Origin of the sequence: Desulfurococcus mucosus DSM 2162 (genome assembly GCF_000186365.1) — an archaeon.
Taxonomy (GTDB): Archaea; Thermoproteota; Thermoprotei_A; order Sulfolobales; family Desulfurococcaceae; genus Desulfurococcus; species Desulfurococcus mucosus.
The window spans coordinates 1-461373 of sequence record NC_014961.1 but is presented as its reverse complement, the minus strand read 5'-3'; the positions used below and the strand labels follow the sequence as shown (position 1 = coordinate 461373).

The 461373-nt window shown below is 53.8% G+C and carries 468 protein-coding genes, 14 tRNA genes, 2 rRNA genes and 4 pseudogenes (1 of these 488 only partly in view); 233 read left to right on the top strand and 255 right to left on the bottom strand.

The features are described 5' to 3' along the window. Window positions 1-65, bottom strand: the beginning of a protein-coding gene (locus DESMU_RS02410; RefSeq protein WP_013562004.1) for a DUF996 domain-containing protein. It extends 511 nt beyond the left edge of the window; only the first 65 of its 576 coding nucleotides appear in the window; it begins with the start codon at window positions 63-65; the stop codon falls past the left edge of the window. A gap of 114 nt (window positions 66-179) precedes the next feature. Here DESMU_RS02410 and DESMU_RS02405 point away from each other — a divergent pair, with 114 nt between their 5' ends. From DESMU_RS02405 to DESMU_RS02380, 7 genes are all read left to right on the top strand, one after another. Continuing rightward, window positions 180-1772, top strand: a complete 1593-nt coding sequence (locus DESMU_RS02405; RefSeq protein WP_013562003.1) for a PKD domain-containing protein — start codon at window positions 180-182, stop codon at window positions 1770-1772. Between the two features lie 5 nt (window positions 1773-1777). After that, entirely contained in the window at window positions 1778-2005 is a 228-nt protein-coding gene (locus DESMU_RS02400) for a site-specific integrase (RefSeq protein ID WP_048813436.1), read from the top strand. Window positions 2006-2321: 316 nt separating this feature from the next. Continuing rightward, on the top strand, window positions 2322-4367 hold the full coding sequence (locus DESMU_RS02395) for a hypothetical protein (RefSeq protein ID WP_013562002.1): 2046 nt from the start codon (window positions 2322-2324) through the stop codon (window positions 4365-4367). Window positions 4368-4728: 361 nt separating this feature from the next. Next, window positions 4729-4866 carry a hypothetical protein gene (locus DESMU_RS07160; protein ID WP_187286342.1) on the top strand — a complete coding sequence of 46 codons (138 nt, stop codon included), beginning with the start codon at window positions 4729-4731 and terminating at the stop codon, window positions 4864-4866. A gap of 518 nt (window positions 4867-5384) precedes the next feature. Beyond that, a complete protein-coding gene (locus DESMU_RS02390; protein ID WP_013562000.1) occupies window positions 5385-6311 on the top strand; it encodes a hypothetical protein in 927 nt (308 codons plus the stop codon). Next, window positions 6308-7165 carry an ATP-binding cassette domain-containing protein gene (locus DESMU_RS02385; protein ID WP_013561999.1) on the top strand — a complete coding sequence of 286 codons (858 nt, stop codon included), beginning with the start codon at window positions 6308-6310 and terminating at the stop codon, window positions 7163-7165. The genes DESMU_RS02390 and DESMU_RS02385 overlap by 4 nt, the downstream gene beginning before the upstream one ends. After that, a complete protein-coding gene (locus DESMU_RS02380) occupies window positions 7131-7850 on the top strand; it encodes a hypothetical protein (protein ID WP_013561998.1) in 720 nt (239 codons plus the stop codon). The genes DESMU_RS02385 and DESMU_RS02380 overlap by 35 nt, the downstream gene beginning before the upstream one ends. 469 nt (window positions 7851-8319) lie before the next feature. Here DESMU_RS02380 and DESMU_RS02375 read toward each other — a convergent pair whose 3' ends face one another. Next, on the bottom strand, window positions 8320-9600 hold the full coding sequence (locus tag DESMU_RS02375) for a hydroxymethylglutaryl-CoA reductase, degradative (RefSeq protein ID WP_013561996.1): 1281 nt from the start codon (window positions 9598-9600) through the stop codon (window positions 8320-8322). 61 nt (window positions 9601-9661) lie between these two features. Here DESMU_RS02375 and hypA point away from each other — a divergent pair, with 61 nt between their 5' ends. Together hypA and DESMU_RS02365 are read left to right on the top strand one after the other, a co-directional pair. Beyond that, complete coding sequence (gene hypA / locus DESMU_RS02370; protein WP_013561995.1) at window positions 9662-10051, top strand: hydrogenase nickel incorporation protein HypA; 390 nt, start codon at window positions 9662-9664, stop codon at window positions 10049-10051. After that, window positions 10048-10773, top strand: a complete 726-nt coding sequence (locus DESMU_RS02365; protein ID WP_013561994.1) for a P-loop NTPase — start codon at window positions 10048-10050, stop codon at window positions 10771-10773. Before hypA ends, DESMU_RS02365 begins: the two co-directional genes overlap by 4 nt. Here the strand turns inward: DESMU_RS02365 and upp are convergent. Then, window positions 10738-11427 (bottom strand): uracil phosphoribosyltransferase, encoded by a 690-nt coding sequence (gene upp / locus DESMU_RS02360; RefSeq protein WP_048813435.1) that lies wholly within the window; start codon window positions 11425-11427, stop codon window positions 10738-10740. The two genes, DESMU_RS02365 and upp, sit on opposite strands and share 36 nt — an antisense overlap. Window positions 11428-11473: 46 nt before the next feature. After that, window positions 11474-13618, bottom strand: a complete 2145-nt coding sequence (locus DESMU_RS02355; protein ID WP_013561992.1) for a DEAD/DEAH box helicase — start codon at window positions 13616-13618, stop codon at window positions 11474-11476. A gap of 74 nt (window positions 13619-13692) precedes the next feature. Here DESMU_RS02355 and DESMU_RS02350 point away from each other — a divergent pair, with 74 nt between their 5' ends. Next, window positions 13693-15657: a molybdopterin biosynthesis protein gene (locus DESMU_RS02350; RefSeq protein WP_013561991.1), complete on the top strand. Its 1965-nt coding sequence runs from the start codon at window positions 13693-13695 to the stop codon at window positions 15655-15657. Here DESMU_RS02350 and DESMU_RS02345 read toward each other — a convergent pair. After that, window positions 15654-16112: a 4Fe-4S ferredoxin gene (locus DESMU_RS02345; RefSeq protein WP_425358432.1), complete on the bottom strand. Its 459-nt coding sequence runs from the start codon at window positions 16110-16112 to the stop codon at window positions 15654-15656. The two genes, DESMU_RS02350 and DESMU_RS02345, sit on opposite strands and share 4 nt — an antisense overlap. Before the next feature lie 69 nt (window positions 16113-16181). Between DESMU_RS02345 and DESMU_RS02340 the strand changes: the two genes are divergently transcribed. Next, window positions 16182-16997 carry a carbon-nitrogen hydrolase family protein gene (locus DESMU_RS02340; RefSeq protein WP_013561989.1) on the top strand — a complete coding sequence of 272 codons (816 nt, stop codon included), beginning with the start codon at window positions 16182-16184 and terminating at the stop codon, window positions 16995-16997. Between the two features lie 119 nt (window positions 16998-17116). Here the strand turns inward: DESMU_RS02340 and DESMU_RS02335 are convergent, their stop codons facing one another. Continuing rightward, entirely contained in the window at window positions 17117-18415 is a 1299-nt protein-coding gene (locus DESMU_RS02335; protein WP_013561988.1) for an RNA-guided endonuclease TnpB family protein, read from the bottom strand. Between the two features lie 109 nt (window positions 18416-18524). On the opposite strand from DESMU_RS02335, the gene DESMU_RS02330 reads away from it, so the two are divergent. Beyond that, on the top strand, window positions 18525-19049 hold the full coding sequence (locus tag DESMU_RS02330) for a radical SAM protein (RefSeq protein ID WP_148222797.1): 525 nt from the start codon (window positions 18525-18527) through the stop codon (window positions 19047-19049). On the opposite strand, the gene DESMU_RS02325 is transcribed toward DESMU_RS02330, so the two are convergent. The 3 genes from DESMU_RS02325 to DESMU_RS02315 all read right to left on the bottom strand — a co-directional run bounded on the left by DESMU_RS02325 (window position 19046) and on the right by DESMU_RS02315 (window position 22144). Continuing rightward, window positions 19046-19336 (bottom strand): acylphosphatase, encoded by a 291-nt coding sequence (locus DESMU_RS02325; protein ID WP_013561987.1) that lies wholly within the window; start codon window positions 19334-19336, stop codon window positions 19046-19048. The two genes, DESMU_RS02330 and DESMU_RS02325, sit on opposite strands and share 4 nt — an antisense overlap. 166 nt (window positions 19337-19502) lie before the next feature. Further along, window positions 19503-21653, bottom strand: coding sequence for an alkaline phosphatase family protein (locus DESMU_RS02320; RefSeq protein WP_013561986.1), 2151 nt, complete (start codon window positions 21651-21653; stop codon window positions 19503-19505). A 119-nt stretch (window positions 21654-21772) separates the two neighbouring features. After that, window positions 21773-22144: a trehalose-phosphatase gene (locus tag DESMU_RS02315; RefSeq protein WP_052296427.1), complete on the bottom strand. Its 372-nt coding sequence runs from the start codon at window positions 22142-22144 to the stop codon at window positions 21773-21775. Window positions 22145-23110: 966 nt separating this feature from the next. On the opposite strand from DESMU_RS02315, the gene DESMU_RS02305 reads away from it, so the two are divergent. The 6 genes from DESMU_RS02305 to DESMU_RS02280 all read left to right on the top strand — a co-directional run bounded on the left by DESMU_RS02305 (window position 23111) and on the right by DESMU_RS02280 (window position 29049). Further along, the gene (locus DESMU_RS02305; protein ID WP_013561985.1) at window positions 23111-23803 is read left to right on the top strand and encodes a hypothetical protein; all 693 of its coding nucleotides are present in this window, start codon (window positions 23111-23113) and stop codon (window positions 23801-23803) included. After that, a complete protein-coding gene (locus DESMU_RS02300) occupies window positions 23800-24954 on the top strand; it encodes a helix-turn-helix domain-containing protein (RefSeq protein ID WP_013561984.1) in 1155 nt (384 codons plus the stop codon). The genes DESMU_RS02305 and DESMU_RS02300 overlap by 4 nt, the downstream gene beginning before the upstream one ends. A gap of 6 nt (window positions 24955-24960) precedes the next feature. Continuing rightward, on the top strand, window positions 24961-26277 hold the full coding sequence (locus DESMU_RS02295; RefSeq protein WP_013561983.1) for a glycosyltransferase family 2 protein: 1317 nt from the start codon (window positions 24961-24963) through the stop codon (window positions 26275-26277). Next, entirely contained in the window at window positions 26258-26824 is a 567-nt protein-coding gene (locus tag DESMU_RS02290) for an exosortase/archaeosortase family protein (RefSeq protein WP_013561982.1), read from the top strand. Before DESMU_RS02295 ends, DESMU_RS02290 begins: the two co-directional genes overlap by 20 nt. Beyond that, window positions 26811-28502, top strand: coding sequence for a 6-pyruvoyl-tetrahydropterin synthase-related protein (locus DESMU_RS02285; RefSeq protein WP_013561981.1), 1692 nt, complete (start codon window positions 26811-26813; stop codon window positions 28500-28502). The genes DESMU_RS02290 and DESMU_RS02285 overlap by 14 nt, the downstream gene beginning before the upstream one ends. Window positions 28503-28851: 349 nt before the next feature. Beyond that, the gene (locus DESMU_RS02280; RefSeq protein WP_013561980.1) at window positions 28852-29049 is read left to right on the top strand and encodes a hypothetical protein; all 198 of its coding nucleotides are present in this window, start codon (window positions 28852-28854) and stop codon (window positions 29047-29049) included. Between the two features lie 280 nt (window positions 29050-29329). Here DESMU_RS02280 and DESMU_RS02275 read toward each other — a convergent pair whose 3' ends face one another. The 31 genes and pseudogenes from DESMU_RS02275 to DESMU_RS02120 all read right to left on the bottom strand — a co-directional run bounded on the left by DESMU_RS02275 (window position 29330) and on the right by DESMU_RS02120 (window position 60019). Continuing rightward, on the bottom strand, window positions 29330-29752 hold the full coding sequence (locus DESMU_RS02275) for a hypothetical protein (protein WP_152648979.1): 423 nt from the start codon (window positions 29750-29752) through the stop codon (window positions 29330-29332). Window positions 29753-29789: 37 nt separating this feature from the next. Next, window positions 29790-30647, bottom strand: coding sequence for a ParA family protein (locus DESMU_RS02270; protein WP_013561978.1), 858 nt, complete (start codon window positions 30645-30647; stop codon window positions 29790-29792). 658 nt (window positions 30648-31305) lie between these two features. Further along, a complete protein-coding gene (locus DESMU_RS02265) occupies window positions 31306-32394 on the bottom strand; it encodes a hypothetical protein (RefSeq protein ID WP_013561977.1) in 1089 nt (362 codons plus the stop codon). 244 nt (window positions 32395-32638) lie between these two features. Further along, window positions 32639-33865: a hypothetical protein gene (locus tag DESMU_RS02260; RefSeq protein ID WP_187286341.1), complete on the bottom strand. Its 1227-nt coding sequence runs from the start codon at window positions 33863-33865 to the stop codon at window positions 32639-32641. A 49-nt stretch (window positions 33866-33914) separates the two neighbouring features. Next, window positions 33915-34391, bottom strand: a pseudogene (locus tag DESMU_RS02255) (NAD-dependent epimerase/dehydratase family protein); the annotation flags it as partial. A 261-nt stretch (window positions 34392-34652) separates the two neighbouring features. Next, window positions 34653-35072, bottom strand: a complete 420-nt coding sequence (locus DESMU_RS02250; protein ID WP_052296425.1) for an NAD-dependent epimerase/dehydratase family protein — start codon at window positions 35070-35072, stop codon at window positions 34653-34655. 75 nt (window positions 35073-35147) lie between these two features. Then, window positions 35148-35873, bottom strand: a complete 726-nt coding sequence (locus tag DESMU_RS02245; RefSeq protein ID WP_222830665.1) for a class I SAM-dependent methyltransferase — start codon at window positions 35871-35873, stop codon at window positions 35148-35150. 93 nt (window positions 35874-35966) lie between these two features. Then, window positions 35967-36842, bottom strand: a complete 876-nt coding sequence (locus tag DESMU_RS02240) for a hypothetical protein (protein ID WP_048813433.1) — start codon at window positions 36840-36842, stop codon at window positions 35967-35969. Further along, a complete protein-coding gene (locus DESMU_RS02235) occupies window positions 36829-37242 on the bottom strand; it encodes a hypothetical protein (protein WP_187286340.1) in 414 nt (137 codons plus the stop codon). The genes DESMU_RS02240 and DESMU_RS02235 overlap by 14 nt, the downstream gene beginning before the upstream one ends. Before the next feature lie 328 nt (window positions 37243-37570). Then, the gene (locus DESMU_RS02230; RefSeq protein ID WP_245526509.1) at window positions 37571-38683 is read right to left on the bottom strand and encodes a glycosyltransferase; all 1113 of its coding nucleotides are present in this window, start codon (window positions 38681-38683) and stop codon (window positions 37571-37573) included. Between the two features lie 24 nt (window positions 38684-38707). Further along, window positions 38708-39295 (bottom strand): glycosyltransferase family 2 protein, encoded by a 588-nt coding sequence (locus tag DESMU_RS02225; RefSeq protein WP_148222792.1) that lies wholly within the window; start codon window positions 39293-39295, stop codon window positions 38708-38710. Between the two features lie 20 nt (window positions 39296-39315). After that, the gene (locus DESMU_RS02220) at window positions 39316-39735 is read right to left on the bottom strand and encodes a glycosyltransferase (RefSeq protein WP_187286339.1); all 420 of its coding nucleotides are present in this window, start codon (window positions 39733-39735) and stop codon (window positions 39316-39318) included. A 92-nt stretch (window positions 39736-39827) separates the two neighbouring features. After that, window positions 39828-40973, bottom strand: coding sequence for a glycosyltransferase family protein (locus DESMU_RS02215; protein WP_013561971.1), 1146 nt, complete (start codon window positions 40971-40973; stop codon window positions 39828-39830). Window positions 40974-41193: 220 nt separating this feature from the next. Then, the gene (locus tag DESMU_RS02210) at window positions 41194-41859 is read right to left on the bottom strand and encodes a hypothetical protein (protein WP_013561970.1); all 666 of its coding nucleotides are present in this window, start codon (window positions 41857-41859) and stop codon (window positions 41194-41196) included. Between the two features lie 150 nt (window positions 41860-42009). Continuing rightward, window positions 42010-43206: a glycosyltransferase family 4 protein gene (locus DESMU_RS02205; protein WP_013561969.1), complete on the bottom strand. Its 1197-nt coding sequence runs from the start codon at window positions 43204-43206 to the stop codon at window positions 42010-42012. Window positions 43207-43321: 115 nt separating this feature from the next. Further along, window positions 43322-44908, bottom strand: coding sequence for an oligosaccharide flippase family protein (locus DESMU_RS02200; RefSeq protein WP_013561968.1), 1587 nt, complete (start codon window positions 44906-44908; stop codon window positions 43322-43324). A 39-nt stretch (window positions 44909-44947) separates the two neighbouring features. Next, window positions 44948-46072: a glycosyltransferase family 2 protein gene (locus DESMU_RS02195; RefSeq protein WP_013561967.1), complete on the bottom strand. Its 1125-nt coding sequence runs from the start codon at window positions 46070-46072 to the stop codon at window positions 44948-44950. 423 nt (window positions 46073-46495) lie between these two features. Further along, on the bottom strand, window positions 46496-47482 hold the full coding sequence (locus DESMU_RS02185) for a glycosyltransferase family 2 protein (protein ID WP_013561965.1): 987 nt from the start codon (window positions 47480-47482) through the stop codon (window positions 46496-46498). Window positions 47483-47975: 493 nt separating this feature from the next. Next, a complete protein-coding gene (locus DESMU_RS07155) occupies window positions 47976-48338 on the bottom strand; it encodes a glycosyltransferase (protein ID WP_245526508.1) in 363 nt (120 codons plus the stop codon). 26 nt (window positions 48339-48364) lie between these two features. Beyond that, complete coding sequence (locus DESMU_RS02175; protein ID WP_013561964.1) at window positions 48365-49297, bottom strand: glycosyltransferase family 2 protein; 933 nt, start codon at window positions 49295-49297, stop codon at window positions 48365-48367. 26 nt (window positions 49298-49323) lie between these two features. Beyond that, the gene (locus tag DESMU_RS02170; protein ID WP_013561963.1) at window positions 49324-50319 is read right to left on the bottom strand and encodes a Gfo/Idh/MocA family protein; all 996 of its coding nucleotides are present in this window, start codon (window positions 50317-50319) and stop codon (window positions 49324-49326) included. Window positions 50320-50322: 3 nt separating this feature from the next. Further along, window positions 50323-51501, bottom strand: a complete 1179-nt coding sequence (locus tag DESMU_RS02165; protein ID WP_222830664.1) for a glycosyltransferase family 4 protein — start codon at window positions 51499-51501, stop codon at window positions 50323-50325. Window positions 51502-51532: 31 nt separating this feature from the next. Next, window positions 51533-52147, bottom strand: a complete 615-nt coding sequence (locus tag DESMU_RS02160) for a polysaccharide deacetylase family protein (protein ID WP_013561961.1) — start codon at window positions 52145-52147, stop codon at window positions 51533-51535. Then, window positions 52144-53307, bottom strand: coding sequence for a glycosyltransferase family 4 protein (locus DESMU_RS07020; RefSeq protein ID WP_083799336.1), 1164 nt, complete (start codon window positions 53305-53307; stop codon window positions 52144-52146). The genes DESMU_RS02160 and DESMU_RS07020 overlap by 4 nt, the downstream gene beginning before the upstream one ends. 9 nt (window positions 53308-53316) lie before the next feature. Next, window positions 53317-55119 (bottom strand): hypothetical protein, encoded by a 1803-nt coding sequence (locus tag DESMU_RS02145; RefSeq protein WP_187286338.1) that lies wholly within the window; start codon window positions 55117-55119, stop codon window positions 53317-53319. A gap of 42 nt (window positions 55120-55161) precedes the next feature. Next, complete coding sequence (locus DESMU_RS02140) at window positions 55162-56313, bottom strand: glycosyltransferase family 4 protein (RefSeq protein WP_013561958.1); 1152 nt, start codon at window positions 56311-56313, stop codon at window positions 55162-55164. After that, window positions 56304-57206, bottom strand: a complete 903-nt coding sequence (locus DESMU_RS02135; protein ID WP_013561957.1) for a glycosyltransferase family 2 protein — start codon at window positions 57204-57206, stop codon at window positions 56304-56306. The genes DESMU_RS02140 and DESMU_RS02135 overlap by 10 nt, the downstream gene beginning before the upstream one ends. A gap of 120 nt (window positions 57207-57326) precedes the next feature. After that, a complete protein-coding gene (locus tag DESMU_RS07260) occupies window positions 57327-57449 on the bottom strand; it encodes a hypothetical protein (protein WP_280980996.1) in 123 nt (40 codons plus the stop codon). A gap of 40 nt (window positions 57450-57489) precedes the next feature. Beyond that, window positions 57490-58599: a glycosyltransferase gene (locus DESMU_RS02130; RefSeq protein ID WP_013561956.1), complete on the bottom strand. Its 1110-nt coding sequence runs from the start codon at window positions 58597-58599 to the stop codon at window positions 57490-57492. A gap of 39 nt (window positions 58600-58638) precedes the next feature. Further along, complete coding sequence (locus DESMU_RS02125; protein ID WP_013561955.1) at window positions 58639-59550, bottom strand: glycosyltransferase family 2 protein; 912 nt, start codon at window positions 59548-59550, stop codon at window positions 58639-58641. Then, window positions 59543-60019: a hypothetical protein gene (locus tag DESMU_RS02120; protein WP_187286337.1), complete on the bottom strand. Its 477-nt coding sequence runs from the start codon at window positions 60017-60019 to the stop codon at window positions 59543-59545. The genes DESMU_RS02125 and DESMU_RS02120 overlap by 8 nt, the downstream gene beginning before the upstream one ends. Before the next feature lie 156 nt (window positions 60020-60175). Between DESMU_RS02120 and DESMU_RS02115 the strand changes: the two genes are divergently transcribed. Genes DESMU_RS02115 through DESMU_RS02075 form a run of 9 tightly spaced genes read left to right on the top strand, consistent with a single transcriptional unit; the run spans window position 60176 to window position 67691 of the window. Continuing rightward, the gene (locus DESMU_RS02115) at window positions 60176-61123 is read left to right on the top strand and encodes an AAA family ATPase (protein ID WP_013561953.1); all 948 of its coding nucleotides are present in this window, start codon (window positions 60176-60178) and stop codon (window positions 61121-61123) included. Between the two features lie 15 nt (window positions 61124-61138). After that, entirely contained in the window at window positions 61139-61828 is a 690-nt protein-coding gene (locus DESMU_RS02110; RefSeq protein WP_048813424.1) for a hypothetical protein, read from the top strand. A gap of 5 nt (window positions 61829-61833) precedes the next feature. After that, a complete protein-coding gene (locus DESMU_RS02105; RefSeq protein WP_013561951.1) occupies window positions 61834-62088 on the top strand; it encodes a DUF8044 family membrane protein in 255 nt (84 codons plus the stop codon). Continuing rightward, complete coding sequence (locus DESMU_RS02100) at window positions 62085-63818, top strand: hypothetical protein (protein WP_013561950.1); 1734 nt, start codon at window positions 62085-62087, stop codon at window positions 63816-63818. The genes DESMU_RS02105 and DESMU_RS02100 overlap by 4 nt, the downstream gene beginning before the upstream one ends. Further along, complete coding sequence (locus tag DESMU_RS02095; RefSeq protein WP_013561949.1) at window positions 63802-64644, top strand: hypothetical protein; 843 nt, start codon at window positions 63802-63804, stop codon at window positions 64642-64644. The genes DESMU_RS02100 and DESMU_RS02095 overlap by 17 nt, the downstream gene beginning before the upstream one ends. Beyond that, window positions 64625-66232, top strand: coding sequence for a DUF58 domain-containing protein (locus DESMU_RS02090; RefSeq protein ID WP_013561948.1), 1608 nt, complete (start codon window positions 64625-64627; stop codon window positions 66230-66232). Before DESMU_RS02095 ends, DESMU_RS02090 begins: the two co-directional genes overlap by 20 nt. Window positions 66233-66245: 13 nt before the next feature. Next, on the top strand, window positions 66246-66659 hold the full coding sequence (locus DESMU_RS02085) for a hypothetical protein (RefSeq protein ID WP_048813422.1): 414 nt from the start codon (window positions 66246-66248) through the stop codon (window positions 66657-66659). After that, the gene (locus DESMU_RS02080; protein WP_148222787.1) at window positions 66620-67150 is read left to right on the top strand and encodes a DUF1616 domain-containing protein; all 531 of its coding nucleotides are present in this window, start codon (window positions 66620-66622) and stop codon (window positions 67148-67150) included. Before DESMU_RS02085 ends, DESMU_RS02080 begins: the two co-directional genes overlap by 40 nt. A 4-nt stretch (window positions 67151-67154) precedes the next feature. Next, window positions 67155-67691, top strand: a complete 537-nt coding sequence (locus DESMU_RS02075) for a DUF1616 domain-containing protein (RefSeq protein ID WP_013561945.1) — start codon at window positions 67155-67157, stop codon at window positions 67689-67691. 13 nt (window positions 67692-67704) lie between these two features. Here DESMU_RS02075 and DESMU_RS02070 read toward each other — a convergent pair whose 3' ends face one another. Together DESMU_RS02070 and DESMU_RS02065 are read right to left on the bottom strand one after the other, a co-directional pair. After that, window positions 67705-68667, bottom strand: coding sequence for a PP-loop family protein (locus tag DESMU_RS02070; RefSeq protein WP_013561944.1), 963 nt, complete (start codon window positions 68665-68667; stop codon window positions 67705-67707). Window positions 68668-68675: 8 nt separating this feature from the next. Continuing rightward, on the bottom strand, window positions 68676-69380 hold the full coding sequence (locus tag DESMU_RS02065) for an acetate--CoA ligase family protein (protein WP_013561943.1): 705 nt from the start codon (window positions 69378-69380) through the stop codon (window positions 68676-68678). Window positions 69381-69498: 118 nt separating this feature from the next. Here DESMU_RS02065 and iorA point away from each other — a divergent pair, with 118 nt between their 5' ends. Then, entirely contained in the window at window positions 69499-71376 is a 1878-nt protein-coding gene (gene iorA, locus DESMU_RS02060) for an indolepyruvate ferredoxin oxidoreductase subunit alpha (RefSeq protein ID WP_013561942.1), read from the top strand. A 5-nt stretch (window positions 71377-71381) separates the two neighbouring features. After that, window positions 71382-71975: an indolepyruvate oxidoreductase subunit beta gene (locus DESMU_RS02055; protein ID WP_245526507.1), complete on the top strand. Its 594-nt coding sequence runs from the start codon at window positions 71382-71384 to the stop codon at window positions 71973-71975. On the opposite strand, the gene DESMU_RS02050 is transcribed toward DESMU_RS02055, so the two are convergent. Next, window positions 71910-73187 carry an RNA-guided endonuclease TnpB family protein gene (locus DESMU_RS02050; protein ID WP_013561940.1) on the bottom strand — a complete coding sequence of 426 codons (1278 nt, stop codon included), beginning with the start codon at window positions 73185-73187 and terminating at the stop codon, window positions 71910-71912. The genes DESMU_RS02055 and DESMU_RS02050 overlap by 66 nt on opposite strands. A 131-nt stretch (window positions 73188-73318) precedes the next feature. Between DESMU_RS02050 and DESMU_RS02045 the strand changes: the two genes are divergently transcribed. From DESMU_RS02045 to DESMU_RS02035, 3 genes are all read left to right on the top strand, one after another. After that, complete coding sequence (locus DESMU_RS02045) at window positions 73319-73753, top strand: archaellin/type IV pilin N-terminal domain-containing protein (RefSeq protein WP_013561939.1); 435 nt, start codon at window positions 73319-73321, stop codon at window positions 73751-73753. Window positions 73754-73891: 138 nt separating this feature from the next. Further along, the gene (locus DESMU_RS02040) at window positions 73892-74809 is read left to right on the top strand and encodes a transcription initiation factor IIB family protein (protein ID WP_245526506.1); all 918 of its coding nucleotides are present in this window, start codon (window positions 73892-73894) and stop codon (window positions 74807-74809) included. Between the two features lie 112 nt (window positions 74810-74921). Beyond that, window positions 74922-76202, top strand: coding sequence for an ArsB/NhaD family transporter (locus DESMU_RS02035; protein ID WP_013561937.1), 1281 nt, complete (start codon window positions 74922-74924; stop codon window positions 76200-76202). Between the two features lie 92 nt (window positions 76203-76294). Here DESMU_RS02035 and DESMU_RS02030 read toward each other — a convergent pair whose 3' ends face one another. After that, window positions 76295-77374: a VIT1/CCC1 transporter family protein gene (locus DESMU_RS02030; RefSeq protein WP_013561936.1), complete on the bottom strand. Its 1080-nt coding sequence runs from the start codon at window positions 77372-77374 to the stop codon at window positions 76295-76297. 285 nt (window positions 77375-77659) lie between these two features. Further along, window positions 77660-77824, bottom strand: coding sequence for a hypothetical protein (locus tag DESMU_RS07150; protein ID WP_013561935.1), 165 nt, complete (start codon window positions 77822-77824; stop codon window positions 77660-77662). A gap of 220 nt (window positions 77825-78044) precedes the next feature. Between DESMU_RS07150 and DESMU_RS02025 the strand changes: the two genes are divergently transcribed. After that, on the top strand, window positions 78045-78374 hold the full coding sequence (locus DESMU_RS02025) for a hypothetical protein (RefSeq protein WP_013561934.1): 330 nt from the start codon (window positions 78045-78047) through the stop codon (window positions 78372-78374). A gap of 229 nt (window positions 78375-78603) precedes the next feature. Continuing rightward, on the top strand, window positions 78604-78918 hold the full coding sequence (locus DESMU_RS02020) for a hypothetical protein (RefSeq protein WP_013561933.1): 315 nt from the start codon (window positions 78604-78606) through the stop codon (window positions 78916-78918). Window positions 78919-78921: 3 nt separating this feature from the next. On the opposite strand, the gene DESMU_RS02015 is transcribed toward DESMU_RS02020, so the two are convergent. The 4 genes from DESMU_RS02015 to twy1 are packed head-to-tail and all read right to left on the bottom strand — an operon-like array spanning window position 78922 to window position 82688. Continuing rightward, on the bottom strand, window positions 78922-79938 hold the full coding sequence (locus DESMU_RS02015; protein WP_013561932.1) for an MraY family glycosyltransferase: 1017 nt from the start codon (window positions 79936-79938) through the stop codon (window positions 78922-78924). Next, window positions 79916-80641 (bottom strand): ERCC4 domain-containing protein, encoded by a 726-nt coding sequence (locus DESMU_RS02010; RefSeq protein ID WP_013561931.1) that lies wholly within the window; start codon window positions 80639-80641, stop codon window positions 79916-79918. Before DESMU_RS02010 ends, DESMU_RS02015 begins: the two co-directional genes overlap by 23 nt. Before the next feature lie 13 nt (window positions 80642-80654). Continuing rightward, entirely contained in the window at window positions 80655-81557 is a 903-nt protein-coding gene (locus DESMU_RS02005) for an NAD(P)-dependent oxidoreductase (RefSeq protein WP_245526472.1), read from the bottom strand. 42 nt (window positions 81558-81599) lie between these two features. Continuing rightward, complete coding sequence (gene twy1 / locus DESMU_RS02000; RefSeq protein ID WP_013561929.1) at window positions 81600-82688, bottom strand: 4-demethylwyosine synthase TYW1; 1089 nt, start codon at window positions 82686-82688, stop codon at window positions 81600-81602. Window positions 82689-82873: 185 nt separating this feature from the next. Here twy1 and DESMU_RS01995 point away from each other — a divergent pair, with 185 nt between their 5' ends. Beyond that, window positions 82874-83401, top strand: coding sequence for a biotin/lipoyl-containing protein (locus DESMU_RS01995; protein WP_013561928.1), 528 nt, complete (start codon window positions 82874-82876; stop codon window positions 83399-83401). A gap of 196 nt (window positions 83402-83597) precedes the next feature. Here DESMU_RS01995 and DESMU_RS07145 read toward each other — a convergent pair whose 3' ends face one another. Beyond that, window positions 83598-83816: a hypothetical protein gene (locus tag DESMU_RS07145; RefSeq protein ID WP_152648969.1), complete on the bottom strand. Its 219-nt coding sequence runs from the start codon at window positions 83814-83816 to the stop codon at window positions 83598-83600. A gap of 192 nt (window positions 83817-84008) precedes the next feature. On the opposite strand from DESMU_RS07145, the gene DESMU_RS01990 reads away from it, so the two are divergent. Continuing rightward, on the top strand, window positions 84009-86258 hold the full coding sequence (locus DESMU_RS01990; RefSeq protein ID WP_013561927.1) for an Eco57I restriction-modification methylase domain-containing protein: 2250 nt from the start codon (window positions 84009-84011) through the stop codon (window positions 86256-86258). Window position 86259: 1 nt separating this feature from the next. Beyond that, window positions 86260-87240: a hypothetical protein gene (locus tag DESMU_RS01985; protein WP_013561926.1), complete on the top strand. Its 981-nt coding sequence runs from the start codon at window positions 86260-86262 to the stop codon at window positions 87238-87240. A 700-nt stretch (window positions 87241-87940) separates the two neighbouring features. Here DESMU_RS01985 and DESMU_RS01980 read toward each other — a convergent pair. The 6 genes from DESMU_RS01980 to DESMU_RS01955 all read right to left on the bottom strand — a co-directional run bounded on the left by DESMU_RS01980 (window position 87941) and on the right by DESMU_RS01955 (window position 92641). Further along, window positions 87941-89497, bottom strand: a complete 1557-nt coding sequence (locus DESMU_RS01980) for an acyl-CoA carboxylase subunit beta (protein ID WP_013561925.1) — start codon at window positions 89495-89497, stop codon at window positions 87941-87943. Beyond that, complete coding sequence (locus tag DESMU_RS01975) at window positions 89497-90672, bottom strand: thiolase domain-containing protein (protein ID WP_013561924.1); 1176 nt, start codon at window positions 90670-90672, stop codon at window positions 89497-89499. The genes DESMU_RS01980 and DESMU_RS01975 overlap by 1 nt, the downstream gene beginning before the upstream one ends. A 226-nt stretch (window positions 90673-90898) precedes the next feature. After that, on the bottom strand, window positions 90899-91258 hold the full coding sequence (locus DESMU_RS01970) for a PqqD family protein (protein ID WP_013561923.1): 360 nt from the start codon (window positions 91256-91258) through the stop codon (window positions 90899-90901). Further along, window positions 91251-91718 carry an OB-fold nucleic acid binding domain-containing protein gene (locus DESMU_RS01965; protein ID WP_013561922.1) on the bottom strand — a complete coding sequence of 156 codons (468 nt, stop codon included), beginning with the start codon at window positions 91716-91718 and terminating at the stop codon, window positions 91251-91253. Before DESMU_RS01965 ends, DESMU_RS01970 begins: the two co-directional genes overlap by 8 nt. Before the next feature lie 64 nt (window positions 91719-91782). Then, complete coding sequence (locus tag DESMU_RS01960; RefSeq protein ID WP_245526505.1) at window positions 91783-92289, bottom strand: GIY-YIG nuclease family protein; 507 nt, start codon at window positions 92287-92289, stop codon at window positions 91783-91785. Beyond that, the gene (locus DESMU_RS01955; protein WP_013561920.1) at window positions 92240-92641 is read right to left on the bottom strand and encodes a PPC domain-containing DNA-binding protein; all 402 of its coding nucleotides are present in this window, start codon (window positions 92639-92641) and stop codon (window positions 92240-92242) included. The genes DESMU_RS01960 and DESMU_RS01955 overlap by 50 nt, the downstream gene beginning before the upstream one ends. A 120-nt stretch (window positions 92642-92761) precedes the next feature. Between DESMU_RS01955 and DESMU_RS01950 the strand changes: the two genes are divergently transcribed. Further along, window positions 92762-93913: an AAA family ATPase gene (locus DESMU_RS01950; RefSeq protein WP_013561919.1), complete on the top strand. Its 1152-nt coding sequence runs from the start codon at window positions 92762-92764 to the stop codon at window positions 93911-93913. Beyond that, on the top strand, window positions 93910-95175 hold the full coding sequence (locus tag DESMU_RS01945; protein WP_013561918.1) for a vWA domain-containing protein: 1266 nt from the start codon (window positions 93910-93912) through the stop codon (window positions 95173-95175). The genes DESMU_RS01950 and DESMU_RS01945 overlap by 4 nt, the downstream gene beginning before the upstream one ends. Here DESMU_RS01945 and DESMU_RS01940 read toward each other — a convergent pair. From DESMU_RS01940 to DESMU_RS01930, 3 genes are all read right to left on the bottom strand, one after another. After that, the gene (locus tag DESMU_RS01940; RefSeq protein ID WP_013561917.1) at window positions 95168-96403 is read right to left on the bottom strand and encodes an aminotransferase-like domain-containing protein; all 1236 of its coding nucleotides are present in this window, start codon (window positions 96401-96403) and stop codon (window positions 95168-95170) included. The two genes, DESMU_RS01945 and DESMU_RS01940, sit on opposite strands and share 8 nt — an antisense overlap. Window positions 96404-96470: 67 nt before the next feature. Continuing rightward, on the bottom strand, window positions 96471-97136 hold the full coding sequence (locus tag DESMU_RS01935) for a DUF47 domain-containing protein (protein WP_013561916.1): 666 nt from the start codon (window positions 97134-97136) through the stop codon (window positions 96471-96473). A gap of 56 nt (window positions 97137-97192) precedes the next feature. Then, window positions 97193-97717, bottom strand: coding sequence for a THUMP domain-containing protein (locus DESMU_RS01930; RefSeq protein ID WP_013561915.1), 525 nt, complete (start codon window positions 97715-97717; stop codon window positions 97193-97195). 70 nt (window positions 97718-97787) lie between these two features. Between DESMU_RS01930 and DESMU_RS01925 the strand changes: the two genes are divergently transcribed. The 3 genes from DESMU_RS01925 (at window position 97788) to DESMU_RS01915 (ending at window position 99487) form a co-directional block, all read left to right on the top strand. Next, window positions 97788-98057, top strand: a complete 270-nt coding sequence (locus tag DESMU_RS01925; RefSeq protein WP_013561914.1) for a hypothetical protein — start codon at window positions 97788-97790, stop codon at window positions 98055-98057. Next, window positions 98054-98908: an XdhC family protein gene (locus DESMU_RS01920; RefSeq protein ID WP_013561913.1), complete on the top strand. Its 855-nt coding sequence runs from the start codon at window positions 98054-98056 to the stop codon at window positions 98906-98908. Before DESMU_RS01925 ends, DESMU_RS01920 begins: the two co-directional genes overlap by 4 nt. A 72-nt stretch (window positions 98909-98980) precedes the next feature. Further along, window positions 98981-99487 (top strand): hypothetical protein, encoded by a 507-nt coding sequence (locus DESMU_RS01915; protein ID WP_013561912.1) that lies wholly within the window; start codon window positions 98981-98983, stop codon window positions 99485-99487. Between the two features lie 62 nt (window positions 99488-99549). Here DESMU_RS01915 and DESMU_RS01910 read toward each other — a convergent pair whose 3' ends face one another. Beyond that, window positions 99550-100314, bottom strand: a complete 765-nt coding sequence (locus DESMU_RS01910; RefSeq protein ID WP_013561911.1) for a helix-turn-helix domain-containing protein — start codon at window positions 100312-100314, stop codon at window positions 99550-99552. 118 nt (window positions 100315-100432) lie between these two features. On the opposite strand from DESMU_RS01910, the gene DESMU_RS01905 reads away from it, so the two are divergent. Next, window positions 100433-101173 (top strand): thioredoxin family protein, encoded by a 741-nt coding sequence (locus tag DESMU_RS01905; protein ID WP_013561910.1) that lies wholly within the window; start codon window positions 100433-100435, stop codon window positions 101171-101173. A 23-nt stretch (window positions 101174-101196) separates the two neighbouring features. Next, entirely contained in the window at window positions 101197-101577 is a 381-nt protein-coding gene (locus DESMU_RS01900; RefSeq protein WP_013561909.1) for a metal-dependent transcriptional regulator, read from the top strand. 184 nt (window positions 101578-101761) lie between these two features. On the opposite strand, the gene DESMU_RS01895 is transcribed toward DESMU_RS01900, so the two are convergent. Further along, the gene (locus DESMU_RS01895) at window positions 101762-102166 is read right to left on the bottom strand and encodes a CopG family ribbon-helix-helix protein (protein WP_048078558.1); all 405 of its coding nucleotides are present in this window, start codon (window positions 102164-102166) and stop codon (window positions 101762-101764) included. Window positions 102167-102305: 139 nt separating this feature from the next. Then, complete coding sequence (locus DESMU_RS01890; protein ID WP_013561907.1) at window positions 102306-103931, bottom strand: bifunctional ADP-dependent NAD(P)H-hydrate dehydratase/NAD(P)H-hydrate epimerase; 1626 nt, start codon at window positions 103929-103931, stop codon at window positions 102306-102308. 324 nt (window positions 103932-104255) lie between these two features. Here DESMU_RS01890 and lysS point away from each other — a divergent pair, with 324 nt between their 5' ends. After that, entirely contained in the window at window positions 104256-105893 is a 1638-nt protein-coding gene (lysS, locus tag DESMU_RS01885) for a lysine--tRNA ligase (protein WP_013561906.1), read from the top strand. 53 nt (window positions 105894-105946) lie between these two features. On the opposite strand, the gene DESMU_RS01880 is transcribed toward lysS, so the two are convergent. From DESMU_RS01880 to DESMU_RS01865, 5 genes are all read right to left on the bottom strand, one after another. Then, window positions 105947-106882, bottom strand: a complete 936-nt coding sequence (locus DESMU_RS01880; RefSeq protein WP_013561905.1) for an ABC transporter permease subunit — start codon at window positions 106880-106882, stop codon at window positions 105947-105949. Beyond that, window positions 106883-108004, bottom strand: coding sequence for an ABC transporter permease (locus tag DESMU_RS01875; protein ID WP_013561904.1), 1122 nt, complete (start codon window positions 108002-108004; stop codon window positions 106883-106885). Between the two features lie 2 nt (window positions 108005-108006). Beyond that, window positions 108007-108510 (bottom strand): ATP-binding cassette domain-containing protein, encoded by a 504-nt coding sequence (locus DESMU_RS07230; RefSeq protein WP_013561903.1) that lies wholly within the window; start codon window positions 108508-108510, stop codon window positions 108007-108009. Window positions 108511-108581: 71 nt separating this feature from the next. Continuing rightward, entirely contained in the window at window positions 108582-109511 is a 930-nt protein-coding gene (locus DESMU_RS07225; RefSeq protein ID WP_013561902.1) for an ATP-binding cassette domain-containing protein, read from the bottom strand. Between the two features lie 100 nt (window positions 109512-109611). Then, complete coding sequence (locus tag DESMU_RS01865) at window positions 109612-110997, bottom strand: BMP family ABC transporter substrate-binding protein (RefSeq protein ID WP_013561901.1); 1386 nt, start codon at window positions 110995-110997, stop codon at window positions 109612-109614. 187 nt (window positions 110998-111184) lie between these two features. Here DESMU_RS01865 and DESMU_RS01860 point away from each other — a divergent pair, with 187 nt between their 5' ends. The 8 genes from DESMU_RS01860 (at window position 111185) to DESMU_RS01825 (ending at window position 121972) form a co-directional block, all read left to right on the top strand. Continuing rightward, window positions 111185-111679, top strand: coding sequence for a COG2426 family protein (locus DESMU_RS01860; protein ID WP_013561900.1), 495 nt, complete (start codon window positions 111185-111187; stop codon window positions 111677-111679). Between the two features lie 83 nt (window positions 111680-111762). Beyond that, window positions 111763-112581 (top strand): class I fructose-bisphosphate aldolase, encoded by an 819-nt coding sequence (gene fba / locus DESMU_RS01855; RefSeq protein WP_013561899.1) that lies wholly within the window; start codon window positions 111763-111765, stop codon window positions 112579-112581. A gap of 13 nt (window positions 112582-112594) precedes the next feature. Further along, on the top strand, window positions 112595-113518 hold the full coding sequence (locus tag DESMU_RS01850; protein ID WP_013561898.1) for a carbohydrate kinase family protein: 924 nt from the start codon (window positions 112595-112597) through the stop codon (window positions 113516-113518). A gap of 82 nt (window positions 113519-113600) precedes the next feature. Then, window positions 113601-114869 (top strand): threonine synthase, encoded by a 1269-nt coding sequence (locus DESMU_RS01845; protein ID WP_013561897.1) that lies wholly within the window; start codon window positions 113601-113603, stop codon window positions 114867-114869. A gap of 64 nt (window positions 114870-114933) precedes the next feature. Then, the gene (locus DESMU_RS01840; protein ID WP_013561896.1) at window positions 114934-116214 is read left to right on the top strand and encodes a metallophosphoesterase family protein; all 1281 of its coding nucleotides are present in this window, start codon (window positions 114934-114936) and stop codon (window positions 116212-116214) included. Continuing rightward, the gene (locus DESMU_RS01835) at window positions 116204-117508 is read left to right on the top strand and encodes a hypothetical protein (protein WP_013561895.1); all 1305 of its coding nucleotides are present in this window, start codon (window positions 116204-116206) and stop codon (window positions 117506-117508) included. The genes DESMU_RS01840 and DESMU_RS01835 overlap by 11 nt, the downstream gene beginning before the upstream one ends. A gap of 5 nt (window positions 117509-117513) precedes the next feature. Then, window positions 117514-119487, top strand: coding sequence for an ATP-binding protein (locus tag DESMU_RS01830; RefSeq protein WP_013561894.1), 1974 nt, complete (start codon window positions 117514-117516; stop codon window positions 119485-119487). A 4-nt stretch (window positions 119488-119491) separates the two neighbouring features. Beyond that, on the top strand, window positions 119492-121972 hold the full coding sequence (locus tag DESMU_RS01825; protein WP_013561893.1) for an AAA family ATPase: 2481 nt from the start codon (window positions 119492-119494) through the stop codon (window positions 121970-121972). Here the strand turns inward: DESMU_RS01825 and DESMU_RS01820 are convergent. From DESMU_RS01820 to DESMU_RS01800, 5 genes are all read right to left on the bottom strand, one after another. After that, on the bottom strand, window positions 121969-122388 hold the full coding sequence (locus tag DESMU_RS01820) for a cytidine deaminase (protein WP_013561892.1): 420 nt from the start codon (window positions 122386-122388) through the stop codon (window positions 121969-121971). The two genes, DESMU_RS01825 and DESMU_RS01820, sit on opposite strands and share 4 nt — an antisense overlap. Further along, window positions 122378-125566: an isoleucine--tRNA ligase gene (gene ileS / locus DESMU_RS01815; RefSeq protein WP_013561891.1), complete on the bottom strand. Its 3189-nt coding sequence runs from the start codon at window positions 125564-125566 to the stop codon at window positions 122378-122380. The genes DESMU_RS01820 and ileS overlap by 11 nt, the downstream gene beginning before the upstream one ends. Window positions 125567-125638: 72 nt before the next feature. Further along, window positions 125639-126394 carry a polyprenol monophosphomannose synthase gene (locus tag DESMU_RS01810; RefSeq protein ID WP_013561890.1) on the bottom strand — a complete coding sequence of 252 codons (756 nt, stop codon included), beginning with the start codon at window positions 126392-126394 and terminating at the stop codon, window positions 125639-125641. A 39-nt stretch (window positions 126395-126433) separates the two neighbouring features. Continuing rightward, window positions 126434-128053, bottom strand: a complete 1620-nt coding sequence (locus DESMU_RS01805; RefSeq protein ID WP_013561889.1) for an HD domain-containing protein — start codon at window positions 128051-128053, stop codon at window positions 126434-126436. 91 nt (window positions 128054-128144) lie between these two features. After that, window positions 128145-128357, bottom strand: coding sequence for a hypothetical protein (locus DESMU_RS01800; RefSeq protein ID WP_013561888.1), 213 nt, complete (start codon window positions 128355-128357; stop codon window positions 128145-128147). Between the two features lie 205 nt (window positions 128358-128562). Between DESMU_RS01800 and DESMU_RS01795 the strand changes: the two genes are divergently transcribed. Together DESMU_RS01795 and DESMU_RS01790 are read left to right on the top strand one after the other, a co-directional pair. Next, entirely contained in the window at window positions 128563-129270 is a 708-nt protein-coding gene (locus tag DESMU_RS01795; RefSeq protein WP_013561887.1) for a peroxiredoxin, read from the top strand. 50 nt (window positions 129271-129320) lie between these two features. Continuing rightward, on the top strand, window positions 129321-130538 hold the full coding sequence (locus DESMU_RS01790) for an FprA family A-type flavoprotein (RefSeq protein ID WP_013561886.1): 1218 nt from the start codon (window positions 129321-129323) through the stop codon (window positions 130536-130538). Window positions 130539-130550: 12 nt separating this feature from the next. Here DESMU_RS01790 and DESMU_RS01785 read toward each other — a convergent pair whose 3' ends face one another. The 8 genes from DESMU_RS01785 to DESMU_RS01750 form a co-directional block, all read right to left on the bottom strand. Continuing rightward, window positions 130551-131027, bottom strand: a complete 477-nt coding sequence (locus tag DESMU_RS01785; RefSeq protein WP_048078569.1) for a ferritin-like domain-containing protein — start codon at window positions 131025-131027, stop codon at window positions 130551-130553. 14 nt (window positions 131028-131041) lie between these two features. Beyond that, complete coding sequence (locus DESMU_RS01780; RefSeq protein ID WP_013561884.1) at window positions 131042-131359, bottom strand: ferritin family protein; 318 nt, start codon at window positions 131357-131359, stop codon at window positions 131042-131044. 65 nt (window positions 131360-131424) lie between these two features. Further along, window positions 131425-132741 carry a DUF58 domain-containing protein gene (locus tag DESMU_RS01775; protein WP_013561883.1) on the bottom strand — a complete coding sequence of 439 codons (1317 nt, stop codon included), beginning with the start codon at window positions 132739-132741 and terminating at the stop codon, window positions 131425-131427. Window positions 132742-132743: 2 nt separating this feature from the next. After that, window positions 132744-134282 carry a hypothetical protein gene (locus DESMU_RS01770; protein WP_013561882.1) on the bottom strand — a complete coding sequence of 513 codons (1539 nt, stop codon included), beginning with the start codon at window positions 134280-134282 and terminating at the stop codon, window positions 132744-132746. Next, window positions 134224-134493, bottom strand: a complete 270-nt coding sequence (locus tag DESMU_RS01765) for a hypothetical protein (RefSeq protein WP_013561881.1) — start codon at window positions 134491-134493, stop codon at window positions 134224-134226. Before DESMU_RS01765 ends, DESMU_RS01770 begins: the two co-directional genes overlap by 59 nt. Continuing rightward, a complete protein-coding gene (locus DESMU_RS01760; protein WP_013561880.1) occupies window positions 134490-135629 on the bottom strand; it encodes a hypothetical protein in 1140 nt (379 codons plus the stop codon). Before DESMU_RS01760 ends, DESMU_RS01765 begins: the two co-directional genes overlap by 4 nt. Then, window positions 135616-136689 (bottom strand): DUF4129 domain-containing protein, encoded by a 1074-nt coding sequence (locus DESMU_RS01755; protein WP_013561879.1) that lies wholly within the window; start codon window positions 136687-136689, stop codon window positions 135616-135618. The genes DESMU_RS01760 and DESMU_RS01755 overlap by 14 nt, the downstream gene beginning before the upstream one ends. Beyond that, window positions 136686-137621 carry an AAA family ATPase gene (locus DESMU_RS01750; protein ID WP_013561878.1) on the bottom strand — a complete coding sequence of 312 codons (936 nt, stop codon included), beginning with the start codon at window positions 137619-137621 and terminating at the stop codon, window positions 136686-136688. Before DESMU_RS01750 ends, DESMU_RS01755 begins: the two co-directional genes overlap by 4 nt. Before the next feature lie 152 nt (window positions 137622-137773). On the opposite strand from DESMU_RS01750, the gene DESMU_RS01745 reads away from it, so the two are divergent. Then, complete coding sequence (locus tag DESMU_RS01745; RefSeq protein WP_013561877.1) at window positions 137774-139870, top strand: alpha-amylase family glycosyl hydrolase; 2097 nt, start codon at window positions 137774-137776, stop codon at window positions 139868-139870. Window positions 139871-139911: 41 nt separating this feature from the next. On the opposite strand, the gene DESMU_RS01740 is transcribed toward DESMU_RS01745, so the two are convergent. The 7 genes from DESMU_RS01740 to DESMU_RS01710 form a co-directional block, all read right to left on the bottom strand. Beyond that, on the bottom strand, window positions 139912-141012 hold the full coding sequence (locus DESMU_RS01740) for a M42 family metallopeptidase (RefSeq protein WP_013561876.1): 1101 nt from the start codon (window positions 141010-141012) through the stop codon (window positions 139912-139914). Window positions 141013-141074: 62 nt separating this feature from the next. Further along, a complete protein-coding gene (locus DESMU_RS01735) occupies window positions 141075-141734 on the bottom strand; it encodes a hypothetical protein (protein ID WP_013561875.1) in 660 nt (219 codons plus the stop codon). Continuing rightward, entirely contained in the window at window positions 141731-142279 is a 549-nt protein-coding gene (locus DESMU_RS01730; protein WP_013561874.1) for a hydrogenase maturation protease, read from the bottom strand. Before DESMU_RS01730 ends, DESMU_RS01735 begins: the two co-directional genes overlap by 4 nt. Next, on the bottom strand, window positions 142266-143324 hold the full coding sequence (locus DESMU_RS01725; protein WP_013561873.1) for a thiamine pyrophosphate-dependent enzyme: 1059 nt from the start codon (window positions 143322-143324) through the stop codon (window positions 142266-142268). The genes DESMU_RS01730 and DESMU_RS01725 overlap by 14 nt, the downstream gene beginning before the upstream one ends. Window positions 143325-143326: 2 nt before the next feature. Next, window positions 143327-144586 carry a 2-ketoisovalerate ferredoxin oxidoreductase subunit alpha gene (porA, locus tag DESMU_RS01720; protein WP_013561872.1) on the bottom strand — a complete coding sequence of 420 codons (1260 nt, stop codon included), beginning with the start codon at window positions 144584-144586 and terminating at the stop codon, window positions 143327-143329. A gap of 3 nt (window positions 144587-144589) precedes the next feature. Beyond that, the gene (locus DESMU_RS01715) at window positions 144590-144871 is read right to left on the bottom strand and encodes a 4Fe-4S binding protein (protein ID WP_013561871.1); all 282 of its coding nucleotides are present in this window, start codon (window positions 144869-144871) and stop codon (window positions 144590-144592) included. A gap of 4 nt (window positions 144872-144875) precedes the next feature. Next, entirely contained in the window at window positions 144876-145433 is a 558-nt protein-coding gene (locus DESMU_RS01710; protein ID WP_048078570.1) for a 2-oxoacid:acceptor oxidoreductase family protein, read from the bottom strand. Window positions 145434-145621: 188 nt separating this feature from the next. Here DESMU_RS01710 and DESMU_RS01705 point away from each other — a divergent pair, with 188 nt between their 5' ends. The 8 genes from DESMU_RS01705 (at window position 145622) to DESMU_RS01670 (ending at window position 153376) form a co-directional block, all read left to right on the top strand. After that, window positions 145622-146815, top strand: coding sequence for an inorganic phosphate transporter (locus DESMU_RS01705; RefSeq protein WP_048813417.1), 1194 nt, complete (start codon window positions 145622-145624; stop codon window positions 146813-146815). Window positions 146816-146914: 99 nt separating this feature from the next. Further along, entirely contained in the window at window positions 146915-147607 is a 693-nt protein-coding gene (locus tag DESMU_RS01700; protein WP_013561868.1) for a DUF72 domain-containing protein, read from the top strand. 5 nt (window positions 147608-147612) lie between these two features. After that, a complete protein-coding gene (locus tag DESMU_RS01695) occupies window positions 147613-148647 on the top strand; it encodes an RsmB/NOP family class I SAM-dependent RNA methyltransferase (RefSeq protein ID WP_013561867.1) in 1035 nt (344 codons plus the stop codon). Beyond that, entirely contained in the window at window positions 148620-149150 is a 531-nt protein-coding gene (locus DESMU_RS01690) for a hypothetical protein (protein ID WP_245526470.1), read from the top strand. Before DESMU_RS01695 ends, DESMU_RS01690 begins: the two co-directional genes overlap by 28 nt. Before the next feature lie 110 nt (window positions 149151-149260). Beyond that, on the top strand, window positions 149261-150505 hold the full coding sequence (locus DESMU_RS01685) for a dicarboxylate/amino acid:cation symporter (RefSeq protein ID WP_013561865.1): 1245 nt from the start codon (window positions 149261-149263) through the stop codon (window positions 150503-150505). 111 nt (window positions 150506-150616) lie between these two features. Next, a complete protein-coding gene (locus DESMU_RS01680; RefSeq protein WP_013561864.1) occupies window positions 150617-152167 on the top strand; it encodes a sodium:neurotransmitter symporter family protein in 1551 nt (516 codons plus the stop codon). 347 nt (window positions 152168-152514) lie between these two features. Beyond that, a complete protein-coding gene (locus tag DESMU_RS01675) occupies window positions 152515-153165 on the top strand; it encodes a hypothetical protein (protein ID WP_013561862.1) in 651 nt (216 codons plus the stop codon). A gap of 138 nt (window positions 153166-153303) precedes the next feature. Continuing rightward, a tRNA-Ala gene (locus DESMU_RS01670) sits at window positions 153304-153376 on the top strand. A 13-nt stretch (window positions 153377-153389) separates the two neighbouring features. On the opposite strand, the gene DESMU_RS01665 is transcribed toward DESMU_RS01670, so the two are convergent. The 5 genes from DESMU_RS01665 to DESMU_RS01645 form a co-directional block, all read right to left on the bottom strand. Further along, window positions 153390-153926, bottom strand: coding sequence for a 2-oxoacid:acceptor oxidoreductase family protein (locus DESMU_RS01665; RefSeq protein WP_013561861.1), 537 nt, complete (start codon window positions 153924-153926; stop codon window positions 153390-153392). After that, the gene (locus DESMU_RS01660; RefSeq protein WP_013561860.1) at window positions 153923-154753 is read right to left on the bottom strand and encodes a thiamine pyrophosphate-dependent enzyme; all 831 of its coding nucleotides are present in this window, start codon (window positions 154751-154753) and stop codon (window positions 153923-153925) included. The genes DESMU_RS01665 and DESMU_RS01660 overlap by 4 nt, the downstream gene beginning before the upstream one ends. Further along, a complete protein-coding gene (locus DESMU_RS01655; RefSeq protein ID WP_013561859.1) occupies window positions 154744-155862 on the bottom strand; it encodes a 2-oxoacid:acceptor oxidoreductase subunit alpha in 1119 nt (372 codons plus the stop codon). Before DESMU_RS01655 ends, DESMU_RS01660 begins: the two co-directional genes overlap by 10 nt. After that, complete coding sequence (locus DESMU_RS01650; RefSeq protein ID WP_013561858.1) at window positions 155859-156119, bottom strand: 4Fe-4S dicluster domain-containing protein; 261 nt, start codon at window positions 156117-156119, stop codon at window positions 155859-155861. Before DESMU_RS01650 ends, DESMU_RS01655 begins: the two co-directional genes overlap by 4 nt. Before the next feature lie 241 nt (window positions 156120-156360). Next, the gene (locus DESMU_RS01645; RefSeq protein ID WP_013561857.1) at window positions 156361-156798 is read right to left on the bottom strand and encodes a Tfx family DNA-binding protein; all 438 of its coding nucleotides are present in this window, start codon (window positions 156796-156798) and stop codon (window positions 156361-156363) included. Between the two features lie 101 nt (window positions 156799-156899). Here DESMU_RS01645 and DESMU_RS01640 point away from each other — a divergent pair, with 101 nt between their 5' ends. Then, window positions 156900-158186, top strand: coding sequence for a TrpB-like pyridoxal phosphate-dependent enzyme (locus tag DESMU_RS01640; RefSeq protein WP_013561856.1), 1287 nt, complete (start codon window positions 156900-156902; stop codon window positions 158184-158186). A 96-nt stretch (window positions 158187-158282) separates the two neighbouring features. On the opposite strand, the gene DESMU_RS01635 is transcribed toward DESMU_RS01640, so the two are convergent. After that, window positions 158283-159530 (bottom strand): phosphohexomutase domain-containing protein, encoded by a 1248-nt coding sequence (locus tag DESMU_RS01635; protein WP_013561855.1) that lies wholly within the window; start codon window positions 159528-159530, stop codon window positions 158283-158285. Continuing rightward, window positions 159523-160650, bottom strand: coding sequence for a nucleotidyltransferase family protein (locus DESMU_RS01630; RefSeq protein WP_013561854.1), 1128 nt, complete (start codon window positions 160648-160650; stop codon window positions 159523-159525). The genes DESMU_RS01635 and DESMU_RS01630 overlap by 8 nt, the downstream gene beginning before the upstream one ends. A gap of 79 nt (window positions 160651-160729) precedes the next feature. On the opposite strand from DESMU_RS01630, the gene DESMU_RS01625 reads away from it, so the two are divergent. Continuing rightward, window positions 160730-161341 carry a phospholipase D-like domain-containing protein gene (locus tag DESMU_RS01625; RefSeq protein ID WP_013561853.1) on the top strand — a complete coding sequence of 204 codons (612 nt, stop codon included), beginning with the start codon at window positions 160730-160732 and terminating at the stop codon, window positions 161339-161341. Window positions 161342-161409: 68 nt separating this feature from the next. Next, on the top strand, window positions 161410-162930 hold the full coding sequence (locus DESMU_RS01620; RefSeq protein WP_013561852.1) for an ArsB/NhaD family transporter: 1521 nt from the start codon (window positions 161410-161412) through the stop codon (window positions 162928-162930). Here the strand turns inward: DESMU_RS01620 and yjjX are convergent. Further along, window positions 162903-163526 (bottom strand): inosine/xanthosine triphosphatase, encoded by a 624-nt coding sequence (gene yjjX, locus DESMU_RS01615; RefSeq protein WP_013561851.1) that lies wholly within the window; start codon window positions 163524-163526, stop codon window positions 162903-162905. The genes DESMU_RS01620 and yjjX overlap by 28 nt on opposite strands. A gap of 142 nt (window positions 163527-163668) precedes the next feature. Here yjjX and DESMU_RS01610 point away from each other — a divergent pair, with 142 nt between their 5' ends. Then, window positions 163669-164742 (top strand): ornithine carbamoyltransferase, encoded by a 1074-nt coding sequence (locus DESMU_RS01610; RefSeq protein WP_013561850.1) that lies wholly within the window; start codon window positions 163669-163671, stop codon window positions 164740-164742. Between the two features lie 49 nt (window positions 164743-164791). Here DESMU_RS01610 and DESMU_RS01605 read toward each other — a convergent pair whose 3' ends face one another. Beyond that, on the bottom strand, window positions 164792-166432 hold the full coding sequence (locus DESMU_RS01605; RefSeq protein WP_013561849.1) for a hypothetical protein: 1641 nt from the start codon (window positions 166430-166432) through the stop codon (window positions 164792-164794). A gap of 108 nt (window positions 166433-166540) precedes the next feature. Between DESMU_RS01605 and DESMU_RS01600 the strand changes: the two genes are divergently transcribed. Continuing rightward, window positions 166541-167311 carry a hypothetical protein gene (locus DESMU_RS01600; RefSeq protein ID WP_013561848.1) on the top strand — a complete coding sequence of 257 codons (771 nt, stop codon included), beginning with the start codon at window positions 166541-166543 and terminating at the stop codon, window positions 167309-167311. Window positions 167312-167328: 17 nt separating this feature from the next. Here the strand turns inward: DESMU_RS01600 and DESMU_RS01595 are convergent, their stop codons facing one another. Continuing rightward, window positions 167329-168759, bottom strand: coding sequence for a phosphohexomutase domain-containing protein (locus DESMU_RS01595; protein WP_013561847.1), 1431 nt, complete (start codon window positions 168757-168759; stop codon window positions 167329-167331). A gap of 130 nt (window positions 168760-168889) precedes the next feature. Between DESMU_RS01595 and DESMU_RS01590 the strand changes: the two genes are divergently transcribed. From DESMU_RS01590 to DESMU_RS01580, 3 genes are all read left to right on the top strand, one after another. Next, on the top strand, window positions 168890-169069 hold the full coding sequence (locus DESMU_RS01590) for a hypothetical protein (protein ID WP_013561846.1): 180 nt from the start codon (window positions 168890-168892) through the stop codon (window positions 169067-169069). Window positions 169070-169508: 439 nt separating this feature from the next. Then, complete coding sequence (locus tag DESMU_RS01585; RefSeq protein WP_048078652.1) at window positions 169509-170855, top strand: acetyl ornithine aminotransferase family protein; 1347 nt, start codon at window positions 169509-169511, stop codon at window positions 170853-170855. Between the two features lie 254 nt (window positions 170856-171109). Continuing rightward, a complete protein-coding gene (locus tag DESMU_RS01580; RefSeq protein WP_245526468.1) occupies window positions 171110-172348 on the top strand; it encodes a DUF763 domain-containing protein in 1239 nt (412 codons plus the stop codon). On the opposite strand, the gene DESMU_RS01575 is transcribed toward DESMU_RS01580, so the two are convergent. The 5 genes from DESMU_RS01575 to mvk all read right to left on the bottom strand — a co-directional run bounded on the left by DESMU_RS01575 (window position 172319) and on the right by mvk (window position 177306). Further along, the gene (locus DESMU_RS01575; RefSeq protein ID WP_013561843.1) at window positions 172319-173482 is read right to left on the bottom strand and encodes an iron-containing alcohol dehydrogenase; all 1164 of its coding nucleotides are present in this window, start codon (window positions 173480-173482) and stop codon (window positions 172319-172321) included. The genes DESMU_RS01580 and DESMU_RS01575 overlap by 30 nt on opposite strands. A 33-nt stretch (window positions 173483-173515) precedes the next feature. After that, window positions 173516-174625: a glycosyltransferase family 2 protein gene (locus tag DESMU_RS01570; RefSeq protein WP_048078644.1), complete on the bottom strand. Its 1110-nt coding sequence runs from the start codon at window positions 174623-174625 to the stop codon at window positions 173516-173518. A gap of 167 nt (window positions 174626-174792) precedes the next feature. After that, window positions 174793-175737, bottom strand: coding sequence for a hypothetical protein (locus DESMU_RS01565; RefSeq protein ID WP_013561841.1), 945 nt, complete (start codon window positions 175735-175737; stop codon window positions 174793-174795). 103 nt (window positions 175738-175840) lie between these two features. Continuing rightward, entirely contained in the window at window positions 175841-176290 is a 450-nt protein-coding gene (gene ubp / locus DESMU_RS01560; RefSeq protein WP_013561840.1) for a UBP family nucleoid-associated protein, read from the bottom strand. A gap of 62 nt (window positions 176291-176352) precedes the next feature. Further along, window positions 176353-177306 carry a mevalonate kinase gene (mvk, locus tag DESMU_RS01555; protein WP_013561839.1) on the bottom strand — a complete coding sequence of 318 codons (954 nt, stop codon included), beginning with the start codon at window positions 177304-177306 and terminating at the stop codon, window positions 176353-176355. Between the two features lie 76 nt (window positions 177307-177382). Between mvk and DESMU_RS01550 the strand changes: the two genes are divergently transcribed. Then, a complete protein-coding gene (locus DESMU_RS01550; RefSeq protein WP_013561838.1) occupies window positions 177383-178246 on the top strand; it encodes an Mrp/NBP35 family ATP-binding protein in 864 nt (287 codons plus the stop codon). Window positions 178247-178274: 28 nt separating this feature from the next. Beyond that, window positions 178275-178952, top strand: a complete 678-nt coding sequence (locus tag DESMU_RS01545; protein ID WP_013561837.1) for a DUF7669 domain-containing protein — start codon at window positions 178275-178277, stop codon at window positions 178950-178952. Between the two features lie 20 nt (window positions 178953-178972). Here the strand turns inward: DESMU_RS01545 and DESMU_RS01540 are convergent, their stop codons facing one another. From DESMU_RS01540 to argF, 3 genes are all read right to left on the bottom strand, one after another. Further along, the gene (locus DESMU_RS01540) at window positions 178973-179506 is read right to left on the bottom strand and encodes a hypothetical protein (protein WP_048078643.1); all 534 of its coding nucleotides are present in this window, start codon (window positions 179504-179506) and stop codon (window positions 178973-178975) included. Window positions 179507-179558: 52 nt separating this feature from the next. After that, entirely contained in the window at window positions 179559-182012 is a 2454-nt protein-coding gene (locus tag DESMU_RS01535) for an STT3 domain-containing protein (RefSeq protein ID WP_013561835.1), read from the bottom strand. Between the two features lie 88 nt (window positions 182013-182100). After that, complete coding sequence (argF, locus tag DESMU_RS01530) at window positions 182101-183045, bottom strand: ornithine carbamoyltransferase (RefSeq protein WP_013561834.1); 945 nt, start codon at window positions 183043-183045, stop codon at window positions 182101-182103. A gap of 54 nt (window positions 183046-183099) precedes the next feature. Between argF and DESMU_RS01525 the strand changes: the two genes are divergently transcribed. From DESMU_RS01525 to DESMU_RS01510, 4 genes are all read left to right on the top strand, one after another. After that, window positions 183100-184173: a DUF711 family protein gene (locus tag DESMU_RS01525; RefSeq protein WP_245526467.1), complete on the top strand. Its 1074-nt coding sequence runs from the start codon at window positions 183100-183102 to the stop codon at window positions 184171-184173. Window positions 184174-184288: 115 nt separating this feature from the next. After that, a complete protein-coding gene (locus DESMU_RS01520; RefSeq protein ID WP_013561832.1) occupies window positions 184289-185818 on the top strand; it encodes an AMP phosphorylase in 1530 nt (509 codons plus the stop codon). A gap of 147 nt (window positions 185819-185965) precedes the next feature. Continuing rightward, window positions 185966-187336, top strand: a complete 1371-nt coding sequence (locus tag DESMU_RS01515) for a geranylgeranyl reductase family protein (protein ID WP_013561831.1) — start codon at window positions 185966-185968, stop codon at window positions 187334-187336. Then, on the top strand, window positions 187330-187875 hold the full coding sequence (locus DESMU_RS01510; RefSeq protein WP_013561830.1) for a DUF429 domain-containing protein: 546 nt from the start codon (window positions 187330-187332) through the stop codon (window positions 187873-187875). The genes DESMU_RS01515 and DESMU_RS01510 overlap by 7 nt, the downstream gene beginning before the upstream one ends. Here DESMU_RS01510 and DESMU_RS01505 read toward each other — a convergent pair. Next, entirely contained in the window at window positions 187872-188828 is a 957-nt protein-coding gene (locus tag DESMU_RS01505) for a DHH family phosphoesterase (protein ID WP_013561829.1), read from the bottom strand. The genes DESMU_RS01510 and DESMU_RS01505 overlap by 4 nt on opposite strands. A 97-nt stretch (window positions 188829-188925) precedes the next feature. Here DESMU_RS01505 and DESMU_RS01500 point away from each other — a divergent pair, with 97 nt between their 5' ends. Then, window positions 188926-189663: a hypothetical protein gene (locus DESMU_RS01500; RefSeq protein ID WP_013561828.1), complete on the top strand. Its 738-nt coding sequence runs from the start codon at window positions 188926-188928 to the stop codon at window positions 189661-189663. Between the two features lie 4 nt (window positions 189664-189667). Here DESMU_RS01500 and DESMU_RS01495 read toward each other — a convergent pair whose 3' ends face one another. Continuing rightward, window positions 189668-191344 (bottom strand): type II/IV secretion system ATPase subunit, encoded by a 1677-nt coding sequence (locus tag DESMU_RS01495; protein ID WP_013561827.1) that lies wholly within the window; start codon window positions 191342-191344, stop codon window positions 189668-189670. 141 nt (window positions 191345-191485) lie between these two features. On the opposite strand from DESMU_RS01495, the gene DESMU_RS01490 reads away from it, so the two are divergent. From DESMU_RS01490 to DESMU_RS01415, 16 genes are all read left to right on the top strand, one after another. Beyond that, window positions 191486-193228: a type II secretion system F family protein gene (locus DESMU_RS01490; RefSeq protein ID WP_013561826.1), complete on the top strand. Its 1743-nt coding sequence runs from the start codon at window positions 191486-191488 to the stop codon at window positions 193226-193228. A gap of 9 nt (window positions 193229-193237) precedes the next feature. After that, the gene (locus DESMU_RS01485) at window positions 193238-193990 is read left to right on the top strand and encodes a hypothetical protein (protein WP_013561825.1); all 753 of its coding nucleotides are present in this window, start codon (window positions 193238-193240) and stop codon (window positions 193988-193990) included. 238 nt (window positions 193991-194228) lie between these two features. Next, window positions 194229-195005: a hypothetical protein gene (locus DESMU_RS01480; RefSeq protein WP_013561824.1), complete on the top strand. Its 777-nt coding sequence runs from the start codon at window positions 194229-194231 to the stop codon at window positions 195003-195005. Continuing rightward, a complete protein-coding gene (locus DESMU_RS01475) occupies window positions 195006-197594 on the top strand; it encodes a DUF2341 domain-containing protein (RefSeq protein WP_013561823.1) in 2589 nt (862 codons plus the stop codon). It abuts the gene before it with no gap. Continuing rightward, window positions 197591-198700: a hypothetical protein gene (locus DESMU_RS01470; RefSeq protein WP_013561822.1), complete on the top strand. Its 1110-nt coding sequence runs from the start codon at window positions 197591-197593 to the stop codon at window positions 198698-198700. The genes DESMU_RS01475 and DESMU_RS01470 overlap by 4 nt, the downstream gene beginning before the upstream one ends. 1 nt (window position 198701) lies before the next feature. Further along, a complete protein-coding gene (locus tag DESMU_RS01465) occupies window positions 198702-199091 on the top strand; it encodes a hypothetical protein (RefSeq protein ID WP_013561821.1) in 390 nt (129 codons plus the stop codon). Beyond that, window positions 199091-200407, top strand: coding sequence for a hypothetical protein (locus tag DESMU_RS01460; RefSeq protein WP_013561820.1), 1317 nt, complete (start codon window positions 199091-199093; stop codon window positions 200405-200407). Before DESMU_RS01465 ends, DESMU_RS01460 begins: the two co-directional genes overlap by 1 nt. A gap of 154 nt (window positions 200408-200561) precedes the next feature. Continuing rightward, on the top strand, window positions 200562-201386 hold the full coding sequence (locus DESMU_RS01455; RefSeq protein WP_245526466.1) for an ACT domain-containing protein: 825 nt from the start codon (window positions 200562-200564) through the stop codon (window positions 201384-201386). A 194-nt stretch (window positions 201387-201580) separates the two neighbouring features. Continuing rightward, window positions 201581-201778: a helix-turn-helix domain-containing protein gene (locus DESMU_RS01450; RefSeq protein ID WP_245526503.1), complete on the top strand. Its 198-nt coding sequence runs from the start codon at window positions 201581-201583 to the stop codon at window positions 201776-201778. A gap of 120 nt (window positions 201779-201898) precedes the next feature. After that, entirely contained in the window at window positions 201899-203410 is a 1512-nt protein-coding gene (locus DESMU_RS01445) for an HD domain-containing protein (protein ID WP_013561817.1), read from the top strand. A gap of 8 nt (window positions 203411-203418) precedes the next feature. After that, window positions 203419-203682, top strand: a complete 264-nt coding sequence (locus DESMU_RS01440) for a hypothetical protein (RefSeq protein WP_013561816.1) — start codon at window positions 203419-203421, stop codon at window positions 203680-203682. After that, a complete protein-coding gene (locus DESMU_RS01435; protein ID WP_013561815.1) occupies window positions 203676-204104 on the top strand; it encodes a hypothetical protein in 429 nt (142 codons plus the stop codon). Before DESMU_RS01440 ends, DESMU_RS01435 begins: the two co-directional genes overlap by 7 nt. Then, on the top strand, window positions 204101-204478 hold the full coding sequence (locus DESMU_RS01430; RefSeq protein ID WP_013561814.1) for a hypothetical protein: 378 nt from the start codon (window positions 204101-204103) through the stop codon (window positions 204476-204478). The genes DESMU_RS01435 and DESMU_RS01430 overlap by 4 nt, the downstream gene beginning before the upstream one ends. Before the next feature lie 115 nt (window positions 204479-204593). Beyond that, a complete protein-coding gene (locus tag DESMU_RS01425) occupies window positions 204594-205142 on the top strand; it encodes a nicotinamide-nucleotide adenylyltransferase (protein ID WP_013561813.1) in 549 nt (182 codons plus the stop codon). A gap of 18 nt (window positions 205143-205160) precedes the next feature. Continuing rightward, window positions 205161-205847, top strand: coding sequence for a YkgJ family cysteine cluster protein (locus DESMU_RS01420; RefSeq protein WP_048078640.1), 687 nt, complete (start codon window positions 205161-205163; stop codon window positions 205845-205847). Further along, on the top strand, window positions 205837-206742 hold the full coding sequence (locus tag DESMU_RS01415) for a biotin--[acetyl-CoA-carboxylase] ligase (RefSeq protein WP_013561811.1): 906 nt from the start codon (window positions 205837-205839) through the stop codon (window positions 206740-206742). Before DESMU_RS01420 ends, DESMU_RS01415 begins: the two co-directional genes overlap by 11 nt. Before the next feature lie 31 nt (window positions 206743-206773). On the opposite strand, the gene DESMU_RS01410 is transcribed toward DESMU_RS01415, so the two are convergent. Beyond that, window positions 206774-208129 (bottom strand): TldD/PmbA family protein, encoded by a 1356-nt coding sequence (locus tag DESMU_RS01410; protein ID WP_245526502.1) that lies wholly within the window; start codon window positions 208127-208129, stop codon window positions 206774-206776. Continuing rightward, window positions 208122-209522, bottom strand: a complete 1401-nt coding sequence (locus tag DESMU_RS01405) for a TldD/PmbA family protein (protein ID WP_013561809.1) — start codon at window positions 209520-209522, stop codon at window positions 208122-208124. The genes DESMU_RS01410 and DESMU_RS01405 overlap by 8 nt, the downstream gene beginning before the upstream one ends. Before the next feature lie 83 nt (window positions 209523-209605). Here DESMU_RS01405 and DESMU_RS01400 point away from each other — a divergent pair, with 83 nt between their 5' ends. After that, window positions 209606-209836: a hypothetical protein gene (locus DESMU_RS01400; RefSeq protein ID WP_013561808.1), complete on the top strand. Its 231-nt coding sequence runs from the start codon at window positions 209606-209608 to the stop codon at window positions 209834-209836. Further along, window positions 209836-212115, top strand: a complete 2280-nt coding sequence (locus DESMU_RS01395) for a DEAD/DEAH box helicase (protein WP_013561807.1) — start codon at window positions 209836-209838, stop codon at window positions 212113-212115. The genes DESMU_RS01400 and DESMU_RS01395 overlap by 1 nt, the downstream gene beginning before the upstream one ends. Before the next feature lie 142 nt (window positions 212116-212257). Here the strand turns inward: DESMU_RS01395 and DESMU_RS01390 are convergent, their stop codons facing one another. The 5 genes and pseudogenes from DESMU_RS01390 to DESMU_RS01375 all read right to left on the bottom strand — a co-directional run bounded on the left by DESMU_RS01390 (window position 212258) and on the right by DESMU_RS01375 (window position 215584). Then, complete coding sequence (locus tag DESMU_RS01390) at window positions 212258-212962, bottom strand: hypothetical protein (protein ID WP_013561806.1); 705 nt, start codon at window positions 212960-212962, stop codon at window positions 212258-212260. After that, on the bottom strand, window positions 212962-213633 hold the full coding sequence (locus DESMU_RS07300) for an energy-coupling factor ABC transporter ATP-binding protein (RefSeq protein WP_425358435.1): 672 nt from the start codon (window positions 213631-213633) through the stop codon (window positions 212962-212964). Before DESMU_RS07300 ends, DESMU_RS01390 begins: the two co-directional genes overlap by 1 nt. A 144-nt stretch (window positions 213634-213777) precedes the next feature. Then, window positions 213778-214230, bottom strand: a pseudogene (locus DESMU_RS07295) (ATP-binding cassette domain-containing protein); the annotation flags it as partial. A 50-nt stretch (window positions 214231-214280) separates the two neighbouring features. Beyond that, window positions 214281-214988, bottom strand: a complete 708-nt coding sequence (locus DESMU_RS01380) for an ECF transporter S component (RefSeq protein ID WP_013561804.1) — start codon at window positions 214986-214988, stop codon at window positions 214281-214283. A gap of 68 nt (window positions 214989-215056) precedes the next feature. Beyond that, window positions 215057-215584, bottom strand: coding sequence for an NUDIX hydrolase (locus DESMU_RS01375; RefSeq protein ID WP_013561803.1), 528 nt, complete (start codon window positions 215582-215584; stop codon window positions 215057-215059). A gap of 78 nt (window positions 215585-215662) precedes the next feature. Here DESMU_RS01375 and DESMU_RS01370 point away from each other — a divergent pair, with 78 nt between their 5' ends. Next, complete coding sequence (locus tag DESMU_RS01370; RefSeq protein ID WP_013561802.1) at window positions 215663-216382, top strand: flavodoxin family protein; 720 nt, start codon at window positions 215663-215665, stop codon at window positions 216380-216382. Window positions 216383-216491: 109 nt separating this feature from the next. Here DESMU_RS01370 and DESMU_RS01365 read toward each other — a convergent pair whose 3' ends face one another. Then, a complete protein-coding gene (locus DESMU_RS01365; protein WP_013561801.1) occupies window positions 216492-217202 on the bottom strand; it encodes a DUF357 domain-containing protein in 711 nt (236 codons plus the stop codon). Window positions 217203-217272: 70 nt separating this feature from the next. On the opposite strand from DESMU_RS01365, the gene DESMU_RS01360 reads away from it, so the two are divergent. After that, a complete protein-coding gene (locus DESMU_RS01360) occupies window positions 217273-218934 on the top strand; it encodes a hypothetical protein (protein ID WP_013561800.1) in 1662 nt (553 codons plus the stop codon). Between the two features lie 35 nt (window positions 218935-218969). Here DESMU_RS01360 and DESMU_RS01355 read toward each other — a convergent pair whose 3' ends face one another. Next, complete coding sequence (locus DESMU_RS01355; protein WP_013561799.1) at window positions 218970-220592, bottom strand: APC family permease; 1623 nt, start codon at window positions 220590-220592, stop codon at window positions 218970-218972. A gap of 138 nt (window positions 220593-220730) precedes the next feature. Between DESMU_RS01355 and DESMU_RS01350 the strand changes: the two genes are divergently transcribed. Continuing rightward, a complete protein-coding gene (locus DESMU_RS01350; protein WP_013561798.1) occupies window positions 220731-222122 on the top strand; it encodes an ABC transporter ATP-binding protein in 1392 nt (463 codons plus the stop codon). Continuing rightward, on the top strand, window positions 222119-222811 hold the full coding sequence (locus DESMU_RS01345) for an energy-coupling factor transporter transmembrane component T family protein (protein WP_013561797.1): 693 nt from the start codon (window positions 222119-222121) through the stop codon (window positions 222809-222811). Before DESMU_RS01350 ends, DESMU_RS01345 begins: the two co-directional genes overlap by 4 nt. A 73-nt stretch (window positions 222812-222884) precedes the next feature. Here DESMU_RS01345 and DESMU_RS01340 read toward each other — a convergent pair whose 3' ends face one another. The 5 genes from DESMU_RS01340 to DESMU_RS01320 all read right to left on the bottom strand — a co-directional run bounded on the left by DESMU_RS01340 (window position 222885) and on the right by DESMU_RS01320 (window position 226604). Beyond that, a complete protein-coding gene (locus DESMU_RS01340) occupies window positions 222885-224021 on the bottom strand; it encodes a glycosyltransferase family 4 protein (protein ID WP_245526465.1) in 1137 nt (378 codons plus the stop codon). Beyond that, window positions 223994-225073 (bottom strand): MBL fold metallo-hydrolase, encoded by a 1080-nt coding sequence (locus tag DESMU_RS01335; protein ID WP_013561795.1) that lies wholly within the window; start codon window positions 225071-225073, stop codon window positions 223994-223996. Before DESMU_RS01335 ends, DESMU_RS01340 begins: the two co-directional genes overlap by 28 nt. Before the next feature lie 105 nt (window positions 225074-225178). After that, window positions 225179-225562, bottom strand: coding sequence for a hypothetical protein (locus DESMU_RS01330; RefSeq protein WP_013561794.1), 384 nt, complete (start codon window positions 225560-225562; stop codon window positions 225179-225181). A gap of 109 nt (window positions 225563-225671) precedes the next feature. After that, the gene (locus DESMU_RS01325; protein WP_013561793.1) at window positions 225672-226379 is read right to left on the bottom strand and encodes a hypothetical protein; all 708 of its coding nucleotides are present in this window, start codon (window positions 226377-226379) and stop codon (window positions 225672-225674) included. 139 nt (window positions 226380-226518) lie between these two features. After that, a tRNA-Tyr gene (locus tag DESMU_RS01320) sits at window positions 226519-226604 on the bottom strand. Window positions 226605-226705: 101 nt separating this feature from the next. Between DESMU_RS01320 and DESMU_RS01315 the strand changes: the two genes are divergently transcribed. Continuing rightward, a complete protein-coding gene (locus DESMU_RS01315) occupies window positions 226706-227356 on the top strand; it encodes a translin family protein (protein WP_013561792.1) in 651 nt (216 codons plus the stop codon). A gap of 85 nt (window positions 227357-227441) precedes the next feature. Next, window positions 227442-227888 (top strand): helix-turn-helix transcriptional regulator, encoded by a 447-nt coding sequence (locus DESMU_RS01310; RefSeq protein ID WP_048078709.1) that lies wholly within the window; start codon window positions 227442-227444, stop codon window positions 227886-227888. Between the two features lie 26 nt (window positions 227889-227914). On the opposite strand, the gene DESMU_RS01305 is transcribed toward DESMU_RS01310, so the two are convergent. Further along, window positions 227915-229222 carry a TIGR04013 family B12-binding domain/radical SAM domain-containing protein gene (locus tag DESMU_RS01305; RefSeq protein WP_013561790.1) on the bottom strand — a complete coding sequence of 436 codons (1308 nt, stop codon included), beginning with the start codon at window positions 229220-229222 and terminating at the stop codon, window positions 227915-227917. Window positions 229223-229342: 120 nt separating this feature from the next. On the opposite strand from DESMU_RS01305, the gene DESMU_RS01300 reads away from it, so the two are divergent. Then, window positions 229343-229624, top strand: a complete 282-nt coding sequence (locus tag DESMU_RS01300) for a hypothetical protein (protein ID WP_013561789.1) — start codon at window positions 229343-229345, stop codon at window positions 229622-229624. On the opposite strand, the gene DESMU_RS01295 is transcribed toward DESMU_RS01300, so the two are convergent. Further along, window positions 229614-230288, bottom strand: coding sequence for an HAD family hydrolase (locus DESMU_RS01295; protein ID WP_013561788.1), 675 nt, complete (start codon window positions 230286-230288; stop codon window positions 229614-229616). The two genes, DESMU_RS01300 and DESMU_RS01295, sit on opposite strands and share 11 nt — an antisense overlap. A gap of 173 nt (window positions 230289-230461) precedes the next feature. On the opposite strand from DESMU_RS01295, the gene DESMU_RS01290 reads away from it, so the two are divergent. Further along, window positions 230462-231007, top strand: a complete 546-nt coding sequence (locus tag DESMU_RS01290; protein ID WP_013561787.1) for a hypothetical protein — start codon at window positions 230462-230464, stop codon at window positions 231005-231007. Continuing rightward, window positions 230964-231716: a TatD family hydrolase gene (locus DESMU_RS01285; RefSeq protein ID WP_245526464.1), complete on the top strand. Its 753-nt coding sequence runs from the start codon at window positions 230964-230966 to the stop codon at window positions 231714-231716. The genes DESMU_RS01290 and DESMU_RS01285 overlap by 44 nt, the downstream gene beginning before the upstream one ends. On the opposite strand, the gene DESMU_RS01280 is transcribed toward DESMU_RS01285, so the two are convergent. Then, window positions 231713-231985, bottom strand: a complete 273-nt coding sequence (locus tag DESMU_RS01280; RefSeq protein ID WP_013561785.1) for a hypothetical protein — start codon at window positions 231983-231985, stop codon at window positions 231713-231715. The two genes, DESMU_RS01285 and DESMU_RS01280, sit on opposite strands and share 4 nt — an antisense overlap. A gap of 51 nt (window positions 231986-232036) precedes the next feature. Then, window positions 232037-232753, bottom strand: a complete 717-nt coding sequence (locus tag DESMU_RS01275) for a transcriptional regulator (RefSeq protein WP_013561784.1) — start codon at window positions 232751-232753, stop codon at window positions 232037-232039. Window positions 232754-232821: 68 nt separating this feature from the next. On the opposite strand from DESMU_RS01275, the gene DESMU_RS01270 reads away from it, so the two are divergent. Next, window positions 232822-233169 (top strand): hypothetical protein, encoded by a 348-nt coding sequence (locus DESMU_RS01270; RefSeq protein WP_013561783.1) that lies wholly within the window; start codon window positions 232822-232824, stop codon window positions 233167-233169. 12 nt (window positions 233170-233181) lie between these two features. Here DESMU_RS01270 and DESMU_RS01265 read toward each other — a convergent pair whose 3' ends face one another. Further along, the gene (locus DESMU_RS01265) at window positions 233182-233931 is read right to left on the bottom strand and encodes a KaiC domain-containing protein (protein ID WP_013561782.1); all 750 of its coding nucleotides are present in this window, start codon (window positions 233929-233931) and stop codon (window positions 233182-233184) included. Between the two features lie 87 nt (window positions 233932-234018). Between DESMU_RS01265 and DESMU_RS01260 the strand changes: the two genes are divergently transcribed. Further along, window positions 234019-236259 (top strand): CDC48 family AAA ATPase, encoded by a 2241-nt coding sequence (locus tag DESMU_RS01260; protein WP_013561781.1) that lies wholly within the window; start codon window positions 234019-234021, stop codon window positions 236257-236259. 61 nt (window positions 236260-236320) lie between these two features. Beyond that, the gene (locus tag DESMU_RS01255) at window positions 236321-238765 is read left to right on the top strand and encodes a tRNA(Met) cytidine acetyltransferase TmcA (RefSeq protein WP_013561780.1); all 2445 of its coding nucleotides are present in this window, start codon (window positions 236321-236323) and stop codon (window positions 238763-238765) included. On the opposite strand, the gene DESMU_RS01250 is transcribed toward DESMU_RS01255, so the two are convergent. After that, window positions 238762-239556: a KaiC domain-containing protein gene (locus DESMU_RS01250; protein WP_013561779.1), complete on the bottom strand. Its 795-nt coding sequence runs from the start codon at window positions 239554-239556 to the stop codon at window positions 238762-238764. The genes DESMU_RS01255 and DESMU_RS01250 overlap by 4 nt on opposite strands. Before the next feature lie 95 nt (window positions 239557-239651). Between DESMU_RS01250 and DESMU_RS01245 the strand changes: the two genes are divergently transcribed. After that, complete coding sequence (locus DESMU_RS01245; protein WP_013561778.1) at window positions 239652-240725, top strand: L-threonylcarbamoyladenylate synthase; 1074 nt, start codon at window positions 239652-239654, stop codon at window positions 240723-240725. Here the strand turns inward: DESMU_RS01245 and DESMU_RS01240 are convergent. Then, window positions 240693-241007, bottom strand: coding sequence for a hypothetical protein (locus DESMU_RS01240; RefSeq protein ID WP_245526463.1), 315 nt, complete (start codon window positions 241005-241007; stop codon window positions 240693-240695). The two genes, DESMU_RS01245 and DESMU_RS01240, sit on opposite strands and share 33 nt — an antisense overlap. Before the next feature lie 96 nt (window positions 241008-241103). On the opposite strand from DESMU_RS01240, the gene DESMU_RS01235 reads away from it, so the two are divergent. Continuing rightward, window positions 241104-241688, top strand: a complete 585-nt coding sequence (locus DESMU_RS01235; protein ID WP_013561776.1) for a UbiX family flavin prenyltransferase — start codon at window positions 241104-241106, stop codon at window positions 241686-241688. Here the strand turns inward: DESMU_RS01235 and DESMU_RS01230 are convergent. Continuing rightward, window positions 241681-242118, bottom strand: a complete 438-nt coding sequence (locus DESMU_RS01230) for a hypothetical protein (protein ID WP_013561775.1) — start codon at window positions 242116-242118, stop codon at window positions 241681-241683. The two genes, DESMU_RS01235 and DESMU_RS01230, sit on opposite strands and share 8 nt — an antisense overlap. A gap of 182 nt (window positions 242119-242300) precedes the next feature. Between DESMU_RS01230 and DESMU_RS01225 the strand changes: the two genes are divergently transcribed. The 3 genes and pseudogenes from DESMU_RS01225 (at window position 242301) to DESMU_RS01215 (ending at window position 245176) form a co-directional block, all read left to right on the top strand. Then, window positions 242301-242969, top strand: a complete 669-nt coding sequence (locus tag DESMU_RS01225; RefSeq protein ID WP_013561774.1) for a DUF47 domain-containing protein — start codon at window positions 242301-242303, stop codon at window positions 242967-242969. Between the two features lie 29 nt (window positions 242970-242998). After that, window positions 242999-243514, top strand: a pseudogene (gene endA, locus DESMU_RS01220) (tRNA-intron lyase); the annotation flags it as partial. A 75-nt stretch (window positions 243515-243589) separates the two neighbouring features. Next, on the top strand, window positions 243590-245176 hold the full coding sequence (locus DESMU_RS01215; RefSeq protein ID WP_013561772.1) for a B12-binding domain-containing radical SAM protein: 1587 nt from the start codon (window positions 243590-243592) through the stop codon (window positions 245174-245176). Here DESMU_RS01215 and DESMU_RS01210 read toward each other — a convergent pair. From DESMU_RS01210 to glyS, 3 genes are all read right to left on the bottom strand, one after another. After that, window positions 245160-245534 (bottom strand): hypothetical protein, encoded by a 375-nt coding sequence (locus DESMU_RS01210; RefSeq protein WP_048813414.1) that lies wholly within the window; start codon window positions 245532-245534, stop codon window positions 245160-245162. The two genes, DESMU_RS01215 and DESMU_RS01210, sit on opposite strands and share 17 nt — an antisense overlap. Further along, the gene (locus DESMU_RS01205) at window positions 245534-245926 is read right to left on the bottom strand and encodes a hypothetical protein (RefSeq protein WP_013561770.1); all 393 of its coding nucleotides are present in this window, start codon (window positions 245924-245926) and stop codon (window positions 245534-245536) included. The genes DESMU_RS01210 and DESMU_RS01205 overlap by 1 nt, the downstream gene beginning before the upstream one ends. 75 nt (window positions 245927-246001) lie before the next feature. Next, window positions 246002-247750: a glycine--tRNA ligase gene (glyS, locus tag DESMU_RS01200; RefSeq protein WP_013561769.1), complete on the bottom strand. Its 1749-nt coding sequence runs from the start codon at window positions 247748-247750 to the stop codon at window positions 246002-246004. Between the two features lie 76 nt (window positions 247751-247826). Here glyS and speB point away from each other — a divergent pair, with 76 nt between their 5' ends. Further along, window positions 247827-248699 carry an agmatinase gene (speB, locus tag DESMU_RS01195; RefSeq protein WP_013561768.1) on the top strand — a complete coding sequence of 291 codons (873 nt, stop codon included), beginning with the start codon at window positions 247827-247829 and terminating at the stop codon, window positions 248697-248699. On the opposite strand, the gene DESMU_RS01190 is transcribed toward speB, so the two are convergent. Then, entirely contained in the window at window positions 248692-248841 is a 150-nt protein-coding gene (locus DESMU_RS01190) for a TFIIB-type zinc ribbon-containing protein (protein WP_013561767.1), read from the bottom strand. The two genes, speB and DESMU_RS01190, sit on opposite strands and share 8 nt — an antisense overlap. An 88-nt stretch (window positions 248842-248929) precedes the next feature. On the opposite strand from DESMU_RS01190, the gene yciH reads away from it, so the two are divergent. Together yciH and DESMU_RS01180 are read left to right on the top strand one after the other, a co-directional pair. Further along, the gene (yciH, locus tag DESMU_RS01185; protein WP_013561766.1) at window positions 248930-249247 is read left to right on the top strand and encodes a translation initiation factor; all 318 of its coding nucleotides are present in this window, start codon (window positions 248930-248932) and stop codon (window positions 249245-249247) included. A gap of 79 nt (window positions 249248-249326) precedes the next feature. Continuing rightward, window positions 249327-250661 (top strand): RNA-guided endonuclease TnpB family protein, encoded by a 1335-nt coding sequence (locus DESMU_RS01180; RefSeq protein WP_013561765.1) that lies wholly within the window; start codon window positions 249327-249329, stop codon window positions 250659-250661. On the opposite strand, the gene DESMU_RS01175 is transcribed toward DESMU_RS01180, so the two are convergent. From DESMU_RS01175 to DESMU_RS01160, 4 genes are all read right to left on the bottom strand, one after another. Then, window positions 250609-251556 (bottom strand): transcription initiation factor IIB, encoded by a 948-nt coding sequence (locus DESMU_RS01175; protein ID WP_013561764.1) that lies wholly within the window; start codon window positions 251554-251556, stop codon window positions 250609-250611. The two genes, DESMU_RS01180 and DESMU_RS01175, sit on opposite strands and share 53 nt — an antisense overlap. A 130-nt stretch (window positions 251557-251686) precedes the next feature. After that, window positions 251687-252493: a BtpA/SgcQ family protein gene (locus tag DESMU_RS01170; protein ID WP_013561763.1), complete on the bottom strand. Its 807-nt coding sequence runs from the start codon at window positions 252491-252493 to the stop codon at window positions 251687-251689. A gap of 130 nt (window positions 252494-252623) precedes the next feature. Continuing rightward, window positions 252624-252708, bottom strand: a tRNA-Leu gene (locus DESMU_RS01165). A gap of 153 nt (window positions 252709-252861) precedes the next feature. Further along, window positions 252862-253404, bottom strand: coding sequence for a phosphoribosyltransferase (locus tag DESMU_RS01160; RefSeq protein WP_013561762.1), 543 nt, complete (start codon window positions 253402-253404; stop codon window positions 252862-252864). A gap of 57 nt (window positions 253405-253461) precedes the next feature. On the opposite strand from DESMU_RS01160, the gene DESMU_RS01155 reads away from it, so the two are divergent. Beyond that, entirely contained in the window at window positions 253462-255057 is a 1596-nt protein-coding gene (locus DESMU_RS01155) for a CTP synthase (protein ID WP_013561761.1), read from the top strand. An 82-nt stretch (window positions 255058-255139) separates the two neighbouring features. Here DESMU_RS01155 and DESMU_RS01150 read toward each other — a convergent pair. The 8 genes from DESMU_RS01150 to pstS form a co-directional block, all read right to left on the bottom strand. Continuing rightward, window positions 255140-255247, bottom strand: a tRNA-Ser gene (locus DESMU_RS01150). 45 nt (window positions 255248-255292) lie between these two features. Continuing rightward, window positions 255293-256009, bottom strand: coding sequence for an alanyl-tRNA editing protein AlaXM (gene alaXM, locus DESMU_RS01145; RefSeq protein WP_013561760.1), 717 nt, complete (start codon window positions 256007-256009; stop codon window positions 255293-255295). Between the two features lie 139 nt (window positions 256010-256148). After that, a tRNA-Gln gene (locus tag DESMU_RS01140) sits at window positions 256149-256238 on the bottom strand. A 64-nt stretch (window positions 256239-256302) separates the two neighbouring features. Further along, a complete protein-coding gene (locus DESMU_RS01135) occupies window positions 256303-256908 on the bottom strand; it encodes a PhoU domain-containing protein (protein ID WP_013561759.1) in 606 nt (201 codons plus the stop codon). A gap of 1 nt (window position 256909) precedes the next feature. Further along, window positions 256910-257662, bottom strand: coding sequence for a phosphate ABC transporter ATP-binding protein (locus tag DESMU_RS01130; protein ID WP_013561758.1), 753 nt, complete (start codon window positions 257660-257662; stop codon window positions 256910-256912). After that, window positions 257662-258510 (bottom strand): PstA family ABC transporter permease, encoded by an 849-nt coding sequence (locus tag DESMU_RS01125; RefSeq protein ID WP_013561757.1) that lies wholly within the window; start codon window positions 258508-258510, stop codon window positions 257662-257664. The genes DESMU_RS01130 and DESMU_RS01125 overlap by 1 nt, the downstream gene beginning before the upstream one ends. After that, the gene (locus DESMU_RS01120; RefSeq protein WP_013561756.1) at window positions 258503-259411 is read right to left on the bottom strand and encodes a PstC family ABC transporter permease; all 909 of its coding nucleotides are present in this window, start codon (window positions 259409-259411) and stop codon (window positions 258503-258505) included. Before DESMU_RS01120 ends, DESMU_RS01125 begins: the two co-directional genes overlap by 8 nt. Window position 259412: 1 nt before the next feature. Then, window positions 259413-260534, bottom strand: coding sequence for a phosphate ABC transporter substrate-binding protein PstS (gene pstS / locus DESMU_RS01115; protein WP_013561755.1), 1122 nt, complete (start codon window positions 260532-260534; stop codon window positions 259413-259415). Window positions 260535-260664: 130 nt separating this feature from the next. Between pstS and DESMU_RS01110 the strand changes: the two genes are divergently transcribed. Continuing rightward, a complete protein-coding gene (locus DESMU_RS01110) occupies window positions 260665-261678 on the top strand; it encodes a phosphate signaling complex PhoU family protein (RefSeq protein WP_013561754.1) in 1014 nt (337 codons plus the stop codon). Here the strand turns inward: DESMU_RS01110 and feoB are convergent. From feoB to DESMU_RS01095, 3 genes are all read right to left on the bottom strand, one after another. Further along, window positions 261658-263745 (bottom strand): ferrous iron transport protein B, encoded by a 2088-nt coding sequence (gene feoB, locus DESMU_RS01105; protein WP_013561753.1) that lies wholly within the window; start codon window positions 263743-263745, stop codon window positions 261658-261660. The two genes, DESMU_RS01110 and feoB, sit on opposite strands and share 21 nt — an antisense overlap. An 18-nt stretch (window positions 263746-263763) precedes the next feature. Next, window positions 263764-264006 carry a FeoA family protein gene (locus DESMU_RS01100; RefSeq protein WP_013561752.1) on the bottom strand — a complete coding sequence of 81 codons (243 nt, stop codon included), beginning with the start codon at window positions 264004-264006 and terminating at the stop codon, window positions 263764-263766. Window positions 264007-264124: 118 nt separating this feature from the next. Then, the gene (locus DESMU_RS01095; RefSeq protein WP_013561751.1) at window positions 264125-264493 is read right to left on the bottom strand and encodes a NifB/NifX family molybdenum-iron cluster-binding protein; all 369 of its coding nucleotides are present in this window, start codon (window positions 264491-264493) and stop codon (window positions 264125-264127) included. Window positions 264494-264558: 65 nt separating this feature from the next. On the opposite strand from DESMU_RS01095, the gene DESMU_RS01090 reads away from it, so the two are divergent. Both DESMU_RS01090 and DESMU_RS01085 read left to right on the top strand, forming a co-directional pair. Beyond that, window positions 264559-265389 carry a hypothetical protein gene (locus DESMU_RS01090; RefSeq protein ID WP_152648971.1) on the top strand — a complete coding sequence of 277 codons (831 nt, stop codon included), beginning with the start codon at window positions 264559-264561 and terminating at the stop codon, window positions 265387-265389. Further along, window positions 265361-266101 (top strand): ZIP family metal transporter, encoded by a 741-nt coding sequence (locus DESMU_RS01085; protein WP_013561749.1) that lies wholly within the window; start codon window positions 265361-265363, stop codon window positions 266099-266101. Before DESMU_RS01090 ends, DESMU_RS01085 begins: the two co-directional genes overlap by 29 nt. Here DESMU_RS01085 and DESMU_RS01080 read toward each other — a convergent pair. Further along, window positions 266098-266388, bottom strand: coding sequence for a lipoate protein ligase C-terminal domain-containing protein (locus DESMU_RS01080; RefSeq protein WP_013561748.1), 291 nt, complete (start codon window positions 266386-266388; stop codon window positions 266098-266100). The two genes, DESMU_RS01085 and DESMU_RS01080, sit on opposite strands and share 4 nt — an antisense overlap. Window positions 266389-266393: 5 nt before the next feature. After that, entirely contained in the window at window positions 266394-267200 is an 807-nt protein-coding gene (locus tag DESMU_RS01075; RefSeq protein ID WP_245526462.1) for a lipoate--protein ligase family protein, read from the bottom strand. A 66-nt stretch (window positions 267201-267266) separates the two neighbouring features. On the opposite strand from DESMU_RS01075, the gene lipS2 reads away from it, so the two are divergent. Together lipS2 and lipS1 are read left to right on the top strand one after the other, a co-directional pair. Continuing rightward, window positions 267267-268190 carry a LipS2 family lipoyl synthase gene (gene lipS2, locus DESMU_RS01070; RefSeq protein ID WP_013561746.1) on the top strand — a complete coding sequence of 308 codons (924 nt, stop codon included), beginning with the start codon at window positions 267267-267269 and terminating at the stop codon, window positions 268188-268190. Next, window positions 268187-269029, top strand: coding sequence for a LipS1 family lipoyl synthase (gene lipS1 / locus DESMU_RS01065; RefSeq protein WP_013561745.1), 843 nt, complete (start codon window positions 268187-268189; stop codon window positions 269027-269029). The genes lipS2 and lipS1 overlap by 4 nt, the downstream gene beginning before the upstream one ends. Window positions 269030-269032: 3 nt before the next feature. Here the strand turns inward: lipS1 and DESMU_RS01060 are convergent, their stop codons facing one another. The 7 genes from DESMU_RS01060 to DESMU_RS01030 all read right to left on the bottom strand — a co-directional run bounded on the left by DESMU_RS01060 (window position 269033) and on the right by DESMU_RS01030 (window position 273442). Then, window positions 269033-269908 (bottom strand): MBL fold metallo-hydrolase, encoded by an 876-nt coding sequence (locus DESMU_RS01060; RefSeq protein WP_013561744.1) that lies wholly within the window; start codon window positions 269906-269908, stop codon window positions 269033-269035. A gap of 305 nt (window positions 269909-270213) precedes the next feature. After that, window positions 270214-270495, bottom strand: coding sequence for a U6 snRNA-associated Sm-like protein LSm6 (locus DESMU_RS01055; RefSeq protein WP_013561743.1), 282 nt, complete (start codon window positions 270493-270495; stop codon window positions 270214-270216). 56 nt (window positions 270496-270551) lie between these two features. Next, window positions 270552-271154 carry a class I SAM-dependent methyltransferase gene (locus tag DESMU_RS01050; RefSeq protein WP_245526461.1) on the bottom strand — a complete coding sequence of 201 codons (603 nt, stop codon included), beginning with the start codon at window positions 271152-271154 and terminating at the stop codon, window positions 270552-270554. After that, window positions 271123-271947, bottom strand: a complete 825-nt coding sequence (gene nucS, locus DESMU_RS01045) for an endonuclease NucS (protein ID WP_245526460.1) — start codon at window positions 271945-271947, stop codon at window positions 271123-271125. The genes DESMU_RS01050 and nucS overlap by 32 nt, the downstream gene beginning before the upstream one ends. Beyond that, window positions 271940-272386, bottom strand: coding sequence for a putative metallopeptidase (locus DESMU_RS01040; protein ID WP_013561740.1), 447 nt, complete (start codon window positions 272384-272386; stop codon window positions 271940-271942). Before DESMU_RS01040 ends, nucS begins: the two co-directional genes overlap by 8 nt. A gap of 6 nt (window positions 272387-272392) precedes the next feature. After that, window positions 272393-273025: an RNA methyltransferase gene (locus DESMU_RS01035; RefSeq protein WP_013561739.1), complete on the bottom strand. Its 633-nt coding sequence runs from the start codon at window positions 273023-273025 to the stop codon at window positions 272393-272395. Between the two features lie 141 nt (window positions 273026-273166). Beyond that, complete coding sequence (locus DESMU_RS01030; RefSeq protein WP_013561738.1) at window positions 273167-273442, bottom strand: hypothetical protein; 276 nt, start codon at window positions 273440-273442, stop codon at window positions 273167-273169. A 162-nt stretch (window positions 273443-273604) separates the two neighbouring features. Between DESMU_RS01030 and rqcH the strand changes: the two genes are divergently transcribed. Continuing rightward, complete coding sequence (rqcH, locus tag DESMU_RS01025; protein ID WP_245526459.1) at window positions 273605-275611, top strand: ribosome rescue protein RqcH; 2007 nt, start codon at window positions 273605-273607, stop codon at window positions 275609-275611. An 88-nt stretch (window positions 275612-275699) separates the two neighbouring features. Further along, the gene (locus DESMU_RS01020) at window positions 275700-276944 is read left to right on the top strand and encodes a methionine adenosyltransferase (protein ID WP_013561736.1); all 1245 of its coding nucleotides are present in this window, start codon (window positions 275700-275702) and stop codon (window positions 276942-276944) included. On the opposite strand, the gene DESMU_RS01015 is transcribed toward DESMU_RS01020, so the two are convergent. From DESMU_RS01015 to DESMU_RS01000, 4 genes are all read right to left on the bottom strand, one after another. Beyond that, window positions 276931-278841, bottom strand: coding sequence for a DUF460 domain-containing protein (locus tag DESMU_RS01015; protein WP_013561735.1), 1911 nt, complete (start codon window positions 278839-278841; stop codon window positions 276931-276933). The two genes, DESMU_RS01020 and DESMU_RS01015, sit on opposite strands and share 14 nt — an antisense overlap. Before the next feature lie 220 nt (window positions 278842-279061). Continuing rightward, window positions 279062-279943 carry an RIO1 family regulatory kinase/ATPase domain-containing protein gene (locus DESMU_RS01010; RefSeq protein WP_048813481.1) on the bottom strand — a complete coding sequence of 294 codons (882 nt, stop codon included), beginning with the start codon at window positions 279941-279943 and terminating at the stop codon, window positions 279062-279064. A 6-nt stretch (window positions 279944-279949) separates the two neighbouring features. Continuing rightward, the gene (locus DESMU_RS01005; RefSeq protein ID WP_013561733.1) at window positions 279950-281095 is read right to left on the bottom strand and encodes an aminotransferase class I/II-fold pyridoxal phosphate-dependent enzyme; all 1146 of its coding nucleotides are present in this window, start codon (window positions 281093-281095) and stop codon (window positions 279950-279952) included. 25 nt (window positions 281096-281120) lie between these two features. Further along, complete coding sequence (locus DESMU_RS01000) at window positions 281121-282473, bottom strand: RuvB-like helicase (protein ID WP_013561732.1); 1353 nt, start codon at window positions 282471-282473, stop codon at window positions 281121-281123. Between the two features lie 232 nt (window positions 282474-282705). On the opposite strand from DESMU_RS01000, the gene DESMU_RS00995 reads away from it, so the two are divergent. Then, window positions 282706-283527: a hypothetical protein gene (locus DESMU_RS00995; protein ID WP_013561731.1), complete on the top strand. Its 822-nt coding sequence runs from the start codon at window positions 282706-282708 to the stop codon at window positions 283525-283527. Window positions 283528-283640: 113 nt separating this feature from the next. Further along, window positions 283641-284117: a hypothetical protein gene (locus DESMU_RS00990; protein ID WP_013561730.1), complete on the top strand. Its 477-nt coding sequence runs from the start codon at window positions 283641-283643 to the stop codon at window positions 284115-284117. 8 nt (window positions 284118-284125) lie between these two features. Here the strand turns inward: DESMU_RS00990 and DESMU_RS00985 are convergent, their stop codons facing one another. Next, window positions 284126-284524 carry a DUF2153 domain-containing protein gene (locus DESMU_RS00985; RefSeq protein WP_013561729.1) on the bottom strand — a complete coding sequence of 133 codons (399 nt, stop codon included), beginning with the start codon at window positions 284522-284524 and terminating at the stop codon, window positions 284126-284128. 135 nt (window positions 284525-284659) lie between these two features. Here DESMU_RS00985 and DESMU_RS00980 point away from each other — a divergent pair, with 135 nt between their 5' ends. Continuing rightward, window positions 284660-285523, top strand: a complete 864-nt coding sequence (locus tag DESMU_RS00980) for a proteasome assembly chaperone family protein (protein WP_245526458.1) — start codon at window positions 284660-284662, stop codon at window positions 285521-285523. 14 nt (window positions 285524-285537) lie between these two features. Continuing rightward, window positions 285538-285951, top strand: coding sequence for an Hsp20/alpha crystallin family protein (locus tag DESMU_RS00975; RefSeq protein WP_013561727.1), 414 nt, complete (start codon window positions 285538-285540; stop codon window positions 285949-285951). Between the two features lie 26 nt (window positions 285952-285977). On the opposite strand, the gene DESMU_RS00970 is transcribed toward DESMU_RS00975, so the two are convergent. Next, entirely contained in the window at window positions 285978-287084 is a 1107-nt protein-coding gene (locus DESMU_RS00970) for a tryptophan--tRNA ligase (RefSeq protein WP_013561726.1), read from the bottom strand. 122 nt (window positions 287085-287206) lie between these two features. Then, complete coding sequence (gene glmS / locus DESMU_RS00965; protein ID WP_013561725.1) at window positions 287207-289027, bottom strand: glutamine--fructose-6-phosphate transaminase (isomerizing); 1821 nt, start codon at window positions 289025-289027, stop codon at window positions 287207-287209. Window positions 289028-289087: 60 nt separating this feature from the next. Here glmS (DESMU_RS00965) and DESMU_RS00960 point away from each other — a divergent pair, with 60 nt between their 5' ends. Beyond that, on the top strand, window positions 289088-289774 hold the full coding sequence (locus DESMU_RS00960) for a hypothetical protein (RefSeq protein ID WP_013561724.1): 687 nt from the start codon (window positions 289088-289090) through the stop codon (window positions 289772-289774). Window positions 289775-290184: 410 nt separating this feature from the next. On the opposite strand, the gene DESMU_RS00955 is transcribed toward DESMU_RS00960, so the two are convergent. After that, window positions 290185-290487 carry a hypothetical protein gene (locus DESMU_RS00955; protein ID WP_013561723.1) on the bottom strand — a complete coding sequence of 101 codons (303 nt, stop codon included), beginning with the start codon at window positions 290485-290487 and terminating at the stop codon, window positions 290185-290187. A 165-nt stretch (window positions 290488-290652) separates the two neighbouring features. Here DESMU_RS00955 and DESMU_RS00950 point away from each other — a divergent pair, with 165 nt between their 5' ends. After that, a complete protein-coding gene (locus DESMU_RS00950) occupies window positions 290653-291279 on the top strand; it encodes a Snf7 family protein (RefSeq protein ID WP_013561722.1) in 627 nt (208 codons plus the stop codon). Between the two features lie 153 nt (window positions 291280-291432). Here the strand turns inward: DESMU_RS00950 and DESMU_RS00945 are convergent, their stop codons facing one another. Genes DESMU_RS00945 through DESMU_RS00930 form a run of 4 tightly spaced genes read right to left on the bottom strand, consistent with a single transcriptional unit; the run spans window position 291433 to window position 294168 of the window. Further along, window positions 291433-291945 carry a hypothetical protein gene (locus DESMU_RS00945; protein WP_013561721.1) on the bottom strand — a complete coding sequence of 171 codons (513 nt, stop codon included), beginning with the start codon at window positions 291943-291945 and terminating at the stop codon, window positions 291433-291435. A gap of 20 nt (window positions 291946-291965) precedes the next feature. Continuing rightward, on the bottom strand, window positions 291966-292961 hold the full coding sequence (locus DESMU_RS00940) for an AIR synthase-related protein (protein ID WP_013561720.1): 996 nt from the start codon (window positions 292959-292961) through the stop codon (window positions 291966-291968). A gap of 41 nt (window positions 292962-293002) precedes the next feature. After that, a complete protein-coding gene (locus DESMU_RS00935; protein WP_048813412.1) occupies window positions 293003-293272 on the bottom strand; it encodes a hypothetical protein in 270 nt (89 codons plus the stop codon). A gap of 50 nt (window positions 293273-293322) precedes the next feature. Further along, on the bottom strand, window positions 293323-294168 hold the full coding sequence (locus tag DESMU_RS00930; RefSeq protein WP_013561718.1) for a TatD family hydrolase: 846 nt from the start codon (window positions 294166-294168) through the stop codon (window positions 293323-293325). A gap of 154 nt (window positions 294169-294322) precedes the next feature. Here DESMU_RS00930 and DESMU_RS00925 point away from each other — a divergent pair, with 154 nt between their 5' ends. Together DESMU_RS00925 and DESMU_RS00920 are read left to right on the top strand one after the other, a co-directional pair. Then, window positions 294323-294850 carry an ECF transporter S component gene (locus DESMU_RS00925; RefSeq protein WP_013561717.1) on the top strand — a complete coding sequence of 176 codons (528 nt, stop codon included), beginning with the start codon at window positions 294323-294325 and terminating at the stop codon, window positions 294848-294850. A 113-nt stretch (window positions 294851-294963) separates the two neighbouring features. Continuing rightward, window positions 294964-295392 carry a hypothetical protein gene (locus DESMU_RS00920; protein ID WP_013561716.1) on the top strand — a complete coding sequence of 143 codons (429 nt, stop codon included), beginning with the start codon at window positions 294964-294966 and terminating at the stop codon, window positions 295390-295392. On the opposite strand, the gene DESMU_RS00915 is transcribed toward DESMU_RS00920, so the two are convergent. From DESMU_RS00915 to DESMU_RS00895, 5 genes are all read right to left on the bottom strand, one after another. Continuing rightward, a complete protein-coding gene (locus DESMU_RS00915) occupies window positions 295379-296209 on the bottom strand; it encodes an NAD+ synthase (RefSeq protein WP_013561715.1) in 831 nt (276 codons plus the stop codon). The genes DESMU_RS00920 and DESMU_RS00915 overlap by 14 nt on opposite strands. Before the next feature lie 72 nt (window positions 296210-296281). After that, complete coding sequence (locus DESMU_RS00910) at window positions 296282-296953, bottom strand: TIGR00296 family protein (RefSeq protein WP_013561714.1); 672 nt, start codon at window positions 296951-296953, stop codon at window positions 296282-296284. Beyond that, entirely contained in the window at window positions 296919-297470 is a 552-nt protein-coding gene (locus DESMU_RS00905; RefSeq protein ID WP_013561713.1) for a Mut7-C RNAse domain-containing protein, read from the bottom strand. The genes DESMU_RS00910 and DESMU_RS00905 overlap by 35 nt, the downstream gene beginning before the upstream one ends. Continuing rightward, window positions 297470-298297, bottom strand: a complete 828-nt coding sequence (locus DESMU_RS00900) for a CBS domain-containing protein (protein ID WP_013561712.1) — start codon at window positions 298295-298297, stop codon at window positions 297470-297472. The genes DESMU_RS00905 and DESMU_RS00900 overlap by 1 nt, the downstream gene beginning before the upstream one ends. A 1-nt stretch (window position 298298) precedes the next feature. After that, window positions 298299-299261 (bottom strand): CBS domain-containing protein, encoded by a 963-nt coding sequence (locus tag DESMU_RS00895; protein ID WP_013561711.1) that lies wholly within the window; start codon window positions 299259-299261, stop codon window positions 298299-298301. 122 nt (window positions 299262-299383) lie between these two features. On the opposite strand from DESMU_RS00895, the gene DESMU_RS00890 reads away from it, so the two are divergent. Next, on the top strand, window positions 299384-300229 hold the full coding sequence (locus DESMU_RS00890; protein ID WP_013561710.1) for a sulfide/dihydroorotate dehydrogenase-like FAD/NAD-binding protein: 846 nt from the start codon (window positions 299384-299386) through the stop codon (window positions 300227-300229). 2 nt (window positions 300230-300231) lie between these two features. After that, the gene (gltA, locus tag DESMU_RS00885; RefSeq protein ID WP_013561709.1) at window positions 300232-301683 is read left to right on the top strand and encodes an NADPH-dependent glutamate synthase; all 1452 of its coding nucleotides are present in this window, start codon (window positions 300232-300234) and stop codon (window positions 301681-301683) included. A gap of 13 nt (window positions 301684-301696) precedes the next feature. Here the strand turns inward: gltA and DESMU_RS00880 are convergent, their stop codons facing one another. Next, entirely contained in the window at window positions 301697-302155 is a 459-nt protein-coding gene (locus tag DESMU_RS00880; protein WP_013561708.1) for an Lrp/AsnC family transcriptional regulator, read from the bottom strand. A gap of 92 nt (window positions 302156-302247) precedes the next feature. Here DESMU_RS00880 and DESMU_RS00875 point away from each other — a divergent pair, with 92 nt between their 5' ends. Continuing rightward, window positions 302248-303537: a glutamine synthetase family protein gene (locus DESMU_RS00875; protein WP_013561707.1), complete on the top strand. Its 1290-nt coding sequence runs from the start codon at window positions 302248-302250 to the stop codon at window positions 303535-303537. Between the two features lie 4 nt (window positions 303538-303541). On the opposite strand, the gene DESMU_RS00870 is transcribed toward DESMU_RS00875, so the two are convergent. From DESMU_RS00870 to DESMU_RS07140, 3 genes are all read right to left on the bottom strand, one after another. Then, window positions 303542-304693 (bottom strand): NAD(P)/FAD-dependent oxidoreductase, encoded by a 1152-nt coding sequence (locus tag DESMU_RS00870; RefSeq protein WP_245526457.1) that lies wholly within the window; start codon window positions 304691-304693, stop codon window positions 303542-303544. A 23-nt stretch (window positions 304694-304716) separates the two neighbouring features. After that, window positions 304717-305085: an adenosylmethionine decarboxylase gene (gene speD / locus DESMU_RS00865; RefSeq protein WP_013561705.1), complete on the bottom strand. Its 369-nt coding sequence runs from the start codon at window positions 305083-305085 to the stop codon at window positions 304717-304719. 421 nt (window positions 305086-305506) lie between these two features. Beyond that, complete coding sequence (locus DESMU_RS07140) at window positions 305507-305686, bottom strand: hypothetical protein (protein ID WP_048078627.1); 180 nt, start codon at window positions 305684-305686, stop codon at window positions 305507-305509. Window positions 305687-305909: 223 nt separating this feature from the next. Here DESMU_RS07140 and DESMU_RS00855 point away from each other — a divergent pair, with 223 nt between their 5' ends. Continuing rightward, a complete protein-coding gene (locus DESMU_RS00855) occupies window positions 305910-306137 on the top strand; it encodes a hypothetical protein (RefSeq protein WP_013561704.1) in 228 nt (75 codons plus the stop codon). A gap of 4 nt (window positions 306138-306141) precedes the next feature. Here DESMU_RS00855 and DESMU_RS00850 read toward each other — a convergent pair whose 3' ends face one another. The 3 genes from DESMU_RS00850 to sufC are packed head-to-tail and all read right to left on the bottom strand — an operon-like array spanning window position 306142 to window position 309295. After that, on the bottom strand, window positions 306142-307149 hold the full coding sequence (locus DESMU_RS00850) for a SufD family Fe-S cluster assembly protein (RefSeq protein ID WP_013561703.1): 1008 nt from the start codon (window positions 307147-307149) through the stop codon (window positions 306142-306144). Next, on the bottom strand, window positions 307149-308555 hold the full coding sequence (gene sufB / locus DESMU_RS00845) for a Fe-S cluster assembly protein SufB (RefSeq protein WP_013561702.1): 1407 nt from the start codon (window positions 308553-308555) through the stop codon (window positions 307149-307151). Before sufB ends, DESMU_RS00850 begins: the two co-directional genes overlap by 1 nt. 5 nt (window positions 308556-308560) lie before the next feature. After that, window positions 308561-309295, bottom strand: a complete 735-nt coding sequence (gene sufC, locus DESMU_RS00840; protein WP_013561701.1) for a Fe-S cluster assembly ATPase SufC — start codon at window positions 309293-309295, stop codon at window positions 308561-308563. A gap of 148 nt (window positions 309296-309443) precedes the next feature. On the opposite strand from sufC, the gene arcC reads away from it, so the two are divergent. The 4 genes from arcC to DESMU_RS00820 all read left to right on the top strand — a co-directional run bounded on the left by arcC (window position 309444) and on the right by DESMU_RS00820 (window position 315320). Continuing rightward, window positions 309444-310448, top strand: coding sequence for a carbamate kinase (gene arcC, locus DESMU_RS00835; protein WP_245526456.1), 1005 nt, complete (start codon window positions 309444-309446; stop codon window positions 310446-310448). 90 nt (window positions 310449-310538) lie between these two features. Next, entirely contained in the window at window positions 310539-311432 is an 894-nt protein-coding gene (locus tag DESMU_RS00830; protein WP_013561699.1) for a DMT family transporter, read from the top strand. Between the two features lie 49 nt (window positions 311433-311481). Then, window positions 311482-313839, top strand: coding sequence for a plasma-membrane proton-efflux P-type ATPase (locus tag DESMU_RS00825; RefSeq protein WP_245526455.1), 2358 nt, complete (start codon window positions 311482-311484; stop codon window positions 313837-313839). A gap of 92 nt (window positions 313840-313931) precedes the next feature. Then, the gene (locus DESMU_RS00820; protein WP_013561697.1) at window positions 313932-315320 is read left to right on the top strand and encodes an amidohydrolase family protein; all 1389 of its coding nucleotides are present in this window, start codon (window positions 313932-313934) and stop codon (window positions 315318-315320) included. Here the strand turns inward: DESMU_RS00820 and DESMU_RS00815 are convergent. From DESMU_RS00815 to DESMU_RS00805, 3 genes are read right to left on the bottom strand one after another with little or no spacing between them, the layout of a single operon-like run. Continuing rightward, entirely contained in the window at window positions 315302-315730 is a 429-nt protein-coding gene (locus DESMU_RS00815; RefSeq protein ID WP_048078634.1) for a Trm112 family protein, read from the bottom strand. The genes DESMU_RS00820 and DESMU_RS00815 overlap by 19 nt on opposite strands. Then, window positions 315730-317094, bottom strand: a complete 1365-nt coding sequence (glmM, locus tag DESMU_RS00810; RefSeq protein ID WP_048078635.1) for a phosphoglucosamine mutase — start codon at window positions 317092-317094, stop codon at window positions 315730-315732. The genes DESMU_RS00815 and glmM overlap by 1 nt, the downstream gene beginning before the upstream one ends. 5 nt (window positions 317095-317099) lie before the next feature. Continuing rightward, window positions 317100-317507, bottom strand: coding sequence for a hypothetical protein (locus DESMU_RS00805; protein WP_245526454.1), 408 nt, complete (start codon window positions 317505-317507; stop codon window positions 317100-317102). A 57-nt stretch (window positions 317508-317564) separates the two neighbouring features. Between DESMU_RS00805 and DESMU_RS00800 the strand changes: the two genes are divergently transcribed. After that, window positions 317565-317903 (top strand): hypothetical protein, encoded by a 339-nt coding sequence (locus DESMU_RS00800; protein ID WP_013561693.1) that lies wholly within the window; start codon window positions 317565-317567, stop codon window positions 317901-317903. A 233-nt stretch (window positions 317904-318136) separates the two neighbouring features. Here the strand turns inward: DESMU_RS00800 and DESMU_RS00795 are convergent, their stop codons facing one another. From DESMU_RS00795 to DESMU_RS00785, 3 genes are read right to left on the bottom strand one after another with little or no spacing between them, the layout of a single operon-like run. Beyond that, window positions 318137-319297, bottom strand: coding sequence for an OBG GTPase family GTP-binding protein (locus DESMU_RS00795; protein ID WP_013561692.1), 1161 nt, complete (start codon window positions 319295-319297; stop codon window positions 318137-318139). Beyond that, window positions 319263-320030: a ribonuclease HII gene (gene rnhB / locus DESMU_RS00790; RefSeq protein ID WP_013561691.1), complete on the bottom strand. Its 768-nt coding sequence runs from the start codon at window positions 320028-320030 to the stop codon at window positions 319263-319265. The genes DESMU_RS00795 and rnhB overlap by 35 nt, the downstream gene beginning before the upstream one ends. Before the next feature lie 32 nt (window positions 320031-320062). Continuing rightward, window positions 320063-320737, bottom strand: coding sequence for an orotidine 5'-phosphate decarboxylase / HUMPS family protein (locus DESMU_RS00785; protein ID WP_245526453.1), 675 nt, complete (start codon window positions 320735-320737; stop codon window positions 320063-320065). A 138-nt stretch (window positions 320738-320875) separates the two neighbouring features. Between DESMU_RS00785 and DESMU_RS00780 the strand changes: the two genes are divergently transcribed. Next, window positions 320876-321979, top strand: a complete 1104-nt coding sequence (locus DESMU_RS00780) for a polyprenyl synthetase family protein (protein ID WP_013561689.1) — start codon at window positions 320876-320878, stop codon at window positions 321977-321979. Between the two features lie 36 nt (window positions 321980-322015). Here DESMU_RS00780 and DESMU_RS00775 read toward each other — a convergent pair whose 3' ends face one another. Then, complete coding sequence (locus DESMU_RS00775; protein WP_013561688.1) at window positions 322016-322252, bottom strand: hypothetical protein; 237 nt, start codon at window positions 322250-322252, stop codon at window positions 322016-322018. Between the two features lie 150 nt (window positions 322253-322402). On the opposite strand from DESMU_RS00775, the gene DESMU_RS00770 reads away from it, so the two are divergent. After that, window positions 322403-323683 (top strand): Glu/Leu/Phe/Val family dehydrogenase, encoded by a 1281-nt coding sequence (locus DESMU_RS00770; protein WP_013561687.1) that lies wholly within the window; start codon window positions 322403-322405, stop codon window positions 323681-323683. Here DESMU_RS00770 and DESMU_RS00765 read toward each other — a convergent pair. The 7 genes from DESMU_RS00765 to dph5 form a co-directional block, all read right to left on the bottom strand. Further along, window positions 323680-323949, bottom strand: a complete 270-nt coding sequence (locus DESMU_RS00765) for an RNA repair domain-containing protein (RefSeq protein WP_013561686.1) — start codon at window positions 323947-323949, stop codon at window positions 323680-323682. The genes DESMU_RS00770 and DESMU_RS00765 overlap by 4 nt on opposite strands. A 125-nt stretch (window positions 323950-324074) precedes the next feature. After that, window positions 324075-324662, bottom strand: coding sequence for a hypothetical protein (locus tag DESMU_RS00760; RefSeq protein ID WP_013561685.1), 588 nt, complete (start codon window positions 324660-324662; stop codon window positions 324075-324077). Next, complete coding sequence (locus DESMU_RS00755) at window positions 324649-325218, bottom strand: cysteine hydrolase family protein (RefSeq protein ID WP_013561684.1); 570 nt, start codon at window positions 325216-325218, stop codon at window positions 324649-324651. Before DESMU_RS00755 ends, DESMU_RS00760 begins: the two co-directional genes overlap by 14 nt. 208 nt (window positions 325219-325426) lie before the next feature. After that, complete coding sequence (locus DESMU_RS00750; protein ID WP_013561683.1) at window positions 325427-326176, bottom strand: ABC transporter ATP-binding protein; 750 nt, start codon at window positions 326174-326176, stop codon at window positions 325427-325429. A 1-nt stretch (window position 326177) separates the two neighbouring features. Then, the gene (locus DESMU_RS00745) at window positions 326178-327113 is read right to left on the bottom strand and encodes a FecCD family ABC transporter permease (protein ID WP_013561682.1); all 936 of its coding nucleotides are present in this window, start codon (window positions 327111-327113) and stop codon (window positions 326178-326180) included. Next, on the bottom strand, window positions 327110-328171 hold the full coding sequence (locus DESMU_RS00740; protein ID WP_245526496.1) for an ABC transporter substrate-binding protein: 1062 nt from the start codon (window positions 328169-328171) through the stop codon (window positions 327110-327112). The genes DESMU_RS00745 and DESMU_RS00740 overlap by 4 nt, the downstream gene beginning before the upstream one ends. 83 nt (window positions 328172-328254) lie before the next feature. Continuing rightward, on the bottom strand, window positions 328255-329013 hold the full coding sequence (gene dph5, locus DESMU_RS00735) for a diphthine synthase (RefSeq protein ID WP_013561680.1): 759 nt from the start codon (window positions 329011-329013) through the stop codon (window positions 328255-328257). A gap of 264 nt (window positions 329014-329277) precedes the next feature. Between dph5 and DESMU_RS00730 the strand changes: the two genes are divergently transcribed. Further along, window positions 329278-329502 (top strand): hypothetical protein, encoded by a 225-nt coding sequence (locus tag DESMU_RS00730; RefSeq protein ID WP_013561679.1) that lies wholly within the window; start codon window positions 329278-329280, stop codon window positions 329500-329502. Window positions 329503-329505: 3 nt separating this feature from the next. Here DESMU_RS00730 and DESMU_RS00725 read toward each other — a convergent pair whose 3' ends face one another. Next, the gene (locus DESMU_RS00725; protein ID WP_013561678.1) at window positions 329506-330378 is read right to left on the bottom strand and encodes a hypothetical protein; all 873 of its coding nucleotides are present in this window, start codon (window positions 330376-330378) and stop codon (window positions 329506-329508) included. Between the two features lie 263 nt (window positions 330379-330641). Here DESMU_RS00725 and DESMU_RS00720 point away from each other — a divergent pair, with 263 nt between their 5' ends. The 3 genes from DESMU_RS00720 (at window position 330642) to uppS (ending at window position 332896) form a co-directional block, all read left to right on the top strand. After that, window positions 330642-331067: a hypothetical protein gene (locus DESMU_RS00720; RefSeq protein ID WP_148222781.1), complete on the top strand. Its 426-nt coding sequence runs from the start codon at window positions 330642-330644 to the stop codon at window positions 331065-331067. A gap of 70 nt (window positions 331068-331137) precedes the next feature. After that, window positions 331138-331830, top strand: coding sequence for a CdvA-like protein (locus DESMU_RS00715; protein WP_013561676.1), 693 nt, complete (start codon window positions 331138-331140; stop codon window positions 331828-331830). A gap of 241 nt (window positions 331831-332071) precedes the next feature. Continuing rightward, the gene (uppS, locus tag DESMU_RS00710; protein ID WP_187286336.1) at window positions 332072-332896 is read left to right on the top strand and encodes a polyprenyl diphosphate synthase; all 825 of its coding nucleotides are present in this window, start codon (window positions 332072-332074) and stop codon (window positions 332894-332896) included. Between the two features lie 100 nt (window positions 332897-332996). On the opposite strand, the gene DESMU_RS00705 is transcribed toward uppS, so the two are convergent. The 3 genes from DESMU_RS00705 to DESMU_RS00695 are packed head-to-tail and all read right to left on the bottom strand — an operon-like array spanning window position 332997 to window position 336042. Continuing rightward, window positions 332997-333902, bottom strand: coding sequence for a coiled-coil protein (locus tag DESMU_RS00705; protein ID WP_013561674.1), 906 nt, complete (start codon window positions 333900-333902; stop codon window positions 332997-332999). Between the two features lie 11 nt (window positions 333903-333913). Beyond that, window positions 333914-334612 (bottom strand): acetate--CoA ligase family protein, encoded by a 699-nt coding sequence (locus DESMU_RS00700; protein ID WP_013561673.1) that lies wholly within the window; start codon window positions 334610-334612, stop codon window positions 333914-333916. A 5-nt stretch (window positions 334613-334617) separates the two neighbouring features. Further along, window positions 334618-336042: an acetate--CoA ligase family protein gene (locus tag DESMU_RS00695; RefSeq protein ID WP_048078631.1), complete on the bottom strand. Its 1425-nt coding sequence runs from the start codon at window positions 336040-336042 to the stop codon at window positions 334618-334620. A 40-nt stretch (window positions 336043-336082) separates the two neighbouring features. On the opposite strand from DESMU_RS00695, the gene DESMU_RS00690 reads away from it, so the two are divergent. From DESMU_RS00690 to DESMU_RS00670, 5 genes are all read left to right on the top strand, one after another. After that, entirely contained in the window at window positions 336083-336691 is a 609-nt protein-coding gene (locus tag DESMU_RS00690) for a chromate transporter (RefSeq protein WP_245526452.1), read from the top strand. Window positions 336692-336816: 125 nt separating this feature from the next. Beyond that, a complete protein-coding gene (locus DESMU_RS00685; RefSeq protein ID WP_013561670.1) occupies window positions 336817-337206 on the top strand; it encodes a 30S ribosomal protein S8e in 390 nt (129 codons plus the stop codon). 32 nt (window positions 337207-337238) lie between these two features. Continuing rightward, on the top strand, window positions 337239-337538 hold the full coding sequence (locus DESMU_RS00680; RefSeq protein WP_013561669.1) for a signal recognition particle subunit SRP19/SEC65 family protein: 300 nt from the start codon (window positions 337239-337241) through the stop codon (window positions 337536-337538). 173 nt (window positions 337539-337711) lie between these two features. Beyond that, entirely contained in the window at window positions 337712-337975 is a 264-nt protein-coding gene (locus tag DESMU_RS00675; protein ID WP_013561668.1) for an H/ACA ribonucleoprotein complex subunit GAR1, read from the top strand. Then, on the top strand, window positions 337972-338841 hold the full coding sequence (locus DESMU_RS00670; protein WP_013561667.1) for a transcription initiation factor IIB: 870 nt from the start codon (window positions 337972-337974) through the stop codon (window positions 338839-338841). Before DESMU_RS00675 ends, DESMU_RS00670 begins: the two co-directional genes overlap by 4 nt. 180 nt (window positions 338842-339021) lie before the next feature. Here the strand turns inward: DESMU_RS00670 and DESMU_RS00665 are convergent, their stop codons facing one another. From DESMU_RS00665 to DESMU_RS00655, 3 genes are all read right to left on the bottom strand, one after another. Then, the gene (locus DESMU_RS00665) at window positions 339022-339897 is read right to left on the bottom strand and encodes an ABC transporter permease subunit (protein ID WP_245526451.1); all 876 of its coding nucleotides are present in this window, start codon (window positions 339895-339897) and stop codon (window positions 339022-339024) included. Next, window positions 339863-341308, bottom strand: coding sequence for a carbohydrate ABC transporter permease (locus tag DESMU_RS00660; RefSeq protein ID WP_013561665.1), 1446 nt, complete (start codon window positions 341306-341308; stop codon window positions 339863-339865). The genes DESMU_RS00665 and DESMU_RS00660 overlap by 35 nt, the downstream gene beginning before the upstream one ends. Before the next feature lie 93 nt (window positions 341309-341401). Further along, a complete protein-coding gene (locus DESMU_RS00655) occupies window positions 341402-342922 on the bottom strand; it encodes an extracellular solute-binding protein (RefSeq protein WP_013561664.1) in 1521 nt (506 codons plus the stop codon). Window positions 342923-343039: 117 nt separating this feature from the next. On the opposite strand from DESMU_RS00655, the gene DESMU_RS00650 reads away from it, so the two are divergent. Continuing rightward, entirely contained in the window at window positions 343040-344296 is a 1257-nt protein-coding gene (locus tag DESMU_RS00650) for an MFS transporter (protein WP_245526450.1), read from the top strand. Window positions 344297-344369: 73 nt separating this feature from the next. On the opposite strand, the gene cas4 is transcribed toward DESMU_RS00650, so the two are convergent. The 5 genes from cas4 to pgsA form a co-directional block, all read right to left on the bottom strand. Beyond that, window positions 344370-345017, bottom strand: coding sequence for a CRISPR-associated protein Cas4 (gene cas4, locus DESMU_RS00645; protein WP_013561662.1), 648 nt, complete (start codon window positions 345015-345017; stop codon window positions 344370-344372). Window positions 345018-345176: 159 nt separating this feature from the next. Beyond that, the gene (cyaB, locus tag DESMU_RS00640) at window positions 345177-345767 is read right to left on the bottom strand and encodes a class IV adenylate cyclase (protein ID WP_245526449.1); all 591 of its coding nucleotides are present in this window, start codon (window positions 345765-345767) and stop codon (window positions 345177-345179) included. Between the two features lie 14 nt (window positions 345768-345781). After that, entirely contained in the window at window positions 345782-346816 is a 1035-nt protein-coding gene (locus DESMU_RS00635) for an arginase family protein (protein ID WP_013561660.1), read from the bottom strand. A 132-nt stretch (window positions 346817-346948) separates the two neighbouring features. Then, window positions 346949-347968 carry a DHH family phosphoesterase gene (locus DESMU_RS00630; RefSeq protein WP_013561659.1) on the bottom strand — a complete coding sequence of 340 codons (1020 nt, stop codon included), beginning with the start codon at window positions 347966-347968 and terminating at the stop codon, window positions 346949-346951. 61 nt (window positions 347969-348029) lie between these two features. Then, complete coding sequence (pgsA, locus tag DESMU_RS00625) at window positions 348030-348614, bottom strand: archaetidylinositol phosphate synthase (RefSeq protein WP_013561658.1); 585 nt, start codon at window positions 348612-348614, stop codon at window positions 348030-348032. Window positions 348615-348808: 194 nt separating this feature from the next. On the opposite strand from pgsA, the gene DESMU_RS00620 reads away from it, so the two are divergent. Together DESMU_RS00620 and DESMU_RS00615 are read left to right on the top strand one after the other, a co-directional pair. Further along, window positions 348809-349705, top strand: a complete 897-nt coding sequence (locus tag DESMU_RS00620) for a hypothetical protein (protein WP_013561657.1) — start codon at window positions 348809-348811, stop codon at window positions 349703-349705. A 76-nt stretch (window positions 349706-349781) separates the two neighbouring features. Continuing rightward, window positions 349782-349855, top strand: a tRNA-Ile gene (locus tag DESMU_RS00615). Here DESMU_RS00615 and DESMU_RS07015 read toward each other — a convergent pair. Continuing rightward, window positions 349837-351150 (bottom strand): phosphoadenosine phosphosulfate reductase domain-containing protein, encoded by a 1314-nt coding sequence (locus DESMU_RS07015; RefSeq protein ID WP_245526448.1) that lies wholly within the window; start codon window positions 351148-351150, stop codon window positions 349837-349839. The two genes, DESMU_RS00615 and DESMU_RS07015, sit on opposite strands and share 19 nt — an antisense overlap. Before the next feature lie 223 nt (window positions 351151-351373). On the opposite strand from DESMU_RS07015, the gene DESMU_RS00610 reads away from it, so the two are divergent. The 8 genes from DESMU_RS00610 (at window position 351374) to DESMU_RS00575 (ending at window position 359289) form a co-directional block, all read left to right on the top strand. Continuing rightward, complete coding sequence (locus DESMU_RS00610; RefSeq protein WP_013561655.1) at window positions 351374-353200, top strand: aldehyde ferredoxin oxidoreductase family protein; 1827 nt, start codon at window positions 351374-351376, stop codon at window positions 353198-353200. Window positions 353201-353339: 139 nt separating this feature from the next. Next, entirely contained in the window at window positions 353340-353585 is a 246-nt protein-coding gene (locus DESMU_RS07135) for a hypothetical protein (protein ID WP_013561654.1), read from the top strand. Further along, on the top strand, window positions 353563-353979 hold the full coding sequence (locus DESMU_RS00600) for a DUF120 domain-containing protein (RefSeq protein WP_013561653.1): 417 nt from the start codon (window positions 353563-353565) through the stop codon (window positions 353977-353979). The genes DESMU_RS07135 and DESMU_RS00600 overlap by 23 nt, the downstream gene beginning before the upstream one ends. Window positions 353980-354239: 260 nt before the next feature. Then, window positions 354240-354509, top strand: a complete 270-nt coding sequence (locus tag DESMU_RS00595; protein WP_013561652.1) for a 30S ribosomal protein S25e — start codon at window positions 354240-354242, stop codon at window positions 354507-354509. 275 nt (window positions 354510-354784) lie between these two features. Continuing rightward, window positions 354785-357316, top strand: a complete 2532-nt coding sequence (locus DESMU_RS00590; RefSeq protein WP_013561651.1) for a thermonuclease family protein — start codon at window positions 354785-354787, stop codon at window positions 357314-357316. 106 nt (window positions 357317-357422) lie between these two features. After that, window positions 357423-357498, top strand: a tRNA-Gly gene (locus tag DESMU_RS00585). Between the two features lie 38 nt (window positions 357499-357536). Then, on the top strand, window positions 357537-358025 hold the full coding sequence (locus tag DESMU_RS00580; RefSeq protein ID WP_013561650.1) for an RNA-binding protein: 489 nt from the start codon (window positions 357537-357539) through the stop codon (window positions 358023-358025). A gap of 28 nt (window positions 358026-358053) precedes the next feature. Then, entirely contained in the window at window positions 358054-359289 is a 1236-nt protein-coding gene (locus tag DESMU_RS00575; protein ID WP_013561649.1) for an ORC1-type DNA replication protein, read from the top strand. 47 nt (window positions 359290-359336) lie between these two features. On the opposite strand, the gene DESMU_RS00570 is transcribed toward DESMU_RS00575, so the two are convergent. The 3 genes from DESMU_RS00570 to DESMU_RS00560 all read right to left on the bottom strand — a co-directional run bounded on the left by DESMU_RS00570 (window position 359337) and on the right by DESMU_RS00560 (window position 359956). Further along, entirely contained in the window at window positions 359337-359561 is a 225-nt protein-coding gene (locus tag DESMU_RS00570) for a hypothetical protein (protein ID WP_013561648.1), read from the bottom strand. Between the two features lie 52 nt (window positions 359562-359613). Continuing rightward, window positions 359614-359722: transfer RNA gene (locus tag DESMU_RS00565), tRNA-His, on the bottom strand. Between the two features lie 144 nt (window positions 359723-359866). Beyond that, window positions 359867-359956: transfer RNA gene (locus tag DESMU_RS00560), tRNA-Val, on the bottom strand. 146 nt (window positions 359957-360102) lie between these two features. Here DESMU_RS00560 and DESMU_RS00555 point away from each other — a divergent pair. From DESMU_RS00555 to DESMU_RS00520, 8 genes are all read left to right on the top strand, one after another. After that, on the top strand, window positions 360103-363516 hold the full coding sequence (locus tag DESMU_RS00555; protein WP_245526447.1) for a glucodextranase DOMON-like domain-containing protein: 3414 nt from the start codon (window positions 360103-360105) through the stop codon (window positions 363514-363516). An 81-nt stretch (window positions 363517-363597) separates the two neighbouring features. Then, on the top strand, window positions 363598-363876 hold the full coding sequence (locus tag DESMU_RS00550; protein ID WP_013561646.1) for an MrpF/PhaF family protein: 279 nt from the start codon (window positions 363598-363600) through the stop codon (window positions 363874-363876). Next, window positions 363873-364229 (top strand): monovalent cation/H(+) antiporter subunit G, encoded by a 357-nt coding sequence (gene mnhG, locus DESMU_RS00545; protein WP_013561645.1) that lies wholly within the window; start codon window positions 363873-363875, stop codon window positions 364227-364229. The genes DESMU_RS00550 and mnhG overlap by 4 nt, the downstream gene beginning before the upstream one ends. Next, a complete protein-coding gene (locus DESMU_RS00540) occupies window positions 364226-364477 on the top strand; it encodes a hydrogenase subunit MbhD domain-containing protein (RefSeq protein ID WP_013561644.1) in 252 nt (83 codons plus the stop codon). The genes mnhG and DESMU_RS00540 overlap by 4 nt, the downstream gene beginning before the upstream one ends. A gap of 2 nt (window positions 364478-364479) precedes the next feature. After that, complete coding sequence (locus tag DESMU_RS00535) at window positions 364480-365214, top strand: MnhB domain-containing protein (protein ID WP_013561643.1); 735 nt, start codon at window positions 364480-364482, stop codon at window positions 365212-365214. Beyond that, a complete protein-coding gene (locus DESMU_RS00530; RefSeq protein ID WP_013561642.1) occupies window positions 365207-365611 on the top strand; it encodes a Na+/H+ antiporter subunit C in 405 nt (134 codons plus the stop codon). Before DESMU_RS00535 ends, DESMU_RS00530 begins: the two co-directional genes overlap by 8 nt. Continuing rightward, complete coding sequence (locus tag DESMU_RS00525; RefSeq protein ID WP_013561641.1) at window positions 365608-366093, top strand: Na+/H+ antiporter subunit E; 486 nt, start codon at window positions 365608-365610, stop codon at window positions 366091-366093. The genes DESMU_RS00530 and DESMU_RS00525 overlap by 4 nt, the downstream gene beginning before the upstream one ends. A gap of 13 nt (window positions 366094-366106) precedes the next feature. Continuing rightward, window positions 366107-367669: a proton-conducting transporter transmembrane domain-containing protein gene (locus DESMU_RS00520; RefSeq protein WP_013561640.1), complete on the top strand. Its 1563-nt coding sequence runs from the start codon at window positions 366107-366109 to the stop codon at window positions 367667-367669. Here DESMU_RS00520 and DESMU_RS00515 read toward each other — a convergent pair. Next, a complete protein-coding gene (locus tag DESMU_RS00515; protein WP_013561639.1) occupies window positions 367653-368489 on the bottom strand; it encodes an SAM hydrolase/SAM-dependent halogenase family protein in 837 nt (278 codons plus the stop codon). The two genes, DESMU_RS00520 and DESMU_RS00515, sit on opposite strands and share 17 nt — an antisense overlap. Window positions 368490-368626: 137 nt before the next feature. Between DESMU_RS00515 and DESMU_RS07010 the strand changes: the two genes are divergently transcribed. After that, window positions 368627-368797, top strand: coding sequence for a YHS domain-containing protein (locus DESMU_RS07010; RefSeq protein WP_013561638.1), 171 nt, complete (start codon window positions 368627-368629; stop codon window positions 368795-368797). A 33-nt stretch (window positions 368798-368830) separates the two neighbouring features. Then, window positions 368831-371203 carry a heavy metal translocating P-type ATPase gene (locus DESMU_RS00510; protein ID WP_048813409.1) on the top strand — a complete coding sequence of 791 codons (2373 nt, stop codon included), beginning with the start codon at window positions 368831-368833 and terminating at the stop codon, window positions 371201-371203. A gap of 306 nt (window positions 371204-371509) precedes the next feature. On the opposite strand, the gene DESMU_RS00505 is transcribed toward DESMU_RS00510, so the two are convergent. Genes DESMU_RS00505 through DESMU_RS00490 form a run of 4 tightly spaced genes read right to left on the bottom strand, consistent with a single transcriptional unit; the run spans window position 371510 to window position 374563 of the window. Beyond that, window positions 371510-372052, bottom strand: coding sequence for a DUF998 domain-containing protein (locus DESMU_RS00505; protein WP_013561636.1), 543 nt, complete (start codon window positions 372050-372052; stop codon window positions 371510-371512). A gap of 6 nt (window positions 372053-372058) precedes the next feature. Further along, window positions 372059-372826: an ABC transporter permease gene (locus DESMU_RS00500; RefSeq protein ID WP_013561635.1), complete on the bottom strand. Its 768-nt coding sequence runs from the start codon at window positions 372824-372826 to the stop codon at window positions 372059-372061. Further along, complete coding sequence (locus DESMU_RS00495) at window positions 372826-373623, bottom strand: ABC transporter permease (RefSeq protein WP_245526446.1); 798 nt, start codon at window positions 373621-373623, stop codon at window positions 372826-372828. Before DESMU_RS00495 ends, DESMU_RS00500 begins: the two co-directional genes overlap by 1 nt. A gap of 1 nt (window position 373624) precedes the next feature. Further along, entirely contained in the window at window positions 373625-374563 is a 939-nt protein-coding gene (locus tag DESMU_RS00490; protein WP_013561633.1) for an ABC transporter ATP-binding protein, read from the bottom strand. Window positions 374564-374902: 339 nt separating this feature from the next. On the opposite strand from DESMU_RS00490, the gene DESMU_RS00485 reads away from it, so the two are divergent. The 13 genes from DESMU_RS00485 to DESMU_RS00425 all read left to right on the top strand — a co-directional run bounded on the left by DESMU_RS00485 (window position 374903) and on the right by DESMU_RS00425 (window position 385682). Continuing rightward, window positions 374903-375451: an NUDIX hydrolase gene (locus DESMU_RS00485; protein ID WP_013561632.1), complete on the top strand. Its 549-nt coding sequence runs from the start codon at window positions 374903-374905 to the stop codon at window positions 375449-375451. Beyond that, window positions 375441-375794, top strand: coding sequence for a hypothetical protein (locus DESMU_RS00480; RefSeq protein ID WP_013561631.1), 354 nt, complete (start codon window positions 375441-375443; stop codon window positions 375792-375794). The genes DESMU_RS00485 and DESMU_RS00480 overlap by 11 nt, the downstream gene beginning before the upstream one ends. 54 nt (window positions 375795-375848) lie before the next feature. Continuing rightward, the gene (locus DESMU_RS00475; RefSeq protein ID WP_013561630.1) at window positions 375849-376466 is read left to right on the top strand and encodes a V-type ATP synthase subunit D; all 618 of its coding nucleotides are present in this window, start codon (window positions 375849-375851) and stop codon (window positions 376464-376466) included. Continuing rightward, entirely contained in the window at window positions 376459-376872 is a 414-nt protein-coding gene (locus tag DESMU_RS00470; protein WP_013561629.1) for a DUF61 family protein, read from the top strand. Before DESMU_RS00475 ends, DESMU_RS00470 begins: the two co-directional genes overlap by 8 nt. A gap of 24 nt (window positions 376873-376896) precedes the next feature. Next, window positions 376897-377190 (top strand): hypothetical protein, encoded by a 294-nt coding sequence (locus DESMU_RS00465; RefSeq protein WP_013561628.1) that lies wholly within the window; start codon window positions 376897-376899, stop codon window positions 377188-377190. Next, entirely contained in the window at window positions 377190-379160 is a 1971-nt protein-coding gene (locus DESMU_RS00460; protein WP_013561627.1) for a V-type ATP synthase subunit I, read from the top strand. Before DESMU_RS00465 ends, DESMU_RS00460 begins: the two co-directional genes overlap by 1 nt. A 35-nt stretch (window positions 379161-379195) precedes the next feature. Further along, complete coding sequence (locus tag DESMU_RS00455) at window positions 379196-379693, top strand: ATPase (protein ID WP_425358429.1); 498 nt, start codon at window positions 379196-379198, stop codon at window positions 379691-379693. 15 nt (window positions 379694-379708) lie between these two features. Next, window positions 379709-380275 carry a V-type ATP synthase subunit E gene (locus DESMU_RS00450; RefSeq protein WP_048813476.1) on the top strand — a complete coding sequence of 189 codons (567 nt, stop codon included), beginning with the start codon at window positions 379709-379711 and terminating at the stop codon, window positions 380273-380275. 8 nt (window positions 380276-380283) lie between these two features. After that, window positions 380284-381231 carry a hypothetical protein gene (locus DESMU_RS00445; RefSeq protein WP_013561624.1) on the top strand — a complete coding sequence of 316 codons (948 nt, stop codon included), beginning with the start codon at window positions 380284-380286 and terminating at the stop codon, window positions 381229-381231. A 1-nt stretch (window position 381232) separates the two neighbouring features. After that, window positions 381233-381550, top strand: coding sequence for a hypothetical protein (locus DESMU_RS00440; RefSeq protein ID WP_013561623.1), 318 nt, complete (start codon window positions 381233-381235; stop codon window positions 381548-381550). A gap of 59 nt (window positions 381551-381609) precedes the next feature. Further along, window positions 381610-383367, top strand: coding sequence for a V-type ATP synthase subunit A (locus DESMU_RS00435; protein WP_013561622.1), 1758 nt, complete (start codon window positions 381610-381612; stop codon window positions 383365-383367). Further along, window positions 383367-384779 (top strand): V-type ATP synthase subunit B, encoded by a 1413-nt coding sequence (locus DESMU_RS00430; RefSeq protein ID WP_013561621.1) that lies wholly within the window; start codon window positions 383367-383369, stop codon window positions 384777-384779. The genes DESMU_RS00435 and DESMU_RS00430 overlap by 1 nt, the downstream gene beginning before the upstream one ends. A 168-nt stretch (window positions 384780-384947) precedes the next feature. After that, complete coding sequence (locus tag DESMU_RS00425; protein WP_013561620.1) at window positions 384948-385682, top strand: diphthine--ammonia ligase; 735 nt, start codon at window positions 384948-384950, stop codon at window positions 385680-385682. On the opposite strand, the gene DESMU_RS00420 is transcribed toward DESMU_RS00425, so the two are convergent. The 3 genes from DESMU_RS00420 to DESMU_RS00410 form a co-directional block, all read right to left on the bottom strand. Then, window positions 385627-385875: a hypothetical protein gene (locus DESMU_RS00420; protein WP_013561619.1), complete on the bottom strand. Its 249-nt coding sequence runs from the start codon at window positions 385873-385875 to the stop codon at window positions 385627-385629. The two genes, DESMU_RS00425 and DESMU_RS00420, sit on opposite strands and share 56 nt — an antisense overlap. 250 nt (window positions 385876-386125) lie before the next feature. Beyond that, entirely contained in the window at window positions 386126-387568 is a 1443-nt protein-coding gene (gene proS, locus DESMU_RS00415) for a proline--tRNA ligase (RefSeq protein WP_013561618.1), read from the bottom strand. Further along, entirely contained in the window at window positions 387537-389087 is a 1551-nt protein-coding gene (locus DESMU_RS00410; protein ID WP_013561617.1) for an aminopeptidase Iap family-like protein, read from the bottom strand. The genes proS and DESMU_RS00410 overlap by 32 nt, the downstream gene beginning before the upstream one ends. Window positions 389088-389161: 74 nt before the next feature. Here DESMU_RS00410 and DESMU_RS00405 point away from each other — a divergent pair, with 74 nt between their 5' ends. Further along, window positions 389162-389629, top strand: coding sequence for a hypothetical protein (locus DESMU_RS00405; protein WP_013561616.1), 468 nt, complete (start codon window positions 389162-389164; stop codon window positions 389627-389629). Here DESMU_RS00405 and xerA read toward each other — a convergent pair. Further along, window positions 389626-390630 (bottom strand): site-specific tyrosine recombinase/integron integrase, encoded by a 1005-nt coding sequence (gene xerA / locus DESMU_RS00400; protein ID WP_013561615.1) that lies wholly within the window; start codon window positions 390628-390630, stop codon window positions 389626-389628. The two genes, DESMU_RS00405 and xerA, sit on opposite strands and share 4 nt — an antisense overlap. Before the next feature lie 95 nt (window positions 390631-390725). On the opposite strand from xerA, the gene DESMU_RS07255 reads away from it, so the two are divergent. Both DESMU_RS07255 and DESMU_RS00395 read left to right on the top strand, forming a co-directional pair. Beyond that, entirely contained in the window at window positions 390726-390851 is a 126-nt protein-coding gene (locus DESMU_RS07255) for a hypothetical protein (protein ID WP_280980797.1), read from the top strand. After that, window positions 390844-391821: a DHHA1 domain-containing protein gene (locus DESMU_RS00395; RefSeq protein ID WP_013561614.1), complete on the top strand. Its 978-nt coding sequence runs from the start codon at window positions 390844-390846 to the stop codon at window positions 391819-391821. Before DESMU_RS07255 ends, DESMU_RS00395 begins: the two co-directional genes overlap by 8 nt. On the opposite strand, the gene DESMU_RS00390 is transcribed toward DESMU_RS00395, so the two are convergent. Next, a complete protein-coding gene (locus tag DESMU_RS00390) occupies window positions 391810-392601 on the bottom strand; it encodes a DUF2258 domain-containing protein (RefSeq protein WP_013561613.1) in 792 nt (263 codons plus the stop codon). The genes DESMU_RS00395 and DESMU_RS00390 overlap by 12 nt on opposite strands. Window positions 392602-392754: 153 nt before the next feature. Here DESMU_RS00390 and DESMU_RS00385 point away from each other — a divergent pair, with 153 nt between their 5' ends. After that, on the top strand, window positions 392755-392991 hold the full coding sequence (locus DESMU_RS00385; RefSeq protein WP_013561612.1) for a hypothetical protein: 237 nt from the start codon (window positions 392755-392757) through the stop codon (window positions 392989-392991). A gap of 2 nt (window positions 392992-392993) precedes the next feature. Then, window positions 392994-393461, top strand: coding sequence for a hypothetical protein (locus DESMU_RS00380; protein WP_013561611.1), 468 nt, complete (start codon window positions 392994-392996; stop codon window positions 393459-393461). A 10-nt stretch (window positions 393462-393471) separates the two neighbouring features. On the opposite strand, the gene DESMU_RS00375 is transcribed toward DESMU_RS00380, so the two are convergent. Next, window positions 393472-394104, bottom strand: coding sequence for a helix-turn-helix domain-containing protein (locus DESMU_RS00375; protein ID WP_013561610.1), 633 nt, complete (start codon window positions 394102-394104; stop codon window positions 393472-393474). Window positions 394105-394187: 83 nt separating this feature from the next. Here DESMU_RS00375 and DESMU_RS00370 point away from each other — a divergent pair, with 83 nt between their 5' ends. Beyond that, window positions 394188-395162, top strand: coding sequence for an SIS domain-containing protein (locus DESMU_RS00370; RefSeq protein ID WP_245526495.1), 975 nt, complete (start codon window positions 394188-394190; stop codon window positions 395160-395162). A gap of 74 nt (window positions 395163-395236) precedes the next feature. Here DESMU_RS00370 and DESMU_RS00365 read toward each other — a convergent pair whose 3' ends face one another. Then, window positions 395237-396028, bottom strand: a complete 792-nt coding sequence (locus DESMU_RS00365; RefSeq protein WP_013561608.1) for a radical SAM protein — start codon at window positions 396026-396028, stop codon at window positions 395237-395239. 97 nt (window positions 396029-396125) lie between these two features. Here DESMU_RS00365 and DESMU_RS00360 point away from each other — a divergent pair, with 97 nt between their 5' ends. Together DESMU_RS00360 and DESMU_RS00355 are read left to right on the top strand one after the other, a co-directional pair. Beyond that, window positions 396126-396770, top strand: coding sequence for a class I SAM-dependent methyltransferase (locus tag DESMU_RS00360; protein ID WP_013561607.1), 645 nt, complete (start codon window positions 396126-396128; stop codon window positions 396768-396770). Window positions 396771-396811: 41 nt separating this feature from the next. Next, window positions 396812-396886: transfer RNA gene (locus tag DESMU_RS00355), tRNA-Pro, on the top strand. Between the two features lie 28 nt (window positions 396887-396914). Here DESMU_RS00355 and DESMU_RS00350 read toward each other — a convergent pair. The 6 genes from DESMU_RS00350 to DESMU_RS00325 all read right to left on the bottom strand — a co-directional run bounded on the left by DESMU_RS00350 (window position 396915) and on the right by DESMU_RS00325 (window position 405509). Continuing rightward, window positions 396915-397778 carry a phosphatase PAP2 family protein gene (locus tag DESMU_RS00350; RefSeq protein WP_013561606.1) on the bottom strand — a complete coding sequence of 288 codons (864 nt, stop codon included), beginning with the start codon at window positions 397776-397778 and terminating at the stop codon, window positions 396915-396917. A gap of 194 nt (window positions 397779-397972) precedes the next feature. Beyond that, window positions 397973-398920, bottom strand: a complete 948-nt coding sequence (locus tag DESMU_RS00345; protein ID WP_245526444.1) for a geranylgeranylglycerol-phosphate geranylgeranyltransferase — start codon at window positions 398918-398920, stop codon at window positions 397973-397975. 45 nt (window positions 398921-398965) lie between these two features. Continuing rightward, window positions 398966-402057 (bottom strand): 23S ribosomal RNA (locus tag DESMU_RS00340). Between the two features lie 199 nt (window positions 402058-402256). After that, a 16S ribosomal RNA gene (locus DESMU_RS00335) occupies window positions 402257-403752 on the bottom strand. The 16S and 23S rRNA genes sit together here, the layout of an rRNA operon. 342 nt (window positions 403753-404094) lie before the next feature. Next, entirely contained in the window at window positions 404095-404787 is a 693-nt protein-coding gene (locus DESMU_RS00330) for an HAD family hydrolase (RefSeq protein WP_013561604.1), read from the bottom strand. Beyond that, a complete protein-coding gene (locus DESMU_RS00325) occupies window positions 404787-405509 on the bottom strand; it encodes a phosphoglycolate phosphatase (RefSeq protein ID WP_013561603.1) in 723 nt (240 codons plus the stop codon). The genes DESMU_RS00330 and DESMU_RS00325 overlap by 1 nt, the downstream gene beginning before the upstream one ends. Window positions 405510-405664: 155 nt before the next feature. On the opposite strand from DESMU_RS00325, the gene DESMU_RS00320 reads away from it, so the two are divergent. From DESMU_RS00320 to DESMU_RS00275, 10 genes are read left to right on the top strand one after another with little or no spacing between them, the layout of a single operon-like run. Further along, window positions 405665-406744 (top strand): FAD-dependent oxidoreductase, encoded by a 1080-nt coding sequence (locus tag DESMU_RS00320; RefSeq protein ID WP_013561602.1) that lies wholly within the window; start codon window positions 405665-405667, stop codon window positions 406742-406744. A 5-nt stretch (window positions 406745-406749) separates the two neighbouring features. Then, entirely contained in the window at window positions 406750-407241 is a 492-nt protein-coding gene (locus DESMU_RS00315; RefSeq protein WP_013561601.1) for a 4Fe-4S dicluster domain-containing protein, read from the top strand. 9 nt (window positions 407242-407250) lie between these two features. Then, window positions 407251-408765 (top strand): Na+/H+ antiporter subunit D, encoded by a 1515-nt coding sequence (locus DESMU_RS00310; RefSeq protein WP_013561600.1) that lies wholly within the window; start codon window positions 407251-407253, stop codon window positions 408763-408765. Next, the gene (locus DESMU_RS00305; protein WP_013561599.1) at window positions 408762-410282 is read left to right on the top strand and encodes a complex I subunit 5 family protein; all 1521 of its coding nucleotides are present in this window, start codon (window positions 408762-408764) and stop codon (window positions 410280-410282) included. Before DESMU_RS00310 ends, DESMU_RS00305 begins: the two co-directional genes overlap by 4 nt. After that, window positions 410279-410560, top strand: coding sequence for a hypothetical protein (locus DESMU_RS00300; RefSeq protein ID WP_013561598.1), 282 nt, complete (start codon window positions 410279-410281; stop codon window positions 410558-410560). Before DESMU_RS00305 ends, DESMU_RS00300 begins: the two co-directional genes overlap by 4 nt. A 5-nt stretch (window positions 410561-410565) precedes the next feature. Next, on the top strand, window positions 410566-411438 hold the full coding sequence (locus DESMU_RS00295) for an NADH-quinone oxidoreductase subunit H (RefSeq protein WP_013561597.1): 873 nt from the start codon (window positions 410566-410568) through the stop codon (window positions 411436-411438). Further along, complete coding sequence (locus tag DESMU_RS00290; RefSeq protein WP_013561596.1) at window positions 411435-413072, top strand: hydrogenase large subunit; 1638 nt, start codon at window positions 411435-411437, stop codon at window positions 413070-413072. Before DESMU_RS00295 ends, DESMU_RS00290 begins: the two co-directional genes overlap by 4 nt. A gap of 3 nt (window positions 413073-413075) precedes the next feature. Further along, window positions 413076-413594 carry a 4Fe-4S dicluster domain-containing protein gene (locus DESMU_RS00285; protein ID WP_013561595.1) on the top strand — a complete coding sequence of 173 codons (519 nt, stop codon included), beginning with the start codon at window positions 413076-413078 and terminating at the stop codon, window positions 413592-413594. Continuing rightward, the gene (locus DESMU_RS00280; RefSeq protein WP_048813404.1) at window positions 413587-414057 is read left to right on the top strand and encodes an NADH-quinone oxidoreductase subunit B family protein; all 471 of its coding nucleotides are present in this window, start codon (window positions 413587-413589) and stop codon (window positions 414055-414057) included. The genes DESMU_RS00285 and DESMU_RS00280 overlap by 8 nt, the downstream gene beginning before the upstream one ends. Beyond that, window positions 414047-414304 (top strand): hypothetical protein, encoded by a 258-nt coding sequence (locus tag DESMU_RS00275; protein ID WP_048813403.1) that lies wholly within the window; start codon window positions 414047-414049, stop codon window positions 414302-414304. Before DESMU_RS00280 ends, DESMU_RS00275 begins: the two co-directional genes overlap by 11 nt. Before the next feature lie 29 nt (window positions 414305-414333). Here the strand turns inward: DESMU_RS00275 and DESMU_RS00270 are convergent, their stop codons facing one another. Then, on the bottom strand, window positions 414334-415176 hold the full coding sequence (locus DESMU_RS00270) for a DMT family transporter (RefSeq protein WP_013561592.1): 843 nt from the start codon (window positions 415174-415176) through the stop codon (window positions 414334-414336). A gap of 102 nt (window positions 415177-415278) precedes the next feature. On the opposite strand from DESMU_RS00270, the gene DESMU_RS00265 reads away from it, so the two are divergent. The 5 genes from DESMU_RS00265 (at window position 415279) to DESMU_RS00245 (ending at window position 419000) form a co-directional block, all read left to right on the top strand. Further along, window positions 415279-417270 (top strand): hypothetical protein, encoded by a 1992-nt coding sequence (locus tag DESMU_RS00265; RefSeq protein ID WP_013561591.1) that lies wholly within the window; start codon window positions 415279-415281, stop codon window positions 417268-417270. Between the two features lie 22 nt (window positions 417271-417292). Further along, window positions 417293-418087 carry a translation initiation factor IF-2 subunit alpha gene (locus DESMU_RS00260; RefSeq protein ID WP_013561590.1) on the top strand — a complete coding sequence of 265 codons (795 nt, stop codon included), beginning with the start codon at window positions 417293-417295 and terminating at the stop codon, window positions 418085-418087. Next, complete coding sequence (locus DESMU_RS00255) at window positions 418084-418284, top strand: RNA-protein complex protein Nop10 (RefSeq protein ID WP_013561589.1); 201 nt, start codon at window positions 418084-418086, stop codon at window positions 418282-418284. Before DESMU_RS00260 ends, DESMU_RS00255 begins: the two co-directional genes overlap by 4 nt. A 74-nt stretch (window positions 418285-418358) precedes the next feature. Beyond that, window positions 418359-418433: transfer RNA gene (locus DESMU_RS00250), tRNA-Asp, on the top strand. Window positions 418434-418601: 168 nt separating this feature from the next. Beyond that, window positions 418602-419000 (top strand): hypothetical protein, encoded by a 399-nt coding sequence (locus DESMU_RS00245; protein WP_013561588.1) that lies wholly within the window; start codon window positions 418602-418604, stop codon window positions 418998-419000. A 19-nt stretch (window positions 419001-419019) separates the two neighbouring features. On the opposite strand, the gene DESMU_RS00240 is transcribed toward DESMU_RS00245, so the two are convergent. The 12 genes from DESMU_RS00240 to DESMU_RS00185 form a co-directional block, all read right to left on the bottom strand. Continuing rightward, window positions 419020-419520, bottom strand: coding sequence for a hypothetical protein (locus DESMU_RS00240; protein ID WP_013561587.1), 501 nt, complete (start codon window positions 419518-419520; stop codon window positions 419020-419022). Beyond that, complete coding sequence (locus DESMU_RS00235; protein WP_013561586.1) at window positions 419517-420644, bottom strand: DNA primase small subunit domain-containing protein; 1128 nt, start codon at window positions 420642-420644, stop codon at window positions 419517-419519. The genes DESMU_RS00240 and DESMU_RS00235 overlap by 4 nt, the downstream gene beginning before the upstream one ends. After that, window positions 420622-421371 carry a DNA polymerase sliding clamp gene (locus DESMU_RS00230; RefSeq protein ID WP_013561585.1) on the bottom strand — a complete coding sequence of 250 codons (750 nt, stop codon included), beginning with the start codon at window positions 421369-421371 and terminating at the stop codon, window positions 420622-420624. The genes DESMU_RS00235 and DESMU_RS00230 overlap by 23 nt, the downstream gene beginning before the upstream one ends. A gap of 72 nt (window positions 421372-421443) precedes the next feature. Further along, entirely contained in the window at window positions 421444-421755 is a 312-nt protein-coding gene (locus tag DESMU_RS00225) for a transcription factor S (protein ID WP_048078826.1), read from the bottom strand. Between the two features lie 13 nt (window positions 421756-421768). Next, window positions 421769-422098, bottom strand: a complete 330-nt coding sequence (locus DESMU_RS07070; protein WP_013561583.1) for a hypothetical protein — start codon at window positions 422096-422098, stop codon at window positions 421769-421771. A 90-nt stretch (window positions 422099-422188) separates the two neighbouring features. Then, the gene (locus DESMU_RS00215; protein ID WP_013561582.1) at window positions 422189-422470 is read right to left on the bottom strand and encodes a DNA-directed RNA polymerase subunit L; all 282 of its coding nucleotides are present in this window, start codon (window positions 422468-422470) and stop codon (window positions 422189-422191) included. Window positions 422471-422501: 31 nt separating this feature from the next. Then, entirely contained in the window at window positions 422502-423110 is a 609-nt protein-coding gene (locus tag DESMU_RS00210) for a DUF2067 family protein (RefSeq protein WP_013561581.1), read from the bottom strand. Window positions 423111-423114: 4 nt separating this feature from the next. After that, complete coding sequence (locus DESMU_RS00205; protein ID WP_013561580.1) at window positions 423115-423666, bottom strand: exosome complex RNA-binding protein Csl4; 552 nt, start codon at window positions 423664-423666, stop codon at window positions 423115-423117. Continuing rightward, window positions 423663-424307 (bottom strand): METTL5 family protein, encoded by a 645-nt coding sequence (locus DESMU_RS00200; protein WP_013561579.1) that lies wholly within the window; start codon window positions 424305-424307, stop codon window positions 423663-423665. Before DESMU_RS00200 ends, DESMU_RS00205 begins: the two co-directional genes overlap by 4 nt. Before the next feature lie 2 nt (window positions 424308-424309). Continuing rightward, window positions 424310-425311, bottom strand: a complete 1002-nt coding sequence (gene dph2, locus DESMU_RS00195) for a diphthamide biosynthesis enzyme Dph2 (protein WP_013561578.1) — start codon at window positions 425309-425311, stop codon at window positions 424310-424312. 31 nt (window positions 425312-425342) lie between these two features. Then, on the bottom strand, window positions 425343-425867 hold the full coding sequence (locus tag DESMU_RS00190; protein WP_013561577.1) for a 50S ribosomal protein L16: 525 nt from the start codon (window positions 425865-425867) through the stop codon (window positions 425343-425345). 114 nt (window positions 425868-425981) lie between these two features. Then, window positions 425982-426083 (bottom strand) — tRNA-Leu (locus DESMU_RS00185). 111 nt (window positions 426084-426194) lie between these two features. Here DESMU_RS00185 and DESMU_RS00180 point away from each other — a divergent pair. The 9 genes from DESMU_RS00180 to DESMU_RS00140 all read left to right on the top strand — a co-directional run bounded on the left by DESMU_RS00180 (window position 426195) and on the right by DESMU_RS00140 (window position 435391). Then, window positions 426195-427547 (top strand): signal recognition particle protein Srp54, encoded by a 1353-nt coding sequence (locus tag DESMU_RS00180; protein ID WP_013561576.1) that lies wholly within the window; start codon window positions 426195-426197, stop codon window positions 427545-427547. 16 nt (window positions 427548-427563) lie between these two features. Next, on the top strand, window positions 427564-428898 hold the full coding sequence (locus tag DESMU_RS00175) for a tRNA pseudouridine(54/55) synthase Pus10 (protein ID WP_013561575.1): 1335 nt from the start codon (window positions 427564-427566) through the stop codon (window positions 428896-428898). 78 nt (window positions 428899-428976) lie between these two features. Then, on the top strand, window positions 428977-429294 hold the full coding sequence (locus tag DESMU_RS00170; RefSeq protein ID WP_013561574.1) for a 50S ribosomal protein L21e: 318 nt from the start codon (window positions 428977-428979) through the stop codon (window positions 429292-429294). 56 nt (window positions 429295-429350) lie between these two features. Further along, complete coding sequence (locus DESMU_RS00165; RefSeq protein WP_013561573.1) at window positions 429351-429725, top strand: RNA polymerase Rpb4 family protein; 375 nt, start codon at window positions 429351-429353, stop codon at window positions 429723-429725. Between the two features lie 26 nt (window positions 429726-429751). Next, window positions 429752-430387, top strand: coding sequence for a DUF655 domain-containing protein (locus tag DESMU_RS00160; RefSeq protein ID WP_013561572.1), 636 nt, complete (start codon window positions 429752-429754; stop codon window positions 430385-430387). Further along, window positions 430371-431207, top strand: a complete 837-nt coding sequence (locus DESMU_RS00155; protein WP_013561571.1) for a ribosomal RNA small subunit methyltransferase A — start codon at window positions 430371-430373, stop codon at window positions 431205-431207. Before DESMU_RS00160 ends, DESMU_RS00155 begins: the two co-directional genes overlap by 17 nt. A gap of 5 nt (window positions 431208-431212) precedes the next feature. Beyond that, complete coding sequence (locus DESMU_RS00150; protein ID WP_013561570.1) at window positions 431213-431866, top strand: methyltransferase; 654 nt, start codon at window positions 431213-431215, stop codon at window positions 431864-431866. Beyond that, a complete protein-coding gene (locus tag DESMU_RS00145) occupies window positions 431784-432494 on the top strand; it encodes an RNA methyltransferase (RefSeq protein ID WP_013561569.1) in 711 nt (236 codons plus the stop codon). Before DESMU_RS00150 ends, DESMU_RS00145 begins: the two co-directional genes overlap by 83 nt. A 122-nt stretch (window positions 432495-432616) precedes the next feature. Continuing rightward, a complete protein-coding gene (locus tag DESMU_RS00140) occupies window positions 432617-435391 on the top strand; it encodes a glycoside hydrolase (RefSeq protein ID WP_013561568.1) in 2775 nt (924 codons plus the stop codon). A gap of 162 nt (window positions 435392-435553) precedes the next feature. On the opposite strand, the gene DESMU_RS00135 is transcribed toward DESMU_RS00140, so the two are convergent. Next, window positions 435554-436798 (bottom strand): RNA-guided endonuclease TnpB family protein, encoded by a 1245-nt coding sequence (locus tag DESMU_RS00135; protein WP_013561567.1) that lies wholly within the window; start codon window positions 436796-436798, stop codon window positions 435554-435556. Between the two features lie 85 nt (window positions 436799-436883). Here DESMU_RS00135 and DESMU_RS00130 point away from each other — a divergent pair. Continuing rightward, window positions 436884-437642 (top strand): annotated as a pseudogene (locus DESMU_RS00130) (SDR family oxidoreductase); the annotation flags it as partial. 40 nt (window positions 437643-437682) lie between these two features. On the opposite strand, the gene pyrH reads toward DESMU_RS00130, so the two are convergent. Further along, window positions 437683-438366, bottom strand: a complete 684-nt coding sequence (pyrH, locus tag DESMU_RS00125; protein ID WP_338042057.1) for a UMP kinase — start codon at window positions 438364-438366, stop codon at window positions 437683-437685. Between the two features lie 59 nt (window positions 438367-438425). Here pyrH and glmS (DESMU_RS00120) point away from each other — a divergent pair, with 59 nt between their 5' ends. Next, the gene (glmS, locus tag DESMU_RS00120; protein ID WP_013561564.1) at window positions 438426-440264 is read left to right on the top strand and encodes a glutamine--fructose-6-phosphate transaminase (isomerizing); all 1839 of its coding nucleotides are present in this window, start codon (window positions 438426-438428) and stop codon (window positions 440262-440264) included. Window position 440265: 1 nt separating this feature from the next. Here the strand turns inward: glmS (DESMU_RS00120) and DESMU_RS00115 are convergent, their stop codons facing one another. Together DESMU_RS00115 and DESMU_RS00110 are read right to left on the bottom strand one after the other, a co-directional pair. Next, window positions 440266-440718 carry an RpiB/LacA/LacB family sugar-phosphate isomerase gene (locus DESMU_RS00115; RefSeq protein ID WP_013561563.1) on the bottom strand — a complete coding sequence of 151 codons (453 nt, stop codon included), beginning with the start codon at window positions 440716-440718 and terminating at the stop codon, window positions 440266-440268. A gap of 61 nt (window positions 440719-440779) precedes the next feature. Then, window positions 440780-441781: an MDR/zinc-dependent alcohol dehydrogenase-like family protein gene (locus tag DESMU_RS00110; RefSeq protein WP_013561562.1), complete on the bottom strand. Its 1002-nt coding sequence runs from the start codon at window positions 441779-441781 to the stop codon at window positions 440780-440782. Between the two features lie 85 nt (window positions 441782-441866). Here DESMU_RS00110 and DESMU_RS00105 point away from each other — a divergent pair, with 85 nt between their 5' ends. The 8 genes from DESMU_RS00105 to DESMU_RS00070 all read left to right on the top strand — a co-directional run bounded on the left by DESMU_RS00105 (window position 441867) and on the right by DESMU_RS00070 (window position 449526). Further along, window positions 441867-443105, top strand: a complete 1239-nt coding sequence (locus DESMU_RS00105) for a BMP family lipoprotein (RefSeq protein WP_013561561.1) — start codon at window positions 441867-441869, stop codon at window positions 443103-443105. Window positions 443106-443187: 82 nt separating this feature from the next. After that, a complete protein-coding gene (locus tag DESMU_RS00100) occupies window positions 443188-444690 on the top strand; it encodes an ABC transporter ATP-binding protein (RefSeq protein WP_013561560.1) in 1503 nt (500 codons plus the stop codon). Next, window positions 444683-445717: an ABC transporter permease gene (locus DESMU_RS00095; RefSeq protein ID WP_013561559.1), complete on the top strand. Its 1035-nt coding sequence runs from the start codon at window positions 444683-444685 to the stop codon at window positions 445715-445717. Before DESMU_RS00100 ends, DESMU_RS00095 begins: the two co-directional genes overlap by 8 nt. Next, a complete protein-coding gene (locus tag DESMU_RS00090; RefSeq protein ID WP_013561558.1) occupies window positions 445714-446634 on the top strand; it encodes an ABC transporter permease in 921 nt (306 codons plus the stop codon). Before DESMU_RS00095 ends, DESMU_RS00090 begins: the two co-directional genes overlap by 4 nt. Window positions 446635-446640: 6 nt before the next feature. Next, on the top strand, window positions 446641-447363 hold the full coding sequence (locus DESMU_RS00085) for a purine-nucleoside phosphorylase (RefSeq protein ID WP_013561557.1): 723 nt from the start codon (window positions 446641-446643) through the stop codon (window positions 447361-447363). Between the two features lie 1098 nt (window positions 447364-448461). Next, the gene (locus DESMU_RS00080; protein ID WP_013561556.1) at window positions 448462-448980 is read left to right on the top strand and encodes a DUF2148 domain-containing protein; all 519 of its coding nucleotides are present in this window, start codon (window positions 448462-448464) and stop codon (window positions 448978-448980) included. After that, complete coding sequence (locus DESMU_RS00075) at window positions 448977-449186, top strand: MoaD/ThiS family protein (RefSeq protein WP_013561555.1); 210 nt, start codon at window positions 448977-448979, stop codon at window positions 449184-449186. The genes DESMU_RS00080 and DESMU_RS00075 overlap by 4 nt, the downstream gene beginning before the upstream one ends. Before the next feature lie 76 nt (window positions 449187-449262). Next, window positions 449263-449526 (top strand): MoaD/ThiS family protein, encoded by a 264-nt coding sequence (locus DESMU_RS00070; RefSeq protein WP_048078728.1) that lies wholly within the window; start codon window positions 449263-449265, stop codon window positions 449524-449526. On the opposite strand, the gene DESMU_RS00065 is transcribed toward DESMU_RS00070, so the two are convergent. From DESMU_RS00065 to DESMU_RS00050, 4 genes are read right to left on the bottom strand one after another with little or no spacing between them, the layout of a single operon-like run. Further along, a complete protein-coding gene (locus DESMU_RS00065; protein ID WP_013561553.1) occupies window positions 449495-450277 on the bottom strand; it encodes a HesA/MoeB/ThiF family protein in 783 nt (260 codons plus the stop codon). The genes DESMU_RS00070 and DESMU_RS00065 overlap by 32 nt on opposite strands. A gap of 14 nt (window positions 450278-450291) precedes the next feature. Further along, window positions 450292-450492: a MoaD/ThiS family protein gene (locus DESMU_RS00060; protein ID WP_013561552.1), complete on the bottom strand. Its 201-nt coding sequence runs from the start codon at window positions 450490-450492 to the stop codon at window positions 450292-450294. Next, window positions 450455-451315 (bottom strand): GTPase, encoded by an 861-nt coding sequence (locus DESMU_RS00055; RefSeq protein WP_013561551.1) that lies wholly within the window; start codon window positions 451313-451315, stop codon window positions 450455-450457. The genes DESMU_RS00060 and DESMU_RS00055 overlap by 38 nt, the downstream gene beginning before the upstream one ends. Next, a complete protein-coding gene (locus DESMU_RS00050; protein ID WP_013561550.1) occupies window positions 451308-451889 on the bottom strand; it encodes an adenylate kinase family protein in 582 nt (193 codons plus the stop codon). The genes DESMU_RS00055 and DESMU_RS00050 overlap by 8 nt, the downstream gene beginning before the upstream one ends. Before the next feature lie 119 nt (window positions 451890-452008). On the opposite strand from DESMU_RS00050, the gene tes reads away from it, so the two are divergent. Further along, window positions 452009-453700 (top strand): tetraether lipid synthase Tes, encoded by a 1692-nt coding sequence (tes, locus tag DESMU_RS00045; RefSeq protein ID WP_013561549.1) that lies wholly within the window; start codon window positions 452009-452011, stop codon window positions 453698-453700. 41 nt (window positions 453701-453741) lie between these two features. Here the strand turns inward: tes and DESMU_RS00040 are convergent, their stop codons facing one another. After that, window positions 453742-455130, bottom strand: coding sequence for an alanine/glycine:cation symporter family protein (locus tag DESMU_RS00040; protein WP_013561548.1), 1389 nt, complete (start codon window positions 455128-455130; stop codon window positions 453742-453744). 111 nt (window positions 455131-455241) lie between these two features. Here DESMU_RS00040 and DESMU_RS00035 point away from each other — a divergent pair, with 111 nt between their 5' ends. Beyond that, window positions 455242-455463 carry a hypothetical protein gene (locus DESMU_RS00035; RefSeq protein ID WP_013561547.1) on the top strand — a complete coding sequence of 74 codons (222 nt, stop codon included), beginning with the start codon at window positions 455242-455244 and terminating at the stop codon, window positions 455461-455463. Window positions 455464-455502: 39 nt separating this feature from the next. Next, window positions 455503-456867, top strand: coding sequence for an aspartate aminotransferase family protein (locus tag DESMU_RS00030; protein ID WP_013561546.1), 1365 nt, complete (start codon window positions 455503-455505; stop codon window positions 456865-456867). Between the two features lie 3 nt (window positions 456868-456870). On the opposite strand, the gene DESMU_RS07065 is transcribed toward DESMU_RS00030, so the two are convergent. Next, window positions 456871-457110: transfer RNA gene (locus tag DESMU_RS07065), tRNA-Gln, on the bottom strand. A 99-nt stretch (window positions 457111-457209) separates the two neighbouring features. Here DESMU_RS07065 and DESMU_RS00025 point away from each other — a divergent pair. Then, window positions 457210-457283 (top strand) — tRNA-Lys (locus DESMU_RS00025). A gap of 44 nt (window positions 457284-457327) precedes the next feature. Here DESMU_RS00025 and DESMU_RS00020 read toward each other — a convergent pair. The 3 genes from DESMU_RS00020 to DESMU_RS00010 form a co-directional block, all read right to left on the bottom strand. Continuing rightward, window positions 457328-459253, bottom strand: a complete 1926-nt coding sequence (locus DESMU_RS00020) for a phosphoenolpyruvate carboxykinase (GTP) (RefSeq protein ID WP_148222773.1) — start codon at window positions 459251-459253, stop codon at window positions 457328-457330. A 66-nt stretch (window positions 459254-459319) separates the two neighbouring features. After that, a complete protein-coding gene (locus DESMU_RS00015; protein ID WP_013561544.1) occupies window positions 459320-459910 on the bottom strand; it encodes an endonuclease dU in 591 nt (196 codons plus the stop codon). Between the two features lie 20 nt (window positions 459911-459930). Beyond that, complete coding sequence (locus tag DESMU_RS00010) at window positions 459931-461115, bottom strand: Cdc6/Cdc18 family protein (RefSeq protein ID WP_013561543.1); 1185 nt, start codon at window positions 461113-461115, stop codon at window positions 459931-459933. Window positions 461116-461373 lie beyond the last annotated feature (258 nt).

The following is a 461373-nucleotide window of genomic DNA, read 5'->3' as shown; positions in this document are numbered from 1 at the left end:
AAACCGCCTATCGCCAGGAGGATTGCTCCAACCCCAGCCACTATTTTACTTGTCTCGTACTCCAATTACTACACCTCTACATATTATTGCTGCATCACAGTATTTAACCTTGATCACTGCTTGGGACACGTGTCCCTCGCTATTAGACCCCAGGGGGATCCAGGGGCCGGGTGCCCTGGATGGATGCCTCACTACTCCTAGGCTACGTGGACTGGGTTCTCTGGGCCTCTAGCACGGCTGTGATAGTTTTATCCGTGGTTAGACATGCCTCAGGCTCCAGGGATGCGGGCAGGTGGTTTCTAGCCGGGTTAACAGGGCTCCTGATAGCCGGGTTCGCCGACGCGGTTGTGAACGCGCTGTACGGCGGGGACACGGGTATCCTTGGGTCCCTGCCGTATGGATGGGTTTTCCCAGCTGCCTCACTAGGGTTAACGCTTACAGGAGGCCTCTACATAGTGTCAGGGAGGCTTGAGGAAGGCGTGTGGCAGGTTCTAGGAGGCCTCCTCGTCGTCGGACTCGGGTTAATGGCCCTCTACCTCGCCGGGGGAAGGGTCGGCGGCTTGGACAGGGTGCTCTACGTCTACGTGTGGAGTAGTAGGCAGGGCTACTTCACCGGGGAGGCCGTGAACATCTCGGTTGCAGTGTCTCCCCCGGTGGACACCGTGGAGTACGTTGTCTCATGGGGCGACGGCGTGGTGGAGCACTACACGGGGGGAGCCGCCGTCAACCTGAGCCATGTCTACGCCTCCAGCGGCGCCTACACCGTGGTGATCAATGCTTCAGGCGGCGGCTTAACAGGGTTCAACAGCCTCGCGTTGAGCATCAGTGATAAGCCGTGGACGCCTCCATGGCCCTTCGACATAGTTGTCTCACCGGTTGCAGGCTTCTTCAACTCCCTCTGGCAGGCTTTGACAACCCCTTTCAACCTACAGCTCCTCACCACGTCGCCGAGGCTTGAGGAGGGCTCCCCTGAATGGGGCCTCTACACAGCGGTGTTGGATGCGTCTCTCACCGGGCTGGGCTTCTTCCTGGCTTTAAGGCTCATCCAGGCCGCTGTGAACGGGGATGCCCGGGGCTTCATAGACTCCGTTAAGGAGGCACTGGTGGCCGTGTTGCTCTCCCTTACAGCCCCCTACATATATAATGCCTCCGTAGACATCCTCAACGCGTTATCCATGAGGATAGTGCAGGGCGTTGACCCAATGCCCTCAATAGCTTCAGCCCTAACCCTTATCTCCACAGGGGTCATCCTAGGCTTCTTCATCCCGGCCGCAGCCCACCTAGCAGCACTCCTCACACTCATACTCGCTGCAACAGCCGCACTAGTGGCTGTAAGACACTGGCTCACGCTCTCAATAGCTGCGTCGACACCCCTCTTAGCCGTAGCATACCTGCACCCGGGTCTCAGGGGAGCCGTGAACAGGGTGATAGGGTTGTGGAGCGGCCTCGTGCTCGCCGGCCCTCTCTCAGCGGTCTTCATGAAGACCTGGAGCCTGCAGGTCGGCGGCCTAGGGCAGGCTGTAACAGGGCTCCTAGTATACGCCATGCTCCCAAACATCATGGGTCTCCTAGGCGGGGGAGTAGGAGGCGCAGCCGAGAGGATCGGGCTATTCTTCTACACTACTGCGTTAAAGATTACAGGAGCCTCGAAGACGAGGAGCCAGGGAGGCATGGTGCAGCCGAGGCCACAGGATACCGGGGAGGGCAGGGTGAGGCTACACACGGGTAGAGGAGTGGAAGGCTATGGGAGGCTACGTGTGCAAGGCAATTAATCCACGTGGATGACGCGGGCTACGAGGTCAGCGTGGACAGGTCTAATGTGAGCGTTGGGGAGAGGGTTAGAGCCGTCTTGGAGAAGCAGCTGATACCCTGGCTCCTGGCGAAGGAAGGCGTAAACCCCACGATAATCGCCAAGATAACCGGGCACAGGAAGCTAGACAGGATACTACACTACACCTCTCAGGTAGCAGCCGAAGACATCTTAAGCAAGCTCGGAGGCGTCTAAGCATGAAGGAAGCCACCGTAATAGCGGCCGTGGGCACACCCATAGCCGTGCCCTAAGCCGGCTTGGAGCGTTATGATGGGCAACACAGCAACCTACAAGGACTACTGCTGCACGGGAGACAGCCATCAATTGATTCTACCCTGACTATTCTCAGCCTGTATGTTTAGTAGTCTATGGAAATAGTGCATGCACGCGTTGATGGAACGTGATATATAATATTGCACAGCCGGGGGTAAGCCGACTACCCGTGCCACACCGGGCTCCTGCAAGGCATAAATAGTTTCACGCATACATTAATAATATTGGTGGCGACAACATGAGGAAGGCGCTCGTGGCTACCTTGATCCTCCTCGTGTTCTTGGCGTGGCTCGCGTGGGGAGGCGGGCTCAGGCTGCTCGCGGGGCTCGCGCCGAGGGGCCCCGCGGGGTCGACCGCTACCAGCGGGACGGGCACCCACGCGACGCCAACGGTTACGGCGACGCCCCCGTCGCCTCCGCCGTCCAGCCTGAACGGGACGCTCCGCGTGCTCGACGGTGAGGCGCTGACCGCGAACCTGTGGTCGAGGATGCGGGATGTTAATGTATCGGAGGTCAAGCCGTACATGGACTGGCTGCTCGCCGCGCTGGGCCCGAACCCGGCGGGCGCGATGAGGGTCGAGTGGCGCGAGGGCAACGAGACGCTCGCTCCGGAGGTGCGCGTCTTCGACACGCGCGTCGGCTGGGGGCAGCCCGCCGGCTGGGGCTACGAGCCGCCCCGCGACGTTAAGCTGGTTAGGATGGGCGTGGTCAGGCTGGCGTTCGGCGCCGTGCTCGTGGTCACCGCGTTCTACAACGGCGGCGGGATAGACGTCGTGATACACGGGGCGTTCGCCAACGCGTCCGCCTACCTCGACCTCTTCGAGAGATCGCTGGCGATAGCGGACGACCGGTACGTGCCGCCAGGCTGGCTCCGCAACGACCCGTTCTACACCATAGAGCACGCCGCCGGCGAGGTGAGGAAGGCTGTCTCGGGCTGGGCGCTGTGGCGCGTCGAACTCCCCGCCAGCGACGGCGCGGTGCTGGAGGCGGGCAGTGCGTCCTACCGCATCAACCGCGTCCTCCTCCTGCTCGAGGAGCCGGTGGCGAAGCTGGAGTCGCGGATGAGGCTTTCCGACTACTTAGAGGAGGGCAACGGCACGGTGTCGAGGATAACCTTCGACAACGCGCCGTTCTCGTGGACGCCCGACCTCGGCTTCTGGGTCGTCGTCGGCCACCCCGCGTTCGCTCTCGCCGTCAGGCTGACGCACCCGCCGGGCCACGACCTAGACGACCTCTACTCATACTGGGTGCCGCGCGTGACGCTCGACGTGATCCTCGGCAACGCCTCGGGTCGCGTCGTGGGGCTGATGTCGCCGATGGTTCCGCGCTACCTCGACGGCTACGTGTGCGGCGGCGCGTCCACATCCACCGCGCTCTTCGCGTCCTCGGCGCTCGGCGCGTTCGCGTCCGTGTTCCTCTTAAGCCCCATGCCCGACCCCTCCACCGGCCTCCCGGTGCCCCACGCGATCTCCGTGCTCCACTACGCGAGGTACCGGCTGAGCATCTACGCCCAGGCCTACGACGTCGACGGCGACGGCGCCGAGGACGCGATAACCCTCGTGGACACCGCGAGCCTCCCCAAGGAAACCGTCCTCGAGAAGCTGGAGAGCGTCACCAAGTTCTACCCGGGCATCGGCACCCCCACCATGCTGTACACGGGGATAGCGAACGCGACGCTCGCGCTCCCCGCGTGGCTGAAGGCGCCGTGGCTCGACGCGATGCTCACCAGGGCGCTGGCGCTCAGGCCCGCGATAGTGCCCGGCAGCTGGATGGGCAACATCGTGGATGCCGCGCCCGCCAACCTCGCGATGACCGCCGGCAACACGGAGACCGCCCGCGTCGCGATGGAGCAGTACAGGTGGGTCGTCGGCGACCCCGACTACCTCGCCTTCCTCGACTCCATATCCCGCCGCTTCGAGCCCCCGTCGCTGGTAAGGGGAGCCCTGCCCGCCGCGCTCGCCGCCGCCCCGGTGGTCTACGAGGCCCCGCCCGCCCCGAGGATACTCGTGGTCGAGGCCGAGAAGAAGGAGGACGTCCAGACCGGGGTCGACGAGCACGGCAGGCCGGTCGGCTACGCGAGGTACGAGGCCGACGCCGGCGGGCTCAACATCACGCTGCACATCGGCAACTGGAAGAACCCGAGCGAGTGGGCGTTCGCCGTCTACGTGAACGGCGAGCTAGTCTTCGAGCACAGGTGGCGTCCCGACGACCAAGTGAGGGGCAGGGAGTTCTACTACTACGTCCACCACGGCGGCACCATCTACTACGTGTTCGTCAACTGGTAGCGGATCCCTTTTTCCCGAACCGGGTGCCCGCGCCGTGCACCGATTATGGTGCAACGCGCGGAGGAGGAAGCCGATCGATAATAGCCCGCCGGCGACGTGCCCAGCCTAGGTGCCGCTCCTGCCGGCGCGCGTCACCGACGCAACGCCCGCGGCGTTCTACCTGCGGCAGGCACGCTGGAGGCCGGCATGGTGCAACGTGCAGAAGTGGAAGCCGATCCCTAGCCAGCACCGGGATCCCGCGGGCCGCGGGGCCGGCGCGCGACCCCGGGCGATCGGCCCACTCTTCTGCGCGTTGCACCATAGTCGCCCCGCCGCGGCGGGAAGCCTTTAAGAGGAGGCCGAGCATAGTGATCGACCGTGGGTGATCGCCTTGAGGCGCACCGGGCGCGGCTTCAGGGGCGTCGCGGCGGGCACCGTCGTAGCCGTCATAGTGCTCGTCGCAGTCGCCGCGTACGGAATGGTCAGGCTCACGGAGACAGCCTCGCTCTTCCACCGCTAGCGGGGGGTCTCCGCCGGAGCCCCCGCGGCGGGCGGCCGGCGGCGTGCCGCGGGGCGGGATCGTTCCAATTGAAGAGGGGAGGGGATCACTGTGTGCGGGCCGTTTATTCATTGCACATGATCTGGAGGGATCATGTGCAATGATCCACGGGATCATGTGCAATCATTCGCCCCAACCCGCTACACCCCTCCGCCACGGCCGACTCCCCGGGGGCCCCGCCGCAACCGGGACCCGCCCGCCACGGCAACCCACGCTGCCACGGCCCCGTCCACGCCTCTCCGCCACCCGGCCGGGATCCCCTAAGGACATGGATCCCGAGCACGTGGAGGCCGGGGTCCCAGGGGGAGTGAGCCCAATCCAGGGCCTAGCGGGGGAGAGATCCGGCTCACAAGCCGTCTCTGGATAAGTTTTTAAACTCTGCTGGGTATACGTAGACGGGGAAGGCATGTTCGGCAATATAGTGCTACAGTTGATTCCAACAGCTCTTAGCTTCATATTGAAGTGAGTGGTGTAGAATCATGAGGGCGGGCTCAGGAGTATATGTCCTTTTCTCAGCCCTCTTCATGGCGATACCGCTTATCCTGTCTTCTTACCCGTTGCTCGGGTTCTTCCCCACCTATGTTGCAAGCCCTCACGACTTAGAGCCGGGCACGAGGTTCACATATTACGGGATCGTGACGGATCCGGGGTTCGTGAACCATTCCTCGCTTCACATAGTCGAGGCCGACGTCGCTTACCTGGGCTCGGACGCGTACGAGGTCAACCTCACGCTGTACGAGCTCGAGGGTTGGATGCACGTGGGCATCAGACCCCTCAGAGAAGGCGGGTTTTCGTTTACCGCGGAGAATGTAACGGTTCTGTGCAACGCTCGCGTGCCCCTGAGCTACCAGAACAGCTCCTTTGCGAGGCTGGCCACACCCAAGGCAGGAGAGGCCACCGTCGCCATTTATGGAGGCGTTGCCTACAGGGACTTTAAGAGAGCAGGCTTCAAGGGGCGGGGCTTCTTCAGCCTAGCCACCCCGGAGGCTTACCTGGGCTTTGCCAGGACTTATGAGGCCGAGGTCGTTGACCTCTCGACGAACGAGAGCCTCGCCGACCGGATAGGTCTCCCCATATTCGTTCGCATGGGCGACCGCTACCTCGCCACCGACATGATACTGGTTCACCCGGCTATCCCGCAGACCTTCTTAAACGACTTCGGCTCAGCGTGCCCCGCACTGAAGAGCACCCTAGAGCAGTATTTTAAAGACGTCGAGGAGAAGAAAGGCGGGATCCCAATCCCTCCTCGGGAGGAACTCTTCTTAGACTACGTGAGCCACATCCCCAGCGATCAGGCGTGGGCTGAGGCCTTCTGGGACAATTTCAATGTCGCACTGTTCCCCGTGTCGTATGTATTCGTGGCCGCCGGCCTTGCACTGCTTATACTGAGGTTGAGGAAAGCATGATGCTTAGAGTCGAGAAGCTGAGCAAGCGGTTCGGCAAGACATGGGCCCTTTCCGAGGTCTCCTTTGCTTACGAGGGGGCTAGGATCGCTGTCCTCGGGCCCAACGGCAGCGGCAAGACCACTTTGCTCACAATACTGGCGGGGCTTAGGTACCCGACCACGGGCAGGGCGCTCGTAAACGGTATCGAGCCCTATGTCGAGCGCGAAAGAGCCGTGAGAGCTATATCCTTCATGTTCGAGAAGCCGCGTTTCAACCTGGGCATAAGGATTAGAGACATCGTCAAGATACTGAGCGAGGATAGGGGCTGCGGCGACGAGGCCGAGAGCCTGGCTCGCTTACTGGGGCTCACGGAGTTTTACGATGTGAAATTAGCTGGCCTGTCCTCGGGGCAGGCGCAGCTGGTGGGTATATGGGCCTCTCTGGCCTGCTGGGATGGAGTAGTCATAATCGACGAGCCCTTCGCACACCTAGATATCCGCAGGGCGGGAGTGCTGGCGAATCTCATCAGCAGGAGGTCGGACATAATCTTCACCACTCACACTCCCGAGGAGGCGGAAGCGCTCGCCGACTACATAGTGATATTGAACAATGGCAGGGTGGTGTGGGCCGGCACCAGGGATCAGCTGGTGGCTCGCGACGTCTTCGAAGCGTACCCTCTCGGAGACAAGCAGCGATCGCTGGGTCTCCTCGAAGAAGAGGAATGCAGGGTTGTAGCCGACCTGGGCTTGACGGTCATTGTGACGGGATGCAAGGAGGAGGATCTGGCGGGGCTCGTGAAAAGAGGCGTGATCTCCGGGTTCAGGAGGGCAGGTGTGAGGTATGTATATGCTGGGAGGAAACGTGAAGAAGGTTAAATACATAGTTAAGTGGTACCTGAAAAGCGGGCTCTTCCACCCGCTCTCCCTAGCATTGATCGCTGTGATAGCCCTCAGTCTCCACTCAATCCTGAGCACTTATGAGGGTGACATGGAAAGATCCATGGTGCCCCTTCTGGAGTACCTCTTGCTCCCAGTGTACGTTCTGGCTGCCGGGCTTCACATGATCGGAAGCCCCTTGGTGGTGGTCTTCGAGGTCAACATGTTCAAAGACTGGAGGAGCCTGTTCGCTGCCAAGCTGGCTTCCTTTACACTATCCCTGGCGCCTTTAGCAGCTGTGTTGCTGCTGGTCGCCTACGCCTCAGGGGGCGACTACTTAGTCGGCTACTTGCTTCTCAGGCTTTTAACATACATCTCCCTTTTCGCCCCGGCACTACTACTGAGAGACCAGAGGGCCGCCCTGCTGTACTTCGTGGCGGTCTTCATGCTCGTGCCCATAGCGGCACCCATAGTACTCACCAATGAGGTGAGTGCTCGAGGAACAATCGACGCACCCCTAGCACTGTTCTTTTACTTCACGTCACCCCTGACCATGGTTCGGTATGAAGGGCATGTCGATGTCTCGCTGCCTACTGCCTGCACGGCCGCGCTCTTCGCCTCGGCATTAATAGTGATAGCCTCCGCAAAGGTGTTTGAGCACTTGGAGTACGGGCTGGAGCACTAACTACCTCCGGGGCAGGAAGAGACCCACGGCGGAGCGAAGCAGTGGGCAATGCACTCGAGGAACGCGAGGTAGCGGGCGTCACCGATTATCCACCTGTAGCTCTGCAGGGCGGAACGGGCGGGCTCGCAGATATAAGGAGTAGATCCCCGTACTGATAGCATCTGACCTCCTCCCCGCCCTAAAGGGGGTTTTCCTTTAGGGGGTTCACTGGTTCCCCGCATCTGTTCGGGGCTACATCCGTCATCTGCGGGGCAGTCGGGGTGGTCAGAGACCCCCATCTGGGCTAGGGGTCGTGGCGTCTCCACGGGCTCGGGGCTAACCCTGAAGACAGCGCACAGGGTTAGGAAACCCTCACCGCCCATAGGGGAAGCACCCGCTTCTATTATACTACAACATTTTTAAACTTAATATCCCCGCCTTGAAAGGCGAGGCTTCCGGTTGTAGCCGTTTGGGGAATGCGGGGTTCATCCTAGTCTAGTGGCTCGCCTCTAGCGGCTTTTTCAACGAGTTCTTTGGCGTAGTCATACCTGATCCTTCCATCCTTGACCATTTTCTCCGCAACCCTGTCTATGAGGTCGCCTGTAGCGCCCGCCATTATGGCCAGGTTCCTGGCGTGCAGCCTCATGTGGCCTTTCTGAATACCCTCGGTGACAAGGGCTCTCAGCGCGGCTAGGTTCTGGGCGAGCCCTACGGCCGCCATTACTTCAGCGAGCTCTCTGGCTGTTGAGACACCCAGTATCTTCAAGGCTATCCTGGCTACAGGGTGGACTTTAACCGCTCCCCCGACGACGCCTACCTGGAGCGGTATCTCCAGGCTCCCGGCTAGCAGCCCGTCCTGCGTCACCTCCCATCGGCTCAGAGGCCTGTATACTCCTGTCCGCGCCGCGTACGCGTGTGCACCCGCCTCTATAGCCCTGTGGTCCTGGCCTGTTGCAAGAGCCACTGCTATCACACCGTTCATTATCCCCTTGTTGTGTGTGACAGCCCTGTAGGGGTCTATTTCAGCGAGGATCGATGCCTCCATTATCTTTCTTGCGACATCCATACCTCCTACCTCGTCAACCGGTGTGGCAGCCCATGCCCTTGCAACCCTGTAGACCGCGTGGTTTGAAACTATTCTCAGCCTTGCCTCTCCCCCGGTGATCTTCTCGAGGATCGGTGCCACTGCTTCAGCCATGGTGTTCACGGTGTTAGCCCCCATTGCATCCCTCACGTCTACAACCAGGTGGACGACTATGACGCCGCCTAGGGCAGGGTGCTCGAGGACCCTTACCTCCAGGTCCCTGGGGCCTCCCCCGTACTTTAGGAGCGTTGGATCCTGCTGTGCAGCGTGCTCGAGTATCTCCTTCTTCCTCTCAATCACCCTCATGGCCTTGAACCAGGGTGAGTCGACTTTAACCAGGTGTATCTGGCTGATCATCTCCTGCCTCTCAGCGTTAGCACCTATCCCCTCCCCGTGCCTCAGCATTCTCGCAGCATTGCTGGCAGCCGCCACGACGCTGGTTTCCTCGATGACCATGGGGATTAAGCGTTCACGACCATTTATCAGGAAGTTTGTTGCCACGGCGAACGGGTATGTCATGCCGCCGACAACGTTCTCTATCATGCTGTCAGCTATCTTCTCAGGGAGGTTGCCTAGGTTTCCAAGCGTCTCAAGCTCCTCGCCTGTTAACCCAGCCCACTCCCCGACAATCCTCCTTCTTTCATGAATAGGAAGCTTGTAGAAGCCGGGTATCCTACTGCTACTCATATCCCTGCACCCTCAGCGTCTTTATTACGGTGCCGCTAAATAAATATAGCTGGGTGCAAGCATGGTTCACGAGTGGGCTCTAGCGGAGTCCATAGTGAACTACCTGGTCGACCAGGGGCTTAGAAGGATCAGGGTTCTCAGGCTGAGACTCGGCCTCCTGCAAGGGGTTGACAAGGAGGTCCTATTGTTCAGCCTGAGGGAGGTGGCGTCGATGCAGGGCGTGGAGATAGGGGAGGTCGCCGTGGAGGATGAAGAACCAGTCTTAAAATGCAATACATGCGGCTACACCTGGAGCATGCCTGCCTCAGCCCTGAGCGATGAGGAGCGTGAGGCAGTCCACTTCGTCCCCGAAGCCATACACGCGTTCACCAGGTGCCCTAGGTGTGGGAGCAGGGATTTCACGGTTGTGAAGGGTAGAGGAGTATCCCTGGTGGAGGCGGTGCCTGGTTGACCGGGGACCCAAGGCTCCACAACGCGTTGAGGAACCTCTCGCAGGCTGGGAGAGTATACGTGGTGCTGAGCACTAAGGGGGGTGTGGGGAAGACCACTGTAGCAGTCCTCCTAGCCCTCCACGCGTCGAGGAGGCTTAAAGCAGGGTTAATGGATGCTGATCTAACTAATCCATCGACACACATACTCCTCGGCATAGACCCCTCAGCCGTCAAGTACCGTGAGGAGAAAGGGATAGAGCCCTATAGGATCAACGGCTTAAGATACGTCACCATGGCCGCCTACACGGGTGAGAAGCCGCTGCCGTTAAGGGGGAGGGAGGCTGGTGAAGCCCTAAGGGAGCTGCTCGCCATCGTTAAATGGGGTCCCCTAGACATCCTCCTCATAGACACGCCGCCGGGCGTGGGCGACGAGCACCTCGACCTACTCTACTCGTTGAAAAACATTGTTAGACCCCTTGTCGTGGCAACCCCCAGCGTGCTCTCAGTGAGAAGCGTTGCAAGACTCATCCAGCTCCTAAGGGAGGCTGGATACGGGTGGATAGGCCTCGTGGAGAACATGGGTAGCGGGGTGCTCCAGGGTGAACCACTCCTCCAGGGCGCAGACTACCTAGGCTACATACCGTTCACACCGGGGCTGGAGGACTGCCTGCGGTCAAGAAAGGAGGCGTGCGTTGACCCAGCCCTACTAGACACCGTTGTCTCCAGGCTTCTCGAAGCCTAAGCCCAGCGCCGGCTCAAACACCATGTCGGCGCTGAGGCTCCTGTCGCCTGCATCCCCTATCCCGGGCACTATGAAGAAGCCCTTGTCCACAACGGGGTCTACTTCAACCGCTATAAGGGGTATACTGCTGAACCTGCTGTGGAAGACCTCCACCCCGTACCTTGACGCTACGACTGTAGCTGCTATTATGCTCCTACACCCCCTTGCCTCAACCTCCTCTACAACCCTGGTCATCGTCCTCCCGCTCGCCAGCGTGGGGTCGACGACGAGGGTAGTGTACGCTGAGAGGTCTGAAGGCATCCTCTCATAGTATAACTCGGCCTCCACCCTGCCCTCGCCCACAATCCTCCTGGCTGCAACAAGGCCTAAGCCAGCCCATGGCATTGCATCCCATATCCCGTGGACAAGCGGTATAGACGCCCCTAGAACCCCCACTATGTAGAGGGGTCTCGACGGGTACACTCCCTCAGCCCTCCCCATCCCGGACTCTATGAAGACCCTGCGCCACTCAAGGTGCCTTGAAACCTCGTACCCTATGATGAAGCCGAGCTTCCTCATGTACTCCCTGAACAAGCCCGGCGTGGTTGCAGGCTTCCTGAGTATTGAGAGATAGTACTTGGCTAAAGGGTTGTCTACGAGTATAAGCCTACCCATGACCCTCACACTGTGGATAGGAGGAGTCAACGGGTTAATAACCCTGCTAACCCTGCTTCAACCCCAGCTCCCTCAGCTGCCTCTCAACCTCCTCCGCTACGCGTTGCCCGAACCTCGGTAGGGATGCTATACTGGAGACAGGGGCTTCAGCGAGATCCCTCAGTGTTTTAAAACCGTGCTCTATGAGTATCCTAGCCCTCACCCTTCCAATCAACCTCAGTGAGGCTAGTTCAAGCGCGTCCTCCCTCACCCCTTTCTCAAGCCTCTTGGAGAGCTTGTCGAGCGCCCTGTAGAACGCTATGTCCCCCAGCACACCCTCCACGCGTGCAAGCGCATGGGTTATCCAGGCCGCTGTATCCCTCATACTGTAAAGGTCGCCGGGGCCCACCGAGTATTTCCCAACTATCTCGTCCTCCGATGCCTCATTAATCCAGTCGTAGAGTATCATGGCGTGGACGAATGCTTCAAGCCAGTCATCGTAGTCGACGCCCGCCCTCCCGGGCCCCGGTATAAGCCCCTCCCCGCTCATATCGAGGGCCACGTCCTCGAGGCCGGCTACCACCCTTCCCTGTATGTAGGGGGATCCCCTTTTGAAGTCAGGGGTCATGGAGACCACGTGGAGCAGGTAGAGGTCGAGCCCAGGGTTAGGGGGCTTTAAACCCCTGTACACGCTTATCGTCAAGGGGTCTAGGTAGGTGTAGGATGTAATCCTTCCAAGGGCTGAAGCCCTCAGGGAGCCCCCGGCCTCCTCGATCATCCCGAGCTCCGTGAGGAGCTTGACGGCTGCCTCAACCTTGCCGGCATAGAAGCCGGGGTCCCCGGACTGCTTCATGGAGAGGGTTGCTGAGAGGGCTTCCACAGCCTCCCTGGTGCTTGAGGCCTCGCCTGACGCCACTAGTGAGAGCACGTGTATCCTCAGGCTTCTCTCGCTGAGGAGCTTCCCTGCAACGGGCTCCGGGGAGCCCTCTATGTACTTCAATGCCTCCCTGCTGCTTGAGGCGTCGACTATTATGGATTCACCCTTCTCATCGAACCTCGGTCTCCCAGCCCTCCCAGCCATCTGCTTGTACTCTGAGACACTTATACTCACCTTCCTCCCCCTGGCGGGGTCATACCTCTTCACGGAGACCAGGACTCTTCTAGCAGGCAGGTTGACGCCTGCTGCAAGCGTGGGGGTCGCGTACAGGATCCTGATGAGCCTCTCCCTGAAAGCCTTCTCCACTATGCTTCTAGCGACACCCGAGAGCCCTGCATGGTGGAATGCCACCCCTCTCTTCATCAACTCGGATAACCCGTCTCTTTCAACCGATGTAGGGGCTTCCTCGAGCTCCCTGAGGAGCTTGGCCAGTGCGTCGCCGACGGGAGCCATGGGGAGGCGTTGAGCAGCTTTCTCAGCGTATTCTTCAACCCTCCTCCTGTTATGCGTGAAGACAAGGGTTTGCACGCCGAGTTCAACAGCGTTGTGGAGGGGTATGTCCAGGAAGGGGTCTCCCGTATCCTCCTCGACTGCCTCAGCCCTCCCCTCGGATGGGAAGACTATCCTCCACTCATGCTTCTCCAGGTATCCTTCAACCAGTTTAACAGGCCTCCACCCTGTGGCGACGAGTGTCGCGTGAAGCCAGTCGGCGAGCTCCCCCGGGTTCCCCACTGTTGCCGAGAGCCCTATCACTCTCACGCCTCGTTTAAGGAGCCTGGCGGCGATCACCTCTATTATGGGGCCTCTCTCAGGGTCCCCAACCATGTGGACCTCGTCTACGACGACCACGCTTACCCTTGGAAGCCACCAGGGCTTCAACCTGAGTATGCTGTCAAACCTCTCGTAGGTTGCGACAAGGATGTCGTAGCCGCCGAGGTGGTCTGCGGGCTGATCATAGTCCCCGGTTGAAACCCCCACTTTGACGCCGATTGACTCAAGCGTCTTGAACTCCCAGTACTTCTCGCTTGCAAGAGCCCTGAGGGGGGTCAGGTAGACGCCCATACCCCCTTTAAGCCATGCGTCGACGAGGGCTAGTTCAGCTATAAGGGTTTTCCCCGACGCCGTGGGGGCTGAAACCACCATGTTCCCCTCGCCCAGCAACCCTTTCTCCACTGCCTCGCTTTGAACAGGGTTCAGCTCCCTGATCCCTCTCTCCTCCAGGAGCCTCACATAGGCCTCCGGGAGTCCTAGTCCCCTTAGAGCAGCCGTCTCCATGGGGTATCACTGTGCAGCCACGCCAATACTTAATACCTGGAGCCAGGTATTTAGCGTGACGGGGGATGAGCTGCTTGTCGAGGAAGCTCTTCCACACGCTTCTCTCAATAAGCGAGGCGCTTGAAGCGGTTAAAGCAAGGATCCCTGTTTCACCGAAGGGGGTTGAAGAAGTAGGGTTGAGTGAAGCACTGGGGAGAGTGCTCGCTGAAGACGTCTACGCGCCCATAGACCACCCGCCCTTCGACAGGAGCGAGGTAGACGGCTACGCTGTGAGAAGCATGGATGTCGAGTGGGCTGACGAGCTCTCCCCAGTGGAGTTGAAGATCACCGGGGTAGTCGGAGTAGGGGAGGCGCCGGCGACCCCCTGCCGCCCCGGTGAAGCTGTTGAAGTAGCAACCGGGGCCGTGGTCCCCGGGGGATGCGACTCAGTGGTGATGGAGGAGTATGCGGAGGCCTCCGGCGGCACCGTGAGGATCTATAGGAGTGTGAGCCCCGGTGAAAACGTGTCGACAGCAGGGAGCGATGTGTCGGCAGGGGACCTCGTGCTTTTAAAGGGTACTAGGCTGAGCCATGAGCACATAGCGGTTCTATCAGGACTCGGGGTTTCAAGGGTAAGGGTCTACGTTAAGCCGAAGGCCGCAGTGTACTCAACGGGGAACGAGGTGGTTGAGCCCGGGGCCCCCTTACCCCTCGGCAGGGTTTACGATGTAAACGGCCGCCTCACAGCGTCATACCTCAGGGAGCTCGGCGTCGACGCGGTCTTCAAGGGGCTGCTCCCCGACGACTACGGTGAGTTGAAGAAGGCTCTCGAGGATGCCCTCTCCCAGTACGATCTCGTTGTGACAAGCGGGGGGACGAGCGCCGGGGTCGGCGACCTGGTCTACAGGGTTTTCGAGGACCTAGGGGAGATAGTGGTCCACGGGCTGAGGGCTAAGCCCGGTAAGCCGACGGTTATCGCTGTATCCAGGGGCAGGCTCCTCATAGGGCTCCCCGGCTTCCCGCTTTCATGCTACATGATCCTCAGGGGCCTCGTGAAGCCCATAGTGTCGCTTATGACGGGTGCAAGGGACATGGAGCTCGAGGTTGAAGCAGTGCTCCCCGTGAAGCTGAGGAAGCAGGTGGGCAAGGCCTGGCTGCTGCCGGTCTCACTGGTGGAGGGGCGTCAAGGGGTCTCAGCCTACCCGGTGTCGCTGAGCAGTGGGAGCATAGCGGCCCTCATATATAGCGACGGGTATGTTGAGCTACCCGAGGACACGGACACCGTGGAAGCCGGGTCAAGGGTAAGGGTCCGCTTGTTCAGGCCCGTGGAGCCGTCGAGCAGGCTCAACATCATAGGGAGCAACGATCCATTGCTCATGGATATCCTGGTTGAAGCCGGGCTAGCCTACTCGAGCAGGGTGTTGAACACTGGGAGCCTCGCCGGCTGGCATGCAGCCGCCAGGGGGGAGGCCGATGTAGCCCCAACCCACCTGCTGGACGAGGAGTCCATGACCTATAACAGGCCTTTCCTCAAGCGCTTCAACCTCGTGGATAAAGCGGTGTTGGTGAGGGGCTTCGACAGGCTCATAGGGATAGTTGTAGCGAAAGGCAACCCTAAGAACATAAGGAGTGTAGGGGACTTCCTGAGGGGCGACGTCAGGATCGTGAACAGGGTTAAGGGGTCTGGTGTAAGGGTCTACATGGATCACTTGTTGAAGAAGATTCTTGAAGCAGAGGGGAAGCCGTTTAAGCAGGTGGGTAGGCTTGTAAACGGGTACACCTACGAGGTGAAAACCCATACAGCGGTAGCCCTAGCCGTTAAACAGGGGAGGGCTGACGCCGGGATCGCATCAGGGTATGTTGCCGAAATGTTCGACCTGGACTTCATTCCTTTAACATGGGAGGAATACGACTTCCTGGTGCCAAGGGAGAAGCTGGCGAAGCCGCTTGTCGCATCCTTCCTGGAGGCCCTTAAGAGGAGGGAGCTCGTGGAGAAAGCGATGAGGTATAAGGGCTACTACAGGATACCAGGGGACATAGGGGAGCCGCTGCCACCCTAATCCACTGGTGCCCCGCCGCTGGAGCCCAGTAGCTTGTCAACCCTGTAGAGGAACCTGCTCGCCTTCACTGCTTCAACACTGATTTCACGGGGCTTCCCCTTGTATATGACTATATGCCTCCTGGCAGGGCACTTCCCCGAGATCTTGCAGACCTCCTCGAGCATCCAGTGGAGCTGCGTGCAGTGGAGGCTCCCGTCAACCGTTAGGACGGCGACCTCCTCGTAGCTGCCTCTCGCAAGTATCCCGGCTAGCTTGAAGCCAAGCATGTTCACGTGCTCGGCCTCAGGGCACGCTGTGAGAACCACGTAGCCCCCCTTACCCGCCACCTCCTCCAGGATCTCCCTGTGCTCTGACTCCACGCATCTCCCAGCGACCAGTATCCTCTTAGCCTCCCTGAGGATGGAGGCCTTAGCGTTCACGTCGATTAGCCTTGGGAGGATGTACAAGCACTCCACCCTCCGGATAATATCCCGTCTAACCGGTTAAATAGGTTTCATGGATCCATGCTTCACGAGGGGTGAGCATTGTCCTCTATCACCATAGGGCTGCTTCAAGCAGGCTTCGACGGCCTCCCATTGGAGAACGCGGGGAAAGCCGTTGACATGGTTAGGAAGGGGTTCAGGGAGGCGGATCTAATAGTCCTACCAGAGTACAGTATGCTGAACCCGTTTAAAATAGGGGACCCGGTGAAGGTCTACGGGTATGCTGAAACCCCTGTTACAAGCAAGTATCTCTCAGAGCTCTCGAGGCTTGCAGAAGAGCTCGGCGCCTTCATACTAGCCCACTTCATTGAGAAAACGGATACACCGCCCCTCACCTATAGTACGAGCGTGTTGATCACTGATAAAGGCGAAGCCATACCAGTCTACAGTAAAACACACTTATTCGACGCCTACGGCTTCAGGGAGTCAAGCTTCTTCAAACCCGGCAAGGGACCCGGGAGAGTGGTCTCGGTTAAAGGCGTTAAAATAGGGTTCACAATATGCTACGACCTAAGGTTCCCCGAGCTATACAGGCTCTACGCTCTCTCAGGCAGCGACCTAATACTCGTGCAGGCAGGCTGGGTGAAAGGCCCCTACAAGGAGGAAGCCCTCGACAAGCTGGCAAGCGTGAGAGCACATGAAAACACAGTCTACATAGCCCTCGCAGACCACGTGGGCGAAGCCTTCGTAGGGAGAAGCGGCGTCTTCAACCCATGGGGCCTCAGGGAACTAGACCTAGGCTGGAGGGAAACATACATGGAGCACGAAGTAGACGCATCACTCGTAGCCGAAGCGAGGAAAACACTCCCAGTCCTCGAGCAGGCGAAAGCCAAGTGGGAGATTAAACAAGCCGGCTAGAAGACGCAGACACCTAAACCCCCTCGACACCGGTGGAAACCACTCGACACACCATACTCAACTAGCATGCAAGCAACCGCCGGGAAAACACACCCTTATTGAAACAGCATACCTAGGCCTCAGTACAGGGGAAATGGAAATACTGCTACATGGTCTCCCTCGTTTAACGATACCGTGGCCCACTGACCTCCTCCCCGCCCTAAAGGGCGAGGGTTCCCCTTAGGGGGTTCACTGGTTCCCCGCATCTGTTCGGGGGGTACATCTGTCATCTGCGGGGCAGTCGGGGTGGCCAGAGATCCCCCCATCCGGGCTAGGGCTTTTCTACGTATATTTAACACTGCAACCGTGTCTCTGTCGGCTTCAAAACCGCAGTCGGGGCACTTCATCCTCCTATACCCGCTCTCGACGAGCCTAGAACCGCATCTCGGGCAGGTGGAAGAGGTATCCTTAGGGTTGACGGCTATGTGGGGGACTCCGTGTTTCTCGCACTGCCAGTCCAGCCAGTACTCAAACCTACGGTAGCCCAGCAAAACCAGCCTCGTTCTATGCTGTCTCGGCAGCCTTCTTAAAGACTCTACCAAGTACGTCAAGTCCTCTCTCGCAACAGCGTAGCCGTCGCGCCTAGCCGTCAAGGCTATTTCGCGGGAAACCTTCCTAGCCCAGTCCTCGATAATGCTCCTAGCCTTCTCGTGGAAACGCCTCACCCTGTCCCGTATGCCCCTCCGCCTAAGCCACGCTCGATAGCTCCCATTAGAGTACTTCCTCTGCAACCTTTCAGCGAGCTCCCTATACCTCACCGCCCTCTCGACTGCGGTCTCGAACCTGTATTCGACCCTGTGGTTGCCCGCCACAATATACTTCTCGTTTACATCCACCGCCAAGACGTCGACGGGGCTGATGGGCTGAGGCTTGGGAACCTTCTTCGCGACTCGCAGCAGGAACTTTCCGCTCCTATACGTCAAGACAGCTTGGCGGTTCGGGTACTGGTCGTAGCGCCTGTCCCAGCCGATGATCTTCAGCCTCAACCCGCCTATGACTTCAACATAGCCGTCTCTAACCCTGTATCCTTGTTTCTCCGCCAACCACATCCTCGGCCTCCTAGCCCTCGGCAACCTGCCGTCTCCGCCGTTGCCCAGCCAGCTCTTAAGAATGGCCTTCGCCTCCCTGTAACAATCCACCGCGATTCTAGAGGGCAGGCCGAACCTCGACTTCAGCTCTTCGTAGAGCAACCCGTGTACCGCGCCGTCGCCGGGCGTTTTCTTCAAACCGTTCTCCTCCATATATCCGTGAATCCTCTTGATCGAGTAGTTCAGTGCATCACGGTACCTCCTAAGTAGGCTTAAGAGAAGGGGCTCCCCCACGGGCTCAGGGCTAACCCTGAAGACAGCGCACAGGGTTAGGAAACCCTCACCGCCCATAGGGGAAACCCCCACTTCTACTACAACGGCTACAACGTATTTAAACTCAGCATCCCCGCCCTGAAAGGCGAGGCTTTCTTTCGTGGTAAGAGAGGAGTTGTGGAGAAGGGTGAACAGGCCGCATGGCTCCCTCTCCCTTAAGAGAGTCCTGGAGGGAGTGGAGGCGTTCTCAAGTGAATTCAACGGCGTACTGGTCTCGGAGACCATGCTCCTGGATAAGGTTGAATACGGGGGTGGGCTGGAGGAGGTAGCCGGGTTCCTGAAGGGTTTGAAGCATCTTTCAAAAGCATACATCGCCGTCCCAACTAGGCCTCCGGCAGAGCCGTGGGCCGGGCCCCCTGGTGAAGCCGTGGTTGCAGCAGCCTACCATGTGTTCTCACACGTCCTCGGCAAGGAGAGGGTGGAGTTGTTGACCTCGCTGGAACCCCCTGGCTTCGCCGCCCTCGGAGAGCCGAGGACGGCGATCCTTGCCGTGGCCTCCGTCCACCCTATTAGGCGGGACGCCATGGAGAGGCTTCTAGAGGAGTACGGGGTCGACTGGAGGCTGGTGGGTGAACTGGTTGCGGCCGGGGAACTCGTTGAGGTCGAATACAGGGGGACCATGTATTACGTGAGGAGGCTGCCGGGCCGTTAATAGTACTTGATTTTAAACCCTTTAAACTCCCCTTTATAGGGCTCCCATTCAACCTCAACGGCTTCAACCCTGGCTGCCGGGGGGCCTCTATGAGCCCACTTAATCAACTCCTCCACCCTCTGCCTCTCCCCCTCTACAACGGCTTCAACGCTTCCATCAGGGAGGTTCCTCACCCAGCCTGACACGCCTAGCTGGTCTGCAACCTCCTTCATGGTGGCCCTGAAGAACACGCCTTGCACGAGGCCCCTCACCCTTATACGGGCTCTCACGAGCTCCCCCGGAGGCATGCTGCTCCACCACGCCTTCACAGTTGGAGAGATATCGCGGGGCAGGTATTTAACAATCGTGTTCAACGTGCACCAGGGTGCCGGGAGGGCTGGAGCCATCTAACACCCTTATTAAGCAGCGGCCTCTAGGCGGGAGGAACCGGGAAAAACGGGTTGAGGAGAGATTCTACTTACCCCTCCTTGCAAGGAGGACTATGGCTGCTGCCTCCACTAGGGCTACCGCCGCTATGATGGTTGTCGACGCAGCGTCCACATAGCGCTCAGTGGCCGTCACGACCTCGGGCTTCGTGAACGTTGTTGTTGCTGTAACGGTGGCTGTAACCGTCTGGGTCTGCGTGAAAGTAGTGGTCGCCGTGAAGGACTGCGTCTCAGTCACCGTGGTGGTCCACGGCTTCAGGACTGGGAGCGGGGTCCCCGTGGAGTTCAACGGGGGCTCTATGCCCAGTAAGGCTGCCACCGTTGGCGCGACGCTCGTGGAGTAAACGAGGCCTAGGACGCCGTGGCCGACGCCGGCGCCAACCGCTGCGAACACTGCGTGGAGCTCGGGGTATAAGGGTAGGTCCTGGTGGTTGGCTGTTATGGTTTTAAGCGGCGTGACGTTGACGAACGGGGAGCCGGCTCGCAGGATGCCTCCCCATGGCGCGTAGCCCGGCTTACAGCTGATTACTATGTCTCCAACCCTGTCCCCCCATAGGCCGAGGGATGCTGCCTCACTCTTCTTCATGACGACGCTAAAGACTGGTTCACCCGTATCCGGGTCCCTTGTCGACGCGAGGACCGACATCACGTTGTTTACAACCCTGTCGTAGTCTGCTGGGTCGACTATTCCGCCAGCCTCCCTGCCCTTCAGGTTGATGAACACCTGGTTGTACCCCGTGTAGTACGCCAGGGTTTCATTCAAGAGTATTGTGCTACCACTCCTCTTAAGGAGCCCGGCTTGCTCGAGAATGTTGTTCACGTAGACCAGCTTGGCCACAGGCCACTGGCCGTGATCGGAGACCACGACGACCGCTGTGTTAGTGAGGTCTACCTCGGATAGGATCATCTGGACGAACTGGTCCGCCCACTGTATAGTCCTCAGGATGTAGCCCCAGTACTTCGGCGCCTTGACTGGATCATAGTAGGGCATCCTTGGATCAGTCATGCCGAGGAACTCGTGGTAGACGTTGTCGACTATCGGCGTGTACGTCATTAGGAGATCCCAGTTGGTGTTCCTGATCAACCACCTAGTGAACTCCATGAAGAACGTGTTAGCGTAGTAAACCGTCTCCATGTAGGTGTCCTCGTCGAACCAGCCGTTGGCTAATCCATAGTAGTCGCCGTCCGTGATGAAGCCAACCCTGGCCACCACCTCGTTCCACACCCTCCAAGCCACCTGCCTGTCGCTGAACCACCTCGCCGCCGACTCAAAGGGCCTTGTTAGACTCCTGTAGACCCTGAGGTTGTCGAGGGATAGGTTGACGGCTTTGAAGAGAGGTGCCACCACGTATGATACACCCTTATAGGTCAGCGTGGTGTTAAGGGGCTTACTCCACTCACCCTCCCTTAGAACCGTGAGGGCTGCCCCGAGATCCTTAACCCTGGGCACTACGGCGACGACGTCAGGCCTCTCGTCGCCGTTGGTGTCGGCGATGTAGAGGAACCATGCTTCATCACCGTAGCTGAAGGAGGCCTCCCATGCTTTAACCACTGAGACCCCGGGCAGGGAGCCCGTCCAGTTTAAGGCTGGGGATACGTCGACATAGGTGGCGGCTGGCACGCTCCTGTTACTGGTGTAGAGCGTGGAGTAAGTGGGCGGGCCCATGGAGGAGTCGTATGGGTTGAACACCATGGATCTCCTCATCTTGCCCTCCCACGCCGACGGGTTGCTCTGCGGGAAAGCCGCTACCACGGCTGTTAAACCCTGCCTGTCCGCTGTCATCCAGAGTGGTTCAGCCAGGAGGAGGGAGCCGTTGAAGCCTGAGACCAGTGAGGTCAACGGGGTGCCTGGGAGATGCATCGCGTTCCCGGTTATACCCGTCACAGCTGGGGGAGCGCCCGTGGATATAACGGCGTGGCTGACGGCGGTTGACGACGGGAAGCTGACTATCATCCCTTTAGCGATGTAGCCGTGTTCAGCAATATACCTGAAGCCCGGTAGCTGCGGTGCCCCTGGTGTTTGATTAGATAGAAGCTGCCACACCATGTCGGCTCTAAGCGCGTCAATACTCAGCAACACCACTTTCTTAGCCGGCGGCGTCGACTGCGCCGCGGAGGGGGCTGCGAGGAAGGCGAGGACTATGAGGACTGCTAGCACAGGGATCCATGCCTTAGACAAGGCACACCACCAATCATCTACACGACTATCGCTCTATATAAGTGTTACGGGGCCAGGCAGTTGAACCGGGACCCCGGGATCCAAGCCTTGCCCAGAGCCCTGGGGGTACATGAAGCGATTCACGTGGACAGCAGGCTCCCCGATATAGACTTCTTCTCCTCGACATATAGGGACCCCGTGCCAGAAGCCTTCTCCCAGAGCCCCCTGAGATCCACTTCACCAGCCTCAAACGCCTCGCGCACCGTGAATACGAAGGAACCCATGACCGCCTCCAAGCCGGAGACCAGGCCGAGCACACTGGCGAACCCAGCCCTACCCTTCATGAACCAGTAGTCCTTACTCGTCACCACGCCGACAATATACTTCTCAGCAAGCCCTTCAAGAACCCTAAGCAGCTCCATGGAGGGATACGCTTTCTCCCTAGGTGCATCCACAGGGCTCAACGTCCCATCATAGTCGAATAAAAGAGCCAGCCTCCCATCCCCACCCATACAGCTCCACCAGCATACATCACATCCCCACAGCCCCCGTATAAACCCTCCCGGGGAATCACAGGGTTAAAAAGCACCCCGGAAACCCGGGCAGCAGTCCCCCGAGCCAAAGCACGCCGACAGATCCCCCGGAAATCCTGGACGGCGAACATGACGCCGTATTATACGAGGGCATGAGACCTGATCCCGCCGCCTGAAGTCAACGGTAACAGCTCGGCCTAGGCGGGCTCGTGCACGAGATAGTAGACAATGCAGCAGTGTGCTGACGAAGGATCTCTCCTGCAGAGCACATTCAGTAACTCGACCCTCCAACGGAGGCCCGTGACCTCATGGCCTCAGAGCCCAAGCACCGCTTCATAGGCTAGTCCTCTTTCCCAAGACCCTGCATTGCAACTATACCCCTGCTTATTACCACGGGATCCACATAACCCGCTCACTCTCGTCTACAAAACTAGAGCGCGTTGGCTACTGCCCGCAAAGCCGAGACGAGAAATAAAACCCCATGGCTGTGAAGAGCATGCCGCATAGAGCACTACTGTAGGAGAGGGGCCTCGGCTCCCATCATATTGCTCAGACTATAAGATGACTACGGGTAGAGCCCGGCAGTGCTTTATCCTATTATCCACCTGGTTCCGTCAACGTCTCCGCGTGCCCACATACTCTGTCTGCACCTATACTACCCATTCTTCTAGCTAATACGCAAGCCAATAGTGCTACTGCTGTTCGTGTCAGCTCTATATCTTTCTGCAAGTATTCAAGCTGGTCTGCATCGGCCTCATCGATGTATTCTACGAGGTGAAGGGCATACGAAGGCGGAGCCCCACGCCTCCCGAAAGACGCCAGCACACATGCCATCACACCCCGGGTTTTAATCCTCTGTTTCAGCGGGGGGATCGGACTATAAAGTTTATAAGCAAAAATACATCTTCATGAAGACTTAAAAAAACCGGAAGAAAGGTGGTCTTAATGCTCTCTCCCAGAATAACAGTGTTAACACTGTTGCTTACAGCGTTAACCCTGCTACCTGCCATGGTTGTGGCGCAGGCTTCAAGTAGTGTTCTCCTTAACACATCGTGGCGGAATTGGACTGTGAGCGGGCAACTCCAGGTCAAAGTGATTCAGGGTGGATCAATAGACTTGTCGAGTAGCGGAGTAATATATGTGAAAGAAGGGGATACCGTTGTTTTCAACATCAACGACGCCAATGGACCTGGCAAGATGTGGATAGGTAGCGACGGGTATCTCGATATTAAGAGGCTCTGGGTGGACAGCATATATGTCAACGGCATGCTGGTAACAACCAGAGACATGGTGTTAAAGGCGGGGTTCCGGGTTGACGTTAACGCTATTTCCTCAAGCCTAAGCATTCATGTACAGCCTTCCCCCAGTGGGTGGACCTACCTAGTTTTCAATGGGGCAACCATTATAAACGGTGTTGTTGATGGAAGCGATATAGTGGTTGCAGGGGTCTCAGCCAGCAGCAGTAAAGCATTGAACCTAGACTTAAACACCGAGTACTTGGACGCTGTAGCCAGCGCAGTATATGTAAACGGCTCCGAGGTCCCGGAGGTAACTCCCCTCTCAGTGCTCGCGTTATCAGCCCTCCCCGTGATCGCTGCAGGCACATCTATGTTGGCGGGAAGGAGGAGCAGGGCTTGAAGCACTGGCTCCTCGTCCTCTTTTTATCAATACTCCTACTCCCATGCTTTAAAGCGTCGGCAACCCAGTCAAGCATCCTCATTCTTGCTACAGACACATGTGACTACGAGTACATCACAGCCGTGTCGAATGCCTACGGCTTCAAGCCCTCTACAGCTGGACTCGAGAACTTTACGGAGGCCTTGAGGTCCCTGGAGTGGAGCCATGTAATCCTCGTAGACCCGAATTATGGTTCAAGCAAGGCGGAGCTCGCTGGAGCCGTGGCAAAGGCTACAGTAGACTACGCTGTATCCGGGGGGAGGGTTGTCACCACCTTTAACGGCTTCATGATGCTTTACCCGGTCTTACAGCAGGAGACGCCTTTAAGGATAATTGTATACGACTCGCCGCTGAAACCAGGGGTTCCCAGTAGTTACAATGTGTCGAAGTACAAGGCCCTCCTATTATTCGGGGAGGGGGTGGAGGAGCATGGAGGCATATACTATCTCCACGTGGGCAAGGGTTTAATCATCGTGGTGCCTTTAAACATAGCTTGGGCGTACTGCGACACCCATGACCCCTACTACCTGGAGCTACTGTTGAAATCCCTGACTGCACCGCCCTGGGAACCCGGTGGAAGCCAGGTGAAATACTCAATAGCATTACCGGTGATAGCTGTCTTAGCATCAGCCGTAGCCGTCTCCCAGCTATCCCTTCCAAGAACCAGGAGGCCGCAGGGGCTTGTAGTCCTCCCCCCGGCCCGGCTGAAGCTTGAGGCTGATGAAGCCCTAGCTCACCCGGCTAGGCGGGAAATAATGAGGGCTCTTGAAGCAAGAGGCGCGGTAACCATGAGCGAACTGTTGAGGCTTTTAAATATGCCGAAGGCCACGCTCTCCTGGCACCTATACGTGCTTGAGTCCAGAGGGATCATCTCCTCTTTCAAGTGGAGGAAATCATTATTCTACTTCGCCTCAGGGCCGACCGGGGTGGAGAGCCTCGCCTCAAGACTATCGAGGGAGGATCCATACTTCTGCATCGCGGCGAAGTCTTTGCTGGAAGACCCGGATCCCGTGAGGGTTTCAGAGGCACTCAACCTGCCTACTGAGAGCATAACTCGTCTCGCAAAGCTTCTTGAAAAGGAACGTGAAGCAGTCCTAGAGCACTGTGGCTGAGGAAAGATGTTGAACTCATACTGGTATGCAGAACTAGAGGCGTGGAGGCGTTTCCTACTAGATTTCACTGTGAACGCCTCCATAGTGCTATACATAGTCTCATCCGCCGTACTAGGGGTTTACGCAGCGTGGTATATCTCCAGCTTCATCGCGTTCATCCGCCTCGGCCCCCCGAAGCCAGCCCGCTTACTGGAGAAGATGCCTCAAAGCATGTGGCCGAAGGTCGGAATACTGATCCCTGTTTACAACGACTACGAGGTATTAGCCTCCATAAAAAGCCTACAGGGCATCGACTACCCTAACACCGTTGTCGTAGTAGTCGACGACTCCGATGACGAAGACCTGCTCCACGAGCTCTCCAATGCTAGTCTCAGAAGCCGTGTAAAGCTCGTGCATTACAGGAGAAAGGGGAGGAAGGGCCTTAAAGCCGGGGCCCTCAACGATGCCATCGAGTACTTGCTGAGTGTTGAACACGTTGACTACGTGTTGATCCTGGACGCGGATTTCGAGATAGAGCCAGGCATGGTGTGGAAGCTTGTCTCCCTCGCCTTCGACCACGATGCACACGTGGTGCAAGGGTATCAGAGACACCGGAAAGGCTCTGATACTGTTATAGGCACACTCTACAGGGCTTCGACAGCTGGCTCCATAGTTAACCTCGTGGGCCGCTACCGTGATGGACTATACCCTATCTTCACCGGCTCCTGCGGCCTCATCAGTAGAAGGGTCTTCGAGAGAGTGAGGTTCCGCCCCGGAAGCCTCGCCGAAGACTGGAGGCTGACGATAGATTCCAGTATGGAGATACCGGGCTTTAAGATCCTGGCCACCCATGAAGCCGCTGCAAGCGGTGCTGTACCGAAGACGCATAGAGCCCTGTGGAGGCAGCAGGTTCGATGGGCTGCTGGCACGCTGTCAGAGTTCGCCAGCACCTTCCTAGAGATCCTAGCGTGCAAGGGGCTTTCAAGAACGGCTAAGCTTGGATATGTTTTACAAGGCTTATACTTCACTAACGGTGTCTGGGTCTATGTGAACACCTTGGCTCCCTTAGCCCACTATCTCGTGACAGGCTCCCATCTCAGGATGCCGTGGCCTATAGGGGTCTACCTATGGCTCCTGGGAATAGAGACCTTGCTCATAGCTGGCGCAATGCTTGAAGGCTACAGGTACAAGGATACCGTGATCACAGCCCTCTACGCTATCCCAATGATCTACTACCTCGCCCTAATGCACGTGGCTGGCACAGTCAAGGGTATTCTACCAGGCGGGGTTAAATGGGTGGTTACAAGTAAGAGAGGTGAGTACCGTGACCTATACAGGTACTGAGGAGACAGCAGGAGGCAGGGTCTTCTACACCTTCCTAACCGGCGTAGTAGTAGCCACTGTTCTAGCCTACATCCTCACACTTGACCCTATCTCACTGCTCCTCATAGGCGGAGAACTAAGCATCCTAGAGTTCATAGCGGGCTACATAGGTATACACACAGTGAGGGTTTCCCCCGATACTTTAATCCTACACCGCATGAGCCACGCTGTAACAGTGATAATGACGCCTGACTGCACAGGTGTCTTCGCCCCAGTGGTTCTCGGGCTCCTCGTGCTGTCCACACCCGGTGTACGGCTAAGGGTGAAGGCCAGGGTTCTCCCCGTGCATCTCCTCGTAATGCTGGTGGTGAACATGGTTAGGATAGAGGCTTCAGCGGTGGCCGGGGTTTTCTTCGGCCCCATCGCCTTCAGAATAATCCACGACACCATAGGTGGAGCCATCATGCTGGCCTTAGCCCTCGTACTATGGCTTGACTGGTTGTACAGGGAAATAATACCCTGGTTAAGGAGGACTGGCCCAGGGTGGATTATCAATGAATACTCGTGAAGTAATCTACGAGCTCCTCTCCCAGCTCCTCGTAGCGTTAATGACGGTGCTAGTGGCCCACCCCCTCCTCTCAACCACTGGTTTACCCAGCTACTCGGCTGGGCGATTCCGGGATGCAACAATCGCATACTACATTGAGTGGGCCCGCGAACTTGACGCCTATGGCCCGTATACCCCGGCGTGGTGCGGTGGCTTCGACCTCCTCCGCTTCTACCCTCCGCTCGGGCTCACCCTGATATATTTAATAGGGAGGGCTGCAGGCGACTTCCCTTACGCTGCCCAGACATCATTCTTCCTCGCAATCTATGTTTTCGCCCTGGGTGCATGGGCTCTCGGCCGCTCGCTCACAGGATCCCGGCTGGCCGGGTTGGCAACAGCCCTCACAGCCCTCTCGATAACAGGGTATGTGTCAACGATAAGTGTTTACTGGGAGTACACGAGGATCCTCGGGGAGGGGTTGGCAATGCTCGCTCTCTCAGAACTCAACGAGTTCATGAGGCACGGGGAGAAAAAGAGCGCGCTTCTCTTCGGTGTTTTCACAGGCCTCACGGTTCTCACCCACCTCATTGCAAGCCTCCTCCTGGCAACACTATCCGCTGTCACAGCCGCATACTGGGTGATGCGGCACATGAAGAAGGGGGCTGGAGTAAGTGCTTTAACATACATCGCCCGCCTCCTGGCAGTAGCGGTAGCCCTCGCCCTAGCTATAAGTGGCTGGTGGCTTATCCCGGCTCTCATACCCTTCGGCATCTCACACTACATGCGTGTCCAGCCGCAGCCGGGGCTGGTGGCCGGGGTATTCACGAATAGCGTGAGCCTCTTTCCTCCCCTCTACGAGCCCGGGATACAGGCACCTCTGCTGCTCCTAGGGTTCACCGGCATAGCCCTGCAGGTGTTTAAAGGACGGGAGAGACTGCCCTTACTCTACGTGTCCTCCACAGCCCTACTGGTATTGCTCTACGGCCAGGGCTCCAGGCTTATCCCAACACTAGGCCTCTTCATGGTGGCTTCACTCGCATCCACCTATAATGGGAGGCTTAGAGAGCTCTCAAGTAGCCTGGCACTTACAGCCGTGGTGGCCGCCTCCTTAATCTACTTCTCCCACTACATACCCGTTTACTGGTCGAACCTGAGCCTTGACCACACCTACGTGGAGAGCGATGAATACCTTATCGCAGAATACCTCGCCGGTAAAGTGCCCAGCGGGCATAGAGTATACGCGATGTACGGCCCACTCCTACATGGAAACCAGTGGATCAACGTCTTCGAGCCGGGGCTGTGGCAAGTGCTCTCAGGCTTCATGGAGGGCTGCGTGAAGCCCGAGCCCCTTGAACTAGACTACCTCGTGAAGGATACACTCCACACGAGTGCCATAAGGGAAATGATCGTTGAGCTCAACGTAGACTACATTGCAGTAGACAAAGAATGGTATGAAACCAGGGATCCAAACAGTATAAAACTACTTGAAGCAGAAGGCTTCCTGGTGAAAGACCCTGTGAGCAAGGCGCTGTCCTACACCCTACTCTTCAAGGTAAATACAACCGGAGGCTTGGAGAAACCCGTGGCCGAGGAACAACCCAGCATAATAGAATACCTCCTACTGCCCTCCAGACTAGCCGGCTATTCAACCAGCCTGCTAATGCTCTACGTGTTCACAAGGATGAAGAAGGAAACATAGATCCAACCCGAACCCAGTACAGGGCAATCCAATCCCTGCTCTAAAAAGTCAGCCATGCAACCACACCACCAGTCTAACACAGGCACACACAGGTAGAAGACACCGCCCATGAAGACAGGGAACATGGCAACCGAGCCAACAATCACCCGGGAAACCCCATGCCACCGGGTCACCGTGTCCCCGAGACCAGCCTAGGTGAACCTTTCTACGAGTGAAAGCCATATCCCCGTAGCAGGGTGGAGCACACCGGTGGGAGGGTGTTTTAATTATTTCCAGTTAATCTCTAATGATTTCTATCAACCCTTAGTAACTTCTATTAAGTGTATACTACGTTTACGGGTGGCAGCACTTGAGCATTGTCGTTTGCGTGAGGGTCCCTAGGTGGGTTAAGGAGGTTCTCGAAAGGCATGGTGTGAGGGTTTCAGAGCTCGTTAGGAGGCTGCTGATCGAGGAAGCGGAGAGACTCAGCGAGGAGGAGCTGAGGAGGATCCTCGACGACGTCGCCGGCATGCTGGAGGGCAAAATAGACCCCTGCGAGTGGGCCTAGGTAATCGACGAGAACCATAGATCGCGGTGAGCTGGTAGACAATACCTCTACGCGAGGGCACGCCTCCTCAAGGCTTCTCTTGGAGGCTTTCACGGCCGCGGTAGTTGTGAATTACCGTCTGTTGAGCCGGGGTTCTTCTACAGGGAGTGCGACCAGTCCACAGACCTGGAGGCGTGCAGGGCTGTGCAAGGTATGGGACAGGTGGGCGCTTCCCACCCGTGCGGGCTCACAGGATACCAGCACCGAAGGAAGCTCAGCACGGTTAGCGGTCATCGAAGCTTTAGTCTGTATCTCTTTTCGTGGCCAAGTATTCCACGAAGCGCCTCAGGATCCCCCTATATCGATCAACTGTATTCTTCTTTACTGCACGTCCCTCTAGGTATGCGTTGAGAAAAGCGTTAACAGCTTCTTCATCTATGCTACCCACCCCGAGGCCCCTCTGCTGAATCCATGAAACGAACTTTCGGAGAATGAAAATGTTGCGGCCAAGCTTTACTTCTCGACTGAATCTCTCAACGATCTCGTCCAGCGACTGCTCCTTCTTTTTATAAGGCTCCCGGGTTGCCGCAAAGGCTGACTCTCTTCCCACCTTCCATGCTTCGTAAAAGTATGTCAAGATGGTTGCGATGAACTGGCTCGGCCTCATCGCTATCTCTCTGCTGAAGCTCTCTAGCCAGTCTGCCAAGTGCTTCGGCAACTCCAATTGTATGATCCTGAATTTTTCGGTCTCATCATTCGCTCTACTGTAGGCCGGCAAAGTTGCTCATCCTCGAGATTAGTTCGTCAACAAAGCTTTGAACCTCGATCCTTAGCTCAGCACTTCTATCTACAACTCGTTTCAAGGGTAACTCCCATCTTCTTGGCCTGTAGGGTAGGTCTTTAAGCTCCTCATGCCTGTGGATACGGGCCTGGAACAGCGGCCTGGCGTAAAAGCGCTCACGCACTGGAACAGGGAGGTTTCGTATAAACCTGGTCAGCGCGTCGTTCAGCTTATTGAAAGTGTCTTGACCGTATTTCTTGCTAATGTTGATCAAAGCCATCCCCAGAACCCTTACATTCTTTTTACTGTACATTATGACCTCTGGAAGTACCTCCTTGATCAGTAGCTTTGTCCCTAGGATTGACAACTCCTCCAGGTTAGACGGTATTATGATGTAGTCGGCTGCGAAAAGCCCCCATATTGTCGGGGGAAACAGTTCGGGTGGCGTGTCACAGATCACATAGTCGTAGTTTCGGGTTATCGCGGGTTCCCTCTCTATCCGCTTGTAAATGGCATAAGGGTCGGTGGAGGGGATCATTCCCCGGTAGACCTTAATAATGTAATTGAGGCCCGAGGCTATCAGGCCCAACCTTCCCCTCGTTCCAATATTTATAGGCCTTATGTTGAAACGCAGGTCTTGGGCCATCTCTATAGCGCCGTCCGAGACGTTCTCGAGGTTAGTTATTTTTACGAAAAGCGAGGAGAGATGAGCCTGCGGATCCAAGTCTATTAACAGCACATTGTATCCTTTGCTGGCTAAACCGATCCCAAGCAAAGCGGAAAGCGTGGTCTTACCGGTTCCACCCTTTTGGTTCGTCACTGTTATTACATTAGGCAACAGTTCACCCCACTTACATGATTAAAATATTAAAATATGGTGAAATTTAAAGGTTAAAATAGTGGCGAACACGGGGGGTTGAAGCCAGCAACGTCCTCGTGCTGTGGGCGGGAGGCCCCGTGGACTCTGGCATCGTGAACAAAAGATTCGCCATCATTCCGTATTCCAGCGAGGGCACTGTGCCAGACATCGCGGAAATGACTAGTATGCATCCTTTTAGCGGTTTCCGAGAGTCCTGCGAGATTCTGGCCGAGTAAGGTTTTCCCAGTCAAACTTGTTGTCTAGCAGCGAGCAATAGCCCTGTCTCCTCATCTGCCGAACACTCTTGCAAGTGAGATCCCTTGAGAGGGCTGCCATTAAGTTGTTCACTCAGCGCTAATCGTATATGGGAGATACTCAATCGTGGACCTCTGAAAGGCGGGAAGAACACCGTAGCCCCCGACTACTGGAGCCCCCTCACAGCCCTCAGTTCACTATAAGCAGCTCTTTCCTCACCCCGGATCTCTTCGCTACATCGCTGAACACGGTGGCTTTTGGTGTCCTTTCCCGCGGGAGTCGCCTAAGATGTTTTGCAACGGCTCCTTAAATTATGATCGAGCCATGCTCCACGCGATATAGGGTGCAACCCTGCCCGAAGCCGCTTGGCCTGGAAGCCCCTTTATACTTTATAATACGAAATGTCTACACCGCGTGTGTGACCAGATACGATCACGACACTTCCATGGTAATACTTTTCATACCTATTAGGGTATCTATAGTGCTTGTTACACCTCGATAAATAGACTGGAGCTGGGTTAAGCTGTTTGAGGTACCGAGAATAGCTGTTCCCGTGGTGTGGTGCCACCTCAACAAGGAGCCGTTTGTTCTCCGTCAACCCGAAATAATTTTCCAGGGCTTTATCAAGTTCTTCATCGCTGAGGTCGCCAAGATATAGTAATACATCATAACCGTAGTAATAATCGAAAAAGACTGAATATTTGCGACGCTTAACACGTTCGAACACCCTGAGTTCGCAAGGAAAACCGGCTTTCAGTACGTAGGCTATTGAATTCAAATTACGCACCTTGCTATATAGTATGATCGAGGCTTTATCCTTACTTGCCACATCGTTTTCCGGCTTTCGAGAGCCCTCCCTCTGTGGATAGCTATCCCTGTTGCGATCCTCTGTGAGAAGCTCCTCTAGATCGATGATGTTCCCATATACCTGCACAGTGTTCTTGCTGAGCCCCTCAAGGATTTTTTCACGTGCTTTTTCAGCTTCTTTACATGCTTCTTCACGTGCTTTATCCGCTATGTTTTTGTACTCCTTGTTCTCATGTGCCCCGCAGAAGCTCTCAATCTTATCCTTTAGCTCTTTTAGCACTGGCTCTTTTAGCACCTTCTCACAATTTTGTTCTGCATAGTCTCTGCTGGGCCAGAGAACTAGATACTCTAGGGGGCCAGCCTTGATCCTATGGCCCTTCTCCACGAAAAGCTTGCGCGTGTTCGATAGGCGATCAAAGATCTCAATCCATCCAGGCGGCTGTATTTTTTCAATGTGAGAAAGCAGCATCATATACGCATAAAGATAAGAAACAGCGTCTCTACATAGTTTCACATTGTAGGATGCTGGGAGAATCACCACGTCTGGAGGATTTATCCTGCCATCTCTCCACAAGGCCTCGATTATTGAGAAATGGTCGTAGTCTAAATGGCTTATTATCCATGCCCATTTACGTCCATTTACCCTTTCCCTGATCTCCTCCATCTGCTATGGGAGCTTTCTGAAGCAATTTCCCTGAGACCCGCCATCGGTTACAATAGCATACTTGCCCCATGTATGGAGGCCTGCAAAGCCCCAGCCTACGGGGAGTAACGCTATGTTGCTTTCCACATGGGTCACCCATGTTGAAGACTGAAGGAATTATCTTGGAGATTGTTTAAAAAATCGTTTTTCGTGTGGAGGGAAACATCCTTCTGGCGGTGACCATCGGGGTCTAGGGGCTCTTCCTTCAACCATCTGAGCCTTTGTTGTCCTCGGAGTAGCAGATGATATTCTCTAGTCCCGCCCTGCGTGAAGCGAGCTCGATCTCTAGGCTCAATGCGTCAACATACTCTTGGAGGCCTACCATGAACACCGAGATCATTCTCCAAGGCTCGGCCATTTCTTCGAGATTGCTCCATTGCAGGGATCTGTTCCGACCTCGCTTGCCCTGTCTGATCCTCTTATACACGATGCATCCTTCCCAAGCAGTCATAGCGATGTACGCCGCCAGCCTCTCTCCACTACCCTTTTTCTCCCTCTCTTTTGCCGACTCTCCGTTGCTACCCTTCTCCCTGACAGGGATTTTCACTACTAGTGCTCTGCCCTTCTTCAATGCGTCTTCATTCTTCCCAAGGAGCTTGTCCAGTATTTCCTTAAGGCTATTGTCGCTGTGGAGCTCGACCCACTTGCTGAGGCCTCCCGTGTTTTTGCACTTAAAAAGGTTATCTATATCTCCAGCAACAGTAGCCCCGTATTCTTTCTTCCATTTTTCAACGAGCTCTACCATTGCTGGGCTGCATAGGTAGATGTTTAGGAGTAGCCTAGGTGGCTTCACCTTTAACTTTGGAGAGAGGAAGAGTGCTGCTAGGCGTGGGATCGCATACCGGAGAACCGGGGGAAGTGTTGGCAAACCCCCGTAGACGTATTTCTCAACCATAGCGGTGAATGATCCTTCATAGCCCGCCTCTCCATGAGCGGGCTCCCTTACCGCCGGCCCCTCCCCGAAAAGCAAGATGAGCGTGCATGAAGTGAAAACCAGGGCTAAACCGTCAGTGAGGCTAGGCCGGGGGATCGGGGACATGTCTATTAGCATTGCTGTTGTGAGGCTGATGAACATTGATGTTGAGAACGGTAGGAGTGCGAGCAGGGCAACCCTTAGCCGGCTTACCGCTAGATCACTGTAGAGGCTTTTCCTGCCTGATAGGACTGAGCGCGTGAATTCCACTGCCGATGCGATCCCGGCGCTCTCCCCGCGCCCCTCCCCTGTGAGCTCTAATGCGAGCTCTGGGAGAACCTCGGAGTTGAGGAGGGCCTCCAGCCTGGCCGCTAGGAGCACCGCTAGGGCCAGGAGGACGATGGCTGCCGAGAGCTCAGCGAGCAGCGGTGGATGCATGGCACCGTGGATCACCATGCCAACCCCAATCCAGAAGAGTGCTTGAAGCACCCTTATTGGAGGCTTCTCCCCTTCAAGCAATTGGTTAAAAATGTATGGTGTGATGTTCACGGGGGCTTCCTCCACCTATCTAGGTATTTGGCTGACGCCTAGCTTCCTGCCTGAGTACTGCTGCTAGTTCCCTTATCCCCTCCTCGAGTTTAACTGTTGGCTTGAAGCCTAGGTCTCTTGATGCCCTCGCTATGTCTGCGTGGGAGTGTTTTATGTCTCCTTTCCTCGGCTGCTGGTGTATGGGTTTGAGGCTGTTGATGCTGAGGACTTTTAAAACGGTTTCCGCAAGCCTGTTTATTGAGATGGCTTCCCCTGAGCCAATATTGTATACTCCCCTCGCCCCCTCGCTCTCCACAGCTTTCACTATTGCTGAGACAGCATCCCTTACATGGATGAAGTCCCTTGTCTGCTCTCCATCCCCATATATCACCGGGGGTAGTCCATGGAGAGCCCTCTTCAAGAACTCCACTACTACTCCAGCATACGCCTTAGACTGCTTCGGCCCGTAGACGTTGAAGAACCTGAGTACAACGCCCCTGTACCCGTGGAGGTGGGAGAAGGCGTTTACAACCGGAAGCCTCGTCTTTCAAGGCGGGGATGAAGGTTTATAGGCTTGTTTTTTTTATGTATGGGTAATGGTGATGAGGAAAGGTATTTAGCGATGAGGGGGCTGCAACCCTTCGTGAACGAGGGGTTGTTCCCGAGCAGAGATAACCAGATGGGGGGATCTCTGACCACCCCGACTGCCCCGCAGATGACAGATGTACCCCCGAACAAATGCGGGGAACCCGTGAACCGCCCTAAAGGAAACCCCCTTTTAGGGCGGGGAGGAGGTCAGAGGGTGGTCTTCACGGATAGGTGTTTCAACAGGCTCCCCGTACACGGCTGAGCTGGAAGCGTAGACGAGGACGGATGTATTCCTCGAAGCCTTAGCGACATTATATGTTCCAAGCACGTTGACATCGAAGTAGAGATCCGGCTTCTCCACGGACTCAGCCACATCAATCAAGGCAGCTAAGTGAACCACGGCCTCAGCCTTCTCAGCAACCCCCTCGACAACACCGTAATCCCTTACATCCCCCTTCACGAACTCCACACTACCCAGCAACCCCCTCAAATTGCCAAGGGACCCCGTGGACAAGTCGTCGAGGACAACAACCTCGTACCCAAGCCTCAACAACTCGGCTACAAGGTGACTACCAATAAACCCGGCGCCACCAGTAACCAGGATCCCCATATGAAGCCCCTTACTCCAGCTTAAACATAGATAACGCCTATTCCGTAGCCTCCTTGACCCCAGTCTTTAACTATCTCAACATGCTTGTATTTCCGCTTTACTTCCCGCCAAAATTGAGGAACACCCCCCCACATTCTCTGGAGGCCCCGGAACTATGTCGTGAAATGCTATAATACCTCCTTTCTTAACGAGAGGCGAGTACATCTCGAAATCCCTCTTGACTCCTTCATAGCTGTGGTCTCCATCGATGAAGAGGGAATCCACGCCTCTACCATTGAGGTGTTTTCTCACTTTGCTTAAAGTCTCCTCGCTATGGGAGTCTTCGCGAAGTAGCACTATCTTTTGTTTTGTCCTTGCAAAGCACCTGTACAGGAAGGTCTTTAAGTAGGGGTATCCGCCGCCGAAGAGGCCGCCGGGCAAATCTACGCTGATTATTAATGCGTCATCAGAGGCAATCCTGGAAAAGAGGAATAGCGTGCCTCCCCGAGCCGTTCCAATTTCTAATATTGTCCTTGGCTTCACTGATTCAAGTAGGCTCAGCAATGCGGTGATTTCCTCCCTGACCTGCATAGGCCTAATCATTTTTGCCACTGTTTTTTCCGAGAGGACGTAATCGAGAGCGTCGCGCCAAGAGGATGTGGATTTGAATTCTAGGCAGGCATATGGAGTTAGAATAAGGCTATCGAGCCCAGTACCTCCCAGCTTTCGACGTGCAAGGCTTGCAGCACTCTTCACAAGGGCCTTCAGCCCTCGCTCACGATAAATTCTCATGGCCTTCCCGAGCATTATGGCATCAACCAAGCCTTCATTAATAGGGTGAGATATTTATTGCCTTCATCTGTGAAGGGTAATCCTTGCAGATGCCTCTTTAAACAGTAGTATTGTCCAGGACGCCTAGTAGCCTAGCCTGGTGAGCTTTGATACTACTTGCCTTCCGAACCTCTTGCTCGGGATGTATCCTGCTGCTTTAGTTATTGTTGAGGTGAAGAGTGGGTCTCTCCATGTTTTCCTGGCGAGCAGTGTAATCCACCGAGGCATGGGTAGCCTGTATGGTAGCACTATGGAGCCTTCTCTCACCTGCTGGTTTAAGGTCGCTGCTAGTGAGACTGCTTCAAGGGCCTTCAACTCCTTCGCAATCTTCAAGCTCCTATTGGAGAGCCATTTCTCTACTGTGAAGTAGTCGTTCAACGTGTACACTCGCTCCTTGTAGAGCGCGTGGGCAACTGCTAGTACGGCTTCTGCATCCCTCTCCAGGACTTTTACCTCGACCCCGTTGAAGCCAGCTGTCTCAGTGTAGCTTAGGAGCCTCGATCCCTCTGCGTAGATTACTCCTGCAATCGTGGGGTGAACGTAGAGGTCTACTATTGAGGTTTTCCTCACGAGCGTGACACAGTAGGGTTCTTTGACAATAATACTGTAGCCCAGATCTCTGAGCCTGGAGACAGCGCTCCTAAGAGATGATGGGCTCAGCAATAGGTCTATGTCCGATGGCACGTAGGCTACGGGCTTCCTCAGCTTTATGAAGGCGTGCTCAACCCCTTTTAAAGCCCTTGAAACCGATTCAAGCTCCCTGAGGAATACAGCGTACCTCGCTTCCTCACGCCTCCTCTCCTCATCCCGTGAATCAATGGAGCGGAGGAACTGCAGCTTCACCTTGTTCAAGGAGGCGAGCTCGAGGCAGTAGCCGTAGAGATCCCTGTTTACATGGATCCCTTTGCCGCCTCCAATGCTATTGTAGATTAGCTTGAAGCACTCCCTATACGCATTCATTCCCCGCAATCTCCACCACCTCCCTCAAGCTCTCTTCAACACTCTTACCCGAGGTGTCAACTACTCTAACACCCAGGAACCTTGCAAGGGAATCATAGATCCTTAGCTCAACAGGTATAACCCTTCTATCCCACAGGGCACTCCTCCTAGATAAGAGGACTCCTTCATCAGCCCTAACATAGACCATGCACTCGCAGAGGCTAAAAGCGATCGAGAGCGTGGCCCTCCCAATAAAGCTCTTGAAAACATTCCTCCTCAACGTAACAGCAAGCCACACAAGGAAGTCAACAGGACACCGCTCAGCCACAACAACCCTCCCCGTAATCCTTGGCAAAACAAAGCGAGCAAAGAACACTGGGAGAGCCGAGAAGAATTCAAGCCATACCCATAAATAGCTCATCTTCTCGGGAACGCATATGTTATAGTAGGGATTACAGTTGCCTTTAAACAGCTGAAACCCCTCCATAAACCTAGCTAAAAATGAGGAAAAAGTATGTGTCCCCCGAACCCAGACAACCACGCTTTGCTTACCAGTGCAATCAGACAAATACCTGGAAAGCAACCCCGCAAGCGTAGACTTCCCAGAACCATCACACCCAAAGAAGCAGACAACAACACACCTCATATGAATCACTTCAGTTTAGCATTGAAAATCTCGAGTCAAGATATTCAATATAATGGTATAAAGCTAAACCCCACGTGCTGGATCCCAAAGCATTTTACATGTTTTAACAAGAACACCCAGACCTGCAACTTAGTGCCGCTTCATTAAACAATTTAGCAAGATCCATTGCCATATTAGTCAAAGGATAGCGCTCAGCGAGTCTTCTAGAACTGATGCTTGGAACCACGTAAGAACTGTCTTTTTTCCAGAGCAAATAATACTTCAACACACCTCTAGTTAGACTTTTAAGATCAAAGTTTTTAGCTATATGACCGCAGAGCTCACCTCTGGATACAGCCGGTTTCAGAAGATCTCTAGGAGCTCCGGGAATATCAAATGCGACTACAGGTGTACCGCAGGCTAGAGCTTCGAGTACTACCAAGCCGAAGGTTTCATATTTGCTCGGAAAGAGTAAGAGATGCGCTTGAAGTAGTTCTTTAAGAAAATCTCTCCTAGATAGCAAATGAAATATATCGACTCTGTTTGGGAACTTGTCAGCAAGATTTTGGAGATGTTGCACAAGGGCCGGGAGTGTGCCGTGGCCAAGAAATATCTTAGCATGTATATCTGGGAAACGCGGAAGAAGAGAGCTTATAACAGAATACGCGATATCTGCACCTTTACCATACCGAGCACCGACAAATACAATGGTAAACCTGTCACTTTGCTTTTCATCAGGAGACGGCTGACAATTCTCTAGAATTGTATTAGGAATACCCCACGGGATGTATGCCACCCGGCGAAACCTTAAGGCTCTAAACACCTGTAGATCAAAGCTATTCAGAACATGAATAGAACAGATTTGATTATTTATAAATGTCCTTTCGACGATTAGCCGAAGAAGGGAAAGCATACTGTACAAGTAATTACGCGGCCTATATCCCCTAAACCTAGGCATGACCACCGGTGCATGTACACCATAGACAATGGGCTTAGTCTCTAAGGTACGAGAAAGTCTTAAGAGGTAGTAAAGCTCGTCGTTAGGATAGAATAAGTTAACAAAGTAAACTACATCATACTCTATGAGAGCCCGAGGATCTAGATTGCTAAGGTGGAACTCTGATATCAATGGTATAGCGTCTGTTTTTATCCCTTTTTCTGAAAGCTCTTTACTCAACTCTGAAAAGTATTCATCTGATGGCCTCCAATTTACAAATGCTACCTTGATAAACCTCACCAAATTAAGTATTATCTTCTGCTATCATAAAAAGCGAAGATTTCGTGCTGTTACATACGGATGTGTAATAGTATGATGCAGCATGTTTATTGAGAGCATAATTTTACGTGTATAAAGCTTCCGGCCTATGAGCCTCTTCGTGAAGTGTTTTAGACCTATCAGTGTAAAAAGTAGCCCCAATGTGTCTGAGCTTTTTAAACTATGCAATATTTGTGTGAAAATGACCTCAAGAATTGTTACCGGTAATATCGCTAGTATGGATAAGAGCGGTAGTTTTACCAGCAAGAGCAAAAGGTTCCTCGAGAAATAGTAGCGTAGCTTAGGATTAGCCCTGCCAAATGTAGCGCTACCGATATGGTAAACTGAGCACTCAAGCACACATACATTCCTATATCCTGCTGACCATACCCTTAAACCATAGTCTACATCATCAAACCAGAAGAAGTATTCTTCGTCGAACATACCTAATCTGAAAAACAGGTTTGTTCTCGTGAGTAGTGCTGCACCCATCGCATATGAGACCTCCAATAAGTTGTCCTGGATCCTGTGAGCTGGCATTGTTTCTACTGTGATGGGGGATGGAAGCAATCCCAGGCTTAGAGTGAAACCCAAGTTGTATGAACCATCGAGGTTTATAATGACTGGCTGAGCAGCACCAATATCGGGTTTTTCTCCATTATATCTACTAGTTTTGACACAATATCTGGCTCAACGATGACATCATCATTCAAAAACAACAGGTACTTGGTATCTTTCAAAAGCACTGCTGCTCTATTGTTACCGCCCGACCACCCATAGTTTCTATCTAGTTTCAAGACCTCCGCATCGCATTTTAGATGCTCCTGCGATCTCATAGAACTTATAAACCGTGATATGAATTCCGGTGTGGAGTCTTTCGAGTTATTATCAACGAATATTATTTTACAGTTCTCATAGTCTATGCCAAGTATTCTCGACAAAATTTTTCGGAATGTGTCTTCGCCGATTTTTGAGAGAGAGTTATATGTCAAGACAACTATGCCTACTTTTTGCCTCATTTTCAAGTTACCCAAGAGATGTAGACAACAAGAGTAAACTCGAGCAGTGTTTACAACAGCTTTGCATGAGATTACAGCTTCCTCTGGAGAAGATTATCATCAATTTTTCACCAGAAATACTCAGATGCGGATGTAAGGATTCCTCTTAACTCCTTTAGCAATGACCGCTTGAAAACCTTGAAAGTGTACCTCGACAATATCAGTTTTTGGAACTCTAAACCTATGGAGTTCCATTCTCTAAAAGCCGATGAGTTCTTTGAGATATGTAAGAATTCTTCTAAGGGAATATAATGCTTTCTGGGAATAGCAGGTATAAACAGCATACCAGCAGGTGTTGAAACTATGGGTTTTCCAATGTAACCTGCTTCTAAAACCTTGTTTCTGGCTCCTCCACATATTGCATTCTTTGGATATGGGAGTATGATAGCTTCAGAGGAGAGAAGGAGAGCCGCATATGCTGGGTATGTTAGAAAGCCTACTTGTATTACCTTGTATCGGCTGTTCTCCTCATTTTTAGCCCTTAAACTGGGTCGTTTTATCCTATGACCAGTCACTATGATCAGCACATTGGAAGGCAGGAGCCATGCAATATTCATCAATTCGCTATACGCTAAAATATTTGATGAAAATACTCCGGGTAGCGGGGCAACTACTATGGTCTTATCTAGATGGTTCTGCAACCCTAGGAGGATAGAGATCTTTTCGCGCAGGCCTAAGACCGTCTTCTCTTTTAGCTTCGCTACAATGTCTTCGAAAATAGGGGTTAACGCATTCTCAATAACACGAGCTTTTCTTGGAGTAAAGTACCTGTATATGGCTTCCGAAGTATAGGTTGAAGCTGCTATGATGTAGTGGGCATGTTTATACGTTAAATACTCGCTCAAAAAAAGTATAAATCTCCCAATAATCCCTGGTTGACCAGTGCTTATCGACTCGAGCCATGCAACCCCATGTACATCTACTACCGTAGTTCTTCTAAAAATCTTTCTAGCCAATACCATGAAAGCAGAGATCCACGGATTCGTGCCGCTTACGATAACAATGTCAGATTTAAGAAGGCTTGATAATGTTTTTGGCATAAATAGTTGGGCTAGACGCGAAATAGGCAAATAACGAACTGATAACGTTTTCAGGTCTTTTAAAGAATAGTAGAAATTCATAGGTCTAAGCAAGGAACCTGACATGTCCTTAGCAGAAGGACCAACGATAATTATCCTCAGCTTCCCACTGTTTCTATGCGTTCTCAAAACCAATGTACTCTACCACTTATCTACTCTAAGTATAACTAGAGACTCTTGCCATCCGTCTTGAGAACTTTATTCCGCACATCATCCTGTTCTCTACTATAGCCTCTTTTGCTTCATTAACTGTAGATAAGCCTCAGCTTACAAGTTACCAAACCGAGGTCTTTTCACATTCATGTAGAAATAAATGCAGCTCTTAAGGGATTCTAGTTCTATAACTCTACTCTATTCAAGAACGATGTTCGCTGAAGTCACAATTACTTCTTGTTATACCAAGCAAGCACTCAAGTTCTTTAGATGTATTGATTATTTTTCTCCCTTCCGTGTTTATGAGACAGCCCTCTCTCTTGACCCATGTTTTTAGGACTAGAATTTGAGTAAATACGTACGTCTTAAGCTCTGGTGGTGTGCCCCTTTTCCTCCATCTTTCTGGCAGTGAGGACGGAGGCGCCCATAGTACTAGGACTTCAGGACTCCTGCCCCACATGAGCCTTGAGAGGATTCTTACGAGTTTCTTCACCAGCTTTAAGTCTAGCCCGAGTACTAGGGCTGCGTGGTAGTAGTCTACTAGAGAGCCTGGCAAGTGCTCTTCGACTAGGATGAAGTCGTTTCGCCTAGTAATAGCACTTATTCTCAGGAGCTTTAAAAGTGGTAAAAGCACGGAGTTTAAGGCAAGGTCTAAAAGTACTCCACACCTGTGAGCAGCGTATATTTCTCTCTTCCCGAGTCCGAGTCTTGAGAACAACCTGGGGAGAAGGCGGGCGAAGATAAACACTGTTTTCAAATAAGTGGTTCTTACCCTCAGCCCTCTTTTCTTAAGCCTTATAGCCAACAAACGGATATGCGTCGTCTTACCGGCGCCCTCTAAACCAGCGAACACTATAACTCTACCCAAGCCTAACACCGCTGAAACTTGTTTTTAAGAGCGAATCCAAGCCTTTTAACCCGTCTGTGTAAGCCTCATATGCTTAGCCCGCCTAGAAGAGCGATTACATCATTCCTCCAGTCTAGAACCCAGGAAACCCCGAACCTTATCACTCTCATACTACTCGACCCCGAAGGCTTTGAGTAACTTTCCCTCTATCTTAGTAGCTTCAAACTTTCTCAGCGTTGCTTCCCTCAATTGACCTCCTATACTTAAAAGCTCTTCGCGACCCATGGCTATCACTTCTTCAATTTTCTCAGCTAGTATTAGCGGGTCGCCTGGAATAAACATGAATCGCTCTGCTGGCGTCCCATCAACAATCTCCGGCACACCTCCGACCCTAGAGGCTATGGGTATTGTGCCAGAGAGCATGGACTCTATGACAGCATAGGGCAAAGGCTCCTCCCATATAGAGGGGTGTAGAAGTGCGTAGCTTGTAGAGTAGAGCTCTAGCAGTCTCTCATAGTCTACGTGGCCTATTGGTTTCAGCACTCTGCCCAGTCTCCTGGCAGCGCTGAGGCCTATTTCCCCTAGTCTACGCGTGACCAGCACTTCTGCGTCGAGCCCACGCCTCGTCAGCTCTAGGGCCGCTCCGAGGACTAGGTGAAAGCCCTTCAGGTAGCTGTCGCCCCCTGTGAAGAGGAGTAGGGGCCTCCCTAGCCTTTTCTCTACAGGAGGGACCTCGGGCAGGAGGTTGTAGACGTGTACAAGCTTTCTAGAGACACCCGGAAGCCCTGATGCTATGATCCCGCATTGCCTCCTAGAAACACACACGACCCTGTCAGCATAGCCAAGAGCGAGAGCACTGACTCTATTCACACCTAGTGTGTCAAGGAGGCCTGTGGCAATAGCCCTGGCCACGTCTCCGTGCTCGTAAAGCTCCACGATAACATCACCGAGAGACCGCGTGTTCACATCATGCAATATTACAGAAGTATATGTTAGTGGCTGATAGTTGTGGAGGTGAACAATGACCCTTGCACGGGGATTGATATTCTTGGCCGCGATGGCCAGGGGCAGTAGTGTATGGGAGGGTATGTAGATAGTGTCAGCCTTTTCCACGAGCTTCCTCAGGGTCTCTGTATTAGAGAATAGCTTGAGCCATTCGAGAGGCTTGTAAGGCTCTCTGAGAACAGGCCAGTACAGGTACCTACAATACCCCATTACCTCTCCGGTGGGGTGGCGGGTGCCAGAGACAACAATCACTTCGAAGTGCCTCGACAAGATATGCTTGGTTATCAAATGCGTGGCCAGCTCACCACCACCGCCCTCAGGCCACCAGAGCTTAGAGAAGACAAGGATCCTTCCTGTAGTCATGAGCTGTTTACTCCTCTACAAACATGAACAAATCCTTCACATTTAACATGGTGGCACTTGTGGTCAGAAAGCAAGGTCTGATGCATGATAGTTAATCTCAGGTCGAGAACACATACTATAGGATCTGTTTAAGCTTTCTGATAATCCTCTCCTCAATTCTTAGCAGTAGAGTAAGGGGTAACAGCACTGGGCCTGATCTTCTTGCTACATTTACTAAGATGCTGACTTCGTCCTCTTTTAGAGCTCCCAGCAGTGGCAATATGATCGCGTAGGATGCCACATAGATGATCGAGGCCAATATCACTCTGAGAACCTCATGAATCTCTACATAAAGCACCGGTAATGTAGCTAGTGCCGAGATTGCCGCGGAGACGTACACTCTCGCTATTTCTTTCGCGCCTATCGAGACACCTGCCTCTATCTTAGCTCTCATTAAGAGGTATACGGTCGACGCATACCCTCCTATGAGACCTGCCACTATAGCTCCCACCATCCCTAGCCTCGGCAGCAGTATTAGTGTGAGCGGCAGGGAGACCAGGGTATTGACGATCCATGACCTGAATACCTCTTGCGTCTTCCCAATGCCAGCGAAGAGGCCCCCGAGCACATATGCCCCCAGACCGACTCCCAGAGCTCCTGTGGCTGTGAGGGCCAAGTAAAGGGGAGCTGCTTCGTAGTCAAGGCCATAGACGAGGACCACTAGGTCCCTAGAGAATAGAATTGCCATTGCTATCGCCGGGACCATGAGCACAGTACTGTACTTGACAGAGGCCCTAAATACCTCTGCCACTTCTCGGCTCTCTCTTCCAGGATCCAGCCCTGAGAAAACTGCGAATAGAGAGGATCCTATTGCAGATGTCGCCATAGAAATTGGCGAGTAGAGGTTCTGGGCAACGGAATAGTTGCCAAGCTCATAATCGCTGACGAAGTGCGCTGTGAGGACAAAGATTACTCTACCAATTAGGAAGCCCAGGAGAGTGGGGAGGTAGAGAGGATAGGCATAGGAGATCATGGATCTTAGAGCCTCAACATAGCCCACACTAGTAGCCTTATTATTACTCCCTAGAGTCCTGCAAGCTGATGCCAGTAGAGCCAGAGAGGCAATGGTAGCAACTATATAGCTAGCCACATTGCCCCCTAGGGCTCCCATCACGCCTAGGCTTAGTGCTAGAAGAGGCGATAGAGCTAATTTCACGAGAGCCTGAAGACTTTTGACGAGAGCACTGTACTTTGTCTTCAGGAATGCCAAAAAGACCCCGTCACAGATACCAATGATGGATCCTGTTAAGACAAGCGGAGAGACCAATCCAACAAGAGAGCCTATACCAGGTCTACCGAGCATGTACATAGCTACGAGATCTGAGCAGAGAAATACAAGGACCATGGCCACAAGCCCCAGGGAAGCCTCAAAGATCAATGCGACCCTTATATACATAGAGGCATCACAACCCTTGCCCTCAGACCCCAGCATAGCCACATAACGGGTCACAGCTTGACCTATGCCGAGGCCTATGAGAGGACCCACTATAGCCGGCACGGTAAGGACGAGAGAGTATATCCCATAGCCCTCAGGCCCCAGCAGCCTGGCGATGAGAATGGAGGCCAGAGCGGACAGCGCCAGGGAGAGGGCGTTGCCGGCGAAAAGGTAGGCTCCGCCCCTGGAGGCCTCGGCGGCCAGGTCTACGAGGCTTCTCCTGCTCATCGAGGGTCTCACCGCGGACTATAGTTGCGCGCTCTTGTGCTAGGCACGACCCGGAGAAGCCTTAGCCCGGCCGCTCTTCGGCCGCGGAGCCCCATGCGCGTGAGAGAGAAGTTTTCTCAGAGCCCTCCTCGGGTCCACCCCTATAAGGGGGCTGGGGACGTCCATTATGAAGCCCTCCAGGCCGCGAAGCCCTGGTCTCCACCTCCTCCTGAATGAGGCCTCCCTCCTCAGGTTCCTCGCCACATGCCAGACGATCCTCAGCTGCAGCCTCGCCCTGGCCCTCTCCCCCTTCCTGACGGACTTCAGCACGTTGATGAGCACCTCCACCGGGAGGTACAGGAGCAGAGCCCTTAGCACGTGCTTGAGCGGGAAGTACCTCACCGTGGTGAGCCACTTGTTGCGGTTGGCAAGGTACCAGGAGAGCCAGTTTATTCTCTTCGGTGCCCCCTCGGTGCCCCTCCTGTGGTAGTACACAGCCCTGGGGTAGACCACGGTCCTGTACCCCAGGGAGAGGGCCCTGGCGCAGAGGTCTATCTCGTCGTGGTACATGAAGAGCTCCGGGGAGAAGCCGCCCAGCCTCTCGAAGAGCTCCCTCCTGACCATCATGGCGGAGCCGGAGGCCCAGGCCACCTCGAAGACCGCGTCGAGGCCCGAGAGCCTCCCCTCGAGGCCGCTCACGTCCACCTCCACGGCCCTGCCGTACGAGTCGACGTAGCCGCCGAGGCTCGAGAAGGAGCCGCCGAGAGACCTCTGCAGGCCCTGCGCGATCCCTACGCTCTCGTCCCGCTCCATAATGCCGACCAGCTTCTCGACGTACCTCTCCTCGAGGACCGCGTCCGGGTTCATGAAGAGTATGTACTTGATGTCGGGCGATAGGTGCCTCACGGCCAGGTTGTTCCCGAGGCAGAAGCCGTAGTTCCTGCCCAGCCTAACGACCCTAACCTTGTCGCCGTACTTGCTTGAGACGTACTCCGCGCTGTCGTCCGCGGAGCCGTTATCCGCGAAGATGACCTTCACGTTCCCGTAGGACTGGCCGAGGGCGGAGTCTATGGCTCTATCTAGGAGCGGGCCCAAGCTCTTCCTAGCGTTGTAGCCGAGAATAACGATCGCAACCTTAGATGGAGTCACTGGTCTTCCCGCATCGTGGCTCCCGGCCTGCTGCATATAGTCGTCAGCGGTGGTGTTTCGTATAGACTAGCTTCTTAGCCGTCTCTCCTAGGTTGGAACACGCCGTCTGTGACATAGCCGTTTTGCTCAAGAACATTTGTAACGTCTTCCAGCTTGACTAAGGGCTCGTGAACCGCTCAATAGCGCCAGCTTCTTGCTCACATGCTTATAATAAATGCTCGGTACGAAGAGTGCCTCTACGCTCTTAGCCTCAGCCAGGTATCTGACCAGGCTAGGCACCTTCACGCGGCTCGCTCCGTAGTCCTCCAGGCCGGTACAGAACGACACTATGGATATGCTCGACTTTAACATCCTTGAGAGGTGCTTTGAGACCTCGAGAGCCCACCTCTCGGTCCCCCTCAGTATGAGTAAGTGCATTGGGACTACTATGACGATACCCTCTCTTGCACGCGTATCAGGTCACCTGCCTAGGTCTCGGTGTGAGGACCTCGCCAGCCCCAGCAGCAACCCTATGTCGAACCAGAGCCTGCCGTAGGTCTCCCTCAACAGAGTCCACGCCAGCCTCTCCAAGATCAGCCTTGGCTTCCCGCCCAGCACCACTACGTCTCTGCGCAGCCACCTGTGCGCCACGAAGGCTAGCAGTAGCGCCGTCACGGCCAGCGTTAGTAGCACGTTCATTGAGGCCGCCGAGACTATGACATCGAGGGCTACGATACCCAGCACGGCGTTGGATCTGGCGACGTCTATCGGCCAGCGCATCGCCCCCACCTTCCTGAAGTACCTCAGCGCCGTCCTGCCGTACCACAGCTGCTGCTTCATCAGCTGGCCCAGGGTGTGGGGGTAGCACCTCCTGACCCCGGTCCCGACGACCCTCCACATAGTCTTGGCGCGCGCCAGGAACTCGAGGTCCTCCCCAAAGCCCAGGCTGGCGTCGAAGAGGGCCCTGGAGAACACGGACCTCCTAAAGCAGCAGACGACGTGAAGAGGCCTGCCGCCGCGGAAGTAGTAGACAATGTCGTCGAGGGCCAAGTGCCTCTCGACCCAGGTGTGGCCGTTGGGGGCGTAGGTTATGGCGACGTGCTCTCCCTCGCCCAGCCCAGCGACGATCTTCTCTATAGCCTCGGGGTCGCCGCTTAGATCGAAGTCGGCGTCGAAGAAGACGATCACTTCGCCGGAGCTATTCAGTACGCCTATGTTCCTCGCGTTCGCCGGCGATCTCAGGCTCCCGAAGTCCTCCTCCTTCAGGACCTTTATCGCGAAGCCCGCACCCTTGAGCTTCGCCTTCAGCTCCTGAAGTGCCTCGAGCGTCCCGTCCGTCGAGCCCCCGTCCACCACGACCACCTCGATCGGCCTGTAGGTCTGCCCGTAGATGCTCATTATCAACTGCTCTACGTTCCCGCGCTCGTTCTTCACGGGGATCACAATAGAAACGAGAATGCTCTTCATAATTTACCTTTACACAACATCTTTAGTTGCTCTACGTGTAAACTAGACAAATTAAAGCTTATATATACATCGTTAAAAAGTCTTCTCTTAATGCCCTTGACGATTAAGCATACAACTCCTAAAATACCGTACCATTTAACTAAAGTTACGAATCCTCGCGTTAACCAAGAGAATTCCGTACGACTCCTTAGCAAAGACCATAAAATAATGCCTAGCAGTTCTCTTAAGGACCGGTTAAGTATACAAAACCTAACATCATTAGCCGAGCCGGTCCATAAACGAATCGTCGACGGCATTCTTTTAAAAGTTGCCTGATGCATATGAATTATTTTTATATGAGGATTGCATATTACCTTAAAACCTGCTCTTCGTGTTCTATAGCAAAAGTCTACGTCCTCGAATCCTCCTAAAATATAGCAAGGATCTAAATAACCGATAGTACTAAATACCTCAGCTCTTATCACGACACTTGCGAACCACACTTCATTGACCTCTATGATTCTTGGGCCACAACAATGTTGGCATCTCGCACCTGGCAATAAAACCTAAGGCCCATTATCCCTATGTCTTTATGGCTTTCCATCACTTTCACCGCTAACCTTAGCCACCAGGGGTCTACTACCTCTACATCATTGTTCATCAGTACCACGTACCTGGCTCCTCTCCTCAGGGCCACTGCTATGCCCAGGTTGTTTGCCCTGGCATAGCCGAGGTTCCTCGGGAGCGCCAGGATCTCCGCCTCCGGGAACTCTCTCCTCACTATCTCAACGGATCCGTCGCTCGAGCCGTTGTCCACGACGAGGATCTTCATGTTGCCGTACCTCGTCTTCCTTAGGCTCGCGAGGGCCCTCCTCAGGAGCTCCCTGCCGTTGTAGTTCAGGACTATGACGTATACGAGCGGCTCCTCCAGGGTCCCGCCCCCCGGCTGACGCAGCCCTTGACAAGCCCCACCATGATGCCCCTGACGCCGTACAGGGCCGTGGAGGGCCTCCCGCTCCTGGCGGCCCATGCGACGGCCTCGATCGCCCTGTAGATGGCATGAGGCACCACGTAGAGGCCCACGAGCCCCCTGTTCTTCGCCAGGAAGTACACCTCGCTGCGGTACACCCCCTCTATGTGCCTCGGGTCCCTCCTCAGCCTCTCCACCCTCTTCGACACCTGCCTCGTGAAGTGGTAGGAGACAGCCTTGCCGTTGGCGACTATCCTGTAGCCGGCCGCCCTCACCCTCATGGCCAGGTCGAAGTCCTCGCCCTGTATGGGCTCCTCCACGGACTCGTCGTAGAGCCCGGCCCTCAGCAGGGCCTCCCTCCTGCACGCGACGCTCATGGTGAAGACGGGGATCTCGGCTAGGTGCCTATCTATGGTCCTGACCTGCCTGGGCAGGAGGGACTCGTGAACGGACAGCTTGCTCAGGAGCCTCGTCGCGAGCCCCAGAGGGCCTCCCCTGCTCCTCGCACCCTCCCTGAAGACCCAAACGCACCTCGAGTAGACGCAACCTATGGAGCCGTCTCTATCGAAGGTCTTGACGACTTCCTCAATAAAGTCCTCCCTGAGCACTAGGTCGTCCTCGAGGAGAAACACTATGTCTCCCCTCGACTCCAGTATGGCCCTATTGGCAGTCCTACACTTGTTCCAGAGCCCTGTGGCGAGGACCATACATGTGTCTCCGCATTCTCTCTTAACAGTCTCTAGGAGCTCTCTGTCAGAGACCTCAGAGGCGACTATTATCTCTGAGGGCCTCATGGTCTGTCTAGAGAGAGACCTCAGGAGGAGCCTCAGGTAGCCCAGTCTCTCATGGGTTCCTGTTGTCAGCACTATGACACTTACACAGTGTCTCTGTGTCAGCGGTACTCCCTCAGGATCTCCTCGTATACCCTGACCTGGTTGAGCAACATGTCTAGGTGGTCGTCGTCTCTTCTCTCCAGGAGCCTTATAAAATCTCCTATATTCTCTGCAAAGGGATCTCTCGGGGCCCTGTTAAATATATGGTCGAACCCGAGCTCTAGATAGGGCTTGAGAGACAGTAGATTAGAGGCCCACCTCCAGCTGGTAGATAGCCTGGAAATAATCTTGCCGACAGGGTTATAGATCAGTGAGCCCTTCTCCCCCTCCACATACACATAGATATCGAACCTCCTAGCATTATACGATATAGTCAGCCTACCAACACCCCTCTCTCCCCTGAGGACAGCATAGAGCTCATCATAGAGCGTCCAGCCTCCCTCAGAGAGCCTCGAGAAGTCTACAGATACGACATCAAGCTTTCCGATAATATCTTGCAGGATGTATATCGCATGTGGCAGGACCTCGCCAAACACGTGTCCTGGCAGGCTCTCGAGCCAGCCACCGCTCCTGGCTAGGACCACCTCCCTAGGCGCGTAGACGGCTATATCGACACGGCATACAGGCCCTATGACACCTTCTCTGACAAGTCTCCTCGCTTTAATAGAGACTGGCGTATAGAGGTAGTTTGAGACAACACCTACTTTCACGCCCTTGGATCTCGCAACATTAAGGATCTCTGCTGCATCGGAGTAGCTGGTCGCGAGAGGCTTCTCAACAAACATGTTCGCGTTGGCTTGAGCCACTTTTACAGCAACTTCTCTATGGGTCTGTGGGGGAGTACATATAGAGACCACATCCAGCTCTACATCTTTCAACATCTCCTCTAGAGAACTGAAGTAGCGGGGGATCCCGTGGCTCTCTGCAAAGACCCTGGCTCTCTCGACAGCAATATCTGAGACAGCCACAACTTTAGCCTTATTCGCCCTCCAGCCCTTCACATGATGCCCAGCCGCAAAACCTCCACCCACAATACCTACTCTGAGCCTGACCATGGCCTACAGCCCCCTCGCAGCATCAGTGAAGTCTCTCACAAAAGATTCCCACGAGAAGACCCTATGAGCCTCCTCTCTTATCATGCTTGTCCTCGCCCTGAAGACCTCTACATTGTCTACCACATACTTGAGCCTCTTTATAAAGACATTGAGGTCTTTGGCATTGCCTACAAAGGGTGTTACTACAGCGCCTGTCCTCGGTATAGCTTCTCTAGGCATCTCAAGGAATGTGGGGCTCACCACAGGCTTGCCCAGGGCCATGGCCTCCATTACAGCCACGCCAGGACCGCCATAGTAGCCTCCGGTGGCCGGAAAGAAGTATATGTCGGAGGTACTCAAGAACCTCAGGAACTCCTGGTGAGGGAGAAACCCGTAAACCCTGATACCCATCTCCCTAAGCATATCTCTCCACCTTCCACTGACACCCGTAAGGACGATCACTATCCTGCCCCCATACTCTTTCCTGAGCATCTTCCATATCACGGGTATATAGTGGAGGCCCTTGAGGAAACTAGCCTCTTCTCTAAATATCCCTACATAGCTGACCAATACCACAGCATCTAGAGGTATACCGAGGGCTTCTCTGAACCTCTGAACCTCTTCCCAAGCAGGGGGCCTCAGTTTCTCGAAGTCCACGGCCATAGTTCTAAACAGCACACGAGCTTCTACACCCAACACTTCCTCCAGGTATTTCTTCTCCCTAATATTCACCACGAAGAACACACCGTGGATCTTTCTCAAGAGCCCCTCTCTCTTTATCTTAGAAAGTTCCTTAGCTACTGAGAAAGGACTAGGATTCATGAGCCTAGAGAGGCTTGGGGGGCTGGACCCGTGGTGTTGTAGAATCACTGGGTGGTCTGTGAGCCTTCTTACAACAAGCTCTGAGTTAAGGGCTCTGTACTCGTGTATATAGGGTATATAGCCGTCTCTCGATACTCTGTGCTCCACATATCTCGCCAGCTCTGGCGAGACCTCGTCCCATTTCCATAACATATGGCTCGGCGACAGTCTCAATGTGGGTGTGAGCACGAGGGGGATCTCATCTACGACCTTGACAAGCCCTTGGCTTTCTCCACTAGGCCTCACAGCCTCTACGGCAAAGCCGCCGAGCCTCCTCAGAGCTAAGGCTGACCTGAAGTGCCAGCCCTGGCCATCCTCCTCTGCCAACTTACCATCGATCATGGGTAGTGAGTGGTGCAGGATACTGATTACTTTATACATTGTGCCCCCTCAGTGCCTCGCTAAGCGTAGTCAGCCTGAACCCCAGGGCCCTGAGGAGCTCCACGACAGCCCTTACGATCAGCTGCCTCTCGTCGTGCATAGTCAGCACCACAAGACCGGTCCTGTTCACGAGCAGTCTCATGGGCACCTCCGGTAGGTGTCTAATACCTATGCTTCCAATCACATAAGAGTCGGCCTTTTCGTTCCATCTATTAACTGTACCCATTGTCCTGCCATAGGAGTAATATCTCCTAACGACCTCGACTACCCTATCGTTGAACGAGCCGTATGGGTAGGCGAGGCCCTTGACCTCATCTCTCACTGTTTCCTCGAGCATTTTCTTGGATTCAGCGGCCTCGCGCTCTACCTCCCATACAGGTATTCTCGTCAAATCTCTGTGGCTCACTGTATGTGAGGCTATCTCGTGCCCCATGTCCCTCATCTCTCTGATCAGCTCGGGCCTCGTGGCCAAGAGCCTCCTGCCATTGTACTCCATGAGCCCCGTTATTATGAAGAAGGTCGCGGGGACGTCCATTCGGTAGAGCATCTTGGCTATCTCGTAGTGGCTTAGATATCCGTCGTCAAAAGTCAGCACAGCACACCTCACTCGCCTACCACCTCTCTATATACTCTGAGATATTCCTCAGCAGTCCTCCTTATGTCGAAGTATTCCTCTGCCGTAGCTAGGGCCCTTTGGCTAAGCCTCCTGTAAAGGTTATCATCCGTCAGCAAGGTCATCAATGCCTCAGCATATCTCTTCTCGTCGAAAGTGTTCACTACAAGACCTGCGCCGAAATTCTCCACAAGCTCTAACGAGTATGATGCCCTGTGCGCTACCACTGGTTTGCCCAGTGCATAGGCTTCTGCAATAACATAACCAAAGGACTCGTAGAGACTAGGGTGTGTCAGAATCCTCGAAGAGGCTATGACCCTTAGGGTCTCTCTTCTACCCAGCCACCCGTGAAATATCACATGCTTCTCAAGCCCGAGTTTCCTGACAAGCTCTCTCAGCAGAGGCCCCTCAGGCCCCTCACCAATAACATGCAACACAGTGTCCTTGACCTCCTCGACCACGTGTACAAATGCCTTCACAAGCCTGAAACCACCCTTGTATTCCATGAGCCTACTCACGAAGACGACACTAGCCGAGTTACTGTCTACTCTGTCCACGGACCTCCTTACCCTTTCTATAGAAAGGCCGTTATAGATGACCACAGACCTCCTCCTAAGCTCTTCCCTCTCACGAGGCGGTGTGTGAACCAGGGCATCGGCTATGCAACTTCTAGATACGAAGACAAGCCTGCCTACCCTGGGCTTGTGAAAAAACGAAAGAACAGCACTAGGTACCTTGTGAGAGAATTCGAAGAGCCTGAATCTGGCTCTGTCCCTGAGAGAACTATAGAGAGACCTGAGATAGCCCAGCATAGGAGACCCATGTACGGTGGCCACTACAGGAGCCAGCCTATCTAGATAAGGCAAGAGCCCCAGTGCCGACGAAGAGTCGTGGATCAAATCACTACCTTCTCTATTCGCTAGGCTTAGTATCCTCTGAGCATTGAGGGTATAGAACCACACGTCCTTGGGGGGAGTTTGGGGAGACCAAAAAGTGCATAGCCTGAGTTTGTCACGATCTCTACAACCAGACAAGCGACCTCTTATAATGACGGTAACGTCAATATGTTTGCTGAGTTCAAGAGCTAGCTCATAATTGAACGTGCCGATTCCTCCCTGAAGCCCTAAGTCGTATGCTAAGAGAAGCACTTTCATCTATTAAGCCTAATTACAAATATAGATGGATGTTGAGTCTATACCGATGCTATAGATAAGCTTACAGTACATTCCTGTATAACTACTGCTATCTGTACTCAAATGTATTGCTGGTAGCTGTAATTTGTCAATAAACGAGGTTAGGCCTAGCGCTTCTTTGAATCTAGATGTGTAAGTGGGCAACCATATCCCTACCGCACTACCCTGAGGTGTCAACCTATACATCCCAGTCATATAGAGTCGAGAGGAGGTTAAATATAGCTGAGATACGGATGAAACATCTAGTTGTCCTAGGAAACTCTTAGCGATGAGGATGTCGCCCATAGACAACGGAACGCTCTCTGAGTTTCTTATTCTTGCATATTGTATTGGCGATATGTTCGGGTCTTGAGCAGCTATGGGGGCTGTAGCTATAAACATCAGCATTGAAGCTAGTCCTAATGCTCTCAAGGAAATTTTCCTCCTTCTCAAAAGACCAAAAATCCTTGAGAGCGTTAGAGATGCCATAGGGGCTATAAATGGTATAAAAACATATGTTGTCCTATTTAATAAATAGAAATTTTTTTCTTTCAATATACTGTAGCCCATAAATGATACTGAGAGGATTAGTACGGAAGTCACGTATAGGGAAAACTGCAAACTACTGACGCGCCTCTTCAAGAATAGCGCATATATGAAGTATGCTGTAGCCAATGAGGCCGTATAGCTCCATACATATGCCTGTATAGGTGAAACTTCTGCTCTCTCGTAGAGAGGTATGTGTATTGCTGCACCTATTTCATGCTCTTCTGTAGGTATGAGAAAACTTTTTATAATGCCTACTAGGCCGTTATACACACTAAGGAACGAGGGCATTACATACTGTGCAAAGCCGGAGACATATAAGCTTCTAATGAAAAATATCACGACAAGAACTAAGGTAGCCGGCAGAACAATTCTCTCTATAGGAGTCTTTTCCATTCTTAAATGGAGCTTCCCTAGCAGAGGGTACATGTATCTTGTCGCTAGGAGGCCGAGTAAAACGAATATGTATGCTAGTGCCGTTGCGTGAGCTAGGATGGCTCCCGTAAAGAGTAGCGTCATCAGGAGTATATATCTGGTAGGTTTTTCCATGCCCTGAACTGCTTTGACTAGAACCATTGATGCTAGTAGCACAAGCATATTGCCACTCCATTGATAAGGGTGCTGGTGTATTGCTGTCTCAGGTGTTACAGCAATCAGCGGTATTGAGAGGAGTGCAGCCCTAGTCTCGCCAGTTACGTAAAGCGTCAGCAGGTACACTGAGATGTCATAGGCTACGGCCCAGCCAAGGAAGACTGTGGTTCCCAGAGCCCAGCTGTACCAGTCAGTACCGGCGACCCTTGATAGTGTAGCTTGGATAAAAGCCATCGTAGGGAGGGGGTTGTAGCTGGGATTGTGCGCCCACTCAAACCTCCAATGGTCATTTAGAGCCATCTCTCTCAGCATTCCCGTGCCCTCACCGATAGCAATACCAGTTGCTGGAACATTGCCTAGCAGAAGCATTAAGTGCCAAAGCACGTATGAAGCTATGATCATGCCTCTGGGCTTATAGAATGCTGTTACAACATTTAGAAAAGGTATTAAAACTGTTATAAGGAAATAAGGAAGGGTCTCTCTAAAGTGTGTTGATAATGTAAGCAAGAGCCCTGTAGCTGAGAGAGCGAAGGAAAGATACGTGGTCATGTCTAAGAGCTTATTCGAAGCATGAATATGAACGTTATTAGGAGAAATATCCTTATTTTTCTCATTGTTAGAGAGCCATAAGAAGATTGTGTAAAGCGGCACCAGCACTACGGTAAAAAAGATTAGAGCACTAGAGAAGCTTAACACGAGCTAGTTCACCAGTGGCTTGTAGAGATCGATAAATTTGCTAGCTACATCACGCCAAAGCCAAAGAACTCTACGTCGCTCAATAAGATTGAGCTTTATATATTCTCTGAGGTCTCTGTCCTTCAGGATAGCTAATATAGCATTAGATAATCCTTGCAAATCATCTACAGCGACAACGAATCCATCCTCACCGTTTCTCACATGGTATCCCAGCATCCCAGCGTTCGTAACTACAATAGGCCTCAACCTACTTATAACTTCATATACCAGTAGTGGGAAGCTCTCACCAGCATGTCTAGAAGGCAGTACAACGACATCAGAAGCATCTATGAGACCAATTTTGTCCTCTTCTGTAAGGAAACCCACGTATATAACCCTACTGCTCACACCTAGCTTCTCTGCTAAGTGCATACACTTATCAAAATACTTTTTGTCCCCCTTACCTGCTATTACAAGCACTGTGTCATCAACTTGCTTAGCAATCTGCGCAAAGGCTTTGAGCAGGAGATCGAGGCCCTTAGTATAGTGTATCCTCCCGACATATGCGATAATCCTGTTGTTAATTCTGTATTTCTCACGGAACCTTGCCGACATGTCTAAAGTATTCAAATAAATCTCATCAATACCGTGAGGTACCACAGTAGCCTTCACACCATACTTTTCTCTGAGGAGCTCCGCCTCATATTCATTTGTCGCAAGAGCCATGTCTGCCAGCTCTACAACTCCTCTTTCAACCATCCTCTGATAGAAGTAGCCGAATATCCTTATTAGCAAGTTGTAATGATGCCTGAGATAGCTGACACCGAGAAAGTAAACGACAACAGGCTTCCTCAGCCTCTTAGCCTTTTTAGACATCAAATATGTGAATAGGCTGTTTTGGCTCCAACTGTGAACCACATCCACCTTTTCAAATAAGTCAACCGGGTACTCCAATGGGATTGTCAAGTCAGCAAAGCCAAGCCTCCAGGACCTAACCCTGTGGACGTAGACACCATTTAAGACCTCTTCCTTAGGTCTACCGTTGGCTCCATAGTTGCTTGTAATCACGTGAACCTCGTGACCCATCTTAGTCTGTTCTTCAGCTACTTTTTGAACAGCTTTTTCAAGGCCTCCGACTACTGGACAATAGTTGTGGAAGATGTGAACTATGCGCAAGAGGCCTCCCTGATACCGTCCTGCAGGCCCTTCATAACGCTGGGGAGGTGCCATGGCCTGTAGCTCAGTAATAGCATGGCTGATAACATAGTGTACCAGAGTCTCCTCGCTCTCGATGTGTTCCACTTGAACACGAATATTATGTGGTTTCTTGCTTTCCAATAAATTCTCTTTCTCATACTCATCCTAGGTCTATTACCTCCTTCTTCCGGGACTAGATTTACTACCCTGGCCCTAGGCTCGAGGACAAGCCTATATCCCAAATTCTTTATCTGTTGCTGGAGATCGCTTTCCTCTCTGAATCCTGTGGGTGTGCTGAAGGCTTTGCTGTATCTAACTCCATTTTCAATTACCTCTCTCCTAACCATGAAAAATGATGGCAGGAACTCAGCGTATCTAGGCCCATGTTCAACGTCGAGAAACACGTAACCTATCAGCCTTGTCAAGGCGTCTGCGATGAGGAAAGGGGTGTTGAGGAAGAAGTCTGGATCTACTCTACGTTTTCTCAAAACAACCACGCGGCCTCCAACAGCCCCTACTTTATCATCCCTCATATGTTTCAGCATGACTCCTAGTGTATCTTCATCGATGGGCAGGTAATCGTCATCAGTCAAAAGAAAATACTCGCAGGTAGTATGTTTAAGTGCCATCTCTAAAAGCATGTTTCTAGCCTCTACAGAGCCCATCCTACCTGGCATGATTCTGTAGATGAGTTTGCCAGATGCATCAAGGCCTTGTAAAACCCTCCTATATTCGTCAAGAACCTCCGCAGATGAAGCCTCAGCGAGAACAATCACTGAACATACATGTGCAGAAGCAAGCCACCTAGGAAGGATAATCTTCAGCATCCGCGCCCTGTCAAAGCTAGGTATCAGTACAGCTACACCATGCATGAATGTAAAGCCACCTTAGCTTCAACTATCATCTCACATGGTATTTTTCAAATTCCAGCCCTCTCTAGTCGAGCGATCGCCATGTAGCCTTGGTGCACTGTGATTTTGTATCCTAGGTTCTCAGCATTGCGAGGGCTCTAGCCTCATCCTTGTTATGGATTTCAAGTCAAGGAATACATGGAGTTTACCGAGCCTTATGGTCTCAATGGAGCCTTTGAGCATGTTGGATCCGACGCCCTTCATTTTAGATCAAACAACACGTAGTCTAGGCTCCTCGACAATATTACTCTTTCTCCTCCTTGCTCCATACGAGTTCTTTTCTGAAAGCGTTCTTCACCATTGCTACTAGTAGTATGAGTTGCATCACTATCCATGTCCTGTAGGGTTTGTATGCTAGGAGTGCTGTGCCTAGTGCTAGGAGGCTTAGGGATAGCGGGGAGCCCTTGTAGGCTGAGTATGCTAGTAGTGCTATGGATATTAATAGGAGAATGGGATTTGCTAAGTGGAGGAATATCTCTGCTGCAAGGATTTTCCTGAATGCTTTGGGCGACCTGGGGAGGAGCCTTATGGACTTGGCGAAGTGCTGGATGAGGTGTTGTGCTCTCCTCACCCTCCAATGGAAGTACTTCCTCCTTGGAACAGGCTCATAGCAGTAGACGTCTGGGGCCACGATAGCCCTGTAGCCTTTCACAGCTATAAGCGTGGCTGTGTGGCTATCGTCTGAGCCTATGTCCGTCGGGAACCCGCCTAAATCCTCGAGGAGCCTCCTCCTGTATGCTGAGAGCTCCCCGTGGAAGACCGGGGTCGAGTAGGCGGAGCTCTCTCCGAGCCTGACCACATTGTAGAAATCCCTGTACCCTGATTCAACACCCGTGAAGCCTCCGCCGCCAGGAGTCTTAACGCATGAGACGGCGCCTACTGATTCATCGCTGAAGTAGCTTAAAGCATTCCTCAACGCGTCTCTATTCGCCCAGAAGGCGTCTGCATCCGTGACCACGATGAAGTCGAAGCCTCCGTCAATAGTGTTTAAAGCAGTGTTCAAAGCCCTACCCTTCCCCCTCCTCTCACCCTCTTCAACAATCCTTACCTCAATATCCTTGTGCCTTGAAGCCCAGTCAAGGGCTTTCCCAACGGTTCCATCACTCGAAGCCGAGTCCACAATGTACACGGTGATCCTATCCCTAGGGTAGTCCTGGGAGTATATGTCTTCAAGCTTCCTCTCAATGTTCCCCGCCTCATTATACGTAGGGATAACTACTGCGACACGCGGCGTGAAGCCCGGGTCCCTTCCAGCCCTAACACTCTTCCCAAGCATCCCCTTAGCCCATGAATAATAGTAGAGGGGGAAGCCGAAGTGGAGTAGTGCAAGGGTTAATGCAGCCTCCTCAAGCATTACAATGCCCCTTGAAGCCCAGCGTGTTTAACCATGACCCTAATGCTGGTCGATGTGTTTAAGCGTGCTCAGTATCCTCAGCTCCATTCTCTTCATGTATAGTGCTATCACGGCTAGGAGGAGTGATTGGAGGCCTGCCGCCGTGAGGATTACTGCTGTGAGGCCTTTCACATGGTATACTGTGCCCGTGAAGAAGTAGTGGTATGCTACCCATGAGCCTAGGGCTAGGCCGGGTATGAGTAGTAGTGAGCCGAGTGTGAATATGAAGAATGCTGGACTATACCTCCATGTGAGCCTGACTACGTCTAAGAGTATTCTTAAACCGTGGCGTACGCCGAGCTTCTTCCTGCCAAGCCTCCTACGGTACTCCACGGGGACCTCTGCAACCCTCGCCCCTGTCCCAGCAGCGTAGGCGGCTATCTCGGATTCAACGCTGAACCCCTTCATCTCGAAGGGCACCTCCCTGAGCACACTGGTTTTCACAATGTACATCCCGCTTAACACGTCGTGGAGCCTCGTGGCGAACAACGTGTTGAAGACGAATGTAAGCAGCTTGTTGCCCAGCCTGTATACAAGGGGCTGCGAGCCCTCCCCCCACCTCCTCCACCCGACCACGAGGTCGTAGCCCTCCCTCGCCTTCACGTAGAGGGCTTGGATGAAGCCTGCTGGATACGTGTAGTCGCCATCCATTATAAGCGTGAACCCGGTTTCAACGAGGCGTGCAGCTGTTTTAACAGCATCCGCCTTCCCCCTCCCCTCCTGCTGGACGACCCTGACGCCCCTGGATGAGGCTGCTTCAACAGTGCCATCGGTGCTCCCCCCGTCGACTACGAGTATTCTCTCCCGTGGGACCCCGGCTGCGAGAACCTCGTCTAACACTAGGCCTATTGCCTCAGCCTCGTTGAACACCGGTATAACCACTGTTAGATCACTGTAGTCAACGCTACCCATAATACCTGAACGCCGGGGGAAGCGATATGTAGGCTACGCCGATCGTCACAAGCCTCCTTAAATCCCCTAGGAAACACGTGAAGCCACGCTTCAAAGAGACGATGACACCGTAGAAGACCGCGAGGCCACGCGTCGACGCCAACTCTATCTCCACAAGTATCTCGGAGACGATCCCCGCGAGAACCGGGGACCTTATGGCTTTAAGCCTGGTGACCGCGTAGAGGAGGGCCCTGCTCACCCTCCTCAGCCTACCCCACACGCCGAGCCTCAGCGCCTTCCTAATATACCTGGAGACCTTCCCCGGGGAGACCTCGCCAACCAGCTTCTCGGCGACAACCCTCCTAGCGTACTCCACGACACTGTCAACGGGGCCCGCTGCAAGGGCCTCCGCAACCGCCTCGGGGAGGCTCCTAGGCTGCTGAGTCATCGGCGTGGACATGGATGTGATGCACCAGTAAGGGTTCTCCACACCCCTGTATGCCGGCCCCGGTTTAAAAGCATTACTGCAGTGGATTCTGGAGACCGCTGGCTTCCACGAGCCGCCATGCAAGGCCTTTAATACCCGGGGGACGCATACCCTACACCGGGCCCGCCCCGGAGGCGGGTTGAGGAAGGGTGGTTTCCATTGGAGGCAGGGTTAGACTACGCTGCAGGGAGGATCAAGGGGGTCCTCGAGGCTGTTTCAAGGGTCTACGTTGGTAAGAGGGATGTGGTTAAGCTCGCGGTGGCAGCCCTCTTCACAGGGGGCCACGTGCTCATCGAAGGGTATCCGGGTACGGGTAAAACCCTTCTTGCGAAAGCCCTTGCGAAGGCTATTGGGGGAGCATATAAAAGGGTGCAGGGCCACCCGGATATACTGCCGAGCGATATACTGGGCTTCCACATGTACAGGCTTGGAGGGGAAAGGATACTCGTGCAGGGACCCGTCTTCACCAATGTCCTCTTGTTCGACGAGGTTAACAGGGCGCCTACAAGGTCGCAGGCAGCCCTCCTGGAGGCGATGCAGGAGTTGCAGGTGACGATAGATGGTGTGACATACCAGTTGCCCCGCCCCCTCATAGTGATCGCGACCCAGGTCCCCTACAGGCATGCGGTAGGCGCCTACCAGGTGATGGAGACCCTTGCCGACAGGTTCGCTGTAAGCATTCCAAGCCACTATAATCCACCCGAGGAGGAGCTTGAAATAGTGTTGAAATCGGACACCGTGCTAACGCTTCCAGTGGAGCAGGTTGCAACACCCCGGGAGGTTGAAGAGGTCTCAGGTATGCTTCAGGGACTGGTGCACGTGGAGAACCATGTGGCAGACTACATTGTTAAACTAGTGAACTATGTGAGAAGCCACCCGGCCGTCGCATACGGGCCCTCCCACCGTGCAACCATACACTTGATGAGGGTTAGCAGGGCGCTCGCAGTCATGGATGGAAGGGACTACGTTATCCCGGACGACGTTAAACAATTATTCCCCCACGTGGTAGCCCACAGGGTGAAGCTGAGGGAGGAGTACGAGGCTGAAGGCGTTACAGCCGAGTCAATAGTCAAGGAGGCCTTAAGCAACGTGCCCGTGCCAAAGTAGCCGGGGATGAAGGCTTTGAACAACCTCACACTCCTCGGCCTAGGGGTGGCTGCAGCAGCATCCCTCCTCGCAGCCTACGCATTGCTCACAGGGGACACAGGGCTCCTTGGAGCCGCGGCGTCAGCAGTGATGGCCGGCGGCGTCGTAGCAGTCGCCTCCACCGCGCCGGCTGAGCCATCCCAGCAGGCCCTCCACTACTACACGGGGATGCTTGCAGCCGGCTCCACAGCCGTCCTCGAGGACCTAGACCTCCTCGACGCAAAGCCCTGCGCGGTCAACAAGGGGGGCCGCATCCTCATCGCTTTCACCAAGGCTGCATGCACCCAGGGCGTTGACCCAGGCGTCGGCTTCCACGGTGGATCCCCCTACTACGCGATACCGGTTGAACCGCTTGGGGAAGCAGTGCCTGCAGGATCCCCTGGAGGCCTCGCCGACGCGCTCCGCGTAATCCTCGTCGAGGAGCTAGGGGTCTGCAGGAGCGTGAGGGTTGAGGAGGCTGGGGGAGTAGTCAAGGTGAGGATGCAGGGGGTTGCAGGAGGGCTCAGAGAGTACGCCGGGTACCCTGTGAACCCTGCTGTACTCATACTCCTCGCAGCCGTGGCAGGCGTCACGGGGACCGGTGCAGTGGTCCTCGTGGACGGGAAGGAGGTGCCCGGGGGAGTCGAGGTCTCCCTGAGGGTTGAGAAACCCGTGGAAGCCGGGTGAGACACGTGCCTGGACGCCTATACTCCTTCATAGTGCTCTACACGGGGCTTGTCGCCGCATCCAACACGTGGCTCCTGCTGCTGGGTGAGAAGAGGGCTGACGCATACCTAGCCGTCAACACGCTCATCTACTTCACACTGTACTCCACTATGAGGCCGATGCCGCCGGGCTCCAGGAGGGCTAGGGCTCTGACACTACTCCTCCTCGCAGTCTTCACCACTATAGTGGCCTACAGGGTGTACAGGGTGCTGAACCCGTGAAGACATGGCTCCTCCTACTCCTCATAGGGATCCCGGTGATCACTGCTACACCCGTCTACACGAGGGGGGAGGGAGCAGGCTGCCTATACTACCTGGTACTCCTGGATAAAGCCGTTTCATCCGCTGCAACACTGGATCCAGCTGGGAGGACACTGGCCGAGGCCGTTGCAGGCGCACCCGCCCCCACGGGTCTCACAGGGCTCCACAGGGATGCATGGCTCGCCATCCTAGGGTACTACAGGGTTGTTGAGGAGGCCTCGGAGACGGCTCCAGGCGACCCGGCCGCCCAGTACAGGATCGCTGAGGCAGCCGACGCCCTGGGAAGCGTGTTAGAGTACGCTGAGAGGCTTTCAAAATGCTCAAGGGACCCCGGTGCAGCAGGGTTAACCCTGAAGCGGGTTGAAGCAGGGGTTTCATCGATGAGGAGCATCCTCGAGGACCTCGCCGAGAACCTGACCGCGTGGAGCGGGATCCTTGAGGCAGGCCTACAGCCAGCCCTCGACGCGTACACCCCGGGGATGGAGGTGCATGCATGGGTGAAAACCCTTGGTGAAGGAGTCTCGGTCTCATCCATCAAGCTGTACACGTGGCCCTCACTAGTGCTCATGGATGCACCAGGGTACACGTGTAGGGGGAGCTACTGTTACAGCGTGATCGAGATCCCTGATGCAGGGAGGCTGGCGAGTAAAGGGGTGGCCGGGCTCGTTGGAGCCGGCGGAATCCTAGAGTTCGCCTTCACAGTGGACGCCGAGGTAAACGGCTCCAGGGTTAAAGCAGTTAAACTGTTTAAAGCAGTCTACAGGCATCCAGCCATCACCGTGGAGGCATCGCTACTCGGCGCAGGGCTCCTCAACGTCTCCATATACTCCGACGCCGCCTACAATGCATCCCTCTCCGTGAACGGGGAGCACGCGTTAAACCTGAGCCTGAAGCCAGGCGTGAACATACTGCTCGTCAACGCCTCCAGCAAGCAGGCCGTGGGGCAGGCGGTGAGGGTCGAGGTATGCGTGGAGCCCGGGGTGGACACGCTGCCAGCGTGTAGAGCAGTATATGCTTCAACCCAGGGAGCACCCTCAGGCATAGGGGTCAGCGTGGAAGCCCCGTCCCCCGTGTTCACGTGGACGGGGACACTGGGGATCCACGTGGTTAACCATGAGGGGAGGCCCGTCAACATAACGGTTTACGCCGGTGGATCCATGGTTTACTCAGGCCCCCTTGAAGCCTCCATGGTTATCGAGGCGTGGGCAGGCCCCCTCCCCGCCACATGGCTCAGCATCGAAGTCGCCGTGCAAGGAGGCAGCGGAGCCGTCACAGTGTACAAGGGGAGCCTGCTAGTGGTGAACACTGCATCCCTCACAGCCGTCGCCGCCGCGCTCACCGCAGCCGTCGCCGTGGCACGGAGAAGCCTGGCAACAGTCCTCCAGCCGCAATTCAGGATCCGGAGGCCCGGGGCCAGGGGGAGGCCCAGGGGACCCGGGTTCGCCTCGAGGATAGCCCTCCTCTACTACGACGCGCTCAGCAGGCTGGGGGTCAGGGAGCCCAGGCCCCATGAAACACTGAGGGAGCATTACTCGGCGAGCGTTGAGCCAGCCGGCTTCAGGGAGAGGGTTAAGGAGCTGTTGAGGAGGCTCATGCATCTCGCTGAACGCGACCTTTACTCGGCGAGGAAGGTGGAGCCCGGTGAGGCAGGAGAGGTCTACAGGGGTGTCCTAGATGCCGTTGAAGACTAGGGTTGTAGCAGTGTTCTTCATACTGCTCGCCGCTGCAGCCGGCCTCGTGGCCGCCTCCCTCACATCCTCCACGAGGCCTTACAGCGTCTACAATACTGGTGGAGACGGGGCCTCCAACCTAGCCGGGCTGCCAGGGGTCATGGTGGTTGCAGACCTATCCGGGCTCCAAGGGTTTAACCCGGCTTCACACGTGTTGATCACCGGTAGGGAGAACCCTCTAACCCCTGCTGAAGCAGGCTACTTGAAGGGGTTTGCAGAGAAGGGAGGCGTCGTCATCGCATACGGCTCCAGGGGCTTCACGGAGAGCCTGCTTGAAGCACTAGGGGTTGGCGCAGGGGTTAAGGGAGCCGTCTACGACCCAGTCTACAACGCCGGGGACCAGGGGTTGGTCAACGCGTCCACAGTGTTCTGCGGGACCCGTGTGGTCCTCGAGGAACCCTATAGTGTGAGCCCCATCGGCGCGGCTGCTGCAGCAGCGTGGAGCAGCCCCTTCTCATACATCGATGTAGACGGGGATGGATCCTATAGTCCAGGGGAGCCAATAGGCTCCAGCGTGGTCGCGGTAAGGGTGGATGCGGGCGGCGGCGTCATCATAGTCTTCCCCGCTAGAGGCGTCTTCGCGAACAGCGTGCTCCACTATAATAAGGGGCTCCTCGACTGCATTGCAGCCGGGAGAAGAGTGCTCGTGGATCAATCAGAGGTTTTCAGGGACCCCGCTGAGCTCCTAAGGCACCTTATACGGGGTCAGGTTTACTCCCCGCTCCACGTAGCCTTGCTCATAGGGCTGGTGACACTGGTGCTCTACTATGTATACGGGAGGCATTAAACCATATAAGCCGCTGATACTCCTCCTCGAGGCATCCTCAGTAATACTTGCATCACACATCAGAGGAGACTACGGGGTTGCAGCCGCTGCAGCCATAGCACTACTCCCCCTCGCCGCTAGAGGAGGCTACACCGTGTTCCTCTCAGCATACGCGTCGAGCATAGCGGTCTCCTCCGCGACACTCCACCCAGCCCCCCTGGCGCTTTCAACCCTAGCCCTCCTCCTAGGCTACGCCTACTACTATGAGAGATACAGGGGGACGGGTTTCGCCGGCAGGGTCACGGCCTCAGTGGCAGCCTTCACACCGCTCTACATAGCGTACCCAGCCGCGTTTTCAACAGCCCTCACAGCGCTAGGCGTGCTCGCAGCATCCTCCCTGAGGGAGCAGTTGAGGCTCAGCGGGTCCCGTGTAGAGGTCTCGGCAACGCGTGGAGGCCTCCACCCAGGGGACGAGGTGGTGGTGAAGGCGAGACTAATGGTTAAGGGTGAAGCAGTATACAGGCTGATAGTCGACGGCGTGGAGGAGGCTTCAGGCGTGGTGAACGGGGCTGGTGAAGCAGTGTACAGGCGGGTTGCAAGCGGGCTCGGCCGCAGCAGGCTGAGGCTCGTCGTCGAGCTCAGGGACCCCAGGGGGCTCGCGTCGATCACGCATGGACCCTACGTGCTCGAGTACACTGTGACGCCGAGGCTGGCGGAAGCCATGGAGAAGGCCCGGGCAGTCCTCGCAAGGTACGCTGAATACCTTGAGGCACCATTAGTGCTAAGGGTACTCGTGGAGCCCGCCGGCACAGGGGGTGCAGCCGGGTCCCCTGGAGGCGGCTCCAACCCTGCTGCCCCGGGTGCAGGGGTCCCCGGGTACGGTGCTACAGTAGCCCTCAGGGCGAGGCTTGCAACGCCATTGGAGCTCGTGGAGAGCATCGGGGAGGCTGTGAAAGCATACAGGGGCGAGTACACTGGTGTAAGAGAATACCAGCCCGGGGACCCCCTGCGGCTCATCCACTGGAAGAAAACCTTGAGCCGTGAAGGAGGAGAGGGTATCTACGTGAAGCAGTATGCTGTGGAGGGAGAGGGAGCGGGGATGGGGGGCGGGGGAGACCTGGTCGTCGTAGCCGACCTCACCTCCGTGAACCCGGTTGAACTAGACCTACTCCTCCACGCTGTCTACAGCATCCTGCTCTCCAATACAGGGGTGGGAGGCAGGGTTTTCCTCTATGTTAAAACCCCGGGGAAAGGGGCCTACGTCTTCAAGGGCAGGGTGCTCGACGTGGTGCTCGGCCTCAACACGCTTATACTCAGGGAGGGTGTTGAAGCCCTCTACAGGTATGAGGCATGGGGGAGGACGAGGAGGCTGAGGCTGGGGGAGTCGACTGGTTTCCCAAGGCTCCTCGAAGACTACTATGCTGCATACGGCGGGGCCCTGGCCTCGGTGATCAGGGAGCTTGGAGCCGGCGAGGGGTGCAGCGTCCGCCTCGTGTACTCGAAGGCCCTTGGCTTAAAGTACTCGGTGGTGGCAGGCATCCTGGCTGAGAGAGGCTTCAGGGTGGCTGGGAGGGAAGAAATAATAGCTGGGGGAGGGCTAAGACTCTAGGAGGGTGTCACGGTTGCCTAAGTGGATCCACATCGCCGCAGCCGCCTTGATCATCGCTGCCGCATCATGCATCGCGCACGCAGGGGACGCGGGTTTCGATGAAAGAGTTGCATCAACCCTAGCCGCCTTGAACACCCTGAGGGGGAAGGGCGTCAACGTGGATGACGCACTAGTCCTCCTGGATAAAGCGGTTAAAGCAGCCCAGGCAGGCGACACTGCTGGAGCCAACGGGTATCTCTCAAGGGTTGAGGAGGAGGTGAGGCTGCTTGAAGCCGGGGCGTGGAGCACCTATATCTGGGGCTCCACGGTGAAATACCTCACGGTCGCGGTGCTAGCAGTGATCCCGGTGGCCGTCTACACGCTTCTCCCCCGTTTATACGTCTACGCATGGTACAGGTTGAGGAGGAAGTGGGTTGTGAGGCGGTGAGAATGCTGCTCGACGAAGAGGTCTTCGCAGTAGTGCTCGCGGTCTCAGTCGTGGCTTCAGCCGTAGGCATAGCACTAGTCCTCGGGCCCGGGGGCTCCGAGGCGTTTACAGCAATAGGCTTGTTGAACAGTGAGTGCAGGATAGGGGAGTACCCTGTGAAAGCATACAATGGCTCCACGCTGCACCTATGCCTCTTCATCTACAACCATATGGGTGAAGCCATATACTACCGTGTAGCATACAAGATAGCTGCTTCACAAGGCGACATGCCGACGAACACCACTCCATCACCGCGCCCGGTGATCGCTGAGTGGAAGGGTGTCCTAGGAGACGGGTGGAATGAGACGACACGGGTCGAAGTACCCGTCGCCGCACCCAGCGGCTCAAGCAGGGTGGCACTGGTCTTCGAGCTATGGGTGTACAGGCAGGGGGAGGGATGGGTGTACACTGGTAGATGGGTCCACCTCTACGTGAACGTGACCTCGTGGTGAAACCATGGTGGAGAAGCAGTTGACGCTGGAGGAGTATGTTGCAAGACAGGGAGGGGGTTGGAGGGCGGTTAAAAAAGCCTTCGAGGAGGCTTCAAGAGGCGTCATAAGGCTCGAAGACCCCGACCCACCCGCCACCCCTGTTGAATACGCTTTGAGACCAGAGTACTCGCTCTGGTACTGGGCCACGTGCACTGCTGCCGCGTTAACAATCATCACAGTGGTGTTAACGAGCTGGATTAATGCTGCATGGCTGATGCCGTTGAGATACATTCTAGGAGCACTCTACACGCTGTTCATACCCGGCTACACACTGGTGGAAGCCCTGTACCCGGGTGAAAGAGACCTAGCCCCTCTTGAAAGACTCGCCCTCTCCATAGGGCTCTCACTAGCAGTCATACCCCTCATAGGCCTCTTCTTAAACTACACGCCCTGGGGGATAAGGCTGGAGCCCGTGTTAGCCTCCATCACGGTTTTCACAGTGGCAACCGCAACCATAGCCCTCTACAGGAAGCACAGGGTGCTCCAGGAGTCCAGGAGGTAGGTTGGAAAGCACTCTACGAGAACACGGGTTGGCTCAGCGAGCGGAGGACTCTGCCGCCCATCGGCTCCCCCAGCGTCCTCTCGGTGAGCCTGCAGAAGCTGCAGACACTGCTTCTTGAAGGCATCCCGCAGACACTGCACCTCCTATACGTCTCCTTCTCCACGGGTTCAATGTAGCCCTCTATGAGCTTCAGCATGCTGCTTAGAAGTATTAGTCTCGCACCAGGGTGCTCGCGCTCCAACGCCTTGAGGAAGCCTTCAGCAGCCTCCTCCACCCCTGTTGAATGCTTGAAGGGGCACGGGGCCTCCAGGTGTGGGACCCCGGCTAGTTCAGCGTAGGCCTCTATATCCTTCTTCCCAAGGGTTATCAAGGGCTTCGCCTTCACAGGTAGCCCGGGCTCCCTTACAGCCGGCTTCAAGCCTGCGAGAGACTTGAAGTCCCCTACGTAGAGATCCTTCAACATGTACCTGGCGGCGTCATCCAGGTGGTGCCCGGTGAACACTGCTGAAGCCCCTGTGGCCACGGCGTAGGCTGTGATAAGGTAGCGTTTAACCAGGCCGCAGACACTGCACGGGGGTCTCCCAGCCCTCGAAGCCAGCTCCGGGAGGCCTACGCCCAGGATGTCCCTGAGCCTTAGGACAGTGCACTCCACGCCGAGGCTCCCACAGTACTCTCTCACAGCTGCCTCAGCTAGGTCGCTGTACCCCTCTATCCCCAGGTTCACGTGGACCCCTACGATTTTTTCAACACCCATCTCCACTCTACGCTTAGCAGTGATCGCCAGGAGGCTCATGCTGTCGACGCCGCCTGAGACGGCGACAACGACCCTGCCTCCTCCCCCGGTCATCCCGTGCCTTACAACCGTCTCCACAACTCTTTCCTCAACATACTCCTTGAAGTGCTCTCCGCAGAGCCATAGCTTAGCGTATGAAACCCTGTAGCCCGCCTCCCTCCCACACCTCCTGCACTTAGCCAACGGGCCCGTCACCGTTTCACAGCGATAATCCTGGCGTCGACTACCACTGCTTTATCAGTGTACGCTATCACAGGGTTTAAATCCATTGAGTCAACCCATGGGTTCTCAGCTATGAGCCTCGACGCCTTCACCACTATGTCCGCTAGCGCCGCCTTGTCAACCGGCGGCATCCCCCTGTAGCCTTCGAAAACCCTGGATGCCTTGAGCTCCCCCATCATCTCCAATGCGTCCTCAAGGCTCACCGGTGCAACCCTGAATGAGACATCCCTGAACACCTCGGTGAACACGCCGCCGAGCCCCAGCATTACGACGCCGCCGAACACCCTGTCGTTTAAGCCTCCAACAATGACTTCAACCCCCTTCGGCATCATCTTCTGCACTAGGAAACCCTGGATCCTTGCACCCCTAGCCTTCTCCGAGACTGCTTCAAGCATCCTTGAAGCCGCCTCAGCCACCTCCCTCCCACTGGATAACCCGAGGGCGACGCCGCCTACATCGCTCTTATGCACTATGTCGGGTGAAACAATCTTGACCACGACGGGGAACCCTAGTTTCTCCGCGACGGCAGCGGCCTCCATCGGCGTCGAGGCGAAACCGTAGGGTGCGAGAGGGATACCGTAGGATTCAAGGAGCTGGAAAACAAGGTGGTCCGGGAGCTTCCCACGGCCCCCGGGCTCCATGCCTGAGACATATGAGAGCACAGCGCTACGCATATAGCCCTGACTGCCTTATACTCGCCGGGGCTTATAAACCTTCAATAACCTCCTGAGCCCGCCTCCTACTCCTTTATATCCCGGCCCACGCGTTATCCCAACCCGGGGAGTCACGGTCATGGCAGGCTTCAACCCGTTGAAGGCTCCCCCGGGCTCTAGGCTGGCCCTCATGGGGAACGAGGCGATTGCAAGGGGGGCCGTGGAGGCAGGCGTCTACGTTGCAACCGGCTACCCTGGCACACCGAGCAGTGAGGTCGTTGAAACCCTGCAGAGGTATGGGGGAGGCCTCGGCTTCTACGCTGAGTGGGCTGTCAACGAGAGGGTTGCGTTTGAAATAGCGCTGGGCGCGGCGATCGCTGGTGCCAGAGCGCTTGCAACAATGAAGGCGCCGGGGCTCAACGTGGCCTTAGACCCCGTTGTCTCAGCCGCCTACAGCGGTGTTGAAGGCGGGCTAGTAGTGCTGGTTGCAGACGACCCGGGGCCCCATACAACGCAGACGGAGCAGGACAGCAGGTGGCTGGCGAAGCTCGCCAAGCTCCCAGCTATCTCGCCGTCCAGCCCGCAGGAGGCCAAGGACTACACTGTAGCAGCCTTCGACATCAGCGAGGAGCTCAAGCTCCCCGTGATCCTGAGGACTACTACAAGGGTGAACCATGCTGTTGGAGAAGTCGTCTTAGGCGGGGTCAGGGAGCCAAAGGGGTTCAAGGAGTTCAAGAGGGATCCAGCCAGGTATGTGAGGGCTGGCATGAGGTGGAATCTCGAGAGGCATAGATGGGTCAACCAGCAGCTTTCAAGAGCCGAGGAGGCCGCTGGGAGACACGGGTTGAACAGGGTGGAGGGGGGAGGCGACACATGCGTGGTGACGGAGGGGGCTGCATACAACTACGTGGTTGAAGCCGTTGAATCACTCGGCTTAACAGGGGATGTGAGAATAGTGAAACTAGGGCTCATACACCCCCTCCCCTCAGGCTTCATAGCTGGAAGCATAGAGGGATGCAGGAGGATACTCGTCGTCGAGGAACTCGACCCCTTCATCGAGGAGGAGCTCACCGTGCTCCTCCACCAGGCTGGCTCAGGGACAGTGGTCTACGGGAAGAAGACAGGCGGCCTCCCGCTTGAAGGAGAGTTAAACCCGTTGCTCGTGGAGAACTTCATAGCCAGGGCACTAGGGCTCCCCACCCCAGCACCCATCCAGCAGCCCGCTGGAGGCGTGGAGGCACCTGAGAGGCCGCCGCCCCTCTGCCCTGGATGCCCCCATAGGTTCACGTTCATAGCCCTCCGCTCAGCACTCATGAGGCTTGGATACAAGCCAAGCGACGTACCGGTGTTCGGCGACATAGGCTGCTACGCTCTCTCAGTGAACCCGCCGCTCGGCTCCATATGGACGGAGCACAGTATGGGTGCAAGCATCTCCATGGCAATGGGGCTGAGGCTCTCAGGGTTCAAGGGGCCGATCGTCGCCGTGATAGGGGACTCCACGTTCTTCCACGCCGGGATACCCTCGCTCATAGAGGCCGTCCATAAAAAGGTGAGCCTACTGGTCCTCATACTGGACAACGACGTGGTAGCCATGACGGGGCACCAGTCGACGCCGGCGTGGAGCAGGACTGAAACCGGTAGGGCTGCGAGAAGCATCAGCATAGTCGACGTGGTTAAAGCAATAGGCGTGGACAAGGTGGCCGTGGTAGACCCCTACAGGCTCGACGAAGCAGTGGAAGCCATAGCAGGGCTCCTGGAGGGCGAAGGGGTGAGAGTACTCGTGGCGAAACACCCCTGCGCCCTCCAGGAGAGGAGGCGGGCGAGGAGGACAGCACCCTACACCGTTGACCCCGGTAAGTGCACAGGGTGCGGGGCATGCATAGCTGCAACAGGCTGCCCAGCAATATTCCTCTCCGAGGGGAAGGCCGTGATAGCCGTGGAGGACTGCACAGGGTGCGGGCTCTGCGCAAGGTACTGCGGCTTCAACGCGATAAAACCCGGTGGTGACGCTGCTTGAAAACCGTGAACATACTTATCGCGAGCGTGGGAGGGCAGGGCGGGCTAACGCTTTCAAGAATACTCGCCGGGGCAGCCGTGAAGACAGGGCTCTCGGTGAGAACCGGTGAAACCCTTGGAATGGCTCAGAGATACGGGAGCGTCGTAAGCTACGTGAGGATAGGGGTCTCAGTGCACTCACCGGTCTTCAGCCGCGGCGAGGCTGATGCACTAGTAGGGCTTGAACTCGTGGAGGCCGTGAGGAACACAGCGTACTTGAAGCCCCGTGGAGTACTATTAGTGGCAGACGAGTACAAGCCACCCAGCCTCGCCTCAATAACCCGTAGAACCCAGGATAGAAGCATATACATGGAGCAAGTGGTTAAAGCAGGCGGGGTAATCGTGCCAGCCAGGAGGATAGCCAGCGAGGCAGGGAACCCGAGGGCAGCCAACATAGTGATGCTCGGCGCCTTAAACGCCTCGCTGAAACTACTCCCCCACAGCACCGTGGAGGAAGCAATACTGGAAGCAATACCCGGCGAAGCCGGGTCAACATCAATCACAGCATACCACGCAGGCTTCAACTGGCTTAACAAGACCCTGACCTCCTCCCCGCCCTAAAAGGGGGTTTCCTTTAGGGCGGTTCACGGGTTCCCCGCATTTGTTCGGGGCTACATCTGTCATCTGCGGGGCAGTCGGGGTGGTCAGAGATCCCCCCATCCGGGCTAGGGCTTTTCTACGTATATTTAATACGGCCACAGTGTCCCTATCGGCTTCAAAACCGCAACTAGGGCACTTCAACCTCCTGTACCCGTTTTCAATGAGCCTTGAACCGCATCTCGGGCAGGTGGAAGAGGTATCCTTGGGGTTGACGGCTATGCACGGCACCCCGTGTTTCTCACACTGCCAGTCAAGCCAGTACTCAAACCTCCTGTAGCCTAGCAGAATCAGCCTCGTTCTATGCTGTCTCGGTAGCTTTCTTAAAGACTCTACCAAGTACGTCAAGTCCTCTCTTGCAATGGCGTAGTTGTTTTGCCTAGCTACCACCACTATCTCGTGCGAAGTCTTCCTAGCCCAGTCCTCGATAATGCTCCTAGCCTTCTCGTGGAAACGCCTCACCCTGTCCCGTATGCCCCTCCGCCTAAGCCACGCTCGATAGCTCCCATTAGAGTACTTCCTCTGCAACCTTTCAGCGAGCTCCCTGTACCTCACCGCCTTCTCGACTGCGGTCCCAAACCTGTATTCGACCCGGTGGTTGCCGGCCACGATGAACCCCTCGTTTACATCCACCGCCAAGACATCGACGGGGCTGATGGGCTGAGGCTTTGGAACCCTCTTCGCAACCCTAAGCAGGAACTTTCCGTTCCTATACGTCAAGACGGCCTGGCGGCTCGGGTACTGGTCGTAGCGCCTGTCCCAGCCGATTACTCTAAGCTTTAAGCCTCCTATGATCTCGACATAGCCGTCTCTAACCCTATACCCATATTTCTCCGTCAGCCACATCCTCGGCCTCCTAGCCCTCGGCAACCTGCCATTTCCACCGTTGCCCAGCCAGCTCTTAAGAATGGCCTTCGCCTCCCTGTAACAGTCTATGGCAATCCTCGATGGGAGGCTGAATACGGTCTTCAATTCGCCATAGAGCAACTTGTGCACCGCGCCGTCGCCGGGCACTTTCTTCAAACCGTTCTCCTCCATATACCCGTGAATCCTCTTGATCGAGTAGTTCAGCGCATCACGGTACCTCCTAAGCAGGCTTAAGAGAAGGGGCTCCCCCACGGGCTCAGGGCTAACCCTGAAGACTGTGTGCAGGGTTAGGAAACCCTCACCGCCCATAGAGGAAACCCCACCTCTATTATACTACAACATTTTAAACTTAATATCCTCGCCTTGAAAGGCGAGGCTTTCTTTCGTGGTAAGCATTTATAAAGTTAAAGCTTAATAAGTAATAACCGAGGTGTGCAAGAGTGAAGAAGGCTATTTCACCAGTAATAGCCACAGTAATAATCGTCGCAGTAACAATAGCCATAGCAATAGCAGTAGCACTATGGATGACAGGGCTCGTCGGCTCCTTCACAGCAACCGAGAACCTCCAGATAATCACCGCCTACGCGGAGCAATTTACCAATACTACTACGAACACCACATACTGGACAATAACGCTCCAGGTTAAGAACGTTGGAACCACGGATGTCACAATAGACAACATATTCATAAACGGTAAGCCGTACGGTAGTGTAGGTGTAACCCTCAATATTACGCTACCATACTCGATAAAAACGGGTGAAACCAAGGGTCTCACCATAACCATATCGAGCGGCTTCTCATCTGGGCAGATGGTGGAGGTAAAGCTCCACACCGCGAGCGGTAAGGAGTACCCGAAGCAGGTTACCCTGCCTTAGGCTTAATTCAACCCTTGTTTTTTAAACCCTGTACCCGGCATCCTGCTTAAATAATTCCCCCGCTTTCTCTACCACTTTATTCATGTTCATGGATATAAGCCGGTGTCCATGATACATTATACATGTGGAGGGAGCTTGGTGGAGGGGTTCAACGAGGTCCTCTTGGAGCTCGCCACAGCTGTATCCGTGAAGACCGGTGTCCCCGTAGAGAGGCTTGCTTCCACTGCCTCACGGCTTCTCAGCGACCCTGTTTTCACAGAGTTAACCAAGTATTTCGATAAGCGTTTCAAGGCCGCTGCCGCCGTCTACGCTGCGTTGAGGAGTATGGGTGTCTGCGTGAGCCCTAGGTGTGTTGAGGAGTATGCGGGTGTGTCGAGGACGCGTTTCACGGAGGTTTTAAGGAGCATGGGCGTGGAGCCCTGCAGCCTAGCCGGCTACGTCTCCTACGCGTCCAGGGTTCTCGGCCTCGACGACTCCACGGCGGCCGACGCGCTGTGGGCTGCTAGGAGGGTTAGGGTTGCTATGGGAGGGTTGAGTAACTCCACTGTAGCCGCTGCATCCCTGTACCTGGCTGCACGCGGGAGGCTCACGCAGAAGACTGTTTCATCGATCCTCTGCGTCTCCGAGGTATCGGTTAGAAACATAGCTAGGAGGATGGAGGGCTTGCTGGGTGACGCGTTATCCTTCTCCCTCAGGGAGGCTGATGCACCGGGGAGGCCACGGGGCTCCCTGATGCTTGAACTACTGGGTGGTGGAGGAGTGGCCGCCGGGCTCACACTGCTTGAACCCGGTGTCGAGCCATGGAGGAGTGTGACTGCTTCAGCCGGGCTCCCCTTGGAGGGCTCCATTGTCCTGGCTGAGGCAACCGGGCGGCTTGAACACATGGGTATCGCTGTGGGTAGGGCGCTATCCTACCTGTGTCTCAAGGGTTATAGGGTTGTATGGACGCATCTCTCGAACCTGGCTCCCGTGCTGGTTGGGGAGGGTTTTAAACCCGTCTCGTACTCGCCGAGGCTGGGTTCAACGATTTACGCCGTGTCGCTTTCAATGCTTTAAACTATTTGAGAGCCAACCGTTCGCCCATGGCTGCGGTGCGTGAAGACTTATAAGTCTCCACGCTTGTTTTAAACAGGCTGGGTCCCTGGCTGTAGCCCGGTGCCGTGTCTTGATGGATGTATTCGTGCTACTGGTCTTCGCTGCAGTAGTAGCGTTGGTCTCCATGGATCTCGTTGAGAAGCATGTCTTAGGGGCTGCTGTGCTAGCCCTCCTGCTCTTCACGGGTGCCTTAAGCCCCGTCGAGCTCTATGAGGCTGTTGAATGGGATGTCCTCGGCGTTGTCGCCGGGATGAGCCTGTTGACCGGCTTTCTCAGGGACTCCGGTTTCGGTGAGGCTGTGAGCAAGCGGATTGTGTCAAGGGTGAGGAGCCCCCGCCTCCTATTCTTCACCCTGATCCTCCTCAGCGGCTTCATCAGCCTCTTCCTCGACAACGTGTCAACTGTTTCATTAATGGGGCTCGTCGTCTTCTACGTTGCCAAGGAAGCCGGCCTCAACCCCGTGGATCTCTTCATAGGTGTCGCACTGGCTGCAGGCATGTCGGGGTCGGCTACAATGGTTGGGGACCCCCCTGCGATGATCGTTGCAGGCTACTTCAACCTCTCATTCCTAGACTTCTTCTTCTACCGTGGGAGGCCCAGCATGTTCTTCATCACGGTGGCAGCAATGCTGGCCTCCACACTGGTCTACACGCTCTTCCATTCAGGGAGGAGCAGGGTACAGGGGTCTCCTTCAGCCGGCGGCGAGGGCTTCGATAAAGTATACCTGGCGGAGGCATCGGCCTCGCTGACTGTGACAGTGGCCTTGCTGAGCGTGAGGAACGTCCTCGGGCTACCGCTCACGCTCTGTGTTTCAGCAGGGTTAGCGTTGATCCTGGCTGCCAGGCTACTCGTCCACAGGGATTACAAGGGTGTCCTAGAGGTTGCACGCGGCAGTCTTGAATGGAGGCTCCCAGTGTTCATAGCATCGGTCTTCGCTCTCTCAGCAGGGCTCCTCAAGTACGGGTGGATAGACAGGTTTGTTGCAGCCGTGCTCTCAGCCACAGGCGGCGGCTTCACAGCTGTCTCATCAGTACTGATAGGGGTGAGCGTGCTTGCCTCAGCGTTCATCGATAACACGCCCTATATTGTTGCAAGCCTCCCCCTGACCTCCAAGCTGGCTACAGCCATTGGAGCAGACCCCGTTGCACTGGCATGGGCCCTCCTCCTCGGGACAACCCTAGGCGGATGCATAACACCCATAGGCGCCTCATCCAACATGGTTGCAGTAGGCATACTGGAAATGGCTGGACACAGGGTTTCATTCACAGGGTTCGTGAAGAAGGCCCTAGCATTCAACATGGTGAACGTGCTCACAGGATGGCTCATCTACCTCCTCGCATACTCGCCTCCCTGACCCCGCCCTAAAGGGCGAGGAGGAGGTCAGAACCCTACTCTCCATGCAACCAGAGGCACACCGGCCCTGGGGCGGGGAGCCGTCGCCGTTCACTAGACCTCGAGGCCGAGGAGCCTCCTGGCGGCAAGGCCAACCGTGAAAGTGGCTGCTGTGGCTGCAAGGGTTAGCAAAGCGTACTCGGCGAAAACCCTGAGGACCCTTGCACCAGACACCAGGGAGATGAATACTGATAGGGCGAGGAGGACGAGGAGCGTTAAGAGGAGTGAGAGCATCACGGAGTGGTAGAGCGGTAGGTTCGCTAGGAAGGGTGCAACAGGGCCTATGGCACCCAGCACGTAGAATAAGCCGGCGTTCCTAGCAGCCTTCACAGGGGAAGAGGCTTTCTCACCGTGGAGCGACAGTAGTTTCAGGAGAGCCTGGCTCCCTGAGGCAAGCTCAACTATGGCTGAAGCCTCCTCACTCGTTAACCCGGCTTCACGCAGTCTCCTCCATGCTTTCTCCAGGAACCGCGTCTTATCCACGGTTGACAACACGCTGTCCGCGAGCTCCTCACTGCTCGCCGCCTCGTTCTCAGACTTGGTTGACAAGTACGCTCCCACACTCATGCTGATTGAGCCCGCTATCGATGATATCAAGCCGGCTACACCAGCGATGATCGGCTGCGTGGCCGCTGCAACACCTATCAACCCGGCCTCTATCTCTACGAGTGCATCTATCATACCGTATACAGCATCCTTCAAGCCCTCGGCCTCAACCCTGAACCCGTGGATCTCCCCGTACAACCCTGCCTCGTGAACAACTTCATCCCTCAGGAGCTCCAGAACCCTCTCCCTGGCATCAACCATAGAGGGGTCGTTGAGGAGCCTCCAGTAGCCCACCACCGCCTCCAGCTCACCGTGCTCCATGACGAGCATTAAGACCCTGTAGCCGAGTAGCCTCGATGCAAGCCTCAGCAACCGCTCCCTCAGCCTAGCCCTCAACGGCAGCCTCCTGGGAGGCTTTAAACCCCTCCCAATCATTAATCCAGCTATGATGCCGGCATGCTTCTCCTCCATCAAGGCTAGTTCCTCAAACACCCTCCGGCCTGTTGCAGCCGCGAGAAACCTGTATAGCCTAGCACTTACAACCTCGTCGACGTACCATTCACCCAGCTCCCTGCTGGGGGCACTCATGCATCCTCCCCGTAGCCTTAACGGGGCTGGAACCCTGTCACCCCGTGAAAAATAAGTTGGGATGCAGCTTATTTACCTGGGGTGCGCTGCTTTAAAAAACCCGGTGTCTCAGGGATCTATGCCTCCGCTTATCCTTGGCTTCAATGTATCTGAGGTGCTGGAAGGGTGTGCTTCTACGGGTCTTCAACCCGTGCACCATTGCTGTATCCTGCTGGCCCGTGCTTTAACGCTTATGTATCCACGTGTGGATGCCTGGTGTATGCACCCGTATACTGGGCGTGCATCCTAGAGCCCAAGCATCTTCAGTATTTCGCTCGTGGTCTTTTCATCTATTGCCTCGATATATGTGTCTATGACGGATGTAGCGCACTCAATGCTCCTGCAGCCCTCTATGGTTTCCCTCAGCTTCTTCAAGACCGCTATAATGTAGAGCTTTACCTCCGGGTTCATGGGTTCATCCTCCCGATCAGGGGTTTAGAGGCGGGGTTTATAAGTAGAGAGGTCGCCGAAAGTGCGGGTTTTCAACGGGCGATCACTGAAAGTGTGCCGTGATGCAAACAAGGTTTACACTGCTAACCCCTGGGGCCCCGTTGATCCTGCATCGCATCAAGCTTTTTCCAAAATAGAAAAGCTTATAACACCCGTTTCCAAAATAGAAACCGGTGGCACCATGCAGGCGGAAAGCCACACCAGCCTCAGGGTGATCGAGAAGCTCGCCTACAGCATAGCCAGGTTGATCACCGGGAAAAAGCCGAGCCAGGGCTCAATACACCTAGCCGAGATGAGCTGCGGCAACATAATGGGTGAAATCAAGGAGCTGGCGAGACTCATAGACGAGCAGAGGAAGTGCCCCTTCTGCGGGTACACGCCGGGACCCAGGTGCTGGAAGCACGCCCTCTACCTCCACCTCGTCAAAAAGCACCTAGGGGAACTCGAAGAAATAGCGAGCGCCTGCGGCTCAGGGAGAAGCAGCGTGAACACCACGGTGCACCGGGGATGAAACCCATGGAGGCCATGGGTCTCCAAGCCCATCCAGGGTGGAATATATGGGGGTAGGGGTGTACTGTATCCCGGCCCGGCGCCGGCTCCCTGCACCCGGGTACGGGTCCCCTATGTGTTTCACCATGTCGTTGAACATCATTATACAAACAATTATTTTAGAAACGTGCAGAAAGCCCCCGACCCGGGCCCGGGACCCCATGGAATCCATTGCCTCATGGTGATCACCCTTGGAGAAGCAGAGAAGCGACACATCTATCTCGGTGAGCAGGGAGGATGCGGAGTGGCTTAGAGCATTGAAGAAGGAGTTTCAGGCTTCAAGCAGTAGCGAGCTGTTCCAGGTGTTGAGGCGGATACTCGACGAGTATGTTGATGGGGCTGCGAGGAGGCTGTGCACCGAGTACTCTAGTGCTAAGGCAGCTCTCCCCGCGTGGCTCTCAATATTTAAGAGGGAGAGGATACCGCTTAGACTACTATACATGCTTAGACCGGAGGGCGGCGTTATGGTGGTTGACTCTGAGGAGTGCGAGAGAATACTAGGGTGAAACCTACAGTAGTATTAATGCCACGGTGGCTGCAGCCGCCTCGATCAGCGTTATGAATACGACCACGCTCCTCTCCCCGGCGCATCCCTTCAGCTTCTCAACCACGGTGATCGCTAGGTGGGTTAAACTATAGTGCTTACTGTAAGGCGGCTTCAAACACCCCTCGGGGGTCGGCTTACTGAAGTTCTCCTTGTACACGCCGTTTAACAGGCCCCTTATGAATAACGCTAGCTCAATGAAGTAGGGTGTGAACAAGGCTAGCCCGAACTTCTCGAAGTTACCGTATATCACTATTGAAGCATAGAAGGCGCCGAACCCGTAGGTGAAGGTGTTACCGGGGAAAACCCTTGCAGGACACCAGTTGTACCTTAGGAAGACTAGGATTGCAGCAGCCATCACGAGGAGCAGGGGGATTACATCCACTATACCCTTCTTCAAGGCGAACAGCAGGGTGAACCCCGTGATAACCAGTGCCTGGAGTGCTTCAAGCCCATTGTACCCGGCGATCATGTTGAACGCGTTGCTAGCCCCCATCACGCCGACTGGGACAACCAGCAGCGGGTATAAGGGGCCTAGGTCGAGGACCCCTATCAAGGGGAGTTCGACACTAGTGTAGCCGGCTTTCACCACTACGAGCGGGAAGGATATGGGCAGCGTTAACAATACTCTTTTAACCTGGCTCAACCCCTTCTTCCAGCCGAGTATGTCATCCATTAACCCTAGGAGGCCTGCGAGGACGAGGACCTGGGAGACAGCGAAGTACTCCACGCTCCCCTTATCACTTGAGAGATATGTGTCGAGCGCGACGTATGAGAGGATGCCGAATGCAGCCCCTAGGAGGACCCATACGCCGCCCGCCTCCACAGCGTAGTGTTCGCCCGGCTTATTCATATCCCTGCCCTTGAGCCCCAGCCTCCACCCGGCGTCAACCCACCAGTCCAGGAGGAGCCAGGCTGTTGCAGCCGATACTGCTACAGGGACCAGGTATCCCAGTGCATCAGCCATCGCTCCCTGACTCATCCCCGCTGCCCCTCCAAGGCGTGTTGAATAAAAGGTATATTTCCTCAGCCCTCTTCTCCCCGATCCCCTCGACGCTTAATAAGTCGTGCTTAGACGCGTTAGCCAGGTTCCTCAGCGTCTTAAACCTCTCGAGGAGCTTCCTCGCCAGGACGGGGCCTATCACGCCTTCCGCAACGTAGAGTATCCTCTCATTTATATCCATGGGCTTCCTCTCAGTCCTCATCCTGAAGACCCGTTTCTCCTCGGTTCTCCCAAGGCTCCTCGCCTTCGCAATAATCCACGCTATCGTCGCATCCTTCCCCGGCGTGTTGAGGACTGGTATACCCATGTCGAGGATCAACGTGTCTAAGACCCTTAGAACACTCTGGATCCTCCAGCCCCTCTGCTTCTCAAGGATGCTGAGACACCCTTCCACGAGTATAAGGGGCTGGTGCCCGTCTCTACGCGCCTCCTCGAGGAGCATGCTGCTCTGCTCCCATATCCTGTTATCCCTTATACTGTTAGCGAGGTCGTCGACGCTCTTCCTCTCAACCAGTATAGACCTCCTGCCCTCGGGCGCCATGAGGAGGAAGTCGCCGGCCGGCAGCTCCCTTACAGCTGTCTTCAAGCCCTCCCTTGTGAAAGCCTCCCTGAACTCAGGGTGCTTACTGTCCTCCCTTGAATCGATGACCACGTCCACCGGGAGGAGGAGCCTCACCCCCATTGCATCCCACCGCTCAGTGAGGCCTAGGGTTCTTCAAAACCCTGTACGCGTTGACAGCCCTAGGGTAGTCCTCGCCCGGCATAACGCTGGCTGCAAGCGTGTAGAAGCCGGCGAGCCCCTGTGAAACCAGGGGAGGATACCCTTTCCCCGCCAGCGTGCACGCTATAACCCTGTAGTCCTTGGCTGCACCGCTCACCGTGAACCGGGGTCTCCCAGCTGCAGCCATAGCCCTCTCCATATACCTCTCCACCATGCTGCCGAACCATAGGTCTCCGGCAACCATCCTGAACACGTCGCTGCCTACACCGTATGCTTCGAGGAGGGCCAGGGACTCGGCTAGGAGGCCCGGCAACGCTAACCCTATGTTGTTCAACGCCAGCTTCAAAGCCATCGCCTGGGGGACCCCGCCAACCCAGTACATCCTCCTAGAGTACAGGGAGGCTGCCTCCTCAGCCCTACTCCTCGCAACCTGATCCCCGGCGAGCATTGAGACCAGGCTGCATGAGGAGGCTTCACCAGTGCTCCCGTAGACAGGTGCCTCCACGTAGACCCCGCCTGCCCTGGTGACGAGGCCGTGGAGCCGGATGCTTGTCTCAGGGCTTATCGTCGACGAAACCATTAACACCCCTGCTTCAGCGGTAAGCCCCTTGTCCACCAGTGCCTCTATGAAGCCTGAGACGGCTTGGTCGTCGAAGAGGAATACTACTGTGGCGTCGAAGCCCGGCATGGAGTCCAGGTTCTCGAGCACCCTGCACCCGGCTTCAGAGCATAGTGCACGGGCTTTTTCAACAGTCCTATTGTACACGTAGACTACTACCCCACGCGTCGAGAGGCATTTAGCAAGGGATGAACCCATTAATCCAGCGCCGGCGACAAGGATTCTCGGAGCCATGTGTAAGCCACCATCCCACTGCATAGGGTGATCCAGTGAAAGGGGTTAAATCACTGATGCAACCGGCTAGTCCTGGAGCTCCTCGTACTCCTCGGTTAATGGGGGCGCATACTTCTCCGGGTGCTCGACGCCGTCTGGACACCCTTTCCCATGCCTCAAGGGTTTACCAACCCTGCTCAACAACACTATGCGGCTCGGTATGGATTCACTGAGCACCTGGTAGCCTGTGAGCTCGGCTAGTCTCGCAGCCACATTCCTCACCTCCCCGTGGCTCGGCATATTGTTCTTGAACAACCTGCCCCTGCTCCCACCTATATGCATATACGCCTTCACCTCTATGTAGGATGGCTGAGCCTTCTCAACGAACCCTGCGAAGCTCCTGAGAGCCACGTCGTGGTCGTTGAAGCCCTTGACTATCGTGAACCTGAAGACCGTGGGGGACTTGAAGCTGGGGATGAGGCCAAGGGTCTCGTTGAAGAGCTCCCATGCCCTGGGTACAAGGGGGCGGTTGAAGTGCTCGTAGCTGTCCTTGTCCCATGCCTCTATGCTAATGTAGAGCTGGCTGGGCTCTACTTCGAGGCTTCCAAGCACATCCGGCCTCGTCCCGTGAGTGACGAGGAACGTGGTGATCCCTCTCCTATGGTACTCCTCTATCAGCTCCCCTAGCCTCGGGTAGAGGAGGGGTTCACCCGTCAGGCTTATCGCTGCATGCTTAGGGTTCAAGGCCTCCTCCACGAGCCTCTGGTCAGCCCTCGGGTTACCCTTGAACCCAGCCATTATCTCCCTGTGAACCCTTATGCTCTCCTCGACGAGGACCTCCGGGTCGTCGACCACTGGTGGACGCGTGTCATCCCAGTGCATGCCTATGTCCTCGGGCTGCAGTCTCCAGCAGTGGAGACACCTGTTCCAGCACCATGCGGCCACAGGCGTCATCTGTATACACCTATGGCTCTCGATACCGTACCAGAGGCACTTGTAGCAGTACCTGTTCCTTAAAACCGCCTCCTTACTCCAGTGGCATCTCTTCACAGCCCCTATGGTGCCTATCAAGTGGTAGCCTTGTTTAACCAGCCTATCATATATAGCCCTGTACACTGGGCTACTGTTCCAGAACTCCTCCCTCCTCCTCTTGACCTCACTCCACTCTATGCTCAAGAAAACACCACCGTTAACACTTATTGTTTAACAAGGTTATAACGCTTCGCAGCCACCCCGGCACTGTCGCGACGCATAGTATTTAATACTCCCGCCGCCGATAGATCCCCAACCAGTGATGAGCGAACCCGTGTCGGATCGGTGAAGACGGTTGGCGTTGCTGAACACGCTCGAGGTGCCGGGGGATGCCTAAGAAGTACAGCGTCGTCTTCTTCAACGATGAAGCCGTGGAGATAGAGGTCTTAGCAAGGGAGAGGGATGTCGTCGTCCTCAAGGACCCTGGTGGAAGAATCTACAGGGTTAGAGTACTGAAGGAAGGGGACGGGAGATACGTGCTCTACATTGACGACAGGATGGTGTCAGCCGGAGTCATCGGTGACAAGGTATACGTGAACCTTGAACCCCTGCTCGTCAAGAAGGTTAAGGAAACCGTGGCTGCTGCAAAGGCCGTCGAGAGAAAAGAGGAGAAGCAGACCCCGGCGGCCATGGAGGAAGGAGTCGTATCAACCCCGATAAGCGGTAGAGTCGTGGAGGTGAAGGTCGCAGAAGGCCAGAGCATTGGAGAAAACGATGTAGTCGCAGTAGTGGAGTCAATGAAGATGCTCATAGAGGTGAAGACCCCGTTTAAAGGAGTAGTTGAAGCCGTCTACGTGAAGCCCGGCAGCACGGTGAACAAGGGCGATAAACTAGTCAAGGTGAAGACGAGAAGCTAGCTGGCTCCCGGATCAAACCAGTCACACAGCACTCCATCACGCACCCGCCTCACCCAGCCCGCAGGGTTCACCCCGAGCACACCAATTTCACGGAGGGAAACCTGGCAGCCTTTACATGGCACTCTCATCCGAGTGTGAAACACACAGGCAGCCAACACATCTCTTTAAACAACTCTAAAACAGGGTTCTAGAAAAGTCACTTCGAGCATATTAGGACGCTGGTGTCTCCCTTATGTTGTGGTGGCTTGTAGTCTACGCATTTGAACCCGGCTCTGGTGAGGTGGCTGAGTATGCCGTTGTATCCATGGTGGTATTCTATTAGTAGTTGCTTAAACTCCTCGACCTCCTCCATGTACCCCGGTATAATATCGTATTCGCAGCATACTGGTTGAATCCCGTGGGGATCCCACTGCACAGGAAGGCGTAGTGGTAGGGGTGGCTTAAGGCATAAATAGTTCCATGCCTATTGCATTAACTATGTTGGGGCGGTGGGATCGTTGAAGTATGCTAGTCTCGGCGATGTCTATGATGATGTGTTCTCTAGCGAGCCAGAGCTGGGGCGGGCCTTCGAATGCTTTCATCGGTCATTTCTCGAGGGGTGTTTGAATTGAGCCACCAAGCCCCGGAGCAATATACCAAGGATTTTGTTGAGGGCGTCCTTGGGTCGATCGACCCCGGTTGTAAAATGGAAGAGGTTGTTATTAAGGGGGACGGAAAAATTTACAAAGCCGACTACAAGTACGGCAAGCTAATGATAGAGTGTGAGCCACCCGGCGGTAGGGATCGCGGCAGAAGCCAGCTTTTAAACTACATGAAGCTGACGGGGTACAGATTCGGGCTACTAATCGATATCCCCACCGAGAAGTATTACACAGAATACCCGAGCCCGTTTACAAACCCGGTGGGCTTCGAGCTCTACATGGACGATAAGCCAGTATATGTGAGGATTTTTGAAAGAGGGGAGCTCGATGCGGCTAGGAAAGAGCTTGAAGTCCTGTTGAAAGTCGTAACGGGATTAAAGATAGCGGCTTACGACCCGACGCCCGATAATGTCTTGGCTAGGGTGCGCGATCTTCACTCAAATCACTTGGACTCGCTAACGCAGCTCGTTGGGGGTTCTCCGCAACGCGTTGCTCTATACAAAAGGATATGGGAGAGAAACCTGGAGCTGATATACGGTAAGGAAGTCGTGGAATTCTTCGCCGACCTCGATAAGCTGTATGCTACGCTAACGCTCTATGCAACTTTCCTGAAGGTTCTAGGTGCAACCATTCTCGAAGCCTCTCTCGGACGCGGCAGATACACGACGCCGCTAAGGCTCGCCAACGAGGGATACAAAGCGGCCGTCGAGCTCTTCTGGGAGGGGAAGGCCTTGGCGAAGCACAACATATACTACTTGTTTGAGAGAGACGAGTACGACTGGGTCTTCGACCCCGAGGTTGCCGAGAAACTGGATGATTTCTTTAGGGATCTGGGCAAACATATTATAGAGATCGACTGGTCGAAGCCCATCGAGCTAGACCTTCTTAAGAGGGTCTACCAAAACATCGTCTCTAGGGACATCAGGAGGCAACTCGGGGAGTTCTACACACCCGACTGGATAGCAAAGCTTGCCCTGTGGAGATCCCTACACATACTCGTTAACGGGTCGCTGCCGCAAGATATTCTAAAGCACGAGAAGGATGTGGATAACGAAATCGTTGAGCTCATACATATGTTCTGGGAAAAGAACAAGTCCATTCCAAGATTCATTGACCCGACATGCGGCTCGTTCACCTTCGGCGTCCAATACCTAAGCGCCTTACAGAGGTGGTACATCACCAAGAAGCCCGATGTGCACCCGAATAAATTCGTTGAAATGATTCTTGAGAACGTCGTTGGAATAGACATTAATCCTGTGGCTGTTTTAACAGCCAAGGTCAACTACCTTCTCCAAATATCCGGGCTCTTGACAGTAAGAGGCGAGTACCTAGTGGCAGAGCCCATGATACCGATCTACAGGGTAGATTTGCTGGCGCTTCACGACGCGCACGCGCAGGCCAAGAAGGCCGCACCAAGCCTCATGACATTTCTAAAGGTGAGCGTATATAAAGACTATATCTATGTGAACGTGCCCCTAGACATGTTCACGCAGGACAAGGAGAAGCTCGAGGAACTTGCAGAGGAGCTCGAGGATGCGGGGGCAGATGTCAGAATTCCTCGCGATAACAAAGGCGAGGATGTGCCCATGGCAACTCTTAAGATACCGAAGTCCCTAGTTGCAAGGCTCCCGGGGCTAACGCAGTTGCACAGGGCCTTCGTCGCGCTTGCCCTCTTCGGCAAGCAGGGCTTTAACAACGAGCTTGAGAAAGCGAATGTCACCCTATCGCCCGATGAGACAAAAGACATTGAAGCGCTCGAGAAGACGATCAAGGCATTCGAAAAGCTAGGGGGAGATCATGTGTGGCTGTCGCTGCTGACAAACTACGCGCTCGCATATTTGTCCACTCAGAAGAGGTTTCACCTTGTCTTGGGGAACTTGCCGTGGGTGAATGTGTCAAAGTATGAAGAGAGCTATGCGGAGAAAGTAAGAAGCGTTGCAAAAAGGCTTGGCGTCAATCCGCCGCGCGCGGCCGCTCTAAAGCTGGACATATCTATTGTCCTCTTCGCAGTCGCGACAAAGTACCTCCTCGAGAAGGGGGGTGTAGTATCACTCATGGTTCCAGCAAGCATATTCAGGGGTGTTCATGGGGCTAGATGGAGAAACTTCGAGGCTATGGGTCTAAAACTTTTCGAGGTGTTTGACCTTGAAGATGTTAAGCCCTTTGAAGGAGCAAATAACCAGCCTGGGATAGTCTTTGCTGCTAAGGTGAGGTAGTATGAAGAACAGATTTAGATACATAAGGTTTACAGGTATTGAGTTATCTCCTGAGAAACTAGGTAGAGAACCTTCTCTTTCCGATATAGTAAACTACTCTGCTACTAGCTCTTTATCTGTGAAGCCACAGAATTATATTAGTATTTCCTTCCCTGAGGAAACGTTATGGCTAAGTGAGGAAACATATAAGAAGGCTAAGAATGTTTTTGGTGTGTGTAGCTATGAGGCGCATGAAGGTGTGGGCTTTGGAGTAGCAAAGGGGGCGTGGCTTATTATTGGCGAACCACAGCCTGTTTCACCTCCTCTGGGGGTTAATGAAGAGTGTGTCCGTGTGGAAACCAAGCTTAGCAGAGCTCTTGGTCTACCCTCATTTATTATTGAAAAGAGGTTTGTGTTTAAGGGGTTCAAAGGAGAGGATATAGATATTGGTAGGATTAAGCGTTATAGATACTTCATAGCGGCATATGATAGATCCACTGGTCAACCTCTTACAGAGTCTCAGCTCGGAAACACTTTGCTTTGGAAGAATTACCTAAGCAATGAAAGGGTTCTTAAGAGGCTTGGTGCATCATCTAAGCATCTAAAGAAGGATTTGTGGGAGCTCGAGAGAATGAGTCTAGATGCTATGAGCAGATACAAAGTTGTTTGGAGAGATGTTGCAAAAAGGTTTATACCAGCAGTTGTAACAGATGGTGCAGTACCTGAACATACCGCACATTACATTGTTGTAAACAGCTTAGAAGAAGCTTATTACCTGTCTTCAATATTACTTGCACCACAAATTAATGCTGTAATAAATGAGATAAGCCCATGGGTTGGACACGTGGAACCAAGGTTCATAAAGTTCTTCAGAATACCAAAGTACGACCCTAAAAACAGCGATCATAAGAGGCTTGCCGAAATAGGCAGAGAAATATGTGGGAAGGGCGAAGACTACAAAAAGTTTGAAAACGAGATAGAAGGGCTTGTAAGTAAACTTTAGAAGCCGAGAAAACCGTTTTTGCGGTGCACATATTTTTTGATAGGCGCCAGCAGCGTTCGATCCTCTGTCGCACGGGGGATCGGGGAAAAACCGGGCCTCCGCGTCTCCGGGCCCGCACCTTTACCACGCCTCTCAGCTTTTTCTATCTTTCCACGGGCTTGCGGGCGATACGCATCGCGGCTGATCCGGTGAAGGTATAAATACATTCACCCTTCAACAACGCTAACTGATGGGGACGAAGGGCAAGCCCCTAGGATTAAGCGGGAGGAGCTCGTCGAAGTCAAAGCCCTCTACGTCGTACTGTCCGAAGAGGCGGGCGGAGAAGAGGTTGAAGACTCAGTGGACGGGGAGGAGGCTGAGAGAGAACACAGAAGACGGAAACGGAGCCGAGGAAGAAAACCACCGTAAACACTGTTCATGCATCGAGTGCTCTTGTCTAGACTGTTTTCCAACTAGGCTTCCTGCCTCTTAAGGCCTAGTAGCATCCTTCCCAGTTACATGGTGGGTCATCGCGACTCCCCTCGGTGAAAAGGGTTCATTCAGCGTCCCTCTTGCTCGGCTCGCAGAGCTCATTCAAACATAACCACCACGGAAATATCTGGAAAATATTCAACACTCTAAGCTGCCTTCACATGGGTTCCTGCACTAGTACTGTGTTCGTGCTCAAAACAGGGTGGGGATTGTTTGAGGGTCTCCGTGGCTAAAGCGGTGTGTTACCGTGCTTCTTTGGCACTGTCCCCAGGAACTCCTCCCTCTTGGATTTCAAGGCTTCTAGAACCTGGTATATCCTGAGCCTCGTTAACGCCGGGTCTATTACGTCGTCGATGTAGCCTAGTTCGGCTGCCCTGAAGGGGTTGGCGAAGACCTCCCTGTACTCTGCGAGCTTTCTTCTGGCGAGCTCCTCGGGGTCGGGTGCCTGCGCCAGCTCCTTCCTGTAGAGTATCCTTATGGCTCCCTCGGGTCCCATTACAGCTATCTCTGCTGTAGGCCACGCTAGGTTCACGTCGCTGCCGAGTGAGAGGCTGCCCATCGCTATGTATGCTCCGCCGTAGGCCTTCCTCATTACCAGGGTTATCTTTGGGACTGTTGCCTCAGCGTATGCGTAGAGGACTTTAGCCCCATGCCTTATTATCCCGCCGTGCTCCTGGTCGACTCCAGGCATGAAGCCCGGTGTATCCACGAGGGTTACGATCGGTATGTTGAAGGAGTCGCAGAACCTGACGAACCTGGCTATCTTGTTGCTTGCATCTATATCTATGACGCCTGCGTTTACAGCCGGCTGGTTTGCAACTATGCCAACCGTGTAGCCTCCTATCCTGCCGAACCCTACTACCGCAGACCTACCGTAGTGCTCGTGGACCTCTAGGAAGTCTCCTTCATCAACGATCATCGATATAACCTTCTTAACGTCGAATGGTTTCACAGGGTCCGTTGGAACAACCTCGTATATCTCGTCCATCCTCCTGTCAACCGGGTCCTCGCTTGGAACCCGTGGAGGCTCCTCCATGTTGTTGCTTGGCAGGTATGAGAGGAGCTTCCTTACAAGAGAGAGGGCTGACTCCTCGTCCTCAGTGATGAAGTGTGCGACACCGCTTGTCGACGCATGTATGTTGGCCCCGCCGAGCTGCTCGAAGGTTACGTCGACGCCTAGCGCCGCCTTAACTACTTCTGGACCCGTTATGAACATGTAGGATGACTTAACCATTATGACGAAGTCCATGAGGGCCGGGCTATAGGCAGCTGCCCCGGCGCAGGGACCCATTACCACGGCTATCTGCGGCACAACCCCGCTGGCCTTCACATTCGAGTAGAATATCCTCCCGCACCCGTGGAGGGATGCAACGCCCTCCTGTATGCGTGCACCGCCTGAGTCATATAGCCCTATGACGGGTGCACCGGTTTCAACAGCCAGCTCTATGAGCCTGGCAATCTTCTCCCCGTGTGCCTCCCCGATGCTCCCGCCGAGAACCGTGAAGTCCTGGGCGTAAATGTAGACGAGGCGTCTATCTATTGTACCGTAGCCGGCTACCACGCCGTCCCCGTAGTACTTCACCTTGTCGAGCCCGAAGTAGGTTGACCTATGCGTCCTCACCCACTGTAGCTCGACGAAGGAGTCTGGGTCGAGTAGCCTGTTGATCCTGTCCCTGACCCAGAGCTTCCCCTTCTGCCTCTGCTGCTCTATCTTATCCCTGCCGCCGCCCTCAATCGACTTCTCCCTGTACTCGTTCACCTTTCTAAGCAGGTCCTCGTGCCCCACTACTTCCACCTTCTCAACACTGATACAACCGTGATCGTGCTGACCCCGCCCATGTTATGTGTTAGAGCGGTCTCAGGGCTACTGGCCTTGAACCCTGGGAAATCCCCTCTCAGCTGCATCACTGCCTCGGCAACCTGGTAGACGCCTGTAGCGCCAACCGGGTGGCCCCTTGCCTTCAAGCCACCGCTGAAGTTCACCTCCGGCTTATCCCCTTTCTGGAACCTGCCCTCCTTGAAGAGCCGCGGGGCCTCGCCCTTCGGGGCGAACCCTATGTCCTCGAGCGCCGCGTACCCTGTTACATGGAATGCGTCGTGTACCTCAGCGTAGTCAACGTCCTTGACGCCTATTCCAGCCATTCTTAAAGCCTCCTGGGCTGCCTTAGCCGTGGCCTCCATCACCACGAGGTTGTTCCTGGAAGCTATGTCAACGCTGTCAGTCGCCATGCCGACGCCGGCTACCTCTATAAGCGTGTCTCTCCCAGCCGCCTTCGCGATCTCCCTGGCCTTCTCCTCGCCTCTCACAAGGATTACTGCAGCCGCCCCGTCCCCGATGGGGGCTGCGTGGAAGAGCCTTATAGGGTCTGCGATAACCGGGCTATCAAGGATCTCCTTCATACTCGTCTTCCTGGGTAGCTGCGCATACGGGTTGTAGCTAGCGTACTCATGCATCTTAAGCGGCCAGTACGAGAGGTCTTCATCACTGTAGCCGAATAGCTGCATGTACAGCCTCGCAATCATAGCGTTTAAACCCGTGAAGGTTACACCGTAGAAGACCTCGAAGTCGGCGTCAGCGGCCTGGGCGAGTGCACGGGTCACGTAGGGTGTCGTCGCCTCGGTCTGCTTCTCGAGGCCGCCGACCGCGACGACGTCCGCCACCCCTGATTTAACCAGGGCGTACCCGGCGTAGAGGGCTGCCCCGCCGCTGCCACATGCAGCCTCAACCTTGAAGGCCGGTATACCCCTGAGCCCAGCGTAGTCCGCTAAGAGGGCTCCCAGGCTATCCTGGTTCATAAGGGTGCTCGACATCATGTTCCCGACGACGAGCGCCCTCGGCTTCACCCCGCCGGCGTCCTCGATCGCCTTCCACAGTGCCTGGGAGAAGAGTTCTCTACCGGATTGCTCGTAAAACCTCCCGATCTTAGTCATGCCCACGCCCACGATGAAGACTTTCTCCATCACATACCACGCTCTCCATGTAAAGACGCGTCTTAGGGATAGTATAATCAGCCGTGAATTATTTAAACGCTACCCGAGTGGGTCCCGAGGGGGTGGAGTCTCCTCATCGCTGTGCTTCAGTACTGGAGTCTCCGGTCATCCATTACTGATCCAATATAAGAGAGGGTTTAAAACACCTTCACCGAGGATGGGTTGAAAGCTCTTTAAAAAGGAATACGGCTACAGGCTAATAGTTGACTAGCCCGGCTTCATGAAGCTGGTCGAGCGCCACTACGAGGGGTTCGACCACGTCGTTGAAGTCTACCTGCGCCTCCTTGCTTATGGCTTCGGCAAGCTCTCCCACAGTGTGCTCGCCGTCGCACATAACCCACACGTAGTATGCGAGGGCTGAGAGCTCGTAGACCTCCTCCTCGCTTAACGCTACGTAGAACTTCTCCTTCTCCTCGCCGAGGAACTCGCCCTGCCTAACAGGCTTCACACCCTTCAGCTCGTTGAACCTGGCTAGGAGCTCCCCGTGCCCCGGGTGCTCGTGTTCATGCTCGTGGCCGTGCTCCTCTCCCTGAGCGTGCCCCTCTTCCTCACTCATCTGATTCACCGGTGTCGCTTCTCCTGAAGCCTCTCCTACCCCCGAATGGCCTTCGGGGTGGTCTACTTGGGCCGCCTGACCCAGGCGGTGCTGTAGGCGAGTTCTCCGGGATCTCGCTTGCCTCGGGCACGGAGCCGCTGTCTATCCTCACTACCTCGCTGGATCTCCCTATGTTCAACTGCACCTTGCCCCTGAACTCGGTTGTCCACGCGCCGTGGACCTCCACGGCGTCGCCCTCCTTCAGGGTGCCGGCTTTCTCCCCCCAGAGGGTTGCCTCAACCCTCCCGGTTTCATCCCCTAGGACGGCGTTGCTTATGGTTCTAGGGCCGTTCCTGGTTCTTATAACCCTCGGCGCCTCAGCCTTTATTACTCGCGCCTTCACGCTTACCTTCTCCATTCCGGGTTTTAGATCCATTATATTTGTAGGAGGACTCGCCTCCTGACTCGGGTTCGAGCTCATTACGGTTTCGACTCCTATATTTCGTTACGATGTCTAACCCTACGGTCATAGGGCTTTTTAAATGTTATGCATCCCAGGGCATCCATGCTTGAACCCATATAGGGTTGAAGCCGCCGTCTTCAAGGAGGCTGTAGACTAGTGGAAGGCACTCTGAAACCCCTCCACTGCAGGCGTATAGATGGGATACATCGCCAGGCTTATCGCTGCAGCCGAAGCCCTTCACAGGCTCCAGGACTCCTCTAAGCAGCCTTGAGACAGCTGCCTCGCAGTCGCCGCCCGTATCCCTCACCATGAAGAACCCGTGTTTCACGACAACAGGGTTCGTGGTCAACGCGTCCACATGCCATCTCACAGCCTTGACTGCGGCGAGGTGCCGTGCCACCCTGCAGGGGACGCCGCAGGGACCCCTAGCTGACCCGATGTAGAAGTAGACGGCGGGGCCGAGCCTCAGCCTCCTGCCTCCGGCAACGGCTTCAACCACCATGCCCTCAGGGATCTCGAGGGCTAGCACGTAGCATGACTTAACGTATTCTCCCAGCCCTATGAGTGAACACCTCTGAGACCTCTCCACCGGTCTCAACGAGGAAGACCTCTAGGAACGGCTTCACCACGCCGTGTAAGAGGTGTCCTGCGACAACCCTCCCCTTCAACCCAGCCACTATGTGGAGGTGCACGCTCACAGAGCCATCCGCCGTGATAAGGTAGTTCCCCTGGAGTGATGCAACCTCTATGACCTCCCCGCCTGCTTCAAGGTGCTCCCTAGCATACTCCCTGGTGGCAGGGTTGTAGAAGCCTATGTCGGCTTCGCTTAACCCGCCTATCCCCGTGATGAAGCCTCCCTTCAACCCGTTGGATGCAACGGCTCTCTCTATCTCGGCGTGTACTACCCCGCCTTCACCTATCCTTAACGGGACCGCCTTCACAGCCTACACCACTCCTCAATATATTAGGCGGTGAAGTAATAACTCTTCAAAGTGATGAAACCCGGTTTCATCGGATCGGTGAAGAAGAGTTACTCAGCTGATTTTAGAGAGGGGGTCTCCATGAGTGCGCCGCTTGAAGCCGGCCAGTTGATCTCGAAGCTCGGCGTCCTCGTCTCGGAGCTGGAGAAGCCGTTTGTGGGGAGGAGTGAGGAGGCCAGGCTCCTCGTCCTCTCATTGATCTCGGGTGAACACGCCATATTGATCGGGGAGCCGGGGACAGCTAAGTCGGCTCTGGCGAGGAGGCTGGCCGACCTGGTTAAAGCCAGGTTCTTCAAGTACCTTCTCACAAGGTTCACTGAGCCCGACGAACTCTTCGGACCCCTTGACATAGGGGCTCTAAGGGAGGGCAGGTATGTGAGGGTTACAAGGGGGAAGCTGCCTGAGGCCGACATAGCGTTCATCGACGAGATCTTCAACGCTAACTCAGCCGTGCTCAACATGCTTCTCACATTGATGAATGAAAGAGTGGTTTACGACGGCTACTCCGAGATCAAGATACCCTTGCTCACACTTATATCGGCGAGCAATAATGTCCCGGATGAACCCGAGCTCCAAGCCGTCTACGATAGGTTCCTGCTACGCCACTTCCTCAAGCCGGTCAGCGAGAACCTGTGGGGGAGGCTCCTCGAGGCCTCATGGCTCATTGAGAGCGGTGCTTACATGGAGGCTAAGCCCGTGGTGTCGATCGATGAGGTGAAGGCAGCTGGCTCACTGGTCTTCAAAGTAGATGTCAGCGGTGTGAAGGAGAAGCTGTTGAAGCTCTACGCTGTCTTCGAGGATCAAGGGATACATTTAACGGATAGGAGGAAGGGGAAGACCCTTAAAGCCGTAGCAGCCAACGCGTTGCTCAACGGGAGGCTGAAGGCTGTTGAAGACGACTTATTCGTGTTAAAGTACACGGCTCCACGGGACAGGGATGAAGCCGAGAAAGCCTTCTCCATACTGCTCGACGAGGTTGAGGCAAGGGAGAAACACCTCAGGGAGCTCAGCGAGATAGAGGCTAATATAAGGGAGGCTAAAGCATACATCGCGAGGAGCCCTGAGCTAGACCCGAGGCTACTCGACTACCTGAGGAGCTTTGAAACCCTGAGGGATAAGCTGGAGAAGCTGGCACGCGAGGCAAGCGATGAAGTCGTGAGGAGGCGTGCCGTAGACGTGCTCGGCGAGCTGAACGACGCCATAGACACTGTGAAGAGGAAGCTCGTGCTATGAGCGGTGAGGGCGGCACAGGCTTCCTAAAGGGGATCGACTACGGGGACCCCGTCGTCAAGTACAGGGGCTGGAGGGTTAGGAGGCTTGCCGAGAAGCTAGCCGGGAGGAGGCTTAACCTGCAGGGAGCCCTAGCCGTAGACGTCTTCTACATACTCTACCTGCCGGCCCCGGTTCCAAGGGAGGGCGCCGGGGAGCCGGGCCGCGAGATCATTGAGGCCCTGCTCGACTCACCCAATCTACCGGTGATCCGCGGTAAGACGCTCATGGACTCCTTCACCAGCAGCATAGCTGCAGCCGTATTCCTCTCCGAGGTCAAGATGCTTGAGGCAGCCCTCGGGCACACCCAGGGAGCAGGGAGGGGCGTCGACTACTCTGAGGCCAGGAGGATAGTGGAGAGAGCCCTCACCACTGTGAGCATGGATGTCGAGAACGTGAAGATGCTTAAATCCATAGCGGAGGGGCTTGAACCCGGCTCACTGAGCCAGCTCTCCTTCGAAGAGGACGCTGTAGAGGTGCTCAGGCTGGCCAGGGATGTCGACGCAAGGAGGATACTTGAAGTTCTAAGGGGTTTGAAGCCATGGGAGCTGGGTATTGAGAAGAGGAGGAGGCGGTTTAAACACGGCGAGATAACAGGGTACGAGTACGGCAGGGACATAGAGAGGGTGGCACCCTCCAACCTCGCGCTACCCGAGGACGTCTTCTACATTAAGTACCTGCAGAGAAGACTACTCCTCTACGAGAAAGCCGTTGAGGAATCCATGGGACCCGTATACGTCCTCCTAGACAAAAGCGGCAGCATGGATGGAACGAAGATAACGTGGGGTAAGGCTGTTGCCGTAAGCCTCTACCTTAAAGCGGTTAGAACCGGTAGGGAGTTCTACATCAGGTTCTTCGATAGCCAGCCATACCCGTTGCTCAGGGTTAGGAGGAGGCCGAGGCCCGGTGAAGCCCTCAGGCTCATAGACCACGTTGTGAGAGTGAAAGGGGCTGGAGGCACTGATATATCGAGGGCCATTATAACGGCGTGCACCGATATCAGGACGGGTAGCGCCGGCAGGGAGTCCGACATAGTGTTGATCACTGATGGAGTGGACAGGATAGCGGAGAGCATGGTGAGGCTCAACCTGAAGAAGGCTGATGCAAGACTCATAACCGTGATGGTCATGGGCGACAACGATGGATTGAAACGTGTATCACAGAAATACATGAGTGTTGAAAAACTCGATAGGGAAAGCATGCTCAGGGTGATCGAGCTTAAGTAGCCTGACTACTGCCAGTCATCTCCTTGAGCAGCATGCTCATTCTTTTAACCCCTTCCTCTATGAGGTCTTTCTCACTCATCGAGAAGTTCAACCTCACCACGTTCCTCCCAGAGTCATCAGTGTAGAATGCTGCAGCCGGTATGACCGCCACGTTGTGCTTCTCCAGGAGTTGATCCGCGAAGACCCTTCCATCCAGCATCCCGGGCAGCCAGAGGAGTATGAACATGCCTGCTACAGGCCTCGTGTGGCGTAGCCCTGGGAGGTGTTTCTCGATGGCTGAGATCATGAGGTCTCTTTTAACCCTGTACTCTGAGACAGCCTTCTCCCTTATAGTCCTGTAGAGCTTGTTCCTCAATATGTTTAGGACTATGTACTGTGATGGAACCGGGGCACACATGTCCATGGGGCCCTTGGCTGCACGCGCCTTCTCAACTATTTCGCCCGGCGCCTCAAGCCACCCTATCCGTAGCCCTGTCCCGAATATCTTGCTGAAGGAGCCGATGTAGAGTACGCGGCCCTCACCATCCATCGCCCTCAAGGGCTTGATGCCGGCGGGCTCGTAGACGAGGTGGTTGTAAGCAGCGTCCTCCACGATGAGGAGGTCGTGCCTGCTGGCTATCTCGAGCAAGTGCTTCCTTCTCTCCATGCTCATCGTGACGCCTGAAGGGTTCTGCCCAGTGGGTATAGTGTACACTAGCTTGAGCTTCCTTCCCTCGCCGCGCATCGCTTTAACCGCTTCCTCAAGCCTCTCTGTAACCATGCCTTCATCGTCAACCGGGATACCTATGGTTCTCACACCATAGTGCCTCCAGACGAGGATCGTGTTAACGTAGGATGGGTTTTCAACGAACACTATGTCGCCTGGATCCAGCATCAGCCTCCCAACTATGTCTATGGCTTGACTACCCCCGAGGGTTACAACTATGTTCTCAGGCGTGGTTGCCACGCCCTCGTACTCCTTCATGAAGCCCGCTATCTCGGCCTTGAGGTCGGGGAGCCCGTCGGCCGGGGAGTATGCGACGCTCTTCTTCTCCCTTGCAAACACCTCCCTAGCCAGCTCACCGTAGAGCTCTCGGGGTATTACATCGGGGTCTGGTTCGCCTGCAGCGAAGCTTATGACCTTTGCAACCCTTGACCTGGCGGCGATCTTGGAAACAGCCTCCCTTATAGGGCTGGTCTCAATGTAGTTGACCCTGCTGCTGAGGAACTTCTCGTAAACCGGGCTCATGGAGGCCACCGATCACAGAGTGATATTGGGCCCGGTATTTAAACATGTATATACCGTTTATACCTAGCTAGAGGAGCCGTGTCATTATGAGTATCCTCAGGTTGTTAGCGCTGACAGCACATATGTCCGCTGTATCCTCAAGCGCCCTGTTAAGGTTGTGCACGATTATAGCCATGGTTAAAGGTTTAAACCTGTCACCGGCCTCCAGTATGAGGCCGCGGTTCCTCACCTCTAGGTCATCGGCTTTCTCCTCGAGCTCCAGAGTCTTCCCCACCAGCTCCAACGCCTTATTGTAGTCGCCGCTGACAACGGCTTCGAACGCCTCATTATATGTTTCAACGGCTTCAGCCACGGTTTCACAGAGCTCCAGGAGCCCGTTCCGCAGCTCCTGCGGTATCTCGAGGAAGGGGAGTATCCTCAGCTCCTTTGAGACCTCCTTCACGTGGTCGCTTATCCTGTCAACGCTTGAGACGAATGAAAGCAGCTCGGACATGAATGATGCTTCAAGCCTCAGCGAGGAGATAGAGTACTCGAGTTCGCCTCTCAGCTTCTCCCCCTTATCCTCGAGCTTCACTAGCTCGGCGAAAACCGCTCTGGCATCCCCTACCTGGTACTTGTTGAGGAGTTCCACGGCCTTCTTGAACTTCCTCACGACCTCCGAGGATATTGAGACATACTCTCTGAGCTTCTCGATGACGTCGCCTGGGAGTATATCGGCTAGGCTTACCGGCAAGTATTCTCCCTCATCTAAAGGCTATGTGACACAGGGCTTAAAACCATTGAGCAGGCTCACGGCTTCTCAGACTTCAATGTGAGGATATTGGAGGGGGCTGTAACCGTTACAGCAGCATACCTCCTCCTATGGTAGAGCTTCACGCTCCTCACGTACACCAGGTAATCGGGGTTCGTGAGGGATACAGGCCTATCTATTTTCTCGGCAATGATCCTCACAGCATCCATCGTGTGCGCGGGGAGCCTTGTTTCAAGCCAGTAGAGCCTGCCGTGGAGAGTCACCCTGTATGTTCTATCCCTGGGTATCCTCTCCTCCGCTAGCTCCCTGGCTTTCTCCGCGACTACTTCAACATAGGGGTCTACCACGGAGTCAACTGGTATAACCCTGTAGACCACCTGGATCTCGCCGGCGATCTCCCTGAGCCTCGAGGTGAACCCGTAGGGATCCTCCACCCTTAACAGTATCACCGAGGGCCCCTTGTCCACGAGGACGTGGTTTAACCCTGCACTCCTCAGCTTAGCCAGTATGAACCTGTAGTTCTCTAGCCCTGGCTCATGCGTGATCATGAGGTTGAAGCCCATGTACTCCACCACTTGTCTCCAGGCATATATAGGGCTCCAGGATTATAATGCTAAAGGGGGCTGCGGCATCATGATCGGGAGGATCACGGGGTCAACGATCACGTTGCAGGAGGCCATGAACTACTGGGATCTGAGGAGTGTCCTCGAGGTATTAAACCCCCTGCTGGTTGAACACGGGTATGAGCCAGTATTCTTCTTCGAGGGGACACCGGTGCTAGGGCAGGGGGGTTTCTCAGTCATAATAAAGCTTTCAAAAGAACTGGCGCCAAGCGATAGAAGGCTCGTGAAGAGGATCCTTGAGGCCAATGGATTCAAGGTGGTTGAGGAGGATCAGCGTTGAGCAGTAGGGACATCCTCTCAAGGGTCGTCGAGGAGCTGGATAAGGGGAGGCCTGTAGCGTTAGCCGTCATCGTGGGTAAGGAGGGTAGTGGTCCACGTGGACTCGGCTCGATGCTGGCTGTAACGGCCGACGGCTCCAAGTATGGAACCATAGGGGGCGGGGAGTTCGAGGCCTTCGTGATCAAGGAGGCGCTTACAGCGCTGAGAGAGGGGAAGCCGAGGCTACTCAAGGTTGCGCTTAGAAGGGATAATATACCTCCCGACGCCATACCGACAAACATGCTGTGCGGCGGTGTTGTGGAAGTGTTCATAAACGTGTTGAAGCCCAAGCCCCGCTTAGTGTTGATCGGGGCTGGACACGTGGGGAAGCCTATCGCCGACATAGGAAGCATACTTGGCTACAGGATCGTGGTCCTCGATAAAGACCCCTCGCTCGCCAGCAGGGAGAGGTATCCCTACGCTGAAGCCGTGAGGTCCGGCGACATCACCAGGGAGCTAGCCTCCCTAGAGCTCTCGGACACAGACATCGTTGTAGTAGCCTTCGGCGAGGTGGAGGCAGACTACCAGGTTCTCAGACACCTCGTGGAGAGGGGTTTCAAGGGGCATGCATGGATCCTCTGCAGCAGGAACAGGGCTAGATGGATGCTTGAGAGGCTGAGAAGCGAGGGCTTCGACACCGAGGGGCTTACTGGAAGAATCCACATGCCGGCAGGCCTCGACATAGAGGCTGAGACACCTGGAGAAATAGCTGTAAGCATATGGTCCGAGATAATATGCGTGTCCAGATCCTGTAGGAAGCCCGTTGAATCCATGGGCATCCTGGAGACAGGGCCCCGGGACGCTAAAGCTTAAAAACCCTTTTCAACGAGGCCACACGTCTTAAAACCCTTCCCTAAGAGGGATTAGAGTAAAGGGGATGTATTCATGGAGTTGGAGGCAGGGTTCGAGGCACGCTACGATGCACTCCTCTATGATCCAGGGGAGTATGTGAAAACCCTCGTCGACGACGCCGTGTACATGTTGAAGCTCTACAAGGAGACCGGTGAAGACCACGCGCTGGCAGGGTTCATCAAGTTATTCAACAAGTACCTTGAGGCAGTGAGCCCCTTGAAGTACGTGCCGGGGCTCGTGGAGAGGCTCGGAGAGAGGGTTGAGCTAAGGCTCTGGGACGTCGACTTCGACTATGAAGCATTGAGGAGGTTGATGAGCCTCGTCTACGAGGTCAAGGACAGGGGTAACACTGGATCCCTGGAGGCCGGGGTGAGGGAGCTGGCCGGGCTCGTCTCATACTTCATGGCTAAGGTAGGCGTCCCGCTTAGAGAGCTAGGGGGATTCAACGGGCTGCTTGGCTGCAGAGGCTGCTGGACCAGTGACCCATCCCTCATGGCTACGCTGGCCACAGTCCTCCTGATACTTGCAACGAATCCTTGAACACCGCTGGAACACCCTTGCCTCAACTGGTACGCGGCGTGCTCCAGTCTTGCGGAGGGCTGTCAACCCGTGTCAACGAGCCTGTACTCGCGGCCAGCGTAGAGTATCACCATCATCTCCCTCCTCATCTCCTCTAGGAGCATTCTCTCAGCCGGGCTGAGCCTGCCGACGTCCCCGGCTTTTATCGGGAACCTCTTCTTGAACTCCCCGTAGAAGGCTGAGTCGACCACGAGTGATCCAACCCTTATCAGCCTCCCCTCGACAAGGTATTTCTCCAGTAGTGTTCCAAGCCTGCTCTGCGCCTCCGCAATACTCATCACCGGTGTCTCCATGCCTAATCCCTCCCCGCCCCGGGCCTCCGCCCCGCTACGCCTCGCTGCATCCCTCACGAAGCCCTCGAGGCTGGCGAGCCTTGACTCTATGTCTCTCAGCCTGGACTCCAGTTCCCTCAACCGGTTTGAGAGCTCCTCCACCCGTTTCGCCAGGGCGTCGGGTGCCTCACCCACGGGTTGTGGAGGCGTCTGCCTAGGTGTATCAGTACCCGTCTTGCCGCCCCCTGCCTCAGTGCTGCCCTGCTTCCCCTGGATGAAGCTGGTGAGCGTCGGCGACCCCTGCTCCGCATGATCCGCTAGCAACGCCCTTCCCTTCTCAGTTATAGCGTAGCCGTGTCCAGCCTTCTCCACGTAGCCGCCATACCTCAACCTCTCCAGTATCTCCTTCGCCCTTGCGACATCCACTCCCAGTGCCTCAGCTACGTCTCTCACTGAGAGGCTGGGCGCGCTGTTCAAGAGCTCTAGAGCTTTAAGCGTGTATGACCTGGCCTGCAACAACTATACCCATGTATGATCTCCGCCACGGGATCCTTATTAAGGTTGAAGCGGTGGGCTCCATGAGTTTAAAAAGCGTTTAACCAATAATGTTAGATGAACCTAACGGTGGTTACACATGACAGGGTTATTCGACCCTGAAACCGAGGAGGAACTCAGGAAGATATTCCAGTCTATTACAAGGGAGCTCAACGACGTGCTAGTGGTATCCAGGGATGAGGAGAGCCATGTCCACGGAGAGGATGAGGATGAACACCACCATCATCACCACCACCACGGTGGATGCCCCACTTGCGGCGAGGCGAAGATGCTTGCCGAGGAAATAGTCAGGATAAGCGGTGGGAGAGTCAGGTTCACCGTGCTCGACGCTAAGGATGCTGAGGCGTTGAAGCCAAGGTATCTCCCGGCATTCATCTATGATACACCTAAGAGGAATGTACGCTACTACGGGCTCCCCAGCGGGCAGGAGTTCGCGCCCTTCATCTTTATACACGACTACATCTCGAACGGGGTCAAGCTCTCCAAGAGCGTTGTCGAAGAGCTTGAAAGCATTGACGCCCCCCTCCACGTTAAGATATTTGTGACGCCTGAATGCCCGTACTGCCCGCTCGTAGTCGACTTCTTCAACCAGGCCGGCTTAGTGAACCAGGGCATTGTTGTCGAGACCATAGAGGCCTTCGAGCACCCTGTCGAGGCAGACGCCTACGGTGTCCAATACGTGCCCTATGTCGCTATCACAAGGCTCAGCGACTACGATAAGTACGGGGCTAAGCCCATTGAAGTGATCCCGGGTTACCTGCCCCCCGAGGAGAACGTGAAGATCCTGAGGAAGGCTGCGGGGAAGCTTAAGAGGATGTAGGCGTACCCGGATGGTGACGCCTGATGGATTCACAACGCGTTGAGGAGTACCTTGAAGTAATATACGTGTTGTCAAGCCAGGGGAGGCCGAGGGTCAGGGAGATAGCTAGGAGGCTCTGCGTTAAACCCAGCAGCGTCGTCGAGTTCCTCAGGAAGCTGAGTAGTGAAGGCTACATTATCTATGAGAAAGGCGGCAGGATAGAGTTGACTGAGAAAGGGCTTGCAGTAGCCAGGGATGTCCACCAGCGGCACAGGCTGCTTGCAGAGTTCCTTGAAAGCATAGGGGTCCCAAGGGAGATAGCTGAGGAGGATGCGTGTAGAATGGAGCATGTCCTACACCCTGAGACCGTTGCCAAGATACGTGAGTTCCTTGAAAGCATTCATGCAGCCAGACACCAGGGTTGACGCCCCCTGACCTCCTCTCAGCTCTAAAGGAGTTTTTCCTTTAGGGGCTCTATGATTCCCTGCATCTCCCCGGGTTTACACACGTCATCTGTGGAGCAGTCAGAGTTGGGAATCCCTCACAGGCCACGGAGACACCCCCGCCTTAAAAGACGGGGCTTTCAGTTGTGAACCAGGGCTTGTTTCCCTATACGCATACACATAGGTGTTTCACGAGCAGTACTCCTTTCAAACCCCTTACTTCATCTATCAGCTTCTGGATTTCACTGTACCTGCCTCTCACAGCTATTGTGAGCAGGCATCTCTCCTCATCCACATGTATATGGTTCTCGAAGAGCGCTACCCCTATGTACTTGTGCTGTACCTCAGTCAGCTCCCTGTCAACGTCTCCCACCCCGTGCTGGTAGAGGACCATGATGTATCCCACTAGCTCGCATTCAGGTATCTTCTCGCCTAGGAGGTAGCTGCGCAACGCCTCCTGGATAACGGAGCTAACGCTCCTCCCACCGTGCCTTGCAAGGTAGTCTTCGAGCAGGTCTTCGATGTCGCCTGGAATGTAAACCCCTATCTTCCTACCCTTCAAGCAGGTCACCGGGTGCGTGCATAATGCTTTGAGATCACTAGAGGGGTTTAAACACGTATCTGAGCGGTCCCCCGGTCCGTGAAGCGTTCACGGCCACGGGCTCACCTAGGAGGGCTCCGGTCATCCCGCTCGCAACGTGTTTAAGCCGCTAGACCTCCTTGGGCAGGTATTTCTCCCTCACGTAGCCAGGGTTCTCCCTGAGTATCCTGACAGCCTTGGGCAGGTGCTCCATTAAGGTGTCTGGTGTAACCCCGTCCTCGCCGATTTCCTCTGCTGCGAGATCGCCTGCAAGCCCGTGTACTAGCACCCCCATCCTGAGCGCTGCACCCGGGTCCCTTAAGCCGACGCCGTAGAGCCCGGCTATCACGCCTGCCAGGACATCGCCGCTTCCAGCCTTAGCCATACCGGGGTTGCCCGTCATGTTCACATATATGTAGCCGTTGGGGTAGCATATGAGGCTGTGCGCTGTTTTATAGACGATGTATGATCCCAGCTCTACGCATGCCTTCCTAACGTGCTCCACAGGGTTCCCCTGTACCTCTGCGAGGGGTTTCCCGGTTAGCCTAGCGAACTCGGCTGGATGGGGTGTCAGGATAGTGGGGGCCTTCCTCTTCCTGAGCAACCCAGGGTTCTCTGAGACGGCTGTTAAGCCGTCGCCATCTATAATGACTGGTTTATCCAGGGCTTCAACAAGGCTTCTAAGCAGCTCCTGTGTCTCCCTGTTGAGTGATGTACCAGGGCCGAGGACAACTATGTCTATCCCGTGCTCCTCGATGAGGCTGAGTATTTTCTCGAGGTTGCCGTATGCGATGGAGCCCTCGGCTGTCTCCTCGAGTGGCACGTAGACTACTTGGGGTGCTCTCGAAGCAATGAAGGGTATCACTCCCTTCGGGGCGGCGAGCCTCGCGTATCCTCCCCCCGTCTTAAGGAATGATGATGCAACATAGTAGGGGGCGCCATAGTAGTATCTGGACCCGGCTACAGCGAGGAGTTTCCCGAAGACGCCTTTATGCCCCCATCTAGGCCTCTCAGGGATGGGTATCGGGGTGTTCACCTCTCCTGTCACAGAGTCTATGAGGCTCCTCGGGTAGGAGAGGGTTGAGACATAGAGTTTCCCAGCGTAGTCGTAGCCTGGGTAAAGGAGGTTCCCGTACTTCAGGAGGCCGAGCGCCACTGTGACACTTGACTTAACTGCTACTCCTTTCACGAGACCGGTGTCCCCGTCGACGCCTGAGGGGATATCTATGCTTACAACCGGTTTCCCAGAGGAGTTTACAAGCTCGATCACCCTTCTATGGAGACCTGAGACCTCTCCCCTCAATCCAACCCCGATCAACCCTGAAACCACTATGTCTGCCCATCTGAGAGACTTCTCCAGTGCTGTAAGCCCCTCCTCTGAGGAGACTGTCGCCACGGGTACACCCATCGCGGAGAGCACGCGGTGGTTGAAGCCTGCTGCATCACTCATCCTGCCCGGGTCCCCGATGACGAAGGCTTCGACTATGCCGCCGGCTGAGTGAAGCCGTCTTGCAACAGCTAAGGCGTCCCCGCCGTTGTTCCCTGTTCCAGCAACCACGGTGAACCTCCTGCCTTCAACACCGTACTCCCTTAGGATAACCGTGTATACTGCTGAGGCAGCCTCCTCCATCAGTGGGATGCTTCCCACCCCGGTTTTCGAAGCCGCCTCGTCTAAGCGTCTAATCTCGCTGACACTGCACACTTTCACAGGTATCAGCCTCCTCGACGGGGAGGTGTGTGTGAAAACCTCCACCAAGCTACTTTTCTCGGCTTCGAGGCTTAAATGCCTGTGCCTGGATTGAGGACTCCGGTGATTCACCTAGTATATAAGCCTTCACCGTTTGCCCCTGGATATTCATATCTGGGGGCTTTCTCCTCGCCCATGCCTTCACCGGGCAGCCAAGCCGCCTCCGGTACGGGTTCACGGGGCATGGGGCCCGCCCCGGCTCACCCCTCACAGCCGGGGGCACTGCCTCCCCCAACCCACAATCATCATCCCAGGGGCAACACCAAGACTTATAAATGCTTTCACCATCCATCTAGATAGTGGCAACCTATAGTATCCTTTGTGGTGTCCCGCATGGTGAAACACTGGATCGATGAGCTGGCTGACAGCCTCTATGATGCCTTGACGAAGAGGGGTAAGGAGGTATATGTGTTCAACGGCGGGCTATCGGTCTCCGGGCTGCAGCATGTTGGGAGGCTGAGAGGGGAGATCATCATAGCTGAGACGTTGCGCAGGCTGCTGAGTGAACGGGGGCTCAGGGTGAAGCAGTACCTTACTCTCTACACTCAGGACGCGTGGAAGGGCAAGGACTCCCAGTTGAAGCAGTTCCAGAACCCTGCTGAGGCATCAAGGTACAAGGGGAACCCGTTGATACGGGTCCCGGATCCAAAGGGGTGTCATGGGAACTGGGTGGAGCACTACTGGAGTGACTTCGGCCCCTTCATAGGTGAATTCACGGATGGAGCCATAGAGGTTGTAACCACGACGGACATGTATAAGGGGAGGATGAGGGATTTCGTGAAGCTCACCCTGGGGAAGCGGGAGGAGGTTAGGAGAGTCGTAAACAAGTACAGGGGGAGGAAGCCTTATCCGGAGGACTGGATCCCGGTTGAACCCGTGTGCGAGAGGTGTGGCAGGATAGATACGACTGAAGCATTGAGGCTCGTGGACGAGGATCACGTGGAATACGTGTGCGAGCACTGCGGCTACAGGGGTGTCGCAGACATCAGTGATGGGAAGCTCATGTGGAGGATAGAGTGGGTTGGCGTATGGTGGACTCTTGGAGTAGACTTCGAGCCGTACGGGAAGGATCACGCGATGCCGGGTGGGAGCAGGGATAGCTGCGTGGATCTAGCCGTCAACGTCTACGGTTTAAAGCCGCCTGAGGGGCTGCCATACGAGTGGGTTGAGTGGAGGCGGCCGGACGGCCAGGTTGCAGACATGGGGAGCAGTGACTTCATAGGGTTCACGCCGCGCGACTGGCTCGAGGTGGCTCACCCACACATCTACAGGTTCATAGTGTTGAAGACGCCGCCGATGAAGAAGTATAGTGTGGGGCTGCATGAGGTGCCACAGTACTATAGTCAATACTATCGCGCCGAGAGAATATACTATGGGCTCGAGAAGCCTAAGGACGAGGAGGAGGAAGTATTGTTGAAGAGGAGCTACGAGCTCAGCTACCCGAAGGGGAAGCCGCCGAGGGAGCCGCCGGAGCAGGTGCCATACTCCCACCTAGCCGTCCTAGCACAGATCATACCGAGGGATAAGTGGGGGACCGAGGGCTTGAAGAGGTTGAGGAGCGTGGGGCTTCTCCCAGAGGAGCCCACGGAGTACGGGGTGCAGAGGGTTTTGGAGACTATTCCGAGAGCATACACGTGGGCGGTGAAGTATGGTGGTGAAGCCGGTGTCTTCACCCTTAACACTCTCGAGGAGGCTGAGAAGAGGGCGAGGGAGGTGCCAGTGGAGTACAGGGCTTTACTCGGGAAGCTCTACGAGAACCTCACGGCTATAGGCGAGTGGAGCGAGGACTCGGTGAAGAACGCTATGACCAGCGTCACAGGCGGCATGAGGAGGGATATGATTGGCGAGTTCTACAGGTACTTCTACATGGTGTACGTTGGGAAGCCAAGCGGCCCCAGGGCTGCCCCACTGCTAGCCCTCATGGGGAGGGAGCAGGCTCTCAGGTATCTTGAGTTCTTCAGGAATGCGTGATGGGAGAGGAGAAGAAGGGGAAAAACAAGGGTGTTTTAAACCCGGGTGGAAAACTACACTGTCTTCTCCTCCTTATAGTAGGGTTTCCCAAGGCTCGTGGGCGGCGCGAATATCCTGCGCAGCTCTGTCGCACCGTATACAGCCATGACTCCCAGGGTTGCGAGGAACGGTATGAGCTTGGCTACGTCAGCCGAGATCTTGAGCATCGTCATTATCCTTATGTTGAACTCTAGGAGGCCTCCGAAGACGAGGGACAGCGGTATCAGGTATATCGGGTTCCTCCCGCCTGCCAACGCTATGGTGAACGCGAACCACCCGTATCCCAGCGTATACGACTTTATATCCCAGTACCTCTGCCATGCGAGAGGATAGAGGGATGCACCGACGCCCAGTATGTAGAACCCCAGTGCGCCTGCTATGAGCCTGGTCTTCAACACGTTGACCCCTAGGGCTGAGGCGGCATGCGGGTTTTCGCCGCAGGCCTTTATGGATGCTCCGAGAGGCGTCTTCTCCATGAGGAAGTGCACGGCTACACCAGTGATTATTGATGAAGCCAGGAGGGCTCCGTACACTACTGGGTCACGTGGCAGGGAGTAGGGCTCTATGCTTCCAACACTCTGCCTTACAGGGTAGCCCGCCATTATGCCGAGCCCGTAGCCGAGGAACTGGAGGGATAGGCCTAGTGCACCATGGCTTATTGGCAGCGATGTGAGGACCCAGGCCATGAAGACCCCGATCACAGCTGTGAACAAGCCTGTCAACAACACGGCGAGCACTGTTGTAGCCGGGTATGTTAAGCCGAGGGGGGTCAGCAGCCCGTAGAGTGCTACCGCAAGGTATATGCTTACACCGGTGGAGAAGAAGAATGCGCCGTCTATCGCTAGGTTCAGGATCCCTGATTTCTCCATTACGCTGTGGCCTAGGGCCGCCAGGTACATTGTTGAGAACGCCGCTATCAGGGGTGCAGCGTCGACAAGTGCGTCAAGCATTCAGCCCACCCTCACCTCGTAGTCTTTCAGGAACCTCAGTATAGTGTACACTGCGAGTATCAAGCCTATTAGGAGCAGCATCTGCTCGAGGCCGCCTAAGCCGCCGACCTGGAGGTTTATGCCGGCTGTTCTAAGCGACGCTATAATGTATGCTGAAACCGGTATAAGCTTGTAGTCAAGCATGGATAGCCATGCCACGAGTATGGCGAGATAGCCGTAGCCAGCTGTCTGCCCCTCCACAGGGTACGAGAGCCTCAGTAAGTCGCTGAGAGTGTAGAAGGCTGAGGTGAACCCTACTATGGCGCCCGATAATGCTAGCGCGGTGACAAGCGTTAAACGCGTGTTGACGCCGATGCTCTTCAAGTAGTCCGGGTTCGAGCCAAGTATTCTTACCCTGAGCCCTATCTGCGTCTTATTCAGGAGGAACCATGTGAACACCATTATCAACACCATGGCGATCAACCATGGGAGATAGTAGAGTGCCTCGTAGACGAACCCCATCACCGTGTCAGCGACAGGGTTCCCTGCCGGAGTCCTCTGGAGCCCGGTGATGTAGAGCCTGTAGGCAGCCGGTATTTCATCAGTCCTATTATAGCCGTAGACACGCGTACCCTTCAACGGCCCTATCACCAGGATGTTCACAGTGTAGTAGGCAACATAGTTGAGTATCAGGGTGACGGGGACCTCGTCGACCTCAAGGTATGCCCTTATGAAGCCCGCCGCCGAGGCCCAGAGGGCCCCCGTGGCCGTTGCGATTACGATGGATGCCAGTATCACTGCTATCGTTTCAAGCGGTGTGGAAGGGTTGGGTGCAACATAGAGGGTTAACACTATGACAGGTATGGTTGATATGAAGAGCTGTCCCTCGGCCCCTATGTTCCAGAGGGAGCCCTTGAAGGATACTAGTAGCGCGTAGCCGAGCATCGTCAATATTATGAAGTCCTTTACCACTGAGGGAGATGCGAAGGAAGCCGTGATAGTGTACAGTACTTCAACCGGGCTCCTCCCCTGCAGGGAGAGGATGAGGGTGTAGAGCAGTACGCCGACGGCCAGTGACAGCAGGATTATGAGGATTGTACCGTACCTTAACGGCTCCTTCCTCCTCATCACGAGCAGCCGCATGACTACATCACCATGAGGTGCTCTATCTCCTCCCTTCTAGCTGTCTCGGCGTTGAAGGGCCCGTAGACTCTCCCAGAGTTCATCACGTATATTGTGTCGCTTAGCTGGAAGACCTCGTCGAGGTCCTCGCTGGCGAATAACACGCCTATCTTCTCATTAATGGCCTTAGCCTTGATCACCCTTCGAACCGTTACAGCGGTCACCTCGTCGAGCGCCCTCGTCGGGTTATACGCCACCAGCGCGCTCCTACTGTACTCCAGCTCCCTGCCGACAATCACCTTCATGATGTTGCCTCCTGAGAGGACTTTAACCGGTGTCTCCTCGTTCCTTGCAAGGACCTGATACCTCTTCATTATCTCAACCGTTAGCTCACGGGCCTTCTCCCACTCTATCAGCATCTTATCCCTCTGGAAGAGCGCCGCCATGTTCTCCAGTATCGTGTTGTCTGATGAAACCCCGTGTCTAAGCGGTATGTCAGGGATGTAGCCTACGCCCAGCCTCCTCACGTGGTCAACCCCTTTATTGGTGACGTCTCTCCCGAGAACCGTTATCCTGCCGCTGCTCGCCTTGACGAGCCCTACAACGGCTTGGAGGAGCTCCTTCTGCCCGCTACACCCGCTATGCCGACTACCTCGCCTTTCCTCACGGATATCCTTGCACCGTCGACAACCCTTCTACCGTACTCGTCGACCACTACCAGGTCCTCCACCGTGATACACTGCTGGTCGAGAGGGGGGCTGGACGGCAGCCTCTCATACGTTATCTTGCCGGCTTCCTCACCGAACATTAGCTCCCTCACCTTCTCAATGCTTGCCTCCTCACGGCTCAACACGCCTGAAAGCCTCCCCCTCCTCAACACTATTATCCTGTCAGCTATCTCCAGTGCCTCAGTGATCTTATGCGTTATCACTAGGCTGGAGCCCCCGTTCTTCTTGAAGGCCTCGAGGATCACGTAGAACCTGCGTCTCTCCTCGAGCGGAAGGTATGTTAAAGCCTCATCGAGCATCACCAGCTTAGCGTTAAGCAGGAACGCTCTGAGTATCTCAACCATCTGCTTCTGCGTGTACGTGAGCCTCCATGTCTTAGCGTTGAGGTCTATTCTCATACCGATCTCCTCGCTGACCTTTCTGGCTTTCTCATCTATCCTTGAAGTACTAGACAGCCCGCTGAGGCCGAGGAGCCTTAAGCCTATTGCAAGGTTCTCCCTCACAGTCAACCTGTCTATGAGCTGCGGTATCTGAGACACCATTACGATGCCGCTTCTTATAGCGTCAAGTGGATTGTAGAACACTGCTTTCCTCGAGTCAACGTAGACCTCGCCCTCGTCCGGGAAGTAGATGCCGTACAGTATCTTCACGATAGTCGACTTACCTGCACCGTTCTCGCCCAGCAACGCCACTATCTCGCCCCTGTAGACGTCGAAGCTCACTTTATCCAATGCTACTATCCCACCCGGGAAGGACTTCGATATGTTTCTCACGGATACCAGTGGCTTCTCGGATCCCACTTCCTAGGACACCCTGGTTATTACTCATCCTTATTGATATGTATGATAAGGAGGGAGAGGATTAAAAACCGTTTCACCTACAGGGGAGCCCGGCTGGCGTCTAGTGTTTAACCACCCATGTCACGAAGTAGTCCATGTTCCATAGGTCGTCGTGTCCCGCCATGTATCCAGCTGGGAACGATACCTGTGTACCCTGTGGTTTGCCGGCGCAGTATGTTGAGACAGCTTTATCCGGCGGGTTGAGGCAGTAGGCTGTGAACGGCCCCCTGAACGGGTCGAACACTGGTGCTATCGGGTAGGGCTTGGTCCCTATCTTACCGCCCCACTCCATGCTTATACTGGAGATGTTCTCATACTTGTGGGTTGCCGCTGTCTCCTCGAGGGGTACCACTGTGAAGGCTGCCTTCATCTGCCAGTATCTCCTCATGACTAGGTCGTACACGCTGAGTTTTTCACCGGTCAGCTTATCTGTTACCTGTATGCTCTTCAAGGTGTCAATGTACTTCGGGTTGATCATCACTATGCTACCGTCGTCAGCTATGTCGGCGCCTAGGTCGACGGCACCGGAGCTCAAGAGGTACCAGTAGTCGACTTTGTCAAGGTTGTCCGGCCTATAGATCCCGGCCTTTATCTTGGCGAGTATGTCAGCGTATATTATCTCCCATCTAACTATCTGCCCGCTTACAACGTAGTTGGGCCCGTACCTTAGCATTGGACCGTAGTGGCTGAAGACGTAGACCCCGTTGGCCTCACCGTACTCCACGATCTTCGTCGAGTCCTCTGTGAACGCTAAGACATCCACCTTGTACTGCGTCTTCAATGTGTCGGCTGCCTGCCCAGCCTTCGTCGGATCATACCATGCACCTATCTCTATCACGTGGACCGTTATGTTCTTGCCGAGCGCGTCGCCGACCTCCTTGGCGCCTATGGCGAACGCGTTTATGTGCCTCACTACCTCGGGTATCAGGTATGCTGCCACATAGCCTATCTGCCCTGTCTTAGTGAGGGCTCCGGCCATCAGCCCGTTCAAGTAGTACACCTGGTAGAGGTCGGCGAAGTATGTGCCGACGTTTGGCGCCCTCTTATAGCCGGAGCAGTGGAAGAACATGACGTTCGGGTACTTTTTGCCCGCCTCAATCGTCTTATCCATGAACTCGAAGGAGGTGGTGAAGATCACGTTGTAGCCCTGGGACACCAGTCTATCTATGGTGCCGAGCAATTGATCCTCGCTGACAGACTCCACGTAGGTGGTTTGAAGCCACTCCCCGTACAGCTTCTCAACGTACTTCCTGCCTATATCATGCATGTATGTCCAGCCTGCGTCACCTATGGGGCCCACGTAGATCCATGCTGCCTTCACTGTCTCCGGCGGCGTGTATGCTTTCTGAACGGCTGCCGGCGCCATTGACTGGCCTGCGAGGAATCCCACTGCACCCGACACTATTACTAGGACTACGAGTATTGCGACGAGGATTCCCGTCTTCATACTACTACCCCTTATCCTTATGTGTATTTCTTGTAGGTACTGATATATAAAAGTTTTCATTATATTGAATCAATGAAAACTCTCATCCCACCGGGCGTGCACTCTTATGATTAATCTATTAAAACCCTTGAACCATAGCCATACTGGAGGCCTCAATCAACGGGTGTGCTTTCAACGGTGCATCACCATGGATTCGTGGACACTGCTCTGGGCTATGATACTCGCGTTCGCACCGATCAGCGAGGTGAGAGGAGCCATCCCCTACCTGCTCATCGCAACCAGCGGTGACGCTGTGGGAGCGGTATACGGCCTCCTGCTCTCCGTAGCAGCAAACATGGCTGTCCCCTTTGCAGCCTTCCCGATCCTCGACGTCCTCGACGCGCTGGCTGCGAAGCCATGGATGCCCTCCGTGGTTAAGAGGCTCTACGGGTTCCTGAGGGGGCTCGGTGAGAGGAAGGCGCTGGGGGTTAGGAGGGGCTCCTACATTGCTTTAATGGTGTTCGTGGCTGTACCCCTCCCCGCTACAGGTGCGTGGACAGGGAGCCTTGTCGCATATGTCCTAGGCCTCGACAGGAGGAAGTCTATTCTCGCAATAGACGCCGGTGTCGCAGCCGCCTCCCTGATAGTCTTCGCCGCAGCCTACCTGGGTATCGGCCTCTTGAAAACCTTGTTCATGCTTTAATCATTCATTGAAATAGAAGGCGCATTCCAAGGGACCCCAGTATTTTAATCGTTTAAACAATTACATTTAGCAGGGGGTTAGACATGAGCTACAGCATAGCTGGGAAACACCTCAGGCTCAAGAGGATCCTGCCCACTGGTAGAGGCGTTGTCTTCGCATTCGACCACGGGGTTGAACACGGGCCAGGGGACTTCCCCCGTGAATACCTTGATCCAAGGGTGATCATAGGTAAGGTTGTTGAGGCAGGCGTAGATGCAGTCATGATGCTTCCAGGAGCAGCCTTCATAACGAGGGATCTATGGGCTGGGAGAGCCAGCCTGATAGTCAAGGTGACGAGTAAAACCAACCTGAGGCCGGAGGATGGGAGGCTTCTCCAAAGCGTCTTCGGGCACGTTGAGGACGCCGTTGCACTCGGGGCTGAAGCCGTTGCAGCAACCGTCTACTGGGGCAGCCAGTACGAGGATGCAATGCTACGCCAGTGGTTCGAGGTCAAGAGGCAGGCTGAGAGATACGGGTATCCATGCCTACAGCTATCCTACCCGAGGGGGCCCGCGATAAAGAACATGTATGATGTGGAAGTAGTCAAGTACGGTGTGAGAGCCGCTATCGAGAGCGGGGCCGACCTCATTAAAACATACTACACGGGTAGCCTCGAATCCTTCAGGGAGGTTGTTGAGGCAGCCGCTGGAATACCAGTGTTGATGAGCGGCGGCGCGGTGAGGGAGAGGTTCATAGACTTCCTGAGGGATGTTGAAAACGTTGTCAAAGCCGGGGGACGCGGCGTAGTCGTCGGTAGAAACGTGTTTAGACACAGGAACCCTGCTGGAGCCATGAAGGCTGTGATGAAGGTTGTCCACGAGGATGCCTCACCAGAGGAAGCCGTGAAGTACGCGGAGCAGTAGCCCGGTGATCCAGGTGGGCAGGGACATCGACGTAGTCACAGTAGGGCATGCACTGGTAGACATAAGGATAGTTGTCAACGAGTTCCCCTCAGTGGACTTAGAGAGCAAGGTGTTGAACCAGTCCTGGGGGGCCGGCGGCTCAGCCGTGAACGTCGCCATAGGCGTGAGCAGGCTGGGCATGAAGTCCTCCATAATAGCGAGAGTCGGCTTCGACAGCTTCGGCAGGATAATAGTCGACGACCTGCTCAGGGAGGGAGTCGACATAAGCGGGCTTAGAATAGGGTTCACGCAGACAGGGTTCACGATAGTTGCGATCAACAACAAGGGGGAGATAATGATGTACGGGTACAAGGGGGCTGCTGAAGAGCTGCAGCCGGAGGACATCAGCGAGTACGCTATATCACGTGCTAAATGGATGCATATAGCCAGCCTCAGGCTCGACACCACGATGAAGGCTATAGAGGTGGCGAGGAAGCATGGGTTAACTATTTCATGGGATCCCGGTAGAGTGCTCGCGTCGCAGGGATTGGAGAAGCTGAGGGACGTGGTGTCAGCCGTCGACTACGTCATGCTCAACGAGAAGGAGGCAAAGCTCATGACGGGCGTCGAGGACTACAGGGAGGCAGCTAAAACCATAGCGGGAGACACCAGTGCATCCATTCTCCTGAAGAGGGGGAGTAAAGGAGTCTACGTGCTCTCCAAGGAGTACACGGGTGATATCCCGGCGTACAGTGTTGAAAACGTTATAGACACAACGGGGGCCGGCGACGCCTTCGCCTCAGGCTTCATAACCGGTATACTCCGCGGGTACAGCCTTAGGAAGGCTGTGCAGTACGGTAACGCCGTGGCCGCCTTGAAAATCGGGAAGCTCGGCTCACACCAGGTGCCCTCGCACGATGAAGTAGTGGAGTTCATATGGGATAGGGAGCAGGGCTAGGCCTCCAGCCCTGCGTTAACGCTCAATGTTTTTATATATGGATCCACATATCGCTCCACTAAGCCAGGCCTGGTGCATCAAGTTGCATGTGAAGGAGCTCCGATGCAGTAGGTGTGGTAGAAGATTCCTCCTCGATGAGAAGCCGTTGACCTGTCCAAGCGGTGACCTAGGCAGGCTTGACATCGTGTACGACTACGATGCCATATCGAGATCCATCAGTAGAGACGCGTTGTCAAGCAGGCCCTTCAACATGTGGAGGTACATGGAGTTCCTGCCTGTGCCAAGCAGCGACTACGTGGTGTCCCTAGGGGAGGGGGGTACGCCTCTCCTCAAGGCTAAGAGGCTCGGGGAGAGACTCGGGTTAAGGAACCTCTACCTCAAGGATGAGACGAGGAACCCCACCGGGAGCTTCAAGGATAGGGCGATGAGCGTCTCGGTATCGATGGCCGTTTACTTTGGATTCAAGCGAGCTGTGATAGCGAGCAGCGGTAATGCTGCTGCATCCCTTGCAGCCTACGGTGCCAGGGCAGGCATAGAGGTGTACGCCTTCGTCCCAGACTTCGCCGGCTACGGTAAGATAGCGCAGCTACTCTACTATGGTGCAAAGGTATTCAAGGTTAGATGGGTTGAATCAGAGGATCCAACGGTTAAAATGATGAGGATCCTCTACGAGAAACACGGGTTCTACCCGAGCCCCAGCTTCGGCGTCTTCAACCCCTACCAGGTTGAGGGGCCGAAAACCATCTCCATGGAGGTGAGCGAGCAACTCGGCTGGACTGTGCCGAGCCAGGTGTTCGTGCCCACTGGTGCGGCAAGCCTGCTGACAGGGGTGTTCAACGGGTTCAGGGATTTAAACATGGTTGGATGGGTGGACGGGTACCCGAGGCTCGTAGCAGTCCAACCCGAAGGCAACCACCCGTTTGTAAGAGCGTGGATGGAGAGGGCGGATCCCTTAAGGATAAAGCCGTGGGAGAAGCCGCCTGAAACCATTGCAACAGGCCTCGAGGACACGTACCCGTGGGACGGTGACGCTGGTCTAAGAGCCCTCTATAAGACAGACGGGTACGGTGTAGTCGTGAGCGACAGGGATATTGTTGAAGCAATGAGGATGCTGGCAGGCCTCGAGGGGGTTTTCGCGGAGCCGAGCGGTGCAGCCGGGTTAGCCGGGCTGGTTAAAGCCGTTGAGAACGGGGAGGTAGACAGGGATGAGGTTGTCGTCGTCCTCGTCACAGGGCATGGGTTAAAGGACCCGGATATCGTGAGGAAGACTGCTCCGGAGCCCCCGTTGATAAACCCTGATGTAGAGGAGTTCAAGAAGGCTGCGCGGGAAGCATACGGCGTCTCCCTCTAGCTTCAACACAAGGTTTTTCACACCCATCTCTCCTTATAGAATACTGTGCCTGGAAGTGTCACGCATGGTGTTCATCCATACAGGGGACCTCCACCTCGGCTGCAATCTCTCCGAGGAGAGCGCTCTCTCCAAGCTATACATGGATGTCCTTGACGAGATACTCGAGAACGCGCTTGAACACAGGGCGCCCCTACTCATCTCAGGAGACTTCTTCGACCACTATGCTGTCAGCTACACGTTAATGATAGAGGTTGCCAGGAGGCTGCGCCGCCTCCGTGAAGCCGGGGTTGAAGTAGTGGCCGTCCAAGGAAACCACGATAACGCCCGCGGCGGCCGCGGCGTACTAGACCTCTACAGTGAAACAGGCTTAATCAAGCTGACCAGGTATGAGGAGAGGGAGGGCTACCTCGTGCTCCACCCGCTTAAGGCAGGCGGCTACGTGTTCTACGGTGTCCCAGGCTTCAGGAACCAGGCTGAGTCAAGGTATATCAAGGAGAGGAGAGTCAGGTTCACCGGTGTAGGTGAAGCCGGGGGCGCCCCCATCATAGTCCTCGCCCATGTAAGCGTGGAGTTCGCTGGCTTCAAGCCAAGTGCCTACAGCGAGATATACGGGGACATGGATGTACTCGAAAACGAGCTCTGGAGTATTCTTCCAGGTGGAACCAGGTATGTTGCATTAGGCCACGTGCACATCCCGATACCATTCGAGAGGAAATTCAAGTCGAATACAGCGTACCCTGGGGCACCCATAGGCATGGGGATCAACGACCTCAGGGATACTGCAAGGCTATCGGGGAAAGGGGTTGGGAGAAGAATACTGTTAGTCGACGTGGAGGGCGACATCCCCTCAGTGGAAGCCCTGGAGCTCGAGTCCGCTCCCAGGGTGTTCTATGAGAAAACCGGCTTCAACAGTATTGAAGAGTTGAAGAAATACTTGGAGCAGGCTGTGAAAACCCATGGAGACCACCACGCCTTCATAATCGACGTCGAGGAGTTGAAGACCGGGGAGGCAGGCGGCCTCACCCCCTTCATCCAGGAGCTACAGCAGAAGCATGGTAAACTAGTCTACATTAGACTCCCAGGTGAAACCGGCTTCGAAGACTTCTTCACAGGTGTACAGCCGCCTCCCCAGGCCACGGGGCTCACCCTAGAGGACATCGAGGACATGGTTCTAAGGGAGCAAGCCGGGAGACTAGGGCTCCCCGTTGAGAAAATACGGGAGATCCTCAGGCTCCTCTACGAGGAGAGAGGGGAGAAGGGTAGGAGGTATTACCAGGATCTCTACGAGGAGCTTAAGAGGGCTCTGAGAGAGTCCTATAGCAGGGGGAGGAACAGTGGTGGATGAAGTCATCAGGTTCATCGAGAAGTACGCTAGGCTAATGCACGAGGACTACTTGAAGTCGCATGAAAGCATAGTGGTTAAGAAGAGAAGCGAACTCTACAGCAGGCTCTTCAAGGTGGCCCCTATACCTAGTGTTAAGCAGGAGAAGCCGGTTGTATTCGTTGACGGCGGGCGCCTAGACCTTGAAACAGATGTCTCAGCGCTCACCGTGGTGAACCTCGGTGCACTGGTACGCCGCGTGGATGGAGAGCTTGTAACCCTCAACGAGTACCTCGGGGACCCCGGGGTGGAGGCGATTGAGACGCTTGTAGTCTACTCCACGATCCAGTGGGACGGCTTAAGCCACGTCTACAGGGTGCTTATAGAGCCGGTGGCAGCAGGCAGCCTCCTCTTCGAAAACAGGGATCCGGTGAGCGTCTCAAGGGATATCAGTGATGCCGTGAACAATGAGGTTAAAGCCTCACATATCCAGGTGAGGAAGGCTCCAAGAGTGTTGAAACGGGTGCACAGCTACATAGTTGAGTTAGCCGAGGTCGCGTACCTGGCAAGGATCCTCAGCCACATGCCGGAGGGCATAGGCGTTGTAGACGGCTCACTGCTAAGGTGGTTTACCCGTGGAGAACTCGCGAGAGGAGGCTACAGGATCCTCTCAGCTGTCTCCGGGCTGAATGATCCAGGGCTCAGGGAGACTTTAACAAGTATCATAGGGGTGTCTAAGACCTCGAAGTTCACGAATGTGGCGAGAGCCTACAATCTCTTCACAGGGTACGCGGGGAGCGTGGATTCACCACGCGGCCTATACGGTTACGTGGACTCCGAGTCCGCTGAGAGGGCGAGAGGAATCCTTGACGAGATAGCGAGGCTCGGCGTGGACCTAGCGAGGGAGGCCGCCGGGGTCTTCAACAGGAAGGTCTTCAGAGAGGGGAATATATGGGTTTTCCGCATACCTGTCACAGGGGACATGGAGTGGGTGCTCCACGCCGACTACTATGTTGAGGGGCCTGTTGCAACGGTTGAGGGAGACGGCAAGGTCTATGTAAACGAGGATCTAGCTGGGAGGCTCTCGGAGAGAATACATCGCACTATCAGAGAGGTCTTCGCTAAGCGTAGCAGTCTACAGGGGCATCCACCATATGGTTTAATGGAGGTAGATGTAAACGTGAGGATCGATAAGGCTAAATCCGAGAACCTGCGTCAACTACTCCTAGCAGGGCTCAAGGAGGCGACTGGCAGGGGCAACCACCCCTTGATCCAGGCGTTGGAGACCACTCTTAGAATGAGGTATGGTTACGGGTGATCCATATGGCTAAACAGGTCGGGGTAACACACGGGTGGAGCGGGGACGGGGTAAGGATAGCCGTCTCGTCCCCTGGCTACCTCCCAGGTCTGGGAGACCTCCTCTATGTGAGGGAACAGGATAGAACACTCATACTCCAAGTAGTGGGCTTCGAGGGAGGCATACCAGCACCGCCTGCAAGCATAAGGGTCTCGAAGCCCGATGTCCTCAGCGATGTCTCAAAGGAGATCGTGGCGATCGCATCCCTATTCCTCGAGGTATCGAGTACAGGGGGAGAGAAAAGGCTTGAGAAGCCTGTGAGGCCGCCTGCATTAATGCAGCCAGTGTACCTCATGGATCCAGGTGACCCGGAGGCAAGGGGGATACTAGTGGAGATCAGCGGGTTGACGAGCGGCCGTGGCACGGGCACCGTGCCGTTAGCGTACCTGAGGACGGGATCCTACACCGGGAGCGGGGTTAAGTACGTGAGGGAAGCCGGCCTCAGAGTGGAGCCGGGAAGCATTCTCAGTAAACACGTGCTTATAGTGGGGCAGACGGGGTCGGGTAAGACAAGCGGCTTAAAGGGCATCATGGTTAGGTATGCGAGGGAGTCCAGTGAGAAAACCGGGTGGCTCGTGATAGATAGGCATGGTGAGTACGCTGAGGACTGCAGCCAGGAGAGGTTCACGTGGCGTCTTTACGAAGCCTTCTCAGGCAATAAGTATCTCAGTGACACCTTGATCAAGGCGGTGAGGCTGACTGGGGGAAGCGGTGTAAACGATATATGTATACAGGGGAACCTCCGGATCTATGAGGCGTCGCTGAGCGCCAGCAGCATAGGGTTAAGGGATTTCCTAGCGCTCCTTGAAAACAGGGTGAAACCGGAGCTCGTCAGCGAGATCGAGGAGTTCGCGGAGATAATATTACAAGCCCTCTTAAACATCCGTGAGGAAGACGAGAAACATAGAAGCATTGTAGGCGAGTTCCTCACAGGCGACAGCGGGGATGAGGCGGAAGCAAACGGCAATGTCATAGCGTTGATCCCCTTGATCTACAGCAACATGATAGTATACGAGGGCATCGGTGCAGAGAGGAAGGACAGGACGGGATTCCTCAAGGTCCTCGTCGACAGGGGGATTTACACCACCCATGTGAGAACCATGAGGAGGTACATAAGGGCGATCATGGGGTGGAGGACGCCGCGTAGGAGGCTCCAGAACTCGGCTTCGGTATACGTGAGCGTCATAGATGACTCGAAGAGCGTTGTAAAGGTCAGCCCACTACTCAAGGATCCCAATACATTGAGCTGGCTGCTCAACGAGCTGGCGAAGCAACTAAACAAAATGGAGAAAGCAGGGCTGGGTGAATACCCGTGGAGAAAAGTGGAAACAGGGTCGCAGCAAATAGAGTTTAGAAGCATTGAGGCCGGCAGCATTGATGAGATAGTGGGGGATGTAGACGCCGGGAACGTGGTCATCCTAGATGTCTCCAGGCTGAGCAATGAGCAAGCCGACCTAGTGGTCTTAACCGTGGTGAGACGCTTGTTCGAGCAAAGGATGACCATGGGGGTTGAGGAGGCGAAGGGTAGGCCAGCGGTCACAATAGTCTCCGAGGAGGCACCGCTCTACCTGAGCCCTGACAAAGTGAACAGTCCATTCAACCCGTTCGCCAGGATAGCTAGGGAGGGGCGTAAATTCCGCGTCGGCCTCATAGCGGTGACGCAGCTTGCAAGCATGATAGAGAAGCAGATACTCGGAAACTTCAACACTGTGATAGCGTTGAGGACTAAGAGCAGGAGTGACATAGAGTTGCTGAAGGATATAGGTGTGCCGTCGGAGACCCTGCCGTTCCTAGGGGACAGGGAGGGATATATTTACTCACCAGACCTACCTGTTAAAGAACCACTGCCGGTCTACATACCAGGCTGGTATGAGGAGGATACACGAGGGGAGGGCGACAGGATCCCGGATGCCCGTGTCCTGTTAGACCAGGGGGTTTAACTTAATGAGGATATACGGGTTAATGCTTGAGAACATAAGGAGCTTCAGGAAGGAGTACGTGGTCTTCCCAAACAAGGGCGTCACCGTGATACACGGGGCTACCGGGAGCGGTAAGACAAGCATACTCATGTCCGTGAGCGCCGCTTTATTTGGACTCCAAAGGGAGAGCAGGGATCCCTTCAGGGCTTTCGCATACCCTACTGGGAGAGACCTGGTGAGAGCCGACGCGTCGAGCGCGAGGATCAGGCTGCTCTTCGAGCACAATGGGAAGCTATACCTGGTGGAACGCGAGTTCAGGAGAGACGGGGAGAGAGTGGTTAACGCAGAGTACAATAGGCTCGAAGAATACGTGGTCGACTCCTCGGGCCGTGTCGTCAACACAAACCAGTGGATACTATCGCCCACAGAGCTGAACAAGAGGGTCAAGGAGATACTGGGGATCAAGGAGAAAGCCCGGGAGCAACCACTCCTCTTCACAAGCGTCCTCTACGCGCCGCAGTTCAACATACATGAAGTGCTAAGCTTGAGCGATGAGGATAGGACGGAGATCATTGAGAGATCCCTAGGGTTATCGAAGTACAAGGAGTATAAGAAGAACAGCGAGGAAGTCGAGAACATTATAAGGAGTAGAGTGGACGAGCTCGCCAGGAACATGGAGAGGTTGAAGACAAGGTTAAGGGAGAGGAGCAAGGAGAGCCTACTGGAGGAGAAGAAGAGGCTCACAGCAGAGGTAGAGGGCTATGAGAAGGCGAGAACGGAGAAGCTGAGGAGGCTGGAGGAGGTTGAAGCATCCATCGAGAGAGAGCAACGGTTACTCATGGAGGCCGAGCGGGAGGTAGCCGAGCTGAAGAGCAGGATCGAGCAGGCGAGGAGGCTTGAAGCAAGACTCAGGGAGATAGAGGGCGAGATCGCTGGGGTGGCCGCGGGCATTGGAGGCGTTGAAGCCGACCCGGCCTCCATCCTCGGTGAGCTGACCCGGCGCATTGATGAGGCTAGTGGAAGACTCAGGGAGTTACATGAGAAGGAGGCGTTGATCGAGGAGGAGATAGAGGGGTTCGAGCAGAGGTTAGAGGAGGCTAGGAGAGCGTACAGCGAGCTCAAGGCTAAGATAGGGGGCCTCGAGTCGGATAAACGGAACATCCTTGCCCGTAGAAGAGAGCTAGAGGATCAGCTTAAACGCTACAAGGAGCTCCTGGAGAGAGGGATATGCCCCCTGTGCCTCCAGCCGATACCGCATGAACACGGGGTTAAACTCATCGACGAGGTGTCCAAGGGGATAAGGGATCTAGAGGAGAAGGCAAGGGAAACCGAGGAGAAGAGGACGGGGATCGCGGCAGAGATATCCAGGGTGGAGGAGGAGATACGGCGACTAGAAGGGGAGGTTCGTGGGAGGAAAGCGGAGAGGGATCGCGTGAGAGGCGAGTACAAGAAGCTTGAGGAGGAAGTGAGGAGGCTGCAGTTAACAGCTGAGAAAATAAGAAGCATGCTCAGAGAGGCTGAGAGAGTTAGAGCAGAGCTCTCCGGGGCAGCCGGCCTAGAGGACAAGTTGAAGGAGGCCTTGTCGAAGAGGAGCAGTATTGAGGCAGCCTTAAGGGAGCTCAGGGAGGCTGAGAAAGGACTGCAGGCCGAGATAAGGGAACTGGACTCAAGGATAGCTAGATCCAAGGCCTCAATCGAATACGTTGAGAAGATGATCCACGAGATAGAGAGGGATGAAGAGGAGTTGAGGAGGCTGGAAGAGGAGAAGATGTTCCATGAATGGATGCTCGCCCTGCTCGCATCCCTCAACGAGGTAGTGGATGAGGTTGAGAAAAGAGTGTCGCTTGAGGTGGTGCAGGAGTTCAGGAGGAGATTCTACGCGATACTCGGCACGTTGATGAGGGAGCAACCCGTAGAGGTGGTTGTAAGAGACGACTTCACCCTGGAATCCAAGGTTAAGATAGGGGGTAAGGCATACGCTATTTCATCGCTGAGCGGTGGGCAGAGCATAGCTATAAGCCTAGCCTACAGGCTCGCCTTAAACGCCACCGTGAGGGCTTACTCCCCGTTTCTAAGGAACACCGTGCTGATACTGGATGAGCCGACAACCGGGTTCAGCCAGGAGCTGGTTAGAAGGCTTGGTGAAGCACTCCGCCTCATGAGCTCCGCTAGGGGTCAGGGGCAGGAGGGCGGGCAGATAATAGTCGTCACCCATGATGAACTATTGAAGGACATCGGGGACTGCAGGATCATGCTGGAGCGTGACGCATTAAACCATGTCTCCAGGGTGAAGGGCTATGAATGCGTGGACTTCAAGAACTTCGACGACTACAAGAAGCTCGTAGAGGAGATCCTGAGTGGACGCTTCTCCAGGAGGACTACGGGACCCGTTGAAGGCGGCGGCTTCAAACCCGTGGTGAGCCTGGAGGCAGGGGGCTCTGCGAGGAAGAAGAGCATCCTGGAGTTCAGTAGGGGGCAGGGAGGGAAGCAGAGCGGTGTAGGCTAGGATGGGTCCCGGCGGCCTGCTTCATCACTGATTGTGAAAGGCTGCGGGAAAAGCTCCTCCAGGTTCCTCACCACTGTTCTCCCAGACCTAGTGCTGTGCATTACTATGAGTGCCCTGGGATTGAACTCTGCTATCACCTGCCTGCATGCACCGCAAGGCGGTATCGGGTCCTCGAGATCCGTTACTATGGCTACGGCCACCGGATCCCTTTCACCAGCCGCAACCATTGCGGAGATCGCTGAGCGCTCAGCACATATGGTTAAACCGTAGCTGGCGTTCTCGACGTTGACCCCTAAGTATACTCTTCCACTGCTCGTCAACACGGCTGCCGCGACATGTATGTTGCTGTAGGGGGCGTAGCTGTTCCCGAGAACCCTCGAGGCCTCCTTGATGAGTGCGTCCACGTCAATCCTCAACCTTCTCAACCCCTATGATGTATTCCTCATCGTTTATCTCCCATGTCTGCGTGAAGCCTTTCAGGAACCCCTTGTCCCCATAGCCCGGTGTAATCCTTAACTCCACGCTTCTCGTTTCATTCATTATATAGCTCTTCTTTGATTCAAGCAGCCTCGCCTTGTCCGGAGGAGCCATCACGATTGTCCTTATCTTCGCGTCGAGCTCGAGGTTAAGCATCTTCCTCATGACCTGTATCCTTCTCACAACATCTCTTGCAAGCCCTTCTGCAACCTCCTCCTCGCTGAGCCTGGTGTCTATTGCAACGCTCCCCCATTCCCTGTCCTCCACGCTGAATCCCTCTATATAGTAGGGTGTTATCGAGACGTCGCCCCTCTCTAGAACTATCTTTGATCCATCTAGGATCGCCTCGTGCACCCCCTTCCCAAGGATGTCGGCTGCCACCTTCTCCTGGTTCTCCTCGATGTAGCTGATCACCCGTTTAGCAAGCGACTTGTACCTGGGCCCTATACTCCTGTAGACTGGTTCAACCCTGTACCTGACTATTTCCCCAAGGAGCCTCAGGGGCTCTACGGATACCTCCCTGGAGTTCGTGATAGCCTTCACGAGCTCCAGGTTTCTTGAGACGGCTGCCGCAACATCCTCCCTATTCGTGTAGACTATGAGTCTTCTAACGGGCTGGCGGAGCTTTATCCCCTGCTTCATCCTCGCCGAGGCCGATGCCTCGTAGACCTGCCTGATCAACCTCATCTCCTCCTCCAGTTTCCCATTGATGAATCCTTCATCCGGCTCCGGGTAGGGGAGTAGGTGTATCGAGGGCTCCCCGTACACCGGCTTCATGAGGGCTTGATACATGTATTCAGCTATGAAGGGTGTGAAGGGTGCTATGAGCCTTGCAACCCTGTCGATAACATAGTAGAGTACAGTGTACGCAGCCAGCTTATCACCGGTGTTCTCTTCAACCCATACACGTGGCCTGATGAGCCTTATGTACCAGTGGCTGAGGTCCTCGACGAAGAACTCTCTGAGAAGTCTCACAGCCTCGTAGACCTGATACGACTCCATGAGCTCTGAAACCTGCTTGATAAGCGTGTTAACCCTGCTCAGTATCCACTTATCCTCTACCCTCAGGTGTCCTGAGACATCCCTTATGGTGTGGCCTGCTGGATCATACTTGTCGAGCCTCATATATGTGTAGGCGAAGACAGCTATGCTCCACAGTACTGAGAGGTCTCTCACAGCCTCCTCAAGGCTCTTCCAAGAGAACCTGGCGTCCTCCCACGTCGTGTTCCCAAGCAGCCATAGCCTCAGAGGATCCCTGCCAACCCTGGATATTGCTTCATCCGTGCCCACGTAGTTCCCCAGGCTCTTATGCATCTCCCTGCCCTTCTCATCCAGCATGAAGCCGTGGACGAGCACGGTTCTATACGGCGACCTATTGAATCCCAGGACCCCGGCGCGTAGAAGCGAGAAGAACCAGCCCCTGGTCTGGTCATGGCCCTCCACGATGAAGTCTAGGATCACGTCCTCAGGGCTTAACTCATCCGGGTGTCCTTTAGCAGCGTAGAATGCTACACCGCTATCCAACCATACGTCAGCTACATCGGGTACGCGGCGCATCTCGAGCCCGCAGTGGGGGCACTTCAACACTACGCTGTCTATCCATGGCCTGTGGAGCTCCCTGGGTCTGACGCCGCCGTAGCTCTCGAGCTCCCTGATGCTCCCGACTACGAGTCTATGTCCATTAGGGCACTCCCATATCGGTAGAGGCGTACCCCAGTACCTCTGCCTCGAGATAAGCCAGTCCTGTATATTGTCTATCATGAAGCCTATTCTCTCCCGTGCCCATTCAGGTATCCATTTAACGCGATCCGCCTCCTCCCTGAGCCTCTCCCTCAGCCTCGACACCTTGATAACCCATTGCCGGGTAGCCCTCATGACTACAGGGGTCTTACACCTCCAGCATACAGGGTACTTGTGCATTATCGTTGAGGCCTTGAGGAGGGCGTTCCTAGCCCTTAGATCCTCTATTATCAGCTGGTTTGCCTCCCTCACACGGAGACCAGTGTACTTGCCTGCTTCACTAGTGAATCTCCCCTCATCGTCCACGGGGCTGGCGGCTGCATCTATCCCGTTTCTCTTAGCAACGATGAAGTCTTCGAAGCCGTGGCCTGGGGCTGAGTGAACCAGCCCCGTGCCCTCGTACATTGTTACGAACTCGGGGGCTGGGTACACCGCGTGGTACTTGGATAGCTCTCTTTGAAGAGGGATGACGTCGGCCAGTGGATGAATGTATCTTACACCGATGAGGCTGCGCCCCTTGAACTCCTCAACCACCTTGTAGTCTTCCACACCGAGCTCTTTCATCACTGCTTCAAGCCTCTGCTTAGCTAGAATCCATTTCTCTCCACCTACCTCTACCTTCACATAGTCTTCATCCGGGTGAACCATTACGAACGTGTTGGCTGGAAGAGTCCACGGTGTAGTGGTCCAGATAACCAGGTATTCCCCGGGCTTACCCTCAACCTGGAGCTTCACGTATATGCTTGGATCCTCTAGTTCACGGTACTCGAGCTCGTACTCCGCCAGCGTGGTGGAGCATCGGGGACACCAGTGTACAACCCTGTACTCCTCCTCGAGTAGCCCTGCCTCATGCGCCTTCTTTATCAACCACCACTCTGCCTCAATGTACTCGTCTCTCAGTGTTAGATACGGGTTATCCCAGTCCATGAATACTCCTAGCTCCTTAAACCACCTGGTTATAGCGTTTGCATTGGTGAGGGCGAGCCTCCTGCACTCCTCTATGAAGCGTTCGACCCCGATCCGCTCCTCTATCTCCTTCTTGACGCTGACGCCGAGCTTCTGCTCAACCTTCACCTCTATGGGGAGACCGTGGCAGTCATAGCCCGGTCTATCGTAGACCCTGTACCCCTTCATCCTCTTATACCTGAGCACAGCGTCCTTCAACGCCTTATTCCATGCTGTACCAATATGCGGTATGTCGCCTGAGGGATACGGCGGGCCATCTATGAAGTTGAAGCGCAACTGCTTCGATTCATCAGCCTTCTTAACCAGGCTGTAGACGCCAACTGCATCCCAGTAGTCTAGAACCTTCTTCTCAACATCATGGGGTCTGTAAACCCCTTGGAGAGCCCACTCCTTCTCCGTGACCCTGCTCATCCGCCACGCCTCTTAAAGCGGTGTAAGCCTTCACCGGGTTACCCTAATAGTCGCAGGCAATAAAAAACATGGTTAAGCGAGCAGTACTAGGGCTGCGATGAGTAGGAGGATGAGGAGCACGTAGAGCGTGAATGACACGGGGTTGAGCTTGAAGAGCGTTCTAATATAGGAGAGCATTACTCTAACCGTGAGCTTCGAGGAGCCTTTCTCACGGCTCCTGAACACTATTGGCTCCTCGCATACACGTATATCATGCAGCTCGCCAAGGATCTCAACGAGAACCTTGTATCCACGGGGCTCAACCATCCTCCACCGTGCCACCACCTCCCTCTTAGCCGCGAAGAACCCGCTCACAGCATCCCTCGCCCTCCTCGTGCCCGGTACAACTAGGTGTGCCAGGAGGATGGAGCCCTTGGACACTATCCTCCTCACCAGGGGGAAGCCCTCCACCCTGCCCCCGGGAGCATACCTGGATGCAACCACTAGGTCGCAGCCATCGATCCTTCTGAGTAATGCAGGAATGTACTCAGGGGGATGCTGTAGATCGGCATCCATGACGACCACGATGTCGCCGGTTGCATGCCTTACTCCCTCATATATCGCTGAGGAGAGGCCTAGCTTCCCGCTTCTCTTAACAACCTTGACAGGGTATGCTGATGACAGGTGGACTGCCTCCTCGGCTGTGCCATCCGGGCTGTTGTCGTCGACCACTATGATCTCGTAGTCTACCCCGGTGTCTCTCAGAGCCCTATGTATCATGGGGATCAGTATCCGGATGTTCTCCCGTTCATTATAGGTTGGCACCACTATGGAGGCCTTCACAGGCATCCCTTAGCCACCGCGACGCAGCCTGGCTACGCTGCCACCCTAGCTGGTTTCAGGTGACTCCCTGCGGGTGCCTTTAATTGCGTCCTCCACAATCCTCGTGGCTATCTCACTGATCTTCCTCAACTCCTCACTGGTGAGCACCTGGTACTTCAGCCTGTTAATGTATACTGTGATCAACGCCTCCGGTATGAGCCCTGACTCCTTGGCGAATTCCTCAAGGGACTTTGAAGACGACTCTATGACTCTCCCATCCTTCAACTCGACTACTTCAAGCGTGTTCAACACCTCTGCACCGGCTGAAGGGTAGATGTCTATTTTATCGAACATTATCTTCAGGTCTCCGTGACCTATATCCCTGCCTGGGAGAGCTGTTGAAACCTCGCTGGACACTCCTTCCTCGATCTTCTTCTGCAGGGTTTCACCGAACCTGCCGTAGAGGTGGCCGGCTGTCCTTAGATCCGCTATTATCCTCTTCACCATCTTCCACACCGGCTTCCTCTTGATGAAGAGGCTTTCCAGCGCGCTCCTGGCTACTGCTTTATCAACGCAGTCAGCGTTGTCGAGGCCGTTTACAAGCAGCTTCTTGAAGGCTGAGTACACGTAGTGGTCTGTGAGGGCGAGGTATGCTACTGCATCACCCTCCTCGATCACCCTGGCGACTGCTTCAACTATCTCACCCCTTATACATGGGAGCAGCATGCCTATGGTCTCTATGAAGGCTTGGTTAACGGGGTGTAAGTAGACGTGCTTATACATTATCTTCCTGGCGTCAAACAACCTGGCTACCTCGTCAAGGGCCTTGGAGGATATTGCCGGTGTGAGGATGCCGCCTTTGTCAACTATGTACGAGTTCCTCATTATCCAGTCATCATTTATCTGGCCGACGGGGACCCCTGTGTAGTAGCTATCCCTCCTCAGGTAATCCATTATGTCACTGGTGTACACGTAGTCCCTTACGACGAGCCTAACTATGTTCTCCAACCCATGTGGCACCGAGGGATCATAGAAGTCCGAGTTACCGAGTACTCCTTTACCCTGTAGATCCGTGAAATCCCTCATCCCCCTAGGCGGCTTCATGCCTTCATCGAGGAGGCTGATCAATACCTCTGGGTCCACTTGGAGTCTCTCACGCTCCCTTAGAAGTGTTTTCTCAATAATATCCCTCACTGTGGAACGGTAGAGCAGGTACCCGACCACCTCGTGGTTGCCGACCCTGTAACCCAGGAAATCCTTGTTCTTGTAGACGTATCTGTCGAAGGCATGGCTGAACGGGCCGTGGCCTATGTCGTGTAGGAGCCCGAGGAGCCTGGATGCATAGATTAGTTCCCGTTGATACTCGAGTACACTCCTCCTACGCTCCCCCTGAATACCTGAGACCACTGCCGACCTCATCAGGAAGGACATGTACCTGTATGATGAATACATTACTCCGAGTGAGTGAGAGAACCTTGTATGGGTTGCACCAGGATAGATGAAGTGCGCGGCCTGGAGCTGGTACACGTATCTGAGCCTCTGGAGAACCCAGGAGTCTATGACCTCGTCCTCGAAGCCTTTCACATAGTCTATGTAGCCGTAGATCGGATCCCTTACCTGGGCGTTGAAAGGCATGAAGAGCGATAATGCTGGCTCACCGCCCTGCTCCCCGCTCTGCGAAGCCAAAGGCGTGTACACCTCTACCATTTCCACTGATACCTGATCACGTGATCATTTACTTAACCATAGTGGGAACCCTATATAATAAATCTTTCCATCAGCCTGCTCCAAGCCTCTCTAGAAGCCGCTTAACCGGTGACTCCAGGTAGAAGCCCTCACCGCACCTAGGACATATGACCATGATGGGTCTCTCCCGCTCCTCGTGTTCAAGCCCTCTCCCAGTGTAGTATATTGTCGCCTCCTGCATGAATGTGAATTCCTCCGGCCTCCCTGTGAAGCCACACCTAGGGCACTTGAGGGCCTCCTTCATCTCAACCACTGATTAAATTACTCTGATTAGGGACATATTATCCCCAACCTGTACCCGGAGGTAGGGGTGGTTGCCGGCTTCTCGGGGGTGATGGATTGGAAAAAGTATTCTCAAGGTGTTTAATGTTAATTAAGGAGTTAGCTAATGTTTTGGAACGGAAAAATTTATAAACCGTAATCATCATATCTGTGAAACGGTGAAGTACATGCCTGGACAAATACCGTTGATAGGTGAACCATTCCCGCAGATGGAGGTCATGACTACACATGGGAAGAAGAAGCTCCCCGATGACTACAAGGGGAAGTACCTGGTGTTATTCAGCCATCCAGCAGACTTCACGCCTGTCTGCACAACTGAGTTCGTGGCTTTCGCGAGGAGATACGAGGACTTCAAGAAGCTCAACACCGAGCTACTCGGCTTAAGCGTTGACAGCACGTTCTCCCACATAAAGTGGGTTGAGTGGATCCAGGAGAAGCTCGGGGTTGAGATACCGTTCCCCATAATAGCTGATCCCAATGGTGAGGTCTCAAGGAAGCTCGGCTTCCTCCACGCTCAGAGCGCTACAAGCACTGTTAGAGCCGTAGTAATCGTGGACGGCAACGGCATTGTGAGAGCCATACTCTACTACCCGCAGGAAACCGGACGCAACATTGATGAAATACTGAGGCTGGTGAAGGCACTCCAGTTGAATGACAAGTATAAGAGGGCTGTGCCAGCCGGGTGGCCTAACAACGAGCTGGTTGGAGACGCATTGATAGTGCCGCCTGCTTCAACAATACAGGAGGCAAGGGAGAGGTTGAAGCAGTTCAAGTGCTTCGACTGGTGGATGTGCTACGAGGAAGGCAGGGTGCCTCCCGAGGAGGTAAGGGAGGCACGTGCATGGCTGGAGAGGGCTTCAAAGCCCTCGAAATAACTTTTTTCCCCTCCCCTCTACCATTTAATTAACGCCGTCCTCAATGATACATGAGCGGGGATACAGCAATGCCCGAGGTAGATGTATACAGGTTAACCCGTAGCCTCCACCTACTCCGCTTAAAGGACAGGGAAACCAGGTTCTTCGAGGGCCTCTGGGAGATCCCTGAGGGAGTTACCTATAACTCCTACGTGCTCACGGGGAGCGAGGGGGCAGTGGTATTCGACACGTGGAAGGGGAAGTGGTCCGGGGTCTTCCTGGAGGCGCTTAGAGGCATCGTGGATCCAAGGGATGTCAAGTATCTTGTGGTACACCATATGGAGCCCGATCACTCGGGTGCGCTCAGACAGCTAGTGGGTGAGGCAGACCCCATTGTACTGGGACACCCATTGACCAAGGGGATGATTGAGTCATTCTATGGTTTAACACCTAGGTTTAAGCCTGTTGGTGACGGTGAGAGAGTAACACTGGGCGATGTAGACCTCGTATTCCACCACACGCCTTGGCTGCACTGGCCTGAAACCATTATGACATATGTAGCTGGTGAGGGGGCTCTGCTATCCTGCGACGCGTTCGGAGCCTTCGGGGTCTTCAACGAGGTCTGGGCGGATGAGCTCGGGGAAGCCGGCTGGGAGAGATACATGTGGTATATGAAGAAGTACTTCGCAAATGTTATCGGCACCTATCATGAGTGGGTTGTTAAGAACATTGAGAAACTGTCATCAAGGGGCGTTGCCCCGAGCCTCATCCTACCCTCCCACGGCCTCCTCCTCAGGGGTAGTCGTTTACAGCACGCCATCGAAAAGTACTTGGCATGGGGTAGAGGCTTACCGGAGCAGGGGAAGACCCTGCTCGTCTACACCTCGATGTACGGGTTCGTCGAGAGGATTGTTGAAGTAGTTAGAGACTACTTCGCCTCGAAGGGGAGGCGACTGGTGGTCGCTGGCTTCACTGATGGTGGAAGGGTTGACCTCAGCGATGTAATCAGCGAGGCCTATGATGCTGAAAGCATAGTGTTTGCAACCGCCACGTATGAGGCGGACGTCCACCCGTTGATGAGGCATGTAGCCAGCGTGATCGCCAGGAAGACCCCTGGAGGTAGGAAGACCGCTGTGATAGCTATCTATGGATGGGGAGGCAGGGCTGGGAGAGTGATGGAGGAGTTGTTGAGGAACGCTGGCTTCAACGTTGTAGGCGTAGTCGAGTTCAAGGCCGGTGAGGAAGGGAGGAACAGGGATAAAATCATAGGTCTACTTGAATCCCTTTAACGGTTACTCGGCTTATCCCCCAGGCGTCCCATGCCAGGGTGAGTCCTTCCAGATCATGTCCCAGAGTTTTTGCTCGGTGAGGGTTTCCGCCGACGCTATCTTCTCCCTTATCGATACTAGTAGCGCGTGGTGCTCTGCTTCATCATCCCTTATCGCTGCCAGCAGGAGCTTAACCCGTGGATCCTCCACTGTCTTGAGCATTTCTTCAACGGTTCTCAGCATCTCCTTCTCGGTCTCTATGTGGTGTGAGACCTCTGCTTTGACTCTTTCAAGCTCGTCCTCCGTTATGAAGGGCTGGGGGCTGGTTAACAGGTCTGCGAGCGCCCTGTATATCATTGCATGCTTCTCGGAGTCCCTGGCTATTGATTTAAACAGTGCTCTGAGAACAGGGTGTTTAAGGGACTCGCCCAGGTTGCTCAGCCTCCTAGCGTAGTCCTCCTCGATCCTAGAGTACTCGAGTAGTCTCCCAGCATCTATCTCCCTGCTCAAACCGCTCGCCTCCCTCACTCCTTGAGCCCTTTGTAGCTGTGCCTCTGACCCGTGAGCTCCTTGACCTCTGAGGCTCCTTCACCGAGGCGCTTGGACTGCTCAGGGTCCAGTGCCTCGAGTAGTGCGAGGAATTCCCCTATATGTGTCTTCTCCTCGTTGGCCACGTCCTCGAAGACTTTTCTCACGTTCTCGTCATCTATGGATCTAGCGAGCTGTAGGTACAGGTTGACTGCATCGAGCTCTGCAATTATTGAGAGCCTGAGGGCCTCAGCGATCTCCTCTCTTGTGAGCTTTCTACCGGGTTGAAGGATGAGGGGGTTCTTCGACATCATTATTCATCAACTCTAATCCATTTTATGCGTATCAGTGTTTTTATACGTTGTGTTTAAGCCTCTAACTAAGCACTATATCTTTCAACTATGTCGACAACCCTCTGCGGGATGAGGCTCGGTGTGACAGCAACCACCCGGAGCCCCATGCTCCTAGCCCTTGATAAAACATCTATGTCTCTTCTCAGAGCCTCCATGAGCTTCACCCTGTACACGTTGGCAGCCCACTCCGGGATGTTCCCTGTGTCATAGCTCGTTATAAGGGGGTGTACAATGTAGAGGACGTGTCCTCTAGCACTGTAGATGCTGTTCCATGACGCGACATCCCCTAACACGTCTTCATCTAGATGCGTGAACAGGAAGACTATGCTTCTATCCCTGGGAAGGATCCTCTCATACGTGTAGGAGAGGACTGATGAGACGGCTGAACGCCTCTGAAGCGTGCCCTCCCAGCTGAGCCTAGCCCTCGAGATAGTCCTCAGCGACTCCATGTACCCCCTGTAACCATGGATTGGCCTCCCGCTTGCATGCGTCACAGACTCGTTGAAAACAACTGTTGAAACAGGGTATCCCCTCCTCGTCAAGTAGTGTATTAGGGAGGCCGTTATCCTAGCCGAGTGCTCCACCATGGACTGGCCGAAGGGCCCGCTCCACATCTCCCTCGTTGCATCAAGTATGAATACTACGGGCTGGTAAACCTCTCTCTCAGGCTCCCACACTGCGAGAGTCCTTCTCGACGCGTAGACACGCCACACTATCCTCTTCATCTCGTCGCCGGGGAAGTAGTCGCGTACATCGTAGAACTCGACGCCGTCGCCGGGGGCCTTGGATTTAACCAGCCCCGTGCTCCTCGCATACCTGAATAGCCTCCTAACCACGACCTCCTCGGGTACTGGCGGTATGTTCAGTGTTACAGCCTTACCTAGGGTCTCCTCGCTCGACCTGTAGAAGCCGAATGGATCCCTGAGGACGGCTCTCACCGGGCCAACAGTGTGCTCGCCGAGCCTCCCGTGGAATACAAGGCGTAGTTTGACTACTCCTCTAGGTGGAACCAGGAGTAGGCCTGCCTTAACGCCCTCGGCTAGTCTAAGCAGCTCGCTGTATGCTACACTATACTCGACGGGGAGGAGCGGTATACGTGACGGATTCTCTATCATGTACTCCACTACTACTCTACCATCCTTCTCAACTCTAACGGACTCACTGACCCTCAGCTTCTCGAGGACGCTGTAGCCTACCTCTATAAGCGTGTGTGAGAGGATGGGTAGTGCGAGCAGGATGAGAGCCAGGGTTAACGCAGCCGGGTCGACCAGTATTGCTACAGCCAGCAGGAGAGAGGTGAATAAGACGTATAGCTTCAGCCTGGGTGTTGCTGAGACAGGCATCTCTAGGACCCCGCTAGGAGCCTCTGGTAGTCCTCTATCTGGAGACTCTTCGATAAAGCCGTGATCATCTTCTCAGTCATACCGTACGCCCTACTAGTCTCCCTATGCCACCTCACTATGAGGGGTCTCCGGGACACCCCCGCCGCCTTACGGTATAGTTTATTCATGTAGTCCCAGTACGAGGCTGCCTCATCCCTCCCCATGAAGCCTGCAGCCCTCTCGACGAAGCCTGGATCCGACAGCTTGACTCCGAGCACTATTGAGGAAACCTGGTCGGCGAGCCAGTAGACGTTTAAGAAGTCCCTTTTACCCAGCCTCTCCTTCCCCCTAATAATCTTCCCCCTCGTCGACTCGAAGACCGATATGTCTCTCTCAACCTGCTCTCTCAACGCTTCATCCGGGGCGAAGACCTCCCTCCCAGAGAGATGCTTGTAGACTGCGAGGGCCGCTATCAGCGAGGCTGCTGTCGCTGCAGCCGGGTTCAACAGTAGGGGGGCTAGTGCCTCATCCACGTACTTGAAGCCCATTGGCATCCAGAAGGAGGGGTGCAGTACGACGGCTAGTATGAGTGTGACCATGTATGCGAGGTCCGCTAACCCGGCACCGCTTGAAGCCAGCCTGCCAGGGTTCTCGAGCAGGCTCAACGGGTCTACTGCCCCGTAATGCATGTTGTCGAATACCACTGTGCACCCGCTTCCACCGCAGAGGTGGCTTACCAGGTTGAGCGCGTAAGCCTTGTACTCGGTGCCGTTACCGGATGCGACCACCTGGTTGAGGAAGATCGAGCCGTCGCCGATCACGTAGACCGGTATGGGGGAGCCTGAATCCTCCAACGCCACCACCGGGCTCACCTGGCCGGCTTCAACCATCTCCCCGAGCTGTAAGCCGGTGGAGCCGTTGCATGTGAAACCGCCTGCACCGGGCAAAGCGATTAAACACGGCTCCGCCACGTATCCTCTTAAAACCCCCCTGCCCACTATGTTGGATGCCTTGTCGAGGATGAGCTCATATGTGTCGCCACCGGTTGAGAGCCTTGCAGACGGGTAGGGTGTGTAGGCTGTGGAGCCGTTTACATGTCTCTCCACGTATATCCTGCCGCCTGTAATCCTGATACTCGTGTTCAAGGCTTCGAGAAGCGGGTTTGAATACGTTGATTCATCGGCGACCAGTACTGATGCACTGCCACACCTCTCCTTCAATGCTTTAATAATGTACCCGGCTTCACTGCTTGTGAAAGGCTTCTCAGGTGACACGACGATATAGATGCATTTAGCCCCGCTTATCCCGTCGAGATCCTGGAGTGAGCTGGCAACCCTGACCGGGTAGCGGGCTTCGAGCTCCTTTAGCAGCCTCATGGTGCCCAGTGACAACGGGTTGAGTGGTGACGCCCCCTGGGGGAGGCCTGGTGCCACCGGCCCCTTCTCCACTAGTGCGACAAGCCCTATGAAGACTAGGGCCGCCGCTGTGAAAGCGGCGACCAGGCTACTTCTTCTCCAACCCTTTCTCCTCGCCTTCTCCTTTCCTTTCTGCTGCGTAGACATAAGCCGCCAGCCTCAATATGTATAGTGATGCCGATAACAGGGAGAACCCTATTAAGGCCGCTAGCAGGGAGAGCCCCACCATGGCGCTCCCCATGTAGCCCAGGGATAAGATGAGGATCACTATGGATGCTGAGAGCACTGCCACCCCGAGTGCCAGGAGCAATGGGAACGCTATCCCCCTTGCTTTGAAGCCGTGGAGGCGTTGACTCATGGAACCACCCCTAGGAGCCTTGACACGTCGCTCATGAGGGACACCACTGTTGCACTGTAATCAATGTAGTGGGAGCTAATTAAACCCGCCAGCTCGGGGAAAGCCGGGTTCAACAATGAGTCCTGGAGAGGGATGCCTTTACCCGTGGAGAGCACTACCGAGGTTGCGTAGATGAATGCTAGAACCAGGAGTGGCTTGATGATGAGGGAGCTTCCTTTACCAGGGTCATCCACGCCGCCTAGGAGGCTCCAGTTCAGGAAGTCTCCTACTGCTGCCGCTGAGATGGCGAAGGCCAGTGACCCTGTGAGGAAGTCTACGAGCAGCCCCATGTACCAGCTTGACGCAGTTGCCTTAGACAGCCATGGTGCCACGTAGGGTAAGTAGACATCGTGGAGTATCGTGTAGAAGGCTGGGTATACGAGGAAAGCCATGGGTAACCCTAGGAGCCATGTGAGGGGTACTTTGAAAACCACGTCTAAACCGGGGTCCCGTGCAAGCCTGCTTAAAGCATAGCTTCTTGAGGGAGCTAGGAAAACCACTGTTGCCTCCGCCCCGGCCCTGAAAACCCCGTAGAAGTAGACTGCGAGAATACTCGTCAACGCGACGGCGAGGATTCTCGATGAAAGTATCGGCGTGAGCAACGGCTTCGAAGCCGCTGCACTTGAAAGGGCTTTCTCGAAGCCGTTGACGAATGCCCCGGAGAAGAATGCAAGCGTTAAAGCTATTGTGAGCATCACGGCTTGCACCGCGGTGAATGCTACGAGTGTACGGGCGATGTCGCGACGGCTCAGACCCAGCTGTGAGACCTCGCCTCCCCTATAGATGTTTGAAAGCGTGTCGAGCACGAGGATCAATGGGAGGCCCGTGATCGAGGCTACTGGGACACTGTGGACAGCTATGGATAGAAGCGTTATCGCTGAGAGAGCCGCCACATACGCCTTGAGGCTCCCCGTTGCGAGGACGAGGCCGGCGAGCAGTAGTGTGAGCAGGGAGGCGGCTGCGCCGAGCCCTTTAACGGGTAGCCCGCCGGCGTAGACGGCTGAAACCATGCTGCCGGTGAAGACTCCTGCATCGTACAGTAGGAGGAGGGCGGTCAGCCTCACGCCTACAGCGAGGAGCACCCTACCCTTCTCCAAGCCTCCTCACCAGCTCCCTGTACTTGCCAATAGACTCCTTGTCCACGCTGGCATGCCCGAACCTGCACTCCTCGTAGAGCACTGTAACCTCCCTGAGTAAGCCGGCGACATCCGGTGGCAGGGCCCCCTTCACCCTGGACAAGTATTCTCTCGGGGTCTCGTGAAGCATCTTCGCAGCCCTATACCTCCAACCCACTAGGGCCACGCTCGCCCAGTACGCTGAGACACAGTCACCTGGCTCGGCCCCGGTGAAGCGGTGGCCCCGGAGCGTTGACGCCATAGTCGAGAAAGCCCCGGATAAGGCATCCTTAACCAGGCTGCCTTTAAGAGTAACGGTTAGAGCCGTGAGGAAGACCGCTGCCACCACGCCTATGAGGAGGGGTAGCTGAGGGATCACCGGGGAGGAGGGTAGTCCAGGGATCCCCTGTATACTCGGCGGCCCCGGTAGGGCTAAGCCGCTTGAACCAGTCAATGGGACCCCGATGGAGGCGTTGACCGGGGCCTCCGGCAACGGCCTCTGTAAGCCGGCAATGTTGAGAAGCGTTGAGAGAACCCTTGAAGATAGCTCGGAGCCAGCCCCCGTGCTGGTTGAAGCCAGCTTTGAGAGAACCCTGTAAGCTATTAACTCGTCCTCCGGGCTGAGCCTGCCGGCAGCCTTCAATGCATCTATGTACTTGAGGATTGATGAGACCTCGTCAGGGGAGAGGCTTCCTTTGTCAAGGAGGCCCTGTAGCAGTGCACGCAGCTCCGGGTCGCTTACATTGGCTACCAGTGACTCTGATGGAGCCGTCAACAACTGTTGCAGCCTACCCTTATATGTCTCATTCAGCGCTCCGCTCCCAGCCAGCTTGTCCAGGAGGCCTAGGAGCGTTGACTCGTTAAGGGAGCGTGGATCCAATTCTACCAGGGACATGTTGTATAGTTCACGGAGCAACTCGTCCATGGTGAGCGGGGCGTCTAGTTGACTGGGGAACCCGGCTGTGTGCCTGTCCTGAGCTGACGCCACTGGGAGTGCTGCTGCAAGAAGCACTGCGAGGAGCAGTGCCATGGTTGCCCTCAAGGAGCAGGCACCTTGACCCTTGATAAGACGTCCTCTATAACCCTGCTAACACTCAACCCCTGCACCTCGTACTCGGGCTTGAGGATGAGCCTGTGGGAGAGGACTGGCTTACACGCCTCTTTGACGTCGTCAGGTATAACGTAGCCCCTGCCCTCCATGTAGGCGAGGGATTTCGCAACCCTCACCAGTGCTATGCCGGCCCTGGGCGATCCCCCTAGCCTGACAGCCGGGTGCCTACGTGTCTCCTCGATTATTGACGCAGCGTAGTCGTAGATTGAGTCATCCACCCTTACCTCAGCCGCCCTACTTATCTCCTCCAGTAGCTCGCTTCGGGATGCAACAGGCTTCAATCCCTCGATCGCCCTCTCTATCTCCTCCGCCCGTTTAAGTATCTTCACTAAGCCCTCATGCGACGTGTACCCTGCTTCAACCCTCACTAGGAACCTGTCGAGCTGTGCCTCGGGGAGAGGGAAAACCCCTTCCATTTCAACAGGGTTCATGGTGGCTATCACCATGAAGGGCTCTGGGAGCCTGTGTGTTTCACCCTCTATCGTCACCTGTCTCTCCTGCATGGCCTCCAGGAGGGCTGACTGAGTCCTAGGGGAAGCCCTGTTGATCTCGTCGGCTAAGAGTATGTTCGTGAATATAGGGCCTCTCCTCACCGTGAAGCCCCCTGTCTTCGGGTCGAAGATACTGTAGCCAACTATGTCTGAGGGAAGGAGGTCCGGCGTCATCTGAACCCTCTTGAACTCCAAGTCAAGGAGCCTTGCCACAGCTTTAGCCGTGTAGGTCTTCGCGACTCCTGGAACCCCCTCCATTATCACATGTCCCTTAGCCAGCATCGCTGCAACAATTACCCTGAGTTCTCTCTCCCTCTCTATGAGGAGCTCTCCATCAACAAGGATCTTCCTTACAGCACTGTAGAAACCCATATGGGCCAACCCTAAGCATTAACATGGTGGTATATGTGGGAACACCCTTATTAGCCTATCCACTACATATCCTACACGATTACACGGGCATGGAAAGCGTGCCCGGTGCAGTTTTATGACGAGCATTGATGCATGGTGAACGGTGTGGAGCCGTGTACAGGGTTCTAGGGCGTGAAACCATTGGGAGAGGCCGCTTCGGCAGGTACCTCGTCGAATACAGTGTTCCCTGGCCTAGTGGAGCTAGAAGGGTTTACTTGATAGGCGTGTTCTCAGGCTGGTTTCCAGGGCATCTGAGACTCAGGAGGGTGGGCGACCGTGGTAGAATCGTGTTGAAGCTGTGGCCGGGTGAATACCACTATGGCTTCTCAGTGAACAGTGGTGCACCCGTCCCGGACCCCGAGAACCCGGATATCGTTGAGTCAAGGCCCTTCTATGATTGGCGCGTGCCCTTCAGGCTCTCAAGATCCATTGTTAAAGCATCCGAGAACCCGGTTGACGATGTTGTCCACGCTGAGGACGAGGAGGCATTCCTCCACAGGTTCCTCGACACCCTTGTCGTGAGGATTAGGGTGCCCAGGGGCCTAGATAAACCTAGGCTCATCGTTGAGGGTGAAGGAGAGTATAAGCCCGCCGTTGAATACGTGTTCAGGGATGCAGCCGTCTACGAGTATCACTTACAGTACATTGGGAGCCATGTGTACAAGTACAGGTTTCTCATCAGGCATCAAGGCGTAGACCTCTACTATGGTGATGAAGGCATAGCCATGGATCCCAGCCCCATAGTAGTTGAGTCTGAGAGGATACCGGGGATCAGTGAGGCCGAGTGGTATATGGGCGCCGTGTACTACCAGGTGTTCCCGGATAGCTTTGATAACGGTGATCCAGGGAACGACCCCCCTGTTAAGGTAACGCGTGTAGCGCCAAGGGAGCCGGGCTACTATGGCGGCGACATACAGGGGATAATTAGAAGGTTGAACCACATCGTGGGCTTAGGCGTGGACGCACTCTACTTGACCCCGATATTCCAGGCCGCCACGTATCACAGGTATGACATATATGATTTCACCAGTGTAGACAGGTATCTCGGCTCCATGGACGACTTCAAGAGGCTTGTCGATGAGCTGCATAAGAGGGGGGTTAAGCTGGTGCTCGATGTAACGCTACACCATACAAGCCCCTGCTTCCACGCGTTCGTTAAGGCGTTAAGGGAGGGCCCGGGGTCCCCTTACTGGGACTGGTATCTCTTCAAGGAGGAGCCTCCCAGAGGGCTACTGCACGAGGTACTAGGCTACCTGGAGGGGGAGTGCCGTTCAAGGGAGCTTGAGAAGGCTATGAGGAGCAGGGGGCTTGAACCATTCTACGAGTCCTTCTTCAACCTGTGGAGTATGCCGAAGCTCAACCATGAGAACCCGGAGGTGCTCGACTACTTCATGGAGGTTACACGCTACTGGGCTGAGAAAGGGGTAGACGGCTTCAGGATAGATGTAGCGCTAGGCATCCCTTACACATGGCTCATGCTCTACTATAAGCTGGTTAAGGATATGCGCAGCGACTTCCTACTGCTCGGCGAGCTCAACGACTACCCGGCCTACTACACCGGGTACTTTGACTCCGTCATGGACTACTACTGGAGGAAAATAGTGTTCTCCAAGATCATAGACGAAGGCTTATCCATGGAGGACTTCATCGGAGAGTTGAACAGGGAGTACAGTGAGATACCGCACTACAAGGCTATTTCACTATACCACTCGCTCGGCACACATGACACTCCCCGGGTCATGACCTATGCTGGGGGAGACACCGGTAAAGTCAAGTTACTGTTCACACTACTCTTCACGCTGCCCGGCTCCCCGGCGATCTACTATGGTGATGAAGTAGGCATGGAGGGCGGCGGGGACCCGGATAACAGGAGGCCGATGACATGGGATGAAGCCGCATGGAACATGGAGGTCTACATGCATGTGAAAAAGATGATCTCCCTTTACAAGGCGTGGGCGAGCCTTAGGCTGGGATTCTACAGTGCAACAGGGATTGATGATGACGTGGTTCTCATCAAGAGGTGGATTAAGGGTGAGGAAGTCTACGTGCTAGCCAACTTGTCTAGGGGGGAGAAGACTGTTGAACCCGGGATACCTGAGGGAGTATACGTGGACCTGGTCTCCGGGGAGGAGGTCTATGTAGGTGGAGGAGTAAAGCTTACACTAGGGGGATACGGTTTCAGACTGCTTGGGAGACGCTGCAAGGGCTAGGGATGCTGGGCACCGTAGCCGGGTTTAAAAATCTTGACCGGCTACTTTACGATCAACCCTTTAACGCTCTGCACCCATTCAGGTGTTGCCTCCTCGAGGAAGGCCTTGGCTAGGAGCGATGCATTGTAGAGGTCTTTGAGGTCGACTACTTCAACCGGGCTGTGTATGTATCTCGAAGGTATCGATATTGTTCCAGCTGCAACCCCCTCCTTATTCAACGCTATTATCGAGGCATCAGTGGTACCGCCTGAGATCACGTCCAGCTGGTAGGGTATCTTCCTCTTCTCAGCGACGCTTACCAGGAAGTCCACTACCTTTGGATGAGCTATGAGCCCGCTGGCGTTCCTGCCGTCGACTACTTTTATCGCTGGGCCGTAGCCTAGGCGTGTAAACCACTCGCTTTTAGCCACGCCTGGTACATCGCTCGCTATGGTTACATCTATCGCTAAAGCCACATCGGGTGAGATACCGTAGGACGAGGTCCTGGCGCCTTTCAAACCCACCTCCTCCTGGACTGTTGCAACAAAGTATACGTCTACCTGGTGTTCTCCAAGCGACTCCAAAGCCTTCAGCATCACGGCGACTCCCACCCTGTCATCGAAGGCTTTACCAGTAATCCTGTCGCCGCTGAGCTCCGCTACATCCCTGTCGAACACGGCTATGTCGCCGACCCTTATACCCATCTTCTCAACCTCCTCCCTGGAGGATGCTCCTACATCTATGAATAGCTCCCTTATCTCGGGCACCTTCTGAGCTTCCTCAGGCTTGATTACGTGAGGCGGCTTCAAGCCTATTACGCCCCTGTATAGTCTTCCATCCCTAGTCTTAACCACTACCCTCTGGTATAGGAGCGTCCTCTCAAGTACCCCGCCCACGGGTATAACCCTTAGGAAGCCGTCGTCCTCTATGTGGGAGATGAATAAGCCTATTTCATCCATGTGGGCTGCAAGCATTATTCTACCAGCGCCCTTAGACCCCTTCCTGTAGCCGACCACGTTGCCCCATACATCGACCCAGAGCTTATCCACATGGGGCTTCATGAGGTCTACTACGAGGTCTCTCACCGAGTCCTCTCTCCCACTGGTTCCATGTAGACTAGTTAGCTTTCTCACTAGTTCAAGGTATTCGTTCCTCCAGCTCAAGCGGCTCCACCACGATGTGTGGAATAATGGTTCAGGTAAATAAATGCGAGCTTGAAGGCTGGTCAGCCAAGTGCGAGGTCTGCCATTAGTCTCCCTTTATCAAGGATCTTACTGTAGCTGGGTAGATCTATGGCTCTACCACCTATGAGGGCTGCCACCCTTCCCTTCGCGTCAAACCTGTAGAGGATGAATGCTGTATCCACCTCAGCGTTTAAAACCCCGTTCTCGAAGCCCAGCATCCCCATTAACTCGTGCCCGATCCTGTAGCGTGTGAGTCTACCCCAGTACCATCCCTCCTCCTGGAGTGCGTCACGCTGCCTGGGAAGGATGAGGCCGAGCAGCATGCTTCGGAATGAGAGCTTCCCCGGGTTTTTCTCACGCTCCTCGCTCAACTGCTTCATCTCCTGGGTTAGGGTACTGCTGAGGCTGGAAAAGTATGCCTCGATACCGCTCCTGCTGCAGACCTCTCCGTCGGCTTCGACAACCCTGAGGCCCCCGCTGACGCCGGGTTTAACTGCGTGGAGACTCGTCCTCGAGCTGTATGATAAGAGGAGCCTGTGCTCTGGTGCGCTGGTTGCAGAGTACTTGTGGAAGAAGCAGTCGACGCAGTAGAATATATTGGAGTTGACTGGTTTCACGAGTGCTGTTTCAACCCATATGCATTGATACCTATTCCTGCACTCAGCTAGGAGTTTCTCGTCGACGCCTATGAAGCCCTTCATGCGTCATCCCCTCGCTCCCCACTGCTCCGGCCCTGCTTCCCGGCGAGCACTGATGTGAATGCCTCCACGAGCTTTTCAACGCTTTCAGCCACCTTATCCGAGACCTCTAGCCCGTAGCCGAGTTGCTTCGGGGCGATGCCGACCACGTATACCTCTCTGACCCCGGTTTCACCGAGTATTCTGAGAACGGTTTTCACGGGTAGCGTGTGGGTTGTTGCAAGACTATACTTCTCGGCCAAGGCGTCCCCGCTGGCTACCACTATTTCGCCTGGCTCAGCACCCTCGTAGAGGACGGCGTCGACGACCACGAGTCTCACTGCTCCCGACTCCCTTATCTCATTGATGCAGTTCTCTAATCCGTATTCGCATTTAATGCATTTAAACCCCTTGGCGAGTAGCTTGTCGCAGAACACTAATCCAGCTCTGTCATCCATTCTCAGCGGGGAGCCAACGCCCGCTATTACTGTATCCTCCCCTATAAGGTTGGCTAACACCTCTATGAGTTCCCTTTTCGAAAAAACACGTGTATCGCTACCTGGGGGCATTGCTGGCCCTTCTCAACAGGTCTTCCCATACTTTGTCAACGTACTCTTGGAACTGCTTCAATAGCTCCCTGTTCTCAGGCTTCAATAGATGCCTGAACCTCCCCTGCACCTCTATGTACTTCTCTATGGGCTGCTTCAGGGAGGGGTTCCTAGCTATAGTGAGGCTTCTATCAGTCAACACGTATCCCTGCTCGGGCGTCCACTCCCATAGCGGGAAGTAGCATGTGTCAACAGCCCTCCTCATGATCTCCACTGAGATATCTGTCTCATGCCTCCATCCACGGTTGCAGTCGCTTAAGGCGTGTATGAACGCTGGCCCGTTGACCTCTATGCCTCTCCTCACCTTCTTCATGAAGTCCATCCAGTGTGCCGGTGTACCTGTTGCGACATAGGGTATCCTGTGGGCGACCATTATGTCTGCTATGGGTTTCTTGGGCTGGGTCTTCCCGGGCACTACTTCGCCGGCTGGTGAAGTAGTTGTCGCAGCGAACTGGGGTGTGCCACCGGATCTCTGTATACCGGTGTTCATGTATGCTTCGTTATCGTACAGTATGTAGAGTACATCGTGGCCTCTCTCAGCCATACCGCTGAGGGCCTGGAAACCTATGTCGAATGTCCCTCCGTCGCCGGCGAACACCACTACGTCAACGTGGTCGTAGGGTAGTCTACCGGTCTTCTTCAAGGCTTTTATCGCTGACTCAACGCCTCCTGCAACCGCTGCAGCGTTTTCGAAGGCAACGTGGATCCATGGGACCGCCCAGCTAGTGTATGGGAATATTGTTGAAGCCACTTCTAGGCAGCCAGTTGCATTGACCACTATTGTGGGACCCCTGAACGCGAAGCTCGCTAGCTTGACAACTATTGGGGCTGCACAACCAGCACACAGCCTGTGGCCCGGCAGCAAAACCGACCTCTTCTGCTCAGCCAGCTGTCTAAGGTTGAAGGTTAACGGTATCTCGCCCTTCCAGCCCGGGTCGAATATCCATAGCTTGTAGGCTGGCTCACCCTTCTTAACCGGGAACTCGGGGAGAGTCTTAACGGTCATGGCTACTCCCTCACCCCTAAGTACCTTATCTTCCTCTCGACGCGCTTAGCCTCGAGATCCCTCTTAGCCTCCTCTATCATCTTGTAGACCAGTGAGGGCTGTAGATCCCTGCCGCCTAGACCATAGATGTAGTCGACGAGCATGGGTCTCTCACCTGAATCATAGAGGCTCACCGCCACGTCCTCGTAGAGGGCGCCGAAGGCGCCGGGACCTATCGCCTTATCCATCACCACTACAAGCTTTGCGCCTGAGAGCTTCTCCGCTACCTCACTGTAGGGGAAGGGCCTGAACATCCTTAGCTGGAGGAGGCCTATTCTCTCCCCTTTCTCCCTCAGCTTCCTCACAACGCTTCTAACAGTGCCGGCCCCGCTGCCCATTGCCACCACCACTATGTCTGCGTCGTCAACCCAGTGTGCCCGCAGCACTCCATCACCATATCTCCTACCTGTCAGCCTGTACCATTCCTCGTTAACTTCTCTTACAACCTGTGGGACGGCTTTCATCGCCTCCACCTGTTGAACCTTGTGCTCGAAGTAGTAGTCGTAGAGGTCTAGTGATCCAAGTGATATCGGCCTCGCTGGGTTCAGGGTGAATGGTACTTCTTCCTCGAAGTAATCCACTTTCACGTTGACTGTCTTTCTTGGTCCGCCGAGGAAGCCGTAGACCTCGTCGTCGGGCAACATGTATACCTCCTCAAGCGTGTGGCTCAGGAAGAACCCGTCGAGGTTCACTGCAACCGGTAGCTGCACCCTTGGATCCTCAGCTATCTTGAAGGCCTGTATTGTTGTATCGTAGGCCTCCTGCACGTTCTCGACGAACAGCTGTATCCACCCAGAGTCCCTCATCAGGTATGCGTCGCTGTGATCATTATGTATGTTTATGGGGGCTGAGAGAGCCCTGTTAACCACGGCCATGACTATTGGGAGCCTCATCGCCGATGCTATGTAGACTATTTCAACCATTAATGCAAGCCCCTGCGAGGATGTGGCTGTGAAAGCCCTGGCTCCCGCTGCGGCTGCACCCACGCACGCGCTCATCGCTGAGTGCTCTGATTCAACTGGGACGAACTCCGTGTGCACTAAGCCATCGTTCACGAACTCAGAGTACTTTTCAACTATTATGGTCTGAGGCGTTATCGGGTAGGCTGCAACCACGTCGACATAGCTCTGCTTCACTGCGTAGGCTACTGCCTCATCCCCGTTAACGGTCATTAAAACCTGTTTCTCAAGCGGGATCTTGGGTTTCAACGCGGTTTTCTCCATGGGCTACACCTCCTCGAACTCTGGAACCATTGATATAGCCTTCACGGGGCATTCGTGTGCACAGATACCGCAGCCCTTACAGTAGTCCAGGTTCACCTGTATCTTCTCCCCGTCCCATACGATCGCCATATCCGGGCAGAAGAGCCAGCAGATCATGCACTTAGTGCACTTGCCGTGGTCTACCACTGGTTTCAAAGCACGCCAGTCACCCGTCTTCACATCCGTTGACAGCCTGTAGGCTACTCCGCCCATTGGTAGGCTTCTCCACCCTCTAGGCTCACTCATGCATCTACACCTCCAGCGACTCCTCGTACGCCCTCTTTATCAACGAGATGTTCTTCTCGGCGACTGGACCTTTAAACCTGGCTTTCACTGCTTTCTCAACGCTCTCCCATTTAACGATGCCTCCATGCCTGAGCAGCCCGCCTATCATCGCAGTGTTAGTTATGTTCGCCCTCAGTATCTCGAGCGCCAGCTTCGACGCGGGCACCAGTATCACCTTGTAGTCGCCGCCTCTCCTCACACCCAGCTTCCCCAGTACCTGGTCGACTGTACCAGCGTAGTTTGTTACAATGGTACCTCCCTTCTTCAAGCCGCTCACTATTGAGGGCGAGAGAAGCGTGTAGTCGAGTACAACGGCTACATCGGGCTCGTATATCATGCTGTGTACTTCTATTGGTTCATCACTAATCCTAGTGAAGGAGAGCATCGGTGCACCCGACCTCTCCGGGCCGAACGCCGGGAAGCTCTGGACATGCTTCCCCTCCAGTGCAGCCGCCATAGCCACGATGTTACTGGCCGTCCAAGCCCCCTGCCCGCCTCTACCATGCCACCTTATCTCAATCATCAAGCCTGGGTCACCACTTCCAGTTCACTGAGCAGTATAAGGGTTTGCTCTAATAAAGGCTTCACACCATGCACCCGGCTAAGCCACCTGGGGAGCCGGCTCCCCGCTGAGTGCTCAGGTATTTAAGACTCTGCTACTTAGAATCAACATTATCATAATCTATTTAGGGATGCCGGCGGGGAGCCGTGATGGATCCAGTGGTTTTAGCTGGTTTCATAGGGGCGTTTATGCTTGCATGGATTGATGGAGCGAACAACGCAGCCAACAGTATAGGCACGGTTATAGGTGCACGGGCGCTCCCCGTGAGGAGGGCTCTCTTAATAGCATCCTTCTTCGAGCTGGCGGGTGGAGTAGTCTACGGGGAGTATATATCATCAACGCTTGCCTCCAGGGTCGTGGACACGTCAAACCTGCCTCCAAGGGTTGCAGCAGTAGGGTTCGCCTCCGCGCTGATTGTTTCATTCATCATAGTGTTTGCTGCAACCAGGAGGCGTATACCGTTCAGTATAAGCATAGTGATGGTGGGTGCGGTTGCAGGCGTCGGCTTAGCAGCCGGCGTTGAACACGTTAACACCGTGTTGATCTCCGAGTTGTTCGCCCTATGGATCCTGATACCCCTTATAAGCATCCTAGCAGGATACACCTACTACAGGCTTTACAGCTACCTCCGCTCCAGGAGAAGCCTCTATGCTAAGACATTCCTCCCCCTCCTATTACTCTACGCCTCATTCACGGTCTCAGCAGTCTACATGGCGATCCCCGGGCACCTCCTCAGCGACCCCCTTATACTGGGCACTATAACACTGCTCCTCGCAGCACCCCTCGCCTCCCTGCTCCTCTACCTTTACAGAGTGCTCCACAGAGAAGTCCTGGAAGAGTCAGAGGTTGACGCTGTGGTAGGCAGGTTCAACAGGAGGATGCTCATAGCTTCCTCAGCAATACTCGCGTTCACACACGGCGGCCACGACGTAGCCAACGCGGCTGCACCGCTAATGGTGATCCTTGAGTCGACTGGAGTGAACCACACCGGTAGCCAGCTACTCATACTAGCGTATTCATCACTCGGCATAAGCACAGGGGTTCTCTCATGGGGGGCCAGCGTGGCTAGAACCATAGGTGAAGAGATCACGGTGTTAAACCCGGAGTCAGCCCTAGTGGCCAACATCGCTGGAGCCCAGACAACGCTCGTTGTAACAAGGCTCGGGCTCCCGAGCAGCATGGTCGGCATAGTGGTGGGCTCGATAATAGGCGTCGGGCTAGCGAGAGGCGTCTCCGGGATAAACACCAGGCTCTTCGCGAGGATGCTATCATACTGGTACGCCGGCTTCACCGTTGCCGCACTCGCCACCTACACCGCCACAAGGATCCTGGCCCCCGTCTAGGTTCATTGAAACCATGCTACAGCTGAAAGCCCCGTCTTTTAAGGCGAGATGAAGGGTTTAAAGTCAGCCTTAGTGCAGTGCTTATAGTGGGGAGGGATATTGGAGGTATATGTTGGCACCAGTGGCTGGCTCTACGAGTGGAATGAGGGAGCCTCCCTTGAATGGTATGCTGAGGAAAGCGGGTTGAACGCGGTTGAGTTGAATGCAAGCTTCTACAGATTCCCCTTCAGGAACCAGGTGGCCTCGTGGAGCAGGAAAGGCAGGAGGCTCAGGTGGAGCATCAAGGTGCATAGATCTATAACGCACCTCAGGAGGCTCGATGAGAAGGCGCTTGAGACATGGGGCAGGTTCCACGGGGTCTTCAACCCCATGGAGGGCTTAATCGACTTCTACCTGTTCCAAATGCCCCCCGGGTTCACATGTCACAGCAGTAACCTGGAGAGGGTTGATAGATTCCATGAGGCATCAGGCCTAGGCCCCCGGATGGCCGTGGAATTCAGGCATGAATCCTGCTTCAACGAGGAGGTGGCTGAATGGGGTAGGAGGAAGGGTATAGTGGTTGTATCCATTGACGCACCCATAGCCTCATGGATCGTTGAGAGCGGTGGAGTAGTCTACTTGAGGATGCATGGGAGAACCACGTGGTACGGCCACGAGTACACTGAGGAGGAGCTCCGCGGGATCGCTGAGAAAATACTCTCGTTGAACCCGGTGAAAGCATACGTCTTCTTCAACAACAACCACTGGATGCTTGAGAACGCGCGTTCACTGCTAAGAATACTCGGGGCGTAGCAGTATTGCAGCGTCTAAGGGTTTACGACATATATAGGGAGATATACGTGGAGCCATCGAGGCAGGCAGTAGAGCTAGCATTGGAGTACGGGTACCTCCCCTACATGGTGCAGAGATACATCGACATGCTGGGACCCCGGGAGGCCGTGGAGCTCCTTGAAGCATTTGAGAAACCGGTTAGACAGGTTGTCAGGGCCAACACGCTGCTGGTTGAACCAGGAGAGCTGAAGACAAGGCTTGAATCCCTCGGCTTCCGCCTCGAGGAGATACCGTGGGCCCCGGGCTCCTTCTGGGTGGCTGAGGCACCCAGGAGCCCGAGCATAGGTTCAACCCACGAGTACCTGAAGGGGTTCTACTATGTTCACAGGGATGCAACAAGCCTGATACCCGTACTACTCCTCCTAGGCGACGGCTACAAGGGGGATGTACTAGATGCCTGTGCAGCCCCGGGTGGTAAAGCAACCTTTACAGCGCAAATCCTCAAGGAGCGCGGGGGAGGCACAGTGTACGCCAACGACTACGTGCTCTACAGGTTGAAGTCCCTCATAGGGCACGTCCTGAGGATGAAGCTCGACAACATAGTGGTGACCTGGGGGAACGCAGCAGAGCTCCCCGGCAGGGTTGGAAGGAGGTTTAAAAGAATACTCCTAGACGCCCCCTGCAGCGGCGAGGGGAGGATCTCCGTGGACCCCGGGCGTAAGACGAGGACAAGCATACTTGACCTCGCCATCATGGTTAAAAGAGAGGTGGAGCTGCTTGGAAGCCTGATAGACATGCTCGACGAGGAAGGCGTGATAGCGTACTCCACGTGTAGCATTGCCCCTGAGGAAAACGAGTACGTTGTCGCCAAGATCCTTGAGTCGAGGAGAGACGTGGAGGTCGCTGACCCCGGCCCCCTGCCCTTCAACCACAGCAGGTGGTTGACTAGCTACAGGTCAATGGAGTACCCGCGGGAACTCGAGAAGTGCATCAGGATATGGCCCCATAGGCATGGATTATTCGGGTTCACTACATGCCTCCTCAAGAGGGTTGGAGCTTGAAGATGGTGAGGCTTAAGAAGGGTGTAGCCGGTGGAAGCATCAGGATGAGGCTTCACCGGGTTCTCAGGGATGTCTACGGCGTGGATCCAGTAGAGTATGTGGAGGGGCGCCTAGGCTACACCTGTATAGACAATGTATGCCTGATATACGTGGCCGATGCAGCCGCACCCCTGGGGAATACCCCTGTCATCTATATGGGGTCATGGGTAGCCGTCCTCGTCTCAGGGGAGCTCGCGCCATCGATACCGCTCGTGGAGAAGATATACAAGGATAAAGGAGTAAGGGCAGCGATAATTGTACGGGAGAAAGGCGTTAAAGCATTCCTATACGGTAACGACGTGCTACCCGAGAGCATCGTGGAGAAGCGTGAACCAGTTGAAGGGTTGGTCACAGTGGTGGATTCAAGCGATCACGGAATAGTGGGTTTCGCGAAATGGGATCCAGTGAGGAAAGTCTACAGGAACATATATGATCTAGGAGTATACCTGAGGCTCCTTGGTTAACAATAATTTCAAGGAGACCCGACGGCCATATACATGTAGCCGTAGCATGCCGATACACAATGCTTTTAAACAGGACTAGGAGTAACACCCATTAATGTGGGTGGAACCCTATGACTAAGCCTCCGCGAAGCGGTGCCTACAGGTTCCTAGCCGTGATCCTTGCCGCATTCCTCCTAGGATTGCTCGCCGGCTACCTTGTGAGCAGTTTCGCACCTAAGGAGACTGCTTCAGCCACTGCTTCATGGCTTAAAGCCCTTGGGGACGTGTTCGTCAGGTTGATCAGGATAGTTATCCCGCTACTCATATTGTTCACCATAGCTGCTGCAACCTCCTCCATAGCCAGTGCGAGGAAGCTTGGAAGAATACTTGCATGGATGCTGATCCTCTATATTGGTACATCGATCCTGGCCGCTACATGGGGCGTCCTCGGCGGAGTCTTCTTCAAGCCCGGCGAGGGAATAGGACTCCAGGTGCCCAAAGACTATAAGCCTCCGACCCCGCCGAGCGGGGTGGACCTGCTTCTCTCATTCTTCCAGCCCGACTTCAGTAACCTGCTCACGGTCTCAGGCTCCATGACGATGATTATTTTCGCGATACTGCTCGGCGTGGCAGCCGTCCTAATGGGGGAGCCAGGTAGAAGGGTTGCCTCAGGGCTTTCACTCCTCTCAAGCCTCATGGTTAAATTCGTCTCCGTGGTAATGTACTATGCACCGGTCGCCGTTTTCAGCTACTCAGCCTGGCTGATGATATCCTATGGGCCAGCCATGCTGGGCGCGTACGCCAGGTTCCTGGGCGTGCAGTACGGGTTCACATTGATGCACTTCTTCATAGTATACTCTATCATAGTGTACGTGGGCGGGTTGAATCCATTAAAGTACTTTAAGGCGCAGCTAACACCATTCCTAGTAGCATTTACAACCCGTTCATCAGCCGTAACCTTGCCGTTCAACATGGAGGCAGCGAGGAAGATGGGTATTCCCGACGAGGTATTCGAGATAACCCTCCCAGTGGGGGCAACAGTCAACATGGATGGCACAGCGCTATACCAGGCGTTAAGCGCGCTCTTCATAGCGCAACTATTCGGCATAAGTCTCACACCGGGTCAACTAGGCATGGCTATCATGGCCGCCGTCATAGGCTCCGTTGCCACGGCAGCCATACCTGGTGGAGGCACAATAATGCTGGCGTACGTGCTCTCCGTGCTGGGCCTGCCGCTTGAAGGCGTTGGAATAATGCTTGTCGTAGACCCCTTGGCCGATGCAGTGAGAACCGCTGTGAATGCTTCTGGAGACAATGCGTGCACAGTGCTCATTTCAAGGCTAACAGGGTATAGGCTTAACCCACCGCAGGTATAGAGCCCTGTTTTCCCCGGGGCGCCCTCGGCCTTCCTTGCGTGGGCGCCTGATCCATACTTGAACATAAAGTTTATATACTAGGCCCCCCGGTATACGTATGAATCCGGGGTGATGTCTATTAGCGGTGAAAGGGAGACCTGGGCCACCAGGATAGGCTTAATACTCTCCATGGCTGGAAACGCCGTTGGACTAGGCAACTTCTGGAGGTTCCCAAGGCTCCTAGCTGGAAACGGTGGCGGCGCATTCATGATACCCTACTTCGCTGCCCTACTATTGCTCGGCATACCGTTGATGTGGGTTGAATGGGCTACAGGGAGATACGGCGGCAAATACGGGCATGGCACACTGGGACCCACATTCTACTTGATGGCCAGGGAGAGCGTTAAGCCGAGGACAGCCATAGTCTTCGGCATCATAGGCGGGATGCTGGCGTTCGCGGTCACCACACTGCTGAACTCATACTATATACATGTAATAGGGTGGACCGCCGCCTACGCCATATACAGTGCAACCGGTGCATACTACGGTGTTGACACGGTTCAATTCTTCAACAACCACATAGGGAACACGGGGATGGTGATGGCTACATGGGCCATACCTATGATACTGCTATTCATAGCCGCTTACAGAGGCGTCTCCAAGGGGATCGAGCTCTTCAACAAGATAATGATGCCGCTACTATACTTGTTCGCCGTCATACTCGCTGTGAAATCCGTGACAACCGGGGCACCGGTGCGACCCGACTGGAGTTCATGGGCTGGGCTAGAGTATAGTTGGAAGCCTGACTTCGGGGTCCTAATGCAAAACTTCTGGGTTATATCCCTGGCCGCTGCAGGACAGATCTTCTTCACGCTCAGCCTTGGAATGGGGATAATACAGAACTATGCATCATACGTGAAGAAGGATGACGACATAGCGTTAGCCGCATTAACCACGGCATCCCTCAACGAGGTCGCTGAAGTAGTCCTAGGCGGCACAATAGCTATACCGATAGCGTACGCATACCTGGGACCCAGCGTTGTCAAGCAGGGATCCCTAGGGCTCTCCTTCATGGCGTTGCCCAACGTCTTCACATCGCTCGGGGAGGCTGGAAGAGTCTTCGGCGTCCTCTGGTTCCTCCTATTATTCTTCGCTGGATGGACCTCGGCTATAGCAATGTACAACTACCTGGTTGCACTGCTAGAGGAGGATCTCGGCGTTAAGCGTAAGGTTGCCGCTGTAGTAGTCTTCATAGTATACCTGCTGCTAGGGCTACCGGTTGCACTCGACCCCTCCCTCACATACTTCGGCGAGCTCGACAACTGGGTTGGCTCCTACCTACTCGTGCTACTAGGCTTATTCGATGTGATCGTAGCCGTATACCTGTTTAAACCCGGCAACCTGTGGAGGGAGCTCCATAACGGTGCATTGATAAGGGTCCCCGAGGTATTCAAGTACATATTGATGACTCTGACACCAGCCTACATACTGATACTCCTCGTTGGGACAACCATAGACTACTATAAGTCAGGGGTCTTCGCGCAGAGCGACCCGTTAATCGTTGGCGCCAGGGTAGCCATACTCATTGCACTGCTGATAGGTGCTATTGAAACATATTACGGCATCAAGAGGAAGTACGCTAGGGAGCTAGCGGAGAACAGGAAGATAATCGTGGTGGAGTAGAGGGGTGGTAGCATGGATCCCTCAGCCGTGGCATTCATGCTGGCCTCATGGATCTTCATACTGGGGTTGGCAGCCTGGTGCCTCTGGAAGCAGTTCGGAGGCGGGAAGAAGACTAAAACCTAAGTCTTTTTCCCCTCTCCCCTCAGCTATTTTTAAACCCGTGCACCGTGAGCATTTATCACGGTCTCCAACCCGGATACCTTGACTATGGGAGGCGGCCCGTGGATCAGGGTGGCGTTGATGTATGAATCCGGCTTGTTTGCAGAGAGGTTGTTTCCCCGTGGGGGACGCGACGGGGTATCGCGGTCTAGTTGCCGGACTCATAGTGCTGGAGGAGGGTTAACGCTTTGGAGAGCACTATACTGTTAAACGATGCCGCCGACGCCTTGAGGAGGATGCTTGCATCAAGGCGGCTGAGCGACCCAAGGTTGAGGAGGAGGCTTGAGGAAGCCCTTGCATCCCTTGAATCCGCTGGAAGGGAGATAACCGTTGACAACGTTGAGCTGGCTAGACTGATAAATAAGAAGGCAAGGGACCTTGCCTCCAGGGTGCTCGAGGCAAGCGGGGAGGGTTTGCCCGGCGACCTCGTGAAGGAGCTCGACACGCTTGTGAAATGGTGTAAGATGGCACCCTATGATTTCACAGACAGGATAAGGCTTGTCAGGAAAGGATACAGGTACTACTTGACCGGCATGATCCTCTTCTTCATACTGGCCGGCACCTTTGCACAGGCATACGCTGTGTCAGCACTGATGCTGGCGCTCCCAGCCTTGATGGCTATGTCCATGATGAAGAAGAGGCGTTCAACCGGGCTCATGCTGGCATATGCCTCAATGCCGCTCCCTCTGGTGATATTCACCTGGATACTGGGCTACGCCGTCTACGCCTTCACCAACCCCGCGGAGGCCTCAGTACTCGCAGGCGAATACGGGTTGCCGGCGGGCCTCGTCTACTTCATACTAGCACTCTACCTTGCCGGGAGCGTGATCGTGTGCTAATGCTTTCAGCAGCCACATACCTTCTCTACAAGTGCAGGGATGCATTCATATAGCTGTGTTAAACCGGCTTCAAGAAACCACTCCCGGTGGCACTGTGGCAAGGGTTAAAAGCCCCGGGTTGGATCAACGGGTAGCGGTGGGCCGGTAGCTCAGCTGGAAGAGCGCCGCCCTCGCAAGGCGGAGGTCCCGGGTTCAAGTCCCGGCCGGTCCACTTTTAAAACATGCTAGACTGGTAGGGAGAACCCTAGTTCAAGCGCCTTTATATTCGCTTGATGCCATCGCTCAGGAGTTAGGTCGATGACGGTTTTCTTCAAGTCCTCTAGGCTAAGTATGCCTGTGGCCCTCGCTATGTGACCGGCTATCACCATGTTTGCAACCCTGCTGCTCCCCACAGTGGACTCGGCTAGTCCACTATACCTCTGTGAGTAGAGCTTGAAGCCCTTGAAGAAGTCGGGTTTAACATATTCCTCATCTATGAACACCCTGCTTTCAGGCTTCAGGAGCTGCCTGTACTTCTCGATGTTGAAGGGGTACATGAAGACAGCTATATCCGGTGACTGTACTTTAACATAGTCTATGTCACTCATGGATCCACCTATGACAACATCCGCCCGGCTCTCCCCACCCCTCGTCTCAGCTGCATAGGTCTCCGTTGCCACAGCGTATAGCCCGGCGTACTTGCTTGCAGCCAGCCCCAGGAGTCTCCCGAGGAGGAGGACTCCCTGTCCGCCTCTCCCAATGATAAGTATCTCCACCTTCACTTCAACCCCCTCACCAGATCCATGTAGGATGGGTTGTCTCTCACAATGAACTCCCCTATGACTATGCCTTTATCCCAGTCTATGATTGCCTCATCTATCGTTGGGTTCGGCTTGTACTTAACCCTCTTCCTCAGCTCATTGTACATTTCAACCGGGTCCCTTAACCCTATGTGCCTGCCATACACCTCCGGGCAGGTGCTCACCACCTCGAGGAACCTGAACCCCTTCATGCCTAGAGCCCTGTAGAAGAATTGCTCGATGTAGTGGGGTGTTGTTATGCTTGCCCTTGCAACATAGTTGGCGTTCAGGGATGCAACCACCTTGATTATGTTTAGAGGTGGCTCAGGGTTGCCGTGGGGCGTTGTCGTCGTCTTGACTCGGAGAGGAGTGGTGGGTGCGACCTGGCCGCCTGTCATCGCGTAGACGAAGTTGGTGAACATTACTGTAACCAGGTCTATGTTCCTCTTGGCAGCGTGGAGGATGTGGTTCCCGCCTATCCCGGCTATGTCGCCGTCCCCGCCCACCACTATGAGGGTTAGCTCAGGGTTGGCGAGCTTCGCTCCTATTGCGAAAGGTATCGCCCTTCCATGAAGCACGTGTGCGGAGTCATAGTTGACGTAGAAGGCCATCCTGGCAGAGCACCCTATGCCTCCCACCCAGACCACCTTGTCCTCCTTGACAACGCCCTCCTTGATCCTCTTATCCAGCGCCCTGAGCATTGCTCCCAGACCTATTCCTAGCCCGCAGCCGGGGCAGTAGAGGGTTGGTATTCTCTCTAAGCGTAGATGCCTGTCTAATGGATGCATGTATCTAGGGGCTACAGCCATTGTTCAACCACCTCCATGGCTTCGCTCACCGTGGGCAGCTCCAGGCTTATAACTGGTGCGGGGTAGACCTCTCTATCCCTGAATATCCTCTTCACATCAAGGTAGAGCTTGCCCATGTTGTTCTCGACAACAATGATCCTGCCTGCCTTAACACTCCTGTAAATCTTCTCCTCGTCAAGCGGCCACAGCGTCTTCAAGCGGAGTAAGCCGGCTTTAACGCCCTTCCTCCGTAGCTCCCTCATCAAGGCGTAAACGGTCCTAGCCGTTGACCCGTATGAGACAAGGGCTACCTCAGCGTCATCCATCATGTAGGCCTCGTACTCGAAGACGTAGTCTATGTTCTTAAGTATCTTCAACGCCAGCCTCACCACTGTGCTCCTATGGTATGTGGTGGATGGAGCGTAGAACCCTCTTTCATCGTGTGTAAGTGATTCAACAAGTACTTTGAAGCCTTCTCCAAAGCACGCCATGGGTGGAACCAGGTCGTCGCCCGGCATGTATGGTTTATAGCCTTCCCTGCCAGCTGGCTTCCGGCGCTCAATGATCTCCACCTCACCTCTCTCCCGGATCACCAGTGGCTCCCAGAGATGGGCTATCACTGCATCGCTTAGAAGTATCACGGGTGTCCTAAGCTTCTCGGCTGTGTTGAAGGCTTTAATGGTTAAGTCGTAGGCTTCCTGAACGCTCCACGGCGCGTAGCTAGGTATAATGTAGTCGCCGTGGGCGAGCCATCTCGCCTGGAAGATGTCTGCTTGCGTGGTCTTCGTTGGTACACCCGTGCTGGGACCCGCCCTCATCACGTCGACGACTACTAAGGGGGTCTCAGTCATAACCGCGAGCCCAAGGCCCTCCGCCATGAGCGAAAAGCCTGGCCCCGAGGTCGCCGTCATGGCTTTAACATTAGCCCATGAAGCCCCTACAACCGCGTTTATAGAGGCTATCTCATCCTCCATCTGTATAACTATCCCTCCATGCCGGGGAAGGTGTTCGGCAAGGTACTCCATGATCTCCGAGCTAGGCGTTATAGGGTAGCCAGCGTAGAACTTCAACCCGGCGGTTATCGCTGCCTCCGCTACAGCCATGTTCCCGGATGCAAACGTCTTCCTCACTTAGACTCCACCTCCACGTATATCGCGAAGTCCGGGCAATTGTACTCGCAGAGCCTGCAACCAATGCACTTCTCTACATGAGCCGGCTCAGGCGGCCTGTAGCCATTCCTGTTGAGAATACTTGACTTGGCGAGGACCTTCATAGGGCATACAGCGATACATATACCGCACTCCTTGCACCGGTCGACAATAATGTTCACCCTGTATCTTCCATTCCCCCTTGCAATCAACCCTGCCTCGGGGAGAACCGTTGACACCCGTAAACCACCCTTACACAGGCATCTAGTATATACAAGCACTTTCAGTATATAAAGATCCATTCTCCGCTGCCCGGCCTCCCCCCCCCGCCCTAAAGGGCGAGGACTCCCGTTTAGGGGTTCACTGGTTCCCCGCATCTATTCGGGTAAAAGGATGAGGCCTTTAACCCTGCGGGTGCATGGAGAGCAGTGACTACGCCTGCTCACCGCACTCGGTGAACCCGTATCCCTAACCCCGGGTCTAGTCATGTACCTCCAGGAACTCGTATGAGCCGTCCCTGTATATGACGGCTCTCACGGTGCGAGGCAGCCTAGTGGCGCGGGAGCCGATTAATAGGCGTAGCTGCCCGTAGACCAGGTTGAAGTCTCCTTTAAGCTTTACTCCCAGTTCATCGGCTTTCCTAATGATTATCCCCGGTATATCCACCATGTGGGTTCCAGCCGGTATATCAATGTAGCCGGCTGCATGCATCATCTTGTAGATGCTCACGGTTTCCTGAGCCAATCTAAGCTTCCTTAGAGCCGCCCTCTCTATCGCCGCCACCGTGCTCCTCGCCACGCCAAGGATCCCCGCCACCTCCTCCTGGGTGAGGCCTTGAGCCCTGTACTTGAGCACCAGGTACTGTCTCTCAGTGAAGAGCCCGCGCCCCATCCAGCTCCATGCCTCCTCCCGGGACAAGTATGATGTTGCACCGTATTAACGCTTATGCCAGCTGAAGCGAAAAGCTTATATACTGGGAGCCGGCTCTGAGGAGACACCCGTGGTGGGACCATGTTGGAATGGAGTTAAGGAGCCCTCAAACCAGGGATATAGTCCCCTCCTACTGGTACAACATAACCCCGGATCTACCTGAGCAACTCCCGCCAATGCTCCATCCTGATGGAAGCCCAGTGGATAAGAGGGAGCTTGAAGCACTGTTCCCAAGGAGCCTCGTGGAGCAGGAGTTCACCACGCAGAGACACGTGGAGATACCGGGCGAGGTAGTTGAAACACTACTGATGCTCGGCAGGCCAACCCCGCTTATACGGGCCCGTAGACTCGAAGAAGCGTTGAAGACTAATGCCGTAATATTATTCAAGTACGAGGGCGTGATGCCAACCGGGTCGCACAAGGTTAACACGGCTGTCGCCCAAGCATACTATAATGCCGCTGAAGGCGTTGAAAGAGTCTCCACTGAGACGGGTGCTGGTCAATGGGGCTCAGCCCTCTCACTAGCCGGCAGCCTCTTCGGGTTGAAGGTAAGAGTGTTCATGGTGCGCGCCAGCTACCTTCAGAAGCCCTACAGGAGGATACTCATGGAGTCCTATGGTGCCGAAGTATATCCAAGCCCCAGTGACAGGACTAACACTGGTAGGAGACTGCTCGCAGAGAACCCTGATCACCCGGGTAGCCTCGGGATAGCTATAAGTGAAGCCATAGAGGACGTGGTCTCCAGCGGCGGGAAGGCAAAGTATAGTCTCGGCAGCGTCTTAAACCATGTTCTACTGCATCAAACCGTGATAGGGTTGGAGGCGTTGAAGCAGCTGGAGATGCTCGGCGTCGATAGAGTAGACTACATTGTCGGCTGTGTTGGCGGCGGCTCGAACTTCGCCGGGTTATCCTACCCCTTCATAGGCCACAGGTATAACGACGGCGACCCACCAGTATTCATAGCTGTTGAACCCGAAACCGTTCCATCAATGACCAGGGGGGAATACAGGTATGACTACGGCGACACAGCCGGGTTAACACCACTGTTGAAGATGCACACCCTTGGACACGACTATATTCCACCACCAATATATGCTGGGGGACTCAGATACCATGGGGTTGCCCCATCGCTAAGCATACTTGTGAAAAACGGGTTGGTGAAGCCGGTTGCATACGGTGAGAGCGAGGTATTGGAGGCAGGCCTACTATTCGCGAGAACCCAGGGCATTCTCCCAGCTCCAGAGAGCTCCCACGCCGTTAAAGCCGTGATCGACATAGCGTTAAAACACAGGGGTTCAAGCAGGAGGCCGGTGATACTCTTCAACCTAAGCGGCCACGGCCTACTCGACCTCTCAGCGTACTCCCGTACAAGCTAACCGGGAAGCATTGGTTTCAAACAAGCCTAACCGTTTTTGCTCCACGACTCTACTGCTCTGCAACGCCCAGGCATCCTGCGGTAGCCGTGCATGAGCCTAGCTGGAGGGTTCTCGCTGCTGCTCCACGATCTCTATGTAGCCTCCTGCATCGGGGCTGTAGATGTATGTGTGTAGTGTTCTCTCCCTGAGCATCCTGAAGCCCCAGAGGGTTCTCACACATGTGGTGTCACTGTTGCACACGGCTTCAACCTCGCTTAGGCTCCTAGCCCTCGGGGTCAGCATGCTTCTAGCCGTGTTGATCTCACCGTACACCTCGCTCCTCTGAAGGCTCAGTGCTTCAAGTAGCTGCATGAAGGCGATGAGTGCATCGTATCCGAGGCTGAACAGCGGCGTTATGAAGTCTCCGCGACCATTCAATGCTAGCACAGGCCTCTCCCTTCTAACCAGCTCGATGAGCTTCTCCTCGCTCTCAGCAACCCTGACCCGGTAGCCTTTCTCACCCATATACCTCACGATCGAGGGGGAGACATACTTGTCTACTACGACACTGCTGTTGCCAGGGTACCTGGTGAGCACTGCTAGAAGGATCTCCTCGGGCAGCAGGAACCCGAGGTTCCCTATGTATACTGCGAGGGCTGAGGCATCTATGTTGAAGACTACTCCTAGATCGGCTCTCATGGCCCTTGTTGAAGCAGCCACCTTGCCCATCTCCTTTACGAAGGGGTATGTCTCCCCGCTGATTCTCCCACTGCTCATCAACGTGTATTCTAACTCGAGCAATGTGAATATGCGTCTCAACACCTCGTCTGAAGCACCGTGGCCGTGGCTGGCTACAATATTGAGCTTGGCTGCCGATATCTCATCCGACTTCACGAAGCTCACGAGTGCTGACGCGTAGAGCTCATGCATGTACTCAGCGTAGTTAACCCACCCTACCTCGCCTGCTTCCTGCGGAACCGGCTTCTCCCTTGAAGCCACCTCCGCTAGTCCTCCGCCCACGAGCTCGTAGCCGGGTGCCTTGTATAGTCTGATAGTGATGTAGCCGGGTCTCCGCGGGTTCAAATGTATGTTGAAGCCTCCTTTAGCACCAAACCTTTTCATACTGAAGGATATTTCACCGCTGACTGCTTCATGGAAGTCCATTACATCGCATCCAACACTCATCAACCCTGCGGTCAAAGCCCTTTTAAGCATCCTGGAGACAGGCGCCGTGTCCCTACCGCTTACAACCAGGGCCCTTCTCCCGAGCACTGTGCCGAAGACTGCTCCAAGCATAGCCACGTCCTCGAGGCTTATGTCTACGAGCGGCTTCCCGGTTATCCTTCCATCAACCTGTTTAAGCATACGGGGGAGTCACCTCCACTGGGTCGAGGATCATCTTCGACAGCTCCCCGGATACACGGCTACCCGTACCCACCACCGTTGACACCAGGGTGCTGCCGGGGGCTACTTCAACCCTGTTCATGAGTATTGAGTCGTATATCCTTGAACCCTCGCCTATTAGCGTGTCACGCCATACAATGCCCTCCTGGATCACGGAGCCCTTTCCAACCACTGCATTGTCCTCTAGCACGGCGTAGGGTCCTACTGAAGCACCCTCCTCGACTACAACGCTCCTCCCAATGTACACGGGCGGGTTTACCCTTCCCCTAACGATCGCTGAGTCATGGATGTAAACCCCTTTGGAAGCCATGGGGGCAGCTGGCTCCAAGCCGGGTATCCTGCCGTCCAGCATGTCCCATGCAACACTCTTATATGTTTCAAGCCTACCGATGTCATTCCAGTAGACGCTGTGACCCAGCACGTGCCCCCTCACCCTGTACCCGTTTTCAACCAGGTAGGGGAAGACGTGGCGGCCGAAATCCATTAGGCCAGGGTTCCTCTCAAGGATTTCAAGTATGTGAGGGTTGAACACGTATATCCCAGCGTTAATCAGGTTCTCGTATGCTGAGGCCCCTTTCTGCCGGTAGTACGCTAGGCTGAGTAAGTATACCTCGATGGATAAAGGCTTCTCAATGAACAAGAGGATGTCCCCGTGTTCATCCAGGTAGACTATGCCGTAGGGCAGGGGGTTTTCAACCTGCTTGAGCGCTATCGTTGCGACAGCGTTCGAAGACTTATGGTAGTCGTATATCTCCCTGTAGTCCGCGTTACACAGTGTGTCACCCATTGACACAATGAAATGGTCGTCGAAGACGCCGTCGAGGAGCCTCACGGCGTCAGCAGTATCCTTCGAGTCCAGGATCACGGGTTTAGCGTAAGGGTGGCCTTTAAAGTACTCTACGACCTGTGTACCCAGGTATCTCGCAGCTATGATGATATCTGTGAAGCCGTGTCTCACGAGGCCGTCCACTATGTACTCCAATATGGGTTTCCCGGCAAGAGGGATCATGGGCTTAGGGGCAACCTTGGTCAACGGGTATAGTCTCGTTCCAAGGCCCCCGGCTAACACTACGGCCTTCATCCACACCACTACATGGTCTGAGATGCTATAGGCGCTGTAAAGATTATAAGGTTTAAGAATAAAGGTAGCTTGAAAGTGGATGCAGGCCAGGGTGGTTGACACGGGTGCTAGAAGCATTCTCGTGGTTTTCGCGGTTGGAGTCGTAGCCGGGTTGATTGCAGGCATATATGTATACAGCAGGCTTGAAACAGGCGGAGGAGTTGCGGTTAACAACACTTGCTCCATGAGCCTGCTCCTGGACAGAGAGTACTATAGTGCGGCTTTGAAAGCCCTGGGTAACGCGGAGAGAAGCGTGTATGTGATAATGTATGTGGTCAAGTATGATCCACGGGAGGCAGGGGACCCGGTTAACTCACTGCTAAATGCGTTGAGAGATCTACGGGAGAAAGGCGTCGATGTTAAGGTCGTAGTGGATGATGAAACATATAGGTCCTACAGGGAGACCATAGACTACATGGTGGCCTCCGGGATACCGGTGAGGCTCGATGAATCCGCCTCGAGGACTACTCATGCGAAGATCCTCATAGTAGATAACTCCACACTGATACTTGGAAGCCATAACTGGACTGAGTCGGCCTTGACGATGAATCATGAAGCCTCCGTTGAAACCAACTGCCATAGCCTGGTCTCGAAGGCCCTCTCATACTTCGACAGTATATGGGGAAGCGGCCGCAGCGTGGCCTCTACGTGAAGACATGCGGTGGAGACACGTTTAAAAACACAACCCCCTATATCCTGGCTTAGCAAGGGTGGTGAGTGTTGAGGCCTCTCGTGAAGCTGGCTGTATCCATCGCCGTGGTGTTCACGCTGTCCTTCTTCCTCATGAGTATTCTACATGTATCGGGACCCCTTGGAGACAGGATAGCCGGGATGGTTGCCGAGTACAGGGGTGGTGCGCCATTAGACTTGAACTCCCTGCAGGCTGATGTAGCGCAGTCCATAGCGCTCACCATTTTCTTCACGGTGATAATAGCAACCGTCATGAAGATGGAGTGGCGTGTTGCAGCAGCTATAACCGGTGTAGGGGTTCTCGCTATAACCGGGTTGACTCCGCCTCAGAACATGATATATAGGGCGATCGACTGGAGGCTGCTTGTCTTCCTCATAGGTTCGATGACTCTCGCAGGGATCCTTAGGGAGGCAGGCGTATTCAATAGGTTGGCGGTATCCCTGGTAGAGAAGAGTACATCGGCTTTCAGGCTCCTCCTACTGCTCGGCTTGTTCTCAGCCCTACTCAGCATGATCCTAGGCGAAGTTACAAGCATAATTTACGCTGTGCTAGTAGTCCTAGAGCTCAGGAGGGTGCTTGAGATCGATGTTAAGCCTCTAATAGTCTACACGGTGCTTGCAACCAATACTGGTAGCGTGGCACTACCAGTAGGGAACCCTATAGGCGTCTACATAGCTTTCACAGCCAATATATCGGTCGCAGAGTTCCTTGCGAAATGCCTCCCGCTCTCACTGCTCGAAGTACTCGTATTGATCCTCGTCTACAGGCTCGTGTTGAGCAACTATGTCGAGAGACTTAACGGGGAGTTAAAGCAGTCCAGGGAGCTGATAGCGAAGCTCACTGCTGCTAGAACAATCGACGTAACCCCTGTCATGGCTAGGCACACCAGGATCGGGTTGCTTATACTGGCAGTGTTCACCGGGCTCGTCGTGCTAAACGAGAAGCTGGCTGAAGCCATGAGCCTCGCCACCGGTGTACCCGTGGACCCCGACTCCCTTCTAGCGTTCATACCATACCTCTCAATAGCTCTTGCACTACTACTAGCGGATCCTTCAAGCATGGATAAGCTCTTGTCATCAGCTGTTGAATGGCCCTCCATAATATTCTTCATGTCGCTGTTCATCCTCTCATATGCCCTCAGCTACACTGGGGCAATAGCTAAGATTGCATATGGTATAGCAATGTTCTCGGAGCCGGGGAGCTTCACAGGCAACATGCTTGTCGTAGGCGTACTCCTCGCTGCATCAGCAATGCTGAGCTCCGTGCTCGACAACCTCTCCGTGATAGTAGCGTTGACGCAGCCCGTCACAATACTGGTTCAACTCGGCTTGAGCAGGGTCTCCTACCTAGCCCTGCTCTACGGCGGCGTCTTCGGCGGGAACTACACGCCAATAGGCTCCACAGCCAACATAGTTGCCGTCTCAATGGCTGAAAGAGAGAAGATAGCCGTCTCATGGGGTGAATGGCTCAGGATAGCCTTGGTGTCTACAACCCTGCAGATTACTGTGGCACTACTATGGAGCTACCTCTGGCTACTAGCAGGTGGTTGAAGACCTGGGTCACGGTAGAGATCCCTGTTCACCACGGGGATCAACGCCATCACTGTTGCCATGAAGCTTAAATCCTGCCTTACGACAACGCCCTTCGTCAATAGGCTTATGAAACCCCCTTTATCACCTATGCTCCTCGTACCGTAGTGCTCGTCGACGACTTCCTCCAGCTCTCTCCTAGCCCCTGACACAACGAGCTCGGCGAAGCCACGCGGTATCTTGAAGACCGGTGAGAACCCCAGGGAGTCGACGCCATTCCTCCCATGGATCCATGCAGCCTCTAGATCATAGTAGTCCCCCATGACCAGTATCCACCCAGCCTCCACCCCAACGCTGTAGTCGCATTCACCGAGCTTCTCGGCTGCATAGATAGCTCTTCTCCTCGCACCCTCGATAATCAACTCAAGACCTATTGGCTGAGGCGGGAGACCTGTCTCAGGGCTGGTGAACCTGGCTTCCACGCTCCCGAAGAACCTTGTGAAAGCGTTGACAACCCCCTTTATCTTAGCGGGGTTCCTGGATCCAATGCACACAGTGATCCTTGAACCAGGGGAGCCGGCATCCATGATGTGGAACGCCTCCCAGCACTTGTTCATCCAACATTAACGGGGGCCGGCTTTTTAAATGAAGCCGGCTGCACGTAGAGCACTAGGCGAATGCGTGACTCCACCTCCTCAAGGTTTATAAATTGAAACATACTATATTTACTGATTAATACTGAGGGAGAGTGATAGTGGGATGGGCAGGCATAAACCCTGGTTCGTAGGATACCTGAAGGGGAAGGACTGGCTATCCAACTACGACTACGACATAGATACAGTGTTCAAGGTTCTCCAGGCAGCCAGGGAGCTGAAGCAAATGTATCACAGCGGGGTCAGGAAGGTCAACTGGCTTGAAGGCAAGATGCTATACTTGATCTTCTACAATAAGAGCCTGAGGACCAGGAACAGCTTCCAGACAGGTGTCTACCAGCTCGGTGGGCAGGCAACGTACATTAGCCCAGACCAGGTGTACGCCCCCACACTCCCAGAGGACATGGTGCCGTATCAAACCGAGGCCATAAGCGATGTTGCAAGAGTCCTAAGCAGGTACGGGGACGCCATAGCTATAAGGATATACGGGGATGCAGCCAAGTGGATTATTGGACGCGGCCACAGGATAATAAGGGAGTTCGCTAAGTGGGCGGATATACCGGTTCTAAACATGGAGGACGACGTATGGCACCCGTTCCAGTCGCTTGCCGACGCGCAGGCAGCGCTTGAGGCACTGGGATGGCCTAAGGATCTCAGGGGGAAGAAGGTCGTAGTAAGCTACGCGTACAGCGGCGGGTTGAAGCCCCTTGCAGTGCCACAGGATGTTGCAAGCATGTTCGCACTGCTCGGTGCAGACGTCTACGTGGCTCACCCACCCGGCTTCGAGCTGATGGATGAAGCCATGCAGATAGCGAAGAAGTACGCGGAGCACTGGGGAAGCGAGTTCAAGATAGTCCACGACATGGATGAAGCCTTCGAGGGGGCAACCATAGTGTACCCGAAGGCTTGGAGCCCGAGAGGCTTCTTCCCACCATACAATAGCACGGTGGATAAGGAGGGAGCTAAGGCATACCAGGATAAGTTCAAGAACTGGATTGTAACGATGGAGAGACTGGAGAAGGCTGGTAAACCATTCTACATGCACTGCGGTCCAGCCGACAGGGGTCAGGAGGTCACGGACGAGGTATTGGACAGCTACGAGAAGAGCCTGTACTTCGAGGAAGCAGAAAACAGGCTGCACGTGCAGAAAGCCGTCATGTCAATGGTTATGGGAGAGTAGACGAGTGTTTTCCCATCCCGTGAAGCTAAATCTTTTCCCCTCCTTCCTCCTAAACCCTCCCTGCTCCATGATGCAACCTCATCTCCTTGAGGAGGTCCACGCATAGCACCTCCCTGCTCTCCCCGGTGTCCTTGCTGGTCACCTTGAAGGATGCAAGCTTATCTTCGAGCAGGCATACCAGCATCATGTATTCGAATGGGGTTGAATAGGAGCCGTGTAGGGATGAGGGCAACGCGTATACCTCTAGGTCTACACCCTTTAACCCAGGGGTTTCCCTGAGGAGCCTGTAGACCTCTGAGAGGGCCGGGGTATCCCTGTCGAATTCCAGGAGGCTTGATGAAAGGCTCCGGGACACTATCTCCTTGAATGGCCTCCTAGCTTTATCCATGTATGTGTAGTCGAATACAACCGTGCTTAACACCGGCTTCACTCCTGATCCAGCAATGTATCCCAGTAGCTTAAGGAGGGCTTCAAGTAGTCCAACCTGGTACTTCTCCAACACCACTCTCGTCAAAGCCTCTGTGAGCCCCTTGTCAAGCCCCTCTCCCCCAGCCTCCCCTGTGAGGGCCTTGGACACGCAGCCTATGAAGCCCCTGTACCCGTTGATGCTTGTGAACGGGGCTGCCGACGCTACGACTTGTACAGCATCCCTGGGTAGCTTGAGCCTGGCCACCTCCTCCTCCACAGTTGTCTCCAGGCATTCCTCAACGATTCTACCAGTGTCCTCTCCTGATGCCTTATCCTTCACTGTGGAGGATAGGGCTTTAACGAGGAGCCCATGTACATCCTCACCTGCCCATGCAAGAGCCCTCAACGCGGCTAGGAGGTAATGCGGGCTCTTGGAGTCGTCGCCCATGAACAGTCTCTTCAATTGGTTGAGGTAGTCCCCGATGCTAGCCGGCACAAGTATGAAGAGTATGTTTGACTCTATGAGTAGCCCAACCAGTAGGTGCGTGAGCAGTGGAGCTGTCACCACGAGCCTCGCGAAGTAGCCGCCTGCCTCGTCGACCACTATTTCAACCCTGTCCGCTTTACCTATATCCAGGCACCTCTCCCTTGTTTGATGCGAGGATTCAAGCACGCATAGAATCCTGTTTAAATCATTGAAGGAGACCATGTCCCTTCCTGTCTCCCTCAGGGTCTGCCTCACATACTCCACTACGCGTGCAACCTCTTCATCCCTGCATGGAGCCCCCCTTATAACCCCGCAGAGCTCCCTGTAGGGGTCGAAGTAGTCCCTGAGATACTTGTAGCCTGGTATAGGTGAGTCAAGTAGCTGCAGGAGCAGCCTCTTACTGAGCCCTCTCCTACGTGCAGCCAGCTCATCGACCACGCTTCCAGCGTTCTCAACCAGCTCCCTTACAAGTGCCTCTCTCCCGGCTCCCAGCAGCCCTTTCTCAAGTGCCTCAAGTATTCTCCTCGTGAAAAAGTATGCGGCGAGATGATCGTGCCCGGTGTAGTCCACTGTGACGAGCACTGTATCTATTGTTCTCCCCCTGGCCACCGATGCAAACGGCATGAAGTGTCTTGAGTGCCGTGTACCCTTCTCATAGACCCTGGTGTATACGGCTGGCTCCATTGTTTCGCTACCGGTTAGCCTCAGGATGTTCTCTATCCTACTGCTTTTACCGGATTGCGAGAAACCTATGAAGCCGACTATGAGTGGCTTGCCCTCACTACGCCTACCCATGTGGTACGACCCCTGTTCCAGGGATTGACTCACGCCTAGTTGAGGCGTTGTCAGGTTTATTTACGACTGTGAGCCTAATAACTATTATAGTCTCGGGGAGTGGCATAGATGAAGACATGGATCCCTGGCACGGCTAAGTGGCTTGCTTACTCGGTGGGGGCTGGGCTGGTCGCCGTGGTCCTGCTCAGAGGGTTCTCTACGTATATAGCTGTAGACCTAGCCGTGTTGACGGCTGGCATAGTGGTCTTCACACTCCTATTCCCATACCATCTCTCAACGGATGTCACCGGCAGGAGGGTTCTGCCAAGGGGGAGCGGTGAAATCTCCTTGTTCGTGTCCGCGTATCTGCCTGTGCTCGCCCTCTACGTGCTCCTCCTGCTAGGCTACGGGGGGAGCATGACGGCCACCGTGGGCGGCTTACTGGCACCGCTGATAGTTGTCCCCGGGCTACTTGTAGTCGGCTTGATGCTTCACTACGGGCTCTACCGGCCTGTCGCAGGGGTCCCAGCTAGAATCATTGTTACCGCAGTAGTGCTGCTCGTCGACGCCGTCATATGGATGTGCATCCTGCTTCCAGCAGGGCTCTACGTGCTCGGCGCCCTCGAGTTCTCCAGGCTGTATCTTGGAGCAGTATTGCAGCAAGAGCCCGTAGCCGTGGCACTGCTCCTCATTCCTCCTGCCTCACTAGTGCTTGCAGCCGTGGACCTGGCCAGGTACAGGGGGAGGGGGTACATGGTTGCAGTGGGATTCGGGGTCCCGGCGTACAGGAGGCTCCTGGTTTCAAGAGTGTTTAAGCGGCTTGCATCGAGCCATGTGATCAACGTGCCCCATGAGGTCTACCTCGATGTCTCATCGTTTCTCCAGCACTCCTACTCGTAGAGGATACTGACCTGGTGCTAGCCTATTGTGACCGATGCTATCCTCGCGTCCCTCCTTGAAGCCATCTCCTTTACGATGGCTCCAACAGTGTCCACCATCTCTTTAAGCCTCTCACTGCTCCTTGCCTCAGCATACACTCTTATCTTCGGCTCGGTCCCGCTGACCCTGACAAGTATCCATGAGTCGTCACTGTACTCGAACCTGTAGCCATCTATATCTATTACTGCCACCGGCTCCCCGAGCCTGCTCTTCAACTCCTCAACCAGCCCCTTGTAGACATCCATCCTGGCTCCAGGGGGGTCTATCACATAGCTCCTCCTATCCCACGGGTAGTCCGGTACACCCTCCTCCTCAAGGATCCTTGCAAGCGGCTTCCCTCTCTCAACAACAAGTTTCACTAGTAGTGCTGCCTGCCTCACGCCGTCGACCCATGGGCCCCATGATGTATCTATGAGCTTCCATGGCTCCCCAGCCATCACCACGCTGCCTACTCCAAGCTCCTTCACTCTCTCATGCGTCTTCCCCAGGATGTATCTTTCCAGCCTGCCGCCTGAAGCCTCCACCACCTCGTCTACAACCCTACCTGTGTCAACACTCACTACTACAACTCCCTTCCTCTCCTCCAGCAGTATTTTGGCGAATAGTGCGAGCAGCCTATCCTGCCTGATGAATCCCTGGAATGGGTCTAGGGCTGCAAGCCTGTCGGCGTCGCCGTCGTGGGCTAACACCATTGCTGGCTCCACACCCCTGTAGACGGGTAGCAGTTTCTCGAGCACATCCCTCCTGGGCTCAGGAGGGCGCCCGGGGAAGTAGCCGTCTGGACTACAGTTGACCGTAACCGGTATTCCACCAAGGGATCGAACCACGACGGGGGTCACATGGTACGAGGCACCGTTAGCACAGTCGACAACCACCCTTGGGCTCCAAGCCCTCCTAGAAGGCTGCGACGCCTCCAGTAAGTCCTCAACATAGTCGTCGAGAAGCGTGGAGTCATGCAGTATCCTCCCAGCCCTACTCCACTCAGCCGCCTTCAAGGAGCCTGAAACCAGCTCCTCAACCCTCTCCTCGAGGCTCCGCGTGAACTCGAATCCCTCCACATCATAGAACTTGAACCCATTGTACTCCGGGGGATTATGGCTAGCCGTAACACTCACGCCTACACCGCCACGCCTAAGCCCAGCGTACCCTGCCACAGGGGTTGGTGCAAGCCCCACTATTGATGCATCCATACCGGAGGCCGCAACGCCTGCCGCAAAGGCGTATGTGAGGACATGGCTTGTGACACGTGTATCATACACTATGTAGCTGCAGCTGGATAAGCCTAAAACCCCCATAGCTAAGCCCAACCTGTAAGCAGCAACCGCGTCAAGCTCATCCGGATACCTCATCCTTACACCAGCTGTGCCGAAAAGCCTCACAGCGATCACCATGCCCAAGCAGGAACCCATCTACCCAATACCACTTGAACATAGCTATCGACACACATGCTTATAGGTTTTGAAGCATTCTCAAAGGAGAACCAATGCAAACCCAGGTTTAAAACCCGTAGGAGACTCCAATAGACATGGGTTGGAATAGATGGCCGTCTTCAAGCCTGGCAAGAATAGAAGGGAGATTATTGAGGAACTACTGAGAGACCTAGATCCATCATTGAGGGAGGAGGCGAGGAGGCTCCTTGAATCAATGAGCCCCGATGAGTTAGCCGGCTTGAGGAAGGAGGATGTATACAGGAGGCTGGGCAAGCAGAGACCTAGCTAGTATGCCGCTTCCCCGCTTGCCGTTTGCCCCTGGATACGAATGAATATCCAGGGGCTTCCGCCTCGCCCAGAGATCACGGGCTATCACCCTGGGGTCATGGGTGGCGGTTGAGCCCAACGCTATGGGGCCCCATCTGAGGAGAGGTATTTAAACCGATGCTTACAGCCCCGATAAAGTCTCTATCCAGGGTTAAACCGTTGCCTAGCCTAGCTAGCCTTAGTTAACGGGTCAGGCGCACTCAAAGGATTCTTCACCTCTCCGAGAGTACAGCCTTCCTCATCCCCAGCCATACCTACCGGGTGTGCACCTAGATATTTGTTTCCATCCATGGTTGAATCCATTGGTGGCTGGTGTGCAGGGTTCCCTGGGTTGGCCGCGTGATGTGAACATAGATATATATACTGTACAGCCATATATGTATCTCCTAGGTGCATTGGTGATGAGGCCCGAGGTAAGGATTGAACCAGGCTCGCCTGGGAGTAAATCCAGGCAGTGGATAGATGAACACTTCAAATACGTTGCCACAACAACCCATGACCCAGAGGAGCTGCCCCTGGTCATTGAGAGGGGTGAAGGAGTCTGGCTTTACGATGTGGATGGCAACAGGTATCTGGATTTCTCAAGCGCCATAGGAGTCAATAACCTAGGCTACCCCACGCACCCAGAGGTTAAGAAGGCGGTCGTAGAGCAATTGGAGAGGCTGGCGCATGCAGCCGGGACAGACTTCTTCAACCCGTATCAAGTAATGCTGGCGAAGAAGCTCGCGGAGATAGCGCCGGGCGGGGTTCCAAGGAAAGTGTTCTTCTCGAACAGCGGGACCGAGGCCAATGAAGCCGCTGTAAAGATAGCTAGGCAGGCAACGGGGAGGAAGCTCTTCATAGCCTTCTACGGGGGCTTCCACGGGAGAACCATGGGCTCCCTCGGCTTGACCGCCAGTAAGAGTGTGCATAAGAGGCTGGTGTTCCCGTGGATGCCCGGCGTCTTCCATGCCCCATACCCGAACCCCTATAGGAATCCATGGCATATAGACGGCTACGAGGAGCCCGTGGAACTCGTAAACAGGGTCATAGAGTTTATCGAAGAGTACATACTGGAGAAGCTGGCGCCTCCCGAGGAGGTTGCTGCAATATTCGCCGAGCCAATTCAAGGAGAAGGCGGATACGTGGTTCCACCCAGGGTCTTCTTCAAGGAGTTGAAGAAGCTGGCTGATAAATACGGTATACTGGTATCGATAGACGAGGTTCAAATGGGCCTCGGGAGAACCGGGCGGATGTTCGCCATAGAGCACTTCGACATAGTGCCCGACATAATATCCATGGCTAAAGCACTCAGCGGCGGCGTAGTGCCCATAGGGGCCACGGTCTTCAGAAGCGACCTCGACTTCAAGCAACCGGGGATACATAGCAACACGTATGGAGGACACGCCCTCGCCTCCGTGGCAGCGTTGAAAACAATAGAGGTGGTTGAGAAACTCCTTCCCAACGTTAACAGGCTTGAACCATTGTTCAGGGAGGAGTTAGAGGGGTTGAAGCAGAGTGTTGAGCAAGTCGGCGATGTAAGAGGGATTGGACTAGCATGGGGTGTTGAAATAGTGAAGGACAAGAAGTCTAAGACCCCTGACCCCTCATTGAGAAACAGGATCGTTGCCAGAGCCCTGAGGAACGGGCTAGTGCTCCTACCCTGCGGAAAGTCCTCGATAAGACTGATACCACCCCTCGTGATAAGCGAGGAGGAGGCGAAGACAGGCCTCGAGATCTTCAGGAAAGCCGTGAAGGAGGCCCTTTAAGAAGCCGCAGAACCATTTAAGCCAGTTGTTTTCCCAAGCACCAATCCCCATATACGCAGCCACCCGCAGCCTCAACAAGCTAATACCTGAGAACCCTTCCACACCGCTCACAGCCCTAGGGCTCACTCCAATAGCTTTCAAGCCTGCCAAGCCCGTGGCGTAGAGCATCCACTCATAGAGGACGCCGGGTAACCCGCCCATTCAAGCAGTTTTATTAGGGATATTTTTTAGAATACAGGAATAGATGTTACTCAGTGAGACCCGTGACCCGTTACAGCGGGGTTGCGGATCTGCCTCTTCACAACGGGCATGTACCTCCATACCTGTTCGAGAGAATGCGGGTTCTCGGAGGACTGATAGCCCGGTACATTGTCGAGTATTATGGTCCAGGGGAGCTCGTGAGGCGCCTAGGGGACCCCTTCTGGTTCCAGGCATTCAATAATGTTATAGGCATGGACTGGGATAGCAGTGGCTCGACAACCGTGGTCGTATATGTCTTGAAGAACACGTTTCCACCCGGCTCCCTCAGGGACAACGGGATCGCCGTGCTCGGCGGGAAGGGCCGGGACTCTAGGGCTGTAGCGGAGGAGGCGAAGGCCATTAGCGATGTAGCCGACTACGAGAGGATAGTGGGAGCCAGTAGGATGGCTGCTAAAATCGATGGAGTCGCATTGCAGGATGGCTACAGCATCTATATCCACAGCCTGATAGTGGACTCAGATGGAGACATGCTTGTCGTCCAACAGGGATTGAACGAGGACTCAGGGATGGCCAGACGCTACCATCTCCCCGTTCCAAAGGGCTCGCTGCCAACCACCAGGGTTGAACCACACTCCGGTGTAGCCTCCATGAAGATTGAGCTCTCACTGAACCTTGCCAACCCGGGTAGCAGGGAGGCTAGGCGAGCCATACTAGACATAGTTTCCTCAACGCCCCCTGGATCCCTTTTGAACAGCCTAGGGGAGGCTAATAGGATCCTCAGGGGTGAGCCCTCCATCCTCTCATGGGTGACTGGGGGTGCACAGGGGGATACATGGAGTCGAGTACGGCAGCTAACCGAGGTGTGTCCCAGATACTACCGTCCCGTGGCCAACCTGAGGCTTGTTGGAAAAGCTGCCTCCGAGATAAAGAAGCTGGGTGTGAGAGAGTTCGATGAGTTAATAGGTTTGCCGGGCGTGGGTGCTGAAACCATTAGGGCTCTCGCACTGGTTGCAGACCTGATCTACGGGTATAGGCCCTCATTAAGGGATCCGACAACAAGCATCATGGATCCCTTCCTCTATGCCTATGCTCATGGTGGTAAGGACGGTGTACCTTATCCCGTCAGGGTTGAGCACATTGATAGGACAATAGAGTTCTTTGCATCCATGCTGGATGAGGTGAAGGTTGGAGCACGTGATAGAGAACACATGTTGAGGAGGCTTGCCTCATTCGCTGACAGGGTGAAGAGGGCTATCGGCTTCCTAGAGGGATCTAGCGACTATATCCCTTAACACGTCTAGGCTGGGCTTGAAGGGTATCGACGTGTATCTTGCCTCAATCATCCTCATAGTGAACTCTAACGCCTTCTCCACTTCACCCATGTCTACACCGTAGTCGCTTAACCTCTCATCAAACCCTAGGGAGGACTGGAACTCCTTGACAGCCCTGTAGGCTCTCTCCGCGTCGCCTGCGAGGGGTTTCAACCCTGGATCCAGTGGCCTCAGCACGTGGGCTGAGGCCTCCGGGACTGCTTTATGCGTGTAGTAGACTACCATGGGGCCTAGTATGGCTAGCCCGGCGCCATGGGGTAGCTCCGGGTGCAACCCGCTGAAAGAGTGCTCTAATGCATGGTTTAAATGCGTCATGGACTGGTCTATTGAGATCCCAGCTATCATTGACGCGTAGAGCAGTTTCTCCCTGTGCTCCAGGTTGCCTGGGTCGCCGAGGACCCTTGGTAGGCTACCTACCACTGCCTCGACAGCGTCCCTTGAGAGAGTCAGCGTTAAATGATTCGAGAAGGTGGAGGTGGCGGCTTCATACGCGTGGTAGAATGCGTCGAGACTAGTGTAGAGTGACTGCTCCCTGCTCAGGGTCCTCGTGTACAATGGGTCGTCGAACCCTACGTCCGGGTACCTTACCGCCATACCCCTCTTCTCGAATGTCCCGTCAATGGTTACCACGGCATACCTGTCCACCTCGCTGCCGGTTCCATGCGTGAGGTTCACGGCTATTAAGCGTAGACGCCTAGCGTTGGAGACTGAGGCCGGGTTCACGGCTATGTCTGCTGCCTTGATACCGGTGGTAGCTATCACTGATGCAAGCTTACCGACATCTATCACGCTTCCACCGCCCACCGCCACGATGAGGTCAACTCTGTTTTCAACCGCGATCCTCCCTGCTTCATCAGCCATGCTTGCATAGGGGTTCGCCTTAACGCCATCGTAGACGACGTACTCGACGCTCTCACGCTTCAATGCTTCGAGGACCGTGTCGAGTGCACCCGACACTCTTGCAGCACTCTTACTAGTGATTATCAACGCCTTCCCATACCCCTTCACGTTCTCAGCCAGTTTCTCACGGAGAACCCCGGGGCCGAAGAACAGTGTTACATCATTATACTTGAGCTTGAAGGCTTTTGAAGCCATGGATTACACCGTTTTAGAGGTGTATTCATGCAACTAGTTTTTATCTATTACGACGAAGTCGTTGACCCTCATCAACCCGTAGATCCTTGAGGATGCCTCGATGAAGCCGAATAAGGGCACAAGGAGGATTAGGTATGGCTCCCTGCTCCTGATCACGCCGTAAGTGTATGAGGCAAGGTAATATATGCTGCCGGGTAAAATGTACCAGACGAGCCCGAGATACACGAGTATCGGGAAGAACAATACTGATACAGCTAGATTTAGAACCCATGCGAAAGACCTGAAGCCAACTATTAGTTTCATCGGGGCTGGAGAATACTTTATATCCGTTATCAAGCCCTTAAACCACCTCCCCCTCTGAATCATCAAGTCCTTCACGCTGTTAGGGCTCTTTATGGAGACCCTGGTGTTAGACTGCCAGGTCTTATACTTCCTCCTCACAAGCTCCACTGCGAACCTGAAGTCCTCCGTTATAGACCTGTTGTTGAAGCCTATCTCCTTTAGAACCGAGCCCTTCACTATGAGGAGCTCCCCGTGCAACCCTATCAAGGGCTTCCCGAGGAGCCCTGTGAAAAACCTGTAGAGCGTGAGGTCATCGATATACCTGATCCAGTCCATGACGTATGAAACCATGCTTTTCCCGGGCCTCGGGAGGAGGATGCCGTTGCCTGCTACGAACCCCTTCGCCTCATAGTAGGGTATCTCGTAGAGGAATGAGTCATCCAGAATCAGGTTGTCGTCGTCTATGAATACATACCACTTGTCGGGTGACACATAGTGCTCCACGAAATAGTTTAAAGCCCTCCCCTTCCCAACCAGATCCCTCCTGTAACCCGAGGGAACCACTATCAGCCTCACTCCCCTAAGGTAGCGTAGAGTGCTTATAAGGGGAGCACCCTCATCGACCACAAGGGTTATATGGGAGAACCTTGAGACATGGTATTTAACCGACTCTATGAGGCTCCTCTGCACCTTCTCATCGGCCTTCGACACTATGACTATCTCGTAGTTGCATGCCTTCACACTGGATCTACGTGGCTTATACGCGATATACCCTGTTAAACCTATTGAGAGCAGCAACGTGTAGGCGAGCGCCACCCCAACCATTATCCCTGTAAGGTTGCTCATCAACTCCTGGTTCAAGCCTGATCATCCATCAAGCTGAATATCTCGCCGTCTACAAGCACATAATACAGGTGATTACCGAGGCGAGTATTAAAGCTTACGCCGCCGTGGTCATGCTTCGACGGCTCCTTCCCGCCCTAAGGAGGTTCTTCTGCATCCCCTCAGGCTTACATCTGTAAGCTCATTTAAGGGGCAGGGGCCTTCCCGCTGACTTTCACCGGTCCCACGGCTGTCTCAACCACGTATTCAACGATGACCTCGAGCCTCCTGAGGGACTTGGAGAGGGATCGATGTATCATTGCCGCCAGCTCATCGGGTTCTACGTCCAGCGCTGGCGGAGTGGCTTCAACCCTTACCACAGTCTTGCCGCGCTCCCTGTCTACTTCAGCCCTGAGTACATGGGAGCCTGCTGAGGCCAGTATCGACGGGAGGTTGACATATATGTTTCTAGTCGTGTCGTCATGTATCTCCATGTCTCCCTCAACCTTCTTCTCGACTAGGACACCGTGTTCAAGTGTTTTAAGCCTCGTGGAGAAGCGTAGTGTTGACGGGGCCACCGAGTACAGGTCAAGTATCCTTAATGCTAGCAGCATGGCGTGAAAAGAGAGATCCTTGCCGACGCACACCATGCGGGCCTCGAGGAGATCCTCTCCTCCGCTGAGCCTAAGCTCCTCCATGTAGCACGGGGTGTCAGTCAGCTTGAGGAGCGTGTTGACTATGGTCATGGTTTTCCTATCTGCTTCAACCTCCCCTTTCACATCTTTTATCAGGCTGTCCACCTGCCTGTAGATACCGTCCACCACCTCGGGGTTGAAGGCGTAGACTTCTACATCCACCTCCCCGAGCTCTTTAAGCTTCTCCAGGGCTAGGCCACCGCTGAGATACTCCCCGTCCACCTCCATGTTTACCGCTGCTGGAACCCCTTGTGAGACATATATGTCTCCCCAGATCCCTGGAGCCCTAAGTAACGCCATGCATACATTGCTCCTGCAAGCCTTCCCCACGTACTCGAGCACCCTGCTGCCTGGGATACCTTTATTCTTCGCCACAATGCTTCCACGTGACAGAATTATGTACCTTAACAGAACCCTGTTAAGGATGCGACTGGACGCCTCGATGTCAACTATCAATACATCTCCCCTGAGAACTACTATCTAGGCCACTGCATTAATGGTTTATCCTTTAATCAGCCTTATAAAGTTTTCCAACCGGTGAACAGGGTTTAGGAGGCTTTCAAGTAGCCTGGAAAAGCTTGCTGTAGAGGCGTTTGAAGACCTCCTCGTTGGCGAACACCAGCTCGACCACTCCCTCCTCCTCTATCTTCTTCACGACAAGGCCCTCGAGGGGGTTTGCAGGTGGATCCGGTAGGCTTGGCGAAGGCTTCACTCGTCCAAGGTAGATCCACTTTATCCTTCCATCGCTACTCCTCTCCACCCTGTACCAGTATCTCCCGTAGTAATAGTACTTGACGGTTGCACCTGTTGGAAGCCTCCTTGAAACTATGTGAACAGGCTTCAAATAGTATTTCTCACCCTTGATCAAGCCGTTGTAACCATATATCGCTGGCAGGGACTCTAAGAGTAGGGAGTTCAACCTGTTGAATACATCGCGTGTCACACGTAGCTTGATCTTCCCGCTCCTCGACCCGTTGAGAGCCATACCGGTCAGCCCATGGGAGTTCAATCATTACTCATTGACCACTATATTCATCATTCCGGGTTTAAATATGGTGGAGGCACCCTTATTTAGCCGTAGCCTGGTTCAACCATGGAACCCGTGGTGAGGCGGACTCCCTCGTAGTCTGGTTTAACCCTGTATGCCTTAACCCCTTCCCTCTCAAGCTCCTCCACTATCGCCTGTGCCCGTGCAGGCTCCGCTAACCCTATCACTATGCCTCCCCTTCCGGCGCCGCTTAGCTTCGCCCCATATGCTCCTAAGCCGAGCATCCTGTGAACCAGGTAGTCGTTAACCCATGCAGACGCACCCATTGAGAAGAGGAGCCCATGGTTCACCGTCATCAACTCGCCTAGCCTGACTACATCCCTCTCCCTGAGGGCGGCAAGGGCTTCCTCAACCAGCTCGCCTGCTGCCTCGTAGAGTATTCCTCCAAGCCTCCCCAGTCTCCTACGCTTCTCCAGCACGTCTCTCACAACTACTCCTGTGTCTCTTTTAACACCTGTATCCGCCACCACTAGTTCAACTCCCTCCGGGAGCAGTGTGTCGAGGCGTTTGAAGGAGCCGCGCTTATAGTATACGAGGCCGCCGTACGTTGCCAACGTGTTGTCGATACCGCTTGGCTTGCCGTGAACCTCGACCTCCCCCATGTAGGCTATCCTGCTGACATCCTCCCTCGTGAACCCGGCGCCGCATGCATGGAGCAGGGAGTGTGTTAGCGAGACATTTACAGCGGCTGAGGAGCCCATTCCAGCTCCCACGGGGATCCCTGAGTCTATGTATATAGTGTAGTCGCGGCCGCAGTTGAATTCCCTTGCAGCCTCCTCAAGCACCCTGAGGAAGGGTTTAGCCAGGGGGGAGGATGGATCTATTGGCCCCAGCTGCCTCGAGTATATTTTAAACTCTCCCTTCTCAACACATGTGGATGCATACAGCCCCACGGCCAGCCCTATGGCCGGGTAGCCTTCCACGACGAAGTGCTCTCCGAAAAGGATCACTTTTCCCGGAGCGATGCTGCAAGGCATGGACCGCTGGCACCCTTAGCTATTTAAGAGTATAGTGGGATAACATGGTTATAAATGGTTAGCGTGGTGGACACCGATGAGTAGTCAGGAGAAGAGGGCTGCGTTCACACCCGTCTTCAAACTCATCAACGATGCTAAGAGGAAGCTGCAGGGCTACAGGTTTAAGATCATTGTTTTAAGCGGTAAAGGCGGCGTTGGGAAAACCTTCATATCATCCTCAATAGCGCTCGGGCTGGCTTTAAAGGGTAGGAGGGTTGCCATACTGGATGCCGATATACATGGCTCCTCAATACCATCCATGCTGGGCGTGCAGGGGATGAGGCACTACGCCAGTGAAAACGGTGAGATCCTCCCGGTTGAGGGACCCCTAGGGGTTAAAGTCGTGGCCGTTAACCTCATGCTGGACTCACCGGATCTCCCGGTTGTGTGGCGGGGTCCCCTGGTCTCCAAGGCTATAACGGAGCTGCTCAGCAAGGTTGCCTGGGGTGATGGAGACTACCTTGTAATAGACATGCCTCCCGGAACCGGTGACGCAGCCATAACTATTGCACAGGTGATCCCGGATGTAACAGGGGCGGTCATAGTGACGGCTCCAAACATGTTGACGGAGACCATTGTCGCTAAAGCAGTGAACTTCACCGCTAGGAACAATATTAGGCTACTCGGCATAGTGGAGAATATGAGTTACTTCAAATGCCCTGTCTGCGGCTCCGTCTTCAACCTCCTAGGCAGGAGCACCGGGGAATACCTTGCAAGCAAGTACGGGACCCGCCTCCTCGGCAAGATACCGCTGGATCCATTGATCAATGAAGCCGTGGACAGGGGTGAACCCTACCTTCTCGCATACCCTGAGGGAGAGGCTGCTAAAGCAGTGATGAGCATGGTTGATGAAATAATAAAAAGCGTTGAGGCTGATCAATCACTAGGGGCACAGGGCTGATAGCCGGGTAACCGGGGCGGTGGTCGCATTGAGCAGTGCTGATTCAACGGGCGTTGAGAAGAAGCCGAACTGGTTGCTCCTCAAGGAGGCTGCTGAGGAGCTCTACAGGAGTGGAAAAGTATACTTCACGCGGAAGGAGCTAGTCTCCAAGGCCAGGGAGAAGGATCCATCGAGATCCGAGATGAGCATGGATTTCGAGATAGACCTTGTCACCGTGAACGGCAGCAGTAAGGACCGCTACAGGGATCCCGAGAAGCTCTTCCTATACAGGGTTGACAGGGGAAGATACACTCTATACAACCCGGAGGAGCACGGCGAGCTCGAGAAATACATAGGTGTGCAAAGGGTGTCTCCGGCGAGGAAGCACTTGATAGAGGAGGTGGTGAAGGAGCTGGAGAAAGCCGGCTACGATGCCTCCGAGAACAGGTTTGCGAAGCCATTGCAGCCGGACATCATAGCTGAGAGGGAGGATGAGAGGCTCGGCGTGTGGATAATAGATCCAGGCACCCCTCTCTCAGACCAGTACAAGATGCTTGCCTACGCTATAGGGTCATGCCTCCTCAACAAGGAGTTCAACGACTACGTGGTAGTGGTTCCAGGCGAGCTGCTTAAGAGGGTCACCAAGGACTTGATCGATGTTTTGAACCAGTTCAGGGTGCGCTTCGCCACGGTGAAGGAGGAGAGAAGGTATACTCTACAGCTCTAGGCTGCCCAGCCGTCCACCCGTTAAGCCGTTAACTCGTTCTCCAGCCTCTTCTTAACGACCTCCCTGGCCTCCTCGAGTATCCTTTTCACATCGCTCCCGCCAGGCGGCGAGTAGCTTAGATCCAGGGCGCCTGGACCGCTTGCCTCACTCAGCTCCCTGATGGATACCTGTAGCTCGGCGAAGGCGAGGTTTAAATCCGGTATGTTGAGCTCGGGCAGCTTCGAGAGATCCTTGACTAGGCTGCTGACCTCGGATGCCACGCCGGAGAACTCCCTCATGTTTATAGCGTACTGTAAGGCGAGATCCACTTTCTCGACCACGAGTTGCACGGCTGCAAGCCTTGAAAGCAGCTTGTCGAGCTTGGAGATCTCCTCGGCGTATCTTTTAGCCAGGTATCTCTCTCCCTTCGACTCGAGATCCGTGAGCCTCTCGAATAATGCTTCCCTTCTCTCGCTAATCCTGTTGTATAATGTGTCTATCCTGTCCCTGAGTAAGCGCACGTGGTAAAGGGCTTCGAGAGCCTTCCTTAAAGGATCCCTGCTCCTCTTAAACATTGCCGGCACCTATATGGATTATGTAGTTGGGATGATTTAAAAGGGAAAAGAGCTAGTGGTCGGGGAGAAGCTGGTAGAACACTATGATGCTGTATAAGATGCCTCTACCGCCGTCGGGTGTTGACACTTCCACGGGTTGACCAGTATACGGGTTTACGAATGGCTCCATGATCACCTTGTATGGTTTAACATGGGTATCGTTCACCAGGGGCCTCGTTGAAAGGCTTGTTATGGATTGAGCCTGGATGTACTGTGTAACAGGTAGCTTGAGGCTCTCACTGATCCTTGACGCCGTAGCCGAGTCGAGGAGGCCCTGGGACCCGGTGAACCATTTCAACGTGTACGACCTGTTAGTTGTCTCCGCCCAGTACATGGCGCCGTCTATCAACATATTGTATAGTAACGGGAGCCTCCCGGGTGAATCGAAGACCGGGGATATTATCGATGTATCCTGGAAGCTGTAGACGTAGAGGTATCCGGAGGTATCCCTGTACGACGCGTTCACCCCGATGCTTCTCAAGTAGCTGACCGTCGAGTTCCCTATGCGTATCATCCAGACGCTCTTCGGTATGTCCACTGTACCAGGCATGCTGCCTGTCACAACCGGCCATATCACGACGCTGGAGTTATCGCTGGACACTATGAAGGAGTCTATTGCCATGAGGAATGTTCTACCAGCCGGCGGGTTGAAGAGCTTTGCAAGCATGGCTGCCTCACTGGTGTTGGTGGCCGACATTATTAAACCTATGATGCCTATCTGGGTTTCATTAAGCGTTGAGCCGTCAGCCACACTAGCCTTCCCGCCGTCAACCGATATACCGTAACCGTAGTCCCACCACGCTATGACAAGCGAGCCCTCTGGGAGGCCTCTTATGGCTTCAACAGCCTTGTACCATGAGTCACTATAGTATGGGAGGCCTGAGACCCCTGCTTTCAAAGTGTAAACCATGCTCTTATTCGACACGTAGTCAACGTACCCTGCGTAAGCCGTGTTCACCAGTGCCAGCGCCACCAGTGCTAGGACTACTACGCGGTATTCTCTCGCAGGCCTATACCTAACCCTACCCTTCCTCCTATCCTCGAGCTCCCGCCGCGTCGGCAAGAGGTATTCGACGAGTCTACCCATGAAGACACCCATGACGAGTGTACCGAAGTATGCCGCTGAAGCAATCATGTAGGCTGCGTTCAGGTACGAGTAGAACGCTAGGATGAACGCTATTGACACATACAGCTTATCCGCCTCACCCCTGTAGATGAAGTAGAGGGAGCCGATGACCCCTAGCACTAGGGGTGAGGCGAAGAAGAGCCATGGATACACTCCCCACGAGTGAAGCATGCCTATGAGGGTACTATAGCTTGAGAGAGGCGACTGGTGCTCCGCAATGCTCTCGACGAGGGGGCTCGCCGGGATGAACCTTAATCCAAGGGCCCATGCCAGCCTACCGCCGATCGGCACCAGTCCCTGTGCAACAGCCACTGATCCCCCGGCAACGAGAACCACTAGCAGTAGAAGGTATCTCCCCTTCGTTAAGAGCGGCTTCCTCAACCCGAGCCTCCTATACTCCGTGTTCAAGACATAGTATGCCAGAGGCAGCACCAACGTGGATGCCAAGGCTACTCCTAGATCCCTCGGGTTAAACGGGTATATACCGAGGTTCGAAGCATTCGCCGGTGATGGCAGTACAAGTATCATGGAGGATGCGATAAGCCCGAACTGGTAGGCTAGGAACTCCCCTTTAACACTGCCCCTCACTAGGACAGGGTAAACCACTGTGAAAGCGACCATCGTGCCCAGTATGAAGACGTAGCCTCCCCACAGCCATCCAACCATGGCGAGGAATAGCCCGGAGAGAACCATGTATGCTGTTTTCCTCAGCCTTGAAGCCTGCCCGCTGCTAATGGACTTCACCAGCTTACTGTAGAAGTAGACGTAGAGCAGTATGGGGACAAGGGCCACTCCCTCCTTCTCAATATACCCTAACACCGTTCTCTCGGTTGCAGCCGGTAGCACGGCTGTCAGAAGGGCTGTGAAGAGGCCTGCAAGCCTGCTTCCACCGGAGAGCTCTCTCCCGGTGACGTATGCGAGCACTATACCTATGGCTGCGAATATGATGGGCTGGAGTATCCCCCACTGCTTCAACGATAACCCTAATCCCTCTACAAGGTGGTATGTGGATCCTATCCACATCGGTAGAAACGGGTAGCTGGAGTATATGATGTCCCTGCCCCAGGGATACCAGAATATGTGGGTTGCAGGGTTATCCCTTGTAAGCGTGTACCATGAGAGTAAGCCGTTCTCATACACGTACTTAGCCTGCCAGTACTCAATGTAGCTGTCGAACTCGAAGAACTCGAAACCATTCAACCAGTAGGGTGAGAACCTGACGTACACGCCGTATGCAAGTATTAGTGTGAGAACAATGTATGTGGCCGCCTTCGCGAGCCCCGGCCTTGAGGCGAGGTACTCGTATAAGGTGTAGATAGTGTTCGACACGGTTCTACTCATGGATTACACCTTTAAACAGTTGAACCTGAGCGATAACTCTATGCTGGAACACTATAAAAAACCTTTGGAACACGGGGTTATGCAGGCCTCATGGAACCAGGAGCGCTAACACTGCTTTCTGAGCATGCTTCCTGTTCTCAGCTTGATCCCAGACAATGCTCCACCTGCCATCTATGACCTCATCCACTACTTCCTCCCCTCTATGGGCTGGTAGACAGTGCATGAAGACCGCGTCAGGCTTAGCTCTCTCCATCAGTTCAACCGTGACCCTGTAGGGCTCCAGGTCTCTCAACCTCTTCTCCCTCTCCTTGTCCTGCCCCATGCTGACCCATACATCGGTGTAGACTACGTCAGCGTTCTCAACGGCTTTAAATGGATCCCTCTCGATCTCGTATGAGCCGCCGTTGGGTGCGGCGTGCTCGTTGAATAACTTGACAACGCTTGGATGCGGCTCATAGCCCTTCGGCGAGGCGATCACGATTCTACCGCCCAGTATCCCTACTGCAAGCATGAGGCTGTGTAGGACGTTGTCGCCTCCATCCCCGACGAACACTATCTTAAGCCTCGTGATATCCCTCCCCTTCTTCTCCATGATTGTTAACACGTCGCTTAAAGCCTGGGCTGGGTGGTGGAGGTCGCTTAACCCATTGATAACGGGGACCCTGCTGTACTGGGCGAGCCTCTCGATCTTGTAATGCTCGTAGACCCGTGCCATCACGGCGTCAACGTACCTTGAGAGGACTCGCGCCGTGTCCTCTATGGTTTCACCCCTGGCCAACTGGAGCTCGCTGGCGCTCAGGTATATCGCGTTGCCTCCCAGCTCCCTCATAGCTGTCTCGAAGCTTATCCTCGTCCTCGTACTCGGCTTCTCGAATATCATCGCCAGATGCCGGCCTACGAGCAGCGGTATCACTCTCTCCCCTGCGAGATAGCGTTGCTTCAACTGCATCGCCGTCTCCAGGATGAACAGTAATTCCTCCCTACTATACTCGGCTAGGGTTAGGAAGTGCCTGCCTTTAAGGCTGGTCACCACATGCACCACCACGTGGATCAGCCCTATTTAATACCTGGATCGCCTTTAAAACCAGTGGATGAGGGGAGCACCGTGGAGAACATAGAGGTCCGGGCTGTGACATACTTCGCCGGTAGACACCGCGGGATCAGGGAGGAGTACGAGCACGGGATCAATGTACTGGAGAGAGCCGTTGAGATCCTCAGGGAGCAGGGGCTCAGAGTCTTCACTAAGCGTGTATCCATGCCGAGTATTGGAGTAGGGGAGGCCTTAAAGCTCCTGGAGGTAGCGGGCAACGGGGACGCATTGGTTAGCGCGGGGTACATTGACCTCAGGAGGCTTACACCGGGCGATGCATCACACCTAGCCGGCGGCGGGCTGTACATCCCTATTCTAGCACCCGTGAACGACTTCACCATGGATGACGCACTCCACTTCTCCAGGATCATCCACGCTGCTGCAGCCGATGACCCCGTGAACGCCACCAGGATAGCCATCGGCTTCCACGATGAATCCTTCCTCACACCATACTTCCCGGATTCATCGAGCAGGGGGTCCCGGAGCATCGGCTTAGCCTTCCTATACCCTAACGCACTGGACGCTGAGAGCATAGACGGGTTATCGGAGTCCATGCACAGGGTTTTCAAGGTCTTCAACAACATTGCTGAACTACTTGAGAAATCACTAGGGTACCCTGTGTACATAGACTACAGTCTCTCGCCATGGATGGAGAGAAGCGTGGCGGGGTTGCTTGGGTCCCTTGGGTTCAGCCCTCTGGAACCCGGCTTCAACTACGCTTTACACGTGGTCAACAAGTTGATAGGTATGCATGGAGACAGGCTTAGGGCCGTTGGCTTCAACGAGGTGATGCTGCCCTACGCCGAGGACTCAGTGCTAGTGGAGTACGGGGGAAGAGGGTTGCTGAGGGCCAGGGACTTCCTGCGCTACGCATCCACGTGTGTAGCCGGTGTAGACATGATCATTGTACCCTCCAGCGTTGAAGGGCTTGCAAGGCTGACCCTGGACGCGTACTCTCTGAGCCGGGTTAAATCCAGGCCGCTATCGCTTAGAGCCATACCCGTTGACGGTGAGCCGGGTGGGAGGGTGAGGCTGGGGAGGTTCGGGGAACCCTTCATAATAGGTTATTGAGGCCTGTTAACAACTGAAAGCCTCGCCTTTTAAGGCGGGGGGGTCAGATTTAAAAACCTCCCACATGATTCTATGAGATTTCGCCTCCGGATAATGGGAAGCAGGTGGGATAGACATGGGTTTAGAGGGGAGGCCTAAGCTCTTCGAGGTCAGAGTAGTCGACATAGATTTACACAGGAATTTAATCATCATGAACACGTCTGACGCCAGGGAACTCGGAGTGGTAGCGAACAACGTGGTGCTAGTGACACTTGGAGACAAATCGGCCTACGCCACAGTGGTGACAAGTGAGACCATAACGCAACCCGGTGTAGTAGCCCTCTCCAAGCAGACGGCGTCAGCGCTCGGCGTCTCCGAGGGGGATAAAGTCGGGGTTAAACCAGTCGGGCTGCCGGCAAGCTTCAACGCGTTGAAGAAGAGGCTTCATGGAGGAAGGCTCTCGGAGGGGGAGATGAAGAGCATTATAAGGGATGTCGTTGACGGCGTCTACGGTGAAGCCGAGATAGCTGCCTTCCTGGTCAGCCAGCTCTACAGCGAGCTCGGCGAGGAGGAGTTGAGCTACCTTATAAAAGCCATGGTTGAGACAGGCAGTAGGGTCACGTTTGAGGAAACAGTGTACGATGTACACAGTATAGGAGGCGTGCCAGGCAACAGTAAGGTTGCATTGCTAACAGTGCCCATTGTAGCGGCCTCAGGCCTCCTGATACCGAAGACCAGTAGCAGGGCTATAACGAGCCCGGCTGGGACAGCTGACACAATGGAGGTCTTGGCCAGGGTCGACCTCACTATGGATGAGATAGTTGAGATAGCTAGGAGGGTTAAGGGTGTTCTAGCGTGGGGAGGTAAGTTGAACCTGGCGCCAGCCGACGACATCTTCGTTAACATTGAGAGAAGGCTCTCAATAGACCCGGATCAACAAATGGTGGCCAGTATACTCTCAAAGAAAATAGCGATGGGGGTTGAAAGGCTCGTAATAGATATGCCGGTGGGCCGCGGGGCCAAGGTCAAGGATGCATCGACAGCCGACAAGCTGGCCGGGCTCTTCATAAGGCAGGCCGGATTACTCGGCCTGTCAATCAAGGTGGCTTTAACATATGGTGGGCAACCGATAGGAACCACTGCGGGCCCGGCTCTCGAGGCAAGGGAGGCTCTCGAGGCACTCATCGAGAGAAAGGGGAGTAGAAGCCTAATAGATAAAGCAGTGTTGCTGGCAGGGCTTGTACTGGAGCTCAGTGGGAGGGCTCAACCAGGCCAGGGCGAGGACATAGCTAGGGAGGTCTTCCTCTCCGGGAAGGCGTACGAGAAGTTCAAGCAGATAGTGGAGGCTCAGGGCGGTAACCCCAATGTGAAACCGGACGACATACAGGTGGGCTCCCACACCTTCACTCTCTCATCGCCTCTGGAGGGTGCTGTAACACACATAGATAACGCGGCCGTGTCACTGATAGCTAGAGCCTGTGGAGCCCCCTACGATAAGGGAGCCGGGGTAAGGCTGCATGCAAAGGTAGGCTACAGGGTGAACAAGGGCGACCCATTGATAACGCTCTACAGTAGTAGCGCGTCGAGGCTGGAGACGGCTGTTAGACTACTGAGAGACCTGAACCCCGTGGTTGTCGAAGGAATGCTGCTCAAGACTCTACCATAGCGTGAAGCACCCTCTGACCTCCTCCAAAAAGGCGAGGCTTTCAGTTGTAACCGGCCTCCCCCTGCAGCCAGCTCAACTGGTTAAAGCAGTCTTTTTATTCTCCAGTCAACCTATCATTAAGCATAAGCAGTGCGCGAGGTGCACGGCTTGAAGTATGATGCAGTAGTCGTGGGTGCCGGGGTAGCGGGACTCTACTCATCGCTAATCCTTGCCTCCAAGGGCTTCAGGGTAGCATTAGTGGAGAGTAAGCCCGCCAGCAGGATAGGTGATAAAACCTGCGGGGACGCGATAGGGGTGCATCACTTCGAGCACATAGGGTTGAAGCCGCCGGACAGCGTCGTCGACCACGTGTACAAGGGCGTCAGGATATATAGTCCCAGCGAACGCTACGAGATAACAGTGCCAGGTGAAGGAGTAAGCGTTAACAGGGTTAAGCTAGGCCAGTGGCTGCTCCGCCAGGCGCTTGATAAGGGGGTTGAGCTACTCGACCAGCACACTGTTCTAGGCGTGACGGTTAAGGATAACACTGTTAAATCCATCACGGTTAAGAAGGTGGGTGGAGGCACCGTGGAGCTGGAGGCCAGCGGCTTCATTGATGCAAGCGGTGCTAAACCAGCGTTGAGGAGCAGGCTGCCTGAAGCGTGGCCTATCTCGGAGAAGCCTTATACAACGGACTTCAACATAGCGTACAGGGAGGTCGTCGAATACGATGGCTCCGTGAATGAAGCCGACAGGGATTACGCCGTGATATACTTGAACACCGTGGTTGCCCCAGGGGGATACTGGTGGCTCTTCCCGAAGTCGGGTGACGGCAGAGTAGTCAACGTGGGGCTCGGCGTAATATGGAACGGGCTCCACAACCCTAGGCACAACTATGATAAATACTTGAAGCCCAGGTTCCCTGGGAGAGTCATCCATGCTGGAGGCGGCATAGTGCCCACCCGCAGACCCCTGCCCACAATGGTCTGGAGGAATGTAGGCGTAGTAGGTGACGCAGCGTACACCGTGAACCCTGTCCACGGAGGCGGCATAGGCTCCTCCCTTGAGGCAGCCGACATAGTTGCTAGACACATGGGGGACGCCCTCGAGCAGGGAGTGGTTGACGAGGAGTCCATGTGGGGTGCTAACATAGAGTACATGAAGGCCTACGGGGCTAAGCAAGCCGGGCTAGACGTGCTTAGAATGTACATGCAGAGGCTCTCCAACGACGACTTCGAATGGATCATGGCTAACAGGCTTGTCGACGGCTCCTCGGTCTACGATATGGGTGTGAAAGGGGAGCTAGGGGAAAGGATAGCTCACACGGTGCTAGCAGTGTTGAAAGCCCTCAGCAGGCCCAGCCTACTAAACCAGTTGAGAACCGTTAGAAGCTACATGAAGAAGGCTGTGGAACTCTACCTGGATAAATACCCGTCTAAGCCGGCGGAGCTACCCGGCTGGATGAGGAGTGTTGAAGACTTCTTCGAGGAGTACAGGAGGACAATAGGCTTCGAGAAGGGAGAAAGGGTTAAATGGTGAGGTACGCAGGCATAGACCTCGCTGGCTCACCCAGGAATCCAAGCGGTGTCGCGGTTATCGAGCACTCTAGGGGCTTGAGAATAGTCTTCATAGGGCTCCTCTACAGCGATGAAGACATACTGGGGCTCGTGGAGAGGCTTAAACCCGTGGTTGCAGCTGTAGATGCACCTTTAACGCCTGGCAGAGGCTACCGTAGCGTTGACCTAGAGTTGATTAAGAGGGGTTACAGGGTGCTGCCACCGGGTTGGAGAGGTATGAGAATGCTGTATGAGAGGGCTGTAAGGCTCGCAGGGATTATGAGGGGGATGGGGGTGGAGGTGGTGGAGACGCATCCGAGGAGTGCTTTGAAGTCCAGCGGGTGTAGTGATGTATATAGGCTTGCCGAAGCCGTCGGGATAACCGTCAACACGGTGCTCTCAAGGGATGAGGAGGATGCACTAGTGGCCTCCATCGTGGCGTTAAAGCATGGGGAGGGAGGTGTACTCGTCTTCAAGGCATGTGACGGCGAGGTGTTCCTCCTCAGGCGTCTCTGCGACTAGAGCCTTCTCAACTTGTCCCTGTGGTCTAGAACCCTGTCGGCAACGTGTTCGAGCAGCATGGTCTTCGACAGCCTTGAAAGCAGCCTTGTTTTAAACGGGATCGGTATCCTGGCACCTGACGCCGTGAGATGGCCTCCGCCTCCCAGTGCGACGGCTATATCCCTCACGTTTACACCCCTGCTCCTCAGGCTTAGCTTCCCATCGCTTGACGCTATCACGGCTACGTCGGCGTTGAACCTTCCCATCAGGTATGAGGCTAGGAAACTGTTTTCAACGGTGTCGCTTGACTCTGCGACACATATCCTGAAGCCGTCTACCTCCCTTACAACTGTTTTCAAGCCGTCTCCCAGTAGCCCTAGCTCGGCTTCCACTGCTTCAACAACTTTCTCCTCGAACAACGGGTCCCAGAAGACCCCCTTCGACAGGGTTTCTAGGACTCTCCTCCTCCATCCATCTCCATCCCTCCTCCTGACGAGCCTCACATAGTATGGGCCGAGCCAGTGGTCGAACCTCCAGAGGTCGCCTGCGCAGACACCGTTTACGAGGCTTGAGACATACAGGGGGTCTATGCTCCCCTTCCGCTCACTATACTTGTAGACCACGCCGGTGGCGCATGTCGAGGTATCAATGTGGAGCACGACTCCGGAGCCCTCTACGGCCTTCACCCATTCATCCTCCCATACATGGTGGTCGAACCAGGATACCCTGCTTCCCCCACCTGTGAGCTCCCCGAGGAGCTCTACAACCCTGTTGAACACGGGTGGGTTCACGCCTAGATCCATTAATGCTATCCTAGTGAACCCTTTTCCAACCGCCTTCCCCAACGCCTCGTGGAGGCCATAGGGCTCCGTGAAGTACACCCTGTAGTCTTCAAGCTTGTTCAGGTAGATGTAGAGGGCTGCCGCCGCTACTCCATCCATATCCGTGTGCGTGATTATCAACGCCTCTCCCATGACGCTGCCTCCCGGCTGTCTCCCCTCAGGATTAGGGGGGTCAACCCTTATAAGTGGTTCGCACAGAATAAGATAACCGTGATAGGTGTCTAGTGTTTTGAGTGATTTACCTGGTTTAACAGGGCTTAAATACGACTCTGGGAGCCTCGACCTACTGGGCGACCCGGTTAAGGAGGCTGAACTACTTTTAAAAGGGCGTTATCTCGAGGTATTAAATGTAACGCTTTCCGACTTCGTTGAAGCACTCTCCACTAAGCTGGCGAAGGGCTCCTACCTGCTCTCCTGCCGTGATGAAAGCAGCTACACTATCCTGCTTGAAGACGGGGTCGTGAAATCCGTCGCCGAGTATTTCCCCGAGGCATCGGTGAGGCTATCCGGCTATATTGCTTTAAGGGATCTAGTCAAGAAGCTTGCGTCATCCTACCTGGAGTGCCGCTTATTCAGTCTTCAAGCACCAGTGGAGGAGCCGGCTGGAAAAAAGCCGGCTCCGGAAGCAGTACCCAGGCAGGTGGAGCCCGCTGCAACACCGCGCCCAGCCACCCAAGAGGTGAAGCCGCCTAGCGTGGATGAAGGCAAGCTACATGGCTTCCTGAGGCATCTAAGAGACATAGTCCGTGAGACCGCCGACCTATACGGCTGCATTCTCCAGGATGAGCCGGCCGCCGATGTAGGCAACGGCTACCTCGTCGTGAGAATCAAGCTTAGGAAGAAAGGGTTGTTCGGGAAATGCAGGGATGCGGAGCTTAAAGCAGCCATAGAGAAGGATCTACCATTACTCATAGAGCTACATGAACTGGGCGTCGAGGTTAGACTGGAAACCCTGCTCGTAGGCTAGTATGCTAGGCTTGAGGAGACGTTAACTCCTCGCTCACCTTCTCAGTGCTCGTCCCCCTGATCTCGGCCAACCGTTTCACAGCATGCTCATACACGGTTTTCGGCTCATAGTAGTAGTCGAATATTCTTCTCGAGACATCCCATGCATCCCTAATGCCCTCCTCCCTCATCCACTCTAGGACTACTGCTCTCCTTTTCACTTCCTCCACCACGTCCTCCACGTCCAGGCCTTTCTTCGCGGCGACGTCTTCGAGATGCATGCTCTCACCCAGGTTGACCACGTGCTTATCCGTCCTTGGATCCCACTTGCTTATCAACCTATACTTCTCGTAGTCTTCAACCTCTTGGACAACCGTGATCCTCCTCCGCACCTTCACAACGCCCTTCTCAACCCTGGTGATCACTCTCTGAATGTGCATGAAGACGTTCATGAGCCTCATGTATGTGGGAGGTATGTTCATCGGGGGGCTTGTCAGCCTTTTAATAGCGTAGTCAAGGGTCTCAGCGTGGATCGTGCTTGCCCCGCTGTGACCCGTAGCCATGGCCTGGAAGAGCACTGAGGCCTCCTCTCCACGTACCTCGCCAACGATCACGTAGTCAGGCCTATACCTGAGGCTGAGTTTAACCAGGTCGTATAGCTTGACGCTTGTCCCCAGGCTCTGTGTCCCGACGACGTATGTCTCCCTGCTCGTTAACTGAACCCAGTTGACGTGTGGAAGGTTGAGCTCGGGTGTATCCTCTATAGTCACTATCTTCATGCCTGGCTTTATGAACATTGAGAGCGCGTTCAGCATTGTTGTCTTACCTGTACCCGTGCCGCCGGCGATCATGAATGTCTTACCGTGCTCCAGTAGCATCCAGAGGTAGGCTGCTGTGACGGCATCTATGTTGCCCTGCTCTATGACCTCCACTATGCTGTATGGTTTCTCACGGAACTTACGTATTGTGAAGGAGGGCCCCTTCGTGGAGACCTCTTTACTGTAGGTTGCTGCCACACGGTGCTTCTCCGGTAGCATTGCGTCGAGTATTGGGTAGGCTATGCTTATGTGCTTCCCAGCCATGTGCGCCATCTTCATTATCAGCTCGTTTAAAGCCTCCTCACCGGTGAAAGCTATGTTTGTCGGTATGCTCTCGTACTTCCTGTGCCAAACGAAGATCGGTATTGAGACGCCGTTACACGATATGTCCTCGATGTTGGGGTCCTTCATTATGGGGTCTAGGACACCGTAGCCGAGGAGGTTTCTCTCAATATAGTACATTAGCTTAAGCCTCCTCGAACCCACCATCCCGAGCTTCTCACGGTACTTGTCGCTGATCCGCTCAACCTCCTTGAAGACGTACCCTTTTAAGTCCGCTAAGTCCTCTCTCCGTTGAGGTGGCCTTATCTCATCCATCAGGATCTCGTAGAGCTTCTCGAGGGCGGCCCTGTCCTCCTCGTCCAATCCCTGCTCCTCAACGAAGTATGTTGGCCCCTTGGGTGTTTCAGCAATAGTTATCTTCACGAAGGGCTTGTATATGTAGTACGAGTCCAGCACACGCCACGATGGATCCCTCTGCGTTACCTGCACCAACTCCTCGATTGCCGCGATACTCTCCCTCAGTATCTTCGCCTTCTCCTCAACCCGCTTCCCACCGCTCTCCCCGCGCTTCAAGGGTAACGGTAGCTTCAGCCTCGGCTTCAATACCCCTAACCCCTCTGATAGTTACTGGAGGCAACTGGTTGAAAAACACAGTGCATGGTTTAAACTATAGGGTTGCTTAGATTTATAAGTTTGCAGTATTTAAAGATACTTCTCGACGACTAGGCCGCATGGTGGAGTGTTTTGAGGTTCTGGGACTGGGTCTACAAGTATTTCAACTGGATTGGTAAGCGGATTTTAAAGATGTTTCCGAATATAGGTGACTCGATCAAGAAGTCCGGTATCCACATGCACTCAGAGGTCTACGCTGCGTTAACCGGGCTCGTGTTCATCGTTTCACTCGCTGCCTCAATCACCCTGACAATTCTCCTCGCACTCCTCTTCCGGAGCCCCCTGGGCGTTGCCATCACTGTTTCAATACCCACGCTCGTACTCCTCCTCATGGTCTCCCTGCCCTCGCTCTACGCGTCGAATAGGGCTTCATCCATTGACGGCGAGTTCCCGTTTCTCTCAAGCTATCTTAGCACGATGGTTATGAGCGGGCTTTCACCCTACATCGCGTTTGAAAGAATCCTCAAGGGCTCCACGATTTTCAAGAGGACGAGTGAGCTGGCACAGAGGTTCATATTGTTGAACAGGATACTTGGGAGAGACCCGTTGACGGCCTTCGACGAGCTGGCGAAGAGAACCCCTAGTTCAAGGGTTAAGGAGACGCTTTCAGGCTACATAGCCACGGTGAAGGCCGGTGGGGACGTCGTAGACTACCTTAATAAAAGATCAAGGCTCCTCTTCAACGAGATGCTCGTAGGCATGAAGATAATAGCGGATAGGCTGGGCGGGCTGCTTGAAGCATACTTAGCCATGATACTGTTAACGATGATAAGCTTCACCGTCCTCTACTTTGTGACAACAGGGTTCGCAGGCGTCGTGCCCTTCGGCCTGTCAAGTGAGGGAATGTTCTTCTTCCTATACATAGTTATGCCCTTGCTGAGCGGCGTCATAATATATCTAGCCGACCTCATACAGTTCAAGGATCCATTCATGGATTGGAAGCCCTACATGGTTTTCTTTGCAACATTCATACCTATAACACTCCTACTCGTAGTGTTCGGCGTGTTCTTCTACACGATGCTGCCGCCATACCACCCGTTGAGGATGAACCCGTTCACGCAGCTCACTGGACGCCTCCTCCTATTATTCAACATTGCTAACCCACCGGGCTACATGTATTCATCAATAGCGTTGTCCACAGCGCTGATCATTGCCTCCCTACCGGGGCTAGCATACTACATTTACTCCTCGAGAGAGTACAAGGTTACAAGGGGGATAACGAGGTTCCTAAGGGATCTCGTCGAGGTGAGGAAAACCGGGCTCCCCCCTGAGAGAAGCATCATAGAGTTGAGTCCAAGGGACTACGGGGTTTTCACACCGCACCTCAGGAAGATAGCAATGGAGTTAAGCATAGGGATACCCTTAAGGAGGATCACCGATGAAGTGATGAGGAAGATCAGGTCGTGGATAGGGCAGGTACTATTATTCATCCTCACAGACTCCATAGAGGTAGGGGGAGGCACGGTTGAAGTACTGGAGAACCTTGCATGGTTCGCTGAGAGCGTTGAAGCCATAGAGGATGAGAGGAAGAGGAGCTTGAGGACACTGATGATCGTCCCGTACATGGGCGGCATACTCTCAGCCGTCACCGTGATATACATGGTGGGCTACATGGCTAAGCTGCCGATACAGGTGGGCACATTCAACCAGGCAGCCGGAGTAGTCCTGCCAAGCATAGTTTTAAACAACTATGTGATGGGTATTGTCGCGGGCAAAGTGTCCTCGGGCAGGGTTATAGCCGGGGTAGTCCACGCCGTCCTCCTCACGTTGATCACCCTCATAGTAATGCTTGCAACACCATTCTTCACGGGGTAGCGTAGAGGCATGAAGGCTACTAGAGCTGTAAGCGAGGTGGTTGCCGCTGTAATATTGTTCACGGTCGCCGTCGCAATATCCCTCGCAGTATTCTTCTACACAGCATTCTACACCGACTACGTGAAGGCTTTAACAGAGTACGGGCATGTGAAAACCGTGCTGTGGAACATTGCAGACGTTATCTCAACCCAGGGCTACATGGATAACAGGGTACTGGAGTACAGGTATCCACATGAGGTGGCATCAATAGGGTACGAGTTCAAAAGGGTTAACCTCACAGTGAACCTTACCCTGAGCAACGGCTCCACCGTAACGGTGAGCAGAGGCGGCTGCTACGTTTTAAAGGCCGCCGTGGCAAGACCCGTGTTAACCAATATGCAGCCAACACTGCTCAGAGGGGTTAACGAGACGCTTGTAAACGACACGCTGCTAGTCCCCTCTCTATACGAGTACTACTCGAACGGGTGGAGCATACTCGTGCTCGACGCCTGCAGGATCTACTACTCCGTTAAAAATATAGGGGGCTCCCTGAGCCTCGAACTATTCTTCTTCAACTTCACAAGCGTGAACAACGAGTACCAGCCCCCATTGGTGACAGGGCAGGGATACCTCGTAGTGTCACCAGTGATCCGGGTTATCTCAGAGAACTATAATGTAACCAGTGTAACAGTGAACGGGGCACCGCTGCCAGGCATACCCTCCAACACCATCCTCTACAAGGCAACAATCTACGTGGTTAACACAGGCATCATGATAGGCTGACCTCCTCCCTGCCCTAAAAGGGTTTCCTGCATCTATCCGGGTTTACACCCGTTCATCTACGGGGCGGATGCCCCCGTGGGCCCAGGGCTGGCCCTGAATGCAATTCACAGGAGTTAGGGGTCCCTCACGCAACGTTTAAACCCTTCAACCCCGCCTTGAAAGATCGGGCTTTCAGCTGTAAAGGATTAAAAGGGGGTTGGATGTAAAAGAGATAGTAAAAAGCTATGGATGAATATTCATGAAGGGTGTTTCCGAGACGTTTTCAACCCTTATACTTGTCGGTGTCTTCACCGCGCTAGCGCTCGCCCTCATACCCTACAGTTACTTTGCCACGATGTCAAGCCTCCAGAAGACGGAGTACGAGTATGTTAAACACGTCTTTAAATCCATGGCCGCCTACTTCCCCAACATAGTGTTAGCTGGAGAATACGCTGCATCCATCCCGGCGCAGCATACCTCCATAGGGTATACTCAAGCTGGACGCATAGAGGTGTACTTGAATAGTAGTTCGACGCCTGTTGTAGTCCTCAACTGTGCTGCTTTAACACTGGGAGCAGGTATCCCGGGGGCGCCGGTGGGCCTTGTATACGGGGTGGGAGAGTACCTTGTAGGCGATGTCAGGTTCGTGCCAAGGGTCTACGAGTACAGGAGTGAATCAAGCGGCTTGATGACGACATCGTTTGACGTGTGCAGGATGCTGTTGAGCGTCGACGTGGTCTTGAAGGGGGATTTACAGGGATACTACTACGTGCTTCAACTATATAATTTAACTGTCCACCTAGCCGGGGGCAACGGGCACTCTTTGAGGATCACTCCAACCGGGCTTAGACACGTCTACTCGAATATTGCTGCAAACCTCTGGAACATAACGATCGTTGTCTACGACTATATAGTGGGCGTTAGGAGGAGCTATGGTGTCGCCGACCTGGTTAAGGCCGGATTCGGGGAGGCGTATGCAGGCGTCCCGTTCTCCGTGGACATAGTCGTTGAAGACGTGGTTGTGGAGGTGGTGTAGGTGGCTTCACCGCTGGTCACCCATGTGATAGGGGGCGTCGTAATGGTGGCAGTGATTATAGCCGTGGTCAACTATGGATCCATAATGTATAATACTACGAGGTACAATAACCTCCAGCAACTCTACGAGGAGATAGCTTCCGCGATAGCGGTAAGGATAAATAGCGCGGTTCTCGACGCCTACATGAGGGGGTTGAACAACACTATCATACACCTAGCTAACCCTGTGGAGGCGGCTGCAGGCGAGAAGTACAATGTATACATAGGTGTGGGAAGCAGCTTGAGTAAGCTGTTCCCGCGTGTACCAGGCGACACCGGCCTCTACGTGGTGGTGTCCTCCCCGGATAACACTATATATGGGTATGCATCCGCATCCATGATACCCGGGGTCGAGGTCGCCAGGGGCCGTGTAGTGATCAACAAGTATAGAACCGGCTTCGACGCTGCATATGGTTACAGTGAGAACGGGGTTCCATTCCTCTGCCGTATGCCGATCAATGTAACTGAGCGTGCAGGCGTGGATCTCAGCAACTACCTGGTGCTCGTGAATCTTTCACTAACAGGAGTTAACTGCACGTATCTCGGTAAACAGTACTCGCCCAGCAGGAGTGACGTGAGGTTCACGGACTCCGACGGCGTCACCCCTCTAGACTACTACATAGAGTACTGGGGCAGCGTGAACGCGTTGATATGGGTGAAAATACCCTTGCTGAAGGCTAGGGAGGTGAAGACCATATACATGTACTGGGGCAACAGCTTCGCACAGGAGAAAAGCAACCCGGGTATATTCACGTTGCTCAGCCGCCTAGGCGAGTACAGTGGCATCCAGAGCCTACTCTTAAGCGGGGTCTGGGGAGTCAAATACAATAATACTGCGTCAATCAATATCGCTGGAAACGGCTCAGTGCTCACCGTGTCAGCCACCTATACCGCTAGCCCGGGCTACGTGAACATATACTCTGTCCAGGAGCTGGATGCCACTGGGAAGCTGGGGTGGATAGTGGAGGCCCTCGGCAGCCCCGTTGACACAGGCTCCAACAGCCAGAACTACAGGGCAGGCTTCTACGCCTGGAACACGACTGCAGAAAAGTACAGTATACTCCTCATACCACCCGTAATAGACCCCTCTACAAGCCTCTCCAACTACACTATTATCTACGGCAACTGGAGCATAACCGGGGAGGTAACTGGGGAAGGCGTGAACCTCGTAGTCAATAACACGGCGTTACAGACTATACAAGTCGGCAAGAACACCAATATCTCCATAGCAATAGCGCAGAGAAGCATAAGCTCCACGGGTGAATACGCAAGCATGCTCTACAAGGTTAGAGTCGACTCCTACAGCGGGGTATACAGGGGCATCGTGCTCAGCGAGGGGCTTGCCAACACGTCTAACCAAGCGTTCGCAATAGTGCTCACAGTGGATGACAAGGGCTACCTCCAGGTGTGCCAGCTAGACGTGGACCGGCTCCTCCAAGGGCAGACCCAGCTTGACTGCGAGTCCACGGGTGTAAGCGTGGATCCAGATGGCGAATGGTTCTATATTAACGCCACGATAAGGAACCCGGCGCAGGGGCAGGGGAACCCCGAGCTAGAGCTCACAGTGTACAGGGCTAGCGACGGCTCCCTTGTCTACCAGTTGCCAAGGCAGGGCACCCAGGGTTTCACGGGGAGAGCAGACTACATAGGACCCATAGTGTACTACAATGGTGTGCCCGTAGGCTACACCGGCTCAGAGTTCGACGACCTAGTCGCGATAAGGTATGGTAGCCCCGTTGACTTGACGAGCATAATGGTCGTGGGTCTACCAGCCGGCTGGATCGCCGAGCTGTGGGACGGGGACTTCAATGCTTCAGGCGTGGCGGGCTCCAATGGCGTGGCAGTGCTCAACGTGACGCTTAAACCCGTGCTAGGCGTGGATGGCCCCGTATACCTCTACATATACACGGGGGACGGGGTCCTGGTCGACGTCTTCGAAATAAACCAGGTGATCTCGGGGGGAACAATCATAGAGTACGCGCCCGGCATCCGTGAGTCAACGTCCTCGTTCTCTGCGATGATACATGCGTCAGCCAACAATATCTGCAATGTTAACGTCGGCAAGGGGGGATACGTGTATCTCCTGGACACGGGCTCCACTTGCATCGGTATGGGAGTCAGTAATGTTGCATGGGGCTGGTATTGGACTAGCGTGGGATACTTCAATGGATCCTTCTACTACTTCATCGAGAACCAGTTTAACAGGGCCCTCTACAGTAGTTACAGCTTGACATCCACGGTGAAGCCCGCTTCCCTCAGAGTAGTCTTCGGTGTGTCAGCGGAAGGATTAAGCAATGTTAAGAACACTAATACCACGGGGTTATTCCAGTTGATAATGCTGAGGCCCTTCGTGTACCCGGAGCCCAGTGTATCCTACAGTAGCGGCCTGATCCAGAATGCCTCGTTCCCTCAGCCGCCAACTGTGATCGTGGATCAGTACTCAGGGTACATAGTGTTCTCAAGCGACCTCACAGTCGACATAGTGGTCGCCATCAAGAGCACCGGGGGAGTAGTCGTGGTAGAGGTGCCTAGAGGGGTGAGGGGTCGTTGAAGGAGGTTGTGGAGTATGTTCTAGCAGTCCTCATAGTGCTCTCAATACTCCCCTTCTACAACATGGTTGCTACACAGTTCTACACGCCTACAAAGGGGAGGGGGACTGTCGCAGTAGGAGACATATTTGTCTCCGCTGTAAGCCTAGCGTTCAGGGACGCCTACAATAATGGGAACACATCTATAGAGGTGGCGGAGGTTAGGAGCAGCTTGGACAGCCTTATAAGGAGGTATGCGGGCTCAGCCTACGACGAGTACTATTATTATGCGAGACTATACAGCCCGATTAACGTCACCCTTGACCCAACCGGAAGAACGGTGACCGTCTACTCGCCGTTCAATATGACAACATACCTTCTACTCGTCTCCTGGAACGGTGCTGCAAGCATATCGCTGCAGTTGAACCCGGTTAAAGCCGGCGACGTCTTCAAGTACACGTATAATTACTCAGCACTATCCTTCAAGGGTGTATCCGTGGCTGTGGCTGTAAGCGGGTATGGGAGCACATGGTTCATAGGCTACTGGCTCAACGAGTCCTCCACCATGGGGTACATAGTGGCCGCGCCCGGAGGGCTCCTCACAGTCCTCGCCGATAGAAACGCGGGCTTGAAGCCCACTTCATTCTATAACTACACGGGTTTCAACTCAACAATATACTATGTGGCTACACAGGGGTTGGCGAATTACACTCGTTCATGGACGAATATAACGATAAAAATGATAGTGAGCGGGGACATCGTATCCTACATGGAATACAATACCACTGAAACCATGTATCTCGGGGAGAAAAAGACATATAATTCATCCATGGATGCCTACACACTATACCTTGCCAAGGGAAGGAGCTACTGGGTGTACTCTGAGGGCCGGTCACGCCTAGTCGAGAACGCAACGGAGAAAGCCAGCGTCAACTACCCGATCTACAACATGGTGCTTGCAACAATCTACGATGGAGCCAGGGTGATCTACGCACCAGCATACAGGAACAACTACACTGTGACCAATGCACCCGAACACCCGCCCGGCGACGCCGACAGGGTTTCATCCTACGTGACCATAGGGATGTTCACCTACATGGTCGACTTGTGGAGCTGGAGGAGGAGTTGAAGTGAAGGGGCAGATACAGGTCCTCGTATCCAGTGTAGCACTCGGACTAGTTGTCGCAACAGTAGCCGTCTTATTCACAGGTATCTACGCGTACACCTCGAGCTACAGGGTTACCGTGAGAGGGGTCAGCGTATACGATGTAATCATGGGGAAACCCTACTGGACGGCATGTAGCCTAGCTGACGCATTGCTCACGAAGCTCAACGCCCTAAGGGTCTACGTGAATATAACCGAGTATAGTTTAACAGGGGGCTTGAGCACGGTGAGAAGCGAGTCGTGCACGGCTGAAATAGTGTCGAGGACTGGCACAGGGTTCCACGCCAACTACACTTACACCGTTGGCACTGTATACGGCACAGTCGTGAAGTACGGGGTGGGGGTTGAATACTAGTGAGAGCACAGCTACCCGTAGTCATAGCGGTTACACTGCTCGTCCTCCTGATGACGACAACCCTCCTCTACACGACGTCAACACTAACATATTACTCAAACATACAGGTCGCGGAGGAGAAGCAGACCATATGGAGGGCTATCGACGCCCAACTCGACACGGTCATAGTCTCAGCAGTAGCCAGCGCTAATAAAACAGCGTACCAGAGCTTCATGAATAAATGGTCATCTGAAATGCAGAGATACAACGATATAAACCAGACCCCCACACGGTATTCAAGGACATGTAGAGCCATAACCGCCTCATGGCCCACAATATATGATTACACGAGCTTCGTGTGCCCTGGTGAATGCGGCTTGAACTACAGTAAGCCGGGAGTCAATGCATCCCTAGACAGGTTCATACAGGGCTTGAACAGCACTCTACAGTTCTACCTAAACGCTGTCTCATCCAGCGTGTACAGTGCCCTCCAGAACTGGGGTACGTTGATGAGGGATGCTGGGATCACCGTGGTGGTTTATCCACCGAGCGTCGACTACAGGGTTGGATTCGAGGGTAACCCGTCGATCCCGTACTCGAGGTTCATCAATGTGTTAAGGGTGAATGTAAGCGTGGATGTTTTCTCGGTGGAAGCCGGCTACAAGCACTTCGATAAATATGTGGAGTACGGGTTCAACGTTACATTCGTGAGGGGTAGACTGCTCTGCGATAGCTTCATACTCCCCGTGTACATTGATGCATACGTGGATGTCAACGGGCGGAGATCCCTCTACATTCCTGATCCATCCAGGATACAGCTACGCGTCTACAGTAAGATGCTTGAAAGGCTCTCCACGTCTCAAACACCCTTCATAACCCTTAGAAATGACTCAGGCACACTCTACGCTGCTGGAAGCCTCTACGCCTCATACTACTATGGGAATGGCTCAACCCTCGTGATCTTCAAGATACCCGTGAACGTGGATGCCTGTAAATCCTTATCCCTCGCCGCGGGCCTCGTCGTGAACTCCACAGCCTTCGTGTACTTCGATGGTTACACGATTTACGATGACACATTCCCACCACCATACGATAACCCGTTCCCACCACCAAAGAATCTCTCCTGTAACGGGTATACTAGTGTTACTCTAGCATACCTATTCGCAGGCCTGCTCTCCCTGGACATTAATGGTTTAACAGTGTTCAGCGGTGTGAAAATAGTGTGGAAGATATACTGGGACACGCAGCCCTCGGGATATGACTGGATTATAACCCTACTGGCAAGCGTTTACGGTGATGAGAGATGCGTCTTCCAGTATACTGCGCCGCTATACTAGTGTGCTGTATGTGGGATTGAAGTGGGGTTAAAAGTTTTTAACTCTCCCTGCATAATTAGTTATTTATCGTGCTCTCAGGGATTCTGGGAGGTGCCCGGGTATTCTGCGCGGTTTGTTCGGGAGAGGTAGGAGGGGTGAGGCCCCGGTTATTCAGGTGGCATATGTTCCCACGGGTTTCCTATTCAGAGACAGGTATTTCACGCTCCTAGACCTCATTGTGAGGAATGGTAAAGGTGTTGTAGCACGGATCTCGGAGCTTATTTTATCGAGGGGGCTGAGTATAGCGAATATAACCACGCCGGGCCTTGTAACGAGGGATATGGATAAGGGGAGGCTGCTCATCCTTGTAGAAGACTGCGATGATGCATGCGGCAGCAGCCTGGCGGAGGCCTTGAGGAAGGAGTTGCGTGACATAGTTTTAAGCGTCGACCACTACACGGCCTTCAACTCCTACGTGTTCCTGCGGAACACTATCCTCTACTTCGCCCATGAAAGAGCCTATGTGTTCACCCAGGGTGCTTTGAAGGAGGGTGTCAGAGAGATGTATAGGCAGCTATCAGCCAATCCGGGGCTGGAGAGCCAGGTGCACAACGTCTTAAGGAGCCTGGGTAAGGGTATAGGGGTACACCTCTACGTGGAGTGGAATGGGAGAGTAGAGGATGCAGGGGGCTTCGAGAAGTACGTGGAGCAGGGGCTGAGGTTCCTTGAAGCAGTGTACAGTGCACTAGGTCTAGGGGTTGTGAAGGCTTCGACAAGTGACTATGTGAACTACAGGGTTGAGATAACTGATAACTGGGAGTGCTCAGCGCTCAGGGAGGCCGGCATACAGGCACCCTCATCCGTGACGCTCGGGATAATAGAGGGATACCTCGGCAAGATGCTTGGGAGACGCGTGGCAGCCAGCGAAGAGAAGCATGCTGGAGCCCCAGGGGAGGCATGCGTCTTCACTGCTACAGCGCTTGAATCCCTTACCGACTGACCTCCTCCCGCCCTAAAGGGCGCGGGGCTTCCGGTTGCATCAGGGGCCCTACACTGTTTTATTCGACGGCTACATGTGGCTCGGAGACGTGGATGCGGCCCGGTTCCATCCTCACCTGTCCAAGGTATATGCGTGGACAGCCGCGTGCTCCTGGAGCGTTTAAATACCTTTACGGCGATTGATCACCAGGGGTGGTGGGCTTGAGTGAGCAGAGGACGGTTAAGGAGAGGCTGGTTGAGTTCCTGGGTAGCCAGGGGAAACCCCTCATGCCTAAGGAGATAAGTAGGTTGACGGGGCTCAACTACAATACTGTGAGAGCTAGACTACACGATTTAAGGAAGGAGGGGTTGGTTGAGAGAAGGCCTGAGGGCTGGGTGCTTAGAAAGGCTTAGGCACTGTTTTTCCAGGGTCGTTCAGCCCGCGTCCTCCTGGATCCAGCTACATGGAGGCTTGTCGGCGAGGGGATCACCACGCGCCTAGGCAGTGGCTCCACTGGTTTATTCACGTGGAAGATGGTTAGCGACCCCATCTACGGCTACGTTTACTTCAACAGGGAGGTTGAGGAGCAGGTTGTGAACAGCATCCTGCTTCAAAGGCTCCGATACATAATGCAGCTTCAAACAGCCCACCTAGTGTATCCTGGAGCCGTCCACACCAGGTTCCAGCATAGCTTGGGCGTCATGCATTTAACCGGGCTGGTTGCGGAGGATTTAACGGGGAAGCTTGTCTCAATCCACGGCGTAGACGTCCTTGAAGGATACTCGCCTGAAACCCTAGTGGAGGCGGCTAGGCTGGCAGGGCTCCTCCACGATGTGGGGCATGCAGCCTTCGGTCATTCATTCGAGTACTCTGTGCTCTGGAAGAAGAATGTGCTGGGCGAGCTATCTAACCATGAGAAGATAGGGCTTAAACTCCTAGAGCTACTCTTAGAGGACAGGCTCCTGGAGGCTGAGGAGAGGTATGGTTTAACTGGTTTGACAAGCATGGTGAAGAAGCTGCTCGGCGAGAGACGTGAAGGATCGCCGCTTGTCGACGCGTATAGGTGGATTATCAGGGATGGCCTGTATCCTACGGATATAATGGATTTCCTGAGGAGGGACAGCTACTACGCTGGGACAAGCGAGTACGGGTATATAAGCTACGAGAGACTCTACAGGAACACCTATCCATTCATTGAGAAAGGAGTCTTCAAGGCTGTCCTGGATAGAACCGGGATAGGGGAGTTCAAGCAGTACATGGTTGCCAAGGCCAGTATGTATGAGCACGTCTACTACCACAGTGTCTGCAGGGCCTTCGACAAGATACTGGACACCCTCCTAGAGAAGCTTGACGAGGAATACGGGCTGGCGGACAGGGTGCTTGCACTGGCCAGGGGGGAGGTGGAGGGCTTCCTAGAGCTCACCGATGTCTACATGTACAGTGTCCTCCTCGGGAAGGCCCTAAGGGACTCAACTGAGGTTGGACGCCTAGCTAGAATGATGCTGGTTGAGAGGAAGCCTCTCTGGAGACGGGTCGGCGGAGAATACGTTTTAAACGGGTACAGGGGGCCCAGGTTCATCGGTGAAATACTGAGGCTCATATTTGACAGGGAGTGGAGGAGTAAGGTTGCATCAGTGCTCGTGGAGGAGCTTGCCGGGAGGCTCAGCAGCATCGGGGTAGCTGAGGATGACCTATGGGTTGATGTACTCGACATATCACCGGTGCCTAAGAGCCTCCTCTACCCGGACTGGGGGAGCGGGGTGCCTGAGATAGTGCTCTACACGGGTAAGGTCTCGGGGAGGCAGGTGGTGCCGGGGCCGGAGGTGAACCTGCTGGAGGGGGAGCTGCCTCTCGCAGTGATCTTCAGGGCCTATGTTAAGAGGGAGAAGTACAGGGTTGACATGGAGCCGGTGGTCTCCAGGGTTGTTGGAGAAGTGTTGGAGGCGTTGCTGGGGATAGATATGGGTGAGTACAGGAGGAGTATTGAGGAGGCATATAAATCCGTGAGGGGCATTGATTACTCAAGGTTCAAGCTTACAATGTAGGTGGTTTAATGATCAGGCTCATAGTCAACGTCTACTTCGCCAGCGATGAATACAGGGTTGAAGTCAACAGGTATAGTAGTGAGGGCAGGCTGGAGGGCTCACAGGTCTACAACGGTGTTAAACAGCTTGTTTTAAGCGGTGTAACAGCCAGGGTGAACAGGCAGTTGCAGAACGATCCCTGGAGCATAATCATCGAAGCCGTGGACCCGGTGGTGGATGTCAAGGAGGGGGGTCTCCTCTACATACGTGAAGCAGGCGGTAGGCAATGCTAGTGGAGGGCTCAGGGTATTTCAAGGTTGAATCCTCCAGGAGCAGGAGCGGTAAGCATGCTGCTTCAAGCACCCTCCTAGTGTATAGGAGGGGGTTAGGCTTGGTGAAGCCCGGTGAAGGCGTTGCAGTGGAGGAGGCTGAAGCCACTCCAACATATGTTGTCGGCTCAGCTAGATTAATCAAGGTATCCTTATCCCACGGCGACTTCGCGCTCTACGGGTGGTTCGTGAGAAACCACCTTGGCCGTGTAAAAGGCTATGTAAGCGTGTACAACCACAGAGGGGAGCTGGTGTACAGGGCCAGGTACTTCAACGGCATGCTTAGACGCAGCGTTGGAAACCCTGTTTACGCATGGCTTGTAAGGGTTTTCACTGAAGCACTTAGAATACCTGTTTCAACGACGCGTCTAGGCGATGAGAAGTGAGCGCGGTAAACCTGGCTGAACGCGTGATGAAGTCTTTTTCAAGGTACAACTGCTTTATATTCGAGGAAAGCGAGCTCCAAGCAGTCAAGGATCTCATCGTGGCAGCCGAGTTAAAGGGGCTCATTGAGATTAGGCAGCTGGATCCAAGGTACCCGTACATATATGTGGCAACCGTTTGGACCAAGAGCATTGAAAGAGACTGCGTGACACAGGTGAACAACCTGCTCTCCGAGGGGAGGCTTACCCAGGAGGAATACAAGAAGTACAGGGTTGAACTAGTTGAGCAATGCATGGTTAGCAGGGAGATCGAGGCGGCTAAAAGGGTTGTGGAGGCGCTCGGCAGGTATATTGAGAGACTGGGGAGAGTGGGCTGACACCTCTTCAGCAACCCTGGGTGACGGGGCTTCACGGCTGCAGCCCACGGGTTGAAGCCGGTCTCGAAATAGTTATAATCGCCTAGGCACTAGAGATCCCTATAGGTGCTTACACATGGATACTGAGAGATGCCTAGTGATAGCGAGGTTCCAGCCATTCCACTACGGTCACTTAAACGCTATCGAATACTGCTACAGGAACTATGATGAGGTAATAATAGTGGTGGGGATGGCGAGCCAGAGCCACACGCCTGAAAACCCTTTCACAGCCGGGGAGAGATTGCTCATGATAAGAGGGGCCCTTAAATGGGCTGGACACGACTTGTCAAGGTATGTCACGGTGACTCTCCCCACACTGGAGGTGAACAGGGCTGCCGTGCACTTCGTGCGACAGTATAGTCCACCCTTTAAATCCGTGGTCACATTAAACCCCATTATACAGCGCCTCTTCATGGAGGAGGGCTACGAGGTGATCCCCCCACCGGTCAAGGAGAGGGATACTTACAGTGGCTCAGCGATCAGGCGGATGATGCTTGCCAACGATCCATCCTGGAAGCAACTGGTTCCACCACCTGTGGCCGAGATAATAGAGCGTATAGGAGGGGTTGAAAGAATACGGATGCTGTACAGTGAGAGACTACCCGGCTACTATGCTACAGCTTGACCAGGGATGGAGGACTCCATGGTGGAGCATGAGGTACCGGTTTTCAAGTGCCCAGCCTGCGGGCTCTGCTGTACTTTCTCACCTGTCTCCATACTACCGCATGAAGACATAGTGTTGAGAACCATAGCTGACGCCCTTGGACTACCCTATAGTAGTCAACCAGGCTACGTGATCTTCGAGGAGGTGAACAGGGTTAACCTAGCCTTCAGCTACGTGATGGAGCTCCACAACGGTAGGTGTATCTTCCTCTCGGGATCCAAGTGCATGATCCACGATGTATACAAGCCGCTCATATGTAGAAGCTACCCCTATGTGCCCCGGCACGTCAGATACAACATAGATGAGAGAAACAAGTATATACTGGCCACAGCCGACTACGGAGTGAGCGTGGCATGCCCAGTGGTCAAGAAGGACCGGGAGGTGCTTGAAAAATACTCTGGTAACCCGGCCCTGGTGATAAGGTACTTGAAGAAGGAGTACAATGCAGCTGTCGAAATGGAGAACATCAGGAACACTCTGCTAAGCCTTCTCTCCAAGCTGTGGAGAGAGGGGATTGTCGAGGTCTCAACATCAAGGAGGGATGCACCAGTCGTGAACCTCTACGAGTTCCTGAGGAGATACTACCCGGATCTCCCGGGGATCCTCAACATTGATAAGGTCGTCGATAAAATTAAGGTATTAAGGGGGGAGACAGGTGACGAGTGAACTAGCCTTAAAGCTCGAACTACTGAGGCTACTCTCGGAGCACGATGAGATACCGGTCTCCGAGGCTGTAAAGGAGCTGGGTGTACACCAGGACGAGGTGCTCGGCATCGCAGAGGAGTTATCCAGGTACTATATGATTAAAACAGTGAAGTCAAGGATCTCCTGGAGCCCCGGTGACAACCCCCGGAGATTCAAGCCCTGGGGGTGGAGCTACCTCTACAAGATCGTGTCAGGCTCCACGATGGTTTCGGCCAGGCAGATGTCTCCCTGGAGCATTGTGCTCTCAGAGCTACAGGTTCAGGGTAAGGGTAGGCATGGGAAGACATGGATAGGTAACCTCGGCGGGCTATGGGTCACGTTCAAGGCAAGCGTGGCTCCACAGGTTGCGCAACTCCTACCTGTAGCCATACCTGTCCTCCTGGTTAGAACCCTGAGGGATAAGCTGGTGGTGGACGCTGAGATCAAGTGGCCTAACGACATAGTCTACAAGGGGAGGAAGATAGCCGGGGTCCTCCTTGAGGGGGAATACGTGGGTGTAAGCATAGTGAGCTACATAGGGGTGGGTTTAAACGTGAACAATGACCCGCCGCTGGAGACAGCTGAAAGCATCAGGAACATAGTGGGGCACCATGTGCCACGCAACAGGATCCTATCCTACATCTCGGGCTGGATCAGTCGCCTCGACAAGCTGACCAGTAGACCGGAGGAGTTGAGGAAGGAGTACATGGAGCACTTGTCCACGCTGGGTAGGAGGGTTATCGCTGTCACAAGCAACGGGGAGATAAAGGGGGTTGCCAGGGATGTCTCAGAGTACGGGGAGCTAATCATCGAGGATGAAAGGGGGAGTCACAGGTTGACGAGCGGGGAGATACTGCAGTTGAGGCATGCTGATTGAAGCAGAATACACTAGGATTAAAAACCTAGTCCTACTCCCCGGCGACGTTTACCCTGCTCACCCATATGCTCGGGGAGCCGACACCATTGTTGATCCTTAGATCACTGCCGACGCCTATTAACCCCCTGCCAAGCCACTCGTATATGTTCCCAGTGATCACAACTCCCTTAACGGGTTTAACAACCTCGCCTTTCTCCACGAGGAGCCCGTGACTCACCGTTGCCTTGACAACCCCGTTGACAGGGTTGCTCATCCAGTACCCTATCATCTCGTACACCACCAGCGCCCTCCCGGCTTCCCTGGTGAAGTCCTCTAGGCTGCCCCTGACGGGTTGCACCACCATGTTGGTTGCACCGGGCTGCGTGGGGCTCCCGGGCACCCGTCTGAACCCGTTTCCAGTTGGCTCATCACCCATTCTTGAAGCCGTGTAGTATGAGTGGAGTGGTTGCTTGAAGACGCCTTTATCCAGGATCACTTTCATCCTTGTGCCGACTCCTTCATCATCGAAGCCCCTGCTACCGGTCTCCAGTGGCAGGGTGGGGTCGTCGGTGATCGTCAAGACGGGTGATACAACCTCTTCGCCCACCTTGCCCTTCAGGGGGCTACGTGACTCAAGTATGTTGAGCGCTGAGAACGCTGGTGTTAGAAGGGTTGAGAGTATTAGGCCTGCGGACTCGGGTGTCAGTATTACATCGTACACGCCGCTCTCAACCGGGCGGGCGCCAGCGAACAAGGGTGCCAGCTCGCCTGCCTCCCGGGATCGCTCCATCAAGTATTGCTCGTCGAGCCCTCTTCTAACCGTGAACACTGATTTATCGGAGCTGCCTCTACTGGTCTTAACGCTCAGCGTGAGCCATAGACTGATGAAAGTGCATTCAGCATCAGCGTCCACCCCGTGAGAGTTCACCACGCGGTATCTCTGGGAGCCCATGTTTAGTGAGCCCTCTACGACTACGGCTTCATCCACATGCATGGATATTGCTGCACTCCTCATGGCCTCCATAGCGTTTAAGAGTATCTCAACCGCCTCCTCCTCGCTTAACTCAGCTATCCTCTTATCGAGGCAGAGGGCTCTACTTGTTCCATGGAGAGGCGTGGGGAAACCCGGCCAGTAGGGGTCCTCGGGGGCTGCGCCGGCGATCCTGGCTAGTTCTCCAGCCACTTCAACTGGATCCACGTTAAGCGCTGTTAACGCGAGGCCTCCCACCCTCCTCCCGATCGCGCCCCTGAGTCCCGTGGTAACTATTCTGGAGCGAGAGGCCTCCTTAACCTTGTTGCTGGATACTGTGAGCGAGAGGATGCTTGACTCCACGGAGTACGCTTCAACCTCGCTGAGCCCTTTTCCAACGCCTGCTTCAACGAGTTTCTCCAGCACGGCTTCAACCACCTCCAATAGTGAACCCTCTCACCCTGACATGTGGTCCTCCATCGCCTACTCTAACGGTTTGACCGCTTTTACCGCACCCGCCGAACACGCTTGTCCTAACCACCAGGTCTCTTCCAACGGCGTCGACGTTTCTAAGTGTTTCAAGTATTATGCCGCTCAGCATTACCCCTCTGACGAGTCTCACTGGCTCACCGTTTTCAACAATGTAGCTTGGCCCGCTTGTAAAGGTGAAGGCACCTGTCAACGGGTTTACTTCTCCACCCATCGCACCCTTCCCCTTCACGTAGAGCCCTCGCTTCATGTCCCTTATCATTTCAACAGGATCCCAGTCCCCTGGCTCCATATAGGTGTTCGTCTGCCTCACGAGTATCGTGTTCCTGAAGGACATTATCCTTGCGTTACCCGTGGGCTGGGCGCCGAGCCTTCTAGCGGTTGTAAGACTGTGGAGGAATGAGGAGAGCACGCCTTTCCTCACAGTGTATGTTTTAAGCTTAGGAGTTCCCTCGTCATCGTAGGGGACGTATACTCCCCCCTCGATTCTCCCGTCGTCAACTATTGAGACAAGCGGGCTTGCAACCTCGCTACCTATCCTTCCTCCAAGAACGCTGCCACCGGCCTCCACGATGTCGGCTTCGCTCGCGTGCCCGAAGGCCTCGTGAAGCATTAACCCGACGATCTCGTTGTCTAGGACGACGTCGTATCTACCCGGCTTCACGTGTGGCGCCCCAGCTGCCTCGACCGCGAGCCTACTGTTCTCGACAACGTAGTCAAGCCAGTTGAACGACTCTATGAACTCCCAGCCTGCTACACGGGATTCACTTGTCCACAGCATTTCATGGCTTCCCCCACTGCTCGCAACTATTCTCACACCGATGCCTATCATTCTCCTAGTGTAGTCGACGTAGTCTCCTCTACTTGAGGCATACACTCTTCTATCCCTTTCATACCCGAAGGGGATTGTAAGGCTTGAAACCCCGGGTATATTCCTCCCAGCCTTATACATGTCGAGCAGTAATCCAGCCTTCTCCGATAAGTCGACGTCTTCAGGGTTCTCCACGTAGTGGCTGGCAACCCTATCCCTTTGAACCGGGCGCTCATATATGTCTTGCGGCATCCCACTACTCCTCAGCGCCCTAGCTAGTTTAACAGCCACCTCAACCGTTCTCTTAACGCTTCCAGGGCTGAGATCGTTGGTCGTGGCATAACCCATCAACCCGTTGACGATGACCCTCACACCTATACCGGTTGCACGGGTAGTGGTGAGCTCCCTTAGAACCCCGTTGTCAACGCTCAGCGACTCATGATAGTATTCCTGGTAGCGTACGTCAATGAAGTCGGCGCCTAACGCGAGCCCGGTTCTCACAGCTAACTCTAAATCCACGGCTTCCCCCAAGTAGAATACACCTTAAACCATTAATCACGCACCGGGATATTTATCCCTGAGCCCCACATATAGTCTACGTGGAGGCGTGAGCCATGCCAACAGGGAAGTGCGGTGTGAATGGATGCGGTAGGGATGCCGCCCGCAAGGTAAGCTACCTCGATGCAAAGGTGCTGGAGGAGCATGGGCTACTACTCCACCCCGTCGACGCTGCACCACCGAGGAGGCCCGGCCACGTGTACCTGTGTGAAGAACACTACAAGCTGTGGAGGAAGCTGACTAAAAGGGAACGCTTATTGAGGGATCTATCTAGAAAGGTGGAGTGATGGAGCCCAGGGACCCCCTTGTCAGAGAGGTAGACGCTGAGCTCAAATCCATGTACCCTGGGAGCGGTGCATCAGTGATATATGAGAGAGTTGAGGAGACGGGTGAACCAGAGCCCGGGCCAAGCATCCGTGACATCGGGTTACCGGACCCCATTGTCAAAGCATTGCTCCGCAAGGGTATTGAGAGACTCTACAGGTTTCAATACGAGGCCTACCGCCACATCTTAAACGGCGAGAACACGGTGATATCTGCTGGAACGGGAACAGGCAAGACAGAGGCCTTTCTGCTCCCAGTAATCAAGAGGGTGGTGGAGGGAGACGGATGGAACCCTAGGGCCATGGTACTCTACCCGACTAAGGCTCTTGCAAGAGACCAGTTGAACAGGTTCATCGAGTACACCGTGTACCCGGCTGTGAGCTTCGCCGTGTACGATGGAGATACGCCGGTGAGGCTGAGGCGGAGAATCGCCTCGAACCCTCCATCGATAATAGTGTCGAACCCGGATATGTTGCACACTGGACTAATATACAGTCCCCATGTAAGGGGGTTTGCCGAGAGAGCGGACTTCATGGTTTTCGATGAACTACACGTTTACGAGGGGGTTCTAGGCAGCCACATACACCACCTTGCCGAGAGGCTGAAGAAATCCAGGGCTTCGAAGCCCGTGTTCATAGGGGCGTCTGCGACCATCGGCAACCCAAGGGAGTTCGCGGGAGAGCTCTTCGGTGAGGAATTCGTGGAGGTACGGGGTGAGACGTGGAGGAGGGGGGTTGTTACACATGTGCTAGTCTCCTCGGGATACATGAGTCGGTGGAGTGTCACAGCACAGCTATGCAGTATTCTCTCGAGGAAAGGGTTGAGATTCATAGTGTTTGTTGACAGCCAGCAGCTCGCCGAGTTGCTCACAAGGATCCTGCGAACCCGGCACGGGGTTAATGTAGCGGTGCATAGAGCCGGGCTCCCAGCAGACGTAAGGAGGGATGTAGAGGCCAAGCTCAGGAGCGGCGTAGTCGACGGGGTTGTAGCCACCCCTACACTGGAGCTCGGGATAGACATAGGGGCCTTGGATGCAGCCGTTATGGCTTCACCGCCTCCCTCATACACCAAGTACTTGCAGAGGGCTGGGAGAGTTGGTAGGAGGAGAAGAGGCTACGTGTTCACCGTGCTGGGCGACGACCCTATAGACACCTACTACGCCAGGATGCCGGAGCGCTTTTTCACACAGTCCATCCAGCCATCGGTGATAGAGCCCTTCAACGAGGAGGTGTCTAAGACTCATCTCCTCGCATACCTACTGCAGGTTTGGAGAGCCAGGGTCATGGATCTACCTGAGGAGTGGAAGAGGGTTCTAGGCGACCTAGCCGCGGAGGGATTCGTGAAAACCGTGGGAGAATATGTGAGACCTGTGCCGAGGCGTGCAAGGCTCTTCCTCATGGAGCACGGAAGTCTACGTGCATCAGGCCCCGTGGTAGAGGTCGTTGACTCAGGCCGAGGCGAGGTCATAGCCTACCGTGAGCTACCGGTGGCACTGCTCGAACTCTACCCGGGAGCCATCTACCTCTACACTGGGGAATCATACATGGTTGAATCAATTGATTTATCGAGTAAGAGGGCGTACGCTAGAAGGGTGAGCGGCAACGCATCCTACACTAGGCCCCTCTACACCGTGGACGTCGTGGACTACGATATCCTTGCTGAGAGGAGGACTGGAAGCGGGGTGAGGGCAGCGTACGCTAGGGTCGTGTTAGAGCTAAGGGTTGAGGGAGTAGTCGTCAAAGACATGTATAGTGGGGAGACGCTTTCCACCGTGGAACTGGAGGAGCCGGTTGCATACAGGTATCCTACGAGAGCCACCCTCATAAAATACCCTGTTCCAGACGAGCTTGGAGCCCGGGGGAGTGCTGAGGCATTCCACGCTATAGAACACGCCTTGATCTCGGCTGCAAGGGTTGTATGCGGCTCCGGGTTAACGGATCTAGGCGGCGTGAGCTATCCGAGCGGAGACATAGTTGTATACGATGCAGCGGTGGGCGGCAGCGGGGTGGCGAAGCTGCTCTACGAGAGGCTGGAGGATGCTGAGAAAGTTGCTGAGGAGATAATGAGCAGGTGCGACTGCCACGATGGATGCCCCAGGTGCATCTTCAGCCCATACTGCGGGAACAATAACCAGGTGTTGTCCCGTAGGAAGGCCCTCTACGTGTTGAGCAAGCTGGGGAAGGCAAGGATTGCAGCCGCGGCAGCACCCCTGGAGGCCCGTGCCGGGAAGCCGGTTGCATAGGAGGGTTCAACCCGAGGGGAAACCATTGGAGGCAAAGTGTTTAAGGCCCTGGATACATGTCTTCCCTTGGATCCAGTGATGAGGGTCTCGAACAGGGAGCCGTTGAGGCTGTGACGAGGGTTCAGGGGCTGACGCAGTGGCTTTAAGCATAGTAGAGGAGTAGAGCGATAGCTAAGTCCCCTGCGAGCAGTATAAGAGTATACTTCGACGAGTAGTATGGGAGCACAGGGTGCTTGGCCCCGGTGCTCAGCCTGTGGAAACAGTATTCTTCAATGAAGCCGCCTGCCTCCATCAAGCCGGCTACAGCGGGCGGTATCCTTGCTGAGACACGCTCACCCTTAACCCTGCCTATCTGGAGGCTTTCAACAAACGTCTTGAGCCCGAGGGGCATGAGCCTCCATGTGAGCAACGGGAGGGCTGCCAGCCTCCCGGCGCCCAGCTTGATGAGGAGCGATGATATCTCTAGCGGTGAGATAATTATGAATGAGAAGGCGAGCATTGTTGAGAGCGATGCAGTCTTCAACGCGATTAACACTGCATCCGTCAAGGTGATCGGGGCGACCCCGGCGAGGGAGGCGATGAGTGCTGTGGCAGACATGTATATTGAGATCAGCGAGGACAGTATCAGTGTTGACGCAGCCCACTCGTATCCAGGTGATAGTAAGCCGAGCAAGATGAATAGTGTAAACGCCCCAGTGTACACGAGTGGGTTGCCGCTCAGGATAGCCATGGAGACCAGTGTCAAGTGCAGTGCCTTAACCACCCAGTGAGCCTGCTTGAACCCTGTATCACCCTTCAGGAAGAGCGCCTTGTAGACGATTGCGACCAGCCAGCCGAGGACCCCCATCAGTCACCAACCCTTATATCGTCGTCGAGGAGGCTTACAACTCTTTTATCATGTGTGGCGACAACAACTGTCCCGCCGTTTTCAACGAGCCGTGTTAAAGCGTCGAGGACTCTCACAGCGTTAGCTTGATCCAGGCCGCCTGTCGGCTCGTCAACCAGGTATATGTCGAAGCCGCCTAGATAGGCTGAGGCCAGGGCAAGCCTCCTCCTCTCCCCTGAACTAAGCTTGGCGAGAGGCCTGTCGAGGACCCCGGCTAGATTGAATAATTCCACAGCCTCCTCAACCGCGTCGACCCCGCCTCCCGCAGCGTAAAGCAACTCCTCCCTGGGCGTCGGCTTCGTGAAGTAGAGCAAGGGGTTCTCAGGTATGTATGTGGCCCGGCCGAACCTTCTCACACTGCCCTTCAAAGGCTTCAGTACCCCGGCCATGAGCTTCAGGAGCGTTGTCTTACCCGCCCCATTCCTCCCCGTTAGCCCGGCGAGCGAGGACTTCTCAATGGTGAAGCTGACTCCCTTGAATAATGGTTTCTCACCAGGATACTTGAACCACAGGTTTTCCACCTCGACCGCTACCCCGCTCCCAGTCCTCCTCCTATACACCTCTGGCTCTTCAACCCTCGCAAGGGCTTCATCACTCCACTCCCCGTAGTACTTGGCTGCCCCGTTCTCCATGACGAGTAGTTTACCCGGCATACCCCGCCAAAACCATGGGTCGTGGTCGACGACCACTAGTGAGGCACCGTGTGCAAGCGCCTCCCAAGCCGCTTTAGCCACCGTCCCCCTGGCTTCATCATCGAGGTATACTAGTGGCTCGTCGAGTATTAGTACGCGGTACCTTCTCGCAAACGCCTCAGCCCATATAAGCCTCTGTGTCTCGCCAGCACTCAGGTTGACGGTTAAGGAGTCTAGTTTACCGCGGAGACCCAGTTTTTCAAGAGACGTGTGATCACATCTCACCCCTAGCTGTGAGAGAGCATAACAGTACTCTGAGTGCACGGTGTACCCTATTAAAGCATACCATGGCTCCTGAGGAATATACGCTACCAGCTCGTATATCCTCCACGGCTCCATAGCTGAGACGGGTTGGCCATCGATGATTACCTCCCCGTCGAGGAACCCTCCGATCCTGTCAAGCACCCCGGTTAAAACCCTTATGAGCGTTGTCTTACCGCTACCCGAGGGCCCTGTGACGATGAGGGCTTCCCCATCCTGCACCCTTAAATCCAGGTTCCTGATCGTGAAGCCGTCCCTGTAGCCAGCGACCCTTACATGTGCCTCGAGCATCACTGTTCACTTTGACTGTTTCTCTCGCCGAGGTGTTAGCCAGCCTCAATGTACCCAGCTCTCCTAAGCCATGCTGCCACAGGTAATGCTACCACGATGCCTGTAACCACCTGCCCTATGTTCACCGGGATCTCGAAGACAGCGTCTATCGGCGGCCTACCTGTAAGCGGGTTTGAGACGAAGTACTCGTAGAGGAAGTAGCCTGCAACCATTATGAGGCCGCTGGTTATCAATGCTATTGCCTCCCCTGCACTGCTACGCCCGGAGAGCAGTGAGTACACTAGGATGAAGCCTAGGGCGAGCCCTGCAAGCAGCCAGATGTACCATGGAACATAGACCTCGAGCCCTGAGGGACCCACCTCTATTGTCCCAGCATACAGTGTCAGTGCGAAGCCCGTGAACACTGCTGCATACGCTGAGCCTATGAGCCCCCCTGCAATCCTCCAGTGCCTGGATCTCAACGCCCTGGCCAGGTAGCCGGCTGCAACGCCCTCGGCGAGCTTTATCACAAGTGTACCCGGTGCGAAAACCTGGTATCCCGTCGTGAGATCGGCTAGTGCCGCGCCGACCCCGCCGGCGATCCCCGCTACCAGTGGTCCTGATGAAAGAGCTGCAACATATATCATGGATTCACCTAGGTTGAAGTATCCTCCTGTAACAGGCTGATACACTTGGAGCACTACTGTCGCCGCGTACACTAGAACCGTGAATACTGCTGCCTCAACTAGTTGTCTAACCCTCATAGCTGCCACCGTGGAGCCGGTATCTCGGTGAACCTTTTTAAGAGTTCATGAACGTTCACTAGGATTCCCTAGGACACCGCGTAGACGCCGTCCCCTACTTCCACCGCTATGTTATCAACCCTGTCGATAGGTATATAGCTCAACCCATGCTCCAGGATGTACTCGAGTAGCTTGGATACTGTTCTAGAGACACTTGGATTCCTCAATGCCTCCCCTAGTGGAAACCACTTCAAGTCCACGGCGTCGCTCCCCGGCTTAGGCTCCCCTTTCAACGAGTCTGGGTTGAAGAGCACGTCGACTATCACATAGTGGTACTTCACTCTTCCGCCGCGATCCATCACTATGTTGTTCAACACCCAGAGTACTCCAAGGGGTTCCGCATCGATACCGGTTTCCTCCCGTAGCTCCCTCCTCGCAGCGTCACCTATCCTCTCACCGGGCTCGATCACCCCGCCGGGCAGGCTCCACCTGCCTAGAGCCGGCGGACTCCCCCTTTTAACCAGGAGTATGCTGTCGCCTCTAAGCAGGACGGCTCCAACGGCGCCTATTGGTGAAGACGGGTACTCTCTACCCATGTGGAACCCTGCCTGAGGCATTGGATCCCACACTGGCTAATGAATGTTTTTAAGTATTAAACATTATTCCCTGAGAGACAGTGCTCACGGTGATGACGCATGGATGGGAAGCCACGGATACTGGTCATTAATGGCTCGCCACGCAAGTATGGTTCATCCATGCAGCTATCCATCGTAGCGGCTAAGGGAGTAGTCGACGCCGGGGGGATCCCTGAGATCGTGAGCCTCTACGACTACAGGATAAAGCCCTGCATGGGATGCGTCTCAGACGGCAACAAGTACTGTAGGTTCCCATGCGTCATCAAGGACGATGACTTCAACACGCTTGCAGGGAAACTCCTGGAGTCGCATGGCGTCATAATATCCACGCCAGTCTACTGGTACGCCCCCAGCGGTGTTCTAAAGAACTTCATAGATAGGTTGACGAGCATGGAGCACATGATATTCCACAAGGGGAGAAGCCTCTTGGAGGGTAAGGTGGCAGGGTTCATAGCTACGGGTCTAGACAGCGGGGTCATGATGGCTATATCCTACCTGGCGATAGTGATGAGCAGCATGGGTGCGCACGTCATCCCGTGGAGCATGGCTTACAGCCACCTCGAGGACATAACCAGGGATGAGCAGGCTCTCCGAGACTCCTATAACGTGGGATACATCGCGGCTAAAACCGCGAGGGCTCTAATGAGCTATGAGCACATAGGGTATAATCCACTGGTCGACGTCAAGGAGCTGGCTGAACTAGCACGCAGGTACACGGCTACTGAGGTAGCTGAAAGGGAGAGGAGGATCGGGATGCTTGAGGATCTCTCTAAAGACTAGCAGTTTCTCTCTGAATACAAACCTCCTGTACGTCGGCAAGCCTCCCTGAACCCTTCGACACGTATCCCAAGCAGCCACAGTAAAGGCTTCTGCCCCGGGGCAGCCTGGGTTAACAATACTCTCTCTTCACCTTCTCAATGATCCCGCTGGAGCTCCACTCACCTATCCTGGACTCGAGTTTCTCAACCCTTACTCTGCTTAAACCCCTCTCCTCTAGGAGCTTCTTCAACTCGCCCGGGGAGATCCATTGATCTGGGCCGAGCAACACTATGTCGGGCTTCAACTCTTCCAGGGGCTTCAGGAAGTCTTCTTCATCGCCGAGAACCGCCTTCGACACGTACCTCACGTTCTCCACTACTGTCAACCTGTCTTTCTCACCCACCACGGGTCTCCTCCCCTTGAATCTCTCGAAATTACTGTCCCTGGAAACCACCACGTATACTCTCCCAAGCTCCCATGCCCTTCTAAGCAGGTGTATGTGTCCAGGGTGCAGGAGCTCGAAGCTGCCTGCAACCAGTACACGTGGCCTCCCAAGTAGCTCTGTGAGAGGCCTCCAGTTGAATGATACAGCACCCTGATGCCTCAGGGAGTCCAGGAGTCCTTCAGCATAGGCTATGCATGCGAGGCTGGTGAAGCAGTCGTTTTTCTCGAGATAGTACTTTGCGTCACTAGTGTACTCTCTGGCGAGCTCCACTATGTATTCTTGCACTGGTTGAAGCCCCTGGGAGCCTACTTGTTGAAGGGCCTGCTCAACGTTCTCAATGTATGCTTTAACTCTTTCACACTCCTCCACGGCTATCACGCCCGGCTCCCTCTCCATAGATTACTGTTCCAAGTATTTAACCCATGGATCCAATAGCTATGAGTGGTGGACGCAGGGAGAGGTTTCCATGAGTGGTGGAGACGGCTTCGTTTACCAGTTGATAGATTTCCTCGAGTCCAAGGGCTTCACCAGTGGAGAGGTCTCAGTCATTCCGGTTTCAACACACCCCTGGAACACTGCCACGGTCGTCAACAGGCTTAGCGAGGAGCTGGGGATCCGTGACTTCATAGTTTTAACGAGGAGGGAGCTGGTTGACGACGTGTATCAATCACTCTCCCAGGAGCCGGGTGCAGCCCGCGGCATCAACGTGTACGTGGATCACGCTGTGGCGAGAAGCATACTGCGCGACAGCGTGTTCGAGAACTCCATTGTACTAGAGCACCTTGTGAAGAGCATTAGCGGGATGGTTAAGAAGATATACGTGGACCTCTCGCTTACAACAGGCCCATTTGCCATAACGCTTCAAGGCACGTTGAGCAAGATGGGGCCCAGCTCCATAACCTACACATATGTTGACGCAATACCGTTACCCGGGCTGCCCCAGTACCCGGGTAGCCCTAGATGGATCCACAGGGTCTACGTATATGAGGATGGAGGTGTAGCCGAGCCCGGTGAAGGAGGCGCTGGGAGAGGGGTGCGTGAACAAGGCCTCCTCGAGAAAAAGATAGCGTGGAGGGGGACTAAAGGGGTTTTCGAGGATGTCTCGCAGGTTTTCAACAGGCTTGCAGACGTCAGGATTGCTGAGAGGCTCACAAGCGAGGCTAGGAGGGATGTCTCCGAGGATTCACCGGTGCTCACTGTCAACGCGTTGAACCCGGTGAACGGTGAGAGAAAGAGGCTTGTCTCGCTTAAACCCGTTGAGGGGCCTGACGAGGACTCCGTTAACATGATGATGGGTAACTGGAGGGTGCTCGCCGACATCGTGTGTGGAAGCCACCCGGATGCAGACAGGTCGTCGATCGAGAGGATACTCATGCAGATCCAGAGGTATACTGGTGCAGTCGACTTAATAGCAAGGGAGATCGAGGGACATGGCTCCAGGGACTACGAGGGGTGGAAGCTGCACAGCCTCCTCCTCGACATGCATAGGAGGCTGGGAAAACCAGTAGCCCTACTCCCCGACACCAACATGTTCTACCAGGGGTTACATATGACGTTGTTGAAGGCCAGTATAAGGAATGGGAGGCCGTGGAGCCCCGTCGAGGGGATCAGGGTGTACATCCCGGTCTGCGCCGAAGCCGAGATAAACGGTAAGGTTGCAGGCGTATCCAGTGAGACCACGGGGATCTCAAGGTACTCGTACGTCATGGCTTTACTAGCCAACAGGGCTGTTGACGAGATCAAACAGTACTATAGGGGGATCCACCTGCCCGCCGTGAGCCAGCCCTGCGAGGCCTCCATAGCCGTCGTCGAGCAGAGCCTCAGCGAGGACAGGGTGGTGCTCGTTACAGCGGATAAGAAGGCGTATAACGCCTGGATAACCCTGAACGTCTGCAAGGAGAGGGCCACCTGCATATATATTGGCCACAGGAATAGGCCGCTGAACGCTGACGGCCTATACTCCAAGCTCTACGCCAGCATAGTGCTCGCCAACCAGGTCTACACAGCTGGCTCCATACTCCCACTAGAGCTCTCGACAGGGGATAGGAGGGCACGTGTCACCCTGGAAACCCTGCAGGGCGCAGACGCACCAGTGTTGAACATTGTGGAGGAGCCTGGCTCGGCTTAAACGCTGCCGCCACGCCCATGCAGCAACCCGTTAAGCTACATGGGGGGTATTCTTGAGAACACCTCGCTATACCTTACCCCTCTACGCTTCATGTAGAATGTTACAGCGATGAATAACAGGAGGATTAATGAGAACCCGGTTGACGCAACCAGGATGTCTGTGAGCGAGATCCCTGCGAAGCTCGAGAGAGCTAGTGCGAACCCGACTACAGAGGTTGTGAAGCCGATCGGATAGAGCACGCGTTTATCCTTGAAGGTGAATCTCTCATAGAGCTCCTCAGCGAACACCAAGGTGGATATCAATGCTAGCCCTGTTATAGTCAAGAAGAATGCGTAACCCAGGGTCATCAACCTGATGAACGACGCCTCTATGGAGGGATGCGACCTGATGAATGGGCTCGCCGAGACCACTGCGATCGAAAGGATGTATATGAAGAGGTTCGCGTAGCCGGGTACATGGGTTCTCCGTGAAACCCTTGCCGTGAGCCTGGGCATTAAGCGGTCTTCGCCCAGTGCGAAGAGTATTCGCGTCGCGCTAACCCATGACGTCAGCATCGTGTTGAAGTAGAAGAGGAACGCGGCGAGAGTGAAGAGGAGTGAGGTAACCATGTTACCCGTGTATACTGAGACGATTGTGGCGAGGCAGGGCGCCGGCGGCGCGTTGACGCCCATAAGGGTCTTCAACACGTCTGGGTAGTGATGGTAGAGGTAGCTGTAGGCTGAGAGGAAGTCGTATCCGGCTACAAGCGTTACGGCTACAGGGGTAACAGTATACATCGCTACGAGAACCATGTATCCCGCGATGTATCCTTTAAGATAGGATGACCCTGGCTCCCTGACCTCACCAGCTATGAAGCTAGCGTTCTCCACGCCGAGGTAGGCCCACACAGCCATCGTGAAAACGGTGAACGTACCGCTCCACTCGGAGACAGCCCTGAGCGGTTGAACACTGACGCCGTTGACTACCCCACCGTTCAAAGCTAGGTCAACTATCCTGCTGTAGGAGTTGTTGAACAACCTGTCCCAGTTACCTGTGAACACGCTTCTCGAGAACGGGAAGAGCGATAGCATTACAGCCGCGTACAGTACCAGCGGGAGCGCGGTCGACGCGTGTAGCAATGCCTTAACACTCTTCCTCCCCATGCCGGCCGCCAGGAACAACACTGTAACCAGGGTGAAGGCGGCGAGCAGCATGTAGGGCTGTGCTCTCACAGCACTACCTAAACCTACAAGGATACTGCTCCCCGCTATATGCCCGCTCACCGTGAGCCCGTCTCCAAGCACCTCGATCGATGAGTACGCTAGGAACCCGAGGGATAGTAGCCCGCCGCTCATGAAGAGGTATAGTGATGCAGCGATGAAGCCTGGAAGAGCACCGAGGCCCCTGCTCGCCAACACGTAGGGTGAGGCACTACGCGGCAGTGATGAAGCCACTATCATGAATAGCAACGCCACCGGGGCGAACACTATTCCAGCAGCAATGAAGGCTGCGGGGACCACGCCACCATAGTAGCCGTATTCACCCGTAGCCGACACAGAGTAGTAGAAGAGCCCGGAGGCAACCGGGTTGGCTACAACCCATAGAAACACGTCGAACCATGTGAACTCCCTTTTAAGCAGGTAAGCCCTGAAAACCGTTAAAGGGGATTCCTCACTCATGGAGACCCGGCCCCGAAACATCTCCGTAATTCATAAATCCTATGTGCTTAAATGATATAAAAACATTACCCGTGTAGATGCGGGTCGACGCCGATAATAAACTCGTTATCTATGAATCGATAATAGGGTGGTAGAGGCATGGTGCACGGCGACGTCTACGCCGAGGTGAAGATGGCGGGCTATGAAGCCGGCAGCCCGATCCTGGTTGACAGCAGGCTTGAGGCATGGAGTGGAGAGGCATGCATGTTGACCGGGCCATCGGGGTCGGGTAAAACAGTGTTCCTTCTAAGTATTACAGGCATCCTTAAACACCTCCTTAACGGGGTCGTTGAGGGAGAGGTGAGGCTTAAAGGCTTGAACCCGTTGCACCGTGACGAGTATGCTAGGCTGCCAGGCTTCCTCGGGTTCGTCATGCAGGACCCGGAGAGGCAGATCATTTATCCGACACCGCTCGACGAGGCTATAGCCGTATTGGAGGCAAGGGGGTACAGCTATGAGGAAGCCGAGAGGAAGGCTATACAGGTACTGGATGCACTCGGCTTAAGGGGCAAGGCCGGCGAGCACGTTGAAAACTTGTCCGGCGGGGAGAGGAAGCGTCTAGCCATAACGCTCTCAATAATACATGACCCCGACATCATCATCCTCGACGAGCCCTCCGCCAGCCTCGACCCAGCTGGGATAGGTTTCATTAGGAGGCTTGTTTCAAGGGAGAAGTCCAGGGGCCGTGTAATCCTGCTCACGGAGCACAAGGGGGGATACTTCGCCGACCTAGTGGATAAAGCATACGCTGTGAGGAAGCGAAGAGTAGTCGAGCTCGCAGGGGAGGAGATAGCTGACTACGAGAAGATGCCTGAATGCAGGGAGACACTGGGTTCCAGTGGCGGTGTACTCCTTGAGACCCGTGGGCTGAGCGCCGGCTACAGGGAGCCACTGGTTGAGAACGCCGACATCCACATTAGGAGGGGGGAAGTAGTCGCACTCGTGGGACCCAACGGCTCCGGTAAGTCAACGATACTCAAGACCCTTGCAGGCTTCCTCAAGCCGCTTGGAGGCGAGGTGATTAATGCAGCCAGGGGCCTCTTCTACGCACCCCAGAACCCGGACACTGTTTTCATCCATGGAAGTGTTAGGAGAGAGCTTGAAGATGCCTCGCGTAGAACCAGGGTGGCATTCGAGGAGCTAGCATCAATGTACCCCTGGTATGAGCGCGTGAAGGGCCTGCACCCCCTCCGCTTGAGCCATGGGCAGAGGAGGTGGCTGTCGATCCTCGTAGCCTACGCCTATGGAAGGGATCTCATGTTGCTTGATGAGCCGACCACCGGGCTCGACCACGCGCTCTACAGTGGACTCGTTAAACTCGTCAACGAGCTCAGGGGGAGAGGGCGCTCAATACTCTTAAGCACCCATGACCCGCGGCTAGTAGCCGATGTAGCTGACAGAGTATATGTTGTCGAGGATGGAAGAGTACGGGAGAAGGATAAGTGTAAGGCAGTTGAGTCAATGTATAGGGCTACAGGTGTCCCGTTATGAGGAGGCCGCATGTATACTCGACATTCATGTATGCAGTGGTGATGACGCTCGCCGCGTTCCTCGTGAAGAAGCCGCTATGGCTTGCCGCAGCCTCAGCTGTGAGCATCTCCATCGGCTTCGCCTACGGCGGTAGGAGAATGCTCTACCTCCTAGCACTAGCCTCCATAGGGCTGGCCGGCGTCTTCCTAAACGCCCTGGTGTTCGCTAACACGGGTAACGTGGTTCTCGAATCAGGCTTCATAGTGGTGAGGAAGCATGCTGTGGAGGAGTTCACTGTTGTCTCGCTGAGGCTCCTGCTAATAGCTGGAGCCGGCGGGGTCTTCGCATTAACCCATAGTAGTAGCGAGATCGCCAGGGGGCTGGTGAGGGAGATCGGCCTCCCCTACCATGTAGCGTTAGCTGTATCCTACGCGCTTAGATCCATCCCGTTGATCAAGAGGGATCTCGACGAGATAATGTTCATGCGTAAGCAGAGAGGGTATGGGAGAATACCGTTGACGCCTAGAGGCGTGTCCTCAGTGCTGACCCCACTGCTCTCCATAAACTACACCCGTGCCGTGTGGGGAGGTGTAAGTGCAGAGGTAAGGGGCTTGAGGAACACCGGGGGAGGAAGGCGTGTAGAGATTGACTCAGTCGACGTCCTCTTCTTCGCCACCATAGTGGCCCTAGTAGTCCTCGCAGTCTACTAGTATGGGACCCGGAGAACCATGGTGGTGTCGGGATCGGCTCTTCCTCATCACTCCTCAGGATCGCGGTTTCCCCTCATCCAGCCCTGATGAAGGGTTTAAGGGTGTAATATAGCTTCTCATGGAACATGTGGCGGTCCAGCTCCCTCGCCCTAGTTGCACCGGCCCGGCTTAGATGCATCCACAGGCTGCTGTCCTCCAGCAGCATCCTTACAGCCGATGAGGCTTCACCTATACTCCTGTATGGTAGCGCCAGGCCCTTGTCGCACATCGCTATGTCCCTCCAGCTACCTGAGTCCAACGGTATCACAGCAGGGGTTCCAGCAGCCATTGCCTCAACAATGCTTATCCCGAAGTGCTCCCTTGGCGTTGGATGCAGGTAGATCATCGACCTCCTGTAGAGCTCCACGAGCTCGTTCCTAGCCACGTTAACCTTGAACTCGACTATGTCGTCGACCCCCTCCCTGACGGCTAGCTCCCGGAGGCCCTCGTAGTAGTCCTTGTTGTACTTGGAGAGGGATCCAGCTACCACGAACCTTGGCTTAACCCCCCTTGTGCTCAGCTCCCTGGCTACATAGATGACTCTCTCCACGTGCTTCTCCGGGCTTATACGTGCAACGCTGAGAACCATGGCCTCCCTCTCGGTTCTCGCCGGGGGCGGGGCCTCCAGTATGTCATCCGTGTTCACAGGCGGCGTGATCACATGTGGCTCGATACCATAGTACCTTCTGAAGAAGGATGCTGTGAAACTCGAGTTCGCAATGTATGCTTTAACCTTCCTCATCACGAATGGGAAGACTATGGAGTTTAATAGGGAGTATGTTTTCCCAGCCAGCTCGAACACGCCGTTGAGGCCTGGATAGTAGAATTCATGGGAGAGGAATGAAGGATAGTGCAGGTAGAGGACATCGCTTCGCCCTGAAAGGATGTCTCCACTTGTATTCACTATTAGTAAGGGGTCTCCGCCTGGGTCGCCGAGGCCTACGCGTCTCACTTCACCCGGCTTCAAGCCATAGTGGTGGATGAGCTCCTTCAACCGGCTGGGCGTGTGAAGCGTTACTGAATCAATGTATACTGTGAACCCTCTCCTGGCGAACGCTAGGGCTGTCTCAAGTGTAACATACTCGGAGCCGCCTGGACCCATGAAGTACGTGTTGAACATGTGGTGTCTCACAAGGATGTACCTCAAGGCTTCATCAAGCCTCCCATGCATTCCCCGAGTTGCTCGGCTACTCTACCACTAGGCATGACGATCGCGCAGTACCCCTTATCGACGAGCGCGTCCCTGAGGCTCCATGCATCGCCATCCCTCGAGGCATCCACGACGACGAGCCCGGGGTCCCCTGCCTCCACGTATTTAACCAGGTCGTCGAAGTCGGCGTGATCGCTTAAGGCTATGAGGTACGTGTAGTCGTCCACCCTCCTGAAGGGCTCATTGAACTCCCAGCCGCTTAGAACTATGTGGAGGGATCCGCCGTCAAGCCTCCTGTACTCGGCTGTATTCATGTGTTTGAAGACAACGACTCCTTCACCCATGCTGCTCCCTGTCTCCTCGCTCACATAGTTACCTATCTTGAAGCCGTGTTTCTCCAGGAGCCTCGTCGCGTTAAATATCTTCCTTGGCAGCACGAAGGGGGCTTCAACCCCTCTCTCCCGGAGGATCAGCATCGCCTCCTGCAGCTTCCCATGATACCCGTAGATGTAGACCCTTCTGAAGCGGGCTAATCCTTCTTCAACAAGGTAGGCCAGCATCTCGGGTACAACGTCTTTGAAGGGCCTCCTATGCTTAGGGTTACCGTATGTTGCCTCTATGACGAGGGCGTCAAGCCCCTTCATCACTACAGTGCCTTCGCCGAGCTTGAAGTCACCTGTGTAGCCTAGCTTGAAGCCCTCGTGCTCCACGTACACCTGAGCCGACCCCGGGATGTGTGATGCAGGCAGGAGACACATCCTATCTCCCTCGATGCTCATGCACTCGTTGAGCCCGATTGGCTTCCTCTTCAACCTGTAGTAGGGTAGTAGGTCGCGCCCCACGTAGTTTAATGCCTCCACGAGGTCGAGGGTTACAGCTGTGCCCACTATGGTCTTAGAGAACCTTATGCTCTCCTCTAAGCCCTTAAGGTGGTCGATGTGGGCATGCGTGACGACCCGTACAGGCTTATCGGCGTGGCCGTCGGCCGATATATTTCTCCCGAGGACAACCGCACCGCCCTCACTGATGTACACCAGCTCCAGTAGCCTCCTGTAATCACCGGCTGTAAGCATGTATCACTACACCACTCTCTAACCATGCCTCCATATACTGCACCGTTACCATATATCTGCCGTTTATCCTGGATATCCATCCCCATCTATCTATAGTTAAAACCTTTATGTAAGCACACCGTACTCTAGCTCTACTTTCTCATCATTATACTCGGCTGCCACCACTACTATGGTGTCCCCCAGCCTCCAGAGGCCGAGCCACCCGCGGTTCGCGTCGGGATCCCACCGTATTACCAGGTCCATGAATTCCCTGCATCCTTCTTCATCGTTTAGCGTATCGGGGTCTACATCGAAGACGTCCGCGATTTTTTCTTTCACATCCTCCGGCAGATCACATACGTCGTCCAATGGTTCAACGCCATGCCTCCGCCCCACCTCTAGGAGTATCATATACTCGGTTTCACCGCCTCCTAGATCAACGGGTCTTTTATTCATCTCTGCCTCCGCTTCATCCAGCCATTTAACTATTAAATCTTTTGGTTTACCCATGCCCGTCACCAATAAAATGTCTCCTTAAACACTACTTAAAATGCCCTCTAAACACCCCGGGCTCGTAAACCTGAAGCCGTTGCAGTTGCACGCCGCTGGTTCCACAATGCTACTTGCCTGCAAGCTCATCTGAAGCAGGCTTCCAGCTACGTGTCTTAGGGTCGTAGATCACCATGTTGTCCTCGTAGAGGGCTTTCCAAAGCAAGTAGCCTTTCTCACCGAGCACTCTCTTCAACTCCTCCTCACTATTACTCTTCACTTCTCCGAACAGCTTCTCCTTGAACTCCCTCCAGAACCCGCTGTCGACGGCAACCCTTTCCCTTCCAAGGCGTAGTACTACCGCACCCATTCTCTCAAAGTACGAGAAGAGCCTGTCACGCTGAACCCTGGCTGGGAGCGTGCTCTCGAAGACCACCTTGTCATCCCTGAGCCTCTCTATCCCGGACTTGTAGGGTTTCCCTGTTCTCGCCTCCCCATACGTCTCCGCTGGCCTACGCTCCCCCTGCTGCTCCAGTGCCTTAACCTTCTCCTCTAATTCCTCAACCCTCTGAACAAGCTCGGACACCTGGCGTCTCACCGTCTCAAGCGGTGCAAGCCCCTTGTTGATCTCGTCCTGCACAAACCTCTCTAAGCGTGCCCTAATCTTCTCGAGATCCCCCTCCCTTCCAGGCTGCTGAAGCGTTTTCTCGGAAAGCAGTTCAGTAATGTAACTGGAGACGTCTCGGAATCCGCGTTCAAGCGCCTTCTTCTCGAGCTCCATGTAGAGCTCTTCATCCACCAGTATCCTTACCTCTCTCTTGCCTCCACCCGGGTTCATGGCTTGAAACCTACCTATGTATTAAGTGGTGTACACCCTTATTACCGTGATCCTCCGGCCTCCTTTACGTGGTATCGGGAACCCTCACCCTTTAAGGCGGGGAGGAGGCCAGCAGGGATCCAGTGGCGTTGAATAAGGATCCCGCCGGGGGGACTTGAACCCCCGGCCACCCGGTGTCTACGCCCCTCACTACAGCCGGGCGCTCTGCCGCTGAGCTACGGCGGGATCCAGCCGGTTACTCTCTTATTTTAGCCAGGGTCTTATATAGTTTTACAGCTAGAGGCCCGCCCTGAAGGGCGGGAGGAATCCGTTAAGGGTGTGCTCCCTTGGAGAGCATAGTAGGGGTTATCAAGGGTGACCTGGAGGCCATTGACTCCATTCTAAGCCGGAAGGATGCCGTCAGAGAGGAAGCCTATAGGCTGGTGAGGGAGCTTACGCGTAGTAGCGGTGACATCATCGTCCTCGTCCACAGGGGTATGGGGAGGGAGGCTGGGTCTAGGCTGGAGGCTGCCAGGAACCTGGTGCGAAGGCTGAATGAGCTGCTGCGTGAGCACCCCGACATCTACTATACTGGCATGGTTTACAACGGGCTCAGCGAGTACGCTGAGGCCGAGTTATTCTACGGGATAACCGTGGAGGGCAGGGCACCCTCATGGAGGGAGCTCGAGATCCCCTATGTACCATACCTCCAGGGACTCGGGGACCTGGTAGGGGAGCTGAGGAGATACGTGGTTGAGCTACTGGATAAAGGGTTGATCGATGAGGCCCGCAAATACTTCAATGTGATGGAGGAGGTGTACATCAATCTGAGGAGGCTCGACTACCCTGATGCACTGACCCCGGGGTTGAGGCATAAGGTGGATGTTGCCTCTAGACTAGTCGAGGACACTAGGATATTGATCCTTGCCACTAGGAACGCGTATGCCGGCACCAGCCTGGCGGGCCGGGAGACCGGTGAGGGGGTTGAGCACCGCTGACACCGCTCACGATGCGTGTCAGGTATATTAGATTGCCAAGACACATTATACCCTGAGGTAAGGCTCCGATAACTGCTTAAGCCGCATGGTGATCCCTGTGAGCGATAAGACCGCCTCCGAGAAGGAGACCGCGTTGCTTAAATACCTGTTGAAGCACTCGGGTCAAGAGATATATCAGAGCCAGCTGAGCAAGGAGCTGGGAGTGGACCCCAAGGTTGTCTCACGGATACTGATAAAGCTTGAGAAAGCCGGGGTCGTTGAGAGAACCCCTGTCACATACGAGGGGAGGAAGACTTTCCTCGTTAAACCGGTGAGGGATAAACTAGTGAAGGCTATGGAGGACTCCGGCATAGATCCCTATACGCTGAGAGAAGCCTTCGACACTGTGGCCGACATACCGTGTGTTAAATGCCCCTATATATATAAGTGCTATGAGGGCGGATACTATGACCCTGCAACATGCCAGTGGCTCACGGAATACCTGAAGACAAAGGCCGCAGCACCTAGAACACTTGCAGCCGGCAGTAGTTGAACAGGGTTTGCAATAGGGTTCTAGCCCTAGGCGTTGGCTCGTTGACTAGGCGCTATAAGCCCTCTCCGGTGGAGCTCCAGGATCCTCCTTGAAAGCTCCTTCTGGTTGAACCAGGAGCCGTATGCTTTACCAGAGCCTATGAGCCTGCTTATCCTCGCCTCTACATCGGCTGGAACCGGGGCCGGGGTCTTCAACCCGAGGGGTGTCCCGGGTAGGGGTAGGTAGTAGTGGACGTGTATCCTGCCGCCCATTCCAAGTATCCTTTCAATAAGCCTCAGTGTTTCCTCCTGGTCTTCCCTTGTCTCACCAGGTATCCCGAGTATTACGTCGACGCTGGGTGTAAACCCGTTCTCTGAGATCACTCTTACAGCGTTCAACACGTCGTCAACGCTGTGACCCCTTCTCACCATGCTGAGAACCCTGTCGCTGCCTGACTGCGCGCCCACTATTATCTCCCGGTTGCTCACATACCTCCTCAGCACTCTAACAGCCTCTCCCGTAACATGCTCGGGCCTCACCTCGCTGGGGAATGAGCCGTAGAATATCCTTCCCCCTACATCCCTAGCCACTTCATGCAGTGAGGAGAGAAGCTCATCTATCAACCCTACATCAGGCTCCCTTCTCACAGTGCTCAACCCGTATGACAGGCTGTCGGGTGTTATGAACCTGTAGTCTCTCACACCGAGCCTAGCCAGCTCCCTGACATAGTAGACGATTCTCCCAATGCTTCTATGCCTGTAGAACGCGCCATGCATGTAGCTAACCTGGCAATAGGAGCACCCGTAGGGACACCCTCTTGTAACCTCGACCGGGTTGATGAGGCCCCTCCAGTAGGGGAATGGATCATAGTTGTCCAGGTCTACCGGCTTCCTCCTACCCGTGAAGACCAGGCGGTCGTCCTCGTAGAATGCCAGCCCTTTAACCCTCAAGGGGTCTCCATCATTCACGAGCTCGCCGAGGAACTCCCTTATAGTCTCCTCTGCTTCACCTATGAAGACCACCTTGAACCCTAGGCTTCGAAGCACCCCGACGGGGTCGCCGGAGGCGTGGGGTCCGCCTGCTATTGTTAGGCAGCCATGGCTCTCAGCGTGGTGGAGGATTGTTTTCAGCGTGTTGAGGAATGATTCATCTACAAGCATCGTTGTAAGGAGGCTGTAACCCACCACGCATTTCTCCCTATTCCTGGATGCCTCCTCCACCTCCTCCATGAGCCTCCCAGGGGTGTCAGCTACCTCCACCCTGACGCCTGGAACCCTGTCTGCTGCAGCGATCAACGCGTTCACACTGTAGCGTGTCTTCTTATCGTAATACAGGATGAGCCGTGTAGCCGTCATCCCTGACACTCCTGACGCCGGGGCCGGCTCCTGCAGAGATATATTTAAGTGGTTTAAAATCAATTATACTTCCCTAGCGGCGAGCGTTTAACACGTGGATCACTGTTAAAGGGGATAGTCATGGCTAATCTAAGTGAGGAAGAGATCGAGGAGCTGGCTAGAAGGGTGAGGCTGAAGATCCTGCATGAGGATGAGGAAGTAGTGTTGATGACTGCCCCGAACGAGGAGCAGTTAGAGGAGATAATTAAGGAGCTACTTGGATACAAGCCAATGAACCTCCGCGAGATACACACCGTGCTCTCGGGGATTGCCAGTGAGGATAAGATCAGGAGGGCGTTGAACTCGCTGCTGGATCGCGGTGAAGCCTATATTACGAGTGACGGCAGGTATATTAGCACGTAGAGTCCTTCTCCAGCTCAGGTATCCACTGAACCACTTCAAACAGGTTTTTAACAACGATGGCAGCTCCCCTCTTCTTCAGCAACATGCCCCTGTACTCATCCTTGTTAACACCTATGAACGGGATCCCCAGCTTCCTGCAGCTCAGCAGGTCTGTTGTGAAGTCCCCTATGCAGAGCGCGTTGCAGGGGGCGACCCCGTGCTTCCTCAGGATGTACGATATAATCCATGACTTGTCGAACAAGTACTCCTCTAAACCGTTCAACCTCTGGAGGTCGCTCACAGTGTACACTTCGTCAACGTATTCGTCCAGCCCAAGCATCCTTAGATCCCTCCAGATGTACTCGCCACTGGTTTCACGCCCTGAGACCACGGCTATCTTCACCGGGAGACTCTTAAGCAGCCTTAACAGGTCTACTACTCCATCCATTGGTATAGGGTGCCTTGACACGTATATCCTCCTGAACAACAACCAGAATTCCTCCTCCCTGACGCCTCCCGGGATACGCTCTGAGAGCCTGTCCTCGTTTAGAAGGTTGAGGAACTCGTCGAACGATATGAAGCCGCCTCCATAGCTCTTCAACGCCCCGGAGTAAGCCTCGTAGAAGTCTGAGAGATTGTACACCATTGAGAGATCGTAGTCCATTACAACGAGCCTTATACGCATTATCGCGCACCATGCCTCTTGACGCAATGTATTAGCGCCGAGCCCGTTAAAAGAGTCTTGCACCGGGCTCAGCTATGGCTACGGCTGATCAGTTATCGGGAGACACCTCATCTTTTAATACGGTATTCGGCAAATTCATCATCTATGCAGGGTTGATCCCGAAGGGGGTTTTTATGGTTACCCTGGAGGCATGTGTCCCGGGACCGGGCGGCGAGTGCAGTAGAGTAGAGTACTCTATGCGGGGCAACACCGTGTACGTGGAAACTGATAGCCCCTACGTGTTGTTCAAGCATGACTCCTCGCTTAGACTCCTATGCGAGGGCTCATCCATGCAGGTGCTCCAGTGGGCTGGTGAAAGGTATACTTTATGGAGGATGAGGCCCAGGGGTAGATGCGTGACGGTTCCCGGTGGAGTCATGGAGGATCATGGTGAATACTATGTATTCACCGTTGGGGAACAGCCATCCAGCTGGAGGCTCGGCAACGCTGGGAGACTCCTAGCACTAGCCTTGAGGCTCGCTGGATACACGCCTATAGTGGTCTTCGACGATGACATCGCATCGCAACTCGTGAACGCCGTGCATGGAAGCAATGAATCCCTCAACGAGGCGAAGGCACGCCGCCTCCTGGGAGAGGAGGCTGCATTAAAGCTCCGTGAATGCATCAATATCCTGGGTGAGCGAATCATCCACGAGCGGTGTCTGCAACATGATTATTGATGCACACATCCACTGCCACGAGCTCGGGAGGGATGAGTTATCCAGGTATGCGGGGAGATACATCCTTGTATGCGTCTCCGATGATCCTGCCTCAAGCAGGGCTACATTGGAGCTTGCAGAAGAGTATAAGGGCGTGACCCCGTGTATAGGCATCCACCCCTGGAACGTTAAGAACCATGGTTTAAGCGATTTAAGAAGCCTGCTGAAGGAGGCTGTTGAAAGAGGCGTCAAATGCCTCGGCGAGGTAGGGCTTGACAAGCGTTTCACACCTGAGTCCTTCAGTAGGCAACTAGAGTTCTTCAGAGAGATAGCGGGATACGCTAGGGAATACGGCTTCGCCTTGAACATACATGCTGCAGGAGCATGGAGGGAAGTATTCGAGGAAGTGTATGGAAGAGACCTGGATAAAGTCTACTTCCACTGGTACACAGGCCCCCTAGACCTGTTGAACAACATAGTTGAAGCAGGCTACTACGTGGGGTTGAACCCGGCGTGGCGGCTGCAGGCGAAGCACAGGGAGGTAATAGCATCGGTACCCTTGAGAAACGTGCTGACTGAAAGCGATGCCCCCTACGAGTACCGGGGCTTGAAGATGACTCCAGAAATGATCACGGGGTCGTTGGAGCTCCTGGCATCAATACACGGTGTAAGTGTTGAGGAGGTTGAATCCACTATATGGGGCAATTACGTAAAAATCCTGGGCGCCTAGGTTGAAGCAGTCGCCTCATCCTTCAGGGTAACTATGACCAGGTTGCCTCCGGCTCCACGACCTATGGTGACCGTGAAGTCGGTGGTGGTGATGCTGATGCTTTTAACGTCGCTCATACCGAGGCTCCTGAAGGCGAGGAGCTCTATCCTCGCTAGATCGACTGCTCTCCCGAGTATAGTGTTGAACTTCTTCCCATCCATCTTTAAAGCATCCGTCGTATAGTCCAGTACTCTTCCATTCTCATCCATTTTTACCAGTATAACACCCATTCAAACCCCTTGCTACTCATCCACATGGATAGTTTTAAAAAGCCGGTGACGCTAACCATGGTTCGCTACGTGTTGAAGCATGCTGAGAGCCTCCTGGAGGAGTCTCGCCGCGTCCTCCAGCGTCTTCCTCATGGAGTCCACGTTGCTCCTGCAGGACTCCAGTTCCTTCACCCTCTCCTCTAGCTCCCGTTTCAAGGCCTCTGCCCCGCTTCTAAGGCCCTGTATCTCTTCCTCCCTCTGCTTGACAGCCTCCGTGAGTTCACTTATCTTTGCCTCGAGCTCCTTCAACCTGTTCCTCTGCTTCTCGAGTTCACCCTCCAGGGCCTTCACCTGTTCCTCACAGCCGGCCACGGGTGTCCTGATAAATGGAACAACTAGCTTTAACTCACCCTTCTTGAGCTTCTCATACGTCTCATGAACCAGTTTTCCAGCCTTGGTCTTCATGTTTAAATGGCTTCTTATAGTGGTCTCGCTTCTACCGAGCTCCTCCGCTATCTGACTGACTGGCAGGCCTGCCTTCATCCTAGCGTAGGCGCCTGCCGCTACTGCAAGGCTGTCGACCCACGTGGATCTCTCAACCGGGTCCCGGATCAACTCGAGGATCTCGGGTCTGTAGAGTGTGCCTATTATTAAAGCCATCTCCAGCTGGCTTATCTCGCGTTTACCCAGCGGCTTCAACGGTACATTCGTTAAGTCGATAACCTCCCCACTACTGCCCTGGGCCCCGCCCACCTGTGTCTTCTCTCCAGGAGTGGTTTCCCCACTCATCATCCCACCGTTTAACTTATTGTATAATGAACCCCTTTAAATAAGTGGTGTCCAAGGGTTTATTAAGGGTGGGGCCCCCATTACTCAGCGGGGTCGCCATGAGGCTACTACTCATAGTAGGCGACAACGAGCTCTCCGAGATAGTCGTGGAATCCGTGTCTCACGCTGTGAAAACAATAGAGCTCTCCTCGGGTGCAAAGATAAGACTCGAGATCATGCGTGATAATGAAGTAGTATACCCCACTATAAAGATCAATGGTTTAAGCCCCATTGTCATCACGAAGCCCCCGAACATTGTTGAAATAGTGAAGATACTTAGAGCCCATGTCGAGATATCGGAGCTACTACGCGGCAAGGGCCCCGGAGGCGTCCGCTCGCACGGTGTATCAGGCAGCCTCGCTGAAATGTCTCCTTGACGCTGCCGGCGGCTACTCCTGCATCAACACGTATCTACGGGTCTTCAGAACCTTATCAGGGTGCACTACTATACCCTTATCCGTTATCTCCATTACATGCCTCTTCATGCTGTGACTAGTCCCCCTCATCTTCCAGATGATTATGCTCCTAACTAGTTCGCCGTCCACCTCATCGAGGTCGAGCCTAATTATTCCGTCAGCCGCGTGCTCCACGCCTGGGCCGCCGAAGCCCCTTTCCGTCACGGACACCTGGGAGACCAGTAGGCTCGTGGTCCCCATGCCTGACAATACCTTCTTCAACTGGAGCACCACGTTCCTCGCTATCGAGGGTTTAAGCAGGTATAGCGTTGACACGCTGTCGACCACGACTCTCTGAGCGTTCACCTCCCTGATCGCAGTCCTCAATACATCTATAAGCTCCTCCACGCTGTCCGTCTCCTTCACAACATACTTCTCGCGTTTAGCCGCCTCACCTATCCCCCCTGTGAACGCGTCTATCACGGCGAACTTACCTTCCTGCTCGAACTGCCGGGTATCCCAGCCGAATCCCCGCATATTCACACGTACCTGGACAGGGTGCTCTTCAAGCGCAACATATATGCCTGGCTCACCGAGCTGGAGCCCGCTCCAGAGAAACTGGAGGGCTAGAATGGTTTTACCTGTGCCAGGCCCCCCGCTCAACAATACGACATTCCTCCTCGGTATGCCGCCGTTGAGTATCTCGTCGAGCCCGGGGACACCTGTTTTAACTCTTTCAACCATGTGAATTCACCACGTAAGTATTATATCGCGCTCCTCCTAATATTGTTTTTATACGGTGTTCGACATTATGTCACCAGGGGATTCTAAATGAGTACCCAGAGAAAGGGGGAGAAATCAATCAAGCTACGGGTTGCTGAGGCGAGGCAGAGAGACATAGGTAGGAAGATAGCGAGGATAGATAGGGAGACCATGGCGAAGCTAGGGGTGTCACTAGGCGACTTCATAGAGGTGACGGGGCCCAAGGGCAGTGAGATCGTCAAGGTGTGGCAGGCTTACCCGGAGGATGAGGGCAGCGGATTGATAAGGATAGATGGATTCGTTAGGAGGAAGATAGGTGTGTCTCCGGGAGACTATGTAACGGTTAAACCAGTATACGTGGAGCCGGCCACCAGGGTTGTGCTAGCACCAGTAGGGGATCTACCGGTTTACGGCGACCTAGCACCATACCTTAAGAAGCAGCTCCTAGGGAACCCGGTTAAGAGGGGTGATATCGTTGAGGCACCCATCTTCGGCATGCTCTTAAGGTTTGCAGTCACGAGTACGCAGCCGCCCTCCGTGGTGTACATCACGGAGAACACTCATGTGGAAGTGAAGACTGAGCCCGTTAGACCTGAGGCTCTAGGGGAAGGCGTGTCAAGGGTGACATGGGAGGACATAGGCGACCTCGAGGAGGCTAAGCAGAAAATCAGGGAAATAGTGGAGCTCCCAATGAAGTACCCGGAGCTATTCGAACACCTCGGCATAGAGCCTCCGAAAGGCATACTGCTCTATGGTCCGCCAGGCACAGGTAAAACCCTCCTAGCGAAAGCCCTCGCCAACGAGATAGGTGCTTACTTCATAACTATCAATGGGCCGGAGATAATGAGCAAGTTCTACGGTGAATCAGAGGAGAGGCTTAGAAAGATCTTTGAGGAGGCCCAGGCCAATGCACCGGCAGTAATATTCATTGATGAAATAGACAGCATAGCACCTAAACGCGAAGAGGTAACCGGTGAAGTCGAGAAAAGAGTTGTAGCACAATTGCTGACCCTGATGGATGGATTAAAGGAGAGGGGGAAGGTAATAGTCATAGGGGCAACCAACAGGCCTGACGCCATTGATCCAGCGTTGAGGAGGCCTGGCAGATTCGACAGGGAGATAGAGATACCTCCACCAGATAAGAGGGCTAGGAAGGAGATCCTCGCTGTTCACACAAGGAACATGCCTCTCACCGAGGACGTCGACCTCGATAAAATAGCCGATATGACGCACGGCTACACTGGTGCCGATATAGCTGCACTCGCGAAAGAAGCCGCGATGAATGCCCTGCGGAGGTTCATGAAGGAGGAAGGCATTGAGATAGAGAAGGGGCAGCCTATACCCGCCGAGAAACTCGAGAAGTTAAAGGTCACAATGGAGGACTTCCTGGTAGCAATGAAGAGCGTGCAGCCATCGCTGATAAGAGAAGTATTCGTTGAAGTACCCAATGTACGCTGGGACGACATAGGTGGACTCGACGATGTCAAGCAGGAGCTACGTGAGGCCATCGAGTGGCCTATGAAGTATCCAGGGGTCTTCGAGAAGATGGGTATAGAGCCGCCGAAAGGCATACTGCTATTCGGTCCGCCAGGCACAGGTAAAACCCTCCTAGCGAAAGCTGTTGCAACCGAGAGCGGCGCCAACTTCATAGCTATAAGGGGACCCGAGGTGTTGAGCAAGTGGGTTGGGGAATCCGAGAAAGCCATCCGCCAAATATTCAGGAGGGCTAGGATGGTTGCGCCAGCCGTCGTCTTCTTCGACGAGATAGATAGTATAGCAGGCGTCCGTGGAAGCGATCCAAGCGGGGTAACCGACAGGATAGTGAACCAGATGCTGACGGAGCTCGACGGCATACAGCCGCTGAGGAAGGTCGTCGTTATAGCAGCCACTAACAGGCCGGATCTACTTGACCCAGCCCTCCTGAGGCCGGGTAGGTTCGACCGCCTCATATATGTGCCGCCACCAGACTACAATGCGAGGCTGCAGATATTCAAGGTTCACACGAGGAAGATGCCTCTAGGCGAGGACGTTAACCTGGAGGAGCTTGCTAGAAAAACCGAGGGATACACTGGCGCCGACATAGCCGCTGTCTGCAGGGAGGCATCAATGATAGCTCTCAGGGAAAATTACGCGGCCACCGGCAGGCTCGACGTCACCAAGATCGGGATGAGCCACTTCATGAAGGCACTTGAGAAAATACCTCCATCCCTCAGCAGGAGCGACATAGAGATGTATGAGCGGCTTGCAAGGGAGCTGAAGAGGGTTAGCGGCAGTGGATCCTTTAAGAGGCTCTCGCTGACCTATGGTTGAGCCCCGGCGTACAGCCGTGTTTTTATCTCGTTGAAATAATTTACTCCAAGCGGTGGGCTAGTTGGGTAAGGCTGTGCCTGCATCGTTTCTAAAGTTTCTGACACAGTGTGGGAAGGCAGCCGGTAAACTTGTGAAGCACCGGGTTAGAGGAATGATCGTGATCTCGGGATCCAGCCCTGAGAAGCTGGCATCCCTATCCGCCAGGCTGATCTCGTTTTACCTGAAGAAGTGGCGGAGACTAGATAAGGGGAGACCCGGGTTCACTGGTCTCTACGTGTACCATGACGAGTTCGACGACGCCCTCGTCATGCGTGAAGAATTCGAGAAATTGGTCAGGGGTGTGAAGAACCTGGACATGCAGTTCACGATTTACGAGAAGAGCGATAAGTATCTTGGTGCAACCGTCTCCGTGCTCGTCATGGATCTAACACACGACTTGAAGCCCAATGACCTTGGGAGGCTTATAGGCATAGTCGAGGGAGGAGGCATAATCATCCTGCTGACCCCGCCCTGGGACAAGTGGGATGAGGCGAAAACCATATTCAAGATGAACCTGACGGTTCCACAATACCCTGAGCCAAGGCACATATTCATTAAATGGGTGAAGAAGCACCTCTTAGAGTTCGATGGCATCGGCATATATGATGCCGACGGCAACCGGGTGCTGAAGAAGCTGGAGTTGAAGAGCGAGTTCAAGCCCTACGAGAGGAAGATCACCATACCCGAGGACTCACTGTTCCCCAGCGAGATATATGAGCACGCATTAACCATGGATCAGGTGCGAGTCTTAAAGATAATGGAGGAGTTCTATGAGAAGCCTAAGCCAGGCAAGAAGAAGGTCTTCGTGCTAATAGCTGACAGAGGGAGAGGGAAGAGCTGCGCCATCGGTATAGGGGCCGTTGGACTCATACACTTGCTCAGGAAGATAAAGCCTAAGCCAAGGATCCTCGTAACCGCGCCTGAACCAGGCAATATTCAATCATTGATGGCGCTGGCGATGAGGGTTCTCGATAAACTAGGCTACAGGTACGAGGTGATCAAGAGGGAGGGCTACGTCATAGAGTTGAGGAGCGATAAGTTCAGCATAGAGTACTGGGAGCCCCTCGCCATACCGAGGATTAACGGCGACGTTGTCATAGTGGATGAGGCGGCTGGTATACATGTACCCCTACTCTACAAGATCTGGGAGTCGCATAGACGCATTGTGTTCTCCTCGACGATACACGGCTATGAGGGGGCTGGGAGAGGGTTCTCCGTGAGGTTCCTCAAGAAGATAAAGAGCGATGAGAACACGATCCTATACGAGTACGAGATGACGGAGCCCATAAGGTACAACTACGGTGACCCAATTGAGGAATGGCAGTTTAAGACCCTGCTCCTCGACGCTGAGCCAGCTGATCTAAGCGAGGAGGATCTCAGGGATATTGAGGCAGGCAACCTCACCTATGTGAAGTATGAGCCGGAGGAGTTGTTCAGCAGGGAGGACGAGCTTAGACAGCTCTTCGGAATATATGTTCTCGCACACTACCGGAATGAGCCAGACGACCTTGGAATGATAGCTGATGCACCCCACCACACTGTGAGAGCCGTGAAGACGAGCAGTGGTAGAATAGTGTGCGCTGTCCAGATAGCCCGCGAGGGCCCAATAGATGATGAGACAGCCCTGGAACTCCTCAAGGGCTCGAAGATCCCTGGAAACATTATACCGGATAGATTCCTCAAGCACCTTAGGTACATGGATTTCGCTAAGACCACTGGGTGGCGTATAGTCAGGATAGCTACTCATCCAGCCGTCCAGGGAAAGGGGATTGGAAGCTGGGTTCTCGGCAAGATAAAGGAGGAGGCGGCGGAGCTAGGGTTAGACTGGGTGGGCTCAGGCTTCGGCGTCAACGAGCAACTACTAAGGTTCTGGGTTAAGAACGGCTATGTACCGGTGCATATAAGCCCGGATAGGAACCCTGTGAGCGGCGAGTACACGGTACTAGTCATCCAGCCCATAAGTGAAGTAGCCTTGAAGCTTGTTGAAAAAGCTAGAGGAGAGTTCAAGCTTAAGATGCTTAACAGCATACCAGTCAACTACAGGGAGATGGAGCCCGAGATAGCCTTAATGTTCCTGGACAGTGAACCCTATGTTTACCGTGAGAAGCCGTTGCACTTGTTCACCCCGGTGACCCTGGACCGTCTATGGACATACTGCCAGGGACCAATGACCTTTGAAGCCGCCGCTGACATAATGTTCAAGCTAGCCAGGATCCACTGGTTGATAAGCCCGGAGTCCAGGCCGAAGCTGACGCGGCTGCAGGAGGTTGTCTTGCTGGCGAAGGCTCTCCAGGGATTAACCTGGGATGAGCTACACGGTGTTACACGGGTCCCCGTAAAGGAGCTTCAGAAGGAGGGGCATGAGATAGCCTGCACTTACTTCAAGTATCTCACCGGGTTGAATCCGGACGAGTACACCCCTGGCGTCAGGGATTACTCATATGGTTTCAGCGAGCTCAGCTTCTAGCCCTCATACTCCAGCCTGTCGAACCCGCTCTCTATGAGTCTTGCAACAACATCTGGTGGGAGGGCTAGATCCCACCTGGATGCTTTCACCGGGCCGTTCACGCGTACGCCGACGCCGTCCACGACCTCTATTTCAAAGACGCGTTGATCATGGTTCGTCAACCTCATCTTCTCAATAACCAGGAATCTCTTGAGGAATCCTTTAACAACGCTCTTGCGGAGCCTTATAACCCCGTCGGCCACGTGCTCTATGCCGAAGCCGAATCCGAGCTGTGTTGTCACGGCGTACTGGCTTGTAACCAGCATTGTGAACCCCCATTTACTCAGGACGCGTTTCACATGGTAGCTGTACTTCCTGGCCATGGCTGGTTTGTCGAGCCAGAAGGCACTCATGGAGTCCACTACTAGTCTCGCATGCCCGGGGCCGAGGTATTTCTTCGCCTCGATCACCGTGGACACTAGTTCCTCCACATCCAGCTCTTTCAGGCTCCATACATCGCCGTACTCGCCCATTAATGCATCCACCACTACTAGCCTGCCCTCCTCGATATATGGTTTTAAACCTATGTTGAACCTTTCGGCCTGCCTGAGTATGCTTTCCCTTGACTCCTCCGTTGTAACATACACGGCTTTATCGCCTGTTTCAAGCCCTTTCGCAATGAATTGAATAGACATAGCAGTCTTACCTGTGCCAGGCTCCCCTACGACAGCCACCATGAAGCCTCTGGGTATGCCGCCATCTATCAGTTCATCCAGCCCTGGTACTCCTGAAGGTATTCTCTCTGTGTTCAATAAACCACCGGCCCACGAGTTAACTATTTACTCCCTAAGTTAAAACAGGGTTATAACGATTATGGGCTGACGGAGAGCCCGGCTAGGTGATCCATGTGACGATAGTTTTGAGAACCGATGCGGTTAACCCGGATAAGGAGGTCATAGATAAGGCTGCAGAGATACTCTTGAACAGGGGTTTAGTAGCCTTCCCCACGGAGACCGTTTACGGTCTCGGCGCTGTTGCCTATTATGAGGACGCCGTCCTCAAGGTGTTCAAGGCGAAGATGCGGCCCCCGGACAACCCGTTGATAATACATGTGTCCTCCCTGGACATGCTTAACGAGGTTGCAACAGGCATCCCTGACGACGCTTACCGGTTGATTGAAAAGTTCTGGCCGGGTCCCCTCACACTCATCCTACCTAGACACCCCTCGATACCTAGAGTGGTCACCGGGGGACTGGACACTGTTGCCGTCAGGATGCCAGGGCACCCGGTTGCCCTTAAATTGATAGATGCCACCGGCCGCCCTGTGGCTGCTCCAAGTGCTAACATTTCGGGTAGGCCGAGCCCGACGACGGGTGAGCATGTCATAAGGGATCTCATGGGTAGGGTTGACGCGATAATCGACGCCGGGGAGACGTTCTTCGGCGTTGAGTCAACAGTGGTGAACATACTTGAAGACCCACCGGTTCTCCTGAGGCCTGGCGCGTACCCCGTTGAAGAAGTGGAGAAGGCGCTGGGCAAGAAGATAGTTATCCCCGAGTTCGCCAGGGGGTTAGCGTACTCCGAGATAGCTCTCGCACCAGGGATGAAGTACAGGCACTACTCACCTGAGGCCAAGTTGATACTCGTGGAGGCTGAAGGCAGCTACGAGTATATAGCTGGCAGGGTGATAGAGGCCGCGAGATCCCTGGGAGGTGTTGGCGAGCTATGCGTTATCTCATCGTCTGAGACCATGCACTACTACAGGTCGCTGAGCAATGTGAAAGCCGTGTTCACCCTGGGCTCCAGGGTGAACCTTTACGAGGTTGCGAGAAACCTCTTCAAGGTGTTGAGGCTGGTTGATGAAGCCGGTTGCAGAGTGGTGTTCTCGGAGAGCTTCCCGGAAACCGGGATCGGGCTAGCCGTGATGAACAGGCTTAGGAAGGCCTCCTCAATGATTATACGTGCCTCCAGCCCTCCCTAGCTCCACCTCCTTGACAACGTATTCCGGTAAATACTTCTTTAACACTCCTACCACTGTATTCCTAGCTGTTGAAACCGCGTCGGGGTCCCCGCTTATCAGTCTGAGGACGGCTTCATTGAAACCCGGGTACAAGTGTAGCGATGCGATGAAAACACCGTTGTACATTATCCTTATACTATAGGAGTGTCTCTCAGCCCACAGCCCATTCCTCCTCAGCTCGTTAACCATGGCGTTTAATACTCTTACAGGTATCCCCCTGATAAAGTACACTGCCACGCTCACCCCCTGCTTTAATACCCTGCGAGACTATTAAACTATACCCGATGATAGGGCTCGAAAGGTCTGACCACGTGATGACCCCGCGCAGGATTGATCAATATGGGTAACCCTTCCCTGATCATTGCTATGACTGGTGCAAGCGGCATCATATATGCTTTAAGGCTTCTGGAGAGGAGCAGCCTCCTCAAGAGTAAATACCGGGAGATACATGTCATCTACACTTCCAACGCTGTGAAGGTTGCTTTACACGAGGAGAACCTGGATCTCCCTGGGTTCCTCAGTAAGGCCACGGGTGTTGACGCGGTGTACAGGGATGATGATTTAACATCCAGGCTTGCTAGCAGCAGTAACCTGGTTTCAACGGACATGGTTATAGTTCCAGCATCCATGAACACTGTTGCCAAGATAGCCAACGGGATCCAGGATAACCTTGTAACCAGGGTAGCTGACTCCATCCTCCGCTTGAGAAACAGGCTTATAGTGGTGTTCAGGGAGACACCTCTCTCCGCCATCGACTTGTTTAACCTTTACAGGCTGGCGTTGAGCGGCGCCATCGTGGTCCCAGCGTCACCCGGCTTCTACATTAGGCCTGGGAGCGTTGAAGACCTAGTGGACTTCATTGTAGGCAAGGTGCTTGACGTGCTCGGCGTAGAGCACAACCTGTATAAGAGGTGGGCTACTTGATCAAATCGTACAAGTCGTAGTCCTCCATCTGCTTGATCTGCTTGAACATCTCCTCATCACTCGTATGCTTAGCCTTCTTCTCGAGTGCTTTAGCGCATCTTCCATCGGGCAGCAACGCGTTCAACTTGCATGAGGCATACTGGCATTCACCGCTTATACAGTCTCCCCCTGTCAGCCTGCACTGCGCAACCCGGATCATCTTACCTCTCACAGGCTTAGAGGTCACCATTAACGCGTTCCTGCTGCAAGTAAAGAACGGGCATAACGGGTTGCATCGCTCACCTATAGGTTGGGGCTCCAGCCTCTTCTCCTCCAGGTGTTGCAGGTTGCCTTGACCGGTTCTACCGTGATGCCAACCCCTGTCGTACCTGGGCCGCCTGTCGTCACGTTGATGCCTATCCCTCCACTGGCCTCCACTGGAGTAGCTCAACAGGGCGCACCTCTCCCGGATACCGTGCTACATGCTTTGCAGGCTGTAGTGAAACTATGTTAAAGGACGTTTTTAAGGTTCACAGAGATCGATCAATGAGGTCTCCATCGAACCCAGGGAGAGTTAGTTAAATACCCTTCGACAAGATTATACTGGATCATGACTGGGTGAAGGGATGAGGCATGAGTGAGACGCCTGAACCAGGCTCGCTGGCCGAGTTAACAGCGATAGAGTACTTGAACAACATGATGTCGATATTGAGCGATGAGGTATCCCTGCTCACCGCACTGATGAACCAGTATTCCACCGGCACCGACATCGAGAAGACCTATGAGAAGATGAGGCTCATCAAGCAGCGCGGCGAGGAGACGAAGATCATGTTAATGGAGTACTTAGTCAAGAACAGTGAGGTAATGATGTATTCGAGCAGCTACATAGAGATGGTTAGGACGATTGATAGATTCATCCAGCACGCTGACAGCGTCGCCTACAGGCTGGTCATAGCCTCCAAGAACAACATAGGGATAAGGGGGGACTTGAAGAGCACGCTCGACTCAATGCTCCAGAGGATCAGGCAGCAGGTAGACCTTATACGTGACGCGCTTGCAAAGCTTTCAACCCATCCAAGGAGATCCATAGACCATGTGGATGAAGTATTGAAGCTGGAGGACGATGTAGACCGGGTGTTCAGGGAACTGATATTCAAGGTGTATGAGACATACGCTGGCTCCGTAACCGGGTTAATGGTTCTGAAAGACTTGATAGAGTACGTGGAGGAGCTCAGCGATCTACTCAAATACCTGGGTGAGGAAATACGCTACCTAGCACTGGTGAAGACCGTGGCGAAGTAGCCTCGCCCGGGTGCCATGGATACCTCCTCCACAACCGTGTCGTAGTCCCAGATCCCCTTTGCGCTGGGAGAATATATTGGGATGGCTACTACGGCTCCTTCCTAGGTGTGGCCAAGCCGAGGGATAGAAGTGTCAACGCCCCCTTAGAGCTATCACTCATTGAAGCATTATACCTGGTAGAGATGAACAGGGTGGCCGTTCTCCAAGGGGATAGGCAGCTCGCACAAGGGGAGCTCCGCGACATAGCCCTTGGGAAGATCCCGAGATTCGAGGAACTCTACGCCGTGTACAGGGATCTAAGGAGAAGGGGGCTTATACCTAGGAGAGGGCTTAAGTTCGGGTGCGATTACCTTGTCTACAGGCATGGGCCGGGCATAGATCACGCGCCCTTCGGCGTCCAAGTATTCAGGGTGAACGAGATCGTGGATCCAGTTGAGCTTGTGCGAATGGGTAGGCTACTGCACTCAGTGCGTAAGAAACTCGTTATAGCGATCTATAATGAGGGGGCGGTGGCATACCACCTTCTCGAGTGGTGGAGACCCTAGGTGAACCTAAACCAGGGTTGCCGTGGGCAGCAAGCAGCATTGAACCCTTGGATCCAGGAGGCTGTGTAGGCAGTGATGCTCGTTGTAGATGCACTGGCTAGGTCAACGGGTAGAAGGTATTCTACACATGATGTTGTTGGAGCAGGCCCCAGGCTCGTGGCCGGCATTCTCTCGGAGAGAACTGAGGCCATGCTACTGCCCTATGAGCGGGTGGTCGGCGATAAAGGCGTCCTAGCCGAGGCAAGCTACTTGTTCATATCGATTATGAGCAGTGACCTAGGCGCCCTCGACAGGCTTGTCACGTACGCTAGGAGGGTTAATCCCTCGTTGAAGGTTGTCGCGGGGGGACCAGCCAGCTTCCAGTATGCAAGCCTCCTCATGGAGCACGGTGTCGACTACGTTATCGTAGGGGAGGCGGAGATACCTCTACCAAGGTTCCTTGACTGCATCGTAGAGGAGAAGTGTGACCCAAGCACTGTGCCAGCACTTGGATTCAGGGTCAACGACTCCGTTAGGTTGACGAGCAGCCATATCCATACTCCGAGAGATGTTCTCTCATCTATTAAGCCGTGGACCCGCGTGGATGAAACACTCGTGCATCCACAGGTCTACAGGATATACGTGGAGGTTGTAAGGGGCTGTAGTAATTACTCGAGACCCATGGTGAAAGGCCACGGGGGCCTTAACTGCGTCTTCTGCGGTAACTGTAGGAGCGATGTCGGTGTGAAACGCCTAACCTGCCCAGCCGGTATACCTCCTGGATGCGGGTTCTGCAGCGTTCCCTCAATGTTTGGGCCTGCGAGATCCAGGAGTATTGAGAGTATTGTAAGAGAGGTTGAGGAGCTGGTTGAGCATGGTGCACGCAGGATAGTCCTAAGCGCACCCGACTTCCTCGATTACGGTAGGGATCTCCTCGTTGAAGGAGTTCTCACCCATCCATGTGAGCCGCCGGCCAACATCAACGCTATAGAGGGGTTACTCTCAGGCATTAGTTCCCTGGGCCCGGTGTCGCAGGGTAAGGTGGTAGTGATGATTGAGAACATCAAGGCATGTCTCGTTAACGAGGATGTTGCAAGAGTGCTTGGGAGGTATCTCCGCGGCACACCCATACACATAGGTCTTGAAACAGGCAACGACGTGTTCAACGAGAGGGTTCTCGGGAAGCCTGTGAGAGTTCGCCACGTGCTTGAAGCCGTGAGGCTCCTTAAGGGACACGGCCTCCGGCCATACGTCTACCTAATGCACAGCCTCCCCTTAGCCTCGAAAACCGTGTATGAGGATACCATAAGGGTCGTAAACGAGTTAGGTAGGATCGGCGTCGAGAAGATAACCCTCTACAAGTACACGCCTCTCCCTAACACGGCATTCGAGAAGCTGCCTCCGGAGTCGAAGGGCGTCGAGAAGTACATCGCCGAGTTGAAGACCGCTGTTACGAGGCATAATACCCGGCAGAAGATGATGCTCCTCGGCTCAACCCTGGAAGCATACGTCGTCGAGAACTCCGGGAAACTCTACGGATACCCTGCTAGGCATGGACCCGTGATATTCCTGGGTTCGGCTCCGAGAAAGGGTTTAAACGGTTGCCTAACCCTCGTCGAGGTGACTGGGGTAGGAGACAGGTATGTGAAGGGAAGGATACTGCGTGTCAAAGAGTGTCCCTGAGCTCTCTGAATCCGGCGAGCAGCCTCTGCATTTCGGCCAGGGTCCCCGGGTTCCCTGTGAGTGAAGGTAGGGCTTCCTCCAAGAGGTCCACCATGTACCTGATGCTCACGTACTTTATCATCCTGTAGTAGACCGATATGTGTTTCACGAGTACATCGCTGCTGCCACTTGCCATTACCGTCTTCGCCTCTGGCAGTATACGTCTCGAGGAGTCGAGTACCCTGTCTGCGTGAGCGATGAAAAGCCTTACTCTCTCACCATCATGGTCGGCCCTGATTATCTTGGCTTGATCTATTAGCCTCTCATAGTCGTCGACGAGGCTCCTCATGTATGCGACCAGCTCGTTTAGATGGGTCATCAACGACCACTTTTAGCCTGGCTCTTCCTCAGGGTTGCGATACTGTTATCGGCTACACCGTTTTTCTCAACTTCCTTAGGGTATATGTAGACCGTGTTCTCATCAGTTGACTCGAAGACAACTGCCTTGAAGAGGAATTTCTTCCTGCCGGCTACAACTATTTCAACCGTGTCATCGCTCTTTATATCCAGCATGGATGCGAGTGCTGAGGGTATCCGGGCCACCGGTTCGTTGAGTGATTGGTCAAACCTTATCCTTATCCTTTTCTCAGATAGCTTCTTCTCCTTCTTCCTCAGCTCTGATGCAGGCGGGATTATTGAGGCGAGTTTCGATACATCGACCTTTTGTTGCTCAGGCGTCTCCTTACCTCCCTCACTCTGGGGCTGACTCATGCGGCTACACCACGATTTATAGTAATAGCGTCCCCCACCTATTTAAAACGCTGAGCCATGCACCGTTAGAATTGTTCACAAGGGTTGACGCCCGTACTTTTCAAGAAAATACTCCTCCAGCCTGTCAACGCTCACCCTCTCCTGGAGAGCCGTGTCCCTATCCCTCACTGTTACAGTCCCGTCTTCCAGTGTTTGGTAATCCACTGTCACAGCGAACGGTACTCCAACCTCGTCGGCTCTAGCGTACCTCCTACCTATGCTTCCATCGTCATCATATATGGCTCTGAAGCCTTTCTTCACGAGCCTCCTGTATATGTCCCTGGCTACTTCAACTATTCTGGCGTGCTCGGGTCTTCTACCAGCGACCAGCGGGAACACTGCTACATGGTATGGTGCAAGATGTCTCGGCAGCCTCAGCACGACCTTGCCATCCCTCACGGTGTACGCGTGTTCCAGGACGACGTAGAGCAATCTTTCGACTCCGAATGATGGTTCAACGACATGTGGTATTATCTTCTCGCCGTGAACTCTTTCAACCTCCTGCTTCACTATGAATGCGTCGGGAGGTATCCTCACCCCCTCAACCTCAACGTAGCCTTTTCCACTCAACTCCCTGTAGAGGTCCTCGGGGGTTCTACTAGCCAGTTTCTCCATGATCCTTGCCCTTCCCTCCCCGTAGAGCACCCCTATCCTTGCTGGATCCGGGTACGCCTTCGACACTGTTCTCTCAACCGGCTTCTCATACCGTTTAAAGAAGGTTAAGTCAGCCTTACTATACTGCATGTGCCTGCTTAGATCGTAGGTTGTCCTGTAAGCGTAGCCAGCCACCTCAATCCACCCGTATTTCTCAGTATACACCTCCTGGTCGAAGGTTTGGAGAGAGTAGTGTGCTCTTTCATGGGGGTGCTTCTCGATAAACCTCACCTTTTCCCGTGGCACACCCAGGCTCTCCACGAAGGCTTCCCCAACCCCCATCCAGTAGGCCAGCCACGGCGTCTTAACTATGCCTTTCTCCACGAGCTCCCTTACAGTGTACTCGGCTGGCTCCTCAACGCCCTTCAACCTGGCCTCACTGGTGAGTACCCTCACCTTTCTATCCTCAACCTCCCTGATGTACTCTGCAGACTCCTTTGACGCCTCCTCGGGGTCGAAGAAGAACTCGAACTCCATGATCGTGAACTCCCTGAGCCTCAGCAACCCCTGGCGTGGCGAGATCTCGTTTCTAGCTACTCTCCCCACCTGGGCTATTCCGAGGGGGAGCTTATTCCTCATCATCCTGAGCACGTTCGCGAAGTTTATGAACATTCCCTGAGCGTTTTCAGGCCTTAGATAGCCTACTTCACCCTTGTATGGCCCTATCTCTGTTTTAAACAGCAGAAGCGTGTAGAAGGGTTTCCCGAGGTCGCCGCCGCACTCAGGGCACTTTATACCGTGCTCAACTATTACCTTCCGCATTTCCTCAGGGCTCCATCCCTCAACCTCTACGCCGGCCGCCTCTTTGATCAAGTGGTCTGCCCTGTAGATCCTTCCACACTTAAGGCACTCCACGACAGGATCCATGAAGCTCTCCTCATGGCCGCTTGCCTTGAACACTATCCTGGGGTTTATCATGGGTGTTTCAACCTCCACGACTAGATCGTTGGAGTAGACGAATGTCCTCAGCCATGCATCGATAAGGCCCCGCTTAAGTAGGACTCCGACGGGCCCGAAATCGTAGAAGCCAGCGAGCCCCCCGTAGATTTCGAAGCTCCCCCAGAAGATCCCGCGTTTCTTCGCTAACTCCAATATGTTGCTGTATACGTCTTGCTCGTTGCCTCCACTCAAGCCGTATCCCCCCGTGGTGGCATGGTTTTTAAAATCTAGCGCCCGCCTTAAATAACTCGTTACGGGTGGTGCGGCATTGAACTGGAGGCTAATGCTCCAGCCATCCACTAGGTTCGCCTGCATGGAGCCAGGTGTCAGCGTCGGCGTATTGGTCGGCGTGCCAATGGACTATACATCCACCTATAAGCCGGGCTCAAGGTTTGCACCTGACTCCGTGAGAAACGCTGCATGCAACATCGAGTTCTACAGCCTGGCCACCGGGAGGCTCATGGAGAACGAGGGCCTTATAGACCTAGGAAACATCGTGCTACCGCCCGGCGACGTAGAGGGCTCTTTAAGAATCATAGGTGACGTGGTGAAAGGCGTTGTAGACGAGTATCCCGGCATGCTCCTGGGATTCCTCGGAGGCGAGCACCTTATAACCTATCCAATAGTAAAGGCGTTGAAGAGCTCCGTTGACACGCTAGTAGTGTTCGACGCCCATCTAGATATGAGGGGCGAGTACCTTGGATCCAGGGTTAACCATGCCTCCTTCCTGAGGAGGCTTGTAGAGGACGGGGTCAGAGTAATACACATTGGCTCCCGAGCATACAGTGGTGACGAGTTAGAGTTCTTGAAGAAGACTAGAGACGTCACCGTGTACTCTATCCTGGAAGCGTTAAAGGGACCCCTGGCACTAGGCGACCTGGGTAAAACATACATCAGTATAGACATGGATGTACTCGAGCCCTCCTACGCACCCGGCGTAGGTAACCCGGAGCCCTTCGGGCTTACCCCACTACACTTACTGGAGTTGCTTAAAAGAATCGTAGAGGCGTCGAGCCGTGTCATCGGCTTCGACATAGTTGAGGTTAACCCGCTTGTAGACGTCAACGATGTGACAAGTATCATGGCTGGTAAACTGGTTTTCGAGCTAGCGGCACTCGCTGGCAGTGCAAGGACTAGATAGCCTTAACGATCCTGTAAGGCCTCGCGATCTTGTAGACTATTTCGTAAGTGCAATTAGGGCATTTCACCTGTCTCCCAAAGATCCTCTTCATCTCCTCGTCGTCGAAGACGTATCCGCACCTGCCGCACTTATACTTAACCATGTCTCTCGCCCATCCAGAAGACTATGCGGCTCAAGGTTTTAAAAACCTCCTATGCATTATCAATACCTGAAACCTATACGGGTTGGTGATGGAGAAGAACATGGATGAGACACCCTGTGGAGGTCTACCCCCTGAGCTATGTGAGCAGGCAAGCCTCGAGCAATCCCTCGTCAAGATAAGGCTTGACACAAGGAAGTTCGGTAAAGCCGTGACCATTGTGGACGGGTTGCCCAACGACAAGGAGTTCCTTAAGCAAGTTGCTAAGGCGTTGAAAACCAAGCTAGCCACAGGCGGCACATTCAAGGAGGGAAGGATAGAGCTTCAAGGAGACCACAGGCACAGGGTTAAACAGATATTGATTGAGGACTTCGGGATCCCCCCTGAGAACATACTTGTGATAGACTGAGCAGGACGCTGTGAACCGAGAGCTTGCCCGGGTTAAAGCCTTTTCCTTTTACCGTTGTAATAGAGGTGGGGTTTCCTCTATGGGCGGTGAGGGTTTCCTAACCCTGTGCGTTGTCTTCAGGGTTAGCCCTGAGCCCGTGGGGGAGCCCCTTCTCTTAAGCCTACTTAGGAGGTACCGTGATGCGCTGAACTACTCGATCAAGAGGATTCACGGATATATGGAGGAGAACGGTTTGAAGAAAACGCCCGGCGACGGCGCGGTACACGGGTTGCTCTACGAAGAGCTGAAGTCGAGGTTCGGCCTGCCCTCTAGAATCGCGGTGGATTGTTACAGGGAGGCTAAATCCATCCTTAAAAGCTGGCTGGGCAACGGCGGAAATGGCGGGCTGCCGAGGGCTAGGAGGCCGAGGATGTGGCTGACGGAGAAACAAGGATACAGGGTTAGAGACGGCTACGTCGAGATCATAGGCGGGTTAAGGTTGAAGATCATCGGCTGGGATAGGCGATACGACCAGTACCCGAGCCGCCAGGCTGTCTTGACGTATAGGAGCGGAAAGTTCCTGCTTAGGGTTGCGAAGAGGGTTCCAAAGCCTCAGCCCATCAGCCCCGTCGACGTCTTGGCGGTGGACGTCAACGAGAAGTATATTGTGGCGGGCAACCACAGGGTCGAATACAGGTTCGAGACCGCTGTCGAGAAGGCGGTGAGGTACAGGGAGCTCGCTGAAAGGTTGCAGAGGAAGTACTCTAATGGGAGCTATCGAGCGTGGCTTAGGCGGAGGGGCATACGGGACAGGGTAAGGCGTTTCCACGAGAAGGCTAGGAGCATAATCGAGGACTGGGCTAGGAAGGTTTCCCGCGAAATAGCCTTGACGGCCAGGCGCGACGGCTACGCTGTTGCGAGAGAGGACTTGACGTACTTGGTAGAGTCTTTAAGAAGGCTGCCGAGACAGCATAAAACGAAGCTGATTCTGCTAGGCTACCGCAGGCTCGGCTACTGGCTGGACTGGCAGTGCGAGAAACACGGAGTCCCCCACATAGCCGTAGACCCGAGGAACACGTCCTCCACCTGCCCCCTATGCGGCTCAAGGCTCATTGAAAACGGGTACAGGAGGATGAAGTGCCCCAACTGCGGGTTCGAAGCTGACAGGGACACTGTGGCCGTATTAAACATACGTAGAAAAGCCCTCCTCCAGATGGGGGGATCTCTGACCACCCCGACTGCCCCGCAGATGACAGATGTAGCCCCGAACAGATGCGGGGAACCCGTGAACCGCCCTAAAGGAAACCCCTTTAGGGCGGGGAGGAGGTCAGACCTTGGGGATGCCTCCCTAACAGCTTGGTTAAACGACTCCACGTATACGGCTACTCGTATTCCACGCCAAGCACTTTGGCGAGCTCCTTATACCTGTTCCTAACGGTTACCTCCGTGACACCTGCTATATGGGCTATCTCTTTCTGAGTCTTCTTCTCGCCTAGTCTCTCAGCCGCCATGTATACGGCTGCAGCCGCGAGCCCGGCTGGATCCTTACCTCCTGTTACACCGTGCTCCTTAGCAGTGTTTATTATCTCAATGGCTAACTTAACTGCTTGACCCGGTAATCCAAGCCCGTGCACTATCCTGGGGACGTAGTCTGCTGGATCCGTTGTTGACACCTTTATCCTGAGCTCCCTTAACAGTAACCGGTAGCACCTTGCTATCTCCTTCCTCCCAATCCTTGTATGCCTCGTTATCTCGTCGAGGGATCGGGGTACCTTCATTTCTCGGCATGCTAGATATATGGCCGCCGCTATAACGCTCTCTATGCTTCTACCCCTGACGAGCCCCCTGTCAACCGCCTCGCGGTAAATCCTAGCTGCCTCCTCTTTAACATAGGAAGGCAGGTTCAAGACGTCTGCAAGCCTGTCCAGCTCGTTCATGGCCTGCGCCAGATTTCTCTCTACACTTGTAAGTATCCTTGTTCTCGCCTGCCACTTCCTCAGCTTCACCAACTCATGCTTCTTCTCAGTGAGCCTTCTGCCAGCTGCATCGCGGTCAGTGTAATCTATTGACGTCGCGAACCCCATGTCGTGGACTGCCGCTGTGACAGGCCCGCCGGTCCTAGCCCTCCTACCTCTTTCCTCAGGAGTGAAGGCCCTCCATTCAGGCCTCTCATCTATAACCTTCTCCTCTATTACTTCACCAGTGTCCTGGCACACGTATTCGCCGTGGGCAGCATCATACACTATCTTGTCCTGAGGACACTTGGGCTTCTTACTCTCCTCCCCACTTGACTGGGCTTCAGGAGACTGAGTGGGTGTATCTGTAAACACGGCTAAAACACCTGGCTGAGGGTGTGACTAACTATTCTTTGTATATATCGGCTTATAAACCTTGCGTTATAGTTAAAAACCCACCCATTGAACCAGTTTATAAAGGAAGCCCTCCAGAAACACAGCGTACTCAGCCCGTAGCCGACTTGAAAGCCGATATATACGCCCTAGCCCTCGCAGGATCAAGGGGGTTGCCGGCTCTCCCACCAACCCTGATGTAGGAGCCAACTATGACCCCATCCGCCACTGATAGCAGTGCACCCAGGTTACCCGGGTTGCTCCCGCTTCCAATTACGACAGGCCTGCTTGAATACCTCTTAACCAGTGAAACCATGTCTAATCCAGGTGCCTCACCGGTTCTAGCACCTGTGACAACAACATAGTCTGCCCCGCCTCTCTCCACGAGATCCTCCACGGCGACCCTCACAGCGTCCTCACGTGTTCCAGCGTAGAGAACAGTGTTCAGGCTGACGCCGTGCTTGCACATCACATCCCCGAACACGCTGATGCCGGGATAGTTGGCTCTGAGAACCCTGAGTAAAGGCGCCTCGGGCTCCAGTATCCCGGAGTCCGTCACCAGGGTCTCCGTCAACGCGTTAACCCTTATGAACCTGGCACCTGTTGCGATGGCGATCGCGTAGGCTTCCCTGCCAGAGTTCCTGAGGAGGTTTAAGCCAACGGGTATCGATACTGATTTAACGACCTCCCTCACAACGATGCTCATCGCTGAAATAGTCAGAGGATCTAGTACTCTTTTCTCATAAGGGTAGTCCCCATAGTTCTCGACGAGGACACCGCTGAAGCCCAGCTCCTCGAGGGTCATTGCCTCGGACACAGCTCTCTCAACCACCTGCTCTAAGCCCTCGGCTCTATAGAGGGTTGAGGGGAGCCTTGGCAGGTGGATCACGCCTATGACGAATTTGCTGGTGAACAACATGCATCTACCACCGTGCTACATGGTTTGATGTATTGCATAGTTGGACTGGTTGAGTAATCCGGATCCCCGGCAGCCATCCCTGGCCACTCCTAAGTATTCAGGTTCCTTGGGCCCGGTGCCTGTGAATGAGTGCGGGGGGTGGGATTTGAACCCACGCAGGCCTACGCCATCGGGTCCTAAGCCCGACCCCTTTGACCAAGCTCGGGCACCCCCGCACGCTACTTCATTCTATTCCATGGTATGGTTTAAAACTGTTTCAAGAACCCGTGTCTACGCCCTGTTATTCCGTGGTCTCCTGGAAAGGGTTTTATGTTGACGCCCAGTGTAGACGGGTGTTACACCATCAATGTATATACGGGTTGAAGGAATCAATGCGTCCCAGTCTTCTCAACACAGTAGTTGAGCACGTCTTCGACGTCGATGCCTTCTAACCTGACTCCCTCCCCTGTGGCCTCACATATCTCCCATGGGAACACTATCCACTCCTCAACTATCTCACCGTAGTAGTCCGGCATAATGGTGCTCCACGGCTTAACATAGAGCGTGGCGAACCTTAGATCCATGTATTTAAACCTGCTTAGAACATCCGCTACTACCTGGAGGGTTCTGCCAGAGTCAGCTATGTCGTCAACCACCAGGAGCTTTTTACCATCTATCGGCGGTAACGCTGTGAACGTCACGTAAGGCTTCTCCCTGGCCTCGCCTACACCCTTGTAGAACTTGACCTCTATGAGGCCCATCTCCTCCACGCCTAGGAGGTCTACGAGTATCCTTGCAGGTATCAGGCCGCCTTTAGCCACCGCTATGATTATATCCGGCCTATACCCTGAGTTAATCCGGGTTGCAAGGTCTCTAAGCAACCCGTGGAGGACCCGCCACGCCACGTACCTGGTTCTCACCTTTGTCTGCAAGCATCTCCCCCTTCAAAGTATATATAGGCCACATAATTATAGGTTAAGGCGGGCTCCATGGTTAAATACGTATTTGTAACAGGTGGAGTACTATCCGGGCTTGGTAAAGGGGTTGTAGCAGCATCCACCGGCCTACTCTTGAAGTCCCTCGGCTACAGGGTTACAGCGGTCAAGGTGGATCCATACCTCAACGTCGACGCAGGCACGATGAACCCGTACATGCATGGAGAGGTATTTGTAACGGAGGATGGCGGGGAAACAGACCTCGACATAGGTCACTACGAGAGATTCCTCGGTGTAGAACTCTCGAGGAGGAACAACATAACGTCGGGGCAGATATACCACGAGGTGATCTCGAAGGAGAGACGGGGCGAGTACCTGGGGCAATGCGTCCAGATAATACCCCATGTCACCAACGAGATCAAGGAGAGGATCAGGGAGACTGCGAGAGAGCAAGGCGCAGACGTGGTCATCGTGGAAATAGGGGGAACAGTTGGAGACATCGAGGGGTTGCCTTTCCTCGAGGCAGCTAGGCAGATGAGGTTTGAGGAAGGCTCCTCCAATACTCTCTTCCTCCACGTGGCATTAGCACCAGTGCTGGCTAGCGGGGAAGTGAAGACGAAGCCTGTCCAGCACAGTATACAGGAGCTCCGCCGCATAGGTATACAGCCCGATGCCGTCGTGGTTAGATCCTCGAGAACCCTGGATGAGGAGGCAAGGTACAAGGTCGCGTTGTTCGGCAACATACCTGTAGAGGCTGTCTTCAGTAACCCGGATATAGACCTGATCTACAGGGTCCCCTTGATCCTGCATAGAGAGGGGTTAACCAGGTATGTGGCATCCAGGCTTGGCTTAGAGTACAGGGAGCCCGATCTCTCAGCGTGGGAGAGCCTGGTGGAGAAGTACTCTAAGGCGTCGCGGAGGGTGAAGGTAGCAATGGTTGGTAAGTATACAAGGGTGAGGGACAGCTATATAAGCATCGTGGAGGCACTGAGGCATGCTGGAATATGGAGCGATGTAAGAGTCGAGCTCCAGTGGTTTGAGGCAACGGAGATCGAGGCCGATAAATCCCTCACCAGTAGAGTGCTAGAGGCCGATGGAATCATAGTGCTCCCCGGCTTCGGGCGCAGGGGGAGCGAGGGCAAGATCCACGTGATCAAGGCTGCCCGTGAAGCTGGAAAACCCCTTCTAGGCATATGCTTCGGCATGCAGCTGATGACGGTGGAGGCTGCGAGAAACCTCGCTGGACTAGAGAACGCTAACAGCACCGAGCTAGACCCAGCAACACCTCACCCAGTAATAGACCTCCTACCCGAGCAGAGGGGGATAGGTCAACTCGGAGGCACGCTCAGACTGGGGGCGAGGAAGATAATCATTGAGCCAGGCAGCCTTGCATGGAGTATCTATGGAACCAGGGAAGTCTACGAAAGGCATAGGCACCGATACGGTTTAAACCCAAAGTACATAGATATCCTGGAGAAAGCCGGGCTAAGGGTGACAGGGTGGAGTGAGGAAGGCCATGCCGAGATAATAGAGTTAAAGGAGGGCAAGGTATTCTACTATGGGACGCAAGCCCACCCGGAGTTCAAGAGTAAACCATTGAAGCCGAGCCCCGTGTATAAGCGCTTCATCGAGGCCCTTTCCTCCACGTAGACCCGGGGCCGCGACTACCTTCCCAACACGGCTTCCATTGCAAGGCATCCCAGGGGAACCGTTTTTACGATAACATAGGAGACGCCGGGGGCGGGATTCGAACCCGCGTGCCCCTGGAGGGGGCAGTGGGTCTCCCACGTTAGCCGGAAGGTCTCGAGCCCACCCCCTTGGTCCGCTCGGGCACCCCGGCGTGTCCCTGTGTATGGGATTCTTGAAGAGATTAAAATCCCTTATCCTATGGCTCCACGCTAAAGTATAGTCTCTTCTTATTCTTACCCTTGTTCTCTGTTCTAAGGAGCTTTATCACGCCTATTTCACTGGTATGCCTTACATGGGGTCCTCCATCTGCCTGTATATCTACCCCGGGTATTTCCACTATTCTAAGCTTTTCGACATTGGGAGGCATCCTGCCAGCTAGCTTGACTACTCCTGGTATCCGCATTGCTTCCTCACGGGGCAACCAGTATACTTTAACCTCTATGTTCCTTGCAACTATCTCGTTCGCCTTTCTAACAGCCTCCTCGAATACTCCGCTACTGAAGGTTTGCAGACTGTAATCGTCGTAACCGTATTCGGGGGTTATGTTTCCACCAGTTATTAGTGCCCCGTGGTCCATGTACATTACTGCTGACAACACGTGTGCAGCGGTGTGGAGCCTCATCAACCTGTATCTCCTATCCCAGTCAAGGAGTAGTTTGACGCGGGATCCAATGGTTATCGATGATGCATCGTCAACCTCGTGTGCTACGTCTCCTGTCTCCTTGTCATAGTACACGTTTAAAACCCTTACACGGACATCGCCAGCTATGATGAAGCCCGTGTCGTTTTCAACACCCCCGCTACGTGGGTGAAACACCGTTCGATCCAGGAACACCTTGTTGCCCTGCACGGCTTCGACCACTGCATCGCACTCCTTTATATACGAGTCGTATTGATATACGAGCTCGGTCAATCCCTCCACCTTCAACCGGGTTTACCGTGTCTCATTGATTCCTCAACCAGCTTATACGTTTTCACAATGGAAAACCCGTTCCCCGGGCAGGGGGCTGGAACTAGGAGTCCGGATGCCCCCGGTATGATGTGAGTGGAGGTAGCCGGGCGGGGATTCGAACCCCGGTCACGGGGTTTCCTCCCGCGTGGGGACCAAAGCCCCGCATCCTTGGCCGCTAGACGACCCGGCTTCCTCAATGGTTTCCGTGATCGCTTACCGGAGTTTTAAACCTAATCCAGTTATTGGCGTGTACTCTACTTCTTCGGGAGGGTTGAGATTCTCTCAGCGTGATCCACTATCCTCTCTATGTGTCTAAGGACGAGTAGCGCTATGGCGTCAGTGTTGCGTAGCATGGTGTTAGCTGATGTCTTCTCTAGTTGAGCCATGTATAGTCTATCCGACTCCTCGCCGAGACGCTTCAACTCCTCTACACACTCAGTGCAGTCCTCGAAATACGCCTTGTAGGCTTTCTCCATGGCTTCAACCGCTATCCCCAGTGCGGGAGCAACGATTTCACGTAGCCCCGGTGTTGAGAGCCTGACGCCCTTCTTATCCGCTAGGAATATTTCCCTCGCGTACCTCGCGTACCTGTAGATATCGTAGACAAGGTATAGTAGGTTGCTTGCTTCAACTAGTTCCGGCCCCAGGGGCTGGTTCCTGGCTATGAAGACGAGTACGCTGTTGAATAGCTCGTTGCAGGAGATGAAGAGTATCTCTGTTTTCTCATGGATTTCCTCATCCATCATGCCCCTCACGGAGTCGCCTGGCTCAAGCAGCCTGCTTAAATCCCTGACTAGACCCACTGCTTCAAGGTAGAGCCTTGACGCCTGGCTCCTCAGCCTGGCTAGCTCAGGGTTCATCCTACCCACCTTTCTCAAGCAACTTGATGGTTACCTCGTGTCTAGGGTGTATAAACACATCGTTCACAGGGCCCTCCTCGACTACTCTCCCACCGTACAATATGTAGACGTAGTCTCCCACCCTGGCCGCTTGATGAGGCATGTGCGTCACTAGTATAATGGTTACATCGTTCTTCAAAGCCTTTAAACTCTCCTCGATTTTAACCGTGTTGGCTGGATCTATATTCGCAGTGGGCTCATCGAGGAGAAGGATCTCGGGCCTCAATGCCAGAGCCCTCGCCATGCATAGCCTCTGCTTCTGCCCCCCGCTCAGGATTGTCGGCGGCTTCTCCAATCTATCCTTGACCTCGTCCCAGAGCATTACGCTTTCAAGAGCCCACTTAACCAGCCTCTCCAGTTCACCCCTGCTCCCGGCGACCTTGTTCAACCTGGCAGGTAATGCCACGTTGTCGAATATGCTTAGATTCGGGAACGGCGTGGGCTCCTGCTGAACCAGTACCACATGCCTCCTCAACTCGTAAGGGTTCCACTCGTAGAGATCCCTATTCATTATCCTGACTACCCCGGATACCTCGGCCTCAGGGTTTAAGTCTATCAGCCTGTTGAAGACCCTTAGCAGCGTCGACTTCCCTGAGCCGCTGGGCCCCATGATAACGGATATAGTGTTACTCTTAACACCTATATCCAGGTTGCTTAAAACCACCCTGCCGCCGAGCCTAACCGTTAAACCCCTGGCTTCAACTATGTGGGGCATTACTTCCTCACCTCCCTCATCAGGAACTCTATGGCTAAGGCCGGTGTAAGCACGGCGAGGAGTAGGAGGAGGGATGCCGCCCATGCGGCTTCATGGTAGTTGCTGTAGGGGGATAGAGCATAGTTGAATATCAGCAGTGAGACAGCGTTCCCAGGCTGGTCTAGCCCTTGGAAAACAGTGTTCGTCAGGAACCCCATGGTGAATAACAGTGGTGCTGTCTCACCAGTAGCCCTTATAAAGGTCATTAGAACCCCTGAAGCCACCTGTCTCCTGGCGATCCCTAGGTAGATGTATCTTAACACATGGATCCTTCTGAAGCCGAGGGAGAACGCTGCCTCCCTATATCTTTCCTCAACGCTTCTCAGAGCCGATGATAGATAGTAGTGTGCTGTTGGGAGTACGGCTATGAATAAAGCTATGGAGGCTGCTAGCACGCTCGGCCGCCCCATTCTAACCACTATGATTGTATAGGTGAACATCGATGCCACTATTGTTGGAACCCCGTTGAACGCCCTGACAACGGCTTCAATGAAGCCAGCTGTCCGAGAGTAGGGGTATTCACGCGTGAAGAGGGATGTGAAGAGGGAGAGGAGTAGTGCGAGCACCGTGGCTATTGCTGAGGAGGCAATTGTACCTATCAACGCCGGTGCGATGCCACCTATACTGCTACCCATTGGTGTCGCAGGTAAACCAGTTATGAATGACGCCCCCTCCATGAGAAGCGGGGGAAGCCCATTCGCCACCACGCTGTATAGTAGTGATAGGAGGGATGCAACACCTATTCCCCCTACCACAGCCACCGCTGCAAGCCCTGCTATATTAGCCGTATGCCTTGCATCCCTAGCCATGGATCACACCCTGCCACCTGTTGATCAATGAGACACCGATGTAGCTTAACACCAGTGATAAAGCCATAACCACTAGTACACCAGTGTAGAGGGCTGAGGAGGCCCCGGGATATATGAATGAGCTCTCAAACTGGTTCACAATCCATGCTGAAACAGTGGTGCCCGGGTTAAAGACGCAGGGGGATGCAAGGTAGGCGTTACCTATTGACAAAGCCACTATCGTTGTCTCTCCGAGCGCCCGGCTGAGGGAGAGCATTGCTGCAGCAACTACAAGCGGCTTCATGACTCCAGCTATCAGCCTGTATGTTTCAAACCGGTAGAATCCGAGAGCGTACGCTGCCTCAACGTATTTACCTGGAAGGGATCTATAGCCGTTTACAAGGAGTGAGGACGCGTAGGGAGTCATCGATAAGCCGAGCACTATGCCAGCTGTCATGATGCTTTGCCCGCTGAGAGGCCTACAGGAGAACAAGGGGATGAAACCGAGGTATGCGTGGATTGGGAGGTAAATTGAGTCACGCAGGATCTGGGAGAGCGCGAAGCCTCCCCATAAACCATAGATAACTGTGGGGAGGGAACCCATTGCCTCGAGGAGGCGGTGGAGGATCCTGGAGGCCGGGGATGGCAACATGTCGCCTATGAGGAACATCAGGGAGAGTGAGATGGGTGTTGCTATGAGAACCGATATTAACCCGGTCAGCAGCGTCCCCGTTAGAGCTGGGAGTAAACCATACACGTGTTCAACGGGGTCCCACCTCGACTCAACGAGGAGCCATGGACCCTGTGTTATGAGAGCGGGCAGCGAGGAGACGATCACGTGAACCGTGAGAAGCGTGAGGATCACGAGGGAGACGAGTGAGGGGAGGAGGAGAATGTGAAAGGCGCGGTCAACGCCCCGCATCCTAACCGCCTCTCCCCAGGGCGTCAACCGCCTTGAGGCCTATCTCAACCACCCTCCCTGGGAGCGGGTAGTAGCCTGGTAGGAGCATCCCCTGCCCCTGTGTGAGAATATACCTTATGAACTCCCCGAGTGCCCGAGCCGTGTAGGGGTCGCCGTAGTCCCTGTAAACAAACATGTATGAGAAGGTTACAATAGGATATGAGCCGGAGCCCGGTGCATCGAGGAGTGCGTCGAGTACGCTGCTGAAGTCCCCTAGCGGTGTGTCAGGCAACTGGTCTACAACGCTGTTTATGGCTGAGAGAACGGCCTCCTTCGAGGGTTCCGTGTAGAAGCCGGCTTTATTCATCAACCGAGCGATAGGCATACCGGTGTATAATGCGTAACTAGCCTCCACGTAGCCTATGGAGTATGGGTTGGCCTTGATGATGCTGGCCACGCCTTCATTCCCCTTGCCTCCCAGCCCCCTGCCCGTTGCATCCACAGGCCATTCCACCGTGAAGCCCACTAGCTTCGAGCCCCATATATCGGGGGCTACCTTGTGGAGGTAGCCGGTGAAGACGCGTGTGGTCCCGCTGGAGTCCGACCTGTGGACGACTATTATCTCCTTGTCCGGCAGTAACCCGGCTACAGCTGGATTAATGCTCTTTATCCTCTCGTCACACCACCTGGATACCTCTCCCTTATATATCAATGCAAGCACCTCGCCCGTGAGGTTCAACCGGGTGCCGCTGGGTATCTCGGGCAGGTTGTATGTTACGACAACCGCGCCAGCTAACACTGGGAACTGGAGTACCCGGCCCTTGTACTCCAGGTATGTCTCCTTATCCAGTGGAGGGTCGCTGACAGCGAACACTGCTGTACCATTGAAGAACATGGCTCGCCCGGCCCCGCTGCCCACCGGTGAGTATTCAACCACTATTCCAGTCGCCTCCTTGAAGCTCCTAGCCCACTCGATCACCTGTGGTGCTGCAAGGGTTGAACCGGCTCCATTGAGTACTCTGCTTATTGAGCCTTGATGCGCGTAGGGGTGTGCAGCCGGCGGTGTGATAATGAAGTATAGTGCTATGGAGAAGGCGAGGGTTGCAGTGATCAATGCAACGGACTGTAGCAGTGGCTCCCTCATTCTTCCACCGGGTGGTGTTATACCGCGCCATGGTTAAATCAGGCATGTTATTACATCGCCTACTGTAAGAGTGTTTACAAGCTATATTTACGGTATTTACAGGTAGATACTTAGCGAGGGTGCCACCTAGATGTATAAGCGTAGACTGCAAAAAATGGGGGCCGCCTCCCTAGGTGTCTCCCTACCGAAGAAGTGGCTACGCCACTACAGGTTGAAGCAGGGTGACGAAGTCGACATCGAGGTGCTGCCAGACTACACGTTGCTGATAAGGCCTTCCTTCGTGAAGAGCCGTGCAGGCTATAGTTGCCAAGTATTCAAGTACGATGACTCTTCCCCGAACGCATCGATAATGAGGCTTGTATCCCTCTACATAAACGGCGTTGACTCCATTAAGGTTCTCTGTGGCTCCACCTGTAACTCCTTCAAGGAGAAGATCTACAGGCTGCTTGAGAGAAACATAATAGGGTTGGAGATCATAGAGGAGGGGGAGGGATACATTACAGTGGCCTGCCTAGTGGACATTCTCTCGCTACCCCTCTCAGAGGTTCTGAGGAAGATGGGTAGACTGGTGCCGGCCATGATGAGGGATGTCGAGTCCTCGATCACGTCGGGTACTGAGCTAGATATCGAGGAACGGGACAGCTTGATTGACAAGCTATACCTTTACTCCGTCAGGCAGCTCAACATGGTGATGCAGGGTAGGCTGCTCCTCGAGAAAACAGGGTTGAAATCCATGGGGGAAGCCATCTCAATAGCCAACCTGCTTAAGATACTGGAGAGGATGGGTGACCATGCCGCTCAACTATACCGTTGGTCTAGGAGTAGGCCTCATAGCATGGACAGCAGGCGTGAAGCTGGCCTACTACTGGGTGAGGTGAGAGCAGCCGCCGAGAAGATCCTCGGCGAGTATCTTGCAGCCCTCGAGAACCCTGAGGAAATGCCCAGTCTCGAGGACACGATAATGGAGTTAAGGATACTTGAGGACAAGGTGAGGAAGCCTGGCCTAGACCCGAGCCTCGTGATAAGCCTTACAAGGATAATAGCTTACCTCAGGGATGTAGCCGAGGTCGTCACCGATATAGTTGTAAGCAGGGAGATGCAGGAGTCAACCTGCAGCGAGGGATTAACCACCGGTGAGCAGTGAGGCGATTGAACCAGCTGCCGCAGTAACAATGTATGCTGCGACCAGTGAGATAGCCACGGCTGTAAGAGTCGTCTTCACACTCCTGCTCTCAGAATATATTGTTGCAACCGTGGCAAGGCACGGCATGTAGAGGGTTGTGAAAACGGCCAGCGAGAACAACTGGAGATCGCTGAGCCCGAGAACACTCATAGCCCCCCTTACAGTGTCGCTTCCCGTTGCCACGAGAAGCGTTGACACGACGAGCTCTTTCGCAATGAAGCCTGTTATAATTGAGAGAGCTATAATCCACGCGTTGCCCCCAGTGATCCCCAGTGGTGCAGTAATGAACTGGAGCCCCCTTGACGCGATGGATGCGATGCTCTCATCCATGTTACCAGTGTATGTGAGCGAGGTGGTGAACGATGTTATGAACCAGACGAACATGCTGCCAGCGAATATCACCAAGCCAGCTCTCTTAGCGAAGTGCTTCACCGTGGCAAGGGTCTTCCAGTAGACGACCCTGGCAAGAGGCCTGTGGAAAGCCGGCACCTCCATGAGTAGCTGGGGCTCCTTAGCGTCACTCCTGCTGAGCTTGTAGAGCACGTAGTTCACAACCAGGAATACTGCTACGGCAAGTAGATACGATGACAACAGTATTAGCCCTGAGAAAAGCCTTGAGACAGCTGATGTAAAGGCCAGTAGCACCACGAGCCTGGCCTGGCATGGTATGAAGGACAGCGTTAAGAGTAGTCGAAGCCTCTCCACACTGTTGGGATTAGTCCTGGTCGCCAGCACTGCGGGGACATTGCAGCCGAATCCAAGCATGAAGGGGAAGAAGGCGTGCCCGCTTAGCCCCATCTTGGAGAAGAAGCTGTGAGAGGCGACTGCGAGCCTTGGGGCTAGGCCGCTGTCCTCCACTATCACCTGGACGATGACCATCACTATTATCAATGGAAGGAAAACCAGTATTGATGCAACACCACCTATAACCCCATCCACTATGAAGCTGTATAGAGCCGGGTTCACATGGGACATAGGCTCCAGCATGCTGGTTAAAGCCGTGAACGATTTCTCAACGAGGCCGCTGAGCGAGTACTCCTCCACTATTGATGCAGCGTTCTCGAAGCCCATCGCCGAGAGAATAGTGTTCAAGGGGAAGCCTGTGTTAAGCGTGAAGACCAGCATGAATATTGAGAGATATATGCCTAGAGCTATGAGGATGCTTACAACCGGCTTGTAGAATATTGAAGGCGAAGGCCCCCTCGGCTTCACCTTAACCTTCACAATGTGCTTCGAGGCAATCGCGTTTATCAGCTTGAAACGGGCCTCAGTGATCCTCTCGGCGGGAACCCCTATGAGTCTACGTGCCTCCCCCAGCAACTCCTCAACCCGTTTGAACTCATCGCTTGAAAGAGTTGACTTCACTACTTCTTCAAGCACACTGTCCCCTTCCAGGAGCCTGACCGCAACCCATCTAGCCGGGTACTCCTTAAGCCTCCCGCTTCTCGAAAGCATCTCCTCCAGTGAGTCAACGTACTCGTTCAACCCGTTGTAATCTATCCTCAGGGGTTCCCTCCGCCCCTTCCTCCCTTCAGCCACATTGATTATCTCATCCAGCAGCCTCTCCACTTCGAAGCCTGAAACTATTGACACGGGTACCACTGGCACGTTAAGCTCCCTGGCTACCCCTTCATAGTTTATATGTATGCCTCTCCCATGGGCTAGGTCGGTTTTAGAGAAGACTAATACTACTCTTCCAGTCAGCTCCAGCACCTGGATTGCTAGATTCATAGTTCTCTCAGGTATCGTTGAGTCGACTACGACCACGACGACATCAGGCTTCTCGAGCAGTATAGCCTCCCTTGCCACAAGCTCCTCCTGGGTCAGAGTCGTAAACCCGTATATCCCTGGGAGATCGTAGAGTATGAGCTTGTATCCTTTGAACGATACCTCCCCTTTGTTCACGGCGACTGTTTTACCCGGCCAGTTACCGACCTCCACATGAGACTTGGTCACCATGTTGAATATCGATGACTTCCCGACGTTCGGCTGACCTATGAAGAGGACCTTTATCACTTTACCCTCCACGGCATCCACCCCCATGGATCAACCCGTCTCCTCACGCAGCTGTTCAACGACTATTCTCCTCGCGAGTCCTTTGCCAAGGACCACTTCTGAGCCGTTGACCCTGATGACCACTGGACCCCGCCCTTCATTATGAACAACCTCCACTATCACGCCGGGGAAAACCCCCAACTGGTAGAGTCTGTGAACCCATCCACCGTGATGCAGTATGCTGGATATTCTTACACGTGAGCCGGGTGGAGCGGAGTCCAGTGTTGTCTCCATGGGCAGTCACCTGTTAGGTATACCTAACACCCTCCTTCAATAGAGTTGTATTGTTGAAGAGGGTAATAAACGAGAAACAGAAGCCGTGTACCTGTACCATGGGCTGCATCATCTAGGTTCAGTCGCGTTCAACCGGCTCCTTAGCCTCAGTGAGGGCTCCCTCAATGAATAGTTTAAGTGCCTCCTCGATTGGAAGAGTCTTCTCCACGACGAAGACACGTATCCCGTGGTCTCTTAGATGCTGGAAGGCGCCGGGACCAACCTCGTAGGCTATTACAGCCTCCACACCCTTGCTCACCAGGTACCTGGCTATCGCCTGGCCCTTACTGCTACCACTACCCATGGTTGCGAACGGATTCCTCTCCAGGGACAGCTGCTTGAAGCCTGTGTCTGAGACCTCGTAGAATGCGAAGTAGGGGGCTTTACCGAAGTGCAGGGATACATAGTTTCTTCCACCACTAGTCATAGCCGGGATGCAGACTATCATTGCCGACACCCTGGAACCACTCTATTTAAGAAGCTATCACAGTGCTATAAATACAAGCCACCCTGGTGAAGCATGTGGAGAAGGCCGCCTCGAATATTGCATCATGCCTTAAAACAGGGGCGTGCAGTATAAGGGATGCTGCCAACGCCCTTTTGGAGACCGTGTTAAACGAAGACGGCTCCATGCTACCCGCCAGTGCTTTGGCAGCACTGTGCTCGCTTAAACAAGTGGTTGAGAGAGACGTCTACATCCAGCTTATCGAGGAGATCGCATCCAGGATTGGCTCAGCGAGGCTGCTCAGCAGCCTAGAACACGTGGCTTTATCCGGGCTGGTTAACGGGGATCAAGGAGTGGATTGCAGTATATCCCTACTGGACGCGTTAAGCGAGACAAAGCTGACGCATCAAGTCCACGATGTGCTCGAGAAAATACTGGGGAAAGCAATCACTGTTGAAAACCCAGGTAGACGCCTAGTGGAGCTGGTGGAGGAAATCATTGACGGCCCCTTCGAGGGTATTCCACCCTTGGAGTCAGCCATGTTCATGGAAGCAATAAGGAGGGCTAGGGGGAGCACGTGGATACCGGTTAAGGTGAGGACTATAAGGGAGGCCAGCGTCGTGAAAAACCCCGGCTACCTGCTTGAGCAAAGATATCTCCATGCCTTAATCAGCCTGCTAGAGGACGTGTTAGACGATCTCATCAAGAACCCTGGTGAAGGAGTTGAAGCCCTCTACAGTGATTTAAACACCGCTTTCACACACCTGTACAAGAACTGCGTCACGTTAATGCCCCACACATCATGCAGTAGACTACTCAGCGAAGTAAGCGGGAAGCTTACAGCGCTAGGCAGCATGGTTCAAAGCCTCCATGGAGAGGGAGACATTGTTGTTCGGTGAGCTACTCTCGAACACAGGGTTTATCCTGGTTTCATCGATAGTGGGCATACTACCCGTGCTAGCAGGCTTCAAGCCCCCAGTGAGATGGATCGATGCATCCCTCGGGTTCTCCGGTGGCGTCATGATAGCCGTCTCCTTCAGCATGCTTTACGAGGGCGAGCTAAGTGCATATAAACTAGTGTTCTTCACAGCCGGGTTCGCTGTGATGTGGCTGCTTGAAGCATTGATTCCCCATGAACACCTTGTTAAAGGATACGAAGGGCCACGGGTTATGAAGGCTAGGTTGAAGATCGCTTGGCTGATAGCTTTCTCGATGATCCTGCACAATGTACCGGAGGGCTTGGCAGTCGGGTCCTCAACGGTCAGGAACCCGGTTCTAGGCTTCTCAGTGGCCGTCGCTATAGGGGTGCAGGATGTTGTCGAGGGCTTCATGGCTGGACTACCGTACGTGATCACTGGGGACAGGGGGAGGGCCTTCCTCCTCTCACTTATTGCTGCATTAGCTGAGGCATTGGCATCGCTTGGAGCAGGGTTCCTTGGAATAGTTGAAGCCGGGGCATTGGCGCCGTTAACGTGCTTCAGTAGTGGTGCAATGGTATTCATAGTGTCACACGAGATAATCCCGGAGACTCATAGAGAACACTCCTCGGAGTCAACCGCCGGCTTCCTTCTAGGTGTAATGGCTGCAACAGTGTTGGAGCTACTGCTCTAATCCTCCGCTGGGCTACTGCTACAAAGTGTCTTCAACGCGTTCCTAACCTCGTTCTCGAGGACATCCCATTCAACACCTATTAGGAGTGCTTTCCTAGCCTCTTTGAACGCTTCGCCCACGCATTCATCGCTTCCACAATCCTTCAATGCCTCCTCTAGTTTCTCAACCACGTCGTCCGGGTAGGCGAAGAAGTCCCCTGAGAAAACCACTCTTTTAATCCTGCAGTCGCTAACCTCCACCTCTATTTCAACAGTTTTCTCTCCTCTCACAGTCTTCACAAACCTCATGGATCTCACCTCTTGAACACCCACTCACTGCTCCTGTACTTCAATGACAGCTCCTCGGCGAGCTTCAACTCGTCCTCCCTGTATTCATCTAGGAATACTTCAGCACCCAACGCTTTAGCGAAGCCCTTTACCATGGCCTCTGCAACATCCCTTTTATCTATGTCCCTCTGTAACGCTTCCCGGAGAGTCACCACTCTCTCCCTTATGCTCCTCACGCCTTTCGCCTGCAACTTGGCTTGTGGAGCCCGCAGCACTCTGGATGCCTCATCGAGATCCGTGGCATACATCATTGTACCGTGCTGTAGGAGGAAGCCTTTTCTACGTGCCTGGGCACTGCCCGAGATCTTCCTTCCATTGACAACTATGTCGTTGACTGGTGCGAAGGCTGCGTCAACCCCTAGTATGCGCAGGGACTCCACAAGCCCCCTGCAAATGGCCTCGTAGCTCTCGCGGACATCGCTGAAGACTCCTCTTGCAGGCAGCACGATACCGTATGTAACTTCACCGCTTGCATCATGGTATACGGAGCCGCCTCCACTAATCCTCCTGGTTACATCTATGCCCCTTGACGAGGCATATCCTAGATCCACGGATTCCTCTACCTTCTGAAAGTACCCAATAGTGACGGCGGACGGCTTAATAACGTAGAGTCTCAGCGTATCGGGAATCCTGTCCTGCAACCTGAGCTCGAGCATGGCTTCATCCATACCCATGCTCCATGAAACCGGGGCCCCCTCTAGATCCATCACGACCCGGAGCCGCATCCCTCCCTCACCATGAAGGACTTCGGCTGCCTCCTGATGCAACACCATGGATCATGGATGGTTGTGGAAGCTATAAATCTGTTGTAGGGATCAAGAAGCTAACGGTTGATTAGAATGCTCGTTAGAGCATCCATCGGGACCCTCGCTAAGCTAGGGTTATCCAGCGTGAGAATGAGTGATGAACCTACTACAGCGTACTTCCTACAATACTCTGATAATGGATGCCTCGGGAAATGCGGGTTCTGCAATCAGTCAAGGATGACTGTAGGCAGGCAGGATTGGCTTGGGAAAATAGTGTGGCCTCTAGTGGAGTCATCGCTTATTCTGAGATCGTGGAGAGACGTGTTTAAGCGGATATGCTTCCAGACGGTTCTCAAGAAGGGTTTCATCACGGAGGCAAAGTCCTTTATACAAGGTATCTCGGGAGTCAGCAGGCTACCCATATCGCTGGCAATAACGCCTGTTCCCAAGGGGGTTCTGGAGGAGTTCAAGGAGCTCGGTGTCAGCGAGCTAGGGGTGGGCCTTGATACTGCGACACGTGAGTTGTTTGCTAAGTGGGGGAAGCCGTACACGTGGGAGATATACTGGAGCTTCATAGAAAACGCTGTCGAGGTGTTTGGGAGGGGGCGTGTATATGTTCACTTAATAGTGGGCTTAGGGGAGAGGCTTAGGGAGGCCGTTGACACCTTGATCAAAATATACTCGGCCGGTGCGAGAGCCGCGTTATTCAACTACTTCGACACCGGTTCAATGAAGAGTATAGATAAAAAGTATTACAGGGTCGTCCAACTAGCCGTAGAGCTCCTCGAGAACGGGGAGAACCCACTGGACTACATAGATGTCGACGCCGGAGTTTTCAAAAGGCAGCCACCGGTGGATGTTTTCAAGGCATTATACACCAGGGGGTGCCCCGGGTGCAATAGGCCCTTTTACACTGACCTACCCAGCTCCATATACAATTATCCATCGCGGAGAACACTTGAGAAACACAGGCAGATTGTGATCGAGGAGTTAAGGAGTATAGGTGTCATGGTTTGAAGTACTTCCTGCACATCGAGAAATTCACCTCGGTATCCATCACCGGCTCAGCCTGCTGGTTGAACTGCAGGTTCTGCAGAGGCAAGTACCTTAGACACATGACCCATCTAAGCAGGGATAGAGCTGGTGAGATCCTTAGGGGGCTCTACGAGTCGGGTGTGAGGGGAATACTGGTCAGCGGCGGTTTCACCAGGGAAGGCTACCTGCCCATTGAAGGCTTCATCGACGTGTTGAGGGATGCGAGGAGGAAGTATGGTTTCATATACAACGCGCACCTAGGTTTACAGAGGGATAGAAGCACGCTTGAAGCATTAAGGGGAATAATAGATGTAGTGGACTACGAGTTCACGTTAAGCAACTATATTGCAAAATATGTGAGAGGACTCCCAGTGAATGTAGAAGCCTACCTGGAATCACTGAAGCTCATGAGCGATGCAGGCTTACACGTGGTACCCCACCTCTACCTCTGGCACCCCGGGTTCTCCAAAGAGGTGTTTCGAAGAGAGGTCAAGGCAGTTGAAGATCTCGGATTAAATGAGGTCACACTACTCGCGTACATACCGGAACCCGGTGAGGCAACCACGCCTCAAGCCGGCACGGTGTTAGAGAACCTGCGTGAGGCCAGGAGACTATTCAATGGTAGAATATATCTGGGATGCATGAGGCCCCACTACATTAAGAGAGAACTAGATACGGCGGCCGTTGACGAAGGGCTTGTGGATAGGATTGCAAACCCGTATCACCCACTGCTCGACGACTCCTCGGAGATATATGATGCATGCTGCTCGCTCCCAGAGAATCTACTACAGGGCTTCAAGACATCTATTGGTAGGCGTTGACAACTATATGCTTACGGAGAGCCCTGTATGGATCCTGGTGAAGTCGCTTCCATAGGCTTGAAGAAGCATTGCTTCAGCCTTCAAGCCTGTACAGTGGCCTGCAACCACTTTCTCAACTCCGAGCTCGCGGAGTGCCTGGATCGTCCTCGCGATCCTATGCTCATCAGCATCTACAAGATGGAAGCCGCCCATAACCATGTGTATTCTATCGCCAAGCACGCTGGACGCCTTCCTTGCAATACTAGCCACACCTGGATGACTGCATCCTACGAGCAAGAGAATCCCCTTCCTACTCCTCACAGCTAGGCTCACTTCATGGCTAACCCAGTCCTCGACCAGTGAACCGTTTGCGACAATGTAGTAACTTGTTGAATTATTCTCGAATCCCAGCCTTTCCCCGAGCCCTATGAGCCCTGGAATCGAGACCCCTGGTGCCAGGTCGAGTCTACCATCAACCTCTATGAATCTAGCGCCCAGTGCCTCGGCTTCCTCCCTAGTCCACTCATGGTTGAGTACACGTAGCCTCGGCTTCAAAGCCACCGACCTGTGGAAGAAGCCTTTTCCAACTATGACTGGCACCAGCCTCTTCCTCCCAGCCGTCTTCAGCAATGTGGGAAGCCCGTTTGCATGGTCGTAATGGTTATGGGATAACACAATGTAGTCGACGTCGTCGAAGCTTAACCCAAGCACCTCCATGTTGCGGAGTACTGCTTCACCATTATACCCGGTGTCGAATAACACGGTGACCTCGCTCCCTTCCTCCATGGTTGCCTTCACAAGGTAGGAGACGCCGTGCTGTGCGAGGAGTCCCCGTGTCATCCCAGCATAGTCGTCAGCAAGGACAAATACCTCAACCCTCCTGGGTATAGCTGTATCCAAATCGAACCAACCTCTCCCAGGAGCCCTCCTGGATCCAGCTGATACCTAGTGCATCTTATAAATCAGTAACCACTAGTTTCAACCCGTGCTTTCTTTGAAGCGGGAACCAGGCTAATTCATGCATGATGCTCGTTCAGCATGGTGCAGGATCCCGATTCATCCTCTGCCTCAGCAGGTTTTGAGCTGACTCTAGGTTAGTGGTAGACGCCGAGTATCAATGCTGTGCCTGAAAGGAACAATAGGACAAGGTCTTAGGTTCCGGCATCCCCTGGAGTGTGATGGTTCTTTTTAAAGCGGAAAGAATGTCAGAAGGCAACCTTGTCGGGTGCAACCTGGCCATAGTTGGTGCTGATGAATTCGACGTGGCTTCCCCTGATTATTATTCTCCCATACCTAGATGTGGGCTTTCCTTCACTACTGTACTCTGTGCAGTCGCTTAACACTATGTTCATTGTGCCATCAATCAAGTCCAGTGTTCCAATGTACTCGTAGCCGCCCTTTATCCTGACCAGTATTATCTGCCCCTCTGCACTCTTCAAGACTTTCATGGGTGAAGGCGGCCTGTAACCCCTGGATACATTGCTCATGGCTGTGCACCACGTGTCTTTAGGTATCGTTGGTCTAATAAATTACACGTAGGTCTTTAAAAGGTTTCCGGCTGTGTAGCCGAGTTCTTCACGCAGACATAGAATTCATCTATGTGCTCGGCGATCTTCTTAAAGCACGCATCGAACAATGCCGGGGGAGTGGAATGGTGTTTCACATGGCTTGACACAATTATCAAGCCACCCCTACCAGTCACCCTTTTGAATTCCCGGGTAGCCTCCCTCTTTCCACCTATATTGCTCCACGCCGTCACTGAGACCACTATATCGATGCTTGAATCCCTCAACGGGATCTCCTCTGCGTAGCCTACCACGGGTATCACACGGTAGTCGACTGGTTTCTCCGACAACCTGCTTATCATTCCAACACTTGGATCCAGGCATATGTACCTCGCATACCTGTCGAGCCCTCTTTCAGCCAGGTATTCTACCAGTAGACCCGTCCCGCATCCAGCGTCAAGCAGTGTGGCTGAATCCATGTACCTGGTTAACAGTGCTACTAGTACACCGTACTTGCTGTATTGTTCAACCCGGTAGAGTTCATCGTACGATGAAGCTGTTGCATCATATCTCCAGGCGTCATCACCACCTGTTTGATCCAAGGCTGGATTACTCATGACGGGTCTTCTCCCCGGTTCCACGCTCCCGTTCTCCGGGTCTCCGCCCGTATTCTAGGAGGCTTCTCCTTAAGCCTTTCTCAACTGCTAAGCGGTAGAGCTCGCGGAGATCCACCTGCCTGTACTCGAGCTGAAGCCTCAGCAGCGTCTCAATCGCTGAAGGCGAGAAGGACGGGGCTATGAGTATACCTCTGGGTCTTTTACCGTATGTCGCCTCATATGCTTTCACATAGCCGTATAACTGGAGGACGGCATCCCTGGATGCTGTGATCCTCTTTAATTCAACTATGACCGGCCTACCCTCCTTGTCGACCCCGTATATGTCTGCTTGCCCGGATCCAAGTCTTTTTTCATCCTCGACCACTCTGAACCCGGGCTCTATTAGCTCCGGGTTTCCCACGAGCACCCTCTTCATCTCGGCTTCATCGAGGTACATTGTGAACTCAGCGTCATCCCTTAGCCTGGCAATAATCACCGAGTCAACCCTGGAGAAAGAGATATTCAACACTTCCCTCGGCTTACTCCTGACGGCCAGTATTGAGAGCTCGCCTCTCTCGTTAATCCATGCCTCTATCACACTGGTGTCTGGCTGCCAGTTTACAGGGGAATAGCCGGTGGGGCGGTGGACGAGGACTGAGCCGTCCTGCTTTATCATGAGCACCCTGTCACCCTTACCTAGCCTCGATGTGCTCCGGCCCTCGTATTCAACACTGCACTCGCCGATCACGATGACCGTGTTCCTCTCGCCGATGGCTCTCCTAATGAGATCCGGTAGTGCCGCTGGGTCGGGTTTCTCAAGGATCAGGGGTTCATTCACCGGTGCCACCCGTACACCAGGATGCATCATTCACCCGTTCACAGATAATCTTAACACCCCCTTTTTCCACAAGCCTCCTGTAAAGGGATGCAACCCTCCTGTTATTCACGTATCTTCCATGAGGCCGGAGACCGCCTGAGAAGCTCCTCGGTATATGGAGGAGCTCGTGAATCAGCACCTTAACCCGGTCCTCGAGTCCGAGCCTGTAGAACTTCTCGGAGACCACTTCTATTACATAGATAGGCTTAATGCCGAGTGCCACTAGAAGCAGTCTTTCAACACCATGGATCCTGGCGAGCGCCCTAGTCCTAGCACCAATACTCCTATAGCACCTCACTCTTTCGACGTCAATGTAGCCCAGCTCATCGCCAAGTGCATCCCTTATTGCTTCAATAGCTCTGCATACATCCGGCGCCGGCTCGTACCTCGGTAACCCCATGGGTACTCAGCCCTTCACCTCGCTCCACACGTGGTCCGGCAGCCTCTTGTTGACTATGTAGTATACTAGGTCGCCTGATATAAGGGGTTTACCGTCTACCAGCGGGTACCGGAAGGGTAACCGGACTACTCCTTCAGGCGTCTCAATGGATACCCCGTCCACATACCTGTATCCATCTACTCCTTTATTCAAATACATGTAGTGAATATAGTAGACTGCTCCATCTATGCTGTACTGCCCGCTCCCTATGTTGAAGGCCCTCGCCCCTGTGAGCCTGCTTGTCAGGAGCTCCCATGTACGCCTCCTGGGCGGGTGATCACCGAGGATGCCTCCGACCACCACGTACCTGGCTGTTGAGAGATCCCGGTAGGTCAACTCTCTTGGACTAGCTGGATCCAATACTATGACGTCCTCTCGTCTAACCAATCCCCTGTCAACCATGTCAACTATGCTTTCCGCTACAGGCTTCCCATACCTAGCCATAATCCTGTGGTATCTGAGAGGCATATTTGTGAAGACCACGCATTGGGAGCCGTAGATGCTTGAGAGATGCCTGTACTCGAGGAGTATCCACGGGCTTAAGCCTTCCTCAAGGTGCTCTACGACTACAACCGGCTTCCCGCACCCGGCTCCCTCCATTTTAAGGAACCCTCGCCACGTTGCTTAGCTTTGCTTGAAGCACATGCCCGACTACCAGGGTCTTCAACAGGTTAGAGGTTGCTGTGAGGCTTATAAACATGCCTCAACCCATGGCGAGCCCAGGGCTCCGGCGGTTATCCTCTATGAGGGATGTGTTAGATCGTATAGTATGAACACTGTGGAGAGCCATGCTGTGTAGAATGATAGGAGCCCCCTTAAGTAGAGATGCATCCTCTTCACCGGCCTGTATTTTACAGCCACATACATTACGGTGGCATAGTACACCATGGGGGAGAGACCCCATGTTATCGCGCTTGCCTCAACAGGCCCCATCAGCAACACTAGAATGTATGTTACAACGCCGTACACTATCCCTGTAACAAGCCTGGACAACCATATCTTATCCTCGATGTCCATAAACCACACCGCGTCATGGCTACCGGGGTCGGATAGGGTTTCGCAGAGTGCCTTGATTTAACGGGTTTAAAACATACTGTACAGAATACTAGGATTAAGCGGGCGACTTATAAGTCTTCAAGCAGCATGGAGCACGCCTCTGAAACATGGTGCCTTGAAGCGGTGGTGTATTTGCTGAAGAAGGCCATGGATATACTAGACGTGTATGCCTGGGTGGGTAGGCACGGTGCATCTCTAACAAGCTGCTTCGTTGACAACGCATACCATTGCAAGTCATACTGGATTCTTAAACTAAGGTGCCCTAGTGGCGTGACCCATTTGAAGATCGAGCCAGCTGTAAGGATACATTTATCCCAAAGCATACCGGAGGAGAAAGACATAGATGGCTTCACGAGATTCCTCAGAAGCAGGGTCAGGGATTCAAGGATACTATCGGTTAGACAGCCTTGGTGGGAGCGCATAGTTGTACTCGAAACAGGTGCGCGTGAGAAGCCCCTGAGACACTACATAGAGGTTGTCCCGAGGGGACAATGGGTGGTCGCAGACCCTAGTGATAGAATAATTTACTCGACACGGTTCACTGAGTACAGGGATCGAGTGATAAAGCCCTCGGAGACCTATAAGCCCCCGCCGTTCAAGGGATCAGACCCCTGGGATAGTGCAACGCTTAGAGATAGACTCAAGGAGGGAAGAGACTTAGTCAGGGCACTGGTTACAGCATGGGGTCTCCCAGGCCACATAGCCGAGGAGATCCTCTACCGTGCAGGACTCCTCGAGGCGAAGAACAAGAGGGTTTCAGAAATACCTTCACCCGATGTTGAGAGGCTCATCGAGGAGTACGGCTCAATAGTTAGAGAGGCGTCCACAGGGATGGGATACCTGGTGTATAGTGGTGAAAACACCTTGGACATCTATACATCATACAACCCGCTTCTATTCCGTGATGTATACAATAATAGTGTTAAACAAGTAGAGGACATAAACACCGCGATAGATGCCTACTTCACGGAGTACGAGGCCGAGCTAGAGCGGCAGAGGAGACTTGATGAACTGGCTGCAGCGGTGAAGGAGATTGAGGCAAGGATCAAGAGGCAGGAGGAGGTGATAAGGGGTTACCGTGAAGAGGTTGAAAAAATAGGGAGGATCCTTCAACTAATATACGGTAACTACGCCTCGGTCAACGAAGCATTGGAGTGTGCTCGATCAACGAGGGCTGTAAAGGGCTGGGAGCACATCGCCAAGGATTGCCCCGGTGTTGTAGGCGTCTATAAGGATAAAGGCATAGTAGTCCTCAGAGTCAACGGGGAGGTCCTCGAGCTCTCCATACGGAAAGGCCTCGACAAGCAGGTCGTGGAACTCGAGAAGAAGCGGGGAGAGCTGGTAGGAAAGATAGAGTCAGCTGTGAAGGTGCTCGAGGAAATGCGCCGTCAGCTGAACGAGGCTTCAAGCACCATGAGCATCGAGGATAAAACCGTTAGAAGACTGTCTCCAACCCTCTGGTATGAGAGATTCCACTGGCTTTTCACGAGGAATGGTTTCCTAGCAATAGGGGGTAGAGACCAGTCTCAGAACGAGATGGTGGTGCGAAAATACCTTGGTGACAACGATGTATTCATCCACGCCGATATACATGGCGGCTCCGCAGTAGTCTTGAAGAGTAGGGGTCTTCACAGCGTGGAAGACGTGGTTGACGCATCATATCTAGCGGCATGCTACTCGAGGGCGTGGAGAGCTGGCTTTAGCTTCATAGAGGTATTCTGGGTCCCGGGGAGCCAGGTTTCTAAGACCCCTCCATCCGGAGAGTACCTGCCCAGGGGAGCCTTCATGATATATGGCTCCAAGAACTTCCTATCCATCCCTCTGAGACTCGCCGTAGGGGCTAGGTTCTTCAGCGACGACATATATGGCGACTACATCAAGGTGATCGTGGGATCCGAGGAACTTGTAAGCCGGCAGGCCATAGCATACGCTGTGCTGACCCCTGGAGACGAGGATGTAAGGGATGTCTCAGAGAGCATAAGGGAGTTCCTCGAGAAAGCCGTGTTAGAGTACAAGGGGGCAAGGTATAGGATTGGGTTGGCTGAGGTTGAATCAAGGATCCCGGGTCCCTCAAGGATCATTGGGCTCCATAGGGGAGCCGTCTCCGAGGCCAGTGGTCAATCAACGTAGCCTCGCCGCCCTGCAGTTGATGAATAGTTAAACTTAAATGCTGTGATGAAGCTCAGTAATACCCTAGTAAAAGTGGTTAAATGGAGGGATGAATGTGGGTGCACGGAGAAATATTGAAATAGAGCTCCTAAGGATGGCTAGTGTTAGCAGCATGAAGGTTGAACTAGTTGAGAGAAAAGGGGTGGGACACCCTGATTACATAGCTGACTCAGCCAGTGAGGCGGCATCCAGGGCTCTTTCAAAATACTATTTAAAGGAGTTTGGGACGATACTGCACCACAACCTGGATAAAACCCTGCTGGTAGGCGGGCAATCCAACCCTAGGTTCGGCGGCGGCATCCTCCTGGAGCCAATATACATAGTGGTGGCTGGCAGGGCTACTACAGAGGTGCGAACCGAAGACGGCTTAGTGAAGATCCCCTTCGGCAGGATAATAGTTGAGGCTGTGAAGGAGTGGATTAAGAAGAATATGAGATACCTTGATCCCGAGAAACATGTAATAGTCGACTACATGGTGAGAAAGGGTAGTGCAGACCTGGTGACGGTGTTCGAGGCAGGGAAATCCTCTGTGCCCTTGGCGAATGACACGAGTATAGGCGTGGGATACGCCCCGCTCTCCAGCCTGGAGAAACTAGTGCTTCAAAGCGAGCGGCTTCTCAACAGCCCGGAGTTCAAGTCGAAAGTGCCCGCTGTAGGCGAGGATGTAAAGGTCATGGGTCTTAGAAGGGGGAAGGAGATAGTGCTCACAATAGCTGCAGCGATAATCGACCGCGAGGTTAGAGACAAATATGAGTACCTCAAGGTCAAAGAAGACATAGTGGAGGCGGTGTCAGATCTATCCAGCAAGATAGTGCCCGACTACAATGTTAGAATACATGTGAACACCGCTGACATACCTGAGAGAGACAGCTTCTACCTAACCGTTACAGGCACCTCCGCTGAGCACGGCGACGATGGTGCCACTGGTAGGGGTAACCGTGCCAATGGCTTGATCCCGCCCATGAGGCCTATAAGCCTAGAGGCAACCGCAGGGAAGAACCCTGTGAACCACGTGGGCAAGATATATAATGTGGTGGCCAGGAGGATAGCTGAAAGAGTATACGAGATCTACAATGGCGTGTTCTCAGACATCTATGTGGAGCTGTTGAGCCAGATAGGGAAGCCGATTGATCAACCCCTTGTAGCAAGCATTAAACTGATCCCGAGTGATTCATCGATGACCGAGATCCCCGGGCATATTAAGAGCGAGATCAATGGGATAGCGGATGAAGAGTTGGCGAACATAAAGAGAGTCACTGAGATGGTGTTGAACGACCAGGTTACCCTGTATTAGGCGTCTGCTTTTTAAGCCTGGATCTCTGGTAATCCTCTATCATCCTCAGGATCCTCTCATGCTTCTCGAGCTCCACTAGTTCATTTATTCTACGCCAGAGCTCCTCAGCCTTCTCCACAACCCCTTTATCAACGAGGACGTAGTCTCCTATCTCGACCACGGTTTCAGGCTTCACAACCGGTATTCTTTCCTTTAGGGGGTCCACCTCTACTATAGGTGACGCTATGAAGCCCCTTACGTTGGTTAAGGCTTCCCTTAGTTCAGCAGGTATCTCCAGTACTTTATCCATGTAAACACCCCTGCTAATACTCCCCTGCCTCACTGCTTGACTCCCGGCCCTAGGTAGCATTATTAGCTCCCCGCGTCCAAGCTTGACAATGTTCCCCTCGAGCGTGAGCAGCTTCCCGTAGAGCTCCCTTATAACGGCATCCTTATCGTCGATCCTCCTTCTTAACGCCTCTATCTCCTCGATGAGGCTGCTTATCTTCCTCTCGTATTCTTCTACACCTGGTTTCCTGGAGCGCATTAACCTGAGCTCTAGCTCTAGATCCCGTATGTAGGAGTCCCTCTTCTCAACATCCTCAATGAGCCTCCTGACAAGCGCCTCCAGTGCACTTACTTTCTCACGTAGCTTCCCGCATCCCTGCTGAGTTGTAGGCTTCTCCTCCACTATTGGTTGACGGCGAGGTATATTCCTCTTGAAGTATTCTTCGAGCACCTCTGAAAGCGGGCGGCCTCTGAGCACCTCAGCTATCAATTGGTATCTATCCACATCCCTTATCCCGGCGAGCTTGGATTTAGCTTCCTCAATAGTGTTCCTATACTTGTTGTAAGCCTTCACAGCTGCAGCGAGGGCATCCCTGGCATGTGCATCAGGTATGTCGACCGAGTATCTATCCATGTACTCCCTTGCAATCCTATTCTTGTCGTCGACACTCATGTCCTGGTCTGGTGCATAGAGTACTGCATTAAGCATTGCTGCAAGCTTTACGACTGTTTCAGGGGGCCTTGAGACATCGGTGGCCACTATTATGGGTCTGCCGAGCTCGCTTACCGCGGCGACCACGTCATCCCTGTCCGGGCTCTTCATGCTGGTAACGAGCAGGGGTACACCATCCAATGTGAGGACGGCTACACCTATCCCCATGCCTGGATCCACGCCAACTATTACTGGTATCCGTGTCTTCTCCTCGCCTACTTCAAGCAGCCTCCTGCTCCTATAAGGCTTGATCATGATCCTTACATTCTTGTATCTGAACTGCTTCACCAAGCCATGTAGACTGTCCCTGGGGGCGTAGACTATGAAGACGCTTTTCTCGAGGCCGCCTTTACTCCTCTTAATCACCATGTCGTAGTCGAACCCGTTTTCATCCAGGACGCGTTTAACCTCCTTAGTTGCCTGCACTATGCTAGCCCTGATGCCCCTCAGGAACCTATCCCTGCTCATGCCTCCCTGTGATACGCTTCTCCCCTTCGTGATAACTATCCTGGTTTTCTCCGCGAAGACCTTGACTTCTTGACCAATGCCCTTGTAGGCGGCCAAGGCATTGATGTAGGCGGTTTTAAGAGGTGTCTGAACACGTGGATCCATCCCGAGCTCTCTCGCGATGTCACCTATGCTCCTGGAGCCCCCGGGTAACCCTGTGGTTTGGACTACTCTGACCCCGCTTGGGAGCAACTCAAGTATCTTCCTCAGCGCGTTCTCTGATGGGGCTAGCTCATATATGTTGTCAACCGCTATGGTGTCTACATGATACTCTAGGACGAGCCTCAGTAACCGGTGTAACTCGATGTCCTCAAATGATGCTACAAGCTCTCCTCCCCTGAGTATCACCACTGAGTAGAGCGGCTGCCTCCTACTGTTAGGCGATGAACCAGGCTGTATGTCTACACCCATTACCGTTGACAGTATGGTATCACCTGATCAACCTGATATCATTAAACACCCTTATTTAAGCGCTCCCTCTTTCACGGAGCTTCCGGCTGGTTTCAGATGCCTCCTAACACCATTAGATGGACCCTGGCACGGGCCCACCTGCTTCACCCATTCACTTAAGGTTTCCAACTGCTTTCACGCTCTTACAACTGAAAGCCTCGCCATTTAGGGCGGGAGGAGGTCAGCCGGGGTTAACCACCCTGTTGAAGAGTGCCTCTACATCTACGTGTAGTCCGTAGACCTTGCTGAAGAACCTTGCGATATATGAAAGATCCCTTCTCAGCAGGGTTACAGCGTTTGGTTCATCGCGGTACACGTATTGCGGCCAATCTATTATGTAGGGTTTCTCATCAGCCGTCACTATGATGTTGTATTCGCTTAGGTCTCCGTGGACTATACCGACATCCCTGTATGCTTTACCAATGGTCTCCACGATGAGATCTAATACTTCGCCGGGCCTACTGAGATCCGGGCGCGTGTAGAGCTCCACTCCCTCCACGTACTCTACTACAACGACATGCCTGTTGTACCCGATTGGGACTGGTACAAGTGCATTAACCGATGAAAGAGCTTTCAAGGCCTTGAACTCTCTTTCAGCTGCAAGCTTCGACTCATCATACCACGACATATGCGGCCTACTACTCCAGGACCTAAGGAGCTTGGTTCTACGGAAGCTGGTTCTACCTATCCTGAGAACTTTTACAGCCACCTTTAAGCCGCCTGGTGCAAGCCCCAGGTATATCTCGCTCTCCTTACCGACGCCTATCCTGTCGCCTATCGCCTCGAGTATGTTCCCAGCAACCAACGCCCTGAATGCAAGCATGTCGTAACCCATGTATGTGAGCCTGTAAGCCTTGTAGCCGGATATAGTCTTCCTCTTCACGAGCTTCAACTCGTGGAGCTTACCAAGTATTAGGACTAGTTTCTCCTCGTGGAGCCCGCTTATCTTCTCAAGCATCTCTAATGGAACATATTCTCTTCCTCTTGAAACACCCTTCTCTACGGCAGCCAGCACCTTGAAGTCGTCGCTTGTTAGAGACCTATATATCTCGCCAGGGTTCACCAAGAATCATTGCACCCCGTGTATTGATTTAAGTGCGTTGATAAGCCTATCTAAATGCGCCTTCTCCACGTGGGGCATTACAACGACGCGTAATGCCTGCAGCGACGGCGACTTGTAGACATATAGCTTCCTGTCAAGCAGTGCCTTGAAGAGCTCCTCATACGTGTATATCGTTGACTTGAAGACGTTGAGCGGTAGAATCGGCTTGTAGGAGGTAATCATGGGGAGATGCGAGAGGTTTTCATGTAGGTAAAGTGCATTCTCCATCATCCTCACAGCGTTCTCCTCGTATCCCTTAGCACCAATAGTCATGAAGACTGCTGCAGCCGCGATCACCGCTCCCCCGGGCCTGGTGCCGAGGAGGCCGCAGGACCTCCCTCGCGGCATATACTCCATCTCGAAGCATGCCTCCTCAATGTAGTCTCTCCGTGAAAGGAAGAGTATGCTTGAAGGTATCGGGGCACAGCCGTTCTTATGCATGTCGACACTGATGCTTGAGACCCCGGGGTACATTCTCAAATCCTCTGCGAGGTAGCCTCTTCTATGTAGGAACGGTATGAGGAGGCCTCCGTATGCTGCGTCAACATGGAGGAAGACCCCGTGTTCCTCCGCTATCTCACCAGCCTCTTTAACCGGGTCGACTACCCCTGCCTCAGTCGTTCCAGCCGTTACTACTACCGCGAAGGGCTTATGCTTCCTCACATATTCCTCGAGCACCCCTGGATCCACTGGTTTAAGTGGGTCTACAGGTATCTTTACAAGGCGGCACCCCATGAGAAGACATGCCTTGTCAATTGATCTATGGACTGATGAAGGGGCTACCACGGTGTTCTCTCTGCCCCTACTGATCCTTCTACCTATGTAGAGGGCCAGTATGTTTGACTCGGTGCCCCCTGAGGTGTGGATGCCGTGTTCAGCGCCGAGTAACGCCCCTACTCCCTCTATAAGTATCCTCGATGCCTCCTCAACCACCGGGTATATGACTGGGTCGTTGCCGTTCACATGTATGAATTCCTTGAAGGCCTCGACTCCAATGGGGTGTGGTGCCGTGGTCATGGAGCCAAGTATCGATCCATCGGAGTGGTGCGGTGTCCTGGAGCGGGCTTCCTCAAGCCACCTCCTGGCTTTCTCAGGGTTTCCAGCCGTATTCATTGCTTAATCATCTTCCAGGCATATGCTACTTCATGAAGAGCTTCTCATACTGCTTCAAGTACTCTGTGCTCACTGACACGTCTATGAAGAGCTTCCTGGCTTTCTCAACGTCCTCCACATCTATTCTGTCCGAGCCTCTTTCCTCAGCTATTATCCTGGCCGGCTCAAGGAGTTGGACCGCGTAGCGTAGGCTTGTCTTGCTCCCTATCTCAACCAGTTTCTCAAGGGCCTCGCTAGATATGTTTACCTCTTCTTCACTGGCACGTATCTTTATTATCTCCCTTATCTCCTCCGGAGTGTAGGGGCGTGTAGGTATTATCAGGAGCCTGTCGAGCAAGTCCAGTGGCATACCGTGAGGGGACTCTATGTCTGTACCCCTTATCCTGGCTATGCCTCTATTAGTTGCCAGGATCAGTATTGGCGCGAACTCGCTCTCCATAGCTCTTGTAAGGAAGCTGAAGGCCTCTATGTCGAGCATGTGTGCGTCATCTATGAAGAGTACGCCGGGTATTATCTCGGCTTTCTTCTCATCGATCCACTTCTTAACCGTCTCGTCTACTTGGCGTCTCACCTCTGAGGGTATTTCTCTTTCAAAGGTGAGCCCGAAGAAGCTGATCATGCTTCTCTGAGCAGCGTATATTGCATCCAGGTCGTGGAGGGTTAGCACGTTCACTATCTCCTTCTCCTTTTTAACGGGACCCTTAGGTACTTCAACTATTCTCTTCGTCTCTACATCATATGTTCTAGCACCCTCTACTTCCCTTGAGCGTCCAACCCTGTGAACCCTACCTGTCTCCGCGTCAATCCATATGACGTCGCCTTTACGCACACCTATCTCGAGGATCTGCTGTGTCACTTCCTCCGGGACTGTTAACGCAAGCTCCTCATCCCTTGTCGCCAAAACTATACGGGCCTCTACAGGCACTGTTAAATAGGGAACCATCGGGTGCCTGGCTCTTCGGATCTTCACTTCTTTGACGACGCCTTCATAGACCTTTCTAACCTCCCTGAGCTTCACGCCAAGGGCTTTTCTCAGGGCCTCCATGAGTATCTCGGTTTTCTTTTTCTCCGTGCTGTATACCTCGCTACCACTCATTATGACGAAGGGTGTCTCCTCGCCGAGCTCCCTGGCTATGGCTACTGCTAGGGCTGTTTTCCCGGTGCCCGGGGGCCCGACGAGCAGGATGCCTCTTCCAGCTATCCGGCCCTCTCTAATCATCTTGACGACTATTCCAGCGGCTTCCCTTGCCTCTGTTTGCCCCACGAGCCCGTCTCCAACCATTTTAGCCTTGCCTTTCTCATCTAGCCCGAGCCCCATGATGTGGCTGTGCGCGCTTATCCTTCTACGTGAAACCGGTTCCACACGTATCTCACTCATGTTGAACACCGGGTTCCCTGTGTCACCGGTGTCAATTATATCATGAATTTAACAATAGTGTTAGCAGGATTTTTAACCAGTAAGCTCAGCGCCGCTGAATTCTTCATAGACCCCAGCCCCTAAGGCCTCATCTATACGTGGTCATCATCGCGGCACATGTGCTCGCCAAGCTATTTAATCCCTTAAACCTGTTTAACGGGTTTAAGGGGATAAATACTCTAAGTGAGTTGCCTTGAACCCTGTTATAGAGGCTGTCTCAAGGGATCTCAGAGCCGTCTTAGGGAAGGTGAGGGAGACCGGGGTCCCGGAGCACCGTGTACAGAGGGTTGAAAACCTGCTTAACGCATTGAACGCCGTGAGGATGCCTCAGGTAGTTACAGCCGAGCTATTCAGGGCCTACATGTACACTGTCCCCCTCATCAAGGAGCTTGAAGCAGGGTTGCAAGCGGGAAGTGGAGAGCTAGAGGTCTACATGCTTCTTGACAGGATAGAGGAGAAGCTGATGGGGCTTGGGGAGGCGGCTAGACGCTCGTACATTAAGGAGAAACTGCAGTTATCTATACCGGTGTTAATGTCTCTAGCCTCCTACGCCCTCTTCACGATGGCTGAGCCCACCCCGTTGAACACTGCATCACTCCTAGCCTCGCTCGCAGGGGTTCTCCTCTTCTACATTAATACTTTCGCCGGGTTGCTCAGCGTGGTAGCAGTTGCATTTTCCAGTGCCCTGCTCTCCGCATTGATGAACGAGCTGAGGATCGATGTGTTAATGCTGGAGGCCATGATAGCTGTCTCAGCCCTGCTACACATATACATAGTCAGGGAGTCCAGGAGTACACGCTACGTCGACCGCGTCACAAGGTCTCTTCAATCAGTTGACTCGCTCGTAGCCTCGTACCTTAAGCCCGCTGACGCTGGCAGCGTGGCAAGCCTATTGAACACCGTGATAAGCCGTCGCACCGGTGGAATACCCGAGCTACTCCGCTACAAGGCAGCCGTAATGCTGATGAACGGCTACAGTGTTGAGGAGGTTGAGAAAAGACTGCTGGAGGGTTGAGGAAGCCTCTGGATCCCCCAGTGAACTCCCAGTGCCGGCACCGGGAACCATTTTTATATACCTTGACAGCGATACTATACCATACATAACGTAATTGCTTTAGGTGATTTACAATGCCAAAGGAGAAGAAGGAGCAGGCTCAGACCGGTGGTGTAGAGAAAGGGAAGGAAATCAGAATTGTGACCAGACCCGTGGTCACTCCAGGCGACCTCGAGAAGAATCCAAGAGCCATTAAACTACTCTACATAATATCCCTTAGCAACGGGATAAGTGAGAAAGCGTTGATGAGCCTCCTCTACCTGATGAAGCAGAGCGGATACGACCTAGGCTACTCGTTCACACTGCTCACGCAGAACCCAACCAGTAGAGATGTGCTCAACGAGCTCACGATGCTAAAGTACCTTGGCTTCGTGGAGGTGAATGCACATAAGAAGCTGGTTGCCACCGGGAGCGGGAAGGAGTTCCTTGACTCCCACATGGGTATTATCGGTGGCGATGCTGAAAACATTAGGAAGCTGTTCAATGACTTGAAACCTAAGATAGCTCCCCTAGATGTTGAAGTCGACGTTAAGTCTAGGAAAAAAGCATAGCCACATACTCATATCGTTGGCGATACACCGCGTCTGCCTTCCTTCTCCTCTTTTTCAAAGGCGAACAACGGGTTTATCGCGTTCTCCGCTGCGAGTTTCTTCAAGTGCTCACTGAACTTACTTGTATGATCTATGTCGAGCTCTATCAGCTCGTAGAGGATGACCCTGAGCCTAGACCATAACTCCACCAGCATTTCCCTGGGCATATGACTGGTTATCATGGGATCCTTCAACCATTGGTCGAATGCCTCGATTGTTTTCTCCATGTGCTGGAACGCAAGCCTTGAGAGAGTTATCAACGCTAACCGATCCAGCTCCTCGTAGTTCTGTTCAGCCCTCTTAAACATCTCTCTCACAGTATTCTGCCGCTTCACCCATGAATCCAGATTATCGAAAAATCCATCCATGTACACCACCCATGTGCTTTGATGCTATAACATCCTTATATTTACGGATTGGCATCTCACCCGGCCTCGGGATGGATTACTGGAGGCCGGATACATGGGAAAGCTTTTATCTCTCCGTAGAATACATGAATATCGGTGAGCTTGAAACGCGTCTGGAACACCGTGTTCCTGCACCCGGGGCGGGCGCCCGTCTCGAAGCATGCGAGGTGTTCCCCCATGGATAAGCCTGTGAGGACCCTGCGGTTCGACACCATATCCATATACGAGTACTCCGAGGCCTTGAGGCAGGATGGCCCTCCACGCTTCCTCATACTGAGCTTCCCTGACACAGGTCTCGTCTCATCGATTGCCGGACGCCACCTCGTCGTGAGCGAGGGCTTCAGTATTGTGGGAGAAATAGATGCTCCCAGCCTCTCACATATCTCCGTTGTCCATAATGGGCGTGCCGTGAGCCCTATACAGATATATTATTCTGAGGCAAGCAGGATACTCATGGTGCTTTCGGAAGTGCCTCTCCCCTTGGGTATAATGCACCCGTTAATCGACTCCATTCTCACATACCTCCATGGTTTAGGGATGGAGAATGTTGTGACCGTGTCAGGCCTAGCGGTGCCAAATAGGTTCGAGCTCGAGAAGCCTAATGTATTCCTGTTGTCGACAGGGGAGTGGAGGGGGTTGAAGGAACTAGGCTTTGAAGAGTTGAAGGAGGGCTTCATCACGGGTCCCTATGCTGCACTCATGAAGGAGGCTAGGAGGAGGGGGGTCAACGCTTTAGTAATCTTCGTTGAATCCTTCTACGACATCCCGGATCCAGAGTCCGCTGCTGTAGGTTTACAGGCTCTTTCAAAGGTCACAGGCCTCGAGGTGGATGTGAGCAGGTTGATTAGTGAGGCAGAGCTTCTGAAGCTGAAGATGCGTGACTTAATGAGGCAGACGAGGGAGGCTATGAGTAGCTTAGAGAAGGATCTGGAGAAGAAAATGCCCTTGATGTATACTTAAAACGGTGGTGAAGCATGGGGTTCGACCCGCTTGACGAGTTCGTGAAGAAGATGAGGGAGCTCGTCAGGGATCTCGAGAACACTATGCGTAGACAACTCGCGATGGAGGCTGAGGCCATAGAACCCCTCTACACGGTTAACCAGTATCCCGACAGATATGAGGTGATAATAGACATGCCTCTAGCCGATCTCAGCGTGCTATCCGTGAGCATCAGGGATCAAAGACTCACCGTTGAGTGCGCCCTGAGAGAGAAGATCCGTTTTGAAAGATGGAGTGTGCATAGGAGCGTGGAGCATAGGGCGTATCGCCTCGAACTACGTCTACCCCCCGATGTGATACCTGAGGAAGCAGTGGTCGAGAAGTCTGAGGCTAAATCCATGATCAGGGTTAGGATACCTAGGAGGCCTCTCAGAGGCCTCAACGCCTGATTCACTCCAGCTTGGTATGGGATGGTTTAGAACGAGGGCTTCCTCAACACTTTATCCACTATACCGCTTGACAACACCTCCCTGTATCTCTCCTGGTGCTCGATGAGCCTCCTCTTAAGCCTCTCAACCGCTCTACGCTTGCACTGCCCGCATAGCACCCTGCCTGTTACACACTCATCGTAGACCTCGCGGAGCTCGCTGTCGTCGCCTACAAGGTGGTACACGTAGAGCTCGTATATGCTGCATTTCCAAGGCTCTCCTCCAAGCCTCCTTTGCTCATCGGCCGTGGCCCTCCCACCGGTCAGCGCGTTCAACAGTTTTTTCTCCGCTAGATCCGGGTCGTCGTCGAGGTGTATTGCGAACTCGGGGCGGCTCTTACTCATCTTATTACCGTCGAGCCCTCTCAGGAGTTTATGGTATATGGAACTCGGCCTCTTCAACCCCAACTCCTGTTCGAACCTGTCTGCTAGATCCCTGGTAAGCCTTAGATGGGGGTCTTGGTCCGCTCCCACTGGGACTACAACATGCCTGTAGCCGCCGTACTTGTCGAGCTGGAGGTGCAGTATGTCGGCTGCCTGGGTTAGTGATGCAACTATCTTGCCTGGGGTCAGCTCCCCGTAAATGGCCTCCATCTCCGCCATAGATATCTTACGGGAGAACATTTGTATGAGCCTATAGTACTCGTTATCCATGGCTGTCTGATAGTAGAACTCAGCCTTCTCGGGGTCTATCCCCCATGCTATTGCGTGTGCAATGAAGTCTACGCCTCTCTTCACCACGTCGCTTCTCTCCTCACGTCTAACTATGTATGCTTCTGCATCAGCTATAACTATCTTCACATGGGCTCCGAGGGATTGAAGGAACCTCAGCTCCTCGTACACCATGGCTGTACCAAGGTGCGGTCTACCGCTCGGCATGAAGCCCGTGAGCACTGCGACTTTTTCACCATGTTTAAGCGCGTCGAGCCATAGGTTGAAGTCGCGGTGCCCGAAGATAACCCGTCTCTCGAAGTACATGTGCTTCCTGGGTAGGGATCCCAGCACCTCGTCTATAGGGTGGATCCCGAATTCCGCGAGGAGCTTAACGTAGTCCTCTATAGCGTAGTGACCCCATGGATCGAGTTTGACACCCATGTGATACACCTCGGCTGTGCTCCGGCTCGGTCCCGGAGATTCCTCATCACTAGTCAACCTGGACTAGGATACATCATCGCCTTCATCGCTTAAAAGGTATCCATGTGGTTGGAGTATTAAAGCTATGTTGTTATAGCCTTAGCTAGCCCGGGTGGGCGGTCAATGGGTCTATTCAGCCTCACCCCGATCCTGTATGCGAGCAACTGGAGGGGTAGTGCAACTATGACTGGGTAGAGGTGTCTCCTAGCCGGCACCTCTATGTATATTCCCCTGCCCTCACGGGGTCCACTTTCAGTTGAGATCGCGAGTAGTACGGCATCCCTGTTCGCTATCTCCCTGGCTACCTTAAGGTATAATGATTTAGCTGAATCCTCGAAGGGCTCGATTAATATGACTGGGAAACCTCTTCCAACCAGTGTGAGGGGGCCGTGTCTGAGTTCACCGAGCTGCATGCCCTCCGCGTGTATCAATGCTGCTTCCTTCAGCTTCAACGCCCCCTCTAGGGCTATCGGGTATGTGATGCCGCTTCCAGCGACATAGGTGTTGTTGAATAATGGCATGGAGTCCAATATTGTTGCTATCTCGGTGTCCAGCCTGGTGAGTATTGTTTTCAACTCTTTACTGGACTCCCTTACTTCGCCGACCAGTGAGTTATACTCGTTGAAGCTCTGCCTCCCCGTGTAGATCCCGCTGTACATTGCGAGCAGTAGCATCGCGACTACTGTGGCGGAGAAGGATTTTGTTGCTGGTACAGCGATCTCTGGGCCCGCCCCTATGGGGAGATACACGTTTGACTCTAATGCGAGCCTTGAGCCCACATTGTTGGTTACACCGACTATCACTGCTCCTCTCTGCTTAGCCTGCTTTACACTGTTTATCACATCGCTTGTTTCACCGCTCTGGCTCACCGCTATAATCACCGAGCCCGTGGAAACGGTTTCTAGAACCGAGTAGGGGAACTCAGCGGCTGAGACGGGTGTCACGGATATTCCCGCCAGCTCATTGAAGTAGTATGTTGCAACCATCCCCGCATGCAGGCTTGAACCATTCGCAACTATGTATATGTCTCTTGCACCATGAATTATCATGGATGCCAGCCGCAGGTACTTATCCATGATAGAGAGTGTAACCCTGTAAACTGCTTCAGGGATCTCATATATCTCCTTCAGCATGTAGTGCGGGAACCCGGCTTTATCCACGTGTTCAACGCCGTATTTGACACGCTTACTCTGGAGGGCTTGGAGCCCTAGTTGCTCCCCGGTTGAAATCCTGTAGAGCACCTGCCTATCCAGCCCTATGAGCCCGGCGACCCCGTCATCAACTATGTATGCCGTGTCAGCAAGCCCGTAGAGCGATGGGATATCGCTCGAGAGGAAGACGCAGTGTGAACCCATGCCTATGACGAGGGGTTGACCGTTCTGCACGAATAGTATGCCATCCACACCGAGAACCATGAATGCAAGGGAGTAGAGGCCCTTTAACTCGGCTCCAACCCTGAGAACCGCTTTAAGCCAGTCGCCCTCAATCCTGTAGTATTTCTCAAGGAGGTGGGCTGCAACCTCTGTATCGGTCCTCGACCTCAGCACGTGTCCCTCCTTCTCAAGCCTAGCCCTGTAGTCCTCGTAATTGTCTATTATGCCGTCCCCTACAACAGCTATCCTACCGGTGCAGTCAAGCAACGGGTGGGTGTTCTCGTACACGGGCCATCCACGGCTAGCGTACCTTGTATGCGCTAAAACCATGTTGGATGGAATGTCCTCGAGATCCACTTGTTTAACAACGCTGTCAAGGTGTCCCGGCGCCTTCCTCACCTCGAGAACCCCGTTGACCGGGAATACAGCACCAGCCCCATCATACCCTCTGTATATGAGCCTGCGAAGCACTGTGACAACGAGCCCCCTGGGTACATTGGTGCTGCATACGACGCCGAAGATGCCGCCCATGTAGTGCACCGTCTTAAATAATACTGGAAGACACTATTTAAGTAGAGGCGGTGGACACGTATGCCCCGCTACACAGTGGTGAGGGTTGAAGAAGTAGAGAGGTATGCTATGCGCGTGGGCTACGGGGCTAGGAGGCGACGCCTCAACGAGCTTTTCTCCAGGGTTGAAGAGCTCCTGAACAATACTCTGGAACCCTACGGGGGGATAGCGTTCAATACCGGAGTAGAAGGCGAGTACATAGCGCTCACGAACGGCGTTGACAGGGAGCAACACCTAGACTTATTATTCAAGCTAGACTGGGAAACCCCTCATGGTGTAAGAGTTGCATCACTGAAAGCGTCGAACCCTGTTGTGGCCCTCCTGAGTTCCTCATCGTACTTTAGGAGGGGTGAAAGGTTCTTATTCGAGGAGGATGACGGGGGCGTTGGAGAAGAATACTGGGTTGCAATGATAGCACTACCCAGGCTGAGAGGATATGAAGCACATGTTGCTGCAAACACGCTGGGATACTCTATTTCCAGGGCTATGGAGAGATACGGGGGCTTAGTGGTTGAGAAGACTAGTGGAGCAGTAACCATCATAGGGGGCGGGGGGCTTGAAGCCCTTGCAGGGGAGCTACGTGAGATCGGCCCCGTCGGCATCGGTGTCTCACAGCGTGGACTCAACGCGTACAGGAATGCAGTGAAGGCTTTGCAGAGGCTTCTCGACGGGGTAGCCGAGGAGAGAGTATGCGTTCTCCGTGATTAACAATGAGCCGAGGAAACAGTGAGCATCCTGCACAGGCCCGTACACGTGAACACGGGTGGATAAATACTATGTGGATCTAGACGTGCAAACAGTGGATATACATGGAATATTTTAGGGCAGTAGACATAGTTTGGTTCAAGTGATGAATGGTATTACCGGCGAGCCCAAGCGATGAGCGGGCCCCATGACTGACCAATACTCAAGGACACATATACGGCCCGTCACAGCCCTGGATATCCCGTAAACCTCCTGAACGAGGAAACCCCCGGCTCTTTAGGGCGGGGAAGAGGTCAGATGGGTTCTTCGAACCGGTTGAGCACATGCGTGAAGAGCTTATAGGCCTTCGCACTACTTTCCAAGGTAGGGTGGTTCGGCTGAAAGCAGGCTTGCTTAATCATGGTTTTAGGCTACTAAGCTTCCTGTGAGGCGCCTTTAGTATCAACTACTGTGAGTTTCCCTAGGGAGCCCTTGGATCTAGCGAAGCCTATGTATATATTGATTATTCTGAGGGACTGCTTAACCTCCTCGCTATGGAAGCATGCTGAGTCAACGTGCCCCCCATCGAAGAGGGTTGCATTGATCTTCATGAAGCCCCTGTCGCCGCATTCAACTGCCTCCGCTTTCACCACTAGTCCCAGCATAGCGAGCGCCTCTATATGCCTCAAGCTACAGTTGTTCCAGCATGTGATGTACTTCCTCAACTCGCTGTCCACGGCCACCACCAGACCTGGGCGACCCCTGGATCAATGGGGCCTGAAAGGGTTGCCCACTACTCCTAGATTAACCAGCTGGGATAATATAAGTGTTTCCCTTGCACCGGATCCAGTCCAAGGGTTTAAAAGTAAAGCGTCAAGCCATAAAGCAAGCGGTGGACTGCCATGAGCTACTATAAGAGGGAGGAAACAGTTGGGGAGAAGCTGAGGAAGCTATTCACGAATGACAAGGATCCAATGGAGAAGAAGGCTATAATCGCCCAGTACAGGATAAAGACCGCGATAGGCAGGATAAGCAACTACCTCGAGAAGCTCTCGGATAGGGATCGCGAGCTATTCGAGATGATAGTTGAATCCCTGACGAAGAAGGATGAGCTGAGAGCCAAGATGTATGCTAAGGAGGTTGCTGAGATAAGGAAGGTGAGCAAGCAGCTACTCACAGTGCAGTACGCTCTGGAGCACGCTGCACTGAAGCTGGAGACCTTCATAATATATGGTGGAGCAGTCAACGAGGTTGCCCCGGTCATCGGGGTCATGAGGGAAGCCGTGAACATATTGAAGGGCGTTGCCCCGGACATATGGATCGACCTACAGTACGCTGTGAGAGAGCTGGAGACAGCTGTGGGCGCTGGAGTAGTGGATCTGACAACAGACATAGGTGTAGGCATGGACAGCGAGGCAAAGAAGGTGTTGGAGGAAGCGAGGATCGTAGCGGAGCAGAAGATGAAGGAGAAGTTCGCGGAGCTGCCGAAGGCCATCGTACCAGAGGGAGAGGGAGTAAAGAGCGCCTAGCCCTCCTTTTTACGGCTTCACAGCCTTGGAAACCCTGCTTGACACCCGGCTCAAAACCAAGTGTGTTTTTACAGTTGTAGGCTCGCTCTTTTTCTACGGAGAACCAGCTCCTCGTGCACAGGGGTCCTGGTAAGAAGTAAGAATAAGAGAGGGCTAGTGCTCTAGGAGTGATGCTAGTTTAAAGTTAACCACTTTCTCAAGGCTTCTCAACGCGTTCTTCAACTCGTTTCTTTTAGCCTTGTAGTCATCGATGTTGAGCGGGTTTACTTCGACCCCGACTCCCCTGGTCTTCATCAGTATCCTCCCTGGTTCAGCTGTCAACAGGGTTTTCCTGGCTTTAACGCTGACAGAGCCGTGCTCGGAGTCCACCGAGAGAATAATGTATTCAGGCCTGGTTCTCATCAATACTACTCCGCCCCTACCTGTGATAACATACGTGTAGGGGGCCAGCCTGACAACTCCTTGCCCGGATTCCCCGGTTTTCAACTTGTTCTCTAATCGCTGCAGGCTCACCGCTATGCTCTCAATGATCTCTACTAGATGCGAGGCTGTGCTGGCAGTTTTAGCGTCCAGTTCCTGGCTTCCAAGCACCCTGGACCTTATGTTACGGGAGAGCGTGTTAAGGGATTTCACCGCTCTATCTATGCCCGTAAGCGCCTCGCTCACACTGGTTCACCAGGCATCTCTCATTGATTCCACAGCTTATAAATTTCATCAACAACATCCGTGTCTACAACTATTCTTCCACCACTCTTGGACTCAACGATTACTCTTCCACCACCCTTAACGACGTGTCCCACAACGCTGAAGCCTACTCCAAGCCCTCTCAGCCTGCTGAGCAAGGCGTCTAGGTTGCCGGGGGGCACGGATGCCACGATACACCCGCTGCTTAAAAGCCTAAGGGGGTTGACGCCGATCCTCTGTGAGATCTCTTCGACCTCCTTCTCTATCTGGAAGGCGTCTGCATCCACGATTATATCCTTCCCGCTCGCGGAGGCGACTTCTCTCAATGCTTGGATTACTCCTCCCTCAGTGGCGTCATGCATCGTGTTCACGTAGTCCTTCACAGCTAGAGCTGTCTTAACTATGCTTACATCGTATATGAAGCCCTTTGCCCGCTTGATAATGTTCTCCGGTACACCTTTCCCGAGGAGCAGGTCTTCGAAGTCCCATGCGATGACGCCTGCGCCTTCACCACCGATTCTACCTATGATCACCACGTGGTCGCCTTCCCTTGCATCCCTGGTTGAGATAACCCTGCCGTTAGTGTACCCGATGGCCGTCATAGCTATTATCGGTCTATCGAGCCCCGGCGTAACTTCTGTGTGCCCCCCTATGGCTACCCCGCCGATCTCTCTGAGCGCTGCACCCATATCCCTGAAAAGCTCCTCTACATCGGCCTCACTGTAGTGGGCTGGTATAAGTGTAACCGGCATAAACCACCTTGGTGCCACTCCTCTAACAGCTATATCGTTGCCAGCCACGTGCACAGCCAGGTATCCGGCTTTCCTGACGCCAGTGGTTATTGGATCCACGTGTGCCACGAGGAATCCGTCCCTGAGTCTCAGAACGGCTGCGTCCTCGCCTTGCCGAGGCCCCACTACCAGGTCTGGATCCTCAATTGGTAGAAGTGATAGGAGGAAGCTCATGGTGTTCCACGACGGCTTACCGTGTTTGACCATTCACCAAGCACCCCGTTTGTTCCCGGCCTACACATGGGTTATCAATGTTTTAAACGGTATTTGAAAGCACAGTCCTTGCACACGTATTCAACTGTGGAGACCTGTATTAGGCAGTCTTCACACCCTATCCTACCGCAATACTTGCAGTAACCTATGGCCAGTTGCCTCCCGCAAATCTCGCACATGGCCTCGCTGCAAACCTTGCACACGCCCTTCACTGAGTCATAGTCGTCGCCACATACTCTCCTACCGCAGAGCCTACAGGTGTAGACGGCTTCCCTCTCACCGCATATCTCGCACTTCAAACCCATTCATACCGCCCAGGGATCCCTTAGGCAAGGCTGCCTAGTTGCACCGTATTCTATGGTGCTACACCGTAATATCTCGTAATGTTCTCAACCATGATCCTGTAAACGTATTCCTCATCGATCACACCTCTCTCGAGCTGCCCCTTGAGAACCCTCGGTATCTCCCATGGGTAGGCCGCCGCCCCGGGTCTCTCCGGGTCGTCTATGAAGTCTGACTCCACCATCGCGTTTACTGGTCTCCGGGACGCCAGCTTCTCGTCAAAGCCTTTAACAGGTATAGTGTAGGCTAGGCCGAGCTCCTCGGCTGCCAGCACTGTCTCGCTTGATGAGTGATGCAACACTATCTTCCCGTGGCCGGGTACTAGGAGCCTCCGCAGCCTCTCAACGGAGAAGGCTGTGACCCACCCGCCCTGCTCGAGGTGAAGGTGGATGACTACGTCATACTCCCTGGAGATCTCTAGTGCATTCATCATCACCATCTCGGATAACACTATTCTTTCAACACTGGTGGCATAGTGCTGTCTACCGACCTCGCCTATGCCGTCGAGAAGCCCTGCCTTGAGCGCGCTCCTTATCAAGTCCAGGACGCTGCTGGCTAGTTCATAGAGCTTCCTCCCCTTCACGCCACGCCTATAGTACTCATCTATTTCAGCCGGGTGTAGACCCATGAGGCGGGCAACCCTCAGCCCATGGCTTCTCGCAACCTGTGCTTCCCTGTTCAGTATTTCGAGAACCCTTCTATACGAGTCGACACCGACCTCCTCTATTCCGTAGTGGTAAGGCGGCAGTGCGACAAGTGCCATGAACCACCCACCCTCTCTCTTAAACCTCTCGGACACTCTGGAGGCACCCATGCCCTTCACAGGGTTTGTATGTAGGTGTGCATCACTGAACAACATTGTGTTAAACCCCGTTGAGGCTGCTCGTTGACCAGCTCCCTTGTATGGATGATGGCGGCATATATAGGTGTCTTGGTGTACTACTCTATGATAACATGGTGATTTAAAGATTAATAATCCCCTGATGATATAAGCCGAAACCAGGGGTGATCACATGGAGAAGTATACGTTGGTCGACATACTGGTGTTAGGCGTCATCGCAGCCATATACGGGGTTCTCTTCTACATATGGTGGGATGTCTACTACGCTGTAAAGGCTGTTGGAGGGCCGGTCGCCGCCAGGCTGGTAACCTACGGCTTGTGGTTCATGCCGGCTCCACTGGCTGCCTCACTAATCCGGAAGCCCGGTAGTGCAGTGCTGGGCGAAGTGCTACCAGCACTCCTGGAGTCAATAATACCTACCCCGGGAGGCTTGACAAACCTTATCTATGGAGTTGCGCAGGGCGTGTTCAGCGAGGCATCCTACGCTGGGTTCCTGTATAAGAAGTACGGGTTACTCCAGGCGATCCTAGCTGGTGCACTACCGGCTCTACCCGCCTTCGCATTAGACGCCGCTCTATTCGGCGACATATACCCGGTTAACGAGGCCGTAATAGTGGTATCCGCTATAGCGGTAAGTGGTGCACTATACGGTGCAATAGCCCACTCAGTAGCCAGGGTTGTCTCAGGTAGAGGGAGCTAACTGAACCTGGCTACGATTAAAGGCTCCGTCTTTTTAGAGCAGGGGAAGGCCGGCTCACATTTTTCAACTCAGCTACAGTATAAGTAGTCTCCTGGGTACACTGGTGGATCCAAGTGGCCTACATTACATTTAGGAATAGTATCGTAGAGGTTGACGGAAAGGCTTACTCAGCCCCACTAGTGGTTTTAAGAGGCGTCTTCACGGGTGAGCTTGCTTTATCCAGGGAGCGGGTTGAGGGCTCTCTCACAGTGGAGGACGGTGTCGACGTCTCGGTTGAAGATGAAGCTGTCTTCATAACTCAAGCAGTCGACCTCAAGGGGCCGACTACATCCATAGGTATCCGTGAAGCATCCCGCGGCGTGCTCGTATCCATTGATAACGGTAGATACAAGGGGGCTGAAGCCACTTTAATACTTGAGAAGGCTAGAGCCGTGGTGAACCTTGTTTTCCACCCGTTGAACATTAAGGTGGTGGTTGAGAACCCATATATAGAGGTTGAGCACCGCTTATTCGGCGTTGCAGTGAAAGCTAGATCTCTTTAACCGGCTCCTGGAGCCAGGGAAGGCTGGGGAACGGGGGGAGCCGCCTCTTATGCCGGCTCCTCCTATGCAGTGATAGAACTCTCTCGAACACCTCGACCGGTAGCCCGGTTGCATCAACGGCCTCACTGATGCTCAACCCTAGGTCTATCAGCGAGTAGAACACTAGGTCGACGGCCTCATAGCTTAATCCTATCTCTTCCTCGGCGAGGTGGCCCTTCCACAGCCTCGGAGAGCTCGGCTTCCCCAGTATCCTTGCAGGGAGTCCAAGCCTTCTTCCGAGTTCCCTCACCTGGGTCTTGTAGAGGCATGCCAAAGGCAGCACGTCGACGCCTCCGTCGCCGTATTTGGTGAAGTATCCTAGAAGTAACTCGCTTCTATCCCCTGTCCCGACAACAATCCCGTTTAACCTGTTTGCAATGTAGTACAGTATGTTCATTCTGATCCTTGCCCTGAGGTTCCCCGTGGCAAGCCTGTTGCCTGCGTCGAACCCAGGTATCACGCTGTAGGAGTCGACCACTGTGTCTATAGGTATAATGAAGTATTCGACGCCGAGGCTGCCTGCGAGCTCAGCCGCGTCACGGGTATCCTCAGGAGGTGTGACCCGTGTATCCGGCATTATGGCGGCTGTAACCTTGTTGGCTCCGAGGGCGTCCACGAGTAGCCTCAGGGTTACCGAGGAGTCGAGCCCACCGCTTAAGCCCACGACGGCTTTCTCGGCTCCGGCGCCCGCGAAGTAGCTCTTGAGGAAGCCCACTATGGTTTCCGCAGCATCCTCCAGGGGTATAGAGAGTAGGCTCTCGACGGTGATTCTTTTCAACGCGTTCACCACGATACACTATGTTGCCATCTATAAAAAACATGCTACGCTGGCTCCATGAATATCGGGAAGCTACGTTTTCCTCGAGCAAAGGCTCCTGTACTCCTTATTCATATCCCTCTCGTATACTTCGCCACGGGGTTCTCTTTCCCTGAAGACCCTTCCCTCATACAGGTGTATCTTGGTCGACTTGTCTAGCCAGCAATCGGGTCTCAGACCAGCCTTGACGCATGTCTCAGCCAGGAATGTCTCCTCATCCCAGCAGTACTCCACGGGCACTACGGGTAGAAGGGTTCCCTTGAACCATCCTTTCTCAGCAACCAAGCCGTGCCTCCCGATGATTATCAGCGAGGGCAACACCCATCTATCGCCTACATCGACTATTGATGGCTGAGAGAGCACTGTTACCTCTATTATGAGCTTATCTAGCTCCCATGGCTCAACCGGGTTGAAGCGTGGATCGTTTACCGCTGCCTCTATAGCTGACTCCACCGTTGACTCCACTAGGCTTTGAAGCGGGGCAAGGAACCCTATGCATCCACGTAGATGCGGCCTCCCAGATTCATCGAGCCTCTCTATCGTTGTAAAGGTCATACCGGGCCTCAACAGCTTCTCGCCCAGCCTATACATAGATACATCGATACGCTCCCCTCTCGTGACATAGGCCTCGATAGCATCCCTCGCTATCTTGACGAGCAGGGAGCCTTCTTCAAGCGTCAGCTCTGAAGGGTGCACCGGGTTCATTGACCATCCCCCTCTTCAACTGCCCTTTGAAGAAGCCTAGTTTCCCTCTCGCATCCCCTAGTATGGACTCTATCATCTTCCAGTGGTTTCCAACCCAATATACCTTGCCGCAACGGGGGCAAACCCAGAAATCCTCGTGCATACTGTATACTCTTGGAGGAACCTTGTCCTTGACCTCCTCCTTGTCTACTTTCCTGAGCGGCGTGTTATCCTCAGGACACCGGGTTCTCTCATAGTCCACGTAGAGTCTTACACCTGTTAAACCAGACACCTTTGCAAGCATCGATGCCAGGTCATCGTCCTGGAGCAGGATGCTCTTCAACCCCCTCTTTAAAGCCTTGTGATGGAGGCCTCTGTCACGGGTCAGTATGATTCTCCCCTCTAACTCCGCTCTCCTGAGGATCAACCAGTCCTCCATTCTACTACCGTAAACAGTGTCGTAGCCCAGTATCCTGAGCCATCTCGCAAGCGAGCCCAGCATTGCGTCAACAATGAATTTTGCTTCCCCTGTTGTCATTACCCTATACCCAGACTCGTTAAGGCTAAGTAGCTTATTAAATCATGCTCCCTTACAACGCCTACAACTCCCCTTTCCCCCGTTACAAGCACGCCGCGACTCCTCTTCTCGTACAGCGTTTCAGCTACCCTGCCGAGCTCTGCATCCTCCTTGACCACGGGTAGATCCCGCCTATAGTAGTCGCGTACTACTAGTTCACTTATCCTCTCCTTTCTATGCTTCTCCGGTACATTCTCAAGGAATGTTGCGAAGGCGTAGGCTAGATCCATAACGGTTATATATCCACATGGCTTCCCCTCATCATCGACGACCACTGCAAATCCCTCACCGCTTTCAAGCATGCTCTGCCTTAGCATGAGTAGGCTGTCGCCGAGCCGCGTCCTCAGGAATACTCTGCTCGCAGCCTTTGAGGCTGGATCCCCTATGTGGAAGGCGAGTTTTAAGAGGCTCCGCCTGTAGACTGCTCCCTTGAAGTTGAATCCATCTACAACTGGAAGTATCCCTATGGATTTAGACGCCATTGCCGTTAAGGCATCCCTGATGGAGGCGTCAGGCTTGATTGTGAAGGGCTGGGTGCTCATGAAGCCTGATACCCTGAGCCTCCCAGGTGATGACAGCCTGAGCCTCTCGCTGACTATCTTGCCGAGTATGTCCCGGCCTGTGACAACCCCGGCTACTGTTTTAACCTGTCTCCCATTGATCCTCCGGTTCTCCATCACTACTGCTTTATCATTCTCCCTCTTACTAAGCAGCCTCAAGTACGTTGAGAGAGAGTCGTTTTTATCGACCACCAATGGATCCGGGTCAATGAACTCGGCCAGGCTCATCTCACACCGACCTGTAGCCTGCTATCGTCAATGCGTAGAGTACATCTCTCTCTGTGAGTATTCCCTGGAGTACGCCTTCGTCATCAACCACCAGAACAGAGCTCACATCCTTATCCATCATCTCCTGTATCGCTGTGGCAAGGTCGTCGCCCGGCTTCACCGTGACGAGCTCCCTGCTCATCAACTCTTCAACAGGCTTGGAGTGCACCTCCCTTATGTCCCCGCTGGCTGCATCTCTAAGTGCCCGGTGATCCCCGAAATACTTAACCACATCCATGGCGGTGAGCATGCCGGCAACGTTGTCGCCGCTTGTCACCGGTAGCCTCCTGAACCCGTAGGTTGTCATTTTCTCCAATGCTTTCTTCAGCGATGCATCAATGCCTATTGTGACAACAGGCCTTGACATTGCTTCAGCAACCTTTAAACCCGTGGTGGCAATACCGTAGAGGTATCTGACTAAATCATGCTCGGTGATGATACCGTATACTGCTCCATCCCTGTCGAGAACTGGTACTACGCCTATTCCGTGGATTATCATTGATTCAAGCACTCTTGTAAGCGTGTCATCAACATAGAGGTGTATCGGGTTCTTCACCATTATCGTATCCACGGTCTCCCTTTCGAGAGCCGAGTAAATGTTGTAGGCGTGTCTCTCCGCGACAATCCTATAGTATTCCCCGCCCCCCAGGTAGCTGACGATGTCCCCCAGGGTGAGCAGGCCGCGCAGCCTCCTACCGCTGTCTGAGACTATGAGGCTTCTCCCGTACAGTGACATCTCCTCCAGCGCCTTCAACAGGGTTGTCGACGGGTAGACAACCCTGGGGTTTCTCCTAGCTATTAAGTGTAGTTCTTTCTCAGCCCTGAAGACCCTGTCGCTGAAATTAGGGGTGCCATCGCTCCTGAGCCACCTGTAGGGGTCGACACGTCTGTGAGGACGGGGTTTACGCGGTGTTGGCACATGCATTTCGACACCAATATTTTATTCCTGTTGCACACTAATTAATGCTTCGCTCCATGATCCATTCATCATGGAGAGTGAACAGCTTATTAACCATGCTCCCTGTGAATACAGAGTGGGCGTTAGGTATGCCTAAGTATGTGATCACAGCCAAGAGGAAGCTCGCCCCACGCGTCAACTGGTTTAGAATACAGGCGCCGCTAATAGCCCGTCGAGCACAACCCGGGCAATTCGTCATAGTGAGGCTACATGAGAAAGGGGAGAGGATACCTCTCACGCTCTTCGACTGGAATGCTAACGAAGGCTTCATAGAGCTCGTGGTTCAAGAAGTAGGGAAAACCACGATGGAGATGGGGAGGTACAATGTAGGAGACCATGTACTGAATATCACGGGACCCCTAGGCAACCCGACACACATAGACATGTATGGTGTCGTAGTCATAGTCTGCGGCGGCGTGGGTTCAGCCGTCTGCTATCCTGTCGCCAAGGCTTTGAGGGAACGCGGAAACAAGGTGATCAGTATAATAGGCTTCAGAACCAGGGAGCTTGTAATACTCGAAGAGGAGTTCAGGAGGATCAGTGATGAAGTAATAGTTACAACCGATGATGGAAGCTACGGGGTGAAGGGTTTCACAACCGACGCCTTAAGGAGTCTCCTTGAATCCGGGGTGAAGCCCGGCCTCGTTTACACTGCTGGACCAGTAATAATGATGAAGAAGGTTGCTGAGATAACCCGTAGACACGGCGTACTAACATACGCCAGCTTAAACCCCATAATGGTTGATGGCACAGGTATGTGTGGGGCATGCAGAGTCACAGTGGAAGGTAGGACGGTCTTCGCATGCGTCGACGGCCCCGACTTCGACGCGCATAAAGTGGACTTCGACGAACTGGCTAAGCGTCTAGCCCAATACACTGAAGAGGAGAGAATCGCACTCGAGAAATACCTCAACACGGTTTCCAGGGGTGGCTGAGGATGTCTACAGGGGGCTCCCGTGTAAAGAAGAAGCGTGTACCAGTGCCGAGGAGAGAGCCTGCGGAGAGGATAAGGGATTTCAACGAGGTAGTGTTAGGATACACCCTGGAGCAGGCAATGGAAGAAGCATCGAGATGCCTCCAATGCCCCTTAAACTTCGCACCATGTGTCAAAGGATGCCCAGTGCACGTTAACATACCGGGTTTCCTAAGGAAGCTCAGGGAGGGAGATGTTAAAGGTGCACTAGAGATCATCATGGAGACCAATCCTCTCCCAGGTATCACGGGGAGAGTCTGCCCGCAGGAGGAGCAGTGCGAGAGAAACTGCATCATGGGTAGGATAGGGGACAGGATCAACATCGGCAAACTAGAGAGATTCGTAGCGGATTACGCGAGGAAACATGGAATACGCCCAGAGGTGAAGATACCTCCATCCACGGGGAAGAAGATCGCAATAGTAGGCTCGGGACCCGCAGGGTTGACAGCTGCAGCCGAGCTGAGGAAAATGGGTCACGAGGTACGGGTATTCGAGGCCCTCCACGAGCCGGGCGGCGTGTTAGTATACGGTATACCCGAGTTCAGGCTTCCGAAGGAGATAGTCCGCTACGAGCTGGAATACTTGTCGAAGATAGGTGTCGAAATACTAACCGATGTAGTGGTGGGGAAGACCCTGAGTCTAAGAGACCTCCTCACGGAGTACGATGCTGTCTTCCTCGGTACAGGGGCTGGAACACCGAACTTCCTGAACATACCTGGAGTCAACTGCCTCAACATTTACTCGGCGAACGAGTTCCTTACAAGGGTGAACCTTATGAAGGCCTACCTATTCCCCGAGTACGATACGCCGATTAAAAAACCGAACAGAGTGGCCGTCATTGGTGGCGGGAACACAGCAATGGATGCCGCGAGGAGTGCACTGAGACTCGGCTCTAGAGAGGTGTACGTCCTCTACAGGAGAACCAAGGAGCTTATGACGGCTAGGCAGGAAGAAGTTGAGAACGCTGAAGAGGAAGGCGTTAAATTCATGTTCCTGGTCTCCCCCGTTGAATTCGTATGCGACGACAAAGGGCGGGTAAAAGCAGTGCGTCTCATCAAAATGAGGCTGGGTGAGCCGGGTAGAGACGGGCGTCCAAGGCCTATCCCTATCCCTGGCAGCGAGTTCGAGCTGGAGGTGGATGCTGTGATCATAGCGATAGGGCAGACGCCGAATAGAATACTCTTCAAGGATATACCTGAGTTAAAGCTCACTGAGAAGGGAACCATAGTAGTCGACGAGAAATACCGGACAACCGTTAAAGGCGTCTTCGCCGGAGGCGATGCAATAAGAGGCGAGTCGACAGTCGTCAAGGCTATGGGTGATGGATGGAAGGCGGCTAGATCCATTGACGAATACCTTAAGACAGGTGAGTGGCCACCCGAGATAAAGCCCCATGACTTCGAAGCCGAGAACTAGGGCTTTTAGAAGGCTACTTTAAAGGTAGGTGAATGCTTTCTTTGATCGTCCTGAAGACTATGCTTGTACGTGTCTGCTTCACATATGGGTTCTGCAGTATCCATTTTATGAACTCGTCTAGTTCACGTATCTCCTTGAAGACTGCTATGACTGCGACATCGAATTCCCCTGTTATGTCGTAGACCACTAATACATTCGGGTGCTGGGATACATGTCTCTCGACATCTATTATATGCTTGCCGTCAACATTCATCAATATAAGTGCTTTCACAGTGTAGCCGAGCCTCCCGTAGTCCACGAGCACTGTGAAACCCTTCAAAACGCCTTTATCGATGAGTCTCCTAACTCTCTCATGCACTGTTGAAACAGGCCTACCGAGCCTCTCGGCAATAGACCTGAGGGATTGCCGGCTATCCTCCTGTAAGGCTTTCAATACCTCTCTGTCTAGCTCATCCATCTTCACGTAACTCATACATGTACCCCTGCAACAGGTATGGATGTTTTACATTTATCCTCGAATCAATTTAAAAATGTATCCAGAGAATCCACGCTTCCCGTGGGAACATGACCGGGAACGTGTTACACATATTGTTCACAGATATAGCCGGCGTACATAGACAGGTCTCCATAGCAGTTGACGGGGTCCCAGAGACCCTTGAAGGAATTAGAGCAGGCATCGATGGCTCCAGCATACCTGGATACGGTCGCATAGAGAGAAGCGACCTCTTCGTGGAGCCAGCGTCCTCAACCATAGTGGATTTGTCGAGCTTCAATGGAGGCTACATGACCACGGGGAGAATCGTGACCCACACTGGTGAACCCCACCCATGGGATCCCCGTTCCATTGCGGGTAAAACAGTGGAGAAAGCATGGGAGAACGGCTATGTCTTCAGGGCGGGATGCGAGCTGGAGTTCTATATCACCGGGAAAGTTGGATTCTACCTTGGTAGAAGAAGACAGGGCTTGCTTGTGAGCGCATCAAAGGGGGGTGTCGCAGGCCAGGTTGTGAAGAGCCATTATGTCTCAGAGATACCGCTGGAGGTTGAGGAGGCTCTATCAGATGTCATCAGGGTTCTCGGTAACAATGGTATAAGCGTGTCGAAGATCCACAGGGAGAACGGGTTCCTGAACCAATACGAGTTATCGCTTAGCCACCGCGACCCCCTTGGCCTCGGGGACAGCATACTGTTGTCGGTAGCCTCGGTAAAAAGAGTGCTGAACACTCATGGCTTCAACGGGGTCTTCATGCCTAAACCCTTCGCAGACGATTACGGTAGTGGGCTCCACATACATGTAAGCATGTGGATTGGGGATAGAAACATCTTCTTTGATGGAGGCGAGCTAACCGATGCCGGGAGATACTTCATCGGGGGAATACTAGACCATGCTAGGAGCCTGACGGCTTTCACGAATCCATCCGTTAACAGCTTCAGGAGGCTCATAGAGGGCTTCGAGGCACCCGTATACATATCGTGGGGTATTGGAAACCGCTCCACCATGGTAAGAGTGCCCCTCAACGGTGGGAGGATAGAGGTTAGAACCCCTGACGCCTCGATGAACCCGTACCTGGGGATTTCAGCGATACTGCTAGCAGGGCTAGATGGATTGAGGAAAAAGACTGATCCAGGAAGCCCCGTAGACTACAACATGTATGATAAGCCATCCACCTCGAGCAGGCTCCCTAGGAGTCTCGAGGAAGCCGTGGAAAGCCTCCTCAGCGACCACGAGTACTTGAAGCCCTTATTCCCACGCGACATGCTGGAGTACTATGCCGAGCTAAAGCTCAGGGAGGCCAGGAGGAACCGTAGCATACCGAGCGTGGCAGACTACGTGGACTTAGAGCACTTGGTTTAATGGTTCACCCTGCTTCTCTAACCTCCTCTACATGGAGTTTCACGTGGCCTTCCATTGATTCCTGGGCACCCTGTTCCAGCCGGGTGGCCCCGGCTAGGAACGGGAGTAAACCGGTGAGCATGAGGGGCACGGATTTCACTAGTAACAGGTGGTGTTTGTCGTAGTCGGGGGGTTTGAAAAGGTTCAACTTGTTTAAGCCGGCTACGAAGGGCACGGGTAGCTCGATCAGGGTCGACCTGAGTATGCTGACAACCTGGTGTTCCAGCAGGAGGCCACGTATACTCTTGGAGTACACCCCTCTGTACCCTGCTATGTCTCCCTCATCAATGTGCCTGGCAAGCCTCTCTGAGAGCTTGAAGATGTAGTGTAGTCCACCGCCGGTGTACGGCTTGATCAATGGCACGCTGTCTCCGTGGAAAACCGCTTTCCCGGCGATAACCGGGTCTGGAATAGGGCGTTGCATCGGTATAATGCCGCCGAACCTCTCGACGACGCCGCCGAGCCTCACTCCGTAAGCCTCAACCACTCGCCTAGTAGCTTTCTCCACGAGGCCTGCGTCAACTCTAGTGAAGCCTCCACCGATGAGTGCTGTATCCTGGTCCAACGGTATAATCCAGGAGAAGAAGCCAGGTGTGAATTCTGAGTAGTAAATATATATCGAATCCATCTCTATATTTCTAACTCTAAACAAGGACTGGATTCCAATAATAAACCCAGAATAGGGGTTTACAAAAAATCGTCTAAATCTTCCCACTGCACCCTCAGCGATGAGCAGTGTATTACACTTGAACTCTACTCCCCCTGCTAGTATAGAGTCCACTCCTCTGGGCCTTGCAACAACACCATAGCTAACTCTATGTCCCTTCCTCTCGACGAGTGAGGACAGTTTTTCCTCCAGCAGGGGCCTGTTAACATGGAACACGAAGTCATCCCTATATGAGACCTTGTAGAGCCTGCCGAACGCGTTGAAGTAGACTGTGTTGTATGATGAATCAACGACTCTACCAACATATTTCTCTATCAGCCGCGCTGTCTCAACACCGACAAGCCCACTACAGTGCTTCGGTATCCCTGGCTTTCCATGCTCCTCGATAACCACTGCGTCTCTGAGCTTGAGATGGCTTGCAACGGAGAGCCCTGCTGGTCCAGCCCCCACTATGCATACATCTGCTTTAACCATTAGTTATCCTCGTAATCCCTGCTGGCAACCTTCAGGGTGTGCCTCCTGGCTTTCAAAGCATGCACTATGTACTTGAAGGCCTTCACTGGATCCCCTTTCACGCCACATGTGTAAACATCGACTGTTGCAAAAGAATACTCGGGCCACGTATGGATACTTATATGGCTCTCGAGAACTATGCCTACAACGCTTACCCCGGGGTTGATCTTCCATGCTTTGACATCCAGTAGTGTGAACCCGCCGATCTCAGCTGCTTTCTCAACTATATTGATGAGTTTTTCCATATCCATCAATATCTCTGGATCGCACTCGTAAAGCTCCCCGTAAACATGCTTACCGATAACCTTCTTGGTGGTAAGCGCTTCCATCTCAACCCCTCCCCTTCAATAATAATTCCCCCCACTCCCCATTTATAAATCTTGCCCCCACCTACCCCTCGTTCACATGGCACTATCATGTATTCTCAGTCACAGAGAATTCAATCCCAGCGAGAACCTTATAGAGAGATGTATTGACGAGCCCCCGGCGACTATATCATGAAGGAACATCCCACGGGGCATGTGCCCCGGGGTGAAAAACCAGGGGTAAAAAAGCGTGATCTTAAGGTGTGAGCCAGGGTATTGGAGAGCAGAGATAAACTACTTCTTCTGCTCCTCTTTCTTCTGCTCTTCCTTCTTAGCCTTACCCTTCTTTGACATGCAGGTCCCCCCTTTAGGGGTCGTTATAGTTGTATCAATAGGCGTGCTTATAAACATTTGAATAGTAATTTGTTTGCATTATTTTAGCCGTCTATTCAACCAACCCCAGCCTCCTTTGTAGGGCAGCAACCGTGTCCCTGTCGGCTTCGAAGCCGCAGCCCGTGCACTTCAACCTCCTATACTCGTTTTCAACAAGCCTGATACGTCTAAGGCTAGCTGGGCTAGAGAACGGTTTAACCCTGGATAGAGATGTTATTGGGACTGTAAACATCGGTTTAAGGCGCTTCTCCTCAGACGGAAGCCCCGTGGCGTTGGGCTCGACCGGGCTCCATGAAGTGTGGACAAAGCTGGTGAACCCGCATAGAGAGCTAACCCCTCTACCAGAACTAGAAACACCTAGAAGTAACTAAATGCACCGTGAAGGGGGAACGCTTCGCTAGCACCCATATATAAGGAGGGATTCTGCATGCATTATGAGCTGGGGGACACGATAGATGAGCCTACGCCTGGACTTATCCGAGGGCGGTGGCTGTAGTGACAACCCTTTATCCAGGCTCATAGCTGTCTTAAAGGAGGGAGTCGGTGAGCTGGAAGTTAAAACCAGGTCTAATATAATACCACGTGCATTAGCCGAGATGCTGGGGGATAAATACGGCTACAAGGTGGAGGTATCCGTTGTCAACGGTGAGGAAGTAGTATACTTGTTTAAGAGGAAACAGTGATGGCCTATGGACCCTTAGATGCTATTCTCTCAGCAATAATCTCCCTGGCTTTTCCACTCAGGCCCATGGTCATGAAGCCCCGTATCAGCAGCATGGTGGCTTCTCCAGGGTCTAGGCCGCGGGTACCCATGTAGAATACCTTGTCAAGTGTTATGATGTAGTTTCTAGCGTAGTGCCTGGCCTCAGCAACCCTATTGGTATTTATCTCTAAGAAGGGATGCATGTACACCTTGCTCTCAGTATCGGTGATCAAGGATTCTATACCGTAGACCACTTTGGAATCGACGGCACCCCTTGCAACCACCCCCTTGCCACGCAGTGCTGCAATGGAGCCTCCTCCGAGACGCGCCTTAATGTATGATTCAACACTGCTTCCAGGTGTGTTAATCCTGGATGAGTCTTCAAGCTCTACCCGTGACCCCGATGCAGCATCAATGATCATGGTCTTACTCAGTGCTGAGCCCTTCCCAGACCTAGATTCCGCGACTACATGCATTAGTGAGCCCGGCTTGAAGAAAGCCGTAAGCGTCAACCTGCTTGAATCCCCCTGCTCCACCTTTATCTCGCTCAGGTCGACGGCATCCCTGAGGGATTCATAGAGTATCACCACCTCGTGGCTGACGCCGTCTGCAACAATGATCCTTAAGCCGGTGAACCTGGATCCCCTGCTCTCCTGAATCCTTAGAACGGTGATGCCGGCCTTATCCAGGATCAACTCGATGTAGCCTATGTTCAATGAGTCCTCTCTGAACCCGGTTACAGCTATCTCCGACTCCCCGCCTAACGATTTAACCCTGTATACCGCGGGGGGTTTCAGTGGGCTGGGGAGTGACTCGAATACTGCTGTACTCGAAGCAGGGTCGTATATCTTGGTCTCAGACATGGAGCCCTCTATGGTCAAAATAGTGTTAAGGGAGGCTTCCCGAGCAAGGATCCTCCTAGCCAGCTCCTCGATGACGGATTTATCAATGTATCTCTTGATGGTTGGCGAGTCCCCTGTCTGCAGCTGCATCACCCGACTCCCCCCAGCTCCCTGAACTCTAGCTGTATCACCTTAGATAGCATTGCCACGTACTCAAAGGGTAACCGGGGGAATATGTCCTTTACGAAGCCTAACACTATAAGCGAAAGCGCCTCCTTTTCACTCAACCCCCTTGACGCCAGGTAGAAGAGCTGGTCATCGGTCACCCTGATAGTTGTTGCTTCATGCCCTATATCTGCATCCTCCTCCATTACATGTATAATCGGGTACGTACTGCTTGAACTCTTCTCATCTAGTATGAGGCTGTCGCACTGCGTGTAGCTTTTCGAGTTACTTGCGCCCTTGTTAACCTGTATCAGCCCCCTGTAGACGTTTACCCCTCCCCTGCCACTGATGCTCTTCGAGACTATCCTGCTACTGGTGGATGGTGCTGCATGAATAACCTTTGAACCAGTGTCCTTCACTGTATCTCCATTGCTGATGCCGATCACGGTGCTTGCAGTCCTTGCGCCACGGCCCTTTAAAATAGTTGTTGGATACGTAACCGTCACCTTGCTACCGATGCTTCCCTCAATCCACTCTATCACAGCATTCTCCTCGGCGATACCCCTCTTATTATTGAAGTTCACTATGTTCCTGCTCCAGTTCTGCACGGTTACAAAGTTCACCCTAGCCTCCTTGTGAGCATAGAGCTCCACCATGCCGTCGTGGAAGCTGAATTTCTTCAGTCTCGGGGCACTACACCCCTCTATGAATGTTATCTCGCTGCCCTCATCAGCCACGACAACCGTGTGCTCGAACTGTCCTTCAAGCTCGCTTCCTATGAAGAAGAATGCTTCAACAGGGTAGGGTACTCTAACCCCCTTGGGTACATATACGAATACTCCACCACTCCATAAAGCGTGATGCAGTGCTGCAAACTTGTGGTCGGTGTAGGGGAATACCCGGCCAAAATACTTCTTAACCATGTCAGGGTATTTCTGGACGGCTTCATCCATCGGCACCATTACTACTCCAAGCTCCTTTAGTAGATCCTTCATCACTGTGTAGACGTTCTCGCTGTCTAGAACCGTTGAGAGCCCAGCCAAGTACTTGGCGTACGCCTCAGGCAATCCCAGTGCATCATAGATCCTCCTGATCTCATCCGGCAGCTCCTCGAAGCTGCTGGCCCCCGTGGTTTCAGGCTTAACATAGTAGGAGGCTACTTCATCTAGGTCTATGCTCCTGATCCATGGAAGCCAGTTAGGTGAAGGCAATCTATAGAACTCCTCCAATGCCCTAAGCCTGTGGAGCCTCATCCACTCGGGCTCCTTCTTCAGCCTGGATATCTCCTCAACTATGTCTCTCGATATCCTACCCTTTAACTCGATCTCCTTCCTGTACTCTGCTGGCTCCATCTCACCGTGCTCCAGACTCTTTGAGAGCTCAACGGCCATGGATGTCACCTCAGCCAGTTGTAGCCCTCGCTCGCTATTCTCTCAGCGATCTCGACTCCACCGCTCACCACTATTCTTCCACCATGCATCACATGAATGATATCGGGGTTCACGTATCTGAGTAGGGTTGGATTATGTGTTATCAGGAGGACTCCTCCCCCAGAGTCAACTACCTCCCTCACATAGTCCGCCACTATTCGGACGCCGTCTACATCGAGCCCGCTATCCGGTTCATCGAGGATCAGGTACTTGGGTCTAAGTATTCTGGCCTGGAGTATCTCACTCCTCTTCTTCTCACCGCCACTGAAGCCCACGTTTAGATCCCTGGCGAGAAGCTCTTCCTTTAAACCTATCAGCTTCGCCTCGCTCCTCACTCTCTCACTTAACCCAGGTATGTTCCCCGAGAGATCGCCTTTACCTAGTCTCTTGTTCAGGGAGCTCTTTATCAACGCCTCTAACGTGACCCCGGGGAGATCGACAGGGTTCTGGAAAACCAGGAATACGCCTGCGAGAGCCCGCTCGTGAGCCGGTTTCAGAGTGTAGTCTACTCCATCTATCATTACACTTCCTTCCACGATCCTGTAGGCTGGGTGCCCCATTAAGGCATACACGAGGGATGTTTTCCCACTACCATTGGGACCCATTAAAGCAACAACCCTACCAGCGGCGACTTCCACGTCAACGCCGTTGACCACCCTTCTGCCGTCAACCTCCACCACGATGCCACGTGCCTCGAGCATCGCCCAACCCTGGTTTATGTAAATGTTTTCGAAGGCTTATAAATTAGTGGGATTGCCTGCCTAAACGAATAAACTTTTATGAAGGTATAATCCCACCCGAGTACTGATGACGGGGGCCCAATATTTAAATGCCCCATAAAATAATGATATGACCAATCATAGGGTGGTAGCCAGCATGAAAACCGATGCAAGACCCGACACCATCGTGATAGCGCTAGGCGGCAATGCATTCCAAACAAAGGGTGATAAAGGGACAGCAGAGGAATACTGGAGGAACGCGTACACGGCTGCAGACCTCATAGTTAGGCTGGTTGAAGAGAAGTATGGAGTAGTAGTGACGCATGGAAACGGCCCGCAGGTAGGCATAATAGCTGAGTGGATGAGCCTTGGATTAAAGAACAAGAACATACCGCCAATGCCCCTCGACGTGGCAGGCGCCATGAGCCAAGGCTGGCTCGGCTACATGCTACAGCAAGCCTTATACAATAAGCTCGCCGAGAAGAAACTACTCGGCTCACTGGTGAAAGGAGTCGTCACCGTTATCACGCAGACACTCGTCGACAGGAATGACCCAGCCTTCAAGGATCCCACGAAGTACATAGGACCATGGTACGAGAAAGATGAGGCTGAAAAGCTCTCAAAGGAGCTTGGATGGGTGTTCAAGCCTGATCCACGCGGAGGATATAGAAGGGTGGTTGCATCACCGGATCCAATAGGGCAGGTGGAGATAGACGCTATCAAGACCCTGGTTGAACAGGGATTCATAGTGATAGCCGACGGCGGTGGAGGAATCCCAGTGTACAGGGGGGACGACGGCTTACTCCACGGTGTTGAAGCTGTGATAGACAAGGATCTCGGTGCTGAAAGAATGGCGTCAGCGCTGGAGGCAGACGTCCTACTTATATTGACCGATGTAGAGAAAGCCTACCTCAACTACGGTACACCGAACGCGAAGCCTCTTGACGTGCTACGTGTAAGCGAAGCATTAAAGTACTATAGGGAAGGCCACTTCAAGCCTGGAAGCATGGGTCCCAAAATACTTGCAGGTGTGAGATTCGTGCAGAACGGCGGCAAGATGGCTGTGATAGCCCATCTAAAGCAGGCTTATGATGCGTTAAAGGGGAATGCCGGCACAAGGATAATACCTGATTAACAATAGATTGTTTCAAAGACATCTCTTCTTTTCTCCATCTTCCTCCTTACCTCCATCACGATTCATGCAACGAGAGGAGTGAAGCAATCCATGGATGCCTCAAGTATGCGAGAAGGCAGAGGAAAGGCAATGGGCATAGCGTCCCTTGTGGCAGCCACGGTGCTCTGGGGTTCGTCATTCCCATTTATCAAGCTATCCGTGATGGATATAGAGCCCCTCACATATGCTGCGACAAGATCACTCGTGGCCATACTCCTATTGACACCTCTACTGTTGGCGAAGGCTACGAGAGGCGTTATCCACACCGGGAGCCTGTATAGAGGTGTGATCATTGGAGTAGCCTATCTCCTTGGACTATACCTCCAGGCGGCTGGCACAGTCTACACTACTCCATCCATCAGTGCATTTATAACCGGGTTGAACTCTGTGCATGTACATGTCTATATAGCACTCGTGAAGAAAAGCTATAGCGTAATGGATGGAGTCGCGCTTCTCCTCGCAGTATCCGGCTTATACGTGCTTACCTCGCCGAGCGGGGGGCTTACTATAGGCGTGCTACTGGTCTTCCTTGGCTCAATAGCGTGGGCTGCCCAAATACTCCTAGTATCACGTTTCAATTCGTCTAGCATCATGGAACTACTTTACGGCATGTTCCTTCCAGGTGCACTCATGTATCCACTCGTATCGGCTTCCACGGAGGGCGTGAGCCTCAGGGTGCTTGTCTACATAGCGTACCTGGCAGCAGCGTGCACTGTTGGCGCAACCTTTCTACAGGTGTGGGGGCAGAGATACGTGTCGCCTCTGACAGCGGCATTAATCTTCCTTCTCGAACCCGTCTTCGCCCTGTTCTTCTCGTTGATAATGGGGCTTGAAGAACCGGAACCCTATAAACTCGTTGGAGGGGGTCTAATAGTGGCCTCCACATATCTAGCCTCTGCTACAGAGCTTTCCCATGAGGAAAAGAGACTCGCCGACGCCGGTTAGCCTTCTCCAAGGGAATCAATATTAGGTGGCTCCCGCATCCAGGAACCATGTGTCATTACGAAGGCTGTTGAAAATGCGGGGACTCACAGGTCTCTCTTCCAGTGAAGTCGAGGAAAAGCTGAGAATATATGGGTTCAACACTGTACCAGAGAAGAAGGAAAGCACTCTAAAGATCTTCGTGAAGAAGCTTCAGGGCTTGACAGCATACACGATTGAGGCTGCTGCAGTGATATCGTTTATCCTTGGAAGATACATTGATGCAGCAATAATGATACTCCTACTGCTCCTCAACGCTTTCATCGGGGTACTCCACGAGCAACGCGCTGGAAAGGCTGTCGAAATGCTTAAGTCCAGGCTTAAAATAGTGGTGAAGGCCCTGCGTGACGGGGAATGGCGTGACATCCCCTCGGAGTACATAGTCCCAGGCGATGTAGTGAAGGTTAGACTCGGAGATATTATTCCTGCTGATGGAGTAGTCCTCGAGGGCCACCTACTAGTTGATGAATCAACCCTAACCGGTGAATCAATGCCGGTTGAGAAAAACCCCGGTGACCCCGTGTATGCTGGAACAGCTGTTGCCCGTGGTGAAGCCATCATAAGAATCACTGCGACAGGCCCTAGAACCAGGTATGGTAGGACAGTGGAGCTCGTTGAAGCCGGGAAACCAAGGCTGCTGATCGAGGAGATAACCAGTAGCATAACCAGATGGCTCCTAGCTGTAGACGTATTCTTCGTAGTCCTAGTAGTAGTAAGACTACTCATCACTCAAACACCAGTTGTGGATGCACTCCCCTTCACCCTCACCCTCCTCATAGCCTCCATACCTATAGCCCTTCCAGCCATGACGACTATAACCCTGGCTCTCGGCAGCGTTGAGTTGGCGAGAGCTGGAGTCATAGTTAGGAGGTTGGAAGCCGTTGAAGCCGCATCCATGATGGAGGTCATATGCCTTGATAAGACGGGCACTATAACCGAGAACAAACTGGTGGTTAAAGACATTATTCCCCTGAGGGAAGGGTTCACTGAGCACGACGTGATTCTTTACGCTGCACTGGCATCTGAGCCCGATGGAAGAGACCCCATAGACAAGGCCATCCTGGAAAAAGCCGGGGAGCTGGGCGTGGATCTTGGCAGTGTGAGCGTAATGGAGTTCAAGCCCTTCAGCCCGGAGAGCAAGAGGAGTGAAGCATTAGTGTCAATGGGTGGCAGGATCCTCAAGGCCGTTAAGGGTGCACCACAGGTTCTAGTGGATGTCGACACGACTCTGGATCGCGAGAGGTTCAACGAAGCCGTCAGAACCCTGGGCGACAGGGGTATGAGACCTCTAGCTGTGGGAGTTGAAGAGAACGGCTCACTCAGGGTCATCGGCTTAATAGGGATCTACGATAAGCCCAGAGAAGACTCCCAAAGGTTCATTGAAGAGATAAAAAGCATGGGTGTTAAACCAGTCATGGTGACAGGCGACAACTACTATGTAGCTAAAAGCATAGCACGCTCAGTGGGGATAGAGGGTAGAGTCGTATCTTTGAAAGGCGTGCCCCGAGAGGAGCTCGCAGACCTCCTGGACTCGGCGGGCGTTTTCGCCGAGGTAGTCCCAGAGGACAAATATGAGATCGTGCGACTTTACCAAAGCAAGGGTAAAGTAGTGGGAATGACGGGTGACGGCGTCAATGATGCACCCGCATTGAAACAGGCGGATCTGGGTGTAGCAGTCAGCAATGCAACCGACATCGCTAAATCCGTTGCATCAGTAGTGTTGACGAAGCCTGGACTCGGGAACATAGTTGACGTGATAAGATTGGGGAGAGTGGTTTACCGGAGGATCGTTGTATGGGCTATAAACAAGATCGTTAAAACATTCCAAGTAGTATACTTCGTGTCGGCATCCACGCTTCTCCTAGGTGCACCCATCCTGACGCCGACGCACATGATCCTCATGTTGTTCCTCTACGACTTCGTAACCCTCTCCATAAGCACGGATCGGCTGAGGCCAAGCAGTAAACCGGAGAAATGGAATGTAAGGAGACTGGTCAAGGTATCAGTGATACTTGGACTTGTAAAGATAGCTGAGCTATTCCTGGCTCTCTACCTAGGGCTACACGTGCTGTCATTGCAGCTAGAACAGGCGAGAACCTTTGTGTTCTACACCTTACTGACATCTGGTTTATTCAACATCTTGAACTTCCGTGAAACCGGGTGGTTCTGGCATAGTAAACCGAGTAAGGTGATGACTATTGCTTTAACCACTGACATCCTCGCCGGTACCATTATCGCATGGAAGGGGTGGATTATCCAGCCGATTCCACCACCAGTGATCCTCATTGCATTCGTGTACACGGTTGCCGTGACATTGATTTTAACGGATGCAGTGAAGATCGCGGTGTTCAAGCTGTTTAAGTACAGCTAGCTGTTCCAGGGATAGACGAATAGAGTGGTTTGGAGCCCGCGCATATCATTTATTATCCTGGACGCCGCCTAGAGATCTTGAAGGGGGTGTCCTTGAGGGAGAAAGTCGACATACTAATATCCGACGCATTGATCGTTACAATGAATAGTGAGCGACGCATCATAGATCACGGATACATAGCTGTGCGAGATGGACGCATCATAGATGTAGGAGTAGGCGACGGAACCAGTAAGTACACTGGGGAAGAAACCATTAATGGACGTGGCAGAGTCGTAACACCGGGACTGATGTGTGCACACACCCACTTCTACGGGCTACTCCTAACCGGGAGCCCCTGGTTCTCGAAAATAGAGCCTCCAACAGACTTCCAGCAAAACCTTCAGAGGATATGGTGGGCCCTCGACGTAGAGTTAACCTATGAGGATGCATATGCCTCAGCCCTCATAGGCTCAATCCTGTTCGCGAAGTCAGGGGTAACCAACTTCTTCGACAATATAAGCAGCCCTAACGCGATAGACGGGGTCCTGGATTACATTGAGAAAGGAGTTAACGAGGTGGGGATAAGGGGGATAGTGTCCTTCGAAGCAACACAGAGGAGGAGTCTCGAGGAAGGTGTGAGGGGCCTCAGGGAGAATGAGAGGTTCATCGTGAAGAACAACAGGGATCCAGGCAGGTTAGTTAAGGGTGCAATATACCTCCACGCAAGCTTCACTGTTACAGACGAGCTCTTCAAGCTCGCTCATGAAACGGCTGGAAAGTACGGGGCACTCATAGCCATTCACACCGCGGAGGGATTAGTCGACGTCTACCACAACATAGAGAGATACGGATTGAGGCCCGTGGAGAGGATGAAGAAGCTTGGTTTCCTAGGGAGCAACGTGCACCTAGTACATGCCGTGAACATCACGGAGGACGAACTCCACATAATAAAGGAGACCGGGGTACACGTGGCCCATAACCCGTTGAGCAACATGTTGAACGCCGTCGGCGTAGCCAGGGTACCAGAAATGCTCAGGCTTGGAGTAAACGTGGGGATAGGGAACGACGGCTACGTCTTCGACCAGTTCGAGAATATGCGGGCAACATACTTGATCCACAAGCTCTGGAACAGGGATCCAAGGGTCCTCACCCCGCTACAGGTGTTCGAGATGTCAACAGTGAATGTTGCCAGAATGTTCCATGTCGAAGGGGAGCTCGGCAGCATTGAGGTAGGCAAGAAGGCAGACCTAGTTGTATTAAGGCCTGAGGCCCCGTCCACACCGGTCAACTCGCAGACCGTGATGGGCCACATAGTCAACTCGTTTAGTAGCAGGGATGTTGACACCGTCATAGTTGACGGCAGGATCATTGTGAGAAACAGGAAGCTAACCAGGGTTGACGAGGAAAAGGCTGTAGAGTACGTGCATAGGGTTGTTGAAAGACTATGGGATAGGCTCATGGAGAAGGGTAGATACCAGCTGGATTATTTATGCCCGAGATAACCTTGTTTTTCCCCTCCTTCCTCAACTCCATGAAGATTAACGGGCTTCCCGTGCTCCAGAATGCGTCCAGGTATTCTATCCTTGAACATTCTTAGAAACTCCCTGTCTCTTTCAGGGTTCCTCCTGTTATCAGTTAGCATGTATACCACGCCGTTCTTTATAGGGTACCATCTCCCACAGTTAGGGCAATATAGTACGCCTGTCCTGATGCCTTTCCTGAGGCATTCACGGCAAGGATAAGCCTTATTCCTGTCTATCTTCTCCCTTAGGTACCCGCAGTATTCCTTACACACAGGGGCCTCAACCTTCTCGACGTCTATGCTCTGCTCCTCGGACTCTATGACCGTGAGCTCTAACGGGTGGTGTTTACAGTGCACGCAAACCAGGACGTCGAGGCCCCAGTACCTCATCACCTACCAGTCACCTCACTGATTAGTGAATCCACTAGTTGGGACACCTCGTCGAGGCGTTCAATTGTTTTAGCCTCTATCATTACGCGAAGCAACGGCTCGGTTCCACTTGGACGGACTAGTAGCCAGTAGTCCGAAGACACCACTTTAACGCCGTCTATGGTTATCAACCGCTCGTTCCTGAATGCCTCCTTTACCTTCTCGACGACTGCGAGAGCGCTCTCCCTGCTCATCTTATACTTCTTCTTCACGGTATGATACTTGGGTAATGATTCGAATAACTGCGACGCCGGTACACCGTAGGTGGCGAGCATTTCCAGGAAGAGCGCAGTTGTCATCCCACCGTCGCGAACATATTGGTGTGGAGGATACATGAAGCCGCCGTTTTCCTCGAATCCGCATAGGGCGTCTCCGTTTCTTCTCATAGTGTGAGCTATGTCAACACTGCCGACCTTGAGCCAGACCACATCAATGTTCAATGGTCTCAGCACTTCCTCCACGATTACACTGGATGATACAGCTGTGTAAACCCTGCCTTTCAACCCTTTCTCCCTAAGGTATCTCGCCAGAAGGGCTGCCGTGCGATCACCCCAGTGCACGACACCTTTTTCATCGATCATTATGACTCTATCCGCGTCGGCGTCGTGAGCCACACCCAATGCAACGCCTACCTCCCTTACAAGCTTAGATGTCTCGGCAAGGTTCTCCACGGTGGGCTCCGGCAGCCTCCCCGAGAACAAGGGATCCAGTGTTCCATTAACGACAATGGGTTTCACGCCGAGCTCTCTCGCTATCAATGGCGTGGTCAGCGAGCCCACGCTGTTAGCTGGATCCACCAGCAACCTATAGTTCCTGCTCTTGATCAAGTCCCTGTCAACATGGCTTACCACGGCTTTCACATATTCTTCGATTACCAGGGGATACTTTTCTACATGGTGAGACAGCTCCCTCCAGCTAACCCTCCTGAACCTGTTCTCCCAGTACAACTCCTCGATGGCTTCCTCCTCATCCCTGTCGACTTCTATCCCGTGGGACCCGATCACCTTTATCCCATTGTACTCTGGCGGGTTATGGCTTGCCGTCACCATTACGCCACCGTCGAAGCCGTTGGATTTGACAGCGTACTGTAGGGCTGGCGTCGGAGCGAGCCCTGCATCATACACCTTGACGCCTGTTGACATCAATGCTCCTGCCACAATGTTCTTAATGAGCTCGCCGCCCGCCCTGGAATCCATTGCCACAAGGATCCTGGAGCCCTTGTCGAAGAAGGAGCCTATGGCTAGGCCCAGCCTCACCACTAGCTCGGGGTTAAGTTCCTCGTTTACTACGCCTCTTACACCATCTGTTCCAAAGAGCCTGCCCAACTCCATTACCCCTCCATTTCCTCCCTTAACTCCTCCAGGAGATCCATGAGCTCAACGCTCCCCTCTCTAAGCCTGAATATCGTCACAAGCCTTCTTTCATCAGCCCACTTCTTGACTAGGAGGGCACATGTGTTTAAACGGCTTAAAGCGTCCTCCACTATGTCCTCGATACTCTCACCACCCGAAGCCTTCTCCTCGAGGATTTCCCTAAGCTCTTCGGTGAAACCTATCGCAGTATAGATTTTTCCCGCGTCGAGCTTTACCTCGAGATATATGGGTAACTCCTCGTCGGGAACCCTTAAAGCATCCCTGTATGCGATAACCTTGAAGCCGTGTCGCCTGAGAAACTCGGCTAAATCACTTATCATTCCATGCACCCTGATGATGCCGCAGCGAACCCTAAGTAGATACATTAACCTGCTGAATATAAAAACATTGAGCCCTCTATGACTCCCTAAGGGACGACAGAGATGCTTGTATTATCCCTTAGGAAGCTTGATGAAGCCGTAGGAAGGTTCATAGAAGAGGCCGTAGTGGAAGGCTGCAGGATCCTAGTTACCGATGCTGAGACCATTAGGCTTCTCCGCGTCTCAAACATGCTGGGGAGCATGAGGCACCTTGAGATAGTGGTGTTTAACAGGGGGAATCCTGAGGAGGAGTCTCTACGCATAATAGCTGTCTACACGCCTTCAGAAGCATACATCTGCGATCAAAGAGGTTCATTGAATCCTCTTTCAAGAGTATTAAGGAAGCTAGGTATACCGGTCAAAGTATGCGAGGATGAACACCCACGGGGCTCCGACATGTAGAGCTACAACCGAGAACCCTGCCTTACAAGGCGGGGCTGAAGGGCTTAAATACGGTGCGCGGGAACCGGGGTGAAGACAGAGTTTCCTCCGTGACCTGTGGGGATTCCCAACCCCGGCGACTGCCTTCAGGGTTGGCCCACCCCGACTGCCCCGCAGATGACAGATGTAAACCCGAACAAATGCTGGGAACCAGTGAATCCCTCGAAGGCGTTTCCTTTAGGGCTGGAAGAAGTTTATCCACGTATATGTATCTCAACTATATCGCCATCCTCGACGACATGTTCTAGCCCCACCCTCTCACCGGGATAGTGGACAGATTTACCCCACACCTTTGCATACACAAAGTTCTTAACGAAGTCCCTGTGAATACTCTCAGCCACATCCCTTATAGTGGCACCCTTCCTGAGTACGAGGGGTTTACTGGATGGATCCGTGTTAGGGGACTTAGTGTAGACCCGTATCAGCTCAAGCTGCGTGAACAAAGCTTCACCCACCTTGTTAAGGCCTAAGCCTGTGAACGCTGATCCAGCTATTACGGGTAGACCGCTTTTCTCACCGAGCACCTTGACTACCTCGTCAACCCCGCTGACGAGGTCAACCTTATTTACAAACACGACGGAGGGCTTGTAAGTCGTGTTCTCGAATAAAGCCTGCTCTACATCATCCAATGTGACTTCTCCATATATTTTCACATGGGCATTATGGATCCTATATTCCTCGAGCAACCTACGTACATCGTCAAGCGTCGCGTTAAGCAGCTTACCCATCAGTGTGAAACGTATCCCTTGGCGCCCACTCCTATATGCCTCGATGACCACTCTCCCAAGGGGCTTTGAGAGTACGACACCTGAGTCCTCGAGGAGGCCGCGCAACTCCTCGAAATCCGCTATTATGTCGCGCGTAGCATCCAGCACTATGAGGAGACCATCGGCGTTCCTGGCGAGACCTATGATCTTGTTTATTAAACCACTCCCTCTGCTCAACGGCGGGGTATCAATTAGCTGAATATATATGTCCTCATACTTCAGCATCCCTGGAACGGGTTGCGTTGTGGAGAACGGGTAATCCGCGATAACCGTTCTAGCACCGGTCAACTTGTTTACAAGCATGCTTTTACCCGTGTTCGGGGGACCCAGCACTACCACCTGGACATCCCCCTCTTTCTCAACGAAAAAGACGGCGCCACGCCCGGTCTTCTTCTTCCTCCTCTCCTCGATCTCATCTCTGAGCTCTGCCAGCCTCCTAGTAGCCCAGAGCCTCAGTTTCTCCGTACCCTTATGTTTCGGCACACTGGAGAGAAAGTCTTCGAGAGCCCTTATCTTCTCCTCCGGAGTCTTCGCCTCCATGACTTTAATCCATTTAGCCTTGGCCTCTGCCGGTAGATTCGTCACCATGCCTGCTCCCCTCCATGAAGTCCAGCAGCGACCTACTCCTTCTCCTACCATGCTTCACATGCTTAACTATATGCCAACCCGGTGCAATATCCCTCACTATGCCCCAGCTCCTCCTAATGAATACCGGGGGCTTATCCCACCTCCCATAGATTGTTGCAAGCCATGCCCTGGATGCCGGGTCACTGGGGTATCCTGAGCCCAGCCCACCGGTGATCTTCCCGAGGACATCAATGTTTCTATCCCTGATCACTTTCGCGATCACACTGGCAGCTGAAACAGCGGGGTATCTTGCATCGGCTTCAGGCTCCATGACTACCTCCACGTGCTCCCCGTAGATCCTCATGGCGCACTCCCTGACACTTTCACCATAGCCTTTCACCTCGTCAACATATATTCTCAAGGAGTTACCCGGCTTCGATCTCGCTAGGCGACTATAGGAGAGGAGTTTGAGTATCCTGCATATCCTAATGTACTCGAGCTCATTCATGTTCCCCCTGTCTATGGTGAACGGGCTGACGAGCCATGCCACTATATCCACGTTGCTTGAGAGTATCTCCCAGAATAGCTCTCGCCGAGCCACAGGCTCCAGCGCCTTGCTATCCTTTAAGCCTATTGAAACCAGGGATTCAAAAACCCTACTCGGACCTATTACTCCAACTATAACCATGTCCCCTACGAAGGGGCCCCTGCCAGCCTCGTCTACACCTATCTCGATAGTGTCCCCGGCCGACACCTTAGGGAACCCTGCTAGCGCACATTGCTATGCTACGTGTTCATCTCCTCGAGAATCCTTTCGACTACTTGCACAGGGTTCTCGGCCTTCGTTATAGCCCCGCCCACCACAACTATGTCTGCACCACTAGCGATCAATCCTTTCACATCGCCGGGCTTTATTCCTCCGGCTACAGCTATCCTAGCCGATACATTCCTCCTCAAGCCTTCTATCTCCCTGAGCAACTGGGCTACTGTCACCCTTCTCGATCTCTGAACACTTATCCCCACATGGTAGAGGACGACGTCTACACCGAGCCGGTCGAGCTCCACAGCCCTCTTAAGCGGGTCGGGGTGGCTTATTAGATCCGCCACCACGAGCTTACCCCGTGCTCTAGCAGTCTCAACAGCCTCTTTAACCACATCATCGTCGGCGACACCGAGCACTGTGAACGCGTCGCCACCGGCGTCGAGGAGCATGCCGCCTTCTATAGCCGGTACATCCATGGTCTTTGTATCGACTACTACGAAGCAGTTTGACAGATTCTTCACGGCTTTAACAGCTATGAGACCCCACGCTTTCAGCAGGGGTGTCCCGACTTCAAGCCATATGTTCCTACATGACGTGTGAGAAGCTATCTTCGTTGCTATCTCGACTGCCTCCGGCAGCTTAGTGAGATCTAATGCGACCTGAAGTATCCTATCCATGGCCACCACGATTGTACCCATATCCTCATCCGGAGATAAATAGGTTAGCTCGACCACCGGGTTGCGGCGGAAAGATTTATTAGGTTTCCACTGAGCTAGTTAGCTCGGTGGCGCAGCAACCATTACTGCGCCGCCTCCCTAGCCAGGCAGGGTGTACCCATGAGTCAAGGAATTGATTACAGTGAGCTACTCAACTACGCTGTGAGAATAGTTGAGGATAATCTGAGAGCCGTTTTCTCCAGGATCAGGGAGGAGGCTTCATCTATCTCGCCTTTAACTCTCGACGCAGTTGAGATTGCATCAGACTATACCCTGAGAGGCGGGAAGAGGCTGAGAGCATTCCTAACATTAGTAGGCTACTGGAGTAAGGAGTGGGGGAGCGGGGATCCATCGCTAATCACCAGCCTGATGACCGGTATCGAGTTGCTTCAAAGCTACCTACTGGTACATGACGACGTAATGGATAGGGATGAGATACGGCGAGGCGGCCCAACAGTGCACTCGTGGTTCAGGGACAAGTGTATAAGGGAGTTCAAGACGGGTGATTGCACCCATTACGGTGACTCCCAGGCTATAACCGTGGGCGACTTCCTCGAGGCCACAGCAGTTGAATACGTGTCGAGAGCAGGGATTAACGGGGAAGTGCTCAGTAAGCTACTGGGGACCTATGCAGCGGGATTGAGGAAGGTGGCGTATGGACAGTACCTAGACGTGCTCTTCTCATATAGGTCGCTACACGAGGTCTCAGAGAGAGACGTCCTCCTCGTACACAGGCTCAAGACCGCTTCCTACACCATCGAGCTACCCCTACACATGGGGGCGATAGCCTCAGGCAAGTATAATGAGAGGCTACTCGGGGAACTATCCTCCTACGCGATCCCAGCTGGAATAGCATTCCAGTTAAGAGACGACATCATAGGCCTCTACGGTGACCCAAGGCAAACAGGTAAGCCCGTTGGTAGCGATGTAAAAGAGAGGAAGAAAACCCTCCTCGTGGTGAAGGCATACGAGTTGGGTAGCGAGGAGGTTAAGAGGAGGCTGAGTGAAATATACGATGCTCCTGGAACAGATGTAACACTCGACCACGTGAAGTACGTGCAGGATGTCGTCCGCGAAACCGGGAGCCTAGAGTATAGTGAGATGCTCATAAGGAGGTATGTTGATGAAGCCGCGAAGGTCCTAGAGGACTCCAGGGAGATGAGTAAGCAGGCGGCAGATGTCTTGAAGTGGCTACTGGTGAAACTAGCCTACAGGGAGAAATAGGACAGCATCCATAACCGGGGCCAACGCCCCAATGACTCACTCCTTTGAAAGCTCCCGCTCAACCTCCTCCGGGGGGAAGAAGTTGGTTTTAAACAGCGTGTAGCCCACTATGAAGAGCGATAGAAGAAGCACCATCACGAACACGTAGACCGTGAGCTTCAACACGGTTGCCTGGATACTGATGGGTGTGAAGAACACCAGGTAAGTGTATAATGTGGCGAGGACAACTGTACCGGATATCAATAGTGCTCCAGCGATCCTCTTCCTACTCACATCCACCACCCTGCCACTTTATCATACTGACCTCCTCCCCGCCTTAAAAGGTGAGGCTTTCGATTGTAATACCGCTAAGTATATATCGTATATACTGATAGGTAATCTTTTTAAAGGCATCCAAATATATAACGAAAACGGCGATGCGTAATGCATGAATATGCATCACTCTACGAGAACGACCCCGTATACCAGATGGCTGTGAAACAGTTGCGTGAGGCAGCATCACTCCTGGGACTCCCCGACGAAGTCGTTGAAGTGCTCAGGCACCCAGAGAAGCTTGTCCAAGTAAAGATAACCATTAGGAGGGACAATGGCAAGCTAGAGACCTACCTAGGGTGGAGAAGCCAGCACAACAGTGCACTAGGACCCTACAAGGGTGGAGTAAGGTATGGTGAAGACGTAACACCCGGTGAGGTAGTCGCGTTATCCATGTGGATGACCTGGAAGACCTCGCTGGCCGGGATACCATACGGCGGCGGTAAGGGAGGAGTCAGAGTCAACCCCAAGGCTCTCAGCCAGAGGGAGCTAGAGGAGTTGAGCAGGAAGTTCTTCGCCGGCATAGCCAAGGATGTGGGCCCAGACGTAGACATACCTGCCCCCGACGTCTACACCAATCCACAGACCATGGCCTGGTACTTCGACGAGTACAGTAAGATTGTTGGATACCAGGCGTGGGGGGTTGTCACAGCTAAGCCTGTTGAACTCGGAGGTCTCTACGCTAGAGTCGTCTCCACAGGGTATGGTGTAGCCCTCACGGCGAGAGAAGCTGCAAAGAAGTGGATAGGTGGACTAGAGGGTAAGACGGTTGCAGTCCATGGATTCGGAAACGTTGGCATGTACGCCGCTAAATATCTCGCTGAGTGGGGCGCCAGGGTTGTGGCTGTGAGCGATAGCAGCGGATACATATATGATCCCAAAGGACTGGACGTCGAGGAAGCCATCAGGGTTAAGGAGACCACTGGCAAGGTGACAAACTACAAGAAGGGAGATGTAAAGGTTTCAGCAAACCACATGGAGCTACTCGAGCTACCAGTGGACATACTTGTGCCAGCCGCTACACAGGACGTCATAACCAAGGAAAATGTGAACAAGATAAAAGCCAAGGTTATCTCGGAGGGAGCCAACGGTCCAACCACCCCTGAAGCCGAGAAGATACTGCATGAGAAGGGAGTAATCATAGTCCCCGATATACTCGCGAACTCTGGCGGAGTAACAATGAGCTGGATCGAGTGGAGCCACAACAGGATGGGCTGCTGGCTCACAGACGAGGAGGCGTTATCAAGGCTCGACAAGATGATGAGCGTGAACTTTGAGAGAGTCTTCAATGACTGGAGGAAGAGATTCTCCACCCACCCGATGAGGACTGCTGCCTACGCCATCGCAGTAGACCGCGTTGTTAAAGCCATGAAGCTAAGGGGCTGGATCTAGAGGCTGTGTTTTTTCCCTGCATCACTCCTCCTGTAAACCAATGTGTCATGTGAATCCCTGATCTCTTCAACCCTGTGAAGTGGTATTACCTCGTCACGCGTGTATATGTATCCTCCCCTGAAGTCCTCTATTAGACTCCCGGGGATAGGCTTCAACACCTCCCCGTTCTCCGTGCGGAACCTCACGTACACCGTGTAGTCGCTTCTACGTCCACCGAAGACGATCCTCCGGAGCCAGTTCTCCAGCTCCCCTCTTCTACGTCCCATTACAACCACTAGCCTTGTGATGAGTGGCTATAACCGCCTCACATATGAGATTCCGTCTCCTCCTTAAATCCGCTTCCAGGCCGCTGTCTTCAATCCCAGGATCACGGTTTAACCCACTAGGATGATTAGAGGGCGGGTTCTTCGCTAACACACATGTTTGCAAGAGCGCTTAACACTGCCGACTCATAGAGTATTGGAATATACTTCCTCCACAGGATTACAATCGAGTAATTAACCCTAGCATGCCCCGGCAGGATCCCAGCGTACTTTACCACTAAATCAGGGGGTAGACGAGGAAATGAAACCCCCTTATCTACGACTCCGATAACCTCTATGCAGTCCCTGCTTCTCGTTTCAACAATTATCCAATCCCTTAGCTCGACGACCCTGGATTCAACGGCCCTGAGGAGGCCCGGGTCAACGGGTGAGACCACGGTTGCATGGTATTCTCCAGCAGTATCTGTTTCAACCAACGAGTTGACGAGCCCTCCTACAACTGCCTCGTAGACTCCGGGCTTAATGGTTTTCAGAGTGTTGAGGTACTCGTATACGTTTCTAATCCTTCGTTCCCCTATACCCGTCTTCCTTGAGACCGCTACCCTCCCGTAACCCTCCTTGAAGACTCCTAGTATAACGGCAACTATTTCAACCCCGGTGAAGCCTGACTCAGCTGAGAGATTCCTGAGTGAACCCAGTAGTCTACAGTCGATCATTCTTTACCACAGCGCCTCCTTCTAGGAGCGATACTACCTCCCTGGAGCTCAGTATTGTCGAGCCCAGCACTGTCCTCATATAGTTCAATGCCCATTCATGGTCGCCCTTATTGAATGCGCTCACCGCGTCCTCTACCACTATAATCTTGTACCTGTTGTAAAAGGCGTCTATTGCTGTATGCAGTACGCATATATGGGTGTGTATACCCGTCAGGATTACCGTGTCAACCCCTAGGTCCCTGAGAATGTAGTCTAATCCAGTCTCCCTGAAGCCGCTGTAGGACCTCTTATACAGGACTATGTCCCCTGGCCCCGGTTTCAACTCGTCAATTATATCTGACTCGGGGTCGCCTTGCATGGCGTGGGGTCCCCATATGGATAGCTCGTGGTCGAATGGATAGTGGTGGTCTGCCAGATATATGACTGGGATTCCCTTGCTGCGTGCAATAGACGCTATTCTACTTATAGCGGGAATTATCTGTGTAGCCTCGGGGCTCTTTAGCCGGCCGTGCACGAACTCCTTCAGCATGTCTACTATGAGTAGGGCCGGCCGCAACAATTCTCACCACTGGTTAATTAGGGTTGACCAGGATAAATAACCATCGTGATGAGCGACTTCGGTTCTGAGTCACCACGCGATGAAGAGCCGTGTGAGGGCTGATGAAGCACCTCATATATACTCCTCACCGGTTCCCTGGAGGAGCAGGGCTTTCAGCTGTAAGCATCATGCCTGGTGAAGAGCGGGATATAGGTGGCAGTGGCCTCTAGTAGTATGGCAGTATGATTCTTCTACCGTTGGGCGCATTACTAACGGTGAAGCCGACTCCATAGGTCTCTTCAAGAACCCCAAGGTTCTCCAATAGCTCGTCGAACCCGCCTTCGAAGACTATGGAGCCACTCCTCAACACTATTACGTGGTCGCATGTGCATGAAGCGAACACTGGGTCATGGGTTGCCACGACTATTGTGGAAGATGCTGCCCTCCTCCTCAAGACCCTTGAAAGCACTGGTTTGAATCCGACGTCGACATGCGCGTCAGGCTCATCTAGCAGCAGGTACCGGGGATTCTTGACCAGTGCCGAGGCTATTACCACCCTCTGTAACTCGCCACTGCTGAGCTCACCCACGTATCTGTCGAGGAGCATTGTTATATCTAACTCCATCGAGGCTTCCTCAACCGCTTTTTCCACGTCAATATTTTTCAACGGATACAGAGCCATCTCAAGTATCTCCCTGACCCTCAGTGAAAGACTAGTTGACACCGAGGTCGGCGAACCATATGACAGTATTTTCGAGAGGACGGCCAGCGGCATCCTAGAAGCCTCGAGCCCGTCTATGAGTATTGAGCCCCTGTACTCAACTAGCCTGGCCACCGCGCGTAGAAGCGTTGTTTTACCAGAGGCATTGGGACCCATGAGGCATGTCACCTTGTTCCCCGGTATCTGGAAGGATGCTTTCCACAAAGCCTTTAGCCCACCCCTGTATTCAACCACTACATCCTTCCCTCTCAACATCTCATGCACCCCGCCTGGAGACAAGTAGATATATAAAGATAGGGGCGCCGATCAAAGATGCCACAGCCCCGGCTGGCACCTCGCCCCACATCACAGCGAAAAGCCTTCTACTAATGAAATCTGTGAGGTAGAGCACCGCGGAGGATGTAAGCATCGCTAAGGGTGCTACAACCCTGTTATCACTTGTACCCGACACGTATCTCGCTATATGCGGCGTAACCAATCCAATGAAGCCTATCAAGCCATACATCGATGTAACAATACTTGTCGATGCACCTGCAAGCACAACGGAGGCTAGGCGGGTTAAACGTGGATTGAACCCGGCTACCATTGAGAACTCATCGCTGACCTCCAGGGTGTTAAGGGGTTTAGCAATCAGGAACACGGTGAGAAGGGATACTGCTAGAACGATTAATAACACCTGCGTCTTCTCAGCTGTAGCAACTATGAAGCTCCCAACGAGTAGTGCATGTACGTAAGGATACTCTCTCACAGCTACATATGAGAGGAGTATTGAAAGCCCTGAGAAAACCGAGTTCATGCCTATGCCGGCTAGAATGTAGGATGTTGCTGAACCAGAAAGCTTCTCGGCAAGCAGGATGGTTAATACCATGGCTGTGAACCCTCCAAGCATCGAGAAGAATGAGGCGTTAAGGGTGTACCCCCCGGTCCACAGTATGAATATGTATGTGAAGACTAGTGCACCGCTTCCAACACCAATAACATAGTGATCCACTAGAGGATTACGCAGGGACGACTGCAGGAGCACACCAGCTAAACCTATTATCGCACCTGATAGCAGTGCTGAGAGAACCCTATTAAACCTGTAGTCAAGGAGTGCTGGGACACGTTGAATCCCGTTGAAATCCATGAAAACCAGGAGAAGTATCGTGGAAGCTGAGAAAACAATGAATAGTGATGACGCGGCCTTCCTCATCTCCTCTTAAACACCACCAGCACTACTACTGCTACAATGACTGCTGCCACAATCACAACCGTTGCCGCCAGTAACCCATTGAGTGTCATCCCCTGGGACCCCGACTCGGCAGCGCCGCCGGTGATGTTTGCACGAGACAATGCATTGTACACCACCTGGGGCGCGTAGAGCAGTAAGGGACCGGGCCTCATGAGGATGTCGGTTTCACTCTGGTTGAGAACCACTATGGGTTTACCGAGCCTCGTTAACCCGCTTTCATCGAGGAGTCTAATGCTGATGTTGATGCCGCCCATGGATGCAACCACTATTACATCGGGATTCAACTCTACGGCTTTCTCTAGACTTATACTGGTCCATGAATAGATGTCTCTGCACGCGTTAACTAGTCCAAGCCTCTCAACTATATCGTCTATGTATGTGCCTTTGCCGGCGACCCATATGCCTCCCGTGAGATCTATTACGAAGAGTATGCTCACCCCTTTATACCTCTCAGCCACTAGCTCCCTGTACTTCTGGAACTCGGCTTCCAGCTTTCCAGAGAACTCGGCGAGAAGGCTGGTTTTATTCAGGATCAATGCAACCGTGTACATGTCGCTTAACACGTCCTGTATACTCCTAGAGGCCCCGCCCTCAAGATACACTACCGTAACATTGTAGTTCTTGAAGAAGTCGAGCAATGGTATGTGAGCACCCTTCTCAGCTAGCACTAGATCCGGGCTGGCTGCAAGTATCTCCTCACTCCTGATGGCTGACCACCAGTATCCGCCTACATCAGTGACGTTGCGTGCCCTCAGTATCGTGGAGATATTGAACCATTCGTCACTGAGGGAGAGGGAGTCTGCCCCTACAACTGTATCAAGCCCTCCGAGATATGCCAGCGTCTCCGTTATGGATGGACTGAGCGACACTATCCTCCTAGGTGTTTCAGTAATCGAGATCGTTCTCCCTGTGGAATCCTGCAGTGTTACACCGGCTGAAGCCGGCGTGACTAGTGATATCGCTAAGACCACTATTGCCATGTACGCGAGTGCTATTTGCTTGGACATTTTGACCAACACCAAGTATCACAGCTACTCGGTATCCATTTAAAAATCTTTCCACCAGTATTACAGCAGCCCATTCTTCAGAGCAGGGAGGGAAACTAAAGCTGTAGCCCTGCAATATATCTGAGGCTCTCCAGTTCAACTGGGTGGAGCTTGGCTGTAATGATCAGTGAGTGTGGTGGCGGAGGATACCTGTGCTTCCCTAATTCACGTACTCTGCCAGCCTTAACAAGCTCCGAGCTCCATCCAAGCCTAGCCACTGCTACGCCAACTTGATCAAGTATTAATCCCTTGTCGTCGAGGCCTCCCAGTATCTCAACTGCCTCTGGAATCGTCATGGCGACACCCTCCTCGAGCCTCAAATCCAACAGGATCAGGGTGTGGAGGTTCCTGCTCAGGTTGTCATATATGGTTTCAACAACGCTGTACGGCTTGAAGTTATCGGGGTAGACCAATGTGACTATTTTGCCGAACCTGTATGCTTGAAGACCTATCCTACTGTGAACTAGGCTCACTATCGATATGCCTGTGGCAACCCTTACTTCAACCCCTCGCTTCAATGCTTCAACCCTGATGGCGTCGTGTGTAGTTGCTGTAAATGGATCCCCGGCGCAGACAATAGCTACATTCTTTCTCACCGATTCCTCCACTATCCTAGTTATGGCATCGCCCTCGAGATCCCTCCTTCTGGCTACAATTATCTCTGCTGACGGGTTCACGTCTCTAATCCACTCGTACCCATCCTCATACATGGAGGTGTATGTGTCGATGTATATTTTCTCAGCGCTCCTCAGGAGCTCCAGGGATTCCTGAGTCAAGTGCCTCCGCGAATACCCTATGCCGATGAACGCCAGCAAGACATCTACCTCTCCACGGTCCTCTGACCTCCTCCCCGCCCTAAAAAGGTTTCACTGCTTAGGGAGTTCACTGGTTCCCCGCATTTGTTCGGGTTTACACCCGTCATCTACGGGGCGGGATGCCTCCGCGGGCGACGGGGCTTTCAGTTGTAAACAATGTTACAGTTGAAAGCCTCGCCCTGAAGGATGGGTGAAGGCTGGACGGCTACTAATGCTTATAAGTCTTGCTAATCTTCATAGATGGCTGGAGACGGGTGGTGCTGTATGCCTAAGACGGTGAGTGTACTGTTGAGGAGGGAGTTACTTAAGAGGGATCTGGAGTTACTCGATATATATAGGTTCAGCGATAGAGAGGTGGTTAGGATTAAAGACAGAGTGTCTGGGAAGGTCATGGTACACGTGTTGAAGACACGTCTACCTTCGATACTCTCGCAGGAGGATTTAGCCAGGATCGCGAGTGAAATAGCGTCCACTGTGAGGAGCCGTTGACGCCTACACCTGTCGACGCATGCCATCAATGAACTCCTTTAATGCATCCATGCCTCTACCCGCCACCGTACTCGCTGGTCGCTCAGAGCCTATCCTCCTGTAATACTCGATCCTACTGAACAACGATATTATGGTGGATGCAAGCTCGTCGACGCTGCATCTACCGGTCTTGATCACCATCTGGGAGTCGACTGGGATATCCATGTCGCTGCAAACTATGAGCGGGCGGGAGTTCCTGTATAGTGCATCGAACACCATGTAGCTCGACGCACTCTCGTCGAGTATTACACCTATGACTATACGGGAGGATAGGTTGAACACGCTATCGGTTGCAACATTGATCACCCACGGGGAGGATGCACTGCACTCCTTCTCAGAGAAGTTCACTATCAGGGGGTTGAAACCCACGGCTTCCAGCTCTCCTGCAACCTCCACTATCCTCCCGCATTCATCGCTATGCGTGGCTATACCGCCATCGCTTGGCAGCAGATCCCTCATGACGCTAGAGCCAGGGGCATGGAGGGGGATGTAGACGACGTTTACATCAGGCATCTCCTCCCTGAGAACCCTGTAATCCTTCATCGTTGAAGCCGTAACCAGTATCTCGAGGCCTGCTCTACGTATGTTGATTATCTTCTTCAAAACCCTCTTCTCAACCACACCACCGTGCTCCACACCTATAATTACCCTCAACCCGTGTCCTGCCACACTGTTGAGGAAGCCTTCGAGCTCCCCGTCGATCCTGCCAGCGTAGAAGACTATGTTGCCTACGGGTTGCTCGCCTCCAGTCGTCCTCAAGGGGGTGAGGCCTAGGGCTTTCAACATGCTGTCAACCATGTAGCAGTACGCTGATGAGGCCTTACAGATGAACTGCATCACTCCCCACCATCTTCATACGGAGCGTTTCCTGCACCGTGATCAAGAGCCATGTGACACGGGTGCACAGTGTTTCACCAACCCTCTATCCCTCTGGATCCATAGGATAAACACTACTCCCATACTCATTCCAGTAGCCCAGAGTATATTGTGTGTGTTGGTTGCCAACAATTAAAACTAGGGTAGTAACCATATTATATTTATTAATCCAGGGAGCCCGGCTCAAGCAGCACCCAGGGAACATGTACAGGGAGGTATGGGTTTTGGACAAGTGGAGCATACCCTTTAAGGAGGGGTGCCTTGAGGTAAGACGGAAGGGTGACTCACTAGAGGTTAGGGGCGGGAATTTCACTATCGAGTTGCGTCCACGAGTAATAAGTGTAGATGGTTCCACAGGGATCAGTATTGAGGGAATCTATGGCTCGCGTAGGAAAGTAATCTATATCCGGTATGAAGGGATCAAGACACTGGACCATTGCAACGAAAAGATCGAGGAGGTGGATCTCGGAGACTACATCGTGAAGAGCACTTACCTCTTCACTGGCTCCTACATCACGATCATCACGCCAGGTTACCTCCTAGTGGACTACGTTGTCATCACCGATGACTCGGCTGCCGTAGTAGTACAGGGCAAGAGAAGCACTTACTTTGAGGAAAGCGGGAGACGGGTAACCATATACGTGGTCTAAGCGATGAAACCCGTGTTAGACCCCGGGTTTTTAAATGATTACACCTGGATAGTTTACCAGGTGTAATGGCATGCCCAGCCTTACAGTCGACAAGATCGATGAATACCTGGGTAAACCCGTAAACGACCCATACGGGAGGCGTGTAGGATACATCATCGGCTTCTACAGCGACGCTGATGGAAACGTAACATCCCTGGAGATAAGTTTCAATGAGTTCGGATTCAAACAGGTCACGGTCGACATGTTCAGGTTTGAAAACGGCAGCATAATATTGCTCCCCGAATGGGAGTACACGGCAATTCTACTGGAGAACAGGCTTGAAAGGGTGAAGAAGCGTGTAGCAGCCCTTGAGGAGTTGAACAGTAAGAAGGAGATACCGGTTCACACCTACGAGGAGTTCAAGAAGAAACTCGACGAGTCACTTATAAAGCTTAAAGAGGAGGCAAAGGGGGTTAAAGAGGAGCTCAGGAAGAGAATCCATGAAATAGAAGACATGATCGTTGAGCTCGAGAAGGCTATCACAGCTGTAAAGGTGAGCTACATAAGCGGCGAGATACCTGAGAAAGCCTATAAGGCTTCAATGGATCACTTGAGGCGGAACCTGGATATACTGAACTCTGAGAAAGCCAGCGTCAAGAAGCACTTGGACAAGATAGAGGCATTGGAGAACCTTCCAGTAGACGCAGCCGTGAAAGTAAGCGTAGCGGGAGAAACTCCTTCAAAGTCCTCGCAGCCAATGCAGGTAGTAGTAGTTGAATCGTGAGGACTTTTTCCAGTGCATAAGACTTTAACCCGGTTGACTTCTCAACCCAGCCATGAAATAAGTCTCGACCTCCCACCGCCTTAAAGGTGAGGCTCTAAGTTGTAAACCAAGGGATCCTCACTACCAGCACCCATATACACCTCCATGCTTATAGCTGAAAGCATTGATTCCTGGGCCAGGATATGCCAGCCATTATTAAGGGTTTGAACCGGTATCTCCATGAGTGGAGAGGGGCGTGTTAATGCCTAGGGAGGGTAGCATACGGGGAACGCTCACAGCCATCTTCTACAGGCTCGGCATGAAAGCCCTGCAACCTCTCTACGAGGTGTACGAGAAGTGGCTGTGGATGCAGATACGCGGGGGGCCTTTCCCGCGACACATAGGCATAATACCAGACGGCAACAGGAGGTGGGCTAGGAGGCTCGGCTTCGACCCGTCGCTAGGCCACATCTATGGGTACGAGAGAATGAAAGAGGTGCTTAAATGGATATGGGATCTTGGGATAAGGTATGTCACCATATACGCTATGAGCACCGAGAACTGCAAGTATAGAAGTAACGGTGAGCGAGAACACTTGTTTAACCTGGCGAGAAAGGGGCTCAGAGAGCTCAGGGAGCTCAGGGATATCCATGAGAGAAAGGTGAGGGTGAAAGTTTTCGGCACACTCGACCTGGTTCCAAGCGACATAGTTGAACTAGCAAAGGAGCTCGAGAAGGAGACAGAGAAATATGACTCATACCAGTTGAACATAGCGCTCTGCTACGGGGGCAGACAGGAGATACTTGACGCCGTGAAGGCTGTCGTGCGGGACGTCATCGACGGCAAGATAACCGTTGACGATATAAGCGAGGAAGCCTTCAGTAAGTACCTTTACACCAGCGAGGCACCTGACCCGGACCTCATAATAAGAACCAGCGGCGAGGAGAGAATAAGCAACTTCCTACTGTGGCAGTCGGCTTACAGCGAACTGTATTTCTGCGATGTCTACTGGCCCGAGTTCCGTAAAATAGACTTCTGGAGGGCGATACGCAGCTACCAGATGCGTGAAAGAAGGTTTGGAAGGTGACAGGATTGCTTATAGCCTGAAGCCTCGCCCGTTTAGGCTGGAGTTTAGGCTGGAGGAGGTCAGCCGGGCGAACTTGAACCATGGTGAAGAGCAGGTCTCCCTACTCCTCTAGGAAGTCCTCGGGTTCCCCGTAGATTATCTTGAGCTCGTCGATGGTTAAGCGCTTCTTATCCTGCTTCTTCTCAAGGATCTCCTGCTTCTTGGCATTCAGCATCATTCCCAGCTTGGCTTTCTCGAGCTCCCTGTTGAGATTGTTTACTTTTTCCCTCAATTCTTCGAGCCTTGCGCTGAGCTCCTCTATTTCCTTTGAAACCTCGTTAACTGTGTTCTGCTTGGCCTCTATGGAGTTCTTTAATCCCTGGTATTTCTTCACGACCTCCTCCAGCTGCTGCTTCAACCTATCCCTTTCATCCGTCAGCTTACCTATTTTCTCTCTTAGAGACTGGAGCTTGCCTGAGAGATCCCTTACCTGTATCTTCAGGCTTGAGTAGAATGCCCTGATCTCGAGCACCTCGTTCCTCTCCTTCCTCAGCTTCTCGGCTTTCTCGAGTAGAGCTGTGAGCCTCTTTATCTTCTGAATAATCCTGTTCTCCTCCTCTATTGACAGTACTCTTGTCTGGAGGATCCATTCTAGCCTCTCTATTTCACCCCTCAGGATGTTGGAGGGTGTTCTAGCCTCTTTCGACATGCTCTGTATGGTGTTCTTTTTCTCGGCGAGAACCTCTCTTAGAGCCTTTAATTCCTCGATCTTGCTTCTCCGTTCTTCGGCAAGCCTCCTGTACTCTTCGATGAGCTGCCTCCTCTCCTCCTTTATCTTCCTTAGTCTCTCCTTGAGAACCCTTATATCGTTTAGGTACTTCTGCTTCTCGCCTCTCTCAGTCTTCAGCTCGCCTATGAGTTTAAACCTTTGATCCTTGAGGAGCCTTATTTTCTCCCTTATCTCACCTATCTGCGTGGTGGCGTTCTCTATTTCCCGTTGTAGTTCCTCTATAGGTGTGGATGACATCGGCTATCCCGCTAGCTATGTTTAAGTATGATCCTGGCGTCAACAGCTATAGCTCCCTTACTGTACGCCATGACGGGGTTTAGATCTATGGACTCTATCTCAGGGTTATCCTCCATTAGTCTCGCAGTCTTCACGATCATCTCGGCGATCGCATCCTTGTCTACTGGAGGTTGGCCACGATAGCCTTCAAGTATGCTTGCTGACTTTATCTCCTTAAGCATTGTGAGTGCATCCTCCTTGCTCACAGGGGATACCCTGAAGGATACGTCTTTCAATACTTCTACGAAGATTCCTCCTAGGCCGAACATGACCACTGGCCCGAACACGCTGTCCCTTACGCCTCCAATGATTACTTCGAGGCCCTGGGGTGCCATGTTATACATGAGCACTCCAACTATCCTTGCACTCGGGGCTCTGCGTGGCACTGTCTCAAGCATTTCCTTTACGGCTTTCCCAACCTCCTCCCTGCTCCTGAGCCCTAGCTTCACGCCACCTACATCGCTCTTGTGCGATATATCGGGTGACACTATCTTTAATGCGATGGGGTATCCGACTTTGTCGGCTAAGGCTACTGCTTCCTCCGGGCTCTTAACCACTACTACCTCTGGTGAGGGTATCCCGTAGTGCTTGATGAGCTGGAAGGCCTCGTGCTCCAGTAGCTTGTATCGCCCCTCCTTGAGCGCATTGATTATTATGTCACGGGGGGTCAAGTTCATCAACCTCTATCCCTGGTTGTCTTCATCTTTATCCTGCTATAGGTATATAATACTTTAAGCGCCTTTGCAGCCCTCTCAGGGGATTCGAATACAGTGATCCCGTTCTCCTGGAGCCTCCTAGCTATTTTGACCGCTTCCTCCCCGCCTATGGATACCGCTATTATTGGCTTCCCATACTTCTTCTTAGCCTCTATGAGGTATTCCACCAGTGAGCCCTTTATACCTGGTACCTGTGGTAGTGCAACCACTACTACTGCATCCACGTCTCCACGTGGAAGCACTTTCTCAAGTACCTTCATGTATCTTTCATCATCGGTGTCACCCGTGAGGTCTATGGGGTTCTCTACGATGCAGTGTGGTGGCAGCACTCTTCTCAACTCCTCCCTTAGATCCGGTGGCGTCCTAGGTAGCTCGAAGCCCTGGGAGGTTAAGGCATCGGTTAACATCACGCCGACACCGCCTGCATCAGTGATTATGTAGACCCTGTTACCATTCATTAATGGTTGATCGAGCAGTATACGTACGGCATCCATCATCTCGTCGAAGCTCTCCACCTCTACTATCCCAGCCTGCTTGAAGGCAGACTTGTAAACCGAGTAGTCTCCTGCAAGTGCGGCTGTATGGCTTGCAGCTGCAAGGCTTCCCCGCCCGGTTTTACCCGCCTTGAATATCAGCACCGGTTTGACCGTGCTCACTTTTCTCGCGGCCTCGAGGAATGCTCGTCCTCTCCCATCCTTCAAGCCCTCTAGGTATATTAGTATGACCCTGGTTTTCTCATCGCTTGCAAGGTACTCCAGTATATCGACATCGTCCACATCAACCTTGTTACCGTAGCTCACGGCTCTTGAAACCCCGATGTTGTTGTATGCCATCCAGTCCATGAGGGCTGAGGCGAATGCACCGCTCTGACTGATGAATGCGACATATCCTTTCGGAGGACGCTTCATCTTCTCCTCGGGCAGGAAGAATGTATCGACACCGCTCCAGCTGTCATATATGCCGATGCAGTTTGGACCTATGATCCTTATCCCATACTTTAACGCTATCTCCTTGACCTCGTTCTCCAATCTCTCTCCTTCAGGTGTTCCAGTCTCCCTGAAGCCGCCGCTTATTATTATTGCCGCCTTGCATCCTTTCTCACCCAGCTCCCTAAGCACCTCGGGCACGCCTGGAGCCGGTATGGCTATCACGGCTAGATCCGGTGCCTCAGGTAGATCCCTTATACTCCTGTAGCACTTGAGCCCCAGGATCTCATCGTAGCCCGGGTTAACCGGGTAGACCCGGCCCCTATACCTCTTAGTAAAGTTCTCCAGTATGACCCTGCCCACCTTCCCTTCCCTAGGTGTTGCACCGATCACTGCGACGCTACTAGGGTTGAAGAACCTAGTGATCGCTGACACGCATGACCACCTATCACGTGTCATGTATGCTTGGATAAGGGTGCTGGGATATAAATTAAAAACCGTGAGGAAACGTCAGCATTACAGGAGGCGGAGGCGTCCAAGTATGGCTGCAAGCGGGGTTTCACTAACAGAGTTATTCGTCGAGTTCCTGAAGATAGGGTTCTTCATGTTTGGAGGCGGCTACGGTGGCATAGCGTTGATGTACAAGGAGCTCGTCGAGATAAAGAAGTGGGTCTCCGAGGAAGAGTTCCTCGAGCTCCTAGGTGTCGCTGAGAGTACGCCGGGACCCATAGCAATAAACTCAGCTACATGGATAGGGTACTCCCTTGGAGGATTACCCGGCTCCATAATCGCCACCATAGGCGTCGTCATGCCCGCCTACCTAGTGATAATGGCCATAGTTACATCGCTTAAACCATATATGGGTAGCGACGCAGTGAAGATAATGTTCAGGGGCATTAACGCTGCTGTTGTAGCACTAATACTCTACGCATTGATCAAGGTGGCTAGGAGCGTGTTAATAGCCTCTGGGGGAGCCTTGAACCTGGTGGCTGTAGCAATATTCGTCACAGCCTTCATACTCCTCTATGTGGGTGACCAGCACCCAATAGTAGTGATACTGGTGTCCGCTGCTGTAAGCCTATTATTGAAGTACGGGCTTGGAATATGACGCTATTCACCCCCGTGGTAGGCGTGGAGGAGACTGGGCGATAATACACATGAGAACCCGGTTTCGTGAACGCCAAAGATTTATAACCAGGAGATACTTGTTTAGAAAGGTATCAGGTGTTTAGGATGTCGTATTACCAGGGCAATGACTTAAGGAAGCCGAGTGGCGGGTTAAAAGGGGAGAAGAGAGGTAAGAGAAAGCACGAGCTAGGCTCACCTCCAACCAATACTACTCTGAGCAATAGTGAGGAGAAGGTGTTTGTGAGAACACTGGGGGGAAACATGAAGGTGAAGCTGAAGAAGGCCCTCTACATTAATGTTGCCCTTCCAGGGGAGAAGACGGCTAAGAAGGTGAAGATACTGGACGTTGTTGAGACGCCCTCAAACCCGCAGAACACCCGGTTCAAGATTATCTCGAAGGGCACCGTTGTGAAAACAGAGCTAGGACTCGTCAAGGTTACCTCGAGGCCTGGGCAACACGGTGTCTTAAACGGGGTTCTCGTAGAGAAAAAATAGGTTCACGATAAACCCTTGAAAAGGGGAGTTTTTTGAGCAGAGAGTACAAGGGCAGGAAGATAGTCGTTTACCCATCATACATAGATTCCAAGAAGAGCCGTAGAGAGGGCAGGAAGATACGTTTAAGCGATGCCGTACCGAACCCAGGCATTGACGAAATACTCGAGGCTTGCCGGAGGCTGGGATTGAACCCGGTTCACGAGGAGAAACAGTACCCAAGGATCCATGGATTACGGGGACGCGTCCTCGTGGATAAAAAGATGAGTAAGCTGAGCACACTTATAGCCGTAGCCAGGGAGATCAAGCGTATGCGCGGCGATACACGTAGCTGAAAGCCGACCCGTGAAGGTGCTCCCATAAAGTATTACTTTAAGGTTTAATACTTCATTTAAAAACTATAGTGATACATGTTCTTTGTATTAAGTGGTGTTTAAATGGGACTCTCCTTATATATCAAACCGTAGTAGGAGTAATATGTTGCGAAAGTAATACCTGCGTGATACTCATGAACAAGTTGGGGATAGTGGAGGCCTCCACTAGGGATGGATTCATTGTTGTCAAACCTGTTTCAAGAGATGTCCTTAAACTAGTCAACTCCTCTGTCTACGATGACAACTATAGGAGGATAGGGAGAGTCGTCGATGTAATCGGGAGGGTAGACGACCCCAGGGTTATCGTGAAACTAGAGAACAAGGCTTTCAAACCATCCCCTGTGCTCTACTATCACTTAGCTGAGAAGAAGCGTGGGAGAGGGGGGAGGAAGCGTTGAGGTGCCCTCACTGCGGCAGGGACACTGTTATCTTCGACTCCGACTCCAACACGTATGTGTGCCAGGTTTGCGGAGCAGTAGTTGATGAGAGACCAGCATATCAGGGCACCGAGGGCTTCCCGAAGAATAACACTACACCACGTAACAGTGGAGCACTCACCCATAGAGTGCACGATCACGGTGTAGGCGGCACGGAGATAGCGGGCAGCTTCAAGGCGCACCTGAGGCGTGGAAGGAGCTGGGTGAGAGCTAATAGTGAGATAAAGGTTGACAAAAGGGATAGGAAGCTTAAGAAGGCTTTGCAATGGCTTAACGAGTACCTGAAGCTCCTGGATCCACCCACCCCTGTAAGGGAGACCGCTGCTTTACTCGTCCGCGAAGCAGTGAAAGACAAGAACTTCAAGGAGAATACTGTGAGAAAGATAATTGTGGCCGCCATCTATCTCTCCTACAAGATAAATAAGCAGCCTAGATCCGCCAAGGTATTCTGCTCAGAGCTGAACATTGAGGACGGATACCTATGGGAAGGAATACGCTTAATACGTGAAGCAGTAAAAGATGTGAAACTAACACATGAGCACTACGATCCCAGATACTACATAGGCTTCATAACGCATAGGTTGAACGCACCCCCCGTGGTGGAGACCCTTGCTAACTCCATCGCGTCAAGCGCCGAGAGCTACGGGTTCCTGAGCGGTAAGAACCCGGCTAGTCTCGCAGCTGCATCAGTATACCTGGCTGGCATAATAAGCAACAACAAGAGAAACCAGCTTGAAGTAGCTGAAACCATAGGTCTCACCGATGTAGCCATAAGGAACGCCTATGACTCAATACTGAGGAACCTAGACATAGATGTATTATTGTAGGGCTGACCTCCTTCCCGCCCTAAAGGGCGGGGGCTCCCGTTTAGGGGGTTCACTGGTTCCCCGCATCTGTTCCGGGTTCACATCTGTGAACCGGCATCGCGTGATCAATGATACACCCGTATACGTGAATACAGTGGAGGACTTGTTTCACCTTTTGAAAAACCGTCTTCAGCCCACAGGCTAGCCTTTAACTATGCCGAGCCTGTAGGCTTCTCCCATGTATCTCTGTGCAACCATGTATATCACTATTATCGGGAAAGCGTAGATCAGGGAGAGGGCAGCATACACTGATGGATCCTGGAGACCGCGCTCGCCGAAAGCCGTCATGTATATGTATGCACCTATAGTGTTGACGCGTAGGAGGTTCGCTATGAAGAACTCTCCCCACGCACTCATGAATGCGAACAGGGTGATGATTATTACCGCTGGCCTGGATGAAGGCAGCACTATCCTATATATTATGGTGCCCCAGTCAGCACCATCAATGAATGCCGCTTCATCCAGCTCTCTGGGAAGGTTGTCGAAGTATGATTTAAGCAGCCATGTCTGGAATGGGACGAGCCCGGCACTGTAGATCAAGGGGAGGACATGCCAACCATACGCTGGCACACCATAGGAGCTTAACACCAGGAGGAACATTAGCAGGGCTATTACGGCGACGACGCCGAAGCCTCCTCCCGCCTGGCTCAGTATGAGATATATGTAGAGCACCATGTCCCTGCCCTTGAAATGGAACCTCGAGAACGCGTATGCCGCCGGAGTTATCACGACCACTGAGACCAATACTGTGAGTAAACTTATCAGCAGGCTCATCTGGATGGCGCTCGCGAACTCAGGGCTAGCCACAGCTCTAACATAGTTCTCAATCGTCAGCATACCCAGGGCCTTGACCGGGTCCTCGATAAGGCTTGGCTTAGAGTAGAAAGACTGTAGAACTATGAAGAACACTGGGTAGAGCAATGCGAATAACACTAGGAAGCCTGCCACGGTCAGGGAGACCCTGAATACAAGCCACATTACCTTAGAGGCCACTCTTCCCACCTCGTCTCGAGACATACATCCAGACCGCTACATAGACCATTATTATCAATACTACGATTAGATACGTGGCTGCTGCATAACCCCACTCCTTATCAGTTATAGCCCTGTTGTATCCGAATAGAATTATCATCTCGTTGACATTACCCGTCTTGCTCCCGAAGTACGGTACTGTTATCACCCTGGTGGGTCCACCCCCGTTCAGGAGCAATGGCACCATGAAAGCCTGGAGCGATGCACCGGTTGTAAGTATCGCGGCCAACATGAGGGGTTTGGAGACTAGTGGGAGGACAACGTGTCTGAGGCGCTGCCACAGGGATGCCCCATCTATGTAGGAGGCTTCAATGACTTCCCTGGAAACCCCTGAGAGAGCCCCCATGGTAACAGTCATTATGAAGGGGTAGGCTAACCATGCCTCGAACAGGTTGTATACTAGGAAGGCCTGCCATTCATCGGTGAACAACTGTATTCCAAACAGCCTACCCAGTTGCCCGCTGGGGGAGAACAAGAAGCGCCAAGTCAACCCTGAAAGCAATAGTGGTAGAGCCCATGGAGCCAGTGCGAGTCCCCTTAGCACCCTTCTCCCATATATGAGTGGTGTTGAGTAGAAGAAAGCCAACCCTATTCCAAGGAGTAGCTTGAGGGGCACGCTGGTTGCAACGAATACCGTTGTCTTATATAGTGAGTAGTAGAACCTTGGGTCGGTGAATAGTCTGGCAAAATTGTCGAGCCCGATGAATCGAAGCATCTTTGACTCCTTCTCACCCCTAACGCTTTCAATATAGTTGTCCAGGTAGCCTTGGAAATCGCTCGACATGTTCCTGAAGTATGTGGAGGCGCCTTTACTCAGTTCAAGGATCTGTGAGAGCCTGCTCAACAAGCTGTCCCTGGACATCGAGGCATAGTACGAGGAGATCTCTGAGACCACATTGTAGATGTTGTTGAGGTCGTCCAGGATCCTGGGTTCAATCAAGCTCTTCGAGGTGGCGAACCCGTAGCTACTGCAATTCAACACCGAGTTAACTGTGCCCGGTATGGTTCTAAGCCTCAGTGACTCAGCGTAAAGCGATTGTATTCCAAGTAGTACCATCGGATCCTCCGAGGGGTTCTGGGACTTGTTCACTAGGCTCATCAATGCACTAGTACTACTGGATAGTCTATCCATAGTATCCGCTATATCGGCGAAGACCCTGGAGACCGCTAGACTTAGAGTCACATTGGTCTTCATGAAGCTGGCGCACGCTATGGCGTTATCATAGTTCCTCATGACCTCCGGTGCCACGAATAAATTGTCTTCCCTAGCATTGGTGAAGGCCATGCCGATTGAGAATGCAAGGGGCCATATGTTGAAGAAGAAGTAGAGGACTATGCTTGCGATAGCCATCAAGAACCCTATTCTAGCCGGGTAAAGGTGTCGCCTACTGGACATGAGAAGCACCTTTCACCGAGAGCACTGTGGCCAGGATACCTGTCCCAGGTGACCTGGTAAAAAAGCTTCTATCATTACATGGACACACCTCTACTACTTGCCAACAATACTAGCGTAGGCCTCATCCAACTGCTGGTCGACAACGCTGAGTGTCTCTGCCACAGCCTGATCGACTGTTTTACCGGACTGTAATGCCTCACTGTACTTCCCCAGTATAGCGTTAATGTATGTTCCGACATTCCACACTTTATCCATCATCGGATCCTTTGGCATGGGTACACTCCTCATGAGCTGCGTGAGGAAGCCGTAGACTATTGGATACTTGTCCTTATTCTCCTGGATATATGTTATCATCGTGTTCTTCACCGGCACATAGTTGTTCTTGTCCACCAATATCTTCAACGCATTATCATTCAATGCAACATATAGTGTGAAGAGGACCGAAGCATAGAGGCGCTCCCTGCCGCCCACATTAGCCATCAGGGTAATATAAATCCCCCTATATCCGCTGAACGGCTTAGGCACCTTGTCACCTATGTTTGGTAGAGGCGCGATCGCTATGTTGCTGAGTCCAAGTGACTTGTTTATTGTTGCAATGTTCCAGGGCCCAGTAATCATCATTGGTGTCTTCCCGTTCAGGAAGAGGTTTGTCTGGTAGGTTAGCCCTAAGTCCGATACATCCACATATGGTAGGACGTTCTGTATATAGAATTTTATTCCCTGCTTAGTGCCAGTCGAGTTCACACCTATGCTCTTAGTGGCTTCATCATAGTAGTAGCCTCCGAAAGCCGTGACGAATGGATATAAGTGGTATGGGTCAGCCTGATATGAGAGACCATAGCTACCCGTGTTCCTGTTCGTGAAGGACTTCATTACCTGAAGCATCTCGTCAAAGGATGCCGGCGGGTTTGGTACAAGATTCTTATTGACTATCAGTGCAATAGTTTCACCAGCGTAGGGTAACCCATATGTTTTCAGGTTGTATGTTACAGCGGAGAGAGCTATGGGCAGCAGGTTTGGCGCAATGTCATTTATGATGGTGTCGGAGCTGAGAACCTCTTCCAGTGGAAGTATGTAGCCTTTATCAGCGAAACTCCCTATCCAGTCGTGCGCCCATGTGAAGAGGTCGGGAACCTTGCCTATGTAGTTGCTTCTCTGCTCAGGAGACAACGTGGCTATCGCACTAATCTGGCTCTTTAACACGTCCATTCCCGAGTACGCTACCTCAACCACCTCTATGCCTGGGTACTCGTTCTTAAACATGCTTATTATGTCCTGGAACGCCTTACGCTCGTTCTCCGTTAAAGCATGGCCGAAGTATATCTTGACACTGACCCGCCCAGCCTTCGCGTCTTCAACGAACTGCTTGAACTCGCTTGATACATGGATGACGGTGCTGCCTATGACTATCGTGTTTCCAGCGGGCGTGGTAGTCGTTGTTGTCGCGGTGGTAGTTGTTGTACCAGTAGTGGTTGTCGTTGTAAGAGGCGGTGTTGTTGTCGTCGAGGACTGCGAGGATGAGAGCCACTGCATCGCGATGAAGACTCCGGCGACAGCTACAATGATGAGGAAGACGAGTATCAGGGCTTGCGTCTTCGTGAGGGCCTGGCTCATACACACACCCGTTATAAAATTTACAGTGGCCCCACTTATAAAACTGTCCCTGATCTTCCAACAAGCAGGCAACCACAGCACTAATCACACGTGTTTTTAACGCCACATGAATAGATGATGAGCTACATGGGGGTGCTTATGGAGAGCGTCGCAAACGGCTTCAGGGAGTTGAGGAATGTATTAAGCGGGAACGTGCTAGTCATGGCTATATCATGGTTCCTCTATGGTTTAAGCGGTGCCCTTGTACAGCCCTTCTTCTCACTCTACGCTAAGAGCCTTGGGGCAGGAGACCTGGAGATCGCCGTGGTAAAATCCATTGGCATGGTTGTCCTAGGGGTTTTCACAGTCGTAGGGGGGCTTCTAACGGATCGTGTAGGGAGAGTTAAGATGATTCTTGCTGGAACACTACTAGTTTCACTGACGCAGTTCGCCTATGCACTAGTGGGGTCCTGGAGCCAGCTCGCCGTCGTATGGGTGATAGATGAAGCCGCACACTTCTACCAGCCCGCGCTGACGGCAATAATCATGGATTCCATTCCATCGAGGAAGGAGCTCAAGGGTTTCATAGCGTTAAACGTGTTTCCAAGTATACCATGGCTATTCATGCCTGTAATCGGGGGGAGACTATACGATATCTATGGTGTGCAAGGCATCAGGTACGGGTTCCTGGTCTCCGGTGTACTGAGCTTGATGGTGCTTCTTCTAAGGGCACGGGCCCTGAAGGAGACCCTCACCGTGGCTAACAGGGGAGGCTTCAACCTGGTGAAGGATCTCACCGAGTTATTCAGGTTTAAAATGATGAAGCACGTCATCCTCATCTACTTGTTCACAGGCTTTATAGCGCCGCTTGCATCATCAGTATGGAACACCTATGGCTCCATATACTCTGTCAGGATACTAGGTGTCTCGAACACCGAGTGGGGTATTGTAAGCACGGTGGGCACGGCCTCCTCGATCATTGCATCGCTGATACTGGCATCCGTGATCAGTGAAAACTATGTTGCAGTAATGGTTACAACAAGTGTTCTCTCAGCTGCATCATACCTGTTCTTCGCCTCCCCTACGCTGATGGGGGTGAGCCCGATGACTGCTCTGGTAGCCGGCAGTGTGAGTGGGGCTATAGGTGGAGCCCTCATGGGACCGGTGATTTCCGCAATGCTTACAAGGATACTCCCAGTAGAGCTCCGTGGAAGAGCTGCAGGCATCCAGAGATTCATTGAAAACATGGGTTGGGCTCTTGCAAGCTACATCGGTGGATTACTCTACGTGTGGCTTGGCGCCGTGGGAAGCCTGCTGGCTTCAAGCGTTCTCAGCGTGGCAGCATTCATATATCTCTACCTGGTCTTCAGGAGTCTGAGAACCCTTCTCAACTAATGGGTTGTGTCCGTGGGGCATGTTCAGTACTCAAGACCGTCTTCATCGCCTAGGCTCCGCTCACCCGAGTTCATCACTTCCTACCAGTATCCGTGTAGAGCTTCTCCCCTTCCTCTCTAGCATATGGACACAGCCTCCTGAACACGCAGTACTCGCATTCCCACTCGTATCGCGGGTGGACTAGGTTGCCCAACGTGTTCCTGACTAGGCCAGTTACGTCGACTCTTTCCCGTGGAATAACGTATTCCACTATCTTATCGCTTGTAACATACACCAGGATCCCTGATTCGACATCCATGATGTTCAGGTATATATTCAACTGTTCAACATGGTGTGGCTTAGGAATGCCTCTAGAGGTCCTGGAGCTCTTTATTTCAACCACGGTTCTAGTACCGGGATTATAGGCGTCAACCCTTCCTTTAACAATGTACCTGGCTCCATCTATCTCCACTGGTACTTCAACGCTTTTCTCAACCTCGTAGCCCTCGCCCTTCAACACCTCCTCTAACCCTTTATGGAGGAGCTCCCCTAGAACCATGGAGGGCTCGAAGCCTATTGTCAGCTCCGGGTACTTTCTCCTCATGTGGTACTTGTGGCTGCATGCAACTAGATCCGTTACATATATTGTGCTACCGTCCCTCAACTCACCCATCCTAGCCATGTGCTCCCCTATGACACGCCTGTAGAGGGCCTCTGTAACCAGTGATGACGCCCTATACATTCAGCCCACCCAGGGGTCTACTTTACGCATCCACAGCCACCCCTGAGGCAACCGCTTGCCCGGGGAGGCCATCGTAGATGAAATCCCGCGATACAAGTATTGCTTCACTCACTTAAATCCCTCACGGCACACATGCGTTGAGCCATAGCCTAGAGGTAGTCAAGTAGGGAAAGAACCCTGCTCATCAATACACCTCCCTGTCTCTAAGCATATCTCGAGGTATGTTTCCTTAACCATCACTGTTACATTGGAGAGTCCCCTTAGTAAGTCTTGCAGGGCTTTCACGGCATCAGGCTTCTTTAACTCTACCTCGAGGAAGAAGCCGACACCCATGAGCTCGTCTATAGTTGCCTCCAAGCCATCCTTATGGAAGATGAACCGCTTCTTTGTGAAGGATGCTAGCTTGGGGAAGCCAATGTATTCCAGGAGCTTGACCATGCTGTGTATCTCACCGGGCTGAAGCCTTGCCTCCACCTCCATTCTCGCTTTGAGCACTCCTTCCCTGCTGATCCTCGGCCCCTTATAGGTTAAGACCAAGTGTTCACCGCTGTTCCTGCACGACCTGTAGCGTAACCTCACGGCTTCATCGCTCAGCGATAGATCCCTGCATGGATGCTTGAAGTATATGTCTCTTTCAACGCATTCGTCAACCTTTATGAAGCCGTGGCTCAACAAGTTTTCCTCAACGATGCCTGGATCCCCGGTTATCCTTAACTTGACCTCTGTTTCCACCTGCAACCCATGTGACACGGCCCGCAGCCTCCTCAATACACATGTTTCTCAACCCAGCTAATTATGCTAATGGCTCTCTCCAAGTTAACCCGGCGGACAACACGGTGAACCGTCCTAGCAGGCTTATATCCTGCGGCAACACCCTTCAACCCTTTGATGAATGCTGCCACACCTTTGTCTAGGCCGCTTGAATACCCGCCTTCTAAAACCACCACTGTTGGAACCCCGAGGCCCCTGATCATCTCTCCCAGCCTATGAAAGGTGTACTCGGTGAGAACTAGATCCGTTAACCCATCGCCCCTGAAGCCGTCGAACCCTGCTGACACCACGAAGGCCTCTGGATTATATCTCTCAATGACCCTCCACACTGCCTCCAAGACCTCCACGTAGGAGTCATCGCCGGTACCGGGCTCCAGTGGAATCCCTACTTTGAAGCCGTAGCCCTCCCCGGATCCAACTGAACCGGGTAGCAAGGGGAACACAGGTATTGTACGGGTATCCTGATGAAGGTCCACTTGGAGTACTCTTGCACCGTAGAGTATCTCCATGGAGCCGTTCCCGTAGTGCGCGTCGAAGTCTAATACAGCTACTTTCCCCAACCCTCTATCCATGAATCCCTTCACGGCTGCTACGGCATTGTTGAATATGCAGAATCCCTGGGTGCGTGCACCTGTAGCCCTCCCCCTCACCCCTGCATGGTGGCCCGGCGGCCTCGCTATGTAGAAGACCACCCCGTTGCCTTGTTGCAGGGCAAGTCTATATGACTCACCAAGTGTTTCCAATGCTAGCTCCACGCTATCCTTGGAGATATAGGTGTCTTCATCTATATTCAATGGTGCTCTACCAGCCATCTCCAGTATCTTCCCAACATAGCTCCTACTATGTATCCTCGTGGCGATCTCAAGTGCCTCACGCGTATTCAGCACACTTGACTCCAGCCACTCGTAATCAATACTGCTTCTCCGGAGGCTTTCAACTATTCTTGGAATCCGCCCCGGGTTCTCCGGGTGATACCCCACCGGCCTATGCATGTATGCTGACCTAGCTGATACTATCACCCTAACCATCCGACCTCCTCCCCGCCCTAAAGGAGTGAGGTTTCCCCGTTTAGGGGGTTCACTGGTCCCCCGCATCCCCCCAGGTTTACATCTGTAAACCCATTCACCCGGCTTCCCAGGGATCTTCGGTGGCTGGTTGGGCTATGATGAATAATATATTGCATGGTGGAGTTTATCCACCAGGTCCTGCTTCTCGAGATCCTTCGGCAGCCTCACGATGGCTAGGTTGGGGTGGCCTGCTATATCTAAGGCTATCCCCTCTCCTACAAGGTATTTCGCTATCCTGTATGCTCTTCCATGCGATGCCTTTATCACCAGGAGGAAGTACTCCCTGTTGGTTCCAGCTAAGAGTATTACAGGTGCCTTAAGTATCGTTGAAAGCTTCGACGCTAATGCTGTAACCCCTCTTTTCTTCCACTTGTTCCTCGCGTCAATGAAGCGGAAGTCCCCTATCTTGATTGCGCCAACCGCGAGTTCAACGGCCTTCTCAGCTACCTCCTTATCCCTCTCCTCTATGACTGCTTTAACCTTGCTCCAGAGGGCTTCGTCAAGTGGCATCGGCATAGGGGTTGGCGTGGCAAGCCAGTCAACGATCTTGGACCAGAGTGCCTCATCCCTTACAACCGTGAGGGCTTTCGAGAACATCTTGGTTAGCTCGAATAGCTTCATGTATTGATCGGGCACTCTTCTCCCAGTATCCATGTATTTGACGACTTCAACAAAGCTCCGCAGCCTCTGGTGAACACTTATACCTCTCCTATTCAGCTCCTCTAGTACGAGCCCTGCTGTAGGCATCCTGTGATCGATGAGCGCCACGTCAACTATGCTCTGCAGCTCCTTCGCCTTCTGGAGGCTTGTGACATGGTGGTCGACGAATATTATCTTTGAAACCCCGAAGTGGTTCCTCATCATCTTAATGGCGTTACCGAGGTGCTCACTGTACGGTATGTCGAGGAATACTGCTACATCGTATCCCCCCTTGAAGTTAGCCAGGAAGTACTTAGCCCTATCCGGGTCCAGAGGAGTCTTGTCAACCACCGCCTTGGATTCTAAAGGGTATTGCCCGGCTTTCTCCTGACTGTACACTATGAGGGCTGCTGCAATAACGCCGTCTGCATCCCAGTCACCTGCCACGAACACTCTCTTCACGCTTCCAGACACAGTAAGCACCCCTCTCAGATGTAATGTATACCTCATACATGTCTTTTCAATAATTAAAACCTTAGTCCCCGGTGCCTAGAAACCTGTACACTTGTAGGATCCTCTGGAGGACCGTTGCAGCTGAAAGGATTGCAAGGATCAACAGGAGGATCTCAGCCAGGTGGATTGATGCATTGTAGAGTAGCAGTATCAATACGATCCCAAGGATCCTCTCAGGTCTCTCAATGAGCCCGATACCCATCAACTGTGCACCAAGGCTTTCACCGCGAGCCCTAACATAGCTTACCAGCATCGAGGATACGAGGAGCAGGACTATGTATGTTTGGTTGAATCCAAGGATGCTGAGAGACCATATCATTGCCGCGTCATTAACCCTGTCCACGGTTGAATCCAGAAAGGCTCCAAACCTACTCGTCCTGCCGGTTACCCGGGCAACCGTTCCATCAAGCGCGTCCAGCATGCTTGACGCAGCTATGAAAATAAGGTAGAGGAGGGTGTTAGAGGTGTACGCGAAGACAAATACACCTACCAGGAGCACCAGCATCGAGGAAACCGTAAGGGCGTGGGGCGATACACCTAGGAGTACAAGGGGTTTCGCCAGCCTCTCCATGACCAATACTATTCTCCCACGCAGCTTGTTCAGCAACCGCCTTCACCACATGCATGAATATGTTTCCTCATCATTGCTCAACGGGTTTTTAGGGTTATACAGGCTCCTGGGAGTGCACCCATATACGCCACTACCTCATCTCCCACGTATGCCAAGCCGCAGGCTTCCTGGATCCCTGAGTAGAGGGATAAAAAGACCTGGATTGATCCCAGATAACGGGTGCCAGTAGTATGAGTGAGAGTGTTAGAGTATTGTTCAGCAACCTATGGTTTCCCGTGAAGACCGGTGTAGTCAAGGGATGCATCTTCATTGAAAAAGGGCGAATAGGGTTCATAGGGGAACACCCGGAGCCGGAGCACGAGCTAAGCGAGCTACAGTATGATTTCCAAGGATACGCGATGGCCCTCCACGGCTTCAGCACCATAGTGGACGTGGTGGAATACCCCTTGAGGAGGCTGAGGGTAGGCGATCTCTCAGTGCTCTCCAGGGACGAGTTGAAAACCGTGGCGGAGGTTGGGCTCATCAATGCTGTGTCAAACGGTATTACCATGCCGATAATACATAGCGACCACTCGGAGGCGGCTGTAGAAGCCGCTAGGGAACTCGGGGTCCCATTAATAGTCATACACGGGGGAGAAGCCCGGGTGCACGGAGGCATCCACAGCTTCACATTGAGGAACGGCAGGCTCTACGTTGACGACAAGCCCCTGGGACCCCTTGACGATGTCTTATGTAGCCCTCTCTCAACCCGCAGTACCTGTAGAATAATGGATTTAAGGAGCGCTGGATCCACGCCTCAACCGCTTGCAATCCTCCACAGTGCAGGAGTCGACGCGGCGAGACTATACAGGATTCTAACCGAGCCCTACAGGTTGATCGGGGCCGGAGAAGGATATGTCGACCGGGGTGAAACCGCGGATCTCCAGGTTGTCGACTTAAGGAACCCGGTGAAAGCGTCGATTATCAGGGGGGAGGAAGACTTCTGGTCGACGGCGTCACGTTTCACGAGCCCCGACCTCGTGCTGATCCATGGAGAGGTGGTGTACGAGAAAGGCGAGTACTTGATTAAGCCCCTGAGGAGTATAACCGGTATCCTTGGCAAGCTCGCCAACCGCCTCTCCCCCTAGGCAACCCAGGGCCGAGTGCCCTGTGGAAAAGTTATTAAGCCTTATATATGCCATGCTACTGAATATTGATTGATGCGGGCCCGTAGCTCAGCTTGGTGGAGCGCCCGGCTGATAACCGGGAGGACGCGGGTTCAAATCCCGCCGGGCCCATTAACATGTTTAACCGAGTAGAACGCCTCCACTATGTCCCTCAATGTTAATCCAGTCCGCTCCTCGAGCATCGTGAACCATTCGCGGTGCTTGCTGAAGGATAGTTCAAGCTCGTGGGGGTGCATAGCAGGGCACAGTATGCATCCCAGCCTGGTGAAGCCCTCATCGTAAAGCGGGTTTAACTCGACGCCCTCACTGATCAAGTATAGTTGGACAAGCAGCCTGCTCCAGTGCTTAATCGGTAACACCCTGATCACCCCTGGTATCAATGGATTCTCCCCTATTCTCGGCGTCGCAGCCCTCCCACTGCTCTCCCTGCTCCTGGCTCCCTCTATGACGAGTTTCACACCGTGCTCACTGTAGAACCTCCTCAGGGGTTCAAGCTTCAATATCCTTGTACACCACCTGTTTTCACGGGTGGGCAGCCCCCTGGAGGCTATCTCCGCAAGGGGATCGAGGCCGGATGACACCACATATGGGTTGACGCCAAGCCTCCCTAACACTCTCATAGAGTACTCTTTGACGCCGGGCAGATCCATCCCTGTATCAACGTAGACGACTATTAGTCTCCCGGGGTCTATGACCCTCCCAGCCAGCATCAGTGTAGCTGTGGAGTCTGCGCCGCCACTGTAAGATACAGCTATGCTGCCGGTCACCCTTCCAGTAGCTTTCTCAAGGAACACCGAGGCCTCTTCAACAGCCTCCTCAACTATATCCCTGTTCACGTCGACAACAATGCTACTGCTGGAGGCTTGCAGAGGTTTAAACCCCTTTGGCACTACATCCTTCACCTTGACTACTCTTCCATCTGCATCGATAACCCTGCCTACACCCACGTGTCTACCTAGGTCTAGGATAACCCATTTAGCACCATGGACATCCCCGGAGACCCTCACCTTCTTACCCTTCACCCTCCTCCCGCTTGACTCAGCCTCAACCACCTGTACTCCTGTACTGTGGAGTAAGCTGGCTAATCCACCGCTTGGGTGAAGCCTCCAACCCTCACCAAGCCTGTATTCTACTACGCCAAGCCTCACTCCATCTGCGAAAAGCTCGAGGGCTAATGCGGCATCAGGTGATGGTTTCGGGGCTCGGTGAACCACCATTACCTTTCCCTGAAGACTATAGGATGCATTGAATTCCCGTCTCACCATGTCTTCCACGAGCCTCCTTTCATATGACCCTGCTAACCAGTAGTCGTGTTTCATCCTCCACTTCCTGCAGTTTAGCCTCGGCGCATTCCTCCTCACATCCCAGCAAAGCCAGCCCTCATCCACTACTCGTCCACGATGCAAGGCTGTATCGCCTGCAGCAGTGTTCCAAACAGCTCTCTAGGCTGGACTCCCTATTATTGCTTGGGGAACCAGGATTCTACCGCATCGGCGTGTTGAGGAGTGTTCCCGGGCACGGTTTGGAAATATGTGGGTCGCCGCGTCAAGCAGGCTGCCCCATGGCTTGAGATGCATCATTCCTAAAGATTTATATCTCTAGATACCGTAGGTATCTACTGTGATGCATATGTATGGATGGTGGGGTAAGGTACTCTTAGTCGATTTAACGAGGATGAAGACGCGTGAAATAATCCTTGACCCCGAGACATATAGGTCGTACATAGGGGGCAGGGGCCTCGCTGTGAGACTCCTATGGGATCTCGTTCCACCGGGAGCAGACCCGCTTTCACCATATAATGCACTAGTAGTTGCATCAGGCCCGCTCTCAGGCCTACCCTTGCCGAGCAGTGGTAAACTAGTAGTCGCCTCTAAAAGCCCGTTGACAAACGGCTACGGCGACGGTAACATAGGCACCATGGCGAGCCACCATCTGAAGCACAGTGGTTTCGACGCGATCGTGGTGACAGGGGCGTCCCGTAAACCCGTCTACATATATGTTGAGAACGAAAAGGTCGAGGTGAGGAGTGCTGAACACCTCTGGGGGCTTGACACCTTCACAACGGAGGATAAACTGGTAAGGGAGCATGGAAGAAACATAGGTATATTGGAGATAGGGCCCGCCGGGGAACACATGGTGAAATACGCCACGGTGATTTCCCAGAAGGGGAGGAGCGGCGGGCGCCCCGGTATCGGTGCAGTAATGGGGAGTAAGAGGTTGAAGGCGATCGTGGTAAAGGGGACGAGGGAACCACCCATAGCCGACAAGAACTCTCTTCGAAGCATCTCGGAGGAGGCATATAGGAAGCTGCTTGAAAGCGAGGGATACGACTACTGGATTAGACAGGGCACCATGGCGACAATACAGTGGAGTCAGCAGAACAGCGTCTTACCAACCATGAACTATAGGGAAGGAGTCTGGGAACTCTATGAAACCATAAGCGGAGACCTAATGGAGAAGCTGAAGACCGATAGAAGGGGTTGCCCATACTGCAACATGCAGTGTGGAAACGTTATAGCAGATGATGCAGGCGAGGAAAGCGAGCTAGACTACGAGAACGTTGCGATGCTGGGCAGCAACATATTGCTAGAGGACCTTAGGAGGGTAGGGGAGGTAAACAAGATGGCTGACAAACTCGGCTTGGACACTATAAGCCTGGGGAACGCGATAGGATTCTACATGGAGGCGAGTGAGAGAGGACTGGTCAGGGAGAGACTGGAGTGGGGTGACTTCAAGGCTGTCCGAGAAATAGTAGTGGATACAGCATACAGGCGTGGACTAGGCGCATTCATAGCTGAGGGAGTAATGAGGATGTCGACCAGCCTCGGTGGCGAGGCATTGGATTTCGCTATGCATGTTAAGGGGCTCGAGGTGTCAGCTTACAACTGTCATACAACCCCTGGAATGGCTCTGGCATACGCAACTTCATCAATAGGTGCACACCATAAGGATGCATGGATCATAAGCTACGAGGTTAAAACAGACAGGACATCCTATAGCAGAGAGAAAGTGGAACGCCTCATCTTCCTGCAGAATATACGTGGCGGAATGTTCGAGTCCCTGACCACATGCAGGCTACCCTGGGTTGAACTAGGCCTCAACATCGAGTACTACCCGAAGATGCTGTCAGCGGTAACCGGGCTGGAATGGAGCATCAACGACATGCACACCGTAGCAGATAGAATATACACGTTGATAAGAGCGTTCTGGATACGCGAGCACTCAGGGTGGAGTCGCTCCATGGACTACCCGCCCGCAAGATGGTTCAAGCACCCGCTCACCAAGGGACCCTACGCAGGCCACCACCTGGATCCATTAAGATATGAGAAAATGCTTGAAGCATACTATGAAATGAGAGGCTGGAACGAGAACGGCATACCTAGAAGGGAAACCCTCCTGAAGCTCGGGCTAGACTTCACGATACCAATACTCGAGAAAATAGTTGAACTAGGCTGACACTGCGGATAAACCAGTCGAAGCCGCGATCACTAAAATAAATCAATAATCAATATTACTTTACTTTACTTATAGCTTTACAACCGAAAGCCTCGTCTTTCAAGGCGGGGTTGAAGGTTTATAAGTTTGTTTTTTATGTATGGGTAGTGGTGATGAGGAAAGGTATTTAGCGGTGAGGGGGCTGCAACCCCTCGTTCACGAGGGGTTGTTCCCGAGCAGAGATAACCAGATGGGGGGATCTCTGACCACCCCGACTGCCCCGCAGATGACAGATGTAGCCCCGAACAAATGCGGGGAACCAGTGAACCCCCTAGGGGAATCCTCGCCCTTTAGGGCGGAGAGGAGGTCAGAGGGGCCACAGCATGGAGGCATCCAGCCGTACTAGGCGAGCCAGAACGCTGAGGGGAAGGGTGATTGAAGGATTAGGCGAGGGATGCAGGTATATCAGCCTTTACCGTGACGCCATACGTAGGGCCCTCGGGATAGAACCATACCCCGGCACACTCAACATAGAGCTCATCGATCCACCGGTCTTCAACATTAACATGGGGGAAGCCATCAGGGTGGAGTCCCCTGGCCCAGAGTACGGTGACGTCTTAGCAGTGAAGGCGTGGATCAATAGTATCCCAGTATACATTATAAGGCCGGTTAAAACACGGCATCCAGCAAGCATCATAGAGGTGGTCTCACAGCATAATTTGAGGAGGAGCCTCGGCATCAGGACAGGAGACATCATTGAGATCCAGGTTGAGGAGGGATCACACGCCCCCAAGGACTGAAGCAACTGGTTCACCAGGGGTGGGCCCTCGGAGAAACTACTCGTCACCCTGCTCAGATTATCCGCTGCACCTCATAGGGCCTCGTGGAGCACTACTGGTTCACAGGAAATTAAATGTGCCGGGTAGTGAGCTACAATGGCTCATCACTCCTCAGGCCGCCCGTCGAATCCATCCCCGGCACAATTGAATTATTAACAACAGCACCCTTTATGTTTTTAAAGCCCCGCTAACCCATAGTTGAGTCTAGCAGGGTGGTTAACATGTCGGAGAAGAAGAAGCCTGCCCCGCAGACACCAAGCGAGAAGGGGGCTAGGGCAAACATATTCGAGCCCAGCGAGGACTTGTTGAAGAGGTTGAAGACAGCTGTTTCCAAGCAGGGTGTAAAATACTATACCCCATATACACTGGCACAAGAGCTGAACATCAGGATAAGCGTCGCCAGGAAGCTGCTCAGGGAGGCTGAGAAGAGAGGCATAGTGAAGCTCTACAGTGGCGGTAGACGTGCACCGGTCTACATCCCAGCACAATAGTGCTCCCTGCACTCCTTAAAGGGTTATTCCACAGTATTCATGATAACCATAGTGGTACTCTGCCTGCACGGGGTGAACCGCCCTACTGAAATAGTCGTGCTTTTAGATACAAGTACTCTAGGTGTTCCGTGAAGCACGGGCTTGACAGGGATACCGGGAGTCGAATAGTTCTCTCCAGCATGCCAATTCAATCTCCCCGGCAGCCGCCTTGTTGACAAAATGTTTTTATATGGACCACGGTGAAGTAAATCCTAAGGCCACCCATGGTGTATTCTATGCCTGGCGTAAGACTCTCCATAACGATAGTACTCTTGATCCCACTGTTAATCTCACTAGCATCACTACTCCTATATCAGGCGCCGAGCGTGCTAGGCAAGTATCAGCTCCCGTTTCCAGACGCCAGGGTCCCCGTGGCCGGCGTGGTGGATGGCGACACGTTGAGGATCGCTCCAGCCCTGCTTGTGGCAGGCGGGTTCAGGGACACTGTGAGGCTTGCAGACATAGATGCACCGGAGATCAACACTAGTGAAGGCGCTTGGGCTGCCGGCAACCTAAGCATCCTCCTCGGCCAGTATGGCCCAGTCCTCTACCTTGACATAGACTCCGTTAGAGGAGTCGACGACTACGGGAGGATTATAGGCGTAGTCTACATTAGGTATAATTCAACACACCTGCTCAATGTTAACAAGTGGCTGGTTGACAACGGGTATGCACAGATAGTTAACTTCACCGATAACGAGTTCGACCCAGCTAGCTGGGAGCTCTACGAGGCATACCCTGTGGAATACGATAATAACCCGTCAACATACGTCGCAACGATCACGTCATGGAGTCCTGCCTACTACGGTTCACATAACGGGTTCGCATACGCTGTGCAGGAAGCATACCAGGCTTTCGCAATAGCCGAGGAGTATAATAGCGCCAGCAACACGAAGCCCAAGGTCTACGTGGCCATAGTAAACTCGACGACGGGTGACATAGCGTTCACGCCCTCCATCCTGACGTGTTACAATGGTTCATCGGCGAATGTGTTCCAGGGGTTCACAGGTATCTCAGCGAATAAAACCGGGTTCCTCGTTATATGGAACCAGTACGAGGACACTATTAGTGGAACAAGGTACCTTAGGGGACTGGAGTTCGCCTTCATAACCGGCAACACGATCGTTAAGCAGGGATATGTCGGTATAGAGAGCTACGCGTACGCCCCCGTGGTCTTCAGGCTACCGGGGTATAGTGGATGGCTGGTCTCATACATCGCTACCTATAGGAGTGGAACCACATATAATGTCACCGTTAAGCTAGCCGTAGTAAACGACAACCTAGACTCGCCCGCCGCATTGCTGAATACCTTAGTTATCGCTCCAACAGCTGACACAACGCAGTACGGCAACTTCACCGCCGTAGGCTTCGAATACCTTGCCAAAGTAATGGTTGACCCGTTGAGCGGTAGAGCCGTGATAGCTTCCAGTAGCTGGAACCCCTCTACCTCACGGGACATTGGACTAGTAATGTACTACCTTAACTCCTCCGGTGCACCGGACATGGCATGGATCCCGGTGGATAGTAGAACCGGGGATCAGGGGCCCATACCCCAGCTGGCTTCAACCACTTCTGCCTTCTACTATAATGCTCTCTACGGTAACATACATGCAGGTATGAGCACGGGGGCCAGCTCCTCCCGTGTACTAGTAGTATATAATGCAACTAGCAGTAGCCTCGACTACTTCGTCTACGATGTCACCAACAATTACACTGTTGCAGGCCCGCTTTCCTTAGCCACCGGGCTAGCCGTGAACGCCTCGTACTATCCATACGTGATACCTCTTGGCGGAAACGGGTGGGTGGTGTTGTACAGGGATGGCTACGGCAACTACAGTATGAGTCTCATAGACTTCAACGGTAATCTCGTGAAAACGATACAGGTTGGCAGAGACATTAGCTGGGTTAGAGGCACGTATGATGCGTCCAGCGGTAAGATACTCGTAAGCTTCAAGGCCGGTAACTATACAGCTATATCCATGTATACCTTGGACCTCACCCCATCAAACTACACTATTGTGCCATTAGTGAACAACACCCCCTTGCAGTCGATACCCCTCTACCCTGTGCCCACAGCCCAGAGCTCTCTAATGATACTTTCAGTAGGTAGCACCCAGGTGGTGACCATCAGGGACATCTACAAGTCACCCCAGGTGATAACCCCGACGTCAACAACCACGACAACAACTACCACTACAACCACTACAACAACGACTACTACAACAACTACAATCACAACGCCGACGACAACTACGACGACTACTCAGCCAGCCACGACAACAACTACAACGCAGCCTGACACCACTACAACCACGAGTACGCAACCGCAGGCAACGACAACCGTGACGCAGACCACGACTGTAACCAAGACTAGCACCGCCACAGTGATCCTTGTTACAACGACCACTGTTACGTCGACAGCCACCATCATATCCCCCACAACGACCACGACGACTGTGACAACAACTATACCGGTGACCACCACCCACACGGTGACCTACACAACCACCGTGACTTCCCCCGTTACAACCACCGCCACCTCAACGGTGAGGGAAACAACCACCCATACGACTACGGCAAGAGAAACAACCACAGCTACAGTGACGCAGACTACAACCGTTACCTCGACGACTACTCAGCCAGCCACGACAACCACCACTGTAACCGAGGTCAAGACCGAGATAGACTACGCGGTGTCAGCCGGTGTAGGCCTCGGAGTAGCAGTAGTTCTAGCCGCAGTACTACGCTTCCTCGTGAAGGGAGAGTAGTCGAACACTTAGACTTTTTTCTCCTCCCATGCTGGAAGCCTCCCGGGATCCCTGGGTAGCGTGAAGTTTTATAAGCCGACCACCCTTGATTATTTTGAGCATGGATGCGGCGGTCGTCTAGCCTGGACTAGGACGCCGGCCCCCCAAGCCGGAGATCCCGGGTTCAAATCCCGGCCGCCGCATTACTCCTCCCCGATGCATCGGGAAAGAGGGGGATATCTTGGAGTGCAGTGTGGTTCTACTGGTTACATGTAGAACAGGTAGTGATGAATGGTGTGCCCGCGAGATCGGGGACTTCTTGTTCAGCCTAGACAGTAATGTAATAGTGGAGGAGACAGGGTTCCCGGGAGTGCTCCAGGTGCGCAGCTGCATCGATGCTGGAAGGATCTATGGCAGAGCCCTCAGCGGCGAGTACGGCTTCGTGGAGAACATTATTCCAGTGCAACGCGTTGTACCGCTTACAGGGCTCTTAAGGGATCCCCTGGGCTCCCTCAGCGGCCTAGAGCTACCTGAAAGAGTCAAAGTGAGGGTTAGGATGAGGGGGGTTAGAGGTGTGAGCAGGGATGTATTCACATCGTTAGTGAAGGAGTTGAAGGAAAGGGGGATAATCCATGATCCTGCGTCAACGCGATGCCTCTTCATAGAGAGCATAGGGGATAAAGTCTATATTGGTGTAGGGTATTGTGAAGCTATTCGAAGGTGTTTTTAAGCAGCCACCGGGCGTTGAGGAATAGGTCATGGAGCGGGATGTAAGGAGGATAATTGAGGATGAGTTGAGGAGGCCCACGCTCTTCAAGAACCGTGAAAGCCTTGCACCAGAGTATGTGCCAGACGCGCTACCCTACCGTGATGAGGAGCTCCGGTCCCTGGCCTCCTATTTCAGGCACTTGGTGACGGATCCAGGCTCAATTGCGCAACGCGTCCTCGTAACAGGTGGACTGGGTACGGGTAAGACAACTCTTGTGAGAATGTTTGCCACGGGCTTCACCCATGTAGCGAGGGAGAGAGGGGTTTCACTAGACTACATACATGTAAACTGCTATAGGAGTAGAACGTTATTCAGCATAGTCCACGATGCAGCCTCACAACTCGGTTTAACCACTCCCTCGAGGGGTTTTTCACCCAGGGAGATTGTGGATATGATTCTATCGTTCCTCGAAGAGAACGACAGGTATGCCATCATGGTTCTCGACGACTTCCACTACTTCGCCAGCGTGGTGGGCAGGGAATCAGTGTACTTTATTGCGAGAATGCATGAAGCCGGTGATGGATCAAGGCGCTTGAACCTAGTATTCATCTCAGCCAACACCAGTACAACGGGTTTCTTCGACCCTGTCACAGAGTCCTACTTGGATAGACACGTGGTGAGGCTGCAACCATATTCTTCGAGCCAGCTACTCGGTATCCTAAGGTACCGGGCGAGGCTTGCATTCCAAGATGACGCATACGATGAGGAAGCCCTTGAATTCATCGCTGAATACGAGGGAGTCGACAAGAATGGTGAGGGAAACGCTCGCCACGCGTTGACAACGCTCCTAGTAGCCGGCGACATAGCTGAAAGGGAGGGGGCTAGAAGGCTCACAGTGGAACACGTGAGGAAAGCCATATCCAGGTTAAGCAGGGAGATTGAAAGGGTGAGCGATGCCATAAGGTATAGCCCCCTACACGAGCTCCTCCTCTTACTGAGCATAGTCCGCTTACTGCGCAGAAGGAATGTTAAAGGGGTTGAGATGGGGGAGGTGGAGGAGGAGTATAGGTTGCTCTGCAACACTTATGGTGAAACACCGAGGAGGCACACCCAGCTCTATGAATACGTGAGGAATCTCCGCAGACTAGGCATAGTGGATACAACAGTCAAGAATGTGGAGAACAGAGGTAGAACAACCATTATATCAATACCATACGGCCCCCTCGAGGAGCTCGAAAAATACCTGGATGCATTGATATGGAGGAAGAAGGATGTCGAATACTAGTTCAACACGCTGGAGGCGCCAGTGTGTATCCGGTAGGCTTCAACACACTACATGACGAGCTTCGCGAATGGGCAACCCCTCCACGTGGACTCGCATTTCCTCGCAGCAGACTTAGTTAAATACCTCTCGAGCACCTTGCAGTATGCAACACAGTACTTCTCCCCCTCCCTCTCGAGCTCAACCAGCTCCAGGTTAGGGCATGGATCCGTCAGGCTGCAAGTCGGTAAGGCATGTATGGGAACATATATCTCCCTCGGCTTCTGCACGCTCATCTCAGACACCAACCCTACCTAGCATCATTAAACAACCCGCCATAAGCGTAAGGGCCCGGGCCGGGATTTGAACCCGGGACCTCCGGGTTTCCACCATCCCCTCGTGATCATCGGGGATACGTCCACAGCCCGGCGCTCTAACCAGGCTGAGCTACCCGGGCCACTTTCCATGGAGCCGGGTCCCGTGGCCTGGGCTCGTCACAGCTTCACGCTCTAGTCCGGGCCCTTTCCAGGGGATAGAATATTACTTGTCGCGTCTTTTTATACTTAGCCGTTGGCAGGATACGCCTGTGGCGGTGAGTGAATGGGCCCGCGGGGACTTGAACCCCGGGCCTCCGCCTTTCCCAGAGCCGGCTTGTAAGGGCGGCGTCCTAACCAGGCTAGACGACGGGCCCATACAGGGTTATCTAATGGGTTGAAGAGGGATTTTTAACGTTTACCCTGGGTCAATGGGCGCCTGTGCAGGGCTTCCGAGTACTATTTTACTTGAATGATGAAACTAATACTTATATAGTTTTCCATCCCTAAGGTAGATTTTGTAATGAGGTGTGAAATAATGAGGATTATACTCTTGCTCGCCCTATCCCTATTACTATTATCCATGCTACAGCCAACGCTACCGGTGACCAGCGGCCTCAGCAACAAGATATATGTTGCAATAGTGTGGCATTACCACCAGCCATGGTATTATAGTGCTGATGAATCCTACCTGGTTCTCCCCTGGGTCAGGATGCATGCCGTCGGAAACTACTATAAGATGGCGTATATACTCTCAAAATACCCCGATATAAGGGTGACCTTCACTTTCTCAGGGTCGCTCCTGGAGCAGTTGACGGACATGGTTGAAAACAATAAGATGGATGCCCGTGAAATCATAGCGTGGAAGATTGTTAACGGCACCGTGACAAGGGAAGACGTGTTCCGGATGCTCCAGATACCCGGCGGGTTCTTCGATATAAACTGGGGTAGAATAATCGATAACTCCCCGAGGTTCCGTGAGCTACGCTCACTAGCCCAGTCCGCATGGTCTAACTGCTCCACTATTACGCGCTCGGAAAGCGAGCTAATGTCGTGTGTAGTGGACTCCTTCACAGGCGGTAATCTAACGGGTCAAAACGTGATCGACCTTGCAGTGTTATTCAACCTCCTATGGATAGACCCCCAGGTTGCCAAGGAGAAGTACCCGGATATCTACTCGTTGATGGAGAAAGCGTACTCTCAGAGCAAGCCATCCTACACTACAAGCGACCTGAGAGCGGTTCTGCTAGTGCATAGGGACATTCTCGCCAACGTGGTGCCCGCCTACAGGGATCTAGTGTCCAGAGGGCAGGTTGAACTCATACCGGTGCCCTACAGTCATCCATTGGCCCCAATAGTCGCCGACCTAGGGTTCTCGGAGGACCTGGAGATCCATATCTCTGAGAGCATGAGGCTATTCAAAAAGTACTTCAATGTAACGCCAGCCGGGGTATGGCCAGCTGAGCAAGCTGTGAACGAAGAGGTGTTGGCAGCATTCAAGAGGGCTGGCGTGAACTGGACTATAACCGATGAATCCATACTCGGTAAGGCAGGCGTGAATACTGCGGACGTGAACATGCTTGGAACACCCTGGTACATTGATCTACAAGCCGGCAGGATATACGTGGTTTTCAGGAGCACCGAGCTAAGCAACCTTATAAGCTTCCAGTATAGTGGGCGAAGCTACGTTGACGCCGTGAACGACCTGGTTAACAGGATACTCTCTTTAAGGGCCTCTGTGAACGGTCCCAGGATGATCGTGATAGCGTTAGATGGTGAAAACCCCTGGGAGAACTACGAGAAATTCGGTGACTTATTCCTCAACGAGCTCTACAAGAGGCTTTCAGAGCTCCAATCCCAGGGGCAGGTTGAGACAACTACACCCGGAGCATTCATAGCCAGGTACCCTGATACCGCGCAGCAACTACCCTTGAAGACATACTCCTACCTGGATCTCTCCGGGAAGGATATCTCTAATATACCGCGGGACAGCTATGGCAACGGCTACAGTGACCTCCCGAGGAAGAGTATCCAGGCACGCATACCGGAGGGCTCGTGGTCTGGTGGAGAGCTCGCTACATGGATAGGTGATAGACAAGAGAACATTGCATGGATGTGGCTCGTCAAGGCGAGAAGCGATGTTCTAGGAAAACTCGGCCTCCAAAGCTTCAAGGAGCTCTACACTAAGTTCCCCGAGATCGCACGGAACCTCCTGAAGGCTGAGGCCAGCGACTGGTGGTGGTGGTACGGCGGGGACGGCGGGGGATCCCCGCAGACCTTCGACCCGTTGTTTAAGGCATACCTGCGGAAAGCCTACGAGCTGGCTGGGCTAACACCTCCAGACTACCTAGGTGTCACAGCATACCCTGATGGAACCCCGGTGGGCGTGTTGAACACGAATGTGCCGAAGCCCTCAGGCTACACGCCTTCAATTGACGGAGTAATTGAACCACAGTGGTTTACGGAAGTCTCAAGCGGTAATGGGCTCAGGATACCTGTAGGGGCAACCCTTGACTCCATGCTGCTACTCGTGGAGCCTGGCAAGCTATACTTCGCCTTCAACTTGTCGACCACTAGCATCAGCGACTTGAAGATAGGGGTTTACTTCGCTACTCCGTCAACATCCCTCTCACCGTTTAACCCAGGCTACCAGGTATATCCACGTGGCAACAGGGTTGATCTAGGTATATACCTGGTTAAAGAGGTGCTTGTAGAAGTCTCCAGTGCTAGTGTAACCCTATCTAACGCTACGGGTAACGGTTGGAGCAAGGTGGCCGCAGGCGAGCTCAGAGTAAGCAGGAGCGGTTCATCCACCACTGGCGAGTTCTCTATTGATACATCCACCCTAGGCTTACCCGAGGGAAGCATGGCGTTCCTCGCAGTCGTACTCTACAATGGTAGCATGGTGAAAGAATACTCCTCCAGGTTCGGGCTGGTCTACCAGATACAGGTGCCCCGTGGAGCCATAGGTGGAAACGTGGTGTTCAAAATGAACGACCCAGTGGGCGACGACGACGGACCCGGTGGCTTCAAATACCCTACTAACGCGGTGTTTAAGCCAGGTGTCTTCGACATGACCGGCTTCACAGTTATCGACCAGGGAGATAAAGTAGTGTTCAAGATAACGTTCAGGGATCTCGGAGGGAACCCCTGGTCAGGCCCCAATGGCTGGAGCATGCAGCAAGTTCACATCTACATACACACGACGTTGAACGGGGGGAATTCCAGTACCATAGGGTTGAACGCCGCCATAGCGCAGGGTTACGAGTGGCACATGGCCCTCATACTTGCACCTGGATGGGGCAACGACCCGATCCCGGTTGGAGAGAGGTCAGCACTCTACTACTATGATAAAGACACACCGGTCACGCAGGACGGAGACTTCAAGGTCTACGCTGATCAGGCGAGCAACAGCATCATAGCAGAGGTATCGAAGAAGGTGCTCTACGATTCAGGGAACCTTGATAAATGGGTGTTCACGGTGGCTGTGACAAGCCATGATGGGTTTGGAACAAACAGGATCAGGGGGTTCTCGATAGGTGGGGGAGAGTGGCAGGTCAACGTACCCTCAAACTACTCTGTGGCGATGCTCGCCAACGTCATCCCCTACATACTGGACGTGCTCGCGCCAACACCACAGGAGCAGTACCAGATGTTAACAAGCTTTGATGCAGCAAACGGTAGGCAGGCTCTGCTACGGGGATATGGGGCGACGCCTCCATCTACAACTACGACGACAACTACCACTACAACCACAACCACTACAACAACGACTACTACAACAACTACAACCACAACGACTACGAGCACACCGCAGACGACAATCACTCAGCCGGGTCAGGAGGGTGGTATGCCCTTACTTCCCGTTGCTGTAGCCGTAGTGGTAGCGGCCTCTGTATCTATACTGGTATACCTGCTACGCTTGAAGCGTAGCTAGGCTTTTTTCAACCGTGCTCCTCATGGCCGAAACATATTTATACTTGCATCCTATCTCTAGGGATCAATCGGGTCAAAGAGTATGTTCCAGTATATAGAGTATATAGCAGTGATATCGGCGCCACTCTACATCGCCGCAATCGTGCTCTACACTCTGCGAGCCGTCAAGGGACCCACTATACCTGACATAGTGCTGGCAATCGATTGCATAGCATACGACCTAGCCGTGTTCCTAGCACTCATAGCCCTCTACTATCGCTCCCCCCTCATGATCACGCCCTCCATGCTCCTAGCTCTATGGGCATACCTCCTCGACATCTTTATCTCGAAGCACCTTGCCTCGAAACGGGTGGAAGCATGATTGAAGCCATCCTCTTCTGGCTCGGCTCAATCCTCCTCTTCACTGGAGGAGTATTCGACCTAATAGCAGCAATAGGCCTCCTCCGCTTCCCCAACTTCTACGTGCGGCTCCATGCAGCGACAATCGGCGCCATATATGGCGCTGTGTTCCCATTGATTGGTGTCGCATTGATCGCGCTGGGAACGCCGGAGCTAGATGGGAGGTTTATAATAGCCGGCGGCGCATTCGCCACCGCTATAATACTGATGATAATAGCGCCCGTGGGAAGCCATGTACTAGCTTACGCCGCGCATAAATCTAGAAGCGTTGAATGGAATCCCGTATACGACGCACTCGAGGAGGATGAGAAGTGAGCCTCACGCTACTCCTAATAATCCTGGGTAGCCTGCTGAGCCTTGTATTCGTGTACCTCACTGTCACCGAGAGAGACCTCTTAAAAGCCGTGGGGTTCTCAGCAGGCCAGAGCATAGCGTACACTATCCTACTACATGTCTTTGCCGCCACGGACATAGTGTTAACATACATAGCTGTCTCAGTTGGAATCTACTCAGCCCTACTGGTCTACGTGGTTAGTAAGACTGAGAGATTCGAGGAGGGATAGCCTTGGAGAGACACCGCCTGCTGGCAGTGTTACTAGTATTAACAATCGCAGGCGCCTTCATCCTCACATACACAGGGTGCGTTGAGCCCTCAACCACGATTAAGAAGCTTGGATTATTCTATATTGAGAACTCCTACTATGGAAACTACTCTTCAATGAGTCCGGAGTCCGTTACAGCCATAGTATGGGACTACAGGGGGCTGGACACAGTTTACGAGACCGCCGTGTTCTTCCTCGCGATCGTCGGGGGGCTCGCTGTATTCAGGGGTCTCAAACCCCTGAGACCCGGTAGAGGCGAAGGCCTCACAGGTATAGCTAGGACCTCAACGAAGATAGTGTCTGTGATGATCATCGGTGCATCCGCAAGCATAGCACTCCACGGGCACCTCACGCCTGGAGGAGGCTTCCAAGGAGGATCCACTCTGGGAGTGGCATTCCTGCTACTGATACCTGTTTACTCGGTGTACGCTGTGCTGAGTAAAGGCGTGACATCCGAGAAGCTTATAGCTGTTAGAGGATTAGCGCTTGCATCAATAGGGATTGTAGCGTTGCTACCGGTTTTCAAGGGGCTTGAATTAGCCTCTAACACCAGGTTTTATCCCTCACATGTGGCAGGCATGTTGATCAGTGGAAGCCTCTTCCTTTATAATTTCTTCGAGTATATAGCCGTGGCAGCTGGTTTCGCAGCCGTATTCCTCTACCTTTCACTGATCGAGGAGGGTGAGGGAAGTGAGTGAATCCGCTTTCACATGGTCTCTGCTCCTGATAGTGCTCGTCTTGAACGCGTTGATCTCCATATATGGCATAGTTTACAGAAGGAGCCTTGTTAAGAAGCTGATTTCTTTAACCATGCTCTCCGACACCGTTTTCGTGGTGTTCATAATGATAGGGTATAGGCTGGTCTACCCCTCCATACCCCCCATCCTAGTCGAGCTAACCCCCGAGAACCTTGAATACGTGAAGCAACATGGCGTAGACCCCTTGCCGCAGGCCCTAGTGTTAACAGGGATAGTGATAGGCATGGCGGTCAACGCGTTGATAGCCTTCGGGATAATACAGGCCTACCGGTTGAAGGGTACGACTGACGCCAGAAGACTCGTTGAAGCGGTCTCAGAGGAGGTGCCGGAGGAGTGATCGATAGATTAGCCGCCTCACTACTCGTATTCATAATATACATACTCATAGCCGGTAGCCTCACCCCCTACGACATCGCTACAGGAGTAATAGTTGCATCCGTAGCCGGCTGGGTCACTGGAAGATACCTTGTCAGAAACCCGGGTAAGCTGCTTCAGCCAAGCCGGCTCCTCGTATCCCTGCTCTACTTCCTGAAGTACATGACGGTGATAGAGTTCAAGGCTCACATGGATGTAGTGAAGAGGATCTTCAACATGAATATTAGGCCAGGGATAGTTAAGGTACCTGTCACGGTGGTATCCGACTACGCTAGGCTACTGGTGGCAAACTCCATCACGAATACACCTGGCACAGTCGTAGTGGATGAGAGAGATGGCTTCTTCTACGTGAACTGGATAGATGTGTCGACTACTGAACCATGGCAGGCCAGGCTACTTATAAGCGAGGAATTCGAGCGCTACGCATCCAAGATATTTGATTAACAGGGGTGATGCGATGCTTCAACACGTAGTTGGCTTAATCCCCTTCCTACCTGTTCTAGGAGCCTTCATTACACCGCTCACCTACATAGTCTCAAGGAGTAGGCGTGTGGTTTTCGCACAGGGGGTAGCGTTCAGCTTGATTACGCTAGTGTTATCGCTTATAGCAGTGGTTCAAGCATACAGGGAAGGCACGCCTTCATTCTACATTATGGGCGGGTGGCCGCCTCCCCTCGGTATAACGTATACGCTTGACATGGTGTCAGCCCTCTTAGCGTTAACCACAAGCCTAGTCATGACTATTATCATGGCTTACAGCGCCGAGTACATCGTGGATGAAGGATACCCGTGGTACGTGACACTCATGCTTGGAGCGTTCTCAGGCATGCTTGGAGTCATAATGACGTCTGATGTCTTCAACTTATTCGTCATGCTGGAGGTCACAGGTGTCTCATCATACGGCCTCGTCATGTATTACAGGAGTAAAGCCGGCTCCATAGTCTCAGGCTTGAAGTACGCGTTCATCGGAGCGATGGGGACAACGCTCTACCTGCTGGCCCTGGCATTAATATACAACACCTACGGCTCCCTGAACCTGGTGGATCTATCCCTTAAGATCCATGGGTATCCCGGTAGCAGCATAACGCTGGAGGATGCAGGCTACAGCGTGATCTCTGCAGGCATAATCATGGTGCTAGCGCTCTGGACTTTCAGCATTAAAAGCGGTGTGTTCCCCAACCACTTCTGGCTCCCGGATGCACATCCAGCCGCCCCGGCACCGGTTTCAGCCATGTTAAGCGGCCTCGTGGTGAATGTGGGTGCTATCGGACTATACAAGGTTCTCTACATGATGTACGGGGGAACACTGCCAGCCCGGGTTACCCCCGTGAGAGACCTCGCCTCGCTCCTAGTTGTGTCAACCGGGATGGTTTCAGCGATCATAGGCGCATTACTAATGGGCATTCAGCAGGATGTCAAGAGGATAATAGCCTACTCGACTGTCATGAATACAGGGTACATATTCATGTCGTTAGGGGTCTTGAACGCGGGCGGCCTACTGGCATTCCTCTACCATACCGTGGTGCATTCACTAGCTAAGTCCACGCTGTTCCTAGGGATAGGGGTGCTGGTCAGATATGCTGGGACCCGTAGAATCAATGAATTAGCTGGCTTTGGAAGAATACACCCATTGCCAGGGATAGCTATAGGCGTATCCGTGCTGACCCTCGCAGGGATCCCGCCGCTACCGGGCTTCCTTAGCAAACTGTTAATGTACGAGGCGCTCTTCAACTATAATCCTGTCTTCGCTATAGCCATGATAGTTGCAAGCGCCATAGGGCTACTAGCATATATGAAGCTATTCTTCACACTGCTCTTCGAGGCACCGGTCAGGAAGCCTAGGGATACGAGATACAGGTTGGCAGAGGCATCTGCCCTCACCGCATCACTGATACTCCTAGTGGTGGGGGCCGCATGCCTCTTCAACCCAGGGTTCTTTAACACAGTGTTCATTAAACCAGTCGACCAGGTATCCGACCTGATGACCTACATAAACCACCTAGCTAAATCCCTGATCTAACCTCATGACCCGCCTTCGCAAACATTATTCTCGAGCCCTGTGCAACCCCCAGCATCCTTGCTGCATCACCCATGTTCACAGCGACCTCTAGGTAGCCCCAGGAGTTCATGTAGCACGCTAACTCGCCGGGGGCCACGAGGCTGAAGCTTGTTGTGAAAACACATGTCCCGGTGACACCGGTAGGGCCGACTACCTTGAGTTTATCGCCTTGTAGGAAGCCCGCCTCAGTGATCTCAGCCGGACCTATATTCGTCATAATATTGCCGTAGACATCGATGTATATCACGCTTCCCTCCACGGAATGATCCCCTCCAACTCTAGGGGCTTCGATGTCAAGCATTCTCAAGGAACCCGCTGGGACCTCTACTCCTACCTCCTCGAGGGGCACACCCAGGCTGATCCACGCGGCCACAGGTGCGAAAACATCACGTCCGTGAAACGTGTGGGAGGTATCCCTCAGCTTAAACCTGGTGTTTGATATGTCGAAGGCTCTTTTAACACCATCCCTCGCGGCAAGCAGACTTAGGCACCCGTTGTCGGGTCCCAGCAGTATATAATTATTTGTCTCAACCACCAGGGCCCTTCTCTCACTACCAACACCGGGGTCTACTACCACTACGAATATCGTGCCGTGCGGGAAATACTTCGCCGAAACAAGCAACACAACGGCTGCTTCAACAATGCTATGCCTGGTAACGCCGTGCGTGAGATCCACTATCTCAGCCGCTGGATTAATACTCTTTATAACGCCCTTCATCACGCCAACATATGGATCCCTATACCCGAAATCCGTTAACAGAGCTATCAACCCACTCCTCATTCAAAACCACCGGGATACCCTGGTCGCATCGCCTGCCTGAAGCAGGTTGTACGTGTGGTTCAAGCCCTGACACACGTAGTTTAAGTCGCCGGGTTTATAATAAGGTTTGACTATCCCCGTTCACGGGGTGGAAACCCGTGGAATATGTGGATCCTGTGTGCGGTATGCGGGTCGATCCCTCGAAGTCGAAGCATAAAACACTATACAAGGGAAGAATCTACTATTTCTGCAGCAGTAGATGTAAGGAGGAGTTTGAAAGGAACCCTGAATACTACCTGTCCCATGGACCCAGAGGTATGCCTGGCTAGGGCAACCAGTATTGGTACCTAACGGGAGGTATGATGAGAAGAAGGGAACCCGTAGAGATTATAGGCGTTGACTGCTCAACATGCATCTATGCTATAAAGAGGAGGCTCGCCGACCTGAGGGGGAATGTCAAATTAGAATCTGACTTCCTGGGCAACGCAGTAATCGAGTACGACGACGAATACGTTAGCCTGAGCGAAATATATCATGCTATAAGGGATGCAGGCTACGATCTAGTCAAGGAGGAGCTCGAGGTCTTCGCCGAGGAGATTCAACCTGAAACCGCTGTAGCAGTAGAGAAAGAGATACGTAGACTACCGGGGATCCTAGATGTAAGGGTTGACACATTAACTTGCAGAATCCTGGTGCGCTTCAACCCTCGTACAGTGGAGAAACACTATATCCTCTCGCTCCTAGACAACATGGGTTTATCTCTCAGGGAAGAACCCAGGGGAGGTCGCGGGGGAACCAAAGCACATATTGCACGTAGGTTCGCAGCGTTCGCAACCGGGTTAACCGTTCTCATTATTTCAATGTCCCATATCCTTCCCCATGATGCCGGTATCCCTGTTCTCCTAGCCTTGTCATCACTGACAGTGCTTCTCTCATATGATGTATTCCTGAAGGGGTTCAAATCCCTTTTCATGTGGGCACCAACCATGGAGTCCCTTATCGCTCTCTCAGCTGGGATAACATTTGTATCAGGCATACTGTTATGTATCACTGGTTCAGCCACACGATACCAGGCCATGTTCCTCGAGGCGTCAGCCGGGGTTCTCGGGTTCGTAAACCTAGGGAGATACCTCGAGGACTCCCTTAGAAAGAGGGCTTTAACCCACTTAACCGTGCTTGAAACCTCGCTTAACTCGAAGGTCAGGGTCGTCGAAGACGGTAGGGTAGAGGAGGTTAGCGCTGATGCCGTGAGCCTGAACTCCATTATCGAAGTAAAAGCCGGAGAAAAAATCCTAGTCGACGGTATAGTTGTTGATGGATGGGGGTATGTGGATGAATCCACTTTCACCGGTGAACCCATACCAGTCCTGAAGTCCTCCGAGAACAGGGATAGGGTGCTGGCAGGCACGATCCTGACCTCCGGATACATAAGGGTTAGGGTGACCAGGAAGGGGAGGGATACTGCCTTATACAACCTGCTGGCATCAGCCAGAGAGGCGGTTCTCCATAGGCCAGGGTTTCAGCAGCTAGCTGATAAAGCAGTGGGCAAGCTAACCTGGATCGTGACGGCTTCAGCGTTAGTGACTGTGTTCTCATGGTACATTTATAGTGGAGACATATTCCTCTCCCTGCTTTTCGCTGCATCGGTACTCGCTGTTTCATGTCCATGTCCCCTGGGGATAGCTATCCCCATGGTTGTTTCAATAGGTGTCATAAAGGCCTCCAGGGAAGGAATACTAGTGAAGAAAGGGGATGTCTTCGAGAGGATCCCGGCCTCAAATATACTCCTCCTTGATAAGACGGGGACTATAACCGTAGGCAAGCCCTCCTTGAAAGGCGTAGTGACGCTAGGTGGTTACAGTAGGGAAGAGATCATGAAATATGTCTGTAGCGTTGAACAGAGAAGTGAGCATCCCTTGGCCAGGGCCATCAGCAATTACTGCAGAGACGCTGGTGTAAGCGTTGAAGATCCAGAGTTCTTCGAGCATCTTCCGGGTCTCGGAGTCCTAGGAGTAGTTATGGGTAAGAGGGTAGGTGTAGGCAGCATCAACCTTGTTAAGGGACTCGGGGTTGAGATAAATAGTGGAACTCAAACCCTAATAGATGAAATCGGTAGATCCGGTGGAACCCCGGTGCTAGTCGTGATAGGTGATGAGGTTGCAGCCGTCCTCGAGATCAGGGATGAGGTAAGAGAGGATGCTCTCAATGTAGTCAAATACTTTAAATCAGTTGGCTTTAAGGTGGGAATAGCTAGTGGAGATATCGAGGAAAACGTGAAGCACGTGGGAAAGGAGCTGGGACTAGACTTCTTCTACTCAGGACTAAGGCCTGAGGATAAGGGAAGGCTTATCCACGGGATCCAGGGCGGCGGGCAGAGAGTCCTGTATGTTGGAGACGGTGTGAACGATGCAATCGCACTGAGTGCAGCATTCGTTGGCATAGCTGTTGGAAACGCAACGGACATAGCGAGGGAGTCGGGGGATGCTATACTCCTCAGGGACTCCCTCGAGACAATGATAACCCTTCATAAGCTTTCAAAAAGAGTGCTGAGGAAGGCTAGGGAGAACCTCGCATGGGCATTCATATATAATGGTGTCCTTATCCCAGTGGCGGCCGGCGTCCTCTACCCGTTTAACGGGTTGATGCTGATGCCAGAGATGGCTGCTTTAGCAATGATTCTGAGCGATGTAACAGTTATCCTAAACTCGCTGTCACTCCTGTGGTGGAAGCCCTAGGAGATCATTAACTAATGAGTACTGAGCTTTTGAACCAACTGTTTCTATTCTATTGATCACATTGCTTTCGTTCCGGTGACTGCTGGGAACTTTATAGGCTTCGAGGTTACTTGTTTTCTTGATAACGAGACAATCATGGGTTTGGAAATGCTAGGGCGGGCTCTAGGCGGTGGGAGGGTGTTGCTCCAGGCCCGCTGAGCTGCCTGTAGACATGATGATGGACATCCAGGGAGGGGCGGTTAACACGTAGGGTTGTATCTGAACCGCCCTGTGAGCCTCCATGGATTCAAGCATGCTGAACCTGTTCTATGCGTGCTGGTTGCCCCGCGAATATATGTATATGTAGAGGGGTGTGAATGAGGCGACGGAGATCAACTCGGGTATGGCTGCCCCACGTGGAATCCTGTACATGAAGTATATTATCCAGGCAGCAAGCTCTATGAGTAGTGCTGACACCGAGTATGCCCTGATGACCTTGCTGGTCTCTTTCACCGTGATCCACGCCATGAAGATCATCGTACCCGTGAAGAATGCCACGGAAACCGCGAAGTGGAGTCTACCATATATCTCGTCGTACACCCCGATCAGGATTAGGAAGACCGCGGTCAACGCTAGAAGCATGTTGTAGGATCTACGGGTCTGCCTCGAGGTCACGGCCACAGTGTAGGTTAGAAGCCCGCCGAATACTAGTCCACCGTTGAAAACTGCTGCTACGCTGCTCCTCGCCGCATGGCCGAGGTCGCTGAGAGCGTTCTCGAGTGGGTTAAACCAGTTTGAGAGAAGGGCTGCAATGGCTATTGAGGAAAGGGGAACGGCCACGGATGCCAGCACCAGGAGCCTCGGGTTCACACATCCTCACCCCGCAAGGTTTCTCAAGTATAGTTTACAGGCTACGGCAAGTATAATAATGCTCCACATGAGGAGCCCGACCGCATTAAACAATACGTCTACATCCCCGGTGTAGTTGAAGCCCCACCTGTATATGCTTGTAGCCATTGAGAGAGGGGAATACTTGACTACTGGGGCCGCGAACCCTAGCCTGGCTTTTACAACGCTCTCAGGGTAGAATATGTTTGACACGAAGAAGAGGACGTTGTATGTGAGGGACCTTATGGTTGCCTGGAGATTAAAGTCCCGTGTAACAGTTGACAGCGATATTGAGAGACCCGACATGGATGCAGCCAGCAGGAGGGTTGTGTAGAGTATTATGATCCACTTGGAGGGGTTGGGGATCCCCAGTAATAGTGCAGCGAAAAACAGGAAGCCTAACTGGTATATTAGCCCCCTCAGTAACCCGCCTAGTATGCGGCCAGCCACCAGTACAGTTCTCTTCACTGGAAGAGACACCAGGTATAATGTAACCTCCCTCCTTAACTCGACCCCTACCTCTCTACCTATGCTGAATGAGGAGATGAATATCGACAGGCTCAGTATCCCAGGGGTTATGAACTTTATGTAGTCAGGGATGAGGGCTGGGTTAACCATGCCCCTGAAAATCAATCCAAAGATGAAGATGTCGGCCAGGTTCATTGCGACTTGGCCGGCGAGCCAGTACTTATACCGCCAGAAACGGGCTAGATCCCGTTGCGCTATTAATGCAGCAGACTTGAGGTCTTCCATCATTACTTCCACCCACCTGCTTCAAGCCTCTTAGTGTAGTGCTCCAGTGCCAGCACCATCATCCCGAGGCTGAAGCCCACTAGATAGAGCAGTAGTGCATGGGGCGACACTGTGTAGGCTACGTACTCCGGGAGGAAGATGAGCCTGATGGCATCAGCCATACTGGTTAAGGGATTCAGGAGGGCGGCGTAGTAGTAGGGTGCGAATCCCAGTGCCTCTATCACTGGCAACGGGTAGAACACTGTGCTCAGCCTGACAAGTATTGCGTCGATGGTTCCGAAGAGTATGTCTGTGACATCAGTGGACTTAACCCTTGTCACAACGAATATAACGAACCCAACTACCCCGGTGGAGAAGACATACGCTATGAGAGTGGAGAGCAGTAGACCAGGTAGGCTGAGCGCGTTGACTGCCAGTAGTACAACAAGCATCATGGGCAGTGTAAAGATAGTGGCTGCCAGGGAGCATCCGAGCACCCTGCCGAGGACTAGAACCCACCTCTTAACCGGGAGGGATAAGTGATACTCTACTATGCCATCGTCGAACTCGTCGGCGATAACGTATCCCCTCGATATGCTTGTCGAGTAGAGGATTGAGACGTAGATGCCGAGGAGGTAGAATTCGTAGTAGCTTACCCCGGTTAACTGTCTAACTATGAGGGATATAGCCCTAGCAAATATGAAGACCTGTATTATGAACCAGCTGAGCCTCATAGCTAGGAAAACCCGCTGACTCTTCAACCTCTCTAAATCCCACTCTATGATGTGAACTATATCCCTTAGGTCCCCTGGGACCCCCACTCTACTCGCCTCTGAGCCTTGCCCCTGTGAGATACGTGAAGACATCGTCCAGTGTAGGCTCCTTGATCATGAGCCTCGATACAGCGATGTTATTCCTCCTCAACAAGTCAACGATGTCAACCACTTTTTCCTCTCCTTTCTCGAGATATATCCTTAGGGATCCGTTACCGGCTTCAACCCTCCCGTATTCGCCGAGCTTCTCCATGATGGAAACCGGTATCCCAGTGCCTCCTACCTGTATCTCAACAACATCTCCTCCGGGTATCAGGTCTTTGAGCTCGTCGATTGTTCCAAGAGCCCTCAGCCTGCCTTTATGTATTATGGCAACCCTCTCGCAGACTCTCTCCGCTTCAAACATATCGTTGGTGGCCAGTATGACTGTGACGCCTTCCCTCTTCAGCCTCTTGATGACATCCCATAATGCATGCTTAGCTAACACGTCTACCTGCGCTGTCGGCTCATCAAGTATTGCGAGCCTGGGTTTCTGAACCAGGACCTTGGCTAGCTCCACTTTCTTGCGTGTTCCACCGCTCAACTGGTAGAAGTATTTATTCCTGTGCTCCCAGAGCCCAAGTGCCTCCATGACCTCCCTGACAACCCTTCTAGCCTCTTCACCACTATACCCGACGACCTTCGCATGCCATATTAGCAAGTCATAGGGTTTGTCAACCCATAGCGCCTTGGGATCCTGGAACGCTATCCCAATCATCTTCCTAACAATGTAGTCCTCCCGTACAACACTGTGACCGTAGACATATATATCCCCGCTCGTCGGCCTGTATATCGTTGCCACCGTGAGCAATGTGGTGGTTTTCCCGGAGCCGTTGGGTCCCAGTAATCCGAAAACCTCTCCCTCCCGTATGTCGAGGTTTAAATCCTCGACAGCCGTGAAATCACCGAATTTCTTCGTGAAGGAGCGTATCTCGACAGCGTTAACCATGCATGCTTCACCGATGTAGAAGCACTGATGCCATACTTACGGCACGTGAAGCATTATAAATCTTGAACCATGTGCCAGGATGTATTCCTTTCCACACATCCCGCTGCCTTAGACCGGTGTAGTCACGCTTAAATATTTTCTTGAATGTATCCTACTGACTCGGGGCCGGGACACCTTGAAGCGGCCGCCCCTGTGCTTTAAGCCAGTGGAAATAATGCTGGCTTACAGTAAGCGATTCATCCATGTAGAAGTAGCCCGGGTAGCTTGGCGGGGCGGTCGCAGAGAAGGGTGCCCGGGTCGTGTCAAACGTAGGGCATGCGTCAACCCGAGGGGAGGTAAATGGATAAGCCGCAACTGCTCAGAGAGGAGTTGCTTCTCAAGGGGTTGAGGTTCAATGTCATCCGCAGGTACTATAGGAAGGCTAACGGCGAGGAGTTTGCGAGGGATGTAGTAGCGTTCCCGGAAGCCGTGGCCGTGCTACCAGTGCTGGATGACGGAAGTGTGATCCTGCTGAGACAGTTCAGGGCTCCATTAAACGACACGATAATCGAGGCTCCCGCAGGCGTCGTGGATCCAGGTGAGACACCGGAAGAGGCTGCTGAGAGAGAGCTGGAGGAGGAAACCGGGTACCACGCGGGGAGACTAGTTAGACTCGGCTCATTCACACCTTCACCCGGATACAGTAGCGAGGTGATACATTTCTACTATGCTACGAGACTAGAGTACAGGGGTGCGAAGCCCGAGAGGTACGAGGTCCTCGAGCCCTTCAAGACCATGTTTCAAGACGCGCTCGCCATGGTTCACAGAGGCGTGATAAGCGATATGAAGACAGCACTGTTAATCCTGCTCTATGATCACGCCTTAAGAGGTGGCGGAGTTGAGCATTGATACTGATGCGTTGAAACGCGTCCTCTCCATGAGGCTTATATTTGAGGGGGGCAGTAGCTGGGCTGTGAGAGAGCTCATAGACGCTGTAGAAGACTACTTGATGGAGAGGCTTCCCATGATAGTGAACAGCTTGATCGAGCCCTTCGGGCTCGAGGCATCGGTGCTCAGAGGCGACCCCTGCCGCCTCTTCCCAGGGGAGGCGTGCAACCAGCTGGTTGTCGTAGGGTTGTATGCAGGGGACACTGGTAGGCACGTGGGTTACGTGCTCTACAGGCTTATCAGGGGGGAGAACACCTTCGAGTTCAGCCTGTATAGGCTGGTGGAGGCTGCTGGAGGTGAATAATATATTAGTGCCCCCGGAGCCTTACTCAGGAATCAGGATGGTGGTGTCTAGGCTGTGTCAAGCCTCCAGAGGGTGAGGCCGACAAAGATAGAGCTCATAAGGCTTAAGAAGAGGCTCCAAATAAGCGTGAAGGTTGAAAGAATACTCCGTGAAAGACTAATCATATTGATCAACGAGTTCATGATTCTACTCAGGGAGAGCGTTAGCAGGAGGCAGAAAGTAGCCCAGTTGATCACAACCCTCTCTGCCAGAGCAACAGTCCTCTCAGGAATCTACGGCGAGAACATCTATGATTTATTCGAGAAAACAGTCCCGAAGGCCACGTGTATTATAGGTGTCGAGAACATTATGGGGGTTAAAACGAAGACAGTCATGATCATGAAGAGCGGTGAAGCAAGGCCTGTTAAAACCCCCTTCGACGATTTCGCAGAGGAGTCAGCCCGCTTCATAGAGGAAGTCATAGAGCTGGCTAAGGCCGAGAACGCCTTGAAAACAATGGGTAGAGAAATACGTGTGACGAAAAGGAGGGTCAACGCCTTAGACTACATCCTGATACCGAGGCTCAGGTCCACTATAAGGATGTTGCAAATGAAGTTCGATGAAAGAGAAAGAGAGGAGAAAGCCAGGTTGAAGAGGGTGAAAGCAAGTCTCGAGAGGAGGAAGGGTGAGTGACGAGTACATAGATAGATTCCTTATCGAGGAACTGAGGCTTGTAAACAAGCATGCACCCTACGAGAGGAAGAACCTCTGCGACCTGCTTAAAATGGAGGTACCATACATAGTGCTCAGGGATGGAAGCAGCCACCTATTCAATCCCCGTGAACTAGCCATGCTCACCGAGATACTGGGCGATGACGCATGCCGGCTTGAACTCCCCATAATAGTAGAATATACTCCAAGCAACGGGGAAGGAGTATATGTTGTAAGAGGCGGGGTGGAGGCTAGGGCTGTGGCAGCAGCCATAGGCTTGAACACGTACTCGGAGCCCCTGTTCCTCAGCCGCGTACAGATCCTTGAGTTGAGGCGTGTATTGAGGACAACGACGACAATACTATTAAACCCAGGCCCCCTAAGCTAAATACGATGCTTAAAGGGTGGTTTGATGGAGTCCATCAAGGACATTGATGAAGCCATTGACAATATCCTTAAGGAAGCCGAGAGGAAGAAGCTGGTGATCCTTAAAGAAGCCGAGAAAAAAGCCGCTGAAATCCTAGGGAGGCCAATACCTGTTGAGGAATACCGGAGGGAGGCTGAAGCCATCCTAGCTGAAGCCGTGAAGCGTCGCAACGAGATACTTGAGAAGGCTCGAAGGGAGGCTGAAGAAATCGCGAAAATCCCCCCGGAGAAGAAGAGGAAGGCAGTAGAATACATTGTTAGAAAAGTGGTGGGACTCTAATGGGGGTCCTCCTGAGCAAGCCGAGCGATATGTTAAGGGTTAATGTAGCGTTCCTCAGCGGGGACAGAGAGAAAGTCCTGCGTGTACTCCAGGAAGCAGGGGTAGTTGAAGTAGAACCTGTGGAAGCAGAGAAAGTCATAGGAGAGTATGAGAGGCTGCAGTCGCTGAGGGAAAGAATAAACAATCTCCTCCAGAAGGCCAAGGGCCTCGTGATCGATGCATCCATAACCGGGGTGGAGCTCGCATCCCTCGACGTGGATAAGGTGGAGAAACACGTGGCTGACCTGTACGGGGAGGCGACGCTACTCGAGGAGAAGGCTAGACACCTGAGGGAGAGCATAGAGTCCTTGAGAATGCTCCTCTCGTCTCTAGCTCCACTGCCGGACTCCATGGATGCAGCCGAGATATACTATGAGGGTAGACATGTATCATCCATCCTGCTCAGCGGTAAGCAGGAGGCTGTAATGGAGCTCCTCGAGAAGAGTAGAGTGTTGAAGGCTTCAAAGATGTATCAGGGAGGGGAACGCGTATCCGTCATAGTGTATCTCCCAGCTGGGGATCTAGGCCAGGTCGTCTCAGCAGCACACTCCATGGGGCTATGGTGTCCGAGCAAGCAACTAGTTGAAGCCCTTCAGCTACATGGATCCATAGGCTCGTTGCGGGAGCATTTGGCTAGGAGGATCAGTGAGCTGGATGCTGAGGCCTCAAGGGTGGAAGCCCGGATCGCTGAAATAGTTAAGGCCAACGGGATCACCCTAGGCAAATACCTTTTATTCGCGGAGAACCGTTTAGAGTACTACCGGGTTTCCGGTGCCGTAGTGGGTTTACGACACCTCTCAGCCGTAACCGGGTGGATCCCGCGGGACTCCATTAGGCTGCTAGAAGACCTCGTGAAGAGTTCTGGCATACCTGTCTTCATAGAGTACAAGGATCCATTGAGAGGCGTGGACAACCCTCCGTCAAGGTTCAACAATAAGGGGGTATTGAGATACTTCCAGGTTATAACAAGGCTTTACGGGGTGCCAGGGTACTGGGAGCCCGACCCCACGCCACTGATAGCATACTCCTTCGCATTCTTCTTTGGATTAATGAATAGTGACGCTGGATACGCTTTAGCGGGACTCCTAGCAATCGCACTGGTAATGGATAAACTGGTGGAAAACCCCTATAACCCGGTGTACAGGGAGTTCAAGGGGGCATTACTGGTATCGAACGCCGTGTCCCTGGTTCTCGGGTTGCTGGGTGGCTCAATATTCGGGGATTTACTTCCCTCAGTCTTCGGTGTGAATGTACCGGCCCTAATACCTGTGTTCAGTCAACCGGTTGAATTCATAAAGCTTGCCCTACTGATAGGGTTAATCCACATAAACATAGCGCATGCGCTGGCAACCGTGAAGTTCGCTAGGGAGGAGAGGAAAGGCGACTTACTTAACGAGGCAGGATTATTCATATCGCAGCTCTTCGGAATACCCTACGTGCTACAGGTGTTCTTCAAGTACCAGGTGCCAGTCCTCTCATACATACCTCTAAACATACTATTGTACCTTACACTACTAGGCGTTGCCATGGTAATAGTGGGCAACTATGTGGCAATGCGTGGACTAGGCTTCCTCATGTGGATATTCCAGTTAACAGGCGTCCTAGGCGACGTGATGAGCTATGTGAGGCTTGCAGGGGTAAGCCTCGCATCCTTCTACATGGCTGTCTCCTTCAACATGATGGTTAAGTTGGCGATAAACAGTGTAGCAGGCTTCATACCGGGTGCAGCAGGGGTTGCATTAGCATACGTGGTCTCAGCCCCACTACTATTCATGATACATCTCGTCATAATGATACTCTCAGAGCTCGGTGCGTTCGTGCACTCGCTTAGACTCTGCATGCTGGAGTTCCTTATGAAGTTCTACGATGGCTCCGGCCGGGAGTACAGTCCATTCTCGATCATAGCGTTTAAACGCATAGTGATTACATGACATGTTTTTATTTCCCTGGTTTAATCAGGTATTCCGTGTTGACTGGAGGGAATATGGCCATGGATCCACTGGCTCAGGGATTAATGTATTTAGCCGCTGCCCTACCATTAGCAGGCGGTATCATAGGATCCACAACTGGAATGAGACATGCGGCCAGTGTGGGTGCATCAGTGCTCTCAGAGGACCCAACCCAGTTTAGAAACGTCTTGATCCTGGCTGCTCTGCCAATGACGCAGACGTTCTACGGCTTGATACAGATGATCTACATGATGATAATGTATATCCCAGGCCTCCCACAGGATTCCATAAACATGGTGAAGGCACTGGCACTCCTAGGCATAGGGTTAGCCGGGTTCCTCGCCGAGTGGCTGTCGGCCTGGGCTCAGGGCATAATATGTGCAAGCGGCATAGCTGAGCTACCTAGAACCAAAGGCAAGAACCTGATGAGCTCGATAGTCCTCGCCGCGTATGTTGAGCTCTGGGGTATACTGGGAATAGTGTTCACAATACTCGGGCTCTCACTGCTAGGGTGACACTGCTTGCAGAAGATGCAGGAGGATGCCAAGGCGAAGCTGCTGAGGGAGGCGGAGGCGAGAGCCGAGCAAATAGTTAGGGATGCTGAAGCTGAAGCGGAAAGAATAGTTAAGGAAGCGGAGGCGAAGTGGAGGGAGAGAGCTGAAGCGGAAAGAAAGAGGATCACTAGTGAAGCCGAGCGAGAAGCCAACACAATCATTTCTGAAGCCCTGAGAGAGGCGAGGCTACTCGTGTCAAAGGAGTATGAGAAAGCCGTGGAAGACGTGTTGAGAGAGGCCTATGACTCCGTGAGGAAACGCAGCTTCGACATCGAGAACTCCATCAGGAACCTGATAAGGGAGTCCCTGAGGCTTGTCAATGCACCGAAGAAAATAGTTGTGAGTAAAGGCGACTTGGAGGCAGCCAGAAGGATAGTCGCCGAGCTAGGGTTGCCGGGCGTGGTAGTGGAGGCAGGCGACATTGATGGAGGCGTCATAGTGGAGTCGGAGTCCGGCATAGTGGTTGACAACACCTATGAGTCGAGGCTGAGAGAGTTCCAGAGTAAGCACATGGATGAGGTAAGAAGGATTCTCTGGGGCTGAGAAACAGCATGCTGGTTGAATCGAGCAGGTTCTTTTTAACTAAGAGCGACTACCTTAACATACTCTCATCGCAGAGCCTTGAGACAGCCGTGGGGTATTTAAGCGATAAATTCCTCGCAACGGACATAGGTAGACTGGCCGAGCCACACAGGATGGATTTAAGATCCCTATACATAGCGATCGATCAAGGATACAGCAGGGTCGTGGAAGACCTTCTAGACGGGACTGGTGTAGGCAGGGTAGCTGCCAGGAGAATACTGTGGCTCCTGGCAGCACCGGATCTCTACCTCTCCCTCAACGCGCTCTCAACGAATGTGAAGCCCCCCTTGCTTACATCCCCGCTTCCAGCCGTGCTCCCAGGGAACCTGGATCCTGGGCGACTCCAGGAGCTGAAGAAGTCTCTGCCAAGGGAGCTACACGGCATGATCAACGAGTACATCGATAAGAAGAATGTTTCCCTGCAACAGCTCGTCAAGACCCTCGACGCACTTGCACAAGGCTTCGAGAAGGTGAAGGGCTACGAGCTAGGTGTGTTAACTGGGCTGCTCCACGACCTACTAGTTATCAAGGTCTGCATCGGGGTAGCCGATGTGAGGCCGCTGCAGCCAAGGGCTTTCTCACTGAGCCCCGAGGATTTATACGAGGGTTGTGGAAGAGGTGTAAGCGAGCTCATACCAATACTTTCACGAGCCAGGCCGGCTGCAGGAGTATTCGCAAGCGTCCTCAGCGATGCATTAAGGTTCTCACCGGGGGTTGAGGCCCTCGACTTAGCCACATACACTGGTGCATCACACTTAGCCTCACTCGTGCTAAAGGGGTCGGAGCCTGAGACTGTTGCCAGGCTACTTCTCAAGTTGCTCGGCCAGTACGTGCTTTTAAAACTCTCTCTAACAGTAGTCCACTCCGGCCTCTACAGGCAGGAGGCTGTTCAATTCGTTAATAGATGGGTGGGATAGCATGTACAGGGGTAGGGTACTGGTCATAGGTGACGAATATCTCTCCCTAATAGGTGTTGCAGGCGGTGCTGACTCAGTGGTTTACAGTGGCGGTTGCAGTAATTTGGTTGAAAAGCTCCGCGGCTCCATAGCGAACTACGTGGTGCTGATCACTTATAGACATGTATTAGATGAGTGCCCTGAATTAAGGAACCTGGTGGATGAGGCGAAAACCCTTGTCGTCGAACTCGAGAAGCCTGAGGAAGCATCCAGGATCAATGTTAAACAATACTATGCTGAGATCGCTAGGAAATACCTCGGCATAGAGATACCTATATAACTTGAATCCCGTAATCCTAATCAGATAGAACCATGTTTTAACCATGAGAGGTTAACGGTATGAGTAGGCCTGCTGGAAGAATATACCGTGTCTCAGGCCCCCTCGTAGTGGCTGAAGGCATGCGCGGCGTAAGCGTCTACGAGGTCATAGAGATCGGTGAGGAGAAACTGATAGGTGAAGCCATAGGGGTTGAAGGCGATAAAGCCATCATACAGGTCTACGAGGATACCTCAGGACTGAAGGTAGGAGACCCCGTTTACCCAACAGGCCACCCGTTATCAGCTGAGCTGGGCCCAGGACTCATAAAATCCATATTCGACGGTATTCAACGCCCCCTGCCAGTGCTTGAAGCCCTCTCAGGCATCTTCGTAAGGAAGGGGATTAAGGCGCCGCCACTACCCCGTGACAAGAAATGGTATTTCACACCACTGGTTAAACCAGGGGAAAAGGTGAGCGAGGGAGACTTCATCGGTTACGTTAATGAAACCGATGTAGTTAGACACTACATAATGGTTCCACCAGGCGTCAAGGGGAGCGTTGAGTGGGTTGCCGGCGAAGGAGACTACACGATGGTGGAGCCGGTTGCCAGGATCAATGGGAGAGATGTAACGATGCTGCAGGAATGGCCGGTTAGAAGACCGAGGCCCTTCAGGGAGAAGCTTGATCCACGGGAACCATTCATAACGGGTGTCAGAGTCATAGACTTCCTCTTCCCGCTGGCCAAGGGCGGTAAAGCAGCTGTGCCAGGCGGGTTTGGGACAGGTAAAACCGTCCTACTCCACAGCATTACAAAGTGGAGTGAAGCCGATATAACGATCTACATAGGGTGCGGTGAGCGGGGGAACGAGATGGCCGACGCATTGAACAGCTTCATAAAACTCGTTGATCCAAGGACGGGTAAACCCATGATGGAGAGAAGCATCTTCATCGCGAACACGAGTAACATGCCGGTGGCAGCCAGGGAGGCAAGCGTCTTCCTCGGAGTCACCATCGGGGAGTACTTCAGGGACATGGGGTACAATGTCCTGCTCGTAGCCGACTCCACGAGTAGGTGGGCTGAGGCCATGAGGGAGATCAGCGGGCGTCTAGAAGAACTCCCAGGCGAGGAGGGGTTCCCAGCCTACCTGGCTTCAAGGCTTGCACAGTTCTACGAGAGAAGCGGTTATGTTAAGACCATTGGCTCCGCTGAGAGGCTGGGCAGCCTCACCATAATGGGCGCTGTATCCCCACCCGGGGCGGACTTCAGTGAGCCCGTGACCCAGGCTACCCTCAGGTTGATCAGGGCACTCTACGCGCTGGACGTGAACCTAGCGTATAGGAGACACTACCCCTCCATCAACTGGTTGACGAGCTTCAGCCTCTACGTGGATAATGTGCGTGAATGGTGGTCTAAGATAAGCCCGGAGTACTCGTATCTCAGGGAGAAGATATCGTGGCTTCTCCAGAGGGAGGCCGAGCTCGAGGAACTAGTGAGACTAGTAGGGGCGGATGCACTGCCAGTCGAGGATAGACTCGTCCTCGAGGTGGCCAGGATGATTAGGGAGGACTTCCTTCAGCAGGACGCGTTCAGCACTGTTGACGCGTTCTCCCACCCGGTTAAAACATCAAGGATGGCGGCTGTAATCGTCAGGTTCTACGAGAAATCCATTGAAGCAGTGAAGCAGGGAGTAGCCTTCGAGAAGATACGTAGCATGAGGATTAGGGAGAGGATAGCTAGGATGAAGGATATACCGTTCGGCGACAACGATAAAGAGTTCGAGGGCATACTCTCAGACATGGAGAACGAGTTCAAGGCGCTCATGGAGGGTGGTAGATAGTGGAGTCCAAGCTCGCCACGAGAGTATCCAGCCGGCTCCTCAAAGCACAGGGTGGACTATTATTTGCTGAAACAATACCGGGTGTAACATACGGTGAAATAGTCGAGGTACTCCTGCCCACGGGTGAAGCCAAGCTGGGACAGGTGATAGACGTCAGCAGGGATGCCACAGTTATACAGGTATTCGGTGGAGTAGCAGACGTAGACCTACTCAAGTCGCGTGTCAAGTACCGTGGGGAAACACTCAGGATACCGGTAAGCATAGACATGCTGGGGAGGGTCTTCGACGGCCTCGGCAGACCCATCGACAATGGTCCAAGGATAGTACCCGAAGACTACCTTGACATCAATGGTGCCCCACTCAACCCTGCTTCAAGGCTCCCGCCCTCAGAGTTCATTGAGACAGGTATCTCAGCCATCGACGGATTATTCAGTATTGTGAGAGGACAGAAGCTCCCGATCTTCAGTGGCTCAGGCCTACCACATAACAGGATAGCCGCGCAAATAGTTAGGCAGGCGAGAGTGCTCGGTAAGGAGGAGAAGTTCGCCATGGTGTTCGCAGCCATAGGTGTACCCTACGATGACGCCATGTTCTTCATAGAAAACTTCAGGAGGACTGGAGCGCTTGAGAGAACCGTTGCACTAATCAACACTGCCAGCTCACCAGTCATCGAGAGAATTGCGACGCCACGCGTAGCGTTAACCATAGCTGAACACCTGGCCTGGACGCATGACATGCATGTCCTAGTAGTGTTGACGGATATGACGTTCTACTGTGAAGCCCTCAGAGAGCTTAGCGCTGCAAGGGAGGAGGTTCCAGGCAGGAGGGGTTACCCAGGATACATGTACACGGATCTAGCCACAATATACGAGCGTGCTGGACGTGTACGAGGCAAGAAGGGGAGTGTAACCCAGCTACCCATACTCACAATGCCCGACGACGACATCACCCATCCAATACCCGACTTAACCGGTTACATCACGGAGGGCCAGCTCGTCTTATCGAGACAGCTATGGATGAAAGGCATATACCCGCCCTTCGACCCGTTGATGAGCTTGTCGAGATTGATGAAGGACGGTATAGGTGCCGGTAAGACAAGGGAGGACCATCACGGTGTATTCATGCAGCTCATGAGCGCCTATGCAGAGGGAACAAGGCTGAGAGAGCTTTCAGTAATAGTTGGCACCGAGGCATTAACGCAGAGAGATAAGAAGTACCTTGAGTTCGCCGACAGGTTCGAGAGAGAATTCATTGGACAGGGGGAGTACGAGCATCGAACAATCGAGGAGACCTTGAACAAGGGATGGGAACTCCTAGCCATACTGCCCGAGGACGAGTTGAAGAAGGTTAAGGTAGAACACATAAGAAAGTATCATCCAGGATACAGGGGGAGGAACTCTCAGGCCGGTTGAATAGTTCTTTTCAACCAGTAATCCTTCCCCGCACACGAGACCCGTGATCACTGCTCCCTCGACCCGTTCTCCAAGCCGAGAATACCCCGTATGCTAGGCCTAGCCACCCTGTGGGAAACCCTCACCCTTTTAGGGTGGGAAGAAGTTGAATCCCTTGAGGCGTGGAGCATGAATGCCACGGTACTGTTCACTGGTGGAAAGGACTCTGTTTACGCTCTTCACAAGGCCGCCGAGGCAGGATATAGGATTGTTGTTCTCTCATCGATTATCCCGCTTTACAGGTACTCTATGCTGTATCATCAACCCTACTTCAATATCCTGCAGGCACAGTCGCAGTCGCTTGGCATACCTCTCGAAACCATTGGAGTTAGTGAGGGAGAGATGGAGATAGACGCGTTGAGGATGTTGCTTACAAGGGTTCGGGACAGGTATGGTGTGAAGGTAGTTGTGAGCGGAGCCATAGCCAGCAACTATCAGAGAAAGAGGTTTGAACAAGTTGTAGGGGAACTAGGGCTTGAACTCTATACTCCCCTATGGGGTAGGAACCCCTACAAGTACTTGGGGGAGCTCCTTGAAAACGGTATCAGGTTCATTATCATGTCTATAACCAGCATGGGTATACCGTTGGAAATACTGGGCAGGGAGATAGAGGCGGAGGATGTTGAAAGGCTGATCAAGCTGGCACGGAAATACGGGTTTGACCCATCCTTCGAGGGGGGAGACGCTGAAACAATAGTTGTTGACTCGCCCTTATTCAAATACAGGCTACTCATAGCGGGTGAGAAGAAGATATTATCGGAGTACGAGGGTTACTATGAGCCCTCCGCGGTGAGACTCGTTAAAAAACCTACTTCAACCTCTCAACATAGACCTTTATCGTTTCAGCAAGGTTCTCCGGTTTAGTGTACCATTTATCATATTTGAATGATTTGCCGTCGGCGGTGGTCAACGTAATATAGTCCTTCTCGTCTCGTATCGTGAGAAGAGTCTTCCCCTCCTTCATGATCATGACCTCCATCGCCGACTTATCCTGGAATTTCACGCCTGGCACCTTGCCGGCTACCTGGATCTTCAGTTGCTTTATGTACTCACTCATCGATAACACCTTGGAAACATTTCTTGATTAAGGGATTTAATTCAGGGTTTAAAAATAATCACGGTAAGTAAGAAGCCTCGGGCTACAGGAGCATAGCAAGCGTCCATGCTGTCACAACTGAAAGCCCCGTCCCTCGCGGAAATGAAGAATCTCTGCCCACCCCCGCAGATGACGTATGTAAACCCGAAGAGATATGGGGAACCAGTGAACTCCCTGAAGGAAAACCCCCTTTAAGACGGGGGCTCAGACATTAATAGGTTACGCCTAGCAACGCGTATCTGTCCGCCTTAGCCTTACCGCACGCCGTGTATTGTGAGGGCGGCGGCAGGTTTAACGGTGACTCCGTTATCTCCCCTAGGACGTTCTTACCGGTTTCCTTCTCGAGCTCCTCAGCACACTCCCTGCTTCCATCCCATGGCGCGATCACCAGTCCATCGAACCCCTTGTCCTCCGGGTGTTCTGGGAGGAACACTGTCTTCCTGGCCAAGTGCTCCAGGGCTCTGCTTCTGAGGTACTCGTTTATCTCCGACCATATTTTACGGAGTAGATCTACTGCCTCCTCGAGCTTGACCACGTGTTTCTCCCTCTTATCCCGCCTAGCAATGGTTACCGTGGATGCATCGAGCTCCTTTCTACCCACTTCTATCCTTGTTGGGACCCCCTTCATCTCCCAGTAGTAGTATTTCCATCCAGGCGTGTGCTCTTGATCCGTGTCCACGAAGACCCTTACACCATGCGCCTTAAGGATGTTGCTGACTTTGAACGCGTATTCCAAGACCTGGTTTTCACCGGGCTTCATCACGGGTACTATGACTACTTGTATTGGCGCGATATCCGGCGGGAAGAACAGGCCTGTTTCATCCCCGTGTATCCCTATAACGGCTCCCAGAACCCTTTCACTCACACCGTAGCATGTCTGGTAGACATGTTTCTCTACGCCGTCGGTGTCCATGTACTTTATCTCGAATGCCTTGGCGAACTTCTGCCCTAGGTTAATGACGCTTCCTAGTTCGAGGCCTTTACCATCGGGCATCACGGTTATGAAGTCATAGTTGTATTCTGCCCCGGCGAAAGTGTCCCATGGAGGTGTCTTCACTATGAAGTATGGTAGCTGGAGCCTGTTGAAGAACTCCTTGTATATCGCTATTGCTTCACTAATCTGCTTCTCAGCCTCCTCCATGGTTGCATGTGCTGTATGAGCCTCTATGAAGCCCATTATCTCCCTTACCCTTAGTATGGGGTGAGTCATCTTCGTTTCATATCTGAACACGTTTACTACCTGGTACATCTTGAGCGGTAGATCCTTTCTCCCCTTTATCCACATGTTCCACATGTAGTACATTACTGTTTCACTGGTTGGCCTGACAAACAGCCTCTCGTTAAACTTCCTTGTAACCGTCCCCTCTACCACGAATGTTTCACCGCCGAAGCCCTTCAGGAAGTCTTTCTCCCTTGAGAACACGCTCTCTGGAACCATTGTGGGGAAGTAGGCCTCCTGGTGGCCTGTCTCCTCCAGTAGATCCATGAGTATCCTCTGAGTCAACCTCAATGCTTTCAAGCCATAGGGCATCCAGACATTCATGCCTTTAACAGGGTACCGTATATCTATGATGCCGGCTTCCTTCAGAACACTGTGATACCACTCCGGGAAATCCTTGTATTTATCTATCCCGATGCTCTTCCTGGCGCTCATCCACTACACCTTTGAGGCTTTGCCTACATGCCTCCAGCTCCAGGGTCTTATTAAACAGTTCATTAGACTTAATAAGCGTGGCTGAGTCAATCCTCCTAGCCACATCCTCGAGTATCTTCAGCTTAACCCTGGCATCCAGGACTATGCCGCTTAGACCCCATGCCACAACCCTGCCATACATCTCGGAGGCTTCTTCAAGGATGCCGCGGCATCCCCTGAGTGCAGCGGAGTAACCCATGTGACTTATGCAGGCATGGAACCCGGTGCCTGTAACCAAGTAGATTGACGACAGGGTTGACACATACCTGGTTAAGGCTCTCACAGCGCCCCGGGGCCCTAGGAGTCTACTTGACTCATGTATCCTGGCAAGGAGATCCCTGTGTTCTAGAGGGGTGTCTCCAAGTTTACCGATTAATCCACGCCACATGCTTCTAAGCATTGCCTCCGGGTCCCTTGCCGCCTCCACTAGGTGTTGTGTGAGCCTCTTCAAGCCTTCGTGGTTGATTATTACGTCAGGCTTTAACCCGGTTAAAGCCACTGCTGGAACCCCGTGGCCGAGGTACGTTAGGCTATCTAGGGCGAAGTGTGCTCCGGCTTCATTGAGGTGGATGCCTGTAGGGATACTGTTGTAGCTGAGTATGGGTGCCGGGTTATCCACTATTGATGCGTTGTCCCCGCCACCAGCCTCTACATTTATGTCTAGAACCACTTTTTCGAGTTCACTCTTAGAGCTGAGGATCCCGAGGAGGTGTCTAGAGCCCCAGGACCATGTATAGCTGTTTAACCATGGGTCACCGTGTTCTTTAGCCGTGAAGGAGATGAGAATAACGCTGCTTCCACCAACCGTTGCGGCAGAGGCAACTATATCCCTCAGCATCTCTGAATACCTCTCTATGAAGCCGGCGTCACCCGGTAACCCGTCGTGATGCGTTGACACATGTATCACGTTTCCCTCATCCCCGTTAACCCCTGCCACGAGTGTTCTCCCTGTTGCCTCGCTTAAACCAGCGTCAACCTCTACAGTGATCCTCGCTTCTTCACGCTGGAGATTCCTCGCAGCATCCGCCTCGAGGACCACCACTGGGATACCTGGAGGAGTATCCGGGTTCATTACGGGTATGCTGCTAGATAACACTGCATCACTCATCCGCCTGCCTTTTCCACCAATCAATACCACTGCCTCTGCCCCTGCTTTAAGTGCCTCGCCAACCATGAATCTTAGCTCTAGTATGGATTCAGGATACTTGTAAAGGAGCACCCTGCCGTTTAAGCCCCCTGCGACCACGCGGAGTGTACTAGCTTGCAGTGCCAGGCCCTCTCCAATGGATTTAGATGCATATGGTAGTGGGTTGCACTCGTACTCCTCCCCGTTAACCCTAACCATGCATTTACTCCACTCCCATTTGACTACTGGTATCGTGTGAAGCGTTGTCCAGTCCACGTGTTCCTCTATTATTCCTTTCAGCTTCTCAACCACCCTTCTCTCCATGGTTGAACCCGGCTCCACGTACCCTGCCACGCTACCCCCCTTGGCTGCTTCAAGAGCTTTAATATGGTGATACCTTATATGAGGATTCACGGGGAGAAGCATTCATGGCGGCAACCATACTGGAGCTGGAGAGCGTTAAGAACCTTGACTCCCTGCTAGGGAGCCTGAGTAGCAAGGGATATAGGATTGAGGTGGGTCCCCACGCCGTTATGGAGGATCACAGCGAGGTCGCCGTATTCAAGGGGTTTAAGGATGGTAAACCAGCCTTCATCATTATTGCACACTATATCTCGCAGTATTACAGGGCGGTGTTGAGCAACGGGTATAAGGAGGATCAGGCGTTCCTAGAGGAATTACTGAGGATCAAGTATAGCGGGGAGAAGTGGAGTATACCGGTTAACCCGGTTTTCATAGCCGTCCTCGACGAGGGTGTTACAAGGGATCTCGAAGGCTACAGCGACGACTACCCTGTTAGCGATGGAGGGCTCCTCGTGGAAAAGTATCGTGAAAGCAACCCGAGCTACAAGGAGATACCGAGGATCATCGTGGCAAGACTCCTGGATGAGGCCTAAGCCTCAAGGGCCGGTGAAGCCGCCTGTTGGCTACTGCCACAGTAAGGGCAGTACAATGCGTCGGCAGGGATCTCCCTGCCGCATTTCACGCAACGCCTCAACCCGCCTGTGCCTCCCCCTATCTTCTCCTGGTACTCCTTCTTCAGGTCCTCTATTGAGAGGTGGAGGTAGACCTGGGTTGTCTTGATGTCAGCGTGGCCGAGCAGCCTCTGGAGGCTTGGCAGGCTCAGGCCACGCCTCAGCGCCCTGGTTGCGAACGTGTGTCTCAACACGTGTGGACGGATCTTTTCCGGAGGAATGCCTGCTCTCGCCGCAAGCCTCTTGAGCTTCTTGTAGAGGCCGCTGTACGTCAGGTTGAAGAGCCTGTCCCCTGGCTTGAGACCGTTCAACGCTATCCATGAGCGCAGCATCTCGAAGGTTTCCCCTGTGGCGGTGACATACCTTTCCTTACCGTACTTAGCTGATGAAACCCTTATCACCCTGCTGTGGAAGTCCACGTCCTCTACGCGGAGCCCGAGGAGCTCCCGGCTTCTCAACCCTGTGTCGACGAGGAGTCTCAATATCAATTTATCCAAGGGGGTTCTGGCGGCATTCATCAGCTTCTCGATTTCTTCATCGCTCAAAGCGTTGATACGGGCCGGGGGCTTCTTAACCGATGATACACCGATATTCAACCCGAGCCACTCGAAGAACCTTTTAAGGAACATGGTGTAATAGTGGAGTGTGACCTGCCATTTCTCCCTCCCCTCCATCTTCCTGTTCGGGAACCCGTTTCTCAACCGTTCATTACGCCACGCCACTACATCCTTCAATGTAACCTCTCTAAGTGGTTTGCCACCTATGAAGCTGAGGAAGTCCTTGACGGCCGATAAGTAGGCTTTAACGGTTTCACTGGAAGCACCTGAAGCCTCAAGGGAGACCTTGAACTCCTCCAGTATTTCATCGTTGCCTAGTTCAAGTATGCCTTGAGGAGCCCTGCCTAGGTCTATTCTGCCTGGCAAACCTTACCCCACCTTCATGGAATCCATGGAGCCAGTGTTTTAAGGAGCGGGTCTACTAGGGTAGGTTTATATAGATTGGAGCTGAAAATGGAAGCTTGGGGAGTAGGCTAGATGCGTTGAGATGGGATGAGGAGGCGTGGCAGGTTAAACCCCTAGAGGGGATGAAGACGCCGCGCGGGGCTGACCATCCATTGATTGCGACAGGTGTAACCCATGTCTAGACGCATAATACTAGTCCATGGTGATAGTGACGGCGTCGCGTCGGGTGCACTGGCATACGCTTTCTTCAGTGCGAGGACAGATACACAGGTATTCTTCACCCACCCTGTTGGCTTATTAGGCGACCTCAAGGAGTTTACGCGTAACGGTGACGACTTGTTGATCGCTGACATAGCTTTGAACGAGACAACCGCTGTAGACGTCCTCAGGCTCCTCGAGGAGCGGGGACGCTACGGTAACGTTGTCTACATTGATCACCATCCGGAGCCCCTTGGGGTATCTCTCAGCAGTGTGGAAAGCATTAACATAGTTCACGACACCTGTTGCTCAGCATCAGAGCTCACATTCAGGTATCTTGTTGAGAACGGGTTGGATGAAGAATACTCCCGTGTAGCACTCTATGGTGCTATAGGGGATTACCTTGATGAAACGCCATGGGTTAAAAAGACCCTGGGTGAATGGGATAAGAGGGCCGTCTACCTTGAGGCAGGCGTACTAACCCAGGCATTGGAGGGCACCCGGAGAGACCACGAGTTTAAACGCAGGGTTGTCGAATACCTGTCCAAGAATAGTCTCCCAAGCTTGAACACCGCCATGGTTGAGAGAGCCCTGGAGCAGGCTAGACGCGACGAGGAGCTCAGGCTATGGGTTAAAGCGAATACGGTGGTTTACGGGGCCGTAGGATACGTGGTGAATCCGCCGGGCAGTGTCGGTAAAGCAGCCAACTATGCAAGGGTTTATGGGAGGGCAAGGATAGGGGTGGCAGTGGAGGAGCGTGGGGAAACATACGTGATGAGCTTGAGGAGCGATGGATCAGTGGACTTGAACAAGGTGCTCAGGCTGATGTCCAGGGAGATACCGGTTATGGGTGGAGGACACCCATTTGCAGCTGGCGCCAGGCTTGAAAAAAGGCTCTTCAAAGACTTCCTCACTAAGCTGAATGAGGCTGCTGGTTACCCCTTAGATCAATAACTTCATTTTCTCCTCTATGAGTTTCGCAGCATCCTCCCTGTTCAACTGGGAGGGCTTAGCCTTCCTCAACTCCTCAATTATTTTTCCAGGAGCCTCAATATATTGATCCACCCTGCCACGCACCCTGGCTAGATACCTGTACACCTTGTCTCCATCCCCCAGTAGTATTGCGTCGAGCGCTACGTCCTCCCCGCTGGGTGCGAGTGTGACCACCCCCATTGACGAGCCGTCCTTCCCAGTGATCTTCAAGAGGTATCCGCCCTCCACTGTCTCCCCGATCACGTCAAGCGAACCCACTGAGTCAAGCGGGTCTCCACCGGGCTTAACTGCCTCGAGACCTGTTTCCCCGGCTTCCTCACCGCTGAGTATTTTCTCCGCTTCTTCACGGCTCGGCGCCTCCTTGTACTGCTCCTGGATCTCCCTGAGCTTTTCAGCGATAACCTTGTTGACAGCGCCCTCTACTTCCTCGTCGGGAACCCTCTTGAATACTTCGAGTCTCAGTGAGTCGTAGAGCCACTTTATCCTCCCGGGTTCCCCTTCCACCACGTACTTTACCCTGACCCTTACAGCGTCGCCTTTATTCACCTTTAGCTCCCCGACAAGTATGTGGTAGAGTAGCATGTTGAGTTCTCCGGAGGCCCGTGCCACTTCTCTCGCGAACTCCTTATCCGTTTTAACCCTGCTTGACAGCTGGGCGTAGAGTGTTCTACGAACCTTGCCAGCGTATGCACCAGCTATGATTATACCGGTGTTCAGCTCTCCGCTGGTTTTCTCACTCATAAATGATCCCCAGTATTATTTGATCACCGGCGTGATATTAATATTTATCCACAGCCCGTTGAGAGGACTCTGACCCCCCGCCTTAAAAGGCGAGGCCTTCGGCTGTAAGGCTTTATTACTTGGTGAACCCTACTTTTATCATGGTGTACCGGGTTGACTTCGAAGAAGAGTTTCTCAGGCGTAGTCATCGGGATCGAACAGGTGGAGGGCTACGATAAGCCGCTCCTATATGTGCATGGTGAGGCAGAGGGCTATGAGGGGGAGTTCTATGTTCTCGTACCGGACGAGGAGTTAGAGAACTACATGAGGCTTGGGATAGGGCAGAGGATTGAGGGGGTTGGGGTAGAGGAGTCTGGAAGCCCCCTTGTACTAAGGAAGCTGGTGGTGTAAGCGTGAAGCCCCTGGAGAAACCCCCGAGGATCAAGGTTTTAGAAGCGGCTGGAAGCATCGGGGACAACAGGGTTAGGGTGGTTGACTCCACACATGCTGTTGTCACTTCGAGCACTGGGGAGAGGAGTTACAGGGTTGTCTTGATCCAGGAGGAGGCAGGCGTCTTCAGGGTGTATAGTGATGATAATGGAACTATTCACAGGGGCTACATTGGATACCCTATTATAGCCTTCATGATCCTTAAAGGACTCCTCCCAGTGGATAACACAGTGGTGAAGGCGTTCACGGGCATACCGTGGAAGGAGTTGAACGAGAAGTATAAGAAGTATTCCGTTGTCGAGAACATCGTGATCTCGAGGGCTGAGCGCATGGGGGTTCCGAGGAATGTAGTAGACGACTACATTAATGTGGTTCTCAAGAAGCTCGGCATTTACAAGGTGTTCTTCGACGAGTCCCTTGCGAACGCCTAGCGTGTATCCGTCAACCCAGCGATATTCTTCCACGCACTATTCTAAGATACCTCTCCTCGACAAGCCTGTAGAGTATCCTCCTAGCTGCTTCACGGCTCACACCGAGCTCCAGTGATATCGCTCTCACGGCATCCTTCACCGTTACCTCGCCGTGCTCAGCCATGAGCCCTGTAACAAGGTCGTATGCGCGTCCATAGGCTCCCTCAGGCTTATCTATGAAGCGCAATCCCTCCGGGTTGACGAGTATCCTTAGGGTCCTGCCGCCCTGCATCCTCATGATGTATGTCCTCTCATCGATCCTATCGATGAACATCTTCGCGAAGAACCTGGGTATCCTAATGGGTGAACCGGGAGTCGTGAAGACGAGTATGTTGTCGTGTCCCTCGGCGAGCCCCTCTAGATCCATGTCCTGAGTAGGCTCGAACACTATGAGGAGGCTGCCTCCACCCGGAGCCCGTTCACCGCTGTCAGGTGCATTTATGTATGCTGTGTCAACTGCTCCCTGCAGCATGTTACCTGGGTCTAGCAGTGTAACCCTGGAACCGGCTTCCGCAATTATCTCGGATGCCAGTTTCAGCTTTATAACCATATAGTGGCTTACCACAGCCTTGAAGCCCCTTGTGAAGAGTTGTAGAGGAACCATGTTCACACGCTCTCAATGCTTCAACACTACCATTATTTTCTTGTCTAGGAATAATAGTTTACTCGGTGATATGCTTGGAGGAGATGTACAGAGGGTGGGTTGAACAGCTTAGAGGAGCCCTCATGGAGTGGGGGAGGTATAGGATTCACGGGGTGTTCAACAAGATAGTTGTTCTAGGCATGGGGGGCAGCGGCATAGTCGGCGACTTCCTGTCAGCGCTCTCAATGATTCATGGAGGCCTCCCGGTTTTCACGTTGAAGAGCCATGTGTCACCGGGTTTCATTGATTCCGGCACGCTGGCTATATCGGTTAGTTACAGTGGCAACACCAGGGAGACTATTCTGGCCACCATGGGTGTCCTTGGGAGGGCTGGCGGTGTCGCCGTTGTTTCCAGTGGAGGCTACCTAAGGGAGTTGGCTTTAAAGCACGGCATACCATTCATCCCGTTGCCCTCTGGGCTAGCCCCCAGGGCGTCTCTCCCATCCATGCTCTTCAAGATCCTCGGCTTACTTGACTCAAGTGGCTTAAGGATCGTGGGCAGGGGGGAGGCTGAGGAGGCGTTCGCCTTCATCAAGGATAACATGGGCGGGGCCGAGGAGGAAGCACGGAGACTGGCTGAATGGATTAACAGCGTCCAGGGCCTCCTCGTCATCGCCACTCACACACCCCTTGAACCCCTAGCTGTTAGAGGTAAGAACGAGTTCAACGAGAACAGCAAGATCCCCGTTAAGGTTGACGTCGCGCCTGAATGGATGCACAACGATATAGTGGGATACGAGCAACCCGGGATCCCCCTCAGGGTGGTTGAGGTCGTTGATCCAAGTGATAGAGTGGGACGCGGGCTCGTTGAATTCATGCATGGAGTATACGTGGAGACCGGTGCGTCAACATATAGGTTGGCTCTGAGGGGAGGCACCCTACTAGAGAAGATGATGTACGGCAGCCTTGTCCTAGGGTTGGCTAGCTGTAGGCTTGCAAGGCTCAGAGGAATTGACCCGCTTGAGACAAAGAGCATTAAAAGGTACAAGGAGTCCGTTGACAGCTTACTTCAGGCCTAGCAGCCTCCACGTGGAGCTGGCCTCCTCTCCGCCCTAAGGGAAACCCTTTTAGGGCGGGGGGAAGCCGGCTGCCGCTACACTAGGTCACCTGGTATACCGTCTGGACTATATGCTACTCTGGGTTTCAGACCCGTCCTCGCCATGAGCTCTACTACGTGAGGGTAGAGGAAGACGTATTCTTCCTCCAGGTTGTCTGCAAGCCCCTTGTCTATTTCCCTTAGCCTCTCCTTCAATATATCTACTCCCCTGGGTTCTGAGAAGGAGAGCATTACTGCTGGATGAGTGCTCACGCCTTCATTAAGGAGGTTTTCAAGGGCTTTGAGCTGCAGGGAGAAGAACTCCCGGCGAGCCCCTGTAAGCCTGTGGAACTCGTCCTCGTTCACCCCTTTCAACGATACCCTGACGTGTAGGTGCTTGAACCCGGCGAGATCCCTGGCTTTAGCCTTGTCGGCACCTATGATTATCCCGTTTGTCTCCAGTATGAAGGTGTACCTGCCGTCCTGCTCGAAGAGCTCGAGGAGTTCCAGGAGATGCTGCCATGCAAGGGTGGGCTCGTTCCCTGAAACCCTTACATATCTGTAGCCTCTCCTAGACGCTATTGCTACAAGCCTCCCATATACTTCTCTAGGCGAGTAGAACTCCCCGTAGCTGGAGTAGTTGTCCCTCGGTATCCAGCCCCAGCAGAACCTGCATCTGAGATTACACCCCACGCAGTCTGCCGTGGCGATTCCACCATACCACCTGCCTCCCCTGAACCTGTAGTACTTCCTCTTGTCTCCCCTCGCAACGTGTTTCTCGACCTCGACCCCGAGCCTTAAAGGATCGTAGCCTGCTTCATGCATTAGCCTCTCCTTCAAACCATACATATGCATCATGCATCCCTTATATTCCACCGGTATGCCTGGGGCGCCCGCTGAAAATATTTTTACCTATACGACCACTCAACCTATCCCTGGAGGAGTCATGGAGAACCCTTTCAACGACTTCTACATGGAGTATGATGAGTGGTATGAATCAAACAGGTTGATATACGAGTCGGAGCTCAGGGCTGTTGAGAAAGCCTCAACACGTGTCCCAAGGCCGTGGCTCGAGATCGGTGTTGGAAGCGGGAGGTTTTCATCACCGCTCAGAATAGACGTGGGCATCGATCCATCTGAGAGAATTATTTCACTGGCATACGAAAGAGGTGTTGAGTCTGTTGTAGGGGTTGGCGAGGAGCTCCCGTTCAGGGATTCATGCTTCGGCGGGGTCTTCATTATAGTGACCTTGTGCTTCGTGGATAACCCGCTGAGGGTTCTCAAGGAGTCGTGGAGGGTTCTCAGGGATGATGGGTATGTTATCGTGGGCTTCGTGCCGAGGGAGAGCCCGTGGGGGAGGCTCTACGTGGAGAAGAAGGCGAAGGGACACCGGTTCTATAGGCTGGCGAGATTCTACAGTGTGAGCGAGGTGTACGAGATGCTGGAGGCATCGGGATTTAAGACTGTGTCAGTTGTGTCAACCCTTCTCCAGGGACCCGGCGATGTTAGATTTGCTGAGACACCTGTGGAGGGATATGTGGAGGGCGCCGGCTTCATAGTTGTGAAGGCTGGGAAGAAACATGCACTATAGCTTAAAAACACCCTGGTGGATCCTTATCAATAATGAATCAAGGGGCCGTAGTCTAGCCTGGCTAGGATGCGGGGCTTGGGCCCCCGTGACCCGGGGTTCAAATCCCCGCGGCCCCATTCACTACTCCGAGACCAGTGTAGTTGACTACCCTCGCCTACTCTTCTCCGCCTTCCCGTGGAGGCCTGTGTAGATTAACGGTGTGCCGTATAATACTAGTCCCATGGCTGTGTATAAGGGTATCTTCAGGATTCCCCCGGTTCTGGCGGCAAGGTATAGTACTGCTATAAGTACGCCTGACGCGGCCAGCATCTCTAAGCGGGGTCTCAGGGCTGAATTCCTCAACGCCTTAACCGATTCCTCGATGAATACTGCTGAGATCGCTGTGGCAGCCCCGACTCCCAGTAGTCCTTGGGCTGTGGTGCCACCCGGGTTCAACACTAGTGCTATGAGTGATAAGGCTGAAACCGCCGTGCCTGTGGCGAGCATTGTTTTCCCCAGGGAAAGCCTGGTCCCCGCCTGGTTTAATGCTACTGATACGGTTAGCCCTACCACTACTCCACCTGCAACATCGATAGGGTAGTGTGCCCGGAGGTAGAGTCTGCTCAGCGAGACACCTGTAACCATTACCAGCGACAGGGCTGCTAGGCACGCCTCCCTCCTGAGTAGTGTCAGCATGCTCCAGAAGGATGCTGAGACCTGTGCATGGCCGCTTGGGAAGCCGGGTCCCTCCACTTTTACAAGGGGGTTGGGGGGTCTAGGAGTGTTGAACAAGTGCTTTAACGCCAGGTTGAGTGCGCCTGAGGCGGTTGTCGCGAGAACCGTGTATACGCCTATGTAGGGGTCCACTAGGTAGAAGAGTATTATGCCGGTGAACAGGTAGATGTATTCCTCCCCCAGGAGGCTCCATACCTTCCAAGCAGCCGTGTTGTTGAGAAGCATGCTTAATGCGAGGGCTACCCCCATGTATAATGCCGCCTGGCACTTCACACTACGCATTTTCCCAGGCATGCCTTCACCCGAGGAGCTGGGTTGTTTATCTCACTTGACACTGCTACACGTATAAAAATTTATAGGTGTAGTAGGCTAACACACGCCTAGAGCCCCGGGGGGTCCCTAGGCCTTACCGCATGCCCGTGTCCTTCAGGCGGGCAGATGATGACATGACGGTAGGCGGAGCCGGTGAAGATCGTTCTCCTAGCTGATCAAACCCTGAACATCCAGAAGGCAACTAGCCCCAGCATCATTTCGAGAAGGGTCTCCTTCCTCGCTTCCTCAAGCACGTTCTTCTCACGGGGCTTCCTGTAGGCCTTCACCATGGAGTACAGGTAGAGGCCGCCGGCAACCGATATAACGGCCTTGTAGACTATGCCTGAGCCCGCTACCACCCCAGTAGTGATGCCTGCAGCCGGCCCAGCGATCCCTGCGAAGACCAGTAGCTTGGCTGACTCCTCGACGCCGAGCTTCAACGGTATGGTGCTGTAACCATGGAGCCTGTCGCCCTCCACATCCTGCATGGCCTTCAACACCTCCCTGCCGAGGGTGACCACGAATATCGTGATGGATAACCCGAGGGCTACATGGATACTGCTGGAGGGGGATCCAGCAGCCACATAGCCGTAGGCTATGGGCCCCGTTGTAGAAGCCGCTACTATCAGCTGGCTCCACCAGTGCTTCCTGAGGAAGCTGTAGCCTAGGCCGAGAGCCGAGTAAACCACTGTCACCAATGCTAAACCCTTATCCACAGGCAGGTTTACGGCTAGGGCTATAAGGGGGAGAAGTATGGAGAGTGCTAGAGCCACCCTTGGAGACGCCCTCCCGCTGGGCAGGGGCTTCCAGGGCTTGTTAACCCTGTCAACACCTAGATCCACCACATCGTTAACCAGCATCGAGGCGGCTGTAACCGTGAAGCCTGTGGCGAAGCCGGCGGCAAGCCTTACAACACCTAGGCAGTCAACACAGTAGTTGCTGAACATCAACGACATGAATACTGCTCCAACACCACTCATAAGGGAGTTAGGTATCCTCATCATTGAAAAATAATCTAAGACACCCATACCCACCACTACTAGTTGATGAAAAGCCAGGAGAGGAATAAAACCGTTACGAGCGCTGCAGAGGTGCCTGCAGACAGGGTTTATACCCGAATCCATGAGACCCCGCCAAACCGTAGTATAGTGCAGCTCGTCCCCTGGGTGAAGCCACGGCGTTCGGGCTCTTGGGAGCGGCGGGCTGAACCCCTCGGGTAACCCCTTGGGGCTTACACCCCCGCCCCATCAACCCCGTCTTCTACGGGAGCCCGCGCCGCCACGGTAACCCGTGACGGCAGGCCGCCTCTTTTCGGGGAGGGGTTCCCGCTTAGATGCTTTCAGCGGTTACCCCTTGCGGCGTGGCTGCCCGGCGTTGCCCGCCAGGACAACCGGTAAACCAGAGGCCGCGCCGCCCCGTTCCTCTCGTACTGAGGGCAGCTTCCCCTCAGGCGGCCCGCACCCCCCGCGGGTAGAGTCCGACCTGTCTCACGACGGTCTAAACCCAGCTCACGTTCCCCTTTAATGGGCGGGCAGCCCCACCCTTGGGGGCTGCTGCACCCCCAGGATGGGAAGAGCCGACATCGATGTAGCAAACCGCGGGGTCGATGGGAGCTCTCGCCCGCGACGACTCTGTTATCCCCGGGGTAACTTTTCTGTCATGCCCGGCCCCCACCGAGGGGGGCACGAGCGTTCGCTAGGCCGCGGTTTCCCGGCCGGACCCCTTGTGTTCAAGGGTCCGGTCAGGCCGGCTTTTGCCCTTGCACTCTACGGCGGAGCTCTGACCCGCCTGAGCCGACCTTTGGGCGCCCGTGTTATCTTTTCGCGGGCGTGCCGCCCCAGCCGAACCGCCCACCTGGCGTTGTCCTCCCGGCTACCCGGGAGTAAGGCATCCAGGTCACGGTGGGTGGTGTTTCATTGCCGCCTCCACCGTGCCCGAAGGCACGGCATCACAGGCTCCCACCTACGCTACGCGCCGCGACCCGGATGCCAGCGCCAGGCTGCGGTGAAGCTCCACGGGGACTTATCGCCCTGCGGGGGGTTGCCGGCCTATGCACCGGCTCCGTGTCTTCACGGGGCCCCAGGCCAGGACAGTGGGGACCTCGTTGATCCATTCATGCGCGCCGGAACTTACCCGGCAAGGCATTTGGCTACCTTAAGAGAGTCAGAGTTACTCCCGGCCTTCAGCGGCGCTTCGCCGGGTTGGACCCCGGTTTCACGGACCGCCAGTGGCCAGGATTCAGCCCCCGTACAAACCCTTTCGGGCTTGCGGGGACCTATGTTTTTATTAAACAGTCAGGCCCCCCTAGGCACTGCGGCCTGCGGTCCCAGGGGTGTGCCCCAAGACCGCAGGCACCCCTTCTCCCGAAGTTACGGGGCCAATTTGCCGAGTTCCCTGGCCTGGGTTAGCCCCCACACGCCTTGGGCTTCTAACCCAGGGGCACCTGTGTCGGTTCTCGGTACGGTCACGGGGGATCGTTCCCCGCCCCCTTTTCAAGGGCCCCTGGAATCGGCGGAAGGCTCCCAAGGGAGCCCCATTCCCGGCTTCGGCCCCTTCTCACCATGACGGTACTCCGGGACCTTCACCGGTTAGCTGGGTCGCACCCATACGGGTGCCCCCAGTCCGCCTATCCAGAGGCGTCAGAGGCGGGGCTTGCGTTGCCGCACCTACCCCCGTGGCACGGGAATATTAACCCGTTTCCCATTCCCCGGGTCCGTGTTACGGCCCGGGTTAGGACCGGCTAACCCTCGGCCGACGACCGTTGCCGAGGAACCCTTGCCCTTTCCGGCGGAGGGGATTCACACCCCTCTTCGCTGTTACTGCCGCCGGGATCTTCACCCGGATCGGGTCCACCGGACCTCACGGCCCGGCTTCTGCCCCGACCCGGCGCCCGCCTACCGGATCACGGCTCCATCGGAGCCGTGCCCCGGGGTCTCGGCGGCCGGCTTGAGCCCCGACCAATCTTCGGGGCCCCGCGGCTCGGCGGGTGAGCTGTTACGCACTCTTTAAAGGATGGCTGCTGTTAGGCCCACCTCCCCGCTGTCTAAGCCGCGGGACGCCCTTTTGGTTAGCACTTAGCCGGCACTTTGGGGCCTTAACCCCGGTCTGGGTTGTTCCCCTCGCGGCCCCCAACCTTACGCCGGGGAACCCCACTCCCGCCATCTACGGTGGCCACAGGTTCGGAGTTGGACCGGGGACCGAGGCCTTTCGGCCTCCGCATCCCCGATCCGTAGCTCTACCCCGTGGCCCACCTCCGGCGGGGCTGGGCTGAGACCCACTTCGGCGGGAACCAGCTATCACCGGGCTAGATTGGTCTTTTGCCCCTAGACGGGGGTCATGGGAACGAATTGCACGTCAGAACCCTTTCGGGCCTCCACCGGGGTTTCCCCCGGCTTCGCCCTGCCCCCGCCTAGATCGCCCGGTTTCTGGTCCCACGGCAGTGACTCCGGGCCCTTTGGGACCCCGCCCCTCGCCGCCTTGCGGCGGTTGCGGGCCTGTCGGTTTCCCTACGCCTCCGGGGCTTTGACCCCCTTAGGCTCGCCACTGCCGTGGACTCCCCGGCCCGTGTTTCAAGACGGACGGCACGACCCTGGTCAGCCCGCCTCGTACTCCCGGGTCACCCCGGTTTCCTTTAGCGGGCTTCACTCCTTGAGGGCCGTGCCGTATGTAGCCGCCCGGTTTCAGGCTCTTTTCACCCCCCTTGCGGGGTGCTTTTCAGCTTTCCCTCACGGTACTTAGTGCGCTATCGGTCTCGGGACGTATTTAGCCTTGGAGGTCGGTGACCCCCGACTTCCCACGGCAAAACCAAGCCGTGGTACTCTGCTCCACGGCGCAGGCCCCCATCGTTTAGCCTACGGGGCTGTCACCCTCTACGGCGGGCCTTTCCAGGCCACTTCGGCTACGATGGGTAGGCCTGCTGGGGTCGAGCCCCAGCCGTGGAGCCTGTAACCCCACATCTCTCCACGGTCGTCCCGTGGAGATTTGGTTTGGGCTGTCCCCCTTTCGGTCGCCCCTACTCAGGGGATCCCGTTTGGTTTCTTCTCCTCCCCCTACTAAGATGTTTCCGTTCGGGGGGTTCCCGCCCGGTACTCCCCTCGCGGGTTTCCCGGGCGCCACGGGTTTAACCCGTGGCGGGAAGTCCCATTCGGCGATCCCGGGTTCAACGGCTGCCTGCGCCTACCCCGGGCTTATCGCAGCTTGCCACGGCCTTCCTCGGCGCCCGAGCCGAGCCATCCACCGGGCGGCGTCGTCGCCGTGCCCAAGGGACGAGAGGCGGGGTCTCATGGATTCGATCAGTACCCCTGCCTACAGGCACCTCTGCAGCGCTCACAACCCCGTGGATCCCACGGGGTTCACGCCTTCACACGGGGATAACCCCGTGTTGCATCAATGAATAGAGGAGGTGGGAGCCACTTAAGCCTTAGCGCATTCCAGCCCCGGCCCCAGCCCCGGCCTGAGGCAGGAGGTGATCCAGCCGCACCTTCCGGTACGGCTACCTTGTTACGACTTCTCCCCCCTCAGGGAGGGGGAGTTCGACCCGACCCAAGGGGCCGGGCCTCACTCCCCCTCCCCTCGGGTGGAGCGACGGGCGGTGTGTGCAAGGAGCAGGGACGTATTCACCGCGCGATGTTGACGCGCGGTTACTAGGGATTCCTCGTTCACGAGGGCGAGTTGCAGCCCTCGATCCCAACCACGGCGGGGTTTGAGGGATTGCCTCCCCCTTTCGGGGTCGGATCCCGCTGTCCCCGCCATTGTAGCCCGCGTGTAGCCCGGGGGGTTCGGGGCATGCTGACCTGCCGTGGCCCCCTCCTTCCTCCGCCTTAAACGGCGGCAGTCCCCCTAGTGTGCCCCGGAGCCGTAGCCCCGGGTAGCAACTAGGGGTGGGGGTCTCGCTCGTTTCCGGACTTAACCGGACACTTCACAGCACGAGCTGGCGACGGCCATGCACCTCCTCTCAGCGCGTCAGGCAAGGCCTTTAACCTGGCCGTCATCCTGCTGTCTCCCCCGGTGAGATTCCCGGCGTTGACTCCAATTGAACCGCAGGCTCCACCCCTTGTGGTGCTCCCCCGCCAATTCCTTTGAGTTTCAGCCTTGCGGCCGTACTCCCCAGGCGGCGGGCTTAACGGCTTCCCTGCGGCACTGGGTGGGCTCTAAGCCCACCCAACACCTAGCCCGCATCGTTTACAGCCGGGACTACCCGGGTATCTAATCCGGTTCGCTCCCCCGGCTTTCGCCCCTCACCGTCGGGCGTGTTCCAGCCGAGCGCCTTCGCCACTGGTGGTCCTCCCGGGATTATAGGATTTCGCCCCTACCCCGGGAGTACCCTCGGCCTCTCCCACCCCCTAGCCCGGCAGTATCCCCTCCAGTCCCCGGGTTGAGCCCGGGAATTTAGGAGGGGACTTGCCGGGCCGGCTACGGGCGCTTTAGGCCCAATAATCGTCCCGACCACTCGCGGGGCTGGTATTACCGCGGCGGCTGACACCAGACTTGCCCCCCGCTTATTCCCCCGCCTTCCTACAGCGGGGAAAAGCCCCCGTAAGGGGGCACTCGGGGTGGCCCCGTCACGGTTTCCCGCATTGCGGAGGTTTCGCGCCTGGTGCGCCCCGTAGGGCCTGGGCCCTTGTCTCAGTGCCCATCTGGGGGCTCCCGCTCTCACGGCCCCTACCCATTATCGGCTTGGCGGGCCGTTACCCCGCCAACAACCTAATGGGCCGTAGCCCCATCCTCGGGCGGTGTAGCAGCGTTAACCCCTGCCACACCCTTTCGGGGAGGAACCCTTCCAGGCCTCCTCCCCTATGGGGGATTAGCACCAGTTTCCCGGTGTTATCCCCCTCCCGAGGGTAGGTTAGCCACGTGTTACTCAGCCGTCCGCCACGCCCCGCAGCGGCGGAGCGTGCGACTCCCATGGCTTAGCCCCACCCCGATAGCGGTCGGGACCGGCAGGATCAACCGGAGTTACGGCCGCTTGGGGTTGGGGCCGGGGTTTCTGGAGCGCTCGGCTTAAGTGGCTCCCTCCCCCTCGTCGGATTCAAGCTCTCGGGAGGTAATCATGCCTCCCGAGGTGCTTGAATCCCCATTTCTTGTCCGCTGTAAGCGTCTGGAATCTTACTCTATGCGATAAGGGTTTATATACTTTATGCCACATGATCATTTACAAGCTTATTGTCGTGTCACCCCCCACTATAGTGTGCCCGCGGCAGGAGACCAGCTTATCACTCACCGGGCTATGCCCGGCGTCCAAGCGATGCCGCCGCCGGGCAATGCCGCGGGCTTGATGAATCTATTTGCTCCAAGGGTATTAATCATGACGGGTTGCCTCCCGTGTAGGGGTGGAAGCGTCGTCCACGAGCTCGAGGAGGCTACTTATCCATGCATCTGGCACGCATTCCTCCTGCTTCCACCTGTTCACACTCCCCCTATCCACTATGACTACCTTGACCCCTGCACGCCTAGCCGCGATACAGTCCACCATCCTGTCCCCCACGTAGAGTGCTTCACTCCGTGGAACACCAGCTGCTTTCAAAGCGTTCACTATGACATCGGGCTCCGGCTTCCCCTTGACGCCTGGCTCCAGTCCCGAGACAACTTTGAAGTAGCCTGACACCCCTAGGTGGCTTAGGAAGAGCTCCACTCTCTCGCGGATACTTGAGGACGCTACACCCAGCATGTAGCCTGTTGATGAAAGCTGCCTGAGCACGGGGATGACGTCGGGGAAAAGCCTGACGTGTTTGAACCAGTTCTCTTGGACAAGCTTCCTCCTCACCTCTATGAACCTGGCGGCATCCTCCCTGCTCAACCCGGTTCCCACCACTGCCTCAAGGATGGATTCCAGTGGAAAACCTATTAACTCCCTGACCTTCAACGGGTCTACCCGGATGCCTGTGAGCCTGCCGGCTTCCACGAAGCTCCAGACTATGAAGTCCTCGCTGTCCACTATTGTTCCATCAAGGTCGAAGAGGATGAGCCTAATGCCCCTTAGAAGACTATTCATCACTCATGCCTCTCCCCGAGGATCCTGTGGACGACCTCAGCCACGCCGAGCCCGCTGGGCGCCTCTGCAACTATGTTGCATACCCTTACCAACTCCTCGTCAGCACCGCCTACGGCAGCCCTGTAGCCTAGGCGGGCTATGAAGTCTACATCCATGTAGCTGTCGCCTATGCCGAGGGCTTCACCTCCACTAAGGCCGAGCCTGCGCAGTATGTAGTCTACGGCTACACCCTTACCCACGCCCTTAGCATGCACATGGATAGCGTAACCACTGTAGTCGACTGTGAAACCCTTGTACTTGGACTCCACATACCTCCTCAACTCGTCTACAACCTCCCGTGCCCTCCCACGGTGCTCTCTACGCAACTTTAAAGCATACTCGTAGAGCCTGAACTTATTTTGCCATGAATCCTCAACGTATTCACGGTAGTTGCCGAGGAGATCCATGTAGACCTGCCTCGCTGACTCCCCCGCTAACTCGACCAACCCCCATTCATCATGATACACGAGTGCACCCGACTCCCCGACCACCGGTCCATTTAACCCGATGTACCTGGAGAGAGCTACCACCACTGGCAGCGCATTACTTGACACTAGTGACACGATGACACCCTTATCCACAAGCATGCGGAGGGCTTCCACAGCCTCCACTGCAAGCCTATAGCTCTCCCTGTTAACCGTTAAAGTGCCATCTATATCCGTGAACACTATTTTAACAGCCATGTCTACAACCCTACTCCAGAAGAAAACCGTTCGGAGGGTTTTAAACTATTTGTGAGATATGTGTGGGATATAAATACGAGTATATATGATATAGATAGATTTTAAAGACCCGGCAAGCATATGAGGACACGGGGTGGTACACGATCGCTGATTACATGAACTTCGCATTCATGTGCAAGGAGAAAACGGGCTCCACAAACATCAAGGTAGCAGTGATCGGTGCAGGGCCAGCCGGGCTCGCGGCAGCAGGCTACCTGGCATGCCAGGGCTACAGCGTGGATGTATACGATAAGCTCCCCCATCCAGGGGGACTAATGGTGTTCGCGATCCCCCCGTGGAGGATACCGAGGAGCCGGGTTCTCGAAGGCGTGAGGGATCTCGAGAAGAGGCTCGGCGTCAGGTTCATCACGAGAACCAAGGTGTATGCGTCACCGGAGCCAGCCCACGAGGAGGGAGACGGCTTCGTTGAGAAAACCCTCAGCCTCGAGGAAATCGTGGGCAGCTACGACCTCGTACTGTTGTCAACCGGTACATGGAGGTCGAAGATCCCCAGAATACCGGGCTCCGATGCCAAGGGAGTGGAAAGCGCCCTTGAATACGTACACGGCTTCAGACTCTACGAGTTAGGGTTAGCTGCTTCAAAACCCTTCCCCGGGAAAAGAGTCGTAGTCGTTGGCGGCGGCTACAGCGCCATAGATGCAGCTGAACAAGCCGTGAGAGAGGGGGCTGAAGCATACCTTGTCTACAGGAGGACGGTGAAGGAGGCCCCTGCAGGCCTCTTCGAGGTTGAGAGAGTGAAAAGGCTTGGCGTCGAGTTCATGGAGCTCGTCTCACCAGTCGAGATAATCAGCGAGAACGGCGCCGTCAAAGCCGTGAAGCTCCAGAGGATGCAACTGGGCCCACCTGATGAAACAGGACGCCCCCAGCCCATCCCGGTGCCAGGCTCAGAGATAGTCGTGGAGGCTGACAGAGTAGTCTTCGCAACAGGGGAGACGCCTACACCTCCACTCCCCCAGAGCGAGGAATACATGGGTAGGCTTGGAATCAAGTTGAAGAAGGATGGGTCGATAGTAGTGAACCAGATAATGCAGACGGGGAATCCAAAGGTGTTCGCTGCCGGAGACGTTGTACACGGCCCCTCGAAGGTGGGGCCGGCTATAAGAAGCGGGTTCTACGCTGCCAGATACATGCATAACTGGATACAGGTTAGGCTGGCAACTGCAAGGGCGAGGTGACAAATGTGAGCGCTAACCCGGGTAAATACCTTAGGATCATAGACCTAGGGACATGCATAGGCTGCGGAGCCTGCGAGGCTGCATGCGACTTCATACATGACGGACACCCATATATAAAGGTCTACAGGACGGAGATAGGGCTCGAGATCCCCGTGTCATGCATGCACTGCGCTAAGGCACCCTGCATAGATGTGTGTCCAACAGGTGCCATGACAAGGGACAGCGATGGCGCCGTCTACGTCGCGGCAAGCAAGTGTATAGGATGCATGGCCTGCCTCTACGCCTGCCCCTTCGGCATCCCTGAACTCGACCGCTCCCTCAGGGTATCCACGAAATGCGATCTCTGCATGGATCAAAGGAGAAAGGGGCTTGAACCAGGCTGCAGCTCCATATGTCCAGCTGGAGCAATACTTTACGGCGAGGAGGCAGCCGTGTTTGAGAGAGCGAAGAAGAGGACTGCAGAGACCATGGCTAAAGCCAGGTTCGAGACCCTGTAGGTGGAGGGCATGGAACCATCTTTCTCATTGACGATTTGTGTTTTATCACTCGTATTCATCACATTACTCAGTAAGCTGGGGCCAGCGCCCCGCTTCAAGGTTATTTCAAAGCTTTCCATATATGGCTCACTAGGGGTCGCCCTATACCTGGACTCGACCAGGGGTTTAATAGATGGTTTCTCAACCCTGCTAGGCTATACAACAATCCTCACAGGGCTACCGGTAAGCGTCTACACTCTCTACTACTCCAGGATGGAGGGGTATGGGGAAGGCCTCGACGCGTTAATGGACTGCTTCATAATACTGGTAGCTATGACGTACACTGCCCCAAACATCCTAGCCATGGCGGTAGCTTGGACCGTGGCGGAGGTAGTTGGATGGTACCTTATAACCATGGGGGAAGCGCACTCAGTGGAGGGCTCGCTTAGGTCTGCAAGGGGATTCCTCGTTACTTCAACGCTTACATTCGAGATCTCAGTGTTCACCGTGGTAATGGTATCAGTGCTCACAACGGTTGCAGCCATGGCGTCAGCCAACATAGGGTTGCTAATGGAGCCCTTCACGGCTTTGAAGCCTTTCAGCGGGGTGGGATTATACCTTGTACCATTCCTAATAATTGGATTCATAACTAAAGCCGCCAACATACCGCTCCACTTCTGGCTTCCCGGAGCACACTCGGCTGCACCTGCACCAGCCTCAGCAGTCCTAAGCGGGTTGATGACTCTGCTCGGCTTCTACGGGCTATACAGGGTGTTACACATCGTGGATCTCACCCGGTACTACACTGTGATCGCCGCAGTCATCGCCACGCTGGGCGCCTCATCAGTGATCTACGGGTGGACCCAGATAGCCGTGCAGAGAGATGGAAAGAAGCTACTCGCGTACGCGACCATAGCGACGAATGGATACATAAGCCTAGTCTTCGCCCTCTACCTGCTCAACCCTTCAGGCATGGCCGAGGACCTGTTGAAGCTCTCAATACTGATGCATGCAACATATAAAACCACTCTCTTCGCGGAGGTCGGGCTAATAGAGGCCGTCTATGGAACCCGGTACATTCACGGGGTGAGAGGGCTCTCAAGAATCCTCCCGCTCTCATCGATCGGTGGGCTACTAGCAGTGCTCACCCTGATAGGGGTCCCAGGCACAATAGGGTTCACTGTGAAAGCCCTCTCAGTATACTACATAGTCTCCGGGACACTTGACCCTGGGAGGGCACTAGTGCTCCTCGGCTTCACAATATACATTGCTTCATCAGCATACCTAGCCATAAAGTACATGTCAATATACTTCAACACGCCGCGCCCCGTGCTACCCGAAGAGCCGAAGAAGCCGCCGAAACCGCTCGAGCTCTCAATCCTGGCGCTTGGATCATCAAACATATATATCCCGCTAGTAGCCAGCGTGTTCCTCAACGGTTTAAGAAGCAGCGTACTCATACTCTCAGCGGTCTCACCACTCACACTCCTCGTAACACTCCTCGTTTACGCAACCGTGGCTAGAACCGGGGGTGTAAAGCATTGAATACCCTCCACATCACTGCAATGTCCCTCGCCTACCTCCTAGTGTTAAGCGGGTCACTGCTGAGCGACAGGGCGAGCCGGCTCAGCAAAGTACTCAGGGTAACCGGCTTCACCATGCCTCTTCTCGACGCATTGATAAACCAGCAGGGGGCTTTAGGGTTCCAAGAGTACTTCGTGGTCCTCGCATCGCTTGCATCCATAGCTATAACACTGCACTCCGAGGGATACTACAGGATCCTGACGGGTAAGGTGTCATATCAGCAGACACTGCTCAATACAACGCTTATAGCCGTGCTCACAGTATTCAACGCCAGGATCCTAGGGGAGTTCGTCACAGGGCTACTCGTACTCGACGTCCTCCTGATGCTCGTCATCATGATGGATAAGGGAGCTGAAAACTACAAGGTAGCCATCTACTACATAGTGTTAAGCGCTGTCCCCGCTGACGTAGCAGTGCTATCGCTTTGGGCCCTGATAGCACAGTACATGGGGCTTGATGCATCGCTCACCGCGAGCCCTGCAGAGCTAGCCGCCGTGAAGATCCCTCTAAGCCCCTTACCTGCGCTCCTCATACTGGTCGGGTTTGCAACGAAGCTGGGGCTCTTCCCCATACACATGTGGCTGCCGATAGTCCACCCGGAGGCCCCGAAGCATGGATCCGCTATTCTAAGCGGGTTGGTCATAAAGATCGGGTTATTCGGGCTACTGCTCACATCATCCCTGTTCACGTATAGCAGTGAACTCCACTATGTAACCCTTGCACAGGGAGCGATCACGGCTCTCTACGGTGGCTTCGCAGCAACTATTCAGAGAGATGTTAGAAGGCTCCTCGCCTACAGCTCCCTCAGCCACGCCGGGGTAATGGCTGTAACATACTCGCTCTCCGAGATATATGGGAGCGGGCTGCTGCTTCAACTACTCTACTTCTACGTGATCTACCATGGGCTGGCTAAGGCACATGCATTCATGAACGCTGCACTCATGGATCAACTGGCCAACACGTTCGACGTGTATAAGCTTGGATACCTTGGACAACTCCACCCAGCACTAATAGTGCCGGCATTCAACATATTCATGAACTTCGCGGGCATACCTCCCTCATACGGGTTCACCATGAAACTCGTGCTCCTGGCATCACTGGTGATGCTGGTGTCATCGTACGGCGTCATACCGTTGCTCGCCGGGATAGCCATAGCGGTGGTAGCCGTCTTCTCAATAATATACAGCGTGAAGATCATGGGGTGCTATGTAGGAGGCTATAGAAAAGTATTGAAGCCACCTGTAGAAGTGACCAGGGAAGAACTGCTCTCCGAATACTACGCTACAAGCGTGACACTAGTGTTCCCGTTAATCTACATCGCCATATCACTGTCCTCGGGCTACATGCCGCTGCAACTACTCGTCCCGCTGGCAGTGGTTGAAGCCATCACACTGCCAGTCTTCATAACGGTGCTGCTTAGTAAACCCTTATCCAGGATCCATGAACCCAAATACTGGCTATCAGGTGTCGAGCAATGAGCTACACGAGGGCAAGCATAATAAGGTGGTTCGAGGAGATAGCTGAGAAAACCATTGAGAGACTTAAACCAGGCCGGGGACTCAGCCCAGCATCCATAGCCTCAAGGCTAGCCAACATCGGCGACACCGTCTTCCCCTGGATATCCCACGCCGTAGACGTGTTATCGAGGAGGCTCAACGTGCTCCAGTTAACAATGATAGAATCCATGATCCTTGCATCCCTATGGTTCGGCGCCATAGCATTACTCCTCGCCATAGCAACCATGCTCACAGGGTGAGCGACATGGAGGCGTTAGCCGCGTTTACAGCAACACTCCTCGCCATGCTGCTACCAGTAATCTATGATGGAGTGGAGAGAAAGGTGAAGGCGTTAATGCAGAGCAGGATCGGTCCCCCCGTATACCAGACAATCCTAGACCTGAGGAAGCTTATGTCCAAGGAGACAGTGGAGTTCCCCTCATACCCCCTCGTATTCTACACGATAGTGCTCTCAATAATACTTGAAGCAGCCCTCATAGCCGTCCTGAACACCGTGTCCCTCGGAGTCTACACGGCTCAACTAGTACCAGTAGCCATAGCCCTCATAGCTGTTGCACAGACCACAAGCATAGCTATCCCGCTCCTGGTCCCCAACCCCTACTCCCAGGTCGGAGGAATGAGGGAGGCTATGCTGGCCCTGGTGAACGAGTTCTCGTTGATCGCGGGTCTCACCCTATACTACTACGCTGCACACCCGGCTACATCAATCCCGCGGCTGCTAACCGTTACAGTGCCACTCATAGTGCTACTCGTCATGACCACCTATGTTTCAACGGGGAGAACCCCCTTCGACATCGCGGAAGCCGAGGTTGAACTAGCCTCAGGAGTACTCGTCGAGCTCAGCGGTGGAGCCCTAGCACTATACCTGTACTCAGTGTACTTGAAGAGGTATATTGCCTCCATGCTTCCAGCACTAATGGTGCTTCTACCACTACCGTTAAACGGTGTGGTCAGGTTGATGATCGTACACGTAGCCGCCTTCGCAACATGGGTTCTCTACTCGCTCCCAGCCGTGATGCTTGGGAGAAGCCGTGTCGACCTGGCGCCGGCCACTTTGTTCAAGATATATATTGCCCTAATACTTATATCTATAACAGGGTTATTGGTGGTTACATGATGCCCAGGGAGAAAGCCATCCTCAACAAGTATATGCAACTAGCGGAGAAGCTAGGTGGAAGAAGCCTTGTCGACGGGGACACTGTACACATAGTTGTCCCAAGGGAGAGCCTTGTAAAAGCAGCGTCAACACTATTCAACGAACACGGTTTAACGCACAGGACATGCGTCGGAATAGATGAGAGACCGGTCAACGGCTTCTTCTCCCTGACACACGTGTTCACAGACGACTCATCCGGGCTCTACGTGCTCTTGAAGACATACATGGAGAGCGGGGACCCAGTGGTACCAAGCATAGTCAACGAGGTGCCAGCAGCCGACTGGTGTGAGCAGGAGGCAATGGATCTCCTCGGGATAAGGTTCGAGGGGAGGAGGAGAGAGAGACTAGTGCTCCCCCCTGGATGGCCCGAGGACGCGTACCCTCTTAGAAAGGACTTCCAGTATGATCAAAAACCCCTCATCCACCCGGAGTCCGAGAAAATGGGCTTGACCACAGGGGAGGAGGGAAGCCCGATACCGGTTGGCCCCTATCACCCGGCACTACACGAGCCAGAGTACTTCGAGCTCTACGTTGACGGGGAAAGAATCGTGGACGTGAAGTACAGGGGGTTCCATGTACATAGAGGCATAGAGAAGCTGGGCGAGTCCAGGATGACGTATCAGCAAGTCAACTTCCTAGCGGAGAGAATATGCGGAATATGCGGCTTCGAGCACAGCACATGCTACGCGCTCGCAGTTGAAAAAGCCGCCAAGCTAGATGTCCCGGAGAGAGCCCAGTTCATAAGAAGCATAGTCCTAGAAGTTGAAAGAATACACAGCCACCTCCTATGGCTAGGCGTAGCGTTCCACACGCTTGGATACGACGCCGGGTTCATGCACATGTGGCGTATAAGGGAGAGAATAATGGAGCTCGCCGAGATGCTCACGGGGAGCAGGAAGACATACGGTATAAACATGGTTGGAGGCGTCCGCAGAGACATAAATGAGGAGAAGAGGAGGAAGGTAATAGAGGTCCTCAGCGAGCTGGAGAAGGAGTACTGGAAGATAATCGACGTAGCAGTAAACGTGCCCCAGGTCAAGAAGAGGTTGAGCGGAACCGGCGTGCTCCCGAAGGAGTGGGCGGTGAAGCTCGGCGTGGAGGGACCAGTGGCAAGGGCCTCAGGCGTGGACAAGGATGCGAGAAGGGATCTACCCTACGCGGCCTACAAGCATGTCTCATTCAAGGTCCCCGTGTATACTGAAGGCGACAACATGGCTAGAACCCTGGTTAGAATAGAGGAAACCAAGGAGTCCATGTCAATGATAATCCAGCTACTCGACATGCTGCCCAAGGGGCCCATAATGCTGGAGGAATATGAGATACCAGAGGGGAGGATAGGGGTCCAGGTGGTTGAAGCCCCCAGGGGAGGAGACGTCCACTACGTGTTGACTGGCAGGGGCCGCCCCTACAGGTGGAGGGTTAGGGCTCCAACATACAATAATATCCCAGCCCTCAGAATAATGCTAAGGGATCAACCCCTAGCCGACGCCCCGCTGACGATAGCTAGCATAGACCCCTGTTTCTCATGCACCGACAGGGTTCTAGTCGTGAGGAAGGGGAAGGGAGTAGAGGTGTTAGAGCTGAACGGGGTGTGAGCGGTGAGCAAGGCGCTTAAACCAGTTGAACTAGTAGTCATCGCAGGTAAAGCCGGGAGGGCCACTAGGAAGTACCCGTTCGAAGAGCCGCTTGTAACACCGGATTTCAGGGGTAAAGTAGAGATAGATGCCTCCAAATGCATAGGCTGTGGAGCATGCGTCAACGCCTGCCCCCCTAACGCGTTACAGTTGATCGAGGACTCGGAGAAACTCGTGTTAAGGTACTTCATTGGTAGATGCATATTCTGCTGGAGATGCATCGACGTCTGCCCTGTGAAAGCCATCAAGGGAACCCGTGAGTTCGAGCTCGCAACAAACGATGTAGCCGACCTATATGTCCACGTAGTGCACTCCAGGAGGAAATGCCCCTCGTGCGGCACAGCATACGGCACCGAGAGGATTATCAGGTATGTCTCGGAGAAAGCCCAGCACAGCGAGGAGTATCTTGACAAGTGCCCCGAGTGCAGGAAGAGGAACCTGCTGAAAGCACTCTCCAAGAGGAGGACTGGTAGCCTTGAGTGACCCCTTGAAGAAAAGCATATGGGTATACCATTTGAACACAGGGAGCTGTAACGCCTGCGACATAGAGATACTTGACGCGCTCACACCCTTCCACGACGCCGAGCGCTTCGGCGTGAAGCTCGTTGGCTCGCCGAGGCACGCCGATGTAATACTTATGACGGGGCCCGTAACACTTGAGACTCTGCCGAAGGTCTTGAACGCTATAGAGGCTGCCCCACGCCCAAGGATAATCATAGCCCTAGGCTCATGCGGGGTTGGCGGCGGCATATGGCATGACACGTATTCAACGATAGGGGGGATCAAGGGATTGGAGAAGATGCTTAAAGAACGCGGCATACGTGTCGACGCCATATACTATGTGCCAGGGTGCCCGATAAGGCCTGAAGCCCTGCTATACGCTATCGCGTTGATCAAGGGGCTCGTGGCGAAGAAGGCTAAAGGGGAAGTGAAATATGCAGAGTAGGCTGGAGGCATACCTGTGTAAATACATGCATCACGAAACACTTTTCCCCCGCCACTTCACAGGGGATCTCTCCTCATGCAGGAGGATCAAGGAGCTAACGCTTGAAGAAGCCTCCAGCATCCTCCCGCCTGAGGCAGTAAGCCGACTCCTCTCGGGGAGAGAGGTAATAGTGGTGGAACCCGGGGTCGTGAAGAAGATCGCGGAGATAGAGGTTGGCGACGAATACATAGTCTTGAAGCCACTCTAGGCTGCCGAGCCCCCGGGCTTGAAGGAGGGTTAACCAAGGGAGCCCAGGGCTATACCTGCAACAGTCACCAGGGTCCCCGCGATACTCCTCCACCCAACCACTTCACCAGCTATAATCCTCGATGTGAATCTAGCTAACGCTGGCGCGATGATCGTGGGTAGAACGGCAAGCGATACTCCTCCAGTGGCAAGCGCCTCTATGAACAACACCATCCCAACGCCGAAACTGAGGCCACCGGTGATGAATCCAGCTATGAAGCCGTTCCGCGATAACGCGTAGCGTGCTGGCAGCAGGCCGCGCACCAGTACAATGGATAACACCAGGAAGACATTCCTCGTGAACCCAAGCGATAACGCATCACCGTACTGGGTTGCAAGCTTTGAGCACACTGCCGACATCCCCCATAACACTGCGGCAGCCAACGCGTAGGCCACGCCCCTCCCCCTGATGCTCTCCCCACCTCCATTGTAGATCAAGTAAATGCCTGTGAACGCGACGAGGGAGCCTATGAGTAGGTGGGCGTCAGGCTTCTCACCGAGAACATAGATGCCTATTAACTGGGCTACGAATATGTAGAGGTAGCCTATGGTTATCGCGTTACCTCCCCCTATGCTCACTATGGCTTTTATATAGAATATGTCGCCTAGAACCGGGCCCAGTAAAGCACTGAGATATATTAACGCCAGCCCCTCAGGCCTCACGGATGGCGCAACACCTTTGACAAGCATATACAGTGTGAGCACGAGGACAGCGTAGATACCCCTGGCACCGTTAAAGGCAACGGGATCCATTCCCCCGGCAAACCTCTTAATAACCGGGGGGTTCAGGCTCCATAGAACCCCGGCCATAGCGGCGAGAAACACTGCCTCCATACGCTTCCACCCTAGTGCTGGAATCTCATATACAGGTTAAAGCTTTATTTACCGTGAACCATCTTATCCAGGATATCAGTCCCCGACACAGGTAGGTGGCTTATGGATAAAAAGACCCTCATCGGTGTCTCACTGCTCGCTTTAAGCATGGCAGTCAACATCCTCTTGATCACATGGCTGGACCCCGGAACCCCCTTCGACAACGTCTCATGGCTCTCCAGGTATCTCTCCAAGACAGCCGGCTTACCGTATGCGTGCAGCAGGATCAACGTGCTCGACGATTCATGCAGCTATTTCCTAACATATGAATGGGTGGCTTCAAAACTAATTGGGGTTCTCGGGGCCACCGGAGTGATCGCTGCATCAGCCTTAACCGTGCTCCTCGTGTTCTACACGACTCTAAGAGTGCTCGGAAACCCGGCTCTAGCCGGGGTGACCTCACTGATATATGCATCGTCTCCCGCAGTAGTGTTCTGGTCAACGCCCTCCAACATGGGGCACCAGGTTCTCTCAGGGATCCTCGCAACCTTAATCCTGCTTGCACTCTACGTGAACGAGAAGGCTGGAGGCATCCGGGGAGCCTTATTACTCGGGCTAAGCGGGCTGCTTGCACAAGTATTGAATCCAGCCGGGTGGCTCCTAGTCGAGGGAGCCTTAATCGGTCTGGCAGCAGAGTTCGCTGTAGGGGTCAGGGGCAGGTTGAACAGGGTTGCCGCCTTACTCCTAGCGTTATCATCGATCCCAGCCCTTGTGGCACCGGGGCTTGGAAACCTGTTCCCCATTATCCCGTTGTCAACCAGCCTACTACTGCTATTGGTCGACACATTGATGCAGGGTAGGCCTATTCCCGCCGGCACCCGCATCACCCTTATAGCCGTCGCTCTCACAGCGTCAGTAGCGCTCCCAGCCCCCTTCATCCTGACCCACAGTGGCGGAGGCTACACAGCCGTCTTCATTAAATCCTATAACCCGCCCCTCGACTACGGGGTACTGGCTGCAACAGGGCTAATAGGATTAATAGTGCTCTCCAGGAGCAGGCTCCTCAGCGAGATGCCCGGGGTTAAGACAGCCATAATCTCCTCCACAGTGCTCCTCCTCATAGCAGCCATGCTCGACCCCACCCTGGTCGTCGCCGAGGCATTCCTCCTGGCTTTACTTACATCGCTAGCCCTCTACGTGGTAGCAGAATACTCATGGGGGTTTAGAAGGGGAGCTGCCTCAGTGCTTTACAGGGCGGCTGCAATAGCCATAGTTCTCGGAGTGGTCTCCGGGGGAGTGCTCTTATCCGTGGCCCAGACGAGGACCCAGCCCTTCATCTACACCTACGACCTCCAAGGCTACACTGGACTAGGGACACCTGTAAGGAATGAAAGCGCCTGGCTCAACGCGTTGAGCGCTCTGAAGCAGGCTATCTCTAATAGCACCGGCAGCAGGATACTAGTCTTATCCTACTGGGGTTACACCTACTGGATCCAGCGTTTCCTAGCCGACGCGCCAGGCGAGGTTTACACGCTTGCACACGACCTCGGGGGAGATAGAGGGAGATACCTTGTCTCCGCGATCATGTTGAGCAGTGAGGAGACGGCTGCAAGGATAGTGAGCAATGTTTCATCCGAGGTGGGTGCGTCGAGAAGATTCATTGTGGTCTCATACCTAGCCAGTGTTAGACTCATCGGTGGAAGATCCTCGGGTGCAGCGTACCTGGGGGTAGCCGTACCGGTTCAGACACAGGAATACTATGAAAACATATACTATGCTGCTGCAGGCGACCTCTCCAGGCTGGTTCTCTACGCTGCCACCATTAACACCAGCTACCTTAGCTACGTGAACATATATAATGCGCGCTCGGGGTACGAGCTGCCTTTAGCGTGGAGCAAGGATGGATACAACTCGCTCCTAGCACAGCTCGCAGTGGACTCCCTGCAGAGGCTGGGTTACAACGTGTACAACCAGCTATACAGTTACTCACAGCTCTCAAGCAGCGTGAGGCTCTTCAAGCCTGTTGCAGTGGAAAGCGCCCCAGTCCTCAAGGTTAGTGGTTTATATAGCGAGTACCAGATAATACATGTAGTAGCCGTATACGAGTTGCCATAGAGACGAGTGGTGAACCGGGGAAATGATACCTAGGAGGGAGCTACCGGATATAGGGGAATACGTTGTAGCCACGGTCAGGGAGATATATGATTACGGCGCCTACGTCACGCTCGACGAATACGGCGACCGCAAGGCCTTCCTGCCGTGGAGCGAGATCGCCACTAAATGGGTTAAAAACATTAGGGATGTGATAAGGGAGGGGGAGAAGATAGTAGTTAAAGTGATCAGGGTCGACAGAGCTAAGAAGGAGGTCGACGTCTCACTGAAGAAAGTGGCCGACGCCGACAGAAGGAAGAAGATGATGTGGTGGAAGAGATATGTTAAAGCCGCTAAGATAGTTGAACTAGTCGCCGAGAGCATTGGTAAAAGCAGGGAGGACGCGTACAGGGAGGTTATATGGAGGCTTGAAGACGCCTACGGCGACCCGCTCTACGCACTCGAAGAAGCCGTCTCAACCGGGGGAGAAGCCCTTGCCAAGGCAGGTGTACCGGAGGAATGGATCAACCCGCTCCTCACCGAGGTTAAGCGGCACATAAAGATAAAAGAGGTATCCGTGCGTGCAAGGCTAACCGTTCAATCCCGCCACCCCGACGGGGTTGAAAGAGTGAGGAGAGTCCTTGAAGCAGTCGCCAATACGCTTAAAGCCAAAGGCGCTAGGTTCAAGCTCTACACAGCTGGAGCACCAAGATATATACTGGAAATATACTCCCAGGACTATAAGACTGCTGAAACACTACTCGAAGAGGCCTTGAAGAAGGCTGAGGAAGCCAGTAAAGCAAGCGACATCGTGTTCAAGGGTGAAAGGGAGAAGACATGAACTGGTTAATGCGTAAATGCGTAAGGTGCGGAAGCTACACGCTGGACAAGGAGAAGTGCCCCAGGTGCGGTGGAGAGCTGACTGTACCGCACCCAGCCCGCTTCAGCCCCGTTGACAAGTATGCTACATACAGGCTCAGGGAGAAGCTCTCCTCAAACCTCCTTAAACTAGACGAGAAACCGCCCTACGTACCCTGATACAGGGGCTGCAACCCCTGGCTCCAGCTTGAAACTGTTTAAAAACCCCGCACTTAATCAAGATACTAAGTGGTGCCGCCGTAGTATAGCCCGGTTCAGTATGCGGGCCTGTCGAGCCCGTGACCCGGGTTCAAATCCCGGCGGCGGCGCTCGGCAACCCGCCCACTAGTCCTCGAGCTGCTCCCTGCAACCGGGAAGCAGGTTCTTTAGAGCGGGGTGAAGACTGGTTTCAGCTGTTTGGATACTCTTTTGAACCATAAATAAATATAAGCTTTGAGAACCGTGTCTCACCCAGTGTAGGCGCGTGGGGATCCGGGTTGAGGAAGCCTGTTAGAGAAGTGTACAGGTATGTACTTGAGTACGATGTACTGCCAGGTGTTCTTGCAAGGCTTGCACTATACGTCTCCACTATCTCGTGGATCATTATATGCGGGAACTGGCTCTACGTGTGGTTTAACTACAGCTACATGTCTCCCTCACAGTTCAACAGGTTCACAGCTTTCTCCATACTCTACACGCTCCTAATAGCGTTGTCAATAGGTGTGGCATTCACGCTCCCATACTTCATTCAATCGGTTAGGCCCAGGAGCTTCAAGCATATCCGTGAAGCCAGGCTGAGGGACATAGTCTTCGTAGGCTCCCTCATATTGTTGCTGATAGTGATCTCAGCATACATTATACTGGGATACTACTACATGGAGAACGCTGTCACATAGTGTTGGAAGGCGGCTATGGTTATCCATGTGACTTGGAGAAGACCACCAGCGGGTTCTGCAACGGTTTCACACATCTATGAATGAAAGCCGCCGTCAACTCGTTTACTGTTAGAAGGGCTAGGTCGCCTCTCCTATACTTCTCCCCGTTCACCACGCAATCCTTCTCGAAGACCACAAGCCTCTTGTCATGGTATCTTATGGAGACGGGTGACAAGGCTTCCTTCTCGAGTTCGACGAGGCTCTCAACTATCTCAAGCACCTCTCTATCATACGAGTCCTCGGGGACATGTGAGCCGAGCGCTATTTTAGCCACCCTTAGCCTGCCCAGGAGCTCGGCGTCGCCGGCCATCTTTGTTAACATCTCCACGAAGAGCCTCCTCCCCTCGCGGGTGATCAATGGTAGCTTGAACATGGATCTCCGGATTAGCTCGCCGGCTTCCTCGAGTTTAACCCTCTGTATAACCGTGCACTTAGATGCCTGAAGCTCCTCCCTCACCATGTTTACATATGTGTTGCTCAAGGCTTAACCACCACTCCACCGGCCTCTACTGGATCAACTACTCCGTGGATAATAAGGTATATCGCGTAGGGTGCTTCCAGCTCGAATACTCCTCCCTTCTTGAGGTCCACTAGCTTATCTAGCACTGGAAGCCTTGATGCATCGATAAGGGATTTAACCCTGATGCCTCCTTTGAACGGTGAGAAACTTGTGAAGCCAGCGTCGTCTAAGCCCTTGCCTGGATCCATCTCTGTCACCCTTAGACCCGACTTCATGTTCAAGCTGTTTCCGAACCTTGAAAGCCTGGATGTATCTATGGTGACAACCTTATCTATCCCTATACAGTTCTCCTCGAGAAGCATGGGTAAGTGCTCCTCATCGAGTACAAGCCCCTTTAAACCAGCGATCTCTCCCTCCCTCACAAGGCCTCTTGCCCTGGCTGATTCGAGAACCCTTCTCCTTAATCCGTGTTCAAACCTATGGAAAACCACTTTGCCACGGTAGGATGGAAACATCCTTGCAGTGTCAAGGTTGCTGCATGCAACATAGTCCGCTAAGAGGCGCCTCTGCTCACGGGTTAAGGGTAGTGCGCTCTCATCGAGAACCCTTACATGGAACCCTCTGTTACCGGAGAAGTATATCTTTATCCTTGAGAAACCTAGATCCCTTAGCAGTATGTCGCGTAGCCTCAAGGCGCTCTCCCACGCCCTCCTAATGCAATCCCATGGGACCACCGGGTACTCAACGGGCTCCCTGCCTCCTGGGCACCCTGCCTCCCCATCGACGACTCCTCCCCCTATGCATATCTTGAATACCTGGCTGCACCCAGGGTACTTGTCGGCATCTATGTCGAATATTAGCTCCGAGCCCTGCCAGCCCTTCGACTCCATGTCCTCCGCCGATGGATCACTATAGAGGGCTGAGGAGTAGTAGAGGTGGAGAGGGGTTTTACCGCCCTGTATAAACTCGTAGAGCTTCTCCATGTATGGGAAGGAGAGGTGTCTTATGTACTTGCCGTCCTCAAGGCTCTCTAACGCTACCTCCCTCATATGGAGGTTGCTTGGCTCCTCGAGTGGTTTAAGCCTGTAGTAGTCCCATATGATCCTCCTGAGAAAACCCCGCCTATTCCTCGCGTGGAGCGACATAAAACACCAGTCTTCCTCCACCGGATAATTCATAGGTTAGTTTGAGCGGTGTGTCGTTCCCGAATTCAACACTCATTAATTCAGCTGCCTGGGAAGCCGATGATATATCTGTTAGGTAGTCAACCGTGTACTTGGCTCTGGAATCCTCTGTTATCTCATGCTCGATCAAGGCTCCCTCCGAAGCCGATAGCTCGATCTCGGCTTCAGCAACCTCGCTCCTAGAGGCAACCACCAGCTTGCCCTCCCCCTTCACCGCTGAGAACTCAACTGCATCGCTAACCGGCTCGACCTCACTGATCACGTCTCTGAAGACCTTTGGCAGCATCCTTCCTTTGAAGCCTACTTCGAAGCTCACCTCAGGTAGTTCTTCATGAGTCAACTCTATACTGGGCAGTGTGAACCTCCTGGAGCCGCGCCCCTCGAAGACTACGCTGAGCCTCCCGTCACCAGATACCTCCAGCAGTAGTTCATCCCCTTTCCTAGCCCTCTTTAGAACCTTTGCAAGCTCCTCCATGTTTACCCCTATGAAGCGTTCTCCCTCAACCTCGTAAATGGAGAAAGCATCCCTTGGCATCGTGAACTCCACCAGCACCACTGTGCTTGGATCCATGGCTCTCAACACTAATCCCTTCTCGGGATCCACCTTGAAGCCTGCCTCCTCAATTATCTTGGATATTGATGCTATGGCATACCTCCATACAACGGCGTCGCGAAACCTGAGCCTCATCTAAGTCCACCATGTATAATTCTATCAAACACTGAGTAAATAAAACTGTTAAAGCCCCGGCCTACTCGAATACTACGCGTACTCCCTCCATGTATGGCCGCATCTAGTGCATTTAAAGAACCTTGTAGGAGGTTCATCGGCCGCCCTTGTCTGAAGCATCCAGTAGTAAGCCTCATGCCAGCCGCACTTGGGACACGTGACCTCCCGTGTAACAGGGAGGTTTGCCTCGTTCTCGCTCTTCAAGACAAGGGTTTTCTCATCGGGTCTGTGCTCGATCCTCGTTGAAACCTTGAACTCCCTGACACCGGATGCCTCGGCCTCCAGCCTGTACCCGCATCTAGTGCAGACCAGGTATGGTTTACCATCTATCCTCTGGGGACGCATTAAGCCACCGCACTTAGGGCACAGCCTCGACACTGTTAAACCACCCTTGACCAGCGATGGGTGATTTAACCGTGTAGAATGTAATAAGGTTTTCACCACTGGGGGGAATACCCGTGTGCATTCCATACGACTCCAGTAGGCGTAGAATGAGGTGGACTATGCCGCAGTACCTGAGGGCCTGGACGAGGTGTTCTGATCCATCGAGCACCCGTAAACCGTTGAGTGTGAAACCCGTTGAATCGTCGTCAACGCATTTAAGCATGTAGGCTAACTCCTCCCTCGTCGACATGGCGTCGAGTGCATCCCTGGCGAACATTGATGCTGGATACTGTATCCTGAGCACCCTTAGCTCCTCTAAAAATTTCCCCTGTAAGTCGCGAGAACCACGTGGCCCCCGGCAGCACCGTATACCAGTATCCGTGACTCTTTCTTCCTACTCAACGATCTTCTCCTCGACGAGGCCCCTGAACTCTGAGAGAGTCTTCTTCAATCCCTCAACTATCTCCTTCAAAACGGAGTCGACGCTGTACCCCGGCTTCACGATGATCGTGAACTCGAACATGTTTTTAAGGGGATGCGGCACCCTGTACATGGAGTACTCTACGCCGGGATGCCTTATCGCCTCCTTAGCAAGGAGGTTGCCTAACGTGTGATCCTCACCGTGTACTTCCACCACTAACTCCCTCTCGCTCCTGGAGACAACGCGTACCTCCATCATAAAGCACCTACAGCTTTCATAACTTGCTTCACTGTTTTAAATACCTGACAAGTAGATCCAGGGCTCTCCTCCACTCATGCTTCAACAAGTAGGCTCCCGATTCATCGGGCTCCATGAGCTGGAGTCCTACTGCTCGTTCCACGATTTCCTGGGGCGGGAGCCCTGTTAGGAGGGATGCAGATACTATGAAATACCTGGCTGCCGTGCCCTTCGCGATGTTCTTTGCGACACTGTTCAACTCGCTTATTCTTTCAACTAATCCAAGCACCTCATCGACTCCAGCACTCGTGTATATGACGCCCTCCCCGGCTTCAACCCTGTGTCCCTGCCTGCTTAAAACCTCGACCAGCACGTCCGGTGGAAACGTCTTACCGGTTAACTTGACTATGTAGTCTATCCTGAAGCTGTTTAATCCACGGGTGCTTACATGCCGGAGGGCTCTGACATAGCTTCTCAGCTCGCTCCAAAGCCTCTTTACATCGGTCTCGTAGCCGTATGCCTCCACTACGAGTCCGCTGCCGGAGACCTTGAATTCAACGTGTTCGAGCGAGGGGATCCTGTCCTTCACGTACTCGTAGAGTTTCAGGCACTCCTCGCCTCTACAGGGAACCCTGAACCTGCGTTTAACCAGCGGCAAGCGATCACCTTGACACATGTATGTAGCTCAGACTAGTCTTCCTCTTCTCACGGTTCCCGCAGAGGCTGCACACGAGTACATCGCCGCTCCTGTATAGTAGTCCGCCGCAAACACTGCAGTATGCTTCCACAACACCTAGGTCGGGCTCCTTCAGCGTCAGCTGGTAGGGTATCGAGTTATTGAGGACCTTGGCCTTCACGTAGTCGCCGGGTCTGACAACGTCGAGGAGGCTCTGCACGAAGCCATTGGATGCCTGGGATACATGGAGCACTCCTGAAGCACTCATACCCTGTCCTTCCACGCTGTATATTCTCAGGAAAGCTATGTCATCCGACACTGCTTCCACATATGCTTCGACAACTGAGCCAGGCTTAACGAAGCCCGTGGTCTTCACCTGTTTCACGTAAACCTGCTTCCTATACTTGTCGAAGACCTTGAGCCCGAAGACCAGGGATCTAATGAAGCCCCTTGAATCCAGGTAAGCGCCTTGAACCGGGATGGCTTCCTCTTCAACGGCAAGGGGTTCCCCGGGCACTACTACGTCTTGAGCGTTCATGAGCCACCACTCTCAACCAGGACAACAAATACTGTTTTAAACCTATATATCCGCCTCCTATGGGTCTCGAACATCATGGGTATCTCGAAGTCACGTATCTCGTAGGATGCGAGCTCGAAGCCCTTGGACTCGGACACCTCTCTAAGCAGGTTGAAGAAGCCCTCGGAGTACTTGTGTATGCTGTAAACCACCCTTGCAATCCCCATGGCCACCCTGAGGAAGAGTATGTCGACGCCTCTATTCCCCTCTACGACGCCGAAGGGTGGATTCATCAAGACCGTGTCAACCCTGACGAGGCCTAGGCGTGCAACATCAGCGTTTACATGTATTAGCCTGCCAGCCGCCTCAGGGAACAGTGGATATATCTTCCACGCACCGTGTAGAAGTATGTCTTCATCTACATCGATGCAGACAGCCCTGCTCGCCCCGAGTAGGAGTGCGGCAATCGATATCCTCCCGTCGCCGCAGCCGAGGTCTGCTATTGTTAACCCCTCTACATCCCCCCTCATGTACGCTGTCCACGCCATGTGAGCGACGAGACTTACAGGGGTCTGGTATTGTTCAAGCCTCTTCTTGGATCCCCTGTAGGGCTCTATCCGTGAGAGCGCGAGCTCCAGCTCCTTCTTACTCTTGACCCGCATCGCTACCACGGGTAGATATAGTTACCAGCGTCTTTCAGAAGCATCATGAACTCGCCTGGGGTGAGAACAGGCTTGTAGAATTCGCTGAGATCGTCTATAGGTAGCCTCGGGCAACTCGTAACCACGTATACGTCGAGGCCAAGCGCGTTGTCTACGGCTATCAAGCGCTCCAGTGTTAGATACCCTGAGATAATCCTGTAGACCCTGTATCCTCTTCCAGCCGCCTCCTCCTCGATTTTTTCAACGAGCCACGGCCGGTACTGCCCAGGCCTCGACCCCACTATGACTCCAACCCTGTTACCGCTGTTCCTTGCCTCGAAGACCCTCATTAATCTCTGCTTCAGAACCCTCGACGCCTCGTCACCGGCTCTCCAGACCCTGCCCCTGTAGGGGTCCAGCACCACCACCGGCTTCTTTGATACGAGTGCAAGGCCCAGCGGGTGGAATACTCCTCCTGCAACCATTAGATGCGCGTCGACGGATGTGTCGAGGGATGTGACATGCGTGTAAAGGCATCCGAGCACCGGGAACCCGACCTCAATTGGCTTAAACCCGTTTGAAGCAAGGTGGTTGGCGACGACACGCCTTATCTTCTCCTCGACTAGCGTCGAGGACACGGATACCTTGACCACGCCTGCTTCCCTAAGGGTCTCCACGAGTTCCCGTAGCAGGCCCTGCTCAATGTAGGGGCGCCTGTAAACCGGGATGTAGAGTACTTTTACAGCTGGCTTGAAGCCGTATTGAAAGTACTCGAGGTGCCCTATGTGCACCAGTAGGTCGGCGCCAATGGCCTCCGCCTCCTCGAAGGGTATGTCGCATGCACCGTAGCCGGGGCTCGCTGAGAAAGCTGCTTCGACGCCAGCCTGCTCCAGGACGGGGGCTATGCAGTTGTAGAGTGGTTTCAAGCCGTCGGGTGCATGGAGGAGTACTCTTCCAGAACTCTTACTTACCTGCTTTGTCAACGCATCTAGGTCGATGTCGTAGAGACTACATATGTCGCTCAAGGCGACACCATCTGTGCTATGGGAAAACACTTTAGAGCGGGGGCACCTCAGGCTTCAAGGGCTTCACAACTATCCTCGAGGGCAGGGGAAGCTTTGAAGCCGCGATCCTTAATGCCTCCTTAGCCGTCTTCCCATGCTGAGCCTTCACCCTGATCACTATGATCTCCTGACCAGGGTACACTCGTGCAGCCGTACCTATTGGTTTCCCGAATGAGAGCCTCATCCCATCCTGTAGACGGTCTGCACCAGCGAACGCCATCATCTTGTTCTCTCTGATGACATGGTGCGGGTACACCTTGACCTTCAGGTAGAAGTTGTTTTCACCGGCCTCGACGCTAAGCTTCTTCAACGCCATGACACGTGCTGCTTCCAGCGCGTTGTGCCTTATTTGCCCGGCTTCCTCGACTACCAGGGCTACCTCATAGTCGTAGTCGAGCTTCGGATCCCCCATCTCAAACTTGGTTATCTTGGGCTGGGGTACGCCTGGTATGTACTCTTTCCTCGTGTACGGTGGCCCGCTGAAATGCGTGTAGCATCTCGCTGGACGCAGGGGCATGTGTAATCACCTCGAACCCATTCCTATCCACTCATGTGAATCGGCTTTATTAATCTTTAGCCCCGGCCTAAGCATGGATCCAGCGTGCTGAACCCTTGTTGAGGAGGATGGAGGTGCGGGGGGTGGGATTTGAACCCACGCAGGCCTACACCAGCGGATCTCCCCCTGGGCTAAGCCTTGAGTCCGCCCCCTTTGGCCAAGCTCGGGCACCCCCGCACCGGTTTCACCATTTATTGTCAAGGGGAGTATTAAATTCTTCAAGCGGACTCTCGCCTCGTCAATATTAAAGGTTTAAAGAACATTCATGTGAGACACAGGTGTAACTCAATGGTGTTCGACAACATTAGGAGTGCTTTAGCGAGATTCCTGAAGGGCGGCGACTACGAGAAGGCTGTGGACGAGTTTATCAGGGAGCTTCAGAAGGAGCTCGTGAGAGCCGATGTAAACCTGAAGCTCGCCATGGAGTTAACCAGCAGGATAAAGGAGAGGGCATTGAAGGCGGAGCCGCCTCCAGGCATTAGCAGGAAGGAATGGTTCATCACCGTGGTGTATGAGGAGCTAACCAGGTTGCTGGGCGGTGAGAGAAAGCCCTCCGTGAAGCCCGCTAAGAAACCATGGGTCATAATGCTCGTAGGGCTGCAGGGCTCGGGTAAGACTACCACTACAGCTAAGCTTGCATACTTCTACAAGCTTGAAGGGCTTAGAGTAGGCTTAGTGGCTGCAGACACCTTCAGGCCGGCCGCATACATGCAGCTGAAGCAGCTTGGGGAGCAAGTGGGTGTTCCAGTTTACGGTGAACCAGGCAACAGCGATGCTGTAGCCATAGCTGTGAAGGGGGTTGAGTTCTTCAGGGAGAGAAAAATGGATGTGATAATAATTGACACCGCTGGCAGACACCACAGGGAGGAAGACCTCCTCGAGGAGATGAAGAAGATGAGTGAGCATGTCAAGCCGGATGAGGTGATGCTCGTCATAGACGCTGCCATCGGGCAGCAGGCCTTCAACATAGCTAGGAGGTTCCATGAGGCAACACCGATAGGATCCATCATAGTGACGAAGCTTGATGGAACAGCGAAAGGCGGCGGCGCGCTCTCCGCTGTTGCAGCTACAGGTGCGTCAATAAAGTTCATAGGTACAGGGGAAAAGATAGATGAGCTAGAGGTTTTCAACCCGCCTCGATTCGTCTCGAGGATACTCGGCCTAGGCGACATCGAAAGCCTTATCGAGAAGGTTAGAAGGGTTCAACTAGATTTCACCGAGGAAGACGCAAGGAGGCTCATCGAGGGAAAAGTAAACATGAGGCTGGTGTACAAGCAGTTGGTGAGCCTCAGGAAGATGGGGCCGCTTGGGAAAATAATGCAGATGATCCCGGGTCTAGGCGTAAAGATACCGTTCGAAGTAGATTCAAAGCAATTGGAGGAGAAGATGAGCAAGTGGCTTGCAATCATAAACTCCATGACCTATGAGGAACTAGACAACCCAGACATAATCGACCGCTCGAGAATGAAGAGGATAGCACGGGGAGCAGGCGTAGAGGTTGAAGACGTGAAGGAGCTGCTTAAACAATATGAGCTAGTGAAGAAGCTGAGTAAGCAGCTACGTAGAAAAGACGTCTTAAAGCGACTCGGCATAAGACCCGAGGATCTTAGACTAGGCGACGGGGAAGCCGGCGGAGCCTAGGAGCGGGGTGGAATAATTGGACACCGGGGAAAAAGACTCCTGGAGCATGGATCACATTCTCTCAACGGCTGAGGAAGTACTATCCGAACACCCGCTGTGTGATAGATGCCTCGGAAGACTCTTCGCTAGGAGGGGGCTCGACCTCTCAAACGAGGAACGCGGCAGAGCCGTGAAAACCCTGCTGGCGATGAAGCTCCACGCTGATTTCACGGATGGGAAAACAAGCATAGAGCACATCCAGAGGATAGCCGTGAACTCCGGGGAGCCCGTTGCCAGGCTCTACAGGAGGCTAACCGGTGAGAGCGTGGAGCCCAGGGTCTGCCACATCTGCCTGGGCAGGCTCTCAGACGAATACCTAGACAAGGTGGCGAGGGAAGCAGCATCCCTGCTCGCAGGGCTACAGGCATCATCCTTTCTCATAGGAGTGAAGCTCGACGCCGAGGTAGCTAGGCGTGAACTCGAGGTTTCACTGATAACCAAGCTCGCCTCAAGCGAGTCCGTTAAAAATGAGTTGAAACGCGAGGTTGGGAAAAAGGTTTCACAGATAACTGGCTTACAACCCGACTTCGATAAGCCGGACGTGGTAGTAATAATCAATGTAGACCGGGACTTCAACTACACGCTCTCAACACAGGTAAACCCCGTGCTTTTAAAAGCCGTCTACCTGAAGAAGGGACGCAGAATTTCCCATGTGCCATGGTTCACTAGCAATGGGGCTAGGAAATACCCTGAGAGCCTCCAGGACTTCGTGAGGGACAGCATAGCCAGCCTCTTCGAAGCCGTAGACGTGAAGATACATGCAGCCGGCCGCGAGGACGTTGATGCCAGGATGCTGGGAACCGGGAGACCCGTGATCATAGAGATCCTTGAACCCCGGTTCAGAAGCGTAGATATAGGCTTGTTGAACCAGATACTCGACGACCAGTTCATCAAGGTATCGGTCACCGGGCCCGCCTCACGGAGAGACATTGAGGCGATTAAGGAGGGTTCTAGGAGGAGGAAGAAAATCTACAGGGTCTCAGTGTTAACCGGGAAACCGGTGACGATGAAGGATCTCGAGGAGCTATCAGGCTTCTTCAGGAACAGGGTTGTCAAGCAGAGGACGCCGCTGAGAATACTTGGAAGAAAGAAGGATAGGGAGAGGATTAGGAGAGTGTACAGTGTTGAGGCGGTAGCGGTGACTCCAAGAGTATTCGAGGCACTGATACACTGCGACGGCGGCCTCTATGTGAAGGAGCTAGTCCACTGCGATAACGGGAGGACGACGCCCTGCTTCAGTGAAGTACTTGGATCAACCGCGTATCCATTGGAGCTAGACGTGATTCACGTGGAGGACAATGGGGATAAATAACTTTATAAGCCGATCACCCGGGATTCTAGATATAGTGCGTTGCATCTAGTGATTAAACCATGGTTAAAGGTGTGCGAGATGGTTAAAGCACCCAAGGGCTACAGGCATAGGACGAGGAAGCTGTTGAAGAAGAATATCCGGGAGAAGGGCTCAGTGCCGTCGCTAAGCCTGATAATGAGGGAGTACAAGGAGGGTGAGAAAGTACACATAGTTATAAACCCCTCAGTGCACAGCGGCATGCCCCATAGACGCTACCATGGTAGAACAGGCATCGTGGTTGGAAAACGCGGCAAAGCCTACGTTGTCAAAGTAATGATGGGGAGCAAGGAGAAGACCCTGTTTGTGAGGCCGGAACACATAAGGCCAGCACCGCTTCCCCAGGCCCAGCAGGCCTAGCACTAGATAAATTAATATTCTCATGAGGGGATAAATCTCCTAAAGGGTGACCAGATTTGTCGAGTACAACTGTTTTAAAAGCATTAGAGGAGAAGCAGTTGTCGAACAGTGAAGCCTACGCGATCCTCAGGAGCGTAGTGGAGAAGACGCGCGAGGAAACCGGCACCGTCTCCCTCCTGCTTTCAAGGGTGTTAGAGTACCTTGAGAAAAACCACAGGATCCCCCCTGAGAAAGCCGGAGAACTGAGGGCATTCCTCGAATCCAAGGGCCTGAAGGAGGAGACCATTGTAATCCTCATGAACATATGCCCCTCCACGCTGGACGAGCTAAGATACCTCATGGAGCTCGAGGAGAAGCTTCCCGAGCAAGGGGTGCTCGAGGAAATACTCTCCACCCTCAGCAAGTACTGTGTTAGCGAGTCACCCGGGTAGAAGCCTGTTTAAAAGGGTGGACTATATTGGGCTTCCATGATCGTGGACCCAGACATAGAAGGCAAGCCGAGAAGCTTGAACCAGCCCTCTACGTGCTCGACTACCTTGAGCTCGGAAACCCCTCTGATCCCCACTATGAGCACAGGAGTCAACCCTTCCTCCAGGGAGTGGGAACCAGGTATTTCTCTCTTTTAGAGGCCACTCCTCTCCCAGCCATGAAGATAGAGATCCTTGAGAAAGTGGAACTCGGGTATCCGAGTAAGGTTAAAAGAATAATGCATGTGAGTTACGGTGAACTAACCAGCGTGGCGAAGACTAATCTCCCCGAGGCAGTCAAGCTTATAGTATTGGAGAACGAGGGTGTTTTCGTCGAGTTCTTCAACATCGTTGAACCAGTAAACATAAGGCTACATGCACTGGAGCTCCTCCCGGACATCGGTAAGAAGACGATGAACCAGATCCTGGATGAGAGAAGCAAGAAGAGGTTTGAAAGCTTCGAGGACATAAGGAACAGGACCCGGGTGGACCCGGTTAAAGCCATAGTGAACAGGGTTGTAAAGGAGCTGGCGGGGGGAGAAAAATACTACTTGTTTGTGAGGCCCAGGGAGCCCGGCGCCATGTATCTAGGGTACTTGGAGAAGCTGTATGGGGAGACCTATTGAACCGGACTCCATGAGCCGGCGAACACTGTTCTCGTGGACCCTCAGAGTGCTACAGAGCCATGGCTTGAAGCCCAGGAGGAGGCTTAGCCAGAACTTCATCGTGGATCCAGCATTGCTGAAAGGCTTCACGAGAAACGTCGAGTACCTTGATACGTTTGAAATAGGATGTGGAATAGGCACCTTAACCATGTCTCTGAGCAGGTTCGTCCCTAGACTCATATGTGTTGAAATAGATTGGAGGCTGCTTGAAGCCGCCGTGGAAAACATTGATGCAGCCAACGTAGTCCTCGTAAACGCCGATGCCACCGTGTACACCCCGCCCTCTAAGCAGGTGGTGGGGAACATACCCTACCATATTACATCCGAAATACTCACCGGGGTCGCCAGGTTGAACACTGTGACGCGAGCCGTGTTCACGGTTCAAAGAGATGTCGCGGAAAGAATCACTGCGGCACCTGGAGATAGAAGGTATGGGAGAATAACCATCCTACTCAACGCATTGTTCGAGATAAAGGTGGCTGGAACCTACGGTTCCTCCTCATTCTACCCGGAGCCAGGCGTCGAGCACTCGATAATAGTCATGGTTAGACGAGCACCCTTCAACCGGGATGTAGAAGCCCTTGAAGCATTGACGAGGGCTGTCTTCACTCAGAGGAGGAGGATAGCGCTAAGGGTTCTGGAACGAGTGCTCGGCGTACGGGAAGACAGCCCAGTACACTCGTATGCCAGTAGGCTACTGGGGGGTAAACGGGTTTACGAGGTAGGTTGGGAGGTGTATTTGGAATTAGCGAGAGCCCTGAGGGAAGCTGGATTACTGTAGAGGGGTTGAAACTAGTATTCGTGGGGGATGTATACAGGCCGAGCGACGATACATGGCTAGCATTAAAGCTACTGGATTCCCTGAAGCCGAAAGCCGGCCTCTGCGTCGACCTGGGCTGCGGTAGCGGTATCCTGGGTCTATACGGATTGATTAAGGGTTACTGTGAGAGAACCGTCTTCGTGGACATTGATGAAGACGCTCTTGCAACCACGTTGAGAAACATACCGTTGAACAATGCGCAGGCTAGGAGCATAGTAGTGTCCTCGGATAACGCTGTGTTACACGGTGCAGCAGACCTGGTTCTCGCCAATCCCCCCTACCTACCAGCCGCGGAGGGAAAGGTGCTTGACGCAGCTACCGAGGGCGGTGTCCACGGGTATGAAGCAGTCCTCCACTTCATTAACGTCGCCCATGAAGTACTGAGACCTGGAGGACTCCTCATACTGGTTTACTCATCTCTCTCAAACCAGCTTGTTGTAGAAGAACATCTTTCACGGAAGGGTTTCACAATGGTTGCATTCACATCTAAAAACATGTTTTACGAAACACTCTATGTTGCAGGGGTGGTTAAGGCCCGTGATACGGGTAGTGCTAGTGGGGATCGAGGGGGCAGTGAACCTGGGAGTCATAGCGAGGACATGCGTGAACTTCGGGGTTGACGAGCTCTACATAGTGAAGCCTGTGGCGAGCCTGGATGAAGCATTGAATTATGCTGCCAAGGGCAGGGGCTTCCTGGAGAACGCTGTGGTCACAGACTCACTCGACGAGGCGATCAAAGGCGTCGACATGATTGTAGCGACAAGCGATGAAGGATACAGTGAGAGCGATATGCTTAGACAGGCAGTGGATCTCAGCGACTTCGCCGAGAGAATATTCCCGAGGACACGTAGTGTAGCAATACTTTTCGGCAGGGAGAGCACCGGGTTAACCAGGGAGGAGATAGGGAGAGCAGACATACTTGTAACAATACCGGCTAACCCGGCTTACCCCGTGCTCAATGTCAGCCAAGCAGTAGCCGTGGTGCTCTGGGAGCTATGGAAACACCGAGGAATGGAAGCCGTGAACGTGCCTAGAAAAGCCAGCAGGGATCTACTTGGGGAACTACTGAGTCTCGCGGTGGATGTCTCAAGAAGCGTCATGTCAACGGAGGAGAAAGTTGCCAGGTCAAGGATACTGTGGAAGAGGATGCTTAGCAAGGCGATGCTTACAGAGAAGGAGGCAAGGGTTTTGAAGTACTGGCTGCAAAGGGTTAGGCGGCAGTTGAGGCAGGATTGTTTACATGAATAATTAAACATTACTACCAATATATCCCTCCACACCACCATTATCATTAATAGCTCTAAGTAAGGTTTATATATGAATGAGGAGGATAGGCATATACGTAGTTTAAGGCACATAAGCGTGGGAACATGGGGGTTTCCCGCCGTGTAATAGCAGTACTAATGTTGATTCTCATAGCACTCCCATTCACGCCACAGCTGAGGATCGCTGCCTCACAGGAACCCGTGGTGGTTGACGGCGTCGGCTTCGATTGGCCGTATGCATCATGCCATGCCCTCGACCCCTCAAGCGATCTCCTCGACGCTAGTTCATACTATTATGATAGCCGGGATCTAGCCGCCTGGTATTACCTTGTGGGCTCCCAGTATGTATTCATGAGATTGGACTTCATGGATCTAGCATACGGGGCTGAGGCAGCCAGCGGCGGCAGCGTCGGTGACGCCCTAAACATATATGTCCTCATAGGCTGGAGTAATGCACCAGGATACCAGGAGTGGGTTCCAGACTACGTTAAATACCAGGGCTACGGGATACACCTACCAGACTACAACTGGGTTCTAGCGATAGCCATCTACGACTCAGCACACTACACGGTATACGACTACAAGTGGAGTCCAATCCTCTCGAACACAGGCATCCAAGTAGCCTTCAACAGCCGATGGGATCTACTTGAAATCGGGGTCCCAGCCTCCATTCTCTCAAACTATGGCTGGACCCCTACAACCAGGGTGTGGGCCAAGGTTGCAACAGTGCTCGTAGTCAACGGTCAGGCCACGATAGCCGACGTCATGCCTAACACTATCAGTATTGGAAACGGGAGAGCCGAGTGGAGCGGAGCCTTGTTCAGTGATTCAAGCTGTGGAACAGCTAAGGTTATCATGGTACACCATGGAAACCAGCATTTAACCGACAACAGGGCCCTTAACCCTCCGTCATCAGTCAACAGCTATGGGTACATACTTTACGTTCACGAGTATCTGTCGAATAAGACGGGGAGACGTATCCCTGTCTCAATACACATGAGCGGCACGCTGATAGCGAGCTTCCTCTGGTGGGACCCGGGCTTCATAAGCTACGTGAAGGGTCTAACCGCAAGGGGGCTGGTGGCAATCCTCGGGGGAGTGTGGGCTGAGCACATTACAGCATACTTCTACGATAATTTCAATGATCCGTCAGCGAACTTCACCAAATGGTATGTGAGACAGGTGTTCGGCTACAACCCGGTCACCGCATGGGTTCCAGAGAGAACCTGGGACGATGAGAGGACCGGGATAGCCTACACGCTCAGCAAGTATTACTCGGCCGTGATACTGGATGCTAACACGCATCACGACGAGTGGAGTCCCTCCACGAACCCGTATAAGCCGCACAAGTACGATACAAGCAGGACTGCGGGTAGAACCCTTTACGTTCTCTTCATAGACTGGGATACCCAGCAGAAACTCCTCTCAAACACCGATGGTGGACTCCACATGGATTTAAGAAGGAAGTATATATGGGCTGCAACCAATAGTGATCAACAGATGGTTTTCATCTATGCTGACGACTGGGAGAAGGCTGCAGGTATAGCGGGCTGGTACACCGGCAACCCCTATCTCTACAATAACTCGCTGACATGGATAGCGATGCACCCATGGATCCAGGTGGTTACAACGGATGACGTGGTCAACTGGCTTAACAGCGGTGCATGGAGCCCGGTTACAGGGTACTATTGTGGCTACGATACATACCAGTACTTGAAGACCTGGGTTCAGAACTATCCATACGACTATAGGAGAGCCTACGATGGCTGGTACTGGGGCACGAGCTCGGAGAAGAGCTTCGCCTGGTATGGTAGCGGGCAGACGAGCCCTAAGTACGTGCTTCCAGACACCGTTATACCCTTCGGCGATGTCTTCGGCTACACAGTTTTCAACGGTTCAGCGAACAACACGGTGATATACAGGCTCCTGTCGCCTGGAGGCTTGTTCGATAAGACGCCCCGCAACGAGCTCTGGTGGCTTGCACTTGCAACAGCCAACGCTATGCTCTACGAGACAGCGTGGCATGATGAATCCGACTGGGATGGAGACGGCCTCCAGGACTGCCCTGGATGGGGTCTCACCGTGTGGAATCACCTGAGGCTTGTCAACGTTTTGCTAAACGCGGCGAAATGGCTTGACGATGTTAGGGCGGGGAGGGTTACAAAGTCATCGTTCATCCTCGACGACCTGGACTGGGATGGCAGGAGCGAGGCCGTGATATACAACCAGTACCTCTTCATATTCATTGATGACAAGGGCGGGGCAGCACCCTACATCTTCCTGTACAATAAGACCAGGAACACTGTCTTCATGGGTGTCGGTGCTCCACCAGTGTACTGGGGCACGAGCCGTGACATGTGGTTCGGGGACGCGCATGTAGGCTTCTTCGCAGACGACTACTTCACAGGGACAGGGAAGAACTACTACAACGCCTCCTACACCATCTACTCAGCCTACTATGACACCACCTATAGGAGAGTAGTGGTAACCCTGCGTGCACCGGATCTCGACGCCGATGGAAAACCCGACTTCTACAAGTACTACGTGCTATATGATTCATCAAACACACTGTACGTGGACTACCTGGGTAGCGGTAAAAACGGGACGCTGTATGCTGCCATTGGCTTCTCAGTCGACGTATTCAACAACCTCATATATGGCAACAGCCTCTCACAGAGAAACAGTCCTTCAGGCACATCCATCTTCGGCTACAGGAATACTAGAACCGGTGCCTACGTCTACGTTGCACCCATCCAAGGGATCACGTGGACAGGCAGCCAAGACCTAGTCAAGTACACGCTCCAGTACAGGGCTAAAGTAGCGGTCAGCATATCCTCAACGACCTGGTCCTACGCTAAGGCTTACTTCGGGTATAGCTGAAAACCCATGTACTTGTTTTCCACGGGATGAACACCCTCCTCCCGGAAAACCCGTACCCCTGCCTGCCATAATACCAATCGTGCCACGTGAGGCCAGTGGAGGGTTTAAAAGACTACTCCGCGATGTCTCCAGCATGTGGGAGCCATGGGCCTCGTGGAGGGACTACGCGTACTGCTGACCTCCTCCCCGCCCTAAAAGGGGGTTTCCTTTAGGGCGGTTCACGGGTTCCCCGCATCTGTTCGGGGCTACATCCGTCATCTGCGGGGCAGTCGGGGTGGTCAGAGATCCCCCCATCTGGGCTAGGGCTTTTCTACGTATGTTTAATACGGCCACAGTGTCCCTATCGGCTTCAAAACCGCAACTAGGGCACTTCAACCTCCTATACCCGCTTTCGACGAGCCTTGAGCCGCATAGGGGGCAGGTGGAGGAGGTATCCTTAGGGTTGACGGCTATGCACGGCACCCCGTGTTTCTCGCACTGCCAGTCAAGCCAGTAGCCGAGCCTGCGGTAGCCCAGCAGAACCAGCCTCGTTCTATGCTGTCTCGGTAGCTTTCTTAAAGACTCTACCAAGTACGTCAAGTCCTCTCTTGCAATGGCGTAGTTGTTTTGCCTAGCTACCACCACTATCTCGTGCGAAGTCTTCCTAGCCCAGTCCTCGATAATGCTCCTAGCCTTCTCGTGGAAACGCCTCACCCTGTCCCGTATGCCCCTCCGCCTAAGCCACGCTCGATAGCTCCCATTAGAGTACTTCCTCTGCAACCTTTCAGCGAGCTCCCTGTACCTCACTGCCTTCTCGACTGCGGTCTCAAACCTGTGTTCAACCCGGTGGTTGCCCGCCACAATATACTTCTCGTTGACGTCCACCGCCAAGACGTCGACGGGGTTGATGGGCTGGGGCTTTGGAACCATCTTTGCAACCCTAAGCAGGAACTTTCCGTTCCTATACGTCAAGACAGCCTGGCGGCTCGGGTACTGGTCGTAGCGCCTGTCCCAGCCGATGATCTTCAGCCTCAACCCGCCTATGATCTCGACATAGCCGTCCTTAACCCTATACCCGTACCTCTCCGTTAGCCACATCCTTGGTCTCCTAGCCCTCGGTAGCCTGCCGTTTCCGCCGTTGCCCAGCCAGCTTTTAAGGATGGATTTAGCCTCCCTGTAGCAGTCTATGGCAATCCTCGATGGGAGGCCGAACCTCGACTTCAGCTCTTCGTAGAGCAGTCCGTGCACCGCGCCGTCGCCGGGCGTTTTCTTCAAACCGTTCTCCTCCATATATCCGTGAATCCTCTTGATCGAGTAGTTCAGTGCATCACGGTACCTCCTAAGCAGGCTTAAGAGAAGGGGCTCCCCCACGGGCTCGGGGCTAACCCTGAAGACAGCGCACAGGGTTAGGAAACCCTCACCGCCCATAGAGGAAACCCCCACTTCTACTACAACAGCTACAACACATTTAAACTCAGCATCCCCGCCCTGAAAGGCGAGGCTTTCTTTCACGGTAACGGCTTCGACAAGGGGTCTTGGAAGAGGGGCTGTTGAAGTCTTGCTGGAGGAGGGTGCACGCGTTGTTCTCAATGGCAGGACGCGTGAAAGCGTTGAGAAGGCTCTCAGCGAGCTAAGGGGGAAGTATGAGGGGAGGGTATACGGGGTTGCAGCGGATCTCACGAGGCGGGAGGATGTTCATCGCCTCGTCGAGGAGTCAGCCAGGTATCTGGATGGATTAGACTCAGTGGTGTATATCACGGGGCCTCCTAGGCCCGGCAGGTTCCTGGAGATCCGGGAGGATGAATGGGAGGAGAACACTAGGCTCTTGATCCTGAACGCTATATGGCTGGTTAACGCATCCATTCCTTATCTAAGGAGGTCTAGGAATCCCTCTATAGTGTTCTCGACCAGTATAGCTGTGAAGGAGCCGCTGGGCAACCTAGCCCTTTCAAACGTGTTAAGGCTGGGTATTCATGGACTCGTGAGAACCCTTGCAAGGGAGCTCGGCAGGGAGGGTATAAGGGTGAACGCTGTAATGCCAGGGTACATAGAGACGGATAGGGTGAGGAGGCTCATCGAGGAGAAGGCTGGAAGGGAGGGGAAGCCTTACAGTGAGGCGTATAGGGACTATGTGAGCGAGATCCCGCTTGGGAGGCTTGGCTCGCCCAAGGAGTATGGTAGGGTTGTAGCATTCCTGGTGAGCGAGTACGCGTCATACTTGAATGGTGCTTCCATACCTGTGGACGGCGGGCTCCTGCGCTCAGTGTTCTGATGCACATGCCTGGCTGAACCCGGGTGCACCATGTTTTTCTTCAACGCGGATATATCACGCTGCCTGGGTTGCCTCCCCTCATAGCCTCCATGAGTTTCTCGGGTTCCCGGTGGCTTATCAACTGGATCACTATGTTACTCCTCACCGCCAAGTCGAGTGCTTTCTCATCTATTAAAGCATATTCACCGGGCAGCTGCTTCTGCTCAAGCATCGCCTTAAGCCTGGTGGCATCAACCTCTCTCAGCGGCTTTGCATCAGGATGTCTCAGGGGATCCTTATCGTAGACGAAGCCCACGGCTGAGAAGTAGTAGAGTTTTCCAACGCCTACGGCTTCAGCTACTTCAACAGCTGTGGAGGCCGTTGACTGCCCAGGGATCAATCCCCCCATGGCCACCACCCTATGCGATGACAAAGCGTCTAGGACCTCCTCCAGGCTCGCCGCGGGCTTAGGGTATGCATAGGGCTGGAGCGAGGATGCGAGTAGGAGGCTGTTCAGCCTCGACGCCCATATACCTATAGTGTCAAGCCAGTAGTTGGAGGAGACGCCGAGCGCCCTGGCATCGGAGATATATTTCCTCGCCATGTTGCCGCCGCCGGCCACTACCACTACCCTGTACTCGTCGAGCAGCATCCTTAAGAGCTCAATGTATCTTGCAACCAGGCTTGCTCCTTCATCGAATACTTTACCAGTTATCTTCAGAACCAGTGTTTCCACAGCACCCACCAAGGTCTTTAAAAATAGAGGTGCTTTTTAATTATAGTGCCCGAGAGGGGTTTAGTGAAGTGTGCGGGATAATAGGGCTGTGCCTACGGGACAAGAAGGCCCTCAGGCTCGGGGAAGCCATCTACAGGGGTCTTCTAAGGCTCGAGTACAGGGGCTACGACTCCGCTGGCGTGGCCGTGGTATCCGATGGTAAGCTAGTCGTGTTGAAGGGTAAGGGTAAGCTACGGGACCTGGAGGAGAAGTACTCTTTCACCAAGCTTGAAGGCGTTACAGGAATCGGCCACACTAGGTGGGCAACGCATGGAGCACCCAGCGATGTGAACGCGCATCCACACACCGACTGCGGTAATGTCTTCGCCGTGGTGCACAACGGGGTTCTAGAGAACTACCTGGAGCTGAAGAAGGCCCTCTCGGCCAGGGGCCACGTGTTCAGGAGTGAGACAGACACGGAGGTAGTAGCCCACCTCATCGAGGAATACTATCGTGAAACCGGTGACGTATACCAGGCTTTCAGGAGGGCTGTTGCAGCACTTAAAGGAGCATACGCTCTCCTAATGGTTACGCCGCTGGAGCCCGATAAAATATTCTTCGCGAGGAAGGATAGCCCCCTTGTAATAGGCGTGGGGCCCGGGTACAATCTAGTAGCCAGCGATATACCAGCGCTGCTCGAGCACACTAGGAGGATCATAGTTGTCCGGGATGGGTGGGTAGGCTACATAACCCCCTCATCGATACACGTGGAGGACGCTTCCTCAGGCCGCTTGGTGAACGCAGCCGACTACGTCAGGATTGTTGAATGGGATATCAGTGACGCCGAGAAGGAGGGTTACCCTCACTTCATGCTCAAGGAGATACATGAGCAGCCCAGGGCCCTTAGGAGCACCCTGCACGGGTTGATGAGTGACGCCATGATGGGTGAAGCAGCCGAGATGCTTGCCGACGCTGACACAGTGTTCGTAACCGGGGCTGGCACGAGTTACCATGCATCAGAATACTTCGCGTTAATCTCCATGAGGCTCGCTGAGAGACCAGTTATAGCATTCATAGCAAGCGAGTACGGGTCGTATGTGAATGCAGCCGGACCCAGGGACGTGCTCGTGGCTGTGAGCCAGAGCGGGGAGACCATGGATACCCTTAAGGCGTTACGCGCGTTCAAGAAGAGAGGGAGCCGTGTCATCAGTTTAACCAATGCCGTCGACTCAGCGATCGCCCGGGAGAGCGATGTAGCGGTCTACACTAGGGCAGGGCCCGAAATAGGTGTAGCGGCGACGAAGACCTTTCTAACCCAGACACTTGCCCTGACATGGCTGGCGGTTGAGACGGCTACCAGGATCGGGAGCCTTAGAGGCGGGGAGGAAATGGAGCTACTGAAGGAGCTTGAATCCACACCCAAGCATGTTGAGGAATCCATCTCTACGACCAGCGAGCTCGTTAAGAAGCTGGCTGAAAGAATCGCCGGCTCGAAGAGCATGTACTACTTGAGCAGGGGGGTAGGGTTACCGGTGGCAAGGGAGGGGGCGCTCAAGATAAAGGAGATAGCATATGTGCATGCCGAGGCATACCCAGCAGGCGAATCGAAGCATGGACCCATAGCACTAGTTGAGCCATCGTTCCCAGTGGTCTTCACCATCCCGAACGATGCCGAGCTCCAGAGAATGCTACTGGGCAACATTGAGGAGATGCGTGCCAGGGGAGGAGTCATAGTGGGAGTGCTGCCAAGGGGCTCCGAGCTCAGGGAGAGAGTTGACCTGGCGATCGAAGTCCCCAGGGCTCACTGGATAGCAACAGCTCTGACACACACGCCGCCACTCCAGTTGCTAGCATACCATGTGGCATCATTGAAGGGACTAGACCCGGATAAACCCAGGAATCTCGCTAAAACCGTCACCGTTGAGTAGTTTAACGAGTATCTCCCAGGGTGTCAACCGCCTTCAGCTTCCTGATGTTCTCTGCCTCGGAGGGATCTACCTCCCTCACAGCGAAAAACGCGTCTATTATCTCCTTCGCAAGCTCCTCGCTCGTCAACCTGGCGCTCAGCGCCAGGACATTGGCGTCATTCCACTTCCTAGCACCCTCAGCATTCCTGGCATCCGTTACTAGGGCTGCTCTAACTCCTTTCACCTTGTTAGCAGCTATCGAGACACCTGTACCAGTATAGCATATTACAACCCCATAGTCTACTTCACCACGGGCCACCATGGAGCCTACTTCGAAGCCCACATCAGGCCATGGATACGGCTTCCCAGTGGCTAGGGCGCCCACCAGCTTGACCTCGAACCCTTTCCTCCTCAAGTATTCAGCTATGAAGCCGGCGACACTGTAGGTGTCGTCTGAGCCCACAGCCACGCGCATAGAAACCACCATTAACATTAATCTGGTTTCAACCGGTATTAAACATGGCTTGCCCGGAGCACTAGATAACTATGTGCACCTTAACCTGGTCTCTTTCAAGGCTCTTCTCGAAGGCCTCCGCCCCCTTCTCGAGACCATACTCTGATGTAACGAGTTTATCCACGTTGACAAGCCTCTTCCTCAAGAGGCTTATCGCCTTGTCGAAGGGGCCGCATCTAGACGTGGTCAACCTGAGCTCTTTGATAACCGCCTTGGTCTGGTCGAAGCTGACGGGGGAGCCATGAGTCGACTTCAAGGCGACGACTCCTCTAGGCCTAGCTATGTCTACCGCTATCTCCAACCCCTTAGAGCTACCAGTTGCCTCAACCACGTAGTCGAATCCCTGCCCCTCAGGGGTCTCACGCCTCAGTATCTCCGTGAGCTCCGGGTAGTCTACCACTAGGTCCGCGCCGAGCTCTCCTGCAAGGCGAGCCTTCGGGGATCCGGGCCTTGAGACAGCTACTATTAGCTCGGGGTTGAATAATCTAAGTACTTGAACAGCCAGTAAGCCTATTGCTCCAACCCCTATCACTGCAACCCTGCTCAATGGTCTCACAGGCTCCATCTCCACCATTTCGACGACGGCTGCCAATGGCTCCACGAAGGCTGCCTGGAGAGGTGAGAGATCGTCAACCACATGTATGAGGTCTGCCCTGGTAACCATGTACTCGGCCATACCTCCATCACGCGTGATCCCTATGGTCTCCCTATACGGGCAATGCGTGTGCATTCCATTCCTGCAGTACCAGCATTTACCACAGTAAACGTTTATCTCGGTTGTGACCCTCCGCCCCACTAGATCCCTTGAAACCCCTGCTCCCACATCTACAACGATGCCTGAAACCTCGTGGCCCGGGATAAGCGGTTTCTTAAGCAACCGGTATGTTCCCGTGTACATTGCTTTATCCGTTCCACAGATACCTGCTCTTTCAACCCTGATGAGCAGCCACCCGGGTCCCGGGCTCGGCTGCTCGACCTCCGTTAGCCTGATGTGCTTGGGTTCCTCGAGGAGGAGTGCTTTCAACGCCCCCACCGGTGGTTGAGTGTTTCACAGCGTAAGTTTTATTATGTTGGGGGATAAATAAGTGTTTAAACACGGGGTGGATAGCTTGAAGTCCCTCGCCACGAAAACCCTTGTAGCAATCCTAGTCGTAGTAATCCTGGTGGCCGCTGTAGGAGTATACTATTATGTGTCAACGTCTCAACCAGCTAAAACCACGACGACAACCAGTAAACCCGTGAAGGTGGCAATACTCTTCGATGTCGGCGGTAGAGGAGACCTGAGCTTCAACGACATGGCGTGGCTTGGTGCCGAGAAGGCTAAACACGACTTCGGCGTCACCGTTGAGTACACGACACCACAGTCTCAGGGCAAGATGAAAGAGCTGCTTGAAACTCTTTCAAGCAGTGGTGAGTACGATCTAATAGTGCTCGTGGGCTTCCTATGGACCTCGCCGTTGAATGAGACCGCTGACAAATACCCGAACCAGAAGTATGCCTTGATTGATGCATCAACATTCATCAATAGGCCTAATGAGGTTGACATCTTGTTCTCAGAGCAGGAGGCTGGGGCACTCGTCGGTGTACTGGCTGCCGACATGGCATCCAAGATAGGGTGCAACAAGGTGGGTGCCGTAGCCGGTATGTCTATTCCTCCACTGTGGAGGTTCCACGTAGGCTACCTCTTCGGCGTCAAGTATTATGAGATGAAGACCAATAAAACCATAGGCTTCCTATGGGACTACACGGGTACCTTCGGTGATACGCAGAAAGGATACCAGTATGCTACATCAATGCTGCAGAGCGGTGCATGCGTGCTCTACGGTTTAGCCGGCTTAACACATGTCGGAATGTTTGACGCTGTAAGAGACTGGAATAAGCAGGGCAAGGGTACCGCGCTCGCCATAGGTCAGGACGCAAGCCAGGAGTGGTACATGCCTAGGTACATGCCGTTCAGCGGTGCGAAAAGAGTTGATGTAGCCGTGTACAAGGCTATCGAGATGGTTGTTAAGAACCAGTGGAGTGGCGGAATACATGTCCTCAGCCTGAAGGATGGTGGAGTCGGCATCTGGGATCTCGACGGCGTCAAGTACTTCGCTGAGATAGCGTACAACCAGTCCAAGCTGGAAGCCGGGCTCACGCCGGATGACGTGGTCAGGATTGTGAACGAGAGCCGTAGAACATACATCACTGAGACAGGGTGGAGCATAATGCAGGAGCTGCAGCAGTTGATCATCAGCGGGCAGATAGCCTTCAAGAGCCCGAGCACTGAGGACGAATACAACCAGATAGTGAACGCCCTGAAGAACGGTGACCTAAACGCCGCGTTGAGCAAGGGGAAGGTTTAACCCTTCATGCCGGGTTAACCTTCTCAATCACGTTTTTTACCCCGTTCGCACCGTTCTCCCATCACTAGATGGTTGTCCAGGTATGAAAGCGGTTGAAATGCTTGGCATCAGGAAAATATACCCTGATGGAGTCGTCGCCCTCCGCGGCGTCGACTTCGAGGTTGAAGAAGGAGAGATCCACGGCTTACTCGGCGAGAACGGGGCTGGGAAGACAACGCTCATGCGCATACTCTACGGGGAAATACATGCCACCGATGGAGAGATCAAGGTGTTTGGTAGAAGGGTTAGGTTCAGGAGCCCCAGGGATGCAATAAGGCACGGTATCGCAATGATATATCAGCATTTCTCACTGGTTCCAACCATGAGCGTGCTCGACAACCTCTATCTCTCCATGAGTGCCGTTAACCCAGGTGTATCCAGGGATGATACAGAGGAGCGTGCGGAAAAACTGATCGCTGAGACAGGGTTGAGGATCCCGCTGGGGAAGACCGTGGAAGAGCTCCCTGTTGGAGTACAGCAGAGGGTTGAAATCCTTAAGGCGTTGATAAGGGATGCACGCATACTCATCCTGGATGAGCCTACAAGCGTGCTCACACCCCTCGAGGTAGAAGAATTGTTTACATCTCTTAGAAGGCTACGGGATAAAGGCATAACCATTATATTGATCACCCATAAGCTCAGGGAGGCTAAAGCGATAACGGACAGGGTGACGGTTTTAAGGAGGGGAAGCAAGGTTGGAACCGTGAAGACGAGTGAGGCATCGGAGCAGCAGCTAGCCAGGATGATGGTTGCCAGGGATGTGGAGCTAGTCATAGAGAAGCCGCCTTCAAGGGGACCCGGCAGGGAAGTACTCAGGATCGAAGACATATGGGTTAAGGGCGGTGAGGGGGTGGATGCATTGAGAGGAGTGAGCCTTGTAGTGAGAGAGGGGGAGATACTTGGCATAGCCGGTGTGCAGGGCAACGGGCAGACGGAGCTATGTGAAACAATAGCGGGGCTCAGGAAGCCGTACAAGGGGAGAATACTCCTGGACTCGAGGGATGTAACCTGGCTGGATACGAAGGAGAGGTACAGGCTTGGAATAGCATACATCCCTGAGAGCAGGAAGATAGGTTTAATCCACGACATGAGTGTTCTCGAAAACTCGATCCTTACAAGCATAGATGAATACACTGGGAGACTAGGTATTGTAAACTGGAAGAAGGCGAAGGAGAAGGCGGTTGAAGTCATCAAGGAGTACGGTGTCCAACCACCGAACCCTGATACCCCGGTTAAATTCCTCAGTGGGGGCAACCAGCAGAAGCTCATGGTGGGCAGGGAGATCGCGAGGAAACCGAGAATCCTAGTTGTTGCAGAGCCAACGCAGGGAGTCGACGTCGCTTCAACAGAGTTCATAAGGAAGAGGCTACTGGAGTTGAGGAACCAGGGTATCGGGATACTCCTTGTCTCAACGGATTTAGATGAGATATTCCAGCTCAGCGATAGGGTGGCAGTTATGTATGAGGGGAGAATCATGGGGGAGGGGCGGGTCGAGGAGTTCACACCTGAGAAAATAGGGCTCCTCATGGGTGGTGTGAATGCATAGGGAGATCCTGCTAGCGAAGATCACCAGGGTGATCGCCGAGGAGGCTCTCTCCCTTCTAATAGGCTTCGCCGCGGCAGCCGCCGTGCTACTTGTAAGCGGGTACGACCCCCTCAGGGTGTTCAGCATAATGTTCAGCGAGGGATTCAGGAACTGGAGGATACTGATGGAGCAGAGCACTCCCGTGATAGCAACTGGGCTGGCTTTTTCAATACCCATGCTGGCCGGTTTGTTTAATATAGGAGGGGAATCCCAGCTCTACATCGGGGCCTTCACAGGCCTGGTGGCAACTTACACCGTGTACAATGCTGTGGGGCAACCCCTGTTAGCCTCCTTCGCCGGGATACTTCTGGGAGCACTCGCGGGGGGTTTGTGGGGCCTTATAGTGGGTTATTTGAGAACCTATAGGAGCGTTAACGAGGTGGTTGTAGCGATAATGATGAATTGGGCTACATACTACCTCGTCCTCTACCTGATAGTCTCCAGGTTCACTGACCCCGTGTACTCGCATATGAGCGTGTTCGTGCCTCAGCCAGCTAGGTTGCCCGGTGTAGCCGGCTTCACGATCATATCCATTGTTGCCGTACTAGTATACCTTGCACTGAAGTACAGTGGGCTAGGCTACTCTATACGTGCCGTGGGGTTAAACCCCAAGGCCTCCCTCTACGCCGGCTTCAACATTGGGAGAACACTGTTATCAACCATGGCTCTCGCCGGGGGTATCGCAGGGCTCGGCGGCGCATTATTCGTGGTTTCAACAATATACTCCATTGACACAACCATGTCATCGATACATGGTCTCGGATTCCTGGGAATAGGCATAGGGTTGCTTGGTAGAAACAACCCGATCGGGATAGTGTTAGCCGGCTTATTCATAAGCGGGCTACAGTTCGGCGGTCAATGGGTTGAACTACGCACGGGTGCACCGCCCTACTTGACCGATGTAGTCATAGGCGTAGTGGTAATGGCTCTATCAGCTACATACGTGTACGAGCTGATAGCTTCAAGGATGCGGAGGGGAGGAGAATGATAGATTTCATCACGGCCCTGGTTGAAAACACCCTGTTCTCCGCTACAGTCATACTCTTCGGTGCCCTGGGAGCCATAGTCAACGAGAAGAGCGGTGTAGTCAACATAGGTGTTGAAGGAGTATTCATAGTGTCAGCTTTCTCAACAGTCTACTTCACCCTGGCGACAGGGAGCCTCCTAGCCGGAGCTGTTGCAGCCCTGCTTATCAGTGGCCTCATCGGCTTACTCCACGGGTTGCTTGCAGCCTACTTGAGGAGCGACCAGGTTATAGCAGGCGTCGGACTCAACATGGTCGCGTATGGGTTGACCATAGTGCTCATGGCGATCACTTGGGGAGACTACTCTCAGACACCGCAGATAGGGAAGATACAGAGCCTACAGTTCAACATTGCTGGAAAACCCTTCATCATCCCAGTGTTCTCAATACTAGCGTTCATCATCGGTGTGGCCGAATGGTTTATCCTCGAGAAAACCAGGTATGGATTGATCCTGAAGGCCTGCGGCGACGAGCCTAGGGCGGCTGAAGCCATGGGTGTCAACGTGTTCAGGGTCAGGGTGCTTGCAACAGTGATAGGCTCCATTCTCATGGGTCTCGGTGGGGTCTACCTCTCTGCTGAATGGTTTGGCAACTACACGAGGGCTACCACTGCTGGAAGAGGGTTCATAGCGTTGGCGAACGAGGCCTTCAGCAACTGGAATCCAGCTATGGCGGTGGCAGGGGCACTGCTCTTCGGGTTCTTCGAGGCTCTATCTATAAGTGTTCCCATAGAGCTCCAGTCGCTTCTTGGCAGGCAGTTTACGGCTGAAACATACCTGTTTAAGATGATGCCCTACCTGGCGACAATACTGGTGATAACGCTTGTGATGAAGAAGATACAGATGCCTAGGGCGCTGGGCAAGCCCTACATCAAGGAGTGATCCTGCATGGTTGGCAATGTACTGATCAAGGAGCCCCCTGGGGGAATGGGGCGTTCAGCGCTGATCGTAGGCGACCCTCATAGAGTTGAACTCCTCTCAACACTGCTCGAGGAGCCAGTGGTGAAGACGGGTGTCAGGGGATACGTCTACGCTATCGGGAAATACAGGGGTGAAAGGATATCGATCGTGACCCACGGCATAGGTGCGCCATCAGCAAGCATAGTGGTTGAGGAGTTACACCGCCTGGGAGTCAATGTAGTGGTGAGACTGGGCACTGCTGGATCCATTCAGCATGAGATACGTGTAGGAGACGTGATCCTTGCGTCAACCGCCCTCTGCAGGATAGGCGGCTGCGCTACATCAATGTACATGAGGGATTTAACACCGCCTGCGTCACCACACCCTGTTCTAGCAGCCAGGATTATTGATGCGTTAAAGGGATCCGGGGTGAAAACATGGGTTGCCCCAGTCTTCACGAGCGACGCACTCCACGCTGAAACAGAGGGGTTGATCGAGGAGCTCAGAGGCTACGGGGTCGCAGCCGTGGATATGGAGACAGCTATACTCTACACGCTTAGCTGGCTGAGGAAACTACACGCAGCATCAGTGCTCATCGTAAGCAACAACCTGGTCCAAGGGGATCAATCCATACTAGGTACCGAGGAGCTCGGCGAAGCCTTCAAGAAGGTTGCCAAGGTGATCCTCGAGGTTCTACATGACTACAGCTGAAAAACCCGCCCTCAAGGCGAGCTGGCGAAAGCCCGGTGCTTTTTAACATCCCTGCTCCTGTGGATACTGAAACACTCCTGGAGACCCAGCGCGCAGTGAACGTGGATTCGAATAAGTGTGGGAGCCCGTTGCATTCCACGGCTCATCGTATTCGTGCATGTTTTGAGCCGTTGGCTTAATACATGGCACAGTGTCCTCGATGCACGCCGGTGTCTTAAGCAATGCAACCCTGTGACACGATATCATGGGTAATACTTTCGAGGGGTGATCACGTAGTGCCCTGGTTGATGCACCCAGGTTTAACGGGGTCGGTGTCCCTGGGTTGTGGCGTAAGGGTATTACTGCACCGCTTATTTAACCATGTGATGTTGGCTTGCTGCATGTAGCAATACATGTATAGTAAGCCGTGTTAATGCACACGGCTCCAAGACATGGATAAATATGCCTAAACCGGTGAGTATTACCCTTGAAGGGTGATCATGTAGACTGTGCCATGCTACACCTAGATCATTTCACTGAAGCACCGTGGGGGTCCTGGTCATGGGTATTACCATGCTTTGCATGCTATACTTGTTTCATTTGTTTATACGGTTTTCAAATCTGATGTCGCGATGCCGTTAACTGTGTCCTGGATTCTTCGCTCGTGTCTCTGTTACATGCTATATGGGTATTACTGATACAGGGTGATCATGTAGAGGGCTGCATTATTGACCTAGGTGTAACAGGGGTCTGGGCTACTGATACACCTGTATGGGTGTTACCTGCATTGATCCATGTTTCAGAGTCCGATTCCTGGTCACGTGTGCCGTGATCCTGCACGCTTACCCCTCGACCACGGTTTAATACTCTTCCACGGGTTTTTCAACAGGGGGTTCCTTTAGCTGGTGGATGCGTCCTCGACGTGGATGGATCACTGGTTAACTGCCCTCCGCTACAGTTAATAAGCGATTAACTACCCCTAGTGATCACGTGACACATGCATCAGCCATGCACTCCTATACGAGGCATGTGAAGCATGCAGGGGATGCGTACCCGTATCCTCCGGGCTCCTCCAGGATGCTTAAATACAAGGGCATGTAGAGTGTATCGTGGTGGAGCATGTTGATCGATGAAGGGGACGCCGTTAAGAAGGCTGTGGAAGCCGTTGCTGTGCTAATGGTTGCCTCAGCTAAGACCGCGCCGAAGGCCCGTGGAGTAGACAACATCGTTTGCATGGTGGTGACCGATAAAGGGATCCTGGAGAAGCTGGCGGCGAAGATGAGGGAGCTTGCAGGAAGGTATGGAGCGTTCTTCGAAAGGGATGCCGACAGTGTTGCGGGCAGCGACGCAGTAGTGTTGATTGGCTGTAGACTCGTAAAGCTCAGCCTAGTTAAGCCGGATAAGTGGCTCCTCGACGCTGACACAGTTAACTCGGTGGTGAACCTGGGTATAGCACTCGGCTCAGCCGTTAAAACAGCCTCCATGCTCAACATCGACAACAGAATAATGTTCTCAGTCGGCGTTGCAGCCCAGGAGCTCGGGCTACTTGACGCGGACATAGTCTACGGGGTGCCCTTATCCATCAGGGGAAAGAACATGTATTTCGACAGGCAGCAGTCCTCGGCGAGGAAGCCTTGATCAAGGTTAAACTACTTCCAAGGAACATAGAGGTGGAGGTCGACGCTGAAGAGGCTGAGGTACAGGTGATCCTGGAGAAGCTGAGGAACGAGCTCTCAAGCGATGGAGTCCTAGTCCTCGTCAACGGGAGGCTAGTAGAGGACATGAGGCGCGTCGTCAGGAAAGGGGATACAGTGGTGGTTGTCGAGGAGTTCCTGGGGGGTTGAATCCAGGGCTTCAAGCCGGAACCATGGGAGAGCTTAAGAGGGTGGAAGAAAATACTTGTTAACGGGGGCCGGGGGCATGAGGGTTACACTCGTAGTGCTCGGGAGAGCCAGCGACTACGCCGGTGTAAACATGGCTGAACTAGAGTTGCCGGAGAACTCGACTCTGAAGGATGCTATACGTGCTCTAAGTGAGCGCACGAACCCGGTGCTCTACGAGAGATACATTAACGGGCACTACATATTTGTAACCCTGGTCAACGGCAAACCCGTCCTCTCACCCGAGACACCGTTAAAGGATGGCGACAGGATCACGCTTGTAACCCCTGAGATGGGTGGCTAAGCCCCTCGACCACCGCACCCGGCTTACCGCAGTGCTTCTCGAAGTCGCCGCACTTCACCTCGATAACCTCTATAGAGGGGGCTTTAGCGTTGAAGAGGAGTATTCTGCCGGCCATCACGTCGCCGTACCCTAGGATCAGTTTGAAGACCTCGTTGACCTCAAGCAGTCCCAGTAAGCCCGGTATGTGTGGCATGACTATTACCCTACCCTTCTCCCTGGCTCTAACCCCATGGAACAAGTATCTCAGGCAAGGGGTTTTACCAGGTATGACCACCGTTAACTGGCCATAGTGTTCTCCAACCCCAGCGTGGACCAGGGGCTTACCGTGCCTCCACGCCGCCTCATCCAGGGTGAAGCGTGTCTCCCAGTTGTCGAGTGCATCGACAACTATGTCGACGCGCTGCATCACCTCGTCTAGTAGTTCCCTGGTTATGGAGGCCTGCACCGGTTCCAGGAGCACGTTCGGGTTCAGTCTGCGCAGTCTTTCATATGCCGCCGTGACCTTCGACCTACCTATGTCGTCCACAGTGTAGAGTATCTGTCTCTGAAGGTTGCTTAACTCGACTAGGCCCTCGTCTATGAATATTATCCTGCCTACTCCAGCCGCGGTCAAATAGTATAGTACGGCTGACCCAAGCCCGCCTGCCCCGGCAACCAGGATGCTCGTGTTCTTGAGCTTCGCCTGCCCCTCCACGCCTATAATGGGCAGCTGCCTACTATACCTCTCCAATTCCTCCTCGCTTAGAGCCACCTATACCACCCGGCTCAACCACCCGACTTAACCAGGTAGACTAGGACTTCGTCACCGTCCCCGAGGACCTCGTCCTCCGTCAACGGGACCCCGTTCCTTAAAACAATGTGCTCCGACCTCGATAAGCCGAGGCGTTCAAGCAGCTCGGAGACACGTATCCCCGCGGCCTCCACGATCCTAGGTGACTGCTCCCCCGCCACCCTCACCTTTATCATTAAGGGCTCCCCCGCCACCTAGTATCTGTGAAGGCCTTATATAAAACGGTATCCGCCCATCATGATAGTTCCTTATAATGGTTCTAGCAGCCTCCTCTATCAAGGGCTCCCTTGTCGCCTTGTAGAACCAGCCGCGTTTAACAGCGAGCTCCTCCAGGATCCTCAGGGGGTTGGTTTCAGCTATACCGTATGCCTTCTTAAAGGCGTCTGGATGGTAGCGTAGTATCCTCTCTATGAGCTTCACCGCGGGCGGCACAGGGTCGTCGAGCTTCTCCGGGGGAAAGCCCCTTATAACCATCTCGAGCTCCCCGCCTTCAACAGGTATTACACCGGGGGAGTCGACGACCATTATATCCTTGTCAACCCTGTAAACCTGGAAATGCCTCGTGTAACCAGGGCTCCCAGGGTATGGGCTTGTGGATGCCGAGTGCCTTCCCTTCAACCCGTTGATTATGGAGGACTTCCCTACCTTGGGGTACCCTGCTACAGCCACCAGTGTCGGCAGTGACGGTGCCACCCTACGTATGGTTCTCCTCAGCCTCAATGTACCCATGTGTCTTGCCGCAGCCATGTAGACTGTTGTATACCCTTTCTCAGTGAAGTACTCCTTCCACTCCTCGGCGACACTCCTTGGAACCAGGTCCGCCTTGTTCAACACGAGGATGAGTTTCCTCCCATTCCTCTCCACCATGGACTCCAGTCTCCTGCTGAAGGTGCTCAAGGGATCCCTTGAGTCGAGCACCATTAACACTACATCTACCCTGGACACCATTTTCTCGAGCTGGCTCCATGAGGCAAGCGTGAAGCCTCCGCGGCTACTCATAGTTGTCGAACCTCGACAATACTTCTGGGGGAAGTATTGGCAGCCAATCTATCCTGATGCCTGGGGCCAGGTTAACCCTCCCCTCTAACACGCCTACTATCAGCCTGGCTACCTCGCCTGGAGACGCGTTTGATGTATCCACCTCGTATACCTTTCCCTCCCCGAAGGCTTCAACAGCATTGTATGAGACTACACCCAGTATCTCGGCCATAACGTTCTCATTTATCTTCCTCCTACCCCACCCCCTTGACTCAAGCCTCTCCGCGAGCACGAGCGGGTGAGCCCTTAAAACAAACACTTTCTCAACCACATCTGGCTCCAGGATCTCAGGGTAATGCGTGCTGACTATGAGACGGCCCTCAACACTCTCCGCTAACGCGGAGACCTCGCGGGACAATGCATCCTCATCGATCACATAGCTACCTGTCTCAGCATCGAAGCCTGCAACAAGCCCTTTCTCCACCGCGTAACTCCCGAGCTCCACCAGTGGGAAACCAGTTAGAGAAGCCAGCTCCCTGGCAACACTCGTCTTACCGGTGCCTGGTACACCAGCCACAACCAAGAGTAAACCCATGGAGAGAGCACCCCTGTGAAATAACAGTGTCACCCCTATTATTGATTGCCAAGGATGCGTGGCCAAAGCTTTTTAACGCAGCCAACTATAAACATGTTATAAGTCTACTGGTGGGTGATTTGAGCCTACAGCAGTTATCCAAGAAGCCTGGGGAAATAGCCTACACCCTCCCGAAGCTACGCGGCGGCGAGGAAGCCCTCTCGCTTACGGCAAGCGTGTGCCCATACTGCTACAGGGTTCTCCCAGCAGTCATAGTTGAGAGGGAGGGGAAGGTCTACATCAGGAGGGTATGCCCCGAGCACGGGGAGATAGAGGAACTCTACTATGGGGATGTAGAGTTCTACAAGAGGGTTACAAAGTACACGGAGGATGGAAGGGGTACTAGACACATATACACGCAGGTTAAAACCCTCTGCCCCTTCAACTGTGGATTATGCCCCATGCACAAGCAGCACACCGCATTAGTCAACATGGTTGTCACGAACAGGTGTAATCTCTCCTGCTGGTACTGCTTCTTCTACTCTGAGGCCGCTGGATACGTCTACGAGCCCAGCTTGGAGCAGATAAGAGGGATGGTTAGGAGCATTAAGAAGCAGGGGGTAACGGTTGCAATACAGCTCACAGGCGGAGAACCCCTGCTGAGAGAGGACTTGGTCGACATAGTTAAACTGCTAAGGGAGGAGGGTGTTAGACACATACAGCTGAACACTAACGGGATAAAGTTCGCAGAGCTCTACCTTGAGGATCCTGGAAAAGCCGTCGAATACGCTAGGCAGCTCAGAGTCAACGGCGTGAACACCGTGTACCTCAGCTTCGACGGCGTCTCACCTGTGACAAACTGGAAGAACCACTGGGAGATACCATACATCTTCGAAACCTTTAGGAAAGCCGGCATGACCAGCGTGGTACTAGTCCCCACTGTCATCAAGGGCGTTAACACACACGAGCTCGGTGCAATAGTCAGGTTCGCTGCTAAACACATAGATATTGTTAGAGCCGTCAACTTCCAGCCGGTGAGCCTCACAGGCTACATGAAGAAGCATGAAAGGGATAAATACAGGGTGACAATACCCGAGGTCGCCAAGCTCATCGAGGAGCAGACCGGTGGAGAAGTACCTAGGGAGGCATGGTTCCCTGTGAACGTGAGCGCCGTGTTCTCGAGGTTCATAGAGGGGTTCAGCGGCGAGTTCAAGTTCGAGATGAGCAACCACCCTATCTGCGGCGTTGGAACATACGTCTACGTTGAGAGAGAGAACAGCGGGGTGAAGCTGACACCTATAACGAGCTTCGTCGACGTGGAGGGGCTCCTCGAGTACCTTAGGGAGAAGTGGGAGGATCTAGTAGCAGGCTCCAACAGGTATGTGACCGGGCTCAAAGTACTCTACTCTATAAGGAAGTTCATAGACCCGAGTAAGCAGCCGGAGGGCTTCGACCTCTACAAGCTACTATTCAACATAGTTGTTAAGAGGAGCTATGACGCCCTAGGGGAACTACACTACAGGCTACTCTTCCTGGGGCAAATGCACTTCATGGACTTATACAACTACGATATTCAGAGAGTGCAACGCTGCAACATACACTACTCTACGCCAGACGGCAGGCTGATCCCGTTCTGCGCATTCAACATATTTGACGACATATACAGGGATAAGATACAGAGGGAGCATGGGATCCCGCTCGAAGAATACTCCAGGAAGTATGGTATGCCTAAGGGCATGGTCACCAGGAAGTATGTCAGGGACAGGAGGAGGCTTGAATCAAGCGAACTATACAAGTTGACCTATGAGGGAGTATTGATGCCGGGGAAGTGAAAAAGGCTTAAACCTTTGTAGCCATGTATTTCCCGGAGAACCTATACTTTCCCGCTCTTCAGGAAGTCCTTTATCAACCCTATTCCAACAGGTGCAAAGTATGCTACAGCTATCAGGTTGGGAATGGCCATTAACCCGTTCATAGTGTCAGCGAAATCCCAGAACGCCTTGAACAACCCGGCTGAGACAGCAGCCGGGATTATCGGTATAACCCACATAACCCTCCATATCCACATCAAGGGCTTCTCGGGTAACCCAAGCGTCTTGCTCCAGAAGTAGAGCCAGTTTACCTCACCATACCATTCCCACGTCAGCAGCGTCGTGTACGCGAACAACGCTAGTGCTATGCCGAGTATGGGCGGGGCCCACCCGCCGTAAGCCCTGTAGAAGGCCTCCATGGCGAGCGCTGCACCGTCTAGGTCCGGCCTCTCGATGTATACGCGTGTAACAACATCAACTATGCCGGTCATAGTGCATATCACTATAGTGTCCATGAAGACCTCGAAGACCCCGTAGAGCCCTACTCTACCGGGGTGATCCACGGTCATATATGCATATGCGTTAGGGGCACTGCCCAAGCCAGCCTCATTCGAGAACAATCCCCTTGCAAACCCGTATCTGATAGCAGAGTACACCATCCAGCCGGCTAAGCCTCCTGCAGCTGCCTGAGGCGTGAACGCATAGGTGAATATCTCCTTTATAGCCAACGGGAAGTTACCCGCGTACTTCACCCATATAATGAGGCTTGCAGCGATATACCAGAAAGCCATGAAGGGCACCAGGTAGTTGGATACGTCGGCTATCCTCCTTATGCCTCCGAGAACAACCAGGGCCGTGAACACGAACATCAGGACGCCGGCTACAAGCCTCGCCAACCCTGGGTCCCATCCATACCCCTTAGCTATGTACTCGACGCCGAGCGCCACGTTGTTGGCTTGCACAGTGTTACCTATGCCGTATGCAGCGATAAATGTGAACACCGAGAACACCACGGCGAGCGCCGGCCCAATTACCGGCACCAGCCTAATGTAGTATGGTGTACCGCCCTCAACCCTTCCATCCGGGGTAATCCTCCTCGACCACGCCGCCAGGGTTGCCTCAACAGCCTTAGTGCCCATGCCCAGTATGGCGCACACCCACATCCAGAACAGGGCTCCCGCCCCACCTAAGTGCACCGCTGTGGATACCCCTGCTATGTTGCCCACGCCGACTGTCGCACCCATCACGGCTGCGAAAAGCGCGAAGGGCTTCACCTCGCCTTTCCCGCCCGTACCCTTATAGAGGAGGTTCTTGAATGCTTTACCAAGGTATCGAACCTGGAAGAAACCGCCGAGTATGGCTATAGCTACCCCTGTTCCAACCAGTATCATTATCGCGGGTAGTCCCCATACTAGTCCATCGATATACCTTATTAGCTCGATTACATCCATCCTGCTCCCCCTTAGATATCTACCCGGGCATAGTATTTAAATGTTCCCCAATATGTGTGGGAAAAGTATTTATACTTCCAGACACATAATACTCCTCCGAGGTGTACATGGATGAGTGGAGAAAACATCCCACGAGGGCCGACACCCCTCTCACTCGCCACATGGCTGGCATCCATAATAGTGGTAGCATCACTCCTCCTGGCACTAGGCTTCTCAACCGGCGTGGAAGACGTGTTGAATAACTGGCCCGCCCACATATCCATCGTGCTGCTACTGATACTACTGGAGCTAGCTGCATGGATAGCTGGCAGGAAGCGGGCTCAGGCCGGCTGAAGCCAGCGCATTAACCGTTATTCAACTGGTGCTTAACCAATGGGTTCCCCAAGCCGGGCACGTGGCACGAGCTCCCAGCTCATAGAGAAATATAAGAGGTACGTCTCAGGTAGTCAGGCGTTCAAGTACTTCCCAATGATCGTTGGGAAAGCGTTGAACGCGAGGATATGGGACACCGATGGAAGGGAGTATATAGACTTCCTGTCGAGCGCTGCCACGTATAATGTCGGACACAGTAATAGGGAAGTACTGGAAGCAGTGAAGACGCAGCTAGACAAGTTCATACATTACTGCCTCTACCTCTACCATGAACCAGTAGTGGAGCTGGCTGAGCTCCTCGCAGGCATCACTCCAGGCTCCTTCGAGAAAAAAGTCGCATTCGGACTGAGCGGCGGAGACGCTAACGACGCAGCGTTGAAGGCTGCACTAGTCTATACGCGTAGACGCGTCATCGTGTCCTTCGACTACTCCTACCATGGGACAACAGCCCTCGACATAGCTGTAAGCGGCTCCTTCAGCCCCGAGCTACGCGGGTTAATGCCGTTCAGGGATGTGTACTTCGCCGAGTACCCGGATACCTATAGGTGTATAGGCGGCGTCGAAGACCCTGAGGAATGCGGCGAGCTATATTTATCCAGGTTCGAGGAGTTGTTGAAGAAGATCGGGGGCTCCAATGTAGCAGCCATAATACTTGAACCTGTTCAGGGGGACGGGGGAGTCCTGATACCGCCGGCGAACTTCATTAAAGGGGTGAGGAAGATGGCAAGCGAACACGGGATCGTGCTAATAGATGACGAAGTGCAGACCGGCATGGGGAGAACCGGTAGACTATTCGCCATAGAGCACTACTCCGTGGAGCCGGACCTAATGGTGCTGGGCAAGGCGCTTGGAGGCGGGATGCCTGTATCCGCCGTCGTCGGGAGGAGCGATATCATGGATTCAGCCCCACCCCAGTCATTCTTCGCGACCTCCGCCGCGCATGCAGCCTCGGTTGCCGCCGCAATAGCAGTGGTGAAATACGTCACCAGGAACAACCTGCATGAGAGGGCCAGGGAGATGGGTGAGTACGCGTTGAAGAGGCTCAACGAGTTAAAGGAGAAGTATGAAGTAGTGGGCGATGTGAGAGGGTTAGGCTTAATGATAGGGGTTGACATAGTTGTAGATAAGAAGAGCAAGAGGCCTGATAGAGCGAAGGCGTTGAAGATAATATGGAGGGCGTGGGAAAAGGGATTGGTGATGATGACCTACGGTAAATACGGCAACGTCCTCAGAATAGCCCCACCCTTAACCATACCGAGGGAAGACCTCGACAAGGGGATAGATATCATCGAGGAGTCCGTGAAGGATGTTTTAGAGGGAAAGGTCCCGGATGAAGTAGTTGACAAGATGACAGCGTGGAAGTAAAGGTAGCCGGGCGGGGATTCGAACCCCGGTCACGGGGGCTCTCCCCACCGCGGCCGCCTGACCCTACCCTAATAATCCGGTAGCCGGGCTTTTAAGTTTTTCCACATGCACCAGGCATCCTCCGGGAATCTGTTCATAGGGTCGCAGGAACCCACCCTAGGTGTTGACTGGGCTGGCTTAGAAGGGTCAGGCGGCCGGGGGTGGGCCAGAGCCCCGCATCCTTGGCCGCTAGACGACCCGGCTTCCTCAATACATTAGATATGGGGGTTGCAGGTTTTTAAAGCTCATCGCATAGAGGGCGGTATGCTTTAAAATCCCGGGTGCGTATCCATGAAAATTGCTGGGCCCGTAGCTCAGCTTGGTAGAGCGGCGGGCTTTTAACCCGTAGGTCCCGGGTTCGAATCCCGGCGGGCCCGCGTCACCCGCCACACCGGCGCGCCGACCAGTCTGCTACAGCTACTCAACGCTTATCAAGGCTGAGAGGGGAGATGAACATGCCGTACTTGTCGAGGGCATGCTTAAGCCTCCTCTTCTGCTCTATCAGCGTGTCGAAGAAGAGCCTTGGTGTTCCAGGTATGTTCTCGTATATTCTAAGTATCCTCTCAGCTTTCTCCAAGTGCTTGCCTACTCTCACCGTGAAGAGTTTCTCGTAGAGTTCTATGGAGAACTCCTTCCCCAGCTCTCTCTTGAAGAGCACGGCTAGATCCTCATAGACAGGTATGAGGCCTGTAGGCGTCTCCAATGCATCTACCTCATTGTTCACCCTGAGCGCCATCCACTTCAACCAGACCCTTTTATCCACTTTCTCCGTGAGGTATCTCCCGGCCTCATCCCTCAGGAAGTAGTTGACGCCATATATCCTGGGCTGCTTCTCGAGTCCGTCGCCGAACCTGAAGTGTAACTCAATGAACTCTCCCGGCGACACTGAGAGAAAGTCTAGTATGGCGAATGGATTAAACTCTCTTTCACCCGCCTTCCCGAGCACAGCAGTGGTTCTCTCCGATTCAAGGGAGGCACCTTTCGTGACTATGCCGTGAACCCAGTTGAAGGCTTCTTCAACGGGGACCCATGTGTCAGAGTCTCTGCCACCGAAGATCATGCCGCTGACTGGAACACCGTTGGGATCATTTATCCTGGGGTCGACTTTACTCAGGTAGAATATGCTCGTAGTGAACCTCGCATTCGGATGAGATGGAGGAATAGGCCTCCCTTTTTCATCCAGCTTGCCGGGCCACCATTCACCAGCGTAGTTTACCCCTCTCCTAGGCTCACTCGGCTTCCCATTCCACCATACCTCGCCATCCTCGGTTAGAAGAACATTGCTGAATATTACCTCGGTTTCCCTTGATGAAAGTATCCCGTAGATCTCCGGGTCATCCACCGGGTTCACGCCGTCTATTATCCCGAACATCCCTATCTCAGGGTTGACGGCTCTCGCCTCCCCGTTAACATTCCTTATCATGGCTAGATCGTCGCCTACAACGGTGTCCGCTATCAGGGCCGTGGATGTCTTCCCGCATCCAGCTGGAAATGCACCGGTGAAATAGGAGATAGTGTCACCGGTGCCCTTCACCCCTACTATGAACATGTGCTCGCATAGCCAGTTCTCCCTGTACCCCTGGTTAACACAGAGCCTCAGCGACAGCTTCTTCAAGCCAACGGTGTTCCCAGCGTACTGTGTGTTAACGCTGTAGGTTATGTTGTCCACTGTGTCTATGTATATTCTCCTCTTCGATATATTCCTGCTCCAACCATACTCGTTTAACTCTCCTGCACTATGGAGGAACCTCATGTATCTCATGGAGCCTCCTTTCTCAACGAACACATCGTAGCACACCCTGTACAATATGTTCTCGCTGTGCATGACGTACGCGGAGTCAGTTACTTGAACCCCGTATAGTGTGAATGGTGAGCCCCGGGGTCCGAAACAGTAGAACCCTATGTACATCTCCTTGCCGCGCATTATGCCCCGGTAGATCTCCCTGAGCTCCCTTAAACCCTCATCCCTGTTCCCAGTGTTAACCATTGGGATTGGAGAGCCTCCCGGGGTCAGGATCCTCGTGTTCTCCCTATCCCTCGCTAGATCGTAGATACCGTCGAAGTGAACAGTGTGCCTGGGATTATACCGGCTCGGTATCTCCTCCCGTTTCTCAACCGCCCTCATCCTAATGTACTCTAAATCCTCCCTGCTGCCCGTGTTCACGAAGACCGAGGCGGGTTCAAGTAGCTCCACTACCTCGGTAATCCATTCGAGAAGCCTTCTGTCGCTTATCCGGGAGAGCCTCTCCACGGCTCTTTCATCAGCATACCTGGAGAGACGGGTAAGCAGGCCGGTCACTGATGCATCCACGCCCCTCACCCCCACTTTGACACGATGATGCCTCATTCAATCTATAAATATTGGGTTCAACACCCTCAACATGGATGCGTGCGGGACCCATGACCCCGCTTCTCAACACAGGACACATTGGTTGAGCCACAGCCGGGAGAGCGATGACGCTATCATGTCAGCTATTCTAAGCGGCTCAGGCTCAGGGCTATATATGCACGTCTGCCTCAGGATGGACACGGCTTCACCAAGGCTGATCCCTGTGTAGGCTACCTGGATGGGTCTCCACGGTGTCTCCACAGGAACGAGGCTATTATAGTAGTCTCTTATAACCCGGAACCTCTCCTCCCAGTCAGCGAAGTGCTTCAGCAACGCTGCCTTGACTCTTTCAAGGTTAAGGGGGTGTAGTTGCACAGCTATCACGGGTTTCCCTGTCTCACTGCTCAGGGAGAAGGGGTCTACGACGTCGAAACCAGCGTATGTGACTCCGTCTAGCATTATCACTCCGCCACCTAGGAGCCTCGACATCTCCCTTACAGCTACATGGGTCCATCCGCCGTCAACAATTATCCTGGAGGCAGCTATGTTGATGATCCTGGATGAACCACATGTCTTAACCCCCACTACATAGGTGTCCCCCCTACCACCCTTGTACTCGACGGGGAAGAAGCCGTCGTCGTATGCCTCCACGGTGACTAGGCCGCAGTCCTGCATCAGCCTACCACGCTGCCCGTTTATGCCTCAACGTCTTTCAAAGCCTCCTTAACCACCTGGAGCACATCCTTCTTAACTCTCACCACCTTTGTGACACCGTACCTTCCCCTGCTAATGGTCTCAGAGGTTATCAACCCCATCATGTCTAGCTGCATAAGTATCTCGCTGATCCTCCTCGGGGAAAGAGGCTCGTACTTCAAGCTCTTCATGGACTCAGCGTATGCCGCGTATATTTCCCCGGTTGTCGCCGAACCCTTCGCTTCAACGAGCTCAACTATCTTCTTCAACACTATCTTCTGATGCAGTGGCAGTGTCACAACGCTTTGATATATTCTACCCTCCTCGATCTCAAGGGTTGCCTTCTTGACGTGCTCTATGGTTACCCTGTCGGCTCCCTCGCGATCCGCTATCTCCCCTGACACCCTGAGTAGGTCGAGGGCTCTCCTTGCATCACCGTGCTCTCTAGCAGCTAGTGCTGCACAATACGATATCACTCCATCATCTATCACACCGGGGTTGAATGCTAACTCAGCCCTCTGCCTCAGTATGGTGTAGAGTTGCTCAGCATTGTAGGGCGGGAAAACCATCTCAACCTCCCCCATGCTCGACCTCACCCTTGGATCAAGGTTTTCCACGAAGTTTATGTCATTGGTTATACCGACTAGGACTATCTTCGCCCTGGTTAACTCCTCGTTGGCTCTCACAAGCTTATATATCAAGTCGTCGCCTTCACGTTTAACATAGTAGTCCACTTCATCGAGCACCACTATGTGGAGGCCGCCCCAGCTCTCCAGCGCGTTAATATACCTCCTATACACCTCGCTCACCGCAAGCCCCGTGTGAGGTATCCTGAGGCCTATGCTCTGCGCTATGCTTGCTATCACCCTGTACGTTGTGTCAAGCTTCCTAGTGTTGACATAGGCGTAGTCGAGCCTAGTGCTCAGCATGGAAGCCTTCTCCTTGAGCTTGCCCACCACGTACTTCGCTACCACGGTTTTCCCGGTTCCCGTTAACCCGTATATCAGGACATTGCTTGGCCTTATACCCTGAGCCGAGACAAGCAGGTGCTCAGCCAGCTTCTTGATCTCGTTCTCCCTGTGGGGCAGGGTGTCAGGTATGTAGTCGGGGTGCAACACCTCCCTGTTCTTAAACACCTTTGATGCAAATCCCCGCTTCTTTATGAGCTCATCGATTATGTCCTCCAAGACCAACACCCGTGTCAGCCAAGCCGGGAAACACTTATCTGACCTCCTCCCCGCCCTTTAGGGCGGGGGTTCCCTTGGGGCGGTTCATTGGTTCCCCGCATTTGTTCGGGTTTACATCTGTCATTTGCGGGGCAGTCGGGGTGGTCAGAGATCCCCCCATCTGGTTGTCTCTGCTCGGGAACAACCCCTCGTTCACGAAGGGTTGCAGCCCCCTCATCGCTAAATACCTTTCCTCATCACCATCACCTATACATAAAA

Excerpts from the sequence above, each read along its gene's own strand:
- upp (WP_048813435.1), bottom strand. The coding sequence starts at position 11,427 with ATGGGTAGGCTTATACTCGTAGACAACCCTTTAGCCAAGTACTATCTC.
- DESMU_RS00750 (WP_013561683.1), bottom strand. The coding sequence starts at position 326,176 with ATGTTGAGAGGGAAGGATGTAGTGGTTGAATACAGGGGTGGGCTAAAG.
- DESMU_RS01360 (WP_013561800.1), top strand. The coding sequence starts at position 217,273 with ATGAGTGGTGGAGACGGCTTCGTTTACCAGTTGATAGATTTCCTCGAG.
- DESMU_RS01300 (WP_013561789.1), top strand. The coding sequence starts at position 229,343 with ATGGCTAATCTAAGTGAGGAAGAGATCGAGGAGCTGGCTAGAAGGGTG.
- DESMU_RS01905 (WP_013561910.1), top strand. The coding sequence starts at position 100,433 with ATGACAGGGTTATTCGACCCTGAAACCGAGGAGGAACTCAGGAAGATA.
- DESMU_RS00595 (WP_013561652.1), top strand. The coding sequence starts at position 354,240 with ATGTCGGAGAAGAAGAAGCCTGCCCCGCAGACACCAAGCGAGAAGGGG.
- DESMU_RS01280 (WP_013561785.1), bottom strand. The coding sequence starts at position 231,985 with ATGGGTGTTATACTGGTAAAAATGGATGAGAATGGAAGAGTACTGGAC.
- DESMU_RS01770 (WP_013561882.1), bottom strand. The coding sequence starts at position 134,282 with ATGTCTACGCAGCAGAAAGGAAAGGAGAAGGCGAGGAGAAAGGGTTGG.
- DESMU_RS01295 (WP_013561788.1), bottom strand. The coding sequence starts at position 230,288 with ATGCGTATAAGGCTCGTTGTAATGGACTACGATCTCTCAATGGTGTAC.
- DESMU_RS01710 (WP_048078570.1), bottom strand. The coding sequence starts at position 145,433 with ATGATTGAGATAAGGTGGCATGGTAGAGGCGGGCAGGGGGCTTGGACG.
- DESMU_RS02035 (WP_013561937.1), top strand. The coding sequence starts at position 74,922 with ATGGATGTATTCGTGCTACTGGTCTTCGCTGCAGTAGTAGCGTTGGTC.
- DESMU_RS01265 (WP_013561782.1), bottom strand. The coding sequence starts at position 233,931 with ATGGTTGAAAGAGTTAAAACAGGTGTCCCCGGGCTCGACGAGATACTC.
- DESMU_RS00550 (WP_013561646.1), top strand. The coding sequence starts at position 363,598 with ATGTTCCAGTATATAGAGTATATAGCAGTGATATCGGCGCCACTCTAC.
- hypA (WP_013561995.1), top strand. The coding sequence starts at position 9,662 with ATGGTTCACGAGTGGGCTCTAGCGGAGTCCATAGTGAACTACCTGGTC.
- DESMU_RS00815 (WP_048078634.1), bottom strand. The coding sequence starts at position 315,730 with ATGAGGTACTGGGGCCTCGACGTCCTGGTTTGCGTGCACTGTAAACAC.
- DESMU_RS00345 (WP_245526444.1), bottom strand. The coding sequence starts at position 398,920 with ATGGATTCGGGTATAAACCCTGTCTGCAGGCACCTCTGCAGCGCTCGT.
- DESMU_RS01970 (WP_013561923.1), bottom strand. The coding sequence starts at position 91,258 with ATGAGTGAGGAAGAGGGGCACGCTCAGGGAGAGGAGCACGGCCACGAG.
- DESMU_RS00600 (WP_013561653.1), top strand. The coding sequence starts at position 353,563 with ATGGAGGCATCCAGCCGTACTAGGCGAGCCAGAACGCTGAGGGGAAGG.
- DESMU_RS01705 (WP_048813417.1), top strand. The coding sequence starts at position 145,622 with ATGGATCCAGTGGTTTTAGCTGGTTTCATAGGGGCGTTTATGCTTGCA.
- DESMU_RS01950 (WP_013561919.1), top strand. The coding sequence starts at position 92,762 with ATGAGTGCGCCGCTTGAAGCCGGCCAGTTGATCTCGAAGCTCGGCGTC.
- DESMU_RS01585 (WP_048078652.1), top strand. The coding sequence starts at position 169,509 with ATGAGGCCCGAGGTAAGGATTGAACCAGGCTCGCCTGGGAGTAAATCC.
- DESMU_RS01015 (WP_013561735.1), bottom strand. The coding sequence starts at position 278,841 with ATGGGTGTAGACATACAGCCTGGTTCATCGCCTAACAGTAGGAGGCAG.
- DESMU_RS00070 (WP_048078728.1), top strand. The coding sequence starts at position 449,263 with ATGAGGGTTACACTCGTAGTGCTCGGGAGAGCCAGCGACTACGCCGGT.
- DESMU_RS00405 (WP_013561616.1), top strand. The coding sequence starts at position 389,162 with ATGGCGGCAACCATACTGGAGCTGGAGAGCGTTAAGAACCTTGACTCC.
- DESMU_RS00205 (WP_013561580.1), bottom strand. The coding sequence starts at position 423,666 with ATGAACGCTCAAGACGTAGTAGTGCCCGGGGAACCCCTTGCCGTTGAA.
- DESMU_RS02135 (WP_013561957.1), bottom strand. The coding sequence starts at position 57,206 with ATGCATGGTGTAGCTGTACTGATACCTAGCTTTGACAGGGCGCGGATG.
- DESMU_RS01215 (WP_013561772.1), top strand. The coding sequence starts at position 243,590 with ATGCTCGTTGTAGATGCACTGGCTAGGTCAACGGGTAGAAGGTATTCT.
- DESMU_RS01965 (WP_013561922.1), bottom strand. The coding sequence starts at position 91,718 with ATGAGCTCGAACCCGAGTCAGGAGGCGAGTCCTCCTACAAATATAATG.
- DESMU_RS00370 (WP_245526495.1), top strand. The coding sequence starts at position 394,188 with ATGTACAGAGGGTGGGTTGAACAGCTTAGAGGAGCCCTCATGGAGTGG.
- DESMU_RS01350 (WP_013561798.1), top strand. The coding sequence starts at position 220,731 with ATGGTGCACGGCGACGTCTACGCCGAGGTGAAGATGGCGGGCTATGAA.
- DESMU_RS01640 (WP_013561856.1), top strand. The coding sequence starts at position 156,900 with ATGGAGTTAAGGAGCCCTCAAACCAGGGATATAGTCCCCTCCTACTGG.
- DESMU_RS01945 (WP_013561918.1), top strand. The coding sequence starts at position 93,910 with ATGAGCGGTGAGGGCGGCACAGGCTTCCTAAAGGGGATCGACTACGGG.
- DESMU_RS00275 (WP_048813403.1), top strand. The coding sequence starts at position 414,047 with ATGCAGAGTAGGCTGGAGGCATACCTGTGTAAATACATGCATCACGAA.
- DESMU_RS01310 (WP_048078709.1), top strand. The coding sequence starts at position 227,442 with ATGGTGATCCCTGTGAGCGATAAGACCGCCTCCGAGAAGGAGACCGCG.
- DESMU_RS00650 (WP_245526450.1), top strand. The coding sequence starts at position 343,040 with ATGAGCTACATGGGGGTGCTTATGGAGAGCGTCGCAAACGGCTTCAGG.
- DESMU_RS01600 (WP_013561848.1), top strand. The coding sequence starts at position 166,541 with ATGAAGACATGGATCCCTGGCACGGCTAAGTGGCTTGCTTACTCGGTG.
- DESMU_RS02125 (WP_013561955.1), bottom strand. The coding sequence starts at position 59,550 with ATGGGTAGCGTTGACTACAGTGATCTAACAGTGGTTATACCGGTGTTC.
- DESMU_RS01390 (WP_013561806.1), bottom strand. The coding sequence starts at position 212,962 with ATGGGGGTCCTCGGCTGGCTGGTCGCAATCGTCTACAAGGCGCTCTTC.
- DESMU_RS01440 (WP_013561816.1), top strand. The coding sequence starts at position 203,419 with ATGATCAGGCTCATAGTCAACGTCTACTTCGCCAGCGATGAATACAGG.
- DESMU_RS01125 (WP_013561757.1), bottom strand. The coding sequence starts at position 258,510 with ATGGCTAGGGATGCAAGGCATACGGCTAATATAGCAGGGCTTGCAGCG.
- DESMU_RS01750 (WP_013561878.1), bottom strand. The coding sequence starts at position 137,621 with ATGGGTTTCTACAGTGCTGTAAGGAAGATCCTTGTTGATGGAGAGCTC.
- DESMU_RS00520 (WP_013561640.1), top strand. The coding sequence starts at position 366,107 with ATGCTTCAACACGTAGTTGGCTTAATCCCCTTCCTACCTGTTCTAGGA.
- DESMU_RS00450 (WP_048813476.1), top strand. The coding sequence starts at position 379,709 with ATGCAGGAGGATGCCAAGGCGAAGCTGCTGAGGGAGGCGGAGGCGAGA.
- DESMU_RS01795 (WP_013561887.1), top strand. The coding sequence starts at position 128,563 with ATGCCTGGACAAATACCGTTGATAGGTGAACCATTCCCGCAGATGGAG.
- gltA (WP_013561709.1), top strand. The coding sequence starts at position 300,232 with ATGTCTACAGGGGGCTCCCGTGTAAAGAAGAAGCGTGTACCAGTGCCG.
- DESMU_RS02205 (WP_013561969.1), bottom strand. The coding sequence starts at position 43,206 with ATGACTACAGGAAGGATCCTTGTCTTCTCTAAGCTCTGGTGGCCTGAG.
- uppS (WP_187286336.1), top strand. The coding sequence starts at position 332,072 with ATGCCTAGGGAGGGTAGCATACGGGGAACGCTCACAGCCATCTTCTAC.
- DESMU_RS00300 (WP_013561598.1), top strand. The coding sequence starts at position 410,279 with ATGAGCTACACGAGGGCAAGCATAATAAGGTGGTTCGAGGAGATAGCT.
- DESMU_RS01340 (WP_245526465.1), bottom strand. The coding sequence starts at position 224,021 with ATGCATGGGAGGCTTGATGAAGCCTTGAGGTACATCCTTGTGAGACAC.
- DESMU_RS02325 (WP_013561987.1), bottom strand. The coding sequence starts at position 19,336 with ATGCCTCCGGGGGAGCTCGTGAGAGCCCGTATAAGGGTGAGGGGCCTC.
- DESMU_RS01685 (WP_013561865.1), top strand. The coding sequence starts at position 149,261 with ATGACTAAGCCTCCGCGAAGCGGTGCCTACAGGTTCCTAGCCGTGATC.
- mnhG (WP_013561645.1), top strand. The coding sequence starts at position 363,873 with ATGATTGAAGCCATCCTCTTCTGGCTCGGCTCAATCCTCCTCTTCACT.
- DESMU_RS01100 (WP_013561752.1), bottom strand. The coding sequence starts at position 264,006 with ATGGAGACAACACTGGACTCCGCTCCACCCGGCTCACGTGTAAGAATA.
- DESMU_RS01625 (WP_013561853.1), top strand. The coding sequence starts at position 160,730 with ATGCAGGCCAGGGTGGTTGACACGGGTGCTAGAAGCATTCTCGTGGTT.
- DESMU_RS01040 (WP_013561740.1), bottom strand. The coding sequence starts at position 272,386 with ATGGGGTTACCGAGGTACGAGCCGGCGCCGGATGTATGCAGAGCTATT.
- DESMU_RS00515 (WP_013561639.1), bottom strand. The coding sequence starts at position 368,489 with ATGAGGAGTGGGTTGATAGCTCTGTTAACGGATTTCGGGTATAGGGAT.
- glmS (WP_013561725.1), bottom strand. The coding sequence starts at position 289,027 with ATGGGCGGCATCTTCGGCGTCGTATGCAGCACCAATGTACCCAGGGGG.
- DESMU_RS00255 (WP_013561589.1), top strand. The coding sequence starts at position 418,084 with ATGAACTGGTTAATGCGTAAATGCGTAAGGTGCGGAAGCTACACGCTG.
- DESMU_RS00635 (WP_013561660.1), bottom strand. The coding sequence starts at position 346,816 with ATGGTTAGGGTGATAGTATCAGCTAGGTCAGCATACATGCATAGGCCG.
- DESMU_RS00950 (WP_013561722.1), top strand. The coding sequence starts at position 290,653 with ATGAGCTACTATAAGAGGGAGGAAACAGTTGGGGAGAAGCTGAGGAAG.
- DESMU_RS02130 (WP_013561956.1), bottom strand. The coding sequence starts at position 58,599 with ATGCTTGAGGAGGCTGCATTAACCCTTGCACTACTCCACTTCGGCTTC.
- DESMU_RS00230 (WP_013561585.1), bottom strand. The coding sequence starts at position 421,371 with ATGAGGCTCAGGTTTCGCGACGCCGTTGTATGGAGGTATGCCATAGCA.
- DESMU_RS01085 (WP_013561749.1), top strand. The coding sequence starts at position 265,361 with ATGGAGAGGGAGACATTGTTGTTCGGTGAGCTACTCTCGAACACAGGG.
- DESMU_RS01630 (WP_013561854.1), bottom strand. The coding sequence starts at position 160,650 with ATGAAGGCCGTAGTGTTAGCCGGGGGCCTTGGAACGAGACTATACCCG.
- DESMU_RS01915 (WP_013561912.1), top strand. The coding sequence starts at position 98,981 with ATGGAGTTGGAGGCAGGGTTCGAGGCACGCTACGATGCACTCCTCTAT.
- DESMU_RS01575 (WP_013561843.1), bottom strand. The coding sequence starts at position 173,482 with ATGGCTTCAAAAGCCTTCAAGCTCAAGTATAATGATGTAACACTGTTC.
- DESMU_RS01715 (WP_013561871.1), bottom strand. The coding sequence starts at position 144,871 with ATGAGTGAGCCTAGAGGGTGGAGAAGCCTACCAATGGGCGGAGTAGCC.
- DESMU_RS00685 (WP_013561670.1), top strand. The coding sequence starts at position 336,817 with ATGTCGTATTACCAGGGCAATGACTTAAGGAAGCCGAGTGGCGGGTTA.
- DESMU_RS00115 (WP_013561563.1), bottom strand. The coding sequence starts at position 440,718 with ATGCGCGTGGCTGTGGGCTCAGACGACACCTACAGTGTCGCCGGCTTC.
- DESMU_RS01355 (WP_013561799.1), bottom strand. The coding sequence starts at position 220,592 with ATGAGTGAGGAATCCCCTTTAACGGTTTTCAGGGCTTACCTGCTTAAA.
- DESMU_RS01095 (WP_013561751.1), bottom strand. The coding sequence starts at position 264,493 with ATGATAGTCTGCATCCCGGCTATGACTAGTGGTGGAAGAAACTATGTA.
- DESMU_RS01005 (WP_013561733.1), bottom strand. The coding sequence starts at position 281,095 with ATGAATACGGCTGGAAACCCTGAGAAAGCCAGGAGGTGGCTTGAGGAA.
- lipS2 (WP_013561746.1), top strand. The coding sequence starts at position 267,267 with ATGCTCGTTAGAGCATCCATCGGGACCCTCGCTAAGCTAGGGTTATCC.
- lysS (WP_013561906.1), top strand. The coding sequence starts at position 104,256 with ATGGTGAAACACTGGATCGATGAGCTGGCTGACAGCCTCTATGATGCC.
- DESMU_RS00090 (WP_013561558.1), top strand. The coding sequence starts at position 445,714 with ATGATAGATTTCATCACGGCCCTGGTTGAAAACACCCTGTTCTCCGCT.
- DESMU_RS00170 (WP_013561574.1), top strand. The coding sequence starts at position 428,977 with ATGGTTAAAGCACCCAAGGGCTACAGGCATAGGACGAGGAAGCTGTTG.
- DESMU_RS01790 (WP_013561886.1), top strand. The coding sequence starts at position 129,321 with ATGAGCGGGGATACAGCAATGCCCGAGGTAGATGTATACAGGTTAACC.
- DESMU_RS01335 (WP_013561795.1), bottom strand. The coding sequence starts at position 225,073 with ATGCTTACAGCCGGTGATTACAGGAGGCTACTGGAGCTGGTGTACATC.
- DESMU_RS01520 (WP_013561832.1), top strand. The coding sequence starts at position 184,289 with ATGGGTTTAGAGGGGAGGCCTAAGCTCTTCGAGGTCAGAGTAGTCGAC.
- DESMU_RS01130 (WP_013561758.1), bottom strand. The coding sequence starts at position 257,662 with ATGCCCCACATAGTTGAAGCCAGGGGTTTAACGGTTAGGCTCGGCGGC.
- DESMU_RS01420 (WP_048078640.1), top strand. The coding sequence starts at position 205,161 with ATGGTGGAGCATGAGGTACCGGTTTTCAAGTGCCCAGCCTGCGGGCTC.
- DESMU_RS00390 (WP_013561613.1), bottom strand. The coding sequence starts at position 392,601 with ATGAGTGAGAAAACCAGCGGAGAGCTGAACACCGGTATAATCATAGCT.
- DESMU_RS01225 (WP_013561774.1), top strand. The coding sequence starts at position 242,301 with ATGAGTGAGACGCCTGAACCAGGCTCGCTGGCCGAGTTAACAGCGATA.
- DESMU_RS00330 (WP_013561604.1), bottom strand. The coding sequence starts at position 404,787 with ATGAATAGTCTTCTAAGGGGCATTAGGCTCATCCTCTTCGACCTTGAT.
- DESMU_RS01995 (WP_013561928.1), top strand. The coding sequence starts at position 82,874 with ATGCCTAAGAAGTACAGCGTCGTCTTCTTCAACGATGAAGCCGTGGAG.
- DESMU_RS00770 (WP_013561687.1), top strand. The coding sequence starts at position 322,403 with ATGCATGAATATGCATCACTCTACGAGAACGACCCCGTATACCAGATG.
- DESMU_RS02240 (WP_048813433.1), bottom strand. The coding sequence starts at position 36,842 with ATGAATGCGTATAGGGAGTGCTTCAAGCTAATCTACAATAGCATTGGA.
- DESMU_RS07150 (WP_013561935.1), bottom strand. The coding sequence starts at position 77,824 with ATGAACCCGGAGGTAAAGCTCTACATTATAGCGGTCTTGAAGAAGCTG.
- DESMU_RS01725 (WP_013561873.1), bottom strand. The coding sequence starts at position 143,324 with ATGACCGTTAAGACTCTCCCCGAGTTCCCGGTTAAGAAGGGTGAGCCA.
- DESMU_RS01940 (WP_013561917.1), bottom strand. The coding sequence starts at position 96,403 with ATGAGCCCGGTTTACGAGAAGTTCCTCAGCAGCAGGGTCAACTACATT.
- DESMU_RS01535 (WP_013561835.1), bottom strand. The coding sequence starts at position 182,012 with ATGAGTAGAACCGTGTCGAACACTATCTACACCTTATACGAGTACCTC.
- yjjX (WP_013561851.1), bottom strand. The coding sequence starts at position 163,526 with ATGAACAAGTGCTGGGAGGCGTTCCACATCATGGATGCCGGCTCCCCT.
- DESMU_RS02075 (WP_013561945.1), top strand. The coding sequence starts at position 67,155 with ATGGTGGAGAAGCAGTTGACGCTGGAGGAGTATGTTGCAAGACAGGGA.
- DESMU_RS00485 (WP_013561632.1), top strand. The coding sequence starts at position 374,903 with ATGGATAAGCCGCAACTGCTCAGAGAGGAGTTGCTTCTCAAGGGGTTG.
- DESMU_RS01810 (WP_013561890.1), bottom strand. The coding sequence starts at position 126,394 with ATGCCTGTGAAGGCCTCCATAGTGGTGCCAACCTATAATGAACGGGAG.
- DESMU_RS02195 (WP_013561967.1), bottom strand. The coding sequence starts at position 46,072 with ATGCAGCAGGCCGGGAGCCACGATGCGGGAAGACCAGTGACTCCATCT.
- DESMU_RS01780 (WP_013561884.1), bottom strand. The coding sequence starts at position 131,359 with ATGATGTCGAAGAACCCCCTCATCCTTCAACCCGGTAGAAAGCTCACA.
- DESMU_RS00660 (WP_013561665.1), bottom strand. The coding sequence starts at position 341,308 with ATGTCCAGTAGGCGACACCTTTACCCGGCTAGAATAGGGTTCTTGATG.
- DESMU_RS02305 (WP_013561985.1), top strand. The coding sequence starts at position 23,111 with ATGCTCTCTCCCAGAATAACAGTGTTAACACTGTTGCTTACAGCGTTA.
- DESMU_RS00270 (WP_013561592.1), bottom strand. The coding sequence starts at position 415,176 with ATGGAGGCAGTGTTTCTCGCCGCTATGGCCGGGGTTCTATGGAGCCTG.
- DESMU_RS00730 (WP_013561679.1), top strand. The coding sequence starts at position 329,278 with ATGCCTAAGACGGTGAGTGTACTGTTGAGGAGGGAGTTACTTAAGAGG.
- DESMU_RS00040 (WP_013561548.1), bottom strand. The coding sequence starts at position 455,130 with ATGGATGTAATCGAGCTAATAAGGTATATCGATGGACTAGTATGGGGA.
- DESMU_RS01445 (WP_013561817.1), top strand. The coding sequence starts at position 201,899 with ATGGTTAGCGACCCCATCTACGGCTACGTTTACTTCAACAGGGAGGTT.
- DESMU_RS00795 (WP_013561692.1), bottom strand. The coding sequence starts at position 319,297 with ATGGTGACGAATCTACCGGCAGAGGCCAAGGCTAAATGGATTAAAGTC.
- DESMU_RS00970 (WP_013561726.1), bottom strand. The coding sequence starts at position 287,084 with ATGGGTGTCAAACTCGATCCATGGGGTCACTACGCTATAGAGGACTAC.
- DESMU_RS01205 (WP_013561770.1), bottom strand. The coding sequence starts at position 245,926 with ATGAGTCAGCCCCAGAGTGAGGGAGGTAAGGAGACGCCTGAGCAACAA.
- DESMU_RS00675 (WP_013561668.1), top strand. The coding sequence starts at position 337,712 with ATGAACAAGTTGGGGATAGTGGAGGCCTCCACTAGGGATGGATTCATT.
- DESMU_RS02390 (WP_013562000.1), top strand. The coding sequence starts at position 5,385 with ATGAGGGCGGGCTCAGGAGTATATGTCCTTTTCTCAGCCCTCTTCATG.
- DESMU_RS01395 (WP_013561807.1), top strand. The coding sequence starts at position 209,836 with ATGGAGCCCAGGGACCCCCTTGTCAGAGAGGTAGACGCTGAGCTCAAA.
- DESMU_RS01690 (WP_245526470.1), top strand. The coding sequence starts at position 148,620 with ATGCCTCCTCAAGAGGGTTGGAGCTTGAAGATGGTGAGGCTTAAGAAG.
- DESMU_RS00260 (WP_013561590.1), top strand. The coding sequence starts at position 417,293 with ATGATACCTAGGAGGGAGCTACCGGATATAGGGGAATACGTTGTAGCC.
- DESMU_RS01375 (WP_013561803.1), bottom strand. The coding sequence starts at position 215,584 with ATGCCTCAGGCAGGGTTCCACATGGGTAGAGAGTACCCGTCTTCACCA.
- DESMU_RS01435 (WP_013561815.1), top strand. The coding sequence starts at position 203,676 with ATGCTAGTGGAGGGCTCAGGGTATTTCAAGGTTGAATCCTCCAGGAGC.
- DESMU_RS00325 (WP_013561603.1), bottom strand. The coding sequence starts at position 405,509 with ATGGCTGTTAAAATAGTGTTCACGGATATAGATGGCACTTTAACGGTT.
- DESMU_RS01345 (WP_013561797.1), top strand. The coding sequence starts at position 222,119 with ATGAGGAGGCCGCATGTATACTCGACATTCATGTATGCAGTGGTGATG.
- DESMU_RS00320 (WP_013561602.1), top strand. The coding sequence starts at position 405,665 with ATGAACTTCGCATTCATGTGCAAGGAGAAAACGGGCTCCACAAACATC.
- DESMU_RS00050 (WP_013561550.1), bottom strand. The coding sequence starts at position 451,889 with ATGGGTTTACTCTTGGTTGTGGCTGGTGTACCAGGCACCGGTAAGACG.
- DESMU_RS01120 (WP_013561756.1), bottom strand. The coding sequence starts at position 259,411 with ATGCGGGGCGTTGACCGCGCCTTTCACATTCTCCTCCTCCCCTCACTC.
- DESMU_RS01370 (WP_013561802.1), top strand. The coding sequence starts at position 215,663 with ATGGATGGGAAGCCACGGATACTGGTCATTAATGGCTCGCCACGCAAG.
- DESMU_RS00425 (WP_013561620.1), top strand. The coding sequence starts at position 384,948 with ATGAATGCCACGGTACTGTTCACTGGTGGAAAGGACTCTGTTTACGCT.
- DESMU_RS02015 (WP_013561932.1), bottom strand. The coding sequence starts at position 79,938 with ATGAGTCAGGGAGCGATGGCTGATGCACTGGGATACCTGGTCCCTGTA.
- DESMU_RS00575 (WP_013561649.1), top strand. The coding sequence starts at position 358,054 with ATGGAGCGGGATGTAAGGAGGATAATTGAGGATGAGTTGAGGAGGCCC.
- DESMU_RS00570 (WP_013561648.1), bottom strand. The coding sequence starts at position 359,561 with ATGAGCGTGCAGAAGCCGAGGGAGATATATGTTCCCATACATGCCTTA.
- DESMU_RS01505 (WP_013561829.1), bottom strand. The coding sequence starts at position 188,828 with ATGGGAGAGGCGTTGATAATCACGCACACGGATATGGATGGAGTAGCG.
- DESMU_RS00760 (WP_013561685.1), bottom strand. The coding sequence starts at position 324,662 with ATGATCGACTGTAGACTACTGGGTTCACTCAGGAATCTCTCAGCTGAG.
- DESMU_RS02030 (WP_013561936.1), bottom strand. The coding sequence starts at position 77,374 with ATGAGTGCCCCCAGCAGGGAGCTGGGTGAATGGTACGTCGACGAGGTT.
- DESMU_RS01865 (WP_013561901.1), bottom strand. The coding sequence starts at position 110,997 with ATGAAGACGGGAATCCTCGTCGCAATACTCGTAGTCCTAGTAATAGTG.
- DESMU_RS01380 (WP_013561804.1), bottom strand. The coding sequence starts at position 214,988 with ATGAGGGTTAGACAACTAGTTGAGGCAGCAGTATTCACGGTTCTAGTG.
- DESMU_RS00715 (WP_013561676.1), top strand. The coding sequence starts at position 331,138 with ATGCCCAGCCTTACAGTCGACAAGATCGATGAATACCTGGGTAAACCC.
- DESMU_RS01825 (WP_013561893.1), top strand. The coding sequence starts at position 119,492 with ATGAGGATATACGGGTTAATGCTTGAGAACATAAGGAGCTTCAGGAAG.
- DESMU_RS00610 (WP_013561655.1), top strand. The coding sequence starts at position 351,374 with ATGTATGGATGGTGGGGTAAGGTACTCTTAGTCGATTTAACGAGGATG.
- DESMU_RS00590 (WP_013561651.1), top strand. The coding sequence starts at position 354,785 with ATGCCTGGCGTAAGACTCTCCATAACGATAGTACTCTTGATCCCACTG.
- DESMU_RS00765 (WP_013561686.1), bottom strand. The coding sequence starts at position 323,949 with ATGGGACGTAGAAGAGGGGAGCTGGAGAACTGGCTCCGGAGGATCGTC.
- DESMU_RS02080 (WP_148222787.1), top strand. The coding sequence starts at position 66,620 with ATGGTACAGGTTGAGGAGGAAGTGGGTTGTGAGGCGGTGAGAATGCTG.
- DESMU_RS01605 (WP_013561849.1), bottom strand. The coding sequence starts at position 166,432 with ATGGGTAGGCGTAGTGAGGGCAAGCCACTCATAGTCGGCTTCATAGGT.
- DESMU_RS00180 (WP_013561576.1), top strand. The coding sequence starts at position 426,195 with ATGGTGTTCGACAACATTAGGAGTGCTTTAGCGAGATTCCTGAAGGGC.
- DESMU_RS00100 (WP_013561560.1), top strand. The coding sequence starts at position 443,188 with ATGAAAGCGGTTGAAATGCTTGGCATCAGGAAAATATACCCTGATGGA.
- DESMU_RS00365 (WP_013561608.1), bottom strand. The coding sequence starts at position 396,028 with ATGTATGGTTTGAAGGAGAGGCTAATGCATGAAGCAGGCTACGATCCT.
- DESMU_RS00375 (WP_013561610.1), bottom strand. The coding sequence starts at position 394,104 with ATGGTTCCTCTACAACTCTTCACAAGGGGCTTCAAGGCTGTGGTAAGC.
- DESMU_RS01425 (WP_013561813.1), top strand. The coding sequence starts at position 204,594 with ATGGATACTGAGAGATGCCTAGTGATAGCGAGGTTCCAGCCATTCCAC.
- DESMU_RS00310 (WP_013561600.1), top strand. The coding sequence starts at position 407,251 with ATGGAACCATCTTTCTCATTGACGATTTGTGTTTTATCACTCGTATTC.
- DESMU_RS00135 (WP_013561567.1), bottom strand. The coding sequence starts at position 436,798 with ATGGGCGGTGAGGGTTTCCTAACCCTGTGCGCTGTCTTCAGGGTTAGC.
- DESMU_RS00080 (WP_013561556.1), top strand. The coding sequence starts at position 448,462 with ATGTTGATCGATGAAGGGGACGCCGTTAAGAAGGCTGTGGAAGCCGTT.
- DESMU_RS00930 (WP_013561718.1), bottom strand. The coding sequence starts at position 294,168 with ATGTTGTTCAGTGATGCACACCTACATACAAACCCTGTGAAGGGCATG.
- DESMU_RS01830 (WP_013561894.1), top strand. The coding sequence starts at position 117,514 with ATGGCTAAACAGGTCGGGGTAACACACGGGTGGAGCGGGGACGGGGTA.
- DESMU_RS00620 (WP_013561657.1), top strand. The coding sequence starts at position 348,809 with ATGAGTGAGAGTGTTAGAGTATTGTTCAGCAACCTATGGTTTCCCGTG.
- DESMU_RS01075 (WP_245526462.1), bottom strand. The coding sequence starts at position 267,200 with ATGGTGTTGCATCAGGAGGCAGCCGAAGTCCTTCATGGTGAGGGAGGG.
- DESMU_RS01305 (WP_013561790.1), bottom strand. The coding sequence starts at position 229,222 with ATGACGGCTACACGGCTCATCCTGTATTACGATAAGAAGACACGCTAC.
- DESMU_RS01000 (WP_013561732.1), bottom strand. The coding sequence starts at position 282,473 with ATGAGTGAGATACGTGTGGAACCGGTTTCACGTAGAAGGATAAGCGCG.
- sufC (WP_013561701.1), bottom strand. The coding sequence starts at position 309,295 with ATGCTCGAGGCACGTGGCATCGTGGTGGAGGTTGACGGCAGAAGGGTG.
- DESMU_RS02355 (WP_013561992.1), bottom strand. The coding sequence starts at position 13,618 with ATGGAGACGGCTGCTCTAAGGGGACTAGGACTCCCGGAGGCCTATGTG.
- DESMU_RS01110 (WP_013561754.1), top strand. The coding sequence starts at position 260,665 with ATGTATAAGCGTAGACTGCAAAAAATGGGGGCCGCCTCCCTAGGTGTC.
- DESMU_RS01080 (WP_013561748.1), bottom strand. The coding sequence starts at position 266,388 with ATGAGGTTTGTGAAGACTGTGAGAGGAGAGAAAACTGTTGAAATAGAG.
- DESMU_RS01925 (WP_013561914.1), top strand. The coding sequence starts at position 97,788 with ATGATCGGGAGGATCACGGGGTCAACGATCACGTTGCAGGAGGCCATG.
- DESMU_RS01035 (WP_013561739.1), bottom strand. The coding sequence starts at position 273,025 with ATGGAGGGAGCCGGGTGCGGGAAGCCGGTTGTAGTCGTAGAGCACCTT.
- DESMU_RS00055 (WP_013561551.1), bottom strand. The coding sequence starts at position 451,315 with ATGAGTAGCCGCGGAGGCTTCACGCTTGCCTCATGGAGCCAGCTCGAG.
- DESMU_RS00695 (WP_048078631.1), bottom strand. The coding sequence starts at position 336,042 with ATGACACGTGATAGGTGGTCATGCGTGTCAGCGATCACTAGGTTCTTC.
- DESMU_RS02250 (WP_052296425.1), bottom strand. The coding sequence starts at position 35,072 with ATGGGGATCCTGGTTACTGGTGGCGCCGGGTTTATTGGTAGTCACCTT.
- DESMU_RS02335 (WP_013561988.1), bottom strand. The coding sequence starts at position 18,415 with ATGGGCGGTGAGGGTTTCCTAACCCTGTGCGCTGTCTTCAGGGTTAGC.
- DESMU_RS00890 (WP_013561710.1), top strand. The coding sequence starts at position 299,384 with ATGCCTAAGTATGTGATCACAGCCAAGAGGAAGCTCGCCCCACGCGTC.
- cas4 (WP_013561662.1), bottom strand. The coding sequence starts at position 345,017 with ATGTATAGGGCGTCATCACTGGTTACAGAGGCCCTCTACAGGCGTGTC.
- DESMU_RS01875 (WP_013561904.1), bottom strand. The coding sequence starts at position 108,004 with ATGCGGCTGCTCGTGATGAGGAGGAAGGAGCCGTTAAGGTACGGTACA.
- DESMU_RS00445 (WP_013561624.1), top strand. The coding sequence starts at position 380,284 with ATGCTGGTTGAATCGAGCAGGTTCTTTTTAACTAAGAGCGACTACCTT.
- DESMU_RS00020 (WP_148222773.1), bottom strand. The coding sequence starts at position 459,253 with ATGAGGCATCATCGTGTCAAAGTGGGGGTGAGGGGCGTGGATGCATCA.
- DESMU_RS00360 (WP_013561607.1), top strand. The coding sequence starts at position 396,126 with ATGGAGAACCCTTTCAACGACTTCTACATGGAGTATGATGAGTGGTAT.
- DESMU_RS01975 (WP_013561924.1), bottom strand. The coding sequence starts at position 90,672 with ATGGAGAAAGTCTTCATCGTGGGCGTGGGCATGACTAAGATCGGGAGG.
- DESMU_RS07140 (WP_048078627.1), bottom strand. The coding sequence starts at position 305,686 with ATGTTTACAGTCCCAATAACATCTCTATCCAGGGTTAAACCGTTCTCT.
- iorA (WP_013561942.1), top strand. The coding sequence starts at position 69,499 with ATGGCAGGCTTCAACCCGTTGAAGGCTCCCCCGGGCTCTAGGCTGGCC.
- DESMU_RS02285 (WP_013561981.1), top strand. The coding sequence starts at position 26,811 with ATGAATACTCGTGAAGTAATCTACGAGCTCCTCTCCCAGCTCCTCGTA.
- DESMU_RS01930 (WP_013561915.1), bottom strand. The coding sequence starts at position 97,717 with ATGGGCTTCAACCTCATGATCACGCATGAGCCAGGGCTAGAGAACTAC.
- DESMU_RS02385 (WP_013561999.1), top strand. The coding sequence starts at position 6,308 with ATGATGCTTAGAGTCGAGAAGCTGAGCAAGCGGTTCGGCAAGACATGG.
- DESMU_RS00925 (WP_013561717.1), top strand. The coding sequence starts at position 294,323 with ATGGAGAAGTATACGTTGGTCGACATACTGGTGTTAGGCGTCATCGCA.
- DESMU_RS02170 (WP_013561963.1), bottom strand. The coding sequence starts at position 50,319 with ATGGTCAGGCTCAGAGTAGGTATTGTGGGTGGAGGTTTTGCGGCTGGG.
- DESMU_RS00420 (WP_013561619.1), bottom strand. The coding sequence starts at position 385,875 with ATGAGTGAGTACATAAAGCAACTGAAGATCCAGGTAGCCGGCAAGGTG.
- DESMU_RS00745 (WP_013561682.1), bottom strand. The coding sequence starts at position 327,113 with ATGAGGAAGGCCGCGTCATCACTATTCATTGTTTTCTCAGCTTCCACG.
- DESMU_RS01325 (WP_013561793.1), bottom strand. The coding sequence starts at position 226,379 with ATGAACCCGGGTGGAGGCAAGAGAGAGGTAAGGATACTGGTGGATGAA.
- DESMU_RS01020 (WP_013561736.1), top strand. The coding sequence starts at position 275,700 with ATGAATGTGGGTGCACGGAGAAATATTGAAATAGAGCTCCTAAGGATG.
- DESMU_RS01135 (WP_013561759.1), bottom strand. The coding sequence starts at position 256,908 with ATGAACCCTGAGCTAGCCAGGCTGAGGAGCCAGGCGTCAAGGCTCTAC.
- DESMU_RS01365 (WP_013561801.1), bottom strand. The coding sequence starts at position 217,202 with ATGGAGAGGGAGCCGGGCGTGATAGCCGTGGAGGAGTGTGAAAGAGTT.
- DESMU_RS07300 (WP_425358435.1), bottom strand. The coding sequence starts at position 213,633 with ATGGAGAACGGGGCAGCCAAGTACTACGGGGAGTGGAGTGATGAAGCC.
- DESMU_RS00960 (WP_013561724.1), top strand. The coding sequence starts at position 289,088 with ATGCCCCGCTACACAGTGGTGAGGGTTGAAGAAGTAGAGAGGTATGCT.
- DESMU_RS00555 (WP_245526447.1), top strand. The coding sequence starts at position 360,103 with ATGAGGTGTGAAATAATGAGGATTATACTCTTGCTCGCCCTATCCCTA.
- DESMU_RS01330 (WP_013561794.1), bottom strand. The coding sequence starts at position 225,562 with ATGGGTAAACCAAAAGATTTAATAGTTAAATGGCTGGATGAAGCGGAG.
- arcC (WP_245526456.1), top strand. The coding sequence starts at position 309,444 with ATGACCAATCATAGGGTGGTAGCCAGCATGAAAACCGATGCAAGACCC.
- DESMU_RS07135 (WP_013561654.1), top strand. The coding sequence starts at position 353,340 with ATGGGTAGTGGTGATGAGGAAAGGTATTTAGCGGTGAGGGGGCTGCAA.
- DESMU_RS00990 (WP_013561730.1), top strand. The coding sequence starts at position 283,641 with ATGCCAAAGGAGAAGAAGGAGCAGGCTCAGACCGGTGGTGTAGAGAAA.
- DESMU_RS02010 (WP_013561931.1), bottom strand. The coding sequence starts at position 80,641 with ATGGGGGTGAGGCTCCTCCTCCCGGTGGACGTGGTCATCGATTCAAGG.
- DESMU_RS01660 (WP_013561860.1), bottom strand. The coding sequence starts at position 154,753 with ATGGCTGTAGCCCCTAGATACATGCATCCATTAGACAGGCATCTACGC.
- DESMU_RS01290 (WP_013561787.1), top strand. The coding sequence starts at position 230,462 with ATGGTTACCCTGGAGGCATGTGTCCCGGGACCGGGCGGCGAGTGCAGT.
- DESMU_RS00015 (WP_013561544.1), bottom strand. The coding sequence starts at position 459,910 with ATGCAGGACTGCGGCCTAGTCACCGTGGAGGCATACGACGACGGCTTC.
- DESMU_RS02165 (WP_222830664.1), bottom strand. The coding sequence starts at position 51,501 with ATGATCGATGGTAAGTTGGCAGAGGAGGATGGCCAGGGCTGGCACTTC.
- DESMU_RS01680 (WP_013561864.1), top strand. The coding sequence starts at position 150,617 with ATGTCTATTAGCGGTGAAAGGGAGACCTGGGCCACCAGGATAGGCTTA.
- DESMU_RS00190 (WP_013561577.1), bottom strand. The coding sequence starts at position 425,867 with ATGCCCCTGCGTCCAGCGAGATGCTACACGCATTTCAGCGGGCCACCG.
- DESMU_RS00875 (WP_013561707.1), top strand. The coding sequence starts at position 302,248 with ATGACCGGGAACGTGTTACACATATTGTTCACAGATATAGCCGGCGTA.
- DESMU_RS01180 (WP_013561765.1), top strand. The coding sequence starts at position 249,327 with ATGGGCGGTGAGGGTTTCCTAACCCTGTGCGTTGTCTTCAGGGTTAGC.
- DESMU_RS00655 (WP_013561664.1), bottom strand. The coding sequence starts at position 342,922 with ATGAGCCAGGCCCTCACGAAGACGCAAGCCCTGATACTCGTCTTCCTC.
- DESMU_RS01485 (WP_013561825.1), top strand. The coding sequence starts at position 193,238 with ATGAAGGCTACTAGAGCTGTAAGCGAGGTGGTTGCCGCTGTAATATTG.
- DESMU_RS01510 (WP_013561830.1), top strand. The coding sequence starts at position 187,330 with ATGGTGAGGTACGCAGGCATAGACCTCGCTGGCTCACCCAGGAATCCA.
- DESMU_RS02095 (WP_013561949.1), top strand. The coding sequence starts at position 63,802 with ATGCCGTTGAAGACTAGGGTTGTAGCAGTGTTCTTCATACTGCTCGCC.
- DESMU_RS07260 (WP_280980996.1), bottom strand. The coding sequence starts at position 57,449 with ATGAAGGGCGTCGGATCCAACATGCTCAAAGGCTCCATTGAGACCATA.
- DESMU_RS00805 (WP_245526454.1), bottom strand. The coding sequence starts at position 317,507 with ATGTATCTACTTAGGGTTCGCTGCGGCATCATCAGGGTGCATGGAATG.
- DESMU_RS01880 (WP_013561905.1), bottom strand. The coding sequence starts at position 106,882 with ATGCTTGACGCACTTGTCGACGCTGCACCCCTGATAGCGGCGTTCTCA.
- DESMU_RS00200 (WP_013561579.1), bottom strand. The coding sequence starts at position 424,307 with ATGCGGGTCAAGAGTAAGAAGGAGCTGGAGCTCGCGCTCTCACGGATA.
- DESMU_RS00910 (WP_013561714.1), bottom strand. The coding sequence starts at position 296,953 with ATGAACCCGGTGCACCCTTCAGAGCTGACGCTTGAAGAAGGCTCCCTG.
- DESMU_RS02295 (WP_013561983.1), top strand. The coding sequence starts at position 24,961 with ATGTTGAACTCATACTGGTATGCAGAACTAGAGGCGTGGAGGCGTTTC.
- DESMU_RS02395 (WP_013562002.1), top strand. The coding sequence starts at position 2,322 with ATGAGGAAGGCGCTCGTGGCTACCTTGATCCTCCTCGTGTTCTTGGCG.
- DESMU_RS01190 (WP_013561767.1), bottom strand. The coding sequence starts at position 248,841 with ATGGTTAAGTATAAGTGCGGCAGGTGCGGATACGTCTTCGACGACGAG.
- DESMU_RS00705 (WP_013561674.1), bottom strand. The coding sequence starts at position 333,902 with ATGTCATCCACACCTATAGAGGAACTACAACGGGAAATAGAGAACGCC.
- DESMU_RS02375 (WP_013561996.1), bottom strand. The coding sequence starts at position 9,600 with ATGAGTAGCAGTAGGATACCCGGCTTCTACAAGCTTCCTATTCATGAA.
- DESMU_RS02185 (WP_013561965.1), bottom strand. The coding sequence starts at position 47,482 with ATGAAGAGCATTCTCGTTTCTATTGTGATCCCCGTGAAGAACGAGCGC.
- DESMU_RS02090 (WP_013561948.1), top strand. The coding sequence starts at position 64,625 with ATGTATACGGGAGGCATTAAACCATATAAGCCGCTGATACTCCTCCTC.
- DESMU_RS01595 (WP_013561847.1), bottom strand. The coding sequence starts at position 168,759 with ATGGGTTCCTGCTTGGGCATGGTGATCGCTGTGAGGCTTTTCGGCACA.
- DESMU_RS01400 (WP_013561808.1), top strand. The coding sequence starts at position 209,606 with ATGCCAACAGGGAAGTGCGGTGTGAATGGATGCGGTAGGGATGCCGCC.
- DESMU_RS02065 (WP_013561943.1), bottom strand. The coding sequence starts at position 69,380 with ATGCGTAGCGCTGTGCTCTCATATGTCTCAGGCATGGAGCCCGGGGGC.
- DESMU_RS02380 (WP_013561998.1), top strand. The coding sequence starts at position 7,131 with ATGTATATGCTGGGAGGAAACGTGAAGAAGGTTAAATACATAGTTAAG.
- ileS (WP_013561891.1), bottom strand. The coding sequence starts at position 125,566 with ATGAGCAGGGTCACGGAGAAGGAGTGGGCTCTCCAAGGGGTTTACAGA.
- DESMU_RS00030 (WP_013561546.1), top strand. The coding sequence starts at position 455,503 with ATGGGTTCCCCAAGCCGGGCACGTGGCACGAGCTCCCAGCTCATAGAG.
- DESMU_RS00350 (WP_013561606.1), bottom strand. The coding sequence starts at position 397,778 with ATGCCTGGGAAAATGCGTAGTGTGAAGTGCCAGGCGGCATTATACATG.
- DESMU_RS01610 (WP_013561850.1), top strand. The coding sequence starts at position 163,669 with ATGGGCAGGCATAAACCCTGGTTCGTAGGATACCTGAAGGGGAAGGAC.
- DESMU_RS00900 (WP_013561712.1), bottom strand. The coding sequence starts at position 298,297 with ATGAGCCTGGCCGAGTTCATTGACCCGGATCCATTGGTGGTCGATAAA.
- DESMU_RS01235 (WP_013561776.1), top strand. The coding sequence starts at position 241,104 with ATGGGTAACCCTTCCCTGATCATTGCTATGACTGGTGCAAGCGGCATC.
- DESMU_RS01480 (WP_013561824.1), top strand. The coding sequence starts at position 194,229 with ATGAAGGGTGTTTCCGAGACGTTTTCAACCCTTATACTTGTCGGTGTC.
- DESMU_RS00095 (WP_013561559.1), top strand. The coding sequence starts at position 444,683 with ATGCATAGGGAGATCCTGCTAGCGAAGATCACCAGGGTGATCGCCGAG.
- DESMU_RS00085 (WP_013561557.1), top strand. The coding sequence starts at position 446,641 with ATGGTTGGCAATGTACTGATCAAGGAGCCCCCTGGGGGAATGGGGCGT.
- DESMU_RS00880 (WP_013561708.1), bottom strand. The coding sequence starts at position 302,155 with ATGAGTTACGTGAAGATGGATGAGCTAGACAGAGAGGTATTGAAAGCC.
- DESMU_RS00935 (WP_048813412.1), bottom strand. The coding sequence starts at position 293,272 with ATGGGTTTGAAGTGCGAGATATGCGGTGAGAGGGAAGCCGTCTACACC.
- DESMU_RS01900 (WP_013561909.1), top strand. The coding sequence starts at position 101,197 with ATGGATTCACAACGCGTTGAGGAGTACCTTGAAGTAATATACGTGTTG.
- DESMU_RS00290 (WP_013561596.1), top strand. The coding sequence starts at position 411,435 with ATGATGCCCAGGGAGAAAGCCATCCTCAACAAGTATATGCAACTAGCG.
- DESMU_RS00465 (WP_013561628.1), top strand. The coding sequence starts at position 376,897 with ATGGAGTCCATCAAGGACATTGATGAAGCCATTGACAATATCCTTAAG.
- DESMU_RS01155 (WP_013561761.1), top strand. The coding sequence starts at position 253,462 with ATGGTTAAATACGTATTTGTAACAGGTGGAGTACTATCCGGGCTTGGT.
- DESMU_RS01590 (WP_013561846.1), top strand. The coding sequence starts at position 168,890 with ATGGCCGTCTTCAAGCCTGGCAAGAATAGAAGGGAGATTATTGAGGAA.
- DESMU_RS01730 (WP_013561874.1), bottom strand. The coding sequence starts at position 142,279 with ATGCCCCCAGGTAGCGATACACGTGTTTTTTCGAAAAGGGAACTCATA.
- DESMU_RS00510 (WP_048813409.1), top strand. The coding sequence starts at position 368,831 with ATGAGAAGAAGGGAACCCGTAGAGATTATAGGCGTTGACTGCTCAACA.
- DESMU_RS01635 (WP_013561855.1), bottom strand. The coding sequence starts at position 159,530 with ATGCTTAAACAGGTTGATGGAAGGATAACCGGGAAGCCGCTCGTAGAC.
- DESMU_RS00725 (WP_013561678.1), bottom strand. The coding sequence starts at position 330,378 with ATGCAGTTCATCTGTAAGGCCTCATCAGCGTACTGCTACATGGTTGAC.
- DESMU_RS01260 (WP_013561781.1), top strand. The coding sequence starts at position 234,019 with ATGAGTACCCAGAGAAAGGGGGAGAAATCAATCAAGCTACGGGTTGCT.
- DESMU_RS01055 (WP_013561743.1), bottom strand. The coding sequence starts at position 270,495 with ATGAGCAATGTATCCAGGGGTTACAGGCCGCCTTCACCCATGAAAGTC.
- DESMU_RS00850 (WP_013561703.1), bottom strand. The coding sequence starts at position 307,149 with ATGCAGCTGCAGACAGGGGACTCGCCAACCATCAAGAGATACATTGAT.
- DESMU_RS00490 (WP_013561633.1), bottom strand. The coding sequence starts at position 374,563 with ATGGTTAACGCTGTCGAGATACGCTCCTTCACGAAGAAATTCGGTGAT.
- DESMU_RS00905 (WP_013561713.1), bottom strand. The coding sequence starts at position 297,470 with ATGACAACAGGGGAAGCAAAATTCATTGTTGACGCAATGCTGGGCTCG.
- DESMU_RS02025 (WP_013561934.1), top strand. The coding sequence starts at position 78,045 with ATGCAGGCGGAAAGCCACACCAGCCTCAGGGTGATCGAGAAGCTCGCC.
- DESMU_RS00500 (WP_013561635.1), bottom strand. The coding sequence starts at position 372,826 with ATGATGGAAGACCTCAAGTCTGCTGCATTAATAGCGCAACGGGATCTA.
- sufB (WP_013561702.1), bottom strand. The coding sequence starts at position 308,555 with ATGGCCGTTGAGCTCTCAAAGAGTCTGGAGCACGGTGAGATGGAGCCA.
- DESMU_RS00800 (WP_013561693.1), top strand. The coding sequence starts at position 317,565 with ATGCTTGTATTATCCCTTAGGAAGCTTGATGAAGCCGTAGGAAGGTTC.
- mvk (WP_013561839.1), bottom strand. The coding sequence starts at position 177,306 with ATGCCTTGCAGCATCGCTCCGGGAAAAGTGATCCTTTTCGGAGAGCAC.
- DESMU_RS00855 (WP_013561704.1), top strand. The coding sequence starts at position 305,910 with ATGAGCCTACGCCTGGACTTATCCGAGGGCGGTGGCTGTAGTGACAAC.
- DESMU_RS02405 (WP_013562003.1), top strand. The coding sequence starts at position 180 with ATGGATGCCTCACTACTCCTAGGCTACGTGGACTGGGTTCTCTGGGCC.
- DESMU_RS00895 (WP_013561711.1), bottom strand. The coding sequence starts at position 299,261 with ATGCATGTGCCAACACCGCGTAAACCCCGTCCTCACAGACGTGTCGAC.
- DESMU_RS00265 (WP_013561591.1), top strand. The coding sequence starts at position 415,279 with ATGGATAAAAAGACCCTCATCGGTGTCTCACTGCTCGCTTTAAGCATG.
- DESMU_RS01735 (WP_013561875.1), bottom strand. The coding sequence starts at position 141,734 with ATGAAGGGCTTCATAGGCGTCGACGAGAAACTCCTAGCTGAGTGCAGG.
- DESMU_RS00435 (WP_013561622.1), top strand. The coding sequence starts at position 381,610 with ATGAGTAGGCCTGCTGGAAGAATATACCGTGTCTCAGGCCCCCTCGTA.
- proS (WP_013561618.1), bottom strand. The coding sequence starts at position 387,568 with ATGAGCGCCAGGAAGAGCATCGGGATAGATAAATACAAGGATTTCCCG.
- DESMU_RS01540 (WP_048078643.1), bottom strand. The coding sequence starts at position 179,506 with ATGTTTAAGAGGAGCAGGGATCCTTTAAGGAAGGCTCTCGAAGCCCTT.
- DESMU_RS00235 (WP_013561586.1), bottom strand. The coding sequence starts at position 420,644 with ATGTCGCTCCACGCGAGGAATAGGCGGGGTTTTCTCAGGAGGATCATA.
- DESMU_RS01275 (WP_013561784.1), bottom strand. The coding sequence starts at position 232,753 with ATGAGTGGGGAAACCACTCCTGGAGAGAAGACACAGGTGGGCGGGGCC.
- DESMU_RS01775 (WP_013561883.1), bottom strand. The coding sequence starts at position 132,741 with ATGCCTGTCTCAGCAACACCCAGGCTGAAGCTATACGTCTTATTCACC.
- DESMU_RS00215 (WP_013561582.1), bottom strand. The coding sequence starts at position 422,470 with ATGGAGGTACGCGTTGTCTCCAGGAGCGAGAGGGAGTTAGTGGTGGAA.
- yciH (WP_013561766.1), top strand. The coding sequence starts at position 248,930 with ATGGAGAAGAACATGGATGAGACACCCTGTGGAGGTCTACCCCCTGAG.
- DESMU_RS02200 (WP_013561968.1), bottom strand. The coding sequence starts at position 44,908 with ATGAGCAGGAGAAGCCTCGTAGACCTGGCCGCCGAGGCCTCCAGGGGC.
- DESMU_RS00395 (WP_013561614.1), top strand. The coding sequence starts at position 390,844 with ATGTCTAGACGCATAATACTAGTCCATGGTGATAGTGACGGCGTCGCG.
- DESMU_RS00460 (WP_013561627.1), top strand. The coding sequence starts at position 377,190 with ATGGGGGTCCTCCTGAGCAAGCCGAGCGATATGTTAAGGGTTAATGTA.
- DESMU_RS00830 (WP_013561699.1), top strand. The coding sequence starts at position 310,539 with ATGGATGCCTCAAGTATGCGAGAAGGCAGAGGAAAGGCAATGGGCATA.
- DESMU_RS01550 (WP_013561838.1), top strand. The coding sequence starts at position 177,383 with ATGAGTAGTCAGGAGAAGAGGGCTGCGTTCACACCCGTCTTCAAACTC.
- DESMU_RS02005 (WP_245526472.1), bottom strand. The coding sequence starts at position 81,557 with ATGCAGTGGGATGGTGGCTTACACATGGCTCCGAGAATCCTTGTCGCC.
- pstS (WP_013561755.1), bottom strand. The coding sequence starts at position 260,534 with ATGAGGGAGCCACTGCTACAGTCCGTTGCATTGATCACTGCAACCCTC.
- DESMU_RS00295 (WP_013561597.1), top strand. The coding sequence starts at position 410,566 with ATGGAGGCGTTAGCCGCGTTTACAGCAACACTCCTCGCCATGCTGCTA.
- DESMU_RS02265 (WP_013561977.1), bottom strand. The coding sequence starts at position 32,394 with ATGGAGGAGATCAGGGAAAGGGTAAATGGACGTAAATGGGCATGGATA.
- DESMU_RS02050 (WP_013561940.1), bottom strand. The coding sequence starts at position 73,187 with ATGGGCGGTGAGGGTTTCCTAACCCTGCACACAGTCTTCAGGGTTAGC.
- DESMU_RS07020 (WP_083799336.1), bottom strand. The coding sequence starts at position 53,307 with ATGAAAGTGCTTCTCTTAGCATACGACTTAGGGCTTCAGGGAGGAATC.
- DESMU_RS00140 (WP_013561568.1), top strand. The coding sequence starts at position 432,617 with ATGGGGGTTTCCCGCCGTGTAATAGCAGTACTAATGTTGATTCTCATA.
- DESMU_RS01765 (WP_013561881.1), bottom strand. The coding sequence starts at position 134,493 with ATGAGTCAACGCCTCCACGGCTTCAAAGCAAGGGGGATAGCGTTCCCA.
- DESMU_RS01840 (WP_013561896.1), top strand. The coding sequence starts at position 114,934 with ATGGTGTTCATCCATACAGGGGACCTCCACCTCGGCTGCAATCTCTCC.
- speD (WP_013561705.1), bottom strand. The coding sequence starts at position 305,085 with ATGGAAGCGCTTACCACCAAGAAGGTTATCGGTAAGCATGTTTACGGG.
- porA (WP_013561872.1), bottom strand. The coding sequence starts at position 144,586 with ATGGAGAAAACCGCGTTGAAACCCAAGATCCCGCTTGAGAAACAGGTT.
- DESMU_RS01170 (WP_013561763.1), bottom strand. The coding sequence starts at position 252,493 with ATGTTGTTCACCAGCAAATTCGTCATAGGCGTGATCCACCTGCCAAGG.
- DESMU_RS00985 (WP_013561729.1), bottom strand. The coding sequence starts at position 284,524 with ATGGATGGATTTTTCGATAATCTGGATTCATGGGTGAAGCGGCAGAAT.
- DESMU_RS00940 (WP_013561720.1), bottom strand. The coding sequence starts at position 292,961 with ATGGTCAAACACGGTAAGCCGTCGTGGAACACCATGAGCTTCCTCCTA.
- DESMU_RS00035 (WP_013561547.1), top strand. The coding sequence starts at position 455,242 with ATGAGTGGAGAAAACATCCCACGAGGGCCGACACCCCTCTCACTCGCC.
- DESMU_RS00780 (WP_013561689.1), top strand. The coding sequence starts at position 320,876 with ATGAGTCAAGGAATTGATTACAGTGAGCTACTCAACTACGCTGTGAGA.
- DESMU_RS00225 (WP_048078826.1), bottom strand. The coding sequence starts at position 421,755 with ATGCGTCCCCAGAGGATAGATGGTAAACCATACCTGGTCTGCACTAGA.
- DESMU_RS00060 (WP_013561552.1), bottom strand. The coding sequence starts at position 450,492 with ATGATAAAGGTGAGGGTGGCGGGGGAGCAGTCACCTAGGATCGTGGAG.
- DESMU_RS00785 (WP_245526453.1), bottom strand. The coding sequence starts at position 320,737 with ATGGGTACAATCGTGGTGGCCATGGATAGGATACTTCAGGTCGCATTA.
- DESMU_RS00155 (WP_013561571.1), top strand. The coding sequence starts at position 430,371 with ATGGGGAGACCTATTGAACCGGACTCCATGAGCCGGCGAACACTGTTC.
- fba (WP_013561899.1), top strand. The coding sequence starts at position 111,763 with ATGAGCTACAGCATAGCTGGGAAACACCTCAGGCTCAAGAGGATCCTG.
- DESMU_RS01860 (WP_013561900.1), top strand. The coding sequence starts at position 111,185 with ATGGATTCGTGGACACTGCTCTGGGCTATGATACTCGCGTTCGCACCG.
- DESMU_RS00975 (WP_013561727.1), top strand. The coding sequence starts at position 285,538 with ATGGGGTTCGACCCGCTTGACGAGTTCGTGAAGAAGATGAGGGAGCTC.
- DESMU_RS00665 (WP_245526451.1), bottom strand. The coding sequence starts at position 339,897 with ATGTCTCGAGACGAGGTGGGAAGAGTGGCCTCTAAGGTAATGTGGCTT.
- DESMU_RS02315 (WP_052296427.1), bottom strand. The coding sequence starts at position 22,144 with ATGGGTGGGGATGGGAGGCTGGCTCTTTTATTCGACTATGATGGGACG.
- DESMU_RS02235 (WP_187286340.1), bottom strand. The coding sequence starts at position 37,242 with ATGAGCTATTTATGGGTATGGCTTGAATTCTTCTCGGCTCTCCCAGTG.
- DESMU_RS01800 (WP_013561888.1), bottom strand. The coding sequence starts at position 128,357 with ATGAAGGAGGCCCTCAAGTGCCCTAGGTGTGGCTTCACAGGGAGGCCG.
- DESMU_RS01210 (WP_048813414.1), bottom strand. The coding sequence starts at position 245,534 with ATGACCCATCTAAACGAGCTGGTCGCATACATGAGGAGCCTCGTCGAC.
- DESMU_RS01030 (WP_013561738.1), bottom strand. The coding sequence starts at position 273,442 with ATGGACATCGAGGATAAGATATGGTTGTCCAGGCTTGTTACAGGGATA.
- DESMU_RS01985 (WP_013561926.1), top strand. The coding sequence starts at position 86,260 with ATGAAGAACAGATTTAGATACATAAGGTTTACAGGTATTGAGTTATCT.
- DESMU_RS00440 (WP_013561623.1), top strand. The coding sequence starts at position 381,233 with ATGTACAGGGGTAGGGTACTGGTCATAGGTGACGAATATCTCTCCCTA.